Raw genomic sequence first — 429,642 nt, forward strand, 5'->3', positions numbered from 1 at the left:
CACGCCGAAACCAATGACTCACGGAAGCCCTGTGTTTACAGCGATATAGTTATTTCAACGGCCCCGCAGTGGGGTTGAATGAAAAACCAAATCGAGGGTATGAGAATGAAAAAAGTATTAGCTCTGGTTGTTGCCGCTGCTATGGGTCTGTCTTCTGCTGCTTTTGCTGCTGAGACAACTGCTACTACCGCTCCGACTGCTGCTGCAACCACCAAAGCAGCGCCGGCAAAAACCACGCATCACAAAAAACATCACGCTAAAAAATCCACCGCTAAACCAGCGGCAGAACAGAAAGCGCAAGCTGCCAAAAAACACACCAAAAAAGCAGCGACCAAACCGGCTGTAGAACAAAAAGCGCCAGAGCAGAAAGCTCAGGCTGCTAAAAAACACACCAAAAAAGCAGCAACCAAGCCAGCAGCAGAACAAAAAGCACCAGAGCAGAAAGCTCAGGCCGCTAAAAAACACACCAAAAAAGCCGTAAAACACGACACCGCTAAACCAGCAGCTCAACCTGCAGCATAACGCATTTGTAGTCACTATGGCGTCCCCCACGCCATAGCATACGGCGCTAGATCAACCTGATGTAGCGCCGCCTTTCGGAGGGTAAAATGGTGTCACATTACCGCTTTGAGTTCATTCTTATTACTCTGATAATTTGCGCCCTTATTGCCATGCATTTTTATCTTTCCTGAGTGTAGTTATCTGATTTTACTCCCACTTTCTCGCCGTCCCGTCTATAGTATTAACTGAGGGTTTGCTGTTTATAATCATAATTCCCCACCAGAGTGTGATATGCATAAAACCATTGCTGTATTACTGGGCTCAATTTGTTTTTTTCCTGTTGTTGCGCATGCGGATCAGCCAGCAACGACCACCGCTGAAGCAGAAAGCATAAAAACGCTGTTTTTTGGTCATGACGATCGCACGAAAGTAACGGACCCAACGCAATCACCGTGGGACGCTATCGGACAACTGGAAACCGCCAGTGGTAATCTGTGTACCGCCACGCTCATTTCACCGCATCTGGCCCTGACTGCCGGACACTGCTTGCTCGCTCCACCGAAAGGCAAACCGGATAAAGCCGTCGCGTTACGCTTTGTGTCGAAAAAGGGTGTCTGGCGCTATGAAATCCATGGAATCGAAGGACGGGTTGATCCCTCACTAGGTAAGCGTTTGAAAGCCGATGGCGATGGCTGGATTGTGCCGCCATCAGCAGCCCCGTGGGATTTTGGTCTGGTGGTGCTGCGTTACCCGCCTTCCGGAATCACGCCCCTACCATTATTTGAAGGTGATAAAGCGGCGTTAACCGCGGCGCTGAAAACCGCCGATCGTAAAGTCACACAATCGGGCTATCCGGAAGATCATCTGGACGATTTGTACACCCATCAGGATTGCGTGGTGACCGGCTGGGCGCAGAATACCGTCTTGTCGCACCAGTGCGACACGCTCCCGGGCGACAGCGGTTCACCGTTGATGCTGAAGACAGATTCAGGCTGGCAGTTGATTGGCGTACAAAGCTCCGCTCCGGCAGCGAAAGATCGCTGGCGAGCCGATAATCGCGCCATATCCGTGACCGGTTTTCGCGATAAGCTGGAAGAGTTGGCGCAGGAGTAACATATGCTGCCCGCATTAACGGGCAGCACGGATATCAGGCAAGTTTAATCATCACCATTCCGGCCAGCAGCAGCGCCACGCCGATCCAGCCTTTATTATTCAGGCGCTGACCAAACAACACCCAACCAGCCGCTAACGTCGCGGCAATCCCAAACCCGCCCCACAAGGCGTAGGCAACAGAAAGGTCAATACCTTTTACCGCCTGCGACAGCGCACTAAAGGCCGCTAACACGGCAGCCAGCGACAGCACGCCATAAATCTTGCGGCGAAATCCATCAGAAAATTTCAAAAAGACGTTAGCGACTATTTCCAGCACGATGGCCATGCCAAGCCAGGCACCATGAACCCACTCAAACTGCTGCATGGGTCACCTCTTTGCTCGTTTTGGCAGGTTTTCGAGTACCAGATTTGATCAGCACAATGCCTAATACCAGCGAGACCAGTCCAGCCACTTTCATCGTGGACAAGGTTTCGTCAAATAACAACACACTAAACAGCGTAATAAATAAAATACCGATACCTTCCCACAAGGCATAGGCCACACCAAGGGCAATTTTTTTAACAGCGAAACTAAGAAAAATATATGATAAGGCGATCATTACCAGCATTAAAATAAAGCCTGAATTACCATGGCCAACGCTTGCCCATTTCATTGACAGCGTACCAGTAATTTCAGCCGCGATGGCCAGACCTAATAATATCCAGTAAAACATGATGCTTCTCCTGCTTGAGAATATAGTCCTTTAGGCCTACTGCATGCAGTAAACCAAAAAAAAAATTAGTTAGCTCAGCGCACAGCGCCAGCTCAGGCAGAAGAAGGGACTAAAGCGCGTTGCGCCAGTGTTGCTCACCCGCAAGCAAGAAAGTGGAGGAGGTACGAAGAAGTGTAGGTAAACGCAAAAACATCCTGAACATATTGTCCATAATATTACAATTATCCGCAGTGTTGCTTCTCATCATCGCGGATGATAATTGTCCTCGGTAGTTAAACACAGATGATTTGTATCATAGCTTCAAGACGAACTCAAAGTCTTTTCACTTCTTTACCTGCCCCGTTTGATTTTTGTTATAACGGCTCGACGCAAATCACATTATTATGCAGATTCAAAAATGAAAAATGCGGGAATACACATGGCGAAACCGATCATCACGCTTAACGGTCTAAAAATAGTAATTATGCTGGGCATGCTGGTTATCATCCTGAGCGGTATTCGCTTTGCCGCAGATATCATCGTCCCCTTTATTCTGGCGTTATTTATAGCCGTTGTGCTCAATCCCGTGGTGCAGCGGATGGTCAAGCTTCGCATACCGCGCGTAATTGCGGTGTCATTGCTTATCGTTATTATTGTAATGTTAATGGTGCTGCTGTTGGCGTATTTAGGTACATCCTTAAATGAACTTGCGCGAACGCTACCGCAATATCGCTCTTCACTGGTTATCCCACTGAAAAATCTTGAACCATGGTTACAACGCGCAGGGATCGGCGTTACCGTGGACGAGCTCGTCAAATATATCGATCCGAACGCGGCAATGACGCTGGTGACCAATTTACTGGCGCAGCTTTCAAATGCTATGTCATCGATATTTTTACTGCTACTGACTGTAGTTTTTATGCTACTGGAAGTACCGCAACTGCCCAACAAACTCAAACAAATGATGAGTCGCCCCATTGAAGGTATGGCGGCGATTCAACGCGCCATCGACAGCGTCTCCCACTATCTGGTGCTTAAAACGGCAATCAGCATTGTGACCGGGTTGGTCGCCTGGGGCATGCTTGCTGCATTGGATGTGCGCTTTGCCTTTGTCTGGGGATTACTGGCCTTCGCCCTGAACTACATCCCTAATATCGGTTCTGTATTGGCGGCCATTCCCCCTATTGCTCAGGTGCTGGCATTCAGCGGTCTTTACGATGCGCTGGTGGTTCTGGCAGGCTATCTGGTCATCAACCTGGTATTCGGGAATATCCTCGAGCCGCGGATCATGGGCCGCGGGCTGGGGCTGTCTACGCTGGTGGTATTTCTGTCGTTAATCTTCTGGGGCTGGTTGCTCGGTCCCGTGGGGATGCTGCTTTCTGTGCCGCTGACCATCATCGTGAAAATCGCGCTTGAGCAAACCAATGGCGGTCAAAGCATTGCCGTGCTGCTTAGCGATCTGAACAAAGAATGAGTTTTCGCCCCGCCATTACGGGGCATTTCCTTTATCCTTTCACGCGGAAAGCCAAAACGGCGCTTAACAGCGTAAATAGCGCTATTATCCACGCCATGGTCCAGGGCGTGCCATCACTGAAAGCGGCCAGCAGCAACGATGAGATAATACCGCTGCCATATTGCAACGCGCCAATCAGCGCCGAAGCTGAACCCGCAATGTTCGGTACCGCGTCCAACGCCGCAGCAGTCGACGTCGCGGCAATAATGCCATTCATCGAGAACAGCAGAAAAATGGAAACGATAATGGCAACAATTCCGCCTGACTCCAGCTTAACCAGCAGTGCAAGCGCCACTGCGGCCAGCGCCGCCAGCATCGTCGCATATTTCAGCAGTTGTTCCAGAGCATGTCGTTGAACCAGACGACGGTTAACCACGCTCATCGCCATAACACCGATAATGTTTAGCGCAAACAACCAGCCGTAATGCTGTGGATCAACATGGTAATAGCTAATATAAACAAACGGTGACCCGGTAATAAACGCGTACGCACCGACGTAATAAAACGTCAGGCTCAGGGTATAGCGCATAAAACGCCCATTCGTTAACAACGAGCGGTAATTACGAAATGCGCCAGCCAAAGAGGCTTTCACCCGTTTATCTTCCGGCAATGTTTCGGGCAGCCAGTTTAGGGAGATAAACATCAGCGCACCAATCACCACCAGCAGCCAAAAAATAGAGTGCCAGGTGCTCAGGCGAATAATTTGCCCGCCAATCAACGGTCCGGCGATTGGCGCAATCGCCATCACCAACACCAGGGTCGAGAGCATTTGCGCCGCACGAGTACGTGCAAAGAGATCGCGGATCATCGCTCGCGCCAGCATAGGTCCGGTACAGGCTCCAAGCGCCTGAAATACCCGCCAGAAAACAATTTGCGTGATACTTGTAGACAGCGCACACCCTGCGGAACCAATGATAAATAGCACCATGCCGATAAACAGCGGCTTGCGCCGCCCCATATGATCGCTAATCGGCCCCCAAATCAACTGTGCGATAGTAAAACCAATTAAGAAACCAGTAATCGTCAGCTCAACATTGCCATGTAAATCCTCGGCCATCGTCGGCATTGCTGGAAGATAAATATCGGTAGAAAGCGATGTAAAGGCCATCAGGCCACTGAGGATCAGAATAAAAGTAAGACCGGTCTGGCTTGCGGTAGTTACCGGTGAGGCATGTTCACGTGTACGCATAGTGCCCTGTCATGTTCTAAAAAGTCAGGTCGCAGTATATAGACAACGTATTGCCGTGATTAGACGGTTAAAACCGCATGAGTTTATGAACTGAAATCATGAATGGTGAAATCATAGGCGTCATATTTTGTGACTGACTTCCAATAATTACCTTTCAGAAATGAATTCTACTCATAGGTCCATGCGAATTTCACAGACTAATCGTATCAACACAGATTTGCTAATCTGCAGCCAATGCAACGATGATGCTCAGGAGAACCCAATGAATACAACAGTTCTGAATAACGGTGTTGAGATGCCCCTGCTCGGATTTGGCGTTTATCAAATGACTGATGCCAGCGAATGTGAGCAAGCCGTACGGGATGCCATTGATACAGGATATCGCCTGATTGATACCGCAGCCTCCTATCAGAATGAAACTCAGGTCGGCAATGCACTTAAGCAAAGCGGAGTCCCCCGCGAGGCGCTTTTTGTGACTACCAAACTGTGGTTACAGGATACCAACTATGCAGGCGCAAAGGCGCAATTCGCACGTTCTCTGCAACGGCTTCAACTGGATTATATTGACCTTTATTTGATTCATCAGCCCTATGGCGATGTGCACGGTGCCTGGCGCGCGATGGAAGAATTATATGAAGAAGGGAAAATCCGCGCGATTGGCGTGAGTAACTTTCATCCGGATCGTCTGGCGGATTTAATCGCTTTCAATCGCATTATTCCAGCCGTTAACCAGATTGAGGTGAATCCTTTTCATCAGCAACCGCATGCCGTAGCCTGGATGCAGAGCCGGAATATTCAACCGCAAGCCTGGGCGCCGTTCGCTGAAGGACGCAATGACCTGTTTCAGAACCCAGTCTTAGCGGCTATTGGTGAAAAATATGGCAAAAGCGTTGGTCAAGTCGTGCTGCGTTGGATTTATCAACGTGGGATAATTTCGCTGGCGAAAACCGTGCGTAAAACGCGGATGGCCGAGAATATTCAGGTGCTGGACTTTGCCCTAACGGCGGAAGAGATGACGCAAATTGCCGCGATGGACAGCGGAACCAGCGCGTTCTTCTCGCATCGCGATCCGGCTCGTGTGGAATCGATCACCCAACGTAAACTGGATGTTTAAAAAAACGGCCTCCGCAGAGGCCGTCTTACTTTTACTGGCAATTACAGCGCTTTCAGGATCGCATCCACGCTGGCTTTGGCATCGCCAAACAGCATATGGGTGTTGTCTTTAAAGAACAGCGGGTTCTGCACACCTGCATAGCCAGTGTTCATTGAACGTTTGAACACAATTACGTTCTGCGCTTTCCACACTTCCAGCACCGGCATGCCGGCGATCGGGCTGCGCGGGTCATCCTGCGCAGCCGGGTTTACCGTGTCGTTGGCACCAATGACCAGCACGGTATCGGTATCGGCGAAATCATCGTTGATCTCATCCATTTCCAGCACGATGTCATAAGGTACTTTGGCTTCCGCCAGCAGCACGTTCATATGACCTGGCAAGCGCCCTGCTACCGGGTGAATACCAAAACGCACTTTGATGCCGCGCGCGCGAAGTTTCTCAGTAATTTCCGCGACCGGATACTGTGCCTGAGCCACTGCCATGCCGTAGCCCGGGGTGATGATCACGGAGTGCGAGTTCTTCAGCATTTCTGCTGTGTCTTCCGCAGTAATCTCACGATGTTCACCCACTTCTTCATCAGACCCGGTAGAAGAACCGTCAGAACCAAAGCCGCCCGCAATAACGCTGAAAAATGAACGGTTCATCGCCTTACACATAATGTAAGACAGGATCGCACCAGAAGAACCGACCAGCGCACCGGTAACGATCAGCAGATCGTTGCTCAGCATAAAGCCCGCTGCCGCCGCCGCCCATCCTGAATAGGAGTTAAGCATTGACACGACAACCGGCATATCCGCACCGCCAATGGACGCCACCAGATGCCAGCCAAAAGCCAGTGCAATAATGGTCATCACCAGCAGCGCCAGAACCTGCAGGCCCACGCTTTCGGTACGAACAAACACCACCAGCAGCAGGAAAGAAACAACCAGCGCCGCCAGGTTCATTTTGTGACGATTCGGCAGCATCAGCGGTTTAGAGGAGATCTTGCCGCGCAGTTTGCCAAAGGCCACCACAGAACCGGTAAAGGTCACCGCACCGATGAAGATACCCAGGAACACTTCCGTCAGGTGAATGTTCACCAGAATCGGCTCCAGGCCCGTATCGTGATACAGGTAGCTGTTGAACCCCACCAGTACCGCAGCCAGACCGACGAAGCTGTGCAGAATCGCCACCAACTCCGGCATCTCGGTCATTTCGACTTTCTTCGCCAGACGAATACCAATCGCGCCGCCGATGATCATCGCTACCAGGATCCACGCAACGTTGCCGGTATCCGGGCCAAAAATCGTAGCAATCAGCGCAATCGCCATCCCGGCGATGCCGTAGTTGTTACCCTGCTGAGAGGTTTCGTGTTTCGAAAGCCCCGCCAGACTAAAAATAAACAGGATCGCGGCAACAATGTATGCAGCTGTAACTAATCCTCCAGACATATGTTACCCCTTAGTTTTTCCGGAACATTTTCAGCATGCGCTGAGTCACGGTGAAGCCACCGAAAATATTAATGCTGGCAATAAGCACCGCGATAAAGCTCAGGAAACTCACCCAGCCACCCTGGCCAATTTGCAATAACGCCCCAACCACGATAATCCCCGAGATGGCGTTAGTCACAGACATCAGCGGAGTATGCAACGCATGTGACACATTCCAGACCACGTAGTAACCCACCACGCAGGAAAGCGCGAACACCGTAAAGTGACCAAGGAACTCTTTCGGCGCGACGTCGGCGAGCCAGCCAAACAAAATCACTACCAGCGCCATCAGCGCATATTTGCGCCACGGAGAGACAGGCTTTTTCTCTTCTTTCGGCGCTGGTGCGGCTTTTGGCGCAGCCTGCGGCTGAGCAGAAACCTGGATCGGCGGCGCAGGCCAGGTGATTTCACCATCACGAACCACCGTGACACCACGCACAACCACGTCGTCAAAATCGACAGTGATATTGCCGTCTTTCTCTTTGCACAACAGTTTGAGCAGGTTGACGAGGTTCGTGCCGTACAGCTGGGAAGATTGCGTTGGCAAACGGCCAGGCAGATCGGTATAGCCGATAACCTTCACCCCGTTCTCGGTGGTGGTCACCTGATTAGGCACGGTATATTCGCAGTTACCGCCGTTTTGCGCGGCAAGATCGACAATTACGCTGCCCGCTTTCATCGAATCGACCATTTCACGGGTGATCAGTTTCGGGGCCGGTTTGCCCGGAATCAGCGCTGTGGTAACGATAATGTCGACGTCTTTCGCCTGCGCAGCGAAGAGTTCCATTTCAGCTTTGATGAACGCTTCGGACATCACTTTGGCATAGCCATCGCCGCTGCCCGCTTCTTCTTTAAAGTCCAGTTCAAGGAACTCTGCGCCCATACTCTGCACTTGTTCCTTCACTTCCGGACGGGTATCAAAAGCGCGCACGATAGCGCCCAGGCTGTTTGCCGCACCGATCGCCGCAAGACCTGCCACACCCGCACCAATCACCATGACCTTGGCAGGTGGAACCTTACCTGCGGCGGTGATCTGGCCGGTGAAGAAGCGACCGAATTCATGTGCAGCTTCAACAATAGCGCGATACCCGGCGATGTTCGCCATCGAGCTTAAGGCATCCAGCGACTGTGCGCGCGAAATACGCGGCACGGAGTCCATCGCCATGACCGTCACGTTGCGCTCTGCAAGTTTTTGCAGCAGCTCAGGGTTTTGCGCGGGCCAAAGAAAACTCACCAGCGTCGTGCCCGGATTGAGTAACGGAATTTCCGCCTCCTCCGGCGCATTGACCTTCAGGATGATCTCTGACTGCCAGACTGCATTTCCATCAACAATTTCTGCGCCTGCTTGTACAAACGCCTTATCGTCAAAACTCGCCAGTTGACCTGCACCGCTTTCAACCGCGACGCTGAAACCCAGTTTAAGCAGCTGCTCAACCGTCTTCGGCGTGGCTGCAACGCGGGTTTCATTGGTTAACCGTTCTCTTGGTATGCCAATTCGCATAATGTTCCCTTCCATCTGTAATTATGATGATGGTTTATCAATGTTCGCACGAGGCATGCGCGCACTCTCGAAAGAGGTCAGTGTTACCTCAATAAAATAAAACAGTAACAAACTCTGTATAACCTACTGAAAATGACGCCTGTGATCTAGCGCCAAAAAACAGTATTTATTATGAAATTCGCGAAATAGAGATGAATCGAACCTCAGACAGATAAAATGCCCTAAAAATAGCCCACAAAGGCTGATAATTCGCTCAAGCGAAGCGGCAAAACATGATTACCTACCTGCCAAAAACAATTAATTAACATTAAATTAACTTATGAAATTCAACTGCTTTATCAGTTTTGGTCACCAAAAGCCGAAATTTTCGGCATATCACAAAATGTTATCGCTGTTGTTACCTAACGTGACATGATGAGTGAAAAATGACGCAGACACTGACACAATTTAAATGCAATAATCAGCGACGTTTCTAGTCAATAACAATACCAGTACCTGGTTTGCGCAAGGCGAAGGATTATTTTTATGAAGCTTAAGAACACTCTCCTGGCGTCCGCACTAATTTCTGCGACTGCTTTTTCTGTAAATGCAGCGACAGAATTGACGCCGGAGCAAGCGGCTGCCCTGAAACCCTATGACCGCATTGTGGTCACCGGTCGTTTTAATGCTATCGGTGATGCGGTTGCTGCCGTTTCACGCCGTGCAGATAAAGACGGTGCAGCCTCCTTTTATGTTGTTGATACCTCAGATTTTGGCAGCGGCGGTAACTGGCGCGTTGTTGCCGACGTCTATAAAGCCGACGCTGAAAAAGCGGAAGCGTCAAAAAACCGTGTCATTAACGGCGTTATGGAATTGCCAAAAGATCAGGCCGTTCTGATAGAACCTTACGACACCGTTACAGTGCAAGGTTTCTACCGTAGCCAGCCTGAAGTAAACGATGCCATCACCAAAGCAGCGAAAGAGAAAGGTGCTTACTCCTTCTATATCGTGCGTCAGGTCGATGCCAACCAGGGCGGCAACCAGCGTATTACTGCATTCATCTATAAAGCTGATGCGAAAAAACGCATTGTACAAAGCCCTGATGCGATCCCAGCAGATTCAGATGCTGGTCGTGCCGCATTAGCAGCAGGTGGCGAAGCCGCGAAGAAAGTTGAGATCCCGGGCGTAGCAACTACCGCTTCTCCGAGTGCTGAAGTTGGCCGCTTCTTCGAAACGCAATCCACCAAAGGCGGACGTTACACTGTCACGCTGCCGGATGGAACCAAAGTTGAAGAGCTGAACAAAGCGACCGCCGCCATGATGGTACCGTTCGACAGCATCAAGTTCACCGGTAACTACGGCAACATGACGGAAGTCTCTTATCAGGTAGCAAAACGCGCAGCGAAGAAAGGCGCGAAGTACTATCACATTACCCGCCAGTGGTCAGAACGTGGTAACAACGTGACAATCAGCGCCGATCTGTATAAGTAATACCCAATGCCTTATCAGGTCTACAGTCCTTGTAGACCTGATAATTTCGCGCGGTTCTGTTTCCAGATAAAACAAAAACAGCAGTATTAAGACAACTTTTCACACTATTAGTCACAAATCTCTCTATCCCCATTGCATGCGTTCTCTTCTCTCCGTAAAATCCCGCGCCTTAGTGGCTTTCACCATTTTTATGCGGTTTGCCAAAATAATTATTCTCTCACTCTCGTTTTTGTAACTGGATACAAATGGAAAAGAAATTGGGTCTGAGCGCACTGACCGCGCTGGTTTTAAGCTCAATGCTCGGCGCTGGCGTTTTCAGCCTGCCACAAAATATGGCGGCAGTAGCCAGCCCGGCTGCATTACTAATTGGTTGGGCGATTACCGGTGCGGGTATTCTTTTGCTCGCCTTTGCCATGCTGATCCTGACGCGTATCCGTCCTGAACTGGACGGCGGTATCTTCACCTATGCACGTGAAGGTTTCGGCGAGTTGATTGGCTTCTGCTCTGCGTGGGGATACTGGCTGTGCGCTGTTATCGCTAACGTTTCGTATCTGGTCATCGTCTTCTCTGCGCTCAGTTTCTTTACCGACACACCGGAATTACGTCTGTTCGGCGACGGTAATACCTGGCAGTCGATTGTCGGCGCATCGGTACTGTTATGGATAGTCCATTTTCTGGTGTTGCGGGGAGTACAAACCGCGGCCAGCATTAACCTGGTCGCTACTCTGGCAAAACTATTGCCGCTAGGCCTCTTTATCGTGCTGGCGTTCATGCTGTTTAAGCTCGACACCTTTACTCTCGATTTTACCGGCGTCGCGTTGGGCGTGCCTGTCTGGGAGCAGGTCAAAAACACCATGCTCATCACCCTGTGGGTTTTCATTGGTGTGGAAGGCGCGGTGGTGGTATCTGCCCGCGCCAGAAATAAACGCGATGTTGGTCGCGCCACGCTGTTAGCTGTACTCGCCGCACTGGGCGTTTACCTGTTAGTCACCCTGCTATCCCTCGGCGTTGTCGCGCGGCCAGAACTGGCAGAGATCCGCAATCCATCAATGGCCGGTCTGATGGTTAAAATGATGGGGCCATGGGGCGAAATTATTATTGCCGCGGGTCTGATTGTTTCCGTGTGCGGTGCCTATTTAAGCTGGACGATTATGGCGGCGGAAGTGCCGTTCCTCGCCTCCACGCACAAAGCGTTTCCGCGTATTTTTGCGCGACAGAATGCACAGGGTGCGCCATCGGCATCGCTGTGGTTAACCAACATCTGTGTACAAATCTGCCTTGTGCTAATCTGGCTCACAGGCTCCGACTACAATACGTTACTGACAATCGCCTCAGAGATGATTCTGGTGCCCTATTTGCTGGTCGGCGCATTTCTGTTAAAAATTGCCACCCGTCCGATTCATAAGGCTGTCGGTATCGGTGCGAGTATTTATGGCATCTGGTTATTGTATGCGTCAGGTCCGATGCATCTGCTGCTGTCTGTAGTGTTGTATGCGCCAGGGCTGTTGGTTTTCCTTTATGCCCGTAAAACGCACACGCATGAAAACGTATTAAAACGCCAGGAGATGGCGCTGATCGGCCTGTTGCTTGTTGCTGCTGTGCCAGCTACCTGGATGCTGATAGGCTAACGTTATACCCATCGCTGGCTTCGGAAAATATCAGACTATGAATATCCTGATAAAGGATTATCGGGATATCATGGTTAACGCTGATTAATCGAAAATAATCGCTCTCCCTTCATGCTTGCCCCCACACTATTTGTTGCTGCGTGTGAAGCGCTTATCACGGCTCTCCAGATGATGACTCATCACAAGGTGTGATCCCCCTATTGAGTTCGAGTTATTCTTTCTACACTTCACAATCGCAAACTGCTTTACGGCGCAACAGTCAGTCACGATCACCTGCTTTATCTTCTTATGAATCACAACATAACATACAGAAACACATCATAACCTTCTCAATTCTTTGTTCACTTTTCATATTGATAAAAGATAAAAAAGAAACACTTAACGAACACATACACATCATAATATATGGATAAATAAAAGAACAATTAATCATCACACAATTAACTATTTGTGCTTTATCTTGTGTTGAGTTTATCATGCAGTTGTGTTGGTATTTGTGTTTGATGATAATGCAACCCGTGCGCTGGTCCCACCAGCTACACTCCCCTCGTCAATTATGTCGGAAATAAAAAAGGTTTATTAATAGCTGTTACTGCATCGATTAATTATGTAGTCGGCAGTATTTAGTCATTGAAGGACAAACAAAATGATAAATAAAGAATTAATGATGACACCCCCTATTAATCCTAAATGGAGTATTAAAATGTTTAAGAAATCAGTGGTTGCAGTATTAATAGTTCTTCCAATGTCTGCTTTTGCTCATGGTCACGGTGGCCATGGAGGTATGGGCGGTCACAATTTTGGTGGCCATGGCCATGGTGGTAACATTGGTCATGCTTTTAGTGGTCATTCGTTTGGTGGTCACTTTGCGGAGCGCATGAATGCAGGTGGTGGCTTCACAGGATTCTCTAAAGGCTCCATCAATATGAGCGATCACCCCATTGCAGATAACACGACACGTTCCATCAGTGTGAAAGATGGTGTCGTTACTAAAAACATTGCCTACAACGGTGTTAATGAACAATATTCTGCGACAACCACAATCAGTCAAGAAACAGGTGTGGTTCGTACCTCAACAGTTACTCGTGATGGTGTGACCAAAACAGCATCAACTGTTGTGTCGCCTGAAATGCGTTCCCACACGGTTGACGTGACGAACGGTGATGTAACGCATTTCTCCGATCATAGCTATGTTGAAGGTGTTGGCGGCCTGTCGATTCACGGCACTAAAGAAGGTGATGAGGCTTTTGGTACAGTCACTGCATACAACGATGTATCCAACGCAGTGAAAACTACCCACGCGCTCAAAAATGCTGACCTGACTCGTGTAGCATCAACAGTGATTGCACCAACCATGCGTACTCATAATGTTATGGTGAAAGAAGGTGATCTCACAATCACTCACCTTCGTGGTTATGTTGGAAATGAGACTGTTGGGTATGGTTTCTCTAAGGGCGTAGCTAAAGAAGATGGTTATGCAATCGAAACTTCAGTCAACTCACTTGGCATAGCAACTGTTGGGGCATATGGCCCTAGTCACTATGCAGAGAAGGCAGAAAATCTGAAAACGGGTGAAGTGAAAACAATCACCGATATCACTCCGCCACAACCAACTCCTGTTGTCGTACACGTTGTACCCGTAACTCCTCTGACTCCTGCGACGCCTGTAAATCCTCCTGTCGTGGTTCACGTTGTTCCAGCATCAACGATTACCCCAGCCACTCCAGCGACTACCGTGTATAACGATAAACTCGGTGATAGTGTCATCTTGTATTGGAATATCTAAACTAAATGAGGCTGGAGCAATCCAGCCTTTTTAGAGGAAATAATTATGTCAGTTTTAACAGCAGCAGATTTTCTAAAACTTATTGATCTTGAACCATTCAAGAAGCCAAACAATGAAGCAGGTGTCTCTGTTCAGCGTGGTATTGAATTAGAAAAGCTACGCCTTGCTGTAAAAGAAGGTCATGTAAATCTCCGTTTTTTCCTCAAATGGTTAAATGCATCTGCTGGCTGCCGTTTACAAGAGCGATGGTTAAACAAGTTTTTCGCCGATGATCTCGGAGAAATTCCCGCACGATTTCAGCAGTCCCCCAGTAAGAGCACAGAAGAAAAGCTAAAGGAAGAAGTTGCCCGTCTCACAGCGGAACTGAGAGCGTCACAGCAACAAAATCAGGTTATTGCTTCTATCGCTTCTGAGGACAATCAGAAAGCCATTTTTGCGGGTATCGTCGAACGTATCGAAGAAGAATCACAAGCTGAACTAAAAGCCTTTGCAGAGAAGGCAGCAACACGGGCAAAACAGAAAGCAATAGAGATGATGATGGCTATCTTTCCTAATTGGAAGCCATCAGATTGAACACAAGAGGCTGTGTGTATTATCATGCTTCCTTAATCATTTAAGGGTAGACAATGAAGAACGTAAATCTGATCTTACTCGGAGACAGCACACAGCCACAAGAACGCCGAATGAAAGAAGCGTTAAAGATAAGCAAGGACGTAAAACCTGCCGCTGTGTTAGATGCTGTGAAAGAGGCGTATGAAGGCACAGGCAAGAAACCTAAGCTGAACTATGCACAACTATCACGATGGAGAAAAGGTTTAACCTTCTATCGTTCACCACCGCCAGAAGACGCTGTAGATCAGTATTCAGATTTATTTTCCCCACTCTACCAACTCTTAGAGAATCCGGTGATTGTTGCTTCTATCGACATATCAGAATTTGAACAGAGATTGAAGATTCAGATTAAAGAACGAGAACAAAGATTGATTGAAGCAAGAAGGCTTGAAGCCGCTCGTATTATGCAAGAAGCAGAAGAAAGAGATCACAGAAAGTTCACAGAAGAATTCAATAAAATAATGGATAAACTGAGAGAGCTTAGGAAAACATAGCTACAATGGGGAGCCTGTTTTCTGGTTCCCTTTTTTAATGACTAATCATTCTATTACGTTAATCCCCCTCTCTCTATTACTCCTTCGACTATAGCCCGACTAAAATGTGCTCGCCGCTAAATCAGGATGCTGTAACAAACCCCAACGACTTTATTCCTGTGTGCTACTGTGTACACATGAGTTTGTACTGATCACTACACCACTTACACCCTTTTTCTTGTAAGATGCTGTTTTTAACGGAGCCTGAGTATAACAATGGGTAAAAAACCTCCTTTGCCAATTCTTATCACCGGAGGTGGTCGTCGTATCGGCCTCGCCGTCGCATGGCACTTTCTGAACCAAAAACAGCCAGTTATCGTCAGCTACCGAACTCACTATCCTGCCATTGACGGCCTGCGAGAAGCGGGCGCGATTTGTATCCCGGCTGACTTTTCCACGGATGAAGGCGTACTGGCCTTTGCTGATGAGGTCAAAGCGCAGACGGATGGCTTGCGCGCCATTGTGCATAATGCCAGCGCCTGGGTCGCCGAAAAACCCGGCACACCGCTTAGCGAAGTACTGTCACGTATGATGCAGATCCACGTCAATACGCCCTACCTGCTCAACCACGCGCTGGAAGGATTGCTACGCGGTCATGGGCACGCAGCCAGCGACATCATTCATTTTACGGATTATGTTGTGGAGCGTGGCAGCGACAAACACATTGCTTATGCTGCCAGCAAAGCGGCGCTGGATAATATGACCCGCTCGTTCGCGCGCAAACTGGCACCGGAAGTGAAAGTGAACGCGATTGCCCCCTCACTTATCCTGTTTAACGAGGGCGACGATGCAGAGTATCGCCAGCAGGCACTAAACAAATCACTGATGAAAACCGCGCCTGGTGAAAAAGAGGTCATTGATTTAATTGACTACCTACTAACCAGTTGTTTTGTCACCGGACGTAGTTTTGCCCTTGATGGCGGGCGCCATCTGCGTTAGTGCAGTTTGATCCAACAAAAGATCAGCAACCACGCGCTCAGGCTCCAGCACACTACTGCACCGCCGAGCGCGATAGGTAAGCGCATAAAACCGGTGAAATACCACAGTGAAACAAGGTAGACAAAATAGGGAATAATCGACCACATACTGAATACAATGGTTGTACGTAACGCCTCGATCCCACGCTCACTGGCCACGATGTAGTGGGCAATCAACGCAAACGTCGGGAACAGTGGAATTAATCCAGCAATATAGTAATTCTTTGTTTTCGCCAGCAAACCTATCAACACCACCACCAGCGCACCGAGCGCCGCTTTTATAACGAGTCCCATCACTCTGCCTTAACACATCAATAACATCAGCCTCTAGCATAACGGAAGCGTTCTTGTTTAGAAAAGATTAATGGAAGGAAAAACCGGGGCGGTGTATGTTGGCGTTTTATATTCAAAATGAATGATATGAACACCATCGTATTTGTTGAAGATGATCCCGAAGTTGGCTCACTGATTGCAGCCTATCTGGCCCGGCATGATATTGAGGTTATCCTTGAACCTCGTGGTGATTTGGCCGAGGAGAAAATCCTGCACGTTCAACCCGATCTGGTGTTATTAGATATCATGCTGCCGGGCAAAGACGGGATGACTATCTGCCGCGATTTACGCGGACGCTGGCAAGGCCCGATTGTTCTGCTCACCTCGCTGGACAGCGACATGAACCATATCCTGGCGCTGGAAATGGGCGCCTGTGACTACATCCTGAAGACAACGCCGCCAGCTGTGCTGCTGGCTCGCCTGCGCCTGCACCTGCGCCAGAATGAACACTCAGCACAGTCTAAAGGCATTCAAGCGGCAACCATCACACCGCACACAACGCTGCGCTTTGGCACACTCACTATCGATCCCACCAACCGCTCCGTGCTGCTCGGCGGCGAGCAAATCTCTCTTTCCACCGCTGATTTTGAATTACTGTGGGAGTTGGCAACCCATGCCGGGCAGATTATGGACCGTGATGCGTTGCTAAAAAACCTGCGTGGCGTAAGTTATGACGGTATGGATCGCAGCGTCGATGTCGCGATTTCCCGCTTACGCAAAAAACTTCTCGATAACGCGACTGAACCCTATCGAATCAAAACGGTACGCAACAAAGGTTATCTGTTCGCACCGCACGCCTGGGACGACGAGCCTCATAAGTAATCCAACCGGGCCGATCTCATTGGTCGGCGGGATTGTTCACAATACGTTACACCGTCACGTAAAATCGTCTACAGAACAGGCATATAAACGCCATCCGACGCCGTTCCACACTTTTTGTGTGGCTGTCACCCTCCCCCCTCCCTATAATCCGTCGCGGTCCTGAACCCTTATGGTTCATAGGTTTTTTTCGCACTAACAAATCTCTTTCCGGCATTTCAGGTGCTGAATGAGGCAAGAGGCTACAATATGTTCGTAACGCTCGCGTATATCGCGTTCTTTTTGGTTTGTTCATGGGCAATTTTTAGAATCAACCAAAAAAGTCACTCTCTTTCAAAAAGCGTCTTCATCGCTATTTTTATGGGTGCCGTTATCGGCTTATCCCTGCATCTCATTGCTGCTGACGAAAGTAAAACAGTTATCGACTGGTATAATGTTATCGGCAACGGTTATGTTAATTTACTGAAGCTGGTTGCGGTTCCGCTGATTTTCATCTCTATTCTCTCAGCCATTAATAAGCTCGAAAACAGCGCTGGCATTGGGAAAATGTCGTTAACCATTGTCGGATGCATGCTCTGTCTGGTAATGATTGCCGGTTTTATTGGGCTGTTGACTGCACATGTATTAGGTCTGGACGCCAGTGCGTTTGTTCATATGCAGTCCACACTGACGGCAGACGATGTGAGTAAAACTGCCGCCATTTCACTGCCTAAACTGGTTACATCTCTGATCCCAACGAATATCTTCCTTGATCTAACAGGAGCCAGAAGCGTTTCCGTCATTGGCATTGTTATCTTCACCCTGCTTGCCGGCGTGGCATTATTAAAGGTTAAACAAGACGCCCCGCAAGAAGGTAAAAAATTAGGTGCTGGCATTAACGCTATCCAGATTTGGGTGATGAAAATGGTGCGTATCGTTATTGCCCTCACCCCTTATGGTGTGATGGCATTAATGGCAGGCGTATTTTCCGCGTATCGATTTGAACAATTTGCCAGTCTGTTAGGCTTTATTGCTGCCTGTTACCTTGCGATTCTGATGATGTTTATCGTCCACGCACTGATACTGGTTCTGAGCGGTAATAATCCCGTTCACTATTTTAAAACTGTCTGGCCAGTTTTAACCTTTGCATTTGTTTCACGCAGCAGTGCAGCATCTATTCCACTGGCTATTTCCGCACAAGAAAAATTTGGCGTGCAAAACACCATAGCTAATATTGCAGCTTCATTCGGCTCCAGCATGGGTCAAAACGGCTGTGCCGGGATCTATCCGGCTATTATGGTGGCGATGATTGCTCCAACAATTGGGATTGATCCGCTATCAGTACATTTTTTACTCGCCATGCTGCCTGCGATTGCGCTGGGTTCTATTGGGGTGGCGGGTGTCGGCGGTGGCGGAACATTTGCTGCGCTGATCGTCCTTTCAACGCTGAACTTCCCGGTCGCGCTGGTGGGGATTTTCATTGCTATTGAGCCTGTCGTCGATATGGCCAGAACGGCATTAAACGTGAACGGTTCGATGATGTCTGGCGTGCTGGCTAACAGGCTCCTGAAAAAGAGTGCTGAAAAACCACAACCCGTGAACGCGAATTAGTCAGTCCTAAAAAGATCAAAGCCTTCCTGTTCCTGGAAGGCTTTCTTTCGTGTCAACTAAACGTCAGTCCGTCGTATTTTTTCCAACGGTAGTTTACGGCGGAGATAATCCAGCAGCCGATAAAGACGCCAATAATCGCAAAACCGACATTCCCCATATGGTCACTCAAATTGCTGACGGTATCCCACAAACCACCCTGAAGCGAAAACGCGTCAGAGAGAAGTCCCAGCGCCTCCAGCCCGCCAATAAATAGCGCAACAATCACGGAAGTCCCGGTAATGGTCATATTGTAATAGAGCTTACGTTGCGGCTTATTGAACGCCCATCCGTAGGCCTCAACCATCAGAATACTGTCGAGACAATCAATTAACGCCATACCGCAGGTAAACAGCGCCGGGAAAACGAGAATTGACCAAATCGACATGCCGCTGGACGCGCTTGAAGCAGAAATTCCCAGCAGAGAAATTTCAGTGGCGGTATCAAAACCCAAACCAAACAGAAAGCCGACAAAATACATATGCCAGTCTTTACCTACCAGCCGAAACGCTGAGCGGAAAAGCCAGTTCAGAGGGCCTGAAACTGTAATGTCTTCCGTGGTGCCATCGTAAGTACCGGTGCGTTTAAGATGGCGGAATGCCTTCCAGACCTGGCAGAAAATAATGAGATTGATGGCAGCCAGAATCAGCAAAAATACGGCAGAAACCGTAGTTCCGATCAGACCACCGACATTCTGAAACCATGCCATATGTTGCTTAAACACGCTGGTAGTTAGCGCAATGCCAATGCTGGCTAGCACCACAATGGTAGAGTGTCCCAGAGAAAACCAGGCCCCCGTTGTCAGGGCACGTTTTTTCTGCTGCATGAGTTTACGCGTCGCGCTGTCTATCGCGGCGATATGATCGGCATCGACGGCATGGCGCAAACCATAGCACCACGCAATCAGACTCAGTGCCAATAAGGAAGTATTGTTGCTAAACGCGGTGAAAGCCCACAGCCACGCTACGATGTTTGCCCCGATGAGTAAGACCATCAACAAAAGAATATTCGGGCGTTTTTTTAATAATGAAAACAATGCGTTCATTGTTTCCGGCCTGTCAAATTTTCGCTCAACAACACACCACACCGCCGTTCATTAATTGATTAATACAACGTTTACCAGGCTAATGATAACTCTTAAGAATTACTAACCCAGTGTCGTAGATCAAAGTTGATTACCACCTGAAGCAAGTTCTGCCATCGCTAGCTCCGCAATACGCAGAGGTACCGTTGCGCTGTCACCCTCTTGCAGAAACCAGACGGACGACAACCCACACCAGGCAACAATCCACATCAGTAAACGCTGCCGTTCAATTCTGGCGATTTCAGACACAATGTTGACTCGTTGCGTGAATCTTTCCGGCTCAATGGCGACAGGTCTGGTAGGTTCGGCAAGATCGGGATTAGTAAAGATATTGGCGTAATCAAAGCCACGCTCGCCCACCAGCCCTTTGGGATCGATAGCCAGCCATCCTCTCGTTCCGAAATCAAGAATATTGCCGTGGTGTAGATCGCCATGTAATACGACTGCATCATGGGGTGAGGATAGCAGTACGTTTGCCACCGCAGCACAACGCGTCAGGATACCGCCATGCTTTTTCGCGGCAGGAGCCAGATCGCGAAACCAATGGTGCAGAGGTGTTAACGCAGGCGTAGACGCATTTCGGGAGAGATGGAGTCTACTGGCAGCATGGCAAATAATGCGACAGGCCTGCGCATCGTTGCCAGTCCAGGACATGTCCGCTAAAGACTCTGTCCCTGTCGCACGTTCCAGCAGAATCGCCCCTGCTGCATGAGCAAGTACTTTCGCTGCGCCATTTCCGTTCCACCAGACCATGAGTTCACAGCCGATCCGTTCACTGTCATCATCGGTGATCTTTAGTATGGCTTTCTGCCCGTCCTTGACCACCACCACAGGCAAAAGCTGCGATGTGTGCGTTTCAAACGGTTCACCATCTGGAGTGAGCCCCCAACGGTTGAGCCAGGTGTTGAACAGACGATTTTCCAAACAATATCCTCATTTTTCTCTGGAAGATGGTAATCAAAAGGATCCGTGTTGGCATTATTCCTGTTTTCTTTTGGTTGAGCCACAACCCCCACTTCCATCATCACTGACTTATCGGGTAGAGCACTAACAGGCACATCCTTGTGTATCTGTGTGCCATGCTGACTGTGTTCGGTATATGAGGAGGACACGATGATCACGTTATGCAAAACCTGTGGAACATCCTATGAGGTAACTGGCGCCCATCCGGAACATTGCGATATCTGCCTGGATGAACGTCAATATGTCCCCACAAGCGGGCAGAAATGGATCGATTTTGACACCCTGTGTGCATCGCATACAAATAAGTGGAAGCAACACGACAGTACCCTCCTCAGCATCCGCACCGTTCCTGATTTTGCAATTGATCAGCGCGCGTTTCTTGTGCGTACCCCAGAAGGAAATATTCTGTGGGACTGCATTGCCACGCTCGACGATGCCACAAAAACGCTAATAACGTCCCTTGGCGGCCTTAAGGCTATCGCGATTTCGCATCCTCATTACTACACCACCATGCAGGACTGGGCTGCGGAATTTAGCGCGCCGATTTACCTTCATGCCAGCGACAGAAGGTGGGTAATGCGTGACAGCCCGTGGATTAGATTCTGGGATGGCGACACCATTGAGTTAACCCGTGACGTCACGATGATACGTCTCGGCGGGCACTTTGCTGGCGGCTGCGTCCTGCACTGGGCGCGTGACGAAGGCGTGGTGCTTTCTGGCGACATCGTTCAAGTTACACCAGGTGCCCATGCAGTCTCATTTATGTGGAGCTACCCCAATATGCTACCGTTGCCAGCCGCCACCGTCAGCGACATCATCCAACGCCTGAGAACAGTGAAATTTAAGCAACTTTACGGCGCATTTGAAGGTAAAGATATTACGCAAAATGCCGATGAAATTGTGCGCCGTTCAGGTGAAAAATATATTTCCTGCCTCAAATAAACCGGCAGTTTATTCACCAACCATGCTCAGGAAGGAAAAATGGATAGAACTTATAAATCATGCCCATCACAGAAATACTGACTATCACACTGATAATAAAGTAGGTTTTGAAAGGCTGCTTTTGTGTTTTATGGCGAAAGATTTGTTGACCCGCTATCGCGCCGCCCCACCCGCCCACAACGCCAAACACCAGCAATGTGGATTCCGGCACTCTGCGCCAGTCCTTGCGTGCCGCCATTTTGTCCACGCCGTATAACAGCAGCGTCAGAACGTTGGCGAGTAGAAACCATATAACAAGAGGATAAGCGGTGAAAATGCAGCCGACCGCTGCAAAAATGAGTAGCGAATAACAACAGCGATTGAGATTCATATTTTCAGTCACAGCACTTTTCAGGAGGTATCGGCACGCATTATACGCAAGGTCAGTCATCCCTGCCACGGGTGAGAATATCCCTTTTATTATTATGCCTATATCCCCAAAGATAGCGCAAATTCTCTGGTCTGCGGGGTACCTAACAATTCAAACAAGAGAGCCGTTTTCATTATTCAAAACAAATGGTAATTTATTAAACCCAAATGGAGAAATTGTTCTGGAGTCACAAGGATGAGAAAATACTCATATCCATATTTGTTTTTTGTTACCGTCTCATCTCTCGGTGCAATATTTCTCTTTTACTGGTGGAAGGTAACGATTTACAGAGCGACATTTCTCTACCCGCTCACATCCAAATACCTCATGCTTATTTCTCTGGCAGTGTCATTGTTAATTACCTTATTTCTGGTAGGTAATGGGATAATGAAAAAAAGTCCCTTCCAAACCTATCTGAAATTATTTGGTGGCATCAGCATTGCCATGGTGCTGTTTTCAGTGATCATGGTTATGGCGATAACCTGGTTCATTCCGGGTGTCCCCTCGTCCTATACCGCCACATACGTCTATGCTACAGGAAGTTCTAAAAGCTGTTCGGGGGCTGATGTTGACGATCCGGATCTCGGGACTAACATCAGAATTTGCTATCCCGAAGGTAACTACGAATATAACAACACCATCTACGTTGAGAAACGAAGTAACCTTTTAGGTGCGGTCGTGACATACGCCAGAACAACCCCATCCCGATTTTGATTAACTTACAGCGTAGAAAGCAATGCGTGATCCAGCGAAAGGTCATTCCGCGCCCGTAGGAGCCATAAGAATGCAGAAAAGAGATATACAGTGTACTCTGCGTGGACAAGCACGCCGGATGGTGATCGGAGAACCTTTTTGAACCCACGCATCGGCGGATACCGCTGTGCTCACTTTTCCCCTGTGGGACACGTGCACTCGCTAACTTATTGAGCGTTCGGTGATTTTTTATGAAGAAACTGTTTGTGCAGTTTTACCTCCTGCTGTTTGTCTGCTTTTTGGTGATGACCCTGTTGGTCGGTCTGGTATACAAATTCACCGCAGAACGCGCAGGCAGACAGTCGCTCGACGATTTGATGAAAAGCTCGTTGTACCTGATGCGCAGTGAACTACGCGAAATCCCGCCACGCGACTGGGGTAAGACGCTGAAGGAGATGGATTTAAACCTCTCATTTGACCTGCGCGTTGAACCGCTGAATAAGTACACACTGGATGCCCCAACCATGCAGCGTTTGCGCGAAGGCGATATTGTGGCACTTGACGATCAATACACCTTCATTCAACGCATTCCTCGCAGCCATTATGTGCTGGCCGTCGGTCCGGTTCCCTACCTCTATTTTCTCCATCAAATGCGCTTGCTGGACATCGCGCTGATGGCGTTTATTGCTATCTCACTGGCCTTCCCGGTACTGATCTGGATGCGCCCGCACTGGCAGGAAATGCTCAGACTCGAATCCGCCGCACAACGTTTTGGTGAAGGACATCTGAGTGAACGCCTTCATTTTGACAGCGGTTCCAGCTTTGAGCGCCTGGGCGTAGCGTTTAACCAAATGGCCGACAATATCAATGCGCTGATCGCCAGTAAAAAACAGCTCATCGATGGTATTGCCCATGAGCTTCGTACCCCGCTGGTACGTTTACGTTACCGGCTGGAAATGAGTGATAACCTCACCGAGCAGGAATCTCAGGCGCTGAATCGTGATATCGGCCAACTGGAAGCGTTGATAGAAGAGTTACTGACCTACGCCCGCCTGGATCGCCCGCAAAATGAACTGAAACTCAGCGTACCGGACCTGCCTGCTTGGTTAACCACCCATCTGGAGGATGTGCAAAGCGTAAATCCTGACCGTGCGGTGCAATTACGTCATCTCGAAACTGGCGACTACGGCGCGTTGGATATGCGTCTGATGGAGCGGGTCCTGGATAATTTGCTGAATAATGCCCTACGCTATTGCCAGTCAACGGTGCAAGCCAGTCTGCTGCTGAACGGCAATCAAGCCACGCTGGTAGTGGAAGACGACGGTCCCGGTATTGCACCAGACGCTCGCGAACAGGTTTTTGAACCGTTTGTACGCCTTGACCCCAGCCGTGACCGAGCGACCGGGGGTTGTGGGCTTGGGTTAGCCATCGTCCACTCAATAGCGTTGGCTATGGGAGGGACGGTCGTCTGTGATGAAAGTGAACTTGGCGGCGCCCGGTTTACTTTCCGTTGGCCCGTCTGGCATAACATTCCTGAAATTTCGGCTGCCTGACCTATTCTGCTCGGTGGCCAGGCGGTGAATGTTGTGCTATAAAAAAGTATGTTGTAACTAAAATGGTAAATCTATGGCCCGTTACGATCTCGTTGACCGCCTGAACGGCACCTTTCGCCAGATGGAACAAGAATTGGCGCTTCTGAACGAAAACCTGTTGCAGCAAACGCTGCTGATTGCCCGCGTATTCTCGTTACCGGAAGTGGTCAAAGAGGCAGAGCATGCCCCTCTGCAGAGCATTGATGTTAAGCAGCATTTAGGCAAAGAGGCTGAAGCGCTGGCACTGCGCCATTACCGTCACCTGTTTATTCAGCAGCAGTCCGAAAACCGCAGCAGCAAAGCGGCCGTCCGCCTACCGGGTGTATTGTGCTACCAGGTTGATAATGCGGCGCAATGTGCTCTGGAAGAACAAATCCAGCGTATAAACCAGTTGAAAACCACCTTCGAGCGCATTGTTACAGTAGAGTCAGGGCTGGCGCCGGCAGCACGTTTCGAATGGGTGCATCGCCACCTGCCGGGGCTGATTACACTGAATGCCTATCGCACGCTCACCGTTGTCAGAGATCCTGCCACCCTGCGATTCGGCTGGGCTAACAAGCACATTATTAAAAACCTGAAACGTGATGAAGTACTGCAGCAACTGGAAAAAAGCCTGACCTCACCGCGCAGCGTACATCCCTGGACACGTGAAGAATGGCAGGCGAAGCTTGAACGCGAATATCAGGATATCGCCGACTTACCGCAGCAGGCCCGCCTGAAAATTAAAAGGCCGGTAAAAGTGCAGCCTATTGCCCGTGTCTGGTACAAAGGAGAGCAAAAACAGGTGCAATATGCCTGCCCGACGCCACTGATTGCTTTGCTTAATAACGACAACGGTATGACCGTACCGGATATCGGCGAGTTACTGAATTACGATGCCGATAACGTTCAGCATCGCTTTAAACCTCAGGCGCAGCCGTTGAGATTGATTATTCCCCGGCTGCACCTGTACGTTGCGGATTAACTGCCTGGCCGCATGCTGCCAACCATCAGCTCCGGACGTACCCAGCTGTCGAACTCCGCTTCGGTTAGATATCCCAGCGCCAGAGCGGAGGCTTTTAGCGTCAGCCCTTCTTTATGCGCTTTTTTGGCAATTTCAGCCGCTTTATCGTAACCGATATGGGTGTTGAGCGCGGTCACCAGCATCAGCGACTCATTGAGCAGTTGATCTATTCGTTCACGGTTGGGCTCGATTCCCATCGCGCAATGTTCATTGAAGCTTTCCATACCGTCCGCCAGCAGGCGTACCGACTGCAGGAAGTTGTGGATGACCATCGGTCGATAGACGTTGAGCTCAAAGTTACCTGACGCCCCGCCCATATTGATGGCGACATCGTTGCCCATCACCTGGCAGCACAACATGGTCAGCGCTTCACACTGGGTAGGATTGACTTTACCCGGCATGATCGAGCTGCCCGGTTCATTTTCCGGAATTGAAATTTCGCCAATACCACAGCGCGGGCCAGATGCCAGCCAGCGTACATCGTTGGCGATTTTCATCAGCGACGCTGCCAGCCCTTTTAGCGCTCCGTGGGCATGAACCAGGGCATCGCAGGTGGCCAGCGCTTCAAATTTATTCGGAGCGGTAACGAACGGCGCGCAGGTAATGACCCGCAGTTCATCCGCGACCCGGCGGGCGTATTCGGGATGAGTGTTCAGTCCGGTACCTACCGCGGTTCCCCCCAACGCCAGTTCTGCCACATGCGGTAAACTGTTTTCAATGTGTCTGAGGTTATGTTCAAGCATTGCTACCCAGCCGGAAATCTCCTGGCCAAGCGTTAGTGGAGTTGCATCTTGCAGATGTGTACGACCAATTTTAACGATATCGGCGAAAGCGTGGGACTTATCACTGAGCGTTTTGGTCAACACATTTAATTGTGGGATCAAAGATTTACGCAGCGCCAGCAGTGCGGCAACGTGCATTGCGGTTGGGAAGACATCGTTCGAGCTTTGGCTTTTATTGACATCATCGTTGGGGTGTACTTTTCGCTCCATCCCCCGCACGCCGCCCAGCAATTCGCTGGCCCGGTTTGCCAGCACCTCGTTCATATTCATATTGCTTTGCGTGCCTGAGCCGGTTTGCCAGATGGCCAGCGGAAACTCATCGCGGTGTTTATCTGCCAACACCTCATCTGCAGCCTGCATAATAGCCCTGGCTTTATCCTCCGCCAGCAGCCCCAGATCCAGGTTAACCTTTGCCGCGGCGCGTTTCGTCAGCGCCAGCGCATGGATCAGCGAGACCGGCATTTTCTCCGTAGAGATACGAAAATGCTCCAGCGAACGTTGGGTTTGCGCGCCCCAAAGCTTATCGGCAGGAACATCAATCGCCCCCATTGAATCATTCTCGCGGCGTACCGTTACCATTACCTGCTCCTTACATTAACAGTTGATTAGGTTATGTTTCGACATTGCCCATTTGCATTGGTCTTATGAGTATTAACGAGGATAAAGCTGTCGTTTGGTGGTTCGTGCGGTAAAAAAAACCGCCCCGAAGGGCGGCTGACGTTACTTAACGCAGCGTGCGCACTGCGACGTCTGAATTTGCTTGAAGAAATCGTTGCCTTTGTCATCTACCAGGATAAATGCCGGGAAATCTTCTACTTCAATTTTCCAGATGGCTTCCATCCCGAGTTCCGGGTATTCCACGCACTCCAGGCTCTTGATACTGCCCTGAGCCAGCACCGCAGCGGGGCCGCCAATACTGCCCAAATAGAAGCCGCCATGTTTATGGCAAGCATCGGTCACCTGCTGGCTGCGATTGCCTTTCGCCAGCATAATCATGCTCCCACCAGCGGCCTGAAGCTGGTCAACATACGAGTCCATACGTCCGGCAGTGGTTGGCCCCAGCGAACCAGAGGCATAGCCTTCCGGCGTTTTTGCCGGACCGGCGTAATAGATCGGGTGATCTTTAACATACTGCGGCAAACTTTCGCCGTTATCCAGACGTTCTTTCAGTTTCGCATGCGCAATATCACGGCCAACGATAATTGTACCGTTGAGCGACAGACGCGTGGAAACCGGATACTGGGAAAGCTGAGCCAGAATCTCTTTCATCGGACGATTGAGGTCAACGCGCACCGCTTCCCCCTCTCCCGCCTGGCGCAGTTCTTCCGGTATAAATTTCCCAGGATTATGCTCCAGTTTTTCGATCCAGATACCTTCGCGGTTGATCTTGGCTTTGATATTTCGATCGGCTGAGCAAGAAACGCCCATACCAACCGGACACGACGCGCCGTGACGCGGCAGGCGGATCACGCGGATATCATGCGCGAAGTACTTCCCACCAAACTGCGCGCCAAGCCCCAAATTCTGCGCCTCAATCAGCAGCTCTTTTTCCAGCTCTACATCGCGGAATGCCTGACCATGTTCGTTACCTTCTGTCGGCAGTTCGTCGTAGTATTTTGCAGAAGCCAGTTTGACCGTTTTCAGTGTGGCTTCTGCCGATGTTCCACCGATTACGAACGCGATGTGATACGGCGGACAAGCCGCAGTGCCCAACGTACGCATTTTCTCAACCAGGTAATCTTTTAATTTGCCCGGTGTTAGCAGCGCTTTGGTTTCCTGGTACAGATAGGTTTTATTCGCCGAACCACCACCTTTGGCAATACACAGGAATTTGTATTCATCTCCGTCGACGGTATACAAATCGATTTGTGCTGGCAGGTTGGTACCGGTGTTCACCTCTTTATACATATCCAGCGCTGCGTTTTGTGAATAGCGCAGGTTGTCTTCGATGTAGGTGTTATAAACGCCTCGTGCCAGCGCCTCCTCATCACCCCCACCGGTCCAGACACGCTGACCTTTTTTACCCACGATAATCGCAGTTCCGGTGTCCTGACAGGTCGGCAAAATGCCTTTTGCCGCGATGTCAGAGTTACGCAGGAATTGCAGGGCCACATATTTGTCGTTTTCGCTGGCCTCCGGGTCGCGCAGAATATCAGCTACCTGCTGTTGATGTGCGGGACGCAGCATAAACGACGCATCATGAAAGGCCTGACGAGCCAGCAGGGTTAAGGCTTGCGGTGCAACTTTAACAATCTCCTGCCCTTCAAATTCGGCAACAGAGACATAGTCGCTGGTCAGCAGATAGTATTCGGTATCATCCTTTTTGAGGGGGAAAGGATGCTGATAATGAAAGGGTTTGTTTGACATTGTGCTCTCACTTACTGCTCGGTCTGGTTATTCTCTGGGCAGATGTTCCATTGCCCTGCTTCCCTGCCGCAGATCCGGTTGTAGAAGGAAGAGCTTTCTGCAACCGGAATTACTCAGGGTATTAAAAGCGAGTCACCATATCCTACACATTTTTTTAACAAAAACTGAGACAAGTACGACTTTTTACATGTGCAGGTTACTTCCCTCAGGGTTTCTTGGTTTAATAGCCGTAGAAAATTCAACATTGAAACAGGGCTTGATAATGCAAAAACTCATCAACTCAGTGCAGAACTACGCCTGGGGAAGTAAAACGGCGTTAACGGAACTCTATGGCATTGCCAACCCCACTCAGCAACCGATGGCTGAGTTGTGGATGGGCGCGCATCCGAAAAGCAGTTCGCAGGTTCTGGGCGCTGACGGTCAGACGGTTGCTCTGCGCGACGTTATCGAGCACGATAAATCCGCACTGCTAGGCGAAGCCGTAGCGCAACGTTTTGGTGAACTGCCCTTCCTGTTTAAAGTACTCTGCGCTGCTCAACCACTTTCGATTCAGGTTCATCCTAACAAGCACAATTCTGAAATTGGATTTGCCAAAGAAAACGCCGCGGGGATCCCGATGGATGCCGCCGAGCGCAACTACAAAGATCCTAACCACAAACCAGAACTGGTATTTGCTTTGACGCCTTTCCTGGCGATGAACGCATTCCGCGAGTTCTCTGACATTGTTGCATTGTTACAACCCGTTTCCGCCGCACATCCAGCTATTGCACATTTCCTGGAAGAACCGAGTGCGGAACGTCTGAGCTATCTTTTCGCCAGCTTGCTGAATATGCAGGATGAGGAGAAATCCCATGCGTTGGCGATCCTGAAATCAGCGCTGAACAGCCAGCAGGGTGAACCCTGGCAAACCATCCGTTTGATCGCTGACGTCTACCCGAACGACAGTGGGCTTTTCTCCCCGCTGCTGCTCAATGTGGTGAAACTCAATCCAGGCGAGGCTATGTTCTTATTTGCCGAAACCCCGCACGCTTACCTGCAAGGTGTGGCGCTTGAGGTGATGGCTAACTCGGACAACGTGCTGCGTGCCGGACTGACGCCAAAATATATTGATATCCCGGAACTGGTCGCCAACGTGAAGTTTGTCGCCAAGCCAGCAAACCAGTTACTGACCACGCCGGTTGAATCTGATGGTGAACTGGACTTCCCAATCCCGGTTGATGATTTTGCGTTCTCCCTGCATGAGCTTACTACCAGTGGCGCAGATATCAGCCAGCAAAGTGCGGCTATTTTGTTCTGCATCGAGGGTGAAGCCGTGCTGAGCAAAGGCGAGCAACGTCTGGTTCTGCGACCGGGTGAATCGGCCTTTATTGGCGCGAATGAATCGCCGGTTAACATCAGTGGCGCAGGTCGTTTAGCCCGGGTTTATAACAAGCTATAGCAAGATACTGATATTTTTAACAACTCTTGCTAAGCTGTAGTGTGTTAAAGACATGTCACTCCTCCAGGCGTCTTCAAACGCCTGGTTTTATTTTATGGATATCGAAATGAAAAAATCGCTGGTAGCTGCGGGTGTGGTGGTTGCGCTGGGTATCGTCTGGACGGGCGGCGCCTGGTACACAGGTAAGAAACTTGAAACGCATCTCGCCGAGATGGTGACACAGGCAAACGATCAGTTAAAACGTTTCTCCCCTGAGGCGGGCATTGAACTGAGTTATCAAAACTACCAGCGCGGGGTGTTCAATAGCCAACTGCAATTGGTGGTGAAACCAATCGCCGGGCAGGCAGATTCCTGGCTAAAACCGGGGCAAAGTATTGTCCTGAATGAAACCGTCGATCACGGTCCATTCCCGCTGGCTCAGTTGAAATCACTGAATCTGGTCCCGGCTATGGCCTCCGTGAAAACGACTCTGGTCAATAACGACGTTACCAAACCGCTGTTTGATATTGCTAAAGGTGAGTCGCCATTTGTCATTAACTCCCGTATCAGCTACAGCGGCGATACCCGTTCCGATCTCTCCCTCAAACCACTGAACTATGAGAAAGGCGACGAAAAAGTAGCCTTCAGTGGCGGGGAATTCCAGTTTACAGCAGACAAAGAAGGTAATGCTGTCTCGCTGACAGGCAATGCGCAAAGCGGCGTGGTCAATGCGGTCAACGAGTATGACCAGAAAGTACAAATGACTTTCAATAACCTGAAAACTGAGGGTTCCAGCAGTATTGCCAGCTTTGGTGAGCGCATCGGCGACCAAAAATTGTCACTCGATAAACTGTCGATTTCCGTCGAAGGTAAAGAGTTGGCGGTACTGGAAGGCATGGGTATTGATGGCAAATCCGATCTGATCAACGAGGGTAAAACTGTCAACAGCCAGTTGGATTACACGCTGAACAGTCTGAAATTGCAGGGTCAGGATATGGGTAGCGGTAAACTGACGCTGAAAGTTGGCCAGATTGACGGTGAAGCATTACACCAGTTCAGTCAGCAATATAGCGCCCAAACCAAGGCGCTGATGGCGCAGATTGATGTGGTACAAAATCCTGAGCTTTATCAGCAAAAAGTCACTGAAGCCTTCTTCAATGCGCTGCCGATTCTGATGAAAGGCGAGCCGGTTATCACCATTGCCCCGCTGAGCTGGAAAAATGCAAAAGGTGAAACTGCATTTAATCTGTCACTGCTGCTAAAAGATCCGACAGCAAATACTGAGGAACCACAAACGCTGGCTCAGGAAGTGGATCGTTCGGTCAAATCACTGGATGCTAAGCTGACGATTCCGGTTGATATGGCGACTGAGTTCATGACGCAGATTGCCAAAATTGAAGGCTATCAGCAGGAGCAAGCGGCCGATCTGGCGAAGCAACAGGTGAATGGCCTGGCGGCAATGGGTCAGATGTTCCGGATTACAACGATGCAGGACAACGTCATCGGCTCCAGCCTGCAATACGCAAACGGCCAGGTTACGTTAAACGGACAAAAAATGCCGCTGGATGAGTTTGTTGGCATGTTCGGTATGCCTTCTCTCGGCGAACCGGATGCCCCGGCTATTCCGCAACAGTAAATACGCGTGACAACAGGCCCGATAACCGTGTGTTTATCGGGCCTTTTTTATTTTGCCACCACCAGACGGGCGGAAAGCGTTAAGTTACGTGAATGACCATCATCGTGCCCAATGCGCTGTAGCATGCGCTCAGCAAGGGTATATCCCATTTCACGCGCGGGCGTACAGGCCCAAATAATGGGGATATCGTCCAGTGCATTTTCCGCTACATCGGCAAATCCAGCTAACGAGATCTGCTGTTCGAAGTAGCGATCTACGCCAATTTCACCACTCTGACGCCCTGCTCTCATCAGGCCAAACCAGGCGCCAACGGCTATGATTTCGTTGTAGCACACCACTGCGCTGATCGTTGGGTTACGACGTAACAGCGCGGTCACCTCCTCTGCGGCCTGCTTTTGGCTGGATGAGCACTCCAGCACCCAGTCGCTATGAAACGGTAAACCATACTTTAGCAACGTCGTACAATAGCCGCCGACACGCTCTGCACGGGTCAATGAAGAACTCTGCCCCCCCAACCACGCGATGCGCTGATGCCCATGGCTTATCAGATGTTCAACCAGCAATTGCGCTGCCTGCATGTTGTCAGGCCTGACGGTGTCAACGTCATCCAGGTAGCTGGCCCGAGACGCAAACACTACCGGAATCCCTTTCTCCGCGGCCAGTTGTTGTAGGTCGTCGCTACTGCCGGCAGCCCCGGCGATCACCACACCATCAACCCCTTGATTAAGCAGCATAGCGAAACGCTGTGCCAGCTGTTCGCCATCTCTGCCACCATGTAATAAAAAGACCATGCGCCCCTGCGCTTCTAAAGCTTCCGTCAGACCCGCCGTCAACTCGGCGTAAAACGGGGTGGAAAGGTCGCGCACGATCAAACCAATTACCCCGCTCTGCCCGCCACGCAGCGCTGATGCCTGGCGATTACGCACAAACCCCAGTTGCTCAATAGCGGCATTCACCCGTTCGCCGGTCGCGGATGAAATACGGCCTTTTCCACTGAGCACCAATGAGACGGTACTAACCGAAACGCCCGCGGCCAGCGCAACATCATGGATGGTTATTTTTTTGGCTATAGCCATAAAAACGGAAAACTCCCTGATAACGTGACGGATAAAACGTTTTATCAATCACATATATTTATACGCCCTATTATCGTTCGATAATGTGATTTATACCGCACTAAAATTAGGTAAAACGTTTTATCTTCTCGCCATCATTAGTCAGCTAGCTTTTACGAGGAGTCGTTTGATGACGACGAGAACCACACCAAAAATTACGTTATGGGAATTTTTCCAGCAGTTGGGCAAAACCTTTATGCTGCCCGTGGCTCTGCTCTCATTCTGCGGGATCATGTTAGGGATCGGCAGCTCGTTAAGTAGTCATGATGTCTTAACGCTGATTCCGGCATTGGGTAATCCGGTACTGCAGGCTATTTTTACCTGGATGAGCAAAGTAGGCTCATTTGCGTTTAGCTTCTTACCGGTGATGTTCTGTATTGCCATACCTCTCGGCCTGGCCCGCGAGAACAAAGGCGTAGCGGCATTTGCCGGTTTTGTTGGTTATGCGGTGATGAACCTTGCCGTCAACTTCTGGTTAACCGCGAAAGGTATCTTGCCTACCACGGATGCCACGATCCTGAAGGCTAACAACGTGCAGAATATCCTGGGGATCCAGTCGATCGACACCGGGATCCTCGGCGCTGTTATTGCCGGGATCATCGTCTGGATGCTGCATGAACGTTTCCACAACATTCGCCTGCCGGATGCACTGGCGTTCTTCGGCGGTACCCGCTTTGTACCAATTATCTCTTCGGTGGTGATGGGACTGGTCGGCCTGGTCATTCCCCTGGTTTGGCCGGTTTTCGCCATGGGCATTAACGGGCTCGGCCACATCATCAACAGCGCGGGCGAATTTGGTCCAATGCTGTTTGGTACCGGTGAACGTCTGCTGCTGCCGTTTGGTCTGCATCATATTCTGGTGGCGCTCATTCGCTTCACCGAAGCTGGCGGCACGCAGGAAGTCTGCGGTCACAGCGTGAGCGGCGCACTGACTATTTTCCAGGCTCAACTGAGCTGCCCGACAACACAAGGTTTCTCTGAAAGCGCAACCCGCTTCCTGTCGCAGGGTAAAATGCCGGCGTTCCTCGGTGGTTTGCCGGGGGCAGCGCTCGCTATGTACCACTGTGCTCGCCCTGAAAATCGTCATAAAATTAAAGGGCTGTTAATTTCTGGTCTCATTGCCTGCGTGATCGGCGGTACAACCGAACCACTCGAGTTCTTATTCCTGTTCGTTGCCCCTGTTTTGTATGTAATCCACGCCCTGCTGACCGGTCTTGGTTTCACCGTGATGGCGGTGTTAGGCGTCACCATCGGCAACACTAAAGTAAAATACACCTCATTAAGAATTGAGGCGTAAAAACAGCTATACCTGTCGCCCCAATGGATTACCAAGGAGGTGATGACCAATGTCTGCACATGTTACAATCTTAAGAAATACAGTACTTCCAGTGAAATTCAATACCATGAATCGTCCACGCTTATATTCATATATCCGTTACTCCAGCGAACGACAAGGTAAAGGTAGTTCGATTGAGCGTCAGAAGAGCTACATTGCTGAAATGGCAAAACAGATTGCTACTGAGTACGATCTGGAGATTTTCGAGGAATACCAAGATTTAGGGGTATCCGCGTACAAGGGTAAAAACGTTCAGGAAGGAGCTTTATCGGATTTCATAGACCAAGTTGAATCCGGTTTGATCCCAAAGGGGTCTTTCCTCTTGATTGAATCCCTTGATCGCTTCTCACGCCAGAACGCCATGCAAGCGGTTAACCTTTTCACCAGCTTATTACTTAATGGCATCACGGTAATTACCGGGATTGATAAACAGGTTTACAGACAGACTGAAGTAAACACCGAGACATTGCAGCAACTGATGTTTAGCGTGATGTTGTTCAGCCGTGCAAACGAAGAAAGTTCAACCAAATCACACCGCACCATTGCAAGTGCTCTGTCCAAGATCAGACGTCACCAGGAACGGAAACCAGGTGATCCTGTAGTCGCAATTAAAGAGTTAGGGTCGGATAAATGGTGGACAGATTCAAGTACTGGATATGTCAATCCGCATCCAGTCCTGTTCCCCATAGCAAAAAAAATTATCCAGTTAAAACAAGACGGTTGGTCAAATCGGATGATCCTTCAACATCTGAAAAACAACTACGATGGACCGGTTATTGGCAACAAAAAATCAAAAGGTATATGGAATATGCAGCATTGTTCCAGAATCCTTGAACCTGCCATTTATGGACGAAAAGTAATCACTGTAAACAATGCAGAATACGTTCTGGATGATTATTACCCTGCGATCATCAGCAAAGATGAATATGAAGCGTTAAAGCTCCAAGTTGGAAACAAAGGATTTGCCCCGAATCGCGAGAGTAATCCAGAAATACCATTACTTTCCGGTATTGGTATTTTGCACTGTGCGCACTGCTCATGTTACATGGTTAAGGCTAAATCAACCCTTAAAAACCATCCACATGCTTACCGTTACCAATGTGCATCCAGAGATTTACATCAAGATTGTAATAAGTGGGGATTCAGGGCAAGCACCCTTGAAAGGACGATTTTACAACTAATAGCCGATAGAATATTCTTACAGACGAAATATCAACCATCTGGTTTAGAAGGGAAAATAGCGGACATACAATCGCAAATTGAGAACTATGTATTGGCTATAGGTTCAGCTAAAAGCCCTGAGATCATTAATAGCCTCACTTCGCAAATTGATCAACTAGAACAAGAAAAACAAAGTCTGATAGTGGAAAAAAGACTATACGATGAATCAATCGTGCAAATGAACACTGAAGGTTGGGACAAGTTCAGGAAGTTTGACATTGATGACGCACTTAACCCTTTACGCACAAAAATAAGAGCAAACATTAAGACCGTTATTATGCGCGTAGATTGCTCCAGAATAGATAAGAAACACAACTTGTTTACCATCACATACCGCGATCAGCATAAACAGCGTATCGTTATCGAAAACAACTCAGGCTGGAAGAAGGGTAAGATTTATGTTGAAGCGCAGACTATCAACGATATTCAAATTCTTGAATCTGAAGGTTTGATACTGCATGACCATATTGACATATTGATCAACCGAGACAAGTTCATGACGGAAGCGAAAAAACGACTAGATCATCCCCGAACACTGATCGATGAACTGACGAAATAAAGGTAAGTGTTAGTGCCATTGTAAAATTGCCCCACAGAAATGTTAGCGTAATCCATCGCTATATAGCCATGAATCGCTCTGTATCTTGTCAGAGCGATTAAAGCAGACTTCAGGCATCGTTCAATATAAAACCCCCGTAAAACTTGATACAGAGCGTTGTAGAGCAAGGGTTCAAAATTACATCGTATTCATTCTGTCAACGAACTGTACTTATTGCACCGCTCCTTATCGAAACACCTCTATGGTTGCCGGAAACCCCGCACAAAATAGATTGTTATGTCTTTCAATCGCAGTATTCAAGACTAACCGCTGCCCGCCGCCCGACGTTAACACCAAGCATATGAACCATTTTAAAACCCTTTAAAAACAATACCCTTCGCATCTTCCCCCTCTTCTCCCCATGTTAATCGATCGTTTTTACAGATCAATTATACGATATTGATAGATTTCATAGATCAATGTAAGATCATGATTCTTCGGTTAGTGTTTCTCGTAAACAAGACTCACGGAATGAATACTCTGTCCACGATGGAGTGCGAAAGAAAGAAGGTATCCAGAATGACAATTCTTATTAAAACGCTAAAAATCATGGCGTCAGGTGTTGTTTTCGTTTCAGGTATAACCACCGCCTCCAGTACCGTCTATTTCTTGCCAGAGGCAAAATCAGCAGGTGTCGCAAGCAGCGACAAAAACGCCCTGATGTTTCTCGGGATGGACAGGGATGTAAATCTGAAGGGGATATGCTTCGCGATGACAAAGCAATCCTCATCAATCGTTCCGCTGGTAGATATCACTGCTACAACTGATAACGGTAGATTCACGATGCACGGGTTACGCCCTAATGTCAGTGATACTAAAGAAGTCGCTTGTTCCTTCGGGTCCGAAGCTGGTGATTTCTTGACTGGCATTTCGAAGTCAACAGCCGTTAACGTGAAGCTGGATTTCAATGGCGAGATCCGCAATTACAGTTTCGACACCACAGAGTTCGGAAAAATGTTGACTGCCAATGGGAAAGGCCTGTGGGAAAAAGCAGCTAAAGACTACGCTCAGGGAGTACGTGCACCCGTTTTCTATAGCAGCGGTAGCGAAGCTCCCAAAAACAATGCAGTAACCTCAAACGTCGATACACACAGTTATAAAGCAAGCGATGAGAAACTTAATTCGGTCTGGAAAAGCCTTAGCCCTGAAACCCGAAAACGATTGCTTCCTTCTCAAAGAGAATGGATAAAGCACAAATCCGGCTGCAATAATGAACAGAAATGTCTTACCGACATGACGAACAATCGCATTCGTGAACTGGAGTCTGAAAATGGAAAATAATGCACTGACTTTGGTTTTAAAAAACGATTGGGTAGCTTCGTCTTCTGGTAATAACTATACCGGAAAATACACGGTTGGACGGTTTCACCTGACAGGTGCTTTCATCGTTGTGTATATGAAGCTGATACATGGAATTGAAATACCCGATTTATGGGTCAGTAGCAGCTTCACTAACATACCAGATACCGATACCCGAAGGGTTATGTATATGGAAGGCTGCGATATGTTATCGAAAGATACAATGAACGAAATCCGTAATGCAGTGAAGTCCCCGCCTGACAAGCTGAAAATATATCGTAATGGAGAGCGTATTGTTAAGATAGAAGTTATGGAGAAACAAAATGATCTCAAAATTTAAAAAGTCAACGAAAATTGTTGCCTTCTTCGGACTTTATATATTGAACGGAATAGCAATAACACCCAGCCAAGCCAGAACATCTGAATCAATACATTTCTCGAACGGAGGTTCAGCATCTTTACAACAAAACGAACAATCAACAAAGCCATCTATAATCGATATACTTCCAAGACTCTATACAACCGAAGAAGTTTATGCACGATTTCAGGAACATGAGTTCAGAGCAACAAATGACTTCAAAAAGTGCCGATTGATGGTTACAGGAAAAATAAAAAAGATTAGCGCAGCCACCTTCAGTAAAAATCCGTTAGTAACGTTACACATCCCTGATTCAAGTGAAGGCTTAAAGTTCTTTTTCGAAAATACGGAATACAATAACAATACTGTAGCAGCATTAAACGTGGGCGATACAGTGATTATTTCTGGCTGGAATGCACGACCAGGAACATTTGGGGGCATTTTCTTCGATGATTCGCAAATCATGACAAAAATGGTTTCAAAGAAGAAGAGGCAAATGCTGGCTTTAAATGGCGGAATTTATGATCGGGAAATTTGTCATAAGTAGCATTTTTGTCGTTTAATATTATAAATAGTAGAAATCCACCTTCATAGAAGGTGGCATATACTCCTCCCTAGATAAGTTTTGCAAACAGCTAAAAAGAAGTCTCTGCCAACCCTGTAAAATTTTAGTATAAAATAGAAAATCCCAGAATCAAAACTCTTAATTTTAGTGAGTATGTGTTCATTGGCTATATTCACCACTTATCGATGATAACAAATTATTTCTTCTATCTTTTGCATAGGAACGCCAAGCCTAATCAATAGTGCCAGTTTTGTAAGTATCTCCGTAGCCTGCATATGTTTATAGATTTTGCTTGGTGTTTCTGAAAATAATGGCTGGTGTATAATTTGATTTCGCGACTTACATACTTCATTGATACTTATTTTTTTAAGATCTAACTTAATAACAACCGATTCAGGAAGGCTTTTTATAAAATGATGGATGCAACTTTCAGTATTGTGCTTACTCTTATTTGTTCTCTTTATCGCACGAATGAAATCACCAAGTGGTGCGCCTGGAAATTTCTTGGCTAATAAACACCTTGATCTATTCAACAATTTTGATAATAACGCTTCATCGACATAACATGATTTTCTTATCGTCATGGATTCAATCATCCTATAAAAACCAAGAAACTTTTCTTCATTGCTGTGAACCATGGAGTAAGTCACATATTTTTTAACGAGTTCTTTGATCTCGTGGTTTTCAGGATTAAAATATCCCTCCCAAACAGAATCAGGAAAATTTTTCTCTGAGTCATCGTGATATATAGTCGAATAGGTTAAAAACATGCCAGCATTGATAGTTTTATGATCTTCTTTTTTTTCTTTTATGTAAATCTGAATGTTTTCTCGCCCATAGTTAGAAACACTATTAGTTTTAATATTTGATATCATTAGCGAACCACCAATGAAGAACCTTAATATCATATATAAATCAATATAGTTTTCGATTAACCTATCAAGTCCAACAGGCTTTTCAAAGGAAACCGTAACATGAGGTTCAACGTCCATTCCTACTGTATGCAAACCACTTAAGCCACCGTATCGATATGAATAATACAATCCAATCTTTCCGAGTCCGTCTATATTTTTCTCAAACTCAACACAATCATCATCATTAGGTAATTTATTTGAAAACCCAAGCCCACATTCTATTATTTTATCTAACTTACGAGTACTGCCAGACCATTTTTTTATATTTTCTCCATGAATGCTTACACTGGTAAATAAAGAGTTAGTATTCACCCTTGATTTTGAATATAAGAAACCCTGAGCGGAGAATGTATAAGTATTGAATCTTCCATCAACCCCCATTCTCATAAAAGAGCTTTCATGTAATTCCAAACCAAACAAAAGATAATAGCGAGTGCCTTTCTGAAACAAAATTGAATTCAATGCCATAACTTCTGAGTATGCACGATTCATTTTACTATTAAAATCAAGCAATCGAATTTCTATTCCATCATCATCTATTGACAATTCTGAAACATAATTACCTCCATCTATTGTTACATACCCTGTAAGACACTCATTGACATTATCTGTATAATAATCAATCTCATCCATAATCATTCATCCTGTTCATGCATCAAACTTTAAACTCGTTAGATTATGTTTATAACAATAGCACGTAAAGATCATCACTTTGATGGTTTTAGTGAGAATAAACCCGCTACTACACACAGAAGACAGCATCCCAATATTGATTAGACTTTATGAATCATCTTGCTCATGTTGTATCCCATTGGCTATTTTAGCCAAGATTCAAACAGAAGTTGCTCATGATCACAAGATATCAATAGGGTATACCTGATAAAGACCATGACACACAGTATCAATAGGGTTAAATTTGACTCTATTGACAATAAAAACACGCACTGTATCATATGGGTATCAATTTAATACTCAAAAGAGAATGCATAATGAATGTCCGTATCTATTGCCGTGCATCTACCGAAGGCCAACATGCTGATCGTGCATTAGTTAGCCTGCGCGAATTTGCGCAAAGCAAAAACTGGCAAGTAGCCGGAGAATACATTGAGAATGCCAGCGGTGCGAAGCTGGAACGTGTGGAACTGATGCACCTACTTGCCGAAGCACGGCCTGGCGATTTGCTTCTAATTGAAGCGATTGACCGTCTCAGTCGTCTTCAACATGAAGAATGGGCTGAACTCAAAGCTACGCTGAACAGTAAAGGACTGGTTATTGTTTCGATGGATTTGCCAACAAGCTGGCAGATGGTTGAAATGTCTGGTAACGACCTTACTAGCGGCATTCTTCGGGCAGTCAATGCTATGCTGATCGATATCCTTGCGACAATGGCACGACAAGATTATGAAACCCGCCGTAAACGCCAGGCACAGGGGATCGAGAGAGCAAAACTGGCAGGTTTGTATACGGGGAAAGAAAAAGATATGGAAGCCCGTGAAACTGTTCGCGAAATGCTGGCGCAGAATGTTAAACCAGCCCACATCATGAAAGCGGCAGGTATCAGCCGCGCCACCTTTTACCGAATCAAGAAAGAGCTTTTGTGTTAAAAACGGACTTGATAACAGTATTTGCTGCCCATATGTCCTGACTTTGAAACGCTCATATTATAATTAAGGATATCCCATGGTAGGTAACTCATTCTTCAAAGGTGTTGATGAAAAAATAGGCAGACAAAAACAAGAGCAGATTGAAGAAAAAGAAACGTTAGCCCAGGAACGAGAACGCTTATCGGAAATTATTGAATCTCTCGTACCAGAAGTTGAAACGTACAAAAATGGTTTACTTGAAAGAGGAATCCACGCTGAAATTTCTGCATCTGCACGGCATATAAGCTTCAATATGAAGTATAAAGACGGCGGGAAGCATGAACTTTTATTATCAGAAACTGAGCGATTTGATGGCCGCTATTCGATAACGACATTTTCTACAAACGATAATGGTCGTACTTTTAGTTCTACAAACGGTGCATCTTATAGTTCAACTACTTGGTCGAATGATGATTTCTTTAAAGCTTTAGAACGGCATATCAATGATTTCTTGTTCTATGCGAATCGTCATGGTGGTCTTTAAACAACGACCGTTGTATAACAAGCCTCGCTGAAGTGCGAGGCTTTATTTTATCCATACCGATGCTCGATTTCGATAACACCAACACATTCATCAAACCAGCAACAGTCAAATACTTTCATATATTCAGTCTAAACTGTTGTAAAATTTATCAATAGTCTGACTTTGACAAATTCATTTAATCTAATTCGTAATTTTACTTTTCAAATTAGGTTATGAATGCATCAAATCCAATTCAACCTGTGGCAGATCAAAAAAACAACCATACCTAAAATTATAATCAAAAATATTTTTAATGTATTTGGAAATTTATCTTTCCAAAAAGTTAAGGATAACTGTTCCTCAATCCATCGCTTCTCCAATTCACTGTAAAATTTATAGTGAGCATACCAATTACTACCACAAATTTGTTTAGTAATTGTGCTATTATCAAAATCTTGCATCAGAACTTCAAGTTCCTGAATATACTTAGCTGAATCTGGCTGGCTCTCTGATTTTGCATCGTAATACAGTCGTTCAATCTTTCTGAAGATGTCAGTTTGCCTTTTCCCCGCCTCTTCATATTTACTTTTATCACCATCATAGAAATTAATGTATAGGCTACCAATGCTCAGAATAATAAAAATTGCAGAAATATTCTTAGAACTCATTTCATCCATATAAAGACCAAGAACAGATACTGCGAGTGATATTATGCCAATCCAGCCAGGAAGCTTACTTACAATGTCAAATGTTGCAAAGGTTTTCTTTGCTCCGAACCCAACGTTGTATCCAGCAGAAGCAATATGATTCAGCAAGTCATTTTTTAGCATGTTTTTCACTCAATTGGAATGTCGATAGTAGCCTGGGCAATTACTATATGATTCTTAACGATATAACACCACACCTTATGACTACCTCTGAACTTTGTATGTTCAGTATGGGTAGTTTGACCTAAAATTATTTGACCTCGAATTTCATCACGTTCTTCAGCCTCTTTACCTCTATTCAATACTTTCCAGTATATGTCATAAGGTTCAGGAATCAGATCTAAACTTGCTTGATTGATCGAGAATGATAAAGTCTTATTAGGAGGTAACCAAGGTCGAGCTATATCCGAAAGGTAAGCTCTAATCGAGCGTTCCCTATACCCACTTTCTTTGACAATACAGTTGACTTCAAGTGGATATCTAATATCGACATCATCAAATTTTTCATCCGTAAATTCTTCCGTATTACGCCATGTGCGGGCAAAATATGATTCATTAACGAAATTATCTGACCCCAGCCCCAGAGAGTCTTGCATTTCCGTTGCTGCTTTAGGAAAAGTAAGTCCGAAAACTTCCCGCCAAAGTTCATGACATTTCTTTGTATAGCCATTCTCGTACGCGTCAATCGCTTGCGTGCATAGTTTGAAGGCACGTTTTGATTGTCGCTGGAAATTTTTGTAGACCTTAACCCTTTGTCCACTGCCTATTGCAGCATAGTGTTCATGAACGTCTTCTTTTTGCAAAAAATCAAAAAAGTCACGGCACATGAAACCATAACTAACCATTCCAGTTTCATCATAATCATCGGTTTGTTTAAGGAACCTCCATGCTAACGTGTCAATAAGAAGTCCTCCCATGTCTACTGTATTTCTGTTTTTCCAAGCTCGCAACATGCGACAAAGATTATGGAGATTACGACTTTTGTTATTTCGGAAATTCCTCATTTCGGTAATTTCCATACGAGGTTTAGTTACTCGCCACCCACCATTACCATTGTCAGCTTTCGTATCAGGGTATTTAAAATGATCTCCGTCAGCAAAGACTGGTTGCACCTCTATATGGAAAGAGTCAAAAACAATCTGCACTACTAATCGATCAACCTTGACTTCTTGCTGCGAAAAGGTTTGTTTTAAAGCATCTTTTACATCACGAAGTAAACGTCGTTGAGGATTCAAACCTACTTGATAAGCCTCCCACAACCCTGAAGGCATAATGTACAGCATATCTAAATCTGACGTTTTGCTGACCGCCGTACGACGACCTGCTGAACCAACCTTCAGTCGATTATTGAAACCGTTTTCAGTTTCCCGAAACCTTATGTTAAGCCTTCTTGTGGCATTTTTATAATGTGTTGCAATTGCCGTCATTCGTTCATTAGGTATTTTCAAATTGTCCAGGAAAATACGAAACATCTCTGCTGTTTGCATCTAATTATCCTTAACTGTCCAGAGGTTACACAATGTGCTGGTACTAACGCTAGTAATCACACCTTTTCATTACTTTCGTAAAATCAAGCACTTTTGAAGCCTGCATTTTAGAAAGCTTTAGAAGGCATACGGAGGCTAATGCTAATACAAAAAGTGTATTTTTCATCCTTTTTCACACAATTACATAATCTCGAATAAAATACTAATTATATCAATAGACTACACATTGCATAGAGAACTAAAGAAGGTCTTGACCGAGCAAGGAAGGTAGGTAAAAGTTAGGCGGTTGCAACAGATATTCGTAAGCGACTTCTGGAAGCCAATATGAAGAGGTCTCAGCCAAGCAAAAAGTGGGATTAAGTCTTCCTACGATCAAAGGGAACTGGAACATGCATCAAGAATGACGGGCACGTTCCAACAACCCAAAAACAAGACCGCGAGCGAAGCGAGTTCCGTCAAGCGAAGCGAAGACGGATAGTTAGCGTTGATTAAAAAACATACGGAAATGTACTGTTTTTTCTATATATAAAATATAAATATTATAAACAGTACATAGTACACAGACACTCACTACGTTCGTGTCCCTCGCTTCGCTCGGAATTTTGAAGGAATGTATTATTCTATAAGCAAAGCAACTATAGTTGAACTATCATGCATCTGACCGAAGCATAAAGTTAACCAGCTACAAATTATGCCTTAAAACGCTCTGAGCGAGGCTGTAAGCGATTTTCATGATATGGGTAATGCGATTGCATACCTTGGAAAGAAAAACGCGCTACGGGCTTCCTGTGCGATATTTACGAATTTAGTGCTTTACAACTCAATTTTGATGTTGAGTACATGCGTGTTCCCTTCCCTGTTTGCGCTTTACCACGTTCTTTTGCCAGGTAAGAAAGCCAGAATACCGGACCTTCGAGTGATGAAGGATGTTCACGATGAATGACGTAGTGATCGGGATAGTCTTTAGTGGCTTTAGACAAGTTTACCAGCGTTGCTTTACCACCTGTCAGTTTCATCCAGATTTCCGTAATAATACCAGCGATCCCTCTTTCTGGCGTTCCAAACCATCTTACCGAACGATGTGGAAGTGCAATCCAGCAATGGTAATGGGGTTGTGAAGCCTTTTCCTGTTCGCAAACCCAACCGTAAGCAAAATCGATGATAGGTTCTGATAAACCGTTGTTTCCAGACTCCAGGCGGTCACGTAATCGTTTGAACAGGTTGCGTATGTATTTGTTACCTGCTTCAACAGAAGTGAACTCAGGGAGGTGGAGATCAAAACGGGTCAGGAACACTCGACTGTAGAGCTTCAGGATTGCGTTCAGTTCGTTGATTGTTGAAATAAGTATGTCATGACGAACACCAGAGCCGATTCTTGTGTTAATCCGGTATGCATGACCATCATGAACAAAGGAGTTGCCATTAATTGTTTTGTAACGTCCGTGTTCATGGTAGACGGTACGAAAACTTGTTGCCGATAAAACCGACGATTCGAATAGGGTTTGTGATTGTTGCATCATTGTTAAATTAACCTTTTTGTACTCAGAAAGAGATCACACCTCCTACATAGTTACTACCTAAAACCACGGTAAAACGATGGCATTTGCGATAGCGCAAAGCCGCCTTGCATCTGACGTTGGGGATGTTTTCGAGGAGAGAAATACTACGGAACAAAGTTTACGGAAATATTTATAATAACTAGTTATCATATCAGAAGGAGTGAAAGGGGGCAACGGAAATCATGCCTTGATAAAAGAGGGATGATGATTGTGTGGGGTGTTGGTAACAACGGAGAAATTCAAAGGGATTTACAATCTTGTCTTTGGCTTCCTTCCGGCATACACAGTTGAGTGGGAGCTGTAATTTTCAACATTGCAGTAACCTGATTGTTCACAGTGTACATCGGCAAATATCAATTATACCTATTACACTTCAGTGAACACGGACGGTAACCTGATTGACTTTGTTGTATTCGGCATCCTGCACGGACTCTCTACCAAGTGGTATTTGGTCCCTGTCGTGGCTGCGATCTGGTTCGCGGTGTACTACGTGATCTTCCGTTTCGCCATCACACGCTTCAATCTGAAGACCCCGGGGCGGGACGTCGAAATTGCCAGCAATATCGATAAAGTCATGGCGGGAGCACCGGGTAAATCCGGTTACAACGTCCCTGCCATTCTGGCGGCGCTGGGCGGTGCGGAAAACATTGTCAGCCTTGATAACTGCATTACCCGTCTGCGCTTGTCAGTGAAGGATATGTCGCTTGTGAACGTACAGGCACTGAAGGACAATCGCGCCATTGGCGTAGTGCAACTCAATCAGCATAATCTTCAGGTTGTTATTGGTCCGCAGGTCCAGTCAGTGAAAGACGAGATCGCAGTTCTGATGAACACCGTACAGGCTTAAGGACAACAATATGTTTGATTTTTCAAAGGTTGTGGACAGGCATGGTACCTGGTGTACTCAGTGGGATTACGTTGCCGACCGTTTTGGTTCAGCCGACCTTCTGCCGTTCACCATCTCCGATATGGATTTTGCCACCGCCCCCTGCATTCTGGAGGCGCTGACTCAGCGCCTGTCACATGGCGTGTTGGGTTACAGTCGCTGGAAAAATGATGAATTTCTGGCGGCGATTAGCCACTGGTTTCTATCGCGTCATAATACCCAAATCGATCCTCAGTCGCTGGTTTATGGCCCCTCGGTCATCTATATGGTATCGGAGCTAATCCGCCAGTGGTCTTCTGCGGGTGATGCGGTGGTTATTCATACGCCGGCTTACGACGCGTTTTACAAAGCGATTGAAGGTAATCAGCGCCAGGTATGCGCTGTCGGACTTGAAAAACGCGCTGACGGCTGGTTTTGCGACATGGTTGCACTAGAGAAAGCCCTGTCCCGGCCTGAAAGCAAAATTCTCCTGCTTTGCAGCCCGCACAACCCAACCGGTAAGGTGTGGACGCGCGATGAACTGGAAACCATGGCGGAGCTGTGTCAGCGCCACGGTGTAAAAGTCATCTCTGATGAGATCCATATGGATATGGTATGGGCAGACCAGCCACACATCCCGTGGAGTAACGTCGCGCGCGACAGTTGGGCGCTGTTCACTTCCGGTTCAAAGAGCTTCAATATTCCGGCATTAACCGGGGCTTACGGGATTATTGAGGATGAGCAGAGTCGCAACGATTACCTCAGTGCGTTAAAGGGTCGGGATGGTCTTTCCTCACCTGCAGTGCTCGCGCTTAGCGCACATATCGCAGCCTACCAACAGGGCGCTAGCTGGCTTGATGCGCTGCGGGATTATCTTGCCAGTAACCTGGATTACATCGCGCACGAGCTGAATAACGCATTCCCCGAACTGAACTGGCAGGTTCCGCAATCCACCTATCTGGCATGGATTGACTTGCGTCCACTCAACCTTGATGACCACGCACTGCAGGAAGCACTCATCCATCAGCAGAAAGTCGCCATCATGCCCGGATACACATACGGAGAAGAAGGACGCGGTTTTGTGCGCCTCAATGCCGGATGTCCACGTTCCAAGCTTGAAAAAGGCGTTCAGGGGTTGATTAACGCCATCCGCACAATACGTTAAATAGTCTTGCGCAATGAAGAACTCATTGCGCAACTCCTTATATAAAAAAACAAATCTGTTTTTTATCGTTTTTTTTAATACCAATTCCTCCCTGACTTTTCCTGCCAGTCAAAATCAACAGCAATAAAAATCAAAAAGACAAAATACAAAGCTGAGAAGATAGCCGAAATATAGCGCTGTTTTATATACATAAAAATCATGAATACAACACAAATAAACATTCACAAAAAGAATTTAACTTTTTTTTTACTCCTGTCCCTAACAACATCCATTTTTCTTTGGTATATCCCTTTTAGTAATCAGCGTTATAGCCTATCTTTTTACCCGGTTATTGCAACCTTTGCTGGTGTATTGCACATTCAGACTGGGTGCTTTATGACGATGAATTACATGAGTTATCGGCGCAAAAAATATCTTTTACCCTTGGCCTGCGCGTTTTATTTCTCAGGGGTTTTCTTATTTCTTGCGCTCTATATTTATTTTTATAAAAACGGTCTTCCTGGTGTCATCTACAATGACATTGCTGTTTTATACTTTATGAGGAACATGTTAATTACGGGGTTGTTCTTTGCAACATACTATTTATATACGTTTACAAATAAAAAAGAAAAGCATGGTAAAACAGTTATTTACGCCACTTATTTATGGTGCATGTTGCATCTGGTAATGGCTATCCTCTACTCCATCCGTATTACGCCAATATCGTTTCAGTTGGTTGACACAGAAACGTTTGAATGGCTTAGACCCTGGCGCGGTAGCTTTATTTATGTCCTCATTATCTTGTGGACCTGTATCGTTTTATTAGGGGCAAAATTAACCCGGCTAAAAACACAGTTTTGGGTAAGTATGTCACTGGTTGCCCTGAGCAATCTGTTAAGTGTCATCATTATGCTGAAGTACACGCATATAGACTCCGCTGGATGGTATCTCGCCAGAGGCCTGGAGTGCCTTAGCGCAATGGCCGTGATGATCGTGCTCATGTCTGATATTTTCAAGCGTTACAAAGCCTCACGTCAGGCCTATGAATTATCCTATGAAAATTCAGTCCGCGACCCGATGACCCGACTTTTCAACCGTGGCTATTTTTATAACGCACTCAGCAATGAGATTAAAATGACAGCGACCCATAAACCCCTGAGCATTGTCTTTTGCGACATTGATTTCTTTAAGTCGGTCAATGACACCTGGGGACATTTGCAGGGTGACAGAGTGATAATTAAACTGTCAGAAATTATGCAGCGACTGAGTCGACGTAACGACATCGTGGCGCGTATTGGCGGAGAAGAGTTTGCTATTTTGCTACCTGAAACTAACGCTGATGCAGCATTTAACATCGCAGAGCGAATCAGAAAACACGTAGAACAACAAACTCAGGCCACGACTAAAGGTGATTTTCCACGCATCATCACCATCAGCCTGGGTATCGTAACCTCGCTTGATAACCGTTCAGCCCCTGAACAACTTGCTGATTGCGCAGACCGCGCCCTGTATATGGCAAAAAACCGAGGCCGTAATTGCGTTGTGGCTTATTCTGGCGAAGAAGTTTAATAGCAAAGGAAAAGATCACCACCAGGGCGATCTTTTCCTCATGATCAGTTGGTAATTTTCATGTGCAGCTGGAATGCGTTGGTTTTCCCCTCATCCTTCGCCGCGCCTTTTTGATATATTCTGATGGTATACTTACCGCTGGCAGGCAGCGTATTTTTATAAGTGTCACCACTCATCATGCCATCAAAAATGAATTGTTCGCCCGGTGCAATAATACTCATGAAAGGATGAGGCCAGGCGCTTTTCAGAACTGCTTGCATGGTCTGCCCTTTTTTGGCGACAAACGTATAATCTTTTGTTTTATCACCCGTAATTGTCCCCTTGATATCTGCGCCACTGGTACCTTTCTTAAACTGGATTACATGCGTTTCATCCGCTTTATACGCCGCATGCGCAGGCACAGTTGCCAGCAGCAAACTTCCACAGAACATTGTACTGACAATTAGCTTTACACTTTTCACTTTATTAATACCCTCAGTCGTTATTGTGTTTTTATAACATACCTCGCAGCACATTCATAAACTGGAAAGTGTCCATTTTTCGCTATTAGCAATGTTATTCAATAAATATCCGAATGAAATAACACTGACAGACAGTAATTAAATAAAAACGAGGTAAATAATCTTAAATTAAAATCATTTTATTACACACATGCTGCAGGAAATGCGTTATTGCTTACTTTACGCCCGTCTTACCACCGCAAGGCAAAAGCATCGTGATACGTTCTCAAGGATCAGGGAGTCGGAACACCACTCTGTTGGTACGCTAACAGCATGGTCAACAATTTGGCGATGCTTGCTTCCCCATAACCCCGAACTCTGCACTGCTTTTTTTAAAGTTTTTAGAGGAACATTTTTCTGTTGTATAATGGCCTGCACTTTACCTAAATACACGAGTGCGACCATGATTGATACTTCCCTCCCCCTGACCGACGTCCATCGCCACCTTGATGGTAACATCCGTGCACAAACGATCCTGGATCTGGGCCGTCAGTTCAACTTAACGCTTCCGGCACAAACGTTGGAAACGCTGATCCCTCATGTGCAAGTCACATCAACTGAGCCAGATTTAGTGAGTTTTTTATCCAAGCTCGACTGGGGCGTGAAGGTACTGGCCTCGCTGGATGCGTGTCGTCGCGTGGCATTTGAAAATATTGAGGATGCAGCACGTAACGGCCTGCACTATGTTGAACTGCGTTTTTCCCCAGGCTACATGGCGATGGCGCATCAGCTCCCGGTTGCAGGTGTGGTTGAAGCCGTCATCGCAGGCGTACGCGAGGGCTGCAAGACCTTTGGCGTCGAAGCTCGCTTAATTGGCATTATGAGCCGTACTTTCGGCGAAGCCGCCTGTCTGCAGGAACTGGATGCGCTGTTAGCCCACCGAGACCATATTACGGCACTGGATCTGGCCGGTGACGAACAGGGGTTCCCGGGCAGCCTGTTCCTGTCTCACTTCAACCAGGCACGCGATGCCGGCTGGCATATCACCGTACATGCGGGCGAAGCCGCGGGACCAGAAAGCATCTGGCAGGCCATTAAAGAGCTAGGCGCTGAGCGTATTGGTCACGGCGTTAAAGCCGTTGAAGATCGTGCGTTGATGGATTACCTCGCCGAACACCGTATCGGCATCGAATCCTGCCTGACATCAAACATTCAGACCAGCACCGTTGCCTCACTAGCGAACCATCCGCTGAAAACGTTCCTTGAGCATGGCGTTATCGCCAGTTTGAATACGGACGACCCGGCTGTTCAGGGTGTGGATATTATTCACGAGTACACCATTGCCGCACCAGCTGCAGGCCTAACGCCCGAACAGATCCGCCAGGCGCAAATCAACGGTCTGGAAATGGCATTCCTGAGTAACGAGGAAAAACGAGCCTTGCGCGAGAAAGTCGCCGCAGCGTAACAGGTAAAGTGCCGCATAGCGCTAACGCTTATCCGGCCTACGTTGGTTTTCATTGTAGGCCGGATACAATGCCAGGAAGGTATCGCCTTGCGCCATTTACCTAATCAGGCAAGGCACAGCGTCGAACGATGTTTCGCAGATTCTATACCCAGCTCAATCAGCTCCATAATTTGGATAGCCTGTCTCGCCGGTACCGGGTTTTCACCGTTGCCGTTTAGCGCATCCCGAATGCCAGCATAGTACGCCGGATAGTTGCCCGGTACGGTCAGCCAGGTTTCTTCAACCTGCTCTTCGCCTTCGACTCGCGTCAATACGCCATCGCGCATATCATAACCCCAGTCTTCCTGTGGAAGTCGCTCGCCATTTTTCAGGCGCTCTTCCTGCGGGTCAAGACCATACTTCACATAGCTGCCACGCGATCCATGCACAATATAACGGGCCGATTCTGCGGCAGCGAGCATGGTGCCATGCAGGATCACACGACGCTGCGGATACGTCAGGATGGCATGGAAGTAATCCGTCGCCTGCGCGCCCGGACGCAGCTGGGCCAGGTCTACCGTCAGGCTGACGGGCAAACCAAACAGATTAATCGCCTGATCCAAAAGATGCGGTGCTAAATCGTACCAGATACCGCTTCCCGGACCGCCCTGTTCACGCCAACGGTCACGAATCTGTGGGCGGAAACGATCGAAATGGGATTCGAAATACGCTACCTCACCTAAAACACCATCCGCCAGCAGAGCTTTCAGCGTCAGAAAATCACTGTCCCAGCGACGGTTATGGAACACAGACAGCACGCGCCCGAGGCTGCGCGCCAGCGCATCCAACTCACGCGCCTGTGACAGTGTCACGGTAAAGGGCTTATCAACAACCACATGTTTGCCCGCTTCCAACGCTGCTTTCGCTAACGGGAAGTGCGTGTCGTTTGGCGTGGGGATCACAATCAGGTCGATATTTGGATCGTTAAAAAGATGCTTAGGCTCAGCAACAACCGCCACCGTAGGCCAGTCTGCCTTCACTTTTGCTTCATCACTACTGGACACTGCAGCCAGTTCCAGACCCGGTGTGCCCACAATCAGTGGAGCATGGAAGGTTTTGCTGGCATAACCATAGCCAATTAGCCCAACGCGGATGTTGTCACTCATGTTATTGCCTCTCAATTCAGGACTGACCTATTTCACACCATACCTTGCAACGTCTCAATAGTTTAATAACCTTTGCGCTACAAAGGTTGTTTTTTAACTTAAGTCAAACATATGCCACTTATGCTTAACTTGCAGCGAAAAAGAGGTAGAAATCGTTCCCAATCATCTTGCTGTATTAATGAGAGATTAGTAACATTTGCAGCCTGTGTTTATGGATAAATCAAAACAAATGTCATCAGTAATGAATCGTCTTATTGAATTAACAGGTTGGATTGTTCTCGCCGTCTCCGTGATCCTGCTGGGTGTTGCCAATCATATTGACAATTACCAGCCACCAGAGCCCGTTGCGGCAGTGCAGAAGAAATAAGCATCCGCAGCCTTTTATTGCCCGGCAATTAACATTGGTAGTTGCAGGGTCTGCCGGCAAAAGATCGCTTTCTGTCAAAAAAAGCGAATTATGCCGCGTCCCGCTCCGCTGCATATTGCCAGCGATCGCTAAGCGCGTTACCCTTGCTCAAGACGCGCATAGCGCCTGATTTTTCACAGGTATGAACACTCTTCTTACATTTGCACGTAAATGCGTTTTTACCTGTGCTCGTTGTTTATTTTTATATTTTCTACTCCGTTGGTATTATTTTATTAATATGGATCTGCATTTATGACCGTTCAGGATTACTTATTAAAATTCCGCAAAATCAGTTCGCTCGAAAGTCTGGAAAAACTGTTTGACCATCTTAACTACACGCTCACCGATGATAACGACATTATCAATATGTACCGTGCCGCAGACCATCGCCGTGCGGAGCTTATCTCCGGAGGTCGTCTGTTTGATGTTGGTCAGGTACCTAAATCAGTCTGGCATTACGTGCAATAAAGAAGAAAGTAGCGCTCAACGTTAAAAGCTTTATAATAATTGCCCCAAAATGAATGGCATGATTGATTGCGCGCGTAAACCTGGAGAAGAGATGACTACAACACCGGCACAACGTATCGGAGGCTGGCTACTTGGGCCACTGGCCTGGCTGTTAGTCGCGTTGTTGAGCGCTTCGCTGGCGTTATTACTTTATGTCACTGCGCTGGCTACACCGCAAACCTTCAAAACGCTGGGTGAGCAAAGTACGGCCAATTTGCTGTTATGGGGTGTCTCCTTTGTTACCGCGATCGCCATGTGGTATTACACACTGTGGCTGACGATTGCGTTTTTCAAACGCAGAGCCTGTGTACCTAAGCATTATATTCTGTGGCTGCTGATCTCCGTGTTGCTGGCGATTAAAGCGTTTGCGTTTTCACCCGTCCCAGACGCTTTTGCCGTGCGCCAACTGCTGTTCCCATTACTGGCTGCAGCACTGTTGGTGCCCTACTTCAAACGATCGCAGCGCGTTAAATCGACGTTTGTGAACCCGTAATAACCCTACAGTTAACCTGTTGTCGCCTGTTGAAGATTGTCAGATAATAGGCGGCTTTTTATTTCAGGCCGAAAAATGACTGATTACCTGCTGCTGTTTGTCGGAACTGTACTGGTCAATAACTTTGTACTGGTGAAGTTTCTGGGCCTTTGCCCGTTTATGGGCGTTTCCAAAAAACTGGAAACCGCAATGGGTATGGGCCTTGCCACGACGTTTGTCATGACACTGGCATCCATCTGCGCTTGGCTGATTGATACCTGGATCCTAATTCCGCTCAATCTCATCTATCTGCGCACGCTGGCTTTTATTCTGGTTATCGCCGTCGTCGTGCAGTTTACCGAAATGGTTGTGCGCAAAACCAGCCCTGCGCTGTACCGCCTGCTGGGGATCTTCCTGCCGCTGATCACCACTAACTGCGCAGTGTTAGGTGTGGCGCTACTGAACATCAACCTCGGCCATAACTTTTTACAGTCGGCGCTATACGGTTTTTCCGCCGCCGTCGGCTTCTCGCTGGTGATGGTACTGTTCGCCGCGATCCGCGAACGCCTCGCCGTGGCGGACGTCCCAGCGCCGTTTCGCGGCAATGCGATTGCGCTGATTACCGCTGGTTTAATGTCATTGGCCTTTATGGGCTTTAGTGGTTTGGTGAAGTTGTAATGAATGCTATCTGGATTGCCGTTGCCGCAGTGAGTCTACTGGGTCTGGCGTTCGGCGCTATTTTGGGGTACGCCTCACGACGTTTTGCCGTTGAAGATGATCCGGTCGTGGAGAAAATTGATGAAATTCTCCCGCAAAGCCAGTGTGGCCAGTGCGGCTATCCGGGCTGTCATCCTTATGCTGAAGCGATCGGGTCTCAGGGTGAAAAAATTAACCGTTGCGCCCCCGGCGGCGAAGCGGTGATGTTAAAAATTGCCGCCCTGCTGAATGTCGATCCGCAGCCTATTGATGGCGATGAACAAGACGTTACGCCGGTGCGAATGCTGGCGGTCATTGATGAAAATAACTGTATTGGGTGCACTAAGTGTATTCAGGCCTGCCCGGTCGATGCCATCGTGGGCGCGACCCGCGCCATGCACACGGTAGTGAGCGATCTCTGCACCGGGTGCAACCTGTGCGTTGACCCGTGCCCGACGCAATGTATTGAATTACGCCCGGTAGCCGAGACACCCGATAGCTGGAAATGGGATTTAAACACCATCCCTGTGCGCATCATTCCCGTGGAACAACATGTTTAAGTTATTCTCTGCATTCAGAAAAAATAAAATCTGGGACTTTGATGGCGGCATTCATCCACCAGAAATGAAAACCCAATCAAACGGAACACCGTTGCGACAGGTTCCGCTGGCACCGCGTTTCGTTATTCCGCTGAAACAACATATTGGTGCGGAGGGTGAACTGTGCGTAAACGTGGGTGACACCGTGCTGCGTGGTCAGCCCTTAACCCGCGGACGTGGCAGAATGCTTCCAGTCCATGCGCCAACATCAGGCACCGTTGTTGCCATTGCCCCGCACTCCACCGCGCATCCTTCGGCACTGGCTGAGTTGAGCGTCATCATAGACGCCGATGGCGAAGATCGCTGGATTGAGCGAGACGGCTGGACCGATTATCGCACCCACAGCCGGGAAGAGCTGATTGCGCGTATTCATCAGTACGGCGTTGCCGGGCTGGGTGGCGCAGGTTTTCCCACCGGCGTTAAACTGCAGGGCGGCGGAGATAAAATTGAAACGCTGATCATTAACGCCGCCGAATGCGAGCCGTACATTACGGCAGATGACCGCCTGATGCAGGACTGTGCCGCTCAGGTCGTCGAAGGTATCCGCATCCTGGCGCACATTCTTCAGCCACGCGAGATCCTCCTGGGTATCGAAGATAACAAACCGCAGGCAATATCTATGCTGCGCGCGGTGCTGGCTGATTCACACGACATTAGCCTACGCGTGATCCCCACCAAGTACCCGTCCGGCGGGGCCAAGCAGTTAACACAAATCCTGACCGGCAAGCAGGTTCCCCACGGCGGACGCTCCTCTGATATCGGCGTATTGATGCAAAACGTCGGAACCGCCTATGCAATTAAACGTGCAGTAATCGACGGAGAGCCGATCACCGAACGTGTCGTGACCCTAACTGGTGAAGCAGTCAGTCGTCCGGGCAACGTCTGGGCGCGTTTAGGTACGCCGGTTCGTCATCTGCTCAACGACGCGGGCTTCTGCCCTTCCGCCGACCAGATGGTGATTATGGGCGGGCCGCTGATGGGCTTTACGCTGCCGTGGCTGGATGTCCCGGTGGTGAAGATAACCAACTGTCTTCTGGCCCCCTCTGCCAGTGAAATGGGTGAAACGCCAGAAGAGAAAGGCTGCATTCGCTGTAGCGCATGCGCCGATGCCTGTCCGGCCGATCTCCTGCCACAACAGCTTTACTGGTTCAGTAAAGGGCAACAGCACGACAAAGCGACGGCCCACAATATCGCCGACTGTATTGAATGCGGTGCCTGCGCCTGGGTATGCCCAAGCAATATTCCACTGGTACAGTATTTCCGTCAGGAAAAAGCCGAGATTTACGCCATTAGTCAGGAAGAAAAGCGCGCCGCAGAAGCAAAAGCTCGGTTTGAAGCCCGACAGGCGCGCCTTGAACGTGAAAAAGCAGCACGTCTTGAACGCCATAAGAGCGCCGCTGCTCAGCCGGCGGCCAAAGATCATGATGCCATTGCCGCCGCGCTGGCTCGCGTAAAAGAAAAGCAGGCTCAGGCACTGCAACCGGTGGTCATTCAGGCAGGTGAAAAACCTGACAATAGCGCCGTGATTGCCGCACGCGAGGCGCGTAAGGCGCAAGCTCGTGCTTCCCGTAAGGAAAATCCGCCGCAAAGTGAAGGCAGCAGCACGGGTACAGACCCGCGTAAAGCTGCCGTGGAAGCGGCAATTGCCCGCGCCAAAGCCCGCAAGCTTGAGCAAGAAACGGTAACAGAAACGGCCGAGCCGGTTGACCCGCGTAAAGCCGCCGTCGAAGCAGCAATCGCTCGCGCCAAGGCCCGCAAGCTCGAGCAAGAAGCGGTAACGGAAACGGCCGAACCGGTTGATCCGCGTAAAGCTGCCGTGGAAGCGGCAATCGCCCGCGCCAAAGCTCGCAAGCTCGAGCAGCAGGCGGTAACAGAAACAACCGAACCGGTTGATCCGCGTAAAGCTGCCGTCGAAGCGGCAATCGCCCGCGCCAAAGCCCGCAAGCTTGAACAAGAAGCGGTAACAGAAACAGCCGAGCCGGTTGATCCACGTAAAGCCGCCGTCGCGGCTGCCATCGCACGCGCTCAGGCAAAGAAAGCCGCACAGCAGCAGGTTGTAAACGAGGAATAAATGGTATTCAGAATAGCAAGCTCCCCTTATACCCATAACCAGCGCCAGACATCGCGTATCATGATGCTGGTGTTACTTGCTGCATTGCCGGGGATCGCCGCTCAGCTGTGGTTCTTCGGCTGGGGCACGTTGTTCCAGATCGTTCTCGCTGCCATCAGCGCTATTGCTGCCGAAGCGGGTGTGCTTAAACTGCGTAAACAACCCATTGTGGCAATTTTAAAAGACAACTCTGCGTTACTCACTGGGTTGCTTTTGGCCGTCAGTATTCCGCCCCTCGCGCCATGGTGGATGGTGGTATTAGGCACGATATTTGCGGTTATCATTGCGAAACAGCTGTATGGCGGGCTCGGGCAGAACCCGTTTAACCCTGCCATGATTGGCTATGTCGTGCTGCTCATCTCATTTCCGGTACAGATGACCAGTTGGCTGCCGCCGCATGAAATTGCGGCCACGGTGCCTGGTTTCTTTGACGCCCTGAACGTTATCTTTAACGGGCATACCGCCAGCGGAGGGGATATGAATTCGCTGCGTATGGGTATCGATGGTATCAGTCAGGCAACACCTCTTGATACCTTTAAGACATCCCTGCATGCCGGACGTACCGTTGAGCAGGTGATGCAATACCCGATCTACAGCGGCATGCTGGCAGGCGCTGGCTGGCAGTGGGTGAACCTTGCCTGGCTGGTTGGTGGCATCGTGCTGTTATGGCAAAAAGCGATTCGCTGGCATATCCCGGTTAGCTTCCTGCTGTCGCTCGCCGTTTGCGCCACTTTAGGTTGGATTTTTTCGCCAGACTCACTGGCATCACCTCAGTTGCACTTGCTTTCCGGCGCGACGATGTTAGGTGCGTTCTTTATTCTTACCGATCCCGTTACAGCATCAACAACCAACCGTGGTCGTCTGATTTTTGGCGCGCTTGCGGGCCTGTTAGTGTGGTTGATACGCAGTTTTGGTGGTTATCCTGATGGCGTGGCTTTTGCCGTGTTGCTGGCAAATATCACGGTTCCCCTGATTGATTATTACACCCGCCCTCGCGTGTACGGACATCGCTAAGGACTAGATATGCTGAAAACGATTCGTAAACACGGTATTACGCTGGCGCTGTTTGCTGCGGGCTCAACGGGGTTAACCGCAGCAATCAATCAATTAACCAAGTCAACCATTGATGAACAGGCCGCGATACAGCAAAAAACGCTGTTCGATCAGGTTCTGCCTGGCGATCGCTACAATAATAACTTGTCTGAAAGTTGTTATCTGGTCAATGCGCCAGCGTTAGGCAAAGGTACGCACCGTGTATATATTGCCCGCCAGGACGATCGTCCTGTTGCTGCGATTCTTGAAGCTACGGCGCCAGATGGTTATTCCGGGGCGATTCAACTGCTGGTGGGTGTCGATTTCACGGGTACCGTGTTGGGTACGCGGGTTACCGAACACCATGAAACACCTGGGCTGGGCGATAAAATCGAACTGCGACTGTCCGACTGGATCACCCATTTTAGCGGTAAAACAATTTCTGCGGATAACACCTCTCACTGGGCAGTGAAAAAAGATGGCGGCGACTTTGACCAGTTTACTGGCGCAACCATTACACCACGTGCGGTGGTTAACGCGGTTAAACGTGCCGGCCTGTATGCGCAGACGCTGCCTGCGCAACTCCCTCAACTTAGCGCCTGTGGAGAATAACCATGAGCGAAATTAAAGACGTGATTGTCCAGGGGTTATGGAAAAATAACTCCGCGCTTGTGCAACTACTCGGGATGTGTCCGCTGTTGGCCGTCACTTCTACCGCAACTAACGCGCTGGGTCTTGGACTTGCGACTACGCTCGTCCTGACGCTGACCAACCTGACGATTTCAGCCCTTCGCCGCTGGACACCGCCAGAAATTCGTATTCCGATTTATGTCATGATTATCGCCTCCGTGGTGAGTGCGGTACAGATGTTGATCAATGCCTACGCCTTCGGCCTGTATCAGTCTCTGGGTATCTTCATCCCGCTGATTGTAACCAACTGCATTGTTGTTGGCCGTGCAGAAGCCTTCGCCGCCAAAAAGGGCCCTGCGTTATCCGCACTTGATGGTTTCTCCATCGGCATGGGCGCAACAGGTGCCATGTTTGTTCTGGGCTCGCTGCGTGAAATAATTGGTAACGGTACACTGTTTGATGGTGCAGACGGTTTATTGGGTAGCTGGGCCAAAGTCTTGCGCGTTGAGATCTTCCATACTGATACGCCGTTTCTGCTGGCCATGCTGCCACCGGGCGCGTTTATTGGCCTGGGTCTGATGCTGGCGGTGAAGTATCTGATTGATGAGAAAATGAAGAAACGTCGTGCCGAGGCGGCTGTCGTGGACAGCCCCGCGGGTGAAACAGGGAATGCGTAATGAACAAAGCAAAACGTCTGGAAATACTGACGCGCCTGCGGGATAACAACCCGCATCCGACAACCGAGCTTAATTTTACATCGCCGTTTGAACTGTTGATTTCGGTCTTGCTCTCCGCACAAGCGACCGATGTCAGCGTCAATAAAGCGACAGCTAAGCTATACCCCGTCGCCAATACGCCGGCTGCGATGCTGGAGCTCGGTGTTGAAGGTGTTAAGTCCTACATCAAGACAATCGGTTTGTTTAACAGCAAAGCAGAAAACGTAATTAAAACCTGCCGCATTCTGCTGGAACAACATAATGGTGAAGTGCCTGAAGACCGTGCGGCGTTAGAAGCTCTCCCTGGAGTTGGGCGAAAGACGGCTAATGTGGTGTTAAATACCGCCTTTGGTTGGCCCACTATCGCTGTAGATACCCACATTTTTCGTGTCTGTAATCGCACGCAATTCGCCCCGGGTAAAAACGTCGAGCAGGTTGAAGAGAAGCTGCTGAAAGTCGTACCCAGTGAATTTAAAGTCGATTGCCATCACTGGTTAATTCTTCATGGCCGCTACACCTGCATCGCCAGAAAGCCGCGCTGTGGTTCCTGTATTATTGAAGATCTCTGCGAATTCAAAGAGAAAGTCGATATCTAATGCTGCCGGGGCATCCTCCTCGCCCCTTACATACATAACGATTAGTTATGCACTCCCCTGCGTTTATTTTCCCGACAATGATGCCATTCAATTGCTCATATCTAATGCAATATTCTTGTTAATTAACACCTGAGCAGGTTAATCGTTTTTTTAGCAAAAGAAATTTCTATCTATACGTGATCCAGATCATCCAGCTAACATAATGTTAATAAATTTTTATTTTTTAGTTAAGGTGACAATTAGATGACCTAACTGCACAGTTTCTAAACAAAACATTACACTGCCTATTTTTCAGATAATGGCCTATATCACTGGATTCAACCTTAAATAGCAGAACATATCGCCACATTGCGGTTATGGCGGTGATTAAACAGTGTAAAAATCTGCCATTTTAGAAATGAAGAAATTTAACGCTAGATAACATTTCACAGCCCCGACGATTTCACCAGTCATGATATATGTAACAGATTATTACAAACCACTTGTCTGAATGGTCAAGATAGTGAACATTACTTGCCGTTTCCCCTCCCACTATAACAATCGGACGGATGAACTTGACTCATCACGTACCTGAACACCCCCGTTGATATGGGATGTAAAAAAAGAGGTAAAAGTGTCTACTGCAAACAATAAACCAACAGAAAGCGTAAGTTTAAACGCCTTCAAACAACCAAAAGCGTTCTATCTCATTTTCTCTATTGAGCTGTGGGAACGTTTTGGTTATTACGGCCTGCAAGGGATTATGGCCGTCTACCTGGTTAAACAGCTGGGTATGTCAGAAGCGGATTCCATCACCCTTTTCTCGTCCTTTAGCGCCCTGGTGTACGGTCTGGTTGCCATTGGCGGCTGGTTAGGTGATAAAGTTCTGGGAACAAAACGTGTCATTATGCTGGGCGCCGTTGTGCTGGCCATCGGTTATGCGTTGGTAGCATGGTCCGGTCACGATGCGGGTATCGTTTATATGGGCATGGCGGCCATCGCGGTCGGTAACGGCCTGTTTAAAGCAAACCCATCCTCCCTGCTCTCTACCTGCTATGCCAAAGATGACCCGCGTCTTGATGGTGCATTTACCATGTACTACATGTCCGTCAACATCGGGTCATTCTTCTCTATGCTGGCAACGCCATGGTTAGCTGCGCGTTACGGCTGGAGCACCGCGTTCGCTCTGAGCGTCGTGGGTATGCTGATTACCGTTGTTAACTTCGCATTCTGTCAGCGCTGGGTTAAACAGTACGGTTCTAAACCTGACTTTGAACCGATCAACTTCCGTAACCTGCTGCTGACCATTGCTGGCGTTGTGGTACTGATCGCGATTGCAACCTGGTTGCTGCACAACCAGCAGATCGCACGTATGGTTCTGGGCGTCATTGCACTGGGTATCGTGTTCATCTTCGGTAAAGAAGCCTTCACCATGCACGGTGCTGCGCGTCGTAAAATGATCGTCGCCTTCATCCTGATGCTGGAAGCGATTATCTTCTTCGTGCTGTACAGCCAGATGCCGACTTCGCTGAACTTCTTTGCGATTCGTAACGTTGAGCACTCTATTCTTGGCATTGCTTTTGAACCTGAACAGTACCAGGCGCTGAACCCGTTCTGGATCATCATTGGTAGCCCAATCCTCGCTGCTATCTATAACAAGATGGGCGATACCCTGCCAATGCCGACCAAGTTTGCGATTGGTATGGTGCTGTGTTCCGGTGCGTTCCTGATCCTGCCACTGGGCGCGAAATTCGCTACCGATGCGGGCATCGTTTCCGTTAACTGGCTGATTATCTGCTACGGTCTGCAAAGTATCGGTGAGCTGATGATCTCCGGTCTGGGTCTGGCAATGGTGGCACAGTTAGTTCCACAACGCCTGATGGGCTTCATCATGGGTAGCTGGTTCCTGACCACTGCCGGTGCAAACATCATCGGTGGCTACGTCGCTAACATGATGGCTGTACCAGAGAACGTGACTGACCCGCTGATGTCCCTTGAAGTCTACGGTCGTGTGTTCCTGCAGATTGGTGTCGCAACGGCTGTTATCGCTGTTCTGATGCTGCTGACGGCTCCGAAACTGAACCGTATGACTCAGGACGATGACGTCAATGAGAAAGCCTCTAAGGCCGCGACAGCGTAATTCTCAGGGAAACTCATTTTCAGGCCGCTAACTGTTGTTAGCGGCTTTTTTTTTGCCTGAGGTAGCACTACCATACGATATACCTCAGCCAAAAGGAGTTACCGATGAAACTGTTCTACAAACCGGGCGCTTGTTCTCTCGCTTCCCACATCACACTTCGTGAGAGCGGTAAAGATTTCACGCTGGATGGTGTTGATCTGATGAAGAAACGTCTGGAAAATGGCGATGATTTTTTCGCGGTAAACCCAAAAGGGCAAGTTCCCGCACTGTTGCTGGATGACGGTACGCTACTTACCGAAGGTGTCGCCATCATGCAATACCTGGCGGACAGCGTGCCAGACCGCCAGCTCCTTGCCCCTACCAGCAGCCTCTCCCGTTACAAAACCATCGAATGGCTTAACTACATTGCGACTGAACTGCATAAAGGCTTTACGCCACTGTTCCGTCCCGATACGCCGGAAGACTTTAAGCCAACCGTTCGTGCGCTGCTGGAGAAAAAAATGCAGTATGTGAACGACTCGCTGAAAGATAACCAATGGATCTGCGGCCCGCGCTTCAGCATCGCCGATGCCTATCTGTTTACCGTACTGCGTTGGGCCTATGCGGTTAAGCTGAATATGGCAGGATTAAGTAATATCGACGCCTATATGGCGCGAATGGCTGAACGCCCGGCGGTTGCCGCTGCGCTGAAAGCAGAAGGGTTAAATTAATTGTTGTTGCCGGGTGGCACTTGCACATACCCGGCCTACAGCTAAAAATATGCCCGATAAGCGTGAGCGCCATCGGGCATCGATTACAGCTGCGTTGCGCTAAAGTAGTGTTCAGGCTTGGCGATACGGTCCTGCGCGGCCACGACCTGCAGCTCATACTCGTGCATCTCTTTGGTAGTGATCATCACTTCGTACACCGCCGCAGTCACATGCTCAAGCGCCTGTTGTAAAGATGCGCCCTGCAGCAGTTTCACCAGCAACAAGCCACTCGTCACATCACCCACACCAACCGGTTGACGTGCGCCAAAATCGACTAACGGACGACTGATATGCCACGCCTGTTCAGCGGTGACCAGCAGCATTTCGAAACGGTCGGTGCTGATACCTGCGCGTGCCAGATGCTTCACCAGTACAATTTCAGGTCCCTGAGCGATCAGTTCACGCGCTGCTGCAACGGCCTCATCGACGTTGTTCACCGCATGCTCGCACAGAATTTCGAGCTCAACCAGATTTGGGGCAATAATGTCACTGGCCGGAAGCGCATGGCGTACATGAAATTCCGCCACTCCGGGTGCAACAATACACCCCTTTTCAGGGTGTCCCATCACCGGATCGCAAAAGTATTTTGCCTGCGGGTTTGCCGCTTTTACCTTGCGTACAATACCCAGAATATGCTCGCCCTGTTCTGCTGAGCCAAGATAGCCGCTCAGTACTGCGTCACAGGTCTGGAGTTTATCAATATCAGCAATGCCCTGAACAATTTCAGTCAGGTGGCTCGGCGGCATAACGCAACCGGTCCATTTGCCATACTGCGTGTGGTTTGAAAACTGAACGGTATTCAGCGGCCAGACATTTGCGCCAAGACGACGCATCGGAAATTCTGCTGCACTGTTGCCCGCATGACCAAAAACAACGTGGGACTGGATGGCGAGGATATTCTTCATTTTACTTACCACAACCCTGAAAAAATAAAGGGGCGTAGTTTCCCACGCCCCTGCTAACTCAATCTTACTTCCAGCAAATCAGACAATAGTTCTTCTTGCCACGGCGCAGTAAGGTATAGCGCCCGAACAGGATATCACTATCCTGGAAGAAATATTCCGGATCGGACTGCTTCTCACCGTTGATGGTTACCGCGTTTGACGCAATGGTCTTACGTGCCTGACCGCGAGAAGGTTGCAGCTCGGAGTCCACCAGCGCCTGCATCAAATCGGCACCTTTGTCCATCTCGATCATCGGCACACCATCCTGCGCCAGCTGTTCGAAATCTGCTTCACTCAAATCGCTGAGATTGCCGTTGAACAAGCTTTCGGTAATGCGTTTTGCCGCGACCAGACCTTCTTCACCGTGAACCAGACGCGTAACCTGTTCGGCCAGAACATACTGGGCACGCGGCGCTTTACCGCTGTTTTTATCTTCTTCTTCCAGCGCATTGATTTCTTCAATGTCCATGAAAGTGAAGAATTTCAGGAAGCGATAAACGTCCGCATCGGCGGTGTTGATCCAGAACTGGTAGAATTTGTATGGACTGGTTTTCTTCGGATCCAGCCACACTGCGCCGCCTTCCGTCTTACCGAATTTGGTGCCATCAGCTTTAGTGATCAGCGGAACGGTCAGACCAAACACCTGATTCTGGTGCAAACGACGGGTTAAATCGATACCCGAAGTAATGTTACCCCACTGGTCAGAACCACCAATCTGCAGTGCCACGCCGTGCAGTTTGTTCAGGCAGGCAAAGTCATAACCCTGCAGCAGGTTGTAAGAAAACTCGGTAAAGGAGATCCCCTGATCGTCACGGTTCAGACGCTGCTTAACCGCTTCTTTGTTGATCATCTGGTTAACGGAGAAGTGTTTGCCGATATCACGCAGGAAAGTCAGTACGTTCATACCGCCAAACCAGTCGTAGTTGTTCGCAGCAATCGCCGAGTTGTCGCCACAGTCGAAATCGAGGAACGGTGCAACCTGTTTGCGGATTTTATCCACCCACTCCTGCACGGTGTCTTCGGTATTCAGTTTACGCTCGGCGGCTTTAAAGCTCGGGTCACCAATCAGACCGGTTGCGCCACCTACCAGTGCAACAGGCTTATGGCCTGCCTGCTGGAAGCGTTTCAGGCATAACAATGGAACCAGATGCCCCAAATGCAAGCTGTCAGCGGTAGGATCGAAGCCGCAATAGAGCGCGATCGGGCCTTGCGCCAGTCGCTCTGCTAACGCTTCCTCGTCCGTCACCTGGGCCACCAGCCCCCGCTCTTGCAATTGTTTAATCAAGTTACTGCTTGCCATCAAAATCTCCATGTATAAAACGACTGCACCTTTGCCGGTACACGACTTTTCGCCTGATGCGAAAGAAACATAGAATAAAGCGCCGGATTGATCAGCACCAGCGCTTAAAACAAGAAATTTGCATCTTTAGGGGGCCAGACGATCAATTTTCCACGCGTTATCTTCGCGTTGGTATAAAAAACGATCGTGCAGACGGTTTTCACCGCCCTGCCAGAACTCCATTTGTTCAATACTCACGCGAAAGCCGCCCCAGAAACTGGGCAGAGGAACTTCCCCTTGCTGAAACTTCTGCTTCAGTTCGAGGAATTTGCTTTCGAGAATACCGCGCGCGGAGATTCGACTGGATTGTTTTGAGACCCAGGCGCCAATCTGACTGTCGCGTGGGCGACTGTGGAAGTATTTCACCACTTCGAGTGTGGAAAGACGCTCTGCCTTGCCGATCACCATCACCTGCCGTTCCAGCGTATGCCAGGGAAATAAAAGGCTGATGCGTGGATTTTTCTCGATCTGATGCGCCTTACGGCTACCAAGGTTGGTATAGAACACCAGCCCTTTGTCATCATAATGTTTGAGTAACACGATGCGCTGATACGGCTGACCATTTTCATCGACGGTCGCAACGACCATTGCGGTGGGATCGGCCAGTTTGGCATCACAGGCTTGCCCCAGCCAGCGCTCAAACAGCGCAAGGGGTTCGGCGGGAAGATCGCGGCGGCGAAGACCGCCTTTCGTGTATTCACGGCGCAGATGCGCGATTTGCTGCAATTCGTCGTTATCAGACATGATGTTGGGCTACGGATTGTCAGTGGGTGACGCTATTGTGCGCCGCCCAGGTGAAAATCTCAACGCTTCGGGTTCTGTAACTGACAGTTATTTAGCACAATTCTGTCTCGTTTATAGACCGTTGCCTCGTCGCCTTTAGACCAAAATACGTAGATACCATCGGTATAACGTGCACCTGATGCCGACACGCCCTGTTTGAGGTTCAATAGCTGATTATCATAAACAAAGCTTGCCGTCTGGCGGGTATTGTTCAGCTTCACGGTCAGCGGTTTTTCGTCGCAGCGGTATTCAAGCGTATCCGTTTGCATACGCTCGACAAATTGGTTGTACACACTACAACCGCTAAGCAGTACGGGCAGACACACTAACAACAGTTTTTTCATAGCCATATCCTGAAGACTTTCCTGGTCCTGGAGGGTAATGGCACCCTCCCTAATATCCTTAGTTTACCGGCATACCGCGCTGAATAATTTCAGTTAACTCTGAGTTCGCGGATTGGCAGGATAAATTGCCCCTAAAACACTCGGCTCTGACGCCCCCGTCACAGAAGGTAAATTTCCCGGTAATCCGGCCAGCGTTCGCCACGCCAGCCAGGCAAAGGCTAACGCTTCCATATCATCACCGCTGATCCCGGCTTCATCAGTAGAGGTAACCTCTGTACCCGGTAATAATGCCGCCAGACGCATCATCAGCAGTGGATTACGACTGCCACCACCACATACCATGAGTCGATCACAGCCGCCGCTTAACAAGACCTGCTCTGAAATGGTTACTGCCGTCAGTTCGGCAAGCGTCGCCTGTACATCTCGTGGGCTAATTCCCGGAAACTGCGCCAGATGACGCTCTATCCAGCCGTAATTAAAATACTCACGGCCGGTGCTTTTCGGCGCAGGCGCGGAAAAATAAGGGTCGTTAAGCATATTCTGCAGCAACGGCAGGATCACCGTTCCTGAAATGGCCCACTGCGCATCTTTGTCGTAGGGCTGGCCACATTGCCGCCAGATCCATGCATCCATCAGCATATTGCCCGGCCCGGTGTCGTATCCGCGAACGGGTTGTTGCGGAATAAGCAGAGACAGATTGGCAATTCCGCCGATGTTTAACACCATTCGCCGTTCCGTTGGATGTGCCAGAAGTGCCTGGTGAAACGCGGGAACGAGCGGTGCACCCTGCCCGCCGAGGGCGATATCACGTCGACGAAAATCGCCGACTACGGTTATCCCAGTACGCGCGACAATCTGGTTATTATCACCAATTTGCAGCGTGTGCGGCGCAGCACCGTTCGGTTCATGCCACACGGTTTGCCCGTGGCAACCAATCGCAACGATATCCTGCGGTTTCAATTTTTCTTGCGCCAACAGCGCATTCACCGCCTCAGCAAATAGATAACCGAGCTGTGCATCTAACTGACCAAACTGAGAAAGTGTAAGCTGCTGCCCCTGGCAGATATCCAGAATCGCTTGTTTAACATGAATGGGGATGGGCCAGGTCAGACTCGCCTGCTGCGCAACCATCGTTTCATCTATTGTCGCCAGCACAACATCGACGCCATCAAGGCTGGTTCCAGACATTACACCGATAAAACGGCCCGATTTCATAGGTCATCCTTTTAAGCAAATTAGCCTTGACACTCAACCATAAAGTGTCGACTAATGCCATGCTTCCTTAATGATTTTTGGTGGCTAATCATTACAATGATCGTTTAATTACATCAATTACATGAATGATTCGTTTATACTCGGTTGATCCGATTTCGGTTAAGATTTTCATATTGTTCCAGTAGAACATGTGACCTTAGGCTCACAAATGCCATATAATTTAGCCATGAAAGGTGCTTTATTAGCGTTTCGTGGTGACAAAGGAGATTTGTAAATGATTAAACGTGTGCTGATTGTTTCATTAATGGGCGTATCTTTAGCGGGTTGCGTTAACAATGACAGCCTTTCAGGCGACGTATATACCGCATCCGAAGCGAAACAAGTTCAGAACGTTACCTACGGTACGATTGTTCATGTTCGTCCGGTGCAAATCCAGGGTGGCGATGACGCAAACGTGATTGGTGCTATTGGTGGTGCGGTACTCGGCGGGTTCCTTGGTAACACCGTCGGCGGCGGTACGGGTCGTTCATTAGCCACAGCGGCAGGTGCAGTTGCCGGTGGCGTAGCGGGTCAAGGCGTACAAGGTGCGATGAATAAAACCCAGGGTGTGGAACTGGAAATCCGTAAGGATGATGGTAATACCATCATGGTGGTTCAGAAACAGGGTGCGACCAAGTTTTCAGCCGGCCAGCGCGTTGTTATGGCTAACAACGGCAGCCAGGTTACCGTGTCTCCACGCTAATCGAATTCACGTGTGGTCAGGCTCTGGCCACACGTAACTTATCGTTTCAACCTTGTGACTGCAGTTCAATAATATTGTGTTCGAGTTTGGCAACCAGCTTAATCAGCAGATCAATTTCCTCAGCTGAAATCCCTTCCAGAATTTCTCCACGTGTTTTGTTGATCACCGCTTCCATATCAGCGATCAGCGGCTCAGCCTTCTCTGTCAGTTTAATTCTCTTAGCTCGACGATCGCTGGCGCAAGTCTGTCGTGAAATGAGTCCCTTTTCTTCCAACTGGTCAAGCGTACGTACCAGCGAAGGCTGCTCGATGCCAATCGCTTTAGCCAACTGAATCTGCGATTGATCCGGCGGCAACTGATGAATGTTGTGCAGCGTAACCCAATGCGTCTGCGTCAACTCCAGAGGTTTCAGGCGATGGTCAATCAGAGCACGCCAAATGCGCACCAACCGTGCCAGATCAGAACCTAATGGCGATTCCAATTTCATCTCCTTATAATTAGCTTGCTAAGTTATTGTACTGATTTTAGAATAGTGTGCAGCATTTGTATTCCCAAAACAAATGTATTGCCAAATTTGCTTACCGGCTGACATTTTTTCAGACATTATGCGTTACGGAGACTCATTGTCTCTTTTTTGCTAAACCTATAGCAATGCTCTCTTCCGTCAAGGATTTTGCCCGTGAAGTTTATGTTTAATGCAACAGGATTGCCCCTACAAGATTTAATGATCGGCGCATCTGTCTACTTTCCTCCTGTTTTCAAGGCGATTGTAGCAGGATTTATTCTCTGGCTGGTTGTTCATCGCCTGCTGCGCGACTGGATTTACTCCGGCGAAATCTGGCATCCCCTGCTAATGGATCTGTCACTCTTTACGCTTTGCGTATGTCTGGCCTTTGTTATGCTGATAGCGTGGTGATTATGTCGCTTAAAACCATTAAATACTTCTCAACTATTATAGTCGCTGCAATCGCAGTTTTCGCCGGATGGTGGATGTGGAATTACTATATGCAATCGCCCTGGACACGTGATGGCAAAGTACGTGCTGAGCAGGTCAGCATCACGCCGCAGGTGTCAGGCAGCATTAGCGAACTCTATATAAAAGATAACCAGTTTGTGAATAAAGGCGATGTCCTTTTTATTATCGACAAGACGCCATTTCACATTGCTGAACTGAATGCGCAAGCGCAACTGGCAAAAGCGCAGTCTGACCTGGCGAAAGCCAATAACGAAGCCAACCGCCGCCGTCATTTATCGCAAAATTACATCTCAGCCGAGGATCTGGATACCGCAAATCTCAACGTGAAAGCCATGCAGGCAAGCGTTGAAGCGGCTGAGGCCAGTTTGCGCCAGGCCCAGTGGCAACTGACGCAAACGGTGGTCAAAGCCCCCGTGGCGGGTTGGGTCACAAACCTGTCTACCCGTACCGGTGATTACGCCTCAACCGGTAAGCCCCTGTTTGCCCTTGTCGACAGTCACTCTTTTTATGTGATGGGATATTTTGAAGAAACCAAATTGCGCCATATTCGAGAAGGCGCACCTGCGACGATTACACTCTACAGCGGCAATGTAAAGTTACAGGGTCACGTTTCCAGTATTGGCCGTGCCATCTACGATCAAAGTGTGGAAAGTGATTCCGGCCTGATTCCCGACATCAAACCCAACGTGCCGTGGGTGCGTCTGGCGCAGCGTGTCCCGGTACGCATCGAATTCGACGCCCTGCCGCGGGAGGTCACGCTGGTGTCAGGTACAACCTGCAGCGTATCCATCGGCCAGCGTAAATGAAACTGCCCCGCCTGACACCAGGCAATTTGCCGTGGTTTAAAGCCACGGCGGCACAGTGGCGTTATGCGCTGCGTAACACCATTGCGATGTGCCTGGCGTTAACTTTTGCTTATTATCTGAATCTGGATGAGCCCTACTGGGCGATGACCTCTGCGGCGGTGGTTAGTTTTCCCACCGTTGGCGGGGTTATCAGCAAAAGTCTGGGTCGCGTGGCGGGTAGCCTACTGGGAGCCACCGCCGCACTGATTATTGCCGGTCATACTCTCAATGAGCCGTGGCTGTTTTTGCTGAGCATGTCAGTGTGGATCGGTTTTTGTACCTGGGCATGCGCGCACTTCACCAATAACGTTGCCTACGCCTTTCAACTGGCGGGTTATACGGCGGCGATCATTGCTTTTCCCATGGTCAATACCGTGGAAATTACGCAGTTATGGGATATCGCGCAGGCACGCGTGTGTGAAGTCATCGTCGGTATCCTGTGTGGCGGCGTGATGATGATGATCCTGCCCAGCACCTCCGATGGCACCACGTTACTGGCTGCATTGAAAAACATGCATTCACGTTTACTGGAACATGCCAGCCTACTCTGGCAACCAGAAACCACGGATGCCATTCGCACAGCCCATGAAGGTGTTATCGGGCAGATTCTGACCATGAACCTGCTGCGTATTCAGGCTTTCTGGAGTCATTACCGCTTTCGTCGCCAGAATGCTTTGCTCAATTCGCTGTTGCACCAGCAGTTACGGATGACCAGCGTGATTTCCAGTCTGCGCAGGATGCTGCTGAACTGGCCTAATCCGCCGTCCAACACACGGGAAATCATTGAGCAGTTGCTCAGCGAACTAATAAAATCCAATGCGAATAGCTACACCGTCGCACGTATAATTGCCCCACTGCGGCCCGTCGATGCCCGCGACTATCGACACGTCGCCTTCTGGCAACGACTGCGTTATTTTTGTCGGCTCTACCTGCGCAGCAGTCATTATCTGCATTTACTGGAAAATGGTGTTACCGCCGAGCGTATTAATATCGCCCGCACGCCGGGACTTGCCCGTCATACCGATAATGCGGAAGCTATCTGGAGCGGGTTGCGTACGTTCTGCACTTTGATGCTTATCGGCGCATGGAGCATTGGTGCACAATGGGAATCAGGCTCTGGCGCACTCACGCTCGCCGCGATCAGCAGTGTGCTGTATTCCGCCGTTGCCACACCGTTCAAGTCGCTTTCTTTGCTGATGCGTACGCTGGTTCTACTGTCGCTATTTAGCTTTGTGGTTAAGTTTGGCCTGATGGTGCAAATTTCCGACCTCTGGCAGTTTATTCTCTTTCTCTTCCCACTACTCGCCACCATGCAACTGTTGAAGCTACAAATGCCTGCCCTGGCAGGTCTTTGGGGGCAGCTGATTGTATTTATGGGTTCATTTATCGCGGTGACCAATCCGCCGGTATATGATTTTGCTGATTTCCTGAATGACAATATGGCGAAAATCACCGGCGTGGCGCTGTCATGGCTGGCCTTCGCCATTCTGCGCCCCGGATCGGATGCACGGAAAAGTCGCCGCCATATTCGCGCCCTGCGCCGGGATTTTGTCGATCAGCTCAGCCGACATCCATCACTGAGTGAAAACGAATTTGAATCGCTGACCTATCATCACGTCAGCCAGCTCAGCAACAGTCAGGATGCGCTGGCGCGACGCTGGTTATTACGTTGGGGGGTCGTTTTACTGAACTGCTCGCATGTGGTGTGGCAACTGCGCACCTGGGAGGCGCGTTCCGATCCGCTGGCTCGCGTCAGGGACGTGTGTATCTCGCTGCTACGCGATGTAATGAGCGAACGTGGCGTCCAGCAACGACCACTGAATGCCACGCTGAATGAGCTACAGCGCATCTGCGATACGCTTGCCCACCATCATCAACCCGCTGCGCAGGAACTGTCGGCACTGGTCTGGCGACTACACTGCTCGCTTTCACAACTCGAACAGGCGCCGCCGCCGGGTACTCTCAGTCGTTGATTATTTGATAACACCACAGGCGTAGCGCGCTCCGCCACCGCCAAGCGGTTTCGGTTGATCGGACATATTATCGCCGCCCACATGGATCATCAGCGCTTTGCCTTTAACCTCATCGATCGTTTTCAGACGCGGCGCAACGACCGGCGTTGTGGCGTTACCGTCGTTATTCACCACCAATAGCGGCAGGTCGCCCATATGACCTGCGCCTTCCGGGCCTTCATGTTTACCGGTTTGATGCGGATCGTAATGGCCACCAGCCGATTCTGCGGCTGAGGCTTTCCCTTCTTTAATCGCGGGTTGGCAACTGCCGTTCATATGCACATGGAAGCCATGTTCACCTGGCGGCAACGCTTTCAGATCGGGCGTAAACTTCAGCCCCTTTGCGGTTTCAGCAATAGTGACCGTACCAATCGCCTGGCCGACGCCTTGCGATGTGACCAGATTCATCGTCACTTTTTCTTCACTGGCAGCCTGCGCACCTGCACAGACAAGGAGAGTGATAATGGCCAAACTCAAACGCTTCATAAGACCTCCGTCCAAAAGGTGTCTGATTGTTAAGTGTAAACCAATGACACAAATTTGAACGGAGATGCGCCAAAAACGCGATTAGGGTACGTCGTAACCCAGCGCCGCTTTACGAATGCGGAACCATTGCTGGCGAGACATGTTCAGCGACTCAGACTCAATGGCAGCACGTACACGCTCTATTTTTCCTGAGCCAATAATCGGCAGCGGCTGAGACGGCAGACGTAAAATCCAGGCGTATACCACCTGCTCAATAGATTGCGCATTCAACTCTTCAGCAATCACGGCAAGCTCATTACGTAAAGGCTGGAAAGCATCATCATTAAACAGGCGACCACCGCCGAGACAGGACCAGGCCATCGGGCGAATGCGCAGCTGTTGCAGTTGATCTAAAGTACCATCCAACAGGAGCGGCTGATGTACTGGTGAAATTTCTACCTGGTTGGTCGCCAGAGTAAACGGCAGACGCGATTGCAGCAATGAGAACTGTGCCGGGGTGAAGTTGGAGACGCCAAAGTGACGCACTTTGCCACTATGGTGCAATTTTTTAAAAGCGTCGGCGACATCGTCAGCATCCATAAGCGGATCGGGACGGTGGATCAGCAGCAGATCAATATGATCGGTCGCCAGCAGCTTCAGCGACTCTTCCGCACTGGCAATAATATGTGCACTGTCGGTGATGTAGTGGCCCAGCGCATTTTCCGCGCGCGCCGTCGTCGCGATCCCGCATTTAGTCACAATCTGCATTTTTTCACGCAAATGCGGAGCCAGTTTCATTGCCTCACCAAACGCCGCTTCACACTGGTAGCCACCGTAAATATCGGCGTGATCGACGGTGGTCACGCCAAGATCCAGATGCTCTTCAATAAAGCTGACTAGCTGGCGCGCGGACATATTCCAGTCCATCAGGCGCCAGTACCCCATCACAAAGCGAGAAAATTCCGGGCCTTGCGGCGCAATAGTAATACGCTGAACCATAGCAGCTTCCTTTTAAGTGAATGTGCCTCGAGTATACGCAATTACGCTTTTAAAAGAGTGAAGGTTGTTGCGGTTCTTCCGAAGGGTTGGCATTGTTTGCACGTAATTTACGCATCAGGCGCTGACGACAAAGCCGCAGCACTTCCTGCTTTTGGGTATCGCTCATCTTTTGCCAGTTAAAACGCTCATCCCGACTGCGAAAACAGCCACGGCAAAAGCCGCGTTCGTCAGACTGACATATTCCACGGCATGGGCTCTGGACGGGGAAAAACTCCAGCTGTTCGGCCACATCCCCTCCTTTAATAAGATTGATATACCTATTGAAGACGTTAACTGAATTTCTCGCAAGCGCTATTGCATTAGACCGACTGGTCTATTACACTCGTTTTCATGAACAAAATCACTGAACACGATACACGCGAACATCTGCTGGCGACTGGCGAACTGCTGTGTATGCAGCGCGGCTTCACCGGCATGGGTTTAAGCGAACTACTGAAAACCGCTGAAGTACCCAAAGGTTCGTTTTATCATTATTTTCGCTCTAAAGAAGCGTTCGGTGTCGCGATGCTGGAACGCCACTATGCGGCCTATCATCGGCGACTGGCTACGCACTTTGATACGGGAGCGGGAAACTATCGCGACCGCATTCTGGCCTACTATCAGGAAACCCTGAATCAGTTTAGTCAGCACGGCATTATTAGCGGCTGTTTAACAGTAAAACTGTCTGCCGAAGTGTGCGATCTGTCAGAAGATATGCGCACTGCGATGGATAAAGGCGCGCGGCACATTATTGTGCTGTTAGCGCAGGCGCTGGAGAAAGGTCAGGCCAGCCATTGTCTGTCTTTTGTTGGCGAGCCGTTACAGCAGGCGCAGGTACTGTATGCGCTGTGGCTTGGCGCCAACCTGCAGGCCAAGATTTCTCGTAGCGCCACTCCGCTGGAAAATGCGCTGGCGCACGTTAAAAACATCATCACAACGCCTGCCGTTTAACAGGCGTTTTTATTTTCTTTATTACTAGACGACCGGTCTATTCAGGAGTGCACATGTCATCTGAAAAACTGTTTTCCCCACTGAAAGTGGGTGCCATTACGGCAGCAAACCGCGTATTTATGGCGCCACTGACGCGTCTGCGCAGTATTGAGCCTGGCGACATCCCTACTCCGCTGATGGCCGAGTATTACCGTCAACGCGCCAGCGCGGGGCTTATCATCAGCGAAGCGACGCAGATTTCCGCACAGGCGAAAGGCTATGCCGGAGCACCCGGCTTACATAGCGAAGCGCAAATTGCCGCATGGAAGAAAATCACTGCTGCCGTACACGCTGAGCAAGGTCATATTGCTGTCCAGTTGTGGCACACTGGACGCATCTCTCACGCCAGTCTGCAGCCAAACGGTCAAGCTCCAGTTGCACCTTCCGCGATTAGCGCTGGAACCCGCACCTCGCTGCGCGATGAAAACGGCCTGGCAACGCGTGCCGATACCTCAATGCCACGTGCGCTGGAAACTGAAGAGATTCCGGGCATCGTTAATGACTTCCGTCTGGCGATAGCCAATGCGCGCGAAGCGGGTTTCGATATGGTTGAACTGCACTCTGCCCACGGCTACCTGCTGCACCAGTTCCTGTCGCCAACGTCTAACCAGCGTACCGATCAATACGGTGGCAGCGTCGAAAATCGTGCGCGTCTGGTGCTGGAAGTGGTTGATGCCGGTATTAAAGAATGGGGTGCCGATCGCATTGGTATTCGCGTCTCCCCGATTGGCACTTTCCAGAACGTAGACAATGGTCCGAACGAAGAAGCCGATGCGCTGTATCTGATTGAACAATTGGGCAAGCGTGGAATCGCTTACCTGCACATGTCTGAGCCGGACTGGGCCGGTGGCGAGCCGTATTCCGATGCGTTCCGCGAAAAAGTGCGCGCGCGCTTCCACGGCCCTATCATTGGTGCTGGTGCTTACACCCCAGAAAAAGCAGAAGCGCTGATCGAGAAAGGTCTGATCGACGCCGTTGCTTTTGGTCGCGCCTATATTGCTAACCCGGATCTGGTGGCGCGTCTGCAACGCAAAGCAGAACTGAATCCGCAACGTGCCGAGAGCTTCTACGGCGGCGGCGCGGAAGGTTACACCGACTATCCTACCCTCTAACGTCACAATCTCCGTTCTGCCATTGATAGCGGCGTAACAACGCCGCTATACTAAAACAACATTTTGAATGTATTAGCCATTTTCGAAGGGGAAAAAGATGCGTTTACTCCATACCATGCTGCGCGTGGGTGACCTGCAGCGTTCCATCGAGTTTTATACCAACGTGCTGGGCATGAAGCTGCTGCGTACCAGCGAAAACCCTGAATACAAGTACTCTCTGGCTTTTGTCGGCTACGGTCCTGAAACCAGTGAAGCAGTAATCGAACTGACCTATAACTGGGGTGTCGACAAGTATGATCTGGGTACTGCCTATGGCCATATCGCCCTGAGCGTAGACAACGCGGCTGAAGCCTGTGAACGTATTCGCCAGAATGGCGGTAACGTAACGCGTGAAGCAGGTCCAGTAAAAGGCGGCACCACAGTGATTGCGTTCGTTGAAGATCCGGACGGCTACAAAATTGAGCTGATCGAAGAGAAAGACGCCGGGCGCGGCCTGGGCGATTAATCACCCCCTCGGGCGCAGATCGTCTGTGCCCATAGTTTTATACTCATCATTTTGCCATAATACGCGCTGCAATTTTCCCGTATTAAGAGACCCAGATGTCCGATAACGCTCAACTTTCCGGTCTGTGTGACCGTTTTCGTGGTTTTTATCCTGTCGTCATTGATGTCGAAACCGCAGGGTTCAATGCCAAAACCGATGCGCTGCTTGAGATTGCCGCCATCACACTGAAAATGGATGAACAAGGCTGGCTGATGCCGGACACAACGTTACATTTCCACGTAGAGCCGTTTGAAGGTGCCAATTTGCAACCGGAAGCGCTCGCCTTTAACGGTATTGACCCTAACAATCCGCTACGCGGTGCGGTCAGCGAATATGATGCTCTGCATGCCATCTTCAAAATGGTGCGTAAAGGCATTAAAGACAGCGGCTGCAATCGGGCAATCATGGTGGCGCATAACGCTACGTTCGACCACAGTTTCATGATGGCTGCAGCAGAACGCGCCTCGCTCAAACGTAATCCGTTCCACCCATTTGTCACCTTTGATACGGCGGCATTAAGCGGTCTGTCTCTGGGGCAGACGGTGTTGTCAAAAGCGTGCCTGGCGGCGGGAATGGAGTTTGACGGGAATCAGGCGCACTCGGCGCTGTATGACACCGAACGCACGGCCGTGCTGTTTTGCGAAATCGTTAACCGCTGGAAACGTCTCGGCGGTTGGCCTCTTCCCGTGCCTGAAGAAGCGTAACGGCGACATAAAAAAAGCGACCATTTCAGGTCGCTTTTTTACTTCTGCTGGTATTACTCAGCGTCCGGCTCTTCGGTTTTGTATTTCGCTGCTGTTTCTTTAATCAGCTGCTGCAACTCACCGCGCTGGTACATTTCGATCAGAATGTCACAACCGCCAACCAGCTCACCATCAACCCACAGCTGTGGGAAAGTTGGCCAGTTTGCGTATTTCGGCAGTTCGGCGCGAATATCCGGGTTCTGCAGAATATCAACATAAGCAAAGCGTTCACCACAGGCTGACAGCGCCTGCACAGCCTGTGCGGAGAAACCGCAGCTTGGCAGTTTAGGGGAACCTTTCATGTACAGGAGAATCGGGTTTTCAGCGATCTGGCGCTGGATTTTTTCGATAGTGGTGCTCATTATCTTGCTTCCTTAAACTTCTTTTACGGCAGTAGTCTGACATTGTAACGGGTCAGACAGGCAACGGAAAATAACATTTTCATTACGCGTTATTATTTTATCCCCTGACGCTAAAAGTTGCATTCACAATCTCACTTATCCCCTTCAAACATGTGGATTTGATTATCTGTTCACCAATTCTATCTCTATTTGCTGTTTTTTTTTGCGGTCGGTTACGAAACGCAGTTTTAAACTAAAAAAGCTATTAACTTTCCCTCTTTCTATAGATTAGAATCGTCAAGTTTTGAAAATCACACGCAGGCACGATAGACCTGCCTTACCAGAGGACTGCTCAGTGGCGCGGATAAACCGAATCTCGATCACGCTCTGTGCTTTACTTTTTACTACACTGCCCTTTACGCCTATGGCTCATGCTTCCAAGCAGGCCAGGACGACACCTACCAATTCTCACACCATCAAAACGGTAGATAAAAAGAAAAGCGCAACAACCAGCCAAAAAACAACAAAGACCAGTAAGAAAACGGCGACAAAAACCACCAGCAAAACCAGCACCAAAACCGCTTCCTCTTCTAAAAAACGCACTGCCACTCCGGCAAAGTCGACTAAAACTGCAAATCGCCGTGGTAAAACTGCCGCAGCACAAACCGCAGCCGTTACCTGGACGGAAAAATGCACACCGCGCAAAGGTCATAAACCACGCTGCGTGAAGGTGAAAACCACTGCACCGACTACGCTTGCTGATGCACATAAAGTGAAAGTGCAGAAAGCGACTAAAACCGCTATGTCCACCTTGATGAACCAAATCGGCAAACCTTATCGTTGGGGCGGCTCCTCGCCAAGAACCGGGTTTGACTGCAGCGGTCTGGTTTATTACGCCTATAAAGATCTGGTGAAGTTCCGCATTCCGCGTACCGCGAATGAAATGTACCATCTGCGTGATGCCGCACCAATTGAACGTGGCGAACTGAAAAATGGCGATCTGGTATTCTTTCGTACCCAGGGTCGCGGCACAGCCGATCACGTCGGCGTCTACGTCGGCAACGGTAAGTTTATTCAGTCACCGCGCAGCGGGCAGGAAATTCAAATCACCTCTCTGAGCGAAGATTACTGGCAGCGCCACTATGTGGGCGCTCGTCGGGTAATGACGCCAAAAACAATTCGCTAAAAACTTACCCTACAGAACATGCTGTAGGGTAAGTTCTTCTTTTGCATAACCTTTCAATTTGCTACCCTATCCTTACTCACAATGAGGCTATTGTGTGTACTCAATATAAATAATAAGGAGAGAAGCAATGTCGTTTGAATTACCTGCATTACCGTATGCCAAAGATGCTCTGGCACCGCACATTTCTGCCGAAACGCTGGAATATCACTATGGCAAACACCATCAAACCTACGTGACCAATCTGAACAATCTGATTAAAGGCACGGCGTTTGAAGGCAAATCACTGGAAGAGATCGTTCGTAGCTCTGAAGGCGGTGTATTCAATAACGCAGCACAAGTATGGAACCACACGTTCTACTGGAACTGCCTGGCACCGAACGCAGGTGGCGAACCAACCGGTAAACTGGCTGATGCAATCGCCGCTTCCTTTGGCAGCTTTGCAGATTTCAAAGCGCAGTTCACCGATGCCGCTATCAAAAACTTCGGTTCTGGCTGGACCTGGCTGGTTAAAGGAACGGATGGCAAACTGGCTATCGTCTCCACCTCCAACGCAGGTACTCCGCTGACTACCGACGCGACGCCGCTGATGACCGTTGACGTATGGGAACACGCCTACTACATCGATTATCGCAATGCTCGTCCTGGCTACCTGGAACATTTCTGGGCACTGGTGAACTGGGAATTTGTTGCGAAGAACTTCGCAGCATAAAAAAGATAACGCAGAAGGACTTCCTTCTGCGTTTTTGCATTAATTCGCGGTAGTGAAAGCCTCTTCAGGCTGTCTTCTTGCGGAAATGAACACCAGCAGCAGCGCAAGACCCGCCACAATCGCCCCCATTACCGGCACAAAACTGTAGCCCAGGCCTCCAGATATTACCGCCCCACCGGCCGCAGCCCCCAGAGCGTTCCCCAGATTAAACGCGCCAATATTGACTGACGATGATAATCCAGGTGCTTCGCTGGCAACGCGCATCACACGCATCTGCAACGGTGGAACGACCGCAAACGTCGCCGCGCCCCAGACCACCATACTGACCGCCGCTCCCAGCTCATTACGCGCAAGGAAAGGAATGGCCAGCATAATAACCATCAGCAGCAGCAAAAAGCCTTTCAGCGTACCGTTGACTGAATGGTCAGCCAGTTTGCCGCCAAAATAGTTACCGATCGAGAAGCCAACGCCTATCAACACCAGCATGCCGGTAACAAATGCCGGTGTAGCATGAGTGATAGTATGCAGAACCGGCGAGATGTAGGTATACAGCGTGAACATCGCCCCAGCACCCAGTACGGTAGTCAGTAACGCCGACAGCACCTGTGGGCGCATCAACACCGCCAGTTCGCTACGGACATCCGGGCGCTCTCCTGCTCCACCCTTGGGTAATGAGAAGAACAGGCTGACCATCGCAATGACACCCAGCCCTGCAGTGGCCATAAATGACATGCGCCAGCCGATGGTTTCACCAAGCCAGGTCGCCGCCGGAACGCCGCCAATATTGGCGATGGTTAACCCCATAAACATCGTTGCCACGGCGCTGGCCTGTTTATGTTTGGGTACCACACTGGCTGCAACCACAGAACCGAGACCAAAAAAGGCTCCATGGTTAAGACTGGTCAAAATACGCGATAGCATCAGCGTTGTGTAATCCGGCGAGATAGCCGAAAGCACATTACCCAGCGTGAAAATCGCCATCAGGAATATCAAAGCATTACGTCGCGCACGATGAGACAGCAGCAATGTCATCAGCGGTGCACCTACCATCACACCTACCGCATAAGCGCTGATCAGCATGCCAGCCGCCGGAATCGAGACGTCCATACCTTTAGCAATGACGGGCAATAACCCCATTGGCGAAAACTCGGTGGTGCCAATACCAAACGCCCCGATTGCTAGCGCCAGTAAAGGGTAATTGATTTTCATATTTCGACTCCGTATCGTCGAGCCGTGGCACGACATAAAATAAGAGTCAAAAGCATGACATTGATCGCAAAATTAATAAAGTTAACAAAACTGCAAAAGACTTTTGCTTATTCGCAAACAATAGAGGGGAAAAACGAGTCGAAGGGATGAGGGAGAGCTAACTCCCTCGGGGGGAATCAATGCAGCGCTGCGGTCAGACCACCCGCGACGATCAAACCCAGAACAATAATGGTAGTCACTAACGAAAATTTCAGATCGGTGCTCATCAAGTTTTCTCCTTTTTATTCCCACACAAAAAGTGATATTGCGCATTTTTACACACTTGAAAGCAAAAATCTCTCACGATTTATATTGATAACTGCTTTTAACTCTTCCCCTTTTCGTTAAGATCAGACAAAATTCCACGCTTACTTGATTAGCGTACCGGCCATTGACCCCTTCCTGACGTTCCGTGTCGTTTTCCCGGCGTGCCGCAACCCTTACGTTGCGATAAGGGTGTGTAAAGGCAAACGTTTACCTGGAGTATTCTCAGGAGTTTAGGATATGGTCTGGAGTGAGATGTAATGGCAACAATTAAAGATGTAGCGAAGCGAGCAAACGTTTCCACTACAACCGTATCACACGTAATTAACAAGACGCGCTTTGTCGCGGAAGAAACACGTAATGCTGTCTGGGCAGCAATCAAAGAACTGCACTATTCTCCGAGCGCAGTTGCCCGCAGCCTGAAGGTAAATCACACCAAGTCTATCGGCTTGCTGGCGACCAGCAGCGAAGCGGCCTATTTCGCCGAAATTATCGAAGCCGTTGAGAAAAACTGTTTCCAGAAAGGCTATACCCTGATCCTGGGTAACGCATGGAACAGTCTCGAAAAACAGCAGGCTTATCTGTCGATGATGGCGCAAAAGCGCGTTGATGGTCTGCTGGTGATGTGTTCTGAGTATCCGGAGTCGCTGCTTTCGATGCTCGAAGAGTATCGCCATATCCCGATGGTCGTCATGGACTGGGGCGAAGCAAAAGCCGACTTTACCGACACAGTCATTGATAACGCCTTCGAAGGCGGTTACATGGCGGGCCGGTATCTGGTAGAACGCGGTCATCGTGAGATTGGCGTGATCCCTGGCCCAATGGAACGTAACACCGGGGCTGGGCGTCTGGCTGGCTTTATGAAAGCGATGGAAGAAGCGCTGATTAAAGTGCCTGAAAACTGGATTGTTCAGGGCGATTTCGAGCCTGAATCCGGCTATCGCGCTATGCAGCAAATTCTGTCGCAGTCTCATCGTCCGACCGCGGTATTCTGCGGTGGCGATATTATGGCAATGGGTGCGCTGTGCGCCGCTGACGAAATGGGGCTGCGCGTACCGCAGGATGTCTCACTCATCGGCTACGACAACGTGCGCAACGCCCGCTTCTTCACGCCGGCCTTGACGACCATTCACCAGCCGAAGGATTCACTGGGTGAAACGGCCTTCAACATGCTGTTAGACCGTATCGTGAATAAACGTGAAGAGTCACAGTCTATCGAGGTGCATCCGCGCCTGGTTGAGCGTCGCTCCGTTGCCGACGGTCCGTTCCGCGATTACCGCCGTTAAGCCTGTTGTGCGGGAGTCTCATCTGGCTCCCGCAGCCATTCCTTGTTCAACGTTTCACTATCCCCTAAATAGTCCAGCAGCCAACTCAATGCCGGTGACGTATCGTTCTGCTGCCATGTCAGACAGCATGCGGCATCAGGAAAAGGGTTCTCCAGTTGCAGCGCAACCCATTTACCACTATCGATCCACGGCTTGGCAAAATGCGTCGGTACCATGCCCACGCACAATCCCGCGGACAAACAGGTCGCAGAGGATTCCCAATCCGGCACGACGACGCGCTTTTGGTTGTCCAGCAGCCAGGTAATACGCTTCGGCAATGTTCGGGAGGTATCTTCGCGCACCAGTGACGGCCAGTTGCGCAACGTGTCATCACTTAACGGTCCGGGCATTGACGCCAGTGGGTGATGACTGGCTACCACGCAGCTCCAGCTCAGCATTCCCATATCGCGGAAGGTATAGCGCCCCCCGACCGGAATGGCCTGTGTGGCCCCGATGGCCAGCTCCACACGCCCATCAGACAGTGCGTCCCACACGCCGTTAAACACTTCCTGAAAAACTAACAACTCCACATCATCAAAGTGACGGTAGAAATCCACGATCATCTGTCGGGTACGATCCGGGCGGACAATGTTATCGACGGCGATCGCCAGCTGTCCGCGCCAGCCGTTGGCAATTTGCTGACATTGCTGGCGCGTGATCTGCATTTTTTTGATAACAGAGCGGCCTTCTTTTAAAAACCATGCCCCGGCAGGCGTTAATTCCACATCCCGATGGCGTCGCTCAAAAAGTGGCACCGCTAGCCATTCTTCCAGCTGGCGTACGGTGTAGCTTACTGCCGAAGGTACACGGTGCAGCTCCTGCGCGGCCGAACTAAAACTGCCGTTACGCGCAACCGCATCAACCACTTCAAGTGAATATTCCGACCACATATTCTGCCTGCAAAAAATTTGAAATCAGTAAGCAAATATTAGCGTTTCACAGCGAGAATTACACTCACTACACTCAGCGGCATTGTTCTACTGCTAAAAAAGAGAAATGATGATGCAACCTGGGAAAGGGTTTTTAGTCTGGCTGGCAGGTCTTAGCGTGCTCGGTTTTCTGGCAACGGATATGTATCTACCCGCCTTTGCTGCTATTCAGTCCGATCTGCAAACACCTGCATCTGCCGTCAGCGCCAGCCTGAGCTTGTTCTTAGCGGGGTTTGCCGTCGCGCAACTGCTGTGGGGGCCGCTTTCTGACCACTATGGTCGCAAGCCTATTTTGCTGCTGGGTTTATCTATCTTCGCACTGGGCAGTCTGGGCATGCTATGGGTTGAAAACGCCACTGGTCTGCTGGTACTGCGATTTGTTCAGGCCGTTGGCGTCTGTGCGGCATCGGTTATCTGGCAAGCGCTGGTTACCGATTATTATCCTTCACAAAAAGTAAACCGCATCTTTGCCACTATTATGCCGCTGGTCGGGTTATCTCCTGCACTCGCCCCGCTTTTAGGCAGTTGGATCCTGGTACATTTTTCCTGGCAGGCCATTTTTGCAACTCTGTTTGCCATTACTCTGATTCTGATGCTTCCGGCTCTGCGTCTAAAGCCAACGGCTAAAGCGCGCGATGACAGCCAGGATAAACTGACTTTCGCCACCTTGCTGCGCTCGAAAACTTACCGTGGAAACGTGCTGATTTATGCCGCCTGTTCCGCGAGCTTTTTCGCATGGCTGACAGGTTCCCCGTTCATCCTCAGCGAAATGGGTTATAGCCCAGCGGTAATTGGTCTGAGCTATGTTCCGCAAACTATCGCCTTCTTAATTGGTGGTTACGGCTGTCGTGCAGCGCTGCAAAAATGGCAGGGTCGTCAGCTGCTGCCCTGGTTACTCATTCTGTATGCCTTCAGCGTTGTAGGCACCTGGGCGACCGGCTTTATTCATCATGTTGCATTGGCTGAAATCCTGATCCCATTCTGCGTTATGGCGATTGCGAACGGCGCAATCTACCCTATCGTTGTCGCGCAGGCATTACGCCCTTTCCCACAGGCCACGGGACGCGCAGCCGCATTGCAGAATACGCTGCAACTGGGTTTATGCTTCCTGGCAAGCCTTGTCGTTTCCTGGTTGATTGCCACCCCACTGCTCACCACCACCAGCGTTATGCTGACAACAGTATTGCTGGCTGCTGTGGGTTACAAAATGCAGTCGCAGAAAACTGACGCCCCGCAAACAGATGATCGTGCGCAAGTTGCCCACGGAGAGTCGCACTAATAATGGTTGCGGGCATTTAGTTAGCCCGCTAACAATTATTGGTTGAATCGTCAAAAATTCAGGCATATACTGATTTTCAGTTGTTAAAAAAACGATAATTTTAATGCGTTAACGGGGACAAGAACGTTCCCGTTTTACCACGGATGGCCTTTTCGGCAAGGGTTTCTCCCTTCCTCTGTTCTACGTCGGATTATAGATTCGCGGATTAATTCCGTGAGATTTCTCACAAAGCCCAAAAAAGCGTCTACGCTGTTTTAAGGTTCTGATCACCGACCAGTGATGGAGAAGCTATGAGTTCATCATGTATAGAAGACGTCAGCGTACCGGATGATGACTGGTACCGCATTACTAATGAATTATTGAGCCGTGCAGGCATTGCCATTAATGGCAATGCACCGGCTGATATTCGAGTAAAGAACCCCGATTTTTTCAAACGCGTATTGCAGGAAGGATCGTTAGGATTGGGTGAAAGTTATATGGATGGCTGGTGGGAATGCGACCGGCTGGACATGTTTTTTAGTAAAGTCTTGCGCGCCGGTCTTGAAAACCAACTCCCCCGCCACTTTAAAGATACGCTACGTATCGCCACGGCTCGCCTGTTCAATTTACAGACCAAAAAACGTGCGTGGATGGTCGGCAAAGAACATTACGATTTGGGCAACGATCTCTTTACCCGCATGCTTGACCCCTATATGCAGTATTCCTGCGCCTACTGGAAAGATGCCAACACTCTGGAATCTGCCCAGCAGGCGAAGCTCAAAATGATTGCTGAAAAATTGCAACTGAAGCCAGGAATGCGGGTGCTTGATATTGGCTGTGGCTGGGGTGGTTTATCCCAGTTTATGGCATCGCAATATGGCGTGAGCGTGGTGGGTGTGACCATTTCGGCAGAACAGCAGAAAATGGCACAGGAACGTTGCGCTGGGCTGGATGTCACCATTTTGCTGCAGGATTATCGCGACCTGAACGACAAATTCGACCGCATTGTCTCCGTCGGCATGTTTGAACATGTTGGACCGAAGAACTACGCCACCTATTTTGAGGTGGTCGATCGTAATTTAAAACCGGATGGTCTCTTTTTACTGCATAGCATCGGCTCCAAAAAGACCGACAATAACGTTGATCCGTGGATCAATAAGTATATCTTCCCAAACGGGTGTTTGCCGTCAGTTCGCCAGATTGCCAACGCCAGCGAACCACATTTTGTGATGGAGGACTGGCATAATTTTGGCGCGGATTACGACACGACGCTGATGGCATGGCACGAGCGTTTCATGAGCTCCTGGCCTGAAATCGCCGATAACTACACCGAACGTTTCAAGCGGATGTTCAGCTATTATCTGAACGCCTGCGCCGGGGCGTTTCGTGCTCGAGATATTCAGCTATGGCAGGTGGTCTTTTCCCGCGGTGTTGAACACGGCCTGCGCGTTCCCCGCTAATCGTTTTCGCCCCCGTAGCAACGGGGGCTTTACTCTCAGGCTTAGGCTCCCGCTTCGCCCGTTATGTTGCTGATGGCGCTTTCACGCGCCGCCAGGACACGCTCAACGGTATCAACCACCGCCTGCGTTTGGGGATCGATTTCGATATTAACCCGTGCGCCCAGCTTTTTCTTGCCAAGCGTCGTACGCTCCAGCGTTTCCGGAATCAAATGCACACAGAAACGCGTCGGCGTCACTTCACCGACCGTCAGACTGATACCGTCAATACCAATAAATCCTTTGTACAGGATATATTTCATCAGCGACGGATCCTGGACTTTAAACCACACCTGACGGTTATTCTCCGAGGTCAGAATTTTCGACACTTCGGCAGTGGTCATAATATGGCCCGACATTAAATGTCCGCCAATCTCATCACTGAATTTTGCCGCACGTTCAACGTTAACCAAATCTCCGACCTTCAGATCGCCCAGGTTGGTGATACGCAGCGTTTCTTTCATCAGGTCGAAGCTTATCTGGTTACCGTTAATTTCGGTGACCGTCAGGCAGCATCCATTGTGGGCAACCGATGCGCCGGTCTCCAGCGCATCCAGCATATATTCAGGCAACTCCACAACATGCGTACGAAAATTCGGTTTTTCATCAATGGACACCAATTTTGCAGTGCCCTGCACAATACCCGTAAACATACTTCCTACTCCTGAACTCAATTAAGACATCTCTGCACAGCACAATAGCAGGTGGAAATTCAGGTTGCCAGCAATGCGCCACCAGCGCCTGTTTTTTCACTGGAGAATTACGTATTCCTCGCTACAATAGACTGAAATTTCCCCTGCTTTTTCTCCTTGCTGCCATATAAGGCGGCTTTTTTAGTCTCTCAAATAACAACAATATAGTGGTGTACACGTGCAAAAGTATGTAAGTGAAGCGCGTCAGTTATTAGCTCTGGCAATTCCGGTGATTCTTGCGCAAATCGCTCAAACCGCAATGGGATTCGTTGATACCGTCATGGCGGGCGGATACAGCGCGACGGATATGGCGGCAGTCGCCATTGGTACGTCCATCTGGCTACCGGCCATTCTGTTTGGTCACGGACTACTGCTGGCGTTAACGCCGGTAATTGCGCAACTCAATGGTTCCGGACGCCGCGACCGTATCGCCCATCAAATACGTCAGGGATTCTGGCTGGCGGGCAGCGTCTCCGTGCTGATTATGGTTGTGCTATGGAACGCGGGGTACATTATTCGCTCCATGCATAACATCGACCCGGCGCTGGCAGATAAAGCCGTTGGCTACCTGCGTGCCCTGCTGTGGGGCGCACCGGGTTATCTGTTCTTCCAGGTAGCCCGTAACCAGTGCGAAGGATTAGCCAAGACTAAACCGGCGATGGTGATGGGATTTCTCGGCCTGCTGGTGAACATTCCGGTTAACTATGTTTTCATCTATGGGCATTTAGGCATGCCGGAACTGGGTGGCGTGGGTTGTGGTGTGGCAACAGCAGCGGTTTACTGGGTGATGTTTATCGCCATGCTCTCTTACATCAAACGTGCGCGTTCAATGCGCGATATCCGTAATGAGCGTGGTTTCCAGAAACCTGACACCGCAGTAATGAAGCGTCTGGTACAGCTGGGTTTACCTATCGCGCTGGCGTTATTTTTCGAAGTGACGTTGTTTGCGGTGGTCGCGCTGCTGGTTTCTCCATTGGGGATTGTCGACGTAGCCGGACACCAAATCGCACTGAACTTCAGCTCGTTAATGTTCGTCCTGCCAATGTCTCTGGCTGCCGCCGTCACCATTCGTGTCGGTTATCGTCTGGGCCAGGGTTCCACGCTGGATGCGCAAACCGCAGCCAGAACGGGTCTGGGTGTTGGTGTGTGCATGGCGGTCGTAACAGCGATTTTCACCGTGACATTCCGCGAGCATATTGCCCTGCTCTATAACAATAACCCGGAAGTTGTCGCCCTGGCGGCTCAGCTCATGTTACTGGCCGCTGTGTATCAAATTTCGGACTCTATCCAGGTTATTGGCAGCGGGATCCTGCGTGGTTATAAAGATACGCGTTCCATTTTCTTTATTACCTTTACGGCATACTGGGTGCTGGGCCTGCCGAGCGGTTATATTCTGGCGCTTACCGATCTGGTAGTTGACCGGATGGGACCGGCGGGATTCTGGATGGGCTTTATTATCGGCCTGACCTCTGCGGCGATACTGATGATGCTGCGGATGCGGTTTCTACAACGCCAGCCGTCAGCGGTTATTTTACAACGCGCTGCACGATAACCTCATAAAAGCCGCCACCAGGCGGCTTTTTTTCGCCTCAAAACGGGCTGGCGTTTTTGGCGTTCATCCACGCTTCACTAATGGGATGCCTGAAATGCAGTTCACTGGCATGCAGCATCAGCCGTGGCGTTTGTTCAGTCCCCGGCAGCAGACGTCCACCGTACAGATCACACCCCAAAATAGGATGTCCCAACTGCTGACAATGGATCCGTAGTTGATGGGTGCGCCCGGTTTCAGGGGTCAATTGCACCCGCGTCAAGGGCAGCAACGTCCCCTCTTCCTGACGATGATAAAAACGCTCGACAACCTGATAGCGCGAGCGCGCGGGTTTGCCGTTGAGAGCACAAATCGACATCAATGGAAACAGCGCCGGGTCTTTGGCAATTGCGGCGTCGATAACCCCTTCGTCGTTTTCCAGATGCCCGCATAACAGCGCACTGTACACCTTAGTGATCGTCCGCTGGCTGAACTGCTGGCAAAGCGCGGCGTTGATAGCCTTGTTACGAGCGACCACCATCAGCCCAGAGGTGCCGAAATCAAGCCGATGTACCAGCGTGCAGCCAGGGTAAATCTGTACCAGCCGGTGATGTACCGAATCGAGATTCTGCGGATTTTTGCCCGACAGGCTAAGCAACCCGCTGGGTTTATTGATGAGCACCAGATGCTCGTCCTGATAGAGGGTCTCTATCTCGTCATGGCAAGGCGGGGCAATAAAGGTATCGAAGATCGTAGACATCAGGCGACCAGAATGAGGTGTGGGAACGGATGATAACGAATTTTCACCACAGTGGCGAATCTGAGCATTGACCCAATGGCTGGCATGGTAGAGTGTGATTTATCCTGAGTGCGATGAGAGGGTTACTCTGTGCAACAAATCGATTTTTACATGGTGGATGCCTTTACCACCACGACATTTGGCGGTAATGCAGCAGCAGTCTGTCCGCTCACGGACTGGTTGCCCGATGAAACATTATTAAAGATGGCGCAGCAGCATAACCAGTCAGAAACTGCTTTTTTTGTCGCCAATGAGAATGGCTTTGAGCTGCGTTGGTTTACCACTCAAGGTGAAATCAATCTGTGTGGGCATGCCACGCTTGCCGCTGCGCATGTCATCTTTGAACATCTGGATTACCCGGATACGAAAATCCATTTTGCTACCCGCTTTGTAGGACCGCTGACGGTCACCCGCTGCGGTGAATGGCTGACGCTTGATTTTCCAGCCTGGCAAAGCGAATCTGCCATGCCGCCCGCTTTACTGCTGGAAACATTAGGCATCACCGAATACAAAGAGGTGCGTGTGGCACGCGATTACATGGTGGTGCTGGAAAATCAACAGCAGGTTGAGGCTGTGCGCCCCAACATCCACGCCATGATTCCGCTGGGGAAAATGGTATGCATCACCGCGTCGGGTGACGGGGAATACGATTTTGTCAGCCGTTTCTTCTGCCCGGGCGAAGCCGTCGCGGAAGACCCGGTCACAGGCTCGGCACATAGCATGCTGATCCCTTACTGGGCTGGAAAACTGAATAAAACACAGATGCTGGCACGCCAGGTCTCTGAACGCGGCGGGGATTTACGCTGTCAGTTAGCAGGAACGCGTGTATATATCAGTGGGCAGGCGATAACTTATCTGACCGGTAAAGTGCTGTTGCGCTAGCAGCCTTACCCAAAATAACCAATCCATGGAGGATTTATGTCGAACAAACTCGTGCAGATACACTTTGATTTTCATGGTCCGTTTGGGGCTGAGATGTCGAATCAGCTCGTTGAACTGGCCGAATCAATCAACCAGGAGCCGGGGTTCATCTGGAAAATCTGGACCGAGAACGAAGCAAATCACGAAGCGGGAGGCATCTACCTGTTCCAGGACGAAGACACCGCTCAGGCCTATATCAAAAAGCATACAGCCCGCCTGAAGCACCTGGGTGTGGAGGAAGTAACGTTCAAAATCTTCGATATCAATGAACCGCTAAGTAAAATTAACCACGGTCATATCAGCTAAACTTTTGCCTTAGACGCCCCCTCCCGGGGCGTTTCTTCATTTCCCCCTGCTTTCCCCTTTCAACAGCGATATCCCCGTCACCGCTCCAGGACAGTGATTTAGCCTGGGCCACGTTTGCAGTAGTTCACAAAATCAGCGTTAGCGAAAACTATCGCTGGCCGAACGCACTATGAAGGAGTATAAAATAATACAAACAGTATTATTTTATACAAAATGAATCACAAACGGCGACTGGAGATTCTCATATGACCGCGGACATTACACTGAACTCATCTGCTGGAAGCTTCCCGCCAGCAGGTCATTACTCGCACAGTACAACGGCTGGCGGATTCGTCTTCATTTCCGGGCAATTGCCGGTCACTTTCGACGGCGAGAAAAAAGCGGATGCCTCTTTTGAAGATCAAACCCGGCTGGTACTCAAGAATATTGATGCTTGTCTGGCTGGTGCTGGGGCATCACGTCAGCATCTGGTGTCTGTTCGCGTCTATGTGACGGATATGAACCAGTGGCCGACGTTTAACAAAATCTATGGAGAGTGGATCGGCGATTTCCGTCCATCTCGTGCAGTAGCAGGTGTTGCGGAACTTCATTATGGTTTTGCGCTGGAAGTTGAAGCTATTGCGTTGGCCCCGCAAGCGTGACGTTTAACAACATACAGGTGAACAACAATGACTGAAATGACACTGCCTGATTATTACGATGTTGCCGCTGCGGCAGAGCGCATCGCAGATTATGCTAACAAAACGCCGGTGATGACCTCCCGAACGGTTAACGAAGAATTTGGCGCGGAAGTCTTCTTTAAGTGCGAAAACTTCCAGAGAATGGGCGCCTTCAAATTTCGCGGCGCTATGAATGCGCTACGCCAGTTCACCCCACAACAACGCGCTGCGGGCGTCGTGACGTTTTCTTCCGGCAACCATGCACAGGCCATTGCCCTGTCGGCAAAGTTGTTGGGTATTCCAGCAACAATTATCATGCCGCATGATGCCCCGGCGGCCAAAGTTGCGGCGACGAAAGGCTATGGCGGAAAAGTGGTAACTTACGATCGCTATACTGAAGATCGTGAAAAAATTGGTCGGGACCTGGCAGAGAAACAGGGGTTAACGCTAATCCCCCCTTACGACCATCCGCACGTGATAGCAGGCCAGGGCACCGCCACAAAAGAGCTAATTGAAGAAGTGGGTCAGTTAGACGCTCTTTTCGTGTGTCTGGGCGGTGGCGGCCTGCTCTCAGGATCCGCCCTGGCGGCCAGACATCTGTCTCCTGACTGCATCATCTATGGTGTCGAACCTGAGGCGGGTAACGATGGTCAACAGTCGTTCCGAAGTGGAAAAATAGTTCATATCAATACGCCCAAAACCATTGCTGACGGTGCTCAGACTCAACATCTCGGGAACTATACATTTCAGATTATCCAGCAAAACGTGAACGATATTCTGACTGTTTCAGACGCTGAGTTAGTTGCCTCAATGAAATTTATCGCTGAACGCATGAAAATCGTCGTAGAGCCGACCGGGTGTCTGGGTTTTGCTGCCGCCAGAGCGCGTAAAGCTGAGCTTCGCGGCAAGAAAATCGGCATTATCATCAGCGGCGGAAATGTGGATATCAGTCGCTACAGTGAATTTCTGGCCGGATGATAAACAGGGTATCTGCCATGCAGATGCCCTACTTTTACTGTCTGTACACTCCCGTCTGGAAAAACGCTCCCAGGTCACTGTAAACTGCTCGCAATCATGGCAACAGACATCACCGCAGGAGACTGGCATGCCAAAAACCGACAATAACTCGCTTCTCAGCCAAATTGATACTATCGCCAGGGGATTGAGTGAGACCTTCTCTCCGTTTTGCGAAGTGGTGGTTCATGACCTCAAAAATCCTGATCATGCCATTTTGTCCATCCATAATAATCTTTCCGGACGTCACCCCGGCCAGCCAGCAACCGAGCTTGGCCTGGCGAGAATCGCATCACCTGACTTTCCCAGCATCATTGCGAACTACAGTAATCAGTTTGCCGATGGCCGCCCGGTGAAAAGTACATCGATTGGCATCAAGGACGAAGACGGCAAATACGTAGCGGCACTTTGCCTGAATGTCGATATGACGCTGTTCCGTGGTATGCAGAGTGCTCTTGCGCGTTTTACTGAAACTGAAAATTCCCCCATTAAGGAACATATCGATCCCGGCAGTAATGAAGTCATCCGCCAGCGTATTGATGACTTTGCCGCTAAACGCGCGACGACGGCCCGAGCCCTTAAACCTCAAGACCGTAAGCTGCTGATTCAACAATTACGCCAGGACGGTTTGCTGAACGTACGCAAATCTATGGATACGGTTGCACAGCATCTGGGCGTATCGAGGGCCACCGCCTATCTGTATGCCCGCCAGTCAGCTCAGGCGGGTGAATAAACGGATTCAGATAGACCACACTTGCCACGTAGAGAATTTCTGTCCTTGATTACCGACGCGAAGCGCTCCCGCTCCACTAAAGGCGGCTTCGTGCCCGATATAGTTACCCACCAGTAAACAACCAAATCCAGCTGCAGTGAAAAAAATTAACCTTTATTTTCGTGCGCATTTATTGGCACTGAGTAAATAGATGATTTATTTTTGTACATACATAGTGAAATTTAGCTTTACTCAAATAACACACTAGCATTTTAATGCACCACAGCAGAACAGGTAACAACTAACTCACTGATTTAAAAGAGTTAAAAAGCTATTGAAGTTATTACACCAATAATACCCATGCAATATATATAAATAGCGTGATATCTAAATTATAATTCTTTAACATCCGGCTGATTGGTGAGGTAAGAATGCGATTAATGGTCATGTTGGTAAGCTTTGTACTCTCCACCCAGCTATGGGCAGGTGAACTTTCCAGGCCCACCGGTAAAGTGCTTTTAACGCTGTCGGGTAATATTGAAAATACAAATGCAGACGGGAAAGCCGTTTTTGATACCGCCAGCCTTGAGAAGCTGGGCATGGTCAGTTTCCAGACCACCTCCCCCTGGTATAATGGGCGCACTACCTTTACGGGTATTCCGCTACAAAAGCTCATGGATTATGTCGGGGCGAACGGCTCTGTTGTTAAGGTCACTGCACTCAATGACTACACCACTGTTATCCCTCTTAGTGATTTCAAAAAATACAATGCTATCCTTGCGTTAAAAATCAACGGAAAATATATGCGCATCCGTGACAAAGGCCCGTTATTCATTGTGTACCCCTATGACAGCATGCCAGAATTGAATAATCAGATTTATTATTCAAGGTCTGCATGGCAGGTCAGTAGTATGGATATTGAGTAAGCGTTCAGAGGAACATCATGAACAGAATACTGGCTGGCATCATCTTTTTTCTTTTTATATCTACCGGGTATATCTCTTTCCTCGTGCATGAACGGCAACAAGAGTTACAGAAACTGACTCACTACACCGATTCCTGGTCTGCTGCTCAGCTGGTATCACAATATTACCGATTTGAATCGTTGCTTGGTCTTTACACTATCGATGATACGATGAATCTCGATGATGTACGCATGCGCCTCGACATTATGCTTAGCCAGAGTGATTTGATAAAAGAAGGTGACCTGGGGCGCTACATCGAAAGCAATATAGCCCACCGTGAACTGGCGGTAAAACTTGAAAATACCCTTAGTTTTCTGGATGTTAATCTAGAAAAAATGAACCGTTCAGCACTCCAGGCTTATCTGAAAAAAATGCATACTCTGGATGCGCCACTGGGTCGTCTTTCATCTGGTGCGTTAAACAAAGATGTTAACTCGATCAATAACGCCAACCAAAAAATTCAGACGCTGTACTATATTTATTCTGCAACCTCTGTGCTGCTGATAATACTGAGTGCGATTCTGGGCGTGCTCATTTTCTATCAAAACAGAAATATTCTGCGGGCGCACCTGCAGGTCAAGAGTCTTGCCGAAGAACTGCAGAAATCTAAAGAAAAACTGCAAATTCAGAATGCTAAACTGGAATATGACGTCTACCATGACTCTCTTACCGAGATGAATAACCGTCAGCTATTCTGGAGCGATTTAAATAAAACAATTGAGAGAGCAGAAAAAAATCACGATTCTGTGACTGTGATGTTGTTTGATTTAGATCGATTCAAAGAAGTAAATGATACGTATGGTCATGATGCCGGTGATATGTTGCTACGCCAGATATCTGACCGACTGGTTTCGATGAGTCTTACTTCGGATACGCTGTATCGCCTGGGTGGAGATGAATTTGCGTTTCTCTCAAGTGGCCTGACAGAAAGCCACGCCGTTTCGCGCGCCCAGAAAATATGTGAATTTATCAGCCAGCCCTACACTATTTATAACACGATTATCAACATAACCACCTGTGTTGGCATTGTTATCTCAGACACTGAACGTCGTTCCGACTATCTTTATAAATTTGCCGATCTGGCCCTTTATGAAGCCAAAGGTGAAGGCTCTGGTAAGATAAAAGTCTTCCGACAACGAATGTTAGAAAAGCTACAAGAAAGCAGAACGCTTGAGCATGATATGGCATTGGCAATAGTGAACAAAGAATTCGTGGTTTATTATCAGCCCATTGTTGACTCCTTCAGCCAGGAAATTTATAGCTATGAAGCCCTAATTCGTTGGCTCCATCCTCTAAAGGGCCTCCTGTCGCCGGATAACTTTATTCCTGTTGCTGAAAAAACCGGAATGATTAATGAGATGGGGAAAGCTGTGCTTGAAATTGCCTGCCGGGAAGCGGCTTGTTGGGCGGTTCCGGCTAAAATTTCAGTGAATGTCTCTCCTGTCCAGCTAAGCAGCAAAGCCTTTGTCGGTATCGTACTGTCTATTCTGAAAGAAACTGGACTCCCAGCCGATCGTCTTGAACTGGAAGTAACAGAATCCTCTCTCTTCACTGAGAGTACGACGCCGATGAATACACTTAATAAACTCAGAGCCATGGGTGTAAAAATCTCCATCGATGATTTTGGCACCGGATATTCTTCCCTTTCGCGCCTGAGCAGGCTTGCCTTCGATAAAATTAAAATAGACAAGTCGTTTGTCCATTCAATATCCACACAGGAAGATGCGCTTAATATCATCAAACTGATCACCGGCATGGCGAAATCCCTCAATATGAAGGCTGTTGCTGAAGGTGTTGAAACGCAGGAACAACTAAAAAGCCTTCAGGCGCTGGGCTGCGATTTCGCCCAAGGATATCTGTTTGGTAAACCTCAGCCTTGTATCGATGAGAAAATCAGAAACGGTTGAATCGCTCTCAGACTATTTGATCATCAACCGTAGCGCTAAATCATTCGGATAAGGATCAAAATAGTTCTGGGTAAGCAGATAGCTGTCTGGGTATTCAGCCAGATAGTGCTTGAGTAGCGTCAGAGGCGCCAATATTGGCAGCAGCCCACCGTTATAGTTGAGGATAACGTCACGTAACTCTCCGCGCTGGCGGGTGTTCAACTGTTCGCGGAAGTAGCCCTGGATATGCATCAGTACATTGGTGTGATTTTTTCGTGAGGCGGGCTTTTTGAGGATCGTCATGAGCTTTTCACGATAGACAACGAAAAAAGCGTCCAAATCATCCCACTGGTGAAGCGAGGCAACGAATGGGCCGATTTCCCGGTAACCGGCCTGGTGATGAGCCAGAAGCTGTAGCTTATAGCGACTGTGAAAGTTGAGTAAGCCATGGCGAGTAAGACCATTGGCCCGCAGCCTATTAAGCTCATGCAATGCGAACACGCGTTCGACAAAGTTCTCCCTCAGCACTGGATCGTGCAAGCGGCCATCTTCTTCGACTGGCAACCACGGGTAGGTTTCCATTAACGCGCCAGTAAACAGACCAGTCCCTTCTTTTCGCCCACGATTTCCCTTCTCGTCATACAGTCTCACTCTTTCCATACCGCAACTCGGTGATTTAGCACAGACGATAAAACCCGAGAGGCCACCAAGTCCCTGAAGATATGAGTTGGTGAAATCGGACATTTTATCGGTTACATCCTCACCAGGCGCATGGCTAAAACAGATGCGGACATTCCCTTGGGCGGTTTGAACCAGACGCAACGCGGGACGTGGTACAGGCAAACCGATGGACATCTCTGGGCAGACAGGTTTGAAAGTCACCCACTGAGCCAGGTCGTCCATCACAAACCCCATCCGTTTATGCCCACCGTCGAATCGCACGGCTGAACCAGTTAAACATCCACTAATCCCGATGACAGGCTGAGTGTTCATAGCGACCCCCTCGTTAATTGACGACCCTTTTCGGGAAAAAATGACGGTTTCACTATTAAATCATAGCGTAAGTTATCTGCTGTGAGTTGAACTGATAGATGCAAGTGTAAGTATCCCCCATAATCGTGCCATTCCTAATGAATATTTAGGCGGGATACAAACCAGGCAATCAAAGAATCCAATTAAAACAGCAAAGGCAGGTACTGTAGATATATAGATCTCTAAATTGATGTTCATCACATTGACAGGTTCTTACGTGAATGCGACTTCAATCTCTTTATATACTCTTTATTTGTTCATATCTTCATGAGGAATAAAGTATGTTCGATCATGTGAAAATCGGTGTAAGTGATTACGAAAAAAGTAAAATTTTCTTTCTCAACGCGCTTCAGCCGCTTGGCGTAGAACTCATCGATGAAGGCACACCAAACTACGGTGTTGAAATGGGCTCCGAGAATGTTTCACTTTGTCTGTTCCAGACGAATGACAAGCCGGCTCCTCTGCATCTGGCGTTTGTCGCAAAAACCCGGCAGCAAGTTGATGAATTTTACAATGCTGCTTTGCGCACGGGAGCCCAGGATAACGGAGCACCTGGCTTACGTTCCTATAGTGAAAACTACTATGCCGCATTTGTCATTGCACCTGATGGCCATAATATTGAGGCTGTCTGCCATGCGCCGGACTGATTAAGGTGCAGTTTGGATATCGAAAAATTATTCGACGTTGATATTGAATCTGTCTGAAGAGCTGTAATAACGCTGCTTATTTGAAGTCAAGACATAAGAGTATCGTTGAAAAGAAGGAATTCGTATATGTCTAAGATTAAGTTTGAACTGAGGCGAGGATAGCTCTCCCGCCAGTGAAGCAAGGACAATAAGAATGTAGCCTTAGTGCAACATCTTTATTCTAAATATCTGCAGCTAAAGTTGGTAAATCCCCTGAACGGTTCTATAGTCGGGACTGCTTCTCATTACAGGGTTTACTAATGCGATTTAACGGACTGACTAAAGGTTTCTTCATTTTCATACTTGCCCTCGTGACCTGGGCGTTCTTCGATGTATTGTCCCCCTACTTTTCCGCCATTTTGTGGGCCGCGATATTAACGACTATCTTTAACCCGGTAAAAAACAGACTGCGTAGCGCGCTTGGCGAACGCAACGGGCTGGCATCGTTGATTACCATCGTCATTATCTGTCTGATTGTCTTTATCCCGCTGATGGTAATCCTGTCATCGCTGGCCATTGAACTGAACGTGGTGTACACCAAACTGCAACAGAATGACACGCAGTTCCCGGAAGTCGTCACTTCTATTCTTTCGTACCTTCCTGATTGGGCCAGAGGATTTCTGGCAGAACACAATCTGGATGATGTCGCGCAGATCCAGAAAAAACTGTCCGATGTCGTGCTGCAAGGCGGGCAGTACCTTGCTGGCAGTGCATTTCTGATTGGGAAAGGGACATTCGGCTTTGCTATCAGTTTTGGCATCATGCTGTATCTGCTGTTCTTCTTACTGAAGGATGGACCGTATCTGGTGCGCCAGATTCTGGACTCATTACCCCTTTCTGATTTTGCCAAACAGCACCTGTTTGCCAAATTCGTCGGCGTGACGCGGGCAACCGTTAAGGGCACGGCGGTCGTCGCTTTGGTTCAGGGTATTCTTGGCGGCATCGCGTTTGCAATTGTGGATATCGACGGCAGCGTTCTGTGGGGTGCGTTGATGGCGTTTCTCTCCCTCGTGCCTGCCGTGGGCTCAGCGATCGTCTGGGTACCAGCAGCAATATTCCTGTTCGCCACCCACCAGCTATGGCAAGGGCTGTTTATCGTTGGCTTCTTCGTGATTATCGTTGGGCTGGTGGACAATATCCTGCGCCCGCTGCTGGTAGGTAAAGACACCAAAATGCCGGACTATCTGATTTTGATTACCACTCTCGGCGGCATGGAGATCTACGGCATTAACGGCTTTGTGATTGGCCCCCTGATTGCTGCACTATTCATAACCTGCTGGAACCTGTTTTCCGGGCGTGACCATGAAGGTAACGTGGAAGGAATCGACGAAGCCTTTATGGAAGAAGGAAAAAATCCTCCAGATTTATGATTGCAGGACGATAACAGAAGGCGGTTTCTGGACCGCCTTTTTTATTTTCACTCAAAATCATGCGTTTCCTATAATTGCAATCATGCGTATTCATTAATCGTCGCAGAAGGAACTAATCAGTGCGAATTGCCACAATCACCAACTGGGCCTATAGCGCGACGGTATGCCTGACCATCGCTTCAGGCGTTGTCATGCTGATGGCATCCAGCGCCGATAACACAGAACGCCAGGTGGTAGAACAGCGTTATCAGTTCGATCAACTTACCGAAGAAGTCGAACTCGATGCCTGGTCGCTGTCCGACCTGGCGCGCGACTATGTTATTGCAAAAGATCCTGAGGTGCTTAACGCCTACCGTCAGAAAGAAGCGACGCTGAAAGCTGTTGAGCATCGGCTGTCAAAGCTCAAAGACCTTGGGGCAACGGATGAAGAGCTGGCGCTATTGCACGAAGGGCTACAGATTGTTGATGCCCTGCAGGACGAGCAAGCTGCGGCGCTTGCCAGCGTCGCGCGCGCAGAAGAGTCGCAGGCTATTGCCCTGCTCTATGGGAAAAGCTATGAACAGGAACTGGAACGCGCCCAGGACCGGATAGATCATTTCCGCCAACTGCTCGATAACCGCGTACGCAATACAATTGAAGATGCAACCCAGTCATCCCGCATGCTGCGGACAGCCTCTGAAGTGATGGTCGGTCTGACAGCGCTGCTGTTTTTATTCGTTCTCGGTTTCATTTTAAAGCGTCGCGTCCTGCGCCCCGTCGTGCGTTTGAGCGATGTCGTAAACCGTCTCGCATCGCAGGATTATGCCGTTGAGACGCCCAGCTTTAACCAGATAGATGAAATAGGTGATATGGCGCAGGCGATCCGGATATTTCGCGAGAACGGTCTGGCGCGTCAGAGACTGGAGAAAGAGCGAGATGCCGACTGGGCAATCCGCGATCTGCTGGCGCGCATGACGCAGCGTCTGCAAGGCTGCGAGAGTTTTGCCGATGTCATCAATGTGGCAGAGCTGTTTGCACCGAATATTGCTCCAGGTATTGCCGGGCGGCTTTACATACTGGACCAGGAACCCTGGCAAATGCGCTGCGTTGCACAATGGCTTTCTCCGCAGGGTAAAGCGGATGCGTTCCACCCGGACGAATGCTGGGCTGTGCGCCGCGGCCAGAGTCATCCTCCGGTACAAGGTGAACCCGATATCGCCTGCTACCATCTGCCAGAGTCATGCCAGCACCACACCCTGTGTGTTCCGCTGATTGCCCAGGGCGAAGCCATCGGCCTGCTCTCATTCCAGAACCTTAGCGATGATTCCGCCCCCTCCCGTGCATATCTGGAGCTGATGGCAGAAGCACTCGGCCTCGCATTAGCCAACCAGCGTCTGCGTGACGCCCTGCTGGAGAAAGCGCTCTACGATCCGCTAACCGGACTGCGCAACCGTCATCATCTTGAAGATACACTGCGTACCCAGATGAGCCAGGCAGTGCGTAACAAAGAACCGATCAGTTGCCTGATGATCGATATCGATCATTTTAAAAGTATTAATGACCGCTTTGGCCATGAGGCAGGCGATAGCGTAATCAAAAGTATCGCTGCGACTATTCAGCGCGTTGTCCACGACAGCGGCATGGCCTTCCGCTACGGCGGTGAAGAGTTTCTGGTACTGCTGGCCAATACGGATGAACAGGCCGCTAACCGCTTTGCTACGGAAATCTACAACGGCGTACGCGAACTGTCGCTGCGCTTTGGCGTTTCCGATATTGGACACGTGGATGTCTCTATAGGTGTCGCCAGTTACCCGCAGCATGCCCAGAGCGACAACCTGTTACGCGCCGCAGATGTCGCACTGTACCGCGCGAAAGAGTTAGGTCGTTCGCGCATTGTGAGCTTTGGCATGCTGGAAGCGAGTTGATATGCGCCAGCACTTCGGGCATTGCTTTACCTCTACACCAGGTGGTATGTTAATTGGATGAACACAAAACACGATATCAACGGTTTTAATCACAACCTGTGGTGGCTGCCTTCTTAAAGGCGGTCAGAATGTGTTTTCCTCATTTTAAATAACCGCCGAAAGGCGGTTATTTGCATTTAGAGACCCCTTTCGGTTTTATGACTAAGGAGTCTTACATGAACAATAAAACCATCATCCTCACTGGCGATCGTCCCACCGGCCCGCTGCATCTTGGCCATTATGTGGGGTCATTGCGCCAGCGCGCCACGCTGCAACACGATTATCAGCAGTTTATATTGGTGGCTGACCTACAAGGGTTAACCGATAACGGCAGCACACCGCAAAAGATCCGCAACAATATTCCCGAAGTACTTGCCGACTATCTTGCCGCAGGAATAGACCCGTCACTTACCACCATCTGTCTGCAATCTGCACTGCCTGCTCTCGCAGAGTTAACCGCGCTTTATATGAACATCGTCACCGTGGCTCGCGTGGAGCGTAATCCTACGGTCAAAAACGAAATTGCGCAGAAAGGGTTCGCCCGCTCGTTACCGGTTGGTTTTCTGGTTTATCCCATCAGTCAGGCGGCAGATATTACGGCCTTCAAAGCCGAAGTCGTTCCCGTCGGCGACGATCAGTTGCCAATGATTGAACAGACTAATGAGATAGTACATAAGATGAATAGCCTGTTACCGGCCCCCGTCTTATCGCACTGCAAAGCGCTGCTGAGTGAAACCAGCCGCCTTCCAGGGATCGACGGAAATGCCAAAATGTCAAAATCGCTTGGTAACACATTGCTCCTGTCAGCCAGCGAAGAAACCATTCACCGCGCGGTCAGCGCAATGTACACCGACCCTAATCATCTGAAAGTGTCCGACCCAGGGCAAATAGACGGCAATATGGTATTCACTTACCTCGATGCTTTTCATCCGGATAAAGCAAAAGTGGCGGAAATGAAAGCGCATTACCAACGGGGTGGACTGGGTGACCGGACATGCAAAAACGAGCTGGAAGTGTGCTTGCAAGAACTCATCGCGCCTATGCGCGAGCGGCGTGCAACCTACATTCAGGATAAAGGCATGCTGATGGCGATGCTCAAAAAAGGAAGCGAGCAGGCGCACGAGATTACGCAGCAGACATTAAGAGAAGTGAAGCAAGGACTGGGTTTGCCGGTGTTCTGATATCGAGTTGCAACAGGAGCGATAAGTAACGATGACTCCCGTCTGAATGCCACCGCCGGGAGTTATCAGAAGCAGGCTCGCGTTATATCGACAAAATGTAGGGTAAAAATCAATCGCCCTTAACCCGCTGAAAAATCTTGTCCCGATACGCATCAAGATGATGTTTTTGCAGATAACGTTCCACCTCAGTAGCCCATTGGGTTCCCTCACCAAGAGTAACGCGGCTATGCGTTGACGCGTAAAGATATCGTCTGTCATAGAGACTAATCAGCGTCTGATTTACCGCATTGACACTGTAATTGGGGTTGTTAGCCAGCTGCTTTTCCAGCGACTGAACGATACGCGCCTGATGGGCAGCATCGGCAGGATATTCCGTTTCATTAAGCTCGCTCAACACCAGAAATAAAGGGGGGATCTGCTCTTCAATCGCCGCCTGTAATCGATAATGCCCATCAAGGATCACATAAGATCCTAATCCGGCGATATACCAGACCAGTATCGGCGGCAACGTCCCCTCTCGGCATTTTTTACGCCACCATTTTACTCTCCCCGTATTGGGTTGAATGGCATAACGCCCCCGCAGCAAATAACCGCCCCACCACCAGTCAACCAATCTGACGTTTTCCGGCTGCGTCAGATCTGGGAAATCTTCACCGTACAGCGTCCACTGGCAGTTAATATTTTCAGTGCTTTCTGGCGCTGAGAAACGCCAGTTTTCTAACGCAATGGGTTGGGGACTGGAATAGCGCGATGAACATTGAATCGGTAACATCGGTCTTATCAACCAACGCTGCGGTGAGAGTAATGGTGTTGGCGCATTCATTAACTGACGAACAAAATACCGGCACCATTCGCCGATCCGCACCTGCTCGCCTTTGGCTTTTATCCGTTCAATATCTTCAGAAGTTACCGCAGGTAATATCTCCTGGCTCCGTGGATAATCTGCATTAAAAACCAGCCAAACGCCGGAATGATCTTCAAGCATTGAAGCCCAGAATAACGGCTCTCCGGCGAGCTGCAATGCCATACGCCCAAAATGGCCACTGAGCATTTCCATCGCTGGCTCAGTTCTTTGATTTTCTTTGAAGATCAGTTCCAACCCTTGCCACTGGTTATTACGATCAACCAGGTCTTTCCACCAATAATCTGTCATTGCCGCCTTCCCTGAGTAACGGGTTAATATCCCATGAGCTTCGCCATCGGTCAGCAAGGGTGTCTTGCGTTGAGAATAAGATGCATTGTGTCAAAATCCAACCTCCCTATCGATGAGTGGCGTCAATCCCCCTCCAGAGAGGGGGTTGATTAGCGTCAGTATGAGGTCCGTCTGTATTGACGATACTGCGGATGCCAAAAAATCTCGTCAATTTTGCCTCGTAATGATTCCTCCGGTATACGAATGGCTACGCCATCGCGTTGCGCTGCAATACCAACACTAAAGGCAATGGCCTTTGTTACCTCCTGAATATTATTTATATCCGGTAATAATGGAGAATCTTTATTGCTTTTCATTGGCGAAAAAGAAGCTAACGTTCGGCTTGCCGTTATTAACATATTTTCTGTAATTCGTGTGGCGCGGCTTGCCAGACACCCTAGACCAATACCAGGGAAGATGTAAACATTATTACATTGTGCAACGGGATACTCCTTTCCTTTGTATATTACGGGATTAAATGGACTTCCCGTTGCAACAATGGCGTTTCCCTCTGTCCATTCAATAATATCTTCCGGCCTCGCCTCGACCCGTGAAGTTGGGTTGGATAACGGCATGATTATTGGGAGCTTACAGTACTTGTACATTCCCCTAATAATAGCTTCGCTAAACAAGCCTGGTTGGCCGGTAACACCTATCAACACCGTAGGATGCGCGTGACAAACAACATCCATCAGCGTCATTTTTTCGCTTTCCACACCCCAGCTTTCGACGATCGTTCGAGGCTGTGACAGTTGTCGCTGAAAAGGTGGAAGGTTTGCCTGGTCATCAGTCAACAATCCGAACCGATCCACCATAAAAATTCTGGCGCGAGCTTCCACTTCAGACAAGCCTTCAGCGACCATCTGTTGAACAATATGCTCAGCAATACCGCAACCAGCCGATCCGGCCCCCAGAAAAACGACTGTTTGCTCGCATAATGAACGACCAGAGACTGAGCTTGCCGCCATTAAACATCCTAGCGCGACGGCAGCAGTTCCCTGGATGTCGTCATTAAAACAGCACATCTCATCTCTGTATCGCTCCAGAAGAGGAAGTGCCGTTTGCTGAGCAAAATCCTCGAATTGCAGTAGGACCTCAGGCCATCGACGTTTAACCGCGTTTATGAACATATCCACAAACTCAAAATATTCCTCCCCGGTAATTCTTGGGTGACGCCATCCCATATAAAGAGGATCATTTAGCAGTTGAGAATTATTGGTTCCAACATCCAGCAGAATGGGTAATGTATTTGCCGGATTTATACCACCGCAGACGGTATACAAAGACAGTTTGCCGATTGGAATCCCCATACCGCCAATACCTTGATCCCCAAGTCCCAGGATCCGTTCACCATCGGTGACGACGATGACACGAATATGCTGTTTCGTGGCATTATGCAATATATCATCAATTTTATGGCGATCCGGCCATGCGATAAATAACCCTCTGGCCCTACGGTAAATATCAGAAAAATGTTCACATGCATGGCCAACAACAGGTGTATAAATAATAGGGAGCATTTCTGCTAAATGTTTATTTACCAGATAATAGAATAGCGTTTCGTTAGTGTCCTGAATGTTCCTAAGGTAGATATGCTGTGCGATAGCAGACTTAAAATCGCTAAACTGGCGATATGCTCGATGGGATTGTTCCTCAATTGTTTCAACTGCATTGGGTAGCAATCCTTCCAGATTGAATATCACTCGTTCCTCTTTGCTAAAAGCACTTCCTTTATTAAGAAGAGGAGATTCGAGTAGGACAGAACCTGAGTAAGGAATATAGAGTAAATTATCTACATTTTCATTTAACATAGTGTTCATCCAGATAAAAACCTTCCGTATTCAGTTACTATTACATACTGGAAATTAGCGTATTAGCGATTAGCATAGTTATGATTCCACCAAGTGCCGGAATGACCGTTCTGCGCACGATCATAAATGGGGAACACTCACCCGATTTACTGACGGCAATAATAATACCGGCAACAGGCGACATTGCGCGTCCCATCCCAGCCATCAGTTGCATCGGCAGAAGCATATGTACGGCGTTCATACCAAACTTTGTTGCAATAGACTGCGCCATACCGGCAAATGAAAAGAAGGCTGCAACCCCCGATCCTGTCAGTACGGCCGTTACCCCAACCAAACATGCCATTACAATCGTCATGCTGGTGAAACCAAAGCCAGCGTTATGTGTCGCATCGAGTAAATAATCCACTGCACCAATTTTTTGTAATCCCTGTGCGAAAATTTCGGCGCATACCAGTAATGAAACGATACTGGTAAACATACTCCCCATACCTTTAAAGAAGACTTGTACTCCCTTGCAGCACTCTTTAAAGTTTCGTTTTACACATAGCTCAAAAATAAAGGCGACAATAGTTCCGATAACCATTGCAGTCACGACATCGACTTTAATGGTATCAACAACCAACGGACTGAACACCAATACCAGAACGACAGGAAAAATGGGCAATAACCCGTAGAACTTAGGTGCTGGCACGTCATCTTTTTCAGCAATCTCGGGTTGCACAGCACATTGTGACGCAACAACATGTCCATCTTTTTTGTCAAAATATTTCGCCGTAAAATAGATTAATATAGAAACGACAACCATCACCGCCGCAGCTACCGGCATCTGATAATGAGCAAAATACAGTGCTGTTTCCATGCCAGCATATTCAGCAGCTAAGTTCGCGGTGCCAACGGCCGGCCCAAGATCCATAAAGGCACACATGCCAATCATAGCCGCGGCAGCAGCCTTACTTACCCCAAGCCGAACCAAGACCGGGAAAAATGTCACCAGCAATAACATTGCAAGGCCCGCAGCACTGGAGATGGCAACATGGAGCAATTGCGCAAAAATGTAGCCGATGGCAAGGATCAGGTAAGGTGCTTTTAAAGCCTCCAGCGGCCTAATGCAGACGTCAACCATGGCCTTTGAAGCTTTAATATGATCCATATAGCTGGCGAAACCACCGGCCGCCATAATAATCAAACCGATCCCTGCTACCTGCGTTGATAATGAACCTTTTACAAAAGCAAATATATCAATCCAGACAGACCCTGTGGATTTTGCATTTCCATATAAGATACTTTTTTCAGGGTAGAAAATGGCTGTAATTGTTAACAAGGAAAGCCCCGCTAACAGCAAAATAGTTTGCGGCTGGTAATTCTTGATAATTAACCAAGCCGCAACGACAGTAATAACTATCGCAATAATAAAAGCACTCATGGATATGTCCTGTTATTTATTCGTCAAGATATTAATAATCCATATAGCCACAGTGGTTACATGAGGATAACAAACAATAATGTCGTTGAGTGTGCATGATGTATTTAGCTAAAATTATGACCCATCATCAGAATTAATATCGTTAAGCATCATTCCAGCAACCAGTGCGGTTCTGGTAACGATATTTTCGGGTAATATATGCTCATGGAGCGCATGGATACCGGCTCCTGTCGCACCAAGGCCATCTAATGTAGGAATACCTAACGCCGCGGTGAAGTTTCCATCACTACCACCTCCAGCCGATTTCGCGGTAATCGTAATACCCAGTATTTCCGCAATCTTTTGCGCTTTTTCAAATAGCTGTTCGGAAGCTGAAGAACGTTCCATCGGTGGGCGAGTTTGCCCTCCTTCAACCCTGAGTTGGCTACCCTGCAAATGAGGTGTCAAACGGGTGATAGCATCATGGATCCGTGCAGCTTCTGACTCATTTTCCACTCTGGTATCAATTTCTAATTCGGCAGAATCCGCGACGACATTGACCCTACTGCCACCCCGTACAATACCAACGTTAACGGTGGTACCGCGCTCAGGATCATTCAACTCTCGCAATTTGAGGATCTGAAAAGCCATTTCCTCAATAGCACTAACCCCCTCATCAGGATTATTGCCTGCATGCGCAGCAAGACCTGTGATAGCAATGCGGTAACGGCCAGTGCCTTTACGGGCAATTTTTAAATCACCATGAGTTGTCGCCGGTTCAACAACCAATACTTGCTCAGATCCTGTAGCATTACGGATAATCCATTCCTTCGAACTTGGACTTCCGAGTTCTTCATCACTATTGCACAGGAAAACAATGCGCTTACCACCGAGATGCCCGCTCTCTTTTAACGCACGAACCGCCCAGATAGACTGAATCATCCCGGCTTTCATATCGAGGATCCCCGGGCCATACCATTTCCCCTCTTCTTCGCGAAGTGAGAGTACCCCTTTATCCCAGACCGTATCAAAATGCCCCAAAATTGTGGTTTGCGGGCCCTCTTTTCCCAGAACAAATTTTAACTGGTTACCGTAATGTGTCTGTTTTTCAGTTTCAGCCTGTATACCCAGACGCTTTTCGAAAATAGCTTTTAAAACGTCACCACAGTGGTCAACAGCAGCTTTATCAGTTGAAGGAGACTCAGCCAGTACCAAATCGCTGATATCTTCCATGATAAGGTCAGTATGTTTCTGTAAGTAATTAACAACGCTCTTCATTGCCACACTCTCCGCATAGGTATTTAGCATTAGTATGTGATGAATCCCGGTTGAAAAAGAATCAGGCTCCTATGCTATTATTGTTGCTTTCAGGTCAACAATAATGGCAAAAACATGACATTGAGCACCTATCCAGAAAAAGCGATCCGTTATTTATATATGGTCGGATTGTACGGTGGGATCCGCAGAGCCGCCGACATCCTTGGCTTTAACCCTTCGGTTGTCAGTCGCCAAATCTCTCTTCTGGAAAGAACAATACAGCTGCCATTATTGGAGAAAAGAGGACGTAACGTTGTCCTCACCGAGGCGGGAAGATTACTGGCTGATGACTACGCCATTACTCAACAAAAACGCAATGAACTTGAGCGGCAACTCAGCGATATGCGCCATATGCGTGGAGGGACAGTTACGCTGCGCGTTGGACAAGGGATGGTCCAGGAAATCATTACCCACGTCGTGAGCGATTTTGCCCAAATCTACCCGAATGTGTTTGTAGATATCACTTCTGGCAACATGGAAACGTCGATGGAACTCATTGCAAGAGGTGAAGTGGATATGGCCGTGGGATTTGGTCCCGTTGGGCAACCGGCACTTAAACGATATAGCTATAACCGGGGAGCCATTTGTGCCATTGTCAGGAAGGATCATGTTATTTCTGATTTAAAGAAAGTAACGCTTCAGGAACTTTCCCGGCATCGCCTGATTGCTATGCATGACAATTTTGGGCTTCAGCGATATCTCACTGCGATGTTTCGCGATGAAGCGATTATGTTCAGGCCATCCTACTGCTGTAATTTGTTTACCAGCGCAATAGCCCTGTGCCGTGCGGGACTGGGGATTGCTTTTATGACAGAACAAACTGCTAATGCTAATTCTTATCCTGGGGAATTGACGGCAATACCGATTGATCATCATATTGCCAGAGAGTGTCAGTGGCATGTATTGCGTAGCTCCGATCATCGTTTTACACCGGCTGCTCATTACCTATGGAAGTTGCTGTGTAATTATTTAAGTGACTCCAGCACGTAGGAATGCAAAACATCACGCAGTTTAACAATCAGGTGCGACTCGCCCGGCGCACAGCCTGAGTAAATAGCATTCTGCAAAATTAACAAAATATAATCATTTAAAAACAAAAAAAATACATATAAATCAGTATGATAAAAAACTTCAGGGACAGTTGATAGCGGGTTATAGCAGCTATTAATGTGTCCCTTTTTATGTCCCTGCTCCTAAAGATGCCCCCAAAATCACGCCTCAAGTGGGGTAAAACCACTCCAAAACCACACAGGTTATTCAAGCCTCTCATCATCCGTACTTATGGCCTTCAACTATTCAAATTTCACGTGAAAAACAGTACCTCCTCATACGACTGCTCAGTGCCAGAAGCGGACGTTAACTATATCAATTACCGCTACAGATAGACTCTTTGTTGAATGGGGATGCAGGGTTATGGCTCAGGAAAAACATAGTATGAACAATACAGATCGACATCGAGCGCGGCTTTGTAAATCTGTTGGAACTCGATTTCGCCCATATTTGCAAAGGAGATACTGTGGGATGTTTTCGGAGTTTAAATCCCCCTTAAATGCGCAGAAGTCACCGGAGTTGTTCAGGCTCCGATGACATGATTATGTCAGTTGATTATGAAAAATAAATTTTAAAATTTCATGTTGAAGCCACTAAAATCACTTTTTTTCTTGTACGGTATGGTCGTGTACTGATCTGTTGATGTTTTGCTCATAACATGTGCAAGATTAAGTTCATCTCCAGTATCCAGCCAAAACTCAACAGTCAAATGAATTTTTGGTTTAAGGCCATGCATTAATGCAATCATTTGTACGCTGAATGCATCCCCCGTATTTAGTTTGTAGTCTGAACGGAACCCTTGGATGAAACCACTTTCACCTAATACATTATACCTTAATTCATTATCATTTAATTTATTAGTAAATAAGAACAAGAAATCAGCAGTAACTTCACTGAAGTGGTCAGCGGAAACCCTGACGATTATTTTATTCGATTCAGTTTTAAAGTCATATGTGAGATTGGAGAATAATTCGTCCTGAGGTTTATAAGTGCTTTTGCCAGAGATAATGTCATTCATTTGAGCTATAACTACATCAACGCCATTTGTGTAAAGGTCCAAATAGACTTTTTGAGTAAGAAGCGCAGGCATAGGTGATTCATCGCAACGTATAGCAACGAATTTGACGTCTCCAATTGCAGCTTTCATAAGGGCATTTTGCCACTCTAAAGACACCATATTACTTTTAAGGCTATTCTCTGTTACAAAGAAAAAGAAAATCTTAACGGATTCGATGCCATCATTCATGCGATCAATAATCCCTTCACCAGGTTGAATTGACCAAGAATCATAAAATACGTTAGACCTGCCATATATATTTGCAATTTTATCTGCAATATGACCAACGAAGGCTTTGTCTTTGTAATTGTGACTAATGAAAATCATCGCCTAAATCCTTAATTCGTGTGTAAAAGAAGTAAAAATTCAACAATTGAAGTCTCGTTATTATAACTATAAATTTTGAAATTTCATTGACTTCATACCCCTGCAATCCCCCAAACCGTCAAAACTCACTTTATCGCCGCGCTGTTGCGGCATTCCTAGCAGATCACCTTTTATCCGTCCGCTGGATTTGTAAGTATCCCTGCAAAAGGAACCATTCACTTTAACAGATATGTCAACTTCCGCTTCTCGCTCACAGCAGACCTTCTGTCCGCAAAACCTCGAGTTATTTCTCTTTCCTGTAGCTGGAAAGGCGGTGCTCAAGGTTGGTCCGAACCTGCGGCCACTCATCATCAATTATGCTGTACCGTATGGAAGTACGTTTTCGACCATCAGGCATAATTCGTTCATTTCTGATGATGCTTTCCTGGATCGCACCAATACGGAGAATGGCAGCCTGCGAGCGCTCATTCAATACATCAGTCGTAAACTGAACGCGAACACACTTCAGTTGCTCAAAGGCGTACCGCAGCAATAACAGTTTACTCTCGGTATTTGCAGCTGTTTTTTGCCAGCTTTGTGAATACCAGGTGTGACCAATTTCGAGCTTTCGGTTTTCTCTATCAATCTTCCAGAAACGTGTTGATCCAATGACACGTTGATCGGACGAAAGCGTTACAGCAAACGGCATGACTGTGCCTTCGATCTGCCCCTTGAGGGCTTTCTGAATGTACGAATCTGCGGTGTCAGCAGACGGAACCACCGTAAATGGCAGGGACCAGAGTTCCCCATCCGCAGCCGCATCAATCAATAGCTGAGCATCTGTCTCAAGCAGAGGACGGAGCGTGACAAGAGATCCTTGCAATGTAGGCGTCATATTTGTGACCTCACAATTATTTTGTGTCGATTGATTGAGCTGCATAATCCTGTACTGAATGAATTACTATGCCCCGTTTGCATTGAATAATCGACTCATCAAGAGTCGATTATCTGCTCACTGCTCATGATGGTAACTTGTCAACTCCGTGCCAGTAATGGACTTCCCTCTTTTGTTAAACAACGATGTTGAAACGAAACCGTTTCATGATAAATCTATAAATGTAATGAGGCGATTAAAAGAGGGCTGAAACAGTTAACCTTGACCTCAACACCAAACGCACAAACTTTCTACGAAAAGCATGGTTTTATGTTTATCAAGGAAACGACATCCCCATCAAGACTTGCCCAAACAGATCTGCGTTGTATGGATATGTCCATCGCATTATCAGCCTGAGTTTTCTTATGCTCTTGGCAGGAGAACTCACCAACGGAAATCTAATCGCTATGAGTTCAGTACGGCAGCTTCGAGGTCTTGGGCGGATAACTCCTGTGTTCAAACTCACCCACCCCTTTGTGATACGATATTTGCTTTAGATTGTCACATGGGGTCAGATTTTGAATTCATACATTTTCCTTGCCGGGGCCATCGTAGCTGAAGTCATAGGTACAACCCTGATGAAGTTCTCTGACGGATTCACACGCCTATGGCCATCTGTAGCAACTATTGTGTGCTACTGCACAGCCTTTTATCTTCTCTCTCAGACCCTGTCGACTATTCCAACGGGTATTGCGTACGCAATTTGGTCAGGTGCTGGAATCGTATTAATCAGTCTTTTGGGCTGGTTGGTAAGTGGGCAAAAGCTAGATTTTCCGGCGATCGCAGGTATGCTTCTTATTTGTGCTGGGGTTCTGGTTATTAATATTTTTTCAAAATCCTCCCCACATTGATCCTCTTATCTTGATCGAGTAGGAAAAGTGCATATGAAAATACCAATACTCCATACGGAACGCTTGCTGTTAAAACCATTAGAAGCCGAAGATGCCTCGCAGATTCAGGTGCTTTATCCCCGCTGGGAGATAGTTCGCTATATGGTCTCCTCAGTACCCTGGCCCTATCCTGATAACGGCGCGGAGAATTACGTCAATAACGTTGCCCTGCCTGATATGGATAAAGGGATTGCGTGGATCTGGACTATCAGACTCCGTGAGGCCCCTGACGATCTCATAGGTTTAATATGCCTTTATGACGTTGAGGATAATAACCGTGGATTTTGGTTAGCTCCGGAATATCAGGGGCAGGGTTTTATGCGTGAAGCCAGTAATGTCGCTACGGATTACTGGTTTAATACGTTAAATAAGACGGTATTGCGTGCGCCGAAAGCCTCTCTTAATGTCCGTTCCAAACGTATTTCAGACAGTAGCGGCATGCGGCTTATCAAAACGGAAAAGAAAGAGTATGTCAGCGGTTTGCTGGATTCTGAACTTTGGGAAATCACGCGCGACGAATGGAACGATCGTCAGGTTGGTTAAAATAAATTATGGAATGTCCATAACCGAACCGCAGAAAATTTCTATTTTTGCCCTGCACCAATGGCAAGTTTATTAAAACTGCAGTTGCGATCATAATAAATAGATACGCAGCGAAGCCTGTCACTCGCGGGCAACATGAGTAATGCTATCTTATTTGAGGATTCTGGCATGGCCCCCTTTCATCAACTGACTGCCACCAGTTTGCATGGCCAGCCCATCTGTATGGCCGACTACGCTGGCAAACTGGTTCTGGTGGTTAATACCGCCAGCCATTGTGGTTTCACTCCACAATATGCAGGCCTCGAAGCGCTCTACAAGAAGTACGCCGCGCAGGGTCTGGTGGTGCTTGGTTTTCCCTGCAACCAGTTCGGTAACCAGGAGCCCGGTGGAGCCGACGAAATCGCGCAAACCTGTCACATCAACTACGGTGTGAGCTTCCCGATGTTTGAGAAAGTGGAAGTCAACGGTGCCGCTACGCACCCGGTATTTCGTTACCTGAAAGACGAATTACCCGGCGTGCTGGGTGGGCGGATCAAGTGGAATTTTACTAAGTTCCTGATCGGGCGTGACGGCAAGCCGCTTAAGCGATTTGCCCCCTTCACTACCCCAGAGAAAATAGATACCACCATCCTTACATTGCTTAAAGTCTGAGCGCCTCTGTAATTCAAACCGTCCCTGGTATGCCCCAGTTCGCTGTCTGAATAAAAAACACGCTGCAAAATCAACAAAATATAATCAACTTGCTTAATTACTCTGCAATCGCGTGAGATCAGGAAGAAAAATGCTATTTCCCTCTTGCCTCATTCGGTCTGTGCCGCTAATATTCGTCCCCGTTGTCACCTACAACGTTGCGTTCATAGCTCAGTTGGTTAGAGCACCACCTTGACATGGTGGGGGTCGTTGGTTCGAGTCCAATTGAACGCACCATTTTGCGTCCGTAGCTCAGTTGGTTAGAGCACCACCTTGACATGGTGGGGGTCGGTGGTTCGAGTCCACTCGGACGCACCAAATCATATCCCTTTGATTTGGTGCTATTTCACTTCAAAACTATTTTTTTATCTTCAGTTTGTATCCGTCAGTTTTATCATTTCCTTTGATGATTCAATAGCACTGCGCTAAATCATTCTAAATTCCATGCTCAACGCGTATCATTCACCTTCTTCGCATAATGTCATTCGCCAGAGATCGGATACCATGCCCTCTTCCATATTCCTGTTAGCCGCAGGCAGTTTGCGCCCTGCATTTACGCCATTGATAAGCCAGTTCACGCGCATGAGTGGAATAGACGTTAAGGTTGAATATGGTCCGGCCGGTTTATTGCGTGAGCGTATTGAAGCGGGAGAACCGTGTGCGCTCTTTGCCTCGGCCAACCGGGAACATCCGCAAAACCTGTTAGCACGTAATATAGCCGTCTCTACGCACACTTTTTGCTGGAACAAACTGAGCCTGGTCAGCAACCGAACCGGTGTCTGGCTGGATTTACTCCGCGACCCTACGCTGCGACCAGGTACATCAACGCCCGGCAGCGACCCTTCCGGAGACTATACCTGGGCATTTTTCGACAATATGGATGTACTGGAACCAGGACTCGGGCAACAGCTTCGGACGCGCGCAATCCCGCTGGTGGGTGGTCGTGATACGATAAAAATCCCGCAAGGTGAACTGGCGAGCGCCTGGATCCTGCGCCAGGGGCTGGCCGATCTGTTTATCGGTTACGCGCATTACGTACACGCGCTGCGCGCGATGCCCGACGTACATTACGTGGCTATTCCCGATGAGCACAATATTCGCTGCGAATACCAACTGGCGGTGCTTGATGCATCCAATGAAGTCATGGCACTGGTTGAATTCATACTCTCCCGCGGCGGGCAGGAATTTCTTAGCGCCGCAGGATTCTTAACGCTTAACGGCGAATAGAAAACAACGGTGCGATAAACGGCGTCTGGTAGTTCTCCACGCTGAGTTTTCTCAGCGTTAAGCCATAGGCCAGGAATAAATTCTCCTCCGTCACAATGCTGTTCGTGGGCCCTGCCCGCCATTTTCCTTCAGGGAGTAGCAGCAAAGTATGGGAAGCAACCTGTAACGCATGAAGCGGATCGTGAGTCGAAAAGAGAATACTGCATCCCTGTTGATGGGCCAGATCGCTGATGAGCTGCAGCACCACCTGCTGATTGGCGAGATCCAGCGCGGAACACGGTTCATCCAGTAACAGCGTTTGACACTCCGTCACCAGAGCCCGGGCAATCATCACCAACTGTTGCTGCCCGCCAGAAAGTGAGCCAAATGAGCTGGAGGCGAGATGCGCGATATTCAACTGCTCTAACGCCTGCATTGCTCTTTTTTGATCCTGCGGACTGGGTTGCGCAAACAGCTTCACGTGCTGTGCTCGCCCCATCAACACCACGTCGCTGACCGTGTACGGAAACGGCAGATGGCTATGCTGTGCCACAATCCCTATCCCACCGTTATTTTCAATATTCCCGCCTAAAGCAGGCAGCGTGCCGGTTAGCGTATCGAGCAGTGTACTTTTACCCAGGCCATTGCGTCCCAGCACGGCCCAGATCTCACCTTTCTGGCAACAGAACGTTAGCGGCTCAAATAGTGGCGCGCGATACCCATAAGTAAGCTGATGTACACGCAGTGCGGCAGGTATCATGATTTCTCCCGACGGCTGGTACGTATGAGTAAGAAAGCAAACAACGGCGCGCCGAACAATGCGGTAATAATCCCCAACGGTATCTCCGCGTGCATCAGGGTGCGAGCAATATCGTCCACCACAATCATAAATCCGCCCCCCAACCAGAAGGCGCACGGTAGTAAACGACGATGATCAACCCCCACCAGCAAACGCGCCAGATGCGGAATCACTAATCCAACCCAGGCAATACTGCCGCTGACCGCCACCTGAGCCGCGACCAAAAATGCGCAGCACACCAAAACGCTGCGTCGCAGAGGAACCACCGCCACACCCAGTGCTCTGGCATCTTTGTCATTGAGCGACAACAGGTTTATCCGCCAGCGTAGCTGGTACAAAACCGTCGCGGCGATACCGACCGGGACCGCCAACAGCAGCACTTTATGCCAGTTGGCCGTCGCGAAGCTGCCCAGTAGCCAGAACACAATATTAGGTAACGTCTCTTCGGTATCAGCCTGATACTGGATCAGGCTCACCAGCGCGGCAAAAAAACCGCTCAAAATGATACCCGACAGGATCAATACCAGCGTATTCTCCAGCCCCTGTAACGCAGCAATAGCATACACCAGGATCAACGCTGTCAGACCAAAGAAAAACGTTGATCCCATCATCAGCCAGGGCGAAAGTCCGAGCAGGATGGCCAGTGTTCCACCAAAGGCCGCCCCCGACGTCACGCCGATAATATGCGGGTCGACCAGAGGGTTATGAAATACCCCTTGCAGCGTCGCGCCGCATAACCCAAGCGCGCCCCCCGCCAGCAGTGCCATCAGAATACGCGGTAGCCTGACCGTCCAGATAACCTGGCTGCCTATTCCCTCAGCGTCGCTATAGTGCGTCAGGTGGTAAAACACCTCGCTTAACGACAGCGGATACTGTCCGAGGCATAGCGAACTGACGCCCAGCAACAGGACCACAACGATTAAGAGCGGTTGCTGGGGCAAAATACGGTTACTTAGCTGCATCAGACTGCCAGTTCACACGATAAAAACGTTGATAGTAGTCCTTGGCCTGCGCATCAACGTCCACGTTTTTATAGGCATCCGGATACAGTTTTTTGGCCATCCAAAGTTCACCGATCGCCAACGCTTCCGGCATCGGATAGCCCCAGGCTTTGGCATATTCAGGCATCAACCAGACGCGATGATTTTTCACCGCATCAATCCCCTGCCAGTTCGGATCGTTTTGGATCTCAGTTACCACCTGCGGATAGCGATCCTGGACAAAAATCACCTGCGGGTTCCACGCTAATACCTGCTCCAGCGCAACCTGACGGGCACCTTTCACACTGGCAGCCGCCACATTTAATCCCCCCGCGTGCTGCATCATCAGTCCCGTGTACTTCCCGGAGCCGTAAGTCATCAGATCGGGGTTAGCCATATAAATACGGACTTTTTGTGCATCCGGGATTTTTGCAACCGGCGCATTGAATTTTGCCCGCGCGGTAAAAACGTAGTCGATTAACGTTTCGGCCTGCGGTTTGCGCCCAACCACGTCAGCGATCAGGCGAATACCCTGCTTCAACCCTTCGTTGTAGACCTGCTCTTCATCGGCCATGGTCGGGTTCATTTTATTCTGTTGCCCGGTGGCATCCTTGCGTAATGAGATAGCCACGACCGGAATACCGGCGTTCTGAATCTGCTGGATCATTTCCGCGGGCGCATAGTTGGCGACAAAAACCACCTGCGGATGAATCGCCAACAAGCTTTCGATGTTCACGCTGGTGAGATCGCCTGGCGTCGGCAATGTAGTAATCGTCGGCATAAAGCGCGCAAATTCAGGCCCGAGCTGCTTTTTCCAGCTCGACATCACACCAACAATGTCCTGCTGGGCATTGAGCTGGACCAGAATATTCAACGTCTGATGTTGCAGCACGACCACTTTGTCCACGTGGTCAGGAATCGTGACCTGTCGACCAAGCTGATCGGTGATCGTTCGGTCGGCCTGAGCAGAAAACGCAAACAACATGCTGGCGCAAACCAGCACAAAAGAGCGGAAAGTTAACATGGGATACCATCTGAATAGAGGAGTAAAAACGATATGCATTAAATTATATAACGAGAGTCCTGGCAAACCATTTTCATCATGAGCGCACCAAACCCCACATTTCAGAGGGGTAAAAATGGCGTGCAATCCTTATCACGCCTGTCTTTATACGTGAGCGCTACTCCTGTGGGGGTAACGCGTTTAAAACTCGCATCGCCTGCTCCTGAGTGAGCGAATAATCGAAGAACTGGCGATAAAAATCTCGCGTTACGCTGACCATATCCAGGCCGCTAAACAATGCCGGATGCAGTTTCGATGCAGCCCACTGTAGCTGCAACGCGCTTTCAGTGCCGTAGCGATCCCAGGGGAACACGCCCGCCGGATTGCGCCAGACGTTACCCTGTTTCACTGCGTTAAGTTCTTTGAACAATGCTGCGTATGGCGAACTGGCGATATCACCACACCCCGCACCGAGAATAATGACCTGCGGTTGCCAGTAGAGCACCCTCTCGGGCGACACCTCTTTCATGTTGCCGTCAACTTCACCTGCCGCATTCCGTCCACCCGCCAGCGTAATCCAGGTATCGATCAACGTGTTCCTGCCGTCGACTTTAAGCGGATTTAGCGATTGAATATGAAGTACCCGAGGGCGCTGATTTTCCGCCAGCTCCGCAGTTTTAGCCTGCACATCCGCGAGTACACGGTTGAGATACTGATTGTAAGCCGTTGCACGGACGCGAGCCTGCTCGGTACCCAGAACCTCTGCGGTCGTAGTGACCGATTTTTCCATCGAAGCATAGTCAGTAAATGCCATTTCAAGGGCCGGAATACCCGCCTGACTGTAGCTTTGAGCATCCCCTTTTCCTTTTGCCACAAACACGACGTCGACGTGCCGGGCCAGCAAATCCTCGCTATTAAATGATGTTCCTCGTATCTGTAAGGCTTGTCTCAGAGAAGGATTGATTTTGAACATCCATGGCTGGTTTTCCTCATGGTTGACCGTCGCAACAATGTTACGACCAGCACCCAGCGTCATCAGCACCGAATGATGGGCAAACCAGCCATCCGCGATACGTTCAACATGCGCGGGAACGGTAACTGTGTGACCAGCATCATCCACAACCTGGCGTGTTGCCAGGGCAGGAAACGCCAGCCACACACAAAGCAGCCATGTGTGGCACGTTTTCATAAGCAACCCCTAAAAATCAACCTGAACAGAAAACTGAGCCTGGCGCGGTGCACCAAGTTGAGCGCTGGCAGCCCCTGCGCCCGTGTAACCAGTCAATGCGCCCGGAACGATATTGGTCCAATAGTGACGGTCGGTGAGATTGGTGATATCAAACCGGAAAGTGGTTGGTGTGTTCCACAGTCTGGTGGCATAACGCGTACCGATGTCCACCGTGGTGTAACTCCCGACCCAGCTGTCGTTGGCATTATCGGTAGCCCGACGTCCGACGTAATGCACGTTCGTGTCGATATCCAGTCCCGGAACCCGTTCGATGGTGTAGATTGCGAGGATATTCGAGGCGAAGCGCGGCAAACCAACAACTTGCTTACCATCCGCATTGCTGGCCGCGGTATTATGAAGCGTTGGATCAAGCCAGGCTCCGCCGCCTAACACGCGCAAATTACGGGTGATATGCCCATCAGCCATCAGTTCCAGCCCACGGTTTTTCTGCGTACCATCCTGAGCAAAATCGCCATTGTCGTTGGTATAGGCAAAGGGGCGTTTGGCTTCAAAAAGCGCAGCGGTAAGCAGCAGATCTTTTACTGGCGCATATTTTGCGCCCACCTCCAGTTGATGGCTACGGTAGGGATCTAACACCTGCCCGGCATTGCGCGCCCCGGCGGGCGCGGTATCGCCCTGCTGCAAACTGTCCGCCCAGGTGGTATACAGTGTGACGTTCTCCACCGGTTTATACATCAGGCTGGTAGAACCGCTCATGCCATTGTCCTGCTGATGGCTGCTTTCATGTCCAGCTTTGTTGTAGTTACTGACGGTAAACAGGTTCTCACTGCCGGAAAGCAGCAAACTCCACTGCGGGGAAAAATGCAGCGTATCGCTGAGCAAAAATGCATGTTGAGTGGTGGTCGCTGAATGATAGCGATCGTTAAAATCTGGATACGGTGGTCGTGGATAGTCGGGATGTTGATCGAGGGAAGAATGCCCCAGAGTGAAAGTGCCGCCGTTTCTTGGATTATAGTTTTTCCACACAAATCCACGCATTCCGGTAGCAATATCCTGGGTCAGCCAGCCGGTATCAATGCTACCGGTCAGGTTCGCTAAATAACTGTTGATGGTAAACCGACTGGCCGCCGAATTAGAGGTTGTAGTGGTGTAATCGCCCCGGTTATCCGTCAGGGTGTTGGTCACGGCCGTCGACTCGCGGTCTGCAACCTGGTGCAGCGCCCCCAGGTCCAGCATCCAGTTGCCGTCAAAATCATGCTTAATATGCATATCGACGGTAGTCGTTTCGTCATCATGACCCGCATAAGATTGACCATATTTACTGTCCGTAGGATCAAATGCCGCGGGAAAGTGAACGCCTTTCGCCAGGGCAAAGCTACCCGGCATGCCTTTTTCGTAATAATGGTAATAGCTGAAATTACTCTCCAGCACCGTTTGATCTGTCAGTTGAAAGTCCAGCCCCAAGCCAGCGTACTGTCGACGGACATGGCTATCGGTGGTGTAGCTATGGCCCTCATCGTTCAGCAAGTTGAGGCGATATTTCACCCGGTCTCCCGCATCGATTGGGCCGCTGAAATCCATCGATGCCAACGTTCCCGACCCTGTACCTTGCCCTACTGTGACACGATGCAACGGTGTATCGACAGGTCGTTTAGACACCAAATTAAACATCCCTGCTGGATTAGCAGGGCCATACAGCGATCCAGCGATGCCGCTCAACACCTCAATGTTCTGGAACTGTTCGGTCGAATATTCCGTCGTGGAGACGGCGTTCAGGCCATCAATCATATGGTTTTGTACCACGCTCCCCTGCATGCCGCGGGTTTGTGGGCGGACGCCGTCACCCTGAACGGACGGTAGGTAGCGATAGGCGTCTTTCACATCTTTGATTTGTTGCTGATCCAGCACTTTTTTCGACAACGTCTGCACCGACCAGGGAACGTCTATCAACTCTCGCTCGCCGAGGCTACCTAACGTGACTTTTTTTTCGCTCGCCGGAGGTTCATGTTCCGATAACGAGGATTGTGACGTGGCTGGCGCCGAAACGATGACGGTATCTTCAGCATGAGCCGTGACGGCGGTGGAAAAACAGGCAAAGGTTAACAACCCAGAGGCCACTGGGGTAAATTTGTTATTTAACATTCGTTAATTCAATTCGTTAGATAGAAAGACTGGAGGCCGCTAACGCAAGCGCCTTCTCTTGAAGAGTACAGTTATTATATTTGTATGATGAATAGAATAGATCCAATCGATATATATGTAAATATATAACGGCATGTGGTTGGTAAATCCACGGCAACAAAAAAGCCGACGGTGATGACGACCGTCGGCTTTGGGTAAATGACAACTAACGAATTACTTGGTTGCTGCTTTGATAATATCGAGCGCTTTGGCGAACTGATCCTGCGGAATTGTCAGCGGGTAAAGGAAACGAATAACGTTGCCATACTGACCGCAGGTCAGCAGCAGTAATCCTTGCTCAAGGGCTTTCTTCTGCACGCGTTGTGCGGCAGCAGCGTTGGGTTCTCCTGTCGCTGCATCACAGAATTCAGCAGCAATCATAGAGCCTAAACCTCGCACTTCGGCCAGTTCAGGACACCCTGCTTGCGCGTCTGTCAGAGCGGCGCGCAGCTGTTCGCCGAGAGCCGCCGCACGCTGGCATAGCTGCTCATCACGAATGATATCCAGCACCGCATGGGCCGCTGCGATCGACAGCGGGTTTCCGGCGTAGGTTCCCCCCAGACCACCCGGCGCAGGCGCATCCATAATTTCGGCTTTGCCCACGACGCCTGACAGCGGCATGCCGCCCGCAAGGCTTTTCGCCATGGTCATCAGGTCCGCTTTATCGGCGTAATGATCCATCGCAAACAGCTGACCCGTACGGGCAAACCCGCTTTGTACTTCATCAGCGATCATCACGATGCCATGCTCGTCGCAAATACGGCGGATGGCAGCCACAAATTCTGGCGGTGCCACCACGAAGCCTCCTTCGCCCTGGACGGGTTCGAAAATAATCGCCGCAACCTGGGTTGGATCGATATCGGCTTTAAACAGACGCTCAATCGCTTTTAGGGAATCCGCCGTGGAAATACCCTGCAATTCAGAAGGATACGGCGCATGGTAAACAGAGCCAGGGAACGGGCCGAAACCTTTTTTATAGGGTGCCACCTTGCCGGTTAACGCCATCGTCATGTAAGTACGCCCATGAAAACCACCGCCAAATGCGATAACGCCAGGACGGCCGGTATGCGCGCGCGCAATTTTCACCGCGTTTTCTACCGCTTCAGCCCCGGTAGTGAAGAATGTGGTTTTACGCTTGCCGTCGATTGGCGCAACGGCGTTGATTTTCTCAGCTAAAGACACATAGCTTTCGTACGGGACAATCTGATAAGCCGTATGGGTAAAAGCCTGAAGTTGCGCTTCGACTGCCTGCACCAGGCGAGGATGGCGGTGTCCGGTGTTCAGCACGGCGATCCCGGCGGCAAAATCGATGTACTGATTGCCTTCGATATCGGTAATCGTGCTGTTTTCTGCCGACTGGGCATAAAAATCACACATCACACCCACGCCACGCGGGGTGGCATCCAGACGACGTTGTTGCAGGTTTTTATTGTTCATTCTCTACACCTTGTCCATTAATACATTTCGGTTGAATTACCCTTTAAATTTAGACGCCGTCTGGTACTTTAATCGAGAGCCAAATCGTTTTATTTTAAGGATCCAAATGCGTTCACTTGCCGGAGATGTGATCAAGCATGCATTTAATCAGCAGACTGACGAAAAACTACATCGCCGCCTGTATGCCGCCATTTGTAGTTGCATCCTCGAAGGTAGCCTGAAACCGGCTACCCGAATGCCTCCGTCGCGTGACCTGGCAGGAGAGCTGACGCTATCGCGCAATACCGTCCTGCGGGTGTACGAACAGTTGCAAGCTGAAGGGTATATTTCCGCGCGCACCAGCAGCGGCACATTTGTGACCGACAGCGTGCTGGACAATCTCGACCTGCGTCCTGACAAAGAGCCTGTTGCTGCCGCTCTGGAAGATCATACCCGCTTATCCGCCCGCTGCCTTGAGCTGCTGGGTCATGCCAGCGCCAGTCCCCGTCAGTGGGGGGCATTTATTCCAGGCGTACCTGATGTAGAGCATTTCCCGCACCGGGTGCTCAAGAAAATTCAGGACAGGCTGGCAAGACGACTGCGCCCGGAGTATCTCACTTACGATGCCACAGGCGGCGTGAATGAGCTAAAAGAAGCACTGGCAGACTATCTGCGCACCGCTCGCGGCGTACGGTGCTCACCGGAGCAAATTCTGATTACTGAAGGTATTCACCAGGCCCTGGATCTGGTGACCCGGACTTTATGCAACCCTGGCGATCACGCCTGGATTGAAGAACCGGGCTACTGGGGAATCAAAAATATTCTGCGCATCAATGCCGTTAATTTTTCGGCTATCCCGGTTGATGAACAAGGCATGGTCCCGCCGGATGCCGGCGAAACACCACCAAAACTTATTTTTGTGACACCGTCACATCAATACCCACTCGGTTCGGTAATGAGTCTGAGCCGCCGCCGGCAACTTCTCTTTCGCGCACGTGAAACGCGAAGCTGGATAGTGGAAGATGATTACGACAGTGAGTTCCGCTTTTCCGGCCAGCCGATTCCCTCTTTGCAGGGGCTGGAAGAAGAGACACCGGTCATTTACATCGGGACATTCAGTAAGACACTCTATCCCGCACTACGACTCGGGTATGTCGTGCTACCTAAATCGTTAGCCGCTCCGCTGAAAAAGGTTCATAACGACCTCTATCGTGGTGGGCATCTGTTGATTCAGGCCGCACTGGCGGAGTTTATTCGCGAGGGTTATTACGCGGCACACATTCGGAAAATGCGTCAGCTATACAGTCGTCGTCGCCAGATGCTGGTAGAGCTTATCAGCCGCCAACTTGGTGAACATTTTCTTGGTTCCTTCAGCAGCAACGCCGGGCTGCATATGATCTTACAGTTACCCGCCGGGAGCGATGACACGGTCATTGCCCAACAGGCGAATGCGCAAGGGTTGTTGGTGCGCCCGCTGTCACGCTATTACGTAAATGAAGGGAAACGCAGCGGCCTGCTGCTGGGGTTTGCCAGTATTGAAGAGCATGAAATGACGGCGGCGTTTACCCGACTCGTGGATATTATCAGGGTAAACACCGTGTAAGCACTGCCGGATGAAGGTGCAAGCACCTTATCCGGCATACTGTTTAATGTGACGCTTTTTTAACGCCAGCCAGGTCTTCCTGGCTTACTTCGCTATTCCCTTCACCCCAACTTTTACGCACGTAGTTAATCACGTCGCGCATTTCGTTGTCGCTTAACAAGCCACCGTAGGCAGGCATCTTAAAGGAGACGCTGCCACGCGTTGTCGGTGTTTCTGCGCCGTGGGCAATCACTCTGAACAGCGGTGTCGGGTCATCAACCATCACCAGTGGATTGTTAACTAAAGAAGGCGCGTTATCATCCGTACCTTTCCCTTCCAGACCGTGACAAGTTGAACAGTAGCGGTTATAGGTCACTCTGCCCGCCTCAGGTGAATTCGACCAGGATGCTGTAGTCGCCGCAGCACGTACCGTTTCAGGCTTCGCACTTTTCAGGCTCAACAGATATTGGGCGATCGCCGTGGCATCTTCGTCGGTCAGATACTGTGTACTCTGCGTGACGACTTCAGCCATCGAACCTGAAACCGCGGCATGCTTGCTTTTACCGGTCAGCAACAGCGATTTTAACTCCTGCTCAGACATACCGGTGCCGCGCAGCGACGGTGCATACCAGCCGTCAATCATCGCGCCGCTCAGGTATTCGGCATCAGCATTAGTATACGCTTTTTCGTTCATCGCCATGCCTCTCGGGGTATGGCATGAACCGCAGTGTCCGGGGCCTTCCACCAGATAAGCACCCCGTTTTACCAGGGCAGCATTATCATCCGTTTTCGCGCCCTCTACAGCCGTCACTGGCGCGTCGGTAAACAGCCAGTTCCAGATATGCAGCGGCCAGCGGGCGGAGAGTAGCCACGGAATGGCATTCTCTTTATTGGGCTGTGCTGACGGCGTGACGTCATGCATAAAATAGCTATACAGCGCCTTAACATCCTCGTCAGAAAGTTTCGCATAGGAGGGATAAGGCATAGCCGGATAGAGCGGATGACCATCTTTGGCGATCCCCTGCCGTACGGCCTTTTCAAAATCCTCGTAAGAATAATTTCCAATACCCTGCGTTTTGTCCGGGGTAATGTTGGTCGAATAAATATCCCCCACCGGAGTAGGAAACTTTTTGCCCCCCGCCATCGCCGCACCACCTTCAGCTGTGTGACAGGCGACGCAGTCTGAAATTCGCGCGATGTATTCACCGTTAGATTCAGCAGCGGAAACCGAAGCGGTAAATAAACAGGCGGCGAGAATGGTTACATTACGCATAGATCACCCCATATCCTTGAGTTCATTAACCGCACGCCATGCCTGATCGATTGCCGTGTGGGCATAAGCACTCCAGTCAGAATCGGAGTTAGCGATGGCAATGCGACCGACTGGCTTACGCGCCCGTTCGATAATTTCTGGCATCTTATCCATATCATCGAACAGCGAGTTGGCGTAGTACGCATAGCCATGCGCCCAGCGGTTAACCGTAATGGCGGCAATATCGCGTTGATTATCAAATCCGGTTGAGCCGAACATCTCCTGCAACTGGGAGCGAATCATCTCCTCATGCGCGGCAAAAGTGGTCCCCAGCAAATAGGCTCGTCCCAGACGGAACTGCTCTCTGGCCGACAAGTTACTGCCCGGATAAGTCGGCACATAGACCATATGAATGACCATCGGATCGTCCGGGGAGGCCGGATGTTGATACCCACCAATACTGACCGGGTAGTCGAGCTTGACCCTGCTATAAGGTGCCGCCGGAGAATAAAACTCATGTACGCCAAGCTGTTTGAACGCCTGCCAGTTTTTGACCACCACGTTGGTGTACACCAGCGGTGCCTTCACGTTCAGTTTAAGATCCGCCTGCTGCTGTTCCGGCATCTCAGGCACCAGATACGGGATCATCATGTTATAGCCTGCCATGATGGTGTTCTTACCGCGCACACGGTGCATTTTACCGTCACGCAGATAGGTCACCGCCACGCCATCCTGCACGTTGGCCGCATTAATCACCGTGCTGTTCAGGCGAAGGCGCGTGGTGTTTTCCGGCAGATCCAGCTTTTCGTAATGTAGTCTGGCGAGGACAGAGTCTTCCATCGTGTTGCCCGGTAGCGCATCCGGCAGCATATATCTGACTAACAGGCGGGCTAACCCGGCGTTACCGTCCGGGAAGTGGTAAACATACGGCTCTTCGAGGTCGGCCAGCGACTCTCCGTCCAACGGCGGTAACCCCATCCCTTCCATGCCGGGTAAGGCGCACGCACGGGCATCGCTACAGGAAATACCTTCAATACCAATAGCAAAGAAGTCGTTGGAACGCTGCTGGAAATAGAGCAGCGCCATTTTGCTCAAACCAACTTTTGTTGCCAAAAATTCACTGTAGCTGTGGGTATCCAGCCATTCCATTTTCTCATCGACCGTCATCCCCGGCAGGTAATCACCGGGCCGGACGTGCAGGTCGATCAGCGCTTTTCTGTCGTTCTCACTTAGCGGAAAATCATTGATAAAGTCTTCAATTTTACGCCCATTGAGCCTGTCCGGCGGAATATCATCAGATACCGCGCGGCCCGGATCGCCGCTGACGATTTTTGTTTCGCCAAAATTCTTCTTATCGAAGAAAACGCCGCGACTGAGCTGCCAGTCGGGGTAGAAGTTTACGTCAAAACTCTCTTTCAACCGCGTGACGCTGACACCCACGGTTTCCATCAACTTTTGTACTTCAGGGCTGAAATTATGCGCAGGTGACTGGAATGCTTCGCTGCCACCATAACCGAGTAATTTCTTACCCGAGCTGGTAAATTCATTACGTTTGGCGTGTCCACCAAAGTCGTCATGGTTATCGAGGATCAGGATCCGGCTATTTTGCCCGGCAACTTGACGCCAAAAACAACCGGCAGCTAACCCGCTAATACCACCACCCACAATCACCAGATCGTACTCTTCCTCAACGGGCAGAGCGTTTAAATCAAAATGTTTATGCTCGCGACCTAGCGCATGCGCCATTTCAAACGATCCAGGATGATTACCCCGCAGCCCCGTCAGTGCAGGAGGATAATAATTTCCATCTATAAATGCGTTTCCCTTTCCTGCCGCCCTGACCCACTCCAGCGGGGTAAGTCCCGCCGCAATAGTCACCGCGACGCCGTTGAGAAAATCACGTCTGGTAATTGCCATTAACTTTTTTCCTTATTGCTACACACTGCCTTTAATACGACACAAATAAGAGAGATACCCCTTCTTATTTATAAAGGGGTACAACCGACTACTTCACTGGCTTTAACTCTTCATCCAGTTTTTTAGAATCATAATAATCACCCTGCCAGGTGATTTTTCCTGCTTTAACATGAATATAGCTGACGCCTTCAAATTTGATCGGATTATTTGTCGGCGGACTCCCTGCCCATTCACCACTATTTTTGCCTGAAAATTCCCAACGAAAGGCCACGGTATCTTCGTCGTAGACGGGTTTTCCAACCATTTTCCAGCTAAGATCTGGAACCGCCTTAATAAAAGCGCCGATAACCTCTTTTTCTGCTTTTTCCCTGCCGTTTATCGGTTCTCCTGCGGCGGCATCATAATAGACCGCATCATCAGCAAGAAATTGAGCGGCTCGCGAAGCATCATGCGCATTCCACGCCGCCATATACTCTTTTACGGTATTCAGCGATGTACTTTCTGCCAGGCTATAGCCCGAGAACATCACTAATGAAAGCACCGCGATTTTTAATGTTTTCATCGTAATCCTCTCTATTCAGAAATGTCGCACATGATATGTTTCACCCGAGTGTATTCCTCGAGTGAATAAGATGAGAGATCTTTGCCGTACCCCGATTTTTTGAACCCGCCGTGCGGCATCTCGGCACACAGAGGAATGTGATTGTTAATCCACACCGTGCCAAAATCGAGGTCAATGCTGAAGCGTTGGGCGCGACCATGGTTACTGGTCCAGACGCTGGCGGCAAGACCATACTCCACATCATTCGCTTTGTGTAGTACCTCTTCGTCAGTAGAAAACGACTGAATAGTCATTACCGGGCCAAATACTTCATGCTGAATAGCTTCATCATTTTGATGCAAACCGGAGACGATCGTCGGCTCAAAATAGAAGCCTGGACCAGATCCTGCGCGCCCACCGGTTTCAATTTTTGCATGTGCCGGTAAACGCTCAATAAAGCCTTTCACCTGCTCCAGCTGATTCCGGCTATTTAATGCGCCGTACAGTGCATTTTGATCTTCTGGCGGCCCAAATTTGATACTTTTTGTTTTCTGGATCAGTTTTTCCAGAAACTCAGCGTAGATAGATTGCTCTACCAGAATCCGCGTTGCCGCTGTGCAATCCTGCCCGGCATTGAAAAAGCCTGCTGTGGTAATCGTCGCAATCGCCTTGTCCATATCCGCATCGGCGAATACGATTGCGGGCGCTTTCCCACCCAATTCCAGGTGTGCTCGGGTCAGATTTGCCGCCGCCGAAGCCGCAACCTGCAAACCCGCACGGACCGAACCGGTAATCGAGACCAGTGAGGCTTTCGGGTTTGAAACCACCAGCGAACCAGTGCTGGCTTTGCCCAACACAACGTTAAACGCCCCTCTCGGGAACAACGGTGCGGCCAGTTCAGCCAACAGCAGCGTACTAACTGGCGTGGTGTCGCTTGGTTTTAACACCACCGTGTTGCCTGCCGCCAGCGCTGGTGCAATCTTCCACACCGCCATCATGAACGGGTAGTTCCACGGCGTCACTTGCCCAACAATACCCAGCGGTTCACGACGAATGGTTGAAGTAAATCCTGAGGAATATTCTCCGGCCGCCTTTCCTTCAAGACAGCGCGCCGCACCGGCAAAAAAGCGGATGGCATCGCAAGATGCTGCGATCTCCTCTTTCTCAATAAAATGGCGAAGCTGACCGGTTTCCTGACTCTGCGCGGTTACCAGTCGCTCAACGTTGCGTTCAATCTCATCGGCCAGCCGCAATAACGCCTTTTGCCGCTGTGCCGGCGTCGATTTTCTCCAGATGCTAAACGCCGCCTCCGCTGCTGAGTAAGCCTGCTCTACCTCCACCTCGTTAGCGTTGGGAGATATTGCGTACGTTTCACCATCAACCGGACTCACCAGTTCGAAGCTATCTTCGCTACTGCCTGCTACATAGTGCCCATTAATAAAATGCTTCAGGGTTTTCATGTTTGTCTCCTGCCAATTAATACATAAATAATATTATGTAATATATATATTGTAAAATTTTTTCAAATGCGCAACATTGACACTATGATAAGCCTCGCATTTTTAACTTAATTTTCACATTTGCAGGGTGAGGCTTTTTATTGCCAGCTGACGCGTTACGCCCAGCTCATCATAAGGTTATCGGGACACACATCCGCTTGTGCAGTGACGTTGCGCCCAGGCATGTAAAATAACTCGGCCATTCTTACCTTCCTTGCCCGACGGGCATGTGTTAAAAATGGTCGTTGTTTCAGGGAATTGAGTACAGAAAAGATTATGATTACTCACGCGGTCATATTTGCGCCTATCGGGCAGGTCAGTCGTTCAGACCAGATAGTCCAACGCCTTTCAAATGCCATTATCACGGGGTTGCTGGAGCCAAAAGAACAGCTCCCCAACGAAACTGATTTGGCAAAGATGATGGGTGTCTCACATATCACTATCAGGGAAGCGCTAAACACGCTTCGGGCTAATAATCTTATCCATACGGTTCGTGGTCGTAATGGCGGGAGTTTCGTTTGCGAAAATATTGATGGCAAAAATAGCGCCCTGCATCCGTTCAAGGCGATCAGTACGGATTATCTGTCTGATCTGGGTGAAATGCATTGCGCCATTATTAGCCATAGCGCGAGGCTGGCTTCCCGACGGATGACCGGTGCGGATATCGCCAAATTTCGCGAGTTTGTCGAGGTGCTCAGAAAGGCAAACTCACCTGAGCTGATGACTCAGGCCGATATGCGTTGTCTGCTGGCGATTGCCGCCAGTTCGCATTCAGCGCGACTGGCCAATCAGGAGCTGCAGGTTCAGGCTGAATGGGCATCGCTGGTGGCGATACTTTATCGCACAGACAGTATTCATGCAGAAATTATCGCGCTTTATTCGGCGCTGGCCGATGCGCTGGCTGCTCACAACGAGGCAGAGTCAGTACAGTTTGCCACGCAGATCATCGACACGTTTACCTACTACCTTATTGAAAAAAAGCTGAAATATAACTCGAACTGACAATCAGTGAAGGCAGGACAGACAATGAGCTCTTCGACATCCCTAAGCGCATTAATTCGTAAAATTGATGATATTACTGTTTCTACCGTAGATTCTACCGTTGCGCTGGCGAGGAGCATCCATGAGGCGATTTCAGGGGTACAAAAGGCCTCAGCCGAGGTCGTTCTCGACCCCTCAGTCAGATCCACCGTTCAACAGCACATCAAGCGCACGCTCAATAACAACCATTACTGCTCAGGGGCAGGATTCGCCAGCCATATTGAGAGCACCGCAACCACAAAAGAGTACTGGTTGCTGGAGTGGTGGTATAAGAAAGATAATGGTTTAAGCCAGGCGCATCTGGATTTGGATCAGGCCACGCAACAACGACTGGATTTCAGAACCTTTGAGTGGTTTAAGCATTCTCCTCCGGCAGGCAAAGCCTATATCCACGGTCCCTACGTCGACTATATTTGCAATATCTCCTATACCCTAACGTCAGCCGTCCCGGTCTACTACAACGACCAGTTTCTCGGTGTTGCCGCGGTCGATCTGCTGGTCAGTCAGATAGAAGCCGAACTGCTTTCCTGTGCCCATCCTGACTATGTGATTCTGACTAATCTGGAAAACAGGATCATTTTCTCCAGTTGGCCACGTTTTCGCGTGGGTGAATTGCTATCACCTGCAAACAGTACCGTGGTGTATCGGAGCGACTACTTTATCCTTTATCACTATCAAAACTAAGGGCCCGAAGGCCCTTAGTTTTTAGTTATCCTGCCCCATATTGAGCTTATTGGCGTAGGCAATGGCGTCGTTTTCCGGCGCCGCTGAACGACCAAACGGACGGGTCAGGAACATATAAATAAGCCCCGAGCCAACAACAATCGCCAGGCCGAACAGGACCGTCCAACGGTCGATGAAGTCGCTGCTGTCTGCCGGTTGCGCCAGTAACCAGATCCCGCACAATCCGTAAGCTAACGCCAGCACATTCACGATTACGCCCCAACCGCCAATGGTCCACTCCCCCGCCGGTTTCCAGCCTTTCAGACGCTGACGCAGCGCGGCCAGCACAACCATCTGGAACGAGATGTATATCCCGATAACAGCAAACGCGGTGATACGCGACAGGTTATCTGGCTGGAAATAAACCCAAACGCAGATGATCACTGGCAGCAGGCAACTGACGACCATGGCATTATCCGGAACACCATTTTTAGAGATTTTGGCCATCCATTCACTTCCCGGCAGCATTCTGTCGCGGGAGAAAGAAAAGATAAGACGGCTTAACGCAGCCTGCAGAGATAAAATGCACGACAACATGGCGATAATTGCGACGACGATAAAGACAGTCGCGCCAGTTTCGCCCAGAGCTTCATTAAGGATTGCCGGGATCGGATCGGACGTTTTGCCATTCACGATGCTGACCAGATTCGGTGATGCCAGCAAATAACCCATAACAGAAATAATGGCGGAAATCGCGCCGAATACGATGCTTAAAATCATCGCCACCGGGATCTTTTTACTCGGATTCTGCACCTCTTCCGCAACGTTACCGCAGGCCTCAAAGCCAAAGAACATAAACAGTCCCATCAGCGCAGCAGACATAAATGCGGTGGAGTAGCTGCCGTCATGAGCCAGCACGCCCATCGAGTCAAAAATCACAGAGAACGGCTGTGAACGGTGGAAAATCAGCAGATAAATCCCCAGCGCGATCACGCTGACAATTTCACACCAGAAGCCAATTTTTGCCACCCGGGCCAGATTTTTAGTCCCGGACATATTAACGGCCATCATCAACAGCAGCAGCAGGACGGAAGTCACCAACATCGTGGCCGGCGTCTGACCATAGTGGAAGAGTGATTCAACAAACGTTGATGTATATTCCGCGATCGACGTAATGGTGACCACCAGCGCCCACAGGTAGATCCAGGCGGCGATCCACGCATACTTCTTGCCCCACAACCTTCTGGCCCAGGGGTAAAGCCCGCCGGTTATCGGATACTGGGAAGCGACCTCACCAAACACCAATGCCACCAAAAGTTGCCCACATGCGACGATTAAAATCCACCATACTGCGGGCGGCCCCGCCAGCGTTACGGCCAGCGCAAACAGCGAATAGACGGCAGTAAGCGGCGACAGGTAGGTAAAACCCAACGCAAAGTTTGAAATAAGACCGATCGAGCGATTGAACTGTTCTTTGCCATCTTTTTGAAAATTATCATTTTTCTTATCAGGTGTCTGTTCCATATTGCTTTCTCTTTTGTGGAATAGTCGCAGGGTTGAACAATTAATGTATAAAAGATATTAAGTTATATGTATAGTGATTTTGTCGCAGATTTGTTAAAAATGATCGCGCATCACGTTAATGAAAAAGTGGAGATAAAACGGTAGAGAGAGCGAGGATTTTGCGGTATTTACAACCAACGATTCTTTAGCAATTGCGAACCATAGGCTATTTTGGCGGATAAATACGCACAGCGGATTGCGTTCGATGCTAAGTAGCAAGAATCGCTGCTGTTAAGCAACATTTTTGCAATATAATAACGTGATGTTAAACGCTGAACCTGAGCAGGTGAATGATGGAAATTGATCTCGATAATCTGGTCTTTGATGGACTGGAAGAAGCGCAAGAGCGTAACGCTGAACGTCAGGAAGATGCAGACAAGAAAGCGCAGGAAATTATTGCTGATAATGACTGCGGCGACGCCTGCAAAATCTGATTTCCAAACCGGCGCAATGCCGGTTTTTTATCGCCTGTTAACCCCACCCACTTCAGCCCGTATACCGTAAGGCCTCAATCAGTTGCGCAAAGGCGGCGGTATGTTGTTTTCGGCTGGGATAGTACAAATAATAGCCAGGGAAAGGTTCGCACCAGTCCTCCAACACTTTTTCCAATGCCCCCTCTGCAACAGCCTGCTCGACGGTGTCTTCCGGCACAAAAGCCAGCCCCATTCCCGCCATCGCTGCGCTAATTCGCGGGGGTAGATTGTTAAAAATAAGCTGCCCTTCCACCCGTACGCGCAAATCTTGCCCATCTTTAGCAAACTCCCAAGCGTATAATCCGCCCAACGTCGGCATGCGCATGTTAATACAGCTGTGATTTTGCAGGTCGTGAGGGGTTTGCGGTTTGCCATGACGAGCAAAATACGCCGGTGACCCCACCACTACCATGCGCCAGTCCGGGCCAATTCTGACGGCGACCATGTCTTTTGCCACCTGCTCACCGAGCCGAATACCCGCGTCATAGCGGCCAGTCACAATATCCGTCAGACTATTGTCGATGGTCATTTCCACATTAACATCAGGGTAAGCCTGCAAAAACGGCTCCAGCGCGGGCCAGACGGTAGATTGCAATGCATGTTCGCCCAGCGTCAGGCGGATGTTACCGGCCACGCGCTGACGGACATCGGTTAATGCCAGCAGCTCTGTTTCAATGTCATCAAAACGCGGGCTGATACTGTTGATAAGCCGTTCTCCGGCTTCGGTCGGCGCAACGCTGCGCGTGGTGCGGGTCAGAAGCCGTACATCCAGCCGCTCTTCAAGCCCACGAATCGCATGGCTTAGCGCGGATTGCGAAACCCCAAGTTTTGCCGCTGCCCGGGTAAAACTACGCTCGCGGGCAACGATAATGAGATAATAGAGATCGTTAAAATTATCACGCAGCATGCTTATCCCCACTCCAGACCTGTTGTGATATATGGTACAGGTCCGGAGGGTATTCCAGTAGCATTTCTGGACATTAGCACAGCTCAATCTTATTCAAGCGTGCTCTCACACAAAAACAAAATGCGAATTATTACCAGGCTTATGCACGATTTTACCTTTCACTCCTGCATTATTTTCACCCGCTATTAACACATCCTTCACTAATAACATTTTGTATATAGATAAGAATTTTTTCTTATTTTGTCCCAACCGTAAGTTATGGGAGCGTAAAAAGCACAAACCAAAAAACTACAGGGATTTCATACAATGATGGCAACGAAAACTTACCGCGCTAAAAAAACACTGCTGGCATTGGGCGTGCTGCTGGCCTCAGGACTTACCGTCTCGCAGGTTCAGGCTGACCAACTGGCCGATATCAAAGCCGCAGGCGTCGTAAAAGTCGCGACATTTGACGCGAATCCTCCGTTTGGCTCCGTCGATGCCAAAACCCATAAGATTGTCGGCTACGACGTTGATTTTGCCGAAGCGCTGGCCAAATCCCTTGGTGTAAAACTGGAACTGGTAGCGACCAATCCGGCAAACCGCATTCCGTTATTACAATCTGGTAAAGCTGATTTAATCGTCGCGGATATCACGATTACACCTGAACGGGCGCAGGTAATAGATTTCTCCGTCCCATATTTTGTTACCGGCCAGCAGTTCCTTGTGCCAGCAAAATCTCCGGATAAGCTCGATGAATACAGCAAAGCACGCATCGGCGCGGTAAAAGGCACTACTGGTGAACAGGCACTGCATCAGCGCTTCCCGCAGTCGCGCGTGTTGGCCTACGACGATATCCCGCTGGCGTTAACCGCGCTACGCAACGGCAATGTTCAGGCCATTACCCAGGACAGTACGATTCTGGCCGGGTTATTAGGCGCTGCGCCGGATAAAGCTGATTTCAAAATTCTGCCGGACCTGCTGAGCAAAGAAGAGATCGGCGTGGGGGTGAAAAAAGGTGAGCCAGCGTTGTTAAAAGCCGTCAACGATGAACTTTTGAAGCTGGAATCTACCGGGCAGGCAGCCAAAATTTATGATGTCTGGTTTGGTCCTGAAACCAAAAATCCGCAAGCCCGCGCCTTTAAAATAGAAGCCAAGTAATATGCTCTCAGCCCTTTTTCATCGTTCCGCAGCTTCGGCTGCGGATTTTACCCATTTGCGCCAGGCGAGCGTCGAACTACGCAATGTGATTAAACAGTATGACGCTCATACCGTACTTAACGGCGTCAGCCTGGCAGTTGAACCTGGTGAAGTGGTGACCATTCTGGGGCCTTCCGGCTCAGGAAAATCCACTCTTATACGTCTTATCAACCAGCTTGAGTCGCTCAGCGGTGGCGAAATTTTCATTGATGGTAAACCGATTAGTCAGTTGCGCGGGGCGGCATTACGCCAGTTACGCAGCCGTATCGGTTTCGTATTTCAGCAATTCAATCTCTATTCGCATCTGACTGCGCTGCAGAACATCGCACTGGCGTTGGAATATGTTCACGGCTGGAACAAGACGGAAGCGGATCGTCGGGCACTTGAGTTGCTGGAAAAAGTGGGACTGGCGGAAAAAGCCAACGCCTATGCCGCGCAGTTGTCCGGTGGGCAGCAGCAGCGCGTGGCCATCGCCCGCGCACTGGCCTCGTCGCCACAAATTATTCTGTTTGATGAGCCCACTTCCGCGCTGGATCCGGAAATGATCGGCGAGGTATTACAGGTAATGAAAAATTTGGCCCACAGCGGTATCACCATGATCGTCGTGACCCACGAAATGCATTTTGCCCGCGAAATTGCCGATCGGGTGGTTTTCATCGATGGTGGCGATATTCTGGAAGTGGCCGCGCCGGAGGATTTTTTCGTCCGACCACAGCACCCGAGAACCCAGCGTTTCCTGAAAAAAGTGCTCGACCCGTTACACCAGGAGTCATCGTCATAATGCATGCAATGGACTGGCAGGGAGTGCTGAGCGGGCAACCCCTGCAATGGATAATTTCCGGTTTTCTCACCACGCTCTGGGTGACGCTGGCAGGTATCGTGCTCGCCACGCTCATTGCCATCTCACTGCTCGGCCTGCGCCTGACGGGCAATCGTCTCGCTAAAACGATGGTCGGGGTTTGGGTCTCGGTGTTTCGCAACACGCCTTTACTGGTGCAACTGATGTTCTGGTATTTTGCCGCCTGGAACTGGCTACCCCGTAACGTCATTAGCTTTATCAATGCCGATCATCCATGGTCAATTTTGCCGGGTGATGTCTGGTGGTTAACACCGGAGTTTATCTGTTCAGCATGGGGGCTTGGGGTATTTACATCAGCATTTTTGGTTGAAGAGATCGCTTCGGGTTTACAGGCTGTTTCTGCCGGACAACGCGAGGCTGCCGTGGCGCAGGGGTTTTCATCCTGGGCGATATTTCGTCACATTCTGCTGCCTCAGGGGCTGGCAAACGCCTGGCAACCGATTGTTGGGCAATATCTCAACCTGATGAAGCTTTCCTCGCTTGCCAGCGGTATTGGATTTGCTGAGCTCACCTACCAGGTACGGCAAATTGAGAGCTACAACGCGCACGCGCTGGAAGCCTTTGCCGTTGGCACTGCACTCTATCTGTTTACCGGCATCGTTCTGGGTATGCTGCTTACCCGTCTTGGCCCGCAGTCTGCGTCGGGTAAATCGTCAAAGATAAGAATGCGCATCTTCAGCGTCAGGAGCATACTGCATGATCGCTAATGTTTCGGTCATTACCGACAATCTTGACTATCTCCTGTGGGGACGTGTAGCTGAGGGGCAACCCGGTGGCGTCCTGCTCACTTTGCTGATGGCTATCGGTGCGGCATTGCTGGCGCTGCCTGGCGGGATCGTTCTTGCCTGTTGCGCCTGGCGATTTCCGGGCGCGGTTCGCAACGGATTGTTTTTCTGGGCGGAATTTATTCGCGGCATTCCGCTCATCTTTGTGATTTTCTGGATGTGGTATTTGCTACCCATGCTGACCGGAAGCGATCTGCCCGGTGCCGTTACCGTGACGCTGGCGCTGGCATGGTTCACCGCCGCCTCGGTGATGCACTCGGTGTATGCTGGAATTAGCGCACTGCCTGGCGGGCAGTATGAAGCGGCAGTTGTTCAGGGTTTTCGCCCGGATCAGGCCCTGTGGCTTATCTTGCTGCCGCAGGTGCTGCGTAACGTACTGCCGTCGCTGACAGGGATTTTTATTGGGCTACTGAAGGACACGTCACTGGCGTTTATCGTTAACGTGCCGGAACTCACGACGGTTGCCGGTCAGGTTAACAGCCGGGTGCAAATTTACCCCGCAGCCATTTTTATCTTTACCGGGCTGGTTTATTACCTGCTGTGCTTTAGCCTTGAAAAAATCACCCAGCGTCGATTCGCACTAAAATGACCTCTCGGCTCAACATTCCACGAACTGATGGTCTTCGTTGAGCCGATATTTCACGCCCGCCCGAATGTTATTTTCCCCTTCAACGGCAAGCGCAAAACGCATTCTTTCGCCATCGTGATAAGCCAGCGCCGCACATCCACCGGGACCAAGAATTATCGAGTCGACAGCACCGGTACTGGCAACAACGGCGTTCTCTCCGCTGGCAATAATGTGGATATTGTCCGCGCAGTTAGCGATTTTCGCCTCTGCGCCAAAACAGGCCAGTTGGGTTAAATCACCGCTACTGGCAATCCGATTTCGGTCGCCGAGCGAACTGATACGTACGCGCATGCCGGTACTGGCGATACGCGTTCCGTCGCCCACACTGCTGATACGCGCCGAGTTTCCCGCAATCGCTATTCGCCCGCGATCGCCTGAACTGCCGATATGCGTGTTATAGCCTACACTGCCAATCCGTGCGCTGTAACCGGCACAGGCGATCTGTGCAGCATACCCGGCGCTGGCAATTTTAACGTTGTCACACGCACTGCTAAATCGGGCATAATCTTCCGCACTCGCCAACGGACGACTAGTTTCCCCCGCGGCTTGCTCACAGGAAATATTCCCCATTGCGTCAATATCCTGCTGAGCAAAACTCGCCTCTTCCCGCCATTTTGACCAGCCGTATTCCACCAGGCTATTTGCCCAATCGGTATACCCTTCCCGCTGGAGCGCGCGATGAACATCGGCATAGCTTCCTCCTGCGGGAAACGCGCGTAGAAACCAACGATACATGACGGGCCCAACGCGCCAGGCCCGTAAGTCACTTCGCGTAATCATCATCGCTTAATGCCGGTGGTAGCCATCCACCATACACTTAAAGGTTTCGCCCGGCGTGCGCCCCGTAGTGCAGAGATAAAGATGCCCAAAAATGAAAAACAGACTGACTATTGCCAGCGCAAAGTGCGCCTGAAGCAGCCAGTAACGCACTCCGGGGAACAGATCGCCGACAGCTACCGGGTAAAGCGATAACAATCCAGTGATCAGTAGCAGTGGCAACAAACCATACATCACGCCAACATAGGCCGCCTGCTGTAACGGATTAAATTTAGAGCGAGGTGAGGCCGGAAATGGGTGTGACTCGCCCTGCATAATGCCAAACAGGTAAAAACGAGTTTGTCTTTGCGCACGAGCGATCCAGCCCTGACGTTGAATAATATAGTGATGTCCGTTGCCGCCAATCAGGTTGATCAGCACAAAACCAATCCAGCAGGCAAGTAGCAAAAAGCCACAAACCTCATGAACGGTGAGCAGGCTTTTCATTACCGGTGTGCTAACGGCAGAGAAGTGATTGACCAGGCCACTAACCAGAAGCAACAGAAATAACAGCGCATTCGACCAGTGCCACAGGCGGACAGCCTTCGAATATAAATAGACCTTCTCACCATGCCCTGCCGACGCTTTATGCGCCGCCCGAAAGCGCAGCATGGCGTGAAGCGCCAGCACCAGCCACATTCCCACCAGCATTAACCCGGCAACGACTAACCACACAGGCCAGTAGTCCGGTGAAAACAGTGGAACATACTGTGCAAGCTGGGCGTGAAACTGTTCGGCATTCTGCGACGCGTTCATACATTTTCCTTTTTAATCAAATGTTGACCGAACCGACGATACAGATGGGGCTTCCCGGCGCCTGCAAGTTGATATTCGTAATACTTGTTTTCTCGCAACCAGGTCTGAATTTCCGGGCTATCTTCACGACCGAAAATCAGCGCATGTTCCGGGCAAGCGTTAACACAGATCGGAGGGAAACCTTTCGCCAGCCGAGATTCAGCGCAGAAGTCGCATTTATCCGCCACTTTGGTTTGCGGGTTGAGATAGCGCACCTGATAAGGACACGCGCCAATACAGTAACTGCAACCAATACAGCAAGACGTATCTACTCGCACAATACCGTTCTCATCTCGCCAGGAGGCACCGGTCGGACACACCTCAATACAAGGTGCATCATCACAATGCTGGCAGGACTGACGGAAGTAGTGATACAGCGTTTCGTTGTCGTTATCGGTTACAGGAATATGAGCGATCGACAAACGGCTGCCCTGGTCAGGTACATGGTTGGTTTTCCGGCATGCACGAGCGCAAATATTGCATCCGTTACATAGTGATTCGTCGTGAATCATGACGTAACGAACGGCTTTAGGGCTCCTGGTACTCGCTAACAGATTTTGACCTGGGCCGGTAAAAAAAATCACCGTCCCCATGCCAATGACAAATTTTCGTCGGGTGAAGGACATCGGGTTATCCTCTAATGCTGTGACAGTGGTCGTCCACACATTCCATGACATCAACCTGAATAATTCAGGGGTTCTGATACTGCTCAACCTCAAGCCATTCACACAGGCCGTACGCTTTGCCATAACTCATAAAACGTTCGCTGAACAAATAAGGCTCCGCATTTGACGATTCCACAGTACGTATATCTGCGTAATCAGGGTGCGTTTCCATGGCCGTGAGCGCCGCTGAAATCTGCTGAGACTCAAAGCTGTACGGCGGTTGCGTCAACATGGCGACCTTATAGGGGCGAGGATACGTTCGACAGTCGAAGCGTACCGCCTCGGCAATCGCACGACAGATGTCGTTTTCCACCACCTGTACGCACATGTCGGCGTAGTTTGCCGTCATGGTTTGAGTTGAGTAGAAATAGACATCTTCCGCACCCTGCACACGGGTGATATCTGCGTTATTCGCGTCCTGGCACAGCGTTTCCAGCAGCGCGCTAAGATCGGTTTCAGGGACCGAATAAGGTGGCTGCAGAAACACGCTGCGCGCCACCAGGTGCCCCGATGCCGAATGCTGGCGGATAAAATCTGCCACAATCGACTCCGGGTTGGCGGCTTCCTGAACCTGCGGCGCAGTCACCCGCTCGACCGGCGGGTGAAACGCCTGTAGCCAGTGTCTCTTTTGGCTATCAACCTCGTCAGGAAGCGCCTCAACGGGTGCCTGAACGCTGCTCACGTTAGTCATCTCGCGTTCCTTACGCTGGCAACAGATCCTGCGCAGCCAAATCGGCTGCCACGTCTTCAAGTCCGAGTCGATTCAGGGTTTCACGCGTTGGGCAACCCAACTCGGGATCCCAGCCCATTTCCTGATAGAACATCGTCAGTGACTGGCGCATATCCTCCCTGTCCATCTTGTCGGTGCCTTCGGTGAAGACCGGAATTTTCGGATCTTTATCAAACACCCAGGAGCAGATGAGATCGTGTTCATTACGCATATCTTTGGTTTGCATCAGTTTGACCGTATAGGCACGATGCAGGGTAAAGATGCGTTCAGCGGCCAGGTCCAGACTCGCCTGCGTGGTTTCATCACCGGTGACTGCCTGGAAGAATTTCGCTTCCAGATCCAAATCTCCGCGATAGTTGCGGCTCTTGAGTGGTGAAACCGTCATCGGCCAAACCCAGTTACACAGCGTAACCGCGTTATGCAGGCAGACTTTCAGCAGCGTCCATTTGGCATATTTGATCTTGGCGGCATTGATTGGGGTATAGTTTTTGGTTTCGTCGTAGGCGTCCTGCGACCCAAATAACTCACCCGCCACTTCGCGCTGTAATTTCAGCGGCAAACCGGAACCGATGAAGTTGATATGGGTGTGCGCCATACAGTCACGGTTAAACATACAGTTGGTGATCGCCCCCACCTGCGCCGAGGCTTCGTTTGCATGATGGACCGGAAAACCAAACGGCGACCACAGTTTATTTTTGGCATAACCCCAGTACTCTTCGCCCAAATCCCAGCGTTCAGCAATGGCATACGAGCCGTCCGCAAGATGACTGAGTTCCCCCACGCGATGCGCCAGTCGATAGTAAAAATCTTTGATAAAGTTAGGATCGCCCGCCTCCAGTTGATCCCAACGGATCTCCGCGTACTCTTCGGCTGGCAGCACGCGTTTAAAGACGCCTTTCGAATAGCAGTAGGTAAAGTCACGGTGCAACTGGCCGTAGTTACACCAGATACCGTAATCGTCAAACAGGTTCAGTCCGATCAGGTTCCCTACGACTCGCCCATCGTCTTTATCGTCAAAATCTTTCGGGCCATTGGGGAAAATGGTGGTGTGAACAAAGTTCGCCACGCAGGTGTTGCCGCCGGTACTCGGCACGCCAAAATCCTTCACCCGCGGGACATTGAGCTGCGACATACAACGAATAGGGCATGAATGGCAGCCGCTCATTTTGACCGTGTATTTTTCTGCGGCTGGACCCAGATCGAACACCGATTTATAGGTACGGAAACCCACTGTATTTTGGTTGCCCGGCGGGATTTCACCGGTTTCGATTGGCCCCCCTTCTGCCGCACCCCAGAAAAGTCCCTTACGGGCTGTCCAGCGCGAGTTTGGCGAAGAGTATTCTGCCCATGCCTGCGGGGTGCTTGGCACAACGTGGTTGTTGTTGGCGCCGATAAGCTCGGTCATCATGTAGTCATTGAGCCGCTTCATCTCTTTACGATCGGCAATGTTGACGCCTTTAGTCCCTTCTACCGCAATGGCCTTCAGGTTTTTCGAACCCATCACCGCCCCCGTACCGGCGCCGCCGCTATGGTTGCGGCTGTTGATCATGCAGGACAGTGGCACCAGATTCTCACCCGCCTGCCCAATCGCGGCAACGCAGGTTTCCGGGCTGGTAATCCGACAAATCTCTTCGGTTGTGGCGCGAGTCCCCTTGCCCCACAAGAAATCGGCTTTTTCGATGCTGACTTTATCGTCTTTGATGTTGATCCAGACCGGTGATGCAGACTTGCCTTCAATAATAATGGCGTCGTAACCGGCGAATTTCATTTGTGCAGCAAAGAAACCGCCCATATGGGCATCTACGACTAAGTTACCTTTGGTAAACGTCGATAAGGAGGTGATATTGACGCGGGAGCTACAGGGAGCGCCAGACCCCGTCAATGGTCCGGTGGCAAAAACCAGTTTATTCCCTTCATCAAAAGGCATGGTGCCTGGCGGGACTTCGTCATACATAATTTTATAACCAAAGCCCATCCCACCGACAAATTTTTTAAATTTACTGGAATCTTCAAGGGTGATATTACCCGTGGTGAGATTGACCCGTAAAATATTACCTGTCCAACCATTAGCCATCATGTTTTCCTTTGCAAGAAGGTTTAATAGATATACCCGCCATTCTTCAGGCAGTTTTTTATCCAAAACTGCAGTATTTTTGGCAATTAATGGCGCGAATCAGGTATGCCTGTTATCTATCAAACAGTAATATCTTTCCACTCGATAATTTTTAATGCTCCAGTCGGACAAGCATTGGCGCATTCCCCGCATAACACACATTTTGAGGACTTTTTCGTTTCGGTATTTACGGTCGCCATCATCCACGGGCAGGCTGTGGTACACGCGCTACAGCCAATACAGCGTTTGTGGTCCACCGCAATACAACCGTCTTCCTGTTTCCAGGTAATTGCACCAATTGGGCAGACCTTCATGCACTGCGGATCTTTACATTGTCGGCAGGTATCAGCGGTATAGTTTAAATCGCCATACAGCCCACCACCGGACCCGACGCCATCATCGCCAAAGAAGAAATTGCGATGGATTTTTATCCGGGAAAAGAAGGTCCCTACGGCACCATCGTTATAATTGGTACAGGATATTTCACAGCGGTGACAGCCCGTACAGCGGGCTCGCTGGGTCACCAGAACCCCTTTCGGCGTATTGATAAGCCCCACGGTCCCACTATCGACATCTTCCTGCTTACAACCAAATAGGGATAACAGCGCGGGGGCAATCGTTAATCCCGCCAGTCCTTTCCCTGATATCCGCAGGAATTCTAGTCGCGTTAAACCACAATCTAAAAATGGACGATCAACCTGGTTCATTTATTTCGCATCCTCTTCGCAAATGCTGTGGTAGCAACACATCCAGGCTAATTTAAACCAGCGCAGCTCAAGCCATATCGGGCGGTTAATGTTGCCAACAACACGTAAATTTTTGCCCTAACCTGATCGCGTAAATGACGGTGGTTAAACTGAATGAATCTAATCCTTTAGGGTTAGGCGCAGAAATAATGTGGTTATTCAGCATGCATAGTCTTGATCGTCATCAATTAAAAAACGGAAGGGATATAATTAATGCTGAGTGAGATTTATTATCATTAAGAAATAGAGTGAAATAGCAGCCTATTTAAATTACAAATATTTGTGAACCCTCTCCCAAATATAATACTGCACGGCCATCGATATATAAATAAATACATATCGTTTTATAGTTCTCTACAACCAATTATTAACGGAGATAAATTATATAGATTGATAGATTAACGTATCGAGAATAAGAGGACGGCAAAAAATTTCTGCGGTCCTCTTTTTATAAATTAACCGGCCAATGCTTTAATTACGGTCTCAATAGCCTGTTTTTCTAACTCACTGCGCTTCACGCGCTGGTTAGCAAGGGTGGTTCTCAGTACTCCCGCAATGACGATATGCTTAGGTTCTTGTCCCAGATCGCGCATTTCCAGCACTACTTTACCGACTACTCTGCACATTTCACGGTACAACTCGTCGTCTTTTGTCTGATTTCCCATTTTTGCCCGCTCGTCATTAACTCAAACCAACAGCATATATCACTCTGAGGGTTTAGACAAAATTCAATGAAAATCAAATAAATGTCATCATTCTACTGAATTCTCTGAAGTCGATTAACGAGCTCAGCAAGACTTCCTGCCTGCATTTTTTCCATCACCCGCGCCCGGTGCACTTCAACCGTACGCACGGCAATATTCATGGCATCAGCAATTTCCCGATTCATTAACCCTTTTGCTACCAGATGCGCCAGTTCCCGTTCTTTTGGCGTAAGTTGTTGGTAGCATGAGATGATCTCTTGTCGCGAGAACGCCGCTGCCGAGACCTGCAAGGCATGTTCTAATGCTGCCTGAAGCGGCACGGCTGACACGGGTTTTTGCAAAAAATCGACCGCGCCACGTTTCATTTGCTCAACCGCCATCGGCACGTCGCCGTGCCCGGTGAGAAAGACCACCGCCAGCGTACTTGCTTTCTGACGCATGATTTCATGCACTGCGTGCCCATCCAGTACCGGCATACGCATATCCAGCAGTAGTACGCCCACCTGGTGCAAATTTGCCTCGGCGAGGAATTTCTCGCCTTGCTCCCAGCAAGACACTTCATATCCCAGACTTTCCAATAAAAACGCACAGGCCTGGGTAACAGCAATGTCGTCATCCAGCAGATGAATTATCGCCACTACGGCCTCCTTCCTGATTTGGCTTAAAATACAATGTCACTCTCGCCCCCGCTTTGCCGTCTGGGGCCTGCTGATTTTTGATCTCAATATCTCCGTTTGCGTAGCGTACCAGTCGCTGACAAATGGCCAGTCCTAGTCCCATACCTTCTTTGCGGGTGGTCATAAACGGCTGAAACGCCTGATACAACTGAGCCTCGTCAATGCCTCCGGCATTATCCTGCACCTGAATACGCACGCCACCATCCTTGTGCAGGGCGCTAAACCATACTGTCGTAGCGCCTGCCTGGGCGGCATTGAGTACCAGATTAGCCAGCACCTGCTCAAGAAGAACGCTTGGCAGCATCAACGTTAACGCCTTGCTAACCTGCGTGTGCAGCGTTACCGCCGGGAATTGCTGGGGCATGCGCAGTAATTGCCAGACGTGATGGATAGCATCGTGAACGTTGATGGCTTGCCAGCCATCGGTGAGTACCGGATTGCCCTGTGCCTGGCTGACCCACTGCCGGAGATTGCGCAGCGTATCGGCTCCTCGTTGTGCCTGGGCGTCTATGTGCTCAAGCGCGGGCAACAACGGATGCTGCTCATCCTGACCACGCAGGCGAATCAGACAGCCTTGGGCATAATGGCGGATAGCCGACAACGGCTGATTGAGCTCATGGGCAAAACCGGAGGTCATCTCCCCCAGCACGCTCATTTGGCGGGCAGTCTCCAGCGCCTGTTCCTGTTTGTGCAACAACACGTTGTTCCGCTCTAACTGCCTGCCGCGTCGGCGAACCAACAGCATCACCCAGATGTAATTGAGCGTAAGCAACAGCAGCACGATGGCCACGCCCCCCATCGCCAGTCGGTGTTGAATAAACCAGCTTTTGACGTCCAGCCACAGCTGACGCTGCTGCGGATGCTGGCGGACGTCGCGCAGCAACGCTTCTACTTCGCGGGTCGAGGCGGGCGCGCCCCAGCGAAACGCCGCGTTTTGCGGTGCATTGAACAGTACCCGCGTCACGCGATCGGCCAACTCGTCACTCACTGCAGGTAGTGCGGCAAATGACCAGTCCGGATAGAGCGGCGTACTGGTTAAACAGGGAATTGAAGTCGGATGATTCAACACGGTCATAAAATCGGTTTTACGGATGAGGCCTTCTTCATCCATTTTTTCCAGCAGGCACACCGGCACGATCACCGCCTGCACGGCTTTTTCACGTAATAAATAGAGTAAGGCATCGGCGGGAAATCCGGTAAACGTCAGACGCAAATCGCGCTCCGGGCGCAGACCGGCATCACTGAGCGCTTTATATCCCAGCAAATAGCCACCAAACGCCTGAGCATCAATGGCGCCAACCGTTTTGCCGATCAGATCGTGTGCGGAGGTTATCCCGCTGTCGCGCCTGACGAGAATGGCGCTGCCAATCACGTTACTGGTGGCTTTCCCACCACGGGTGGAGCGTAACGACGCCAGCCAGCGTAACGCCGAGCGGCTGTTAAGCTGGACAAACTGCGCCGGATTGGTGACCACAAAGTGTACCGTTCCACGATTCACCGCCTCCTGCATCTGCCGCAGGTCCAGCGGTTGAATATGAAACTGCTCACCGGGGATTTGCTGATTCAACAAGGTTTCCAGCGGCTGCCAGTGATTACGTGTTGAAACCTCCCCGCGCATCGCCAAAACGCCAATGTTCCATGTCTGCGCCCTGACCGCGCCGCTTAGCATCCACAGCGACGCCAGCACCGTCAGACATCTTACTACGTTGCGTCCCACTCAATTGTCCCTGTCAATTATGTTGTTTTAGATCAACAACAAGCCGGGTATGTGGTTAACCACAATAGAGTATACCCCGTCACGATTTTTACACTGTAAATCATTGAGATTCTTTATTCATCACACGCAAATCAACGGCGTGACCAATGTTTCGTTGTTGCATCGTGACGGGAGAAAATATGGACAGCAGTAAACGGCAGTTTCTCCAGCAACTGGGCGTCCTGACCGCTGGCGCATCACTGGTTCCGCTGGCTCAGGCGCAATTTCCCTTTTCGCCTGAACGCCACGAAGGCTCACAACAGCATCGCTACGCCATGCTGGTTGACCTGCGACGCTGTATCGGCTGCCAGGCCTGTACCGTCAGTTGCGCCATTGAAAACCAGACGCCACTGGGCGAATTTCGTACCCTCGTCAACCAGTATCAAGTACAGATTGAAGGCCAGCAAAGCGTTACCAACGTCCTGCTGCCGCGACTGTGCAACCATTGTGATAATCCCCCTTGCGTGCCCGTTTGCCCGGTACAAGCCACTTTCCAACGAGAAGACGGCATTGTGGTGGTCGACAACACACGCTGCGTGGGCTGCGCCTATTGCGTGCAGGCCTGCCCTTATGATGCGCGATTCATCAACCATGAAACGCAAACCGCCGATAAATGTACCTTTTGCGTTCACCGCCTCGAAGCGGGGCTGCTCCCGGCCTGTGTGGAATCCTGCGTCGGCGGCGCGCGCATCATTGGCGATATTAAAGATCCGCACAGCCGCATTTCACAAATGCTGCATGAACACCATGACGCCATCAAAGTCCTGAAGCCGGAAAGCGGTACGTCTCCTCACGTGTTCTATCTGGGACTGGATGAGGCGTTTGTCACCCCATTGATGGGACGAGCTCAACCCGCTCTCTGGCAGGAGGTTTAAATGAACCATTCACTGATTATCGACGAGGTTCTGGCCCATCCCCAGGACGTAAGCTGGTTACCCTGGGCCGTACAGTACTTCTTTTTCATCGGCATTGCCGCCTGCGCCGCGCTGTTCGCATGCGTTCTCCACTGGCGCAAAAAAGAAACGGCAGACCTGGAGAATCTGACGCTGTTAATCGCCCTGACCTGCGCGATTACCGCGCCGCTGGCGCTGACCGCTGATCTACACCAAACAGCCCGAGTCTGGCACTTCTATGCGTATCCGACGCCATGGTCCTGGATGCCGTGGGGCGCGCTGTTTTTACCGCTGTTTACCGGTTTTTTAGGTCTGTGGTTTCTGGCGCAGCATGTGAAATGGTTAACGCTAAAAAGTTACAGCGTCACAAAATGGTTGGCACTTGGTAGCGCGCTGTCCGCCATCGGATTGCTGGTTTACACCGGCCGTGAAGTGTCGGTGGTACAGGCACGTCCCATTTGGTTCAGTTACGCCTTTCCGGTTGCGATGTTCCTCAGCGCGCTGCAAACATTTCTTGCCCTGCTTATTGCCACGACAAATAGCAAGGACGCACTACCGCGTAAGCTAGCGTGGGGGCAAATGGTCACGTTGATCGCGCTGGCTATCGTGGTGGCGATCTGGGCGAGTGGTAATACGCTTTCCGGTTCGGCTATCCGTCAGTGGCTGGATGTTGCCTCTTCAGCACAACACTACGCTATCGGTTGGGTTGCGCTATGGCTTGTTTCGCTTGCTCTTTGCGGGTTGGTTGTACGTTACCCCTTGTCGCTACCGCTGCGCATATTACTCGCTTTTAGCGCTATGGCGCTGTGCTGGCTAATGCGCTGGACGTTACTCATCCAGGTGCAGACCGTACCGAAATTTAACGCGCAGTTTAATCCCTATACCCTCCCCGGCGGCACCGATGGCTGGCTGGCTATTGTGGGTACCTTCGGCCTGTGGATAGCACTGATTATTATTGTTCGTGAAGCCCTGAACGCGATCGCAAGGAGAATGCAACATGGCTAATTTAACCCGTCGTCAGTGGCTTAAAGTGGGCCTTGCCGTAGGTGGCATGGTGACTTTTGGCCTGAGTTATCGGGATGTGGCAAAGCGCGCGATAGACGGTTTGTTGGACGGAACCTCGGGCAAAATTACCCGTGACCGCATTTTTGCCAACGCGCTCATCCCAGAAGCCAACGCCCGGCCTCACTGGCAGCAAAACCCGCAGCAGGTGATCTCGATGACGCAGTGCTTTGGTTGCTGGACGCAGTGTGGTGTACGGGTTCGCGTTGACACTGAGCAAGGCAAAGTGCTGCGCATTGCGGGCAACCCTTATCATCCGTTGTCGCACGAGCACCATATAGACGCCTCTGTCCCCTTTGCCACGGCAATGGAACAGTTGACCGGGGAGTCAGGTCTTGACGCACGTTCTACCGCCTGCGCCCGTGGTGCAACCTTACTCGAAGGTTTGTACAGCCCGCTACGTATTCTGGAGCCTATGAAGCGCGTCGGTAAACGCGGTGAAGGAAAATGGCAGCGCATCAGCTTCGAACAACTGATCAAAGAGGTGGTGGAAGGTGGCGATTTGTTTGGTGAAGGCCACGTTGATGGTCTGAGAGCCATCCACGATCCCACTACACCGCTTGATGCGAAACATCCCGGCTTTGGCCCAAAATCCAATCAACTGCTGGTCACCAATACCAGCGATGAAGGACGTGATACCTTTTTACGTCGCTTCGCACTGAACAGTTTCGGCAGTAAAAACTTCGGCGCTCATGGCGCTTACTGCGGTCTGGCCTATCGGGCCGGTTCAGGTGCGTTAATGGGCGATCTGGATAAAAATACCCACGTAAAACCCGACTGGGATAACGTCGAATTCGCACTGTTTATGGGCACCTCTCCGGCGCAATCCGGCAACCCGTTTAAGCGCCAGGCCCGCCAGCTGGCCAGCGCCCGTTTACGTGACGACTTCCGCTATGTTGTGGTGGCGCCAGCCCTGCCATTAACCACGGTGCTGGCTGACGATCGCGGCCACTGGCAGCCCGTACGACCGGGAAGCGACTCCGCGCTGGCTATGGGGATGATAAGCTGGATTATCGATAAACAACGCTATAACGCTGATTATCTCGCCATTCCCGGCGTGCAGGCCATGCAGCAGGCAGGAGAAAAAAGCTGGACTAATGCAACGCATCTGGTGATTACCGATGAAATTCCAACGCTTGCCGGACAACACCTGACCCTCGCCCATCTGAGTGCAAACGCAGCCCAGGAGCCGATGGTCGTCAACGAGGCCGGTGAGATTGTCGTCGCCAGCAGTTGCCCGCGCGCTCAGCTGTTTGTTACCCGTGAAGTGACGCTGGCCGACGGGCAGACAGTAACGGTAAAAAGCAGCTTCCAGTGTCTGCGTGAGTCCGCAGAGAAACTGTCGCTAACGCAGTACAGCCAGCAGTGTGGGGTGTCAGAAGCAGACATTGCCGCTCTGGCCGACGCATTCACCCGCCACGGGCGTAAAGCGGCGGTGATCACGCACGGCGGAATGATGGCAGGCAATGGATTTTATAACGCCTGGTCGGTGATGATGCTCAATGCGCTTATTGGTAACCTCAGCCTTGAAGGCGGCGTGTTCGTCGGCGGCGGCAAATTTAATGGTGCCACCGACGGTCCGCGCTACAACATGGACAGCTTCGCCGGGAAGGTAAAACCGAAAGGGTTAAGCATCGCGCGCAGTAAAACCGCTTATGAGTCTTCGGAAGAGTACCGCAATAAGGTGGCTGCCGGGCAATCGCCCTTCCCGGCTAAAGCGCCGTGGTATCCGTTTGTCGCCGGTCAGCTTACCGAACTCCTCGTCTCGGCGCTTGAAGGTTACCCTTATCCGCTGAAAGCCTGGATCTCCAACATGACCAACCCGTTTTACGGCATTGCGGGGTTACGCGGCGTGGCGGAAGAAAAGCTCAAGGATCCTGCTCGTCTGCCGCTGTTTATTGCCATTGACGCCTTTATGAACGAAACCACGGCGCTGGCAGATTACATCGTGCCGGATACCCACAACTTCGAAAGCTGGGGATTCAGCGCTCCGTGGGCGGGCGTGGCCAGCAAAGCCACCACCGCGCGTTGGCCAGTTGTCAGATCGGCGACCAGCCTCACGGCTGATGGCCAACCGGCCTCGATGGAGTCTTTCTGTATCGCAGTAGCAAAGCGCATCGGGCTACCTGGATTCGGCGACAATGCAATTACCGATCCGCAAGGTAATCACTATCCGTTGAACCGTGCGGAAGATTACTACCTGCGTCTCGCGGCCAATATTGCGTTTATGGGCAAAGCTCCGGTTGCAGAAGCACAGCCGGAAGACATTGCGCTGACCGGGGTCCAGCGGATCATGCCTGTGATGACCCAAACGTTGAAAACCGATGAAATCAGCCGAGTGGCGTTTATCTACTCCCGCGGCGGGCGCTTTGCGCCGGACAACAGCGGGCGAGTTGGTAACCGCGTCGGCAATGCCTGGGAAAAACCGCTCCAAATCTGGAATGCGAACGTCGCTGCACACCGCCATGCGATTACCGGCGAGCGCTACAGCGGCTGCCCGGCCTGGTATCCATCACGTCTGTCAGATGGACGTGCGGTCGAGGAGTTGTTCCCGGAACAAGAGTGGCCGTTGAAACTGATTTCCTTCAAATCCAATACCATGTCCAGCGCCACGGCGGTGATCCCACGCCTTCATCATCTGAAGCCGGTTAATCTGGTGGCGCTCAATCCACAGGATGGTCAGCGGTATGGTTTAGCACACGGCGATATCGTGCGTATCACCACCCCTGGTGGTCAGGCGCAAGCGCAGATAAGCCTGCTGCATGGCGTCATGCCGGGTGTCATCGCCATTGAACATGGTTACGGACATAAAGAAATGGGCGCGGCACAGCATACCCTCGACGGTGAGCCGATGGCGTTTGATGAGCAGATTAAGTCGGGGATTAATCTCAACGAATTGGGTTTTGCGGACCCAACCCGACAGGTAACCAATACCTGGCTTGACTGGGTGTCGGGTGCGTCGGTGCGTCAGGGGTTGCCAGCGAGAATTGAGCGAGTGTAGCTCTGGTGCCGTATGGCATCGCGAACGCGTTTTACCCGGCCTACAGGTCATCGTAGGCCGGATAAAGCACTGCCGCCACCCGGCAAAAAGCAGATTAGTTGTTTACCGGGATCACCGCACCTTTATATTTAGTACGGATCCAGTCCTGGATCTCTTTTGAATGCAGGACATCAACCAGCGCTACGATATCCTTTTTCTTCTCGTCGCCACGATGCACGGTAATGATGTTGGCATACGGGTTGTTTTCACCACTTTCAACAGCAATAGGATCTTTCACTGGATCCAGCCCGGCGTCGATGGCGTAGTTGGCGTTAATCACCACCGCATCGCCTTCGTCGTTGTTATACATCTGCGGTAACAGCGCGGCTTCCACGTTTGGCAGGAACTTCAGCTTTTTCGGGTTTTCAACGATATCGCTAATGCGCGCGGTTACTTTATCCACGCCCGGCTTCAGCTTGATCACCCCCTCTTTTTCGAAAATCGACAGAATACGGCCTTCCTCAGATACCGCGTCACGCATGATGACTTTGCCGCCTTCCGGCAGATCTTTAAGTGATTTCACTTTTTTCGAATAGATACCAATCGGCTCAATGTGAATCGCTCCGGCGCTGACGAAGTCATACGTTTTATCGCCTGCATGGTCTTTAATCACGCTGTTCAGGTACGGAATATGCTGGAAGTAGTTGGCGTCAATCTCACGGCCAGCCAGCGCAGTGTTCGGCAGAATGTAATCCTGGAACGGTTTAATCTCCAGATCGATCCCCTGCTTCGCCAGAATCGGTTTGGCCTGTTCAAGGATCTCCGCATGCGGCACGTTAGACGCGCCAACGGTCAGAGTATCAGCCCAGGAGGCAAAGCTCAGGGCGCTTAAGGTTGCTGCGGCGAGTAACGTTAGTGATTTTTTCATGATTATGGTTTCCGTATTTTATTAGCGTTTATCTAACAGAGAGGTGATCACATCGCCGCAAAGCTGGATGATGAAGACAATGAGCAAAATCGTCACCGTCGCCACCAGCGTGACGTCGCTGTGGTTGCGCTGGAATCCTTCCAGATAGGCCAAATTCCCTAAACCACCGGCACCAATTACCCCTGCCATCGCGCTGTAGCTCACCAGCGCAATTAGCGTCACGGTGATCCCGGACACCAGAGCAGGAGATGATTCCGGCAGTAAAACTCGAAAAATAAGTGTGCTCAGTCGTGCACCCATTGAACGCGTCGCTTCAATAACGCCTTTATCCACTTCACGCAGAGCGATTTCGACCAGACGCGCATAAAACGGCGCTGCCCCCACGATCAGCGCAGGCAACGCGGCATTGGCGCCGAGGATGGTGCCTACCATCGCTTTGGTAAACGGGATCAGCAGCACGATCAAAATGATGAATGGGATCGAACGAAAGATATTCACCACCAGCGAAATAGCGCTATATACCGCGCGATTAGGGAACAATCCGCCGCGCGCGGTCAGGAACAATGCCAGACCAAGCGCGATGCCCAAGATAAAGGTCGCCGCCCCCGAAAGAGCTGTCATATACAGCGTTTCCTGGGTTGCCGCTAACAGTTGTTCCCACTTCAGATGGGGAAACAGTTCTTCAGCCATGTTGAATCACCTCGCCTTCAATGTCGCTCTGGCGCAGGTCGGCCAAAATATTGTTCAATTGTTCCTCAGAGGCCACCACGTGCACCCAGAGTTGCCCAAACACGCCATGTGCGGTTTGCGTCATCTTGCCGTGCAAGATGTTGAACGGCAGGCCATAGCGCAGGGTCAATTCCCCAACCACAGGCCGGTGGGTACGTTGCCCGGTAAAGGTTAATTTGATAACCACCCCACCCAACTCGCTTGCCAGCTGCGGATTAAACTCGTCTTCTTCGGTGTACTGGCTCACCTGACGAACAAATTGTCGGGTAATAGGCTGCTGAGGATGGGTAAAGACGCTGAGCACATCACCTTCCTCAACGACCTTGCCGTTTTCCATTACCGCGACGCGGTCGCAGATTTTGCGTACCACGTGCATTTCATGAGTGATCAGCACAATGGTCAATTTGAAACGACGGTTAATATCGAGGAGTAAATCGAGGATCTGATCGGTAGTTTGCGGATCCAGCGCCGAGGTGGCTTCGTCACACAGCAGGACATCTGGATTGTTCGCCAGCGCGCGAGCAATTCCTACACGCTGTTTTTGCCCACCGCTGAGCTGGGAAGGATACGCATTTTCACGACCGCTCAGCCCAACCAGCGTAATCAGTTCAGCAACCCGCGTTTTGATGGACGCTTTGGACGCACCGGCGATTTGCATAGAGAACGCAATGTTTTCGCTAACGGTCCGCGACCACAGCAAATTGAAGTGTTGAAACACCATGCTGATTTTCAGTCGCGCCTGGCGTAACGATTCCCCACTGGCGGCCGAGATATCGTGGCCGTTAATCGTCACGCTGCCGGAGGTCGGCTTTTCGAGACCATTGAGCAAACGAATTAAGGTGCTTTTACCTGCCCCGCTGTAACCAATAATGCCGTAAATCTGCCCCTGTTCAACCGTCAGGTTGACGTTATCGACAGCGGTGATGGCAAGCCTGCCTGGCGTAAACACTTTCGAAATATTTTTCAGGACAATCATGTCGTTTGGGTATCCGCTGCTGCTTATTGTTCTTCTGCTAGCGCTTTTGGCTGTTTAGCAGTATGGATGTCCAAACGAGTGTAATCAGTGGAATTGGCTTTTAAAATGAATTAAAACGCATTTGATATAACTTTTAGAAATATAGTACTGCATCGACGTCAACGGCATAAAACGTAGTCATCGAGATGTTAAATGCAGTTTGTTGCGCAACAAATCACAACGCCCGATAACCTCTTTATCCATACCGATGAACAAATTAATGAATAATTTTTGTAAAACTGCACAGAAGTGTTTTGAAACGCTGTTTCCATTTTCCTTTTTGATAATTTTCAGCGTATAATGCGCGCCAATTGTCTCTTGAATGGTTTCAGCACATTGACCTGTAAAACTCAACGACTACAGAACTCACCATCCCGTTGGGCTGAAACACAAGCACACATTCCTCTGCACGCTTTTTCGATGTCACCTATCCTTAGAGCGAGGCATCACAACTTTCGTAACTCAGGTTTAGCTTCCCATCCGTGCGCGATGGGAGCCAGATTTCCATATCCTTCTCAACTTAAAGACTAAGACTGTCATGAAAAAGACGAAAATTGTTTGCACCATCGGTCCGAAAACCGAATCCGAAGAGATGTTAACCAAAATGCTGGACGCGGGCATGAACGTCATGCGTCTGAACTTCTCCCACGGCGACTACGCAGAACACGGTCAGCGCATCAAGAACTTGCGCAACGTCATGAGCAAAACCGGCAAGAAAGCCGCAATCCTGCTCGACACCAAAGGTCCTGAAATCCGTACCATCAAACTGGAAGGCGGTAACGACGTTTCCCTGAAAGCGGGCCAGACCTTCACCTTCACCACCGACAAATCTGTCGTAGGCAACAACGAAATCGTTGCTGTAACTTACGAAGGCTTCACTAAAGATCTGTCTGTCGGCAACACCGTTCTGGTTGATGATGGTCTGATCGGCATGGAAGTTACCGCTATCGAAGGTAACAAAGTTATCTGTAAAGTGCTGAACAACGGCGACCTGGGCGAAAACAAAGGCGTTAACCTGCCGGGCGTTTCCATCGCGCTGCCAGCACTGGCTGAAAAAGACAAACAAGACCTGATCTTCGGTTGCGAGCAAGGCGTTGACTTCGTTGCAGCGTCCTTTATCCGTAAGCGTTCTGACGTCGTTGAAATCCGTGAGCACCTGAAAGCGCACGGCGGCGAAAACATCCAGATCATCTCCAAAATCGAAAACCAGGAAGGCCTGAACAACTTCGACGAAATCCTCGAAGCGTCTGATGGCATCATGGTTGCGCGTGGCGATATGGGCGTTGAGATCCCAGTTGAAGAAGTTATCTTCGCGCAGAAGATGATCATCGAAAAATGTATCCGTGCACGTAAAGTCGTTATCACTGCGACCCAGATGCTGGACTCCATGATCAAAAACCCGCGTCCGACCCGCGCTGAAGCCGGTGACGTAGCGAACGCCATCCTCGACGGTACCGACGCAGTAATGCTGTCTGGCGAGTCTGCAAAAGGTAAATACCCGCTGGAAGCTGTTACCATCATGGCGACCATCTGTGAGCGTACTGACCGTGTGATGACCAGCCGTCTGGACTTCAACAACGACAGCCGCAAACTGCGCATCACCGAAGCCGTTTGCCGTGGCGCGGTTGAAACTGCTGAAAAACTGGACGCGCCGCTGATCGTCGTCGCAACCCAGGGTGGTAAATCCGCTCGCGCAGTACGTAAATACTTCCCGGATGCCACCATCCTGGCGCTGACCACCAACGAAACTACCGCGCGTCAGCTGGTGCTGAGCAAAGGCGTTGTTGCACAGGTGGTTAAAGAAATCAGCTCTACCGATGATTTCTATCGTCTGGGTAAAGAAGTCGCTCTGGAAAGCGGTCTGGCTCAAAAAGGTGACGTTGTGGTTATGGTTTCTGGTGCACTGGTTCCGAGCGGCACCACCAACACCGCATCCGTTCACGTGCTGTAATAATTCCATCGCGAATTAATTTGCTTAAAAAAGCGCCCTGGTGGCGCTTTTTTTATTTTATCGATAGCCACAATTAATAAAAAATCAAATCGGATTTCACTATCTAATCCGTGATTATCTAAGATGAATCCGATGGAAGCTTTCTGTTTTCACTCGGGTTTTTAGCCGTTTTTGCACAATTCGATGCTTCTTTGAGCGAACGATCAAAAATAAGTGCATTCCCATCAAAAAAATATTCTCAACATAAAAAAGTTTGTGTAATACTTGTAACGCTACATGGAGATTAACTCAATCTAGAGGGTATTAATAATGAATCGTACTAAACTGGTACTGGGCGCGGTAATCCTGGGTTCTACTCTGCTGGCAGGTTGCTCCAGCAACGCTAAAATCGATCAGCTGTCTTCTGACGTTCAGACTCTGAACGCTAAAGTTGACCAGCTGAGCAACGACGTGAACGCAATGCGTTCCGACGTTCAGGCTGCTAAAGATGACGCAGCTCGCGCTAACCAGCGTCTGGACAACGCAGCTACTAAATACCGCAAGTAATAGTATCTGTGTAATAAAAATGGCGCACATTGTGCGCCATTTTTTTTGCTCTGAATTCCTCTTCCCTATTATTGCGTAGCGCGCACCTCAGCATCTCCTCCCGGCACGCCATTTTGCGCAGACTTCACTACTGGCCCATTGCTCGCGACCGATGCTTGCCCGGCAGTGACGGTGACCGGATAACCTGCGCGACGATACAACGCCCTTTCTACCAGACTGTTATCCACCGCTTTATTGTCTTTAAACTGGGTAAAACCGGCTGGCAGCACATACGGCATGGTCTGGACGTTTTGTTCCTCTTCCGGCGACAGTGGTCGATGCACTTCGACATACCTCATGCCGTTCGGCTCAATCGAATATTTTATCGGCTCATTAATCACCCTGACCGGCGTGCCTGTGCGGACCTGAGCAAACAGTGCTTTAATGTCCGGCGCGTTCATGCGAATACAACCAGAACTCACACGCAGGCCCACGCTGTCCGGCGCGCTGGTGCCATGGATCAGATACTCACCGTTTCCATGCGCCAGACGCAGTGCAAAGCGTCCTAACGGGTTATTTGGCCCGGCAGGTACAACAGGCGGTAATGTGATGCCACGCTCCAGAGAGCGTTTACGGATGCCTGGTGTAGGGGTCCAGGTAGGATTCGGGATTTTCTGCCCAACCCGGGTTTCCATTACCGGCGTTTCCAGCCCCTGCAAACCGATACCAATTGGGAATACCTGAACAATATTCTCTCCTGGCGGGAAGTAATACAGACGCAGTTCCGCCAGATTCACAATAATGCCTTCGCGTGGAGCATCCGGCAGCAGTAATTGTGAGGGAATAGTAATCAGGGTTCCGGGTTTAGGTATGGGGGCAATAGTATTGTTGGCTTCAAGGATCAGCATGGCAGCGGTATCAAACTTACGGGCTATCGCCTGTAGGTTTTTATCGCCTTCCTGCACGGTGTAGGTTTGGTTTTGCCCAACAAGGCGGCTGTTCGCCTGGGGCAAAGGATAATCGACCGCCCATGCGGCCTGAATAGCGCTGTAAGCGCCGATTAGCATTAACGTAATAACAGACGCGCGTTTCATACTCACTCACCCCCCTGGCGTTCTTGCCGGACGGCGGCGAGCGCCCAATCCGGCTTACGAGTCACTGCGTTGCCTTACACGAACGCTTTCAAGTCGGTCTGAAAGTTAACGTGTTTTATCAGTTTAGCTAAGAGTTGCGGCTTTGGCGCGAATAGCCCGAATCATCGCCTCCAGCCCTTGTGAACGAGACGGTGTGAGGTGCTGTGCGAGCGCCATTTTTTCAAACCACGGACGCACATCAAAATTCACAATATCCTGGGCCGTCATGCGATCATACAAAATGAATACCACGGCAATAAGTCCTTTCACAATTGCCGCATCACTGTCGCCCTGTAATTCAATAATCCCTTCGCCATTCTGGTTCATAACAATCCATACCTGACTTTGACATCCCTGGATGCTATTTTCCGGGCAGCGTAAGTCGTCGTTTAATTCCGGCAAACGCTGACCCAGCTCAATAATGTACAGGTATTTCTCTTCCCAATTAGCGCAACGCAGAAAATTACGCAACAACTTTTCTTTATCCGGTAGCGCAGCCATAACGCCTCCCTGTTAGCCCAGTAAATGATGAATACGCTTGAGGCCCGTTACCAGGCGATCCACTTCTTCATGGGTGTTGTACATTGCAATCGACGCCCGACACATAGCAGGAACGTTATAGTAGGCCATCAGCGGCATAGCGCAGTGATGCCCCGTCCGCACGGCTATTCCATAGTTATCAAGAAAACTGCCGACGTCAAAGGCGTGATGTTTACCAAGGTTAAATGCAATCACACCCAGGCGGTTATCCGGTCCGTAGAGTGTCAAATCCGGCACATCCGCGAGCTGCTCCAACGCATAGCGCATCATGAACTGTTCATATTCGCTGATTTCAGTAAGCCCCAGTGCTGAAACATACTCAATAGCCGCGCCGAGTCCGATAATACCTCCGGTGTTTGGCGTTCCGGCTTCAAAACGCCAGGGGGCTTTAGCCCACGTTGTTCCCTGACTCAAACTCACCGTCGCAATCATTGAACCACCGCCTTCCCAGGGTGGCATCTCCTGCAACAGCGACTCTCTGGCATACAGAACGCCAATACCGGTTGGTCCATAAAGTTTATGCCCGGAGAAAACATAAAAATCGCAATCCAGTGCCTGGACATCCACCTGATGATGCATCACCGCCTGCGCCCCATCCACCAACACTTTTGCGCCGTATTGATGCGCCAGCTCAATCATTTCCGATAACGGGTTCTCGGTACCCAACACGTTAGAAACGTGGGTAATCGCCAGCAGTTGCGTACGATCGTCAAACAGCGTCGGCAGCGTCTCCAGCTGCAACGTACCATCGGCATTGAGCGGAATAACGCGCAGCTCTGCCCCTACGCGGGCACACAGCATCTGCCAGGGCACAATATTGGCGTGGTGCTCCATTTCGCTGATGATAATGTTATCGCCCGCTCGCACATTGCTGCTGCCCCAGCTGTTCGCCACCAGATTGGTGCCTTCCGTCGTACCACGAACAAACACCAGCTCTTCCGCTGAGCGGGCGTTAATAAACAACGAGGCAAGCTTGCGCACATTTTCCATTTTTTCCGTGGCCTGGGCGCTCAGCGTATGAATACCGCGGTGGACCGCCGCATAGCCGTGACGATAAAACTCGGCCTCGGCATCAATCACCTGATTGGGTTTTTGCGCGCTGGCAGCGCTGTCCAGATACGCCAACGGTAAACCGTTCACTTCACGCGTCAGGACCGGAAAGTCTGCCCGTACTTTTTCAATGGGAAATGTCATGCTGCGCCTCCCGGCAAGCGTTGGGCGATCCGCGCCAGTACCTGTTGTTTCAGCGTTTCATCGCCCAGGGCTTCCGTCAGCTCAGCGGCAAACGCATAGAGAATCATGTGTTGAGCATCCTGCTGGCCGATCCCTCGCGAACGCAGATAGAACATCTGCTCGTCGTCGATCCGTCCTACCGTCGCCCCGTGGCTGCATTTCACATCGTCGGCGTAGATTTCGAGCTGTGGCTTGGTATCCACCTCCGCCAGCTTTCCGAGCAACAAATTATTGTTGGTCATCTGACCGTCGGTTTTGATGGCGTGCTGGGCGACGTTGATCAGACCATTGAAGACCGCTCGTCCCTTATCGCTGACAATCGTTTTATGCAGCTGGCGACTGTTGCAATACCCTTTGTTGTGCTCAAGCCAGGTCCGTGTATCACAGACTTCATTTTTCACCGGCATCGCCAGACTGTTCAGCCGAAGCGTGGTGTTTTCACCGTTAAGCTGCGTACTGGTGTTATGGCGCAATACCGCATCACCAAGCAAGAAGCTGTGGCTAACGGCAGTAGCATCCGCGCCCAATTGAATGTCATTATGCGCGAAGTGGTGACTAAACGGATTTTCGAACGCCAGTTTGATATGGCGCAAATGGGCGTTTGCCGCGACGTTCATCGTTAAGCGTGCGCCGGTGAAATGGCGACGCTCGCTGAGGCTGGCATAGTGTTCAATAACGGTGGCTTCTGCGCCTTCCGCTAGCTCCAGATGGTGGCGATAGTGCGCCGTATTCACCTCATCGCCCGCCAGCCCCTGGGTTATGTGCAGCAGCAGCAGCGGTTTCGCGGGGCGCTGGTTACGCTTCACCTGAATGTGCGTTACGCTACGGGACAGGCTTTCGGTAAGGTGCAAAAACACTTCCGGTTGGATAGCCGCTGGCAGCGCCTGGCGCGCATCGTCAATGGTAATGTCAAAACCGCTACCGTCTGTACTGTCGCTGAGCGTCGGAGAGAATTGCCCGTCAACAAATACCAGTCGTACAGCATCAATTGTCGGCGACAACGCTGCACATTGGGCTGACGTTATCTCAGCGACATGACTGACAAACTGGCTGTTGGTTAATCCCTCCAGCGGCGTGTATTTCCAGTCCTCATGTTTACGCGTTGGCAGCCCCAGACGCAGCATCTGTTGCAAGTGCTGCTGCGCATGGTGTGAGCGTGTCTCCCCTTGCGTCTCAAACAGATGATGCCACTGTTGCAGCACGTTACTGCTGTTCGCTAAGCCAGCCATAACCTTGCTCCTCCAGTTGTTTGACCAGCGTAAAATCACCGGACTTCACAATTCGCCCCTGGTAGAGAACGTGAACAAAATCGGGTTTGATATAGTCCAGGATGCGCTGATAGTGAGTGACGATAATGAATGAGCGTTTCCCGTCACGCAGCGAGTTCACGCCATCCGCAACGATTTTCAGCGCATCAATATCCAGCCCGGAGTCTGACTCATCAAGAATGCACAACTGAGGCTCCAGCACGGCCATTTGCAGAATGTCATTACGTTTTTTCTCACCGCCGGAGAAACCGACGTTTACCGAGCGCGTGAGCAAATCCTCCGGCATCTTCAGCAGCGCTATTTTCTCTTCCATCAGATCCTGGAAGTCGAATCGATCCAGCGACTCTTCGCCACGGTAACTTCGCACCGCATTCAGCGCCGTTTGCAGGAAAAACTGGTTACTGACGCCAGGGATTTCCACCGGATACTGGAATGCCATAAAGATCCCTTCACCGGCCCGGTCTTCCGGCGACAGTTCCAGTAAATCCTTGCCGTTGAACTCTACCGTTCCGCCAGTGACGTCGTAGTCTTCCCGTCCAGCGAGAGTTGCGGAAAGCGTACTTTTCCCCGAACCGTTTGGTCCCATAATGGCGTGAACCTCTCCGGGGCGAACCTCAAGGCTCAACCCACGCAGGATCGCCTTATCTTCCACACTGACCTGTAAATCTTTGATGCTTAACATGTGCTTTCCTTAAAATTTAACCGACGCTGTGCTCAAGACTTATGGCGAGAAGTTTTTGCGCTTCCACGGCAAACTCCAGCGGCAGTTCAGAGAACACGTCTTTACAGAAACCATTCACGATCATCGAAATGGCATCCTCTTCACTGATGCCGCGCTGCAGGCAGTAAAACAACTGGTCTTCACCAATACGCGACGTGGTGGCTTCATGTTCAAGCTGGGCGCTATTGTTACGACACTCCACATACGGGAAGGTGTGTGCCCCACAATCCGCACCGATCAACATCGAGTCGCATTGGGTATAGTTGCGGGCGTTAGTAGCGGTCGGCATGATTTTCACTAAGCCGCGATAACTGTTCTGGCTGTGTCCGGCGGAGATCCCTTTCGAGATAATGGTCGATTTGGTGTTTTTGCCAATGTGGATCATTTTGGTGCCGGTATCGGCCTGCTGATGTCCACTGGTCAGCGCGACGGAGTAGAATTCGCCGATCGAGTTGTCGCCACGCAAAATGCAGCTTGGGTATTTCCAGGTAATGGCCGAGCCGGTTTCCGACTGCGTCCACGACATTTTGCTGTTTTCGCCTTCGCAGAGTGCGCGCTTGGTGACGAAATTCAAAATACCGCCCGTATTGCCATCGCCGGGAAACCAGTTTTGCACCGTGGAGTATTTCACTTCGGCATCTTTGTGAATGATGACTTCCACCACCGCCGCGTGTAGTTGGTAACTGTCGCGCACCGGGGCTGAACAGCCTTCGATATAGCTGACGTAGCTGCCCTCATCCGCAACCAGAATGGTGCGTTCAAACTGCCCGGTTTTTTCCGCATTGATACGGAAATAGGTCGACAGCTCCATTGGGCAACGTACGCCTTTCGGTACATAAATAAACGTGCCGTCAGATGCCACCGCCGCATTCAGCGCGGCAAAGAAATTGTCATTGCCGGGGACAACCGTGCCCAGGTACTGTTTTACCAGCTCAGGATGATCGTGAATGGCCTCACCGAACGAACAGAAAATAATGCCCTGTTCCGCCAGTTTGTCGCGATAGGTGGTCGCTACCGATACCGAGTCGAAAATAGCATCAACCGCCACTTCTTTGCCTTCACGTACCGGCACGCCAAGCTGTTCGAATGCGTCCTCAACCTCTTTGCTTAAAAATGCATTCGCGCCCGTTTGCTGTACCGCTCCCGGTTCGGACGCACAGGTTTCATCGCAGTTCCCGCAGGAAGGTGCGGAGTAATAGCTGTACTCCTGATAATTCAGTTTGTCGTAATGCGCTTTAAGCCAGTGTGGTTCTTCCATGGTCAGCCACGCTTTAAAGGCATTCAGGCGAAATTCCAGCATCCAGTCGGGTTCATTTCGTTTTGCCGAAATCGCGCGCACGACATCTTCATTGATCCCTTTTGCCAGCTCATCGGTTTGCAGTTGGGTGAAGAAGCCCTCTTTGTAATTAAGGTGCCCGCCAGCCCAGGTGTTGACATCGTCAGTTGCTTCAGTATTACGAGACATAGTACCGCCTATACCCCAAAACTTTCGCCACAGCCGCATTCGTTCTGGGCTTTCGGGTTATGAAATTTAAATAACTGGTTTAATCCTTCGCGAACGAAATCGACTTCTGTGCCGTCAATGAACGGCATCGCCTGCAACGGCACATAAAGTCTGGCGCCCTCCGTTTCAAACAGCAGATCGTCTTTTTCGGGTTGGCGGACGGTATCCAGCACGTAACCGAATCCCGCGCACCCTGTTTGCTTCACACCTAAACGCACACCCAACATGTCAGGTTGCTTTGCCACCAGTTCACGGATATGCGCCGCAGCCGCTGGCGTTAACGTCAGCCCACGCCAGGCAAAATCGTCCGGGTTAAATGTTCCTGAATGCAATTCCATAGAGTTACCTCGAGTCACTAGCTTTTAAGCTATAACACCATGTTAGTGATAATGATTATCACTTCAACCCCTCAACAGCAGGGGCATTCGGGTTAATCGCCCTTTTTGACTACTTTTACTAAGCATAGACCCTGCAGCGAGGGTTTACAGGGATGGATTATTTTGTTCAATGCATTGATTAATAATGGATTATGAAAATCCAATCGTTCAGTCAGGTCAAATGACAAAAGATGTATAGAAAATGTCTATTTAAGGGATAGGTGGGGATGAAGGTAGGGAAAAACAATTCAAATAATAAACAAACAACAAAAAACCCTTAAGTCTGCTTGTTGGCAGGCTTAAGGGTTCCGGCCCCATCCGGCGCTTATCTCCGGCACTCATATTGGCTTAGCTCTTGAAGGGGCGATAAGAAGAATCTCATACACCGATTAGTTTTTTTTAACACTAATTGCGGTTTGACTCTTTTATAAACGCGTTCAATCACATATTTAACGCTGTGCCTCACTGAGCGTGTCCAGCAGCAGGCGTAGCCCTGCGGGTTGATGTTCACGCGAAAGGTATAAACCATAAATCGGCAGGCACTTAGGTTGAAGTTCTGGCAGTAATCGAATTAGCTTTCCCTGCGCCAGCCCTTCCTGCGCCTCCAGCTCTGGCACCAACGCGATCCCCATTCCGGCCACCGCCGACTCGCAGAGCAGCGAAGAGATCCCTGCACTCAAATTCCCTTTGATTGCAACGGAGACAGGCTGCCCCTGAGGATCCAAAAAGTGCCAGGATTGTCCGGCAAAACCGCTGTAGTACAGGCAATTGTGCCGTGTGAGATCGTCGATTGTCTCAGGCGTGCCATGATGATGCAGATAATCTGCAGACGCGCAAAGCACCGATTTACAGTCGCCCAACCGACGGGCAATAGTCCCTGGCTCTGGATTATCCGTTATGCGGATCGCCACATCGATGCGTTCCCCCACAAGGCTTACCGGTTGATTATTGATCTCCACCTCAATACGTAATTGCGGATATTGCGCCATAAACGTCGGCAGAACCGGAGCAAGAATATGCATCGCGGTAAAATGGGCGCAGGCTACACGTAGCGTGCCGGAGGGAATTTGCGCGGCACTGGCGGCACCAATATCCAGCGAAAGTTGCGCCAGAGAACGTGTTTTCACTAATGCCTCTTCACCCGCTGGCGTGATCGTCAAGCGACGCGATGAGCGATGGATAAGCCTTGCGCCTGCCCATTTTTCCATCTCGTCGAGATAACGACTGACCATCGGACGGGAAAGCCCCAACGCACGCGCGGCTGCGCTCAGGCTACCCAAATCACAGATATGGTTGAATACCGTTGCCGCCATCACTCTGTCCATTGTTCCCATCCGATCGTTTTATGAAACTCAGCATGTCCTAATGAGGGAATTCTAACAGATCCGAATATCCTTAAAATACGGGAACTATCAAAAGACAATTTCCTGCACAAGGTTACCTGGTATGAAAGTTAAAACTCTGGCTCTGCTGTTACCTCTGTTTGCGTCTTCAGCTTTCGCCGCGCCGCTACAGCTGGACGTCTATAATCCACAGGATAAGGCTATTTTCCCGGTTTCTTCGACGCTGGTGTCTGGCCCAAAAGAGGCGATTTTGTTTGACGCCCAGTTCAGTACCAAAGATGGCGAACAACTGGTGCAAATGATTCGAGCCAGCGGTAAAACGCTGAAGGCTATTGTGATCACCTCCGGCGATCCGGATTTCTATTTTGGTTTGCAGCCCATCGTTGAGGCCTTCCCACAGGTAAAAGTCCTGGCAACGCCGCAGGTGGTAGACCATATCCGCGCCACCAAAGAGGCCAAGCTGCAGTTCTGGGGCCCGCAAATGAAGGACGGCGCACCAACATCGCTCACCGTTCCGCAGGCGACTACGCAAACGCAGTTCACGGTTGATGACGAAACGCTGGAACTGCGTCACGCCAACGATTATGCAGCGTATATCTGGATCCCGGCGAATCGAGCCATTATTGGCGGCACAGGCGTGGCTTCAGGTATTCACGTCTGGACGGCGGATACACAGTCTGAACAACAACGTAGTGCATGGCGTAGCGTACTGAGCGAAATGCAGAGCTTACAGCCCACTCAGGTGGTACCGGGTCATTACATTGGCGACCGCCCAACCGGTGATAAAGCTATTCGCTTCACCCAGGACTATTTGCAGTCGTTTGAGCAGGCGCTAGGGGCGAAAAAAGGATCGGGTTATGTGATTAAAACCATGACGGCAGCATGGCCAGGCCTTGCAGACGTAAGCTCGCTGGAACTAAGTGCAAAAGTTAACAGCGGCGAGATGAAGTGGTAATGAAGATTTAAGGCAAAAAATAACCCCGAACGCGTGTCGGGGTTTCGTTACGATAAGCATACCGGAATCAATGAACGCCCATGCGCCAGGCAAAATAGATCTCTTCTTTCAGTTCAGTGGAAGAGAGCGCCAACAGATCTGCAAACTCCAGCTCAAGCTGTTTCAGCCTTTTCAGGTACTGAGCCGGTGAAAGATCGGTTTTATCACGACGTAAAAATTCTATTGCCAGTTGGGCAGGGTCTAATTGGGTAGACATATCATCCTCGCTTGTGTTCAAAACCTGCACAGTATAACACCATTCCCTGTGCAGATAATGACCAAAAGCAATATGCATCACAAAATTGCGGTCGTCAGACGCGACGTGCAGCACAATCGACCCTGCTCATCGAAGATTTCTATTTGCCACACCTGGTGACGAGAACCTGTATGTAACGCGCGACATACGCCCCTGACGAGCCCTTCCCGTGCAGAACGGATATGGTTGGCGTTGATCTCCAGGCCCACCACTTTCTGCTCACCCTGAGTACACAAGTAGCCAGCTACCGAACCAATGCTTTCCGCCAGCACCACGGATGCGCCGCCGTGTAACAACCCAAAGGGTTGTTTGGTGCGATGGTCCACCGGCATCGTAGCTTCCAGCGTATCGTCGCCAATGTGCACAAAACGAATATCGAGCAACCCAACCATATTTCCTTCACCCATGGCATTGAGCGCCTCGAGTGTGACTTCACGTTTCCAGATCATCCTATAATCTCCAGCAGTGCCTGTAATGGGTGGCGAACGCCCGTACCTTCAACGCGTTTAACCTGGCTGCGACAGGAGTACCCTGTAGCCAGACAACGGTTACGTGGCAATCGTTGCATTGCCTGGTGCCATGATAACTCATAGATACCCAATGAGTTTTGGTGATTCTTCACTTCGTGACCGTAAGTGCCAGCCATACCACAGCACCCCACGCTGACGTTCTCCAACTTTGCGCCAAAGCGAGCAAAAATAGTCGCCCACTGTGCAGACGCGCCCGGCAAAGCCGTCACTTCGGTACAGTGGCCAAAGAAGTACCACGGTTCACCGCCAACAGCGACTGACTGCTGTGTTTCCACAGCTTTAGATAACCATTCGTTGGCCAGCAGCACATGGAAATCACCCCGCTGTTCTCCCAGCACCAGCTTGTATTCATCGCGATAACAAAGCACCAGCGCCGGATCAACACCCACCATCGGAATATTCAGCTTCGCTACCCGGTTAAGAAACTCGGATGTCTTTTTCGCCGTTTTGGCAAAACGGTTTAAAAAGCCTTTAATGTGCTGCGCCTTGCCGTTTGGCGAAAACGGCAGCAGTACCGGCTGCATACCCAGTTTTTCTACCAGACGTATAAAATCAGCCACCACCTGCGCATCGTAATAGCTGGTGAACGGATCCTGTACCACCAGCACCGTGCGGGCTTTTTGCTCGAGGCTGAGTAATTCGAGCTGTTCCAGCGTCATGTTGGCAGAACGATGCCCCACCAGTTGGCGTTGCAGCGACGGCGCAGACAATAGCGGTAAATCAACCATTCCAATGTGCTTTTTAGCCAGATTTCGCACCAGCGGCTGATTGATGAAGAAGTTAAACGTTTTAGGCGCCCGCGCCATTAGCGGTGCATAGCTCTCAACGGTCGCCACCATATGATCGCGCAACGGGCGCAGATAACGCGTGTGGTACAGTTGCAGGAAGCGTGAGCGGAACTCCGGCACATCAATTTTAATCGGACACTGTGTGGAACAGGCTTTACACGCCAGGCAACCTGACATCGCCTCTTTTACTTCGTGCGAGAAATCGTATTCACCCTTGCGTGCATGCCAGCTGTTGCGGGTACGGGTAATCAGCGTGCGTAAACTGGCGCGTTTTTCCGGTAGTTCTTTTTCCAGTTGCACAGGATCGATCCCGCGATCGGCCAACAGACGCAGCCATTCACGTACCAGCGTAGCTCGCCCTTTCGGAGAATGGATACGGTTAAGGCTGATTTTCATCGACGGACACATGGGGCTTTTCGCATCGAAGTTAAAGCATAACCCGTTGCCATTACACTCCATTGCCCCACGCCACTCCTGGCGTACGGCCAGCGGGATTTGACGGTCATACGTTCCGCGTTTCACCGCGTCCACTTTCATCATCGGCGCATCAACGTCTTCCGGTGGACAGATTTTGCCGGGGTTGAGCCGGTTTTGCGGATCAAACACCGATTTCACTTTGCGCAGTTCACGATACAGTTCATCACCGAAAAACGCCGGACTGTATTCCGCACGAAAACCTTTCCCGTGCTCACCCCACAACAAACCGCCATATTTTGCCGTCAGCGCGACGACATCATCAGAAATGCGTTTCATCAGCACTTCCTGCTGCGGGTCGCACATATCTAAAGCCGGCCTGACGTGCAGCACGCCAGCATCCACGTGGCCGAACATGCCGTAACTCAGACCATGGCTGTCGAGCAGCGCGCGAAACTCGGCAATATAGTCAGCCAGATGCTCCGGAGGAACGCAGGTATCCTCGGCGAACGGAATTGGCTTCGCAGAACCTTTTGCATTGCCCAGCAGACCGACAGCCTTTTTGCGCATGGCGTAAATTCGTTCGACGCCCGCCAGTTCAGTACATAGCTGCCAGCCAATAACGCCCGCTTCCTGACGAGCGATTAACCCATCCAGGCGTTCGCAGAGTGCGCTGACCTGCGAATTAATCAAGGTTTCATCGTCACCGGCAAACTCGACAATATTCAGGCCCAGCATCTCTTTATCCGCTACATCGGTAATCAGTTCGCTTACCGAGTGCCAGACGATGTCTTCACGCGCCAGATTGAGTACTTTGGAGTCGACGGTTTCTACCGACAATGCGCGCGCTTCCACCATCACCGGCGCGTTACGCAACGCCGAATCAAACGAATCGTACTTAACGTTAACCAACTGTCTGACTTTGGGCAGTGGCGTGATATCAAGGCGGGCTTCGGTGATAAACGCCAGCGTACCTTCAGAGCCGGTAAGAATGCGGGTTAAATCAAATTCGGTCATCTCATCGTTAAAGACGTGCCGCAGATCGTAACCCGTCAGGAAGCGATTAAGTTTCGGGAATTTATCCATGATCAGCTGTCGGTTATCGCGACAACGCTCATAAACGGTCTTATAGATACGGCCAATCGTGGTATTGCTGTTACCCAACGTTTGGGCAAGCTCGACCGGCATGGGCTGGGTATCCAGAATATCACCGCCCATCAGCACCGCACGGATGCCCAACACATGATCGGAAGTTTTACCGTAAACCAACGATCCTTGCCCGGACGCATCGGTGTTGATCATCCCGCCGAGCGTTGCCCGGTTACTGGTGGATAATTCCGGGGCAAAGAAATAGCCATATGGCTTCAGAAACTGGTTAAGCTGGTCTTTTATCACCCCGGCTTCTACCCGCACCCAACCTTCTTGCGGGTTGATTTCAATAATGCGGCTCATATAGCGGGACATATCAACAATAATGCCCTGGTTCAGCGCCTGACCGTTAGTCCCGGTGCCGCCGCCGCGCGGGGTAAAAATCAACGAAGAGAATAGCGGTTCTGCCGCCAGACGGGCGATTAGCGCCACATCTGCGGTTGAACGAGGGAAAACGACAGCATCAGGAAGCAGCTGATAAATACTGTTATCCGTCGACATTGTCAGACGATCGGCATAGCTCGTTGCCGTATCACCCGTGAATCCTTGCTGCTCCAGCGCCTGCAAAAAATTGAGCACCAGTTGAACGACACCTGGCGCCTGAGAAATTTGTGGAATCATTATAGTGACCCTTTCCTGCGGTCTGTGTTGTGAATTTAATCGTTTGCGTGTTGCTTTGTTTGTTGTATCACATTTTTTTCTAATACGCTCAGCAGATTTACAGGCAGAATCCGCCTGTTCAAAACCGCTGAAATTGCTCATCATTATAGAGTGTGATTAACGTGTTCACGTCGCGTCAACGTTCTGGCGCAAAGACAAAGGTGAAAAGTATTTATGGTAAATTTCCGTCAGCCCAGGGATATTGCACAAGTGCTGCTATCGGTGCTGTTTTTAGCCATCCTGATTGTGGCCTGTCTCTGGATTGTGCAACCCTTTATCCTCGGTTTTGCCTGGGCAGGCACGATTGTCATTGCGACCTGGCCTATCCTGCTACGCTTACAAAAATTGCTCTGGGGACGTCGTTCACTTGCCGTACTGGTGATGACACTGCTGTTAGTGCTGTTGTTCATCATCCCTATCGCGCTGCTGGTTAACAGTATCGTCGATGGCAGTGGGCCGCTGATCCATGCCGTAACCGCAGGTGATATGACGCTACCGGATCTGGCATGGTTGAACAGCATTCCACTGGTGGGTGCCAAAATGTATGGCGCATGGCACAGTTTACTGGATATGGGCGGTTCGGCCATTATGGCCAAGGTTCGTCCTTATATCGGTACCACCACCACCTGGTTTGTCGGTCAGGCCGCGCATATCGGCCGCTTTATGATGCACTGTGGTCTGATGCTGCTGTTCAGTGCCCTGTTGTACTGGCGCGGTGAACAGGTCGCATTAGGTATTCGTCACTTCGCCTGCCGTCTTGCCTCTAAACGTGGCGATGCTGCCATTCTGCTGGCCGCGCAAGCCATTCGCGCCGTCGCATTGGGCGTTGTGGTCACCGCTCTGGTGCAGGCAGTGCTCGGGGGTATTGGTCTGGCGGTAACCGGCGTGCCTTACGCCACGCTGCTGGCGGTATTGATGATCCTGTCTTGTCTGGTGCAACTGGGGCCGTTGCCAGTGCTGATTCCGGCCATTATCTGGCTATACTGGACGGGGGATTCCACCTGGGGCACAGTGCTGCTGGTGTGGAGCGGCGTGGTCGGAACACTGGATAACGTAATTCGACCAATGCTGATTCGTATGGGGGCTGATTTGCCACTGATCCTGATTCTCTCCGGGGTCATCGGCGGACTGATTGCCTTCGGCATGATTGGTCTGTTTATCGGTCCAGTAGTGCTGGCCGTTTCCTGGCGTCTGTTCTCCGCCTGGGTAAACGAAGCCCCTGCGCCAGGTACCAATCCGGATGAAATCCTCGAAGATATTGCTGAAATCGAACGCAATAAGTAATCCAACATCAGGCGGCAACGCCGCCTGATTGTTTAACAATACTAATCAATCCACCCTCTTGCGGGATTAGACCCAACCTCGTCCTTCTTTAAATAATCATTTGTGTCGCAAATTCTTTACAGTTTTTAAACTATTGAGATGAATCTGATCGACGTAAAAAATCACTATGCCTACTATTAGCCCATGGCTTTAGATCAACACATTGATTTATAAGCATGGAAATCCCCTGAGTGAAACAACGAATTGCTGTGTGTAGTCTTTGCCCATCTCCCACGGTGGGCTTTTTTTTGTCCTTCGCGCGCCACTCCACCAACCTTAACGCACCAACACATTATCTTCCCCGTCAAGGAACAAATAATATTGCACAAAATACTGTGACTCTCTTCAAGCAGAAATATCCACAGCAATGTTATTACTATTCCACCGTCTTTTATGAAGTGACCAAATAATGAACGCATTAGAACTACAGGCGATCCGCCATATTTTTGCCATGACGGTGGAAGAAAGCGCCAGGTATATCGCGCGCGATAACAATGTTGCCGCCTGGCAGCAATGGGAAAAGGGTGAAAGAGAAATTCCAGAAGACATCATCCGCATTTGTTCAGAAATGAAAGCAAGGAGGAAGTTAAGAATTAATGCAATTATCGACAAAATAAATAATCGTATCGGTAATAACACCATGCGTTTTTTCCCCGATCTGAACGCTTTTCAGGCGGTTTATCACCACGATAGTTTTCTCGACTGGAAAATCTATCAGTCGGCTGCCGTTGAACTCTATGCTCACGATCTCGAGCGTATGTGTTAAGAGATTGCAACGCCATACCTATTTAGCCTCTTCGCTGAGTAACACATTATGAAAAACACCTATTTCTCCACTGCGATAGGGCTGTACCTAAATTACCTGGTGCACGGCATGGGGGTCATTCTGATGAGCCTCAATATGTCTTCGCTGGAACAACAGTGGCAAACCAATGCTGCGGGCGTCTCGATTGTTATTTCCTCACTCGGTATCGGCCGCTTAAGCGTTTTATTAGTGGCAGGGATGCTTTCCGATCGCTACGGTCGCAGACCATTTATCATCCTTGGTATGACCTGCTACATGATTTTCTTTATTGGCATCATCAATACTCACAGTATTTTTCTTGCCTATGCTTTTGGTTTTTTAGCAGGAATGGCAAACAGTTTTCTCGATGCCGGAACCTATCCCAGCCTGATGGAGGCATTCCCCCGCTCCCCCAGCACAGCCAATATTTTGATAAAAGCCTTCGTCTCCAGCGGTCAGTTCCTGCTGCCGATGATCATCAGCCTGCTGGTGTGGAGCGAACTTTGGTTTGGCTGGTCCTTCCTGCTGGCGGCTGCCGTTATGATACTCAACGGCGTGTTTTTGTTTCGCTGTCGGTTTCCGCCACATCCCGGGCCTCATACCGTCATCCGGGCACAACCTGCTGAACGAGAAACCGCACAACCTGAACATCGTTGCTCCCTGCTCGACCTTGCCAGTTACACCCTATACGGCTACATCGCAATGGCAACATTTTACCTGGTAAGCCAGTGGCTGGCGCAATACGGACAGTTTGTCGCAGGAATGTCCTATACGTTATCTATCAAACTGTTAAGCATTTATACCTGCGGCTCTCTACTGTGCGTGCTGATCACCGCCCCGCTGGCGCGAAAAGCAGAACGCGCGACATCGATGCTGATGCTGTATACGTTTATCTCATTTGCCGCACTGTTGATGGTTTGTCTGCATCCGACACCCTACGTGGTCATTATCTTTGCGTTTGTCATCGGTTTTTCTTCCGCTGGGGGCGTTGTGCAAATCGGTTTAACGCTCATGGCCGCACGCTTTCCGCATGCGAAGGGCAAAGCGACCGGGATTTACTACAGCGCGGGCAGCATTGCGACCTTCACCATTCCATTGATAACAGCAAAACTCTCAGAAACCAGTATTGCTCACATCATGTGGTTTGATACTGGTATAGCCGCTGTTGGGTTCCTGTTGGCGTTGTTTATTGGTTATCGCAGCCACATCGCGTCAAAGCATCAGCTAAAAATGATACAAGCCGTAGAATAGCGTGGATGCAATATTGTTCCCCCCTTCTGCAAAATAATTGGCATATGTTTTAAAACATCAACAAAACACCGGCTGGCAGAGTTCAATTTCACAGTGTGTTATGCAATATACCTGGTAACTTAAACGCCATGCTATGTAGGCTCTGTGGCTGCTGCCCGGTATATTAATTACAAGGTCGCCGCAATTTAAACAATATCGACGAGCACAGAACAATTTTAAAATCCGCAAGGAGTTGTGAAAATGTCTCAAAGCAAGACCTTTAATACGCCATTTCTTTTGGCGATAACCTGTATTTATTTAAGTTATTTCCTACACGGCATTAGCGTCATTACACTGGCGCAAAATATGACCTCTCTTGCAGAAAAGTTTTCCACCGACAATGCAGGAATTGCCTATTTAATTTCAGGCATTGGTCTGGGGCGACTAGTGAGCATCTTATTCTTTGGCGTGCTCTCAGATAAATTTGGTCGTCGGGCTATCATTCTGTTAGGGGCTATTCTTTATATACTGTTCTTCTTCGGTATTCCCGCCAGCCCTAATCTGATGATTGCCTTTATTCTGGCCGTTTGCGTTGGCGTGGCAAACTCGGCACTGGATACCGGTGGGTACCCGGCGTTAATGGAATGCTTCCCTAAAGCCTCTGGCTCAGCCGTTATCCTGGTGAAAGCTATGGTCTCGTTTGGGCAGATGATCTACCCCATCGTCGTCAGCACCATGCTGCTCAACCATATCTGGTACGGTTATGCGGTCATTATCCCGGGAGCGTTGTTTGTAGTCATTACCCTGATGCTGCTAAAAAGTCGTTTCCCCAGCCAGATGGTGGATGCCGGCATCGCGAAAGATCTGCCACAGATGAACAGTAAACCATTGGTCTGGCTGGAAGGTGTGGCATCCGTCATGTTTGGTGTTGCTGCCTTTTCGACTTTTTACGTCATCGTGGTCTGGATGCCGAAATATGCGATGGCCTTTGCCGGTATGGCAGAATCCGACGCACTGAAAACAATCTCTTACTACAGTATGGGGTCGTTGGTCTGCGTATTTATCTTTGCCGCACTGTTGAAAAAATGGGTACGACCTATTTGGGCAAACGTATTTAACGCCGGACTGGCAACCATCACCGCAGCCGTCATTTATTTATACCCATCTCCGCTGGTATGTAACGCAGGTTCATTTCTCATTGGATTCTCTGCCGCTGGCGGTATTTTACAGCTCGGTGTCTCGGTGATGTCAGAGTTCTTTCCCAAGAGCAAAGCCAAAGTCACCAGTATTTATATGATGATGGGTGGCGTAGCCAACTTTATTATCCCATTAATCACCGGATACCTCTCTAACATTGGTCTGCAATACATTATTTTGCTGGACCTTGCATTTGCTCTGTTGGCTTTTGTCACCGCCATCATCGTCTTTATTCGTTACTACCGCGTATTTGATATCCCCAAAAATGATGTGCGGTTGGGCGAGCGTTATTTTCAATAAATTGTTTAGAAGGAGTATTAAATGGACGTAACTGCAAAATATGAACTGATTGGTTTGATGGCCTACCCTATCAGACACAGTCTGTCGCCTGAAATGCAAAATAAGGCATTAGAAAAAGCGGGATTGCCATTCACTTACATGGCATTTGAAGTTGATAACTCAACGTTTGCTAATGCCATTGCCGGGCTGAAGGCCTTAAAGATGCGGGGTACCGGGGTCTCAATGCCCAACAAGCAGCTGGCATGTGAGTATGTTGATGAATTAACGCCTGCAGCCAAGCTGGTCGGCGCAATTAACACTATCGTCAATGATGATGGTTACCTGCGTGGTTACAATACCGATGGCACGGGCCATATTCGTGCAATTAAGGAAAGTGGTTTCGATATCAAAGGTAAAACCATGGTACTGTTGGGCGCAGGCGGTGCGTCGACGGCCATTGGTGCACAGGCAGCGATTGAAGGCATCAAAGAAATTAAACTCTTTAACCGCCAGGATGAGTTTTTTGCCAAAGCGCAGGAGTTTGCCAAACGCGTCAATGAAAACACCGACTGCGTGGTCACCGTTATCGATCTCGCCGATCGCCAGGCTTTTGCTGACGCACTTGCCAGCGCAGATATTTTGACCAACGGCACTAAAGTCGGCATGAAGCCGCTGGAAAATGAATCTCTCGTGACCGACGCTTCCCTGCTGCGTCCGGAACTGCTGGTAACCGAATGCGTCTACAACCCGCATATGACCAAATTATTGCAGCAGGCACAAAGTGCTGGTTGCAAAACAATTGATGGTTACGGCATGTTGTTGTGGCAAGGGGCTGAACAGTTCAAGCTCTGGACCGGGAAAGATTTCCCACTGGAGTATGTGAAACAGGTTATGGGTTTTGCCGCCTGACAGGCAAGCATTTGTACAATAGTTAAAGGGTAATCAATGAAAACCGTAACCGTAAAAAACCTCGTTATTGGCGAGGGTGCGCCGAAGATCATTGTCTCGCTGATGGGTAAAGACATCGCAACGGTAAAAAGCGAAGCGCTGGCCTATCGCAAAGCGGATTTCGACATTCTGGAATGGCGCGTAGACCATTTCACTGATGTCTCTTCCATTGAGGCTGTGTTGGAAGCTGCGCGCACCATCCGCGATGTGATGGCTGACAAACCACTGCTTTTCACCTTCCGTAGCGCCAAAGAAGGCGGTGAACAGGCTCTGTCTGTCGAGCACTATGTTGCACTTAACCGCGCGGCGGTAGACAGCGGTCTGGTGGATATGATCGATCTGGAACTGTTTACCGGTGACGAACTGGTCAAAGCGACCGTCGAGCATGCGCACGCGAAAAATGTCTTTGTGATTATGTCTAATCACGATTTTCATAAGACACCAGCCGCGGAAGAGATTGTCCAGCGCCTGCGTAAAATGCAGGAACTTGGTGCAGATATCCCGAAGATTGCCTTGATGCCGCAAAATAAAACGGATGTTCTGACGCTGCTTAGTGCCACGCTGGAAATGCAAGAACGCTATGCCGATCGCCCGATAATCACCATGTCGATGGCTAAAACAGGGGTGATTTCACGTCTGTCTGGTGAGGTTTTCGGTTCAGCGGCAACCTTTGGGGCAGTAAAAAAAGCCTCCGCACCAGGACAAATTTCGGTCACCGACCTGCGTACTGTATTGACAATATTGCATCAAGCTTAATTACAGATATATCCATATAAATATCAGTAATGCCCTACCCCAGATATTCGTCTAACCACGGATATCTGGCCGGTAATTAAGCGTTATTATATAACTCACAATATTATTGTCGAATATAGCGACAGGTAGTCGCACGCATATAATCTGGAGTTCACATGAAATTTTCAAGGCCAAATCGTATAGATGGTCGGGTACCCGTATTATCCGCTGCAGATGCAGTCAATTATATTCCTGATGAAGCAACTCTTTGTGTATTAGGTGCAGGCGGGGGTATTCTCGAAGCAACAACATTAATTAACGCACTGGCTGAAAAATATAAAAATTCTCAGTCACCACGAAATTTAGCGTTGATTAGTCCTACAGGTCTTGGTGACCGGGCCGACCGGGGAATTAGTCCACTGGCACAGGAAGGTTTAGTCAAATGGGCATTATGCGGCCACTGGGGACAATCACCGCGAATCTCCGATCTGGCTGAACAAAATAAAATTTCCGCCTATAACTATCCTCAGGGCGTATTAACCCAAACCCTGCGTGCATCGGCGGCTCACCAGCCAGGGATCCTTAGTGATATCGGCATCGGTACATTTGTTGACCCTCGCCAACAGGGCGGTAAGCTGAATGAAGTGACCACCGAAGATCTGATCAAATTGGTGGAAATTGATAACAAAGAGTACCTGTATTACAAAGCCATTGCGCCAAACATCGCCTTTATTCGCGCCACCACTTGCGACAGTGAAGGCTACGCCACCTTTGAAGATGAAGTGATGTATCTTGATGCGCTGGTGATTGCCCAGGCCGTACACAATAACGGTGGCATCGTTATGATGCAGGTGCAAAAGATGGTGAAGAAAGCCACGTTGCATCCGAAATCGGTGCGTATTCCCGGCTATCTGGTCGATATTGTGGTCATCGACCCCGACCAAACGCAACTGTATGGTGGCGCGCCGGTTAACCGCTTTATCTCTGGCGATTTTGTTCTCGATGACAGCCAACAGACTGCCCTGCCGCTCAATCAGCGTAAACTGGTGGCCAGACGCGCCCTGTTTGAAATGCGCAAAGGTGCGGTCGGCAACGTTGGTGTAGGCATTGCCGATGGCATTGGCCTCGTCGCGCGCGAAGAAGGCTGTGCTGACGATTTTATTCTGACAGTCGAAACGGGTCCGATTGGCGGCATCACCTCTCAAGGTATTGCTTTCGGCGCCAACGTCAACACCCGCGCCATTCTGGATATGACCTCCCAGTTTGACTTCTATCACGGTGGTGGACTGGACGTGTGCTATTTAAGTTTTGCCGAAGTCGATCGCCACGGCAACGTTGGCGTACACAAATTCAATGGCAAGATCATGGGTACCGGCGGTTTTATCGATATTAGCGCCACCTCCAAAAAAATTATTTTCTGCGGCACGTTAACTGCCGGAAGTCTGAAAACGGAAGTTGCCGATGGCAAGTTAAATATCGTGCAGGAAGGTCGGGTGAAAAAATTCGTCAACGAATTACCTGAAGTGACTTTCAGCGGAAAAATTGCTCTCGAACGTGGACTTGATGTGCGTTACATCACTGAGCGCGCTGTATTTACGTTAAAAGCAGATGGTCTTCATTTAATCGAAATTGCACCGGGAGTCTCTTTACAGGAAGACATCCTGGACAAGATGGATTTCACGCCAATCATTTCGCCAAATCTGAAGCTGATGGACGAAAGATTATTTATCGATGCCTCGATGGGTTTTGTGTTACCCGACGCCGCCAATTAAAAGGAGTACCATGATGGACTTTTCTTTAACTGAAGAACAAGAACTGCTACTTGCCAGTATTCGAGAACTGATTACCAGCAATTTCCCGGAAGAATATTTCCGTACCTGCGATCAAACGGCGACCTACCCGAAAGAGTTTATGCGTGCCCTGGCGGACAACGGTATTTCGATGCTGGGCGTTCCGGAAGAGTTTGGTGGCATCCCGGCGGATTACGTCACACAGATGCTGGCGCTGATGGAAGTTTCAAAATGCGGCGCACCCGCTTTTTTGATCACTAACGGTCAGTGTATTCACAGTATGCGACGTTTTGGATCCGCCGAACAGCTGCGTAAGACCGCAGAAAGCACCATGGAAACGGGCGATCCAGCGTATGCGCTGGCATTAACCGAACCGGGAGCTGGCTCCGACAACAACAGCGCGACCACCAGCTACACTCGCAAAAATGGTAAGGTCTATCTCAACGGGCAAAAAACCTTTATCACCGGCGCGAAAGAGTATCCATATATGCTGGTACTGGCCCGCGATCCGGAGCCAAAAGATCCGAAAAAAGCTTTTACGCTGTGGTGGGTCGATTCGAAGAAACCCGGCATTAAGGTTAATCCGCTGCATAAAATCGGCTGGCATATGCTCAGCACCTGCGAAGTCTATCTTGATGACGTCGAAGTGGACGAAAGCGATATGGTCGGAGAGGAAGGCATGGGTTTCCTCAACGTCATGTACAACTTCGAGATGGAACGTTTGATCAACGCTGCGCGCAGTACCGGTTTTGCTGAATGCGCCTTCGAAGATGCCGCCCGTTACGCCAACCAGCGTATCGCATTCGGTAAGCCAATTGGTCACAATCAGATGATCCAGGAAAAACTGGCGCTGATGGCGATTAAAATCGATAACATGCGCAATATGGTATTAAAAGTCGCCTGGCAGGCCGATCAGGAACAGTCTCTGCGCACCAGTGCAGCGCTGGCAAAACTGTATTGTGCACGTACTGCAATGGAAGTGATTGATGACGCCATTCAGATTATGGGTGGACTGGGTTACACCGACGAAGCACGCGTTTCCCGGTTCTGGCGTGATGTCCGCTGTGAACGCATTGGCGGTGGTACAGATGAAATCATGATTTACGTCGCGGGTCGCCAAATCCTGAAAGATTATCAGAATAAGTAAGCAGTAATGCTTGCCGGATAGCGCAAATGCGTTATCCGGCACGTGCCAGGTGAATCATATTTCTGGCATCAAACATTCTTGTTCTACAAGGTTATTTTTAAACTGCTTACGATAATCGCTGGGAGTACAACCCACATGCCGCTGAAAGAGTTTGGCAAAGTGATCGACATTTTCATACCCTACCCGCCATGAAATTTCTGCCAACGAGGACTCCGTATTCGTCAGGGCAAATTTTGCCTCTGTCATTCGCCGCTGAATCACATAATTAATCGGCGAAATACGATATTCCTTAGTAAACTCGTGACAGATATAGCTCACGCTGGCTCGAAATTTCTTAGACAACTGTTCCAGCGTAATTTTCTCTCGGAAGTTGTTATTTAAATAAACCAACACATCTTTAATTAAGATATCTTTTTTAATATATCCCTGTTCAGAACGATAAGCATTTTTAAAGTTTTCGTAATATAAAACGGTTAATGCATAAGCAAAGGCGTCATAAGCGGAAGACGTCAGGTTATTCTTGCTCTGCGGGATCATAACACTCAGTTCATTAAAGATACTTTTAATAACCTCTTTGCCCTGGCTGACGCTAATAACCGGACACGAGTGCATCTGCAAGAGTTGGTTCTCCTGCCAGTCGTTGAAACGAAAACCGTAGAGCGCACAGGTGTAAGTGGTTGCAGGCGCGCTGCTATCGGAAGCAACCGCATGTAACCGCCCTTGCTCTATCACCACGATGTCACCCGCATGTGCGACATACAGCGAAGAGTCGATAATTAGTCTCGCGACACCCTTTTTTACATAGATAAGCTCTGTTTCATTGTCATGAACATGATGGCCCGACTCCCAGTTAGGATCATCACTAATGACGAATCGCGAAAATCTCGGGGTTTTTCCCTGTTCAAAAAGGGTCTCCATGGCATTATCAAAACAGCGTTGATACATGACAACCTCCACCGAAAGGCAGTAATTTTGCGGATAATTAATATCGAAAAATAAAAACGATGAAGACGTTATACAACGTTATTCTGTCCAGGCGAAACAAAATTATTTGCCTCGTCTGCAAGATGACACCTCCAACTTCAGCACGCTGCTCACGCAAATTGTTTTTATTTTAGAATAACAGGAAAGTGTAAATGTTATTAAGTCAGCAATAATAATTTACACACCAGAAACAAAGTGCATGCAGAAACGGATAAAAATATGATCCATTTCTCAAAAAAGCGCCTCGATTTTATTTCTATTTTTATCACTTTAACACCCGACGTCGTCTTTACGTTCATAAACTCAGCATTCCTAAAGTCCTTTTTTTTGCAAGATTGTTGGGAATGAAAACAGATTGCCCCGTCGAAAACAGTCCCCCTCTGCCGCACACTATTTTCAGTCAATTTTCCCTACTGTTGATGATGTCACTCCCCGTCATCATCCACACGAGAATCACTGGAGATGCCATGAAACTAATAACCTGCTTTAAGTTGGTGCCTGAAGAACAGGACATTGTTGTTACCCCAGAACGTTCGCTTAACTTTGACCGGGCCGATGCCAAAATCAGTCAGTTTGATTTGAATGCAATAGAGGCCGCGACGCAACTTAGTGCGGAAGGTGATGAAATCGTCGCCTTAACGGTTGGCGGCTCGCTACTGCAAAACTCCAAAGTGCGTAAAGACGTACTGTCCCGCGGGCCGGACAGTTTGTTTATGGTGCAGGATCCCCAACTGGAGCATTCATTACCGCGAGACACGGCTCAGGCGCTGGCCTGCGCGGCCAAAAACATTGAATTCGACCTGATGCTGTTCGGCGAAGGGTCTGGAGACATCTACGCCCAGCAGGTTGGCTTACTGGTTGGCGAACTCTTACAACTTCCGGTGATTAACGCCGTCAGCAACATCCAACGTAACGGCGATCGCATTGTGGTTGAACGTACGCTGGAAGACGAAGTTGAAGTGATTGAACTGCCGCTCCCCGCCGTGCTGTGCGTAACCTCGGATATCAACACGCCGCGTATTCCCTCGATGAAAGCCATTCTGGGCGCAGGTAAAAAACCAGTCACACCGTGGCAAGCCAGCGATATTGGCTGGACACCTGCCTCACCGTTAGCAGAACTGGTGAGCCTCACCGTTCCGCCACAAACAGAACGTAAGCACATCATTCTGGAAAATGACTCAGCAGAAGCCATCGCCGAGCTGGCTGAGCATCTGAAAAAAGCCCTGAACTAAGCCCAACGGAGAGAAATTATCATGAGTAAATTAGCTAACGTATGGGTGTTCAGCGATAACGTAGAACGCTATGCAGAATTAATGGCTGGCGCACGCCTGTGGGGTGAACAGGTACACCTTATTGTACAAGGCAACGAACAGGCCAATCAGGTTAAACCTCTGGGTGCCGATGAGATTGTCGTGCTTGAAACAACGTCTGGTTTACAGCGTGTTGAAAATTTTGCCGAGACCATCGCCGCCCTGATACAAGAACATACCGGGCTATTGCTGATGCCAGCTACAAAACGCGCTAAATCCCTTGGTGCGCGGTTAAGTATTCAGCTCAATGCAGCGATGGTAAATGACGCCACGTCGGTAACGCTTGATGATGGCTCACTGTTCGCAGAACACCGTATGTACGGTGGCCTGGCATTCGGCAAAGAAAAAATCAAAACAACTCAGGCAATTATCACCCTTGCCCCAGGCGTACTTGAACCGGTAGAGGCTAATGCTTCACATACCTGCCCTGTTGTCTCTGCACCTTACATAGCACCACACCATGAAATTATGTGCCAGGAACGTCGCGCCAAATCCGTGAGCAGCGTGGATCTCAGCAAAGCCAAACGTGTGGTGGGTGTGGGCCGCGGCCTGGTTGCGCAAAACGATCTGGAGATGGTGCGCCAGTTGGCATCTGTACTGGGTGCAGAAGTGGGTTGTTCACGACCGATTGCCGAAGGCGAAAACTGGATGGAACGCGAACGCTACATCGGCGTTTCTGGCGTGTTACTGAAATCGGACCTTTACCTCACCCTCGGCATTTCAGGACAAATTCAGCATATGGTTGGCGGTAACGGCGCGAAAGTCATTGTTGCCATCAACAAAGATAAGAAAGCCCCTATTTTCAATTACGCCGATTACGGACTGGTCGGCGACATCTACAAAGTCGTTCCGGCTCTTATCGAGCATCTCAGCCGCTAACCCCCACATTTAACGCACATATCCCGCTGCCCTCGCAGCGGGAAGGGAGCATAAAGCATGTCAGATGAAAAATTTGATGCCATTGTGGTCGGTGCTGGCGTGGCGGGTACGGTTGCAGGCTACGTGATGGCTCAGGCCGGACTGGACGTACTGGTCATCGAGCGCGGAAACAATGCAGGCAGTAAAAATATGACCGGCGGAAGACTCTATGCACATAGTCTTGAGCGCATCATGCCGGGTTTCGCGCAGGAAGCGCCGCTCGAGCGTAAAGTCACCCGCGAAAAAATCTCTTTTCTGACCGAAGAAAGCGCCGTCACTCTCGACTTTCATCGTGAAAAAGCTGACGCGCCAACGCAGGATTCGTATACCGTTTTGCGCAACAGACTTGACCCATGGCTAATGGATAAGGCGGAACAAGCTGGCGTGCAGTTCATCCCCGGCGTGCGCGTCGATGCCCTGATCCGCGAAGGTAAAAAGGTTACCGGAGTTCAGGCCGGTGACGATATCCTGGAAGCCAATATTGTCATCCTTGCCGATGGCGTCAACTCTATGCTGGGGCGTTCCCTGGGGATGGTTCCGCCCTCTTCTGCACATCACTATGCCGTTGGTGTAAAAGAGCTGATCGGCTTACCTCCAGCGGTCATTGCAGATCGCTTCAATCTTTCAGGTAATGAAGGCGCGGCCTGGCTGTTTGCAGGCTCACCGTCTGATGGGTTGATGGGAGGCGGATTTTTGTATACCAACCAGGACTCCATCTCTCTGGGTCTGGTGTGTGGTCTGGGGGATATTGCCCATGCCACAAAAAGCATTCCACAAATGCTGGAAGACTTTAAACAACATCCAACTATTCGGCCATTGATTGCCGGTGGAGAACTACTGGAATATTCCGCGCATATGGTGCCGGAAGGCGGTCTGGCAATGGTTCCAAAGTTGGTCGATGACGGTGTGATGATCGTGGGCGATGCCGCCGGTTTCTGTTTGAACCTGGGTTTCACGGTGCGAGGTATGGATTTGGCCATCGCTTCCGCAGAAGCCGCTGCCCAAACAGCTATTGCAGCAAAAGAACGCCAGGATTTCTCTGCCAGCAGCCTGATGGGCTACAAGCGCGCGCTCGAACAGGGCTGTGTGATGCGTGATTTACAGCATTTTCGCAAGATCCCGGCGTTAATGGAAAACCCACGGCTGTTCACTCAGTATCCGCGTATGGTGGCCGACCTCATGAGCGATATGTTCACCGTTGACGGACGTCCAAATCAACCGGTTCGCAAGATGATTATGTCCCACGCAAAACAAATCGGGCTGATGAACTTACTGAAAGACGGTATCAAGGGGGCAACTGCACTATGAATCAGGACAATACCGTTAACGTTGACGTCAAACTGGGCGTCAATAAATTCAATGTCGATGAAGGCCACCCGCACATTATCCTGGCCGAACATCCAGACCTTAATGAATTTCGCAAGCTGCTGAAAGCCTGCCCCGCCGGGCTGTATAAGCAGGACGAGAGTGGAAACATTCATTTTGATTCTGCTGGTTGCCTGGAGTGCGGAACGTGTCGAGTACTGTGCGGCGACACAATCCTCGACCAATGGGAATATCCGGTCGGAACATTTGGCGTTGATTTTCGCTACGGCTAATGGATTTTGCCTGTAGTACACCGGATCGGCCACGCCGGCCATCCGGTCAGATGTATGCCGAAATCATCCTGGGAATAACTTCATGAGTATCACACTAACGTTTAACGCCGAACGCCGCGAAGTCTGGCGGCAACAGGGTTTATGGGGAGATGCTTCGCTTGGCGATTACTGGAACCAAACTGCCAGAGCCATGCCAGATAAAATCGCCGTGGTTGATAACCATGGCGCTTCATACACCTATGCTGAACTCGACAGCGCGGCCAGCAGTCTGGCAACCTGGTTTTTAGCCTGCGGTATTCAACCCGGCGATCGCATTGCCTTCCAGTTACCGGGCTGGTGCGAGTTTACGATTATCTACCTGGCCTGCCTGAAAACCGGGGCCGTTTCCGTACCTCTGCTGCCAGCGTGGCGTGAAGCAGAGCTGGTATGGGTGCTAAATAAGTGTAAAGCGAAGATTTTTTTCGCACCGACGCTGTTTAAACAGACCCGACCGGTCGATCTGATCCTCCCCTTACAAAACCAGTTGCCGCATCTGCAACAGATCGTTGCCGTGGATAAACTGGCTCCGGCAACGACCTCGCTGGCGCTCAGTCAACTGCTTTTAGCTCCGCCTTTAACCCAGACGATTAATGTTCACGCCGATGAACTGGCGGCGGTGTTGTTTACCTCCGGTACCGAGGGAATGCCAAAAGGCGTAATGCTGACCCACAACAACATCCTTGCCAGCGAGCGCGCCTACTGTGCCCGCCTCAATCTCACCTGGCAGGATGTGTTTTTGATGCCCGCACCACTGGGACACGCTACCGGTTTTCTGCATGGCGTTACTGCACCGTTTTTAATCGGCGCACGCAGCGTATTGTTAGATATTTTCACCCCAACCGCCTGTCTTGAACTGCTGGAGCAACAACGCTGTACCTGTGTGCTCGGCGCAACGCCCTTCGTCTACGACATGTTGTGTAGCATGGAAAAACGACCACGCGATCTCTCATCGCTACGCTTTTTCTTATGTGGGGGCACAACCATTCCACAGAAGATTGCCCGTGACTGCCAGCAGCTCGGCATAAAATTATTAAGCATTTATGGCTCGACAGAGAGTTCACCGCATGCGCTGGTCAATCTCGATGATTCGCTTTCTCGCATGATGAATACCGACGGATATGCTGCTGCAGGCGTCGAAATTAAAGTGGTCGACGAAGCACGCAATACGTTGCCCGCGGGGGTAGAAGGTGAAGAAGCTTCGCGTGGTCCCAATGTGTTTATGGGCTACCTCGATGAACCCGAACTTACCGCCCGCGCGCTGGATCAAGACGGTTGGTATTACAGCGGCGACTTATGCCGAATGGACGATGCGGGGTACATCAAAATCACCGGACGGAAAAAAGATATCATTGTCCGCGGTGGAGAAAACATCAGCAGCCGCGAAGTTGAGGATATTTTATTGCAGCATCCTCGCATTCACGATGCCTGTGTTGTCGCGATGCCGGACGAACGCTTAGGTGAAAGGTCGTGTGCTTACGTGGTCCTAAAACCCCCGCATCATTCGTTGTCGCTGGAATCAGTGGTGGCCTTTTTTAGCCGCAAGCGGGTGGCAAAGTATAAATACCCTGAGCACATTGTGATCGTGGAGAAATTACCGCGCACGGCGTCCGGTAAAGTACAAAAATACCAGCTTCGTCAGGATATTATTCAGCGTTTGAGCGTGGAGAGTATTACAGGATAAAGCGCCGGATGGCGATGCTCACGCATCTTATCCGGCCTACGTTGAATAGGCCGGATAAGGCATGATATTACTTGTTCAGTTCAGCCAGACTCAGCCAGGTTTGTACGACGGTGTCCGGGTTCAGCGACAGGCTGTCGATCCCCTCTTCCATCAGCCAGGCCGCGAAGTCTTCGTGGTCAGAAGGTCCCTGGCCGCAAATACCCACGTATTTGCCCTGTTTCTTGGCTGCACGAATCGCCATCGACAGCAGCGCTTTCACCGCGTCGTTACGCTCATCAAACAGTTCAGAAACCACACCAGAGTCACGATCCAGACCCAGCGCCAGCTGCGTCATGTCGTTTGAGCCGATGGAGAAGCCGTCGAAGTACTCGAGGAACTGCTCGGCCAGCAAGGCGTTAGACGGGATCTCACACATCATGATGATCTTCAGTCCGTTCTCGCCGCGTTTCAGCCCCTGGCGTGCCAGCTCTTCCACCACCGCTTTCGCCTGGGCAACGGTACGTACAAACGGTACCATCACTTCAACGTTAGTCAGGCCCATGTCGTTACGGACACGTTTTACTGCGTCGCATTCCAGCGCGAAGCAGTCGCGGAAGCTGTCGGCAACATAACGGCCCGCCCCACGGAAGCCCAGCATCGGGTTCTCTTCATGCGGTTCATAACGCTCACCGCCGACCAGGTTGGCATATTCGTTGGACTTAAAGTCCGACATACGCACGATGACGCGTTTTGGATAAAACGCCGCACCCAGCGTTGCGATCCCTTCCGTCAGACGACCGACATAGAATTCACGCGGAGAATCGAAACCTTTCATCATGGCGCGGATTTCATTTTGCAGCTCAGGCGTCTGGTCATCAAACTCCAGCAGCGCACGCGGGTGTACGCCAATCATGCGGTTGATGATAAATTCCAGACGCGCCAGGCCGACGCCTTCGTTTGGCAGACAGGCGAAGTCGAAAGCCCGGTCCGGGTTACCGACGTTCATCATCACCTTCAACGGCAGATCCGGCATGGTCTCCACGCTGGAACTCTTTACGCTAAAGTCGAGCATGTCAGCGTAAACATAACCGGTATCGCCTTCGGCACAGGAGACAGTTACCTTCTCACCATCTTTCATGCGCTCGGTCGCATCGCCACAGCCCACCACGGCCGGGATCCCCAGTTCACGGGCAATGATTGCCGCGTGACAGGTACGACCGCCACGGTTAGTGACAATTGCTGCTGCTTTCTTCATGATCGGTTCCCAGTCCGGGTCGGTCATGTCGGTAACCAGTACGTCGCCTGGTTCGATGCGGTTCATTTCGCTGATGTCATGAATGACTTTGACCGGACCCGCGCCAATGCGGTGGCCGATGGCGCGACCTTCAGCAATAATTTTACCCTGAGCATGCAGCGTATAACGCTCCATCACCTGACCGCGAGAGCGCACGGTTTCTGGACGCGCCTGAACAATGAACAGCTTGCCGGTATGGCCGTCTTTCGCCCATTCGATGTCCATTGGACGACCGTAGTGCTTCTCGATCTGCACCGCCTGCTTGGCCAGTTCCTGCACTTCTTCGTTAGTCAGGGAGAAAATGTCGCGTTGTTCCTGCGGGACATCTTCAATGGTCACCTGCTTACCGTGTTCCTGGGTCGGCGCGTAAATCATGCGGATTTTTTTCGATCCCATTGTGCGACGGACGATCGCCGGACGGTTAGCCGCCAGGGTCGGTTTGTGCACGTAGAATTCATCCGGGTTAACGGCACCCTGCACGACCATTTCGCCCAAGCCCCAGGCGGACGTGATAAAGACAACCTGGTCGAAACCGGATTCGGTATCGATGGAGAACATTACGCCTGAGGACGCGAGGTCAGAACGCACCATCCGCTGAACGCCAGCAGAAAGTGCGACGCCACGGTGGTCATAGCCCTGGTGAACACGATAAGAGATCGCGCGGTCGTTAAACAGCGAGGCAAATACGTGTTTGATGGCAACCAGTACGGCATCAAATCCCTGGACGTTGAGGAAGGTTTCCTGCTGACCGGCAAATGACGCATCTGGCATATCTTCTGCGGTAGCGGAAGAACGCACGGCAAAAGAGGCATTGGCATCGTCCGCTGACAGCTGCGCGTAGGCATCGCGGACGGCATTTTCCAGTTCGGGCTGGAAAGGAGTGTCGATAATCCACTGGCGGATCTGTGCCCCGGCTTTCGCAAGCTCAGTGACATCGTCGATATCCGTTTTATCCAGCAGCTCATAAATGCGCTGGTTTACACCGCTCTGGTCCAGAAACTGGTTAAACGCATCGGCGGTCGTTGCAAAACCATTCGGTACGGAAACACCCATACCTGAAAGGTTAGTAATCATTTCACCCAGGGAGGCATTTTTGCCTCCAACTCTGTCTACATCATTCATGCCGAGTTGGTTATACCAAAGCACCAGCGGTGACGAGCCATTGTTGGACATCGAACAATCCTTATATTTGAACGAGGTTAGGAAACTCAATTTTGCGTAATTATCTTGGCATATTTACTCCGGCGAAAAAAACGGTGAATCGTTCAAGCAACTTTATTTTTTATTTTTTCAGATTGTTTCCGCATTTGCGCAAACCCGCGAGCCACACGGGATCACCACAAAAATGACCGGTATAAACATTTGTTCCGAAAAATGAAATGCACTTTTCATTAAATATAAAAATACCGTTTCATTTTATAAAATAGATGCCGCAATATTCGCTTCTGGCGAATTTTAATTTATGCTTTCAGAGAATTATATCTGCCCCAGGATGAGCAAAATGGATAATGCTGTTGATCGTCACGTATTTTATATTTCTGATGGTACGGCCATCACCGCCGAGGTATTGGGTCACGCGGTGATGTCGCAATTTCCGGTCACGATCAGCAGTATTACGCTGCCGTTTGTGGAAAATGAGAGTCGTGCGCGCGCGGTTAAAGACCAGATTGACGCTATCTACCAACAAACTGGCGTGCGCCCTTTAGTGTTTTACTCCATCGTCCTGCCGGAAATTCGCTCGATCATTCTGCAAAGCGAAGGGTTTTGTCAGGATATCGTGCAGGCGTTGGTTGCCCCACTGCAACACGAGATGAAACTCGACCCTACGCCTATCGCCCACCGCACGCACGGTCTGAATCCCGGTAACCTCAACAAGTACGACGCGCGCATCGCTGCCATTGACTACACCCTCGCCCACGACGACGGTATTTCGTTGCGCAACCTCGATCAGGCGCAGGTGATCCTGCTCGGCGTTTCCCGTTGCGGCAAAACCCCGACCAGTTTGTATCTGGCCATGCAGTTTGGTATCCGCGCGGCCAACTACCCCTTTATTGCCGATGATATGGATAATCTGGTGCTGCCCACTTCCCTGAAGCCGTTGCAGCATAAGCTGTTCGGTCTGACTATCGACCCTGAGCGCCTGGCGGCCATCCGCGAAGAACGCCGTGAGAACAGCCGTTACGCCTCGCTGCGTCAGTGCCGTATGGAAGTTGCTGAGGTGGAAGCGCTTTATCGGAAAAACCAGATCCCCTGGCTGAACAGTACCAATTATTCGGTAGAAGAGATTGCTACCAAGATCCTCGATATCATGGGACTGAATCGCCGCATGTACTAGAATGCTAGTGCATTGGTTCGATTTTTTGTTATTATGCTCGCCACCAGGCAGGATGAGTGTGATATTGTGATGTACATCACTTCCCGGTAGTCCTGCCGTTGAAGCAACAAATTTCTGAGACAAGTAATGAACAGAACCGATGAACTCCGTACTGCGCGTATTGACAACCTGGTCACTCCAGCAGAGCTTGCGCAACGGCATCCTGTTTCGTCCTCCGTCGCCCGTCATGTTACGGACTCCCGACGTCGGATAGAAAAAATTTTAAATGGTGAAGACCCCCGTTTACTGGTGATCGTAGGTCCCTGCTCGATTCACGATCTTGATGCCGCGATGGAATACGCGACACGATTACAGGCGCTGCGCACTAAGCACCAGGCGCGTCTGGAAATCGTGATGCGTACCTATTTTGAAAAACCACGCACCGTCGTAGGCTGGAAAGGCCTGATTTCCGACCCGGATTTGAACGGCAGTTATCGTGTAAACCACGGTATTGAACTGGCGCGAAAACTGCTGTTGCAGGTCAACGAACTGGGCGTGCCCACGGCGACTGAATTCCTCGACATGGTGACCGGCCAGTTTATTGCCGATTTAATCAGTTGGGGAGCTATTGGCGCGCGCACCACCGAAAGTCAGATCCATCGTGAAATGGCCTCCGCGCTCTCCTGCCCGGTTGGCTTTAAGAACGGAACGGATGGCAACACGCGCATCGCCGTCGATGCGATTCGCGCCTCCCGCGCCAGTCACATGTTCCTCTCGCCGGATAAAACCGGCCAGATGACCATTTATCAGACCAGCGGTAACCCTTACGGGCATATCATCATGCGTGGCGGTAAAAAGCCGAATTATTATGCTGAAGATATTGCTGCCGCCTGCGATACCCTGCACGAATTTTCCCTGCCTGAGCATCTGGTGGTCGATTTTAGCCACGGTAATTGCCAGAAGCAGCATCGCCGTCAGTTGGACGTTTGTGATGATGTATGCCAGCAAATTCGCAATGGTTCGACGGCGATTGCCGGGATTATGGCGGAGAGTTTCCTGCGTGAAGGTACGCAAAAAATCGTTAGCGGCCAGCCGCTGGTTTACGGTCAGTCCATTACCGACCCGTGCCTGAACTGGGAAGATACCGAACTGTTGGTTGAAAAACTCGCCTCTGCGGTTGATAGCCGTTTTTAATGCTGTTCGCCGGGCAATATCAGCTTGCCCGGCGCTAATCCCTTGTTTTTCCCTTTCTTATTGCGCAAAAAACGTTCTCGTCACAATTATTTCACAAAAACGCTTGCCGCAAATTTGCAGTTTGATGATAATGATTATCATTGTTACATTGATTGTTATTTTTAAACACTATGTCACGTATGGATAACACAACGGCAACGCCTGCAAAAGACAAAACACCGCCTTCCGTCGCGCCAAACGACCGACGAATTGACAGTAAAACCCTGCTTGGTAACGAAGGACGCGTGATCATAGAACATGATGGTCAGCACTACCTGCTGCGCCAGACACAAGCCGGAAAACTCATTCTGACTAAATAAACAACACATTTCGCCAGCCACCCAGGTCATACCCAGGCAGCCAGCGCTTTTCGATTTCCTAATGGAGAGTTGCTATGCCTTACCTGCACACCGCTTCCCTGCGCCCATCGCTGTTGGCGCTGGCGATTATCAGTAACCTGCCCGCCGTCGCCTGGGCGGCGGTCGAGGATATGACCGTTACCGCCACCGGCAATGCCCGTAGCGCCTTTGAAGCACCGATGATGGTCAGCGTCATTGACGCCACTGCACCAGAAAACCAAACCGCCAGCTCAGCTGCCGACCTGTTACGTAAGGTTCCGGGCCTGACCCTTGATGGTACGGGCCGTACCAACGGCCAGGACGTGAATCTGCGCGGGTATGATCGACGCGGCGTTCTGGTGCTGGTTGACGGCGTTCGCCAGGGAACCGACACCGGACACCTGAACAGTACCTTCCTCGACCCGGCGCTTATCAAACGCATCGAAGTCGTGCGTGGCCCTTCCGCACTACTGTACGGTAGCGGCGCGCTAGGCGGCGTGATCGCCTATGACACTGCAGATGCCAAAGATCTACTGGAAGTCGGGCAAAACAGTGGTTATCGCGTGTTCGGTACCGCGGCGACCGGCGATCACAGTCTCGGCATGGGCGCCAGCACGTATGGCCGTACCGATACGCTGGACGGACTGCTTGCCTGGTCCAGCCGCGATCGCGGTGATTTACGCCAGAGTGACGGTACTACTGCGCCGAATGACGAAGCAATTAATAATATGCTGGCGAAAGGTAGCTGGAAAATTGACAGCGCCCAGACGCTGGCCGGTTCGCTGCGTTACTACAACAATGACGCCCGGGAACCTAAAAACCCGCAGACCAGCGCGGCGGATGCCAGCAACCCGATGACCAACCGTTCAACGATCCAGCGTGATGCGCAACTGACCTACTCGCTCGCTCCGGCGGACAATGACTGGCTGAACGCTGACGCCCGTATCTACTGGTCCGAAGCGCGCATTAATGCTCAGAACGCAGATAACACTGGCGAATTTCGCAAGCAAACCACCAAAGGCGGGAAGATCGACAACCGCAGCCGTCTGTTTACCGACTCTTTTGCATCTCACCTGTTGACCTACGGCGGTGAATACTATCGTCAGGAACAACAACCGGGAGGAGCAACAACTGGTTTCCCGGAGGCTAAGATCGATTTCAGCTCCGGCTGGCTCCAGGATGAAATCACCCTGCGCGACCTGCCGGTTACGCTGCTGGGCGGTACCCGTTATGACTCTTATCGCGGCAGCAGCGACGGTTATGAAGATGTCGATGCCGATAAATGGTCGTCCCGCGCCGGATTAACGGTTGCGCCAACTGACTGGCTGATGCTGTTCGGTTCATACGCTCAGGCTTTCCGTGCCCCGACTATGGGCGAGATGTATAACGATGCGAAACACTTTTCGATTGGTCGTTTTTACACCAACTACTGGGTGCCGAACCCTAACCTGCGCCCGGAAACCAACGAAACACAGGAATACGGATTTGGCCTGCGCTTTGACGATCTTCTGATGGCGAGCGACGCGCTCGAATTTAAAGCCAGCTATTTCGACACCAAAGCGAAAGATTACATCTCCACCAGCGTCGATTTCGCCGCTGCGACAACCACGTCCTATAACGTACCCAACGCCAAAATCTGGGGCTGGGACGTGATGGCGAAATATTCCACCGACCTGTTCAGCCTCGACATGGCCTATAACCGCACACGCGGAAAAGATACTGACACCGGCGAATACATTTCCAGCATTAACCCTGACACCGTCACCAGCAAACTGAATGTGCCGGTTGCGCACAGCGGTTTCTCTGTCGGCTGGATAGGGACATTTGCTGACCGTTCAACGCATATCAGCAGCACCTACGCTAAACAGCCCGGCTATGCGGTAAACGATTTCTACGTGAGCTATCAGGGCCAACAAGCGCTGAAAGGCATGACCACCACGCTGCTACTGGGCAACGCCTTCGACAAAGAGTACTGGTCACCGCAAGGCATTCCGCAGGATGGTCGTAATGGCAAAATTTTCGTGAGTTATCAGTGGTAATCACTTTTCCCCGGTTCGCCGGGGCCGCAATCTGGAAGGAAGAGACAATGAATCATTACACACGCTGGCTGGAACTGAAGAAAGAAAATCCTGGCAAATACGCACGTGATATTGCGGGGTTGATGAATATTAGCGAAGCCGAACTGACCTTTGCTCGCGTCGGTCACGACGCCTGGCGCTTACGTGGTGAAGTGCGTGAAATTCTCAGCGCACTGGAAGCAGTTGGCGAAACCAAATGTATTTGCCGCAATGAATACGCAGTACATGAGCAGGTAGGTGCTTTTACCAATCAGCACCTCAACGGTCATGCCGGACTGGTTCTCAATCCGCGCGCCCTCGATCTGCGTCTGTTCCTGAATCAGTGGGCCAGTACCTTTCATATCAGCGAAACAACCGCCCATGGTGAGCGTCAGAGCATTCAGTTCTTCGACCATCAGGGAGATGCGCTGCTAAAGGTCTATACCACGCAAAATACCCTCGTTGAGGAATGGGCAGCGTTGCTGACCCGTTTCATCTTTGCAGAAAACCCGCCGCTGGCACTGCAACCCGCCAACAATTCTGCGCCTGCCGCCGTCACAGTCGATGCGCAGACCGTCGATCAAGAGTGGCGAGCGATGACCGATGTCCACCAGTTCTTCGGTCTGCTGAAACGCCATGAACTCACCCGTCAACAAGCGTTTAATCTGGTGGGCGACGATCTGGCCTGTAAGGTTTCTAATAGCGCACTGGCGCAGTTACTCGACACCGCGCGTCAGGATGGCAACGAAATTATGGTTTTTGTGGGTAATCGCGGCTGTGTACAGATTTTTACCGGCGTGATTGAAAAACTGGTACCGATGAAAGGCTGGCTAAACATCTTCAACCCAACCTTTACCCTGCATCTGCTGGAAGAGAGCGTGGCCGAAACGTGGGTAACGCGCAAACCGACCGCCGATGGTCACGTCACCAGTCTGGAACTGTTTGCTGCCGACGGTACGCAAATCGCACAACTGTATGGTCAACGTACGGAAGGCGAGCCGGAACAGACACAATGGCGCACACAGATTGACGCGCTAACGCCGAAAGGACTGGCCGCATGAAAAAACTGCTGGCCCTGATCGCGCTGCTGCCCTTCGCCGCACTGGCTGCACCCGAGGAACGAGTTGTTGCCCTCGGTGGCGATGTCACCGAGATCGTATACGCACTGGGAGCACAACCCTCCCTTGTGGCGAGAGACAGCACCAGCCAATGGCCTGCTGCGGCAACCGCGTTACCTGATGTTGGTTATTTGCGCCAGCTCAACGCCGAAGGGATCCTTGCCACACGCCCTACGCTGGTCCTTGCCAGCGCGCAGGCGCAGCCTTCTCTGGTGTTAAAACAGATCGAGCAGAGCAACGTCAGGGTTGTCACGATCCCAGCAAGCAACGATCTTAACGCGATTGATGAAAAAGTTAGGGTTATCGCCGAGGCTACTCATCGGGGGGCCGACGGCGAAACGCTGCGCGCAACGTTACGTCAGGAACTGGCGACGCTCCCGTCATCTGAACTTAATAAACGTGTGCTGTTTATTCTCAATCATGGCGGGATGACCGCGATGGCGGCGGGCCAGCAAACCGGAGCCGATGCGGCGATTCGTGCCGCAGGTCTACGCAACGCGATGCAGGGCGTTAATCGCTATCAGCCACTGTCACAAGAAGGCGTCATTGCCAGCCAGCCCGATCTGGTAGTGATTTCACAAGAAGGTGTTAAGGCGATGGGTGGCGAGGCAAACCTGTGGGCGCTACCAGGACTTGCGCAAACACCTGCCGGCAGGAATAAACAGGTATTGCAGGTTGACGATATGGCGCTGTTGGGCTTCAGCGTTCGCACGCCACAGGCTATTTTGCAGCTTCGTGCTAAAGCGGAGCAATTACCCTGATGTCCCGGCGGATCACCTGTTCGTTGTGGATGTTGGCATTGATGCTGATTGTAATGACGGTTCTGGCTACCGGTTTTGGCGCGTTGCGCCTGCCGGTAAGTCTGCTCTGGCGTGATGACGATGAGGCATTGCGTCAAATCTGGCTCACGATTCGTCTGCCCCGCGTCCTGCTGGCGCTGGTGATTGGCGGTTCTCTGGCGCTCGCTGGCTGCGTGATGCAGGGGCTGTTTCGCAATCCACTTGCAGACCCTGGATTACTGGGAATAAGCAGCGGCGCCGCCTGCGCTGTGGCCCTGTGGGTGGTGCTGCCTGTCTCCTTGCCCGCGCTGCTGATGTTGTATGCTCCAATGCTGGCCGCTTTTTTCGGCGCGCTGGCGGCAACGGTAGTGATTTTTATCCTCAGCCAACAGCGCGACGGTTCACTCTCACGCCTGCTGCTGGTCGGCATTGCCATTAACGCGCTCTGTGGGGCGGCGGTTGGCGTTTTGTCGTGGGTCAGTAATGATGCGCAACTGCGCCAGCTGTCGCTATGGGGAATGGGAAGTCTGGGGGCCGCGCAGTGGTCCACACTGTTGGCTGTCACTTCACTGACAATCCCGACAGTGCTGATCATCTGGCGACTTGCTCCGGCGCTGAATCTTCTGCAGCTGGGTGAGGAAGAGGCGCATTATCTCGGCGTTGATGTGCGTACAATCCAGCGTATTTTGCTGCTTTGTAGCGCATTACTGGTTGCCTCAGCCGTGGCGGTAAGCGGCGTGATTGGCTTTATCGGGTTGGTCATCCCACATTTAATACGTATGTGGCTCGGCTCAGACCATCGGGCCGTTATTCCGGGTTCCGTGCTGGCGGGCGCGTTTTTATTGCTGATTGCCGACACGCTGGCCCGTACGGCGGTTGCGCCTGCGGAGATGCCGGTCGGTCTGTTGACCAGTCTTCTCGGCGCACCGTGGTTTTTATGGCTTATTTTTCGTCAGCGAGGACCGCATGGCTGAACATTTCATCGCTGAAGGGCTTCACTATCACGTAGCTGGCAGAGCGGTGATCGACGACGTATCGCTCGCCCTTACAAAAGGTGAACTGGTGGCGCTGATCGGCCCAAACGGCGCGGGGAAATCCACTCTGCTACGCTTGCTGACCGGTTTTCTGAAACCGGCTACCGGGCGCTGCGTGCTGGCGGGCAAACCGCTGGAGGAGTGGCCTACCCAAATGCTGTCGCGACACCGGGCGGTAATGCGTCAGCAAACGCAACTGGGATTTGACTGGCCGGTAGAGGCCGTCATCGCGATGGGTCGCGCGCCCTGGACCCAACGACCGGAACCTGGGCTTATTGCACAGGTAATGGAGATGACCGGATGTACGCCTCTGGCAGGCCGGCAATACGCCGCGCTTTCCGGCGGTGAGCAACAGCGAGTGCAGTTAGCCCGTGCGCTGGCGCAACTCTGGTGCGACGGTGCGCCTCGCGGTTGGTTATTCCTTGATGAACCGACCTCCGCGCTGGATCTTTACCACCAGCAGCATCTGTTGCGCATGCTAAAAACGCTAACCGCTTCGGGTGAGCTGCATGTGTGCATTGTGCTTCACGATCTGAACCTCGCCGCACTGTGGGCAGACAGAATAGTGCTGCTGCACAACGGCAGGCTGGTGTCGCAGGGAACACCGGAAACTGTGTTACAGGCCGATGATCTGAAGCGCTGGTACGGTGCTCAGGTACACGTTGGCCAGCATCCGGCCAACGCTTCCCCGCAGGTATTTCTGGCCCCTTAGCTTGAACAACTCACTTCCAGCCGTTTGCCCCAGTCAGGTGGACGGCTGGCATAGTCGTCATCGCGATCGGCAAACGGGGTACGCAACGCCTGGTGCAACCGATGCAGTTCGGCGTAATCCCCCTGCTCTGCCTGACTAATCGCCCGTTGCGCCAGCCAGTTACGTAATACCATCGCCGGATTTGCCGCCTTCATCTGTGTTTGTCTGACTGCATCGGCAATATTGTCTTGCTGAAGGCGCGAGCGATACCGCGTGAACCAGTCGTCAAATGCTGCGCGGTCGATAAACTCATCGCGCAACGGAGATTGCGCACTGTGCTGCTCCGTTTCGCTGAGCATGCGAAACGTTCGCGTATAGTCGCTTCTTTCTCGCGCCATCAGGCTAAACAGTTCGCTAAGCAGTTCGTTATCGTCTTTCTGCTCGCTAAAGAAGCCGAGCTTTTGCCGCATCCGCTGACCATAGCGAGTTAATAGCGCCAGCTGGTAACTGTCCAGCGCATCATTTAGCGCCTCGACCGGGATAAACGGCGACAGGGTTTGCGCCAGACGTTGCAGGTTCCACAACGCGGCGGCCGGTTGATTATCGAAACTGTATCGCCCCTGGTTGTCAGAGTGGTTGCAGATATAATCAGGCACGTAATCATCAAGAAAACCGAATGGACCGTAATCCATTGTCAGACCCAGAATCGACATGTTGTCCGTGTTCATAACACCATGCGCAAATCCTACCGCCTGCCAGTCAGCGATTAACGTCGCAGTACGCGTGACAACATCGTTAAACCACAGCTGATACTTATCGGCTTCTTCCTGCCATTGCGGCCAGTAATGGCGAATCGCAAAGTCAGCCAACTCGCGCACTTTTTCCGGCTCTCGGCGATAGTAAAAATGCTCAAAATGGCCAAATCGCATATGGCTTTGCGCCACGCGAATGAGCATCGCCCCTGCTTCGACCGTTTCGCGATAAACCGGCGTGTCGCTGGTGACAATCGACAATGCCCGCGTGGTCGGTATTCCCAGGTAGTACATCGCTTCACTGGCCAGGCTTTCACGAATGGTCGAGCGCAGCACGGCACGCCCATCACCCATGCGGGAATACGGCGTGAGTCCGGCGCCTTTCAGGTGCCAGTCAAACGTTGAACCATCCGCGAGCTGTTGTTCGCCCAGCAGGATCCCACGTCCGTCGCCAAGCTGACCAGCCCAGACACCGAACTGATGCCCACTATAAACCTGGGCTAAAGGCGACATCCCGGGGAGCAACGATTCGCCGCCCCAAACGCCTGCACCAGTCGGAATATCAAATAGCGCCGCAGGAATTGCTAATTGCTCCGCCAGCGCATCGTTATGCCAGATAAGGCGCGCGTTTTTCAGAGGGGTGGGTGAAAGCGCGGTATAGGTTGCTGGTAGTTCATCACGCCAGCGAGTGGTAAAAGACAGGGTCATAGGGCCTCCTGCCTCTAGTGTAGACTGTTAATAGCCTGTTAAACACTAGCAAATAAAAGGGTTATATCTTAGCGAGCGAAATTATCTGCGCAGGAGGTACCGCAGGCCACAACCCTCCCTGCATGGCACTGAATCCCACAGGCAAGACGCGCTCCAGCATCTCTTGTGTATCAATTCCGCTAATGATTATTGACTCACAGCTGGGCGATAGTTGCGCCAGAATAGCCCGCATAAACGGTTCAAACGAAATATGTGCAATCCTTTGTTGAACAAAGTTTTTATCCAGCACAACGTGTTTGAACAGGCCGTCAAAAATTGCCCGGGTTGATATACCGCCAGAACCATAGTTTGTCAGGACTAATGGAAATCGCGCAGCAAGTGCGGCCAATACTGGATTATCTTTACCTTTGTTTAACTCCGGATAGCTTTCATTAATAGCCAGCTCCAGAAATGAAAATCGTTCAACTTGTGAAGCAAATTCAGTATCTGATAATAAAGTATTAGCAACTGCTGGCGTTAAATTAATCCAGGCGGATACTTTTCGCTGAATAAAAAAATGTTGGCACGTTTCGATTAATTCTAGTTTTTCTACAAATAAACGACATTGTTCGTCGTCTGACATCCGAGGTAGGACCAGCTCGGTGGGTATACGCACATCCCCATGCGCACTGGCGAAACTGGTGATGATATCAACGAATTCAAGATCGCCTTTTTCGCTTCTCGCAGGAAGAAAAGAGAACTCAGAATGGTAAAGATTATCCAGTGAAACAATCATCGTGCCAGCCCCGCTGCATGGGTGTTATCCGGCATCCTGTAGCAAAGGATGGAGAAATACGTTACTGCTGATGCAAGTAGAGGCCCTTTCATTTTTCCCTTTTTAGCCGGTAAATCGAATCCTTTTTTTTAGCTTATCCTGATTATAAGCGAATATCCAGCTTTGCACTTTTTAATATCTCGGAATAAATCATATTTTTAGCAAGATACGCTCTTAATGTTCAGGGGTATTGTCTAACCAAAAGCAGAAATAAAAGTTAACTTTCAAATGGTGATGTTGAGGCTGCGCACTCGATGGCAGCCTCGGAGTTGCGGGGGATTAAATACGTCGCGCCTGCCAAAAGTTTTTACGCCAGTAAACGTTATCCAGAGACGAGCGCATCACGCCACGGCTGGTTGAAGCATGAATAAATTGATTATTGGTATCGTAAATACCAACATGCAGACCGCTTTCCCCAGACCCGGTTTTAAAGAAAACCAGATCGCCGGGCAGCAAATCGTCTTTATCAATTTCGGTACCAATCTTTGATTGCGTACGCGTATCGCGCGGAAGTTGCAGGTCGAATTTATCGCGCATCGTCATCAAAACAAATCCAGAACAATCCACCCCACTACGACTCATGCCGCCATAACGATAGGGTGTGCCATGCCAGGTTTGTAGCTGATCATTAAGACCGGCGATAACGGCAATAGAATCCGACAAGCGGGCATTTGGCGCAGGCGCACGATGGCTGCTGCAGCCCGCCAAAAACAATGCTGTGATGAAAAGGAGCCAAAAGCGCATTCAGTACGAATCCTCTGAATTTTATTTTTATGCCAATTTAGCGTGGAAATTATATGATTTTCAAGAACCCATTTCACTTAAGTGGTTGATATGAGCATTCTGTGCCCTTCAATATCCAAACGTCGGAAGTTGACGCCATAGGCCGCAGACAGATTGGCCGGCGTCAGCACCGCATCTCGTGAACCACTGGCAAGCAGTTTCCCGCGTTTGAGTAGCCAGGCTTTATGCGCATGGCGTAAGGTGTGATTAAGGTCGTGGCTACTCATCACAATCGCTATGCCCTGCAAACACAGCTGACTCAACAAGCGGTCCAGTGCGTTTTGTTGCGCGACATCCAGACTGTTCATCGGCTCATCCAGCAGTAAAAGCTGACCTAATGGATTCGATTGCGGGCAAATCTGCAGGATAACCGCAGCCAGGCGCACACGCTGCCACTCACCGCCGGAGAGTTGGTTCACGCCGCGCCCCAGTTTATCTCCCAGGCCGAGCGCATCGGCGATCTCCTGTAACAGATCGGTACGTGCTTTGTCGGGTTGATGCAGCGTCAGAAAATGCCAGACCGGCATGGCAAACGGCGGATTTTGCTGTTGCGCAAGATAGGCGCGATATTGCGCCAGCCTGGCGGCCGGCCATTCCTCCAACGGCATATCACCAAAAGTGATACTGCCCTCTCCGTTTGTCAGACCCGCCATACGCGCCAACAGCGTACTTTTTCCGGCACCGTTTGGTCCCACTAAATGCAAGATCTCTCCTGCTTTGATCTCACCAGAAAGCGGGCCGAGACGGGTCGATTCCGCGACGTCCTGTAGCTGCATCAATCGAGACATTAGTTTGCCAGCGCCTGCTTGATGGTTTGCACCAGGATGGGATCCTCAGGTGTCATATCCGGTGAGAATCGTTGCAGCACTTTTCCATCGCGACCCACTAAAAACTTCTCGAAATTCCACAGGATATCGTCCGGGTAGAGCGGCGCACGACCTTTGCTCGCCATTCGCTCGTAGAACCCACTATCCGCAGGCGCAACGGCCGTTGGCGCGGCATCAATCAGCTTCTGATACAGCGGATGGCGTCCCTCGCCGTTGACGTCAATTTTGCTGAACATCGGGAAAGTTACGCCCCATGTGGTACTGCAGTACGTTTTTATTTCCTCTTCGCTGCCCGGCTCCTGTCCCAGAAACTGATTGCAAGGGAAACCAAGAACGCTGAAGCCCTGTTGGTGCCAGGCTTTCTGCAGATTTTCCAGTTGCTCGTACTGCGGCGTCAGTCCACATTTTGAAGCAACGTTGACGATTAACAGCACATTCCCGGAATACGGCTGCAGTGAGGTAACCTCGCCGTCGATGGTCGTCACTTCTGTATCGAGGATAGTGTTTTGCATAGCATCTCCAGAACAACAGGTGGATTTTCAGTTTTTAATCATAGACCGTACCAACGCGTTCTAGCGCGCGGCTTTTAACAATAGCCAGATAAATACCGGTGCGCCCATGGTGGCCGTTACCACGCCGATAGGTAACTCAGCCGAGGCCAGCACCAAACGCGCGACAACATCAGCAAACAATAATGCGATTGCGCCAGCCAACGCACAACCTGGCAGTAAAACACGGTGGTCGGTGAGGCCGCACAGTCGCAAAATATGCGGGATCACAAGCCCAATAAAACCAATCGCCCCTGCCAGAGCCACGCTCACGCCAACCATCCAGCCTGTGGCAACCACCAGCAGGTTGCGCCAGAACCATAATGGCAGTCCCAACTGACGTGCAGAAGTCTCTCCTAACGCCAGCATATTCATCGGCTGCGACTGACAGCAGATCCACACCAGCACCGGAATCAACGCCACCATGAGCCAGGCCTGATGCCAGTCTACGCCACCGAAGCCCCCCATCATCCAGTACATCAGCTGTCGTAAGTCAAACGAGGTAGAGAAGTAGATAGCCCATGTCATCAGCGCGCTACAGATTATCCCCAGCGCCACCCCCGCCAGCAGCAGGCGGCTGGTAGACAGATGTCGACGAGCGAAACGTAGCAGAATAAGCGTGATAATCAGCGCTCCGGCAATGGCGCAAAGGCCCAACGCCCAGCCAGGGAGTTGCCCCTGCCCCAGCAGCACCGCCGCGATAAGCCCGACTCCCGCGCCGTTAGATACGCCCAGTAATCCAGGCTCTGCGAGCGGGTTTTCAAACAGAGCTTGCATCACTGCGCCAGATAAGGCCAATGCAGCGCCTACCAGCAAAACGGCAAGGGTACGGGGAAGTCGAATTTGCCAGACGAACAGATCGCCGCGGGCGCTGAACCAGTCGCCGGGAGCGATCCATTGTTCTCCTGAGCACAAGCTTAGAATCGTTGCCAGTAGCATCAGTACTGACAGTGACAGTATCCAGCGTACGTTTCGACGCTGCTGTTGATGGGCGAAAGTCAGCATGTTTTCCATTCTGCTGAAAAGAGATGGAGATGATTCTACGGTGCTGATTCGGTAGTGAAAAGGAAAAAGGCCGCATAGCGGCCTTTTTAGTTATACGCGTCATACTCTGCGTATCGTTAAATCACTCTTCTTTGGGCGTTGCGTTTTCAACCCGGCTTTTTAACTTCTGTCCGGGTCTGAAGGTCACCACGCGCCGTGCTGTAATGGGAATATCTTCGCCCGTTTTCGGGTTACGGCCCGGACGTTGATTCTTATCACGCAGATCGAAGTTACCAAAACCAGAGAGTTTTACCTGCTCACCATTTTCCAGAGCACGACGGATCTCTTCGAAAAACAGCTCGACCAGTTCTTTGGCATCCCGCTTGCTAAGCCCAAGCTTATCAAACAGATATTCTGACATTTCAGCTTTTGTAAGCGCCATAGGTTCAATCCCTCAATGATGCCTGGAATCGCTCTTTTAATGCCTCTACACATTTGGCGACGGTAGCGGCAATCTCCTCTTCTTCAAGTGTACGGCTGGTATCCTGAAGGATCAGGCTGATAGCGAGGCTCTTATAGCCCTCCGCAACACCCTTACCGCGGTACACGTCAAATAAGTTTACGCCAACTACCTGATTTACGCCAACTTTCTTACACTCGGATAAAATATCCGCAGCGGGAACGTTTTCTGCCACAACGACTGCGATATCGCGACGGTTCGCTGGGAAGCGAGAAACTTCACGCGCCTGAGGCACCACGCGGTCTGCGAGCTTATTCCACTCCAGTTCAAACACCAGAGTGCGACCGTTCAGGTCCAGTTTACGTTCCAGTTCAGGATGAACAACCCCAATGAAACCAATACGTTCACCTTTCAGATAAATCGCCGCAGACTGACCCGGATGCAGTGCTGGATTCGCTTCAGCTTTGAACTGAATGTCCCCCAGTTTTCCGGTCAGGTCGAGAACCGCTTCCAGATCGCCTTTCAGATCATAGAAATCAACGGTCTCTTTTGCCAGATTCCAGTGTTCATCATGACGGTTACCGCAGATCACGCCAGCCAGCATCAGATCCTGACGGATCCCGAGGTTGGCCTGCGTATCTGGCACGAAACGTAAACCCGTTTCGAAAATACGTACGCGGTTCTGCTGACGATTCTGGTTATACACTACCGTAGACAGCAAGCCAGTCCACAGGGACAAACGCATTGCTGACATATCAATAGAGATTGGGCTTGGCAGCAGCAGCGCTTCTTCACCCGGATGCAGCAGCGACTGGACTTTCGGGTCGACGAAGCTATAGGTAATGACTTCCTGGTAGCCTTTGTCATTCAGCATGGTTTTTACACGTTTCAGCGACAAATCCGCTTCACGATGCGTACCCATGATAAGACCCGCCTGAATCGGCGTGTTCGGGATATTGTCATACCCGTATACGCGGGCGACTTCTTCGACCAGGTCTTCTTCGATTTCCATATCGAAACGCCAGCTCGGCGCGACCGCTTTCCACTCATCCTGCCCTTCCGTCACGTCACAACCCAGACGACGCAAAATGTCGCTCACCTGCTCATCGGCAATATGGTGTCCGATCAGACGATCCAGTTTGCTACGACGAAGCGTAATGGTTGCGCGTTTTGGCAGCGTGGCTTCGTTCGTCACATCAATGACTGGGCCCGCTTCACCGCCGCAGATATCAATCAGCAGGCGCGTTGCACGTTCCATGGCCTTATGTTGCAGCGCAGGATCGACACCACGTTCATAGCGGTGAGATGCATCGGTGTGCAGACCGTGACGGCGCGCGCGACCGGTAATAGACAGCGGGCTGAAGAATGCACATTCCAGCAGGACGTTTTGTGTTTCATCGTTCACGCCGGAATGTTCGCCACCAAAGATGCCGCCCATCGCCAGCGCTTTGTTGTGGTCCGCAATCACCAGCGTATCTGCATTCAGCTTCGCTTCGCTGCCGTCCAGCAATACCAGGGTCTCACCCTCTTTTGCCATACGGACAACAATTCCGCCTTCAATGCGGTCTTTGTCGAATGCGTGCATCGGCTGGCCCAGTTCGAGCAGCACATAGTTAGTCACGTCAACCACGGCATCGATAGAACGAATACCGCAACGACGCAGTTTTTCTTTCATCCACAGCGGGGTCGGCGCTTTAACATTGATGCCTTTCACCACGCGGCCCAGATAGCGTGGGCAGGCTTCCACGGCTTCAACCTGAATCGGCAGGACGTCGCTAATGGTCGCGGCTACTGGCGCGATTTCCGGTTCAACCAGCGGGGCTTTGTTCAGTACAGCAACATCACGCGCTACACCGATGATGCCTAAGCAGTCGGCGCGGTTCGGCGTGACGCTGATTTCGATGGTGTTGTCGTCAAGCTTCAGGTATTCACGGATATCGGTGCCAATTGGCGCATCGGCAGGCAGTTCGATAATCCCGTTATGATCGTCGGAAATACCCAGCTCGGAGAACGAGCACAGCATGCCTTCAGATGGTTCACCGCGCAGTTTCGCGGCTTTAATTTTGAAATCGCCCGGCAGAACGGCACCAACGGTTGCCACAGCCACTTTCAACCCCTGACGGCAGTTTGGCGCACCGCAGACGATATCCAGCAGGCGGTCGCCGCCTACATTCACTTTGGTGACGCGCAGTTTGTCAGCGTTAGGGTGTTGGCCGCATTCAACCACTTCACCTACCACAACGCCATTGAACGCGCCGGAAACAGGTTCCACACCGTCAACTTCAAGACCCGCCATCGTGATTTGGTTTGACAGCGCATCGCTATCAATCGCCGGATTTACCCATTCGCGTAACCACAGTTCACTGAATTTCATTGTTTTATCCTGCCTTTATTTAAACTGTTTGAGGAAACGCAGATCGTTTTCGAAGAAAGAACGCAGATCGGTAACGCCGTAACGCAGCATGGTCAGACGCTCCATACCCATACCGAATGCAAAGCCGGAATAGATTTCCGGATCGATGCCAACATTACGCAACACGTTCGGGTGAACCATCCCGCAGCCCAGCACTTCCAGCCATTTGCCGTTTTTGCCCATCACGTCAACTTCCGCAGATGGTTCAGTGAACGGGAAGTAGGAAGGACGGAAACGAACCTGCAGGTCTTCTTCAAAGAAGTTGCGCAGGAAATCGTGCAGTGTGCCTTTCAGGTTGGTGAAATTGATGTTGGTATCAACAATCAGCCCTTCCATCTGGTGGAACATTGGGGTGTGAGTCTGATCGTAATCGTTACGATATACGCGGCCCGGGGCGATAATACGGATCGGCGGCTGTTTTTCTTTCATGGTGCGGATCTGCACGCCGGAAGTCTGTGTGCGCAGCAGACGCGTCGCGTCAAACCAGAAAGTGTCGTGGTCAGCGCGCGCCGGGTGATGGCCAGGAATGTTGAGCGCATCGAAGTTATGATAGTCATCTTCGATTTCCGGACCGGTCGCCACGGTAAAGCCCAGCTCACCGAAGAAACTTTCAATCCTGTCGATTGTACGCGTCACCGGGTGCAGACCGCCGTTTTCGATACGACGCCCAGGAAGGGAAATATCGATCGTTTCTTCAGCCAGACGAGCATTCAGCGCAGCGCTTTCTAATTCGGCCTTACGCGCGTTCAGCGCTTGCTGTACCTGCTCTTTGGCTTCGTTAATCACCGCACCTGCTGCCGGGCGCTCTTCTGGCGGCAGTTCGCGCAGGGTTGTCATCTGAAGGGTCAAGTGCCCTTTCTTGCCCAAATATTCGACGCGGACATTGTCTAACGCGGCAACATCTGAAGCCTGGTTAATGGCGGCCGTTGCACTGGCAACCAGCTCTGCGAGATGTGACATGGTTTTCCTCGTTATGTTGCGATATTCACTAGTCGCTCGTATATACGCAAAATCATTCAAGTTGTATCAACGCGGCCAAAGAGCGAATGCAGCCAATACAGAGACAACTTGAAAGATGACGCGTATAAAAAAAGCCTCCACCAGGGAGGCTTTTAGGCGCTGTTTTCCGTTTCTTCTTTCACGCGCAAGCCTCCTGAGTTCAGGTGCTAAAGTAAAAGAAGAAGCGGAAAATAGCAGCATTCATGCTTGCGTTACCTTGTGTGGTAAAAACCGGACAACCTTTATTGAAAAGGCTTACGGATAAATTGTCAACTAATTGATTGCACTACAAATAAAAGAGAGGGAGCCAGGCTCCCTCTTTTCACCGGCTTATGCCAGAGCTGCTTTCGCTTTTTCGACCAGAGCGGTGAACGCTACTTTGTCGAATACTGCGATGTCAGCCAGGATCTTACGGTCGATTTCAACAGAGGCTTTTTTCAGGCCGTTGATGAATTTGCTGTAAGAAATACCGTTCTGACGTGCTGCTGCGTTGATACGCGCAATCCACAGTTGACGGAACTGACGCTTTTTCTGACGACGGTCACGATAAGCGTACTGACCAGCTTTGATAACAGCCTGGAAGGCAACGCGGTATACGCGAGAACGCGCACCGTAGTAGCCTTTAGCTTGTTTCAAAATTTTCTTGTGACGTGCACGGGCAACTACACCACGTTTTACGCGAGCCATATGTGCTCTCCTGTATCTATATTCTTAGTAAAAAAATGAATTAAACGTTAACGGCTTATGCGTACGGCAGGCACGCGATAACCAGACCCAGATCGCCTTTAGACACGAGGCCTTTTGGACGCAGGTGACGTTTACGCTTAGTAGATTTTTTGGTCAGAATATGACGCAGGTTTGCGTGCTTACGCTTAAATCCACCACCACCGGTTTTTTTGAAACGCTTAGCAGCACCGCGTACGGTCTTAATTTTTGGCATTTTAATAACTTCCACTTCGCATTGTTAATAAACGAAACGTAGGCGAACAACGGCTGTGGAACCCGTAGGCTCCACAGACATTGCTACTTGAAGGCCTTACTGTTTCTTCTTAGGAGCGAGCACCATGATCATCTGGCGGCCTTCGATCTTCGTAGGGAAGGATTCGACTACTGCCAGTTCACTCAGATCGTCACGGACGCGGTTGAGCACTTCCATACCGATCTGTTGGTGGGCCATCTCACGACCGCGAAAACGCAGCGTGATCTTAGCCTTATCGCCATCTTCCAGAAAGCGTACCAGGCTGCGGAGTTTTACCTGGTAATCGCCATCGTCGGTGCCAGGACGGAATTTAATTTCCTTAACCTGGATAACTTTTTGCTTTTTCTTCTGTTCCTTAGAAGACTTACTCTTTTCATAAAGGAACTTGCCGTAGTCCATAATACGACAAACTGGCGGTTCGGCGTTAGGGCTGATTTCAACTAAATCTACTCCAGCTTCTTCAGCTTTTTCGATCGCTTCTCTCAGACTCACAATACCCAAAGCTTCGCCTTCCAGACCTGTTAAGCGAACTTCCAGGGCGCGAATCTCGCCATTGATACGATTCGGACGTGCCGTTTGAACTCGTTTTCCGCCTTTAATACCTTATTCCTCCAGTTGTTGAAGACTGCGGCTGCGAATCTCTTGTTGCAGCTTCTCAATCACTTCATTTACGTCCAGGCTGCCCAAGTCTTTGCCACGACGGGTGCGCACGGCAACTTTGCCTGCTTCTACCTCTTTGTCGCCACAGACCAACATGTAAGGGACACGACGTAAAGTGTGCTCGCGGATTTTAAAGCCAATCTTCTCATTTCTCAAGTCTGCTTTTACACGAATACCCGCATTTTGTAGTTTCTGCGTTAATTCGTTAACGTATTCAGACTGAGAATCGGTGATGTTCATGACCACAACCTGAACCGGCGCGAGCCAGGTCGGGAAGAAGCCAGCGAACTCTTCGGTCAGGATACCGATGAAACGTTCCATTGACCCAAGAATTGCACGGTGAATCATAACCGGAACCTGACGCTCGTTGTTTTCGCCAACGTAAGAGGCGCTTAAACGGGACGGCAGGGAGAAGTCCAGCTGTACAGTACCGCACTGCCATGCACGATCGAGGCAGTCATACAGGGTAAATTCAATTTTCGGACCGTAGAACGCGCCCTCACCCAGTTGGAACTCAAACGGGATGTTGTTTTCTTCCAGCGCAACGGCCAGGTCAGCTTCAGCACGGTCCCACATTTCATCGCTACCGATACGTTTTTCGGGGCGAGTGGACAGTTTGACGACGATTTTCTCGAAGCCAAAGGTGCTGTACATATCGTAGACCATACGAATGCACGCGTTAACTTCATCACGAATCTGCTCTTCAGTACAGAAGATATGTGCATCATCTTGAGTGAAGCCACGAACACGCATCAGGCCATGCAGCGCACCTGACGGTTCATTACGGTGGCAGCTACCAAACTCAGCCATACGCAGCGGCAGATCGCGATAGGATTTCAGACCCTGATTAAAGATCTGCACGTGGCCTGGGCAGTTCATTGGCTTAATGCAGTATTCACGGTTCTCAGAAGAGGTGGTGAACATCGCATCTTTGTAGTTATCCCAGTGACCTGTTTTTTCCCACAGCACGCGGTCCATCATGAATGGGCCTTTCACTTCCTGATACTGGTATTCTTTCAGTTTTGAACGAACGAATACTTCCAGTTCACGGAAGATAGTCCAGCCATCGTTGTGCCAGAACACCATACCCGGTGCTTCTTCCTGCATATGATACAGGTCAAGCTGTTTACCGATTTTACGGTGATCGCGTTTGGCCGCTTCTTCCAGACGTTGCAGGTAGGCATTCAGGGCTTTTTTATCTGCCCATGCAGTACCATAAATACGCTGCAGCATCTTGTTATTGCTGTCGCCACGCCAGTATGCCCCTGCGGTCTTCATCAGTTTGAAGTGATGGCAGAAGCGCATGTTCGGCACGTGCGGGCCACGGCACATATCGACATATTCTTCATGATGGTACAAGCCAGGCTTGTCATCATGGGCAATGTTTTCATCAAGAATGGAGACTTTATAGGTCTCGCCACGCTTCACGAAGGTTTCACGCGCTTCGTACCAGCTGACTTTCTTCTTAATGACATCGTAGTTTTTCTCAGCGAGCTCGTGCATCCGCTTCTCGAGCGCGTCGACGTCTTCCTGGGTTAACGTACGGTCAAGATCGATATCGTAGTAAAAACCGTTATCAACAACCGGTCCGATCGCCATTTTGGTGTGCGGCCAGAGTTGTTTGATCGCGTGCCCTAACAGGTGCGCACAGGAGTGACGAATGATCTCCAGACCTTCTTCATCCTTCGCGGTGATGATGGAGAGTTTCGCATCATGCTCAATCAGATCGGAAGCATCTACCAGCTCACCGTCAACACGGCCAGCAATAGTGGCTTTCGCCAGACCTGGACCGATGTCCAGCGCAACATCCATGGGGCTTACAGCGTGGTCGTAATGGCGTTGGCTGCCATCAGGAAGAGTAATAACAGGCATGTTATATCCTTATTTGCAGTGGTGACCCACACGTAAGATCACATACAAAGATTCAATATTTAAAATTATCAAAAAGGTGTGGGCTGATTCCCGCTTCACTCTGCGAAATATGTCACTGGTTGCCTTAAAGACCACACTGGACCTACACCCGCTTTTTGATAACACCGTTTGACAGTGTACACGGCATTACGGGTCGATCAAAGCAACAATCAACGCGCGCTCTATGATGTAAATCAATTCACTGACACCCAACCGTCTTTGTTACACTTGCACAAAGTCATCTAACCTGAGCAGGAAAAAAACAATGCCCACAAATCGCTTTGCGAAGAAACACTGGAAGATGGTTGTGATTCTGCTCGTTATTTGTGCGGCCATGTTGATGCTGCGCTGGGCTGCGATGATCTGGGGCTAAATGACGCTCCCCCACTGTTCCGGTTTCGTTTATTTATCGATTAATCGAATTAGTCTGAAAATAGCGCGTTATGGCCAGGTAAAAAAATAAAACGCAAATTAAATATTAAATAAACTTAACTTTAATTTAGGAAAGCCAGGTCATTTATTTGACCCGGCTTGTCATTACATCCGATAGCCGAGGGAAACTGTCGTACGGCGATCGGTATGCTCCGGCGCTGTTGCCGGCGGTTCAGAGTTCCAGGTCACGTTGTAAGCCACCTTTAACCCAAAGTGCTCGTTGATGGCAACGTTCAGGGCAGTTTCAGAGTTGAGCGTGGTATCGTCAGCGCCGAATACCGACACACCCTGAGTAAACTTGGTATTGTCCGTCATCTGCCAAGCATAGGCCCCGGACGCATAGCCCAACGGCTGTGTTTCGGTGGTGCCATCCGTGTGCTCGTCATAGCGCACGCCAGGACCGAATTCGAAACGGAAGCTGTGTACAGGTCCGTTGAGGAACTGACGACCATAACCCGCTGTCAGCACGTCACGCTCGCGGTAGCCGTTGTAGCGGTCGGTCAACCAGCTTGCCTGTCCAAAGAGATAGTCATAGTCGGTCATGTTGTAACGACTACGGCCACCTACGGCATATTTCTCCGATGAACGCTCATCATTTGAGGAGGTATTGCTGGCATTTCCCCACAGAGACCATGCCGTCGTTTGGCCGTACCAGGTCATGGTGGTATCTGCGGTTAAAGAAGAACTTTTTGTGTTGCCTGACTGGGCGAGATATCCCGCGTTCAGGTTACCTTCAAAGGGTTTTTTCGCGCTGGAAGGGTCATCCATGACAGTAAAAACGGAATCATCGGCTACAGCATGCATTGACGCAAGCAGGCCTCCCGTCAGCAGTAATGCTGCGGGCACTGTCTTCAAAAGCTTCATTTATTAAGAGTCCGTACAACAAAAAAAGAGACCATTACGGTCTCGGAAACTTTCATATGGATCAATGACAAAAGACCCTTGAAAGGTAACAAATTATAAAAAGACTCGAATAACATAGCAATAAATTCTTATTTCATTTTTTGAATAAGAGCGTTCCTAAACCTTTATTTTATTTATATATCTTTATGACGATAATTTTAAATAAAGATATGAAAAATCATGTTGTTAATTACTTCACTTTCGGGAGGTTAAGTGCCAGACTGAGTTCAGCCTAACAGGAGGTAAAGATGGTACGTATCTATACGTTAACACTTGCGCCCTCTCTCGATAGCGCAACAATCACCCCGCAAATTTACCCGGAAGGTAAGCTTCGTTGTACCTCGCCGGTTTTTGAACCCGGCGGCGGCGGTATCAACGTCGCTCGCGCAATTGCCCATCTTGGCGGAACCGCAACAGCGATTTTCCCCGCGGGGGGAGCAACCGGAGAACATCTTGTTGCATTGCTCGCCGACGAAAATGTTCCCGTATCTACCGTCGAAGCCAAAGACTGGACCCGACAAAATCTTCATGTCCACGTGGAGTCCAGCGGCGAACAATATCGTTTTGTCATGCCAGGCGCTGCGCTGACCGATGAAGAGTTCTACCAGCTTCAGGATCAGGTGCTGGAAATTGAGTCTGGTGCGCTGCTGGTCATCAGCGGCAGTTTGCCGCCCGGCGTACAGCTTGAGAAGTTGACCCGACTCATTACCACCGCACAAAAACAGGGGATCCGCTGTATTGTCGACAGTTCAGGCGAAGCACTGACGGCGGCGTTAGCCATCGGCAATATCGAACTGGTCAAACCCAACCTCAAAGAACTGAGTGCGCTGGTAAACCGCGAACTGACACAGCCCGATGATGTGCGCAAGGCCGCGCAGGAAATCGTGCAAAGCGGAAAAGCGCACCGCGTTGTGGTATCGCTTGGGCCGCAAGGGGCGCTGGGTGTAGATCGCGATACCTGCGTTCAGGTGGTTCCGCCACCGGTGAAAAGTCAAAGTACCGTAGGTGCAGGCGACAGTATGGTCGGGGCCATGACGCTTAAACTGGCAGAGAACGCGCCTTTTGAGGATATTGTCCGTTACGGTGTCGCCGCGGGCAGCGCAGCAACGCTGAATCAGGGTACTCGCCTGTGCTCTTTGGACGACACGCAAAAAATATATTCGTATCTCGCTCAGTAATAACACCGTCCCTCTTTTGAAGAAAAAGGGGGATTCTCGCGTAAAACTGTCAGCATGGGTGTTATGCGACTATGATAAAAAATCACGTGATTACAAAGAAGTGAATCATGTGCAGTCAGACGTCTCCACAACGGTGCGAGGTGAAGAAGAGCGACAAACATTAAGTGCCTTTCCAGCGATGACGCGTCCGTGGTGTGCGTCAGTTCGTGTTTTTTAACCGCATTCTTGCGCTAACCTTATGATCTGGCAGACAACATGGGGAGAGACATCATGTGGCAGGCTATCAGTCGTCTTTTAAGCGAGCAATTAGGTGAAGGCGAAATCGAACTGCGTAATGAACTGCCCGGCGGAGAGATCCACGCCGCATGGCATTTACGCTATGCGGGGCGAGATTTTTTCGTCAAATGCGATGAAAGAGAGCTGTTAACCGGCTTTACGGCAGAAGCCGATCAGCTGGAGCTACTTTCCCGCAGTCAAACTGTATCTGTACCGAAAGTCTGGGCAGTAGGCGCAGACAGAGATTACAGCTTTCTGGTGATGGATTTCCTCCCTCCCCGTCCGCTTGATGCGCATAACGCGTTTATCCTCGGTCAACAGCTTGCGCATTTGCACGAATGGAGCGACCAGCCTCAGTTTGGTCTCGACTTCGATAACGCGCTCTCTACCACGCCGCAGCCAAATACCTGGCAACGTCGCTGGTCAACCTTTTTCGCTGAGCAGCGTATAGGCTGGCAGCTGGAACTCGCCGCTGAAAAAGGCATTGCGTTTGGCAATATTGACGCCATCGTCGAACATGTCCAGCAACGTCTCTCTTCTCATCAGCCGCAGCCGTCTCTCCTGCACGGTGATTTGTGGTCCGGGAACTGCGCCCTCGGCCCGAACGGTCCGTACATCTTTGACCCTGCCTGCTACTGGGGGGACAGAGAGTGTGACCTGGCAATGCTGCCGTTACATACCGATCAGCCGCCGCAAATTTATGACGGTTACCAGTCTGTCTCGCCACTACCGCTGGATTTTCTCGACAGGCAGCCAATCTACCAGCTCTATACGCTGCTGAATCGGGCAATTCTGTTCGGGGGACAGCATTTGGTTGTGGCGCAGAAAGCGCTGGATAGATTACTGTCGGCTTAACGACGTACCGTGTTGCTTATCAGGCCTGCCGTTTCGCAACGTGGCAGGCCCGATAGAGTGGCACTTACAAAAAGCCCAGCAGTGAGAAGAAGAAGTAGCCGATCACGATAACGATCACCGGCAGAATATAAAGCGGGAAAATTTGTAAGAAGATCGTATGGTGCGGTACCACAATTCGCGACTCAAGTTGCTCGCGGGATAATCCTTCACTGCCCTTTGCTTGTTCCAGAATTAGCTGATCCTCAACGCCTTCGCGTAAGAAACGCGCCTGGCGGCTCATTCTGGCGCCTGAGTCCTGCAACGCCAGGCCGATAAAAATCAGAATGAATATCAGCCAAAAAACGAGATTCAGTCCACTTTGAAAATCGGGCGTTGGCGAGTTATACCAGAACACGTTAAGAAAAGGTGTGTTCACCCGCATCATGTCGATCATCACATGGGCAAAATCGAGCATGACCGCGTTAATCCCTTCCTGCTTTTCGCTGTGCGCGTACATAAACTTCAGTACTGAAACCAGCGTTGAAATCAGCGCGGGAATGAAAACCACCCATCCCACCAGCCTTTTCAAGATGGCAATGCGTCCAGCTTGTTGATACGTCATGAGTTCCCCTTGATTAAGACGTGTCATTTTGGCCTAAGTTTACCCGTTGATTACCGTTTTCGCCTGATCTTTAAAGGCGGTATACTGCTGAATTAGCCATAATGAACGCTCAGAGTCCGTCCAGGCTGGCTCTAATCCCTTTTATCACCGTAAAGGAGAGGTTGTAATGTCAACCCCGCGTCAAATTCTTGCTGCAATTTTCGATATGGATGGGTTACTGGTCGATTCTGAACCGCTTTGGGATCAGGCTGAACTGGATGTGATAGCAAGTTTAGGCGTTGATATCTCCCGCCGCCATGAACTTCCCGATACCCTTGGCTTACGCATCGACATGGTGGTTGATTTGTGGTTTGCGCAGCAACCCTGGAACGGCCCCTCACGTCAGGAAGTCACCGAGCGCATCATTACCCGGGCCATTGCGTTGGTTGAAGAGACAAAACCGCTGCTGCCAGGCGTTCGTGAAGCTGTGGCAATGTGCAAATCTCAGGGAATCAAAGTAGGACTGGCATCCGCCTCGCCGCTACATATGCTGGAAAAAGTGCTGACCATGTTTGATCTGCGCGATGACTTCGACGCGCTGGCTTCTGCAGAAAAACTGCCTTACAGCAAACCGCACCCGCAAGTTTACCTCGATTGTGCGGCAAAACTGGGCATTGACCCGTTAAACTGCGTAGCACTGGAAGACTCAGTGAACGGCATGATTGCCTCGAAAGCTGCCCGTATGCGTTCCATCGTCGTACCAGCGCATGAGAATCAGGACGATCCTCGCTTCGTGCTTGCCGACGTCAAACTAACCTCGCTCACCGAACTCACAGCCGCCCATCTGCGCGGCTAATCCTGTAACGGGCAATGATCGTATTGCCCGTCTTTTCAGACTCTCTATTTTAAAACGCCGTTTCATTTTTAATTGTATTTCTGTTTAACCTCTCCTATCCTTGCCCTATAGCGCAAGCGTTAATGACATAAATAGTTGAGGTAAACATGATTCAGGAAGCTTTTCGTCTCGAGGGTAAAGTCGCCATCGTCACTGGATGTGACACCGGCCTCGGGCAGGGTATGGCAGTGGCGCTGGCTGAAGCGGGCTGCGATGTAGTCGGCGTGAATCGTAAAATACCGCATGAAACAGCAGAGAAAATTAACGCCTTCGGTCGACGCTTTATGGCCATTCAGGCCGACCTCAGTCAACAAGATGCTCTCACCAGCATCGTGACACAAACGGTATCGGCGTTTGGCCGGGTCGATATTCTGGTCAACAATGCAGGAACTATACGCCGTCAGGATGCACTGGACTTCAGTGAAAAAGATTGGGATGACGTGATGAATCTGAATCTCAAATCCGTTTTCTTTCTGTCGCAGGCTGTGGCGCGTCAGTTTCTGGCTCAGGGCAATGGCGGAAAAATCATTAACATTGCCTCGATGCTCTCTTTTCAGGGGGGTATCCGTGTACCTTCCTATACCGCATCAAAAAGCGGCGTTCTGGGCATCACCCGCCTGCTCGCCAATGAATGGGCGGCCAAAGGAATTAATGTCAATGCTATCGCGCCCGGCTATATGGCGACCAACAACACCCAGCAACTGCGCGCAGACAGCGAGCGTAATCAGGAGATTGTCGATCGTATTCCCGCAGGGCGCTGGGGCACGCCAAATGACCTGAAAGGCCCGGTCGTTTTCCTTGCAAGTCCCGCCTCTGACTATATTCATGGCTATACGCTGGCGGTGGATGGCGGTTGGCTGGCGCGGTAAAGGCGCACTTGTGACATAGGGTTACAACGTCACCTCTTCCGCCTACTGTATAAAACCCCTATACTGTATGAATCGACAGTTTATTGGGTTTTATCATGACGGCGGAAGGCCACCTTCTTTTTTCTATTGCCTGTGCGGTATTTGCCAAGAATGCCGAGCTAACGCCCGTTCTTGCGCAGGGTGACTGGTGGCATATTGTTCCTTCAGCCATTTTAACGTGCCTGCTGCCGGATATCGATCATCCCAAATCTCTGCTGGGACAGCGTCTGAAGTGGATATCAAAACCCATTGCCCGCGCATTTGGCCATCGCGGGTTTACGCATAGCCTGCTGGCGGTTTTTGCCCTGCTGGCCACGTTCTACCTGAAAGTCCCGGATACCTGGATAATACCGGCCGATGCCTTACAAGGTATGGTACTCGGCTATCTTAGTCACATTCTGGCTGACATGCTGACTCCAGCAGGCGTTCCCCTGCTTTGGCCCTGCCGCTGGCGTTTTCGTCTGCCCATCCTTGTGCCGCAAAAAGGCAATCAACTGGAGCGGTTTCTGTGCATGGCACTGTTCGCGTGGGCAATCTGGATGCCGCAGACCGTACAAGAGAACAGCGCGGTACGCTGGTCTTCGCAGATGATTAATACGCTACAAATGCAGTTCAATCGTTTCATAACGCATCAGATTGACTAATAAATCAGCCAAAAAGTCATTTTAGGTATAAACAATTCCATTTGAATATAAGAGGCAAGTCACAGTTCTGCTAATCTTGCGCCAACAGAATCACCTTTAAACGGTGATACGCATAATAAGATCAGGAGAACGGGGATGAACTTTCCATTAATCGCGAACATTATCGTGTTCGTAGTGCTGCTGTTCGTGCTGGCGCAAGCCCGTCACAAACAGTGGAGTCTGGCCAAAAAAGTACTGGTCGGTCTGGTCATGGGTGTCGTGTTCGGCCTTGCCCTGCACACCATTTATGGCTCCGACAGCCAGGTTCTTAAAGATTCAGTACAGTGGTTCAACATTGTCGGCAACGGCTATGTCCAACTGCTGCAGATGATTGTTATGCCGCTGGTATTTGCGTCTATTCTCAGCGCCGTTGCACGTCTGCATAACGCCTCTCAGTTAGGTAAAATCAGCTTCCTGACCATCGGAACGCTGCTGTTTACCACGCTGATTGCCGCGCTGGTAGGGGTTCTGGTGACCAACCTGTTCGGCCTGACCGCCGAAGGTCTGGTGCAAGGTGGTGCCGAAACCGCCCGTCTGAACGCGATTGAAACCAACTATGTTGGCAAAGTGGCTGACCTCAGCGTTCCGCAACTGGTGCTGTCGTTTATTCCGAAAAACCCGTTTGCCGATCTGACTGGCGCGAACCCGACGTCGATTATCAGCGTGGTTATCTTCGCGGCATTCCTGGGTGTAGCCGCACTGAAACTGCTGAAAGATGATGCACCAAAAGGCGAGCGCGTTCTGGTCGCTATCGATACCCTGCAAAGCTGGGTGATGAAACTGGTTCGTCTGGTGATGCAGTTGACGCCGTACGGTGTTCTGGCGCTGATGACCAAAGTGGTTGCGGGTTCCAACCTGCAGGACATCATCAAGCTGGGTAGCTTCGTCGTGGCCTCTTATCTCGGTCTGGGCATTATGTTCGTGGTACACGGGATCCTGCTGGGTGTGAACGGCGTTAGCCCGTTAAAATACTTCCGCAAGGTATGGCCAGTGCTGACGTTCGCATTCACCAGCCGTTCCAGCGCAGCCTCAATTCCGCTGAACGTTGAAGCGCAGACCCGTCGTCTGGGCGTGCCTGAATCCATCGCCTCATTTGCCGCCTCGTTTGGTGCCACGATTGGTCAGAACGGTTGTGCGGGCCTGTACCCGGCAATGCTGGCAGTAATGGTTGCACCGACCGTCGGTATCAACCCACTGGACCCAATGTGGATTGCCACGCTGGTTGGTATCGTGACCGTGAGCTCCGCAGGGGTTGCGGGTGTGGGTGGCGGTGCAACATTTGCCGCGCTGATCGTCCTGCCCGCTATGGGTCTGCCGGTCACGCTGGTTGCGCTGCTGATCTCCGTTGAGCCGCTGATCGATATGGGTCGTACCGCGCTGAACGTAAGCGGTTCCATGACTGCCGGTACGCTGACCAGCCAATGGCTCAAGCAGACTGATAAAACGATTCTGGACAGCGACGATAACGCCGAACTGGCGCATCGCTAAGTCTGTCAGCTAAAAAACAAAAAACCGCCGGAGTGTCATGCTCCTGCGGTTTTTTTATATCCATTAATCGCTTAGTTCATTTTCCTGGCGAATCTGATTAGCCCAGCGCTGTGCTGATTCCGGGACCGTAAATGCAGGCGAACGTTGAAACGCCTCCCCCATTAAGACAAAAGCGACATATTTTCCGCGTAGTATCCATACGTCACGAAACGCATCCATTTTAATCGCATGCTCTGGTGGCGCGGGCTCCACGCGAGGAACATAGCTGATAACCGGACGATTTTGTTGGCGAAGAGGTTTCATAATCAGTTGCTTCACTAAAGACAAATTCTAAAAATCAGAAAACCGCTATCTTAGCCGATTTTGCCACTGGGCGGTGCAAAAACAGCGTATTCATGAAGGGAATGACTATATCGGGGATCGCAGACGGGTTGCAGGTGCTATTTGTGCCACAAGCAAAAAAATGCGGCGCATTAAGCGCCGCAAACTCAGGAATTACACGTTCAGAAAACTGCCAAGACGATAACCGCGCTCCGCAATTGCATATTTCAGTGACGAAGACGTCAGCACGTCGAGCTCAGTTAAGCGGGGGTAACAGTAGGCACTTTGACGAATAATGTCATCGATAAAGGCCGGATGACACATCACTTCCAGCGAAGACTCTCCCCGGTCGGCTGACGCATCCAGCGTCTGTAAAAACAGAGCCTCGGAAATCGCTTCGCCGTAAAACTCGCTGCTGAATCCCTGGGAGGTACGTAACGTTTCCGGAAAATCAGACGCCTGAAACACGGTCTGACGATCGATACGCAATGCAATCCCCTTCTCGGCAGCAAACCCGGCTACGATAGGGAAAATTTGCGGGAACATATGCACATGGTGATGGCTATCCAGATGCGTCGGCTCCCGCCCGAACAGGTCAATAAAACGCTGATACTGCGCGGCCAGCTCCTGAGAAATTTCATCCAGCGGCAAAGTGTCCTCCTCTGCCATCTGCCAGATCCATTTCCCCAGTAATCCGTCACGGGTAAGGCCCGGCATTGCCGTCAACGGCCTACCCAGCGTCAGAACAAAATGCATCCCGACGGCAAGTGCAGGTATGTCGCGACTCAGCTGTACCGCATGGTCAATCGCCGCACCGTTAACCAATGCCGTTGTCGAGGTGACAACGCCATTGCGACAGGCTTCAACAATGCCGTAGTTTTGTCCTTTACTCAGGCCAAAATCATCCGCATTCACAATCAGTACGCGTTCCATAGCCGACCTCAGTTAGTGTTGTTCGCTTTTGAGTTTCTCAATGCACCCGGCGAAGTTTGGCAACCATTTTTCATGTGCCAGGATTAGCTCACGCGCCAGAATCTCGGCATCGCTGTCAGAATGCACCAGCGGACTCAGGTTTAACGCCAGCAGCACATCATTCAGCTCGCCGCTCAATGCCGCATTGCTCGCCGCAACCTCAAAGCCTTTAATGGTGTAGATAAGGCCAAGTACTTTCTCATCAAAATGGGTAATACGTGGGTGCGGCGTAGCACCGTTACGTCCCAGCGTGCAGGTCATCTCAACCGCCCAGTCCGCAGGAATGTTATCAACATGTCCATGATGTGGAATGTTGACATAGTGCTCGGTCTGTTTGTCGTTGTAGATGGCGTTGATCACTTCACAGGCCGCATCGGAGTAATACGCGCCACCACGCTGCTCCAGCTCTTTCGGCTTAACGTTCAGCTCAGGATTTTTATAGAGATCAAAAAGTTGTTTCTCAACTTTCTGTACCACCTGAGCGCGTGCCCCGCCTTTATAGTATTCACCCATTTCAATCGCCAGCATCTCTTTTGGCTTGAAGTAGTACAGCAAATACGAGCACGGCAGCAGCTTCAGCGAACGAATCAACCCTTCGCTGAACGGCAGGTCAAAAATGTTCTTCACGGCGGAAGCTTTCAGTTGTCCAGAAGCTACGCCATCCAACAGTTCATCAAAGCGTGTTGTACCGTTCACCAGCACGTCTTTAATAAAGACCATGTGGTTCAGACCGAACAGATCGATGGATAAATCATCGCTCTCTTTCAGCGCCAGCACATCGCTAATGAACATTTTCATGCCGACAGGAATATTACACACACCGATGAATTTCTTGAAATTCGTGTGGCGATAGACCGCTTCAGTCACCATCCCTGCCGGGTTAGTAAAGTTAATCACCCAGGCATTCGGGCACAGTTCTTCCACATCTTTAATAATGTCAAAGATAACCGGAATGGTACGCAGACCTTTGAACAGCCCGCCAGCACCGTTGGTTTCCTGTCCCAGATAACCGTGGCTCAGCGGAATGCGTTCATCCTTTTCACGGGCTTTCAGTTGCCCTACGCGCAGTTGGGTGGTAACGAAATCAGCATCTTTCAGTGCTTCACGGCGGTCCAGCGTTTTAAACAACTTCATCGGTACGCCGGCTTTGTCGATCATGCGCTGGCAAAGGTCAAAAATAATATCCAGCTTCTCTTTTCCACCGTCGACATCAACCAGCCACAACTCAGAAACCGGTAATTCATGATAGCGCTTAATAAAGCCTTCAAGTAATTCAGGGGTGTAGCTGCTCCCGCCACCGATAGTGACGACTTTTAATTTCTGGCTCATACTTTCTCCCTTCAGTGTAAAAACACTGACGTGTATTATGCTCAACCCGTTTGTCAGGTATAGCGTGGCTGTCCCGACGCTATTTTGGGCAAGCTATAAAAAATGGGTTATTAGCAAATAATATCTACTGATTAAATTCAGTTAATTTCTTACGGTAGCTATTCGGTGTAAACGACGTCAGCTTTTTAAACGTTTTAATAAACAGGCTTGGACTACTGTAGCCAGACTCGTAAGCAATATCCGTTACAGAATAGTTCGTCATTTCCAGCTGTTTTTTAGCAAAGTTAATGCGGATTTCATTAATAATCTGCATCGGCGTTTTGCTGTAATAACGCTGGGTAGCGCGGGTCAGATACTCCTGGGATTTCGCGGACAGGTGTACCATATTTTCCAGCGCATTCTCGCTAAACTGCCGTTTGTCGTGCATGGTCTCGACGGTGGTTTTAAGCCACTGCGGAATATCATCCAGCACTTGCTCTTCGCGATGATGGCGTAACCGATTTATAATATAGAAGGTGACCACTTCTACAAATTCATCCAGCCCGCTCTCACGAAAGTTAAGTGATGCAATAACCGTTTCAATGTAGGTAAGAAACGAGTTATTCGCCCGATAGACCTGCGATGCAACGAAACAAAATGGCAGCAGCGGGTGATAGTGCTGTTCAAAAAAACGTTTACTGATGCCAACGTTAAGGATCCTTGTCGCACCAAAATCATAAAAACTCTGGTGGTGCGATCCCAACGGGATAAAGACAAAGTCTCCACGTTCTAGCAGTACGCGTTTACCGTTGATTTCCTGATAATAGCGCCCGGTTAAAACCAGGGTAAACTCATAGTAGTCATGCTGATGCAGCCCGCTGATGCTCTCAGTTTTGTTATAGATGAACACATGGAAATTTTTGCCATTAAACAGCTGCTGTTCATAAACGGTTTTGATTTCCGGTGCGTTAATCTGTAGCTGCATTATGCACTCCTCGCTATTTCAGCTTTTCGTGAAGCTCAATCAGTTCAGTCACCAGCTCACGCGCCAGCATTGATGTCATCAGGTGGTCCTGTGCGTGGACCAGCACCAGGCTGACTTTCATTTTACCTTCGCCCTGATCGCCTTCAATCAATTTCGTTTGCACGAGGTGCGCTTCGTTCAGCGCCAGACGAGACTGGTCCATCATGGTCTTAGCTGACTCGAAATCACCCTGCTTGGCCATTTTGAGTGCGCCGTACGCCAGGCTACGCGCCTGACCGGAGTTGATGATGAGGCCCATCACCACTTCTTCAAGTTCTTCTGCTTCTGACTGCGTGTCGACGATGTTCTCGATATCCAACATACTTTTTTCCTCTGGTTCAGTCCGGCATGACCGTAAAGCCATGCCGGATTAAATTTAGAATTTTAATGCGTTAGCGATATCTTCTTCGCTTTCTTCTTGGTCAATAACGTTCTGCGCTTTGTTGGCTACCACCACGAACGGCAGGTAAACCAGCGTTGCGATACCGAGGTTGAACAGCGCGACCAGCAGAGCAGCGACGCTACCGTTGGTGTTAAAGAACGCGCCCAAACCGGTTGGCATAGTCCACGGTGCAATGTTGGTAATCGGTGGAATAATGCCTGAGTAGTAAGCTGCCAGCGTAATCGCCGCCAGAATCGGTTGCACCAGAATGAACGGGATAAACATCACCGGGTTCATGATGATCGGCAGACCGAACAGGATAGGTTCGTTAATCTGGAACAGACCTGACGGCAGTGCCAGTTTAGCAACCTGACGATAGTCAGGACGACGCGATGCCAGGAAGATAGCGATAATCAGACCCAGCGTTGCTCCGCTACCCCCAAGGAAAATATAGGAGTCGAGCATCGGTTTCGCCCAGACGTGGAACGTCTTACCGGCTTCCAGCGCGGCATCTACGGAACCAAACTGTTGGTAGATAGAGATGTTTTCCAGCGCCCATGGCGTCATGATACCGCTGTCCAGCGCAGTCAGCGCCAGTGAACCGTGAATACCGAAGAACCACAGCAGCGGAACAAAAATCACGTAGGCCCAGCCCACCACGCTGCCCAACGACGCCAGCGGAGTTGAAATGGAATCCATAATGATCTGGTGGAAGTTCGTACCCCAGGTGTTCAATGCCCAGGCGATGATCCCCATAATGGAGAGGATAAGGAAGCCAGGAATCAGCGCAGAGAAAGAGCGCGATACGGATGTCGGTACGCTATCAGGTAATTTAATGACCCAATTGCGACGAACCACAAAGGTGAACATTTCCGCGACCGCAAGGCCGATAATAATACCGGAAATAATATTGGCACCGCCGAGCCAGTTCGCGCCAACGGCATAGGCTTCACCCACGCTATAAGGCGTTACGGTCATAAACGCGGCGACGGATAACAGCCCGGCAGCCAGTGAGTCGACTTTACGTTCTTCTGCCAGCGCCATGCCGATAAAGAACGGTGCCATCAATGACATGATACCCAGCGTACCGTTGTAGACGTTTCCACCAATGCCTTTCAAGCTATTCAAAGTTTCAATAGTCGAAGCATCAAGTCGAATGCCCATTGAATAAAAAAACGACCCCTCCCCAAAGCTCAGGAAAACGTTATTGATTAATACAAACATGGCCCCTGCGAGGGTTAACGGCATTAAACGAATAAAACCGTTCTTGATTGCATTAACGTGTGGCTGCTTTCCAATTTTTACAGCAAAAGGAAGGAGTACCTTTTCAAGTGAAGCAATAGCGTTACTCATAGAAAAATACCCTTAAATACCGCAATTAATAATTGCGGTGAATGTTAATGAAATAACTCTTTGACGGGAAAAATTAAAATAAAATAATTAATTTGCTGCGGCTTTTTTAATTGCTGCAACAGCAGCCTTAAGCACGCCTAAACCATCGACTTTGCCATACAGCAGCGAGTCAATCACTTCCACAGGCTTGTTGGGTAACAAACGCTGAATTTCGGGCAACATATAAGCAATTTGTGGACCTAATAACACGACATCGGCGACAGGACCTTTTTCTCCGGCCAGCGTTTCAGGAAATGCTTCAATAATAACCGGCACTTCGTATTTTTCGGCCTGAGCACGCATCTTCGAAACCAACAATGAAGTCGACATGCCCGCAGAACAAAACAGATAAATGTGTTTCTTTTCCATTAAAACGATCCTCATGTGCGATTATCTGTCAACCAGACACTCCGCAAGCCATAACCTGCATCCATGCTCTGGGTAACTTGCGTCAGCTAAATTACTTTTTTAGGTGGCTGAAATGAGTATACGGGATTGCACCGGTGGATGGTATTTCCTTGACCAACTAAATTGTCTCTCCTTGACCTGTCGTTATGACCCCCCTCACATTTCGGGCAAATAATTCGCGGCAATAAATAAGATCGTTCGGCACAAAAAAACCGGCACGATGGCCGGTTCTTCTGAATGCTCAGGCAATAAGCAGTTGTTACTTCTTCGCCGCCTGCGGGTCAGTGTCGTACTCTGCGCAGGTCTGGTAACCGGAGTTAATCACATGTCCGGTGTCGTCTAAAGCAACAAAATAGGTTTCAGCTTTACCATCTCGTTGACCCAGGATGTAGGTCTGGCATGTCCCGCGCGCATGAATCATACTGACTTCAGAAGAAGGTTTACCGGCAATCTGCGCCACCTGCGCCCTGCTCATCCCTTTCTTCACATCTTTCACCACGGGCTGAACAAATTGGTCTTTGGTGCGATCGTAGGCCGTACATCCTGCCAGCATAGTCAAAACAGCCGCTGCGCTTAGAATTCCTGTTAGGTTCTTGTTCATATTCCGTCCTCTTGTATTTCAGCGTGTTATATAAGCCTGGAGCACAACAACACATTTTTCAAGCAATCAGATGATACTTAGGTCGTTTCGGAAAATTCTATTAAAACAAAATGATGTTAGATCAGGCCTGCATCCCTTGTCGTTTGGGTCCCAACGCGTTAGCTTTAACACATCATTTTTTTGATCATTTCATTTTTCGGAGGGGGTTAAATGACTCTGCAGCAAGAGATAATCCAGGCGCTTGGCGCAAAACCGCAAATTAATGCAGAAGAGGAAATTCGCCGCAGCGTGGATTTCTTGAAATCCTACCTGCAAACCTACCCTTTTCTGAAATCACTGGTATTAGGGATAAGCGGCGGACAGGACTCAACGCTCGCGGGAAAACTTTGCCAGATGGCTATTTCCGAGCTTCGCGAAGAAACGGGGAATGACGCGCTGCAGTTTATTGCCGTACGTCTGCCGTATGGCGTTCAGGCTGATGAACAGGACTGTCAGGATGCCATCGCCTTTATCCAACCGGACCGCGTGCTCACAGTAAATATTAAGGGTGCGGTACTGGCCAGTGAACAGGCCCTGCGTGAAGCGGGTATTGAACTGAGCGATTTTGTCCGTGGCAATGAAAAAGCCCGTGAACGTATGAAGGCCCAGTACAGTATCGCCGGAATGACCAGCGGTGTTGTCGTGGGTACCGATCATGCAGCAGAAGCCATCACCGGATTTTTCACCAAATACGGCGATGGCGGTACTGACATTAACCCTATTTTCCGCCTGAACAAGCGTCAGGGTAAGCAGCTGCTTGCCGCGCTGGGTTGCCCGGAACATTTATATAAGAAAGCGCCAACCGCCGACCTCGAAGACGATCGCCCTTCTCTGCCGGATGAAGCCGCATTAGGCGTCACCTATGACAACATCGACGATTATCTGGAAGGAAAAACGCTGGCTGCCGACATCGCGAAAAAAATTGAAGGCTGGTATCTGAAGACCGAGCACAAACGTCGCACACCGATCACGGTGTTTGATGACTTCTGGAAAAAAGCGTAATTTTTTTAATCACATATCGCCGGATAGCACGGGGATCACCGCTGTCCGGCCCCTCCCCCTGGTCTGATGCCGCTTTTTTAATCGGTTTCAAACTGCTACACTGGATGAATAACCAGCATCCGGAGTGAGAAGTGGTACGGCGTCAATCAGCCCCACGCCTGACATTTGAGGCAGCGGCAATCTATGAATATCCAGAACACCTGCGTCCATTTTTGAGTGCGCTTCCCACCGCACCAGGCGTCTATCTGTTTCACAGTGAAAGCGACACTATGCCGCTCTATATTGGTAAAAGCGTCAATATTCGCAGCCGCGTGCTGGCACACCTGCGTACCGCGGACGAAGCGGCAATGCTGCGTCAGGCCAAACGCATTAGCTGGATTTGTACGGCGGGAGAAATTGGTGCCCTGCTGCTGGAAGCGCGGTTGATCAAAGAACAACAGCCGTTGTTTAATAAACGACTGCGGCGCAATCGTCAGCTTTGCGCCTTGCAGCTTACCGACCGAACTGTTCAGGTTGTCTACGCACGAAATATTGATTTCTCCCATGCACCCAATCTGTTTGGCCTGTTTGCCCATCGTCGCGCAGCGCTACAAGCGTTGCAAAACCTCGCGGATGAACAGCAGCTGTGCTACGGCCTGTTGGGGCTGGAACCCCTGAGTCGCGGGCGTGCCTGTTTTCGCTCCGCGCTTAAACGCTGCGCCGGAGCGTGCTGCGGGAAAGAGAGTCATGAAGCGCATCACTCGCGCCTGCTAGAGGCGCTGGAAAGAGTGAGAGTGATTTGCTGGCCATGGAGCAATGCCATTGCCTTGCAAGAAACCGGTGCCGAAATGACACAGTACCATATCATCAACAACTGGCTGTGGCTGGGAGCCGTTTCAACGCTGGATGAAGCGACTACCCTGGCGCGTATGCCAGCAGGCTTTGACCATGATGGCTACAAAATTCTCTGCCGGCCTGTTCTGTCTGGTCAATATGACATTATTGAACTGCATCCGGAGAATGCCCCGGCATCCAGTTAATCTCGCTGAACAGCAATTTTCCCTCGCGTTCCAGCAGTCGTAATGTGTGTTTGCCGTCATGCCAGCTCGCACCCTGGTCGGCCGTTAGCAGTTTATCACCCAGTTGCCATGCACCACTGATAACAAACACCACGCCGCCGCGTGAACCAAAGGTCGTAAAGGTGCGATCGGCCACTCTGACTTTTGCCTGGCAAACATCTCGTCGGGTCATGATATTAAAATCCATCGACATCTGCCCTTCCGTCAGCTTTGCTTTTACCACCTTGTCACCGGCAAAGGTAAAAGGTTGATGCTGTTTCAGGGTATGCGTAAAGATGTTCGCTTCTTCCAGAGTGACTTCCCCTCCCTCCAGCAGCGTAATCACGCGCTCTACACCCGGGAAAAGTGAAAATTCACCGTTTGCTGCAATGGAGGCGATACTCGCCCGCCAGTGAAAATCTCGTGTTGCTGGCGGAAAACAGCAAATCTCACGCGTTTCTCCCGCACCATTCCGCCAGAGATTAACCGGCATTTTGCGGATATCAAAGTATTCCATCATCCCTCCAGAAAGGAGCAGCATGGCAGCCTGCCGTAAACAGACAGCCATAAATCATCATTATTATGTTCACCCTGCAGATTATTGTTATCGGCAGCAGAGTTGATTTGCCTTAGCGATGAACCCGGCATTTTGCAAAAAAGAATAACGCGCTGATCCAGATAGAATTTTCGCGGGCTTCAGGAGAATAGCGTGTCGTGCGTCCGGTGCAATAGGCAGAAATGAAAAAACCGCCGATCCTGCCCACATCGTTATACGTGTTGTGGACAAGAGCGGCGGTCTTGAGTTTGGTTTCACACTGTGCGGCAATCAGCGCGACACAGTGTGAATGATTTAGTGTAGACGCTGATCGATTACTCGGCAGCTTCTGGCATTTTACCTTTCTGCGCTGCACGTTCTGTCAGACGCTTCTCAAAATTGGCATTAAACTGCTTTTTCTGTTCCGGGGTAAGAATGTTGTAAATTTTGTTCTGGGTTTCCATATGCGCCAGCATGTTGGCTTTGCGCTGTTCTTCCATCTTCGCAATCTGCGCTTCGGCTTTCGCTTTATCGAAGCTATCGCTGGCGATGATATCGTGCATTGCACGGCGTTCTTCCAGCGGCGGACGTTTCATCTGATCGCGCTGGCCTTTCATGATTTCGCGAATCTGCTGTTTCTGCGCGTCGGTCAGATTAAGGTCTTTGAACATCATGTCGTGATGCGGGGCGAACTTGCCGTTGTGGTGCATCATCGGTTTGGCATCCGCTGGTGCAGCTGTTGTAGTGTCAGCAGCATGAGCCAGGTTCGCAGCACCCAGCGCCAGAGTAGAGGCAACAACCAGAGCAGTCAGTTTACGCATAATTTTTATCCTTTCTTTCAGTTATTTTTACGACACTCATGCGACTCTTATGCAATGTGATGTCGTGTTGACGAGATTAACTTTACCGGCTTAAGCGTCAATTAATCAGAGCAACGGTAAAACAGTGAAAGTGTAAAAAACAAACTTTCATCAATTATGAAGAAAAAAAGAATAAATTGCGCAGAGTTGCAATAAAAAATTACAACAGGATGATTTTGAAAGGATTATGGAGAACTATACCTGAACCCTGATTATTAAGAAAGCAATTCACCAGGAATAATCCGTAATAAATAAAAACAGCACGCAAAAATAAGCCCTAAAGGATAAACCTGCAGGGCGAATATATTGATCACAACTTTTCGAGCATCAATCCGGCACGTAAACCACAGGCCACGTTAGGGTTGGGAAAGAGAACGTATTCAACATCATGGGTGACGATAAAACGTTCATCTCCGTCCTGCGCCAGCAAGGTGCCTTCTTTAAAGGGGGTAAAGTTTAGCGTCTGGTTATCCATGTGGAGAATGAAATCGTCGCTACGACGCGTGATTTGCGACACCACGCGATAACGCAGCGGGGATATTTCTCTCGTCGGCACCCGCTCACCCCGCAGCAGTTTCTCCAGTGCGTCTGCCGTTTGCGCAAACTGGGTGAGATCGTTTTGCCCGAACGGCAGCGCTTTACCCAGTTCCAACGTACAGGCCAACGCACCAAAATATTCACCACTAAAATGGGTGAACGTGCCGCCAGGCGTCTGATGGAAAACCAGCGCTTCCAGTCCCGCATCTCCCAGCCATTCAAGAAAATCCTCGTCCCAGGCAACGTTGCGTTGTGGCAATACGCCAAAGCGCAGATGCTGTGAACCGCGGATCGCGGTGTGCAGATCCAGATGCCAGCGTGTTGGCTCTTTCGCCCGTGAATAAAAATCTTCCAGACACAGCTCAAGCTCATGGGCTCGGTGCGTTTCTTCACTTGCGGTAAAAATCTGCCACCGACCGCCAAACATACGATTCAGGTCGCTATGACAATACCGTTTTCCCGCAGCCAGCGCCTGCGGGTTTCCCAGAATCACCAGCAGCCGCCATGTCAGTGTCAGCTCGCCGCTAAACAGCCTGGAAAGCAATGAATCGAGTATCTCTACCGGCGCTGTTTCATTGCCATGGATCCCCGCAGACAGCACCAGAGAATGTTCAACGGGTGCAAGCGGCGTCAGTTCCAGAATTCCGTGACCGATCCACTGCCAGTCAAAACCATGAGTGGTTCCTTGCGTTTTCTCTGGAGTGGCGCCTGCGAGCGTAATAGCCAGAAAGTTATCCATGGTGTATCCCCTCCTGCTGGAAAGGATACACTGAGCCGAGTTTGAGCAATTGCGTCAGCGTATCCAGCGCTTCACGCCCCTCGCGCAACAGCTGTGGGTCGGCAAGGTCGGCAGCGGTAAGACGATCGCGATAGTAACGGTCAACCCAGTTATTCAACGTGTTAAACAGCGTGTCGTTCATGATAACCGCCGGATTCACCGCCTGCTGTTCCTGCGGAGTGAGCACCACTCTCAGGCGCAAGCATGCCGGACCACCGCCGTTGGACATACTTTCACGCAGATCGAATACCCGCAGGTCATCGATCGGATTGTCTTCCTCGAGAAGCCGGTTCAAATACCGCCACACGCCAGCATGCTCCCGACACTCCTGCGGCAGGACCAGCATCATCGAACCGTCACTACGACTCAGCAACTGACTGTTAAACAGATAAGTGGTCACGGCATCCTGCACCGACACTTCCGCTGTCGGGACTTCCAGCGGGGTAAAACCTGCTACCTGGCTGCGCAACTGCTCTAACAATGCCTGCTGTCTGACAAACGCCTGCTGATGACAAAAAAGCACCTGGCGATTCGACACCGCAATCACATCGTTATGGAACACGCCAAGATCGATAACGTCCGGGTTTTGCTGAGCAAAAATGCGCTGATGCGGGTTGACCTGATTCAGTCGCGCGACCGCCTCGCTGGCCTCACGGGATTGCCTTGCCGGATAGCGCTTCGGTTGGGATGCATTGCCTTCTTCACGACCGTAAACAAACAGCTGTACGCCGGGGTCACCGTAATCTCCACCGAGGCGGTTATGGTTTGCCGCCCCTTCATCGCCAAAAAGCGCAACCTGGGGTAACGCACCGTGGACCGCAAAGCTATTCTCATCACGGAAAATCGCCCGTAACAATGCCTCGGTAGTAGGCGCTTCCAGTGAACGGTGGAACTTATTATTCAGATTCGCCACCGTCAGATGCACTTTCCCGTCCAGCGAGTCTGCCGATGGGCAAACCGTTGCCGCATTCGCTACCCACATAGGCGATGCGGAGCTGGCACTGGAGAGCCAGTGAGGCGCCTGACGCGCCACTTTATCCAGCACCTGTTCGTCACTGCCGCTAAAACCCAACTGACGCAGAACCGGAATATAAGGCCGCTCGTGGGGCGGGATCACCGCCTGAGGAAATCCCGCATCCGCCAGCGCTTTCATCTTTAGCAGACCTTGCTTTGCCGCCAGACGCGGGTTCGACACCTGAAATCGATGTTTGGTTGAGGCCTCATTACCAAATGACAATCCAGCATAGTGGTGAGTTAGCCCCACCAGACCATCAAAATTTACCTCACGGGCTTTCATAGCTTATCCTCGCGAGAAAAATCCAGTCCGGGGCTAAGCGCCGATGGCAGCGTTAAGGCCGGGGATTCCAGACTTGCCATCGGCCAGGCGCAATAATCTGCGGCATACCACGCGCTGGCGCGATGGTTCCCGGAAGCGCCTACACCGCCAAACGGTGCGGTACTCGCAGCGCCGGTTAACGGCTTATTCCAGTTGACGATCCCTGCCCGCGCCTCCAACAGTAGCTGTTCAAACTGGCCGCGATCGGGCGAAACTAACCCACACGACAATCCAAAGCGGGTGTTGTTCGCCAGACGAATCGCATCATCAAAGCTGTCATAACGCCAGACGCCGAGCAGCGGACCGAAAACCTCTTCATCAGGTACGTTCCCCGCCCCGGTCAGTTCGATGATTCCAGGGGTCAGCAGTGACGTTCCGGCATTTACCAGACGTGGCGCTAACAACGTACGGCCGCCCAACGACGCCAGACGCTGCCAGGCATCATAGACGTGCTGCGCGGCCTGTTCGGAAATCAGTCCACCCATAAATGGCTGCGGTTGTGCATCCCAGTTGCCGGGCACTAAACGCTGACTAACCTCCACCAGACGCGTCAGGAACGCATCACCCTGCGCGCCTTTTTTTACGAGCAGGCGGCGGGCACAGGTACAGCGCTGTCCGGCGGTGACAAATGCGGATTGAATAGTCAGATGCACCGCGGCATCAATATCCTCCGGATTCTCAATAATCAGCGGGTTGTTGCCCCCCATCTCCAGGGCAAGGATTTTTTCCGGCTGGCCGGATAACTGCTTATGCAGCTGATAACCGGTATTCGCACTGCCGGTAAACAGCAGGCCATCGAGGTCTTCCAGCGCACTCAGCGCCTGCCCCGTTTCACGTCCGCCCTGCACCAGATTCAGCACGCCCGGCGGCAACCCCGCCTGCTCCCACAGTTTTATTACTGCTTCACCGGTCCACGGCGTCAACTCGCTGGGTTTGAAAATCAACGTATTGCCTGCCAGCAATGCCGGAACAATATGACCATTTGGTAAATGTCCGGGGAAGTTATACGGACCAAAAACCGCCAGCACGCCGTGTGGGCGATGGCGCAACGTTGCCGCACCATCCGGTAGTTCGCTGTGCTGCTCACCGGTACGGGCGTGATAAGCTTTGACGGAGATGGCGATTTTATTGATCATCGCCGTCAGTTCAGTCGCGGCTTCCCAATGAGGTTTTCCGGTTTCCTTGGCGATAATCTGAGTTAGCTCGGCTTTATTGCTTTCCAGCAATAAAGCAAACTTTTCAACAATAGTCTGGCGTGCGCTGAAAGGCTGTTTAGCCCAACCGGCAAAGGCTGCGCGTGCGGCCTGGCACGCTTGCGTCACCTGCATTGCATCTGCATCATTACCGTGCCACAGCACATCACCGCTTACCGGGTTGGTTTTCACCCGACGCTCGCCCAGACCCGTCACCCAGTCACCGTTTATCCATAGTGTCATGCTGTTTTCTCCTCTGCACAAAGACGTACAAAACGTACATGGTCGCCCGCGTGGCATTTCAGGGCATCCAGTTGCGCCGCCGTCAGTACCAGACGTTGGGTATCCGGGTCTGCGCGAACCAGCATGACGCGGAAATTTTGATAGTTTTCATTGGCAACCAGACAGGCCGGATAATCGCCGGTTGCTGGCTGACCTTCCGCCACTTCCACCAGCCTGCTTTTACGAATAGCCCGAACCCGGTCGATATCACATTCCAGCGTTGGCCCGCCGTCGAAAATATCGACATAGTTGCGGTAGCGAAATCCTTCTTTCTCCAGCACCGCCCGCGCCGGGGCCGTTTGCGGATGCACCTGACCAATCACGCCTTGCGCTTCATCAGACAGAAAATGGGTATAAATAGGATGCTTGGGCATCAGTTCAGCAATAAAGGCTTTCTGTCCTGTCCCGCAGAGAAAATCCGCCCGGCTGAACTCCATTGAGAAAAATCGTTTGCCGAGGCTTTGCCAGAACGGAGAGTAGCCATGCTCATCGATCACGCCGCGCATCTCGGCCACGACCTTCTCATTGAATCGGTCGCGAAAGGCCGCCATAAACATAAAGCGCGATTTTGACAGCAAATAGCCGTTGCCCTCTTTACGCCAGTCCGGATCGAGAAACAGAGTGCAAAGCTCACTGCTACCCGTGTGATCGTTACTCAGAAACAGTGTCGGCAGCGCGTTGTACACGTTCAGCTCTTTCGAGGCGTGGACCAGGGTACCAACCCGATAGTTGTACCAGGGATCGTTAAGCCCCACCGCCACCTCGATGGCGCAAATTCCCGCCACGGTTCCGCTGGCGCTGTCTTCAAGCACAAACACATATCCCTGCTCACTTTTTGGCAACTCACCGTGCCAGGTTTGGAGTGAACGTTCGATACGCGCCATCAGCGTAGCTTCATTCGCCGGTAGCGAGGTCAACCCGCCGCCGGTCTTACTGGCAAGCTGCATCAACGCGGTGATATCCGCGCGTTCAATGGGACGAATCACCATCATGATGAACCTCCTGCTTTAATGCGTTCGCAGGCCAGCGCAAAGCGATCCAGTCCGGTAGCGACTTCTTCTTCGCTGACGTTGAGCGCTGGCGCAAAACGCACCACGTTAGCGCCAGCGATCAGTACCATCACCCCGGCAACAGCCGCTTCTTGCGAGATGAGTTTCGCTTTCCCGGCAAATTCCGCGTTCAGCACGCAGCCGATCAGCAGTCCGAGTCCACGAATTTCACTAAACAGTCCAAAACGTTCGTTAATGGCGTTTATACGCTCCACAAACCAGTCGTGGCGCTGTTTTACTCCGTTGAGCACTTCCGGTGTATTCACAATTTCCAGCAATTTACCTGCCACCGCCGTAGCCAGCGGGTTTCCGCCGTACGTTGTACCGTGTGTGCCAACCGTCATCACGCTGGCGCAACGCTCTGTCGCCAGCAGTGCGCCGATGGGGAAACCACCGCCCAGCGCTTTTGCTGTCGTCAGAAGATCCGGCGTCACGCCGTAGTGCATATAGGCATACAGTTCCCCGGTACGGCCAACGCCGGTCTGAACTTCATCAAAAATCAGCAGCGCATTATGGCGATCGCATAACTCACGTAGCCCCTGCAAAAAGGCTTTTGTTGCCGGTACCACACCGCCTTCACCCTGCACAGGCTCCACGATAACCGCACAAGTGGTGTCATCAATCAGTTGGCTGGCAGAATCGAGATCGTTGTATACGGCATGACGGATATCCGGCGGCAGCGGCGCGAAATCCTGTGAGTAGGCAGGCTGTCCTCCGGCGCTGACGGTAAACAGCGTGCGTCCATGGAAAGCATTTTTAAACGCTACAATCCCGCTCTTCTGACTGCCAAAACGATCGTGGGCATATTTACGCGCCAGTTTTAGTGCCGCTTCGTTGGCTTCTGCGCCGGAGTTACAGAAGAAAATGCGCTCGGCGAAGGTGGCGTCAATCAGCTTTTTCGCCAGACGCAGTACCGGCTCGTTGGTGTAGCCATTTCCCGTATGCCAGAATTTGCTCGCCTGGTCGTTTAATGCCTCGCGCAATGCCGGGTGGGCGTGACCCAGCGCGTTAACCGCAATGCCTCCCGCGAAATCGATATACTCTTTACCCTGCTGATCCCACAGACGTGAACCTTCACCCCGCACCGGAATAAAAGGGGCCGGAGCATATACGGGCATCATCCATTCATCAAAATTTTCACGCGTAATTGACAGAGACATAGCGACCTCAACGGTAAATAAAAGGTTATTTATATGTTAATAAATATAGTGTTTGCGGTGTAAATGTAGATTGCAGGGTTCGTGCCAGCCAGCGAAAAAAGTGCATAAACGGAGGTCGATGACGAAATATCAACAGGTTACAACGTGGCGATATTCACTGCATGTGCATATAAAGTGAATATGTTTGCGCATCAGGCGATTAAACAGAGGAAAAAACGCAGTTTTATTCAGTCGCCAAATATAATTCTGGAATTGTGATCGTATACGAAATTTTTCGGAAATTATTGCTCCATTCCGACGCGCTTCGCGCCAAAACGGTGCAGTTTTTGCTCCATCGTTAACACCATTAGCAATCATTGTTGGAATCAGGTGACAAGAAGCAGTCAGGCTGCAGAAATTCTGCTACCATCCTTGCACTATTCATCTTGCAAAGTGGCAGCGACTATGAAATTTGTCTCTTTTAATATCAACGGCCTGCGTGCCCGTCCCCATCAACTGACAGCCATTGTCGAAAAACACCAACCGGATGTTATTGGCTTACAGGAGACAAAAGTCCACGACGATATGTTCCCTCTCGAAGAGGTAGCAAAGCTCGGTTACAACGTCTTTTATCACGGCCAGAAAGGTCATTACGGCGTGGCGCTGTTAACGAAAGAAACGCCAATTGCGGTACGTCGTGGCTTCCCAGGCGATGACGAAGAAGCGCAGCGTCGGATCATCATGGCAGAAATTCCGTCCCCTCTGGGCAGCATCACGGTGATCAACGGCTATTTCCCGCAGGGCGAAAGCCGTGACCATGAAACCAAATTCCCGGCCAAAGCCGCATTTTATCAGAACCTGCAAAACTATCTGGAGACTGAACTGAAACGCGACAATCCGGTATTGATTATGGGCGATATGAATATCAGCCCAACCGATCTCGATATCGGCATCGGCGAAGAAAACCGTAAACGCTGGCTGCGTACCGGTAAATGTTCCTTCCTGCCGGAGGAGCGTGAGTGGATGGAACGCCTGCTGGGCTGGGGTCTGGTGGATACTTACCGTCACGCAAATCCTGAAAAGAATGACCAGTTCTCGTGGTTTGATTATCGCTCAAAAGGCTTTGACGATAACCGTGGCCTGCGTATCGACCTGCTGCTGGCGAGCAACCCATTGGCGGAACGCTGCGAAGAAACCGGCATCGACTATGAAATTCGCAGCATGGAAAAACCGTCCGACCATGCGCCTGTATGGGCTAAATTCCGCGTCTGACCTTCTGCGTCTTTTTACTCTCCAGGCCCGGCCTGGAGAGTCTGTTTATTCTGTGCAAAATCAATAAAGTGACGGTAATACATTGTTACGGCCGGGAATTTATTATATCTTCGCGCGCGCTTTTCGCTGACGAAAATGCTCTATTGCACTCGGTTTTACAGGAGAACCCCCATGAAAAAGAAGTTCGCATAAAGCAGAATACCGGCTGCTGATTGTCGCGGTCCTGTTCTGCGTTCTGGCGGGAGTTTTCCATCATTATGGTCTGACCGACCTGATAACCAATTTCCATCATTTACAAGACGTCATCCGCCAAAGCGGTATGTTCGGCTATACGCTTTATATCCTGCTGTTTATTGTTGCTGCGCTGTGTCTGATCCCAGGCAGCATCCTGGTGATCGTCGGCGGTGTGCTGTTTGGCCCCGTGGCAGGGACGCTTATCTCGTTAGTGGCAGCAACCGTGGCCTCAGCGCTGTCGTTTTTGCTGGCTCGATGGCTTGGACGGGATCTACTACTGAAATACGTTGGGCACACGGCAACGTTTCAGGCTATCGAAAAAGGCATTGCCCATAGCGGAGTAGACTTTCTAATCCTGACCCGGCTCGTTCCGCTGTTCCCCTATAATATTCAAAATTACGCCTATGGGCTGACGGCCATTCCGTTCTGGTCATTTACCGTAATATCGGCACTTACCACCTTACCCGGCATCTTTATCTATACGCTGATGTCGCATGAACTCGCCAGCGAAGGCATTACCCTGGTATTCATCGGTAAGCTCAGCGTGGCAGGGCTGGCGTTATTCGCCCTCGTTCAGGCAGCCAAAGCCTGGGCCCGATATAAGCACATCGATCCGTCAGCCAACCATGAGTGTACGGGTAAATGATAAAACGGAATAAAGCGCGGCTGGCTCGCTATTACCGGGCGGGTTTGATTGCTCTGATATTGCTCGGGCTAATGGCATGGGCATGGATACCTGGCGTGAGTGATTTTCTCCACGGCAGCCTGGCAGCATTTACCACACTCGATCAGCATGCTCTTGAGAACTTTATTCGTTCTTATGGAACCCAGGCGGCGGTGGTGTCGTTCTTCCTGATGATCTTACAGGCCATCGTTGCACCGCTTCCTGCGTTTGTGATCACGTTTGCCAATGCCTCGCTGTTTGGCGCATTTTGGGGCGGCGTACTATCCTGGAGCAGCGCAATGGCAGGTGCGGCGCTGTGCTTTTTTATTGCCCGCATTTTAGGTCGCGGTGCGGTAGAAAAGCTGACCGGAAAAACGGTGCTGAACAATATTGACGCTTTTTTCGAGCGCTATGGTAAGCACACTATTCTGGTCTGCCGCCTGTTACCTTTTGTGCCGTTCGACCCGGTAAGCTACGCGGCAGGCCTGACCTCAATTCGTTTTCGCCATTTTTTCATCGCCACAGGCATCGGACAGTTACCCGCCACTATCATCTACTCATGGGCGGGAAGCCTGTTAACCGGTGGCACATTTTGGTTTGTGACGGGTCTGTTTGTCCTGTTTGCCCTAAGCGTGGTGATATCGGTGGCGAGAAGCCTTTATCTTGAGCGCCAACGGAAAAAAAACTGAGACCTTCCCCTATTTTTAGCCATGGAGATATTATGCGTTACTGCTTATTGTGTCTGAGTTTGTTGCTCTGCCCGCTGGCGACGTTTGCCCAGGACGCCAGCTGGCAACAAATCAAAAATGACGCCCGTGGTCAAACGGTGTGGTTCAACGCCTGGGGTGGTGACAATGCAGTTAACCAGTATCTCGACTGGGTTAGCGGCGAGATGAAAACGCACTACGACATTAACCTGAAAATCGTGCGCCTGGCAGACGCCGCCGATGCCGTAAAACGCATCCAGACGGAAGCGGCATCCGGGCGAAAAACCGGCGGCTCTGTCGATTTACTGTGGGTTAACGGCGAAAACTTCCGTACGCTAAAAGAAGCCGGGCTGCTGCAAACCCAGTGGGCACAATCGCTGCCTAACTGGCGCTATGTTGATACACAAAAACCGGTGACCGAAGATTTCTCCGTTCCAACAGAGGGGGCTGAATCACCGTGGGGCGGTGCCCAACTCACCTTTATTGCCCGGCGCGATCTCACCGCGCAGCCGCCGTTATCTCCGCAGGCACTTCTTGAATTTGCGCAGGCGCACCCTGGCACGGTGACCTATCCACGCCCGCCAGACTTTACCGGAACTGCTTTTCTTGAGCAGTTGCTAATTTCGCTCACCACCAAACCACAGGCATTGAAAGTTGCGCCAGATGCAGCGACATTCGCCGAAGTTACCGCGCCATTGTGGCAGTATCTTGATACCTTGCATCCTGTACTTTGGCGTGAAGGCAAAGATTTTCCGCCCACGCCAGCACGAATGGATTCACTTCTCAATAGCGGTACCCTGCGTTTATCATTGACCTTTAACCCTGCCCACGCGCAGCAAAAAGTGGCGAGCGGCGAATTACCTAAAAGCAGCTACAGTTTTGGTTTCTCACAGGGCATGCTCGGCAACGTGCACTTTGTGGCCATTCCGGCGAATGCCCACGCCAGTGCCGGAGCAAAAGTCGTGGCAAACTTCCTGCTTTCTCCTGAAGCACAACTGCGCAAAGCTGACCCGGCTGTCTGGGGAGATCCTTCGGTGCTTGATCCACAAAAATTGCCTGACGAACAGCGTGATGCGCTGCTGGCGCGGATCCCACAGGGGCTCCCTGCCGTGTTGCCAGAACCTCATGCAGCCTGGGTAAACGCTCTGGAACAAGAATGGCTACGCCGCTACGGTACGCATTAATTCTGCTACTCTGGGCCATCATGGCGGCAGTTTATCTGCCGTTGGCGCCAGCGGCATGGTCTCTGATAACACCGGCGCTTAGTACCACACACTGGCTGGCGCTCTTTGCCGATCCTCAACTCCCGCAGGCGTTACTGGCAACGCTGGTTTCCGTCGGCCTCGCGGCTGGGGGCGCGCTGATTATCGCGCTGCTGGCGATCCTCGCCTTGTGGCCCGGCGCAGGCTGGGTACGTCTGTATACGCGTCTTCCGTGGCTGCTGGCAATTCCGCACTTTGCCTTCGCCACGAGCGTGCTGTTGGTTTTTGCTGAAGGCGGCCTGCTCTGGCAATGGCTCCCGTTCCTCAGCCCACAGCCGGACCGCTACGGCATTGGACTTGGCGTAACGCTGGCGGTGAAAGAGAGCGCTTTTTTGTTATGGATTCTCTCGGCCCTGCTGAGTGAAAAACAACTTTCTCAGCAGGTTATCGTATTGGATTCGCTGGGTTACAGCCGACTGCAATGCCTGAACTGGCTGGTTCTGCCCGCTATCGGCCCGGCATTAGGTAAAGCTATGCTGGCGATTGTTGCCTGGTCACTCTCCGTTGTTGATGTGGCAATCGTTCTTGGTCCCGGCAATCCGCCAACGCTTGCCGTATTGAGCTGGCAGTGGCTCAGTCAGGGCGACGTCGAACAGCAGGCGAAAGGCGCACTTGCCAGTCTGTTGCTGGTGCTGTTGCTCCTAGTTATCGCGCTGGTGGGTTATCTGCTCTGGCGTGCCTGGCGACATACTATTCCGGCAGTAAACGGTGAACGCCAGCATTTTTCATCTATGACAATCGTACGCCCGCTGGTACAGATTTTGCCCGTCAGCTGTGTGGTATGCGCGCTGGTACTGGCGCTTATCGCCAGCTATTCCTCGCTAAACAACGAGGCGCTCAGCAATAGCCTGCAACTGGGGCTCCTTTCCAGCGTGCTGGCGCTTCTGATACTTTTTGCCTGGCTGGAATGGGGTCCACAAACCGGACACCGCTGGGTCTGGCTACCGCTCATTTTGCCTGCGCTACCGCTGGTAACCGGACAATATCTGCTGGCGTTATATGCCGAACAAGATGGACTGATGACGACCATTATCTGGGGCCACCTGCTGTGGGTGATGCCCTGGATGCTATTTGTGCTTAAACCGGCGTGGCAGCGCATTGACCCACGATTAATTTTGATTGCGCAAACCCTGGGCTGGACGCGGGGGCGGATATTCTGGCTGGTGAAATGCCCGCAGCTGGCGCGCCCGGCATTGATTGCCTTCGCGGTTGGCTTCTCGGTTAGTATCGCCCAGTATATGCCAACGCTGTGGCTAGGTGCCGGACGCTATCCCACGTTAACCACCGAAGCGGTGGCATTAAGCAGCGGCGGTAGCAGTACGATTCTGGCAACACAAGCGTTGTGGCAGCTGCTTTTACCACTGCTCGTTTTCGCACTTGCAGCCTTTCTCGCCGCGTGGATCGGCCGCTTTCGACAAGGACTCCGCTAATGCTTACCATACGAGGCGTTTCGTTGTACCAGGGCGCGAAAGCGCTGATGAAAGACGTTAATTTTCAGGTTAACAAAAGTGACATTGTCACAATTATGGGACCTTCCGGCAGCGGGAAATCTTCGCTGTTTTCATGGATGATCGGGGCGTTATCTCCCCAGTTCCAGTCCTCAGGCGAACTTTGGCTTAATGAACGACGCATCGATACGTTACCTACCACGCAGCGCCAGATTGGCATTTTGTTCCAGGATGCGCTGCTGTTTGACCATTTCAGCGTTGGGCAGAATTTACTGCTAGCCTTACCCGCCAGACTGCAAGGTCCTGCCAGGCGTCATGAGGTAGAAAGCGCCCTCGCACGCGCGGACCTGGCAGGATTTTATTCACGCGATCCGGCTTCGCTCTCCGGTGGGCAGCGTTCGCGGGTCGCCCTGCTCCGCGCGCTGCTGGCGCAGCCCCAGGCGCTGTTACTTGATGAACCCTTTAGCAGGCTGGATGCGTCGCTACGCGATAACTTTCGCCAATGGGTCTTCACCGAGGTGTGTAAATTGGGGATCCCGGTGGTACAGGTGACACATGACGCGCAGGACGTACCGCCTGCAGGCCGCGTATTTCAGATGGAAAACTGGGCGTGAATGTGGCGATATGCTGCGTTAACGCAAGGTTTTTACGTAACTGGCGGCACAGAATGTCGTCTTCTTTTTTTCAACGTCGGGCTATTCGATGAAACGTGTTTCTCAAATGACCGCGCTGGCACTGGCTTTAGGGCTCGCTTGCGCTTCTTCCTGGGCTGCTGAAACAGCACAGACGCTCACCCTCAACCAGTTACAGCAAAAGCAAGGCGCGGCGATCGATACCCGTCAGAGCGCTTTTTACAACGGCTGGCCACAATCGCTCAATGGTCCTTCAGGACACGAACCTTCCGCACTGAACCTGTCTGCCGCCTGGCTCGACAAGATGAATGATGAACAACTCAGCGCCTGGGTTAAGTCACATCAACTTAAGACCGACGCTCCGGTGGCGCTGTATGGCAGTGATAACGACATGCAGGCCGTTAAATCCCGTCTGCAAAAAGTTGGCTTTAACCAGATTTCAACCCTCAGCGATGCGCTGACAGATCCTGCGCGTCTGCAACGTCTGCCGCACTTCGAACAGTTGGTCTACCCACAGTGGCTGCACAATCTTCAGCAGGGTAAAGACGTGACTGCCAAACCGGCGGGTGACTGGAAAGTGATTGAAGCCGCCTGGGGCGCGCCGAAGTTGTATCTGCTCAGCCACATCCCCGGCGCGGGCTACATTGATACCAATGAAGTTGAAAGCGAACCGCTGTGGAATAAAGTTTCCGATGAGCAGCTTAAAGCGATGCTGGCGAAACACGGTATCCGCCACGACACCACGGTAATTTTATACGGCCGCGATGTCTATGCCGCCGCACGCGTGGCACAAATTATGTTGTACGCAGGCGTGAAAGACGTTCGTCTGCTCGACGGCGGTTGGCAAACCTGGTCCGACTCAGGTTTACCGGTCGAACGCGGCACTCCGCCAACGGTGAAACCAGAACCTGATTTCGGCGTAAAAATCCCTGCCCAGCCGCAGCTGATGCTCGATACGGAACAGGCTCGCGGTCTGCTGCATCGCCAGGATGCGTCTTTGGTAAGCATTCGTTCATGGCCAGAATTTGTCGGTACTACCAGCGGCTACAGCTACATTAAGCCAAAAGGCGAGATCGCAGGCGCGCGTTGGGGCCACGCGGGCAGCGACTCTACCCACATGGAAGATTTCCATAACCCGGATGGCACCATGCGCAGCGCGGATGACATCGCCGCCATGTGGAAGCAATGGAATATCCTGCCGAATCAACAGGTCTCTTTCTATTGCGGTACCGGCTGGCGTGCTTCAGAAACGTTTATGTATGCCCGCGCAATGGGCTGGAAAAACGTCTCTGTTTACGATGGTGGCTGGTACGAGTGGAGCAGCAATCCGAAAAACCCGGTCGCCAGCGGTGAACGGGGTCCGGACGCCAGCAAGTAAGACTGGCATTATTGCCGGATGCGGCGAGAACGCTTTACCCAGCCTGGATATATCATCGTTGTAGGCCGGATAAGCGAAGCGCATCCGGCAACGCATTACCTTACACCTGACGCTGAACGGTTTTCAGCGTCAGATATCCGCTCCAGATCCGGGTGAACGTTGTCATCCAGCACAACGCGCCAAAGACCCACGCCAGCACGGCAAAATAGTCCGGGAACAGACACCCCAACACAAACAGCAAAATTGTCTCAGTTCCTTCGGTCAACCCGCCCAGATAATAAAACGATTTATGCGCATAACCGGGGTTATCAATCTGATGTTTCGCTGCCAGTGCGGCGAAGGCCAGAAAGCTGCTACCGGTGCCAATAAACGCGAACAACAGCCAACTGCCTGCCAGCGCATTTTGCGCCGGAGCGGCAAGAATAAAGCCAAACGGCACAAGGGCGTAAAACAAAAAATCGAGCGAAATATCGAGAAATCCGCCCGCGTCGGTTAGTCCTCTGCGCCGCGCCAGCGCCCCATCCAGCCCGTCAAACAACCGATTGAGCACAATGGCCACCAGCGCCGCCAGATACCAGCCTAACGCCAGAAATGGCAACGCCAGCACGCCAATGGCAAATCCGACCAGCGTAAGTCCGTCCGGGGTAATCGCCGGTTTATCAATAATACCTACGCACCGATGCAACAGCGGTTTTAATCGTGGATGAAGATGGCGGTCAAGCATGCGGGCGTCCTTTAAAACTGTCGCACAGTCCCTGCGAGGGAATATCGAGAGCGGCATTAAAACGCGCCGAGAGATTTTGAAACGCAATCAGCGCGGTCATTTCCGTAATGGTATCATCGGTAAAATGCTGCTTCATCTGCACTTTCAGCGCATCGTCAACCTGTGGAGGCGTTGCGGTAACCGCATCGGCATAGGCCAGCGCTACGCGTTCTTCAGCGCTAAACAGCGTCGAATCTTGCCAGTTGGCAACCTGCATGACTTTATCCAGCGCGCCACAGCGTTCTGCCAGCCGTAAACTATTCGCATCAATACAGAAAGCGCAGTGGCAGACCTTAGAAACGCGGGTCATCAACAGCGCGCGCATCACCGGCGTTAAGCGCGCCTTTTTACGCTCCAGAAACCCGACAAACAGCGCCACCAGCCAGAACAGAAACGGCATCCGCCCCCACCAGCGCGTGGGATGCAGCACATCGCCATAATGTTTTTTCTGCGTGGCAACGAGCGGTTTTAAACTGGAAGGGATACGCGTTAACGGCTTTACCCACGACTGAGGTTCGTTCAACGGTGGCTCCTGAATACTTTAGATAAAACAAAGATAACGATAGTATGTCATTTTCTGCTGTTAGATCTTGATGAATATGATGAAAACCCTCGACGTGGTCGCCGCTATCATTGAACGTGATGGCAAAATTTTACTGGCTCAGCGTCCGCTGCATGCGGATCAGTCAGGCATGTGGGAGTTTGCCGGGGGTAAGGTTGAGCCGGGCGAAAGTCAGCCCGAGGCGCTGATCCGCGAACTGCGTGAAGAATTGGGCATTGAGGCGGTCGTGGGGCGCTACATTGCCAGTCATCAACGCGAGGTTTCAGGCCGATTGATTCACCTGCATGCCTGGCATGTACCGTCTTTTCAGGGGGAATTGAGAGCGTTTGAACATCAGGATATCGTCTGGTGCTCACCCGAAGAGGCGCTGCGTTATCCACTGGCACCCGCCGATATCCCGCTGTTAGAGGCGTTTATCCTTTTACGCGCCGCCAGACCAGCGGATTCGTGCTGATCGTTTTATCATCGCGCTGGCACTGCAACAGAACGCCATCGGCTTTAATCACCGCCCCTTCTGAGTAGTTTTGATCCTGATAAATACAGCACTGGCTACAGGGCTGTGCCCGCTGACCGCTGGAACTGAACACTTCCGGCGGTACATTCACCTGCACATCCGGGCGATAAAGCTGATTTGCCAGCGTCGCGCTGGACACCAGTACCAACGCTCCTGCCATGATTAAACGGCGCATTGTCTTTCCTTTTTAACTGACATTTATGCTCAGTATAACGGTATAAATCGGCAGAAACTTTAGTACCTTCCATTATCGCTTTTGGTTATGACCCACGGCGCAATATTAATTTACTTAGCGGGGTTAATTTTTTCTTGCGTCACGTCACACTGCTGATGGTATAGTCAAAAACTGCACAACACATAACATAAATATCAAAAATATAACCATATCAATACATAAGAGGTTCTTATATCTATGGATCAGACATGTTCTCTGGAGTCATTTCTCAACCATGTGCAAAAGCGCGACCCGAATCAAACCGAGTTCGCGCAAGCCGTTCGTGAGGTAATGACGACGCTGTGGCCCTTTCTTGAGCAGAACCCGCGTTATCGTCAGATGTCGTTGCTGGAACGTCTGGTTGAACCGGAGCGCGTGATCCAGTTCCGCGTAGTTTGGCTGGACGATCGCAATCAGGTGCAGGTCAACCGCGCGTGGCGCGTACAGTTTAGCTCTGCCATTGGCCCGTACAAAGGCGGTATGCGTTTCCACCCTTCCGTGAACCTGTCGATCCTGAAATTCCTGGGTTTCGAGCAGACCTTTAAGAACGCCCTCACCACGCTGCCAATGGGCGGAGGTAAAGGCGGGAGCGATTTCGATCCGAAAGGTAAAAGCGAAGGTGAAATCATGCGTTTCTGCCAGGCACTGATGACCGAACTGTTCCGCCATTTAGGTCCTGATACCGACGTCCCGGCGGGCGATATCGGCGTGGGTGGTCGTGAAGTCGGCTTTATGGCCGGGATGATGAAAAAACTGTCCAACAACAGCGCCTGCGTCTTTACCGGTAAAGGTCTCTCTTTTGGCGGCAGCCTGATCCGCCCGGAAGCCACCGGCTACGGTCTGGTGTACTTCACCGAAGCAATGCTCAAACGCCATGGTCTGGGCTTTGAAGGCATGCGCGTGGCGGTTTCTGGCTCCGGCAACGTAGCGCAATTCGCCATAGAGAAAGCCATGGAGTTTGGCGCGCGAGTAGTTACCGCCTCCGATTCCAGCGGTACCGTAGTTGACGAAAGTGGATTTACCAAAGAAAAACTGGCGCGTCTGTGCGCGATCAAAGACAGCCGTGACGGTCGCGTGGCGGATTACGCCCGTGAGTTTGGCCTGACCTATCTGGAAGGCAAACAGCCGTGGTCGGTTCCGGTCGATATCGCCCTGCCGTGCGCCACTCAGAATGAACTGGATGTCGATGCAGCGCGCGTACTGATCGCCAACGGCGTGAAAGCTGTCGCCGAAGGGGCAAACATGCCGACTACTATCGAGGCCACCGATCTGTTCCTCGAAGCGGGCGTACTGTTCGCACCGGGTAAAGCCGCCAACGCCGGTGGCGTAGCGACATCCGGTCTGGAAATGGCGCAAAACGCCGCTCGTCTGGGCTGGAAAGCGGAGAAAGTGGATGCGCGCCTGCACCACATCATGCTGGATATTCACCATGCCTGCGTTGAATACGGCGGCGAAAGCAAGCAGACCAACTACGTACGTGGCGCCAACATCGCGGGCTTCGTGAAGGTTGCCGACGCAATGCTGGGTCAGGGCGTGATTTAATATTGTCTCTGCAGGCCGGATTAGGCACGGGTGCCGCATCCGGCTAAGCCTGATGCGCTATGCTTATCAGGCCTACAAACTTACAGGCCCGCCTCTTCAGATGGCGGGCTTTTTTTCGCCGGACGTTTACGCGGCGCGCTTTTTTTCTTATCGCTACCACTACCGCCCGGCGCGGCAATTCCACGAAAGCGTCGTACCGGTGTGCTGCGCGCCTGATCGATAAGCTGATACAGCGTCCCCACCAGCGGCTGCATGAAATCCTGATAGCGACACTGCTTTTCGCTGATTTGGGTCAGGATAGATTCCCAGTGCGCGGTCATGTCCGGGCGCGTCGCCATTTCTGGCAGCGAGTGGAACAGCGCTTTTCCCGCGTCGGTCGAATGGATATAACGTCCTTTTTTCACCAGGAACCCGCGCTTAAACAGCAGCTCGATAATTCCGGCGCGCGTTGCTTCCGTACCTAAACCATCCGTTGCGCGCAGGATCTTTTTCAGATCTTTATCCTGCACGAATCGCGCAATCCCGGTCATCGCTGACAGCAGAGTTGCATCAGTAAAGTGCCGCGGGGGCTGGGTCTGACGTTCAACTACTTCGCCTTTTTCGCATAGCAGTTCGTCATCTTTTGCCACCACCGGCAGCGGCGTCCCGTCATTATCTTCGTCGCGCTCTTTGTTGCCGAGCAGCGTGCGCCATCCGGCTTCCGCCAGAAAACGCGCTTTGGCGACAAACTTGCCTTTGGCGATGTCCAGCTCAATGACGCACTTCCTGAATACCGCATCTGCGCAAAATTGCATCAGATACTGACGGGCAATCAGGTTGTAAATTTTCGCTTCGTTGTCATTCAGGTTGATGGACGAACTGCGCGCGGTAGGAATGATGGCGTGGTGCGCATCCACTTTTTTGTCGTCCCAACAGCGATTTCGCGTATCGGGATTGACCGCCGGCTGCGGGAGCAGATCCGGCGCATGGACGCTAATCGCGTTCAGTACCGCGTGACGTCCGGCAAAGTGTTCTTCCGGCAGATAACGGCTATCCGAACGCGGATAGGTAATCAACTTATGGGTTTCATACAGCTTCTGGCAGATATCCAGAACATTTTGCGCACTTAAACCGAAGCGCTTCGCCGCTTCAATCTGCAACGCAGACAGCGAGAACGGCAACGGCGCGGATTCTGATTCCCGTTTATCGTTATAGCTGGTGACTATCGCCGGTTGACCGTTAATGCGGTTCACCACGTGTTCAGCCAGCGTGCGATTCAGCAAGCGCCCTTCTTCATCCTGATACGGCTCACACGCTTCGCTCGGCTGCCAGATAGCGGTAAACCGCTCATCGGCGGGCGTTACGATATGCGCTTTCACTTCGAAGAAGTCTTTGGCGACGAAGTTCTCTATCTCTTCATCGCGACGCACAACCAGCCCGAGCACCGGCGTTTGTACGCGCCCGACCGAAAGTACGCCCTGATAGCCCGCGTTACGTCCAAGAATGGTGTAAGCGCGCGTCATATTGATACCGTACAACCAGTCCGCACGCGCTCGCGCCAGTGCTGACACGCACAGCGGGATAAACTCACTGTTGGCGCGCAACCGCTCAATAGCCCGCTCAACGGCCTGCGGGTTGAGGTCGTTAATCAGGCAACGCTGCACCTTCTGGCGCTTTTCAGGTGCCAGTTGCAGGTAATCCAGCACTTCATCCACCAGCAGTTGCCCTTCACGATCGGGGTCACCGGCGTGAATAACTTCGCTGGCTTCATGCAAAAAGCGCTTAATGACGTTGAGCTGTTTGGTCACCGAGGGACGCGGTTGCAGTTGCCACTTTTCAGGGACAATCGGCAGATCGACGAGACTCCAGCGAGCATAACGACTGTCGTAGGCATCCGGCTGCGCCTGTTCAAGCAGGTGACCAATACACCAGGTCACCACTTGTCCATTTCCGCATTCAATAAAACCATCGCCTTTGCGATGCGGCTTCGGCAGCACATCGGCGATAGCACGCGCCAGACTTGGTTTTTCGGCAATAAACAACCGCATCGAGTTAACGAATCTCAACCATGGCGCGACCGCCACGAGCTTCCACTAACTCACCAATGGCGGTGAGATCGATACCGAACTGCGCCGCTGCCGCTTTCACTTCGGCTTCAGCTTCCGGCGTTACCGCCAGCAGTAGACCACCTGAAGTTTGCGGATCGCACAGCAGATCGCGTACCGATTGCGGCATTTCACCCATCAGGTGTCCGTAGCTGGCAAAGTTACGTTGGGTACCACCCGGCACCGCGCCCTGCGCGATGTATTCTTCAACGCCAGGCAGCTTAGGAATATCCTGGTAGACGATCTGTGCCTGAACGCCTGCGCCCTGGCACATCTCACTCAGATGCCCCAGCAGACCAAAACCGGTAACATCGGTCATGGCTTTCACGCCGTCAATATCGGCGAATGCCGCACCGGCAATGTTCATCCGGCACATAACTTCTGTCGCCAGTCCTTTGTGTTCTTCCTTCAGCAGTGATTTTTTCTCTGCAGTTGTCAGAACGCCAATACCCAGAGGCTTGGTCAGGAACAACTTACACCCTGCCTCAGCGGTGCTGTTTTTCTTCACGCGTTCGGTCGGCACAACGCCGGTTACCGCAAGGCCAAAGATAGGCTCTGGGGCATCGATAGAGTGGCCGCCCGCCAGCGCAATACCCGCTTGACGGCAGGCAAAGCGTCCGCCTTCGGTGACTTCGCGGGCGATTTCCGGTGCCAGTTTATCCAGCGGCCAGCCCAGAATAGCAATTGCCATAATCGGTTTGCCGCCCATGGCGAAAATATCGCTGATGGCGTTAGACGCGGCGATGCGTCCAAAATCAAACGGATTATCGACAATCGGCATAAAGAAATCGGTGGTGCTGATAACGCTGGTGCCGTTTCCCAGATCGTATACGGCCGCGTCGTCGCGGGTTTCATTACCCACCAGTAAGTTCGGATCAACAAACTTCGCCTGCTCGCTGTGCAGGATGGTTTCCAGCACTTTTGGGGAAATTTTACAACCGCAACCGGCTCCGTGGCTGTATTGCGTTAAACGAATAGCTTGCTCGCTCATGGACATCTCCTGTCATTGCAATCCGGATATGGTAGCGCTCATTCCATGATGTGGTAAGAGTGACTGTCTGAATTCGGGTGTCTTTGCTCAGAATCCAGACAGTTTTGCCGTTGATATCAGAAATAACGGACGAATGCGCTCGGATCGGCAAGGTTAATCGTCGTGGATGCTTTTAGCTGCGGTGTGCCCAGATAGAGAAAACCGACGATTTTATCTTGCGGGCGACAGTCGAATGCTTCGCGAACGACCGCACTTTCGGTTAATGCACCACTGCGCCAGATACCGCCAAAGCCCTGGGCAATTGCGGCCATCTGCATAGCCATTACCGCACAACCGGCAGACATTTCTTGTTCCCACAGAGGAACCTTGTCGTTTTCTTCACATTTCGCCACCACGGTAATAATCAGCGGCGCGCGAAACGGCGCGCTGCGCGCTTTTTCCTGAGCTTTCTCGTCACTGCCTGCGGCAATCGCCCCTTTTTCAAGCACTGCGCTAAAACGCTCACGCCCTTCACCCTCAATGACAAAGAATTGCCACGGTTGCAGCGTTTTGTGGTCTGGCGCGCGCATACCCGCCCGCAGAATGTTTTGCAGTTGCTCTCCTGTCGGGGCCGGCTCGACGAGACGAGAGGCGCTACGACGGGTAATCAGTAATTCGAGTGCATCCATTTGCTTAACTCCAACAATGAGATTTGTTCACAAAATTAACACGTGAGCGGATTTTGTTACAGCACAGGCGGTGATTCCTGCTGACAAGTGCCTGTCGGGTCATTACGATAGCCTCATCTTATCGCCTTTCTCCGGAATTTCGGGATGGCGTGTTGTTAATCGGTAGGGAGAATACATGCGAACCCTGTGGCGATTTATTGCCGGATTTTTTAAATGGACATGGCGATTACTGAATTTCGTCCGTGAATTTGTGCTTAACCTGTTCTTCATCTTCTTGGTGCTGGTGGGCGTTGGCATCTGGATGCAGGTCAGCAGCAGCAATACCAGTGAACACGCTGAGCGAGGCGCACTGCTGCTGGATATCTCGGGGGTGATTGTCGATAAGCCTTCGAGCACCAGTCGCTTAAGCGTTATTGGTCGTCAGCTGTTTGGCGCCAGTTCCGATCGTCTGCAGGAAAACTCCCTGTTCGATATCGTGAATACTATTCGCCAGGCAAAAGATGATCGCAACATCACCGGCATTGTGATGGATCTGAAAAATTTTGCCGGGGCCGACCAGCCTTCCATGCAGTATATCGGTAAAGCGCTACGGGAATTCCGCGACAGCGGCAAACCGGTCTTTGCCGTGGGCGATAACTTCAGCCAGGGGCAGTACTACCTCGCCAGTTTCGCCAATAAAATTTATCTCTCTCCGCAGGGTTCCGTTGATCTGCACGGCTTTGCCACCAACGGTTTGTACTACAAGTCCCTGCTCGACAAGCTGAAAGTTTCCACGCACGTGTTCCGTGTCGGGACTTATAAGTCTGCCGTAGAACCGTTCATTCGTGATGATATGTCTCCTGCCGCTCGCGAGGCCGACAGCCGCTGGATCGGCGAGCTGTGGCAGAACTATCTCGACACGGTCGCAGCCAACCGCCAGATCCCTGCTCAGCAGGTGTTCCCGGGCGCACAGGCCATGCTGGACGGTTTGACAAAAGTCGATGGTGATACCGCGAAATATGCGCTCGACAACAAACTGGTGGATGCACTGGCCTCCAGCGCCGAAGTCGAAAAAATGCTGACCAAACAGTTTGGCTGGAGCAAAGCGGATAAAAATTATCGCGCCGTCAGCTATTACGATTACTCGCTGAAAACGCCAGCGGATACTGGGGACAGCATTGGCGTCGTCTTCGCGAATGGCGCAATTATGGACGGTGAAGAAACCCCTGGGAATGTGGGCGGTGACACGACTGCCGCGCAGATCCGCGAAGCGCGTCTTGATCCGAAAGTGAAAGCAATTGTGCTGCGCGTGAACAGCCCTGGCGGCAGCGTCAGCGCTTCCGAAGTCATTCGCGCTGAGCTGGCTGCGGCAAAAGCGGCAGGTAAGCCGGTTGTCGTGTCCATGGGAGGCATGGCGGCATCCGGCGGGTACTGGATCTCCACCCCAGCAAGCTACATTGTGGCGAACCCCAGCACGCTGACCGGTTCAATCGGGATCTTTGGCGTGATCAACACTGTGGAAAACAGTCTGGATTCCATTGGTGTACACACCGACGGCGTGGCGACATCCCCACTGGCGGATATCTCCATCACCAAAGCGTTACCACCTGAAGTGCAGCAAATGATGCAACTGAGCATCGAGAACGGCTATAAGCGCTTTATCACGCTGGTCGCAGATGCGCGTAAGACAACGCCTGAGCAGATTGACAAAATCGCGCAGGGCCACGTCTGGACCGGCCAGGATGCGAAAGCCAACGGTCTGGTAGACAGTCTGGGTGATTTTGATGACGCCGTGGCGAAAGCGGCTGAGCTGGCCAAACTGAAGCAATGGCACATTGAGTATTATCAGGACGAACCGACATTCGTTGATATGGTGATGGACAGCATGTCCGGTTCCGTTCGTGCCATGCTGCCTGAAGCTATCCAGGCGATGCTCCCGGCGCCGCTCGCTTCTGCGGCGAGTACGGTTAAAGCGGAGAGCGATAAGCTGGCCGCGTTTAACGATCCGCAAAACCGCTATGCGTTTTGCCTGACCTGCGCCAACGTTCGCTAATCTGCCAATGCTGCCCCAAGTCGGGGCAGCATTTTTTTACACATTCTGATGTCGCGTACTGCGAAAATCTCCTGGCGTACAGCCAAACTCCCGACTAAACAAACGAATAAAGTGCGCACAGTCGCTAAATCCCAGACGCAGCGCAATCTCCGTGACGCTCTCTCCAGAATTCATCAGCAGCCAGTGGGCATAACGCAAACGCGCTCGTCGTATAAACTCTCCTGGCGATTGGGCGAATTCGGCGTTAAACAACCGGGTAAGCTGTCGAGGACTCAGGTTGACTTCTGCGGCCAGCCAGCGGGTCGATATGGGCTTTACCAGCCCTTGCTCAATTAAAAAGACCGCTTTGCGTAACCGACTGTCGCTCACGTGGGTAAAACCTATCGCTCTGGAGACCGCCACTGACGTGCTGTCTATGCGGTTGGGGACGGACATCTGGAAGATGGCTTTTGTCGCCCTGTCGGGGCCACAGTGGCGGCGAATAAGTTCTGTTGCCAGCCCTATCGTCGAAATGCCCCCCGGACATGTCAGAATCCCTTTTTCCTCATGAAAATCGACCCCGCTGCGGGCAGCCAGCTGAGGAAATTGCGTTTTAAAATCATTCAGATGCCAGGGGTGGATCGCCGCCGTCAGCCCATTGAGGAAACCTTCTTGCGCCAGAACAAAGCTCCCCGTGCAGATACCTACCAGCGGAATATTGAGCTGATGTGCAAGATGCAGGTAACGTCGCGCGGCCCGATCGGCTTTCGCCATGCTGCGCAGCAAGCCGCCAATCACCACCACATAATCAAATTGTTCCGGTGCAACGAATGCGCTATCCGGCATCATCGCCATTCCTGAACTGCTGAGAACAGGTCGGTCTGGTGTAGCGCTCATCAGACGCCAGGAGCAGCGAATTTTCTGGCTATCATCCCCCATATCCGCCGCATGACGTAACGCATCGGTTAACCCCGCCAGCGCCAGTAGAGGAAATTCCGGCCACAGAAGAATGCCGACATTCAACTGTGGTCTGTGCGGTGTCTCTGTCTGACTCGCATCGATAGCCGTAATGATGTCTCCATCCGCCCACTCGCCTGGCTGAAAAATTCTCAGGTCTTTCTTCACTTCAGGCTCCATGCGTATTGTCATTAGGACGAAACATGATAACGGCAATCGCTATATCCAAAAAGCAAGGCTGCTACTGTAGGGCCGAGGGTGCAAAACCACACTGAACAAACGGGACAAGGCACTGAACATAAATGACATATTGATCGGATGGCAGGTATGCGTCATTTGCACTGTATTTTTTCGGGGGGAACTTTATACTGCGCCTGTTTATGCACAACTTAACCTGTGACGCCCATGCAAAAGAAATCGATTTACGTTGCCTATACCGGCGGTACCATTGGTATGCAGCGCTCAGAACAGGGTTATATTCCTGTTTCCGGTCATCTCCAGCGTCAGCTGGCACTGATGCCTGAATTCCACCGCCCAGAGATGCCAGACTTCACCATCCACGAATACGTCCCGCTGATGGATTCCTCAGACATGACGCCAGAAGACTGGCAGCATATTGCTGAAGACATTAAAGCGCACTACGACGATTACGATGGTTTTGTCATTCTGCACGGCACTGACACCATGGCGTTTACGGCTTCGGCGCTCTCATTTATGCTGGAGAATCTGGGCAAGCCAGTCATTGTGACAGGGTCACAAATCCCATTAGCAGAGCTACGTTCTGACGGACAAATCAATTTGCTGAATGCGTTGTACGTTGCAGCAAATTATCCGATCAATGAAGTGACCCTGTTTTTCAACAACCGACTGTTTCGCGGTAACCGGACCACTAAAGCGCATGCTGATGGTTTTGACGCGTTTGCCTCACCCAACCTTGCACCACTGCTGGAAGCCGGGATCCACATTCGTCGGCTGGGAACACCGCCCGCACCTCACGGCACAGGTGAGTTGATTGTCCATCCTATCACTCCACAACCGATTGGCGTGGTCACCATTTATCCTGGGATCTCCGCTGACGTGGTACGCAACTTCCTGCGCCAGCCGGTAAAAGCATTAATTTTGCGCTCCTACGGCGTGGGCAATGCGCCGCAGAATAAAGAGTTCCTGAAAGAACTTGAAGATGCGAGCTCGCGTGGCATTGTGGTGGTGAACCTTACGCAGTGTATGTCCGGCAAGGTGAACATGGGGGGCTACGCGACAGGGAATGCGCTGGCGCATGCTGGCGTGATTGGCGGCGCGGATATGACCGTCGAAGCCACACTCACCAAACTGCACTATTTGCTGAGTCAGGGACTGGATACGCAGACAATTCGTGAAGCAATGACGCAAAATCTGCGTGGTGAGCTCACGCCTGACGATTAAAGGAGTCTATGCCCATGGCCCGAGCCTTACTGTTGGTCGATTTACAAAATGACTTTTGTGCCGGTGGTGCCCTCGCGGTCCCACAAGGTGACAGCACAATCGATATCGCCAACCGCCTGATTGACTGGTGTGCCATACGTGGCGACACGGTCGTTGCCAGTCTGGACTGGCACCCGGCGAATCACGGTAGTTTTGCCAGCCAGCATCAGGTCGAGCCCTACAGCCAGGGACAACTCGATGGCCTGGCGCAGACGTTCTGGCCCGATCATTGCGTACAAAACAGCGAAGGTGCTGCCCTGCATCCGCTGCTGAACCAGCGTGCGATAACTCAAACGTTCACTAAAGGTGAGAACCCGCTGGTCGACAGCTACAGTGCTTTTTTTGATAACGGTCGTCGTCAGGCAACCGCGCTGAATGCATGGCTACTCGAACACCGCATTGCCGAGCTCATCATCATGGGTCTGGCTACCGACTATTGCGTCAAATTCACCGTACTGGACGCGCTCGATCTTGGCTACACCGTCAGCGTTATAACCGACGGCTGCCGTGGCGTTAATATTCACCCCCAGGACAGTGCAAACGCCTTTATGGAAATGGCGGCTGCGGGCGCAACGCTGTATACGTTGGACGACTGGCTGGAAACCCAGCGCTAATGCTTTAAAACGTTATATCCGGTCGATTGAAACTGCACATTTTTGCAAATTTATAGGCCGGATTAATACGCATCTCCCTTTCAACCAGCACTCCTCTAACCAATACAACCTACCAAAATTGGTTTGCCGCTGCGCCAGCATGGCGTGAACCCCTTCGCATTTTTCCTGTTATGAAACTGTTAACCTGCGGGTGCTGTTTTTTTCGCCACGCCATTTCCGTGGCATGTTTGCTTGTTTAAATGTCAAAGAGGAACACCGATGAAACTATTGCCTTTGTTGGCAGCATTACCCCTGCTCTGCGCCAGCGTTGTTTCCGCCAGTTCACTGATGTCAGTTGGCTACTTTAATGGTGGTGGCGACGTCACTGCCGGTCCCGGTGGCGACATCAATAAACTGGATGTTCGCCAGATAACCCATCTCAACTATTCGTTTGGCCTTGTCTACAACAACGAAAAAGACGAGACCAATGACGCCTTAAAAGACGCCAGCAAACTGCATCAGATTTGGCTTTCACAGAAAGTGCAGGATGATTTGCTGAAAATTCCACAACTGCGTAAACAAAATCCAAACCTAAAAGTTTTGCTTTCCGTCGGCGGTTGGGGAGCGCGTGGATTCTCTGGCGCGGCAGCAACGAAGGAAACACGCGCAGTGTTTATTCAGTCTGCGCAGGAGATAATTGCGAAATATGGTCTGGATGGCATCGATCTCGACTGGGAATATCCGGTGAACGGCGCCTGGGGACTGGTTGAAAGTCAACCGGCTGACCGCGCTAACTTCACCGCGCTGCTAACAGAACTGCGCGCCGCATTGGGGCATAAAAAACTGCTGACCATCGCCGTGGGCGCGAATGCGGAAAGTCCGAAAAGCTGGGTGGATGTAAAAGCCATTGCACCATCGCTCGACTACATCAACCTGATGACCTATGACATGGCTTACGGCACCCAATATTTCAACTCGAACCTGTACGATTCGACGCAATGGCCAACGGTCGCCGCGGCGGATAAGTACAGCGCCGATTTTGTGGTCAATAACTATCTCGCAGCCGGTCTGAAACCGAGTCAAATGAATCTGGGCATTGGCTTTTATGGACGTGTACCAAAACGCGCCGTTGAGCCAGGTATTGACTGGAGCAAACCTGACGCGCAGAAAAACCCGGCTACCCAGCCCTATTTCGAGTCAGCTCAAATTGAGTTGTTCAAATCACTGGGCGTCGACCTGAGCAAAGACACCTACGTGAAGTACAACGATATCGTGGCGAAGTTGATCAACGATCCGCAAAAACGCTTTAGTCAACATTGGGATGATGAAGCGAAAGTGCCGTGGCTGTCGGTACAGTCTGCGGATGGAAAAAAACTCTTTGCCCTCTCCTATGAAAACCCGCGTTCGGTGGCGTTCAAAGCCGACTACATCAAAAGCAAAGGGTTGGCAGGCGCCATGTTCTGGGAGTACGGCGCAGATGACAATAATCAGTTGGCGAAGCAGTTAGCCGATTCGTTAGGCATCAAACACTGATCCCAACGCCTGACACAATAGGTTATGATTAGCGCATTCTGCTGCGCCAGCTTTTGGCGCAGCTCTTCATTTCTACTGGAGGCATGAGCTTTATGGCTTTTATCCCTAAAAATTACGCCCGTCTGGAAGTCGGTTACCGGGAAAAGGCGCTTAAACTCTTTCCCTGGGTCTGCGGACGCTGTTCCCGTGAGTTCGTGTATTCAAATTTGCGCGAGTTGACGGTACACCATATCGATCACGATCACTCGAATAACCCGGAAGATGGTAGCAACTGGGAAATGTTGTGCCTGTACTGCCACGATCACGAGCATTCCAAATATACGGAAGCGGACCAGTATGGTTCAACGGTGGTTGCAGGAGAAGATGCGCAAAAGGCCGTGGGCGAAGCGAAATACAACCCGTTCGCCGATCTGAAGGCGATGATGAACAAGAAATAACATCAACTGACGGGCCCGACATCGATGTCTGCCGGGCCTGGGTAATCAGGATTTAAACGTCGCAATCGGTTCTGGCGTAATACCAAACTCAACCTTCAACTGCTGCTTGCTCTTCATCACCATCTCACCGTTGGTATCAATCGTCATATGCTGCGCGTCAATATTGTTTCGCGCCTGCCATAACATCACCAGCTGTAAGCTATTCTCTTTTTGTTCTGCCGTTAGCGCTACGCCATCCGGCCATTTTCCGAGTTCAACGGCAGTCGATAAGCGCTGATAAACTTCCGGCGTCATGCTGTTGATCATCTCATCAAGATTCATGTTAAAACCACTCTCCGTAGAATAATTTGCTGAATCGTTTCTTCAACCCTTGGTTTGCTCACCGTCTTCACCATCGGTGAAGTTCAAAGACGCTGAGTTAACGCAGTACCGTTCACCGGTAGGTTTCGGACCATCCGGGAAGACGTGTCCCAGGTGTGCATCACAGTTTCCGCAGCGGATTTCAATGCGCTGCATGCCGTGTGACGTATCTTTTATGTAACGGATAGCCTCATCGCTGACAGGCTCGTAAAAGCTGGGCCAGCCGCAGCCAGAGTCATATTTTGTCTCGGAACGAAATAGCGGATTGTCGCAGATCAAACAGTGGTAGATGCCGTCACGTTTGTTATGTAGCAAACGTCCGGTAAATGGCGGTTCTGTCCCGTGATTCTGCGTTACGTAGAACTGCATTTCGGTTAAATTTTTTTTCAGTTCTTCTGGAGAAGGTTGATTAGCCATTTGCTCACATCTCGCTTTATCTAAACTCACATCGCGAGACAGATTCTAACAAAACATTAACACCGGAGTGCGAACTTTTGTTCTAAACTTGATCCTTGCGAAATGGCAGCCTGCAATTCGTGATCAGAATCACGTTTTTATCTTGATTGCCCTTTAAAATTCGGGCCGCCGACCCCATGTGGTTTCAAGCCCAAAGGAAGAGTGAGGCGAGTCAGTTGCGCAAAGCTTAGGCAGCAGATTGATTTGTCGCAATGATTGACACGATTCCGCTTGACGCTGCGTAAGGTTTTTGTAATTTTACAGGCAACCTTTTATTCACTAACAAATAGCTGGTGGAATATATGACTATCAAAGTAGGTATCAACGGTTTTGGCCGTATCGGTCGCATTGTTTTCCGTGCTGCTCAAGAACGCTCTGACATCGAGATCGTTGCAATCAACGACCTGTTAGACGCTGACTACATGGCTTACATGCTGAAATATGACTCCACTCACGGCCGTTTCAACGGTACCGTTGAAGTGAAAGACGGTCATCTGATCGTAAACGGTAAAAAAATCCGTGTTACCGCTGAACGTGATCCGGCTAACCTGAAATGGGACGAAGTTGGTGTTGACGTAGTAGCTGAAGCTACTGGCCTGTTCCTGACAGATGAAACCGCTCGTAAGCACATCACTGCTGGCGCGAAAAAAGTGGTTCTGACTGGTCCGTCCAAAGATAACACTCCGATGTTTGTTAAAGGCGCTAACTTTGACAAATACGAAGGTCAGGACATCGTTTCTAACGCTTCCTGCACCACTAACTGCCTGGCTCCGCTGGCTAAAGTTATCAACGACAACTTCGGCATCATCGAAGGTCTGATGACTACTGTTCACGCAACCACCGCTACTCAGAAAACCGTTGATGGCCCGTCTCACAAAGACTGGCGCGGCGGCCGCGGCGCATCCCAGAACATCATCCCGTCCTCTACCGGTGCAGCTAAAGCTGTAGGTAAAGTACTGCCAGAACTGAACGGCAAACTGACTGGTATGGCGTTCCGCGTTCCTACCCCGAACGTATCCGTTGTTGACCTGACCGTTCGTCTGGAAAAAGCTGCTTCTTACGAAGAAATTAAGAAAGCAATCAAAGCTGCTTCCGAAGGCCCGATGAAAGGCGTTCTGGGTTACACCGAAGACGACGTAGTATCTACCGATTTCAACGGTGAAGTTTGCACTTCCGTGTTCGATGCTAAAGCTGGTATCGCACTGAACGACAACTTCGTGAAACTGGTATCCTGGTACGACAACGAAACCGGCTACTCCAACAAAGTTCTGGACCTGATTGCTCACATCTCCAAATAAGTTGAGATGAAACAGTAATCTGTAAGAGCGACTCAGGTCGCTCTTTTTTTTGCCTGAAGAAAGGATTGCGTAATGATTAATAAAATTTTTGCACTTCCGGTAATCGAACAAATTACCCCTGTCCTCTCCCGCCGTCAGCTTGATGAGCTTGAGGTTCTTGTTGTCGATCACCCACAGGTTAAAGCTTCTTTCGCGCTGCAGGGCGCACATCTTCTTTCCTGGAAACCAAATGGTGAAGAGGAAGTCCTGTGGTTAAGTAATAATACCCCGTTTAAAACCGGCGTAGCGCTGCGTGGCGGCGTACCAATTTGCTGGCCGTGGTTTGGTCCGGCTGCTAAGCAGGGCCTGCCTTCGCATGGTTTTGCCCGCAACCTGCCATGGACGCTGAAAGCGCACAACGAAGACGACAATGGCGTGGTGCTGACGTTTGAACTGCAGAGCAACGCTGAAACGCGTCAGCTATGGCCACACGAGTTCTGCCTGCTGGTCCGCTTCAAAGTGGGAGCCACCTGTGAGATGGAGCTGGAAGCTCATGGTGAGTTTGAAACCACCTCGGCACTGCATACCTATTTCAACGTTGGTGACATTGCGGCAGTGAAAGTCAGTGGTCTTGGCGATCGCCTGATCGATAAAGTGAATGATGCTAAAGAAGATGTGCTGGCTGATGGTATCCAGACCTTCCCGGACCGCACCGATCGCGTTTATCTGAATCCGGAAGCGTGCAGCGTGATTCATGATGATGCGTTGAATCGCAATATAGATGTTGTCCATCACCACCATCTGAATGTCGTGGGCTGGAACCCTGGCCCGGCGCTGTCCGTCAGCATGGGCGACATGCCGGATGATGGCTACAAAACGTTTGTTTGTGTAGAAACGGCTTACGCGACCGCTCCGCAGAAAACCACAGAAGAAAAACCATCTCGCCTCGCGCAGACTATCCGTGTAGCTAAACGCTAACACAGCTCTGCGCACCATGCCGGATGCGGCTAACGCCTTATCCGGCCTACAAACTACACGCAGCCGCAGGTCTGATAAGCACAGCGCCATCAGACAGCTTTACGCACCGTGCCGGATGCGGCCAACGCCTTATCCGGCCTACAAACTACATGCAGCCGTAGGCCTGATAAGCTCAGCGCATCAGGCAGCTCTACGCACCGTACCGGATGCTGCTAACACCTTATCCGGCCTACAAACTACATGCAGCCGTAGACCTGATAAGCTGCGGGAACATCGGCATTTGGCAAATCAGGCCATATCCAGCGCGGTTTTACCGTTTGGCGCCGGATACGCCTTATCTAACTGCTTCAACTCATCTACAGAGAGCGTTATCTCCAGCGCGGCGGCATTTTGTTCGACATGCGCTACGCTTGCGGCTTTCGGAATGGCTATTACACCCGACTGACGAATCACCCACGCCAGCAAAATCTGCGCAGCGCTAACATTGTGCGCACGCGCGATGTCATTCACCACAGAGTTAGAAAGCAAATCGCCACGCAGTCGTCCCGCCTGGGCCAGCGGACTGTATGCCATGACCGGCATCTGCTGCTGCTGGCACCACGGCAGTAAATCATATTCAATACCGCGCGAGGCTAAATGATAAAGCACCTGATTAGTTGCACACTCTCGTCCACCGGGTACCTGCCATAACGCCTGCATATCATCATAATCGAGATTTGAGACTCCCCAACGGCAGATTTTCCCCTGCGCAATCAGTGTTTCCATGGCATCGATGGTCTCTGCAAATGAAAAATCGCCCATCCAGTGCAGCAAATAGAGATCCAGATAATCAGTTTTCAGTCGACGCAGACTCGCTTCGCAGGCGGCAATGGCTTTCTGTCCACCGGCATTCCATGGGTAAACTTTCGAGACTAAAAAAGCGCTATCACGCCGTCCCGTTAATGCTTCACCCACCACCTCTTCCGCTGCACCATCAGCGTACATTTCTGCGGTATCAATCAATCGCAGGCCGAGATCCAGTCCGGCCTGCAGCGCAGACACTTCATCCCGGCGTCGGCTTGGATCCTCGCCCATGTACCATGTTCCCTGCCCAATAGCAGGAAGCGATACCTGGTTTGTAAACGTCACCTGTTTCGCTGTCATCGCACCCTCCTGTGTTAATGCACCACAGTAAAGCAAAACAACGTGCATGTGTCCTGTTAGGGTGCACAAATTGCACCATCATGGATTGGAAACCGATCGTTAAGGCGAGCGAAATAAAAAGCCCGGGAACAGCAGATGTTCCCGGGCCGAAAAAATACAAAATCTTATCTACGAAGTGGTTATTTCAACCGACCTAAATATTTCCCCTCTTTCATAGCGTTGATTTTTCCGTTTTTATAGACGATAACGGAAATCAAACCTGCGCTATAAGACTGAGCTTCAGCACTATTCTCATCATTTGCCGCAGGTTTGCCATTAATATAAGCAATGCCATCAGCACCACGTTTAAAGTCCACTCCAAGTTTATTCACATGCACGGGCGTGATTTTACTGGCGTGTACCGGGGCATTCGTGTCACTGACCATGGTTTTATGTTCATGCTGTAACTGTTGACGATAAGCCTCACTGATGGCATACGCAGGTGCAGCAGAGGAAGCCACCAGAGCAGCGATAATAATTAATTTCTTCATTAGTTAAACCTTAATATTTATCGTGTTTGTGGTGGTGACTGGAATTTGTATCATTTGTGCCATACAAGTTTTGCGCGTTTTCCATAGCCTGTTTTTCAGCGGCAGCATTGATTGTCGCCTGACGGTTTTGCTCCGCAACATAACAGGCATCACGGCTCACACCCTTGCTTTCGCAAGCATTCATGCGTGAAGCCTCGGTGGAACAACCAGCCAGAATCCCGCCCATCACAGCTATCATGATTAACTTTTTCATTATATATACCAGGTTTATTCTCAAAAAATCCACATGGCGAATTATATTTAATGCCATGAAGAGTTGCTGTTGATACTTTAAAGTTTAATTAATATCTGCAATGGGATATTTAATGTCAATTTTAATTTTTTCAGATAAATACCTAAAGATGTAAAATTAAAATCAATCGATTAATTTTTGTTTTTTCACATGAAAGTTAACTTTCGCCATGAGATAAACATGCTAAAAGAGTTATCAATAATTTTCATTGTGCTTAACAATAAGAAAATAACGCTTACCTCGATCGTAAACCCTAGTATTATCAACGCATTGTATAGCTACAAACCATTACTTCATGACAATGATTTGCTAAACCTTCACGACTTTATTTCATTCAAAAATGAATAGATAACAGGCTAATAAAATAGCAGGTTTATTTTTAGTAACAGCGACAGGAATAATACGTTAAAAATTCGTTGTAGCCTGACAGAATGTCAAATCAGCACAAATGATGAAATCTCATGTTTTAGATCAATATTCATATCGGTAGCGCACAAAAAAGCCCGCATGTCTGCGAGCTTGTGTTCAAAACTGAATGTCATCAGAACTTGTAGGTCACACCCACTGAGAAGATGCCAGACCAGGACTTATCGACCATCGGACTGTCCTTCACTTCATCACTCAAGCGCACATAACGGCCAGTTCCGTATACGTTCCAGTTTCCAATGAAGTTATAGCTCGCGGTCAACTCCAGGTACGGATCCCATCCATCGTCAGCGTTGTAGCTTTTCAGACCACTGCGGCGAGACTCGTGATTGGACACGCCATAATAATAGTCGTTGTAGTTTTCGCTGCTGTACTGCACACCGATACCCGGCGTCAGAGTCAGCCCACCATTAGTGTAACGGTAGAGCCAGGCCAGATCCCAGATAAAGCCGTTGCTGTTATCCAGAGTATCACCCGCCAGTGCAGTACGCAGGAAACCATACTGGGTGTTATGTACATACGAGAGGCCAGCCATCAAGCTGCTTTTACGCTTGTCGAGTTGGCGTAAAGCATGGCTATCGCTATCACCCGGCTTGAAATGCGTCGGATCATAGTACGCCATGATGGAAAGCTTATCTGCCGTGTCATTCCACAGATAGTAGCCGCCACCCAAGCCGTGGAACCAGACATTATCGCCTTCATAGGTGACAACCGGAACAGGGTAAACATCGCGGTCATACTGTTTGTACGGGCTGTTAATCACGCCGACACCCGCGCCAACAGTCCACTGACTTTCCGCCTGTGCGGTGCTAACTGCGGTTGCGGCAAGGACGCCAAGTGCCAGAAGTTTGAGTTTGGTCACAATCCATAATTCCTTATTCAAATGTGTAGCGGTCAAAGTGTAACCGCCAATACGCTTCAGCCCAACTATTTTACGTATTCGCCCCAGAATGTAACCCCCTAATTTCTCAGCGAGTGATGACATTTTGCTTGCAGGACGGTGAACACCGCATGAATCCCGCTCCAATTCTTTACATAAGATGTGCTTTTTTTGCTGATGAGTTATTGATATGCCATTGAAATTCATTTGCGCACACAGGCAAGTTTTGCAAATGCCATCTACGCTTAATTTTAGAAGGTGTATCACCGAATACGTTGATCTCCTGACCACCAAAATGGCATGAGAGTTGCTTATTTATTCAGCAGCGACGTCGTTCAGTTTACCTCTTCAGGGGCCTCTACTATTCATATGAACGGCTCTTAACATGTGCTAAAAAACGAAAGGACGGCATACCATGAATATATTCGATCACTATCGCCAGCGTTATGAAGCTGCCAAGGACGAAGAGTTCACGCTGCAGGAGTTTCTTACCACTTGTCGGCAAGATCGCAGTGCTTATGCCAACGCGGCAGAGCGGCTATTAATGGCTATTGGTGAGCCTGTCATGGTCGACACTGCCCACGAACCTCGACTTTCTCGACTCTTTTCGAATCGGGTAATTGCACGCTATCCCGCCTTTGAAGAGTTTTACGGCATGGAAGATGCCATTGAGCAAATTGTTTCTTATTTGAAACATGCGGCTCAGGGTCTGGAAGAGAAGAAGCAGATCCTGTATCTGCTGGGGCCTGTGGGAGGGGGGAAATCATCTCTTGCTGAGCGACTGAAGTCGCTGATGCAGAGAGTACCGATTTATGTCCTGAGTGCCAATGGCGAACGTAGCCCGGTCAACGATCATCCGTTATGCCTGTTTAATCCGCAGGAAGACGCGCAGATCCTGGAAAAAGAGTATGGGATCCCGCGTCGCTATCTCGGTACGATCATGTCGCCCTGGGCTGCGAAACGTCTGCACGATTTCGGCGGGGACATTACAAAATTCCGCGTCGTCAAAGTCTGGCCGTCTATTCTGGAGCAGATCGCAATCGCCAAAACGGAGCCTGGTGATGAAAACAACCAGGATATTTCTGCGCTGGTCGGGAAAGTGGATATTCGTAAACTCGAACACCACGCCCAGAACGATCCTGATGCCTACGGTTATTCGGGTGCACTGTGCCGCTCAAACCAGGGGATTATGGAGTTCGTTGAGATGTTTAAAGCACCGATTAAAGTGCTGCATCCTCTGCTGACCGCCACCCAGGAAGGAAACTACAACGGGACAGAAGGTATCTCTGCCCTGCCGTTTAACGGGATTATTCTTGCCCACTCGAACGAGTCCGAATGGGTAACGTTCCGTAATAACAAAAACAATGAGGCGTTCCTTGACCGTGTTTACATCGTCAAAGTGCCTTATTGCCTGCGTATCTCTGAAGAGATCAAAATTTACGAAAAACTGCTTAACCACAGTGAGCTGACCCATGCGCCTTGCGCACCGGGCACACTGGAAACGCTCTCTCGCTTTACCATTCTTTCTCGCCTGAAAGAACCTGAGAACTCGAGCATTTACTCGAAGATGCGCGTTTACGATGGCGAAAGCCTGAAAGATACCGATCCGAAAGCGAAATCCTATCAGGAGTATCGGGATTACGCCGGGGTTGATGAGGGAATGAACGGTCTGTCCACGCGTTTCGCGTTTAAGATCCTCTCTCGCGTCTTTAACTTTGACCATGCCGAAGTGGCAGCTAACCCGGTACATCTGTTTTACGTACTGGAGCAGCAAATCGAACGTGAACAGTTCCCGCAGGAACAAGCTGAGCGTTATCTTGAGTTCCTGAAAGGTTATTTGATCCCGAAATATGCTGAATTCATCGGCAAAGAGATCCAGACGGCTTATCTCGAATCCTATTCCGAGTACGGACAGAACATTTTCGACCGTTATGTCACTTATGCGGATTTCTGGATTCAGGATCAGGAGTATCGCGACCCGGATACCGGTCAGCTGTTTGACCGCGAGTCACTGAACTCAGAACTGGAGAAAATTGAGAAACCGGCGGGTATCAGTAACCCGAAAGATTTTCGTAACGAGATCGTCAACTTTGTTCTGCGTGCCAGAGCGAATAACAGCGGTCGCAATCCAAACTGGACCAGTTACGAAAAACTGCGCACGGTCATTGAGAAGAAAATGTTCTCCAATACCGAGGAGCTGCTGCCGGTCATTTCGTTCAATGCTAAAACCTCGACTGACGAGCAGAAAAAACACGACGATTTTGTCGACCGTATGATGGAAAAAGGCTACACGCGTAAACAGGTGCGTTTACTGTGCGAATGGTATTTGCGCGTACGTAAATCGTCTTAACATAAGTGCCCGGTGGCGCATGCGCTTACCGGGCTTGCAAAACAATGTTCCGTAGGCCGGATAGCGCTAGCGCCATCCGGCACTTACAGACATGGCGAACAGTTGGCAGTACGGGGGGCTTATGACCTGGTTTATTGACCGGCGTCTTAACGGCAAAAACAAGAGCACGGTAAACCGCCAGCGCTTCTTACGCCGTTATAAATCGCAAATTAAACAGTCGATCTCCGAGGCCATTAACAAGCGTTCGGTGACTGATGTGGATAGCGGCGAATCTGTCTCTATTCCGACTGATGATATTAGCGAACCAATGTTTCATCAGGGACGTGGTGGCCTGCGCCATCGCGTGCATCCGGGTAACGACCATTTTGTGCAGAATGACCGCATTGAACGCCCACAGGGCGGCGGTGGCGGTTCAGGAAGCGGACAAGGCCAGGCCAGCCAGGATGGTGAGGGTCAGGATGAGTTCGTCTTTCAGATCTCTAAAGATGAATATCTCGATCTGTTGTTCGAAGATTTAGCACTTCCTAACCTGAAGCAGAATCAGCAGCGTCAGCTAACGGAGTACAAAACGCACCGGGCAGGTTTTACCTCTAACGGTGTGCCTGCCAACATCAGCGTGGTGCGATCCCTGCAAAACTCACTGGCGCGCCGCACGGCGATGACAGCGGGTAAGCGTCGCGAACTGCATGCTCTCGAAGCGGATCTGGAAACCATCGCGAAAAGCGAACCAGCACAGTTGCTGGAAGAGGAACGGTTACGCAAAGAGATTGCCGAACTACGGGCAAAAATCGAACGCGTGCCATTTATCGACACCTTTGATTTACGCTACAAGAATTATGAAAAACGCCCCGACCCTTCCAGCCAGGCGGTAATGTTCTGCCTGATGGACGTTTCTGGTTCAATGGATCAGTCGACCAAAGATATGGCTAAACGTTTTTATATCCTGCTGTATCTGTTCTTAAGCCGGACCTATAAGAACGTGGAGGTGGTTTATATTCGCCACCATACCCAGGCGAAAGAAGTGGATGAGCATGAGTTCTTCTACTCTCAGGAAACCGGGGGAACCATTGTCTCCAGTGCGCTGAAGTTAATGGATGAAGTGGTGAAAGAGCGCTACAACCCTGCCCAGTGGAACATCTATGCTGCACAGGCATCGGACGGTGATAACTGGGCTGATGATTCACCACTGTGTCATGAGATTTTGGCGAAAAAACTGCTGCCAGTGGTCCGCTATTACAGCTATATCGAAATCACTCGCCGCGCTCACCAAACCTTGTGGCGTGAATACGAACATCTGCAATCAACTTTTGATAACTTTGCGATGCAACATATTCGCGACCAGGATGATATTTATCCGGTATTCCGCGAACTGTTTCATAAACAAAGTACGACCAGCAATAGTTAACCACCTAAACAAATCAGCCAGAGGTTATCTTCTCTGGCTGATTTGTTACGGGTGCTGTTTTTTCATCTTATCAATATTCATCCGTTTATCCTTTTTATTTTCCCTTTACAGAGCAGCAGGCAATGTAATTGAGTTGATGACGTTGCGAACGGAAGAAGCGAAACATTTTCAGGAAACGACGACGATTTTCGCTCGTGCGTAAGCCGTTAAACACAATTTTTACCGCCCCCGTAAGCCCTTCATCACGAACTAATCCGCGCGGCGACATCAGCGACATGTTGCCATTCTGCTGCAGGACCTGTTCGAACCCGCAGTTAAGAAACAAATCACGCCAGCCTTGTCTGGTCATTGGGCTAACGTTTGATTTCACCACATCGACAAGCTGGCCCTGATCGCCCGCGCCCAGTTTTTGGGCGGTGAACATAATATCGTGGGTGAGCAGACGCCCACCGGGCTTCAACACGCGATAATATTCGGCAATTAACTTCGCCTTCGCTTTATCGGCATACATTGTCAGCATGGCTTCGTTAATCACAACATCGAAACTGTTATCCGCAAAAGGAAGAGTGTTGGCGTTAGCAGCCATCACATGAATATGATTTTCCAGACCATTTGCCGCTACGTTATTCCTTGCATTTGACAGTGCGGTTTTATCCATATCAATGGCGTATACGGTACAGCCATAGCGTTGAACTAACTCTATCGCCGTCGTGGCCATGTTGCACGCCACTTCAAGTACCTGGCTGCCGGGCGTCAGCTGTGACTGGCTAAACAACCATTCTGTTGCTTCAACGCCGCCCGGACGCAGACGGGTTTTGCCCAGGCTGGCTAAAAATGTATGACCCGCTTTTTCAGTCGCGCTCATTGGCCTGTCTCCTTTCCATAAGTTGCATTATAAATACAGCATTAAGAGTTAAAGGTGAAGTACGCGAATGATTTTTATTTCAAAATGTCCTTTCCCGTAGCGTTAGAGCGGATGTATGCCGTGTGATAGACTGAAGTATCAGACTTACAGGGCTGTAAATCATTATGAAATTGCATCATAAAGCGCTCAGGATCTTTATCTCCGTCAGCGTAATTGTTTTGACATCTTCTTTTTTGGTTTATGAGCTCATTGCTAGTGATAAAGCAATGAATGCGTACATGCGCTATATCAATGAGAAAGCCGACTCCTCGTTTCTCTATGATAAGTACACAAATCAGAGCATCGCAGCCCATCTGATGCGCACATTTTCGTCCCCTCAGGGGCCTGCTTCTCTCGAACAGCAAAAAGTACTTTGCAACGCTTTCGACAGCGTTAACGGCACTCATGGGCTCAATCTCACTAAGCGCAACTATCTGCCATTACACGGTACGTTGCAGACCACCTCAACAAAATGTAGTGAACAGCTTGATGACATTTTTCTGCTGCCCTCTTTTGACCGGGCGGTCAATGTTAATCGCCAGCAGAAAGATTACGGTCAGGGATTAGGGACGCTGGAGTATAAATTTCGATATTACGTCGATCTCAAAAATAACTACGTTTATTTCTATGATGTGATCGACTCGCGGAAATTTGCGATACACAACTGGTCGTTTTTGCAAAAAGGTACGTTGGGAATCGACCAGAATGATATTGACGGTATTTTTACTGGCCGCACGGTGATCTCCAGTATTTATGAAGATAACCTGACCGAGAAAAAGGTGATGAGCTTTTTAACACCGGTTTACTACGCCAATAAGCTAAAAGGCGTGGTGATGGTGGATATTAATAAAGAGAATTTACAGAATATTTTCTATACCAGCGACCGCCCTCTCGTCTGGCGTTATCTTAACGTAACGGTCTCTGACACCAGTTCAGGTAAAGAGATCCTCGTTCACAAAAGTGAAACCGATCTGTTCCGCTATGTTCACTATGAGAAGGACATACCTGGCGGTATACGTATCACCCTCTCACTTGATGTTATGTATTTTATTGTCTCGTCCTGGAAGATATTCGCCTTCTATCTACTGGCAACGATATTGCTGCTGAATATGGTCAGAACGCATTTTCGCTTGTATCACAACGTCACACGGGAAAATGTCAGTGATGCGATGACAGGGCTCTACAACCGTAAAATTTTAACGCCAGCGCTTGAGCAGCGTTTGCAACAGTTGGTGAACACGGGAACGCTCGTGACCTTTATCGCCATTGATTGTGACAAACTAAAAGTTATTAATGATACGTTGGGGCATAAGGAAGGCGATCGCATTATCACCATTTTGGCCAAAGCTATTCAAACGTCCATTCGCAAAAGCGACTATGCCATCCGCCTCGGCGGCGATGAGTTTTGCATTATCCTCATCGATCACCCCAGTGAATTAACGCCCCGCCTGCTGGAGAGGATTCGCTATAACTTACAAATTATTGCGCAAGATAGATCAATCAGCTTCTCTGTCGGGATTTATAATATGCAGCCAAACGACACCATTGATGATGCCTACAAAGCATCTGATGCACAGCTCTACCTGAACAAACAGAAAAAACGCACCGATGCGTAATTATTTTTCTGACAGGATTTTCATTGTTGTACCAGGAGTAAGTCATGACGGAAGTAAACAAAGGTAACGCAACGCACCAGCGTTTAATCTCCCTGTTGTCAGAACACGGTGCGACCTACCGCGTAGTCAGCCATGAAGCCGTAGGCAAATGTGAAGCTGTCTCTGAAATTCGCGGTACCGCACTGGGTCAGGGTGCAAAAGCGCTGGTCTGCAAAGTAAAAGGCAACGGCGTCAATCAGCATGTTCTGGCGATCCTCTCTGCCGATCAGCAGGCCGACCTGAGCCTGTTGGCCAGCCATATTGGCGGGTTGAGAGCGTCACTTGCCAGCCCGGCGGAGGTAGATGAACTGACTGGCTGCGTATTTGGCGCTATCCCACCGTTCAGTTTTCATCCGAACCTCAAGCTGGTCGCCGACCCGCTGTTGTTTGAGCGTTTTAATGAAATTGCGTTCAATGCCGGAATGCTGGAAAAATCCGTGATCATGGATACCGCAGATTACCTGCGCATCGCACAACCGGAATTAATCCCGTTCCGCAGAGAACAATAACTGCACAAGTTAGCAGTAAAAAACATCGCTTCGTGCGTTAGCCCAAAAAAATCATAATCATTAAAAAAAGCCTGTTCGGTCACGCATTTACGCGTACAGTAAGCAGGCTTATTTTTTCTTTTGGCAAGGAAACTACGATGTTTGATGTCACTCTGCTGATCCTGCTCGGATTGGCAGCTCTGGGCTTTGTCAGCCACAACACCACTGTCGCTGTTTCAATTCTGGTGCTGATAATAGTCCGTGTTACCCCACTGAATACCTTCTTTCCCTGGATTGAAAAACAGGGCCTGACCGTCGGGATTATAATTCTGACCATTGGCGTCATGGCGCCGATCGCCAGCGGAACGCTACCGCCCTCCACGCTCATCCACTCCTTTGTGAACTGGAAATCACTGGTTGCTATTGCCGTTGGGGTATTTGTCTCCTGGCTTGGCGGACGCGGCGTTACGCTAATGGGTAGCCAGCCTCAGCTTGTTGCTGGTTTACTGGTGGGCACGGTACTGGGCGTGGCGCTGTTTCGCGGTGTGCCAGTGGGGCCGCTTATTGCGGCAGGTCTGGTCTCATTGATTGTTGGGAAGCAGTAGCCAGCCCGTTCAGATAACGGCCTGGTGTCTGTCCCAGGCCTTTTTTGAACATAGTGATAAATGCCGTGGTCGAATCGTACCCGAGCATTTGCGCGACCTGTTGTACATTGCGACCATCAATTAACGCCTGCAGCGCCAGAATCAGCTGGAGCTGGTGACGCCAGCGGCGAAAACTCAACCCCGTTTCTTTGACGACCAGGCGAGCAAGGTTACGTTCACTCATCGCAAATACGCTGGCCCATTGCCCCAACGTCTGCCATTGTGCAGGCTCTCTCGCCATCGTTGCGACCATTCTGCGAATTTTCGGGTGATCGGAAACCGGCAACTGCATTTGCTCCTGGGGTTGCTGCGGCAGTTCATCAAACAACACTTGCGTCAGCCGCTGGGTTGCCGGCTCCAGCCGTTGGGCATCCGTTTTGGATGCCAGCGCCAGAATAAGCTCCCGGCACAACGGAGCAATTTTCAGCGTGCAGCAACGATCGGGCATCACGACGGCCTGCGGCTCAATAAACAAAAAGCACAATTGTGCGCCAACGGTAACGTGGTTGCTGTGTGGAATTTCACCGGGGATCCACACCGCATATTGCGGGGGCACCATCCACATAGCATTCTCAACCTCACAGGTGATCGCGCCATGCAGCGCCAGAATCAACTGGCCTTTACGGTGCTGATGCAGCGGACTGAAAAGTTCATCTTCCCGGGCCTGAATACAAAACGCCACCGCTGCATCGTGGTGAAGATCGGGTTCGTATCCATCCAGCCTCAGTCCTAACATAAAAATGTCCGATTTAAGCGATAAACTGTCATTTTAGCTTGATTCATCCATTGAGTAAAAACGCTAAGGTATCGCCTCGCCTGACGATATGAGAAAAAAATGACAAATACACCTTCCTCCCGTGGCAAGAACGCAGCGTTGCTGATCGCGGGGATCCTGATGATTGCCACCACATTGCGCGTCACCTTTACCGGTGCAGCCCCGTTGCTGGATGCAATTCGCGCCGACTACGGTCTGAGCACCGCCCAGACGGGGCTTCTGACCACCCTGCCACTGCTGGCTTTCGCACTGGTTTCACCTCTGGCTGCCGCCGTTGCGCGCCGTTGGGGTATCGAACGCAGCCTGTTTGTCGCTATGCTACTCATTTGCGCGGGTATTGCGATACGTTCGCTGCCCTCACCAGGGTTCCTGTTTAGCGGCACCGCTATCATTGGTTGCGGAATCGCATTGGGAAATGTGCTTTTACCCGGACTGATTAAGCGTGATTTTGCTCAGCATGTGGCGAAACTCACTGGCGCATACTCGCTGACCATGGGCGCAGCAGCGGCACTGGGTTCCGCCATTGTGGTACCGCTGGCGTTGAACGGGTTTGGCTGGCGCGGCGCGCTGATGGTACTGATGGCCTTTCCGCTGCTGGCACTGATTATCTGGTTACCCCAATGCCGCTAGACGGCCAATGCCAGCTTGAGCAACTCACGCGCTCTGCATTCCCGCGCGATCTGGCGCTCCAGCCTCGCCTGGCAGGTGACGCTGTTTCTGGGGATCAATTCGCTTATCTACTACGTCATCATCGGCTGGTTGCCCGCCATTTTGATCAGCCACGGCTACAGCGAGGCGCAGGCCGGTTCGCTGCATGGTTTACTGCAGCTGGCGACCGCCGCGCCGGGATTATTGATTCCTCTCGTCCTGAACAGATTTAAGGATCAGCGCGCCATCGCCGCTCTGGTTTCATTAATGTGCGCCGTCGGCGCGGCGGGATTCGCCATAATGCCCGACCAGGCATTGCTATGGACCATCCTGTTTGGCTTTGGCTCGGGCGCGACGATGATCCTCGGCTTGACCTTTATTGGCCTGCGCGCAAGCTCAGCGCATCAGGCTGCAGCCCTGTCCGGCATGGCACAATCTGTTGGGTATTTACTGGCCGCCTGCGGGCCACCGCTGATGGGGAAAATTCACGACCTCAACGATAGCTGGCTGATTCCTCTTGGCGGGGTCGCCGTGTTAGCGATGCTGATGGCGGCATTTGGTTTGTGCGCGGGGCGCAATCGGGAGATCGCGAGCGCATAATGCACAGGGCAGGTTCGTGAACAACCTGCCCGTTTTTTTATCCGCGCGCGGCGCGCAGCATCGCCTGAACTAACGGCACGGGTTTTCCCGCCAGCGCTCCGCGTTCATGCTGAAAGAGCGTGCCAACATAAAATGGATGCGTCACCAGCTCAATGGCACGAATATCACCAGCCTCATCCCAACCGGTCACCCGAAGATCGCCGCTTTCAAGCTCGGCGGCAAAATCCTCCGATACGCCATAGTTGCAGTGATATCCCTCGGTGATAACATCCCGCCCGTAGGCTTTGGCAATCAGCGTATTGGCCCGCAGCTCAATATCATCCGTTTTTTCTACCAGCGAGCAGGTCAATGGTGCTATCACCATCCGACCCGTGGTGTCAGTCTCGGCGTGGGCGGCGTCGCGCCAACCCAGCACGTTGCGGGCGTACTCCAGAATTGCATGTTGAAAGCCGCCGCAGGTCCCCAGGAACGGGATGCTGTTTTCACGCGCGTAGCGTATCGCTATCAGCGCCCCTTCAAGATGGCGATATGGACTGCCTGGAACGACCCAGATGGCATCATAGCCAATCAAGTCCTCACTGCTGTTGATATCAGATGTAGTTAGCCAGTCATAATCAGCCACCAATTCCAGGACGGCGGCAGCATCATCGATAGCAAGGGGAATAGCCTGGTGCGCCACAATATCGGGGCTGTAATCGCCCACCAGCGCAATGCGAAGCGTATCTTTAATTGGGGAAATTTCCATTAAGCTTTCCTTGTGTCCTGACAATAAGGGACAGCATAAGGAGCCTCAGCCTACCGACTTTTTAGTGGTATCACAATCCCTTAAATTGGGAGTCAGGGTGGGCAAAATGCTATAATGGTCACGTTTTACGATCTTATTTAACCGTAATAAAGTTGATGAGCAATACCTGAGCGGTAGCTGAAAGGAGCGGATGAAGAGATGAAGATTCAGTGTAAACGCGTGTATGACCCGGCAGAAAAAAGCGATGGTTATCGCGTGTTGGTCGACCGGTTGTGGCCACGCGGAATAAAAAAGACTGACCTTACTTTCAACGAATGGAATAAAACGCTGACGCCATCTTCTGAATTGCGCAAAGCATTCCACGCAGAACTGATCGATTTTTCAAACTTTTCCGAGCAATATCGCGCAGAGCTGGCCCAACAGCAGCAGGAAGGAAAGCGCCTCGCAGAGATTGCCCAGCAGCAAACCTTAACGCTACTGTATGCGGCGAAGAATACCCAGCAAAACCACGCGCTGGTGCTCGCTGAGTGGCTACGTCAATGCTGACCGCGTATTACTTGGCCGTTGCCGGATGATCTCTACGCCAGAGTGACCATTCATCAATCACTTCCCCGTTGGGTAGTTTGCAGTCAGACTTAACACCTTGCGGAGTCTGCACCGCAATCAACGAGCCGCCCTTTTGTTCGCAATACACCGATGCTGGATTCGCCATGCCAACTTTCGGTGGCACAGGCGCTTCCGGTTCCGTGGTACACCCCGCCAGCACCAGCAAGCCGGGCAAAACAATAGATGCCAGTTTCATATTTACTCCTGTTAAAAACCTTATCCTGGCAGGTTACCCCGACTTTCCATCTATCTCCATGTTTTCCTGCCAGCCATCCATTTTATGTTTACATTCTGAGCTGGATGGCGTGTTTCATCTTTCACCTTGATGTTCTATCATGCGGGCAACGTCAGCCCAGTCATTACTCAGGAGCATTTACATCTCATGTCGGACATGATCCTTGCCAGAGTCTCACAATCCTTAGCCACGGAGCAGTCTGTTGAAAGTCTGGTTCGGCAACTTCTGGAGATGCTGGAGATGGTGACTGAGATGGAATCGACCTACCTGACCAAGGTCGATCTGGATGCCCGTCTGCAGCATATTCTGTATGCGCGTAATAGCCGCCAAATGCAGATCCCCGAAGGGCTATCCGTGCCGTGGGATGAAACGCTGTGCAAACGCGCTATTGAGGAAAACTGTCTGTACAGTGACAACGTGCCCGCACGCTGGCCGGAATGTACCGCCGCTCGCGCACTGGACATCACCACCTTTCTGAGCACTCCCGTTCATCTTCCCGACGGAACGTTTTACGGAACGCTCTGCGCTACCAGTCGCCAGCAGCAGGCATTGAGCCAACGTGGAGAACAAGTATTACATCTGTTTGCCGGTCTGATCGCCCAGTCGATTCAAAAAGAGTCGCTGGTCGCTCAGTTACGCGAAGCTAACGCCGCGCTGATTGCTCATTCCTACACCGATGCGCTGACCGGGTTACCGAACCGGCGCTCGATTTTTGAAAATGTTGAAACCCTATTTTCGCTTGCCCGACATCTTCGGCAGAAGGTCGTCGTTGCATATATTGATTTGGATGATTTTAAACTGATTAATGACCGTTTTGGTCATGAGGTTGGTGACCAGTTCCTGATCCAGATTGGGCAGCGCCTGCTCCGTGAATGTAGTGATAATGACATTCTCGGTCGACTGGGCGGCGACGAATTTTTAGTCGTTCGCCTGTCAGCGGAAGATGAACTTGATCAGCTTATGCGTCTGCAGCAGGTGAAAAATCAGCTGCAACAGCAGATTTGCGGTGACTACCACCTGGGTGACATTCATCTGTTTTATCCTGGTGCCAGCCTGGGTGTGGTGGAAATTGATCCGCTGGAGACTGATGTAAACTGTGCGCTTCATCTTGCAGACAGCGCAATGTATCAGGATAAAAAGCGTCAGGATAAAACCCCTTTTGTCGTACATTAAGCCCTGCTATGCTGGATCGTCTTTAAATAACTCTGGTAGATAATCGTATGCGACTCGGTATTATTTTCCCTGTCATTATTTTCATTTCCGCTGTCGTTTTCTTATCCTGGTTTTTTATTGGCGGCTACGCTGCGCCGGGAGCATAACGATGAAAAAAACAACGATTATTATGATTGGCGTGGCGATCATCGTGGTTCTGGGCACGGAACTGGGGTGGTGGTAACCAAAATAAAGGCCACTTCTCAGTGGCCCCTATTGTCTGTATGTTTACTTAGCTTTTGATTTTTCTGTAGATAAACAACACCACAATCGCACCGATAACCGCTACGACGAAACTGCCGAAGTTGAAACCATCAACTTTACCAAAACCAAAGAAGGTACTGATCCAGCCACCCACTACCGCACCGACAACCCCTAAGATAATGGTCATAAAGAATCCGCCGCCATCTTTACCCGGCATAATCCATTTTGCCAAAATCCCAGCGATAAGACCGAAAACCACCCATGAAATAATGCCCATAATTTTCCTCACTTATGTTTTTAAATTAACGATTCACTCGTTGTATAAAAGCATAGCATAGCGCTGAAAAATTAAAATTTGTGATCGTCATCACTTCATATTTTCATCTTTTTCCGATGTTTCATAAGGTTATGACTGCTGACCGGCAGGCTAAATTTTTGCCGCTCCTCGTCATTAATGTCGAATCGTCAGTCATTATGCTTAACTCTTTTGCCGTCAGCCCCGTTATTGCTGGGTTTTCACTTCTGGCACACTTTATGCTTAAACAACCCGTCGATACGACAAATCGTAGTCCGCGGTGCTTATCGCGCGGCTGCGTCTACAATTCGCGCTATTTCAGCATTTAACAGGTCTGTTATTGATGAAAAAAATCACCAGTGTTTGCCCATACTGTGGGGCCGGGTGCAAGCTCAAGCTTGTTGTCGAAAATAACAAAATCATCCGCGCCGAAGCCGCAGAGGGTGTAACGAACCAAAATCAGTTATGCCTGAAAGGCTATTATGGTTGGGACTTTCTTAACGACACACGCCTCCTGACTCCCCGTCTGACTCGCCCGATGATCCGTTATGAAAAAGGTGGCAAATTCACGCCCGTTAGCTGGGATGAAGCCATTCGTTACACCGCAAAACGCTTATCTGAAATCAAAAATACCTATGGCCCTCGCGCCATCATGACCACCGGCTCCTCCCGGGGAACCGGAAATGAAACTAACTACGTGATGCAAAAATTCGCACGTGGCGTACTTCATACCAATAATGTCGATTGTTGCGCCCGCGTCTGTCACGGTCCTTCCGTTGCCGGGTTACAAGAAACGTTAGGCAATGGCGCCATGAGCAATTCCATCAGCGACATTGAAAACTCAAAATGCCTGCTGATCTTTGGTTATAACTGCGCCGACTCGCACCCAATCGTAGCCCGCCGGGTAATTAAAGCTCGCCAGAACGGCGCAAAAATCATTGTCTGCGACCCACGTCGTATTGAAACCGCCCGTATTGCTGACCAACATTTGCAGTTGAAAAACGGTTGCAACATGGCGCTGGTTAATGCCTTTGGTCATGTTCTTATCGAAGAGCAACTCTACGATCGCGAGTATGTGCAAAAGCATGCGGAAGGGCTGGAAACATACTGGGAAACCGTTAAGGACTATGCGCCTGAAGCCGTTGAACATTTGACCGGCGTTCCCGCACAGCAGGTTCGTCAGGCAATGCGTACATTTGCCGCAGCACCATCGGCAACCGTAATGTGGGGGATGGGCGTCACCCAGTTTGGTCAGGCCGTTGATGTGGTTCGCGGTTTGTCGAGCCTGGCGTTGTTGACCGGGAATCTGGGTCGCCCTAACGTCGGCGTTGGTCCGGTGCGCGGGCAAAATAACGTGCAGGGTGCGTGCGATATGGGGGTACTACCTAACCAGTTCCCGGGGTATCAGGATGTGACCGATTCCGCCGTCAGGGAAAAATTCGCCAGCGCATGGGGCATTGACGTTAATCAGATGGATGACAAGGTTGGAACGCGCATCACTGAAGTTCCACATCTGGCTCTCGAAGGCAAAATAAAAGCCTACTACATCATGGGAGAGGATCCGCTGCAAACTGAAGCCGATCTGGGCCTGGTCCGCGAAGGGTTTAACGCGCTCGATTTTATCGTCGTGCAGGATATCTTCATGACTAAGACAGCGGAAATGGCCGACGTCCTCCTGCCGGCCACCTCATGGGGCGAACATGGCGGTGTCTTTACCTGCGCCGATCGTGGCTTCCAGCGTTTTGAGAAAGCGATTGAACCCACCGGTGATGTAAAGCGTGACTGGGAGATTATCAGCCTGCTGGCCAGCGAAATGGGCTATCCGATGCAGTATCAAAATAACCAACAAATCTGGGATGAAATGCGCGAGCTGTGCCCGCTGTTCTACGGCGTGACCTATGAGAAAATGGGGGAAATGGGGCATGTTCAGTGGCCGTGCCCCGATCTCGATAGTCCTGGTACGCCGTACCTTTACGCGCACAGCCAGTTTGATACCGCCAACGGCAAAGGCAAACTGTTTGCCGCACCGTGGCGAGCGCCCGCAGAAGTTCCGGATGACAATTATCCGCTGGTGTTGTGTACCGTGCGTGAAGTTGGGCATTACTCCTGTCGCTCGATGACCGGTAACTGCGCAGCGTTACAAGCGTTGGCTGATGAACCAGGATATGTGCAAATCAATACCCATGATGCCGAAAAACTGGGTATCCGTCATCGTGATCTGGTGTGGGTCAGCTCGCGTCGGGGTAAGGTCATCAGCCGTGCGGATGTATCCGAGCGTATCAATTCCGGAACGGTGTATATGACCTATCAATGGTGGATTGGTGCATGCAACGAGTTGACCCAGGATAACCTCGATCCAATCTCGAAAACGCCGGAAACCAAATATTGTGCCGTAAATATCGAGCACATTAGCGATCAGAGATGGGCTGAAAAGTATGCCGCTCAATCGTATAGCGACATGAAATCACGCTTATGTGAGGCCATTGCGTAATTCCCCACCCTCGCCACCTGAGTCTGGATACCCAGACTCAGGTTTTATCTCATTACTTTACCAGGTGTGGTTCACTGAAGCGGATGGAGGAAGATTCCTCCTGCATATCCCGCTGCATAAAACCGAGGTTCATCAGAAACAGGCCAGCCATAAACGGCAGTTCGTACAATTCTTCAATCATATCGCCATATTGGACATTGTGCAGGAAGATGGGAGCCAGCAGACGATGATGCTCTACCGTATCGGAAATCAAAAATGCGCAGGCGGTGATCGCCAGCAGCCAGAGCGGTAGCGGTTCATTACGCACGCGTCGGACAATATCCAGGCGTAAGCGCTTCGACAACAGCACCGGCAGAATAATCATGGAAATCATTACAACAGAGATAGCTCTGAACAGAAGTTTAGGCTGCTCCGGGAAATAGTCACGGCCCCAACTGGTGCTTCTCCCCAGCAATACCAACCACCACACGGCTGCCCAAAGCCAAAATTGCTTCTCGCCTTCAGGGCGTGATAAAGGCCGGATATAGCCAAGGGTAAATACGGCACCAAACAGTAGCCATAGCGCCTGCCCATTTTCGATCCATCTGACGACAGTGCCGTTAAGCAGCGGAAGATTCCAGTTCGCGGTGAACGGGATCGCCACAATGACCAGTCCTAGAATAAGTGTGGGGAATGTAATTTGGGTATTCAGTTTCATAAGCGCGATGTTCTGTATTGTTACTGTTTTGCGATCATAACTCCTGTGAATGATCGACAATTAGCATTCAATGCGAATCTCTTAAGGTATTCTTAAGGAATCTTTTTTCGGACATCACTACGTTCAACACAAATAAAAAAACCGCACGGCGCCGTCAAAACGCTGTGCGGTTAGTACATTAAAATTCTGTGTATTCAATCAGTAAGAGTATTTAACGCCTACCATCCGCAGACTTCATGCTCATTCTCGGTATCGTACGAACGAACGGTATTGACCAAGTCTTTGACCACTTCTGCTGCCACATCCGGCACCAGTAATGTCATCGGCGCTTCTGTTTCATAATCAACAGAAACACCGTTACTGTTATTGGTCACGGTTACGGTATAGGTTGCTTTGCCCATGATTTACTCCTTGCCGGTGCGCACGACTTTTCGTTGATTTGCACTCTCCATCAGAACTTCCGGTGCAACGAAAAAATCGATATTAAAGTAAGTGTCGTCGGTCATCACTTCGATGTTATGCCATTTTTCCGGCGGAAAAACGCCAAACTGACCGGCTTCAATAACCATCACCTCTACTGGCTCCGGACTGTGTTCATCGGCGTATCCGAGATATTTGACCGCCCCCTGCATAACAGAAAGTCGTGGATAAACCCCGGCACGAGTTCCTTTATCAAGGTGGCGTTCGAAAATTCCGGCAGGCGCAGTTTCTTTGTTCCAGAATGGTGTAGAGCGTGTATGGATATGATTCTGTGGAATTTGAAGCATTTTTCTTCCCTTTTCCAGTCGACAACCAGCGAGTCTTATTGAATCGCTGCTGTACACAGGGTACGCCTCAAAATATACATTTAAAATACCATTTATTGGTTATAACCCTACAATTATAAATGAAAAGCAAAGCGTCATATTGAAGGCCCGCCGCAACCAGCGGGCCGATAGCATCACGACTGAAGCGTGGCCAGACGAGCGGCAAAACCAACGAAAATCAGGCCGATTAGGGAATTACCCACTTTGGCCAGTTTTTTCTTCGTGCGAATATACTGTGTCACGAACGCGCCGGAGAAAATAAGGAAGCTCAGATAGAAAAAGCTCACTACTTCAAGCGTAATGGCCAAAATAAAGAATGACAGCCCTGAGTGCGGTGCATTGACATCAATAAACTGCACAAAGAACGAAACATAAAACAAAATAGCTTTGGGATTCGTCAGGCTCAGAATTAATGCTCGCTTAAAAATAGCGCCAAACGGGACTTCCTCAGGTGCGGAGTCGCTTGCTTTCGATTTCAGTGTCGCATACAGGATCTTCGCACCGAGGTACAGCAGATAAAACGCGCCAAGATAGCGAACGATGTTGAACAAAACGGGCGTTGTTTTGATCAATGCGGCAACACCGGCATAGGCCAAAAACATCAACACGGCATCACCGATAAACACACCACTTGCGGCGAGATAACCACCCTTCACTCCCCGACCGACGCTGTTCTTCAACACAAATATCGTATTTGGCCCCGGTACCAACACGATAAAAATGGCTCCCACCAGATACGTCCAGTAATTCAGAACTCCATACTCTGCGAACACGTTAACCTCTTCCTGAAAAAACACATGCACTTGCTGCGATACAATATGCTAACGAATGCATCGGGTGATGGAAAGAGAAGGTTATGAATTAAAAAACCCGCCACTGGTGACGGGTGTGTACAGATAAGGTTAGCCCGGATTAATGGTGCAGCATCTCATCCACAACCTCTTCTCCCTTCAACTGATAAGGGTAGTAGGTAGGCCAGTTTTCCATCTCTTCAAGCAAGGCTGCCTGCGAGGTATTTCCCATAAAGATATGGAAGTGGCTCGATTTACGCGGCGCGATAATATGATCGCTAAATTGCACATATTTAGGCGCTTTGCTGTCAGCAGCTTTACACTCAAACAGATACCGTACACCTTTCTTGCCTGATTTATAATTCAGGATCTTATATCCGGCGTAGTCGTATTTACATGATGCAACCTGATTCCCGGTATGAAACTCCATCACGCCATTTTCAATACCGATAGTGTCTACGTTGGTTGCATAGCCTGTACGGTAATACGCTTTGATTTGTTCTGCCGTTTTGCTTTTATCTTTCTCCGCTTTCTTTTTGAATACTGGGTCAAGTTCGCCGCTGACCAGATACGGATAAACAGATTGCCACATGCCATCCCAGTCGGTCAGCGCCCTGTTCTGCACCTGGTTATCATCAAATACCCCTTCCGACGCCTTTTGTTCTGCTTCACTCATTGGCGCACCATGGGAATGATGACCATGCGCCAGAACCGAACTACTGACTAAAAGCATCCCCAGAGCGATTGTCTGTTTTTTAAAACGAATAGCCAAAATTTCACCCTCAAATCATTTGCGAGTGAAATGTTATAATATAACATCACATTTAAATCAACGGCGTTGTGAAGCATTTAACCGCTCTGGTGCGCGATTTTCCAACGGCTGTCAAAATGGGCCTGATACTGCGCAACAACGGCAGGTTCGTCACGAATAACTAACACATTTTCAGAGTTGGCAAATTCTGCGGATTTAGCAAAGTTGAACGAACCGGTTTCCAGCGTGTCGCCATCAATAATCATTACCTTGTCATGCTGGATGTGGTAGTGACCATCCAGTTGCACATCAACCCCATTCGCGGCAGCAAACGCGATGGCCTTCTGGCTAACCTTGCCCTGGTTACGTTTCTTATCGATAACAGCCCGAACCACTACGCCTCTCTTTTCAGCGTTTACCAGGGCCTGAACAATATCTGCAGACTGAAATGAATAAGCCATCATATCGATGCTGTGCTGCGCATGGTTAATTGAATCCAGCACTAAAGCCCGAGCCGACCCTTCCGGTGAAAAACCCACCTGAATGGAAGCATGTGCTGCAAAAGCACCCGCCCCGTACATTAGCGCAGCCACAGCGATAGTTTTTACGATCACGTTAGTTATTTGCCTGAAATGCGAAAGAGGCCTAAGAGAGTAGCGCTCGCGTGCAGATCTGATCAAGCAGCGCCTGCTGATGACTGATAATGAGCATACCCAATGGCCGACGCTGAGATTCTTCAAGCAGCAGCGCCCAGATATCCCGTTGAATAGAAGGATCAAGCTGGGCTGTAATTTCATCGGCAATAAGAAAACGTGTCCGCGGGTCCAGCGCGCGAAGTAAAGCAATTCGCGCCAGTTCACCACCAGAAAGTTGTCCGGGACGGCGGGTTAACCACTCTGGATTGATGTGAAGACGGGTAAGCATTGCAGCATCCGGTCGCCATGCATCATGCACCGCATCACCGGTGCTGCGTCGGGGGTTAAAAGTTAATTCTGGATGCTGTGGCACCAGTTGCACCGGACAATACTGGTGCATCGGCAACGGTTGGTCATCAATCAGAATGTCACCGGAAGTTGGTTTCTGCCAGCCCGCCAGCACGCGTCCCAGCGTCGTTTTGCCAGTTCCACTGGGCGCACAAATCCCAATACGTTCTCCAGGGCGTAGAGAAAAGGTCAGATTTTGCCACAGAACCTTTTCCCCCTGACGGATTGTTACATCACGACAGCACAGCATCGCGCTCTCCAAAAAGTTGATTTCTTTCAGGCAGTGCCCGCCATTGTCGTTGCAGTTGTTCGCTAATCTCTCCGCGTAACAGCTGTTCCCGGCTGACGTTATCCGACACCCTTCCCTGATGCAGTGCGACAATACGATCCGCATGGCGGGCCGCCAGCGTGAGGTCATGCGTTACCCACAAAACACCAGCCCCTTGCTCACATTGCTCACGCAACTGTTCAAGCAGTTGATTAGCGAGAGGTGCATCAAGCCAGGCGGTAATTTCATCCGCCAGAATATAGCGAGCCTGACTCAGAGACGCATGACAAGCCAGAACACGTTTTGCCATACCGCCTGAAAGCTGACGCGGAAAAGCATCTAATACGCGACTTTCCAGTCGACTACGCTGGAGCAATCGTTCAATTTTTCCGGCATTCCACTGCTGGTCAGAAAGCTGGCATGCCCTGCGCAGATGTTTTTCAATCGAGAGCAGCGGGTTAAGTGCCTGAATACCTTGTGGGACGTAGCTGAAGGTATTGCCACGACATTTGCGAATATCATCACTGCCCAGCGCTTTACCTTCCAGGGTAATAACGCCGTTGAAACGCAAATTGTCTGGTAAGAGATCGAGCAGACATTGCAGCAACAGGCTCTTACCTTCCCCACTTCCCCCAACTAGCGCCACCATCTGACCAGGCGCTACGTCGAAAGAGATATCCTGCAACAGCGAAGACCAGTTTTTCGCGCCGTACCAGCGATAACGCGCCACGTCCAGCGAGACCTGCCTTAAACTCAACATGCGTCACCTCGTAACCATAAACGATGCACCGCCCTTGCGAGCTGATCGAATAACATCACCAGACTGAACAGCATCAGTCCTGGAAACAGCACTAACCACCAGTCGCCATGACTGATAAACCTCAGCGCATCCGCCAGCAGCAGGCCCAGCGACGGTTCATGCGGTGCCAGTCCAAAACCGAGGAAGCTTAACGCCGCGCTGTGTAACACCGCATGGGGAAACATCAGCAATGTCCCGGTTAACCACTGGGGTAACAACGCCGGTAGATAGTGATGCCGCCAGCAGTAAAAATGGCCGTGTCCCAGACGCCAGGTCAACGTCAGATAGTCACTGTGGGCCACGCGCTGCGCTTCAGCACGCAGGATCAGCGCCAGACGCGGCCAGTGCGTTAGTGCAACCGCCATGATTACCCCGTTTTTCCCACCACCCAGCGTAAAACAGATCAAAATAAGCAACAGCAGATGCGGCATCGACAGCATGGCATCAGTTATAAGGCGCATAAGTACATCCAGACGCGGATGTATGCGCGAAACCGCCGCCATCATTAGCGCAATGAAACCGCTGCACAACGCCGCACCAATACCAATTTGCAGACTGGTTAGTGCACCTTGAAAACAACGGATCCACAGATCGCGACCGAGGTTATCGGTGCCAAACCAGTACATGGCATCAGGTGGAAGATGACGAGCAAGCAGATTAACGCTCAACGGGTTATCCAGCATTGCGACACCATACACTGCAATGAATAACAGGCAGCTAAAAGAGAACAAAAGACGAATTAGCGTCGGCGTCGGGTTATAGAGCATCAGGTCGCTCCAGAGCACGGTTCAACATACGGACAAGCCAGGTAGACAGCGAGTTGCCAATGAACACCAGTACGGTACTGAACAACACAATCCCCATCAGTAACGGCAGATCGCCGCGTAACCCGGCATCAATAGTGGCCTGCCCCAGTCCTGGATAAGCAAAGACTTTTTCGGCCAATAGTGCACCTCCCAACAGTTCTCCCAGTGAGGCAAACTGCAAACACAGCGCAGGCGTAATTGCATGACGCAGAACCTGATGACGTAACAGTGACCAGCCTTTATCTCCCTGGGAACGCGCAAAACGGACAAATTCGCTTTTCATTACGCTGGCGATGCTTTCCCGCGTGTGAAGCGTAATTTGCCCCAGCCCCAGCAAACTGAGCGCGCAAACGGGAAGCACCAGATGACGCAGACGCTCGGTCAGCGTCGCCATATCGCCGCTGTTGCCCGGCTCCCACGCGCAGCAGACCGGAAATACCGGCCAGCGCACGGCAAATAACGCCAGCAGCAACATGCCAATCCAGAAGGTCGGCAGCGAAGAAAGCAGATAGCTGAGGCGACAGATTGCTTTGTCCGGCCAGCGATTCAGGTAGCGACCCGCGACAAACCCCATTGCCGTTCCCAATATGCCGGAGAGTAGCCACGCGCCGCCAAGCAGCGCAAACGAGGTGGAAAAGCGTTCCTTGATCACGCTGGCAACCGGCGCATTAAACAACATGGAATAGCCGAGATCGCCCTGCAATACACGAACAAACCAGTGACCAAAACGCTCCCATAGCGGCTGGTCCAATCCCCAGCGAGCAGCAATGCGTGCATATTGTTCCGGCGGCACATGCAGGAGATCGTTGCCGATATAAGCGCGAATAGGATCGACTGGAGAAAAACTGAGCAGCACAAAGGTGCCAGCCGCAACCAGCACTAATAATACTATCAGCCGTAGAAAATGGCCCACAACAGACTTCATCAACGGCAGGTCCAGGTCCATTCGTCCAGATTATTGAGCAGTGACCAGCTACCGTGAATCTCCGGTGCGCCTTTGCCTAAATCAATACACGGATTTGCCAGATAAGTGTGCTGAATATTCAGCAGCCATGCCCAGGCAGCATCGCCCTGCACGCCAGCCCCTTGCTTACCATCCCACTCCACCTGTTGCCAGAAAGGCAACGCTTTTTGCCAGTCTGGGGCGTCGATAGCCTGTTTAAGATGCTGTTCAACAACAGGATTGCTGTAATAGCCTGGATTGTAATATTCCACGCCCGCGGCCTGATTACTGTAATGATGGAAAAGCTCCATCGGATCCAGGCTTCCCCAACCAAATAACGTCGGGTTCGCATGCATGTGACGTTCAACGGTTTCCCAGCTTCCTGACTGTAGTGATACCTGAATGCCCACCGGTTCCAGCATTGCGCGAACAGCTTCGGCTAAATCCCGGCGCGTACTGTCACCGCTGGCGTACCATAAAGTCAGTCGAGCCTCTTTGCCGTCTTTCACTCGCACGCCATCTTTACCTACCTTCCAGCCGGCTTCTTCCAGAATCGTACGTGCTTTTTCGCTATCACCATCTTTGAACGCAACGGATTGCCCCTGCCATGGCAGCCCCTGCACTGCGCTATACGCAGGAATCGCATGACCCTCCATGACCTGATCGGCAAGCTGCTTACGGTCGATGGCATAGTTGATGGCGCGCCTGATGGCAACATCGGCAGTGATATCGTTCCCAATCGGATAGCCATTGGCATCTTTTTTACCTGCAGGAACCATCGGGAACACAATGCCCCGGTTTTCCACGCTATCGCGTACCCAAAGTTTCAAATTTGTCTGCTGAGGAGCGACCGCCATCGACGGCGCGATACGTACGAGTCCCAGTTGGCCACTGCGCGCTGCGGCATAAGCGTTATCTTCATCAAGGAAGACAAACACCAGCTTACTGAAATCATTTTTCTTACCGGCATACCAGGGATTAGCCTCCACGATCAACTGCTGTCCCGGCTGAAAACTCACCAGCCGATAAGGACCTGCGCCAATCGGATTTTTGGCAAATGTTTTTTCGTCATACCGTTTCGCCGGAACAATACCCAAAGAACCCAGCACATTCACAAAGGTGCTCTGTGGGCTATTTAGCGTAATTTCTACCGTACGGTTATCTTTCAGGCTGGCATGGGTGAAGTTTCCCATGTCGATTTTGCCGCCGCTTTTTGCTGCTTTGTTATAGGTGAACACCACATCTTCAGCGGTTAGCGGGGAACCATCAGAGAATTTAAGGTCAGGTTTTAACGTCAATGTCCAGGTTTTGCCGTCTGCGCTGGTTTCTACTTTTTCCGTCAGCAGGTTTCCCCAGCTCATATCTGCATTTTGTTTTAATAATGGTGCATGCAAAAGCAAATAGCTGCCATGACTCCAGCCCAGCATCGGGTCAAACCCTTCCGTTGGTTCTGGTCCAATTGCCAGTTTTAACGTCTGCCCTTCGCTCGCATTTTGCGCGGCAAGAAGTGGTGAGGTTAATGCGAGAGTCAATGCGCACGTAAGCAGTGCCGGCTTGCCTTTGATCATTATGTTATCCAGATTTACGTTATTTTTATGCCGCATAACGATTTACCGTCGTTAAGCAGTCTCCTGGGGAAGGGATTATGGCGGACAGAAATGACGAAAAAAATGATGCGGCGCAGAAAAGTATGACGATTTTCTAAAATTATCATACTTTTTCTGATACTCCGTTATGAGTACGATGTGAATCTCAGAAAATAGATTAATCCCTCGCCATTTATTCACAGAAATATTAATCCCGAACTAATAATTGCCTATGCGGACTATTGTCCCTTCCTGCTAATTCCTTATCTAAAACTCATGACAATTTATGTATATTTATTCAAGAAAAACACCAGAAGTGACAAGTTATGTAAATTTGTAATGATAATTATTTGTATTATCATTTCCATCAATTATCTTACTGCCTTTGAATTTTTAACAAAGGAAGTTTGACTATGCGTTTAAAACCTGTTGCCTCTGTCGTTCTGTCCTGTTTAGGATTTTCCAGCCCCCTGGTATTTGCTGAAGATGTCATGGTGGTAACCGCTTCCGGTTATGAAAAGAAAATCACCAATGCCGCCGCCAGCGTCTCTGTTATTTCGCAGCAAGAGTTACAAACCAATAAATATAATGACTTAGGTGAAGCCCTGCGTTCTGTTGAAGGGGTAGATGTTGAAAGCAGCACCGGTAAAACCGGCGGTCTGGAGATCAGCATCCGTGGCATGCCTGCCAGCTATACCTTGATCCTGATTGACGGTATTCGTCAAAACGGCAGCAGCGACGTAACGCCAAACGGTTTCTCTGCCATGAATACCAGCTTTATGCCCCCGCTGGCGGCAATCGATCATATTGAGGTGATCCGCGGCCCGATGTCGACGCTTTATGGGTCCGACGCAATCGGTGGCGTGGTGAATATCATCACCAAAAAAAGCACCGATAAATGGAGCACTTCCATCAATACCGGCGTTAACCTGCAAGAGAGTAATAAATGGGGTAACAGTACGGTCGCCAACTTCTGGTCAAGCGGCCCGTTGATTGCGGGCATACTGGATATGCAGGTTCGGGGGAGCACAACCCAGCGTCAGGGTTCCAGCGTCACCTCCCTCAGCGATACCTCCTCCACCCGCGTACCTTATCCTACCGAATCGGAAAACTATAATATTGGCACGCGCCTCGACTGGAAAACCAATGAGAACAATACGCTGTGGTTAGATCTCGACTCCGCCAGACAGCGCTATGACAACGATGACGGGCAGTTGGGCAACCTGACAGGGGGGTATGATAAAACGCTACGCTATGAGCGTAACAAAGTGACCCTCGGCCACGATACATCCTTAACGTTCGGCACCTGGAAATCCTCCCTCGGCTGGAATGAAACCGAAAACAAAGGCCGGCAATTGGTATCTTCCGCACTCACACCAGAGAACGCAGGCCGGGCCGGTGACGCGCGTGAACTGAAGAACACCAACGTCATTCTTGACTCAGTGCTGCTGACGCCATTAGGTGATTCGCACCTCTTAACCCTTGGCGGAGAATACTGGGATGCCCGGATGAAAGATGGTGTGGTACTGGCCAATACCGGTGAGACGTTCCATCAGAAAACGTGGGCAGCCTATGCGGAAGATGAATGGCATATTCTCGACTCGCTGGCCTTAACCGCAGGAACACGCTATGAGCATAACGATGTCTTTGGCGGTCATCTCAGCCCGCGTGCCTATATGGTCTGGGACGCATCCGACGAATGGACCCTCAAAGGCGGCGTAACGACAGGTTATAAAGCACCATCACTAAGCCAGTTGCATAACGGGATCAGCGGTGTAACCGCGCAGGGAACGGTGAATACGGTCGGTAACCCGGACCTCAAACCTGAGGAAAGTATCAGCTACGAAACCGGGCTGTATTACGAGAACGACGCCGGGCTTAACGCCAACATTACCGGCTTCTATACCGAATACAAAAATAAAATTGTCTCATATTCTATCGATGATAATACCAACAGCTATACCAATAGCGGCAAGGCGAGGACCGATGGCGTTGAATTTGCCAGCACCTTCCCTCTATGGTCGGATGTGCTGACCTTATCTCTCAACTACACCTACACTCAGAGCAAGCAAAAAGATGGTGAAAATAAAGGCGCGCCATTAAGTTACACCCCAAAACATATGGCTAACGCCCGTCTGAACTGGCAGGCAACGGAAGATATGAACGCCTGGCTCAGCGCACGTTATCGCGGCAAAGCCCCACGCTTTACCGAAAATTACGACAACCTTAGCGCGGTACAAAAGGCCGTCTATGACGATAAAGGCGCTGATTTAAAAGCCTGGACCGTCGTCGATATGGGGATGTCTTATAAGCTGACCAAAGATCTGACGCTTAATACGGCGGTTAATAACGTGCTGGATAAAGACTTTAGTGAGGTCAAATTGTATCAGGTGGGGCGTAATAGTACTTACGCAGGTGATTACTATCAAACGGCGCAATCCACCACTGGGTACGTAAACCCTGGTCGTAACTACTGGGTATCTTTAAATTATCAGTTCTAATTTTATAAGATCCTGCTGGTCGGGGCACACTAATACCCCGACCAGCAGAATATTATTGAAAGAAGACACAAGATATAATCAGCAACTTATTTTAACATATAAGAATATTTAAACAATTAATACAGAAACACCCCTTCCTGCACCATAAGATATAATGCCAAAACAATAACCCCGACGATACCGCCTAAAAACAAGACTGCGGCAATCGCAAGCTGGTTGCGATTTGTGTTCTTCACTTTGCTTCGCACATCCAACTTATTTTTCGCCGCTCTATGACTTGAATCACGCTCCATCGCGAATGTTATATCTGCCATACCATTATCCAGTTGCTGTATATGAAAACATAAATAACCACCACATCGATAAGGGTATAGATTTTAACTAACAGAATCTGAGATTTGTCTCACGATAAAGATAATCGTCGGATTTTTGCTACCGAAGCAGATTTCATGCTCACTTTTCATCAATTAGGTTATCTTGTATTTATTCGACAAAAACCTTCACTTTAGGCTTTGACAGCAGAATCATGACGAACTCAGTGAAGGTTACTGGTTTATAGAAATAGTACCCTTGCAGGAAAACAATGTTGTTTTTGTTGAGATAATCAAGCTGAGCCTTTGTTTCAACCCCTTCTGCAACGATGCTTAAAGATAGTTTACGAGCCAGATCGAGGACACAATCTAAAATTCGGGTTGAATCGGGAAGCTCATTTACCCTTCCCACAAAGCTCTGATCGATTTTAATGTAATCAATGTGCAGGTCATGCAAATAAGAAAGCCCAGAATAGCCCGTACCAAAATCATCCAGCGCAATCACAAAGCCATTCTCATGCAGGATATTGAGCCTCTGCACAAGATCTTCATCCACATCTAACGGCTCGCGCTCAGTAACTTCGATTACCAGATTGAGGTCATCGCGGTTAAAACTATCCCTGTAATGCAGGCACTCCTGCACGAATGTAGGGGATGTGATATGGGATGCGCTGAAGTTAATGCCGACATGGAAGCCGGATGGCAGTTTGCTGGCAATGGCGTTCATGTTTTCCGCGACCTGCCTCATCAGGATTTGAGTTAGTGGCACTATCAGGCCTGATTTTTCAGCGACGGGAATGAAGGAAGCAGGAGAGATATATCCGGCCTTAGGATGTTTCCATCGGGCCAGCACTTCAACACCGCGTAACGTCCCCTCGCGACCATTTACGATAGGTTGATAAAAAGGCACGATCTCTCCTTTTACTATCGCCCTGCGCAACGTTTCTTCAGGGGTATCGTTCTTGTTCAGATACTTATCAATGGCATAAGCGGCGGCGAGCGATATCAGTAGGATAAAAATCAGGATCCCTAAGCCATGCCTGATCAACCTGCTAGCACTAAACAATGGTGGTTCAGCGTAAATGATGCTGAAGGAATATTTCGCGGAATTCACTTGGCCAAACTTCTGCGCATTTGCAGCAACAGTTTTCACATCGCCAAATAAACCGAGTACTGCGTCACCCACAAGCAACGAGTACGTTACTCCCGCTAACGGGACATTCAGTGCCCCTCGGATATGCACGCCACTTATGGTGACGATTATACGGCCTGTGTGAAAACGTGTTTGATACAGCAGAACTGGTATTTCATTCTCGGTATTGCTTGCGGGAGTCAGTTGTAAATTAGTATCAGCTATAACGGGAATATGCTTAAGTAATATCCGATTACCCGGCAAAGAGGTACACCAAACCTTCCCCTGTCGAATAATTATCAGCGTTCGCAAATGGGGTCGGAGCGCAGCTTCGGTTCCAAGTTGGTATTGCCCCTCCAAATCGCATTTTTTTTCAGCGATGTGCATAGCGGTACGGGTTGCCTGGAAAGCTTCATCAAGTATGTTATCCATATTTTTCGCGGCATATCTGGCCCCCCCGAGGGTTTCCATCGAGGAGGAATACCAAAGCTGCATATTAAGAATAAAAACACCGATTAAAAAAAGACACACCGCAGCAGTTACCGGTAAAAGTGCTTTGCGCATTCTCATGTCCTGTGGTGAAAACTGATCAGTCGTTGCGATGAGCATTGACGTGTTCTAATTTATCTCTACAGAGCATGGTAGACAGAAACAAAAGTCGCCATGCGCCCAGTCACATTTCCTCAATAACAACGTAACTTACTAATTTATTGATAAAATCATTACTGAAATTCGCAGTACAAAACCGGCGTTTCACCTCATCCAATTTTGCTATCATAGGAATGCACTAATAAGAGGTAATCAAATGAAAATCTTTATCACTGACAATGACGGGAACCTGATTCCTGTTGACGGAAAAAGCGTTGTCATCGAATTGAATAGTGGCGGAACCATCGAGATCGCCGAGGAGTACAGCCGGGACGATGTTCCTGAAGGCATTAATCTGTGGGGCGGACGAGAACCCTCCCCTTCACTCTCTTTCGAGGAAATCAAAGCCAGAACAGAAGGCCTGGGCGTTTATCCCATTGCAGCCAACGCTCTGCATGTATTTCCGTACAAACTTTCAGCAAAAGAATAATTGCACGCACCGGGTGCGCACGCGTAAATGGGCTGTGCGCAATTGCTCTCATGGCTTTGCTGTCCGCACCAAGAAGTCAGACCAGATTGAAGTGATAAAACCGTTCGTGCACACTATACGCTCTCATGACTAACAATAGGTTATAACCCTGATGGATCAGGTTGATGTTCTTGAAAAGATGTTTGAGCAAGTGAGAAAGGAACATAACTTTCCGTGGTTTTACTCTGAACTAAAACGCCAGAATATTGCTTATTATATTTACTACCTGGCTACTGATAACATCAGAGTTGTGACAGAAAATGATGAAGTAATATTAATAAGAGGGAAAAGAGACTTATTGAAAGTCAGTACAAACAAGAACCCGGAACAAGTAAAAAAAGCAGCCCAGATTCATTATTCCGGGAAATCCACATTTCGTGAATATACTGCAACACTTGTCAATGCTGGCGTTTTCCGATGGGTTACGGATGTCAATGATAACAAACGGCATTACTACTCTGTTGACGATACGCTTTTATACATGGAAGATGTTGAGAACAATAATCCATTAATATAATGATAGTTGAACTAGTAGTCCGATTTCTTCCACTCAGCACCGTAGAAGCTGGCTTAAGGGACAAACCCGCGTGAAGGATCACCACATCGGGCTACAGTCATAGTTAATGCGGAACACTGCGGCGACATAACGCATGATTATGTCATTGTACTGTGCTTAATTGATTGGACACCCAGGTATATGAAATCCGCAATTAAGCTGGCTCAGTTAATTCAGGCATTGCGTCCTGATGTACTCCTGCAGGTAGTTATCTTCGCCGTTTTCTTACCTACCATGTCGACGTAGTAACCTCTGCACCAGAACTCCCTGTCCTGTATTTAAACTTCATATCACCAAACTGCTCATACAACATCAGACTGCTTTTCCCTTTCAGATAACCCATAATGCCGGATACGCTCATTTTGGGCGGGATTTCCACAAGCATATGGATACGATCTGCACAGCACTCCGATTCCAGGATCCGCACGTTTTTCACTCACACAGCTTTCTTAAGATGCTGCCTATCGCCCTACCTTTCTCCCCGTAGAATGCTTGTCTTCGGTATTTGGGCCCAAAAACTATGTGATATTTACAGTTCCATCGGGTGTGCGCTAAGTTCTTTTCGTCTCCCATTGGGACCCTCTTTTGATTTCTTGTTTAACCCTTGCAGTTGCCAGACCGCAAGGTGTTTTAACAAATCAAAAAGGGTTTTAATAACTGGCCCAAAGCTGAAAGCTTTCCGGCCCCCCAGTCTAGCTGGGGGTTTTCTGTGCACAAAAAAACGGGAACCTCTCGGCTCCCGTTATCATACAACCCAAGGTCTGGATTACATGTTTTCGATGATCGCGTCACCAAACTCTGAACATTTCAGCAGCTTAGCGCCTTCCATCAGACGTTCGAAGTCATAGGTTACGGTCTTGGCGTTGATCGCGCCTTCCATACCTTTAACAATCAGGTCAGCCGCTTCTACCCAACCCATGTGGCGCAGCATCATTTCAGCAGACAGAATGATGGAACCTGGGTTCACTTTATCCTGACCTGCATACTTCGGTGCAGTACCGTGGGTTGCTTCGAACAGAGCGCATTCGTCACCGATGTTTGCACCCGGCGCGATACCAATACCACCAACCTGTGCGGCCAGCGCATCGGAGATGTAGTCACCGTTCAGGTTCATACAGGCAATCACGTCATACTCAGCCGGACGCAGCAGGATCTGTTGCAGGAACGCATCGGCGATAACGTCCTTAACCACGATCTCTTTACCGGTTTTCGGGTTCTTGATTTTCACCCATGGACCGCCGTCGATCAGTTCACCACCGAATTCTTCACGCGCTAACTGGTAACCCCAGTCTTTGAACGCGCCTTCGGTGAACTTCATGATGTTGCCTTTGTGTACCAGGGTAACTGAATCACGATCGTTGGCGATGGCGTATTCAATCGCTGCACGCACCAGGCGTTTAGTCCCTTCTTCAGAACACGGTTTGATACCAATGCCGCAATGTTCCGGGAAGCGGATTTTCTTCACGCCCATCTCTTCGCGCAGGAATTTAATCACTTTCTCAGCATCGGCAGAGTCAGCTTTCCACTCGATACCCGCGTAGATGTCTTCGGAGTTTTCGCGGAAGATGACCATGTCGGTCAGTTCAGGGTGTTTAACCGGGCTTGGTGTGCCCTGATAATAACGCACCGGACGCAGGCAGACATACAGGTCAAGTTCCTGACGCAGAGCTACGTTCAGAGAGCGAATACCGCCGCCAACAGGGGTGGTCAGAGGGCCTTTAATGGCAACACGATATTCACGAATCAGATCTAAGGTTTCAGCAGGCAGCCAGACGTCCTGGCCATAAACCTGAGTGGATTTCTCGCCGGTGTAGATTTCCATCCAGGAGATTTTACGCTCGCCTTTATAGGCTTTCTCGACAGCAGCATCGACAACTTTGATCATCGGTGGGGTTACATCAACGCCGATACCGTCGCCTTCAATGAACGGGATAATCGGATTTTCAGGAACGTTGAGTTTGCCGTTTTGCAGGGTGATCTTCTTACCTTCCGCCGGAACAACTACTTTGCTTTCCATTCACCTCTCCTTCGAGCGCTTCTGGTTCTGCTCGTCTGTCATCACGCTGCATGTGCGTTTGCGTCCTGCTACACGGATGCGTTAGAGCAACTTTTTGTTAATGATTTGTAATGAGCGTGTCAATACTACCCTATTGTTCGCCGCCATGAAAGACACTCGTTCTTAGGCTATAATGCGGCAATTGATATAATCTGAAAATACCATGCAAAAAACTTCTTTTAGAAATCACCGGGTTGAGCGATTCAGCTCACGACAAGTCACTAAGCAGCGTAAAGAAAACCAGCCAAAACGCGTGGTTTTGTTCAATAAACCCTACGATGTTTTGCCACAATTTACTGACGAGGCTGGCAGAAGCACGTTAAAAGATTTTATTCCCGTGCCGGGAATTTATGCGGCGGGCCGACTCGACCGGGACAGCGAAGGGCTTTTGGTGCTGACCAATGACGGCGCTCTGCAGGCGCGGTTAACGCAACCCGGTAAGCGTACCGGGAAAATTTATTACGTCCAGGTTGAAGGTGAGCCGACAGCAGAAGCGCTGGACGCCCTGCGTAACGGAGTAACGCTCAATGATGGCCCCGCTCTACCCGCAGGCATTGAAGTAGTGGAGGAACCCGTATGGCTGTGGTCGAGAAATCCACCGATTCGGGAACGGAAAAACATTCCCACCAGCTGGTTGAAAGTTACCTTATATGAAGGTCGCAACCGTCAGGTACGTCGTATGACAGCGCATGTTGGATTTCCTACGCTGCGCCTCATCCGCTATGCCATGGGGGATTACACGCTGGAAAATCTTGCTAACGGCGAGTGGCGGGAACTGAAATCGTAACCGTACGGTTTAACGTGAGTGTTAACAGGGAAGCATGAAAAAAATGGATAAGCAGCTTTTTGCAGCATTCATCCTGCTCGGCGTGTCACCGTTTTGTTCAGCAAAACTGGACTGTGAGACAATTGCCGGAACAGCAGCCGGAGAGGCAAACTACCTTTATGAGTCTGCCAAAGTAAAAACCGACTCACGCCTGCATTTCTATTCTGCACCAGCAACAGAGTGTCAACTCCCCGCGTTCATGGTCAATGGCGACACCGTCGAGGTGCTCAGGAGTTCACAGCGCTACAAAAGCACGGGCATGCTTTCCAAAGATGAGCCTTATCGTTACGTACGTTATCGGGACGCTAAAGGAACCTTCGCCACCGGCTGGGTCTCGGTTAATGGATTAACGCCGTTATCCAGTCCGCTTGCAGTAAGCGCGTCTTGCCAGACATGGGCAAATAAAGCGATGTCGCAGCGCGGGTTCTTACCCTCCTCCTCCACAAACCACTATCAGGTAACAGGAGACACCCGCGCATGGTTCTATGCGATGCCAACCGAACAGTGTCGCAGCCCGTCCGTATTTTTAGTGCCCGGCGACCTCGTCTCTGTACAAGAACAATCCAACGATGATTTTATAGAAGCGGTCTATTACACCACCGATCGCCAAATCATACGCGGCTGGTTAAAAAAGTCGCAGTTACAGGCTATAAACAGCGGTGACCACTATCGCGACGACATCAACCCGCTGTCGACAGAAAAGGCAACGAGAGTCGCCACCCTTGGGCTACGTCACGACCACCAATGTATCTTTTATGAAAGCTGGAATGCTAAAAAGGCCATTGAGATTATCGTGCGCGAGGATCATCAAACCGCATTGTGCCGTGGAGGGGCCGACCCACAAACGTCACCTCCCGTGGCTTATATCAGTATCGACAAGGCCAGCGGTGAAATTAGCTGGCCAGATGTTACCGAAGGTTTTGCTGAGGAATAAGGGGAAAATATGTTCAAACCGCACGTCACGGTCGCCTGCATTGTGCATGCAGAAGATAAATTCTTAGTCGTTGAAGAAACGATCAATGGCAAAGCCTTGTGGAATCAGCCTGCAGGACACCTGGAAGCCGATGAAACGCTGGTGCAAGCCGCAGCACGCGAACTGTGGGAAGAAACGGGCATTAAAGCGCAGCCACAGCATTTCATTCGTATGCATCAATGGATTGCGCCAGACAGAACGCCCTTTTTGCGTTTTCTTTTCTCTATCGAGCTTGCCAATATGTGCGCTACAGAACCCCATGACAGCGATATAGATTGCTGTCGTTGGGTCAGCGCAGAAGAGATTTTCTCTGCGCCAAACCTGCGTTCGCCGTTGGTTGCGGAGAGTATTCGCTGTTATCAGAGCGGACAGCGCTACCCACTGGCCATGATCGGCGAATTTAACTGGCCGTTTACAGAGGGTGTCAAGTAAAGGGCTGCGTGCTAGAATATGCCGCCTTGAAGTTCAATGTCGTGAGTATTCCTATGTCTGAAAGCCCAAAAAAAGTGATCGTCGGCATGTCCGGCGGTGTCGATTCCTCAGTTTCTGCCTGGCTGTTACAACAACAGGGCTATCAGGTAGAAGGCCTGTTCATGAAGAACTGGGAAGAGGACGATGGCGAGGAATACTGCACAGCGGCCGCCGACCTTGCGGATGCGCAGGCTGTCTGTGACAAACTCGGCATTGAACTGCATACCGTCAACTTTGCCGCAGAATACTGGGACAACGTCTTTGAACTGTTCCTTGAAGAGTACAAAGCGGGCCGTACGCCGAACCCGGATATTCTGTGCAATAAAGAAATTAAGTTTAAAGCCTTCCTTGAGTTTGCCGCCGAAGATTTAGGTGCCGATTACATCGCCACCGGCCACTACGTGCGTCGCGCGGATGTCGACGGCAAAAGCCGCCTGCTGCGTGGGCTCGATGGCAATAAAGACCAGAGTTATTTCCTCTATACACTCGGCCATGAGCAAATCGCGCAAAGCCTGTTCCCGGTCGGTGAACTGGAAAAACCGCAGGTGCGTAAAATTGCCGAAGATCTTGGTCTGATTACGGCCAAGAAAAAAGACTCCACCGGCATCTGCTTCATTGGCGAACGTAAGTTCCGCGAGTTTCTTGGTCGTTACCTGCCGGCTCAGCCAGGCAAAATCATCACCGTTGACGGCGAAGAGATTGGCCAGCATCAGGGGCTGATGTACCACACTCTGGGTCAGCGTAAAGGTCTGGGTATTGGCGGAACGAAAGAAGGGACGGAAGATCCATGGTATGTGGTGGATAAAGACGTTGAGAACAACATTCTGGTTGTCGCTCAGGGCCATGAACATCCACGTCTGATGTCCGTTGGCCTGGTGGCGCAACAGCTGCATTGGGTCGATCGCGAACCGTTCACCGGCACCATGCGCTGCACGGTGAAAACCCGCTATCGTCAGACCGACATTCCGTGCACCGTTAAGGCACTGGATGCTGAGCGTATTGAAGTCATTTTCGACGAGCCAGTCGCGGCGGTCACGCCGGGCCAGTCGGCTGTTTTTTACAATGGCGAAGTGTGCCTCGGCGGCGGCATTATCGAACAACGATTGCCTCTGCCGGTATAATTACTTACACATTTGATACAAGGAAGCAGTGAACGTGGCAAAGAATTATTATGACATCACCCTCGCCCTGGCAGGCATTTGTCAGTCGGCACGCCTGGTGCAGGAACTGGCGCACCAGGGGCATTGTGATGCCGATGCATTACACGTTTCACTGAACAGTGTCATCGACATGAATCCCAGCTCTACGCTGGGCGTGTTTGGCGGCAGCGAAGCCAACCTGCGTCTTGGCCTAGAAACGCTGCTTGGCGTGCTGAACGCCAGCAGTCGTCAGGGACTGAATGCGGAACTCACCCGCTATACGCTAAGCCTGATGGTGCTGGAGCGTAAGCTGTCAGCGGCCAAGGGCGCTATGGACACGCTGGGAGACCGTATTAGCGGCTTGCAGCGCCAACTGGACCATTTTGATTTGCAGTCAGAAACGTTGATGAGTGCGATGGCTGGCATTTATGTTGACGTCATCAGCCCACTCGGCCCGCGTATTCAGGTCACGGGTTCCCCGGCCATCCTTCAGAGCCCACAAGTACAGGCTAAAGTACGCGCTTCGCTGCTGGCTGGCATCCGTGCTGCCGTGCTCTGGCATCAGGTTGGTGGAGGCCGTCTGCAACTCATGTTTTCTCGTAATCGCCTGACGACTCAGGCAAAACAAATTCTTGCTCATTTAACCCCGGAGTTGTGATCTATGGAATTATCCTCACTAACCGCCGTTTCCCCTGTCGATGGACGCTACGGCGATAAAGTCAGCGCGCTGCGCGGGATTTTCAGCGAATACGGTTTGCTGAAATTCCGTGTACAGGTTGAAGTACGCTGGCTGCAAAAACTGGCCGCGCACGCAGCGATCAAGGAAGTTCCTGCTTTTGCTGCCGACGCAATCGGTTTCCTTGATGCGATCGTCGCTAACTTCAATGAAGAAGATGCTGCGCGCATCAAAACCATTGAGCGTACGACCAACCATGATGTGAAGGCAGTTGAGTATTTCCTGAAAGAGAAAGTGGCGGATATCCCGGAACTGCATGCTGTTTCCGAATTTATCCACTTTGCGTGTACCTCAGAAGACATCAACAACCTGTCTCACGCGCTGATGCTGAAAACCGCACGCGACGAAGTGGTTCTGCCGTACTGGCGTAAGCTTATCGACGCGGTGAAAGATCTGTCTGTACAGTATCGCGATATTCCTCTGCTCTCCCGTACCCACGGTCAGCCAGCCACCCCGTCTACGCTAGGCAAAGAAATGGCTAACGTGGCTTACCGTATGGAGCGTCAGTATCGTCAGCTCAACCAGGTTGAAATTCTTGGTAAGATCAATGGTGCAGTCGGTAACTATAATGCCCACATCGCTGCTTACCCGGAAGTTGACTGGCATCAGTTCAGCGAAGAGTTTGTCACCTCGCTGGGCATCCAGTGGAACCCGTACACCACGCAGATTGAGCCGCACGACTACATTGCCGAGCTGTTTGACTGCATCGCCCGTTTCAACACCATCCTGATCGACTTTGACCGCGATGTCTGGGGTTACGTGGCGCTGAACCATTTCAAACAGAAAACCATCGCGGGTGAAATCGGCTCTTCCACCATGCCGCACAAAGTTAACCCCATCGATTTCGAAAACTCCGAGGGTAACCTGGGTCTGTCTAACGCGGTACTGCAGCATCTGGCAAGCAAACTGCCGGTCTCCCGTTGGCAGCGTGACCTGACTGACTCTACCGTTCTGCGTAACCTGGGCGTAGGTATTGGCTATGCGCTGATCGCCTATCAGTCCACGCTGAAAGGCGTGAGCAAACTGGAAGTGAACCGCGATCATCTGCTGGATGAACTGGACCATAACTGGGAAGTTCTGGCAGAGCCGATTCAGACCGTGATGCGTCGCTACGGTATTGAGAAGCCGTACGAAAAGCTGAAAGAGCTGACCCGCGGTAAGCGCGTTGACGCCGAAGGTATGAAGCAGTTTATCGACGGTCTGGCGCTGCCGGAAGAAGAGAAAACTCGCCTGAAAGCAATGACGCCTGCCAATTATATTGGTCGTGCCATCACCATGGTTGATGAACTGAAGTAATCTGTTTGATGCCGGAGCGCGCTTGCACCTGTTCCGGTATTTCGTTCATATCGTAGTAAGCCGGAAAGCATCAGCGCCTCCGGCTTTTTATCGCCCGTAAAATATCCCTTCCCTGAAGAGTGAACACAATACCCGGATGAAATGAGCTGCTGGTAATCAACTGATAAGCAGTTGTTGTATTTCCAATAAAATGTATTCAGCTCCTGCACAAGCTATTGCGTGGCAACAATTGGAACCTTGAATGTTTGCCGGTCAGAGCAGATGATTCTCATACATGCAACGTAACTGCGACAAATCCCTATCATCGCGCAATCCTCAATTAGCTGGTCGCAATTGCATTTATTTTCTCTAATGCCCGAAAGTGAAACTGTTTTGTGCAATGTGCATCATATTATGCTTTCCGCCCCACATTGATACTGATAGAATGCCGCGATGAGGTAGACTTCAAAAATATATTTCTAACGACCAGGTCGTGATTGGATAGGTAAAAATACGGACTGCATAACATGAATTCATCTATTACCATAGTTACAGCATTTTTCGATATAGGGAGAGGTAGTTGGACAAGCGATAAGGGGTTCTCTCCTCATTTAGAGAGAACGTCTGACACCTATATTCAGTATTTCAAGAATTTGTCTGAATTAGATAATGATATGATCATCTTTACATCTAAAGAACTAAAGTCAAAAATTGAAAAGATTAGAGATGGAAAGCGCACGACTGTAATCGCTGTAGATATTAATAAAAAATTTCGCCATCTTAAAAATAGAATTTCGCAGATTCAAAAAAATGACGAATTCAGAAGCAAACTTGAAACCCATCAGTTAATTAATCCTGAATACTGGTCTGCAGATTACGTACTTGTTTGCAATCTAAAAACATACTTTGTAAACAGGGCAATAAAGTTAAAACTTGTTAAGGATAACATGATTGCATGGGTTGACTTTGGTTACTGTCGTAATACAGAGGTAACAAACGGGTTATCTCGCTGGAGTTATCCCTTTGACAGAAAAAAAATTAACCTATTTACAATAAAAAAAGGGCTAAAAGCCAAAACGATCCATCAGGTTTTTGACCATATGATTAATAATCGTTCCTATATTATTGGTGGTGCCATTGTAGCAACACAAGAAAAGTGGAAAGAATTTTATGAACTGGTTTGTGCATGTCAAATGAAAACACTTAAAAACAATATAGTTGATGACGATCAAGGCATTTTTATAATGTGTTACCATTACCAACCAAAGTTAATAAAATTAAACTATCTCGGTAAAAATCGATGGTTTAATTTATTTAAACTGTTTGGGAGGAGAGATTTCATTACCTATTCAAGAAAATTAAAAGTGTCACTCATAGGGAAATAATCTTAATTCAAAATGTAAACAATACCGATACTGTTCTATGGCAGTATCGGTATTGTTCTGAAATCACTTGTAAATAGATAATCATGGTAACTAATTTTTGAACATCATCAGGGGTGGTTAGAGTAAATGAACAATACTAGCTCACGACGCAAAACACTCCTCGGTAGCCAAAACGTTTACGAAATTCATAGCCAAACACTAAAGATTTGAATGACTTTTATCAAGGCCTGGAGCGGTCGTTCTCAACAGTCAATAAACAGATGGCAGTTTTATCAGAAATGCTTACTCTCTCGAAGCGAAGCCAGTTTATATTGCATGCTTCTTTTGCAAGGAGTGACAAGATTCATGTTATTCAGCCCTCTTTTACTTCATGAGTACCTTGCTTTGATAGTCCCCCTTTCCCGCAGTAAGGCATTAAACATCATTGTCGCGGCACCCCCGGGTAAAGGCCGAGCGTAATACGCTCTGGATGCTATCGGAGCGCCCCCACGGGCAGGGGAGCATGAGAAAAGTTATTTAATTTCATAGCGCTGCTTTCAATCCACATAATCAGCGTTAAACTATTCATACCATTATTTTAGGGAGAAACGATGATGCGCGTACTGGTTGTCGAGGATAATGCTTTATTACGCCACCACCTCAAGGTTCAGTTGCAGGATTTAGGGCATCAGGTGGATGATGCAGAAGATGCGAAGGAAGCGGACTATTATCTGAATGAACATCTGCCGGATATCGCGATCGTTGATTTAGGACTCCCCGATGAAGATGGTTTGTCGCTGATCCGCCGCTGGCGCAGTAATGAGGTTTCGCTGCCGATTCTGGTATTAACCGCACGCGAAGGCTGGCAGGATAAAGTGGAAGTCCTCAGCGCCGGTGCTGACGATTACGTCACCAAACCGTTTCACATCGAAGAAGTGGCTGCGCGCATGCAGGCGCTGATGCGCCGCAACAGCGGTCTGGCATCGCAAATTATCTCCCTTCCGCCTTTTCAGGTGGACCTCTCTCGACGCGAGTTATCCGTCAATGATGAAGTTATCAAGCTTACAGCGTTTGAATACACCATTATGGAAACCCTCATCCGTAATAATGGCAAAGTGGTCAGTAAAGATTCGCTCATGCTGCAGCTTTACCCGGATGCCGAGCTGCGCGAAAGTCACACCATTGATGTTCTAATGGGGCGTCTGCGTAAGAAAATTCAGGCGCAATATCCGGACGACGTCATCACCACCGTGCGTGGTCAGGGATATCTTTTTGAACTGCGCTAATGAATAAACTATTGCGTCATTTTTTCCCGCTATCGCTACGGTTGCGCTTTTTACTGGCAACCGCAGGCGTTGTATTAGTGCTCTCGCTGGCCTACGGCATGGTTGCTCTGGTGGGCTACAGCGTCAGCTTTGATAAGACAACGTTTCGCCTGCTGCGGGGTGAAAGTAATCTGTTCTATACCCTGGCAAAGTGGGAAAACGGCAAGATAAACGTCGAGTTGCCTGAAAATCTCGATATGCAAAGCCCAACAATGTCGCTGATCTATAACGAAAGCGGTGAGTTGTTGTGGGCTCAGCGCAATGTTCCCTGGCTGACGAAAAGTATCCAACCGGACTGGCTAAAAACGAACGGTTTTCATGAAATTGAAGCCAATGTAGACGCCACCAGCACTTTACTGGGCGAAGATCACTCCGCTCAGCAGCAGTTAAAAGAAGTCAGAGAAGATGATGACGACGCCGAAATGACCCACTCCGTGGCGGTGAACGTCTACCCCGCCACAGCCAGAATGCCGCAACTGACCATTGTGGTTGTCGACACTATTCCTATAGAGCTAAAGCGCTCGTATATGGTCTGGAGCTGGTTTATTTATGTGCTGGTCGCCAATCTGTTGCTGGTCATTCCGTTGTTATGGGTAGCAGCCTGGTGGAGCCTGCGGCCAATTGAGTCGCTAGCGCGTGAAGTCCGTGAGCTTGAGGAACATCATCGTGAGATGCTAAACCCCGCCACCACACGCGAATTGACCAGCCTGGTTCGTAATCTCAATCGACTTTTAAAAAGTGAACGTGAGCGCTACGATAAATACCGCACCACGTTAACCGATCTCACTCATAGCCTGAAAACGCCACTGGCGGTACTGCAAAGTACGTTGCGCTCAATGCGTAATGAAAAGATGAACGTCAGCGACGCAGAGCCTATCATGCTGGAACAAATCAGCCGTATTTCCCAACAGATAGGCTATTACCTGCATCGCGCCAGTATGCGTGGCAGCAGTGCCCTACTCAGCCGCGAGCTGCACCCGGTCGCGCCGTTGCTGGATAAGCTCACCTCGGCGCTGAATAAGGTATATCAGCGCAAAGGGGTCAACATTAATCTCGATATCTCACCTGAGATCAGCTTTGTGGGCGAACAGAATGATTTTGTCGAGGTATTGGGCAACGTCTTGGATAACGCCTGTAAATATTGTCTGGAGTTTGTCGAGATTTCGGCGCAACTGTCTGAGGATCAGCTGCATATTCTGGTCGAAGACGATGGTCCTGGTATTCCGCAAAGCAAACGGGAAGTGGTGTTTGACCGCGGACAGCGCGTAGATACGCTACGTCCAGGACAAGGCGTCGGTCTGGCGGTGGCGCGAGAAATCACCGAACAGTATGACGGGCAGATTATTGCTGGTGATAGCCTGCTGGGTGGTGCGCGCATGGAAGTTATTTTTGGCCGCCAGCAGCCGGGCCAGAAAGACGAGTAATCATCGCATGTAATAAATATGTACTGACTTCACGCTTGAGGTTAAGTATCCGTTATAATCGGTTGCAGATACCAGCCTGCGGGATGCTCACTATGGAATACCAACTCACACTTAATTGGCCCGATTTTCTTGAACGCCACTGGCAGAAACGCCCGGTGGTCTTAAAACGCGGGTTTAACAACTTTATTGATCCTCTTTCTCCTGACGAACTGGCTGGACTGGCAATGGAAAGCGAAGTCGACAGCCGACTCGTCAGCCATCAGGATGGTAAATGGCAGGTTAGCCACGGTCCCTTCGAAAGCTACGACCATCTTGGCGAGAACAACTGGTCTCTGCTGGTGCAGGCGGTCAACCACTGGCACGAACCTACCGCCGCGCTGATGCGCCCGTTCCGTGAATTACCGGACTGGCGTATCGACGATCTGATGATTTCTTTCTCTGTACCCGGCGGCGGCGTTGGCCCGCACCTGGATCAGTACGATGTATTTATCATTCAGGGAACCGGTCGTCGTCGCTGGCGCGTAGGCGAAAAGCTGCAGTTGAAGCAGCACTGCCCTCACCCGGATCTTCTTCAGGTCGACCCGTTCGAAGCCATCATTGATGAAGAGCTGGAACCCGGCGATATCCTGTACATTCCACCGGGATTCCCGCACGAAGGCTATGCGTTAGAAAACGCGATGAACTATTCGGTTGGTTTCCGCGCGCCAAACACTCGCGAGCTGATCAGCGGGTTCGCCGATTACGTTTTACAACGCGAACTGGGCAGCACCTATTACAGCGATCCGGACCTGCCACCGCGCGATCATCCGGCAGATGTTCTGCCGCAGGAGATGGATAAGCTGCGCGAAATGATGCTGGGCCTGATTAATCAGCCAGAACATTTCCAGCAGTGGTTTGGCGAGTTTATTTCTCAGTCTCGTCATGAGCTGGATATTGCCCCGCCGGAGCCACCGTATCAGCCAGACGAAATTTATGATGCCCTGAAACAAGGTGATGTGTTAGTGCGTCTGGGCGGATTGCGCGTATTACGCATTGGCGACGACGTCTACGCTAACGGTGAGAAAATTGACTCGCCACATCGTCCTGCGCTGGAAGCGCTGGCCAGTCATATTGTGCTGACGGCTGAGAACTTTGAGGATGCGCTGGAAGATCCTTCTTTCCTTGCCATGCTTGCCGCGCTGGTCAACAGCGGGTACTGGTTCTTCGAAGGGTAATGCGGACTGTGCCTGATGCGACGCCATGCGTCTTATCAGGCCTACTGGAGTGAAATATTGTAGGCCGGATAAGCAAAGCGCCATCCGGCAACTACACATATTTTATTTTTGTTTCGCGGCCAATTCAGCAATACGCACAATCACCTGCACCGCTTTTTCCATTCCTTCCAGGGTTACAAACTCATGCTTGCCATGATAGTTGTAGCCGCCGGTGAACAGATTCGGACACGGTAATCCCATAAATGACAGCTGTGCGCCATCAGTGCCGCCACGGATCGGTTTCAGCACCGGCTCAATATCGCAATCGCGCATCGCCTGCTGGGCGATATCCAGCACGTGCGGATGCTCAATCACTTTTTCGCGCATATTGTAGTAACTGTCTTCAATCACCAGTTCGATATAGCAGTCCGGGTGTAACCCTTTGCCGACCTTCTTGGCGATATCCATGATCTTGCGTTTACGCGCTTCAAACTGCTTACGGTCAAAATCACGAATAATGTAGTGCATATCCGCCCGATCGACCGTCCCTTTCATGCTCGCCAGATGATAAAAGCCTTCGTAGCCTTCCGTCTTCTCCGGGCTTTCATCTGCCGGGACCTCAGCGTGAATACGCGCCGCCAGCGACAGCGCATTCACCATCACCCCTTTTGCGGTGCCGGGATGCACATTGTTGCCAACAATTTTGATATTGACCGACGCGGCGTTGAAGTTTTCAAACTCCAACTCACCTACGCCACCACCGTCAACGGTATAGGCCCACTGCGCATCGAATGCCGCAACATCAAAGTGCTTCGCCCCTTTACCCACTTCTTCGTCCGGCGTAAAGGCCACGCGGATATCACCGTGCGGAATATCTTTTTGGATAAGCACAGCCAGCGCGGTCATGATTTCCGCCACGCCTGCTTTATCATCCGCGCCCAGCAACGTTTTACCGTCTGTGGTGATCAGCGTCTGACCCAGAAGTTGATGCAGCACCGGGAACATCACCGGCGATAAAACTTCATCACCAATGCCTAACGCAATATCGCCACCGCGATAGTTTTCAACGATTTGCGGATTGACATTTTTACCGCTGAAATCCGGTGAGGTATCCACATGGGAAATAAAGCCGATCGCAGGAATATTACCAGCAACGTTAGCGGGTAACGTTGCCATCAGCGTGCCTTTTTCGCTCAGTGAAATATTAACCAGCCCCATCTCTTCGAGCTGTTGTTTGAGCAGTTGCAATAATTTCCACTGTCCTTCGGTGCTGGGTACCTGCCGCACGCCCGATTTTGATTGGGTGTCCAGCGACACGTAGTGTAAAAAACGCTCAAGTAGTTTATCCATGCAGTCACCCTCACTTTTTGTGACAACATTATCAATAAGCAACAAAAGACAAATATTGCGTCAGGTCACTTTTATCCCCGCAAGTGAGAATATTTCGCTCTGACATCCCCTCTGACTATAGGGCTAAGTCAGTAATTCGCAACAAGGATTGGCGATTACAATGGTTTGCCGTAGAATAACGGCCCTCATTAAGAGTCATCAAGGTGGTTAACCACAAACCCCGCATCGGTCAGCCATCCGTTGCGTTTACATGGGACAGAGTAAAAAATTGAATAAACAACCGCGTTCGCTTTCTCCACTGGTGCAATTAGCGGGAATTCGCAAAAGTTTCGATGGCAAAGAGGTGATTTCCAGCCTGGATTTGACCATCAATAATGGCGAGTTTCTTACGCTGCTTGGCCCCTCTGGCTGCGGTAAAACAACCGTTCTTCGCCTGATTGCCGGTCTGGAAACGGTTGATTCCGGTCATATTTTGTTGGACAACGAGGACATCACTCACGTTCCAGCGGAAAATCGCTACGTGAATACCGTCTTCCAAAGCTATGCGCTATTCCCCCACATGACTGTGTTTGAGAATGTGGCCTTTGGTTTGCGCATGCAAAAAACGCCCGCAGCCGACATTTCTCCCCGCGTTACCGAAGCCCTGCGCATGGTGCAACTGGAAGAGTTCGCCCAGAGAAAACCGCATCAACTTTCCGGCGGACAGCAGCAGCGCGTAGCGATTGCCCGAGCAGTGGTCAACAAACCCCGCTTACTCTTGTTAGATGAATCCCTCTCTGCGCTGGACTACAAACTGCGTAAGCAGATGCAGAATGAACTGAAAGCACTGCAGCGTAAGCTTGGTATCACTTTTGTCTTTGTCACACACGATCAGGAAGAAGCGCTAACCATGTCCGACCGCATCGTGGTGATGCGCGATGGTAAGATTGAGCAGGACGGTACGCCGCGCGAAATCTACGAAGAGCCAAAGAATCTGTTTGTCGCTGGGTTTATCGGCGAGATCAATATGTTTAACGCCACGGTGATTGAACGTCTGGATGAACAGCGTGTTCGTGCTAACGTTGAAGGCCGCGAGTGCAATATTTATGTCAACTTCGCGGTAGTTCCCGGACAAAAGCTGCACGTCCTGTTACGCCCTGAAGATTTGCGCGTTGATGAAATCAACGATGATAATCATATCGAAGGCCTGATCGGCTACGTGCGTGAACGCAACTACAAAGGCATGACGCTGGAATCGGTTGTGGAACTGGAAAATGGCAAGATGGTGATGGTCAGCGAATTCTTCAACGAAGACGATCCTGACTTTGACCACTCGCTCGACCAGAAAATGGCAATTAACTGGGTAGAAAGCTGGGAGGTCGTACTGGCTGATGAAGAGCACAAGTAAATTCCAGAGTGTGGTGATCTTCACCATTGTCGGTTGGCTTGTGTTATTTGTCTTTCTGCCCAACCTGATGATCATCGGCACCAGCTTTTTGACCCGTGACGACGCCAATTTCGTCAAAATGGTCTTTACGCTGGAGAACTATACGCGCCTGCTCGATCCGCTCTATTTTGAGGTACTGGTTCACTCCCTCAATATGGCGCTGATTGCCACGCTCGCCTGTCTGGTACTCGGCTACCCGTTTGCCTGGTTTTTGGTGAAACTGCCGGAAAAAGTACGCCCGCTGCTGCTGTTCCTGCTGATTGTTCCGTTCTGGACCAATTCTCTGATTCGCATCTACGGACTCAAAATTTTCCTCAGTACCAAAGGCTATCTCAACGAGTTTCTGTTATGGCTCGGCGTTATCGATACACCCATTCGCATTATGTTTACTCCCAGCGCGGTGATTATCGGGCTGGTATACATCCTGCTGCCGTTTATGGTGATGCCGCTCTATTCCAGCATTGAAAAGCTCGATAAACCGCTGCTGGAAGCCGCACGCGATTTAGGCGCCAGTAAGCTTCAGACCTTCACCCGCATCATTATTCCGTTAACGATGCCGGGGATTATCGCCGGATGCCTGCTGGTCATGCTGCCCGCAATGGGGCTGTTTTACGTTTCCGACTTAATGGGCGGCGCGAAAAACCTGCTGATTGGTAACGTAATTAAAGTTCAGTTCCTGAACATTCGCGACTGGCCGTTTGGCGCCGCCACCAGCATAACGCTGACTATCGTGATGGGGCTGATGCTGCTGGTCTACTGGCGCGCCTCCCGCCTGCTGAATAAGAGGGTAGAACTCGAATGATCGGTCGACTGCTTCGCGGCGGTTTTATGACCGCTATCTACGCGTATCTGTACATTCCAATCATTATTTTGATTGTGAACTCCTTTAACAGCTCGCGCTTTGGCATCAACTGGCAAGGTTTTACGACTAAGTGGTACGGTCTGCTGGTGAACAACGACAGCCTGCTGCAGGCGGCGCAGCACTCGCTGACGATGGCGGTGCTCTCCGCCACGTTTGCCACCTTGATCGGCTCACTCACTGCGGTTGCGCTATACCGCTACCGTTTTCGCGGTAAACCGTTCGTCAGTGGCATGCTGTTCGTGGTGATGATGTCGCCGGATATTGTGATGGCAATATCTCTGCTGGTGCTGTTTATGCTGATCGGCATTCAACTGGGCTTCTGGTCGCTGCTGTTCTCGCATATCACTTTTTGTCTGCCTTTTGTGGTGGTGACGGTTTACTCTCGCCTGAAAGGTTTTGATGTCCGCATGCTTGAGGCGGCTAAAGATTTGGGTGCCAGCGAAGTAACTATTCTGCGCAAGATAATACTGCCACTGGCTATGCCTGCGGTGGCTGCGGGTTGGTTGCTGAGTTTTACGCTGTCGATGGATGATGTTGTTGTTTCATCTTTCGTCACCGGACCGGGTTATGAAATTTTGCCATTAAAAATCTACTCAATGGTTAAAGTCGGCGTATCACCAGAGGTGAACGCGCTGGCGACCATTTTGTTGGTTCTGTCGCTGGTTATGGTGATTGCCAGCCAGCTTATTGCACGTGATAAAACCAAGGGCCGCTAAGGCCCTTAATTCAGGGGACGTTAAATGATGAAAAAATGGTCACGCCACCTGCTCGCGGCGGGTGCTCTGGCACTGGGCATGAGCGCCGCTCACGCGAATGACAACAACACGCTCTATTTCTATAACTGGACTGAATACGTCCCACCGGGTCTGCTGGAACAGTTCACCAAAGAAACCGGCATTAAGGTTATCTATTCGACCTACGAGTCGAATGAAACCATGTACGCCAAGCTCAAAACCTATAAAGACGGCGCATACGATTTGGTGGTTCCGTCCACCTATTACGTCGATAAAATGCGTAAAGAAGGCATGATCCAGAAGATCGACAAGTCGACGTTGACCAACTTCCACAACCTCGATCCGGAAATGCTCAACAAGCCGTTTGACCCAAACAATGACTACTCCATCCCGTATATCTGGGGTGCAACGGCCATTGGCGTCAACAGCGATGCTATCGATCCGAAAACCGTCACCAGTTGGGCCGATCTGTGGAAGCCGGAGTACAAAGGCAGTCTGCTGTTAACGGATGATGCGCGAGAAGTGTTCCAGATGGCGCTGCGCAAGCTGGGATATTCCGGCAATACCACCGATCCTAAAGAGATTGAAGCCGCCTATAACGAGTTGAAGAAGCTGATGCCTAACGTTGCGGCATTTAACTCTGACAACCCGGCCAACCCGTATATGGAAGGCGAAGTTAATCTGGGGATGGTGTGGAACGGCTCCGCGTATGTTGCGCGTCAGGCGGGCACACCGTTGGAAGTGGTATGGCCGAAAGAAGGTGGCATTTTCTGGATGGACAGCCTGTCTATTCCGGCTAACGCGAAAAACAAAGAAGGTGCGCTGAAGCTGATTAACTTCCTGCTGCGCCCGGACGTCGCGAAAGAAGTCGCAGAAACTATCGGTTACCCGACGCCGAACCTGGCAGCACGCAAGCTGTTAAGTCCTGAGGTCGCGAACGACAAAACGCTCTACCCTGACGCGGAAACCATCAACAAAGGGGAATGGCAAAACGATGTCGGTTCCGCCAGCGCTATCTACGAAGAGTATTATCAGAAGCTAAAAGCAGGACGCTAATACTCGTGCAACCCGGCAGGCGTCGCTGCGCCGGGTTGCTACCTGCCAATCCCTACTTTTTACGCCTTTCGACTGATTCCCGCTCCCCCAGTTTCTGGCTATGCTTACAGTATTCCAGGCCGGCTTCTGAGGCTTCCAATGACAACGCTCTGGCTGCTACTTGAGTTGGCTAATCTGATCGTATTTACGCTGGTGATTCTCCCACGTAAGCAGCCGGTAAACGCTCGTCCTTTGCTGCCTGTCACCGCAACCCGCCTGCTACGGCTCACCTTTTTAATACCGATCCTGGTTTTTGGTTATAGCCTGTTTTTCAGTCATCAGATTGGTCCGGTGGAGTGGGGATGTCTGATTTTGGCGATCGTAGGTAACGCGCTGGTCATCAAAGGAAAATGGGATTTGGGGGAGAGCCACACATGGACAGGCTACTATTTACCTCGTGCAAAAAGGGTTACGCGCGGCATTTTTGCCTGGATTGCGCACCCCATGTATACCGGAATTATTCTGGTGATTATCTCGTGCAGCCTGGTTTACATTACCCGACTACCCATATGGCTGAGCGCACTGGGGCTGATCTGTTGTTTTTACATCGTTGGATTTTTGATTATGGCGGCCCTGCGTGAGGACCGCCAGCTTGTACAGGCTTAAACAGTATTATCCGGATAGCCGTTACAGCCCTTTCAATAACTTCTCAACGAACTCAGGCACTACCTGGCTTGCCGGACCGTAATACTTCTCTTCAAACTCACTGCCTACCTGGCTCGGTTCGAGATTGAGTTCTACCGTATGTGCCCCATGCAGCCGCGCCTCATGCACAAAACCCGCTGCCGGATAAACATGTCCTGATGTGCCAATCGCAATGAACACATCTGCCATTGCCAGTGCCATATAAATTTCATCCATACCCAGCGGCATTTCACCAAACCACACTACGTGTGGTCGCAGCGGTGCCGGAAACTGGCAGCAATGACATTTATCTTCCGGTGTCACATCGCCCGTCCATTCCAGAATCTGCCCGCTTTGCGAACAGCGAACTTTGAGCAACTCGCCGTGCATATGGATAACGTTCTGGCTGCCCGCACGCTCATGCAGATTATCAATGTTCTGCGTCACCAGTAAAAAACGATCGCCCAGCTCGGCTTCGAGTTTTGCCAGTGCGATATGCGCCGCGTTGGGTTGGATTTCAGGCTGCTGCAACTGATGGCGACGGGCGTTATAAAACGACTGAACCAGTTCCGGGTTTCGACTAAATCCTTCCGGAGTCGCAACGTCCTCTACCCGATGTTCTTCCCAGAGACCATCCGCCGCGCGGAATGTTCGAATTCCTGACTCAGCGGAGATTCCCGCTCCAGTCAGTACCAGCACTCTTGGTTTTTCCATCAATTCAGGCACCACTCTGTCTCTGAAAAAGATTCGTTGACGCAGGCGATCGCGCAAATGGCGTTTATTTTTACGAAAGCGGCTTAACCGATGACCCCGACGCGACAGCATAACAACCTCTTTGTATTAATCGGTAAGATGTAGGAAAGCAGCCCCGCGCATCCCGCCGGCATCACCGTGCCGTGCCTGCTCAATACGCGGTACCCGGGCAACCGGCAGCAGATGACGTGGCAGTCGATCCGCCAGTTGCGTCGTAATAGCGGTAAAATTCGACAAGCCTCCGCCAATCACCACCAAATCAGGATCGACGATAGTCAGGATATTCCCAAGACACACCGCCAGCAAATCCAGATAGCGTTCAACGTGGGCACGCGCGTGTTCATCACCCTGCTCCCACAGCGCGATAATTTCGCGGGCATCCAGCGGTTGATGGTAGTAATGCTGATACAACCACGCAAATCCACCGCCGGAAAGATAGCTTTCGATGCATCCCAGTTGACCGCATCCGCAGCGGCGCAGCGGGAAATCAAAGCCCATCAGCGTCAGCGCATCGACCGGCAAACGAATATGACCAAACTCACCGGTGATATAGCTGCGTCCGGTGATGGATTTCCCGTTAAGTACCAGGCCGCCGCCGACGCCCGTACCGAGGATCAACCCCATCACCAGCGGATATTGGGTGAACTCGTCATCCCAGGCTTCGGAGAGAGCAAAACAGTTCGCATCGTTATCCAGACGCACATCGCGGTCAAGGCGAGCGCTGAGATCGGCGCGGAGCGGTTTGCCACTGGCGGCAGGAACATTGGCCGCGTACAGCGTGCCGTCTTCGGTTTCCGGCATGCCCGGAATGCCGATGCCTACCGAACCTTTGATGCCGAACCGCTGATCCGCTTCCGTCACCAGATTGCAGACCGCATCAAGGAAAGCGTCGTAGCTGTCGCGAGGCGTAGGAACGCGAGTTTCCCATTGCAGACGACGTTGCTTATCAAACACGCCCAGCGCAATTTTGGTCCCGCCGATGTCAAATCCGTAATACATCACCGCTCCTTGATACACGTCATCCTTCAAGATGCCTCTGCGTTGGCTACGCCTTGATGCAGCATGAATGCTGTCGTGTATTATTGTTGTTATTGGCCGCTAAGTACTCTCGCAGGATCAATATTGCTGGCGCGACGCGCCGGATACCAACTTGCCAAAAGACTCAGCACGAGTGCTGTCACCAGCACGTAAATCACATCCAGCCAGTGTAATTCCGATGGCAGGAAGTCAATGAAATAGATATCGCCGGACAGGAACTGATGGCCGATAAGCGCCTCAATCCCGTTTATGATCGGCGTCAGTTGCAACGAGACAACCACCCCGATGACGACGCCTATCAGGCTACCGAACAGACCCGCCAGCAGGCCGTACCAGACAAAAATGGCACGGATCAACCCATCTTTCGCCCCGAGGGTTCTTAATACCGCAATATCGCCGCTTTTGTCTTTTACCGCCATCACTAACGTGGAAACGATATTAAAACAGGCCACGCCAATCACCAGCACCATAGCCAGATACATAATGGCGCGGATCATCTGAATATCGCGGTACATATAGCCGTAGGTGCCGATCCAGCTCTTGATGTAAACATAGTTATTGGTGACTTCACCCGCGTCTCGCACCAGCTTATTGGCGTTAAACACGTCGTTAACCTTCAGCGCGATCCCGGAAACGCTGGTTCCCATATCAAGATATTGCTGCGCATCTTCCATTGGGATCATGGCAAAGCTGTGATCGAGCTGACCGCTCAGTTGCAGGATCCCCGTCACGTGCAAACGCACGCGTTTAGGCTGCTGTAGCTTATGATCCGCACTGGCGTTAGGGATCATAATCGACACCCAGTCACCCTGCTTCACCTTCAGCGCATCGGCAATACCCTTACCAATGATGATTTGTTGTTCACCGGCTTTAAAATTATCCCAGGCGTGGTTTTGCACAAAGGATGGCAACGCGCTTAAACGCTGTTCCTGTTTCGGGTCTACGCCCTTCACCTGCACCGCGCGTAAGTTCGCCCCGCTCTCCACCAGTCCGGTAAAGTTGATATAAGGCGCCGCGGCGACAATACCCGGCACTTTTTGTACCTTGTCGAGCGCTTCCTGCCAGTTATTCCACGGCTGATTTACGGCTTCAATCTCTCCGTGTGGGACTACGGCCAGAATACGGTTGTTCAGCTCACGCTCAAATCCGTTCATGGCACTTAAACCGACGATCAACACCGCCACACCCAACGCGATGCCAACGGTAGATATCACCGAAATTAACGAAACCATACCGCCGCGCCGCCGACCACGGCTAAAGCGCAGACCAATCAATAACGATAAAGGCGAAGCCATTACTCAGCTCCCATCAGGCTCAGTTCAGCCGTCAGGCGACCATCGCGCATTTCAAGCTGGCGACTCATCCGCTTCGCCAGTTGCAGATCGTGCGTCACCACCAGAAATGCCGTGCCCTGAGAGCGGTTCAGCTCACCCAGAAGCTCGAAAATGCTGTCCGCGTTACGCGCATCCAGGTTACCCGTTGGCTCATCCGCCAGGACCAGACGCGGGTTATTCACCAGCGCACGCGCGATGGCCACCCGCTGGCGTTCGCCGCCAGACAGTTCAGACGGGCGATGACTGGCACGATGATCCAACCCTACCGCTTTCAGCATATCCCGTGCGCGCTCGGTGATTTCAGCCGGTTTTTTCTTGCCGATCAGCAGCGGCATCGCTACGTTTTCCAGCGCCGTAAAATCCGGCAGCAAATGGTGGAACTGGTAAATAAAGCCCAGCTTCTGATTACGCAGTTCCGCTTTCGCCGCCGACGAGAGCTTACTCATTGGCTGACCGCTAAAAATGACGTCGCCGGAAGTCGGGGTATCCAACCCACCTAACAGATGCAGCAACGTACTCTTGCCGGAGCCTGAGCTGCCGACAATCGCCATCATCTCACCTTCGCCGACGCAAAAACTGACATCGTGCAGTACATCGGTCTGCACAGTGCCTTCCTGGTAGCGTTTGCACAGGTTGTCGCATTGCAACAGGATCTTATTCATAACGTAAAGCCTCAGCGGGTTGAGTGGCGGCAGCGCGCCAGGAAGGATAAAGCGTAGACAGCAGCGCGATGGCCATCGCCACCAGCGCAATGACGATAACCTGCAGCGGCTCGATAGCGACCGGCAGCGCAGCGCCATCCAGCAGCACACCAATAATTGGCATCAGATTGTTCAGTTGGCTGGCGAGCAAGGCACCCAGTACAGCGCCCAGCAGCGCGCCAATCACCCCGGCACTGGCCCCCTGAACCATAAACACCATCATTATCTGCCGCGGCGTTAGCCCCTGCGTTTGTAAAATCGCCACTTCCCCTTGCTTCTCCATTACCATCAGACCCAGCGAGGTAATAATATTAAAAGCCGCCACCGCCACGATCAGGCTAAGCAGCAGCCCCATCATGTTCTTTTCCATGCGCACGGCCTGGAACAGTTCCCCTTTGCGCTCGCGCCAGTCCTGCCATTTGGTGCCTTGCGGCAGCGTTTGCTGGCTCAGCGTGTCAACTTTTAACGGTTCGTTCAGCCACAGACGCCAGCCAGTGATATTACCCACCGGATAGCGCATCAGACGCGAGGCATCCTGAATGTTGGTCAGCATCTGGTAGCCATCGACTTCGCTGTTGGCGGCGAAAGTGCCAATCACCGTAAACAAACGCTGGCTCGGCAAACGCCCCATCGGCGTAAACTGGCTGGCCGAGGGCACCATCACACGGATTTGATCGCCACGGTTCACGCCCAACTGCCCGGCAAGCTGCTCGCCGAGGATGACATTATACTTACCCGGTTGCAGATCTGTTTGCTTCACATTGACCAGATACGGCGTTAACGGATCTTTTTGCGCCGGATCGATACCGAGCATCACGCCGACGGCAACGCTACGCGCGCTTTGCAGCACCACATCTCCCGTAGTTATGGGTGCAACGCGGTTGACGCCGTTCAACACCACCGCTTTTTCCGGCAGTTGTTGCGGGTTGAGGGAACCCTGTTCAGACGAGAGTACGGCCTGAGGCATCAGGCCAAGAATATTGTTTTGCAGCTCGCGCTCGAAACCGTTCATCACCGACAACACCGTGACCAGCGCCATTACCCCGAGAGTAATGCCTATGGTGGAGAGCCAGGAAACGAAGCGACCGAAGCGATCTGCTGCACGCCCACGCATATAACGCAGGCCGATGAATAGAGCGACAGGTTGGTACATGAAATCCGTCTGGTTGCTGTTAGCAAAGTCACGAGTATATAAGCGAAAGCGGAATGGGTAAATGACTGAACCGTAAGTGTTCGTCAGCACTATTCCTAAAAGTATAAATAAATCAATTCGCTAAAGTTGTCCCTCAACCCTTCAGCCCGGATCCCTGATCTTTATCTTAAAAAAACAAAATGCAGACAGTTACGCATTACAGCGCACAGCGGGTTGCGCAGGATGGCAGGCTATAGCCAACAATATGGATACGCCGTCTCGATGAAGAAAAAAGAACTATGGATTAATCAAATCAAAGGGTTATGTATTTGTCTGGTGGTGATTTACCACTCGGTAATCACGTTTTACCCGCACCTCACTACTTTTCAGCATCCGCTTTCAGAGCTGCTGAGCAAATGCTGGATTTACCTCAATTTATACCTGGCGCCGTTTCGCATGCCGGTCTTTTTCTTTATTTCTGGGTATCTGATCCGTCGCTACATTGATAGCGTCCCGTGGCCCACCTGCGTGGATAAGCGGATCTGGAGCATTGCCTGGGTGCTGGTGCTTTGGGGAGTGGTGCAATGGCTGGCGTTAGTCGCGCTCAATAACTGGCTGGCCCCACAGCGCGATCTGAGCCATGCTGCCAACGCCGCGTATGCCGATTCGATCGCGGGTTTTACCCACGGAATGCTGACCGCCAGTACCAGCTTGTGGTATCTGTACGCGCTGATTGTCTATTTTGTTCTGTGTAAGATTTTCAGCCGCTGGGCGGTGCCGCTGTTGGCGTTATTTGTGGTGCTGAGCATGGCGATCAATTTTGTCCCGACGCCGTGGTGGGGAATGAACAGCGTGATTCGCAATCTGCCCTGGTACAGCCTCGGTGCATGGTTTGGCGCAACGCTGATGGTATGGATCAAAGAGGTGCCCCTGCGCCGCCATGCGGTCATTGTTCTGGTTAGCGCAATCGCCGCCGTCGTCGCGTGGCTGGCAAATGTCTCACTATTACTTTCTCTGCTTTCCATTGTGCTGATCATGAAGCTGTTTTATCAATTTGAGCTGCGCTTTGGTATGCGTGGGTCCGGCCCGTTAAGCGTGATTGGTGCCAATACCATCGCCATCTACACCACCCACCGTATTCTGGTTGAGCTGTTCAGCTTAACGCTAATCCCCAAAATCAATCATGCCGCCTGGCCTGCCTATGCGGAGCTGGCCCTGCTGCTGGTGTATCCGTTCGCCTGCCTGCTGCTGTGCACCTTGTTTGGCCTGTTGGTACGTAAAATTTCACAAAAAACAGTGGCCGACCTGCTCTTTTCTCCACCTTCTTTATCAGCCGTCTCGCGCTAACCCCAACGCGCTTTTTGCCCCCATCAGGGGGCGAATCAATTTGCTTATGAGAAACGATCACGGATAATAAAGAACATTGCTTATCAGATGTATATCTAAACGAGATCCTGACAACCGAATGCCTGAACAACATCATTACACGCTCCCAGCGAAAGCAGGCGATCAGCGCCAGTTGGGTGAGCTTACCGGCGCCGCCTGCGCAACGCTGGTTGCCGAAATCGCCGAACATCACGCGGGTCCAGTGGTCCTGATCGCGCCGGACATGCAAAATGCGCTGCGTTTGCATGATGAAATTCGTCAGTTTACTGACCAGATGGTGATGAACCTGGCCGACTGGGAAACGCTACCCTACGACAGCTTTTCTCCCCATCAGGAGATTATCTCCTCGCGGCTCTCCACGCTGTATCAGCTGCCTGCCATGCAGCGCGGCGTGCTGATCGTTCCGGTAAATACACTGATGCAGCGCGTTTGTCCGCACAGCTATCTGCACGGTCATGCGCTGGTCATGAAAAAGGGCCAACGACTTTCACGTGATGCTCTGCGTGAACAACTGGACAGTGCGGGCTATCGCCATGTTGATCAGGTCATGGAACACGGCGAATATGCCACGCGCGGCGCGTTGTTGGATTTGTTCCCGATGGGCAGCGAGTTGCCTTATCGTCTGGATTTCTTTGATGACGAAATCGACAGCCTGCGTCTGTTTGATACCGACACCCAGCGCACGCTGGAAGAAGTCGATGCCATTAATTTGCTTCCCGCACACGAATTCCCGACTGACAAAACGGCCATCGAACTATTCCGTAGCCAGTGGCGCGATACCTTTGAGGTGAAACGCGACGCCGAACATATTTACCAGCAGGTCAGCAAAGGCACGTTACCTGCGGGTATTGAATACTGGCAACCGCTGTTTTTCAGCGAGCCGCTGCCGCCGCTGTTCAGCTACTTCCCCGCCAATACGTTATTGGTGAATACCGGTGATATCGAGACCAGCGCAGAACGCTTCCAGGCCGATACCCTGTCGCGCTTTGAAAATCGCGGTGTTGATCCGATGCGCCCGCTTCTGCCGCCGGAATCGCTGTGGCTGCGGGTTGATGAGCTGTTTTCTGAACTTAAACGCTGGCCGCGCGTTCAACTGAAAACCGAGAGTCTGGCGAACAAAGCAGCGAATACTAACCTCGGGTTCCAGAAGCTGCCGGATATCGCCGTTCAGGCACAGCAAAAAGCGCCGTTAGATGCGTTACGTAAATTCCTTGAAGGCTTCACCGGTCCGGTGATTTTCTCGGTGGAAAGTGAAGGCCGCCGTGAAGCACTTGGCGAACTGCTCGCCCGTATCAAAGTGGCGCCGAAGCGGATATTGCGACTCGATGAAGCCGTAGATAACGGTCGTTATCTGATGATTGGCGCAGCTGAGCACGGCTTCATCGATAGCAAACGCAATCTGGCGCTGATTTGTGAAAGCGATCTGCTTGGGGAACGCGTGGCGCGCCGCCGCCAGGATTCTCGTCGCACCATCAACCCGGATACGTTAATTCGTAACCTCGCAGAGCTGCATCCCGGTCAGCCGGTGGTGCATCTGGAGCATGGCGTGGGTCGTTATGCCGGTATGACCACGCTGGAAGCGGGCGGCATAACCGGTGAATATCTGATGCTCACCTATGCCAACGACGCCAAACTGTACGTGCCGGTGTCGTCACTGCATCTGATCAGCCGCTATGCAGGTGGCGCAGAAGAGAATGCGCCGCTGCATAAACTTGGCGGCGATGCCTGGTCACGTGCCCGACAGAAAGCCGCTGAGAAGGTGCGCGATGTTGCGGCAGAGCTGCTGGATATTTATGCCCAGCGCGCGGCGAAAGAAGGCTTTGCCTTTAAGCATGACCGTGAACAGTATCAGCTGTTTTGCGACAGCTTCCCGTTTGAAACCACGCCTGACCAGGCGCAGGCGATTAACGCGGTACTCAGCGATATGTGTCAACCGCTGGCCATGGACCGCCTGGTCTGCGGCGACGTCGGCTTTGGTAAAACCGAAGTCGCGATGCGCGCGGCCTTTCTCGCCGTAGAGAACCACAAGCAGGTTGCCGTGCTGGTGCCGACCACCCTGCTCGCACAGCAGCACTTCGACAACTTCCGCGACCGCTTTGCCAACTGGCCGGTACGCATTGAGATGTTGTCCCGTTTCCGTAGCGCCAAAGAGCAAGCGCAGATTCTGGAGCAAGTTGCCGAGGGAAAAATTGATATTCTCATCGGCACGCACAAACTGCTGCAAGCGGATGTGAAGTTAAAAGATCTGGGTCTACTGATTGTCGATGAAGAGCACCGTTTCGGCGTGCGCCACAAAGAACGCATCAAGGCGATGCGCGCAGATGTCGATATTCTGACCCTGACGGCAACGCCAATTCCACGTACGCTCAATATGGCAATGAGCGGCATGCGCGATCTGTCGATTATCGCCACGCCGCCCGCTCGTCGTCTGGCGGTCAAAACCTTCGTGCGCGAATACGACAACCTGGTGGTACGCGAGGCGATCCTGCGTGAAGTTCTGCGCGGGGGACAAGTTTATTATCTGTTTAACGACGTCGAAAACATCCAGAAAACCGCTGACAGATTAGCAGAACTGGTGCCGGAAGCGCGTATTGGTATCGGTCACGGACAAATGCGCGAGCGCGAACTGGAACGCGTGATGAACGATTTCCACCATCAGCGTTTTAACGTGCTGGTGTGTACCACCATTATCGAAACCGGGATCGACATCCCCACCGCTAACACCATCATCATCGAACGAGCGGATCACTTCGGTTTAGCGCAATTACACCAGTTGCGCGGTCGTGTGGGACGTTCTCACCACCAGGCTTACGCCTGGCTGCTGACGCCGCATCCGAAAGCGATGACCACCGACGCGCAAAAACGTCTGGAAGCCATCGCCTCGCTGGAAGATTTGGGCGCAGGTTTTGCGCTGGCGACCCACGACCTCGAAATTCGCGGCGCCGGGGAATTACTGGGTGAAGATCAGAGTGGTTCCATGGAAAGCATCGGCTTCTCACTGTATATGGAACTGCTGGAAAACGCGGTCGATGCGCTCAAAGAAGGGCGTGAACCGTCACTGGAAGATCTCACCAGCCAGCAAACCGAAGTTGAACTGCGCATGCCGTCTCTGCTGCCGGATGACTATATCCCGGATGTAAACACCCGACTGTCGTTCTACAAGCGCATTGCCAGTGCGAAAGGCGAAAACGAACTGGAAGAAATTAAGGTTGAGCTGATAGACCGTTTTGGCTTGCTGCCCGACCCGGCTCGTACGCTGCTGGATATCGCCCGTTTACGCCAGCAGGCGCAGAAACTGGGGATCAGAAAGCTCGAAGGCAATGAAAAAGGCGGTACCATTGAATTTGCCGAGAAAAACCACGTCAACCCGGTCTGGCTGATTGGTTTACTGCAAAAGCAGCCGCAGCACTTCCGTCTGGACGGTCCAACCCGGCTGAAATTTATGCAGGAGTTGAGCGAGCGTAAAACGCGGATCGACTGGGTCCGCCAGTTTATGCGTCAGCTTGAAGAAAACGCCGTAGCATAAGCATAGTGAACAGGCCGGGTGAGCACACCACTCACCCGGCCTGATGAATTTACAAACTCTTTGCACTTCCCTGCACTTCCCGACACAGCAAACAGCCATAATTCTCGTTTACTTTTACATAATAAAAACCACGTAAAAACAATGGATTTATGGTGATGTTAAACAATAAACGACTCTCTCGCTGGCTCGCGTTTTTTACGCTTGCAGCGACATTCGCGTTAGCACTTCCGGCTCAGGCAAACACCTGGCCGCTGCCGCCACCGGGAAGCCGTCTGGTGGGTCAGAATGCCGTTCACGTTGTTGAAGACAATGGCGGTTCTCTGGAAGCGATTGCGAAAAAGTACAATGTCGGCTTTCTCGCGCTGCTGCAGGCCAACCCTGGCGTTGACCCTTACGTACCACGTCCGGGCAGCGTTTTGACGATCCCGTTACAAACTCTGCTACCTGATGCCCCGCGCGAAGGTATTGTTATCAACCTCGCCGAACTGCGTCTTTATTATTACCAGCCGGGGACCAATTCGGTGACCGTGTATCCTATTGGTATTGGCCAGTTAGGTGGTGACACGTTGACGCCTACGATGGTAACCACCATCTCTGATAAACGCGCCAACCCCACCTGGACGCCGACGGCAAATATCCGCGCGCGATACAAAGCAAACGGGATTGACCTGCCTGCCGTTGTGCCTGCCGGTCCGGATAACCCGATGGGCCATCATGCGATTCGCTTAGCGGCATACGGCGGCGTGTACCTGTTGCACGGTACAAATGCTGATTTTGGCATCGGAATGCGCGTCAGTTCCGGCTGTATTCGTCTGCGCGACGGTGATATCGAAACCCTGTTCCGTCAGGTAACGCCCGGAACTAAGGTCAATATTATCAATACGCCAATCAAAGCATCCGTTGAGCCTAACGGCGTGCGCCTGGTGGAAGTACACCAACCGCTGTCCGAAAAAATCAATGACGACCCGCAACTGCTGCCGATCGTGCTGAACGCGTCCATGCAGACATTTAAAAATGCGGCGCAAACAGATACCGCCGTCATGGATCATGCGATGGAGATTCGCTCAGGCATGCCGGTCGATGTGACCCGTCATCATGACGTTGCTCAACAACCGCTGTAAACGTAGTGTATAAAAAAACCCCCGCTGGATTTTATTCCGCGGGGGTTTTTTATTTAACTCGCAGTGGCATTGCGATGGGTTAAATCTTATTTGTAGATAACAGCAGTTCCGTGAAGAGTGTTAGGACCGGTAACGGAAGTAATACGGAAAGACTTCGCACCCATCTCATCGGCTTTCTGCGCCAGTTGATCTTCCAAAGAACCTAAGTTAGTCCCCGCATTCGCAGAAATAGTACCGACTTTCTCTTGGCCCGCAGGAGTGGATTGAACTTCAACAGCGGCAAAGCTTGCAAATGACAGTGAGCTAAGAACAGCAGCAACAAACAGTGTTTTTACGTTTTTCATAATAGTGACCTTTAGCAGATGAATGGGTGTCGAAAAGATTAACTTAACGATCGATAGGTAAATCATAGATGTGATCCAGGTCACACGTCAACATTTTTTTTATAATGATCGTTATATAAAATATAAAGGTCTTATTTTTCATGCTAATAGCTATAAATTATTTTTATCGTGAATCCGCTGGAGTGTGCAGTCGAATATTTTTATAATGGTTATTCAATAAACCCAACAAAGGTACATCGGCGCCATGACAACTGAAACGACAGGTTGTGCAAAAAAAAGCCGTGGCCGACCAAAAGTGTTCGACAGGGAAGCCGCGCTTGATAAGGCCATGACACTCTTCTGGCAGCACGGATATGAAGCGACCTCGCTCGCCGATCTTGTGGAAGCCACCGGCGCAAAAGCGCCCACGCTGTATGCGGAGTTCACCAATAAAGAAGGGTTGTTCCGTGCCGTACTGGACCGCTACATCACCCGCTTTGCGGCGAAACACGAAGCCCAGCTGTTTTGTGAAGAAAAAAGCCTTGAGTCCGCACTTGAAGACTATTTCACCGCTATAGCGACCTGCTTTACCAGCAAGGACACCCCGGCGGGATGTTTCATGATTAATACTTCTGCGACGCTGGCAGCCTCTTCCCGCGATATTGCGCACACGGTGAAATCCCGCCATGCAATGCAGGAACAGACGCTTACCCAGTTCCTTCACCAGCGCCAGCAACGAGGCGAAATTCCGGCCCATTGCGACGTGCAAAAACTGGCCGAATACCTGAACTGTATTTTACAAGGTATGTCGATCAGCGCCCGTGAAGGCGCAACGTTTGAAAAACTGATGCAGATCGCACACACAACTCTGCGGCTGTGGCCCGAACTCGTCAAAGCTTAACCCTTTCCCGCAATTCCCCCGCTGTACTCACACCACCGGGAGCTGATAACGCTCCCGGTTAGATTCCCGTTCTATTGTCCCTACATTTCTCATTGTTTTCATCGTGTTACCCGATCATTTTTTGTAAAAAGTATTGATAACGACAATTATTATCAGCAATATTCGCATTTGTTTTAATGCCTGTTTCACAATGTAACCATCGGTTTCTCTACCGCTATAACAAAAACAGACCGACTTTTTTTAAAAGGAATACAAATGCATAAGCGTCTCTGGGTGCTCAATCCTCTTCTGTTATCTTTAACTTTACCCGCTGTTGCGGCTGAGGAAGAGAACCTCATCGTCAGCGCCAACCGTAGCCAGCGCACCGTGGCAGAAATGGCGCAAACGACCTGGGTTATTGAAGGAAGCGAGATTGAACAACAGGTTCAGGGAGGAAAAGAGTTCAAGGATGTTCTTGCTCAGCTAATCCCAGGAATCGATGTTAGTAGCCAGGGACGCACAAACTACGGCATGAACATGCGCGGTCGCGCCATTGTCGTGCTAATTGACGGTGTCCGTCTGAACTCCTCGCGAACCGACAGCCGTCAGCTTGACTCCATTGACCCATTTAACATTGCGCACATTGAAGTCATTTCAGGCGCAACCTCTCTTTATGGCGGTGGCAGTACCGGCGGATTAATCAACATTGTCACCAAAAAAGGTCAGCCGGAGCGTGAAGTAGAACTCGAACTGGGGAGCAAAAGCGGCTTCAACAATAGCAACGATCATGATGAGCGCGTTGCCGCGGCGGTGAGTGGCGGAACCGATCGCGCTTCCGGGCGTATGTCCGTCGCGTATCAACGATTTGGCGGCTGGTATGACGGTAATCACGATGCCCTGCTGCTCGATAACACCCAAACCGGGCTACAGCACTCCGATCGTCTGGACGTCATGGGCACCGGGACAATTGAACTTGACGACAACCGTCAGTTGCAACTGGTTACGCAGTACTATAAAAGTCAGGGGGATGACGATTACGGGCTGGATCTCGGCGAGAACATGTCCGCCGTGACCGGAAACGGCAAAGCATATACCAGCAGCGGACTGAATTCCGATCGTATTCCCGGCACCGAACGTCATCTTATTAGCCTGCAATATTCAGATGCGGATTTTTTTGGCCAAAACCTGGTCAGCCAAATCTATTACCGTGACGAATCGCTGAAATTCTACCCCTTCCCTACGCTCAGCAAAGGCAAAGTCACCAGTTTCTCCGCATCACAGCAGGACACAGACCAGTTTGGTGCCAAAATTACCCTCAACAGCCAGTTGATGGATAACTGGGAACTGACGTGGGGTGTCGATGCCGATCACGAAACCTTCGACTCCAATCAGAAATTCTTCGATCTGGCCTGGTCCCTGCCCTCCGGCGGCATGGACAACCGTACCGCTTATACCACCGGACGTTACCCCGGTTACAGCATCACCAATTTCGCGCCTTTCCTGCAAAACAGCTATGACATTAACGATATCTTTACCCTCAGCGCCGGCGTGCGCTATCAGTGGACCGAAAACAGGGTTGATGATTTCGTTGGCTATGCTCAACAGCAGGGAATCGCGACCGGGCTTGCGAACTCTGCCGATACTATTCCGGGCGGCAAAACCGATTACGATAATTTCCTGTTCAACGCCGGTATCCTTGCCCACCTGACCGACCGTCAGCAAACGTGGTTTAACTTTTCTCAGGGCGTGGAGCTTCCGGACCCAGGGAAATATTACGGTAACGGTACCTATTCGCTGGTTGGCGATCATTACCAGCTCCAGCGCAGCGTCAACGTGGCGGATTCACGTCTGGAAGGGATTAAAGTTAACTCGTACGAACTGGGGTGGCGCTACACCGGCGATAGTCTGCGCACGCAACTGGCCGCTTACTACTCGACTTCAGATAAATCGATCGTTATCAACCGTAGCGATATGACCATTAACGTTCAGCCCGACGATCGCCGCATTTATGGCGTTGAAGGTGCGGTGGATTATTTCATTGCGGACACGGACTGGAGCCTGGGTGGCAACTTCAACGTCATTAAATCGGAAGTGAAACAGAACGGTAAATGGCAAAAATGGGATGTCACGCTGGCCTCACCGTCCAAAGCAACCGCGTGGGTCGGCTGGGCACCAGAACCGTGGACCTTGCGCGTACAGAGCCAGCAAACATTTGATCTGACCGACGCCAGCGGTAACAAGCTGGATGGCTATAACACGATGGACTTTATCGGCAGCTATCAGCTCCCGTTGGGTAAGCTGACCTTCAGCGTGGAAAACCTGCTGAATGAAGAGTACACCACACTGTGGGGACAACGTGCGCCACTGCTGTATAGCCCAACCTACGGCAGCCCGTCACTGTATGAATACAAGGGCCGGGGTCGTACTTTTGGTCTGAACTACGCCTTAACCTTCTGATAAAAAAAGCCCCCCCAGCCTGAGCGAATGGGGGGCTAATGTTCAGGATAATGCTATTTTACGCTTTGTTATTCAGTACCAACTGTCCGTTGTTATCCAACGGAATTTGCGCGCCGGGGTCCTTATCCATACGGATTTTCCCCTGCTGATCGCCAATTTTGTACGTCACGTCGTAGCCCAGCATCTTTTCAGATTTGTCATACACCGTTTTACAACGCTGCTGCGTGGTGGTGTAAGTATCGTTTTCCTGCATCGAACCCTGAATCTGGTTACCTGCATAGCCGCCGCCTAAAGCACCGGCCACGGTAGCAATATCTTTACCACGTCCACCGCCAAACTGATGCCCAATAACACCACCCGCAACCGCGCCCAGTACGGAACCCGCGATACGGTTTTCATCTTGTACCGGCTTGCGGTGGGTGACCGTTACGTTCCGGCACTCCTGACGCGGTGTTTTTACCGACTCTTTAATCGGTGTTGCAGAGACAACTTGCGCATACTGTGGGCCACGCTCGAAAACGTTCAGACTGGCCACCGCTGCAACACCCAGCGCAGCAGCTACGCCAATCCCTATACCCGCCAACATTGATTTATTCACGGGACTACCTCCTTTTTTGCTATTAGCAACAACTTTGCAACAGAAGGTAAGGAATGCCAATCAGATTACGGATGAAAATAGCGGGAGGTGGAGCGAAAGCGGAATGATTCAGACAACTCTGAAGGAAGGCGTCGGATGCGTAAAATCATCCGACACCACAGGTCGATATTAATGCAGTTTCAGACGCGGGCGAATCACCCGGTTGATACTGCCGACCAGCATCATCAGGCCGGTTTTGAAGTAGCCGTGCAAAGCAATCTGGTGCATGCGGTACAGTGAGATGTACACAAAGCGCGCAATACGTCCTTCCACCATCATCGAACCACGGGTCAGGTTGCCCATCAGGCTACCCACGGTAGAGAAGTTAGAGAGCGAGACCAGAGAGCCGTGATCTTTGTACTGATACGCTTTCAGCGGCTTACCGTTCATCTGTGCCAGAATATTGTTCATCGCGCAGGTCGCCATCTGGTGTGCTGCCTGAGCGCGCGGAGGCACAAAACCGCCTTCCGGGCGAGCGCAGGAAGCGCAGTCGCCAATCGCGTACACGTCAGGATCGCGCGTGCTCTGCAGAGTTGGCTCAACCACCAGTTGGTTAATACGGTTCGTTTCCAGACCGCCAATGTCTTTCATAAAGTCTGGCGCTTTGATACCCGCCGCCCACACCATCAGATCGGCTTTAATGTATTCGCCATCTTTGGTGTGCAGTCCGCCTTCATCAGCGCTGGTTACCATCGTCTGGGTCAGTACGCGTACGCCCAGTTTGGTTAACTCATTATGCGCAGCACCGGAAATACGCGGCGGCAACGCAGGCAGAATACGCTCACCGGCTTCGACCAGCGTAACGTTCAGCGCGTCATTGGTCAGCCCTTTGTAACCATAGCTGTGCAGTTGTTTTACCGCATTGTGCAGCTCAGCGGAGAGTTCAACACCCGTCGCACCGCCACCCACAATGGCGATATTCACTTTTCCGTTAGCGCCCAGATTCGCGGAATACTTCAGGAACAGATTCAGCATCTCCTGGTGGAAACGACGCGCCTGATGCGGGTTATCGAGGAAAATGCAGTTTTCTTTCACGCCAGGGGTGTTGAAATCGTTGGACGTACTGCCCAACGCCATCACCAGCGTGTCATACGGCACTTTACGCTCAGGAACCAGCAGCTCACCCTTCTCATCGCGCAGCTCAGCAAGAGTAATGGTCTTCGCTTCACGATCGATATCCACCACCGAGCCTAACTGGAACTGGAAGCCATGGTTACGGGCATGTGCCAGATAACTCAGCGCATCCACACCTTCGTCCAGTGAACCCGTCGCCACTTCATGCAGTAACGGTTTCCACAAGTGACTGTGGTTTCTGTCTACCAGTGTGATTTTGGCCTTTTTCTTACGCCCGAGTTTTTTACCCAGCTGCGTCGCCATTTCCAGTCCGCCAGCACCGCCGCCGACAATCACGATCCTTTTCAATGGTGTAGTCAACGTGACCCCCTCAAATTTATTAACCAATTGTTAATTAAAAGTTATGAGCATAGCCTTTAATTAACAACAAGTTACGGCAATGAAAATGTTCTTCGAGAGTGAGAATAACACGAACGGTGCATTGGTCATACCAAAATTGATATGTATCAAGTTTTGATGCTGAAAAGATAGACAACCGGAACTTTAAGAACAAAAAAACCAGCCCGATGGCTGGTTTTTTACACACTCAATAAGAATTAACCTAACGTCTTGAACGCTTTGATGCGCTGCAAATGCGGAGAGATATTCTTAAACTTATGCGTCTGCTCTTCGTCCCAGACTATCTCGTAAAAATGATGCAGCTCTTCCGACGAACGCTGACTATTAAGCGCTTCATCATGACGTGACAGGATCACCAGGCAGCGATCGCGATTCTTTTCGCGGAAATTGGTCACGCATTTTGTCGCGATATCTGCATACTCCTCAGGTCTGTCGATTTTGCCTTCCATGTTCTCATACGGGAACAGGTTGGGATTAAACACTACCTGACGAATATCACACAGGAAACCAATCCGTTCAGCCCAATATCCCCCGAGCCCCACACCACAAATCAGCGGACGGTCATCCACATTCAGCTGCAGCATTTTGTCCACTTCTTTCAGCAGATGCTGCATATCATGTTTAGGATGCCGCGTACTGTAGCTAATCAGCCTGACATCCGGGTCGATGAATTGCAGCTGCAACACCTTCTCATGGTTGCCCGGGCTGTTAGAGTCAAAACCGTGTAAATAGATAATCATCGCATCCTCGCCAAACTTGCGTTAATGACCTGCTTTCTCTTCCTGCCAGCGCTCATGAAGTTGGTTAAGCTGAGCGCTTACCGTCTTCCAGCGTGACGAGTCCATCAGTTCCTGACGTGAAAATGAACCTTTATGATACAAACGTGTAACACGTTCTGCATTGATCGGCGACAGATTATCTAACACACTGACCGCTCCCTTACGATTATTGCAGACCAGGATCATATCGCAACCTGCATCCAGCGACGCCTGTCCACGCTCCGCATAGCTTCCCATAATCGCCGCCCCTTCCATCGACAAATCGTCGGAGAAAATGACACCATCGAAGCCAAGTTCCTGACGTAGCACCGTTTTCAACCAGTGAGGTGAGCCACTCGCCGGACGCGGATCGACATCACTGTAGATGACATGCGCAGGCATAATGGCATCCAGTTTGTTTTCCGTAATCAACGTCTGGAACACGGACATATCTTTCGCACGAATCTCGGCTTCTGGGCGTGGATCGGTTGGGGTTTCTTTGTGTGAATCCGCCGTCACCGCCCCATGTCCTGGGAAATGTTTACCGGTCGTTTTCATGCCAGCAGCATGCATCCCGTCAATGAAGCGGGTCGCCATCGCCAGCGCTTTTAGCGGATCGGCATGGTAAGAACGCTCGCCGATTGCTGCGCTGATATGGCCCACATCCAGCACGGGTGCAAAGCTGATATCAATGTCCATCGCGATCATTTCGCTGGCCATCAACCACCCAGCGTCCTGAGCCAGTTTGCCGCCCTCTTCCAGACCATGCAACGCAGCAAAGGATTGAGCCGCAGGCAGACGGGTAAAGCCCTCACGAAAACGCTGTACGCGTCCGCCTTCCTGATCTACCGCCACCACCAGATGGTTACGTGACGCAGCCCGGATCTGACGCACTAATTCACGCAGCTGTTCCGGGTCATGATAATTTCGGGTAAAGAGGATCAACCCACCTACCAGCGGATGTGCCAGAATCTCACGCTCTTCAGCGTCCAGCTCATACCCTTCGACATCCAACATTACTGGGCCCACACTGCTCTCCTTATCCTTTCATTGTTAGCTGCCGCCAGGTTTCATCGGCCAGCCTGATAAATTGTCGATCGCCGGTTTGCCGCCAGCGATACTCAAACCACCCCGCCTTCAGCATCATTATCCAGGGTTGCCATTGTCTGACCTGTCGCCACAAAACGTCTGGCTCAATGTGCGCTCGTTGGGCGTAGGTGCTAACCAACTGTTGGTGCTGGGATTCATCGCTAACCCATACTGCCGCCAGCTCCAGGGCAATATCACCGTCTCCGGCGTATTCCCAGTCAATCAGCCGCAGCCCTGATGCCGTATGTACGATGTTGTCACCGTGAACATCCATATGCAGCGGCCCCAGACGCAAAGGTCGAGGCTCACCTCGTTTCCTTAGCCGCTTCAGCGCGCGCAGCCAGCATGGTGTACGACGCGCCGGATCGCCACACTGCCAGTACTGTTCAAGTAGCGGAAGCAGGCTGATTCGCCAGCCCAATCGGGGTTGCTGGTGCAGATGATACAGTAAGCCTGCGAGTTCGTCGGCGTCCGGTAATCTGGATTCTACCTTACCGTGAAAAAACTCGACTGCCATCCACCCACGCGTATAAAAGTGAGGACGTGGCGCAAGGCTTTCTGGCAGGTGTTTTAGCGCATGATATTGGCGTAAGAAATGAGATTCCGGCGCGTCAGGGTCGTGATGGCAGCGCAGTACCAGTCGGTGGGAACGGTGTTCAATGATGCAGCTCCCGCCGCTCAGGCCGGTTTGGCTGGTTGCGACGGGATGATACTGCGGGAAATAGCGCGACAACACTTCGCCGCGCGTGAGTCTGTTATTGTTGCTGAACGGCACCTTTACCTGACCAGATTATCTCGCCAGTTTGTACCAGCATTAATTGCATTTGCAGCGCAGGCGAATTGACGTTGCCGGATGCGCTGGAATAAAGCACATACTGCGCGCCAACGTTACGGGCGATACCAATCGCTTTACTGCGCGTTCCCAGACTGTCATTCGGCGACAGACCTAACTGCTGTTTGGCGACAGCCAGCTGTTGGGCAGAAATCAGCGTAAACTTACCGTTATTCGCCAGCGCGTTACGTAAGGTTTCGGTGGCTTCACCCGCGTTCAACGAGCCGTTGGTGCGGTTATTCACGCTATCAACCAGCAGAACGCCGCCCGCTTTGACGCCGTCTGCCTGCAGCATTTTGCCGACCATCGGCTGCATAGCCCCGTTCCAGTCATAGTGACGTTGACGTGGCGTAGGCTGCGCCGTTTGGTCTTCATGCTCAATTGGGCCCGGCTGCTGCGGTATGCTTGGCACCGTTGGCACAACCGGCACCGGCTGTTGCGGCTGCGCAGGCTGTTCCGGTACCGGCTTCACTTCCTCTACCGGCGCGGGCTCACGTTGCGCCACACAGCCAGAGAGAAACATCGCCAGCGCGGCAATCAGTGCGTAGCGATTCATTTTGTTCATCAAGATTCACCCCTTACAAATAAAGATAAAGTCTAACCTTGTGCGCCCCCAGAAAATTGGCGCTGCCGTACAGCGTCACCGACGAATGAGCCGGAATAGTCACACTGCGTGGCGCTTCCAGAGGGTGCATTTCCAGCCCTCTGGCGTCATACCAGTAAAACCGATAATGAACGGTAACGGGTTCTTGTCTTTCGTTATAGAGTCGAGAGGATGCCGAAGCCTGAATATCAGACGTTGTTAACGTGGGCTGCTCTGCTGTAATACCCGCCGCCAGAATTGTTGATTCCATCACCAGCGACTGTTCATCACTTACCGGGATTTCAGGATGTGTTCGACAACCCGCCAGCAACAACAAACCCAGTGAAAGCGCAATGCATCCTCTGGTCATGCTTACAGACCTTTATGCGCAAGCATTGGGCCAAGCGCACGTCCACCCAGCAGGTGCATATGAATGTGATACACCTCCTGCCCCCCGTGGCGGTTGGTGTTCATGATTAAGCGGTACCCATCTGCAGCAATGCCTTCCTGCTCAGCAATTTTCGCCGCAACGGTGATCATGCGGCCCAATGCCTGTTCATGTTCCGCCGTCACATCATTGACAGTGGGGATCAGAATGTTAGGAATGATCAGGATATGCGTTGGTGCCTGAGGGGAAATATCACGAAACGCAGTGACCAGTTCGTCCTGGTATACGATATCCGACGGAATCTCACGACGAATAATTTTGCTGAATATAGTTTCTTCTGCCACGACGTTTTCCTTTTTCATTATCAGCCCAAGCGTTTTGTCATGCTACGCCGGGTAACTCTGCGAGTATAGAGTATGAGCGAGTTACTCACGCTCTTTCAACTTTAACCCTCGATTATTTAAGCAAAATCCTTTGCCGCTGCTGTTCTTATAACCATTTCCCATCGCTATCGCTTAAGCATAGTACTGAAACAATATTTCATTTATCGCGTAGCATCTGTTTACACATTGAATGTTAATGCGTATATTTCGCATTTGTATTTACATGCGCACTTAATAATTTACAACCAAAGGGTTCATCACACTACCGGTGATTCGAACTTAATATTAATAATTATCAAGGACTTTTTGATGTCTTTCACAACACTCAACGGGAATGTTCAACGCCAACCGGGGCTTGCCCCTTCTTTGCTGGCAGCATGCGTCACGCTAGCCCTTTTACCTTCCACCAGCCTCGCAGCCCCTGCAGAAGAGACAGTGATCGTGGAGGGTTCTGCTCCATCCGCATCCAGTGAGGAGCAGGATTACAGTGTTAAATCGACGACCGCTGGCACAAAAATGCAAATGACGCAGCGCGATATTCCGCAATCGGTCAGCATTGTCAGCCAGCAGCGCATGGAAGATCAGCAGTTGCAAACGCTGGGCGATGTGATGGATAACACGTTGGGGATAAGCAAAAGCCAGGCGGATTCAGATCGCAGCAGCTATTACTCGCGCGGATTTCAGATTGATAACTATATGGTCGATGGGATCCCGACCTATTTTGAATCCCGCTGGAATCTCGGTGACGCCCTTTCTGACACCGCCCTTTTTGAGCGTGTCGAAGTGGTCCGTGGCGCAAACGGGCTAATGGCCGGGACGGGTAACCCTTCAGCCTCCATTAACATGATCCGTAAGCATGCCACCAGCCGCGAGTTCACCGGTAATGTTTCAGCGGAATATGGCACTTGGAACAAACAACGCTATGTGACCGATCTGCAAAGCCCGCTTACAGCAGACGGCAACGTGCGCGGCCGCATCGTGGCGGGTTACCAGAATAACGACTCCTGGCTTGATCGCTACAATAGCGAAAAAATGTTCTTCTCCGGGATTGTCGATGCCGATTTGGGTGACACCACCAGCCTGTCTGCGGGCTATGAATATCAGCGCATTGATATCAACAGCCCAACCTGGGGTGGATTGCCGCGCTGGAATACCGATGGCAGTAAAAACAGCTACGACCGTTCGCGCAGCACTGCACCGGACTGGGCTTACAACGATAAAGACTTCAACAAAGTGTTTGTCACCATCAAACAACGTTTTGCCGATACCTGGCAGGCGACCATGAACGCCACCCACTCCGAGGTCAAGTTCGACAGTAAAATGATGTACGTCGATGCCTATGTTAACAAGGCCGACGGCACGCTGATTGGCCCATATGGCAACTATGGTCCAGGATATGACTACGTCGGAGGAACCGGCTGGAACAGCGGCAAACGTAAAGTGGATGCTGTCGATCTATTTGCCGACGGCGGTTACGATCTGTTTGGTCGCCAGCATAATCTGATGTTGGGCGGCAGCTACAGTAAACAGAATAACCGTTATGAAAGCTCGTGGGCGAACGTTTTCCCCAACGAAATCGGCAGCTTCTATACCTACGATGGTAACTTCCCTGAAACCAACTGGAACCCGCAGTCATTGGCTCAGGACGATACCACGCACATGAAATCGCTGTACGCCGCAACGCGTATTTCGCTGGCCGACCCACTGCATTTGATTGTTGGCGCACGTTACACCAACTGGCGTATCGACACCCTGACCTACAGCATGGAGCAAAACCACACCACGCCGTATGCGGGTCTGGTCTATGACATTGACGATAACTGGTCTACCTACGCCAGCTATACCTCAATCTTCCAGCCGCAGAACAAGCGCGACAGTTCCGGTAAATATCTCTCTCCGATCACCGGCAACAACTATGAGCTTGGCCTGAAGTCCGACTGGATGAACAGCCGTTTAACCACCACGCTCGCGGTGTTCCGCATTGAACAGGATAACGTAGCGCAATCAACCGGTGTGCCAATCGCCGGTAGCAATGGCGACACGGCCTTTAAAGCGATGGATGGTACGGTCAGCAAAGGGGTCGAATTCGAGATTAACGGTGCGATCACTGATAACTGGCAGATGACGTTTGGCGCGACACGCTATGTTGCTGAAGACAACGAAGGCAATGCAGTAAACCCGAATCTGCCGCGGACCACGGTCAAACTGTTTACCCGTTATCGCCTGCCAGCCATGCCGGAACTGACCGTCGGCGGTGGAGTTAACTGGCAGAATCGTGTTTACAGCGATACGGTCACGCCTTATGGCACATTCCGCGCGGAACAGGGAAGCTACGCCCTGGTAGATTTGTTCACCCGCTACCAGGTAACAAAAAACTTCTCAGTGCAGGGTAACCTTAATAACCTGTTCGATAAAACCTACGACACGAATATCGACGGTTCTATCGTTTATGGTGAGCCGCGTAACGTCAGCGTTACCGCCAGCTATCAGTTCTGACACCGGGTATTGCGTAGAATCGCTAACTCGCTGACTTAGGTTGCAAATTCTCATCAAACTCCAGCCGCTTTCTGTCGGGTTCTACCGCAGTCAGCGGCTCCACTTCTGCAAGCGTCTGCTGACAGCGCCCCACCAGCACCTGATACTCGCGAGTACCCTGTTTTTTCCACACCAGTTCCTGCTCAGTTAACATGCGAATCGCTTTTGCCGGGCTGCCGACAATCAGATGGTTGGCAGGCATCTCAGCGCGCGCTTTCACAAACGCCGAAGCACCAACGATACTGTTTTCACCGATGGTCGCGCCATCGATAATCACCGCGCTCATGCCGACCAGCGCGTTACGCCCAATCACACAGCCATGCAGAATCGCGCCGTGGCCGATATGTCCGTCCTCTTCCACCACCGTATCCTGGCCGGGAAATCCGTGCATCACGCAGTTATCCTGGATATTCGCCCCATCTTTAACCACGATACGCCCAAAATCTCCGCGCAGGCTGGCGTTGGGACCAACATAAACACCTTTGCCGAGAATGACATCGCCAATCAGCACTGCGGTTGGGTGAACATAGCTTTCTGCAGGAACTACCGGGATCATCCCGTCAATCTGGTAAATCGGCATGGCTTCTCCTGTTACACCTCGGCTAATCCGCCGAAGCGTTGATAATAGAGCGGACCCGGCGCGGGCAGTTCCCCCACCGAGCTCTCGCCTTTTTCGCTGACGAAAACCTGGGCGCCGGGCGCAACACGTTGATAAATATTAATGCACAGCTGACGCGCCGTCTGACCCAGCCAGTGAGCAGGCAACAATTCTTCCGGCAACAGCGGATCTTTGAGCACAACCCGACGATAGAAGTGAATGAGCAACAGGCGGATCTGGAAGCAGCGCTCTGGCGTAAGTTCGTCCGGCCCGGCGTCACGCAGTAGCGGTAACAACGGACGGAACAGCGTGATAAACGCCTCGTACATGGCATTTTGTTCGGTTAAGTGCCAGCACCCTTCTACCCGCTCACGCAGCGCAGCGCGGGAGAGTGCCAACGGCGAATGCGCCTCAAAAACGATGACGTTTTCCGCTACCCCAGCTTCATGGAGCAGCGACTGTACGTCCGCCAGCTTTTGCGATGGCGACGCCAGCAGACTCGGCGCCAGTACGCCAAAACCTTGCCATAACAGCTGCTTTTTAACTTCGGCCAGGGTATTTTTCTCCAGCCCCTCCGACAGCAGCAGCAGCCAGGTACCGTCCCACTCAGGGGCGCTGGCACGGTAGATTTTGCTCTCGGCGCGGCGCGTCAAGCGTAGCCCTTTATCACTCAGGCGGTAGAAACTGCGGCGGCCGATACGTACTACGTCCAGCCATTCTTCTTTATTAAGGCGAAACAGCGCGGTACGTACAAAACGTTCACCGAAGCCAAGCCCTTCCAGCAGCGCGGCAACGCTACCGAGCCAGACTTCTCCACCGCGTTGCGATAAACAGTCCCCGTAAAGCGAGGCGATAAGAGAGGTGCCGCTGACCGGCATTGCGGTTACCGCCTGCTGAATAAAACTATCGAGTTTTTCCATATGATTCATACTGTTGTCTTTTTTGTCCTTTTTGAATCATAGCACAGGATAATTTCCGCGATATGGCAGGAATTTGTAGGCCGGATAAGGCAACGCCGCCATCCGGTAACTTGTGCGCTCTCGCCTGATGGCGCTGCGCTTATCAGGCCTACGAGTCTTAACCGTTGGCGGCAACTTTGCGCAGGTCGAACACCCGACACGCCTTTCCTTCTGAGCGCGGAATGCTGCCGCAGTTAACAATGCTTACGTCCGTTGAAATACCGACCATCGACTTAATACGATGACGCAAATGATGGCAAATCTGGCAGCGCTGCTCATGGCTTAGCACCAGGCTACTCTCTTTAAGCTCCACGCGTACCGAAAGCGAATCAAGATGTCCTCGGCGATCCACTTCCAACTGGTAATGCGGAGCCAGATGTTCAATCTTGAGGATCTCTTCTTCCACCTGCGATGGGAAGACGTTGACGCCGCGAATAATCAGCATATCGTCGCTGCGCCCGCTAATGCGATCCATACGACGCATCGTGCGTGCGGTACCCGGCAGCAGGCGCGTCAGGTCGCGGGTACGATAACGAATGACCGGTAGCGCTTCTTTCGTCAGCGTGGTGAACAGCAGTTCGCCGTGCTCGCCGTCAGCCAGTGGCGTACCGTCATCCGGATTGACCACTTCCGGGAAGAAATGATCCTCCCATATTGTCGGACCATCACCCGTTTCGATGCACTCCATCGCCACGCCCGGCCCCATCACTTCCGAGAGGCCATAAATATCCAGCGCCGTAATACCCAGGCGACGTTCGATCTCCGCGCGCATCCCCGTTGTCCACGGCTCTGCGCCAAAGACACCGGTACGCAGCGAACAACCCCGCGCGTCACCGCCCATCTGGCGCTCCAGCTCTTCAATCAGGTTCAGACAGTAGGATGGCGTGACCATAATCATGTCAGGTTTGAAATCGCGAATCAGCTGCGCCTGTTTCTCGGTTTGACCGCCGGACATCGGGATAACCGTTGCCCCCAGGCGTTCCGCGCCGTAGTGCGCGCCCAGTCCGCCGGTGAAAAGGCCATAGCCATAAGCGACGTGGATTTTATCTTTCGCGGTACCGCCTGCGGCACGCAGCGAGCGGGCGACGATGTTAGCCCAAGTATCGATATCATTTTGCGTATAGCCCACCACCGTCGGTTTACCCGTGGTGCCGGATGATGCATGGATACGCACCACCTGCTCCATCGGTACCGCGAAGGTGTCGAAGGGATAGTTGTCACGCAGGTCCTGCTTGGTGGTGCAGGGAAACTTGCTCAGATCGCTCAGCTCACGGAAATCATCCGGGTGAACCCCCGCCGCGTCGAACTTACGGCGGTACATCGGGACATTTTCATAGGCGTGTTTTAACGTCCATTTCAGGCGCTCGGTTTGCAAAGCCTGTAATTCGTCACGCGATGCGGTTTCAATCGGATCTAATTTTGTTGTTGTCGTTGTCATTTTGTAGGGCACTCGCAGGTCAATTAGCTCACACTCGCTCAAGGATCATGGCAATGCCCTGACCCACGCCAATACACATCGTACACAGCGCATAACGTCCATTGCGTCGTTCCAGCTCCAGCGTTGCGGCCAGCGCTAACCGCACACCGCTCATCCCCAGCGGGTGACCTAAAGCGATAGCCCCCCCATTGGGATTCACGTGTTCTGCGTCATCTGCCAGTCCAAGCTGTCTCATCACCCCCAACGCCTGGGCGGCAAAGGCTTCATTCAGCTCAATCACATCCATATCGTTGATATTCAGCCCGGCGCGCTCCAGCACTTTTCGTACCGCAGGAACTGGCCCAAGCCCCATAAACTTCGGCTCCACGCCCGCCGTCGCCATCGCGACAATGCGTGCATGCGGCGTTAGTCCCTGGGCCTTTATGTGTTGCTCGCTGGCTACGATCATTGCTGCCGCGCCGTCGTTCACCCCAGAGGCATTGCCTGCGGTGACCACGCCGTTCTTACGAAACGGTGTTTTCAGTTGTGCGAGTTGCTCCAGCGTGGTTTCTGCACGCGGATGTTCATCTTCACGTACTGCGCTAACTGCCCCTTTCTTGCCAATGATTTGTACCGGTACAATTTCCTGCGCCAGAATGCCGTCACGCTGGGCTTTCGCCGTGCGCTGCTGGCTGCGATACGCAAAGGCGTCCTGGTCCTCTCGGCTTATATTTAACAATTCAGCTACATTCTCCGCCGTTTCCGGCATGCTGTCAGCTCCGAATTGTTGCTGCATGAGCGGGTTCACAAAACGCCAGCCAATGGTGGTATCAAACATCTCTGCCTGACGCTGAAACGGCACGGTCGCTTTGCCCATTACAAACGGCGCGCGTGACATTGACTCAACACCACCAGCGATCAGCAGGTCGGCATCACCGGCTTTGATCGTGCGAGCAGCGAAGCCGATCGCATCAAGCCCGGAGCCGCACAGACGGTTGATGGTCGTGCCGGCAACGCTGTGCGGATACCCCGCCAGCAAGGTCGCCATATGCGCCACGTTGCGGTTATCCTCGCCCGCCTGGTTGGCGCAACCGAAGATCACATCGTCAATAGCGCTGGGATCCAGGCGTGGGTTGCGGTTGAGTAATTCACGCAACGGGATGGCCGCCAGATCGTCGGCACGCACGCCTGCCAGCGCCCCGCCGTAGCGACCAATCGGGGTACGAATACCGTCACAAATAAATGCGTCACGCATTAGACTTCTCCTGTAATCGTGCCACCGATGCGGTGGGATTTGCCGCGAAACAGAGCCACGGTTTTGTGTTGCTGATTGACAATTTCAATGTCGTAAACGCCAGTGAGTTTGCCTTGCTGCTTAACCCGCGCGGTGGCGGTCAGTTTGTCACCTGCAAAAGCCGGACGCAGAAAGTCGATACTGGCCGCTGAGGCTACTGCTGCCAGTCCCTGACTGTTGCAGGCGTAAGCAAAGGCGGTATCCGCCAGCGAGAACAGTTGCCCACCGTGACAGGTCTGATGGCCATTCAGCTGCGACGGCGACACGGTCATGGTCATCTGCGAATAACCGTCGTCCATCTCAATAATTTCAATCCCCAGCGCCTGCGCGCAGGTGTCTTTCACATACATGGCGCGGGCGTTGCGCCAGGCTTCGTTACTCATGACGCATCTCCATCAGCGCTTTCTGGCGCAGCAGCGCACTCGGGCGATAGCGTTCTTCGCCGTAGTGCTGTTGTAGATTTTCCAGCAGACGCAGCACACGTCCCCAGCCGAGCGATTCGCCCCAGGCCAGCGGCCCGTGCGGGTAGTTGACCCCCAAGCGCATGGCGGTATCGATATCCTCGGCGCTGGCGACTCCTTTTTGCAGCGCATCCAGCGCTTCGTTCGCCAGCATCGCTACCGTGCGCCATACCAGCAGCCCTGGATAGTCGGCAATACGCAGCACTTTTTTGCCCTGCTGCTGGAAGTAGTACACTGCTTTGTCGGTGGCTGAATCCGGATTGGTTGGTGCGCTTGCCAGCACGACGGTGTCGCCCGCAGCATGGTCATACACCACCACCGGGCGCTGGTGCTGCACGCTTAAGGCCAGCGCGGTTTCACCGGTAGTTTCAAGGAGCAGCACATCATCCAGTTCAGTGACAACGTCACGCTTGATATTTTTTGCTGCATTTTCAGGCGCTACCGCTGCAACAGCCAGTTCAGGCGATACCTCAGCAGGCCAGCAATAGACGCCGTGGCCGCTCTTCTTGCCCAGACGCCCCGCCAGTGCGAGCTCCTGTTGCAGCAAAGACGGTAGAAAACGGCGGTCCTGCCAGAAGGCGTTAAACACCGAACAGGTCACGGCAAAGTTGACGTCCTGGCCAATCAAGTCGGTCAGCGCCAGCGGCCCCATCGGGAAGCCGCCGCCGTCACGCAGAGCCGCATCAATCACTTCCGCTGACGCAACCTGTTCTTCCAGCGCGCGCCAGGCTTCAGCGTAGTACGGACGCGCCACGCGGTTGACGATAAAACCCGGCGTAGAGCGGCAGCGCACCGGCTGTTTGCCCCAGGCAGTCACGCACTGGCAAAGCTGCTCGACTACCTCGGTTGAGGTGGCAATGCCGCTCACCACTTCCACCAGTTTCATCACCGGTGCAGGGTTAAAGAAGTGCAGCCCCGCCACACGTTCCGGATGCTTCACTCCCGCCGCAATTGCGGTGATTGAGATCGACGAGGTATTACTGGTCAGCAGCGTTGACGGCAAACAGATCTCCGCCAACTGACTAAACAGCGCTTTTTTAATTTCCAGCCGCTCGGAAGCGGCTTCAATCACCAGTTGTGCATCGGCAAGCTGATTCAGTTCAGTCGCGGGTGCGATCCGTCCCAGCAGCTCACTGGCCTGTTCCGCACTGATTTTTCCACGACCAACACGAACGTCGAGTCGCTGGCGTATACCCTCAATGGCGCGAGTAATCGCCTCAGCGGAAATGTCATACAGCAGGACCGAATGTCCGGCGCTGGCAGCCACCTCGGCAATGCCTGCACCCATTGTTCCGCCGCCGATCACGGCAACGCGGGGAAGAGTTTGCGTCATGGCTTATTTCCCGCTGAACTGTGGTGGACGTTTGGCGAGGAAGGCGCTGACTCCTTCGCGATAGTCGTCGCTGCGACCGGCCATGCGCTGGTAGTCGCGCTCAAGCTCAAGCTGCTGATCCAGCGTGTTGGTTTCGGAAAGCTGCAAGGCTTTCTTAATCAGCCCCAGGCCATAGGTCGGCTGCGTCGCGAAATGGCGCGCCATGGTCAACGCGGTATCTTTCAACTCGGCATCGTCGACCACTTGCCAGATCATGCCCCACTGCGCGGCCTGTTCGGCGCTGAGGTTATCGCCAAGCATCAGCAAACCCACGGCACGAGCGCGACCGGCTACGCGCGGCAGCACCCAGCTTCCGCCGCAGTCCGGCACCAGACCGAGCTTGCTGAAGGCCATGACAAACTTCGCCGAGCGCGCGGCGAGGACGATGTCGCAGCCCATTGCCAGCGTGGCACCAGCACCAGCGGCAACGCCGTTGACGGCGCAGATAACCGGCTTCGGCAGCGCGGCTAAGCGGCGCACCAGCGGGTTGTAGAAGCGTTCCACCGACATGCCCAGATCCGGCGCGGGGCCGCTCGGGTCAACGTTACGGTCGTTCAGATCCTGTCCGGCGCAAAATCCGCGTCCGGCGCCGGTGATCAGCAGGCAACGAATGGTGTCGTCGCGCTCGGCCTGTTTCAGGCAATCGGCAAGCTGCTGGTGCATCACGTCGTTAAAGCTGTTGAGTCGGTCCGGGCGGTTCAGGATGATAGTCATCACGCCCTGCTCCACTTCGCTGAGAATAAATGCGTCCACGATTAGCGTCCTTTAAATTCCGGTGTGCGTTTTTCTAAAAAGGCGCTGACGCCTTCACGACGATCTTCGGTGCCGCTCAGCAGCGTAAACAGCTGACGTTCCTGCACCAAACCGGCCTGGAGACCCACTTCTTGCGCAGCGCGTAGAGACTGTTTTGCCGCCCGCAGCGCCAGCGGTGAGTGACGGGCGATGGTCGCCGCCAGCTTGAGCGCGTATTCATCGGAGAGGTTCGCCGGGTGAATGTCACTCACCAGCCCGGCCCATTGTGCTCGTTCTGCATCAATGCTTTCACCGCTCAGCACCATTCGGCTGGCCAGCGCTTTGCCAACACAACGGATAAGCCGCTGCGTACCGCCCGCCCCTGGCATGGTGCCGAGAGTAATTTCCGGCAGGCCGAAGCGCGCGTTATCCCCGGCAATCACCAGGTCGCACAGAAGAGCCAGCTCGCACCCGGCACCCAGCGCGTAACCGTTAACCACCGCGATCAGCGGCTTGTTGAAGGCATCAATACGTGCCCACAGGCGAGGACGAACATCGTCGAAAGTGGCGGGCAGATCTTTTTCCGCCATTTCGTTGAGATCGGCCCCGGCGGCGAAATAGCGCGTGTTGCCGCTAATCACGCAAACGCTGATGCTGGCGTCCGCCGCCGCGCTTTCCAGCGCGTCAGCAATCTGCGTTAGCAGCGCATTGTTCAGGGCGTTACGCGCCTGCGGACGGTTCAGAGTCAGTTGCAGTACACGGTCGTGACGGGAAATCAGCAGTTCGCTCATGCCATCCCCCGCGCATCGAAGTCGACCACTACGTCACCGCTGGTTGGCAGCGCCTGGCAGCTCAGCACATAGCCCGCCGCCAGTTCATCGGCTTCAAGGCTGTAGTTGGCGGCCATCGCCACCTCGCCGCTGACCACCTTGCATTTGCAGGTGGCGCACACGCCGCCTTTACAGGCGAACGGCAGGTCAGCACCCTGGCGCAGCGCGGCGTCGAGAATGCTGTCATCTTCCGCATTCAGTGAAATCAGGCGATCGCGCCCATCCTGACGAAGGGTGACCGTGCGGCCTTCCGCCTGCACGCCGGTGGCGTGTTTCACGCTGGTCCCCGGCGTATTGAAACGCTCAAGGTGAATGGATTTTTCCGCTATGCCCAGTTCGCGCAGTGCCACTTCGGCTTCATCCATCATTGCCGATGGGCCACAGATAAAGGCGTCGTCAAAGCGGCTGAAATCGAGCAGGTTTTTGCCCAGCGCACGCAGTTTGTCGCCGTCAATACGACCCTGTAGCAGATCGCTGTCCATCGCCTCCTGACTGAACAAGTGCACCACCTGTAAACGCTGCGGATAGCGGTCTTTCAGATCGGCCAGCGCCTGACGGAACATCATGCTGTGGCTGCTGCGGTTGCCGTAGATCAGCGTGAACTGGCTGGCCGGTTCGATCGTCAGCGTCGCTTCAATAATCGCCATCATCGGCGTAATGCCGGACCCGGCGGCAATCACCAGATATTGGGCTTCGCGCTCGGCCTGCGGCTGGTAGCCGAAGTGCCCTTGCGGCACCATCACCTCCAGCGCCATACCCTGCTGGATATCCTGCTGGGCATAGCGGGAGAAACGCCCACCGTCGATAGCTTTAACCGCGACGCTAATTTCCGAGGGCGAGCGGCTGCGACAAATGGAGTAACAACGACGCAGCTCTTCTCCACCGAGGTGAGCTTTCAGCGTCAAATGCTGGCCCGGTCGAAAGGCGTAGTCATTACGCAGCGCGTCGGGAATGGTGAAAGTGATGGTCACCGCATCGCGCGTTTCCGCTTCGACGTTGGCCACGGTAAGCGAATGAAATGTTGTCATCGCAACCTCAAATACATTTAAAGTAATCAAAGGGTTCACGGCAGCTGTCGCAGCGATACAACGCTTTACAGGCCGTGGATCCGAATTCGCTAATCAGCGAGGTATGGGTGCTGGCGCAGCGCGGGCACTGTACGTCAGTTGGCATTTCGGCATGACAGGCGTGGGCCTGCGGCGGGCTGATACCATACTGGCGCAAGCGTTCGCGGGCGTCCGGGCTCATCCAGTCAGTGGTCCACGGTGGGTCAAGCTGCAGGACGATATGTACTGGCGTATAGCCGTGCTCCGCCATCACCATGCGAATTTCACCCAGTAGATGCTCGGTGGCCGGGCAGCCGGAGTACGTCGGCGTAAAGCCGATTACCCAGCCGTCGCCGCAGCGCTCAACGCTGCGTACCATGCCGAGATCGGTGATGGTCAGCACCGGCACTTCCGGATCGGAAATCGCACTTAACAGCCCCCAAACGGTGTGCACCTCTGGCGGTGCGACCGCGGTAAGACGTTGCATAGCCACCCCCTGCTACCACTGCTGACCAGGATACGCACGCTGTAAGTACTGCATCTCGGCCAACATCGGCCCGAGATGTTCACTGTGTAGCCCCTGCTTACCGCCGTTGCGAAACGCCGCCTCATGCGGAACGTGTAAACCAGAATCAATCAGCGCAGTGTGTACCGTCGTCTGCCATTCGGTTTGCAGTTCGCGGGGATCGACGGCAATGCCCTGCCTGGCCAGAGCGATCTCCAGTTCGTCGGCAAGGAACAATTCGCCGGTGTAACGCCACAGATTGTCCACCGCCTTCTGCATCAGTTGCGCGGAGTAGTCAGTACCATTCCCCAGTCGCTCCAGCCAGCCGCGGCTGAAGCGCAGGTGATAACGAACTTCTTTCAGTCCTTTGGCAGCGATAGCGGCAATCTGCTTATCGCGGCTGTTAACCAAACGAGTGAATAGCGCCACATGCCAGACGTCGATAAAGAACTGGCGAGCGATCGTGTCGGCAAAGTTGCCGTTAGGCTGTTCCACCAGCAACAGATTGCGGAACTGACGCTCGTCACGACCAAAAGCCAGTGTGTCTTCGTCGCCGCTACCCGCCAGTTCGGCGGCGTAGCTGAGGAAGTTGCGCGCCTGCCCCAGCAGGTCGAGGCCGATATTAGCCAGCGCCAGATCAATCTCCAGCTCCGGCGCATGACCGCACCAGGCACCCAGACGCTGAGCCAGCACCAGACCGTTATCGCCCAGACGCAGGGCATAGGTTGCAACGGGATTCAGGTTATTCATCGTTGCCTCACATATGTTCCATGCCGTCCGGCACGGTGTAGAACGTGGGATGGCGATAGACTTTGCTCTCCGCCGGGTCAAAAAACTCACCGCGTTCTTCCGGCTGTGACGCAACAATTTCGCTGGCTTTCACCACCCAGATGGAGCAGCCTTCGCTGCGGCGTGTATAGGCATCGCGTGCATTTTCCAGCGCCATCTGGTCATCGGCGGCATGCAGACTGCCAACGTGACGGTGTGATAACCCCTGTTTGCTGCGGACAAAAACTTCGTATAACGGCCAGTATGTTTTGCTCATGACTCTCTCCTTACGCCGCGTCGCGGGCCTGTTGCTTTTCGGCGTGCGCCAGTGCGGCCTCGCGCACCCATGCCCCTTCTTCCCAGGCCTTACGCTTTGCGCCCAGACGTTCGTGGTTACAGACACCACGACCGTTGATGACCTCATTAAATTCCTGCCAGTCGATCTCACCGAATCGATATTTCCCCGTCGCTTCATCAAGCTGTAGGTCGGCGTCCGGCACGGTCATACCGAGAATTTCTACCTGCGGGACCGTGTTATCAACAAAGCGCTGACGCAGTTCGTCGTTGGAGTGCAGTTTGATTTTCCACGCCATGCTGCGGGCGCTGTTCGGTGAGTTGTCGTCGTTCGGGCCAAACATCATTAGTGCAGGCCACCAGAAACGGTTGATGGCGTCCTGCAGCATCTGACGCTGATCCTCGCTACCGGTAGCCAGCGCCATACACGCTTCGAAGCCCTGACGCTGATGGAAGCTCTCTTCTTTGCAGATTTTGACCATCGCCCTGGCATACGGGCCGTAGGAGGTACGACACAGCGCCACCTGGTTAACAATCGCCGCGCCATCGACCAGCCAGCCGATCACACCGATATCCGCCCAGCTGAGGGTTGGGTAGTTGAAGATGGAGGAGTATTTCATCTGGCCGTCGAGCATCTTCTGGTACAGATCTTCACGCGCGCAGCCCAGTGTTTCCGCCGCGCTGTAGAGGTACAGACCGTGTCCGGCCTCGTCCTGTACTTTTGCGAGCAGAATGGCCTTACGCCGCAGCGTAGGTGCGCGGGTTATCCAGTTGCCTTCCGGTAACATGCCGACAATTTCCGAGTGCGCATGCTGGCCAATCTGGCGGATCAGCGTCTTACGGTATGCGTCCGGCATCCAGTCCTGCGGCTCGATGGCCGTTTCCTGCGCGATGCGCTGGTCAAAGCGTTGTTCTTCTGTCACGTCATCACCTTATGATTCCGATAATTTCAACAAATCAATATTTGCGAATCACTTTGCTTTATAAAAGTTACATCTTGGTTAAATAAAACCACAAATTTTGTTTGCTGATTTTGCGATACTTGTCGCAAATGGTTTTTGTTTATTCATTAATAACAGATAGATAACCAATAAAGGTAAAGTGTTCGCGATCTCATTGTTAACAAATTATTAAAATCTCACTTGCATTTTGTGATTCATAAAAGAACTATTTAAAGAGATATTACGGAACACATCTGGAGATTAACGATGCAGCAGTTAGCCAGTTATTTATCCGGTGCCTGGCAGACAGGCCGGGGCCGCACTCGCACCATCCACCACGCCCTTACCGGTGAAGCGCTTTGGGAAGTGACAAGCGTTGGACTGGATATGGCGCAGGCGCGCCGCTTTGCGATTGAGCACGGCGGCAAAGCGCTACAGGCAATGAGTTTTATTGAGCGCAGCGCGATGCTAAAAGCGGTGGCGAAGCATTTAATGGAACTGAAAGCCGATTTCTATGCCATATCCGCGCAAACCGGAGCAACGCGCGGTGACAGCTGGGTCGATATCGAAGGCGGCATTGGCACGCTTTTCACTTATGCCAGTCTCGGTGGCCGCGAGCTGCCGGACGATACGCTGTGGCCGGAAGACGAACTGATCCCGCTCTCCAAACAGGGCGGTTTTGCCGCACGCCACGTGCTGACCTCCAAATCCGGTGTTGCGGTGCATATCAACGCCTTTAACTTCCCCTGCTGGGGTATGCTGGAGAAGCTGGCGCCAACCTGGCTTGCCGGGATGCCCGCCATTATCAAACCTGCAACCGCCACCGCGCAGCTCACTCAGGCAATGGTGAAAGCGATTATCGACAGTGGTCTGGTACCGAACGGCGCAATTAGCCTTATCTGCGGCGGCGCGGGTGACCTGCTCGATCACCTCGACAGCCAGGATGTGGTGACCTTTACCGGTTCTGCTCATACCGGACAGCAACTGCGCGTGCACCCCAATCTGGTGGCTAAATCGGTTCCTTTCACCATGGAAGCGGATTCACTCAACTGCTGCGTGCTGGGTGATGACGTCACCCCAGAACAGCCTGAGTTTGCATTGTTTGTACGTGAAGTAGTGCGCGAGATGACGACCAAAGCCGGGCAGAAATGTACCGCTATCCGCCGCATTATCGTGCCACAGGCGCAGGTGAAAGCGGTCAGCGAGGCGCTGATTACCCGTCTGCAAAAAGTGGTAGTGGGCGATCCGGCGCAGGAAGGCGTGAAGATGGGGTCGCTGGTGAATAACGATCAGCGTCAGGACGTGCAGGATAATGTGAATCGTCTGGTTGAAGCCGGGTGTGAGGTGCTGCTGGGCGGAAAAGCAGATCTGAGCACGGCTGGGGCTTTCTTCCCGCCAACGCTGCTGTTTTGTCCGCAGCCGGATGAAATTGCCGCGGTACATGCAATTGAAGCCTTTGGTCCGGTCGCCACGCTGATGCCGTATCAAAATACCGAGCATGCCATGACGCTGGCGCGCGCCGGTGAAGGCAGTCTGGCAGGAACGCTGGTGACGGCGAGCGGCGAACTGGCGCGAGAGTTTGTCCTCGGTGCGGCCCGCGCCCACGGGCGTATTCAGGTGCTGAACGAAGAGTCCTCGGCGGAATCGACCGGTCACGGCTCTCCGCTGCCACAGCTGGTCCACGGCGGGCCTGGACGTGCAGGCGGCGGTGAAGAGCTGGGCGGTCTGCGCGCGGTGAAACACTACATGCAACGCACCGCCATTCAGGGCAGCCCAACCATGCTCGCGGCGGTAAGCCAACAGTGGGTGCGTGGCGCTCGGGTGGAGGAAGATCGTATTCACCCGTTCCGTAAATACTTCGAAGAGATCCAGCCGGGCGACAGCCTGCTGACGCCACGTCGTACACTGACCGAAGCGGATATCGTTAACTTTGCCTGCCTCAGCGGTGACCACTTCTACGCCCATATGGACAAGATTGCAGCAGCCGATTCCATTTTCGGCGAGCGCGTGGTGCACGGTTACTTCCTGATTTCCGCCGCAGCCGGTCTGTTTGTTGACGCGGGCGTCGGTCCGGTGATTGCCAACTATGGCATGGAAAACCTGCGCTTTATCGAGCCGGTTAAGCCGGGCGACACTATCCAGGTGCGTTTAACCTGCAAACGCAAAACGGTGAAACGTCAGCGCAATGCCGAAGAAAAAGCGACCGGCGTGGTGGAGTGGTCGGTGGAGATCTTTAATCAGCACCAGCAGGCGGTGGCGCTGTATTCCATTCTGACGTTGGTTGCGCGTCAGCATGGGGATTTCCCGGCGTAAGATTCCGGCGTAGCTTCGCTCGATCAGGCTTGAAACATAAAGCAAAAAGCCTGCTTAGTTTCCTAAGCAGGCTTCTTAAATATGGCTCCTCTGACTGGACTCGAACCAGTGACATACGGATTAACAGTCCGCCGTTCTACCGACTGAACTACAGAGGAATCGTTGTGGAGGCTTATCTTAGCGGCGAAAAAAATTTTGTCAAACCCCATTTCCTCGAATGCGAATCAATTGATGCTTCTCTCGACAGTTTGTTGCATTTACAGACATTTTAAATAGAAAAAACTTTGCAGCTTTTTTGATTCTCCCTCATCATTTGAAATGAGGTTTCAACTTTCTTCGTTAAGGTCCACTTTGAACGTCTCCGCTGCCTTACGCCAGGTCGCTTCCCGCACGCCCTGGTATGCCAAACGCAAGAGTTATAAGGTTCTCTTTTGGCGCGAAATCACTCCGCTGGCTGTCCCCATTTTTCTGGAAAACACCTGTGTGCTATTGATGGGTGTTCTCAGTACCTTCCTGGTCAGCTGGTTGGGAAAAGAAGCGATGGCCGGTGTCGGACTCGCCGACAGCTTTAATATGGTCATCATGGCATTTTTCGCCGCCATCGATCTGGGCACCACCGTGGTTGTAGCATTTAGCCTCGGGAAACGAGATCGTCGACGGGCCAGAGCCGCGGCCAGACAATCACTGGTGATCATGACAATTTTTGCTACCGTTCTGGCAGCTGTCATTCACTATTTTGGTCAACAGATTATTGACGTTGTCGCAGGTGAAGCAACGCCAGACGTTAAAGCTTTGGCACTCACCTATCTGGAGCTGACGGTGCTCAGCTACCCGGCGGCAGCCATTGCGCTGATTGGCAGTGGCGCACTACGTGGAGCCGGAAATACAAAAATACCGTTGTTGATTAACGGCGGCATGAACATCCTGAATATCATCATCAGTAGCATCCTGATTTACGGGATCTTTTCCTGGCAAGGTCTGGGATTTGTGGGAGCAGGCCTGGGACTGACCATTTCGCGCTACATCGGGGCGATTGCCATCATCTGGGTACTGATGATTGGTTTTAACCCCGCGCTGCGAATTCCCTTCAAAAGCTATTTTAAGCCACTCAATCTCACCATTATCTGGGAGGTGATGGGGATCGGCATTCCGGCAAGTATCGAGTCAGTGCTGTTCAATGGCGGTAAACTTTTGACACAGATGTTTGTTTCAGGCATGGGAACCAGCGTTATCGCCGGGAACTTTATTGCATTTTCTATCGCCGCGCTTATCAACTTACCGGGTAATGCTTTAGGTTCCGCGTCGACAATCATTACCGGCAGGCGTCTGGGAAATGGCCAGATTGCCCAGGCTGAAATCCAGCTACGGCATGTATTCTGGCTGTCGACGATCGGCCTGACGGCAATTGCCTGGTTAACCGCTCCTTTCGCCGGGGTGATGGCCTCATTTTATACCCACGATCAGGATGTAAAAGAGGTCATAGTCATCCTGATTTGGCTCAACGCAGCATTTATGCCGATATGGGCAGCCTCCTGGGTATTACCAGCAGGCTTTAAAGGTGCGCGAGATGCACGTTTTGCTATGTGGGTATCGATGCTGGGCATGTGGGGCTGCCGCGTAGTCGCGGGTTACACCCTGGGTATCGTATTAGGATGGGGAGTTGTCGGCGTTTGGTTAGGTATGTTCTTCGACTGGGCCGTACGCGCCGCGTTATTTTACTGGCGTATGGTCACTGGCCGCTGGTTGTGGAAATACCCGCGCCCCGAACGCGAAAAGTGCATAAAACAACCGGTTGCGTCTGAATAAGCGGCGAAATGGGGAATATTTCAGCAAACGATCGCATTTATCCATTCAGGCTTTGACAACGCTGAGCGGCATCGCTAATATTCGCCTCGTTCAAACGATTCCTCTGTAGTTCAGTCGGTAGAACGGCGGACTGTTAATCCGTATGTCACTGGTTCGAGTCCAGTCAGAGGAGCCATATTTAAGAAGCCTGCTTAGGAAACTAAGCAGGCTTTTTGCTTTTCTGCGATCCTATTCGCCAGGTAGAGCGCTTCACTCCACACCAGGTTTTTCCATACTGCCGACGGGAGAATGTCCGTCTGCTTATGCAAAATGTCTCTATGATCCAATTCGTTAACGTCATGGTTAAGTATCTTATCGTGCAACGACATCAGAATGAGACCCATACTTGCCCATGCCGATACTGCTGAAAGCAGCGCTAACCGCTTTATTAGTAATTCCACTGAGTACAATAGCCGGTGAGAAAGTCACGCTACGTTGCCCGGACAGAGGCTGGGCGGAGGTGACATTTCATTTGTTCCAGCACGTTAGCGTGCTGTGGGAAAACAATAGTTTTTATGTTTCCGATGCCCGCCGTAGTCAGAGTAATAAATTCTATACGTTTACCAATCGAGATGTTCTTTCGGTGAAGAATGGATTTCAGTTTATTTATGCGGATTCGGGACGGGCGGTGTCTTGTTCGATATTGTCGCGGGTGCCGACGCAGGATCTGAGGCTGGAGACCTTGAGGTAACGCAGCTTTCTACCCGCCATTCAGCGACGTCAGAGAAGCCCGTTTACTCACGGGCTTTGGTAGTTAAATCTGATAATCAATCACCGCTTCATCTGGCTCCATCGCCTGGCGCTTAATTTCATCGACGGATAACCCTGCATTGCATAGCTCGATGAATCGCCAGACGTAGTTGCGCTGCAGCTGTCCGCGTTTAAGCCCTAGCCAAACGGTATTTGCATCAAACAAATGCCGGGTATCCAGACGGGTTAAGGTCCCCTCTTCCTGCTCGCCGCTGGATTGCTCTGCCACCAGCCCAATCCCCAACCCCAGCGACACGTAAGTTTTAATCACATCCGAGTCCTGGGCGCTGAGAATAATATCCGGTATCAGCCCTTTGCGAGCAAATGCTTCATCGATGCGGGAACGCCCTGTAATCCCCTGACGATAGGTAATTAACGGCCAGTGAGCAATAGACTCCAGCGTGAGCGGAGAGGCTTTCACTAATGGATGGTCATTAGGAACAAGCAGGCTGTGGTGCCAACGAAACCAGGGAAAAGCCACCAACAATGGATCGCTGCTCAGCCGCTCACTGGCAATTCCGATATCTGCCCCGCCATTTTGTAGCAGGACATCAATCTCCTGTGGCGTACCCTGAATAAGTTCCAGACGCACCTCAGGGAACAGCTCACGAAAAGCTTTTATCACCGCAGGCAAGCTATAGCGTGCCTGGGTATGCGTGGTGGCAATCGTCAGTACGCCGGACGTGTCATTGGTAAACAGATCCGCCAGTCGACGAACATTACTGGCCTCATTCAGAATACGCTCGGCAATAACCAGCAAGGCTTTACCCGGTTCGGTCATGCCCAACAGGCGTTTACCGCGACGGATAAAAATCTCGATGCCAAGTTCATCTTCAAGTTCACGAATGTGTCGGCTGACGCCCGACTGCGAGGTGTACAGTATATTCGCGACCTCTGTCAGGTTGTAATCCTGACGGGCCGCCTCGCGGATTATTTTAAGTTGCTGGAAATTCACGTTTCGCTCCGGGCACATCAGACATTACGCTATTGTTAAAGTCTGATGCCCGGCATAACAAATAATAAAAACCTGCATCTTATTCCTTGCGGGAATAAGGTTTAGCTGACCAGCTGCAGCTCGCGATTTTCCAGCGCCGGACGGCTGACCAGCGACAACAGGATCTCCTTCACGGCCTGCGCCTGGGGCGATAAGCTCCCTCTGGCGGATACGTTCAACGATAATGGCAGATTCATCGACGGTGTTGTGATGCGCGCCATCCAGCCGTTAGCCGCATTGCATAATGAACGGGCGGCCGACTCAGGCAACACTGTGACACCCATACCACTGGCAATGGCGGCCGTTAGGGTGGAGATAGACTCAATTTCGCCAATCACTTTAGCCGTTAAGCGACGTAGCGAAAAAGCTTCATCCACGCGCAGGCGAACCGCGCTGTAATCCCGTGGCAAGAACAAATTCATCTGCGCCACTGCGGCTAAATCGACGCTTTGCCCCGGACACTCACGCGTGCCGACCAGGTACAGATCCTCTTTAAGCAACGGTTGACTGCTGATGCCCGCCACAGGAGAACGCTCATAGAGCACTGCCATATCTAATTGCCCGCTGAGCAGCTTGTCATTCAGCACTGCCCCACTGTTTTCATGCAAATAGACCAGCACATCAGGCAGTTCGGCACGTAGCGTCTGTAATAACGGCATGGTAATGGATGACGCGACTGTCCCCGGCGCAAGGCCGATAGAGACCTGTCCACTCAAGGTCTGGCCCACGTTATTAACCGCAAGTTGCGCCTGTTCGCACTGACGTAAAATCGTCCGGGCGTGGGTATATAGCACTTTTCCTGCTTCCGTCGGCGTGACGCCACGCTTGGTACGAATCAGCAATTGCTGATCCAGCTCACCTTCCAGCGTAGCGACCTGCTGGCTCAGCGCGGGTTGCGCAATGTGCAACACTTCCGCTGCCTGGGTCAGGCTACCAATATCGACGATTTTCACGAAATATTTCAGTCGTCTGAAGTTCATTTTGCCTCCTGTCGGAATACCAGAACCCGTGCTGGCAGTCATTAAATTCAGGATTGCAAGATGCTTGCCACTTTCGTCTAAAACGGTGTTTTACGGTTAAAGCCGCGTAAAGTCAGGAGTAAAAGCGAAGGAAGATCATTCTGCACACCTAAGTATCTCATTCAGGCTGCCCTGGAAGAGGTAGACACGCACCAGAATGGGGCAAAAGCATAAAAAGACGGAAAGATCGCCGCTTTGCTGATTTTGTCAGCAAACGAACACACAAATGTATTTACCCCTTTGACAAGCCTCACCACCCTCGCTAATATGCGCCTCGTTCAAACGATTCCTCTGTAGTTCAGTCGGTAGAACGGCGGACTGTTAATCCGTATGTCACTGGTTCGAGTCCAGTCAGAGGAGCCATATTTAAGAAGCCTGCTTAGGAAACTAAGCAGGCTTTTTGCTTTTATGCCATTGCTCAGTGCGCATATCAAAACCTCAACTTAGTCTGGCCAACACTTCATTCATAATAGCCGCAGGTATTTGTTCCAAACGCTTACCGTTCCGGGCTTCCATATCAATAGACAGGAACAACAATGAGTTGAGATGTCCACTCTTCGCTCACAGTAGACTTTAAACTCACCCAGTACCTTCGCTCTGTGCCAGCAGAGGACTTTTCTATCACTGCTGATATATTAATCAATGTAGAGCAGGCCATATTTATAATATAAATTGACGGGTACGCTGAATTTTACAGGAACATCTCCAATGAATATTGCCGCCTCAATTGCCCTTTTGGGCGCTTGCCCATTTGTGAGTCTGGCGGCAGTACCGGAGACCTTTTCCGAAACTGCCCTGGATGCCGCAGGGCCAAAAGGCCCTTTGAAAGGCACGTTACTCACCCCGAATTCAAAACCAACAGCCGTTGTTCTTATCGTTCCTGGCTCCGGGCCAACCGATCGGGATGGAAACAACCCGCTTGGTGTGAATGCATCGCCTTACCGACTTCTTGCTGAAGGCCTGGCTGCCAAAGGTTTTGCGACGCTTCGTATCGACAAACGTGGAATGTTCGCTAGCGCAATGGCCGTAGACGATGCCAATGCGGTGACGATTGCTGACTATGTTGACGACATTCGATCCTGGGTAGACGTGCTTAGACGTCACATGCACACTCCCTGTGTTTGGGTTTTAGGACACAGCGAAGGGGGTGTAGTCGCACTTGCCTCGGCTCAAGAAGAGAATGTGTGCGGTGTGGTTCTTATCGCAACGCCTGGGAGGCCGATGGGCGAGGTGTTGAGGGGGCAACTTAACGCTAATCCGGAAAATGAAATTCTATTAAAGCAGGCGCTGCCGATAATTGATGCTCTGGAGCATCGGCGGCGAGTCGATATTACGAATATTCACCCAGCACTGCAAAGTATCTTTAATCCTGCTGTTCAGGGGTTTTTGATCAATGCATTTTCATATAATCCGGGTCATTTCATTTCGAGTATTTCCAAACCCGTGTTAGTGCTACAAGGGCAACGCGATCTCCAGGTGGAAGAAACGGATGCAAGACTGCTTAAGGCCGCGAATCCTCAAGCGTCCCTGGTTATACTGCCCAATATGAACCATGTTATGAAAGAGGTGACTTCGGACGATCGCAAAGCGAATATCGCGACATACGCTGAACCCGCGCTCCCCTTAGCTCCCGGTTTAATCGACTCGATTGAGCATTTCCTGATCCGCAACTCACCTTTTCCCGAAAAGTAACAGCTGCTCTGCTCTCGGTGTCCTCCCAAGACGGTTTACTTTTAAAGAGTTCAGCATGCTTTAAAGCATTCGTCTGCTCCATGCTCACAGCAGACATGGTCAGATGTCATTCCAACCGTCACATGCCAGAAGCAGACTCCCCTTCCCCATCCGATATCCACCTCATAACATTTTTATAAATAACAACGCATTAAGAAGTTCAACGTAATACAATTATATTTCTAATTGTAATGATAACCATTCTCATATTACTATAATCGCGTGATAATTAACTTTTGATACATTCCACATGTCTGACCACGCCACTACCACTGCTTCCTTTACGCTCGAGTCGCTTTATGGCGCACATCACGGCTGGTTGAAAAGCTGGCTGACGCGCAAACTCCAGTCCGCCTTTGATGCAGATGACATTGCCCAGGACACTTTTCTACGGGTAATGGGCAGCGACTCGCTCTCGACGATCCGCGATCCGCGCTCCTTTCTGTGCACTCTCGCCAAACGGGTGATGGTCGACCTGTTTCGCCGAAACGCGCTGGAAAAAGCCTATCTGGAGATGTTGGCGCTTATGCCGGAGGCGCTCTCGCCTTCCCCCGAGGAACGCGAGAGCCAGCTCGAAACCCTGCAACTCATCGACAGCATGCTTGACGGGCTGAACGGAAAAACACGAGAAGCGTTTCTGCTTTCGCAACTGGATGGTCTGACATACAGCGAGATCGCGCTGAAGCTCGGTATCTCCGTCAGCTCGGTGAAAAAGTATATGGCAAAGGCTATCGAACATTGTCTGCTGTTTCGTCTGGAGCACGGCCTGTGAACGCTTCTATCACCGATTCTCGCCGCCAGGCATTGCGCTCGGCATCGCACTGGTATGCTGTATTGAGCGGCGAGCGTGTCAGCCCACAGCAAGAAGCGCGCTGGCAACAATGGTACGAAGAGGACAAAGATCATCAGTGGGCCTGGCAACAGGTTGAAAACCTGCGCAGCCACCTCAGCCGCGTACCGGGCGATGTTGCCAGCCGGACGCTGCACGATACGCGCCTTACCCGTCGTCATGTCATGAAAGGGATACTGCTGCTGCTCGGCGTGGGCGGCGGCTGGCAGCTCTGGCAGTCTGAAGCCGGTGAAGGTCTGCGCGCGGATTACCGCACCGCCAAAGGCGCGGTCAGCCATCAGCGGCTGGAAGATGGCTCGCTGCTGACGCTCAACACACAAAGCGCCGCGGACGTTCATTTTGATACGCGTCAACGAGTTGTCCATCTCTGGTACGGAGAAATTGCTATTACTACCGCAAAAGACGCGCAGCAGAGACCTTTCCGCGTTGTGACCCGTCAGGGCCAGCTCACCGCATTAGGCACAGAATTTACCGTCTACCAGCAGGACAACGTCACACGCGTTGTCGTTCAACAACACGCTGTTGAAGTCTTACTGGCAAATCGTCCGCAGGAAAAACGCATCGTCAGCGCTGGCGAGAGCCTGCAGTTTAGCGCGTCTGAATTTGGTGCAATAGCCTCAGCGGATGATGAAAGCGCCACCTGGACGCAGGGCATTCTGAGCTTCAGCGATAAACCTTTGAGTGAAGTGATTGCCACGCTGAGCCGTTATCGCAACGGCGTGCTGCGCTGCGATCCGGCTGTAGCCGGGTTACGCCTGAGTGGCACTTTCCCGCTGAAAAATACTGATGCAATCCTGGATGTTATTGCCAAGACTCTTCCAGTTAAAATTCAGTCAGTTACGCGATACTGGGTAAATATTTCCGCACTGTAAGAAAAATAATTCTCATTTCGATTGTCCTTTTTCCCCTTCTCATTCGACTCATAGATGAACACAACAAAAATGATGATGGAGAAGGTATGACGCCTTTACGCGTTTTTCGCAAAACAACACCTTTGGTTAACGCCGTTCGCCTGAGCCTGCTGCCGCTGGCCGGCCTGTCGTTATCCGCCTTCGCAGCGCAGGTTGATATTGCACCGGGTTCGCTCGACAAAGCCCTTAATCAGTATGCCGCGCTCAGCGGAATTACCCTGTCGGTTGACGCCAGCCTGACGCGCGGCAAACAGAGTAACGGTCTTCACGGTGACTACGACGTCGAAACCGGCCTGCAACACCTGCTGAACGGTAGTGGCCTGCAGGTGAAACCGCTGGGTAATAACAGCTGGACGCTGGAGCCCGCACCAACACCGCAAGAAGATGCCCTGACCGTGGTGGGCGACTGGCTGGGGGATGCGCGCGAAAACGACGTATTCGAGCATGCCGGCGCACGTGACGTTATCCGCCGTGAGGATTTTGCCAAAACCGGCGCAACATCCATGCGCGAGGTACTGAACCGCATTCCTGGCGTTACCGCCCCAGAAAACAACGGCACCGGTAGCCACGATCTGGCAATGAACTTTGGTATTCGCGGCCTGAATCCGCGCCTGGCCAGCCGTTCAACGGTGCTGATGGACGGTATTCCCGTGCCGTTTGCCCCTTACGGCCAGCCGCAGCTTTCACTGGCGCCCGTCTCACTCGGAAATATGGACGCCATCGACGTGGTTCGCGGCGGTGGCGCGGTGCGTTACGGGCCACAGAGCGTGGGCGGTGTGGTGAACTTTGTTACCCGCGCTATTCCGCAAGACTTCGGCATCGAAGCCGGCGTGGAAGGCCAGCTCAGCCCAACATCTTCACAAAATAACCCAAAAGAAACACACAACCTGATGGTGGGTGGCACGGCGGATAACGGTTTTGGTACCGCCCTGCTTTACTCCGGTACACGTGGAAGCGACTGGCGCGAACACAGCGCGACCCGCATCGACGACCTGATGCTGAAAAGCAAATATGCGCCAAACGAAGTGCATACCTTCAACAGTCTGTTGCAATACTACGACGGTGAAGCCGACATGCCCGGCGGCCTGTCTCGCGCGGATTACGATGCCGACCGCTGGCAATCCACGCGCCCTTACGATCGCTTCTGGGGGCGCCGCAAGCTGGCAAGCCTCGGCTATCAGTTCCAGCCGGACAGCCAACATAAATTCAATATTCAGGGCTTCTACACTGAAACCCTGCGCAGCGGCTACCTGGAACAGGGAAAACGCCTCACCCTTTCACCGCGTAACTACTGGGTACGCGGCATTGAACCACGCTACAGTCAGAGCTTTATGGTGGGTCCTTCCGCGCACGAAGTGGGCGTGGGATACCGTTATGTGAGCGAGTCGACGCATGAAATGCGTTACTACACGGCCACCAGCAGCGGACAACTGCCGTCCAGCGCCAGCCCTTACGATCGCGACACTCGTTCGGGCACCGAAGCGCACGCCTGGTATCTGGATGACAAAATCGACATTGGCAACTGGACTATCACACCGGGTATGCGCTTTGAACATATCGAGTCATACCAGAACAACGCCATCAAAGGCACACATGAGGAAGTAAGCTACAACGCCCCACTTCCGGCGCTAAACGTACTTTATCACCTGACTGATAGCTGGAATCTTTATGCAAACACTGAAGGCTCATTCGGCACCGTACAGTACAGCCAAATTGGCAAGGCTGTGCAAAGCGGCAATGTGGAACCGGAAAAAGCGCGAACCTGGGAGCTCGGAACCCGATACGACGATGGCGCGCTGACGGCGGAAATGGGGCTGTTCCTGATTAACTTTAATAATCAGTACGATTCCAACCAAACCAACGACACCGTTACTGCACGCGGTAAAACGCGTCATACCGGACTGGAAACTCAGACTCGCTATGATCTCGGCACATTGACGCCAACGCTCGACAACGTTTCAGTCTACGCAAGCTATGCGTATGTGAACGCTGAGATTCGCGAGAAAGGCGATACCTATGGCAATCAGGTGCCCTTCTCACCAAAACACAAAGGCACGTTGGGCGTGGACTATAAGCCGGGCAACTGGACCTTCAACCTGAATAGCGATTTCCAGTCCAGCCAGTTTGCGGATAACGCCAACACCGTTAAAGAGAGCGCTGATGGCAGTACCGGTCGCATCCCTGGCTTTATGCTCTGGGGCGCACGCGTAGCCTATGACTTCGGCCCGCAGATGGCAGACCTGAACCTGGCGTTCGGTGTGAAAAATATCTTCGACCAAGAGTATTTCACCCGCTCTTACGACGACAACAACAAAGGCATCTACGCAGGCCAGCCGCGCACGCTGTATATGCAGGGTTCGTTGAAGTTCTAAACCCCGTTTACCCGGCCTGCATGCTGTTTTTGTAGGTCGGGCAAACGAAACGCCACCCGACGCAGGCAATTTACATGTTCACACCATTACGCACGCTATTCGCCGCTCTGCTGCTCACCGGCCATGCTTTTGCCGCCACGGTTCATGACGAACATGGCACCTTTACGCTTGATAAGACGCCACAACGGATAGTGGTGCTGGAACTGTCGTTCGCGGACGCACTGGCTGCTGTCGATGTCAGTCCGGTCGGCATTGCCGACGATAACGATGCCACACGCATTCTTCCAGAGGTTCGTGCCCATCTGAAACCCTGGCAGTCTGTCGGCACGCGTGCGCAGCCGAGTTTAGAAGCCATCAGCGCGCTGAAACCGGATCTGATCATTGCCGACAGCAGCCGCCATGCGGGTATTTACATCGCCTTACAGCAAATAGCACCTGTGCTGCTGCTCAAGTCTCGCAATGAAACCTACGCTGAAAATCTGCAATCTGCGGCCATCATCGGTGAAATTGTGGGTAAAAAAGCACAGATGCAGTCACGCCTGGCGCAACACCAACAACAGATGTCAGCGTGGGCCAGCCAACTGCCAAAAGACACGATGGTGGTGTTTGGTACGTCCCGAGAGCAGCAGTTCAACCTGCATACTCAGGAGACCTGGACCGGGGGCGTCCTGACCTCTCTGGGGCTGACGGTGCCTGTAGCTATGGCGGGTTCGTCTATGCCGTCCATCGGTCTGGAACAGCTGCTGGCGCTCAATCCGGCATGGCTGCTGGTCGCGCACTATCGTGAAGAGAGCATCGTGAAACTCTGGCAACAAGACCCGCTGTGGCAGATGTTAACTGCGGCGCAAAAACAGCAGACGGCGTCGGTCGACAGTAACGCCTGGGCGCGGATGCGCGGCATTTTCGCAGCCGAACGCATTGCCAGCGACACGGTAAAAATCTTTCACCACCAGCCTTTATCCGATGTGAAATGACAATTTTCAAACATCCAGCGCTACAGTGGGGGCTCCCCCTTGTCGCGCTTATCGCTATCTTCTGGCTGAGTCTGTTTTGCTACTCGGCCATTCCTGTTTCCGGCGTTGACGCCATTCACGCCCTGCTACCAGGCCATACGCCGACGCTTCCACAAGCGCTGGTGCAAAACCTTCGTTTGCCGAGAAGCCTGGTCGCCATTTTGATCGGCGCAAGCCTGGCTCTGGCGGGAACGCTGCTGCAGACCCTGACGCATAATGCAATGGCCTCCCCTTCACTACTCGGTATTAACAGTGGCGCAGCGCTGACGATGGCGCTTACCAGCGCTATCAGCCCTGCGCCCGTTACGGGTTACTCCATCGCCTTTATCGCCGCCTGCGGCGGTGGCGTAAGCTGGCTGATGGTGATGACCGCAGGTGGTGGATTTCGCCACACCCAGGACAGAAACAAACTGATCCTCGCGGGCATCGCGTTCTCGGCTTTCTGCATGGCCCTTACCCGCATCACTCTGCTGCTGACGGAAGATCACGCCTACGGCATTTTTTACTGGCTTGCGGGAGGCGTATCCCACGCACGTTGGCAGGAGTTCTGGCAGCTTTTCCCAATGGTAGTGGTTGCTGTACCGGTGGTATTGCTGCTGGCTAATCAACTGAACCTGCTTAACGTCAGTGACAGCACCGCCCGCACGCTGGGGGTGAATCTGCCGAAGCTCCGTTTGATCATCAATGTTCTGGTGCTGCTTCTGGTCGGTACCTGCGTCAGCGTGGCAGGTCCGGTGGCGTTTATCGGTCTGCTGATGCCGCATCTGGCTCGCTTCTGGGTGGGATTCGATCAGCGCAAGGTCCTGCCGATGAGCATGCTTATGGGCGCCACGCTGCTGCTGCTGGCTGATGTTCTGGCCCGAGCGCTGGCCTTCCCTGGCGAATTGCCCGCGGGGGCAGTAGTGGCGCTGATTGGTGCACCCTGTTTTGTCTGGCTGGTCAGGAGGCGTGGATGAAAATTGCGTTCGTCATTTTCATCGCCCTCGCACTGGCAGGACTTTCGGCTTTGTCACTACAAATGGGGGTGATCGCCGTTCCCTGGCGTGCTCTGCTGAACGACTGGCAGACCGGGCGCGAATATCATTTCGTATTAACGGCGTACCGCCTGCCGCGACTGCTGCTGGCGCTGCTTGTCGGTGCAGCCCTCGCGGTGGCAGGCGTGCTGGTGCAAGGGATCGTGCGTAACCCTCTGGCATCACCGGATATCCTCGGCGTAAACCATGCCGCCAGCCTGGCCTCTGTGGGCGCGCTGCTTCTCTTACCGTCACTACCGGTGATTACTCTGCCGCTACTGGCCTTTGCCGGTGGCATGGCGGGCCTGATCCTGCTGAGAATACTGGCGAACACCAGCCAGCCGATGAAGCTGGCGCTCACGGGTGTTGCGCTCTCTGCCTGCTGGGCCAGCCTGACGGATTATCTGATGCTTTCGCGTCCGCAGGATGTGAACAGCGCCCTGCTGTGGCTGACCGGCAGCTTATGGGGCCGTGACTGGAGCTTTGTGAAAATAGCCGCCCCACTGCTGATTTTGTTTCTGCCGCTGAGTCTGCGTTTTTGCCGCGATCTCGACCTCCTGGCATTGGGCGATGCGCGCGCCACCACGCTCGGTGTGTCGGTGCCGCGTATTCGGCTCCAGGCTTTACTACTGGCCGTCGCCATGACATCGACCGGCGTGGCCGTCTGCGGCCCAATTAGCTTTATTGGTCTTGTGGTACCGCATATGGTGCGCAGCATTACCGGTGGACGCCACCGCTGGCTGCTGCCCGTTTCAGCCATGACAGGTGCGTTGCTGCTGGTGGTTGCCGACCTGCTGGCGCGAATTATTCATCCTCCTCTGGAACTTCCGGCTGGCGTGCTGACCGCCATTATCGGTGCACCATGGTTTGTCTGGCTGCTTGTGAGAATGCAATAAATGACATTACGAACTGAAAATCTGACGGTCTGTTACGGTACAAACAAGGTGCTTGATGGCGTTTCACTCGCCCTACCAGCGGGGAAGACAACCGCCCTGCTCGGCCCTAACGGCTGCGGGAAGTCAACGTTGTTAAACTGTTTTTCACGACTGTTAACGCCGCAGTCCGGAGGCGTATTTCTCGGCGATAGTGCCATCAATACGCTCTCATCACGCCAGCTAGCCCGCAGGCTGGCGCTGCTGCCCCAGCACCATTTAACTCCCGAGGGGATCACCGTCCAGGAGCTTGTTTCGTACGGTCGCAACCCGTGGTTGTCACTCTGGGGGCGTCTCTCCGTTGAAGACAATACGCGGGTCCATGATGCTATGAACCAGACCCGGATCCAACATCTTGCCGACCGACGGTTAACCGATCTTTCTGGCGGTCAGCGACAGCGCGCATTTCTGGCGATGGTCCTGGCGCAGGATACGCCCGTTGTACTACTCGATGAGCCAACCACCTATCTCGATATCAATCATCAGGTGGAACTGATGCGGCTGATGGGCGAACTCCGGGCTCAGGGGAAAACGGTGGTCGCCGTGCTGCACGACCTTAATCAGGCCAGCCGGTACTGCGACCATCTGGTGGTCATGGCGAACGGACATGTTATGGCACAAGGCACACCAGAAGAGGTGATGAACCCTGGATTGCTGAGAACCGTATTCAGCGTGGATACGGAGATACACCCCGAACCAGTATCTGGCAGGCCGATGTGTGTAGTGAGGTAGATGATACAGTCTGTAATGGTACCATGGCTTCAACAGGTCGCCTGTCATATCACTCACGCTGCGATGACTTTACTCTGCCCTGTGAGTTCAATCGGTCGATGCAACACTATCCTTAATCGAAGGGGGACGTTGGACGTTCACTAGAATACGGCAGATTCCGGTGTGATGATTAACCATTACGCGTGGCTGTCGTTGTATCAACGTACTATCCTGGAAAGGATAAAAATCCACACATCCCTCTACAGAAACGCATAGCAATTCATAAGAAAATCTGTCTGCGCGTCATCGCTGATTTATTTATAAAAATTATTTGACTGATCGTTCCATAATCAATACTATGCCGCCTCAACTCATTTCAAGTCCCACATCCCTATGAGTGCTGAAAAACCAACCTTTCCAGGTCGTCCACGAAAGTTCGAAGATCAGGATGTCATTGATGCTGCCGTCGCTGTTTTCAGCGCCAATGGTTATGCAGGCACCTCTGCGCAAGATTTATGCAATGGTACGGGATTAGGGCGGGGAAGCCTATACAATGCCTTTGGAAGCAAGCAAGCCCTGTACGAGCAAGCTTTGTTGCGCAGCCACGAACAAACTATGTCAGCACAGTTAACAATACTCACACAACCAGGTCTGGTAAAAGAGCGATTGCATACCCTTCTGCTCTGGGGTATTGCCGAAGATCTTTCTCAGCCAGAGCAGCATGATGCGATGGTCTTATTTTCAGCCCTGGAGATGGGCAGTAAAGATGAAGCCGTTGCGAGCCTGAATAATGAATATCGTCAGCATTTAGAAAAAACGCTGGTGTCGGTATTCATCGAAGGCCAACGAACCGGCGAACTGAACAATAAAGCATCAGCCGTCGAAATGGCGAGAGGCTTTATGGCAGGCTATTACGGTTTACGTGTACTGAATAAAAACATTACAGATAGAAAAATCCTCGAAGATGTCGTCGCTGGTCTGTTAATCAATTTATAAATTTAAGCGGAAAAATTCATTATTTACTTGCACTCATTTTTGTAATGATCATTCCAATACAAGGAAAAATAAAAAAACATGCCATTAGTCGTTTATATTTTAGGGTTAGCCATTTTTTCATTAGGTACAGCAGAGTTAATGGTGGCGGGTATGATGACCACGCTATCTGAAGCATTTGGTGTTACAGTCGGCGAAGTCGGGCATTTGATTTCATATTATGCATTCGGTGTAATGCTAGGTGGCCCGGTATTAACCTACACCTTTCTTAAGTTTAAAGCGCCCTATCGCTCAACGTTATTATGGCTGTTAGGGTTATATGTTATCGTACAAGGATTAAGCGTCTTTGCCTCTGATTACAATGTGTTAGTTGCCATTCGAATCGTGACAGGTATTTTATGTGCAGGGTGTTTAAGTCTTTCACTCGCGACAAGTATGGCTCTTGTATCTGTTGAAAATCGCCCTCGTGCCGCATCAATAGTGATAGCTGGTTTTATGGTATCCAATGTCTTTGGTGTACCTATCGCGACAATCATTGACCAGCACTGGGGCTGGAAAATGAGTTTTGGACTGGTCGCGGTCCTGGTTTTCATATGCCTGCTAGCATTAGTACGTTTATTGCCACATATGAGCGGCGGCGGTGCTATCAAGATGGCTGAAGAGATTAAGGCATTTAAAAATAAAGCCTATTGGAAAGCCTGTGCAACCAGCTGTTTGATTTTGGGAGCAAGTTTTGCGGCATTCAGTTATTTTGTTCCCGTGCTTACTGATGTCAGTGAATTTACAATGCAGACGGTTCCCTTCATTCTGATGCTTTATGGACTAGCCAATATCATCGGGAATATGGTAACGGGACGTCTTGCATATCGCCATAGTTTAACTGTTATGGTTGTCGGCTTAACAATATTGAGTATTTCTTTGCTCGGCATGGCGCTATTTGTTCAATATCAGGTCATTGCTATTCTGGCTGTTATACTTATCGGTTTATCTGGCGTACCAATGAATCCGGCAATGATGGCAAGAATTGTCAGCGTGGCACATCCAGGGCCAATGGTCAATGCCGTTCATACTTCCGTGATCAATATTGGATTAGGTGGCGGTTCTTATTTAGGTGGAATGGCAATTTCATCTGGATTCGGTTTACGTTCAGCTCTATGGATTGGAATGGTATTAGCGGTTCTGGCTTTATTATCCGTATTACCTTATATCCGTCGTAGTAAACAAGGCTGGAGTTAATAGGTTCTGAAGATAAAAATGCCCCACTTATAAAAATCACGGGGCGTCGATATAGCCGTTAAATTTTATTCAAAGCTAACTGGCCGCATATCGCTCAAAGTTGCTCCTCAGCTCCACGTCAGGCGCGGAGTAAACGCATCCGTGTAAGAGCATAATTTTCATGTGCCACTAAAGCAGCGTGTTCCCTTCGACATTCAGTCAGCTTTATACGCCTGCCACTCGCGCCAGACATTCTCAGGATCAATATCGCGGTAGCCGCGCTCTCTGATTATGCCCTCGGCTGCTTCGGCCGGCAGGCGGATGGCTGTAGCGCCATCGCGGATGGACTCAACCTCATCGCGGGTCAATTCCCGTCCCATGTCCTGTTCTTTATCAATCAGGACGGCGATCAACGCAGGGATAAAAACAATCTTCATACTGATAAGCCTCTGAAATATTCGCATACCACTGTATCACTGACAGTTTTGATATAGTTCAGTAATCGTTAATTTATTACCAGGACAGGAATCATTCATGACATTACAAATCCGTGAAGCCACACCTGCCGACGCGATGTTGCTTAATGCGCTGGGCTACCGCATCTACCGCGCACACTTTGAACATCTGTGGGAGTCAAAGTCTGAACTGGAAGCTTTTTTAGCAAGCGAATATTCTCTGGACGAGCTGGAACAGAGCCTGAATGAGCAAGCGGTCTGTTGGTATGTAGCAGAGACCGATAGTCCAATTGGTTTTGCGAAAGTGACCTATGAAAGCAGCATCCCTGATACGAATATGTCAGGGATGCTGCTTAACAAATTCTATCTTGATCCTGCAGACACCCGTAAAGGTTACGGTCAGGTCATGTTTGACACCGTCAAAGACCTGGCCCGGGCCAGGGGGAAAGACTTTGTATGGCTGGAGGTTCTTGAACAGAACGAACGCGCCTGTAATTTCTACCGCAAACAGGGCATGACCTTAATTAAAAGAGACTATTTCAAAACAGCTTCACAGCAGAGCGTCATCAGGATTATGGGGATTGCTGTCTAGCGGGTGACCGGCCGCTTCGTGCCAACAGCGGACATTGTTTCGGTCTACTGTCAGTGTTGTAACTTTTCTTAACTGACTGTTTTTGTGGGGCTGGCGGGAATTGAATCTGCGAGCACACAGAAAAGTGATCCAGAAAATTAACCATTAAAGGCAATTTATCCGTAACCGAGCCCCACTTAACATAAGTGCACGACTGGTTATTTCATTAATTTAGTAATATTGGGCCGATTGCGATATTTATTATCCCATGGCATACCATAGCCAATGAGTAGATCATCACTCTCCATTTCATAGGCAAAATACTGTTTTACAGGAATATTCACTCTTCCAGGTTTGACGAAGAGGACGGCAACAGACAGGGATGCTGGATTGAAATTATCTAAGATATATTTAATAAGGCGCTTCATTGTACCACCTGATTCTATTGCATCATCAATAAGAATGACATGACGATTTTCAATCTCAATATTTTGATGGTAAACAATAGTGGAGTTGTTATTTCGTTCACCAGGTGTGTGAGGGCAGGATATGTAATCCATGCTTACATCAAACTTCAGCTTTCTTGTTAAGTCTGCTGTATAGAGAATACCGCCTGGAACAACAGTTATAACAACAGCATCGGTGTAGTCATTGTTCAACTGCTCAGCCACACGACTGACACCGACAGCAATACTTTCTTCATCAAGAATAACTTCACCAATATGATGATTCATCGTTCGAACTCCACGTATGTTGTAATAACGAACTAAGCATTCAACTTATCAATCAAAAAGACTTCTTTCCGATTAATTTTCAACCAGAGACAATAGCCTGTTTGCAAGTATTTCACCATCGTGTTTACCACGCACCCAGACATCTTCAAACTCATCCAGCACACAGGTGTAGCGGGTTGATTCATTGATTTCATCCGAGAGATAGGCAAATTCACCCACATATTTTTCAATTGAAAGAAATCTCTGATTTCCCAGAACCATCAACTCAGGCAAGGCAATGGATGCGTCTGCATCGTGCCATTGCTGGATAAAACGATTAGCAACATCCTGCAAACCCAGTCCATGACTCTCACGGCATTCTAAAATATTAGCGATCAGTGCTACGGGGCATCTTGCTTTTGCTATGGCTGCGATTACGCCCTTAACCTGAAGATGTGGCATGATACTGGTATAAAAACTGCCAGGACCGAAAGCGACAAGATCCGCGTTCTTTATGGCTTCCAGCACGGCAGTATTTACCTGAGCATTGCTTCCGTTGGACGTTTGCAATGTGACAGAATTGATGCCAATCTCCGCCTGTTGCCTAGAAAGATGGGTAATTCTGTCCTGAGGTGAAACATGCTGCCCATCATTAAGATTAGCGGAAAGCACAAGATCATTATTGAGTGAAGAAGGCCAGACTTCTCCTGTAATGCCGCAGAGTTTTCTGAAAACAAAAATCGCGGTATTCATATCCCGATTATGTGCCAAATAGGCGCCGGTTAAGATGAAATTCCCGATACTGCCATTACGGTAGTCAAATGCGACACCCACCGTGGTAGAAAAAATCTGGAGATAATTAACAATTGCGCCTCTCAATCCAGTATCGAGGCGCTCAAGCAAAGGATGTCTGTCCTCCGCATAAGCCTGAAATTCTCTCAAAGCTTCCTGAGTTTCCCCCTCGGATGATAAACGGGTATTGCAGATGCGAACGATATCACCCGAACAGTTTTCACCATAGGCCATGGTCATTAGCGCCTGGCGGATATCACCTACAGATAATACATCGATATTTTCTCTAATTGATCGTGAGCTTCCACCGCTATCCCACGCAGGAACAATACGAGTCAAAGAAACTGGATGGTGGCAAAGCGCAATATTCAGAGAACGGCATGCACTGCCACCAGAAAACAAAACAATACGCTTCACTTTAAATCTCCTGGTGCAATTTTAGTGTTTTACTTAATGCCAGACTTAGCATTAATACGAGAATCATGAGTGCCGCTACAAAGATAAAGGCAGCAGGCAAAGAACTTCGGTGGGCAATAAAACCAATCATGGCTGGTCCTGCAAGTACGCCGATATACCCCATCGTAGTCACAGCTGGAACTGCAACTGCCTGCGGCATGCTCTGCTGTTTGCCAATCTGGCTGAACATAACAGGTACAATGTTTGCGCAGCCTGCGCCTATAAAGAAATAGCCGGCAAGGAGTGCGGGAATTGAGCTAACCAGGATAATGAGGCAAAAACCGAAAAAGGCCAGAATTGCACCGTAAATGACGACAGGCAAAGCGCCAAGGCGACTAATGACCGCATCACCGCTAAGTCTTCCCACCGTCATAGCGACAGCAAAGCAAGTGAAACCGAGACCTGCCTGAGAATCCGCAACTTGCCTTACTTCCGACAGATAAACAGCACTCCAGTCAAGTACGGTTCCTTCAGCCAGAAAAACGATAAAGCAGATGACACCTAAGAGCAGGACATCTCCTTTAGGAAAGGAAAATGATGGGCCTTCTGCTGGGCTGGCATAGGTAAGAAGTTGTCTGTAACTGGCTATTAACAACAAGAAGATAATGAGACAGACTGACAATGATGCTGTGTGAATGTTCAGACCAACAGTGAGCAGGCCGGTCATTACGCCAGCTCCCGCAATACCTCCTACGCTATACATCCCATGGAAACCGGACATAAGTGGGATGCTTTCGTTTTTCTCTACCAGTATTGCCTGAATATTCATGGCGCAGTTGGCAAGGCCAATCCCAGTGCCGAACGTGAGTAGAAGAAGGCCAAGTGAAACGGGGTCATTGGCTAATGTTAAAAACGGCATGGATAACAGAATAATCAGTACTGCACAGCCGATAATTTTACGACAGCCGAAGCGAGCTGTGAGAGGCCCTGCAAGGGGCATAGAAATAATAGCGCCCCCTCCTAGGCACAGGAGTAAAACACCCAAAACTGCCTCGTTAGCTCCAGTATTAATTTTTGCAAAAGGGACCATCACAGCCCAGGCTGACGTTGCCAATCCTGCGATGAAGAATATGCATCGTGTTGCAACTTTTTCGTTCATTCTTGTGCTCGCTTTGCGTTCGTTACGAGAGCGGTCTTTCGCATTTTCGCACTGCACCAGCCTGACTCATGGATACACAAATGTTGCTCTGATAATGAGATAAAGGGGCACGGTCGAAACATGCTTTAACCAGCTGAAATTTATGTTGATTTATGAATCCCCTATGCGCCGGGGAGTAATGTAAATCAACGGAGTTGACACAGATAATATGAATGCACGATCATGCACCCTCTTGCTCGTTTAAATGAACTTAGGAGTTAACGTGCTCGATTATGCAGCTTTCCCGGATCAACGACAAGCCCTAATTCGTGAGCTCTTACAAGAAAAAGGACGGGTTGTTTGTGTCGAGCTTTCTGCTCAACTAGGTGTGTCAGAACACACAATTCGCCGTGATTTACATGAGCTTAGTAAGGATGGCGTTTGCAAAAAGGTATACGGTGGGGCTGTGGCCACACTGCCTGAAGTAGGGAATTATGCTGATCGCACAACTACAAAAAACAGATGAAAAGAGCATGATCGCGCAAAAGTGCGCGCAACTTATCAAAGCAAATAGCTGTATCTTTATCGATTCAGGCACGACGAATCTTGCTATGGCCATAGCTCTTCCGGAGTCAGTGGCTTTAACTGTGGTGACAAACTCGCCAGAAATAGCTGCCATTCTATTAAGAAAACCGTTATGCGAAGTCATCATGCTGGGTGGAGCGGTTCAACGCTCATCTGGAGGGTGTGTTGGCAGTCCTGCCCTTGAACAAATTAAAGCAATTATCTTCGATCAGGGTTTCATCGGAGGTTGTGCAATGTCGTTAGAATCAGGTCTGACTGGTTTCGATTATGCTGATTGTGAGTTCAAGAAAGCGGTTATCAGACAGTGCAGCGAAGTGATTGTGGGATTAACATCCGACAAGATCCCTGCGGCCGCTCGCTATGTCGTTGCAAGTAGCAGCCAGATAGATGTGCTCGTCATTGAGGGGGGTGTGAGCAAAAAATATGCTGAAGTATTCCAGGAAGCTGATCTTCAGATTTATGAAATTTAGAGTAAGACTGTGCCGCCAGTCCGCATAACCCCCATGTCTGACTGTTTATGCTAACGCCGTTGTGGGGGGGGAAGTGCAAACGTCTGCTGTTCGCTCACAGCGGACTTTCAACCCAGCAAACTCGTCCGCTTCGTGCCAAAAACAGACGTTACTAAGATAATTTTTGAATGGATTTTTTATAAAATATGATAGTGCAAGTAGCCAATAAGAAACGCATTAGATACGTTTCTTATTGGTGGTTTTCCGCCTATTAATGATATCATTCTTCTAAGTAACGTTTGAGCCACTTGTCATCTAGCTCTTTAAGTCGGACGGCATCAATACCTCTTGAGAACTTATTAATCCTATACTCAGAATATTGTAAGAAATAAGATAATGATAATGCTCTGATTATGGAGAAATATCCATTCAATCGAATCACTTCATCCTTAAGCCTTTTTTTTCTCTCTTTTCCTGTATGTATTTTAGCATTCGCTGCACTTCTAATATCGTTAGGCGGGAGATCTTCGAGTCTTACTGCCTCAGCCCATAACATATCAATTAATATCAGACATCTTCGTCTAATTCCATCATGGCAAACAAGCCAAGTGCGAATAGAACGTTGCACATCCACATGTTCTTTATCACCCCAATTGCCTTGACGTGATGAATATTCATAATCTAGTAAACTTCTCATAGCAGCACTTTGTCTAAGAAATTCAGTGCCTAGGATCGGATACGTATCACCAATTCGAAGATGCCCTTGCATAATTCGTAAACAAATATCATTTAATTCAGTAAAAACACGTATCGTGGGTTCTAAAGCCCAAATTTCTCGGGTTGTGTTTTTTCTCTCGGTTTTCATCCTATCTATTTCAGAAATGACCTCTGCTGTGGCAATCTGATAATAGTCACCAGAAGAATGGCCGAAATAAATAACTTTACTCCAATCAATTCTTATTTCCCCCCATCGTTTTCTATAAGTTTCTGCCCAATCAAGCCTGAGCTGAGTTCGTTGACCTATTAGGATGAAAATTTGGCATAATCCAATTAGTGCTAATATTCCCGTTGCATATGCTGTAAAGATAACTGACGGGGAGTCACTCATACTCTATCCCTATACTTTCAAGTTGTTTGATAAAATTATTTACAGAATTAAGTTATAGTACACCTTGTTAATATCTTTTTTCTATAGTTTATTATTTCAAGATCTCCTTTTTTGATGTCCGCTCTTCGCTCACAGCGGACCTTCAGCTCAGTTGCCTGGTCCGCTTCGCGCCAAGAGCGGACATTGAACAAGATTTGATGTAGGGTATTGCGCGATTCGTATAGCCGCAACGTTAATGAGAGCCAGACTTATGAACTACTTTATTCGACCAGCTACGCCTGACGATATCAATAAAATAATCGAATTCACCACTCAGGAAGCACAAGAATCTGAAGGTTCAGTGGTTGACCTTGTTGCTGTGGAGCGTGGCGTTTTGTCGGCGTTTAGTGAAAATCCACGTTCAAAATATTGGGTCATGGAAGATTCTTCAGGAACAGTGATCGCCAATACCTCTGTCGTAAAAGAATGGAGTGATTTTCATGGAAATGACTACTGGTGGATCCAAAGTTTTTATATCGCCCCGGAGCATCGTGGGATGGGATTAGCTGATGAGCTCATCAAACATCTTACAAAAGAAGCTAAATCAGAAAAGGCACTGGAGCTTCGTTTATATGTCCATGGAGATAACGGGCGTGCGATTCGTGCTTATGAGCGATGTGGTTTCACCGAATCTCCGTATACCATTATGAAAGTGGGTTTATAACTTCCCCAAATACAGCGCTCCTAATGCTCCACCTGAAATCAGAACACCCCTGACAGCCCACGATTCCACCAGGTTCAGATTTCTCATTCATCTTATTTTTCATGTTGCCATCAGATGAGGGAGATAATCGTTTTCACTTCCCGTCTGTCGCGGTAATCTCATAACGGTCGTTAATATTGCGACTGCAATGTGTGTAACCCAACTCAAATACTAATAACTAAAAAACAGTACAGACAGGATAACTATGGATTCCTCCCTCACCTCCACGGGTCCCCAACAGGACGCCTCTTCACTTAACCGCGCCCGACGCGCTGCGCTTGGTAGCTTCGCGGGTGCCGTGGTCGACTGGTATGATTTTCTGCTTTACGGCATCACTGCCGCACTGGTCTTTAACCGCGAGTTCTTCCCGCAAGTCAGCCCTGCGATGGGGACACTTGCCGCATTTGCCACCTTTGGCGTCGGATTCTTGTTCCGCCCGCTAGGCGGGGTGATCTTCGGCCACTTCGGCGATCGCCTGGGGCGTAAACGTATGCTGATGCTCACCGTCTGGGTGATGGGGATCGCCACTGCACTGATAGGGATTATTCCTTCCTTTGACACCATTGGCTGGTGGGCACCCGTTCTGCTGGTGACGCTGCGTGCTATTCAGGGATTCGCCGTTGGCGGTGAATGGGGCGGCGCGGCGTTGCTCTCGGTCGAAAGCGCGCCGAAAAATAAAAAAGCCTTCTACAGCAGCGGTGTTCAGGTCGGTTATGGCGTCGGGCTACTGCTTTCTACCGGTCTGGTCTCGCTGATTAGCTCGCAAACCACCGATGAGCAGTTCCTGAGTTGGGGCTGGCGTATTCCATTCCTGTTCAGCATTGTGCTGGTATTGGGCGCGTTGTGGATGCGTAACCGAATGGATGAATCAGCCGAATTCGAACAGCAGCAACAGGCGCCGCAACCAGAGAAAAAGAGACTACCGGTAGTCGAGGCGTTAATCCGTCATCCAGGTGCCTTTTTGAAAATTATCGCTCTGCGCCTGTGTGAACTGCTGACGATGTATATCGTCACTGCGTTTGCCCTAAATTACTCCACGCAGAATCTGGGCTTACCCCGTGAACTGTTTCTGAATATCGGCTTGTTGGTGGGTGGGCTGAGCTGTCTGACCATCCCCTGCTTCGCCTGGCTCGCCGACCGTTTTGGTCGCCGGCGCGTTTACATTACCGGCGCACTGGTCGGGACGCTCAGCGCATTCCCGTTCTTTATGGCGTTAGAAGCGCAATCCATTTTCTGGATCGTTTTCTTCGCGATTATGTTGGCCAACATTGCACACGATATGGTGGTCTGCGTGCAGCAACCTATGTTTACCGGTTTGTTTGGCGCAAGCTATCGCTACAGCGGCGCGGGCGTTGGTTATCAGGTAGCAAGCGTGGTTGGCGGCGGTTTTACCCCCTTCATTGCTGCTGCGCTGGTAACATTCTCCGGCGGAGACTGGCACAGTGTGGCCATTTATCTGATGGCGGGTTGTCTTATTTCCGCCACTACAGCATTGCTGATGCGGGATAAGCAGCACGGTTAAGCCAGGGTGCGGAGGCCGTCCGGTCTTCGCACAATCTTCCTCAACGTCTGACTTTTGTTTCACATTCCTGTGACATACTATCGGGAGAGCAGTACATCTGTGGAACAAGGAGACAGACATGAACAATAAGGGCTCCAGCCTGACCCCAGCTCAGGCACTGGATAAACTGGACGCGCTGTACGAGCAGTCGGTTAAAGCACTGCGTAGCGCCATTGGTAAGTATATTGAAACAGGGACGCTCCCTGACGTAATCGCCCGCCATAACGGTCTTTTTGTTTACCCATCACTGTGTGTCACCTGGGATGGCAGCGCCACCAACCCCCCGAAAACCCGCGCCTATGGTCGTTTTACCCATGCGGGCTGCTACACCACTACGATTACCCGTCCGTCGCTTTTTCGTCCGTATCTTGAAGAACAACTCACGCTGCTGTATCAGGATTATGATGCGCATATCTCCGTTGAGCCGTCGCAGCATGAAATTCCCTATCCGTATGTCATTGACGGTTCTGAACTGACGCTCGACCGCTCGATGAGCGCCGGCCTAACGCGCCATTTCCCCACAACCGAGTTGTCACAGATTGGCGATGAAACAGCCGACGGTACCTATCATCCGGCGGAATTCTCCCCGTTGTCGCACTTCGACGCCCGACGAGTAGATTTTTCGCTGGCTCGACTACGCCACTACACGGGAACACCGGTTGAACATTTTCAGCCTTTTGTGCTGTTCACCAACTACACCCGCTACGTCGATGAGTTTGTGCGTTGGGGGTGCAGCCAGATCCTCGACCCGGACAGCCCGTATATCGCGCTTTCTTGTGCGGGCGGGATCTGGATCACCGCTGAAACTGAAGCGCCTGAAGAAGCCATCTCCGATCTCGCCTGGAAGAAACACCAGATGCCCGCCTGGCATTTAATCACCGCCGACGGTCAGGGGATCACGCTGGTTAATATCGGCGTTGGCCCGTCTAACGCCAAAACCATTTGCGATCATTTGGCCGTACTGCGTCCTGATGTCTGGCTGATGATTGGTCACTGTGGCGGGCTGCGTGAAAGCCAGGCGATTGGCGACTATGTTCTGGCCCATGCTTATCTGCGTGACGACCACGTGCTGGATGCCGTACTGCCGCCAGATATTCCAATTCCGAGCATCGCGGAAGTGCAGCGCGCACTGTATGACGCTACCAAAGAAGTCAGCGGTATGCCCGGCGAAGAGGTTAAACAGCGCCTGCGTACCGGTACCGTCGTCACCACTGACGATCGCAACTGGGAGCTACGCTATTCCGCTTCTGCGCTACGCTTTAACCTCAGCCGCGCGGTGGCTATCGATATGGAAAGTGCCACCATCGCCGCCCAGGGATACCGTTTCCGCGTTCCGTACGGCACGCTACTGTGCGTTTCCGACAAGCCGCTGCACGGTGAGATCAAACTGCCTGGTCAGGCCAACCGTTTTTATGAAGGTGCCATTTCTGAGCATCTGCAAATAGGTATCCGGGCTATCGATCGTTTGCGTGCTGAAGGCGACCGACTGCACTCCCGTAAATTACGTACATTCAACGAACCGCCGTTCCGTTAAGGCCTGAAGGTAACTATGCACAACTCAACTCCTCTTTCCGCCCTGCGTAACCTGCTGATAGCGCAGGGGCTGGATGGCATGATTGTCCCGCGCGCCGACGCTCATCAAAGCGAAGATTGTACGCCGCATGACAATAAACTAGCCTGGCTGACCGGTTTTAGCGGCTCAGCGGGACTCGCGCTGGTCCTGCAAGACCGCGCATTAATGTTTGTCGATGGACGTTATCAGGTCCAGGTACGCAATGAAGTCTCGCTGGATGATTTTGAAATTCATCATTTACACGATGAACCGCTGGCCGACTATTTGCAGTCTCATGTTGCAGCAGGCAAACGTATCGGCTTTGAACCGATGCTGATGGTCAATAGCCAGTTTGAAGCACTGTCGGCAACCCACTGCGAGCTGGTGCCTCTTGAGCAAGATCCTTTTGACCAGGTATGGCTAGACCGCCCGGCAGCACCCTGCGGCATCATTCGTGAAATGCCCATTGAAATCAGCGGGGAAAGCAGCACGCAAAAGCGTGCCCGCGTCGTGGAACAACTCGCTCAACACCAGGCTGACGTGCTGGCAATTACTCTGCCGGATAACATTGCCTGGTTATTGAATGTGCGCGGTTCGGATCTGGCCATGGTGCCAGTGCCGTTTTCGTTTGCCCTGCTCCATCGTAGCGGTGAGCTGGAGTGGTTTGTGGATAGCAATAAAACGCAACAGCTCCCCTCATCACTGCTGGATACGCTTACTTTGGCCCCGCAAGAGAATTTTCTGACTCGCTGCCAGCAATTAGCTAATGGGAAGCGTTTCCTGGTCGATAAAGACTACGCCCCGGTCGCATTGCGTTTTGCCATTGAAGAACACGGTGGCAACGTTCTTTGGGCGCCCGATCCCATCACTCTGATGAAATCCCACAAAAATGACGTTGAACTGGCAGGCTATCGGGAATGCCATGAACAAGATGGCGCAGCCTGGGTAAACTTCCTTGCCTGGCTGGCCCATGAAGTTCCTTTGCGCGAAGCGGCAGGCAATCCGGTCACCGAGCTGGAAGCGCAGGCCAAGCAACTGGAATTTCGCCAGCAGCAGCCGGGATTTATCGAGCAAAGTTTCAGCACGATTTCGGCCTCTGCCAGCAATGCCGCAATGTGCCATTACCACTCCAGTGAAAAAACCAATACGCCAATTACCTCGCAGGCCATGTATCTGAATGATTCCGGTGGCCAGTACCACAATGGTACGACGGATACGACGCGTACCCTCGCGTTTGGCCCACAGGATCCGCAACGTCGCCTGCATTACACTGCCGTGTTGAAAGGCTTTTTGTCGCTTATTTCGCTGCAGTTTCCCAGCGGGACTCAGGGCCATCAACTGGATGCTTTTAGCCGCCGGGCGTTGTGGGAGCTGGGTCTGGATTTTAATCATGGTACGGGACACGGCGTGGGTCACCAGTTGCTTATTCATGAGCAACCCCATCGCATCGCCAAAAAAGTAAACCCGTGGCCACTGGTCGCAGGCAACATCATCACCATCGAGCCGGGTTATTATTTGGCCGGACAATATGGGATCCGTATTGAGAATCAGGTGGAGATTATCAACAGTCGTCCTGCTTTCTGTCGTTTCTCAACGCTGACGCTGGTACCGATTGATTTGAATCTGGTCGAACTGCATCTGCTGAGTGATGCTGAGAAACAGTGGATTGATGATTACCACCAGCAGGTCAGAGAGACGCTATCCCCGCGCGTGAACGCAGAGGCACGTCCCTGGCTGTTCGCCGCCACCGCACCGATTCGCATTCAGGCTAATTAATGCAATAAAAAAGGCAGCCCGCAGGCTGCCTTAGTTCTCCCCAACTTCTTACTGCTTAGCTGTTACGGATGTACTCATCCATTTCAGTTTTCAGGTTATCGGACTTAGTCCCGAAGATAGCCTGAACACCGGAACCAGCTACCACAACGCCTGCCGCACCCAGTTTCTTCAGGCCAGCCTGATCCACTTTAGCAACGTCAGCCACGCTGACACGCAGACGAGTGATGCACGCATCGAGGTTAGTGATGTTTTCTTTACCGCCGAATGCAGCAACCAGAGCCGGAGCCATTTCACCGGTCGCACCTGCTTTGCTGTCTTCGGTAGCATCTTCACGACCTGGCGTTTTCAGGTCCAGCGCTTTGATCAGCACACGGAAGATGGTGTAGTAAACAATCGCATAACCGATACCGACAATCGGGAACAGCCACAGTTTGCTGCTGTTACCGGACAGAACGATAAAGTCGATCAGACCGTGGGAGAACGACGTACCGTCGCGCATACCCAGCAGGATACAGATCGGGAATGCCAGACCAGCCAGAATCGCGTGGATGATGTACAGGATCGGCGCCACGAACATGAAGGAGAACTCGATCGGCTCGGTAATACCGGTCAGGAACGAGGTCAGCGCCGCGGAGATCATGATACCGCCCACTTTCGCGCGGTTTTCTGGTTTAGCAGAGTGCCAGATAGCAATAGCGGCAGCCGGCAGACCGTACATTTTGAACAGGAAGCCACCGGACAGTTTGCCCGCAGTCGGGTCACCCGCCATATAGCGAGGAATATCACCGTGGAACACCTGGCCCGCAGCGTTGGTGTATTCACCGATCTGCATCTGGAATGGAACGTTCCAGATATGGTGCAGACCAAACGGTACCAGGCAGCGTTCAATGAAGCCATAGATACCGAATGCCACGACCGGGTTCTGGTATGCAGCCCACTGAGAGAACGTCTGAATAGCAGTACCAATCGGCGGCCAAATGAAGGACAGAACCACACCTGTGAAGATGGCAGCCAGACCAGAAATGATAGGAACGAAGCGCTTACCCGCAAAGAAGCCAAGATACTCAGGCAATTTGATACGGTAGAAACGGTTGAACATATACGCTGCAATCGCACCGGAGATAATCCCCCCGAGAACACCCGTATCAGCAAGGTGTTTAGCGGCGATCTCTTCAGCAGGTAAATGCAGAACCAGCGGCGCAACAACAGCCATGGTCTTAACCATGATGCCGTAAGCAACAACGGATGCCAGTGCAGATACACCGTCATTATTAGTGAAGCCTAACGCAACACCGATAGCAAAAATCAGCGGCATGTTCGCAAAAACAGAACCGCCTGCTTCTGCCATTACGTGCGATACAACGGCTGGCAGCCAGCTGAAGTTAGCGGAACCGACGCCCAGCAGGATACCTGCAATCGGGAGTACGGATACCGGCAGCATCAGCGATTTACCGACCTTTTGCAGGTTAGCAAATGCATTCTTAAACATAATTAGGAGTGCTCCTGAGTATTTGTGCTTATACACTTCATCCTTCAAACCGCCTCAGGGCGGGCTGCGCTCGCTCATCCCAGTCACTTACTCTAGTAAGCTCCTGCAATTCACTCACTTGCCGCCTTGATGCAGCTTGATTGACTTTGTGTATTCTACGTTCTCACGCATTGGCGAGGGGGGAGAACCTCGCCGTGTACAGGGCATCTAAGTACCCTTTATTTATTACACAGAGTAAAATAATTCAGTTTGTTTTTGTTTGACGGCTATCACAGTTCAGTCGTGAATGGCCGCAAAATCCGCACATTCCGATAAAATGCGTTTCTGAATGTGTCAAACTGATTATTCACCGCCCATTTTGTGGCGGTGAACTTTACTCGCATTAGTGATTAATTACGAGCTTTAAAAAAAGTCAGTTAACGAACAGATTGCAGGCGAGAAGCGTCGATGTGAAACAGGCGGGCAAAGTTATCAGTGGTTGCCTGCGCCAGTTCTTCAACGGCAACACCTTTCACTACGGCCATGTACTCTGCAACGTCACGAGTCATGGCGGGCTGGTTCTCTTTTCCACGATGCGGTACAGGCGCAAGGTAGGGAGAATCCGTCTCGACCAATAACCGGTCCAGAGGAACATAGCGGGCGGCATCACGGAGCTGCTCTGCATTTCGGAACGTGACGATGCCGGAAAACGAGATATAGAATCCAAGGTCCAGTAATTTGCCCGCCGTTTCTCTGTCCTCTGTAAAACAGTGTAGTACGCCGCCACAATCCGTCACTTTTTCTTCGCGCAGAATAGACAGCGTATCGGCTCGCGCATCGCGGGTATGCACGATAACCGGCTTCTGTAACTCACGGCCAATCTGAATATGGTGGATAAAAGATTCCTGCTGGCGCACCTTTGTTTCCGGCGTGTAAAAATAGTCCAGCCCGGTTTCTCCCATCGCCACAACCCCCTCTTCGGCGGCAAAGCGACGCAGGTCCTCAACATCATAGGTTTCATCCTGATTTAACGGATGCACGCCGCAGGAGAAAACGACATTGTCACGCTCACCGACCAGTTCGCGCATACTGCGATATCCAGGCAGAGTTGTCGCGACGGCAAGACAGAATTTCACATCACGTGCGGCCGCTTTTGCCAGCACGTCATCCACGTCCTTATGCAGAGATTGATAATCCAGGCCATCAAGATGGCAGTGTGAGTCGACTAAAAACATAATGTCTCTCTCAAAGATGGGGAACAGGCAGTACGGTGCCTGGTTGCAGGTAATGCTCAATACGAAGAATAAGATCGGTTAACACCAGCTCACGGTTTACGCCTGTTACGTTCAGCAGTTGCTGACGACAATGACAAACGTCACCGAGTATCGCCTGTATCTGGGCAACGGATAACCGTTCTGCGATAGAAGATATCAGGTCCAACGTATCAGGATTCGTTAAATGGGAAACCCCATATGGACGTTTCAACGCATCCGTCAACAACGTTGCCAGCCAGTGTAAACGGGCGGCTGCCTGATCGTGGTTTAACGCCGCGAGCAAGATATACCAGTCGCCTGCGTTTAATGTGTTCACCAGTGCCGCACAAAAATCTGTGCGGTGCGCCCAGCTTTCAGCCTGTAACAACGTAAGTGCCGCGCCAGGCGAACCAGCACTCAGGCGTAACGCGCTAAGCAGCGCTTCTGACGACGCAGTCACCTCACGAGCAAGCCAGGAAATCGCATACGACTCCGGCGGTGGTGCAAGATGATGTAACCGACAACGGCTGCGTAATGTCGCCAGCAAGCGAGCTGGCTCTGTGCTGGCGAGGAAAAACCAGGTTTGTGCCGGGGGTTCTTCCAGCGTTTTCAGCAAGGCGTTGGCGGCGGCATCGGTTAACTGGGCAGCATCCGGGATCCACACGACCTTCGCACCGCCGAGACGCGAATGCTCGTACAGCTTTTCACTGACTTCGCGTACCGCATCAACCCCGAGCGTGCTTTTGCCTTTTTCCGGCAGCAGCGAATAGTAGTCAGGGTGCGTCCCCGCCTGCATTAGCTGACAGCCGCGGCACTGTCCACAGCTTTTATGCCCTTCCGGCTGCTGGCACATTAAATAGCGGCTGAGGGCGTAAATCAGCGCGTCGTCGCCCATTCCGGGTAACGCCTGAATCAGTAACGCATGGTGACCACGACCAGCCTGGTAGCTGGCTACCAGTTTTTCAAAATCCGGTCGTAACCATGGGTACCATTTCATGCGCCCTGCTCCTTCACCCATTGGGTGATGGTATGACGGATATCAGCCATCACAGCCTCCAACGGCTGCGTAGCATCTATAGTACGAATGCTGGTGTCTTTGGCAGCTAGCTCAAGATAGCGCGCGCGAGTACGATTAAAGAAGTCGAAAGATTCCTGCTCAATACGATCCAGCTCGCCGCGGGCACGGGCACGCTTCAACCCGACTTCTGGCGTCACATCCAGATAGATCGTCAGGTCCGGGCGAAAATCACCAAGCACCGCATCGCGCAAGGTTGCCAGCATGTTTTGATCGATACCGCGTCCGCCGCCCTGATACGCCTGGGTCGACAGATCGTGACGATCGCCAATTACCCACGCGCCTTTCGCCAGTGCAGGTTTAATAACGGTTTCGACCAACTGTACACGCGCCGCGTAAAACATCAGAACTTCGGCTTTATCGGTAATGACCTCGTCACCGACCGATTTAATATCCAGCACCAGACTTCTTAGTTTCTCAGCCAGCTGCGTTCCACCAGGTTCACGGGTGAAAACCATGTCACGAATACCGAGTTGCTCAAGTGTCTCCACCACCACGTTACGCGCGGTGGTTTTTCCTGCGCCTTCCAGGCCTTCAATGACGATATAGTTACTGCCCATTTTTTTCCTTAAGCACTTTCAGGTAATCCTGCACGGACCGGTTATGGCTGGCAAGATTGGTGTTAAACGTGTGGCCGCCTTTACCGTCAGCCACAAAATAGAGATACGGCGTTTTTGCCGGATGCGCCGCGGCCTGCAATGAAGCCTCTCCCGGCATGGCAATCGGGCCTGGCGGCAGTCCCGTAATGGTATAGGTGTTATAGGCGGTCGGGGTGTCTAAATCCACACGCGACAATTTGCCATTATACCGTGTACCCATCCCGTAAATCACGGTCGGATCGGTTTGTAAACGCATACCGATACGTAAGCGGTTAATAAAGACCGAAGCCACCTGGTCGCGCTCGCTGGCAACCGCAGTTTCTTTTTCAATAATAGAAGCCATGGTTACCAGCTGATTTTTGTCCTGATAAGGCAGGCCATCAGCGCGTCCCTCCCAGACAGTATCCACCGCTTTAACCATTTTCTGATGCGCGCGTTTTAGTAACGCTACGTCAGTAGTATTGGCGGTATACATCCAGGTATCTGGCCAGAACCAGCCTTCTACCCATTGCGGGTTTTCAAGCTTCAGCGCCTCGGCCACGGTCTCATAGCTATCGTCGCTCAGCGTATGTTTGATATACGGGGCATCACGCAGCTGTTTGAGGTAATCGCTCAGGCGCATCCCTTCAACCAGACGTAACGGGAACTGCGCCTCTTTGCCACTTTCCAGTAGTTGCAGCATGTCCCGCACCGTCATGTCAGGCGTGAAGCGATATGTTCCGGCCTTAAAATGCGACAGCTCGGGCTCCACACGCAGCAGCCACTGGAACACGCGCGGACGATTGATAACTTTGTCTGCATACAGCTGTTCGCCGAGAGCCAGACGGCCCGTCCCCGCTTTCAGCGTAAAAATCGTTTCTTCTTTAATCAATAATTTGCTGTCCGCCAGATGGCGAACTTTCCACATTCCCACTCCAGCGGCAATGCCCAGCACAACCAGCAATAACAGGACAACAAGTAACAGTTTTTTCATGACTAATTCGGGTGCTCACAAAGTGGGGCTAAATAATCGAATAACAAACGTGAAGACAACAACGTGTCGCCACAGGCACGCACGGGAATAATGGGCATTAACGCGTTACAGACGACGATTTCATCAGCCTGCATTACCTCCTCCAACCCGGCATACACTTCGACAATACTGAATGGCGATTGTGCCAGCATCCGGATACAGAATTGTCGCATAATACCGTTCACTCCGGCCTGGTCCAGCCGGGGCGTGTAAACCACATCACCTTTACGCCAGAACAAATTAGCCGCACAGCATTCCGTAACCCATCCCTCGCTGTCAAGAACCAGCGCTTCATCGGCGTCCGTCTGTTCAAGATGAGAGCGAATCAACACCTGCTCCAGTCGATTCAAGTGTTTAAGCCCGGCAAGCAGTGGATTACGTCCCAGCCGCACTGGGCTTAGCGCCAGCGTAATACCTTCTTGCCGCCAACGATCGTAATGATCGGGCCAGGCTGAAACGGAGAGGATGCGTGTGGCACTATGACAATTTTTGCCACTGTAACCCCGGCCTCCACTGCCACGGCTGATAATCACTTTCAACACACCGCGTACGTGCCCTTTCGCCAGCATTTTCATTTCATTTTGCAGCTCGGACCAATCTTCAAAAGAGATCAGCAGTTTTTGGCAAGCGTCTTGTAAACGCTCAAGATGCGCTGCAAAGAGAGGGATTTCACCGTCGATAATACAGGCAGTGGTAAAACAGCCATCACCAAATTGGGTCGCTCGATCGCTTGCGGCCAGCATATCTTGCTCGTAGCCATTAATTAAGAACATGGTGGCTCCTTATTTCTGGTCCGCTAGTTTGGCAGGATGAGTAACACAGGACAAGGGCGGAAAACCGAATAAAAAAAGGCCCGACAAGCGGACCTTTTCAATTTGCTATCGATGCTAGCGCATCACCTGACGGACTTAAATCTTTTTAAAGATCAAAGAGCCGTTGGTACCACCGAAGCCAAAGGAGTTACACAGCGCATACTCCAGACCACTAACCTGACGCGCTTCATGAGGTACGAAGTCCAGGTCACAACCTTCATCCGGGTTATCCAGGTTGATGGTTGGCGGAATAGCCTGATCGCGAAGCGCCAGGATAGAGAAAATAGACTCTACCGCGCCCGCCGCACCCAACAGGTGTCCGGTCATGGATTTGGTGGAGCTTACCATCACACGGCTTGCCGCATCGCCAAAGACAGATTTCACTGCCTGGGTTTCAGCTTTATCGCCTGCAGGCGTAGACGTACCATGCGCGTTGACATAGCCAATCTGACCCGCTTCGATAGCCGCATCGCGCAGTGCGTTGACCATTGCCAGCGCAGCGCCTGCACCGTTTTCCGGTGGCGACGTCATGTGGTAAGCATCGCTGCTCATACCGAAGCCAACGACTTCAGCATAGATTTTTGCACCGCGCGCTTTCGCATGCTCGTACTCTTCCAGTACCACCATGCCAGCGCCGTCGCCCAGCACAAAGCCGTCACGCTCTTTGTCCCATGGGCGGCTTGCCGCTTGCGGGTTATCATTACGCGTAGACAGTGCACGTGCCGCGCCAAAGCCACCCACACCCAACGGCGTACTGGCTTTTTCAGCACCACCCGCAACCATCGCGTCTGCATCGCCGTATGCAATGATACGTGCGGCATGACCGATGTTATGCACGCCTGAAGTACAGGCGGTCGCGATGGAGATGCTTGGCCCTTGCAGGCCGTACATGATGGTCAGGTGACCAGCCACCATGTTAACAATCGTCGACGGAACGAAGAACGGGCTGATCTTACGCGGTCCACCGTTTACCAGTGAGGTATGGTTTTCTTCGATCAGACCGAGACCGCCAATACCAGAGCCGATAGCGGCGCCAATACGATGAGCGTTCTCTTCCGTAATTTCGAGGCCAGAATCCTGCATGGCCTGAACGCCAGCGACAATTCCATATTGAATGAAGGCATCCATCTTGCGCTGTTCTTTGCGCGAGATAATGTCTTCACAGTTAAAATCCTTTACTAAGCCAGCAAATTTCGTTGCATAGGCGCTAGTATCGAAATGGTCGATCAGGCTGATGCCACTCTGACCGGCAAGGAGAGCTTTCCAGGTAGACTCTACGGTATTGCCGACAGGAGACAACATGCCCAGTCCGGTCACAACTACACGACGCTTAGACACGGTTGTCCTCCAGGGAGGGAAAATAATTCAAGTGGGATAAAAAGATAAAACTCAGGCGGTCGAATGACCGCCTGGAGATGTTCACTTACGCCTGGTGGCCGTTGATGTAATCAATGGCAGCCTGAACGGTAGTGATTTTCTCAGCTTCTTCGTCCGGAATCTCAGTATCAAACTCTTCTTCCAGAGCCATTACCAGCTCAACGGTGTCAAGAGAATCTGCGCCCAGGTCTTCAACGAAGGAAGCATTGTTGGTTACTTCTTCCTGCTTAACGCCCAGCTGTTCGCCGATAATTTTCTTAACGCGTTCTTCGATAGTGCTCATACTCTTAAATTTCCTATCAAAACTCGCTTTCGCGATGGTTTTCGTAGTGTATAAAATGTTGAAAAATTTGCAACTAAATCCCGGCAGGTCTTACCACGATTTTACGTTATTTTGAGGCCAAGACCTACAATAACGCAAATATTTTTCATCGTGGTTAAACCATGTACATCCCGCCGTTGACGTGCAAAGTCTCACCTGTGATGTAACTTGCTTCGTCAGAAGCTAAAAATGCAACCGCACTGGCGATTTCCTGAGCGCCACCGAGGCGACCCGCAGGAACCTGCGCCAGAATACCCGCACGCTGATCATCAGACAGCGCACGCGTCATGTCCGTTTCAATAAAGCCCGGAGCAACAACGTTTACAGTAATGCCACGAGACGCAACTTCGCGCGCCAGTGATTTACTGAAGCCGATCAGACCCGCTTTCGCCGCAGCGTAGTTAGCCTGACCCGCATTTCCCATGGTACCAACCACAGAACCGATAGTGATAATACGCCCATGACGCTTTTTCATCATAGCTCGCATTACCGCTTTTGACAGACGGAAAACAGATGACAGGTTGGTTTCGATGATATCGTTCCACTCGTCATCTTTCATGCGCATTAACAGGTTATCACGAGTAATCCCGGCATTATTGACCAGGATATCGACTTCACCAAATTCTGCGCGAATATTTTCCAGAACAGATTCGATAGATGCCGGATCGGTCACATTCAACATCAGACCTTTACCATTTGCACCTAAGTAATCGCTAATGGCCTGCGCGCCGCTTTCGCTGGTAGCAGTACCGATAACTTTCGCGCCACGGGCAACAAGTGTCTCAGCAATTGCGCGGCCAATGCCACGGCTTGCACCGGTAACCAGCGCGATTTTTCCTTCAAAACTCATGGTCTTCCTCTTTTATTGCTCTAGCGCCGCAGACAGTGCCGCCGGCTCATTCAGTGCCGAAGCAGTCAGGGTGTCAACAATACGTTTCGTCAGACCGGTCAGAACTTTACCCGGACCGACTTCATACAGGTGCTCTACGCCCTGGGATGCCATAAATTCAACGGTTTTAGTCCACTGAACCGGGCTATACAGCTGACGAACCAGCGCATCGCGAATTGCGTCTGCCGTGGTCTCGCACTTCACGTCGACGTTGTTCACAACCGGAACAGTCGGCGCGTTAAAGGTGATTTTCTGCAGCTCAACGGCCAGTTTCTCAGCGGCAGGCTTCATCAGCGCGCAGTGAGAAGGAACGCTGACCGGCAGCGGCAGCGCACGCTTAGCGCCCGCGGCTTTACAGGCAGCACCAGCACGTTCTACGGCTTCTTTATGCCCGGCAATAACCACCTGACCCGGTGAGTTAAAGTTTACTGGTGAAACCACCTGGCCTTCGGCAGACTCTTCGCACGCTTTAGCGATAGCGGCATCGTCCAGACCGATAATAGCAGACATGCCGCCAGTGCCTTCCGGAACCGCTTCCTGCATGAATTTGCCACGCAGTTCAACCAGACGTACGGCATCGGCAAAACCGATAACACCCGCACATACCAGAGCAGAATATTCGCCCAGGCTGTGACCCGCCATCAGCGCAGGTGTTTTACCCCCCTGCTGCTGCCATACGCGATAAAGCGCAACGGATGCGGTCAACAGCGCGGGCTGCGTCTGCCAGGTTTTATTCAGTTCTTCAGCCGGACCTTGCTGAGTCAACGCCCACAGATCATAGCCCAGTGCAGCTGATGCTTCAGCAAATGTTTCTTCAACAATTGGGTAGTTTGCTGCCATTTCAGACAACATCCCAACGGTCTGGGAACCCTGCCCCGGAAACACAAATGCAAATTGCGTCATGTTTAAATCCTTATACTAGAAACGAACCAGCGCGGAGCCCCAGGTGAATCCACCCCCGAAGGCTTCAAGCAATATCAACTGCCCAGCTTTAATACGCCCGTCGCGGACGGCTTCGTCCAGCGCGCACGGTACGGAGGCAGCAGAGGTATTACCATGTCTGTCGAGCGTCACGACAACATTATCCATCGACATACCCAGCTTTTTAGCTGTCGCGCTGATAATGCGCAGGTTAGCCTGATGCGGCACCAGCCAGTCCAGCGCAGAACGGTCGAGATTATTGGCTTCCAGCGTTTCATCAACGATGTGGGCAAGCTCGGTCACCGCGACTTTAAATACTTCGTTACCCGCCATCGTCAGGTGGATCGGGTTTTCCGGGTTCACGCGATCGGCGTTAGGCAGCGTCAACAGTTCGCCGTAGCGACCGTCAGCGTGCAGATGCGTGGAGAGAATGCCTGGCTCTTCTGATGCGCTCAGTACAACCGCACCAGCCCCATCACCGAAAATGATGATCGTTCCGCGATCGGTTGGATCGCAGGTACGGGCCAGGACATCGGAGCCAACGACCAGAGCATGCTTAACTGCGCCAGATTTAACGTACTGGTCGGCAACGCTCAGGGCGTAAGTGAAGCCAGCACAAGCGGCTGCAACGTCAAACGCCGGACAGCCTTTGATCCCCAGCATACTTTGGATCTGGCACGCCGCGCTTGGAAATGCGTGAGTGGATGATGTGGTAGCAACCACAATCAGACCAATTTGTTCTTTGTCGATGCCCGCCATTTCAATCGCACGGTTTGCGGCGGCAAAGCCCATCGTCGCAACTGTTTCATCTGGCGCTGCAATATGGCGTTCACGGATACCTGTACGAGTGACGATCCACTCATCAGATGTCTCAACCATTTTTTCCAAATCGGCGTTAGTACGCACTTGTTCAGGCAGATAGCTGCCAGTACCAATAATCTTCGTATACATGTACGCTCAGTCACTTTTTGGTTATATACCGCTACGAGCAAATCGCTGATACGTTGGCCACATTCACAAACGCACGGTTATCTGTGTGCTCGTGATTTTGCGCTTTCGCCACCGTCCAGCAGTTCGAATCCAGCTGGGTATACAGATTCCAGGCGAGCGGCAATTCGCTGAGGAACTTGTCGCTGCACCGCCTGCACTGCCTGTTCAATCGCGACTTCAAATGCTCGCTGATTGGCCGCACCATGACTCTTAATCACCGTGCCGCGCAATCCTAACAGACAGGCGCCATTATACTGGTCGGGGTTGAGGTGACTAAATCGCCTTGTCAGGCTTTTTTGTAACCAACGTTTTAATAACAGAAGCCACCACGACCGTTTTTTGCCCTCACCCTGAGATTTCAGCAGTGAAAGGAACATTCTGACAACACCTTCCATCGTCTTTAATGTGACATTACCTGTAAAACCGTCACAGACCAACACATCGGTTTTGCCAGTCAGTAACTCATTGGCTTCAAGATAGCCGATATAATTAATGGAAGGGATTGTTTTTAGCACAGCTGAAGCATCTCGAATACTGTCGAGACCTTTCGTTTCTTCTTCGCCGATGTTGAGTAACGCTACGCGAGGATTGGCAATGCCAACAACCTCTTCTGCCAGCACGGAACCCATGACGGCAAATTGCACCAACATCGTGCTATCACAATCTACGTTGGCGCCCAAATCCAGCACCACCGTTTTGCCCTTTTGCTGATGGGGTAACACCGTCACCAACGCAGGACGCTCAATCCCCTCAAGAGGTTTGAGCAATAACTTCGCAAGTCCCATGAGTGCGCCCGTATTACCGGCGCTGACACAAGCTTGTGCCTGACCTTCTTTCACGAGCTCCAGGGCAACACGCATTGAGCTTCCACGACTGGCGCGAATAGCTTGCGAGGGCCGGGCATCACTGGCAATAACTGACTGAGCAGGGATAATCTGCAGACGCGAACGTTGTTCGAAGTCAGCTTTGGCAAGTAATGGCGTGATTGTATCGGGATCCCCGACTAAAAGAAGTGTGAGTTGCGAATTAGAATTCAGTGCCTGCAATGCTGCAGGCACTGTCACGGTAGGGCCAAAATCTCCCCCCATGACATCTAACGCCAGGGTTAGACGTGTCAAGGTATCGTCGCTGCCCGGTTAGGTATTTCCCCAGTCACCCGGGGAAAGCCTCACTAAGCTTCATCACGCGTTCACTCTTTGTCTTTCTCACCAGAAGTGGGAAAGCCATTGAGTCATGCGTGATTACTTAGCGATTACCTTACGGCCACGGTAGAAACCGTCGGCAGTGATGTGGTGACGCAGGTGTTGTTCACCAGAAGTTTTGTCTACAGACAGGCTGGTGACTGCGGTCAGAGCGTCATGAGAACGACGCATGCCACGTTTGGAACGGGTTGGTTTATTCTGTTGTACGGCCATGGACCTTACTCCTCAATTACTTACGCTTTAAGCTGGCTAATACGGCAAATGGGTTTGGTTTTTGCGCTTCATCAGGCAATTCGCCAAAGACCATGTCCGCCTCGGACACTTCACAGTGTTCAGAATCATGCACCGGAACTACCGGCAAGGAGAGGATAATCTCATCTTCAACCATTGCAAGCAGATCGATTTCACCGAATTCGTTAACCTCAATCGGCTCATACGCTTCCGGGAGTGCTTCAGCCTGCTCGTCAGAACGGACAGGACTAAAACAATATGTTGTGTGAACATGAAGTGGGAACGGTTTCCCGCAACGCTGACATTCGAGCGTAACCGATACCTTCGCATCACCGGTTATAACGGCGAGACGCTGGTTATCGATAGCGAACGACATGGAGCATTCCACATCACTGTCCACACTGACTACAGAATCGGCGACGCGCTCAACCAGATCAGAAGTATAGATACCTTCATAATCGAGGCGTTTTTGAGCCGTACGAACCGGATCAAGAGTCAGGGGTAATTTTACCTTTTGCATAGGGCGCGCATATTAACTTTGTAACGTCATATAGTCAAAGAAAAAGGCAGCCTGTGGTTGCCTTTTGCCAATAATTCGCACACATTGCGGGTCATCGACTTAAAATCGCTCAAGACAAGCCACTACAGCCAGCTTGTAGGTCGAAGTCCATAGTTTAAAATGGCTATCATCAATACGCTATATGCGAGGGAAAAAATATGCCTCAACTTATTCTTGCTTCTACCTCCCCCTGGCGTCGCGCTTTACTCGAAAAACTGGCAATCCCGTTTGAATGCGCTGCGCCAGAGGTTGATGAAACGCCGTTGCCCGGCGAAGCACCACGCCATTTAGTCTTGCGACTGGCGCAGAAAAAAGCGCAATCTCTCGCCCACCGTTACCCATCGCATCTGATTATTGGCTCCGATCAAATTTGTGTTCTTGATGGTGAAATAACCGGCAAACCATTAACTGAAGAAAATGCGCGCCAACAATTACTCAAAGCCCGTGGCAATATTGTGACGTTTTACACCGGACTGGCGCTGTATAATTCTGCGACCGGACATTTACAAACTGAAGTAGAACCTTTTGACGTCCATTTCCGTCATTTAAGCGAGGCGGAAATTGATGATTATCTGCGTAAAGAGCGCCCGCTCCATTGTGCAGGTAGTTTCAAAAGTGAAGGGTTAGGTATTGCACTCTTTGAACGCCTGGAGGGTCGTGACCCAAATACCCTGATCGGTTTGCCGCTTATCGCGTTGTGTCAAATGCTGCGGCGGGAAGAGATGAACCCGTTGAATGCCTGATTGATCTGCCTGATGGCGACGCGATGCGTCTTATCAGGCCTACGGTACATCACACGATTGTAGGCCTGATAAGCAACGCGCATCAGGCTTTACTGCGTAAAACCTCAAGGCAGCGCTTCAATTGCTTATCCATCGGCGCCTCAATACGCATCACTTCACCCGTTCCCGGATGGGTAAATTTCAACGCTGCGGCGTGCAGGAAAAGTCGATTCAACCCCGTATCCGCCAGTTGCTTATCGAACTCACGGTCACCGTAGCGATCGTCAAAAGCAATTGGATGACCGGCATACTGGGTATGCACACGAATCTGGTGCGTACGTCCGGTCACCGGGCTACAGCGCACAAGCGTGGCAAACGCATAGCGCTCTTCCACTTTAAAACGTGTTTCTGACGGTTTGCCTTCCTGGTTCACCCGCACGATACGCTCGCCGCTTTGCAGAATGTTCTTTAACAGCGGCGCCTGCACGGTTTTGACATGCGACTGCCATTGGCCTCGAACCAGCGCGAGATAGTCTTTCTGCATGCCTTTTTCACGCAGTTGTTCATGCAATGAACGCAAGGCTGAGCGCTTTTTAGCCACCAGCAAAACGCCGGAGGTATCCCGGTCGAGGCGATGCACCAGTTCAAGGAAACGCGCTTCAGGTCGCAACGCACGTAATCCTTCAATGACGCCAAAGCTTAACCCGCTTCCGCCATGTACGGCCGTACCTGAAGGTTTGTTAAGCACCAGAATGTGGTCATCTTCATATAAAATGACGTCGGTCAGCGCCGCGACCTTTTGCAGGTTCGGTGAAATGGCCTCTTCTTCACGTTCAGCGACCCGCACAGGTGGAATACGCACAATATCCCCGTCTTCGAGTTTGTACTCGGGTTTAATGCGTTTTTTATTCACCCGCACTTCGCCTTTACGCAAAATGCGATAAATCATACTTTTCGGCACGCCCTTAAGCTGGGTGCGCAAAAAGTTATCGATGCGTTGCCCTGCTTCGTCGGCAGTAATGGCAACTGTTTTTACGGCTGGAGTCTCTGTTTTCATGGGGGCCGATTTTAAATAGCCATCAAGATTCGCGCCACACATTTTTCTATGCTTATATTAACTGCTATACCTTATTACTTAAGTTTGACATAGCCGATTTGGTGGTTATTAAAGCAATCACTACGCGGAAGTGAAAAAACTGTGAGTAACCGGGTGATAAATGGCAAAAGTCATCTTGCTATAACAAGGTTAGCAGTGGAATAATGAGGTTGTTTCCGTGTTGAATCTTGTTAAAACAAGAACTTTTCCGGAATGACCCAATTTTGCCCGACCGATCATCAACGCAGCAATGGCGTAAGACGTATTGATCTTTCAGGCAGTTAGCGGGCTGCGGGTTGCAGTCCTTACCGGTAATATGGAAGCTTTTCTGGAGAGTAACACCCAGACTGTTCCCCTGATAATTGCGCTGTGTTTCCGTATGAAATACAGGCAACCGACACTCTGCGCCTCTTTGAGCTGACGATAACCGTGAGGTTGGCGACGCGAATAGACACGAGGCCATCGGTTCACACCCGGAAAGGCATTACTCTGCCCGCAGCTTAGTCGTCAATGTAAGAATAATGAGTAAGTTACGATGAAAAGAATGTTAATTAACGCAACTCAGCAGGAAGAGTTGCGTGTCGCCCTTGTAGATGGGCAACGTCTGTACGATCTGGATATCGAAAGTCCTGGACACGAACAGAAAAAAGCCAACATCTATAAAGGCAAAATTACCCGTATTGAACCGAGTCTGGAAGCTGCTTTTGTTGATTACGGCGCTGAACGTCACGGTTTCCTCCCGTTAAAAGAAATTGCCCGCGAATACTTCCCCGCTAACTACAACTCCCATGGTCGTCCCAACATTAAAGACGTGTTGCGCGAAGGTCAGGAAGTCATCGTTCAGATCGATAAAGAAGAACGCGGCAATAAAGGCGCTGCGCTGACTACCTTTATCAGCCTGGCGGGTAGTTATCTGGTTCTGATGCCGAACAACCCGCGCGCGGGCGGTATCTCCCGTCGCATTGAAGGCGACGACCGTACCGAATTAAAAGAAGCGCTGGCAAGCCTGGAACTGCCTGATGGCATGGGGCTTATCGTGCGTACCGCAGGGGTCGGCAAATCCGCCGAAGCGCTGCAGTGGGACCTGAGCTTCCGCCTGAAGCACTGGGAAGCGATTCAAAAAGCCGCTGACAGCCGCCCTGCTCCGTTCCTGATCCACCAGGAAAGCAACGTTATCGTTCGCGCTTTCCGTGACTACTTACGTCAGGACATCGGCGAAATCCTTATCGATAACCCGAAAGTGATGGAGATGGCGCGTCAGCACATCGCCGCATTGGGTCGTCCGGATTTCAGCAGCAAAATCAAACTGTACACCGGCGAAATCCCGCTGTTCAGCCACTATCAGATCGAGTCTCAGATTGAGTCCGCATTCCAGCGCGAAGTACGTCTGCCGTCCGGCGGCTCAATCGTTATTGACAGCACAGAGGCACTGACCGCTATCGATATCAACTCCGCACGCGCAACTCGCGGCGGCGACATCGAAGAAACAGCGTTCAACACTAACCTTGAAGCAGCCGATGAAATTGCCCGTCAGCTGCGTCTTCGCGACCTCGGCGGTCTGATTGTAATCGACTTCATTGATATGACGCCGGTTCGCCACCAGCGCGCGGTTGAAAACCGTCTGCGCGAGGCCGTACGCCAGGACAGAGCGCGTATTCAGATCAGCCATATTTCTCGCTTCGGTCTGCTGGAGATGTCTCGTCAGCGTCTGAGCCCGTCTCTGGGTGAATCCAGCCATCACGTGTGCCCGCGCTGCTCCGGCACCGGTACCGTACGTGATAACGAATCACTGTCGCTGTCTATTCTGCGTCTGATCGAAGAAGAAGCACTGAAAGAAAATACGCAAGAAGTTCACGCTATTGTTCCTGTGCCAATCGCCTCTTACCTGCTTAACGAAAAACGTACCGCGGTTAATGCTATCGAAACGCGTCAGAATGGCGTGCGCTGTGTGATCGTGCCAAACGATCAGATGGAAACCCCGCACTATTCTGTGCTGCGCGTACGCAAAGGGGAAGAAACACCGACCCTGAGCTACCTGCTGCCGAAACTGCATGAAGAGGCAATGGCATTGCCGACGGAAGAAGAGTACGTCGAGCGTAAACAGCCTGAGCAACCGGCGCTGGCCACCTTCGCCATGCCTGACGTTCCGCCAGCCCCTGCTCTGCAGGAACCTGCCGCGAAAGCCGCCGCGCCTAAAGCTGCAGCAGCAACCGCAGCCGTTGCCGCACAGCCCGGTTTGATTAGCCGTTTCTTTGGCGCACTGAAGTCCATCTTCGGTGGTAGCGAAGAAGTGAAACCGGTTGAACAACCTGCGCCGAAAGCTGAAGAGAAAACCGAACGCCAGCAGGATCGTCGTAAACCGCGTCAGAACAATCGTCGCGACCGTAACGATCGTCGTGATAACCGTGATAATCGCGGTGACCGTGACAACCGTAGCGAACGTTCAGAAAACGGCGAAAACCGTGAAGATAACCGCCGTAACCGTCGTCAGTCCCAGCAGCAAAATGCGGAAGCTCGCGATAACCGCCAGCAAACCACTGATGTTGTAGACAAAGCGAAATCCGGTGATGAACAGCAGGCGCCGCGTCGCGAACGTAACCGCCGTCGTAACGATGACAAGCGTCAGGCTCAGCAGGAAGTTAAAGAGCTGAACCAGGCAGAACAACCTGTGCAGGATACCGAGCAGGAAGAGCGCGTACGTCAGCCTCAAACCCGCCGCAAACAGCGTCAGTTGACTCAGAAAGTTCGTTTCACAGACAGTCCGGCGGTTGAAGCCGAAGTGGCTACTGTTGCTGCAATCGCTGAAACTGCTGTTGCTCAACCAACAGAGCAGCCGGTACCGGCACAGCGCACCGAACTGGCGAAAGTTGATCTGCCAGCCGTCGTTGCGACTGAGCAGGAAGACAACAGCGAAGCTCGTGACTCCAACGGTATGCCGCGTCGTTCTCGCCGCTCTCCTCGCCATCTGCGCGTCAGTGGACAGCGTCGTCGTCGTTACCGTGACGAGCGTTATCCGGTTCAGTCGCCGATGCCGTTAACGGTCGCCTGCGCATCTCCTGAATTAGCGTCCGGTAAGGTTTGGATCCGCTACCCTGTTGCACGTCCTCAGGATCAGCAGGTTGAAGAACAGCGCGAACAGGAAATGATCCAGCAGCAAGCTGCACCTGTCGCCGTAGAACCTCAGGTTGCTGCCGCTGCCGTTGAACATATTGTGGATACCCCTGCGCCGGTTGAAGCCGTGCAACCAGAGGTTGTCGTAGCTGAGCCTCAGGCCGCAGTTGTTGAAACCACACAGGTTGAAACCACGCATCCGGAAGTGATTGCGACCTCGGTCGAGGAACAACCGCAAATTATCGCTGCATCTGATGCGCCCGTAGCAGAAGAAATCGCCGCTGAAGCCGAACCTGTGGCTGACGTTGTGACTGCGCCGGTTGTCGAAGAAGCGGTAGACGTCGTTGTCTCCCAGCCAGAAGTGGTTGAAGAGATTGCTGAAGTTGTGGAAACAGCGCCAGTTGTTGAAGAGGTTGCAGCGCCGAAAGACGTTGTTGCCGCGCCTGTCGTCGAAACTGAAGTCGTTAAGGCTGAAGTTGTCGCAGCAAGCGCTGATGCTGAACAGCTGCACAGCCATGCAACCGCGCCAATGACCCGCGCTCCGGCACCGGAATATGTGCCAGAAGCGCCGCGTCATAGCGACTGGCAGCGTCCGGCATTCGCCTTTGAAGGCAAAGGTGCCGCAGGTGGACACAGCGCAACGCATCAAGCGACTGCGCCAGCAACACGTCCACAGCCTGTTGAGTAAGCCATAATCAATATCAAAGCCGGCCCTCGGGTCGGCTTTTTTATATCTGATCTACACCTTTCATCCCCGTCAGCTGCGGCATAACATCCTTCATTAGGGCCAGAAACTTGCGTAAGCGGGTCGGATAGTAACGCGCCCACGGATAAACCAAATGTACAGGCAACGGCGCCGCATGCCACTCAGGTAGCAACGCAACCAGACGTCCATTGGCAATATCCTCCGCCACCATCCAGCTTGAAACAATTGTCACTCCCAACCCCGCCAGCGCGGCATTTCTTGCGACATAAATACTGTCTGTGCTTAATCTGGGTGAAATATTCAGCGTGACTGGCTCATTACGCAATTGGTGCAACAACGAAACGCTATGCTGATAAAACGTGTTCACGGCAATCCAGGGCAGCGCTGATAACTGCTCAGGATGAGAAAGCTCGCCATATTGCTCCAGCAGTCCTGGACTCACCACCATACTACGGGGAACTTCAGCCAGTAAGACGGAAACCGTGGCCGGATTCACCTCAGCACCAACCCTGATCGCGCAATCAATATTATCGCTCAGAAAATCAACGGTTTTATCGTTAAGCATCCACTCTACTGCCAACTGGGGATAGCGCGAAAGAAACTGCAAAAGTGGCTCAAGTAGTTGTTGTTGCCCGAACGCATGCGGTGCGCGGACTCGCAACGTCCCCACCGGTTCATCTTCTGTGACATTAAGTCCATCTTCCAGCGCCAGCCAGGCATCAATAATCTTCTTAGCATGCTGATAGCCTCTTTCGCCATCGTCGGTCAATTTCATTGCATGCGTGGTACGCATAAGCAGTTTCACACCCAGCAGCGTTTCCAGCGATTGCAGCCGTCGGCTAACGGTCGCCTGCGTCGTCCCTATCTGTTTTGCCGCTGCCGAAAGCGATCCTGCTTCGACAATACGTACAAACGTACGCATCAGCTCCACCCTGTCTATACGCTCATTTTTTATCATTTTCAGTTTCATCATACGTCTGACGTATAACTGTTTTACCACTGCGCTCGCTACCGCGCCACTCGCTGAAGGATAAAAATAGCCGCACATCTTGTGATTGAGGAATCATTTGTGAACACACATACCGCACTTTCCCGTTGGGTCATTTTTGTTCTGGCAATGGGCGCCGGATTCAGCGTGGCCGCTATCTACTACGCCCAGCCTCTTCTGCCTTTAATGGGTCAGGATCTGGCCTTAAGTCTCACCGGTATGGGGTTGGTCCCGACGCTGACCCAGGCGGGATATGCGTTAGGTATATTGTTTTTATTGCCATTAGGCGATCGTTATGACCGCCGGACATTAATCCTGCTGAAAAGCATCTCTCTTGCCGCGCTGCTGCTGGCCTGTAGCTTTACCGGTCAGTTGCATTCGCTATTACTGGTGAGCCTGCTGATGGGGATGGCGGCAACCATGGCACAAGATATTGTGCCTGCGGCGGCAATACTGGCGCCCGAAGGCAAGCAGGGAAAAACGGTGGGCACCGTGATGACGGGCCTTCTGCTGGGGATTTTACTCTCACGTACCGTCAGTGGGCTGGTGGGCGAAGCGTTTGGCTGGCGCGAGATGTACCAACTCGCTGCCGTCAGCATTGCCGTAATTACCGCGATTATGTGGAAAGTACTGCCTCGCTTTACGGTCCATTCCACGTTGAGCTATCCATCATTAATGCTCTCAATGGCGCAACTTTGGCAACGATATTCCACCTTGCGCCGCGCAGCACTGGCACAAGGCTTTCTGTCCATTGCTTTTAGCGCCTTCTGGTCTACGCTGGCGGTGATGTTATCTGAGCATTACCACATGGGTAGCGCTATAGCGGGTGCTTTTGGTATCGCGGGAGCAGCCGGAGCGCTTGCCGCACCGATGGCGGGCCATCTTGCCGATAAAGTGGGTGCGGCAAAAGTGACGCAATTGGGTGCTTTGCTGGTAACGGTATCTTTCGCACTAATGTTTTTGTTACCCGCCCTGCCCGTTCAGGGGCAGTGGCTGCTCATCGCCCTTTCGGCGGTAGGTTTTGATCTCGGATTGCAATCCAGCCTGGTTGCTCACCAGAATCTGGTCTATAGCCTGGAACCTCTGGCACGAGGACGATTGAACGCGCTGCTGTTTACGATGGTGTTTATCGGTATGGCGCTGGGTTCGGTTCTCGGAAGTCAGGTCTACGCCCTGGCAAATTGGGAAGGTGTCGTTGCGTTGGCTACCTTCAGCAGTGCAATTGCGTTGGTCATAAGACTGACGGGGAACCCGTCGCTTAGTAAGACGTCGGTTGCCTAAAAAAATGCCCGCTCCGGGGTGTTAAAGGAGCGGGCAGTCAAACATACCCAGTTTCAAGATATGTTTCAAAACGAGGCGTTAACGATTGAGCTGGAACAACGACATTCCCTGCATATCGGTGAACGCTTTATAGGATGCCTGTAGCGCAGCCTGCTGCATGACATAAGACGAGATCGCGGCGTTCCAGTCGACATCCACCAGATTACTCATCTGCTGAGTTTGGCCTAATGCACGATCGGCACCCAGTGAATCCAGCGAGCTTAATTCACTCAGCTGCGTACCTAATTCTGCACGAACAGACAGGACGTTATTCAACGAGTTTTTCAGGCCACGGCTGGTTTTATCAATGGCAGCAGCGGCTTTGTCTTTTGCCACATCATCACCCGCAATCGGGATTTTGAGCTCTGCAATCGCGCTATCCAGCATTTTAAACAGGTTCTTTTCCTGAGTGCCGCCACCAGGTTCCGGTACAGCGTTGCTGGTCAGGTTGGCGAATACTTTATCGCCAGTATGACCAATCACCATGGTTCGGGAGGCATCGACCTGTTGGGTAACGTTTGTTGTACCGCCGCTGTAAGCGCCATCTGCCTGGGCAAACGGTGCGGATTCTGTTTTATATCCACCGAAAATATAGCGACCATTACCGTCGGTACTGTTTGCCAGGTTCATCAGCTGATCGCGGATCCCCTGTAGGTCGGTGGCCAGCGATGCACGGTCATCATCACTTAACGTTCCGTTCCCGGCATAAACGATTTTTTCCTGTGCAGCCTGAATTGCCGTCGTCACCTGGCTCAGAACATTCTCTTCCAGCGACACCTTTTGCGTCGCGAATGAGCGTGCCAGCGTATATTGGCTGTTCTGCGCCTGAGCCTGAGAAAGTACCACGGCCTGCGAGGCGGCAATCGGATCGTCTGATGGGTTGATCACGCGTTTGCCCGTTGACATCTGCTCGCCGAACTTCATCCATTCAGCCTGAGAGTTAGTGATGCCACGCATATTCTGCTGGTACATCATCTGGGTGCTGATACGCATTGTGTCCCTCTCCCTTAGCGGATATTAATCAGTGCATCAAACAACGCATTCGCGGTCTGCAGCACTTGCGCGTTAGCCAGGTAATACTGCTGAAAACGCTGTAAATTACCGTACTCTTCGTCGAGGTTAACGCCGGAAATAGACTGTTGCTGCCGGTAAAGCTGTGTCACCACGTTGTTCTGGGTGGTGGCACTGGTTTTCAGCGTAGCGGTTTTGTTCCCGACATCGCTTACCAGCGTGGCATATGCATCGTTGAAGGTCTTATTGCCGACAGTCGCTTTGGTTTGCAGATCTAACAGTTTCTGACCGTTACGGTTGTCGCTCTTGCCTTTATCGATGGTGGGGTCCGTATCATTTTTAGACACTTGAGCCATGGCGATTTTCGACTCATCAGTCACCATAACTTTCATATCAACGATAGCGTTACTCACGGGTTTTACAGTAAAACTGTCATTAGCTTTCGCGCCAGCATTAACGGTGATTTCCATCCCGTCAAAGGACATTTTTCCACCGGTTACAGTGGCTTTGAAGCTGGTATTATCCGCCAGGCGAGTAACCTGCCAGTCCGTCCCATCAAAAACGATTTTATAATCTGTCGCCTGCACAGCGGAGCTGTCAGTGATCTTAGCGCTTAACGATCCTGTGCCCGTATTTTTCGCGTTGTTGAAGACTTCCGGGCTGCCGATAGCAAAGAAATCCTTACCCTGATCGCCGTTGGCATCAAAACCTTCTTTATGCTGGGCGTTAAATGCACTGGCAAATGCAAGCGCCAGTTGGCCGAGGGTATTACGCGTCTGATCCAGTTCCTGAGAACGGAAGGTGAGCAGTCCGCCCAGTGAACCGGTATTCAGCAGTTTCTCCGGAATTTCAACAGCTCCGGCAACGCCATCAACGTATGCCACGGTTGTACGATTAGGATCATCGCTGGAAGGCACTGCCGCCAGTTGACGTGCATTGCTGCCCTGCACCAGCGAATAGCCGTTGGCCATGGTCAGGTTGTAAGTGCCACCATCCTGAACGCTGACTTCAACACCGACAATCTGATTCAATTCACTGACCAGCTGATCTCGCTGGTCAAGCAGGTCGTTAGGAGACGCACCTGCGCCGACGCCTGTCATACGAGAAATCTGGTCGTTGAGGCTGGCAATTTGTTTCGAATAGTTGTTGATCTGATCAACGCTGGCTTTAATCGCGGTGTTGACCTGCTTATCCTGATCGCGCAGATACTGGTCGGTCGTTTTAAACTGATTCACCAACCCATCAGCTTTACCGATTAGCGCCTGGCGTGCCGCCGGATCTTCGGCGTTGCTGACCAGCGTTTGCAGGCTGGTAAAAAAGTCCTGCATGGAGGTCGAAATAGAACTGGTTTTGCTGGAAAGCAGATTGTCGATTTTTGACATTTGCTCATAACGTGTCGTCAGACCGCTGCTCTGGTTCTGCGCTGCTCGCAACTGGTTAGTGATAAAGGAGTCATATTCACGTTGTACACCAGAAACATAGACACCATTGCCTACCCAGCCCCCCGCACCCAGCGTGCTGTTCGCTTGCGCCATAATTGTCGTCTGTCGGGTATATCCGGCAACGTTATAGCTGGAGATGTTGTTACTGGCAGTATTCAACGCGGCCTGCGCTGCGCTGAGTCCACTCATCGCGTTATTAATCAAGCTGGACATGGAGGTTCCTTGTAATCCTTCAATACTCGTTATTATCGGCAGCAGGTCGGTAGACTTGAGCTATTTAAAAGAGATTATCGATGTTCGTGCTGTAGGTTTTGCTCACTTTTTCACTCATCGATTTCAACTGCTGGATCATGCTGGTTAATTTTCGCGCATAGTTAGGGTCTGTGGCGTAACCCGCATTTTGCAATGCCTGCGCCCCTTGCTCGGCGGTCGCGGCAGCGGTCACTGCCGCATAGCGCGGGTTACGCGATATCAGACCGACATAATCCGACAACGCTTCAAGGTAAGAGCTATAGACACGGAATCTGGCTTTCACCTTTTTCGCCTCACCGTTCTCATATTCAGTCGTGGTGATTTCAGTGGTTGGACCTTTCCAGCTTCCTGAAGCCTTCACACCAAAAATGTTAAAGCTCGGTTCACCGTTCTCACGGCGAATTTGTCGCTGCCCCCATCCGGATTCCAGCGCCGCCTGTGCCAGAATCAGATGATGCGGGACCCCGCTTTGCTGGCTGGCCAGCTTAGCTGGCAGCGATAGCTGGGCGAGGAAGTCTTTACTGTCACCTGACAGCGGCTCATCATTGCTTTCCGTCGCCCGGGGGATGGCTTTGCGGACCAGTTGCGTCAGTGCCTGATTTTGATAGCTGGTCACCGTTTCCAGTGAAAACTTCATCGGCACCTGCGGCGCGTCATCCGCAGGTTGCGCTTGCCCTTCAGTCATCTGCTTGACCATCATTTCAGCCAGCCCCAGACCTTTGCCTGCGGTCATTTGCTGCGCAATTTGTTGGTCATACATACTGGTATACAAGCGCGTTGAATCGCTGCTAAACACGCCATCTTTCGGCAGCGCTTCACGCATGCTTTTCAGCATCATCTGCACGAACATCCCTTCAACCTGACGGGCGACCGGACGGATATTCGCCGCCGGGTCCTGACCCGCTTTCGCTTTCAGTTCGTTCAGTGATTGCGCATCCCAGGCAGCGCTGGTCAACAGTTTGCTGTCACCAATCATTAGATGATTTCCAGTTTGGCGCGTAAGCAACCCGCGCTCTGCATCGATTGCAGAATGGACATCAGATCCATCGGCGTTGCCCCCAGCGCATTCAGCGCACGTACCACATTGTTCAGGTTGGCGCTGGAACGCACGCTTTGCAGCGAACCACCGCTCTGGCGCAGGTCAATCTGGGTTTGAGGCGTCACCACGGTTTGTCCACCGCCAAATGGTGTGTCCGGCTGGCTGACGTTCGCCTGGCGGTTTACCGTAATCGACAAGTTGCCCTGTGCCACAGCACAGCTATCCAGCGTCACTTCGCGGTTCATGACGACAGATCCGGTGCGCGAGTTGATAATCACTTTCGCATCCTGCGGCGTAACGTTCACCTCAATATTCTGGATATCAGCGAGGAAACGCACCTGCGAGCTGTTACCGCTTGGCACGCGCACCTGAATGGTTCGGGCATCCAATGCTGTTGCGCTACCAAAGCCACGCGCGCGGTTGATGGTGTCGGTAATCTGCTGCGCCATCGTGAAATCTTCATTATTAAGCTGCAGATTAATGGTGTTACCACCGCCGAACTGGCTGGGTAATTCACGTTCGATAATCGCGCCATTGGTAATGCGTCCACCATTGAGCTGGTTAACCTGTACGCTACTGCCACCTGCAGCCGCGCCCGCACCGCCCACCAAAATATTCCCCTGAGCCAAGGCATACACCTGACTATCGACCCCTTTTAACGGGGTCATCAGCAGCGTACCGCCGCGCAGGCTTTTGGCATTCCCCATAGAGGAGACCACTACGTCGATGGTTTGTCCCTGACGACCGAATGCAGGAAACGACGCGGTAACCATCACCGCCGCCACGTTTTTCAACTGCATATTGGTGCCAGTTGGCACGGTTATCCCCAACTGCGAAAGCATGTTATTGAGCGTTTGCGTCGTAAACGGCGTCTGTGTGGTCTGGTCACCCGTACCATCCAGACCGACTACCAGCCCATAACCTATCAACGAGTTTTCCCGCACCCCCTGAACGCTGGTCAGGTCACGAATACGGTCAGCATGCGCAAAGGTGGTTATCAGCACCAGTACCATTCCAACAAAAGATTTAAACACTGGGTACCTCGCTTACATCGGCGACAAGTTAAGGAAGAAACGCTGCAACCAGCCCATATTCTGCGCTTCATTGATGTAGCCGTTGCCGACGTACTCAATACGCGCATCCGCAACCTGCGTTGACGGTACGGAGTTGCTGCCACTGATGGTGCGCGGGTTAACAACCCCGGAGAAGCGGATGAATTCAGTGCCCTGATTTATAGCGATCTGTTTTTCACCCACGACATGTAAGTTGCCATTCACCAGTACCTGATCGACCGTTACGGTCAGCGTACCGCTGAAGGTATTTCTGGCGTTCGCGCCGCCTTTACCGTTAAAGGAGTTACCGCCTGAGGCTTCTACGTCTGCACGTTCGTTACCGAACAATCCTTCCAGATAGCGCGGTACGGTATCAAAGCCAAAGTTTGTCTTGCCGTCGCGACTGGCGTTCGCCGAAGAGCTTTTGCTCGCGCTGACGTTTTCCTGCAATACGATGGTCAGCGTATCGCCAATATTGCGTGGACGACGATCTTCAAAGAGTGGCTGATAACCATAGTTAATCGGTTGTGCCGACTGGAAGATTGAGCCATTCGCCACCGGCGTTGGACCTGGAACGGGCTGGGCAGACGTTGCGCCCTGCACGAGCGGCGTGGCCGGGATCCAGGCACATCCTGTTAGTGAAACCACCAGCAGGGCTAAAATTGGGTATGGGTGAAGCGCGTATTTTCGCATTGCGGTCATCTTCAAAATCAGTGTGCCGGTGAGGTTTTCACCCCACCGGGCTCCACTTTAGAGTTGCGTCAGTTTTTGCAGCATCTGATCGGTGGTCGATACCGCTTTACTGTTGATTTCGTAAGCGCGCTGAACCTGGATCATGTTTACCAGCTCTTCCGCCACGTTGACGTTAGAGGTTTCAACATAGCCCTGATACAGCAGACCCGCGCCGTTCAGCCCTGGCGTGCTCTCATTCGGCGCACCGGATGACTGCGTTTCGGTGTACAGATTCTCACCAATGCTTTCCAGACCGGTATCGTTCATGAAGGTTGTCAGGTTAAGCTGCCCGACCTGAACAGGTGCCGCCTGCCCCTGTTGGGTCACACTGACAATACCGTCGCGTCCAATGGTGATACTGAGCGAGTTAGCCGGAATGGTGATGGCAGGCTGAACCTGAAAACCACCCGCCGTCACCAACTGACCGTTCTGATCCACCTGGAAAGAACCGTCGCGGGTATAAGCGGACGTACCATCGGGCAACATGACCTGGAAAAAGCCCTGGCCTTTAATCGCCACATCTTTACTGTTGTTGGTCTGCGACAGGTTACCCTGGCTGTGTAAACGCTCGGTCGCAACCGGACGTACGCCGGTACCAATCTGCAAACCAGACGGCAGTGTGGTCTGTTCAGAAGACTGTGCGCCAGGCTGACGAATCGTCTGGTACAACAGATCTTCAAATACGGCACGTTGGCGCTTAAATCCGTTGGTGCTGACGTTTGCCAGGTTGTTGGCAATCACATCCATGTTGGTTTGCTGCGCATCCAGGCCGGTTTTGGCGATCCATAATGAACTGATCATAAAATGTCCTGTATTAACTCATCGACAGCAGTTGGTTGGCGCGGCCCGCGTTATCATCCACGCTACTGATAATTTTCATCTGCATTTCAAAGCGGCGGGCGTTGGCGATCATGTCGCTCATCGCAGCAACCGGTTTAACGTTACTGCCTTCCAGCACGCCAGACATCACACGGATGCTGGGGTCGGCCTGCAACGTCGCGCCACGGGTGGCCTGTGCGGCCTGGGTCAGACGGAACATACCGTCATCGCCACGTTGCACTTCAAGCCCTGTAGCCTTCACCAGCTTCAACCGCCCCACTGGCGCGACCGTATTAGCCGGATCGCCAGGGTTAAGTGCAGAAATGGTCCCGTCCGCCGCAATGGTGACTTCTGAACCTTCCGGTACGGCTATCGGTCCGGCTTCGCCAATTACCGGGTGTCCCTGAATAGTCAGTTCACCCGTAGGGCTTACCTGAATGGCGCCATTACGGGTATATCCTTCGCTACCGTCCGCGGTCTGCACAGACAACCAGCCATCTTGTTGCAGCGCCACATCCAGCGGGCGGGAGGTATAGTCCATCTGACCGGGCGTCATATCGGCCCCCGGCGTGGAGGCCACCACCAGCGTACGCGTTGGTAAAGACAATCCTTCTACAGGAACCGCGCGCAGTGCATTGAGCTGCGCACGAAACCCTGGCGTGGAGGCGTTTGCCAGGTTGCTGGCCGTCACCGCCTGTTGATTCAGCGTCTGACTGGCCGCGCCCATGGCGGTATAAATTGCGTGATCCATTAAGCCATCCCGTCAGGCGCTTAGCGCAGGTTGACCAGCGTGTTGAGGATCTGATCCTGGGTTTTGATGGTCTGCGCGTTCGACTGATAGTTACGCTGGGCGACAATCATATTCACCAGTTCTTTACTCAAATCCACGTTTGACGCTTCCAGCGCACCGTTGGTCAGCTTGCCGAAGTTACCTTCGCCTGCGGTACCCAGCAGCGCCACGCCGGAAGACTGAGTCGCCGCCCAGACGTTGTCGCCCTGAGACGCCAGACCTTCGTTGTTGGCAAAGTTTGCCAGCACGATCTGCCCCAGAACCTGTTGCTGTTCGTTGGAGTAGTTACCGACCACGGTACCGTCATTGTTAATCTGGTAGCTCACCAGATCGCCCGGCTTGTAGCCGTTCTGATTCGTGGCAACGATGTTGTTGGCACCGGTGTTCTGCTGCATGGAGTTCAGGAAACTCAGGGAGAAGGTGGCTTCAGTTGCGCCATTAATCTTCCCAGTTTTGATGTTGATATCCGTTCCTGCTGGCGCCCCAGTTGCCGTGGTGCTAATCCCTAAAAACACACCGTTTTCGCTAAACTGCATAAACCCAGCAGGTTCTGCGGGATCGCCGGTAGAAGCATCTTGAGTGAAGACTTCCCAGACGTTGCTTTTCGAATTTTTGACATAAAAAATGTTCATGTCATGAGCGTTACCCTGGCTATCGAAAACGGTAACACTGCCTTTTTTGTTGTAGGAATCCGCATCGCTTGCATTAAACGGAGTCTTGGTTGGCACTTTGTCAGTGGAGTTCAGGTTGACCTGCATTGACGCAGTGGTGGTTGATTTAGCCGCCATCAGCGTATTCGGGATAGTGATCGGTGCCGGGTTCGCACCCTGCTGTATGGTTGGCGGTGTACCGGTAGCCGGATAGCCCGTCAGCTGCAGCCCCTGCATGTTAACGATATTGCGGTTTTCATCGAGCTTGAACTGACCGTTACGGCTGTAGAAAACGGAACCGTTGCTGTCTACCATACGGAAAAAACCGTTCTGGCTGATAGCAACGTCCAGACCACGTCCGGTGTTGGTGGTCGTACCGTCGGTAAAGTCCTGAGTAATACCCGCAACTTTAACGCCCAAACCGACTTTCGAACCGGCAAACATATCGGCAAAAGATGCCGTGCCAGATTTAAAACCGTAGGTGGCGGAGTTGGCGATGTTGTTACCAATGACATCGAGGTTGGTCGCTGCAGCGTTCAGACCGCTGACCGCTTGAGAAAAGGCCATGACTTACTCCTGATAAGTGTGAAGGCTTAAATTATCTGCCGTACTTCGTCGAGGGTGGTGGTTCCATAGGTGCCCAGATCCAGCGTATTACCGCCGTTACTGCGAATAACGCCCTGCACCAGCGCAAACTGAAGCGGCTGGGCCACCAGTTGCGTTCCGCCATTACTGGCAGCAATTGACACGTTGTAAGAACCGCTTGGTGCATCCGTGCCATCGGTCATGGTGCCGTCCCAGGTAAAGGTATGAACGCCTGCTTTCAACCCGCCAATGTCAATGGTGCGCACCACTTTGCCGTCTTTATCGGTAATGGTTGCGGTAACCTTATCTGCCGGTTGCTGCAGCTCAATTCCAAATGGTGTCGTCGTGGTTTTGGCACCCTCTTCTGTCCCTTTACCGGTCAGGATGGTGGTACCCGGGATCATGACCCCGTGGCCAATCAGAGTACTGGCCTGCAGCGACTGACTGTTGTCGATCTGCCCGGAGATTGACCCTAACGTGGTGTTCAGCTTCTCAATCCCGCTCACGGTACTGATTTGCGCCAACTGGGTAGTCAGTTCGTTGTTTTGCAGCGGGTTGGTAGGGTCCTGGTTTTTCAGTTGTGCAACCAGCAGCGTAAGAAAGCTGCTTTGCAGGTCAGCGGCGTTGCTGCCCGTCAGGGAGCTGTTCCCCGTGGCGGCATTAACCCCCGTCGTGCTCGGGTCATTCATTTTTACAGCAATAGACATGTGCGCCTCCTTTACTGGCCTAGCGTCAGCGTTTTAAGCATCAAGCTTTTCACGGTGTTGAGCACTTCGACGTTTGCCTGGTAGCTACGTGAGGCAGACATGGTGTTGACCATCTCGCCAACAACGTCCACATTCGGCATTTTTACGTAGCCGTTCGCATCGGCCAGCGGATTACCGGGTTCATAAACCAGCTTATCCGGCGCCTGACTTTCAATGACGTCAGCAACTTTTACGCCACCGGTTGCCGCACCTGGCGCAGCATCTACCTGAAAAACAACCTGCTTCGCGCGATACGGCTGACCGTCGGGTCCGCTGACGCTATCCGCATTCGCCATGTTGCTGGCCGCGACGTTCAGGCGTTTAGACTGAGCCGTCAGCGCAGAACCTGCGATATCAAAAATATTTAACAGCGCCACGAATTAGTTCCCTCCTTGCAGCACGTTCATCATGCCTTTGATTTGTCCACCCAGCGCCGTCAGCCCCATTTGATACTTGAGGCTGTTGTCTGCAAATTGCGTGCGCTCCCGGTCCATATCTACCGTGTTGCCATCAAGAGACGGCTGGTCAGGAATACGGTAGAGCAGCTCCGTAGACGGCGCAGAAACGGTCTGGGCTGGGATGTGTTGTGCAGAGGTCAGCGTCAACGAAACGCCGCCGGTTTCTTCCCGTCCTCGCACCATGACTTTTTTTAATTCACTGGCGAAATCCAGATCGCGCGCCTGGTACCCCGGCGTGTCGGCATTGGCAATGTTGGCCGCCAATATTTCCTGGCGTTGGGCGCGCAAATTCAGCGCTTCCTGTTGAAAACGTAAGGCGGCGTCGAGCTTATCGAGCATATCTCCTCCGCAAATGACAAAATTCAGCCGACAGCTTAAATCCCATTACGCGCGCGTTATCGCCGGAATAAACGCAAAATGCGTCGCTATTTGTTGCGTTGATGACTGCGTCACACAGGTAAAATCCTGCCACTACCTGAAAAAGCGCGAGGTTTTGATGCAAACGTTTAAACGTGGAATAGTCGTGGCAGCACTGCTGTTCAGCCCTATGACGCTGGCGCAAGACCTGAATTCGCAGCTAACGGCATGGTTTTCCCAGCGCCTGGCCGGATTTAGCGATGAGGTGGTGGTCACTATCCGAACGTCACCTAACTTACTGCCGAGCTGTGAGCAACCAGCATTAAGCGTGTCAGGTAGCGCGAAACTGTGGGGTAATGTGAATGTGCTGGCCCGCTGTGCCAACGAAAAACGTTATCTGCAGGTGAACGTGCAGGCGACGGGAAACTACGTTGTTGCCGCTGCGTCCGTAGCGCGAGGTAGCCCCCTGACCCCAGCCAGCGTAACGCTGAAACGTGGTCGACTGGACCAACTACCGCCGCGCGCGGTGCTGGATATGAGTCAGGTGCAAGATGCAGTGAGCCTGCGCGATCTGGTGCCGGGCCAACCGATACAGCTTTCGATGTTGCGCCAGGCATGGCGGATCAAGGCCGGTCAGCGCGTACTGGTTATTGCCAACGGAGATGGCTTTCGGGTCAATGCCGAAGGTAAAGCGCTGAACAACGCCGCTGTCGCACAGAATGCGCGAGTGCGGATGATTTCAGGCCAGGTGGTGAGCGGCGTCGTCGATTCTGATGGGAATATTCTTATTAACCTATAATAGGTTAAAGATTTTTTAGCGTGTGCCGATAGATAAACAACCAATGATTACAGCGGGCCGCTATAGCGTAACCCCTCGATGAGGAAAAATAAAATGAGCATTGATCGTACCTCACCATTGAAGCCAGTAAGCACCGTTCAGCCGCGTGAAACCAGCGATGCGCCGGTACAAAAAGCGCGGAAGGAAAAAACCACCGCGACCACCAGCACCAGCGTCATGCTGAGCGACGCCCAGGCCAAACTGATGCAGCCCGGAACCAATGACATCAATATGGAACGCGTGGAAGCACTGAAAACCGCAATCCGTAACGGTGAATTGAAAATGGATACCGGAAAAATTGCCGACTCGCTGATTCGCGAGGCGCAGAGCTACCTACAGAGTAAATAAAGTATGACTCGTTTGTCAGAAATACTTGACCAGATGACGACCGTCCTCAATGACCTGAAAACGGTAATGGATGCTGAACAGCAGCAGCTTTCCGCAGGGCATATCAACGGCAGCCAGCTACAGCGTATTACAGAAGAAAAAAGCTCCTTGCTGGCAACCCTTGATTATCTTGAGCAGCAGCGCCGCCTGGAACATGACGCCACGCGCAGCGCCAATGATGAGATTGCTGAACGCTGGCAGACTATCACCAAGAAAACACAGCATTTACGCGACCTCAACCAGCACAACGGTTGGCTGCTGGAAGGGCAGATCGAGCGTAATCAACAAGCAATACAAGTGCTGAAACCGCACCAGGAACCGGCGTTGTATGGCGCAAACGGTCAAACCTCTGCTGCGCACCGCGGCGGGAAAAAATTCTCTATTTGATGTCAGCCTGATAACGTTTTGCTTATCAGGCCTACGCCTTTTGTAGGCCGGATACGGCGTTATGCCGCCATCCGGCATTGATCCTTTACGCCGTCCGGCGCACAAACTCTTTTACTTTAAAGCCCAGTACGGCGAGTGCTGCGAAGTAAGCGGCAATACCTGCCACCACGACCGCCATCAGACGCAGCAGACGCCACAACATCGTTCCCTGCGACCAATCCGGCATGATGTAGAGCATCCCAACCAGCACCGCAGACATCACCAGCACGGAAATCACCAGACGCGCCAGGAACCAGCTCCAGCCCGGTTGTGGGGTAAAGATTTTCTGTTTCCGCAGTTGCCAGTACAGCAGTGAAGCGTTCAGACATGCCGCCAGACCAATCGACAGCGACAGCCCGGCATGCTTTAACGGCCCGATAAACGCCAGGTTCATCACCTGGGTCATAATCAGCGTCACAATGGCAATCTTCACTGGCGTTTTAATATCCTGGCGCGAGTAAAAGCCCGGAGCCAACACTTTCACCACGATCAAGCCAATCAAACCTACCGAGTACGCCACCAGCGCACGCTGGGTCATCGCGGCATCAAAGGCGGTAAATTTACCGTACTGGAACAGAGACACCGTCAGCGGTTTGGCCAGAATACCCAACGCTACGGCACTCGGTAATGCCAACAGGAAACACAAGCGCAGGCCCCAGTCCATCAGGCGACAATATTCATCATGATTACCGCTGGAAAAGCTTTTGGACAGCGATGGCAGCAGGATAGTCCCCAGCGCCACGCCCAGAACACCGGACGGAAACTCCATCAGACGGTCGGCATAATACATCCATGAAACTGAGCCAGAGGCCAGAAACGAGGCGAAAATCGTATTGATGATCAGTGAAATCTGGCTGACAGATACCCCAAGGATCGCCGGGCCCATTTGCTTGACGACACGCATCGCCCCCGCATCACGGAAGTTCACGCGCGGCAGCACCAGCATGCCAATTTTCTTCAAGTGCGGAAGCTGATAAATCAGCTGTAGCACGCCGCCAACCGTAACGGCCCACGCCAGCGCCAGCACCGGCGGGTTAAAATAGGGTGCCGCAAATAGCGCGAAGCCGATCATGCTGATATTCAGAAAGGTCGGGGCAAACGCAGGAATGGAAAAGCGGTTCCAGGTATTAAGGATCGCACCAACGAGTGAGGCCAGTGAAATCAGTAGAATATAGGGAAAAGTGATCCGCAGCAGTTGAGTGGTCAGCGCAAATTTATCCGCTGTGTCGGCAAATCCCGGCGCGGTGACTAATATCACCCATGGCGCAGCCAACATCCCGGCTACCGTCACCACGGCCAGCGCCAGCGTCAGCAGTCCGGAAACGTAGGCAACAAACACGCGGGTAGCATCTTCCCCCTGCTTGCTTTTGTACTCAGCAAGAATCGGCACAAATGCCTGCGAAAATGCGCCTTCGGCAAAAATTCGGCGCAACAGGTTAGGAAGTTTGAATGCCACAAAAAAGGCATCTGTCGCCATCCCTGCACCAAAGATTCTGGCGACAATCGCATCACGCGCAAAACCCAGCACACGTGAAAACATCGTCATCGAGCTGACGGCTGCCAGCGACTTTAATAAATTCATCTATGTTGTATTCCAGACTCTGAGGCAAAACCCCGACAAACCTGCCCGTAGGTCGGATAAGGCATTCTCGTCGCCATCCGACACTTTTGCTGTGCCTGATGGCGACCCCCTGGCACCTTATCAGGCCGACAAACCAGCCTATGGTTGAAAAGAGGTGTTATTTTGAGTGGGCATATAGTACCTGGATTACAATGAATTACTACCGCCAGATGTTACAGGGGGTTATTCAGCCATCGCCTCCCGCCACAGCTTTTCAACAACACGCTGGGCCAGTAGCGCCTGCTCGCCTGCCGTTTGGGGAACCGTCTGATTTTGCACGCACTCAATGAAATGACGGGCACATCCGGCAAAACCACGCTGTTCTAAGGTCGTTTGCCAGCCCGCTATCGGCTTATGAACAACACCTTGCCCACGCTCTTCCCGCCATTCCCGCATATCAGTGACGTCAATCAGGCCGCCGTCCGTCACCGCCTGCACGCTCTCGCGCTGGCTACCGGCACGGCGATGCATACTGGTCGTTATCTGCATTTGACCGACAGAAAAATGATGCTCGGCGTAGAGCATCGCACCAGATTCATTGGTCAGCAGCGTGCCGTTATTTAACTGCGCCTGCCCTCCCGCCAGCCACAAAGCGGTATCGACCACGTGCAGATAGTCGTCCAGCAGAGTGAAGCGCAGATCGTGCGGCCCAACGCTATCCGTACGGTGCTTATCCATACGTACAGACGCTGCGGTGCTTAACTGGGTTTTGAGAACCTGGTACAGCGGTGCAAATCGACGGTTAAACCCGACCATCAGCGTGAGTTTTTTCCGCGCGGCCAGCTCGACCAGTTGCTCAGCCTCGTGCAGGTTTTCCGCCAGCGGTTTATCCACACACACGTGAACTCCGGCATTCAGCAATTCACTAACTACCGCATAGTGCGTCGCGGTACTGGAATGGACGAAAACCGCGTCGCAGGTTTGCGCCAGATTCTTCAATGAATCCACGTAGGGTATTCGCCAGGTGTCACAGATACGCTGTGCTTTATCGCGTGAAGGTGAAAATGCGCCTTGCAGCGTCCAGTCCGCGGAGGTGCCTAGCACGGGTAGCCAGGCCTTTTGTGCAATACCGCCCAGGCCGACTACGCCGATACGTAATTTTTTCACGTTAGTCTCCCAGGTGCGCCAGCAAGGAATCAAGTCGCTGCTTAAGCTCTGCGACTTCCGTTTCCAGCGCTTCCACGCGCGCCTGCAGATCACCGGAGGCTACAGGGGGTTCATCTGCCGCGGCAATGGCTTCATCAACCTCACCACAAAACAGGTGCATATAGCGACTTTCACGTTTGCCCGGCTCACGCGCCAGGCGGATCACATAAGGCCCATCTTCCCGGTTCGCCAGATTTTCCAGCGTCGACTCCACTTCGGCCATATCGCTGAATTCGTACATACGGGATGCGCGGCTACGCAGTTCACCAGGCGTCTGAGCGCCCCGCAGCAGCAGTGTGGTGATTATGGCCACCTCTGCGGCACTAAGCTTCAGATTGCCAAATTCAGAGTTGCAGAAACGCTGCTCATATTTCGTGACGCGATTGCCAAAACCGCTCACCGTGCGCAGAAAATGTCGCTTAACCAGGTTATCCAACTGCTCCTGCACGTCCGATTCCGACAGGTTCATCACCGGTTCACGATTCGTTTTTTGATTGCAGGCTGTTACGACTCCATTAACGGAGAGTGGGTACTGTTCCGGCGTGGTCACTTGTTTTTCTAATAAACAGCCAATCACTCGTGCTTCGGTGGCGGTTAATTCGTATTTCATCGTCTTCTCCATTAATCATGGCTGCATCTGAAACTTAGCGGCCGGGGGTCCATTCTGATGTGGTCAACGCCGTCAGCACGTGATCGCGCCACTGCCCGTCAATCAGCAGGTAGTCTTTGGCATACCCTTCTTTTTCAAAACCCAGTCGCGCCAGCAGGTCACCGCTGCGCTTATTATGTGGCATGTAGTTAGCCATAATGCGGTGAATATGCTGCGTGCGCTGCATATAACGAATGGCCGAGGTTAAGGCTTCATACATTAGCCCCTGCCCCTGCCATTTCTGCGCAATGGAGTAGCCGAGATAACAGGCATGGAAGGATCCCCGCACCACGTTTGAGAAGTTCGCAACGCCGATAATCTCTTTTTCGTCAGGATCGAGCAGCGCAAAATAATAGGCGGTGCCCTGTTTATGAAACTCAGAGATCATGCTCAGACGCGCCTGCCAGCCGGACGGATAGCAGTGGCTTTCATCGCGAATAGGTTCCCAGGGTTTTAAGAAATGACGATTTTCTGCGTAATAATCTGCCAGACGCCAGGCATCACGCTCATGCACTAAACGCACGACCAGGCGGTCGGTGGTTAAGCGCACTTTTGGCACGTTACTGCGATAGCCAAACATTCTATACCTACTCCTTCCCGTAACGTCTTCAATACGCTATTCGCATTACTATACCTGTGCGAATACACCCTGTGAAAAGAGCAAAATGCCATTTTTTGAATTATTCACACATTTTGATGAAAACTCTCTATCAAGACGGACTTTTGATAAAAAAATATTGTCCCGCGAAGGGTGGGAAAAGCGATGACGACACCGCAGAATAGGAGGTGCTTATCTTTTAAACTCTATCCAGAGTGACGAGTTTTTCCCTGGAGGGGAAATGTCGCAAGTCTCGCAGGCAAGGAACCTGGGTAAATACTTCCTTCTCATCGATAATATGCTGGTCGTGCTGGGTTTCTTCGTCGTTTTCCCACTGATCTCAATTCGTTTCGTCGACCAAATGGGCTGGGCCGCCGTGATGGTCGGTATTGCACTAGGATTACGTCAATTTATCCAGCAGGGGTTGGGTATTTTCGGCGGTGCTATTGCGGACCGTTTCGGTGCAAAACCGATGATCGTCACCGGCATGCTGATGCGCGCTGCCGGGTTCGCCACCATGGGCATTGCCCATGAGCCGTGGCTGCTGTGGTTTTCCTGCTTTCTCTCCGGACTGGGCGGTACACTATTCGACCCACCCCGCTCGGCGCTGGTGGTTAAACTGATCCGCCCGGAAAAGCGTGGGCGCTTTTTCTCTATTCTGATGATGCAGGATAGCGCCGGGGCCGTGGTTGGCGCGTTGCTTGGCAGTTGGTTATTGCAATACGATTTTCGTCTCGTCTGTGCCACCGGCGCAATTTTGTTCGTTCTGTGCGCGGCGTTTAACGCCTGGCTGCTCCCGGCATGGAAGCTGTCGACGGTGAAAATTCCAGTGCGCGAAGGGATGAGCCACGTGATGCATGACAAGCGCTTTGTCACCTATGTGCTGACGCTGGCGGGCTATTACATGCTGGCGGTACAGGTGATGCTGATGCTGCCAATCATGGTGAACGACATCGCAGGTTCACCGGCCGCCGTGAAATGGATGTATGCCATCGAGGCGTGCCTCTCATTGACGCTGCTCTACCCAATTGCCCGCTGGAGTGAAAAACGTTTTCGCCTTGAACATCGTCTGATGGCCGGTCTGCTGGTGATGTCTCTGAGCATGATGCCGATCGGTCTGGTGGGGAATTTGCAGCAGTTGTTCACCCTGATCTGTACGTTCTATATTGGCTCGATCATCGCCGAACCAGCGCGTGAAACCCTTAGCGCCTCACTGGCGAATGCACGTGCCAGAGGAAGCTATATGGGCTTCAGTCGACTGGGGCTCGCTATCGGAGGCGCAATTGGATATATCGGCGGCGGCTGGCTGTTTGACATGGGTAAAGCCCTGGCACAGCCTGAGTTGCCCTGGATGATGCTCGGTATTATCGGCCTCATCACCTTCCTGGCGCTGGGCTGGCAATTCAGTCTCAAACGCCCAACGAGAGGCATGCTGGAGCCAGACGCCTGATAGCCGAACCTGCGTCCGGGCGCTTTTCAGTTTTTTCTGCTGGCGTCCGGGGCGCTGGTACTCGATGATGCTTTGTGTCACGATTACGCCACATGCATCATGTTGAGGAACCCCATGAAAAAGTTTTTTTTTGCCGCTGCACTGATTGTCAGCGGCCTGTTGGTTGGTTGTAATCAACTCACGCAATACACGGTTAGCGAGCAAGAAATTAATCAGGCCCTGGCAAAGCATAATAACTTTTCTAAAGATATCGGCTTGCCCGGCGTTGCTGAAGCACACATCGTACTAAATAATCTCGCCAGTCAGATTGGCCGTGAAGAACCCAATAAAGTGACGCTGACCGGTGATGCCAACCTGGACATGAATTCCCTGTTTGGCAGCCAAAAAGCGACCATGAAGCTGAAGTTAAAAGCCTTACCGGTATTCAACAAAGAGAAAGGCGCAATTTATCTGCAAGAGATGGAAGTCGTGGATGCGACCGTTACACCAGAAAAAATGCAGTCGGTACTGCAAACGCTGATGCCTTATTTAAACCAGTCGCTGCGTAACTATTTCAACCAGCAGCCAGCCTACATTCTGCAGGATGACAGTAGCCAGAGTGAAGCACTGGCGAAAAAACTGGCGAAGGGAATTGAGGTGAAACCGGGGGAAATCATCATCCCGTTCACCGACTAATAAAACTGAGGGCGCCGATGCGCCCTTTTTTTTCGTGCAAACGAAAACGTTTCCGCTTATCCTTTGTTTCCGGCAAAAAAGACTATCCTCAGCCGGAGCATATTAATGACTGCACCATCCCAGGTTTTAAAGATCCGCCGCCCAGACGACTGGCATCTTCACTTTCGCGATGGCGACATGTTAAAAACTGTCGTGCCCTACACCAGTGAAATTTATGGTCGCGCCATTGTCATGCCGAACCTGGCACCGCCCGTCACCACGGTTGACGCGGCTATCGCTTATCGCCAGCGCATTCTTGACGCGGTACCTGCTGGACACGACTTCACACCATTAATGACCTGCTACTTAACGGATACGTTGGATCCCAACGAGCTGGAACGTGGATTTAACGAAGGCGTATTCACCGCAGCAAAACTCTATCCGGCCAATGCCACCACCAACTCGACGCATGGTGTAACCTCTATTGACGCCATCATGCCGGTGCTGGAGAGGATGGAAAAATTGGGTATGCCGCTGCTGGTGCACGGCGAAGTGACGCATGCAGATATCGATATTTTCGATCGCGAAGCGCGCTTTATTGAAACGGTGATGGAACCGCTGCGCCAGCGTTTGACCTCGCTGAAAGTAGTGTTCGAGCATATCACTACCAAAGATGCTGCCGAATACGTGCGCGACGGTAACGAGCTTCTGGCAGCGACTATTACGCCACAGCACCTGATGTTTAACCGCAACCACATGCTGGTTGGCGGGATTCGTCCTCACCTGTACTGCCTGCCGATCCTCAAACGTAACGTCCACCAACAGGCGCTGCGTGAACTGGTTGCCAGCGGGTTTACGCGCGCCTTCCTCGGTACCGACTCAGCGCCGCACGCACGTCATCGCAAAGAGTCAAGCTGTGGGTGTGCTGGATGCTTTAATGCACCGACCGCACTAGGCAGCTATGCCACCGTGTTTGAAGAGATGAATGCGCTGGACCATTTCGAAGCCTTCTGCTCACTCAACGGCCCACAGTTCTATGGTTTGCCGGTAAATGAGACCTTTATTGAGCTGGAACGCATGGAGCACCTTGTTCCTGAGAGCATAGCGTTGGAAGACGATACGCTGGTGCCTTTCCTGGGTGGCGAAACGGTACGCTGGTCAGTAAAAAGCTAAAAAAAGTGTAGCCAACTGATTCGAATAACTGTATAAATAAACAGTATATTCAACAGGGGGCTACTATGCGTATTGAAGTCACTATTGCCAAAACTTCACCTTTACCTGCCGGTGCAATTGACGCACTGGCAGGTGAACTCTCCCGCCGTATTCAGCACCATTTTCCGGATAACGAAGGTAACGTTACCGTCCGTTATGCCGGCGCAAACAATCTGTCGGTTATTGGCGCGACCAAAGAGGACAAAGAACGCATCAGCGAGATCCTACAGGAAACCTGGGAAAGCGCGGATGACTGGTTCATTAACGAATAAATAATGATATGCAGTGATGTTTGTTTGCCGGGTCGCCCCGGCTTTTTTATACACGCTATCTTGTAATCAATCGCACATTTCTTCTGACGAGCATTTAATTTAATATTAACCCACCGATTATCTTTTAACCAAAACAACAAAATAATTGTGCAACATACTTAAAAAAAATGAATAACATGTCGGTTTCTTAGTCAGATAACGCTGAAAACAAAAAATTTATGCCCTTCCCTCTTTAAATTTTCAATGAATACCCTTATTTATTGATATACTGAAGTTGCTTCAGAAAAAACGCATTGAACCTCGAAAACCGTTGTCTAGTAACACGAATTAGGGGGCATGATGGAAAAGAATAATGAAGTCATTCAGACTCATCCGCTTGTAGGGTGGGACATCAGCACTGTTGATAGCTACGATGCGCTGATGCTGCGTTTGCACTACCAAACCCCGAACCGCCCTGACCCGGATGGGACTGAAGTTGGTCAAACGCTCTGGTTAACCACTGATGTTGCCAGGCAATTTATTTCGATATTAGAAGCAGGAATCGCCAAAATTGAATCTGGCGATTACCAGGTAAATGAGTATCAGCGACATTAAACCTGATACATCCAACCATCAAAAGGCACCTTAGCGGTGCCTTTCTTATTTCCAGGTTGAATATTCCAGGTCAGTTATTTACCCTTCTACTATCGCGATTGCAGAGAGAAGCGGATGAAATACGACTTAATCATTATTGGCAGCGGTTCGGTAGGCGCCGCAGCTGGATACTATGCCACTCGTGCCGGTCTGAAGGTTCTGATGATCGATGCGCATATGCCACCACATCAACAGGGCAGCCACCACGGCGATACTCGATTAATTCGTCATGCTTATGGCGAAGGAGAAAAATACGTTCCGCTGGTGCTACGTGCGCAAACATTGTGGGATGAACTGTCCACCCATAATGAAGAACCGATTTTTGTTCGCTCCGGAGTTATCAACCTCGGTCCGGCAGAGTCAACCTTCTTAGCAACTGCAGCGCAAAGCGCAAAACAGTGGCAACTTAACGTTGAACAATTAGATGCAGCGGCCATCATGGCTCGCTGGCCGGAAATTCGCGTACCTGACAACTATGTCGGTCTGTTTGAAGCGGAGTCCGGTTTTTTACGCAGTGAGTTAGCAATTAAAACCTGGATCCGTCTGGCGGAAGAAGCAGGCTGTGCGCAACTGTTTAAATGCCCGGTCAGCGCAATTCATCACGGTGATGATGGCATCACGGTAGAAACGGCTGACGGTGACTACCACGCGAAGAAAGCAGTGATCAGCGCCGGCACCTGGGTGCAGGCTTTAGTCCCTGAACTACCGATACAACCTGTGCGCAAAGTGTTCGCCTGGTATCAGGCCGATGGGCGCTACAGCGTTAAGAATAACTTCCCGGCCTTCACCGGCGAACTGCCAAATGGCGATCAATACTACGGTTTCCCGGCTGAAAACGACGAGCTGAAAATTGGTAAGCACAATGGAGGACAGGTAATTCACTCTGCAGAAGAGCGTAAGCCATTTGCCGCTGTGGCCAGCGACGGTTCTGAAGCCTTCCCATTCCTGCGCACAATTCTGCCTGGCGTTGGCTGTTGCCTGCACGGCGCATCCTGCACTTACGATAATTCACCGGATGAGGACTTTATAATTGATACTCTGCCGGAACATGACAACACGCTGATCATTACCGGACTGAGCGGACATGGCTTTAAGTTTGCCTCTGTACTGGGAGAGATTGCGGCAGACTTCGCTCAGGACAAACCGTCTGACTTTGACCTGACCCCCTTCAGGCTAAGCCGTTTTAAGTGATAATAAATGAATGGCCTCGTTGGTGAGGCCATTTTTAATGACAGGAATAACGTCAATGCGCCGTATCTTTCACTATCTGGTTAATAATATTCGCGAGCATCTTATGCTCTACATTATTTTATGGTCACTGCTGGCCATTATGGATGTAATATATATTATGTTTTTCTGATTCCTGCGCGCTGACAATAATTGACAAAAATTGAGATTAGCTTAATTTTCATTGCAATAAACTGAACAATAACAAAAACCATAACACCCCATAGACTAAGCCCGCCACATATTTTCGCACTAATCCCTTGATGATTACCTCAACAATCAGTCAACTTTATTGAACAAAAAATAAATATCATCACTATTGTTATTTATTAGTTGCATTAATGTCTTTTACACGCCATTTTCATTCACTTCTGAAATATCAATCGGTGTGCTTATGCAATTCAATAATACTCCACAGCGCTATGGCGTAGTGTCAGCCACATTACATTGGCTGGTTGCGATTGCTGTATATGGCATGTTTGCGTTGGGGTTATGGATGGTCACGCTTAGCTACTATGATGGCTGGTATCACCAGGCCCCCGAACTGCATAAAAGCATCGGCATCCTACTCATGATGGGACTGGTTATCCGCGTTATCTGGCGGTTGTTCTCCCCTCCGCCTGCTGCGTTGGCAAGCTACTCCCGTTTAACCCGTATCGCCGCGGCAATCGGTCACCTCGCACTTTATTTGCTGCTCTTTTCAATAGTCATCAGCGGATATCTGATTTCCACCGCAGATGGCAAAGCGATAAGCGTCTTTGGCTGGTTCGACATTCCCGCCACCCTGGCCAATGCGGGTACCCAGGCCGACCTCGCCGGTAGCTTGCACCTGTGGCTTGCGTGGACCGTGGTGATTTTATCCCTACTACACGGACTGATGGCCCTGAAACATCACTTTATTGATAACGACGATACCCTCAATCGCATGTTGGGAAAATCGTCATCTGACTATGGAGCTTAAAATGAAAAAAAACCTGCTGGGACTTACACTCGCTTCTCTGTTATTCACCACCGGGTCGGCCGTGGCGGCAGATTACAAAATTGACAAGGAAGGACAGCATGCCTTTGTTAATTTCCGTATTCAGCATCTGGGTTACAGCTGGCTGTACGGCACTTTCAAAGATTTCGACGGTACGTTTACCTTTGATGAGAAAAATCCCGCAGCCGATAAGGTTAACGTAACCATCAACACCAACAGCGTTGACACTAATCACGCCGAACGCGACAAGCATCTGCGCAGTGCAGATTTCCTTAACGTGGCAAAATTCCCGCAGGCGACCTTCAGCTCCACCAGCGTGAAAAAAGAGGGAAATGACCTGGATATCACCGGTAATTTGACCCTGAACGGCGTTACCAAACCGGTTACGCTGGACGCGAAGCTCATCGGTCAGGGTGGCGATCCCTGGGGCGGTACGCGCGCTGGTTTTGAAGCGCAAGGTAAGATTAAGCTGAAGGATTTCAACATCACCACCGATCTCGGCCCTGCATCGCAGGAAGTCGATTTGATCATCTCAGTGGAAGGTGTTCAGCAGAAGTAACGCATGAATTACCGGATGAGGTACTACCCCTCATCCGGCATCATGTTATTGCGCAGGGTCTGGAATACCCAGTTTGGTATTCAGGTGACCGCGTGATTTATTGAAGATTTTATTGCCATTTTCACGCCCCGCACGACGACGCCGTTGTTCCTCTTCCGGCAACTCACTCTCTTCGCTACACAGCTCGCTACAGCAGCCTTTATATTTCTGCGCACAAGCCGGGCACTGAATAAACAACAGATGGCAGCCATCATTTTTGCAATTAGTATGGCTATCGCACGCCGTGCCGCACTGATGGCAATGTGCGATAACATCTTCAGAGATCCTTTCGCCCATACGCTCATCAAAGACAAAGTTTTTACCGACAAAACGTACCGGAAGCCCCTGCTCACGCGCCTTGCGGGCATACTCAATAATACCGCCCTCAATGTGCCAGACTTTGCTAAATCCATTGTGTTTCATCCAGGCGCTAGCTTTCTCACAGCGGATCCCACCCGTGCAATACATCACGATTTTTTTATCTTTATGCGCCTGCATCATTTCAACAGCTTTCGGCAACTGGTCGCGGAACGTGTCTGCCGGTATCTCCAGCGCATTCTCGAAATGACCCACCTCATATTCATAGTGGTTGCGCATATCAATGAATACCGCTTCAGGATCGTCCAGCATGGCGTTCACTTCTGCAGCCTTGAGATAATCCCCCACGTTGCTGGCGTCAAAGTCTGGATCGTCAATACCATCCGCCACGATACGTTCGCGGACTTTCATACGCAGTACCCAGAACGATTTACCGTCATCATCCAGCGCTATATTCAGACGTAAATCCTTCAATGCAGCATCAAACGCATAGAGTTGCTGGCGAAATGCCTCGACGTTGCTTTGCGGTACGCTGATTTGCGCGTTAATTCCTTCATGGGCAAGATATACTCGCCCGAAGACGTTCAATGCGGTGAACATCTGGTACAGCGCATCACGCGTGTGCTGAGGATTGGCAATGGTGAAATATTTATAGAATGAGATCGTCGTGCGCGGCTCGGTCTCGGCCAGCATTTTGGCTTTGAGGGCGTCGTTCGAAATGCGGTTGTGTAACACTGGCATGGTGTACGTATCCTGCAAATAAGGAATAAATGAAAATCGGCGGCATAATAAAGCAAACATCGCCAATTTACATCCACACATTTTACGCTACATTTCATACTTCACGATAAAATCGCAACAACAATTGCGGAATTAATCACCGTTCTCCCGTCACAAATTTTTGATACGCGCGAAAAAATGCGACAATACAGGGAATTGGTCGTTTGAAGACAGGATAGACATGACGAATTTACCCAAGTTTTCGGCTGCGTTACTGCATCCACGTTATTGGTTAACCTGGCTGGGTATTGGCATCCTTTGGTTAATCGTGCAGTTACCCTACCCCATCCTCTTTAAGTTGGGCTGTGCGTTAGGTCGACTAGCGCTACGTTTGATGAAACGTCGGGCAAAAATTGTTTCCCGAAATCTGGAACTGTGCTTCCCGCAGATGAGTGAGCAGGAACGCCAGCAGATGGTCGTCAAGAACTTCGAATCCGTAGGTATGGGCGTAATGGAAACCGGGATGGCCTGGTTTTGGTCCGATAAGCGTATTTCGCGCTGGACGGAAGTGATCGGAATGGAACATATCCGTGACGTTCAGGCGCAAAAACGCGGGATTCTGTTAGTGGGTCTGCATTTTCTGACTCTGGAACTGGGTGCGCGCCAGTTTGGCTTGCAGGAGCCGGGTATTGGTGTGTATCGGCCTAACGACAATCCGCTGCTGGACTGGCTACAAACCTGGGGCCGCATGCGCTCGAATAAATCAATGCTCGATCGTAAAGACCTGAAAGGGATGATTAAAGCCTTGAAAAAGGGCGAAGTGGTCTGGTACGCGCCGGATCATGATTACGGCCCTCGCGCCAGCGTGTTTGTACCACTTTTTGCCGTTGAACAAGCCGCAACAACCTCAGGGACCTGGATGCTTTCACGCATGTCCAATGCCTGCCTGGTACCGTTTGTTCCCCGCCGCAAACCTGACGGTAAAGGGTATCAATTGATTATGTTGCCTCCAGAATGTTCACCACCGTTGGACGACGCAGAGACTACAGCTGCGTGGATGAACAAAATTGTTGAGCAATGCATCATGATGGCGCCAGAGCAGTATATGTGGTTGCATCGTCGCTTCAAGACGCGTCCTGAAGGCTCCCCTTCTCTGTACTGACGCAGAGTTGCAGCCCAGTGGGCTGCAACCCGCTCCCTACCCGTTTTAGGTTTAACTGCTATCCGCATTGCAGCAACTATCAACCAGGCGCATAATTAGCCTGCTTACTTATATTCAATCGATAGCGCAAACAGCGCATCACACTGCGGATCGCTATGTCACCCTCAGATGCCCCCATAAACTGGAAACGCAACCTCACCGTTGCCTGGTTAGGTTGTTTTTTAACCGGAGCAGCATTTAGCCTGGTCATGCCCTTTTTGCCTCTTTACGTCGAGAGTCTCGGCGTCACGGGTCATAGCGCCCTGAATATGTGGTCAGGCCTGGTCTTCAGCATCACCTTTCTCTTTTCAGCCATTGCCTCTCCTTTCTGGGGTGGCCTTGCCGATCGCAAAGGACGAAAAATCATGCTACTGCGTTCCGCGTTGGGCATGGCAATTGTGATGCTGCTGATGGGACTGGCGCAAAATATCTGGCAGTTCTTAATCCTGCGCGCCTTGTTAGGGCTGCTTGGTGGATTCATCCCCAATGCGAATGCACTGATCGCCACCCAGGTTCCACGCAATAAAAGCGGCTGGGCACTGGGAACGCTTTCAACCGGTGGCGTTAGTGGCGCACTGCTCGGGCCGCTAGCTGGCGGCCTCCTCGCGGATCAGTACGGATTACGCCCTGTATTTTTCATCACCGCCAGCGTGCTGCTGGTCTGCTTCATCCTGACGCTATTTTTTATCCGCGAGCGTTTCCAGCCGGTGAGCAAGAAGGAGATGCTGCACATTCGTGAAGTCGTGGCCTCTTTAAAGAACCCCAAACTGGTGCTGAGCCTGTTTATCACCACTTTGATCATTCAGGTAGCCACCGGTTCTATCGCGCCAATACTGACTCTGTACGTTCGAGAGTTGGCTGGCAACGTCAGCAATATTGCGTTTATCAGTGGGATGATAGCCTCTGTCCCCGGCGTTGCGGCATTAATCAGCGCCCCGAAACTTGGCAAATTAGGCGATCGAATTGGCCCGGAGAAGATCCTGATCGTCGCGCTGATCGTTTCTGTGTTACTGCTTATTCCAATGTCATTTGTCCATACGCCCTGGCAGCTTGGTGTTCTGCGCTTTTTATTGGGTGCGGCCGACGGCGCTCTGCTCCCGGCGGTACAAACGCTGCTGGTTTACAACTCGACCAATCAAATAGCTGGACGTATTTTCAGTTATAACCAGTCATTTCGCGATATCGGTAACGTAACAGGACCTCTAATGGGGGCAGCGATATCCGCCAACTACGGTTTTCGTGCCGTTTTCTGTGTGACCGCGGGCGTCGTACTGTTTAACGCCCTGTACTCGTGGAATAGCCTGCGCCGTCGTCGGAGTACAGAGGTCGTGGGATGATTTGTGTATTTGTATTCGCCGGTTCGGAATAATAAACTTATCTTACACAACGTATATTTCAACCTTAATGATAATAGTAACACACCTTATTTCTGCCAGAATTTTTGGCTTCATACAATGCGGCATCGGCGTATGAAACAACTTTATCCGCTGATTCATCATCAATTTTGCTACAATATACACCGATACTTATCGTCATTTTTTCTTTTAACTCATATGAATTTGGTATTGTCGTACCATTCTCTACATTTCGCCTAATTCGCTCTGCAACAACAATTGCCTCATCTTTATCGTTACACTTAAGAAGGATCGCAAATTCTTCGCCGCCTACTCTGGCAAAAATATCCGTATCTCTGATTGATTTATTGACAATGTCGACAATGCTGATTATCACTCTGTCACCTTCCTGATGACCGTAAGTATCATTAATCCGTTTGAATTTATCAATATCCAGAACCATTACACATACTGTGCCTTTTGCTAATGATGATTTTAATGACTTATAGAATAGTTTACGATTATATATTTTAGTCATTGCGTCTTTAATAGCTGAATCCGTTTCTTTTTTTAAGATGATGAAGGTGTTGTACATCAGTATTGAGATTATACACAGAGCACTTATCACCTCAATCCCCCGGCTTACATACCAAATATACATGCTATATTCATCCAGGCTCAGAAGTAGTACATTGGTCAATATTGCTGAGCAACACAGTAGCCCTATACTTTTCCACAAGATGTTATGCGTTCTGGTTTTAATGATTAAATACAACAGGACCAGTCCCCAGGATACAATAAGCGAATAAATGTACCCAATATGCCAGTGCACGGTGACATTATCAGGCTTCAGGCTTGTGATCTCGAGTGTAAAATTAGGGTTGTAACTGGCCAGAGCGTGCGCCACCACCGCGATAACAAGCATGATTAAAAAAGACAGAACGATATAGCAAGGTTCTCTTTCTTTGGTTTCAATAACTGTCGAGGATACTTTATAAGATTTTAATGAAACAAATAGCAGAGCGATGAAACTAATCTGCCGAAAGTAATAGAATATGGCTATATCGTTAGTTCTTTTTTCGATTGAGGCATAATCATTAATCAAGTCCTGAACGATGTAGATAGTCTCGATGAAAAATATGTTATTCCCAAGAAACGCCATACCTAATATCATAAGGCAGGTGAGATCTTTTCTACAAAGATACTGGAATAACATAAACAGGAAGATTATCCCATATAAAAAGAATAACCCTACAATTATAATCAGATATACTGTTTGCGGCACACTTTGTATCGTTAATTTAAATTGTGTAAGACACACTCCACCAAGAACATAGCTAGCCAAACAGATTATATAGAAAGCCATTAACCTTCTATTATTTGAATTGCCGTTATCCATAACAACCTTAAGGGCTTTCTTAATTTTGCATTTTATATAATAAAGCATAAGATTTTGCAAACTATTATATCTGCACAGATTCAATGACACTAATTCATTTCTTATTTAATGGTTTCTTATAGATTTATAACCTTTGTCATTAATAATATTTAATTATGTATACTATTTAAGTATCACTCACACTATTCACAGCCCCCATACACAAAAGATACTTTGTCACTACCAGAGACACCACTAAGTTTAGCCACTTTCATTGATTGCACCTGCGACACTTCCGTATAGGGCATTAATTTTCTTCTTAGTTTTTATTAAGTTACGAAATATTACTTCATAAGCGATCGGATTTCCTCTCTAAAACATATAAAAAATAACGTTTAACCCTGAAGATTTCCTTATATAACGTCATTTTTTAATTTTTCGATTTTCATTACTACATAGCAAACCACATACATTACTATTTTTTCTTGAATTTTTTTCCTGATATTACGTCGGCTTCAGTATCTGCCAATGTAAATTTTTTCATAAACAACCGAAGTTACTTTCCCCCAGTCTCGTAGGCATTGCAGGCAGTAATCATCTGATTGAGTGAGCCATGCAGCTAACGGGTTTGACGCTCTGCGGATCGCCGTCTATAGATTGAATCATCCCCCTTTATTGTTCGCCTTAGGAGAAGAAATATGGCAAAGAATGACATGAATTTTTATGCCACGTTGGAAGAGGCTATTGATGCAGCTCGTGAAGTGTTTCTGGCTGATAACCCTGACCTTGAGTCAGACGACGCCAGCGTTCAACAGCTAAGCGTCCAAAAATACGTGCTACAGGATGGCGACATTATGTGGCAGGCGGAATTCTTTGCTGACGAGGATGATGTAGATGGTGAATGTCTTCCAATCCTGAGCGGGGAAGCGGCCCAGAGCGTTTTTGATGGCGACTATGATGAAATTGAAATCCGCCAGGAGTGGCAGGAAGAAAATACGCTTCACGAATGGGATGAAGGTGAATTCCAGCTGGAACCTCCCCTTGATACTGAAGAGGGACAGACCGCAGCCGATGAATGGGATGAGCGATAATTACTCGTAAGGTCCATGATGTATGTCGAGCGGCAGCAGCAACGTATCAAACACCAGCGAAAATGGCAGATCGAGGATAGTGACGTAGCGCCATGCGGAGTCCCTAACATCCCATTGCACGCCAGGATAGTATTGGTTTCCGTGTCCTTGCCCTGGGATGGTACGACTAATAATGCTGCCGCATCCGCTCAGGAAGAAGATCATTATTCCTACAGCCAATATTCGCACCTGCTACCTCACGACTCATTCTATTCAATATAAAAAAATACCGGCACCAGGCCGGTATTTTCACGTTACAGAACGCTTATTTTTTCCTGAGCGCCAGCGGGTTCAGTGTCAGTCCCTGATAGTAGTTCACCCACGAAGAATACTTATCAGGTGAATTCCAGACACGGTAATGTAAACGCGCCATGGTCACCGGATCGCTCAACAACACCAGGCGGCGATCGCGATTCAGTTTCTCCGGCGTTTCGTTCAGTGCCTGTTCCACATGACGATCGCGTGCAATCTCCAGCACGTTGCTGGCGCGGTGGCGTGCAGTCGCCATGGCCGTGGCCAGTGCGTTAAACGACGGATTAAACACCGCATGCATAAAGCCATCGTCCAGCGTACGTTTACGGTTCATCACCAGATAAGTATCGGTATCCACCAGCACCTGCGGCGGAGAATACTCTTCCGGGATCAGGAACAGCTTCCAGCGCTTGGTACGTAACCCCACCGTGGAACGGCTGGAAATCACGGAAACAAACGGTGACAGGATCAGCGAGAAGACAATCGGTGCCAGCCAGAACAGGAAACGCAGATCCAGCCAGGCCATACCCACAGCCCACACCAGCCCCAGCAGTAACTGAGAACCGTGACGCATAAACGCTTCACCCCACGGGGTCGAATCGTCATCACGCTGCGGCGAATTCCACACAACTTCCCAACCGAGGAAGGCACTCACGACGAAGACGGTGTGGAACAACATACGCACCGGCGCCAGCAACACGGAGAACAGAACTTCCAACAGTAGCGACAGCGTGACGCGGATAAACCCGCCGTACTCTTTCGTCCCTTTACACCAGATGAGCAAAATACTCAGCAGCTTCGGCAGGAACAGCAGCACCATCGTTGAAGCAAACAGCGCGATCGCCAGTTCAGGTCGCCACTGCGGCCAAACCGGGAACAGCTGACGCGGTTGCAGGAAGTACTGCGGCTCCGTCAACGCATGCACCACCTGCAATGCGGTAGAGAGCGCGAGGAACATAAACCAAAGCGGCGCAGACAGATAGGACATTACACCGGTCAGGAATACCGCACGGTGAACCGGGTGCATCCCTTTCACCAGGAACAAACGGAAGTTCATCAGGTTACCGTGGCACCAGCGGCGGTCGCGCTTGAGTTCATCCAGCAGGTTCGGCGGCAGCTCTTCATAAGATCCCGGCAGATCGTAAGCAATCCACACCCCCCAGCCAGCACGACGCATCAATGCCGCTTCCACGAAGTCATGGGAGAGGATCGATCCCGCAAACGAGCCTTCGCCCGGTAACGGCGCGAGCGCACAGTGCTCGATAAATGGCTTCACGCGGATAATTGCGTTGTGGCCCCAATAGTGTGATTCCCCTAACTGCCAGAAGTGAAGCCCGGCGGTAAACAGCGGTCCGTAAACACGGGTCGCAAACTGCTGGCAGCGCGCATACAGCGTATCCATACCGGAAGCCTTCGGTGAAGACTGGATAATCCCGGCATTCGGATTCGCTTCCATCAGACGCACCAGGCCGCTCAGACAGTCACCACTCATCACTGAGTCAGCGTCCAGCACCACCATGTAGCTGTACTGATTTCCCCAGCGACGACAAAAGTCATCAATGTTGCCGCTTTTACGCTTCACGCGACGACGGCGACGGCGGTAGAAAATCTGCCCTTCGCCCTGCACCTCAGCAATCAGCTCCATCCACGCTTTTTGTTCTGCCACGCAGATATCAGGGTTGTAGCTGTCGCTCAGGATATAAACATCGAAATGTTCGGCGTTGCCCGTTGCTTTGACCGATTCCCACGTGGCGCGAAGTCCCGCAAATACGCGGTCAACGTCCTCGTTACAGATAGGCATAATCAGCGCGGTACGGTGTTCAGGATTCAGCGGTTCATCCCCAACCGTTGAGGCCGAGATACTGTACTTATCTCGTCCAATCAACAGTTGCAGGAAGCCCATCAGCGCGGTCCAGAATCCCGCAGACACCCAACAGAAAAGCACGGCAAACAAAATAAGAATGCCGGTTTGCAGCATGTAGGGCAGCAGTTGCATAAAGGAGACCCACAAGTTCTGTCCCATCATGTCTACCGGATTAATAAATGCCCACCCCTGATACGGGAGGATCGTCTTCATATACCAGGTTGCTACGACCGTTTGCGCCAGCGTTAGAATCAACAGCGTATAGCGGCGGATGGTGCCTACGGTACGCCATTTTTGCTCGCTTTCTTGTTCTTCTTTCGTCAAACGCGAAAGATAACGCGGCGTCACATCGCGCCCACGCAAGCGATCCCAAAAACGACCAACCGGGTTGGTACGCCAGGGATCGGGGAACATAGAGGTACGCGTTGCTTTTGGCATCGCCTGCAGCTGATCGCGGCCCTCATCGTCCTTAACCAACTGCTCTTTAGCCAAAGAATCCGGCCATGCTTGCTCAAGGCGAGCTTTCACAGAACCCTGCGGTGAATCATCTTCGCGCGAGTAAGTACGATGCTCGGCATCCAACGCCTGATGAACGGCGCGGATGTCAGTTTTCGGCAGTGCCGCTTTCTCGATATCCGAAAGCGGCATTGCGTCAATATACTCAGTTGTCTTATTCATTGGCAGGTAACTGGTAGCTCCAGGTTTCACTCAGCGTCTGATCGGCATTGACCAAGGCAGCACGCATTTCAGTGGTTTTCTTCACGTCTTTCACTTTCACGCGCAGCATCAAACGCCAACCCTTAGATACCGGGTTATAGCGCACAGTGCTTTCAACGATTTCACCGTTGTCGCCAATACTGGTTTGTGCGGTAACCGGGGTATCCTGCGGCAGCTTTTTCATATCTGTGCCGGTAAAGTCCACCACAAACGCGATGGTACCGTCAGGCTGACGAATCAGGTTGGACTGTTTTACATCACCGGTAGAACGACGAGTCTGCTGTACCCAGGCGCTTTCCGGCGCATGAAGCTTGTCCTCATCACGCGTGAACGTCAAAGTGTACTTGAAGTTCATCTCTTTGCCCGCTTCAGGCAGTTGATCCGGCGTCCAGTACGCAACGATGTTATCGTTCGTTTCATCGTTAGTTGGGATTTCAACTAACTCAATCTTACCTTTACCCCAGTCACCTTTTGGCGTGATCCAGGCGCTTGGGCGCAGATCGTAACGATCGTCGATATCTTCAAAACGCGAGAACTGACGGCCACGCTGCAACAGTCCGAATCCTTGCGGGTTTTCCATTGCGAAGCTGCTCACCGCGAGATGTTTCGGGTTATTCAGCGGACGCCAAATCCACTCCCCATTGCCCGCGTGGATAGACAAACCGTTAGAATCATGCAGTTCCGGACGATAGTTTGTCGCCGGAGACGGCTGGTTCGGTCCAAACAGGAACATACTGGTTAACGGTGCCACACCCAGTTTGCCCACTTTGTCGCGCAGGTAAACTTTGGACTGGACATCAACGACAGTGTCACGACCTGGAATAATGACAAAACGATACGCTCCGGTTGCACGCGGAGAATCCAACAAAGCATAAATGGTTAAACGTTTATCAGTCGGTTTCGGACGCTCGATCCAAAACTCACGGAAGCGGGGAAATTCTTCACCAGAAGGCAGAGCGGTATCAATCGCGAGGCCACGCGCTGACAGGCCGTAGACCTGACCTGCACCCAGAACGCGAAAATAGCTGGCACCGAGCATGCTGACGATTTCATCGTTTTTATCTTTGCTGTTGATCGGATACAGCACTTTGAACCCGGCGAAGCCGAGATCTTTTACCGTGTCTTTATCATGCTGAACATCGCCAAAATTAAAATAATCCGGGCTGTATTTGATTCTTTTCACCGCCGTGGCGGTAACTTCGTTGATTTTGACCGGCGTGTCGAAGTACATACCCTGGTGGTAGAACTCGAGCTTAAATGGGGTCTTGAGATTGCTCCAGTACGCTTTATCGCGATTGAACTGGATCTGTTGATAATCCGCATATTTCATGTCGCGGAAAACGGAGGGCAAGTTACTTTTTGGCGCCTCATAGCCTTTCCCGGCTAAGGATTGAGCTTGTTTTGCAACATCATCAATACTGAACGCCCAGCTCGATGATGTATACAGCGTTAACATGACTGCTGCACCCAACCAACGCATTTTCATCATTTGTAGTTTATGTTTCATAATTAGTAAGCACTTCCCCCTTTGTGTGCTTATATTGATCCGATCCATTTTAATGGATAATCGGGTACTCCGACAACTGAATCCCTGTATTGTTCGCGCGCTGGCTCATGGTTTAAGCAGGTTCATCTGCCTGTTTTCACTTTGCGTGCTTATCCTGGAGACAGGTTGTTGGACTTCGTGTAGGGTTGCCCTCGAATGTAACCATTATTCGTCTTAGGGATAAGACGAAAAGTCTGAGAATACGTAACTGTCTATGAGCTCTGTATCACCACCACGTGAATATTTTCTTGACTCCATCCGTGCCTGGCTAATGTTGTTAGGGATCCCATTCCATATTTCATTGATCTACTCCACCCACACCTGGCACGTGAACAGCGCAGAACCGTCATGGTGGTTAACCCTTTTTAACGACTTTATCCATGCATTTCGCATGCAGGTCTTCTTTGTCATTTCAGGTTATTTTTCCTACATGCTTTTTTTGCGCTATCCGTTAAAACGCTGGTGGAAGGTGCGTGTAGAACGCGTGGGGATCCCCATGCTGACCGCGATTCCGCTGCTTACGCTGCCGCAATTTATCATGCTGCAATACGTGAAAGGGAAAGCAGACAGCTGGCATACCCTCAGCGGCTATGACAAATACAATGCGCTGGCCTGGGAGCTGATTTCCCATCTGTGGTTTTTACTGGTTCTGGTGGTGTTAACGACCCTGAGCATGTGGGTGTTTACCCAGATGAAAAACAGACTATCGCGTGGAGACGGTACCCCTGCATCGGGGGTGTCAATGACCAAATTAACGCTGATTTTTATATTGTTGGGTGTCGGCTATGCCGCCGTCAGAAGAACGATTTTCATCCTCTACCCTTCGATTCTCAGCGATGGCATGTTTAATTTTATCGTTATGCAAACGCTGTTCTATGTGCCTTTCTTTATGCTCGGTGCGCTGGCGTTTATCAATCCGAATCTGAAAGCACTGTTTACCACGCCATCGCGCGGCTGCACGCTAGGCGCCGCATTCGCATTTGTCGCATACCTGCTCAATCAACGTTACGGCAACGGCGATGCCTGGATGTATGAAACCGAATATGTCATTACCATGGTCATGGGGCTATGGATGGTGAATGTCGTCTTTTCGCTTGGCCACCGTTTACTGAATTTCCAGTCGGCTCGCGTGACCTATTTTGTCAACGCGTCGCTGTTCATCTATTTGGTGCACCACCCGTTAACGCTGTTTTTTGGCGCGTATATCACACCGCATATCAAGTCGAATCTGCTGGGTTTTCTCTGCGGTCTGCTTTTTGTGGTTGGAATTGCGGTCATACTGTACGAAATCCATTTACGGATCCCGGTGCTGAAGTTTCTCTTTTCGGGTAAACCGCCCATTAAGCAGGATAAAAACAAGGCGGTAGCCGGTTAGTTTTCTTGCATTGAATGGTTCAGAGCAGCCATTCAATGGGCAACACGGATGCAAGCCTCACCAGAACCCGCTTCCAGAATCCTGTAGCGGGTTCTTTTTTCAGTACCTGTTCGCTGCCAGAAAGCCGATCAACCCAGTTGATTCTGCCCCAACGGTCAAGACGTAGTTGCCAGGCCATGTCACGCTGACTTTGCATAAAACGTTTATGAATCAACTCGGCCAGTACTTCACTCTCAATCACAAACCCCATTTCCGTATTGAGCAGCGTTGAACGGGGATCAAAATTAAGCGAACCGATAAACACTTTACGACCGTCAATACTGAAGGTTTTCGCATGCAGGCTGGAGCCTGAATTACCGGTTAATCCCCGGTCATGAACTGCTGAAACGCGATCGCGGGTTGGTTTGAGCTCGTATAACTCCACACCGTAGCGCAGGAGTTTTTTTCGCCAACGCGCATAGCCTGCGTGAACAACCGCGACATCATTCGCCGCCAGAGAATTAGTTAAAATTGCGATCTTAACGCCTTTTCTCACCAGTCTCAGGAGCTGCGCCACACCGGCGCGAGTTGGTACAAAGTAGGCGGAAATAATATCAATACGCTCGGTCGGAGATCCCATCACGTCAAACAAACGCTGTGGTAATAGTGAGTGGCGCGGCGCTTTCCCCTCTCCTTTTGCAGGATCATCACTCAGCAAGCGCGTTTTCGCCCAAATTAGCGGCAGCGACCTCTGATCGAGATGGGTCATAAACTGGCTGGTTTCCAGCTTATGTAGATAGCGACGCGTTATGTCATCATTATACCAGGATTCGGGAAGTTCGATTTTTTGCGTAGAAGCTGGTTCAGCCACCTCAAGTACGTTTTGCAATGTTGAAACCGAGCGGCAGCGCCAGTAACGCTCAAAGTCGTCTGCAACATCCTGGACAACCGGTCCAATAGCCATAACGTCCAGATCGGAAAACAGTGGTTGTTCGCCTGCGCCAAAATAGGCATCGCCTATATTTCGCCCCCCCACAAGAGTTACGACGCCGTCAGCGGTATAACTTTTGTTGTGCATACGTCGATTCAACCGGGCAAAATCGGTTAAATAGCCCAGGGCACGCAGGATGCGAAAGGAAAAGGGATTAAACAGGCGGACTTCAATATTAGGGTGATTGTCCAGCAAACGCAGCGTGTCATCCAGACCTGGCGTGTTGTTATCATCCAGCAACAAACGCACCCGGACGCCCCGCTTCGCTGCGGCCAGCAAAACGGAATCTATGGTCACTCCCGTTTTTGCAACACCGATTTTGACGACAAGTTGGCTTGCTTGAATCTATCCGGCGTC

Annotated in this window: 412 protein-coding genes, 5 tRNA genes, 1 other RNA gene, 10 pseudogenes and 1 other annotated feature; of the genes and pseudogenes, 211 read left to right on the forward strand and 217 right to left on the reverse strand. The window is 50.9% G+C overall.

The features are described 5' to 3' along the window. Positions 1-105 precede the first annotated feature (105 nt). The 3 genes from asr to OGY13_RS13265 all read left to right on the forward strand — a co-directional run bounded on the left by asr (position 106) and on the right by OGY13_RS13265 (position 1,614). Positions 106-522 carry an acid resistance repetitive basic protein Asr gene (gene asr, locus OGY13_RS13260; protein WP_032943374.1) on the forward strand — a complete coding sequence of 139 codons (417 nt, stop codon included), beginning with the start codon at positions 106-108 and terminating at the stop codon, positions 520-522. 86 nt (positions 523-608) lie between these two features. Further along, entirely contained in the window at positions 609-692 is an 84-nt protein-coding gene (ydgU, locus tag OGY13_RS25145; protein ID WP_049259791.1) for a small membrane protein YdgU, read from the forward strand. A 100-nt stretch (positions 693-792) separates the two neighbouring features. After that, positions 793-1,614 carry a trypsin-like serine peptidase gene (locus OGY13_RS13265; RefSeq protein ID WP_008784714.1) on the forward strand — a complete coding sequence of 274 codons (822 nt, stop codon included), beginning with the start codon at positions 793-795 and terminating at the stop codon, positions 1,612-1,614. 34 nt (positions 1,615-1,648) lie between these two features. Here OGY13_RS13265 and mdtI read toward each other — a convergent pair whose 3' ends face one another. From mdtI to OGY13_RS25150, 3 genes are all read right to left on the reverse strand, one after another. Continuing rightward, a complete protein-coding gene (mdtI, locus tag OGY13_RS13270; protein WP_003832870.1) occupies positions 1,649-1,978 on the reverse strand; it encodes a multidrug/spermidine efflux SMR transporter subunit MdtI in 330 nt (109 codons plus the stop codon). Further along, entirely contained in the window at positions 1,965-2,330 is a 366-nt protein-coding gene (gene mdtJ, locus OGY13_RS13275) for a multidrug/spermidine efflux SMR transporter subunit MdtJ (RefSeq protein ID WP_162623449.1), read from the reverse strand. The genes mdtI and mdtJ overlap by 14 nt, the downstream gene beginning before the upstream one ends. A 106-nt stretch (positions 2,331-2,436) precedes the next feature. Then, on the reverse strand, positions 2,437-2,607 hold the full coding sequence (locus OGY13_RS25150; protein WP_087050578.1) for a protein YdgV: 171 nt from the start codon (positions 2,605-2,607) through the stop codon (positions 2,437-2,439). A gap of 138 nt (positions 2,608-2,745) precedes the next feature. Between OGY13_RS25150 and OGY13_RS13280 the strand changes: the two genes are divergently transcribed. Then, complete coding sequence (locus tag OGY13_RS13280; protein ID WP_128611547.1) at positions 2,746-3,780, forward strand: AI-2E family transporter; 1,035 nt, start codon at positions 2,746-2,748, stop codon at positions 3,778-3,780. Between the two features lie 31 nt (positions 3,781-3,811). Here OGY13_RS13280 and OGY13_RS13285 read toward each other — a convergent pair whose 3' ends face one another. After that, positions 3,812-5,008, reverse strand: coding sequence for a multidrug effflux MFS transporter (locus OGY13_RS13285; RefSeq protein ID WP_008784710.1), 1,197 nt, complete (start codon positions 5,006-5,008; stop codon positions 3,812-3,814). A 262-nt stretch (positions 5,009-5,270) separates the two neighbouring features. Here OGY13_RS13285 and OGY13_RS13290 point away from each other — a divergent pair, with 262 nt between their 5' ends. Then, a complete protein-coding gene (locus tag OGY13_RS13290) occupies positions 5,271-6,122 on the forward strand; it encodes an aldo/keto reductase (protein ID WP_213752192.1) in 852 nt (283 codons plus the stop codon). A gap of 41 nt (positions 6,123-6,163) precedes the next feature. Here OGY13_RS13290 and pntB read toward each other — a convergent pair whose 3' ends face one another. Both pntB and pntA read right to left on the reverse strand, forming a co-directional pair. After that, complete coding sequence (gene pntB, locus OGY13_RS13295; RefSeq protein ID WP_003832859.1) at positions 6,164-7,552, reverse strand: Re/Si-specific NAD(P)(+) transhydrogenase subunit beta; 1,389 nt, start codon at positions 7,550-7,552, stop codon at positions 6,164-6,166. 10 nt (positions 7,553-7,562) lie between these two features. Then, positions 7,563-9,092: a Re/Si-specific NAD(P)(+) transhydrogenase subunit alpha gene (pntA, locus tag OGY13_RS13300; RefSeq protein ID WP_020996412.1), complete on the reverse strand. Its 1,530-nt coding sequence runs from the start codon at positions 9,090-9,092 to the stop codon at positions 7,563-7,565. A 525-nt stretch (positions 9,093-9,617) separates the two neighbouring features. Here pntA and ydgH point away from each other — a divergent pair. The 6 genes from ydgH (at position 9,618) to folM (ending at position 16,060) form a co-directional block, all read left to right on the forward strand. Further along, positions 9,618-10,562 carry a DUF1471 family protein YdgH gene (gene ydgH / locus OGY13_RS13305; protein ID WP_003832856.1) on the forward strand — a complete coding sequence of 315 codons (945 nt, stop codon included), beginning with the start codon at positions 9,618-9,620 and terminating at the stop codon, positions 10,560-10,562. A 245-nt stretch (positions 10,563-10,807) separates the two neighbouring features. Next, positions 10,808-12,190 carry an amino acid permease gene (locus tag OGY13_RS13310; protein WP_048214240.1) on the forward strand — a complete coding sequence of 461 codons (1,383 nt, stop codon included), beginning with the start codon at positions 10,808-10,810 and terminating at the stop codon, positions 12,188-12,190. Between the two features lie 646 nt (positions 12,191-12,836). Then, positions 12,837-13,976 (forward strand): hypothetical protein, encoded by a 1,140-nt coding sequence (locus tag OGY13_RS13315; RefSeq protein ID WP_213752191.1) that lies wholly within the window; start codon positions 12,837-12,839, stop codon positions 13,974-13,976. Between the two features lie 45 nt (positions 13,977-14,021). After that, on the forward strand, positions 14,022-14,549 hold the full coding sequence (locus tag OGY13_RS13320) for a hypothetical protein (protein ID WP_079933999.1): 528 nt from the start codon (positions 14,022-14,024) through the stop codon (positions 14,547-14,549). A 53-nt stretch (positions 14,550-14,602) separates the two neighbouring features. Further along, the gene (locus OGY13_RS13325) at positions 14,603-15,082 is read left to right on the forward strand and encodes a hypothetical protein (RefSeq protein WP_048235422.1); all 480 of its coding nucleotides are present in this window, start codon (positions 14,603-14,605) and stop codon (positions 15,080-15,082) included. A 255-nt stretch (positions 15,083-15,337) separates the two neighbouring features. After that, a complete protein-coding gene (gene folM / locus OGY13_RS13330) occupies positions 15,338-16,060 on the forward strand; it encodes a dihydromonapterin reductase (RefSeq protein ID WP_048214244.1) in 723 nt (240 codons plus the stop codon). Here the strand turns inward: folM and OGY13_RS13335 are convergent. Further along, positions 16,057-16,392 (reverse strand): GlpM family protein, encoded by a 336-nt coding sequence (locus OGY13_RS13335; protein ID WP_008784705.1) that lies wholly within the window; start codon positions 16,390-16,392, stop codon positions 16,057-16,059. The two genes, folM and OGY13_RS13335, sit on opposite strands and share 4 nt — an antisense overlap. Before the next feature lie 117 nt (positions 16,393-16,509). Here OGY13_RS13335 and rstA point away from each other — a divergent pair, with 117 nt between their 5' ends. Together rstA and OGY13_RS13345 are read left to right on the forward strand one after the other, a co-directional pair. Next, on the forward strand, positions 16,510-17,253 hold the full coding sequence (gene rstA, locus OGY13_RS13340) for a two-component system response regulator RstA (protein WP_057095100.1): 744 nt from the start codon (positions 16,510-16,512) through the stop codon (positions 17,251-17,253). 246 nt (positions 17,254-17,499) lie between these two features. Continuing rightward, entirely contained in the window at positions 17,500-18,840 is a 1,341-nt protein-coding gene (locus tag OGY13_RS13345; protein ID WP_213752190.1) for an L-cystine transporter, read from the forward strand. 52 nt (positions 18,841-18,892) lie between these two features. On the opposite strand, the gene OGY13_RS13350 is transcribed toward OGY13_RS13345, so the two are convergent. Together OGY13_RS13350 and OGY13_RS13355 are read right to left on the reverse strand one after the other, a co-directional pair. After that, a complete protein-coding gene (locus tag OGY13_RS13350; protein ID WP_137377877.1) occupies positions 18,893-19,921 on the reverse strand; it encodes a HoxN/HupN/NixA family nickel/cobalt transporter in 1,029 nt (342 codons plus the stop codon). A 120-nt stretch (positions 19,922-20,041) separates the two neighbouring features. Continuing rightward, complete coding sequence (locus tag OGY13_RS13355) at positions 20,042-20,884, reverse strand: aminoglycoside phosphotransferase family protein (RefSeq protein ID WP_213752189.1); 843 nt, start codon at positions 20,882-20,884, stop codon at positions 20,042-20,044. Positions 20,885-21,073: 189 nt separating this feature from the next. Here OGY13_RS13355 and OGY13_RS13360 point away from each other — a divergent pair, with 189 nt between their 5' ends. Continuing rightward, positions 21,074-21,865, forward strand: coding sequence for an MBL fold metallo-hydrolase (locus OGY13_RS13360; protein ID WP_079933995.1), 792 nt, complete (start codon positions 21,074-21,076; stop codon positions 21,863-21,865). 13 nt (positions 21,866-21,878) lie between these two features. Here the strand turns inward: OGY13_RS13360 and OGY13_RS13365 are convergent, their stop codons facing one another. Then, complete coding sequence (locus OGY13_RS13365; protein WP_213752260.1) at positions 21,879-22,235, reverse strand: DUF1294 domain-containing protein; 357 nt, start codon at positions 22,233-22,235, stop codon at positions 21,879-21,881. A gap of 234 nt (positions 22,236-22,469) precedes the next feature. Here OGY13_RS13365 and OGY13_RS25050 point away from each other — a divergent pair, with 234 nt between their 5' ends. From OGY13_RS25050 to tus, 3 genes are all read left to right on the forward strand, one after another. Further along, the gene (locus tag OGY13_RS25050) at positions 22,470-22,988 is read left to right on the forward strand and encodes a hypothetical protein (RefSeq protein WP_103014909.1); all 519 of its coding nucleotides are present in this window, start codon (positions 22,470-22,472) and stop codon (positions 22,986-22,988) included. A gap of 230 nt (positions 22,989-23,218) precedes the next feature. Further along, positions 23,219-24,520, forward strand: coding sequence for a two-component system sensor histidine kinase RstB (rstB, locus tag OGY13_RS13375; protein ID WP_060682245.1), 1,302 nt, complete (start codon positions 23,219-23,221; stop codon positions 24,518-24,520). A gap of 73 nt (positions 24,521-24,593) precedes the next feature. Then, positions 24,594-25,523, forward strand: coding sequence for a DNA replication terminus site-binding protein (gene tus / locus OGY13_RS13380; protein ID WP_079933992.1), 930 nt, complete (start codon positions 24,594-24,596; stop codon positions 25,521-25,523). On the opposite strand, the gene fumC is transcribed toward tus, so the two are convergent. Continuing rightward, positions 25,520-26,923 carry a class II fumarate hydratase gene (fumC, locus tag OGY13_RS13385; RefSeq protein WP_213752188.1) on the reverse strand — a complete coding sequence of 468 codons (1,404 nt, stop codon included), beginning with the start codon at positions 26,921-26,923 and terminating at the stop codon, positions 25,520-25,522. The two genes, tus and fumC, sit on opposite strands and share 4 nt — an antisense overlap. Positions 26,924-27,064: 141 nt before the next feature. Continuing rightward, positions 27,065-28,711, reverse strand: a complete 1,647-nt coding sequence (gene fumB / locus OGY13_RS13390) for a class I fumarate hydratase (protein WP_008784695.1) — start codon at positions 28,709-28,711, stop codon at positions 27,065-27,067. Between the two features lie 262 nt (positions 28,712-28,973). On the opposite strand from fumB, the gene manA reads away from it, so the two are divergent. Further along, on the forward strand, positions 28,974-30,149 hold the full coding sequence (manA, locus tag OGY13_RS13395; protein WP_008784694.1) for a mannose-6-phosphate isomerase: 1,176 nt from the start codon (positions 28,974-28,976) through the stop codon (positions 30,147-30,149). A gap of 106 nt (positions 30,150-30,255) precedes the next feature. Further along, positions 30,256-31,764: a YdgA family protein gene (locus tag OGY13_RS13400; RefSeq protein ID WP_213752187.1), complete on the forward strand. Its 1,509-nt coding sequence runs from the start codon at positions 30,256-30,258 to the stop codon at positions 31,762-31,764. Positions 31,765-31,811: 47 nt separating this feature from the next. On the opposite strand, the gene OGY13_RS13405 is transcribed toward OGY13_RS13400, so the two are convergent. Then, on the reverse strand, positions 31,812-32,840 hold the full coding sequence (locus OGY13_RS13405; RefSeq protein ID WP_213752186.1) for a Mal regulon transcriptional regulator MalI: 1,029 nt from the start codon (positions 32,838-32,840) through the stop codon (positions 31,812-31,814). Positions 32,841-33,009: 169 nt separating this feature from the next. On the opposite strand from OGY13_RS13405, the pseudogene malX reads away from it, so the two are divergent. The 5 genes and pseudogenes from malX to OGY13_RS13430 form a co-directional block, all read left to right on the forward strand. Then, positions 33,010-34,140 (forward strand): annotated as a pseudogene (malX, locus tag OGY13_RS13410) (PTS maltose transporter subunit IICB); the annotation flags it as partial. 85 nt (positions 34,141-34,225) lie between these two features. Beyond that, positions 34,226-35,995, forward strand: a complete 1,770-nt coding sequence (locus OGY13_RS13415) for a recombinase family protein (protein WP_213752185.1) — start codon at positions 34,226-34,228, stop codon at positions 35,993-35,995. Positions 35,996-36,553: 558 nt separating this feature from the next. Next, positions 36,554-37,315, forward strand: a complete 762-nt coding sequence (locus OGY13_RS13420) for a lysozyme inhibitor LprI family protein (protein ID WP_172947755.1) — start codon at positions 36,554-36,556, stop codon at positions 37,313-37,315. After that, positions 37,305-37,673 carry a hypothetical protein gene (locus tag OGY13_RS13425; protein ID WP_213752184.1) on the forward strand — a complete coding sequence of 123 codons (369 nt, stop codon included), beginning with the start codon at positions 37,305-37,307 and terminating at the stop codon, positions 37,671-37,673. Before OGY13_RS13420 ends, OGY13_RS13425 begins: the two co-directional genes overlap by 11 nt. Next, the gene (locus tag OGY13_RS13430; RefSeq protein ID WP_086813121.1) at positions 37,657-38,238 is read left to right on the forward strand and encodes a hypothetical protein; all 582 of its coding nucleotides are present in this window, start codon (positions 37,657-37,659) and stop codon (positions 38,236-38,238) included. The genes OGY13_RS13425 and OGY13_RS13430 overlap by 17 nt, the downstream gene beginning before the upstream one ends. A gap of 197 nt (positions 38,239-38,435) precedes the next feature. Here the strand turns inward: OGY13_RS13430 and OGY13_RS13435 are convergent, their stop codons facing one another. Next, positions 38,436-39,803, reverse strand: coding sequence for an ApeA N-terminal domain 1-containing protein (locus OGY13_RS13435; protein ID WP_286594081.1), 1,368 nt, complete (start codon positions 39,801-39,803; stop codon positions 38,436-38,438). Between the two features lie 356 nt (positions 39,804-40,159). On the opposite strand from OGY13_RS13435, the gene OGY13_RS13440 reads away from it, so the two are divergent. Together OGY13_RS13440 and OGY13_RS13445 are read left to right on the forward strand one after the other, a co-directional pair. Beyond that, on the forward strand, positions 40,160-40,774 hold the full coding sequence (locus tag OGY13_RS13440) for a recombinase family protein (protein WP_007890845.1): 615 nt from the start codon (positions 40,160-40,162) through the stop codon (positions 40,772-40,774). 76 nt (positions 40,775-40,850) lie between these two features. Then, a complete protein-coding gene (locus OGY13_RS13445; protein ID WP_213753145.1) occupies positions 40,851-41,297 on the forward strand; it encodes a hypothetical protein in 447 nt (148 codons plus the stop codon). Between the two features lie 221 nt (positions 41,298-41,518). On the opposite strand, the gene OGY13_RS13450 is transcribed toward OGY13_RS13445, so the two are convergent. The 3 genes from OGY13_RS13450 to OGY13_RS13460 all read right to left on the reverse strand — a co-directional run bounded on the left by OGY13_RS13450 (position 41,519) and on the right by OGY13_RS13460 (position 44,990). After that, positions 41,519-42,106: an SLATT domain-containing protein gene (locus OGY13_RS13450; protein ID WP_007890843.1), complete on the reverse strand. Its 588-nt coding sequence runs from the start codon at positions 42,104-42,106 to the stop codon at positions 41,519-41,521. A 5-nt stretch (positions 42,107-42,111) separates the two neighbouring features. Further along, positions 42,112-43,470: a nucleotide-binding domain-containing protein gene (locus OGY13_RS13455; RefSeq protein ID WP_016537366.1), complete on the reverse strand. Its 1,359-nt coding sequence runs from the start codon at positions 43,468-43,470 to the stop codon at positions 42,112-42,114. 797 nt (positions 43,471-44,267) lie between these two features. Further along, on the reverse strand, positions 44,268-44,990 hold the full coding sequence (locus tag OGY13_RS13460) for a YagK/YfjJ domain-containing protein (protein ID WP_049025764.1): 723 nt from the start codon (positions 44,988-44,990) through the stop codon (positions 44,268-44,270). A gap of 418 nt (positions 44,991-45,408) precedes the next feature. On the opposite strand from OGY13_RS13460, the pseudogene OGY13_RS13465 reads away from it, so the two are divergent. The 3 genes and pseudogenes from OGY13_RS13465 to OGY13_RS13475 form a co-directional block, all read left to right on the forward strand. After that, a pseudogene (locus tag OGY13_RS13465) lies at positions 45,409-45,876 on the forward strand (glucose PTS transporter subunit EIIB); the annotation flags it as partial. Between the two features lie 10 nt (positions 45,877-45,886). Further along, positions 45,887-47,059 (forward strand): MalY/PatB family protein, encoded by a 1,173-nt coding sequence (locus tag OGY13_RS13470; protein ID WP_198802127.1) that lies wholly within the window; start codon positions 45,887-45,889, stop codon positions 47,057-47,059. 198 nt (positions 47,060-47,257) lie between these two features. Beyond that, positions 47,258-48,607 carry a sensor domain-containing diguanylate cyclase gene (locus OGY13_RS13475; protein WP_213753095.1) on the forward strand — a complete coding sequence of 450 codons (1,350 nt, stop codon included), beginning with the start codon at positions 47,258-47,260 and terminating at the stop codon, positions 48,605-48,607. Positions 48,608-48,651: 44 nt separating this feature from the next. On the opposite strand, the gene OGY13_RS13480 is transcribed toward OGY13_RS13475, so the two are convergent. Next, on the reverse strand, positions 48,652-49,068 hold the full coding sequence (locus OGY13_RS13480; RefSeq protein WP_048235434.1) for a hypothetical protein: 417 nt from the start codon (positions 49,066-49,068) through the stop codon (positions 48,652-48,654). 442 nt (positions 49,069-49,510) lie between these two features. Here OGY13_RS13480 and add point away from each other — a divergent pair, with 442 nt between their 5' ends. Continuing rightward, positions 49,511-50,512: an adenosine deaminase gene (add, locus tag OGY13_RS13485; protein WP_213753094.1), complete on the forward strand. Its 1,002-nt coding sequence runs from the start codon at positions 49,511-49,513 to the stop codon at positions 50,510-50,512. 104 nt (positions 50,513-50,616) lie between these two features. Here add and OGY13_RS13490 read toward each other — a convergent pair whose 3' ends face one another. Next, a complete protein-coding gene (locus OGY13_RS13490) occupies positions 50,617-51,657 on the reverse strand; it encodes an oxidoreductase (RefSeq protein ID WP_213753093.1) in 1,041 nt (346 codons plus the stop codon). 241 nt (positions 51,658-51,898) lie between these two features. Here OGY13_RS13490 and blr point away from each other — a divergent pair, with 241 nt between their 5' ends. The 12 genes from blr (at position 51,899) to gstA (ending at position 62,250) form a co-directional block, all read left to right on the forward strand. After that, on the forward strand, positions 51,899-52,024 hold the full coding sequence (gene blr / locus OGY13_RS13495) for a division septum protein Blr (protein WP_003029134.1): 126 nt from the start codon (positions 51,899-51,901) through the stop codon (positions 52,022-52,024). Positions 52,025-52,315: 291 nt separating this feature from the next. Then, the gene (gene ydgT / locus OGY13_RS13500; RefSeq protein WP_008784684.1) at positions 52,316-52,531 is read left to right on the forward strand and encodes a transcription modulator YdgT; all 216 of its coding nucleotides are present in this window, start codon (positions 52,316-52,318) and stop codon (positions 52,529-52,531) included. A gap of 91 nt (positions 52,532-52,622) precedes the next feature. Next, positions 52,623-53,063 (forward strand): DUF2569 domain-containing protein, encoded by a 441-nt coding sequence (locus tag OGY13_RS13505; RefSeq protein WP_003832803.1) that lies wholly within the window; start codon positions 52,623-52,625, stop codon positions 53,061-53,063. 75 nt (positions 53,064-53,138) lie between these two features. After that, positions 53,139-53,720 carry an electron transport complex subunit RsxA gene (gene rsxA, locus OGY13_RS13510; RefSeq protein ID WP_003029144.1) on the forward strand — a complete coding sequence of 194 codons (582 nt, stop codon included), beginning with the start codon at positions 53,139-53,141 and terminating at the stop codon, positions 53,718-53,720. Continuing rightward, positions 53,720-54,298, forward strand: a complete 579-nt coding sequence (gene rsxB / locus OGY13_RS13515; protein WP_213753092.1) for an electron transport complex subunit RsxB — start codon at positions 53,720-53,722, stop codon at positions 54,296-54,298. Before rsxA ends, rsxB begins: the two co-directional genes overlap by 1 nt. Continuing rightward, positions 54,291-56,408 carry an electron transport complex subunit RsxC gene (gene rsxC / locus OGY13_RS13520; protein WP_213753091.1) on the forward strand — a complete coding sequence of 706 codons (2,118 nt, stop codon included), beginning with the start codon at positions 54,291-54,293 and terminating at the stop codon, positions 56,406-56,408. The genes rsxB and rsxC overlap by 8 nt, the downstream gene beginning before the upstream one ends. After that, entirely contained in the window at positions 56,409-57,461 is a 1,053-nt protein-coding gene (gene rsxD / locus OGY13_RS13525; RefSeq protein WP_213753090.1) for an electron transport complex subunit RsxD, read from the forward strand. It abuts the gene before it with no gap. 9 nt (positions 57,462-57,470) lie between these two features. Then, a complete protein-coding gene (gene rsxG / locus OGY13_RS13530) occupies positions 57,471-58,091 on the forward strand; it encodes an electron transport complex subunit RsxG (RefSeq protein ID WP_032943336.1) in 621 nt (206 codons plus the stop codon). A gap of 2 nt (positions 58,092-58,093) precedes the next feature. Beyond that, the gene (locus tag OGY13_RS13535; RefSeq protein WP_008784678.1) at positions 58,094-58,786 is read left to right on the forward strand and encodes an electron transport complex subunit E; all 693 of its coding nucleotides are present in this window, start codon (positions 58,094-58,096) and stop codon (positions 58,784-58,786) included. Continuing rightward, complete coding sequence (gene nth, locus OGY13_RS13540) at positions 58,786-59,421, forward strand: endonuclease III (RefSeq protein WP_003029161.1); 636 nt, start codon at positions 58,786-58,788, stop codon at positions 59,419-59,421. The genes OGY13_RS13535 and nth overlap by 1 nt, the downstream gene beginning before the upstream one ends. Before the next feature lie 613 nt (positions 59,422-60,034). Next, entirely contained in the window at positions 60,035-61,540 is a 1,506-nt protein-coding gene (dtpA, locus tag OGY13_RS13545; RefSeq protein WP_020996425.1) for a dipeptide/tripeptide permease DtpA, read from the forward strand. A gap of 104 nt (positions 61,541-61,644) precedes the next feature. Beyond that, positions 61,645-62,250, forward strand: coding sequence for a glutathione transferase GstA (gene gstA, locus OGY13_RS13550; RefSeq protein ID WP_003832787.1), 606 nt, complete (start codon positions 61,645-61,647; stop codon positions 62,248-62,250). A gap of 83 nt (positions 62,251-62,333) precedes the next feature. Here gstA and pdxY read toward each other — a convergent pair whose 3' ends face one another. From pdxY to anmK, 5 genes are all read right to left on the reverse strand, one after another. Beyond that, the gene (pdxY, locus tag OGY13_RS13555) at positions 62,334-63,194 is read right to left on the reverse strand and encodes a pyridoxal kinase PdxY (protein ID WP_008784675.1); all 861 of its coding nucleotides are present in this window, start codon (positions 63,192-63,194) and stop codon (positions 62,334-62,336) included. Positions 63,195-63,258: 64 nt separating this feature from the next. Continuing rightward, entirely contained in the window at positions 63,259-64,533 is a 1,275-nt protein-coding gene (tyrS, locus tag OGY13_RS13560) for a tyrosine--tRNA ligase (RefSeq protein ID WP_020996426.1), read from the reverse strand. A gap of 126 nt (positions 64,534-64,659) precedes the next feature. Continuing rightward, positions 64,660-65,316: a pyridoxamine 5'-phosphate oxidase gene (pdxH, locus tag OGY13_RS13565; RefSeq protein WP_003029169.1), complete on the reverse strand. Its 657-nt coding sequence runs from the start codon at positions 65,314-65,316 to the stop codon at positions 64,660-64,662. Positions 65,317-65,375: 59 nt separating this feature from the next. Beyond that, positions 65,376-65,705, reverse strand: coding sequence for a C-type lysozyme inhibitor (mliC, locus tag OGY13_RS13570; RefSeq protein WP_003029170.1), 330 nt, complete (start codon positions 65,703-65,705; stop codon positions 65,376-65,378). An 87-nt stretch (positions 65,706-65,792) separates the two neighbouring features. Next, positions 65,793-66,914 (reverse strand): anhydro-N-acetylmuramic acid kinase, encoded by a 1,122-nt coding sequence (gene anmK / locus OGY13_RS13575; RefSeq protein WP_008784673.1) that lies wholly within the window; start codon positions 66,912-66,914, stop codon positions 65,793-65,795. A gap of 274 nt (positions 66,915-67,188) precedes the next feature. Here anmK and slyB point away from each other — a divergent pair, with 274 nt between their 5' ends. Further along, positions 67,189-67,656 (forward strand): outer membrane lipoprotein SlyB, encoded by a 468-nt coding sequence (gene slyB / locus OGY13_RS13580; RefSeq protein WP_003029175.1) that lies wholly within the window; start codon positions 67,189-67,191, stop codon positions 67,654-67,656. 46 nt (positions 67,657-67,702) lie between these two features. Here the strand turns inward: slyB and slyA are convergent, their stop codons facing one another. After that, positions 67,703-68,143 carry a transcriptional regulator SlyA gene (gene slyA / locus OGY13_RS13585; RefSeq protein WP_008784672.1) on the reverse strand — a complete coding sequence of 147 codons (441 nt, stop codon included), beginning with the start codon at positions 68,141-68,143 and terminating at the stop codon, positions 67,703-67,705. Positions 68,144-68,335: 192 nt separating this feature from the next. On the opposite strand from slyA, the gene OGY13_RS13590 reads away from it, so the two are divergent. From OGY13_RS13590 to OGY13_RS13600, 3 genes and pseudogenes are all read left to right on the forward strand, one after another. Next, entirely contained in the window at positions 68,336-68,572 is a 237-nt protein-coding gene (locus OGY13_RS13590; RefSeq protein ID WP_003029180.1) for a DUF1656 domain-containing protein, read from the forward strand. A 2-nt stretch (positions 68,573-68,574) separates the two neighbouring features. Then, complete coding sequence (locus OGY13_RS13595) at positions 68,575-69,438, forward strand: efflux RND transporter periplasmic adaptor subunit (RefSeq protein WP_204191734.1); 864 nt, start codon at positions 68,575-68,577, stop codon at positions 69,436-69,438. Next, a pseudogene (locus OGY13_RS13600) lies at positions 69,435-71,475 on the forward strand (FUSC family protein). The gene OGY13_RS13595 and the pseudogene OGY13_RS13600 overlap by 4 nt, the downstream one beginning before the upstream one ends. Here OGY13_RS13600 and sodC read toward each other — a convergent pair. The 3 genes from sodC to OGY13_RS13615 form a co-directional block, all read right to left on the reverse strand. After that, positions 71,451-71,975, reverse strand: coding sequence for a superoxide dismutase [Cu-Zn] SodC (gene sodC, locus OGY13_RS13605; RefSeq protein WP_048235438.1), 525 nt, complete (start codon positions 71,973-71,975; stop codon positions 71,451-71,453). The pseudogene OGY13_RS13600 and the gene sodC sit on opposite strands and share 25 nt — an antisense overlap. 81 nt (positions 71,976-72,056) lie before the next feature. Next, entirely contained in the window at positions 72,057-72,953 is an 897-nt protein-coding gene (locus OGY13_RS13610; RefSeq protein WP_048214269.1) for an aldo/keto reductase, read from the reverse strand. Between the two features lie 49 nt (positions 72,954-73,002). After that, positions 73,003-73,242, reverse strand: a complete 240-nt coding sequence (locus tag OGY13_RS13615) for a DUF1289 domain-containing protein (protein WP_213753029.1) — start codon at positions 73,240-73,242, stop codon at positions 73,003-73,005. 101 nt (positions 73,243-73,343) lie between these two features. Here OGY13_RS13615 and OGY13_RS13620 point away from each other — a divergent pair, with 101 nt between their 5' ends. The 4 genes from OGY13_RS13620 (at position 73,344) to rnt (ending at position 76,342) form a co-directional block, all read left to right on the forward strand. Beyond that, entirely contained in the window at positions 73,344-73,943 is a 600-nt protein-coding gene (locus OGY13_RS13620) for a TetR/AcrR family transcriptional regulator (RefSeq protein WP_003832766.1), read from the forward strand. Between the two features lie 53 nt (positions 73,944-73,996). Next, positions 73,997-75,094, forward strand: coding sequence for an alkene reductase (locus OGY13_RS13625; protein ID WP_213753028.1), 1,098 nt, complete (start codon positions 73,997-73,999; stop codon positions 75,092-75,094). A gap of 97 nt (positions 75,095-75,191) precedes the next feature. Continuing rightward, on the forward strand, positions 75,192-75,599 hold the full coding sequence (gloA, locus tag OGY13_RS13630; protein WP_003832762.1) for a lactoylglutathione lyase: 408 nt from the start codon (positions 75,192-75,194) through the stop codon (positions 75,597-75,599). A gap of 95 nt (positions 75,600-75,694) precedes the next feature. Next, on the forward strand, positions 75,695-76,342 hold the full coding sequence (gene rnt, locus OGY13_RS13635) for a ribonuclease T (protein WP_003029200.1): 648 nt from the start codon (positions 75,695-75,697) through the stop codon (positions 76,340-76,342). 53 nt (positions 76,343-76,395) lie between these two features. Here rnt and grxD read toward each other — a convergent pair whose 3' ends face one another. Further along, positions 76,396-76,743 (reverse strand): monothiol glutaredoxin 4, encoded by a 348-nt coding sequence (grxD, locus tag OGY13_RS13640; RefSeq protein WP_003832760.1) that lies wholly within the window; start codon positions 76,741-76,743, stop codon positions 76,396-76,398. 334 nt (positions 76,744-77,077) lie between these two features. Here grxD and OGY13_RS13645 point away from each other — a divergent pair, with 334 nt between their 5' ends. Further along, positions 77,078-77,908, forward strand: a complete 831-nt coding sequence (locus tag OGY13_RS13645) for a C40 family peptidase (protein WP_003832759.1) — start codon at positions 77,078-77,080, stop codon at positions 77,906-77,908. A 127-nt stretch (positions 77,909-78,035) separates the two neighbouring features. Beyond that, complete coding sequence (sodB, locus tag OGY13_RS13650; protein WP_003029205.1) at positions 78,036-78,617, forward strand: superoxide dismutase [Fe]; 582 nt, start codon at positions 78,036-78,038, stop codon at positions 78,615-78,617. A 39-nt stretch (positions 78,618-78,656) separates the two neighbouring features. Here sodB and OGY13_RS13655 read toward each other — a convergent pair whose 3' ends face one another. Both OGY13_RS13655 and cydH read right to left on the reverse strand, forming a co-directional pair. Continuing rightward, positions 78,657-79,826: an MFS transporter gene (locus OGY13_RS13655; RefSeq protein ID WP_213753027.1), complete on the reverse strand. Its 1,170-nt coding sequence runs from the start codon at positions 79,824-79,826 to the stop codon at positions 78,657-78,659. 176 nt (positions 79,827-80,002) lie between these two features. Continuing rightward, positions 80,003-80,092, reverse strand: a complete 90-nt coding sequence (cydH, locus tag OGY13_RS13660) for a cytochrome bd-I accessory subunit CydH (protein ID WP_003029209.1) — start codon at positions 80,090-80,092, stop codon at positions 80,003-80,005. A gap of 297 nt (positions 80,093-80,389) precedes the next feature. Here cydH and purR point away from each other — a divergent pair, with 297 nt between their 5' ends. After that, positions 80,390-81,415, forward strand: coding sequence for an HTH-type transcriptional repressor PurR (gene purR / locus OGY13_RS13665; RefSeq protein ID WP_003832757.1), 1,026 nt, complete (start codon positions 80,390-80,392; stop codon positions 81,413-81,415). Here the strand turns inward: purR and punR are convergent. After that, a complete protein-coding gene (gene punR, locus OGY13_RS13670) occupies positions 81,412-82,344 on the reverse strand; it encodes a DNA-binding transcriptional activator PunR (RefSeq protein WP_003029215.1) in 933 nt (310 codons plus the stop codon). The genes purR and punR overlap by 4 nt on opposite strands. Positions 82,345-82,456: 112 nt before the next feature. On the opposite strand from punR, the gene punC reads away from it, so the two are divergent. Together punC and cfa are read left to right on the forward strand one after the other, a co-directional pair. Continuing rightward, positions 82,457-83,662 carry a purine nucleoside transporter PunC gene (punC, locus tag OGY13_RS13675; RefSeq protein WP_032943314.1) on the forward strand — a complete coding sequence of 402 codons (1,206 nt, stop codon included), beginning with the start codon at positions 82,457-82,459 and terminating at the stop codon, positions 83,660-83,662. Positions 83,663-83,952: 290 nt separating this feature from the next. After that, positions 83,953-85,101, forward strand: a complete 1,149-nt coding sequence (gene cfa, locus OGY13_RS13680; protein ID WP_008784662.1) for a cyclopropane fatty acyl phospholipid synthase — start codon at positions 83,953-83,955, stop codon at positions 85,099-85,101. Between the two features lie 41 nt (positions 85,102-85,142). Here cfa and OGY13_RS13685 read toward each other — a convergent pair whose 3' ends face one another. After that, on the reverse strand, positions 85,143-85,790 hold the full coding sequence (locus OGY13_RS13685) for a riboflavin synthase (RefSeq protein WP_003832752.1): 648 nt from the start codon (positions 85,788-85,790) through the stop codon (positions 85,143-85,145). A 217-nt stretch (positions 85,791-86,007) separates the two neighbouring features. On the opposite strand from OGY13_RS13685, the gene mdtK reads away from it, so the two are divergent. Further along, positions 86,008-87,381: a multidrug efflux MATE transporter MdtK gene (gene mdtK / locus OGY13_RS13690; protein ID WP_008784661.1), complete on the forward strand. Its 1,374-nt coding sequence runs from the start codon at positions 86,008-86,010 to the stop codon at positions 87,379-87,381. Between the two features lie 37 nt (positions 87,382-87,418). Here the strand turns inward: mdtK and OGY13_RS13695 are convergent, their stop codons facing one another. After that, positions 87,419-88,117, reverse strand: a complete 699-nt coding sequence (locus OGY13_RS13695) for an RluA family pseudouridine synthase (protein WP_057067234.1) — start codon at positions 88,115-88,117, stop codon at positions 87,419-87,421. 129 nt (positions 88,118-88,246) lie between these two features. On the opposite strand from OGY13_RS13695, the gene OGY13_RS13700 reads away from it, so the two are divergent. The 7 genes from OGY13_RS13700 to OGY13_RS13730 all read left to right on the forward strand — a co-directional run bounded on the left by OGY13_RS13700 (position 88,247) and on the right by OGY13_RS13730 (position 94,640). Beyond that, complete coding sequence (locus tag OGY13_RS13700; protein ID WP_213753026.1) at positions 88,247-89,038, forward strand: PhzF family phenazine biosynthesis protein; 792 nt, start codon at positions 88,247-88,249, stop codon at positions 89,036-89,038. A gap of 36 nt (positions 89,039-89,074) precedes the next feature. Then, entirely contained in the window at positions 89,075-89,383 is a 309-nt protein-coding gene (locus OGY13_RS13705; protein WP_057067232.1) for a monooxygenase, read from the forward strand. Positions 89,384-89,628: 245 nt separating this feature from the next. Then, entirely contained in the window at positions 89,629-90,024 is a 396-nt protein-coding gene (locus tag OGY13_RS13710; protein ID WP_003832744.1) for a RidA family protein, read from the forward strand. Positions 90,025-90,051: 27 nt separating this feature from the next. Continuing rightward, positions 90,052-91,020, forward strand: coding sequence for a threo-3-hydroxy-L-aspartate ammonia-lyase (locus OGY13_RS13715; protein WP_213753030.1), 969 nt, complete (start codon positions 90,052-90,054; stop codon positions 91,018-91,020). A 127-nt stretch (positions 91,021-91,147) separates the two neighbouring features. Next, the gene (locus OGY13_RS13720; protein ID WP_213753031.1) at positions 91,148-91,789 is read left to right on the forward strand and encodes a helix-turn-helix transcriptional regulator; all 642 of its coding nucleotides are present in this window, start codon (positions 91,148-91,150) and stop codon (positions 91,787-91,789) included. A 410-nt stretch (positions 91,790-92,199) separates the two neighbouring features. Beyond that, positions 92,200-92,694: a putative pterin-binding protein gene (locus OGY13_RS13725; RefSeq protein ID WP_003832739.1), complete on the forward strand. Its 495-nt coding sequence runs from the start codon at positions 92,200-92,202 to the stop codon at positions 92,692-92,694. Positions 92,695-92,711: 17 nt separating this feature from the next. Then, entirely contained in the window at positions 92,712-94,640 is a 1,929-nt protein-coding gene (locus OGY13_RS13730) for a putative bifunctional diguanylate cyclase/phosphodiesterase (RefSeq protein ID WP_048235445.1), read from the forward strand. Between the two features lie 12 nt (positions 94,641-94,652). Here the strand turns inward: OGY13_RS13730 and OGY13_RS13735 are convergent, their stop codons facing one another. Further along, positions 94,653-95,612: a YbgA family protein gene (locus tag OGY13_RS13735; RefSeq protein WP_213753032.1), complete on the reverse strand. Its 960-nt coding sequence runs from the start codon at positions 95,610-95,612 to the stop codon at positions 94,653-94,655. 320 nt (positions 95,613-95,932) lie between these two features. Between OGY13_RS13735 and OGY13_RS13740 the strand changes: the two genes are divergently transcribed. The 4 genes from OGY13_RS13740 to trpS all read left to right on the forward strand — a co-directional run bounded on the left by OGY13_RS13740 (position 95,933) and on the right by trpS (position 100,831). Continuing rightward, positions 95,933-96,298: a VOC family protein gene (locus OGY13_RS13740; protein ID WP_213753033.1), complete on the forward strand. Its 366-nt coding sequence runs from the start codon at positions 95,933-95,935 to the stop codon at positions 96,296-96,298. A 299-nt stretch (positions 96,299-96,597) separates the two neighbouring features. Further along, positions 96,598-97,707: an AI-2E family transporter gene (locus tag OGY13_RS13745; protein ID WP_003832733.1), complete on the forward strand. Its 1,110-nt coding sequence runs from the start codon at positions 96,598-96,600 to the stop codon at positions 97,705-97,707. A gap of 119 nt (positions 97,708-97,826) precedes the next feature. After that, positions 97,827-99,611, forward strand: coding sequence for a diguanylate cyclase (locus OGY13_RS13750; RefSeq protein ID WP_060682265.1), 1,785 nt, complete (start codon positions 97,827-97,829; stop codon positions 99,609-99,611). A 215-nt stretch (positions 99,612-99,826) separates the two neighbouring features. Then, positions 99,827-100,831, forward strand: coding sequence for a tryptophan--tRNA ligase (gene trpS / locus OGY13_RS13755; RefSeq protein WP_032943285.1), 1,005 nt, complete (start codon positions 99,827-99,829; stop codon positions 100,829-100,831). Between the two features lie 109 nt (positions 100,832-100,940). Here trpS and OGY13_RS13760 read toward each other — a convergent pair whose 3' ends face one another. The 4 genes from OGY13_RS13760 to OGY13_RS13775 all read right to left on the reverse strand — a co-directional run bounded on the left by OGY13_RS13760 (position 100,941) and on the right by OGY13_RS13775 (position 106,514). Continuing rightward, on the reverse strand, positions 100,941-101,984 hold the full coding sequence (locus OGY13_RS13760; RefSeq protein ID WP_213753034.1) for a ParB/Srx family N-terminal domain-containing protein: 1,044 nt from the start codon (positions 101,982-101,984) through the stop codon (positions 100,941-100,943). Positions 101,985-102,139: 155 nt separating this feature from the next. Next, positions 102,140-103,834, reverse strand: a complete 1,695-nt coding sequence (locus OGY13_RS13765; protein WP_213753035.1) for an NAD-dependent malic enzyme — start codon at positions 103,832-103,834, stop codon at positions 102,140-102,142. Between the two features lie 40 nt (positions 103,835-103,874). Beyond that, the gene (dcuC, locus tag OGY13_RS13770) at positions 103,875-105,257 is read right to left on the reverse strand and encodes a C4-dicarboxylate transporter DcuC (protein WP_204191744.1); all 1,383 of its coding nucleotides are present in this window, start codon (positions 105,255-105,257) and stop codon (positions 103,875-103,877) included. 114 nt (positions 105,258-105,371) lie between these two features. After that, positions 105,372-106,514, reverse strand: coding sequence for a M20 family metallopeptidase (locus OGY13_RS13775; RefSeq protein WP_213753036.1), 1,143 nt, complete (start codon positions 106,512-106,514; stop codon positions 105,372-105,374). 114 nt (positions 106,515-106,628) lie between these two features. On the opposite strand from OGY13_RS13775, the gene OGY13_RS13780 reads away from it, so the two are divergent. Continuing rightward, positions 106,629-107,543 carry a LysR family transcriptional regulator gene (locus OGY13_RS13780; protein ID WP_103014934.1) on the forward strand — a complete coding sequence of 305 codons (915 nt, stop codon included), beginning with the start codon at positions 106,629-106,631 and terminating at the stop codon, positions 107,541-107,543. A gap of 460 nt (positions 107,544-108,003) precedes the next feature. Here OGY13_RS13780 and OGY13_RS25155 read toward each other — a convergent pair. The 3 genes and pseudogenes from OGY13_RS25155 to OGY13_RS13795 all read right to left on the reverse strand — a co-directional run. Further along, a pseudogene (locus tag OGY13_RS25155) lies at positions 108,004-108,086 on the reverse strand (DUF1367 family protein); the annotation flags it as partial. An 88-nt stretch (positions 108,087-108,174) separates the two neighbouring features. Further along, positions 108,175-108,987, reverse strand: a complete 813-nt coding sequence (locus OGY13_RS13790; protein ID WP_213753037.1) for a toll/interleukin-1 receptor domain-containing protein — start codon at positions 108,985-108,987, stop codon at positions 108,175-108,177. Between the two features lie 283 nt (positions 108,988-109,270). Beyond that, positions 109,271-109,861, reverse strand: coding sequence for a GNAT family N-acetyltransferase (locus OGY13_RS13795; protein WP_032943278.1), 591 nt, complete (start codon positions 109,859-109,861; stop codon positions 109,271-109,273). A 234-nt stretch (positions 109,862-110,095) separates the two neighbouring features. Between OGY13_RS13795 and OGY13_RS13800 the strand changes: the two genes are divergently transcribed. The 7 genes from OGY13_RS13800 (at position 110,096) to OGY13_RS13830 (ending at position 113,250) form a co-directional block, all read left to right on the forward strand. Then, positions 110,096-110,257: a GNAT family N-acetyltransferase gene (locus OGY13_RS13800; RefSeq protein WP_286573804.1), complete on the forward strand. Its 162-nt coding sequence runs from the start codon at positions 110,096-110,098 to the stop codon at positions 110,255-110,257. A 161-nt stretch (positions 110,258-110,418) separates the two neighbouring features. Further along, positions 110,419-110,751, forward strand: coding sequence for an EmrE family multidrug efflux SMR transporter (locus OGY13_RS13805; protein WP_063941528.1), 333 nt, complete (start codon positions 110,419-110,421; stop codon positions 110,749-110,751). A gap of 33 nt (positions 110,752-110,784) precedes the next feature. After that, positions 110,785-111,333 (forward strand): GNAT family N-acetyltransferase, encoded by a 549-nt coding sequence (locus tag OGY13_RS13810; RefSeq protein ID WP_174770316.1) that lies wholly within the window; start codon positions 110,785-110,787, stop codon positions 111,331-111,333. 168 nt (positions 111,334-111,501) lie between these two features. Next, positions 111,502-111,984 (forward strand): glutathione peroxidase, encoded by a 483-nt coding sequence (locus OGY13_RS13815; protein ID WP_213753038.1) that lies wholly within the window; start codon positions 111,502-111,504, stop codon positions 111,982-111,984. Between the two features lie 199 nt (positions 111,985-112,183). After that, positions 112,184-112,260: transfer RNA gene (locus tag OGY13_RS13820), tRNA-Val, on the forward strand. Positions 112,261-112,264: 4 nt separating this feature from the next. Beyond that, a tRNA-Val gene (locus OGY13_RS13825) sits at positions 112,265-112,341 on the forward strand. Between the two features lie 186 nt (positions 112,342-112,527). Continuing rightward, positions 112,528-113,250 (forward strand): substrate-binding domain-containing protein, encoded by a 723-nt coding sequence (locus tag OGY13_RS13830; RefSeq protein ID WP_137377851.1) that lies wholly within the window; start codon positions 112,528-112,530, stop codon positions 113,248-113,250. Here OGY13_RS13830 and OGY13_RS13835 read toward each other — a convergent pair. The 6 genes from OGY13_RS13835 to puuE all read right to left on the reverse strand — a co-directional run bounded on the left by OGY13_RS13835 (position 113,237) and on the right by puuE (position 120,818). After that, positions 113,237-113,989 (reverse strand): ABC transporter ATP-binding protein, encoded by a 753-nt coding sequence (locus tag OGY13_RS13835; protein WP_213753039.1) that lies wholly within the window; start codon positions 113,987-113,989, stop codon positions 113,237-113,239. The two genes, OGY13_RS13830 and OGY13_RS13835, sit on opposite strands and share 14 nt — an antisense overlap. After that, a complete protein-coding gene (locus OGY13_RS13840) occupies positions 113,986-114,990 on the reverse strand; it encodes a FecCD family ABC transporter permease (protein WP_003832715.1) in 1,005 nt (334 codons plus the stop codon). The genes OGY13_RS13835 and OGY13_RS13840 overlap by 4 nt, the downstream gene beginning before the upstream one ends. After that, the gene (locus tag OGY13_RS13845) at positions 114,977-116,032 is read right to left on the reverse strand and encodes an ABC transporter substrate-binding protein (RefSeq protein WP_204557815.1); all 1,056 of its coding nucleotides are present in this window, start codon (positions 116,030-116,032) and stop codon (positions 114,977-114,979) included. The genes OGY13_RS13840 and OGY13_RS13845 overlap by 14 nt, the downstream gene beginning before the upstream one ends. A 157-nt stretch (positions 116,033-116,189) precedes the next feature. Next, positions 116,190-117,200, reverse strand: a complete 1,011-nt coding sequence (locus OGY13_RS13850; RefSeq protein ID WP_079933958.1) for an ABC transporter substrate-binding protein — start codon at positions 117,198-117,200, stop codon at positions 116,190-116,192. 9 nt (positions 117,201-117,209) lie between these two features. Further along, the gene (locus OGY13_RS13855; RefSeq protein WP_204191750.1) at positions 117,210-119,342 is read right to left on the reverse strand and encodes a TonB-dependent receptor; all 2,133 of its coding nucleotides are present in this window, start codon (positions 119,340-119,342) and stop codon (positions 117,210-117,212) included. A gap of 213 nt (positions 119,343-119,555) precedes the next feature. Next, entirely contained in the window at positions 119,556-120,818 is a 1,263-nt protein-coding gene (puuE, locus tag OGY13_RS13860; RefSeq protein WP_003832711.1) for a 4-aminobutyrate transaminase, read from the reverse strand. 106 nt (positions 120,819-120,924) lie between these two features. Here puuE and pdxR point away from each other — a divergent pair, with 106 nt between their 5' ends. Next, complete coding sequence (gene pdxR / locus OGY13_RS13865) at positions 120,925-122,400, forward strand: MocR-like pyridoxine biosynthesis transcription factor PdxR (protein WP_103014630.1); 1,476 nt, start codon at positions 120,925-120,927, stop codon at positions 122,398-122,400. Positions 122,401-122,443: 43 nt separating this feature from the next. Here pdxR and OGY13_RS13870 read toward each other — a convergent pair whose 3' ends face one another. The 4 genes from OGY13_RS13870 to OGY13_RS13885 form a co-directional block, all read right to left on the reverse strand. Continuing rightward, positions 122,444-123,652 carry a c-type cytochrome gene (locus tag OGY13_RS13870; RefSeq protein ID WP_213752885.1) on the reverse strand — a complete coding sequence of 403 codons (1,209 nt, stop codon included), beginning with the start codon at positions 123,650-123,652 and terminating at the stop codon, positions 122,444-122,446. A gap of 3 nt (positions 123,653-123,655) precedes the next feature. Next, entirely contained in the window at positions 123,656-125,548 is a 1,893-nt protein-coding gene (locus OGY13_RS13875) for an NAD(P)-binding protein (RefSeq protein WP_048235463.1), read from the reverse strand. 88 nt (positions 125,549-125,636) lie between these two features. Further along, complete coding sequence (locus OGY13_RS13880; RefSeq protein WP_032943249.1) at positions 125,637-126,110, reverse strand: ester cyclase; 474 nt, start codon at positions 126,108-126,110, stop codon at positions 125,637-125,639. Positions 126,111-126,121: 11 nt separating this feature from the next. After that, the gene (locus OGY13_RS13885) at positions 126,122-127,549 is read right to left on the reverse strand and encodes a gamma-aminobutyraldehyde dehydrogenase (protein ID WP_213752886.1); all 1,428 of its coding nucleotides are present in this window, start codon (positions 127,547-127,549) and stop codon (positions 126,122-126,124) included. Between the two features lie 315 nt (positions 127,550-127,864). Here OGY13_RS13885 and OGY13_RS13890 point away from each other — a divergent pair, with 315 nt between their 5' ends. Both OGY13_RS13890 and OGY13_RS13895 read left to right on the forward strand, forming a co-directional pair. Further along, entirely contained in the window at positions 127,865-128,590 is a 726-nt protein-coding gene (locus OGY13_RS13890; RefSeq protein ID WP_008784630.1) for a FadR/GntR family transcriptional regulator, read from the forward strand. A gap of 24 nt (positions 128,591-128,614) precedes the next feature. After that, on the forward strand, positions 128,615-129,313 hold the full coding sequence (locus tag OGY13_RS13895) for a cache domain-containing protein (RefSeq protein ID WP_032943241.1): 699 nt from the start codon (positions 128,615-128,617) through the stop codon (positions 129,311-129,313). 21 nt (positions 129,314-129,334) lie between these two features. On the opposite strand, the gene OGY13_RS13900 is transcribed toward OGY13_RS13895, so the two are convergent. Beyond that, positions 129,335-130,816, reverse strand: coding sequence for an APC family permease (locus tag OGY13_RS13900; RefSeq protein ID WP_003832697.1), 1,482 nt, complete (start codon positions 130,814-130,816; stop codon positions 129,335-129,337). A gap of 332 nt (positions 130,817-131,148) precedes the next feature. Here OGY13_RS13900 and OGY13_RS13905 point away from each other — a divergent pair, with 332 nt between their 5' ends. Continuing rightward, positions 131,149-131,289 (forward strand): hypothetical protein, encoded by a 141-nt coding sequence (locus OGY13_RS13905; RefSeq protein WP_213752894.1) that lies wholly within the window; start codon positions 131,149-131,151, stop codon positions 131,287-131,289. 52 nt (positions 131,290-131,341) lie between these two features. On the opposite strand, the gene OGY13_RS13910 is transcribed toward OGY13_RS13905, so the two are convergent. Then, positions 131,342-132,235 (reverse strand): LysR family transcriptional regulator, encoded by an 894-nt coding sequence (locus OGY13_RS13910; RefSeq protein ID WP_032943239.1) that lies wholly within the window; start codon positions 132,233-132,235, stop codon positions 131,342-131,344. 306 nt (positions 132,236-132,541) lie between these two features. Here OGY13_RS13910 and OGY13_RS13915 point away from each other — a divergent pair, with 306 nt between their 5' ends. The 4 genes from OGY13_RS13915 to OGY13_RS13930 are packed head-to-tail and all read left to right on the forward strand — an operon-like array spanning position 132,542 to position 135,647. Further along, on the forward strand, positions 132,542-133,375 hold the full coding sequence (locus OGY13_RS13915; RefSeq protein WP_048235466.1) for an ABC transporter substrate-binding protein: 834 nt from the start codon (positions 132,542-132,544) through the stop codon (positions 133,373-133,375). A 1-nt stretch (position 133,376) separates the two neighbouring features. Continuing rightward, on the forward strand, positions 133,377-134,195 hold the full coding sequence (locus OGY13_RS13920; protein ID WP_191214747.1) for an amino acid ABC transporter ATP-binding protein: 819 nt from the start codon (positions 133,377-133,379) through the stop codon (positions 134,193-134,195). Beyond that, positions 134,195-134,980 carry an amino acid ABC transporter permease gene (locus tag OGY13_RS13925; RefSeq protein WP_213752887.1) on the forward strand — a complete coding sequence of 262 codons (786 nt, stop codon included), beginning with the start codon at positions 134,195-134,197 and terminating at the stop codon, positions 134,978-134,980. The genes OGY13_RS13920 and OGY13_RS13925 overlap by 1 nt, the downstream gene beginning before the upstream one ends. Beyond that, positions 134,970-135,647: an amino acid ABC transporter permease gene (locus tag OGY13_RS13930; RefSeq protein WP_060682280.1), complete on the forward strand. Its 678-nt coding sequence runs from the start codon at positions 134,970-134,972 to the stop codon at positions 135,645-135,647. Before OGY13_RS13925 ends, OGY13_RS13930 begins: the two co-directional genes overlap by 11 nt. A 9-nt stretch (positions 135,648-135,656) precedes the next feature. On the opposite strand, the gene ydhT is transcribed toward OGY13_RS13930, so the two are convergent. The 9 genes from ydhT to ttrS form a co-directional block, all read right to left on the reverse strand. Further along, positions 135,657-136,469 carry a protein YdhT gene (gene ydhT, locus OGY13_RS13935; protein WP_213752888.1) on the reverse strand — a complete coding sequence of 271 codons (813 nt, stop codon included), beginning with the start codon at positions 136,467-136,469 and terminating at the stop codon, positions 135,657-135,659. Positions 136,470-136,472: 3 nt separating this feature from the next. Continuing rightward, positions 136,473-137,258 (reverse strand): thiosulfate reductase cytochrome B subunit, encoded by a 786-nt coding sequence (gene phsC / locus OGY13_RS13940; protein WP_186413453.1) that lies wholly within the window; start codon positions 137,256-137,258, stop codon positions 136,473-136,475. Further along, entirely contained in the window at positions 137,255-137,923 is a 669-nt protein-coding gene (locus OGY13_RS13945; protein WP_020996435.1) for a 4Fe-4S dicluster domain-containing protein, read from the reverse strand. Before OGY13_RS13945 ends, phsC begins: the two co-directional genes overlap by 4 nt. Before the next feature lie 64 nt (positions 137,924-137,987). Next, positions 137,988-138,653: a YdhW family putative oxidoreductase system protein gene (locus tag OGY13_RS13950; protein WP_186413454.1), complete on the reverse strand. Its 666-nt coding sequence runs from the start codon at positions 138,651-138,653 to the stop codon at positions 137,988-137,990. A gap of 10 nt (positions 138,654-138,663) precedes the next feature. After that, positions 138,664-140,766 carry an aldehyde ferredoxin oxidoreductase gene (locus tag OGY13_RS13955; protein WP_003832676.1) on the reverse strand — a complete coding sequence of 701 codons (2,103 nt, stop codon included), beginning with the start codon at positions 140,764-140,766 and terminating at the stop codon, positions 138,664-138,666. Between the two features lie 119 nt (positions 140,767-140,885). Continuing rightward, entirely contained in the window at positions 140,886-141,512 is a 627-nt protein-coding gene (locus OGY13_RS13960) for a ferredoxin-like protein (RefSeq protein ID WP_003029338.1), read from the reverse strand. Between the two features lie 494 nt (positions 141,513-142,006). Next, a complete protein-coding gene (gene fumD / locus OGY13_RS13965; protein ID WP_003029345.1) occupies positions 142,007-142,216 on the reverse strand; it encodes a fumarate hydratase FumD in 210 nt (69 codons plus the stop codon). 92 nt (positions 142,217-142,308) lie between these two features. Continuing rightward, positions 142,309-142,893: a tetrathionate respiration response regulator TtrR gene (gene ttrR, locus OGY13_RS13970; RefSeq protein ID WP_000974596.1), complete on the reverse strand. Its 585-nt coding sequence runs from the start codon at positions 142,891-142,893 to the stop codon at positions 142,309-142,311. Continuing rightward, a complete protein-coding gene (ttrS, locus tag OGY13_RS13975; RefSeq protein ID WP_213752895.1) occupies positions 142,868-144,601 on the reverse strand; it encodes a tetrathionate respiration histidine kinase TtrS in 1,734 nt (577 codons plus the stop codon). The genes ttrR and ttrS overlap by 26 nt, the downstream gene beginning before the upstream one ends. A gap of 227 nt (positions 144,602-144,828) precedes the next feature. Between ttrS and ttrB the strand changes: the two genes are divergently transcribed. The 3 genes from ttrB to ttrA are packed head-to-tail and all read left to right on the forward strand — an operon-like array spanning position 144,829 to position 149,644. Further along, entirely contained in the window at positions 144,829-145,563 is a 735-nt protein-coding gene (gene ttrB / locus OGY13_RS13980; RefSeq protein ID WP_032943223.1) for a tetrathionate reductase subunit TtrB, read from the forward strand. Further along, positions 145,564-146,586 carry a tetrathionate reductase subunit TtrC gene (gene ttrC, locus OGY13_RS13985; protein ID WP_213752889.1) on the forward strand — a complete coding sequence of 341 codons (1,023 nt, stop codon included), beginning with the start codon at positions 145,564-145,566 and terminating at the stop codon, positions 146,584-146,586. Next, entirely contained in the window at positions 146,579-149,644 is a 3,066-nt protein-coding gene (gene ttrA, locus OGY13_RS13990; protein WP_213752890.1) for a tetrathionate reductase subunit TtrA, read from the forward strand. Before ttrC ends, ttrA begins: the two co-directional genes overlap by 8 nt. Positions 149,645-149,738: 94 nt before the next feature. Here the strand turns inward: ttrA and OGY13_RS13995 are convergent, their stop codons facing one another. From OGY13_RS13995 to OGY13_RS14005, 3 genes are read right to left on the reverse strand one after another with little or no spacing between them, the layout of a single operon-like run. Then, positions 149,739-150,551 (reverse strand): MetQ/NlpA family ABC transporter substrate-binding protein, encoded by an 813-nt coding sequence (locus tag OGY13_RS13995; RefSeq protein ID WP_003029358.1) that lies wholly within the window; start codon positions 150,549-150,551, stop codon positions 149,739-149,741. A 21-nt stretch (positions 150,552-150,572) separates the two neighbouring features. Further along, positions 150,573-151,241: a methionine ABC transporter permease gene (locus OGY13_RS14000; RefSeq protein ID WP_003029361.1), complete on the reverse strand. Its 669-nt coding sequence runs from the start codon at positions 151,239-151,241 to the stop codon at positions 150,573-150,575. Continuing rightward, entirely contained in the window at positions 151,234-152,256 is a 1,023-nt protein-coding gene (locus tag OGY13_RS14005) for a methionine ABC transporter ATP-binding protein (RefSeq protein WP_032943213.1), read from the reverse strand. The genes OGY13_RS14000 and OGY13_RS14005 overlap by 8 nt, the downstream gene beginning before the upstream one ends. A gap of 375 nt (positions 152,257-152,631) precedes the next feature. Here OGY13_RS14005 and ynhH point away from each other — a divergent pair, with 375 nt between their 5' ends. From ynhH to lpp, 3 genes are all read left to right on the forward strand, one after another. Further along, positions 152,632-152,826: a protein YnhH gene (gene ynhH / locus OGY13_RS14010; protein WP_244293978.1), complete on the forward strand. Its 195-nt coding sequence runs from the start codon at positions 152,632-152,634 to the stop codon at positions 152,824-152,826. Between the two features lie 7 nt (positions 152,827-152,833). Beyond that, positions 152,834-154,246: a pyruvate kinase PykF gene (gene pykF / locus OGY13_RS14015; protein ID WP_003029366.1), complete on the forward strand. Its 1,413-nt coding sequence runs from the start codon at positions 152,834-152,836 to the stop codon at positions 154,244-154,246. A gap of 309 nt (positions 154,247-154,555) precedes the next feature. Continuing rightward, positions 154,556-154,792 (forward strand): murein lipoprotein Lpp, encoded by a 237-nt coding sequence (lpp, locus tag OGY13_RS14020; protein ID WP_003029373.1) that lies wholly within the window; start codon positions 154,556-154,558, stop codon positions 154,790-154,792. 68 nt (positions 154,793-154,860) lie between these two features. On the opposite strand, the gene ldtE is transcribed toward lpp, so the two are convergent. From ldtE to OGY13_RS14060, 8 genes are all read right to left on the reverse strand, one after another. Beyond that, a complete protein-coding gene (ldtE, locus tag OGY13_RS14025) occupies positions 154,861-155,865 on the reverse strand; it encodes a L,D-transpeptidase LdtE (RefSeq protein WP_213752897.1) in 1,005 nt (334 codons plus the stop codon). A 123-nt stretch (positions 155,866-155,988) separates the two neighbouring features. After that, entirely contained in the window at positions 155,989-156,405 is a 417-nt protein-coding gene (sufE, locus tag OGY13_RS14030) for a cysteine desulfuration protein SufE (RefSeq protein WP_003832654.1), read from the reverse strand. Between the two features lie 12 nt (positions 156,406-156,417). Continuing rightward, positions 156,418-157,638 (reverse strand): cysteine desulfurase SufS, encoded by a 1,221-nt coding sequence (sufS, locus tag OGY13_RS14035; protein ID WP_213752891.1) that lies wholly within the window; start codon positions 157,636-157,638, stop codon positions 156,418-156,420. Then, a complete protein-coding gene (sufD, locus tag OGY13_RS14040; RefSeq protein ID WP_032943209.1) occupies positions 157,635-158,906 on the reverse strand; it encodes a Fe-S cluster assembly protein SufD in 1,272 nt (423 codons plus the stop codon). The genes sufS and sufD overlap by 4 nt, the downstream gene beginning before the upstream one ends. Continuing rightward, a complete protein-coding gene (sufC, locus tag OGY13_RS14045; RefSeq protein WP_003832649.1) occupies positions 158,881-159,627 on the reverse strand; it encodes a Fe-S cluster assembly ATPase SufC in 747 nt (248 codons plus the stop codon). Before sufC ends, sufD begins: the two co-directional genes overlap by 26 nt. A gap of 16 nt (positions 159,628-159,643) precedes the next feature. Continuing rightward, positions 159,644-161,131, reverse strand: coding sequence for a Fe-S cluster assembly protein SufB (sufB, locus tag OGY13_RS14050; protein ID WP_020996440.1), 1,488 nt, complete (start codon positions 161,129-161,131; stop codon positions 159,644-159,646). Between the two features lie 8 nt (positions 161,132-161,139). After that, a complete protein-coding gene (gene sufA, locus OGY13_RS14055; protein WP_003832645.1) occupies positions 161,140-161,508 on the reverse strand; it encodes a Fe-S cluster assembly scaffold SufA in 369 nt (122 codons plus the stop codon). Positions 161,509-161,996: 488 nt separating this feature from the next. Beyond that, the gene (locus OGY13_RS14060; RefSeq protein ID WP_213752892.1) at positions 161,997-162,872 is read right to left on the reverse strand and encodes a LysR family transcriptional regulator; all 876 of its coding nucleotides are present in this window, start codon (positions 162,870-162,872) and stop codon (positions 161,997-161,999) included. Positions 162,873-162,993: 121 nt separating this feature from the next. Here OGY13_RS14060 and OGY13_RS14065 point away from each other — a divergent pair, with 121 nt between their 5' ends. Continuing rightward, positions 162,994-163,845: a Vmh family MBL fold metallo-hydrolase gene (locus tag OGY13_RS14065; RefSeq protein WP_032943195.1), complete on the forward strand. Its 852-nt coding sequence runs from the start codon at positions 162,994-162,996 to the stop codon at positions 163,843-163,845. A gap of 67 nt (positions 163,846-163,912) precedes the next feature. On the opposite strand, the gene OGY13_RS14070 is transcribed toward OGY13_RS14065, so the two are convergent. The 3 genes from OGY13_RS14070 to ydiJ form a co-directional block, all read right to left on the reverse strand. Further along, complete coding sequence (locus OGY13_RS14070; RefSeq protein WP_003030540.1) at positions 163,913-164,101, reverse strand: YdiH family protein; 189 nt, start codon at positions 164,099-164,101, stop codon at positions 163,913-163,915. Between the two features lie 77 nt (positions 164,102-164,178). Then, on the reverse strand, positions 164,179-164,589 hold the full coding sequence (gene menI / locus OGY13_RS14075; RefSeq protein ID WP_008784603.1) for a 1,4-dihydroxy-2-naphthoyl-CoA hydrolase: 411 nt from the start codon (positions 164,587-164,589) through the stop codon (positions 164,179-164,181). Further along, positions 164,586-167,642 (reverse strand): D-2-hydroxyglutarate dehydrogenase YdiJ, encoded by a 3,057-nt coding sequence (ydiJ, locus tag OGY13_RS14080; RefSeq protein WP_103014615.1) that lies wholly within the window; start codon positions 167,640-167,642, stop codon positions 164,586-164,588. The genes menI and ydiJ overlap by 4 nt, the downstream gene beginning before the upstream one ends. Before the next feature lie 213 nt (positions 167,643-167,855). Here ydiJ and ydiK point away from each other — a divergent pair, with 213 nt between their 5' ends. The 9 genes from ydiK to OGY13_RS14125 all read left to right on the forward strand — a co-directional run bounded on the left by ydiK (position 167,856) and on the right by OGY13_RS14125 (position 177,114). Further along, entirely contained in the window at positions 167,856-168,965 is a 1,110-nt protein-coding gene (ydiK, locus tag OGY13_RS14085; RefSeq protein WP_213752893.1) for an AI-2E family transporter YdiK, read from the forward strand. A 183-nt stretch (positions 168,966-169,148) separates the two neighbouring features. Further along, an RNA gene (rprA, locus tag OGY13_RS14090) (antisense sRNA RprA) lies at positions 169,149-169,256 on the forward strand. Between the two features lie 157 nt (positions 169,257-169,413). Beyond that, the gene (locus tag OGY13_RS14095) at positions 169,414-169,770 is read left to right on the forward strand and encodes a YdiL family protein (protein WP_128316675.1); all 357 of its coding nucleotides are present in this window, start codon (positions 169,414-169,416) and stop codon (positions 169,768-169,770) included. Positions 169,771-169,818: 48 nt separating this feature from the next. Continuing rightward, complete coding sequence (locus tag OGY13_RS14100) at positions 169,819-171,039, forward strand: MFS transporter (RefSeq protein ID WP_008784600.1); 1,221 nt, start codon at positions 169,819-169,821, stop codon at positions 171,037-171,039. 240 nt (positions 171,040-171,279) lie between these two features. Beyond that, complete coding sequence (locus tag OGY13_RS14105; protein WP_032943180.1) at positions 171,280-172,515, forward strand: MFS transporter; 1,236 nt, start codon at positions 171,280-171,282, stop codon at positions 172,513-172,515. A gap of 21 nt (positions 172,516-172,536) precedes the next feature. After that, a complete protein-coding gene (gene ydiB, locus OGY13_RS14110; RefSeq protein WP_003836604.1) occupies positions 172,537-173,403 on the forward strand; it encodes a quinate/shikimate dehydrogenase in 867 nt (288 codons plus the stop codon). 36 nt (positions 173,404-173,439) lie between these two features. Continuing rightward, a complete protein-coding gene (aroD, locus tag OGY13_RS14115; RefSeq protein ID WP_008784597.1) occupies positions 173,440-174,198 on the forward strand; it encodes a type I 3-dehydroquinate dehydratase in 759 nt (252 codons plus the stop codon). Positions 174,199-174,353: 155 nt separating this feature from the next. Continuing rightward, positions 174,354-175,949: an acyl CoA:acetate/3-ketoacid CoA transferase gene (locus tag OGY13_RS14120; RefSeq protein WP_048214317.1), complete on the forward strand. Its 1,596-nt coding sequence runs from the start codon at positions 174,354-174,356 to the stop codon at positions 175,947-175,949. Positions 175,950-175,962: 13 nt separating this feature from the next. Next, the gene (locus OGY13_RS14125) at positions 175,963-177,114 is read left to right on the forward strand and encodes an acyl-CoA dehydrogenase (protein ID WP_003832619.1); all 1,152 of its coding nucleotides are present in this window, start codon (positions 175,963-175,965) and stop codon (positions 177,112-177,114) included. Positions 177,115-177,168: 54 nt separating this feature from the next. On the opposite strand, the gene OGY13_RS14130 is transcribed toward OGY13_RS14125, so the two are convergent. Next, entirely contained in the window at positions 177,169-178,059 is an 891-nt protein-coding gene (locus tag OGY13_RS14130; RefSeq protein ID WP_032943176.1) for an AraC family transcriptional regulator, read from the reverse strand. Between the two features lie 506 nt (positions 178,060-178,565). Here OGY13_RS14130 and OGY13_RS14135 point away from each other — a divergent pair. The 5 genes from OGY13_RS14135 to fadK all read left to right on the forward strand — a co-directional run bounded on the left by OGY13_RS14135 (position 178,566) and on the right by fadK (position 183,644). Continuing rightward, a complete protein-coding gene (locus OGY13_RS14135) occupies positions 178,566-179,330 on the forward strand; it encodes an electron transfer flavoprotein (protein ID WP_048235498.1) in 765 nt (254 codons plus the stop codon). 21 nt (positions 179,331-179,351) lie between these two features. Beyond that, entirely contained in the window at positions 179,352-180,287 is a 936-nt protein-coding gene (locus tag OGY13_RS14140; RefSeq protein WP_032943175.1) for an electron transfer flavoprotein subunit alpha, read from the forward strand. Positions 180,288-180,344: 57 nt separating this feature from the next. Continuing rightward, the gene (locus OGY13_RS14145; RefSeq protein WP_213752550.1) at positions 180,345-181,634 is read left to right on the forward strand and encodes an FAD-dependent oxidoreductase; all 1,290 of its coding nucleotides are present in this window, start codon (positions 180,345-180,347) and stop codon (positions 181,632-181,634) included. Continuing rightward, the gene (locus OGY13_RS14150) at positions 181,631-181,924 is read left to right on the forward strand and encodes a ferredoxin family protein (protein WP_003832609.1); all 294 of its coding nucleotides are present in this window, start codon (positions 181,631-181,633) and stop codon (positions 181,922-181,924) included. Before OGY13_RS14145 ends, OGY13_RS14150 begins: the two co-directional genes overlap by 4 nt. Before the next feature lie 82 nt (positions 181,925-182,006). Beyond that, positions 182,007-183,644: a medium-chain fatty-acid--CoA ligase gene (fadK, locus tag OGY13_RS14155; RefSeq protein ID WP_213752549.1), complete on the forward strand. Its 1,638-nt coding sequence runs from the start codon at positions 182,007-182,009 to the stop codon at positions 183,642-183,644. Between the two features lie 67 nt (positions 183,645-183,711). On the opposite strand, the gene ppsA is transcribed toward fadK, so the two are convergent. Further along, positions 183,712-186,090, reverse strand: a complete 2,379-nt coding sequence (gene ppsA / locus OGY13_RS14160) for a phosphoenolpyruvate synthase (RefSeq protein WP_003832604.1) — start codon at positions 186,088-186,090, stop codon at positions 183,712-183,714. 328 nt (positions 186,091-186,418) lie between these two features. Here ppsA and ppsR point away from each other — a divergent pair, with 328 nt between their 5' ends. The 8 genes from ppsR to OGY13_RS14200 all read left to right on the forward strand — a co-directional run bounded on the left by ppsR (position 186,419) and on the right by OGY13_RS14200 (position 194,502). Further along, positions 186,419-187,252 (forward strand): posphoenolpyruvate synthetase regulatory kinase/phosphorylase PpsR, encoded by an 834-nt coding sequence (ppsR, locus tag OGY13_RS14165; protein WP_003832602.1) that lies wholly within the window; start codon positions 186,419-186,421, stop codon positions 187,250-187,252. 126 nt (positions 187,253-187,378) lie between these two features. After that, positions 187,379-188,425 carry a 3-deoxy-7-phosphoheptulonate synthase AroH gene (gene aroH / locus OGY13_RS14170; RefSeq protein ID WP_003030555.1) on the forward strand — a complete coding sequence of 349 codons (1,047 nt, stop codon included), beginning with the start codon at positions 187,379-187,381 and terminating at the stop codon, positions 188,423-188,425. Positions 188,426-188,595: 170 nt separating this feature from the next. After that, entirely contained in the window at positions 188,596-188,784 is a 189-nt protein-coding gene (gene hemP, locus OGY13_RS14175; RefSeq protein ID WP_003832599.1) for a hemin uptake protein HemP, read from the forward strand. Between the two features lie 74 nt (positions 188,785-188,858). Then, complete coding sequence (locus OGY13_RS14180) at positions 188,859-190,841, forward strand: TonB-dependent hemoglobin/transferrin/lactoferrin family receptor (RefSeq protein WP_191238582.1); 1,983 nt, start codon at positions 188,859-188,861, stop codon at positions 190,839-190,841. Between the two features lie 47 nt (positions 190,842-190,888). After that, positions 190,889-191,920 carry a hematinate-forming heme oxygenase ChuS gene (gene chuS / locus OGY13_RS14185; protein WP_048226740.1) on the forward strand — a complete coding sequence of 344 codons (1,032 nt, stop codon included), beginning with the start codon at positions 190,889-190,891 and terminating at the stop codon, positions 191,918-191,920. Further along, positions 191,917-192,738 (forward strand): heme/hemin ABC transporter substrate-binding protein, encoded by an 822-nt coding sequence (locus tag OGY13_RS14190; RefSeq protein WP_213752548.1) that lies wholly within the window; start codon positions 191,917-191,919, stop codon positions 192,736-192,738. The genes chuS and OGY13_RS14190 overlap by 4 nt, the downstream gene beginning before the upstream one ends. Continuing rightward, positions 192,738-193,730 carry a FecCD family ABC transporter permease gene (locus OGY13_RS14195; RefSeq protein WP_103014605.1) on the forward strand — a complete coding sequence of 331 codons (993 nt, stop codon included), beginning with the start codon at positions 192,738-192,740 and terminating at the stop codon, positions 193,728-193,730. Before OGY13_RS14190 ends, OGY13_RS14195 begins: the two co-directional genes overlap by 1 nt. Then, positions 193,723-194,502 carry a heme ABC transporter ATP-binding protein gene (locus OGY13_RS14200; RefSeq protein ID WP_103285104.1) on the forward strand — a complete coding sequence of 260 codons (780 nt, stop codon included), beginning with the start codon at positions 193,723-193,725 and terminating at the stop codon, positions 194,500-194,502. The genes OGY13_RS14195 and OGY13_RS14200 overlap by 8 nt, the downstream gene beginning before the upstream one ends. On the opposite strand, the gene selO is transcribed toward OGY13_RS14200, so the two are convergent. The 14 genes from selO to thrS all read right to left on the reverse strand — a co-directional run bounded on the left by selO (position 194,499) and on the right by thrS (position 207,280). Beyond that, entirely contained in the window at positions 194,499-195,941 is a 1,443-nt protein-coding gene (selO, locus tag OGY13_RS14205; protein ID WP_191238584.1) for a protein adenylyltransferase SelO, read from the reverse strand. The genes OGY13_RS14200 and selO overlap by 4 nt on opposite strands. A gap of 61 nt (positions 195,942-196,002) precedes the next feature. After that, positions 196,003-196,716 (reverse strand): EAL domain-containing protein, encoded by a 714-nt coding sequence (locus tag OGY13_RS14210; protein ID WP_103014602.1) that lies wholly within the window; start codon positions 196,714-196,716, stop codon positions 196,003-196,005. Between the two features lie 318 nt (positions 196,717-197,034). After that, a complete protein-coding gene (locus tag OGY13_RS14215) occupies positions 197,035-197,499 on the reverse strand; it encodes an NlpC/P60 family protein (protein WP_003832591.1) in 465 nt (154 codons plus the stop codon). Positions 197,500-197,576: 77 nt separating this feature from the next. Further along, a complete protein-coding gene (gene btuD / locus OGY13_RS14220; protein WP_060682303.1) occupies positions 197,577-198,326 on the reverse strand; it encodes a vitamin B12 ABC transporter ATP-binding protein BtuD in 750 nt (249 codons plus the stop codon). After that, positions 198,326-198,877, reverse strand: coding sequence for a glutathione peroxidase (locus OGY13_RS14225; protein ID WP_003832585.1), 552 nt, complete (start codon positions 198,875-198,877; stop codon positions 198,326-198,328). Before OGY13_RS14225 ends, btuD begins: the two co-directional genes overlap by 1 nt. A gap of 60 nt (positions 198,878-198,937) precedes the next feature. Next, the gene (gene btuC, locus OGY13_RS14230; RefSeq protein WP_079933931.1) at positions 198,938-199,918 is read right to left on the reverse strand and encodes a vitamin B12 ABC transporter permease BtuC; all 981 of its coding nucleotides are present in this window, start codon (positions 199,916-199,918) and stop codon (positions 198,938-198,940) included. Positions 199,919-200,039: 121 nt separating this feature from the next. Then, positions 200,040-200,339: an integration host factor subunit alpha gene (ihfA, locus tag OGY13_RS14235; protein ID WP_003030571.1), complete on the reverse strand. Its 300-nt coding sequence runs from the start codon at positions 200,337-200,339 to the stop codon at positions 200,040-200,042. 4 nt (positions 200,340-200,343) lie between these two features. Beyond that, complete coding sequence (pheT, locus tag OGY13_RS14240; protein ID WP_079933930.1) at positions 200,344-202,731, reverse strand: phenylalanine--tRNA ligase subunit beta; 2,388 nt, start codon at positions 202,729-202,731, stop codon at positions 200,344-200,346. 15 nt (positions 202,732-202,746) lie between these two features. After that, the gene (gene pheS / locus OGY13_RS14245; RefSeq protein WP_003832580.1) at positions 202,747-203,730 is read right to left on the reverse strand and encodes a phenylalanine--tRNA ligase subunit alpha; all 984 of its coding nucleotides are present in this window, start codon (positions 203,728-203,730) and stop codon (positions 202,747-202,749) included. Between the two features lie 124 nt (positions 203,731-203,854). Beyond that, positions 203,855-203,979, reverse strand: a sequence feature (Phe leader region). Continuing rightward, positions 203,930-203,974, reverse strand: coding sequence for a pheST operon leader peptide PheM (gene pheM, locus OGY13_RS14250; RefSeq protein WP_001386830.1), 45 nt, complete (start codon positions 203,972-203,974; stop codon positions 203,930-203,932). Its footprint overlaps the feature before it by 45 nt. Before the next feature lie 120 nt (positions 203,980-204,099). After that, positions 204,100-204,456 (reverse strand): 50S ribosomal protein L20, encoded by a 357-nt coding sequence (gene rplT, locus OGY13_RS14255; RefSeq protein WP_003030578.1) that lies wholly within the window; start codon positions 204,454-204,456, stop codon positions 204,100-204,102. Positions 204,457-204,511: 55 nt separating this feature from the next. Next, a complete protein-coding gene (gene rpmI, locus OGY13_RS14260) occupies positions 204,512-204,709 on the reverse strand; it encodes a 50S ribosomal protein L35 (protein ID WP_003030583.1) in 198 nt (65 codons plus the stop codon). A gap of 96 nt (positions 204,710-204,805) precedes the next feature. Continuing rightward, positions 204,806-205,348 carry a translation initiation factor IF-3 gene (gene infC, locus OGY13_RS14265; RefSeq protein WP_048997935.1) on the reverse strand — a complete coding sequence of 181 codons (543 nt, stop codon included), beginning with the start codon at positions 205,346-205,348 and terminating at the stop codon, positions 204,806-204,808. 3 nt (positions 205,349-205,351) lie between these two features. Then, positions 205,352-207,280 (reverse strand): threonine--tRNA ligase, encoded by a 1,929-nt coding sequence (gene thrS, locus OGY13_RS14270; protein ID WP_003832572.1) that lies wholly within the window; start codon positions 207,278-207,280, stop codon positions 205,352-205,354. Between the two features lie 304 nt (positions 207,281-207,584). Here thrS and yniD point away from each other — a divergent pair, with 304 nt between their 5' ends. Beyond that, entirely contained in the window at positions 207,585-207,692 is a 108-nt protein-coding gene (yniD, locus tag OGY13_RS14275) for a small membrane protein YniD (RefSeq protein ID WP_003030590.1), read from the forward strand. Between the two features lie 164 nt (positions 207,693-207,856). Here the strand turns inward: yniD and OGY13_RS14280 are convergent, their stop codons facing one another. Next, positions 207,857-208,615, reverse strand: coding sequence for a DUF481 domain-containing protein (locus tag OGY13_RS14280; RefSeq protein WP_003832568.1), 759 nt, complete (start codon positions 208,613-208,615; stop codon positions 207,857-207,859). Positions 208,616-208,902: 287 nt separating this feature from the next. Here OGY13_RS14280 and pfkB point away from each other — a divergent pair, with 287 nt between their 5' ends. Next, positions 208,903-209,832, forward strand: a complete 930-nt coding sequence (pfkB, locus tag OGY13_RS14285; protein WP_100272567.1) for a 6-phosphofructokinase II — start codon at positions 208,903-208,905, stop codon at positions 209,830-209,832. Between the two features lie 270 nt (positions 209,833-210,102). After that, positions 210,103-210,963: a fructosamine kinase family protein gene (locus tag OGY13_RS14290; RefSeq protein ID WP_103285100.1), complete on the forward strand. Its 861-nt coding sequence runs from the start codon at positions 210,103-210,105 to the stop codon at positions 210,961-210,963. Positions 210,964-211,027: 64 nt separating this feature from the next. On the opposite strand, the gene OGY13_RS14295 is transcribed toward OGY13_RS14290, so the two are convergent. Next, the gene (locus OGY13_RS14295) at positions 211,028-211,564 is read right to left on the reverse strand and encodes a YniB family protein (protein ID WP_008784573.1); all 537 of its coding nucleotides are present in this window, start codon (positions 211,562-211,564) and stop codon (positions 211,028-211,030) included. A gap of 166 nt (positions 211,565-211,730) precedes the next feature. On the opposite strand from OGY13_RS14295, the gene hxpB reads away from it, so the two are divergent. From hxpB to tcyP, 4 genes are all read left to right on the forward strand, one after another. Next, a complete protein-coding gene (gene hxpB / locus OGY13_RS14300; RefSeq protein WP_213752547.1) occupies positions 211,731-212,399 on the forward strand; it encodes a hexitol phosphatase HxpB in 669 nt (222 codons plus the stop codon). A gap of 146 nt (positions 212,400-212,545) precedes the next feature. After that, positions 212,546-213,307: a 2-dehydro-3-deoxy-D-gluconate 5-dehydrogenase KduD gene (gene kduD, locus OGY13_RS14305; RefSeq protein WP_213752546.1), complete on the forward strand. Its 762-nt coding sequence runs from the start codon at positions 212,546-212,548 to the stop codon at positions 213,305-213,307. Positions 213,308-213,390: 83 nt separating this feature from the next. Continuing rightward, positions 213,391-213,990, forward strand: a complete 600-nt coding sequence (locus OGY13_RS14310; RefSeq protein WP_008784570.1) for a metal-dependent hydrolase — start codon at positions 213,391-213,393, stop codon at positions 213,988-213,990. 135 nt (positions 213,991-214,125) lie between these two features. Further along, on the forward strand, positions 214,126-215,517 hold the full coding sequence (tcyP, locus tag OGY13_RS14315; RefSeq protein ID WP_006684833.1) for a cystine/sulfocysteine:cation symporter: 1,392 nt from the start codon (positions 214,126-214,128) through the stop codon (positions 215,515-215,517). 63 nt (positions 215,518-215,580) lie between these two features. Here tcyP and cedA read toward each other — a convergent pair whose 3' ends face one another. From cedA to osmE, 8 genes are all read right to left on the reverse strand, one after another. Next, positions 215,581-215,844 carry a cell division activator CedA gene (cedA, locus tag OGY13_RS14320; RefSeq protein WP_071992542.1) on the reverse strand — a complete coding sequence of 88 codons (264 nt, stop codon included), beginning with the start codon at positions 215,842-215,844 and terminating at the stop codon, positions 215,581-215,583. Positions 215,845-216,012: 168 nt separating this feature from the next. Beyond that, entirely contained in the window at positions 216,013-216,771 is a 759-nt protein-coding gene (chbG, locus tag OGY13_RS14325; protein WP_032943153.1) for a chitin disaccharide deacetylase, read from the reverse strand. A 12-nt stretch (positions 216,772-216,783) separates the two neighbouring features. Beyond that, positions 216,784-218,139 carry a 6-phospho-beta-glucosidase gene (locus OGY13_RS14330; RefSeq protein ID WP_213752545.1) on the reverse strand — a complete coding sequence of 452 codons (1,356 nt, stop codon included), beginning with the start codon at positions 218,137-218,139 and terminating at the stop codon, positions 216,784-216,786. Positions 218,140-218,263: 124 nt separating this feature from the next. Continuing rightward, complete coding sequence (gene chbR / locus OGY13_RS14335) at positions 218,264-219,106, reverse strand: transcriptional regulator ChbR (protein ID WP_085951046.1); 843 nt, start codon at positions 219,104-219,106, stop codon at positions 218,264-218,266. Between the two features lie 10 nt (positions 219,107-219,116). Continuing rightward, positions 219,117-219,464, reverse strand: coding sequence for a PTS N,N'-diacetylchitobiose transporter subunit IIA (gene chbA / locus OGY13_RS14340; RefSeq protein WP_003832549.1), 348 nt, complete (start codon positions 219,462-219,464; stop codon positions 219,117-219,119). Positions 219,465-219,518: 54 nt separating this feature from the next. Then, entirely contained in the window at positions 219,519-220,877 is a 1,359-nt protein-coding gene (gene chbC, locus OGY13_RS14345; protein ID WP_003030619.1) for a PTS N,N'-diacetylchitobiose transporter subunit IIC, read from the reverse strand. 87 nt (positions 220,878-220,964) lie between these two features. Then, positions 220,965-221,285 (reverse strand): PTS N,N'-diacetylchitobiose transporter subunit IIB, encoded by a 321-nt coding sequence (gene chbB, locus OGY13_RS14350; RefSeq protein ID WP_003832547.1) that lies wholly within the window; start codon positions 221,283-221,285, stop codon positions 220,965-220,967. A gap of 298 nt (positions 221,286-221,583) precedes the next feature. After that, positions 221,584-221,925: an osmotically-inducible lipoprotein OsmE gene (osmE, locus tag OGY13_RS14355; protein ID WP_003030621.1), complete on the reverse strand. Its 342-nt coding sequence runs from the start codon at positions 221,923-221,925 to the stop codon at positions 221,584-221,586. Between the two features lie 210 nt (positions 221,926-222,135). On the opposite strand from osmE, the gene nadE reads away from it, so the two are divergent. Then, positions 222,136-222,966, forward strand: coding sequence for an NAD(+) synthase (gene nadE / locus OGY13_RS14360; RefSeq protein WP_032943150.1), 831 nt, complete (start codon positions 222,136-222,138; stop codon positions 222,964-222,966). A gap of 131 nt (positions 222,967-223,097) precedes the next feature. Then, the gene (cho, locus tag OGY13_RS14365) at positions 223,098-223,985 is read left to right on the forward strand and encodes an excinuclease Cho (RefSeq protein WP_213752544.1); all 888 of its coding nucleotides are present in this window, start codon (positions 223,098-223,100) and stop codon (positions 223,983-223,985) included. On the opposite strand, the gene ves is transcribed toward cho, so the two are convergent. The 7 genes from ves to astC all read right to left on the reverse strand — a co-directional run bounded on the left by ves (position 223,945) and on the right by astC (position 231,733). Further along, positions 223,945-224,520, reverse strand: a complete 576-nt coding sequence (ves, locus tag OGY13_RS14370; protein ID WP_032943147.1) for an environmental stress-induced protein Ves — start codon at positions 224,518-224,520, stop codon at positions 223,945-223,947. The two genes, cho and ves, sit on opposite strands and share 41 nt — an antisense overlap. 353 nt (positions 224,521-224,873) lie before the next feature. Next, entirely contained in the window at positions 224,874-225,359 is a 486-nt protein-coding gene (gene spy / locus OGY13_RS14375; protein WP_048226767.1) for an ATP-independent periplasmic protein-refolding chaperone Spy, read from the reverse strand. Positions 225,360-225,708: 349 nt separating this feature from the next. Then, on the reverse strand, positions 225,709-226,674 hold the full coding sequence (gene astE, locus OGY13_RS14380; RefSeq protein ID WP_048214341.1) for a succinylglutamate desuccinylase: 966 nt from the start codon (positions 226,672-226,674) through the stop codon (positions 225,709-225,711). Further along, positions 226,667-228,010 carry an N-succinylarginine dihydrolase gene (gene astB / locus OGY13_RS14385; RefSeq protein WP_213752543.1) on the reverse strand — a complete coding sequence of 448 codons (1,344 nt, stop codon included), beginning with the start codon at positions 228,008-228,010 and terminating at the stop codon, positions 226,667-226,669. The genes astE and astB overlap by 8 nt, the downstream gene beginning before the upstream one ends. Next, positions 228,007-229,485: a succinylglutamate-semialdehyde dehydrogenase gene (gene astD, locus OGY13_RS14390; protein WP_048214343.1), complete on the reverse strand. Its 1,479-nt coding sequence runs from the start codon at positions 229,483-229,485 to the stop codon at positions 228,007-228,009. Before astD ends, astB begins: the two co-directional genes overlap by 4 nt. Then, complete coding sequence (gene astA, locus OGY13_RS14395; protein ID WP_213752542.1) at positions 229,482-230,516, reverse strand: arginine N-succinyltransferase; 1,035 nt, start codon at positions 230,514-230,516, stop codon at positions 229,482-229,484. Before astA ends, astD begins: the two co-directional genes overlap by 4 nt. Next, on the reverse strand, positions 230,513-231,733 hold the full coding sequence (gene astC, locus OGY13_RS14400) for a succinylornithine/acetylornithine transaminase (RefSeq protein ID WP_048214345.1): 1,221 nt from the start codon (positions 231,731-231,733) through the stop codon (positions 230,513-230,515). The genes astA and astC overlap by 4 nt, the downstream gene beginning before the upstream one ends. Before the next feature lie 444 nt (positions 231,734-232,177). On the opposite strand from astC, the gene xthA reads away from it, so the two are divergent. The 7 genes from xthA (at position 232,178) to OGY13_RS14435 (ending at position 239,309) form a co-directional block, all read left to right on the forward strand. Beyond that, entirely contained in the window at positions 232,178-232,984 is an 807-nt protein-coding gene (xthA, locus tag OGY13_RS14405; protein WP_213752541.1) for an exodeoxyribonuclease III, read from the forward strand. 223 nt (positions 232,985-233,207) lie between these two features. Then, entirely contained in the window at positions 233,208-233,864 is a 657-nt protein-coding gene (locus OGY13_RS14410) for a TVP38/TMEM64 family protein (protein ID WP_170974252.1), read from the forward strand. Then, positions 233,861-234,571, forward strand: a complete 711-nt coding sequence (locus tag OGY13_RS14415; RefSeq protein WP_186413477.1) for a TVP38/TMEM64 family protein — start codon at positions 233,861-233,863, stop codon at positions 234,569-234,571. The genes OGY13_RS14410 and OGY13_RS14415 overlap by 4 nt, the downstream gene beginning before the upstream one ends. Before the next feature lie 32 nt (positions 234,572-234,603). Continuing rightward, positions 234,604-235,773, forward strand: a complete 1,170-nt coding sequence (locus OGY13_RS14420; RefSeq protein WP_048235518.1) for an ABC transporter substrate-binding protein — start codon at positions 234,604-234,606, stop codon at positions 235,771-235,773. Further along, positions 235,746-237,281 carry an ABC transporter permease family protein gene (locus tag OGY13_RS14425; RefSeq protein ID WP_286637677.1) on the forward strand — a complete coding sequence of 512 codons (1,536 nt, stop codon included), beginning with the start codon at positions 235,746-235,748 and terminating at the stop codon, positions 237,279-237,281. The genes OGY13_RS14420 and OGY13_RS14425 overlap by 28 nt, the downstream gene beginning before the upstream one ends. Further along, on the forward strand, positions 237,281-237,913 hold the full coding sequence (locus OGY13_RS14430; RefSeq protein ID WP_213752539.1) for an ATP-binding cassette domain-containing protein: 633 nt from the start codon (positions 237,281-237,283) through the stop codon (positions 237,911-237,913). The genes OGY13_RS14425 and OGY13_RS14430 overlap by 1 nt, the downstream gene beginning before the upstream one ends. A gap of 88 nt (positions 237,914-238,001) precedes the next feature. Continuing rightward, a complete protein-coding gene (locus OGY13_RS14435; RefSeq protein WP_168978345.1) occupies positions 238,002-239,309 on the forward strand; it encodes a sulfurtransferase in 1,308 nt (435 codons plus the stop codon). A gap of 100 nt (positions 239,310-239,409) precedes the next feature. On the opposite strand, the gene OGY13_RS14440 is transcribed toward OGY13_RS14435, so the two are convergent. Both OGY13_RS14440 and OGY13_RS14445 read right to left on the reverse strand, forming a co-directional pair. Then, positions 239,410-240,033 carry a CDP-alcohol phosphatidyltransferase family protein gene (locus tag OGY13_RS14440; RefSeq protein ID WP_213752538.1) on the reverse strand — a complete coding sequence of 208 codons (624 nt, stop codon included), beginning with the start codon at positions 240,031-240,033 and terminating at the stop codon, positions 239,410-239,412. Continuing rightward, on the reverse strand, positions 240,026-240,595 hold the full coding sequence (locus OGY13_RS14445; RefSeq protein ID WP_213752537.1) for a carboxymuconolactone decarboxylase family protein: 570 nt from the start codon (positions 240,593-240,595) through the stop codon (positions 240,026-240,028). The genes OGY13_RS14440 and OGY13_RS14445 overlap by 8 nt, the downstream gene beginning before the upstream one ends. A 79-nt stretch (positions 240,596-240,674) precedes the next feature. Between OGY13_RS14445 and OGY13_RS14450 the strand changes: the two genes are divergently transcribed. Beyond that, positions 240,675-241,088: a pyrimidine (deoxy)nucleoside triphosphate diphosphatase gene (locus OGY13_RS14450; RefSeq protein WP_126956334.1), complete on the forward strand. Its 414-nt coding sequence runs from the start codon at positions 240,675-240,677 to the stop codon at positions 241,086-241,088. Here the strand turns inward: OGY13_RS14450 and OGY13_RS14455 are convergent. Further along, a complete protein-coding gene (locus OGY13_RS14455) occupies positions 241,048-241,308 on the reverse strand; it encodes a YnjH family protein (protein ID WP_170974251.1) in 261 nt (86 codons plus the stop codon). The genes OGY13_RS14450 and OGY13_RS14455 overlap by 41 nt on opposite strands. Positions 241,309-241,560: 252 nt before the next feature. Here OGY13_RS14455 and gdhA point away from each other — a divergent pair, with 252 nt between their 5' ends. Continuing rightward, positions 241,561-242,904 (forward strand): NADP-specific glutamate dehydrogenase, encoded by a 1,344-nt coding sequence (gene gdhA / locus OGY13_RS14460; RefSeq protein ID WP_003832501.1) that lies wholly within the window; start codon positions 241,561-241,563, stop codon positions 242,902-242,904. An 80-nt stretch (positions 242,905-242,984) separates the two neighbouring features. On the opposite strand, the gene topB is transcribed toward gdhA, so the two are convergent. The 3 genes from topB to OGY13_RS14475 all read right to left on the reverse strand — a co-directional run bounded on the left by topB (position 242,985) and on the right by OGY13_RS14475 (position 246,647). Further along, complete coding sequence (gene topB, locus OGY13_RS14465) at positions 242,985-244,931, reverse strand: DNA topoisomerase III (protein ID WP_032934436.1); 1,947 nt, start codon at positions 244,929-244,931, stop codon at positions 242,985-242,987. A gap of 4 nt (positions 244,932-244,935) precedes the next feature. Further along, positions 244,936-245,979 carry a selenide, water dikinase SelD gene (gene selD, locus OGY13_RS14470; protein ID WP_213752536.1) on the reverse strand — a complete coding sequence of 348 codons (1,044 nt, stop codon included), beginning with the start codon at positions 245,977-245,979 and terminating at the stop codon, positions 244,936-244,938. Between the two features lie 116 nt (positions 245,980-246,095). Further along, entirely contained in the window at positions 246,096-246,647 is a 552-nt protein-coding gene (locus OGY13_RS14475) for an NAD(P)H nitroreductase (protein ID WP_008784540.1), read from the reverse strand. A gap of 175 nt (positions 246,648-246,822) precedes the next feature. On the opposite strand from OGY13_RS14475, the gene sppA reads away from it, so the two are divergent. After that, positions 246,823-248,679: a signal peptide peptidase SppA gene (sppA, locus tag OGY13_RS14480; RefSeq protein WP_008784539.1), complete on the forward strand. Its 1,857-nt coding sequence runs from the start codon at positions 246,823-246,825 to the stop codon at positions 248,677-248,679. Positions 248,680-248,715: 36 nt separating this feature from the next. On the opposite strand, the gene OGY13_RS14485 is transcribed toward sppA, so the two are convergent. Beyond that, positions 248,716-249,783, reverse strand: a complete 1,068-nt coding sequence (locus OGY13_RS14485; RefSeq protein ID WP_125362980.1) for a GlxA family transcriptional regulator — start codon at positions 249,781-249,783, stop codon at positions 248,716-248,718. A 237-nt stretch (positions 249,784-250,020) separates the two neighbouring features. Here OGY13_RS14485 and ansA point away from each other — a divergent pair, with 237 nt between their 5' ends. The 4 genes from ansA to yajD all read left to right on the forward strand — a co-directional run bounded on the left by ansA (position 250,021) and on the right by yajD (position 253,639). After that, on the forward strand, positions 250,021-251,037 hold the full coding sequence (ansA, locus tag OGY13_RS14490; RefSeq protein WP_003832492.1) for an asparaginase: 1,017 nt from the start codon (positions 250,021-250,023) through the stop codon (positions 251,035-251,037). A gap of 14 nt (positions 251,038-251,051) precedes the next feature. Beyond that, positions 251,052-251,690: a bifunctional nicotinamidase/pyrazinamidase gene (pncA, locus tag OGY13_RS14495; protein ID WP_048235524.1), complete on the forward strand. Its 639-nt coding sequence runs from the start codon at positions 251,052-251,054 to the stop codon at positions 251,688-251,690. Between the two features lie 258 nt (positions 251,691-251,948). Further along, complete coding sequence (chiD, locus tag OGY13_RS14500; RefSeq protein WP_186413484.1) at positions 251,949-253,202, forward strand: chitinase ChiD; 1,254 nt, start codon at positions 251,949-251,951, stop codon at positions 253,200-253,202. Between the two features lie 92 nt (positions 253,203-253,294). Beyond that, entirely contained in the window at positions 253,295-253,639 is a 345-nt protein-coding gene (yajD, locus tag OGY13_RS14505; protein WP_003832478.1) for an HNH nuclease YajD, read from the forward strand. Positions 253,640-253,684: 45 nt separating this feature from the next. Here yajD and OGY13_RS14510 read toward each other — a convergent pair whose 3' ends face one another. Next, positions 253,685-253,960, reverse strand: a complete 276-nt coding sequence (locus OGY13_RS14510) for a YeaC family protein (protein WP_003030693.1) — start codon at positions 253,958-253,960, stop codon at positions 253,685-253,687. A gap of 42 nt (positions 253,961-254,002) precedes the next feature. Further along, the gene (gene msrB, locus OGY13_RS14515; protein WP_213752535.1) at positions 254,003-254,416 is read right to left on the reverse strand and encodes a peptide-methionine (R)-S-oxide reductase MsrB; all 414 of its coding nucleotides are present in this window, start codon (positions 254,414-254,416) and stop codon (positions 254,003-254,005) included. A gap of 341 nt (positions 254,417-254,757) precedes the next feature. Here msrB and gapA point away from each other — a divergent pair, with 341 nt between their 5' ends. Next, on the forward strand, positions 254,758-255,753 hold the full coding sequence (gene gapA, locus OGY13_RS14520) for a glyceraldehyde-3-phosphate dehydrogenase (RefSeq protein ID WP_003030697.1): 996 nt from the start codon (positions 254,758-254,760) through the stop codon (positions 255,751-255,753). A 72-nt stretch (positions 255,754-255,825) separates the two neighbouring features. Next, positions 255,826-256,710 carry a D-hexose-6-phosphate mutarotase gene (locus OGY13_RS14525; RefSeq protein WP_213752534.1) on the forward strand — a complete coding sequence of 295 codons (885 nt, stop codon included), beginning with the start codon at positions 255,826-255,828 and terminating at the stop codon, positions 256,708-256,710. A gap of 288 nt (positions 256,711-256,998) precedes the next feature. Here the strand turns inward: OGY13_RS14525 and OGY13_RS14530 are convergent, their stop codons facing one another. The 4 genes from OGY13_RS14530 to OGY13_RS14545 all read right to left on the reverse strand — a co-directional run bounded on the left by OGY13_RS14530 (position 256,999) and on the right by OGY13_RS14545 (position 259,963). Further along, positions 256,999-257,853, reverse strand: coding sequence for an aldo/keto reductase (locus OGY13_RS14530; RefSeq protein ID WP_213752533.1), 855 nt, complete (start codon positions 257,851-257,853; stop codon positions 256,999-257,001). A 179-nt stretch (positions 257,854-258,032) separates the two neighbouring features. Continuing rightward, positions 258,033-258,383 carry a hypothetical protein gene (locus OGY13_RS14535; protein ID WP_032943110.1) on the reverse strand — a complete coding sequence of 117 codons (351 nt, stop codon included), beginning with the start codon at positions 258,381-258,383 and terminating at the stop codon, positions 258,033-258,035. A gap of 10 nt (positions 258,384-258,393) precedes the next feature. Continuing rightward, on the reverse strand, positions 258,394-258,636 hold the full coding sequence (locus OGY13_RS14540; RefSeq protein ID WP_071444724.1) for a hypothetical protein: 243 nt from the start codon (positions 258,634-258,636) through the stop codon (positions 258,394-258,396). 580 nt (positions 258,637-259,216) lie between these two features. After that, entirely contained in the window at positions 259,217-259,963 is a 747-nt protein-coding gene (locus tag OGY13_RS14545) for a MipA/OmpV family protein (RefSeq protein WP_008784520.1), read from the reverse strand. 433 nt (positions 259,964-260,396) lie between these two features. Here OGY13_RS14545 and yeaG point away from each other — a divergent pair, with 433 nt between their 5' ends. Together yeaG and OGY13_RS14555 are read left to right on the forward strand one after the other, a co-directional pair. After that, positions 260,397-262,331, forward strand: a complete 1,935-nt coding sequence (yeaG, locus tag OGY13_RS14550) for a protein kinase YeaG (protein ID WP_003030707.1) — start codon at positions 260,397-260,399, stop codon at positions 262,329-262,331. Between the two features lie 121 nt (positions 262,332-262,452). Beyond that, positions 262,453-263,736: a YeaH/YhbH family protein gene (locus OGY13_RS14555; RefSeq protein WP_008784519.1), complete on the forward strand. Its 1,284-nt coding sequence runs from the start codon at positions 262,453-262,455 to the stop codon at positions 263,734-263,736. Positions 263,737-263,830: 94 nt separating this feature from the next. Here the strand turns inward: OGY13_RS14555 and OGY13_RS14560 are convergent, their stop codons facing one another. Next, a complete protein-coding gene (locus OGY13_RS14560) occupies positions 263,831-264,601 on the reverse strand; it encodes a class I SAM-dependent methyltransferase (RefSeq protein ID WP_008784518.1) in 771 nt (256 codons plus the stop codon). A gap of 164 nt (positions 264,602-264,765) precedes the next feature. On the opposite strand from OGY13_RS14560, the gene dgcJ reads away from it, so the two are divergent. From dgcJ to OGY13_RS14575, 3 genes are all read left to right on the forward strand, one after another. Further along, positions 264,766-266,256 (forward strand): diguanylate cyclase DgcJ, encoded by a 1,491-nt coding sequence (dgcJ, locus tag OGY13_RS14565; RefSeq protein WP_008784517.1) that lies wholly within the window; start codon positions 264,766-264,768, stop codon positions 266,254-266,256. 44 nt (positions 266,257-266,300) lie between these two features. Beyond that, complete coding sequence (locus tag OGY13_RS14570; protein ID WP_032943105.1) at positions 266,301-266,804, forward strand: YbaK/prolyl-tRNA synthetase associated domain-containing protein; 504 nt, start codon at positions 266,301-266,303, stop codon at positions 266,802-266,804. Between the two features lie 137 nt (positions 266,805-266,941). Then, positions 266,942-267,388 (forward strand): DUF441 domain-containing protein, encoded by a 447-nt coding sequence (locus OGY13_RS14575; RefSeq protein WP_003832453.1) that lies wholly within the window; start codon positions 266,942-266,944, stop codon positions 267,386-267,388. Here OGY13_RS14575 and OGY13_RS14580 read toward each other — a convergent pair. Continuing rightward, positions 267,365-268,163 (reverse strand): annotated as a pseudogene (locus OGY13_RS14580) (AraC family transcriptional regulator). The gene OGY13_RS14575 and the pseudogene OGY13_RS14580 overlap by 24 nt on opposite strands. Before the next feature lie 99 nt (positions 268,164-268,262). On the opposite strand from OGY13_RS14580, the pseudogene OGY13_RS14585 reads away from it, so the two are divergent. Further along, positions 268,263-269,450: pseudogene (locus OGY13_RS14585) on the forward strand (CynX/NimT family MFS transporter). A 37-nt stretch (positions 269,451-269,487) separates the two neighbouring features. Here OGY13_RS14585 and OGY13_RS14590 read toward each other — a convergent pair. Further along, complete coding sequence (locus OGY13_RS14590; RefSeq protein WP_048214377.1) at positions 269,488-270,195, reverse strand: CTP synthase C-terminal region-related (seleno)protein; 708 nt, start codon at positions 270,193-270,195, stop codon at positions 269,488-269,490. A gap of 198 nt (positions 270,196-270,393) precedes the next feature. On the opposite strand from OGY13_RS14590, the gene OGY13_RS14595 reads away from it, so the two are divergent. Next, positions 270,394-270,741 (forward strand): DUF488 domain-containing protein, encoded by a 348-nt coding sequence (locus tag OGY13_RS14595; protein ID WP_186413489.1) that lies wholly within the window; start codon positions 270,394-270,396, stop codon positions 270,739-270,741. Positions 270,742-270,748: 7 nt separating this feature from the next. Here the strand turns inward: OGY13_RS14595 and OGY13_RS14600 are convergent, their stop codons facing one another. Beyond that, positions 270,749-270,997: a putative hemolysin gene (locus OGY13_RS14600; protein WP_048214378.1), complete on the reverse strand. Its 249-nt coding sequence runs from the start codon at positions 270,995-270,997 to the stop codon at positions 270,749-270,751. A 186-nt stretch (positions 270,998-271,183) separates the two neighbouring features. On the opposite strand from OGY13_RS14600, the gene OGY13_RS14605 reads away from it, so the two are divergent. The 3 genes from OGY13_RS14605 to yoaJ are packed head-to-tail and all read left to right on the forward strand — an operon-like array spanning position 271,184 to position 272,432. Further along, positions 271,184-272,209, forward strand: a complete 1,026-nt coding sequence (locus OGY13_RS14605; RefSeq protein ID WP_111465760.1) for a sensor domain-containing diguanylate cyclase — start codon at positions 271,184-271,186, stop codon at positions 272,207-272,209. Between the two features lie 47 nt (positions 272,210-272,256). Beyond that, entirely contained in the window at positions 272,257-272,355 is a 99-nt protein-coding gene (locus OGY13_RS14610) for a YoaK family small membrane protein (protein ID WP_032941789.1), read from the forward strand. Positions 272,356-272,357: 2 nt separating this feature from the next. Further along, entirely contained in the window at positions 272,358-272,432 is a 75-nt protein-coding gene (gene yoaJ / locus OGY13_RS14615; RefSeq protein ID WP_095533175.1) for a protein YoaJ, read from the forward strand. 48 nt (positions 272,433-272,480) lie between these two features. Here the strand turns inward: yoaJ and OGY13_RS14620 are convergent, their stop codons facing one another. Continuing rightward, entirely contained in the window at positions 272,481-272,729 is a 249-nt protein-coding gene (locus OGY13_RS14620) for a GlsB/YeaQ/YmgE family stress response membrane protein (protein WP_003832440.1), read from the reverse strand. Positions 272,730-273,090: 361 nt separating this feature from the next. Here OGY13_RS14620 and fdhF point away from each other — a divergent pair, with 361 nt between their 5' ends. Next, positions 273,091-275,238 carry a formate dehydrogenase subunit alpha gene (gene fdhF / locus OGY13_RS14625; protein ID WP_111465761.1) on the forward strand — a complete coding sequence of 716 codons (2,148 nt, stop codon included), beginning with the start codon at positions 273,091-273,093 and terminating at the stop codon, positions 275,236-275,238. A gap of 52 nt (positions 275,239-275,290) precedes the next feature. Here fdhF and OGY13_RS14630 read toward each other — a convergent pair whose 3' ends face one another. The 11 genes from OGY13_RS14630 to OGY13_RS14680 form a co-directional block, all read right to left on the reverse strand. Further along, positions 275,291-275,935 carry a hypothetical protein gene (locus tag OGY13_RS14630; RefSeq protein ID WP_213752531.1) on the reverse strand — a complete coding sequence of 215 codons (645 nt, stop codon included), beginning with the start codon at positions 275,933-275,935 and terminating at the stop codon, positions 275,291-275,293. A 218-nt stretch (positions 275,936-276,153) separates the two neighbouring features. After that, complete coding sequence (locus tag OGY13_RS14635; RefSeq protein WP_003832433.1) at positions 276,154-276,336, reverse strand: DUF1869 domain-containing protein; 183 nt, start codon at positions 276,334-276,336, stop codon at positions 276,154-276,156. 3 nt (positions 276,337-276,339) lie between these two features. Further along, a complete protein-coding gene (gene yeaR, locus OGY13_RS14640) occupies positions 276,340-276,702 on the reverse strand; it encodes a DUF1971 domain-containing protein YeaR (protein WP_003030735.1) in 363 nt (120 codons plus the stop codon). Positions 276,703-276,875: 173 nt separating this feature from the next. Continuing rightward, on the reverse strand, positions 276,876-277,514 hold the full coding sequence (leuE, locus tag OGY13_RS14645; protein WP_048216323.1) for a leucine efflux protein LeuE: 639 nt from the start codon (positions 277,512-277,514) through the stop codon (positions 276,876-276,878). A 139-nt stretch (positions 277,515-277,653) separates the two neighbouring features. Further along, complete coding sequence (gene zinT, locus OGY13_RS14650) at positions 277,654-278,304, reverse strand: metal-binding protein ZinT (RefSeq protein WP_153687137.1); 651 nt, start codon at positions 278,302-278,304, stop codon at positions 277,654-277,656. Positions 278,305-278,381: 77 nt separating this feature from the next. Continuing rightward, complete coding sequence (locus tag OGY13_RS14655; protein ID WP_003832425.1) at positions 278,382-278,897, reverse strand: phospholipase D family nuclease; 516 nt, start codon at positions 278,895-278,897, stop codon at positions 278,382-278,384. Positions 278,898-278,928: 31 nt separating this feature from the next. Further along, positions 278,929-279,516, reverse strand: a complete 588-nt coding sequence (locus OGY13_RS14660; protein WP_008784505.1) for an ATP-binding cassette domain-containing protein — start codon at positions 279,514-279,516, stop codon at positions 278,929-278,931. Next, positions 279,500-280,294, reverse strand: coding sequence for an ATP-binding cassette domain-containing protein (locus OGY13_RS14665; RefSeq protein ID WP_213752530.1), 795 nt, complete (start codon positions 280,292-280,294; stop codon positions 279,500-279,502). Before OGY13_RS14665 ends, OGY13_RS14660 begins: the two co-directional genes overlap by 17 nt. Then, complete coding sequence (locus OGY13_RS14670) at positions 280,288-281,100, reverse strand: ABC transporter permease (protein ID WP_213752529.1); 813 nt, start codon at positions 281,098-281,100, stop codon at positions 280,288-280,290. Before OGY13_RS14670 ends, OGY13_RS14665 begins: the two co-directional genes overlap by 7 nt. Then, a complete protein-coding gene (locus OGY13_RS14675; protein ID WP_048214387.1) occupies positions 281,090-282,064 on the reverse strand; it encodes an ABC transporter permease in 975 nt (324 codons plus the stop codon). The genes OGY13_RS14670 and OGY13_RS14675 overlap by 11 nt, the downstream gene beginning before the upstream one ends. After that, complete coding sequence (locus OGY13_RS14680; RefSeq protein WP_213752528.1) at positions 282,064-283,686, reverse strand: ABC transporter substrate-binding protein; 1,623 nt, start codon at positions 283,684-283,686, stop codon at positions 282,064-282,066. Before OGY13_RS14680 ends, OGY13_RS14675 begins: the two co-directional genes overlap by 1 nt. A gap of 395 nt (positions 283,687-284,081) precedes the next feature. On the opposite strand from OGY13_RS14680, the gene OGY13_RS14685 reads away from it, so the two are divergent. Next, on the forward strand, positions 284,082-286,169 hold the full coding sequence (locus tag OGY13_RS14685; protein ID WP_213752527.1) for a TonB-dependent receptor: 2,088 nt from the start codon (positions 284,082-284,084) through the stop codon (positions 286,167-286,169). A gap of 116 nt (positions 286,170-286,285) precedes the next feature. On the opposite strand, the gene OGY13_RS14690 is transcribed toward OGY13_RS14685, so the two are convergent. Next, entirely contained in the window at positions 286,286-286,483 is a 198-nt protein-coding gene (locus tag OGY13_RS14690) for a hypothetical protein (RefSeq protein ID WP_071444734.1), read from the reverse strand. Between the two features lie 169 nt (positions 286,484-286,652). Next, positions 286,653-288,176: a cyclic di-3',5'-guanosine monophosphate phosphodiesterase PdeG gene (gene pdeG / locus OGY13_RS14695; protein WP_213752526.1), complete on the reverse strand. Its 1,524-nt coding sequence runs from the start codon at positions 288,174-288,176 to the stop codon at positions 286,653-286,655. A 241-nt stretch (positions 288,177-288,417) separates the two neighbouring features. Between pdeG and OGY13_RS14700 the strand changes: the two genes are divergently transcribed. Both OGY13_RS14700 and OGY13_RS14705 read left to right on the forward strand, forming a co-directional pair. Next, the gene (locus OGY13_RS14700) at positions 288,418-288,690 is read left to right on the forward strand and encodes a hypothetical protein (protein ID WP_063941461.1); all 273 of its coding nucleotides are present in this window, start codon (positions 288,418-288,420) and stop codon (positions 288,688-288,690) included. A gap of 151 nt (positions 288,691-288,841) precedes the next feature. After that, positions 288,842-289,246: a DUF1398 family protein gene (locus OGY13_RS14705; RefSeq protein ID WP_103285070.1), complete on the forward strand. Its 405-nt coding sequence runs from the start codon at positions 288,842-288,844 to the stop codon at positions 289,244-289,246. Between the two features lie 248 nt (positions 289,247-289,494). Here the strand turns inward: OGY13_RS14705 and tnpA are convergent. Beyond that, positions 289,495-289,858: pseudogene (gene tnpA / locus OGY13_RS14710) on the reverse strand (IS200/IS605 family transposase); the annotation flags it as partial. A 193-nt stretch (positions 289,859-290,051) separates the two neighbouring features. Continuing rightward, positions 290,052-291,302 (reverse strand): NADP-dependent isocitrate dehydrogenase, encoded by a 1,251-nt coding sequence (gene icd, locus OGY13_RS14715; protein WP_088902426.1) that lies wholly within the window; start codon positions 291,300-291,302, stop codon positions 290,052-290,054. A 202-nt stretch (positions 291,303-291,504) separates the two neighbouring features. On the opposite strand from icd, the gene rluE reads away from it, so the two are divergent. The 10 genes from rluE (at position 291,505) to roxA (ending at position 302,088) form a co-directional block, all read left to right on the forward strand. Further along, positions 291,505-292,128 carry a 23S rRNA pseudouridine(2457) synthase RluE gene (gene rluE / locus OGY13_RS14720; protein ID WP_213752525.1) on the forward strand — a complete coding sequence of 208 codons (624 nt, stop codon included), beginning with the start codon at positions 291,505-291,507 and terminating at the stop codon, positions 292,126-292,128. A gap of 34 nt (positions 292,129-292,162) precedes the next feature. After that, entirely contained in the window at positions 292,163-293,101 is a 939-nt protein-coding gene (locus tag OGY13_RS14725) for a hypothetical protein (protein WP_213752524.1), read from the forward strand. A gap of 9 nt (positions 293,102-293,110) precedes the next feature. Then, the gene (locus OGY13_RS14730) at positions 293,111-293,572 is read left to right on the forward strand and encodes an NUDIX hydrolase (protein WP_008784446.1); all 462 of its coding nucleotides are present in this window, start codon (positions 293,111-293,113) and stop codon (positions 293,570-293,572) included. A gap of 53 nt (positions 293,573-293,625) precedes the next feature. After that, a complete protein-coding gene (gene mnmA / locus OGY13_RS14735; RefSeq protein ID WP_003832402.1) occupies positions 293,626-294,732 on the forward strand; it encodes a tRNA 2-thiouridine(34) synthase MnmA in 1,107 nt (368 codons plus the stop codon). A 34-nt stretch (positions 294,733-294,766) separates the two neighbouring features. Continuing rightward, positions 294,767-295,408, forward strand: a complete 642-nt coding sequence (hflD, locus tag OGY13_RS14740; protein ID WP_003832401.1) for a high frequency lysogenization protein HflD — start codon at positions 294,767-294,769, stop codon at positions 295,406-295,408. Between the two features lie 3 nt (positions 295,409-295,411). Beyond that, positions 295,412-296,782: an adenylosuccinate lyase gene (gene purB, locus OGY13_RS14745; RefSeq protein WP_003832400.1), complete on the forward strand. Its 1,371-nt coding sequence runs from the start codon at positions 295,412-295,414 to the stop codon at positions 296,780-296,782. A 506-nt stretch (positions 296,783-297,288) separates the two neighbouring features. Further along, on the forward strand, positions 297,289-298,146 hold the full coding sequence (yibB, locus tag OGY13_RS14750; RefSeq protein ID WP_174770389.1) for a protein YibB: 858 nt from the start codon (positions 297,289-297,291) through the stop codon (positions 298,144-298,146). A 593-nt stretch (positions 298,147-298,739) separates the two neighbouring features. Then, complete coding sequence (gene phoP / locus OGY13_RS14755; protein ID WP_003846709.1) at positions 298,740-299,411, forward strand: two-component system response regulator PhoP; 672 nt, start codon at positions 298,740-298,742, stop codon at positions 299,409-299,411. Further along, positions 299,411-300,874 carry a two-component system sensor histidine kinase PhoQ gene (gene phoQ, locus OGY13_RS14760; RefSeq protein WP_008784442.1) on the forward strand — a complete coding sequence of 488 codons (1,464 nt, stop codon included), beginning with the start codon at positions 299,411-299,413 and terminating at the stop codon, positions 300,872-300,874. Before phoP ends, phoQ begins: the two co-directional genes overlap by 1 nt. Positions 300,875-300,966: 92 nt before the next feature. Continuing rightward, a complete protein-coding gene (roxA, locus tag OGY13_RS14765; RefSeq protein WP_003030786.1) occupies positions 300,967-302,088 on the forward strand; it encodes a [50S ribosomal protein L16]-arginine 3-hydroxylase in 1,122 nt (373 codons plus the stop codon). A gap of 102 nt (positions 302,089-302,190) precedes the next feature. Here roxA and pepT read toward each other — a convergent pair whose 3' ends face one another. Further along, the gene (gene pepT / locus OGY13_RS14770; protein WP_020996480.1) at positions 302,191-303,417 is read right to left on the reverse strand and encodes a peptidase T; all 1,227 of its coding nucleotides are present in this window, start codon (positions 303,415-303,417) and stop codon (positions 302,191-302,193) included. A gap of 250 nt (positions 303,418-303,667) precedes the next feature. Here pepT and potA point away from each other — a divergent pair, with 250 nt between their 5' ends. From potA to OGY13_RS14795, 5 genes are all read left to right on the forward strand, one after another. Beyond that, positions 303,668-304,804 carry a spermidine/putrescine ABC transporter ATP-binding protein PotA gene (gene potA / locus OGY13_RS14775; RefSeq protein WP_003832287.1) on the forward strand — a complete coding sequence of 379 codons (1,137 nt, stop codon included), beginning with the start codon at positions 303,668-303,670 and terminating at the stop codon, positions 304,802-304,804. Beyond that, complete coding sequence (gene potB / locus OGY13_RS14780; protein WP_008784439.1) at positions 304,788-305,645, forward strand: spermidine/putrescine ABC transporter permease PotB; 858 nt, start codon at positions 304,788-304,790, stop codon at positions 305,643-305,645. Before potA ends, potB begins: the two co-directional genes overlap by 17 nt. Beyond that, entirely contained in the window at positions 305,642-306,421 is a 780-nt protein-coding gene (gene potC, locus OGY13_RS14785) for a spermidine/putrescine ABC transporter permease PotC (RefSeq protein ID WP_006684943.1), read from the forward strand. The genes potB and potC overlap by 4 nt, the downstream gene beginning before the upstream one ends. 27 nt (positions 306,422-306,448) lie before the next feature. Further along, positions 306,449-307,495 carry a spermidine/putrescine ABC transporter substrate-binding protein PotD gene (potD, locus tag OGY13_RS14790; RefSeq protein WP_003030797.1) on the forward strand — a complete coding sequence of 349 codons (1,047 nt, stop codon included), beginning with the start codon at positions 306,449-306,451 and terminating at the stop codon, positions 307,493-307,495. Positions 307,496-307,633: 138 nt separating this feature from the next. Beyond that, positions 307,634-308,140 carry a methyltransferase family protein gene (locus OGY13_RS14795; protein WP_008784438.1) on the forward strand — a complete coding sequence of 169 codons (507 nt, stop codon included), beginning with the start codon at positions 307,634-307,636 and terminating at the stop codon, positions 308,138-308,140. A gap of 21 nt (positions 308,141-308,161) precedes the next feature. On the opposite strand, the gene cobB is transcribed toward OGY13_RS14795, so the two are convergent. From cobB to lolC, 5 genes are all read right to left on the reverse strand, one after another. Next, a complete protein-coding gene (gene cobB, locus OGY13_RS14800) occupies positions 308,162-308,983 on the reverse strand; it encodes a Sir2 family NAD+-dependent deacetylase (protein ID WP_003832281.1) in 822 nt (273 codons plus the stop codon). A gap of 15 nt (positions 308,984-308,998) precedes the next feature. Beyond that, positions 308,999-309,910, reverse strand: coding sequence for an N-acetylglucosamine kinase (gene nagK, locus OGY13_RS14805; protein WP_020996481.1), 912 nt, complete (start codon positions 309,908-309,910; stop codon positions 308,999-309,001). 89 nt (positions 309,911-309,999) lie between these two features. Next, complete coding sequence (lolE, locus tag OGY13_RS14810) at positions 310,000-311,244, reverse strand: lipoprotein-releasing ABC transporter permease subunit LolE (protein WP_003030804.1); 1,245 nt, start codon at positions 311,242-311,244, stop codon at positions 310,000-310,002. Continuing rightward, the gene (gene lolD, locus OGY13_RS14815) at positions 311,244-311,945 is read right to left on the reverse strand and encodes a lipoprotein-releasing ABC transporter ATP-binding protein LolD (protein WP_003832278.1); all 702 of its coding nucleotides are present in this window, start codon (positions 311,943-311,945) and stop codon (positions 311,244-311,246) included. Before lolD ends, lolE begins: the two co-directional genes overlap by 1 nt. Next, positions 311,938-313,137 carry a lipoprotein-releasing ABC transporter permease subunit LolC gene (gene lolC / locus OGY13_RS14820; RefSeq protein WP_032934420.1) on the reverse strand — a complete coding sequence of 400 codons (1,200 nt, stop codon included), beginning with the start codon at positions 313,135-313,137 and terminating at the stop codon, positions 311,938-311,940. The genes lolD and lolC overlap by 8 nt, the downstream gene beginning before the upstream one ends. A gap of 261 nt (positions 313,138-313,398) precedes the next feature. On the opposite strand from lolC, the gene OGY13_RS14825 reads away from it, so the two are divergent. From OGY13_RS14825 to ldtC, 3 genes are all read left to right on the forward strand, one after another. Continuing rightward, complete coding sequence (locus OGY13_RS14825; protein ID WP_213752941.1) at positions 313,399-314,463, forward strand: acyltransferase family protein; 1,065 nt, start codon at positions 313,399-313,401, stop codon at positions 314,461-314,463. A gap of 118 nt (positions 314,464-314,581) precedes the next feature. Then, positions 314,582-318,028: a transcription-repair coupling factor gene (gene mfd, locus OGY13_RS14830; protein WP_213752940.1), complete on the forward strand. Its 3,447-nt coding sequence runs from the start codon at positions 314,582-314,584 to the stop codon at positions 318,026-318,028. Positions 318,029-318,183: 155 nt separating this feature from the next. Continuing rightward, positions 318,184-319,149, forward strand: coding sequence for a L,D-transpeptidase LdtC (gene ldtC / locus OGY13_RS14835; protein WP_032944376.1), 966 nt, complete (start codon positions 318,184-318,186; stop codon positions 319,147-319,149). An 86-nt stretch (positions 319,150-319,235) separates the two neighbouring features. Here ldtC and bhsA read toward each other — a convergent pair whose 3' ends face one another. Next, the gene (gene bhsA / locus OGY13_RS14840; protein ID WP_003030810.1) at positions 319,236-319,493 is read right to left on the reverse strand and encodes a multiple stress resistance protein BhsA; all 258 of its coding nucleotides are present in this window, start codon (positions 319,491-319,493) and stop codon (positions 319,236-319,238) included. Positions 319,494-319,737: 244 nt separating this feature from the next. Here bhsA and comR point away from each other — a divergent pair, with 244 nt between their 5' ends. Both comR and OGY13_RS14850 read left to right on the forward strand, forming a co-directional pair. Continuing rightward, a complete protein-coding gene (comR, locus tag OGY13_RS14845) occupies positions 319,738-320,373 on the forward strand; it encodes a TetR family copper-responsive transcriptional repressor ComR (protein ID WP_008784432.1) in 636 nt (211 codons plus the stop codon). A 255-nt stretch (positions 320,374-320,628) separates the two neighbouring features. Next, positions 320,629-322,809: a TonB-dependent siderophore receptor gene (locus tag OGY13_RS14850; RefSeq protein WP_008784431.1), complete on the forward strand. Its 2,181-nt coding sequence runs from the start codon at positions 320,629-320,631 to the stop codon at positions 322,807-322,809. 58 nt (positions 322,810-322,867) lie between these two features. Here the strand turns inward: OGY13_RS14850 and OGY13_RS14855 are convergent, their stop codons facing one another. The 8 genes from OGY13_RS14855 to hinT all read right to left on the reverse strand — a co-directional run bounded on the left by OGY13_RS14855 (position 322,868) and on the right by hinT (position 328,913). Beyond that, positions 322,868-323,407, reverse strand: coding sequence for a glycine zipper 2TM domain-containing protein (locus tag OGY13_RS14855; protein WP_003030814.1), 540 nt, complete (start codon positions 323,405-323,407; stop codon positions 322,868-322,870). Positions 323,408-323,575: 168 nt separating this feature from the next. Further along, entirely contained in the window at positions 323,576-324,880 is a 1,305-nt protein-coding gene (ndh, locus tag OGY13_RS14860; protein ID WP_003832263.1) for an NADH-quinone dehydrogenase, read from the reverse strand. 236 nt (positions 324,881-325,116) lie between these two features. Beyond that, complete coding sequence (gene ycfP / locus OGY13_RS14865) at positions 325,117-325,659, reverse strand: alpha/beta hydrolase YcfP (RefSeq protein ID WP_003030817.1); 543 nt, start codon at positions 325,657-325,659, stop codon at positions 325,117-325,119. 21 nt (positions 325,660-325,680) lie between these two features. Then, a complete protein-coding gene (gene nagZ / locus OGY13_RS14870) occupies positions 325,681-326,706 on the reverse strand; it encodes a beta-N-acetylhexosaminidase (RefSeq protein WP_048214423.1) in 1,026 nt (341 codons plus the stop codon). A 10-nt stretch (positions 326,707-326,716) separates the two neighbouring features. Continuing rightward, entirely contained in the window at positions 326,717-327,541 is an 825-nt protein-coding gene (gene thiK, locus OGY13_RS14875) for a thiamine kinase (RefSeq protein ID WP_111465769.1), read from the reverse strand. Then, positions 327,522-328,163, reverse strand: a complete 642-nt coding sequence (gene lpoB, locus OGY13_RS14880; RefSeq protein ID WP_008784426.1) for a penicillin-binding protein activator LpoB — start codon at positions 328,161-328,163, stop codon at positions 327,522-327,524. Before lpoB ends, thiK begins: the two co-directional genes overlap by 20 nt. A 13-nt stretch (positions 328,164-328,176) precedes the next feature. After that, positions 328,177-328,551 (reverse strand): YcfL family putative periplasmic lipoprotein, encoded by a 375-nt coding sequence (locus tag OGY13_RS14885; RefSeq protein WP_008784425.1) that lies wholly within the window; start codon positions 328,549-328,551, stop codon positions 328,177-328,179. A gap of 2 nt (positions 328,552-328,553) precedes the next feature. Continuing rightward, the gene (hinT, locus tag OGY13_RS14890) at positions 328,554-328,913 is read right to left on the reverse strand and encodes a purine nucleoside phosphoramidase (protein ID WP_003030826.1); all 360 of its coding nucleotides are present in this window, start codon (positions 328,911-328,913) and stop codon (positions 328,554-328,556) included. A 348-nt stretch (positions 328,914-329,261) separates the two neighbouring features. On the opposite strand from hinT, the gene fhuE reads away from it, so the two are divergent. Next, a complete protein-coding gene (gene fhuE / locus OGY13_RS14895) occupies positions 329,262-331,448 on the forward strand; it encodes a ferric-rhodotorulic acid/ferric-coprogen receptor FhuE (protein ID WP_213752939.1) in 2,187 nt (728 codons plus the stop codon). Positions 331,449-331,470: 22 nt separating this feature from the next. Here fhuE and paaY read toward each other — a convergent pair whose 3' ends face one another. From paaY to paaA, 13 genes are all read right to left on the reverse strand, one after another. Continuing rightward, on the reverse strand, positions 331,471-332,067 hold the full coding sequence (gene paaY, locus OGY13_RS14900; RefSeq protein ID WP_103014552.1) for a phenylacetic acid degradation protein PaaY: 597 nt from the start codon (positions 332,065-332,067) through the stop codon (positions 331,471-331,473). Between the two features lie 11 nt (positions 332,068-332,078). Next, positions 332,079-333,005 (reverse strand): phenylacetic acid degradation operon negative regulatory protein PaaX, encoded by a 927-nt coding sequence (gene paaX / locus OGY13_RS14905; protein ID WP_020996484.1) that lies wholly within the window; start codon positions 333,003-333,005, stop codon positions 332,079-332,081. A 157-nt stretch (positions 333,006-333,162) separates the two neighbouring features. Further along, positions 333,163-334,482 carry a phenylacetate--CoA ligase PaaK gene (paaK, locus tag OGY13_RS14910; protein WP_003832244.1) on the reverse strand — a complete coding sequence of 440 codons (1,320 nt, stop codon included), beginning with the start codon at positions 334,480-334,482 and terminating at the stop codon, positions 333,163-333,165. A gap of 28 nt (positions 334,483-334,510) precedes the next feature. Beyond that, the gene (pcaF, locus tag OGY13_RS14915; protein WP_213752938.1) at positions 334,511-335,716 is read right to left on the reverse strand and encodes a 3-oxoadipyl-CoA thiolase; all 1,206 of its coding nucleotides are present in this window, start codon (positions 335,714-335,716) and stop codon (positions 334,511-334,513) included. Further along, positions 335,716-336,138 carry a hydroxyphenylacetyl-CoA thioesterase PaaI gene (paaI, locus tag OGY13_RS14920; protein ID WP_003832239.1) on the reverse strand — a complete coding sequence of 141 codons (423 nt, stop codon included), beginning with the start codon at positions 336,136-336,138 and terminating at the stop codon, positions 335,716-335,718. The genes pcaF and paaI overlap by 1 nt, the downstream gene beginning before the upstream one ends. Further along, positions 336,131-337,549, reverse strand: coding sequence for a 3-hydroxyacyl-CoA dehydrogenase (locus OGY13_RS14925; RefSeq protein WP_213752937.1), 1,419 nt, complete (start codon positions 337,547-337,549; stop codon positions 336,131-336,133). Before OGY13_RS14925 ends, paaI begins: the two co-directional genes overlap by 8 nt. A 3-nt stretch (positions 337,550-337,552) precedes the next feature. Next, a complete protein-coding gene (gene paaG, locus OGY13_RS14930; RefSeq protein ID WP_213752936.1) occupies positions 337,553-338,341 on the reverse strand; it encodes a 2-(1,2-epoxy-1,2-dihydrophenyl)acetyl-CoA isomerase PaaG in 789 nt (262 codons plus the stop codon). A 2-nt stretch (positions 338,342-338,343) separates the two neighbouring features. Further along, on the reverse strand, positions 338,344-339,111 hold the full coding sequence (gene paaF / locus OGY13_RS14935) for a 2,3-dehydroadipyl-CoA hydratase PaaF (RefSeq protein WP_213752935.1): 768 nt from the start codon (positions 339,109-339,111) through the stop codon (positions 338,344-338,346). Continuing rightward, complete coding sequence (gene paaE / locus OGY13_RS14940; RefSeq protein WP_213752934.1) at positions 339,108-340,178, reverse strand: 1,2-phenylacetyl-CoA epoxidase subunit PaaE; 1,071 nt, start codon at positions 340,176-340,178, stop codon at positions 339,108-339,110. The genes paaF and paaE overlap by 4 nt, the downstream gene beginning before the upstream one ends. Before the next feature lie 7 nt (positions 340,179-340,185). Beyond that, positions 340,186-340,683 carry a 1,2-phenylacetyl-CoA epoxidase subunit PaaD gene (gene paaD / locus OGY13_RS14945; protein WP_008784413.1) on the reverse strand — a complete coding sequence of 166 codons (498 nt, stop codon included), beginning with the start codon at positions 340,681-340,683 and terminating at the stop codon, positions 340,186-340,188. Between the two features lie 12 nt (positions 340,684-340,695). Then, positions 340,696-341,451, reverse strand: coding sequence for a 1,2-phenylacetyl-CoA epoxidase subunit PaaC (gene paaC, locus OGY13_RS14950; RefSeq protein ID WP_213752933.1), 756 nt, complete (start codon positions 341,449-341,451; stop codon positions 340,696-340,698). Between the two features lie 7 nt (positions 341,452-341,458). Further along, a complete protein-coding gene (gene paaB / locus OGY13_RS14955; RefSeq protein ID WP_032943000.1) occupies positions 341,459-341,746 on the reverse strand; it encodes a 1,2-phenylacetyl-CoA epoxidase subunit PaaB in 288 nt (95 codons plus the stop codon). A 10-nt stretch (positions 341,747-341,756) separates the two neighbouring features. Further along, positions 341,757-342,686 (reverse strand): 1,2-phenylacetyl-CoA epoxidase subunit PaaA, encoded by a 930-nt coding sequence (gene paaA, locus OGY13_RS14960; RefSeq protein ID WP_008784410.1) that lies wholly within the window; start codon positions 342,684-342,686, stop codon positions 341,757-341,759. 285 nt (positions 342,687-342,971) lie between these two features. Between paaA and paaZ the strand changes: the two genes are divergently transcribed. Further along, entirely contained in the window at positions 342,972-345,017 is a 2,046-nt protein-coding gene (gene paaZ / locus OGY13_RS14965; protein WP_125362943.1) for a phenylacetic acid degradation bifunctional protein PaaZ, read from the forward strand. A gap of 82 nt (positions 345,018-345,099) precedes the next feature. On the opposite strand, the gene OGY13_RS14970 is transcribed toward paaZ, so the two are convergent. Then, positions 345,100-345,175: transfer RNA gene (locus OGY13_RS14970), tRNA-Asn, on the reverse strand. Positions 345,176-345,335: 160 nt separating this feature from the next. Here OGY13_RS14970 and OGY13_RS14975 point away from each other — a divergent pair. Next, on the forward strand, positions 345,336-346,823 hold the full coding sequence (locus OGY13_RS14975) for an EmmdR/YeeO family multidrug/toxin efflux MATE transporter (RefSeq protein ID WP_286637681.1): 1,488 nt from the start codon (positions 345,336-345,338) through the stop codon (positions 346,821-346,823). Between the two features lie 99 nt (positions 346,824-346,922). After that, positions 346,923-346,998: transfer RNA gene (locus OGY13_RS14980), tRNA-Asn, on the forward strand. 618 nt (positions 346,999-347,616) lie between these two features. Here OGY13_RS14980 and cbl read toward each other — a convergent pair. Both cbl and nac read right to left on the reverse strand, forming a co-directional pair. Next, positions 347,617-348,567, reverse strand: coding sequence for an HTH-type transcriptional regulator Cbl (cbl, locus tag OGY13_RS14985; RefSeq protein ID WP_020996493.1), 951 nt, complete (start codon positions 348,565-348,567; stop codon positions 347,617-347,619). A 101-nt stretch (positions 348,568-348,668) separates the two neighbouring features. Next, the gene (gene nac, locus OGY13_RS14990) at positions 348,669-349,586 is read right to left on the reverse strand and encodes a nitrogen assimilation transcriptional regulator NAC (RefSeq protein WP_008784390.1); all 918 of its coding nucleotides are present in this window, start codon (positions 349,584-349,586) and stop codon (positions 348,669-348,671) included. A gap of 326 nt (positions 349,587-349,912) precedes the next feature. On the opposite strand from nac, the gene OGY13_RS14995 reads away from it, so the two are divergent. Further along, a tRNA-Asn gene (locus OGY13_RS14995) sits at positions 349,913-349,988 on the forward strand. A gap of 75 nt (positions 349,989-350,063) precedes the next feature. Here the strand turns inward: OGY13_RS14995 and OGY13_RS15000 are convergent. Continuing rightward, positions 350,064-350,150, reverse strand: a pseudogene (locus tag OGY13_RS15000) (type II toxin-antitoxin system PemK/MazF family toxin); the annotation flags it as partial. Between the two features lie 183 nt (positions 350,151-350,333). Here OGY13_RS15000 and OGY13_RS15005 point away from each other — a divergent pair. From OGY13_RS15005 to OGY13_RS15050, 10 genes are all read left to right on the forward strand, one after another. Next, positions 350,334-351,317 (forward strand): alpha/beta hydrolase, encoded by a 984-nt coding sequence (locus OGY13_RS15005; RefSeq protein WP_213752932.1) that lies wholly within the window; start codon positions 350,334-350,336, stop codon positions 351,315-351,317. A gap of 289 nt (positions 351,318-351,606) precedes the next feature. Then, positions 351,607-352,128, forward strand: coding sequence for a ferric citrate uptake sigma factor FecI (gene fecI, locus OGY13_RS15010; RefSeq protein WP_213753138.1), 522 nt, complete (start codon positions 351,607-351,609; stop codon positions 352,126-352,128). Next, on the forward strand, positions 352,125-353,078 hold the full coding sequence (gene fecR / locus OGY13_RS15015; protein ID WP_213753137.1) for a ferric citrate uptake sigma factor regulator FecR: 954 nt from the start codon (positions 352,125-352,127) through the stop codon (positions 353,076-353,078). The genes fecI and fecR overlap by 4 nt, the downstream gene beginning before the upstream one ends. A gap of 86 nt (positions 353,079-353,164) precedes the next feature. Then, on the forward strand, positions 353,165-355,489 hold the full coding sequence (fecA, locus tag OGY13_RS15020) for a TonB-dependent Fe(3+) dicitrate receptor FecA (protein ID WP_213753136.1): 2,325 nt from the start codon (positions 353,165-353,167) through the stop codon (positions 355,487-355,489). A 74-nt stretch (positions 355,490-355,563) separates the two neighbouring features. Continuing rightward, positions 355,564-356,463 (forward strand): Fe(3+) dicitrate ABC transporter substrate-binding protein FecB, encoded by a 900-nt coding sequence (locus OGY13_RS15025; RefSeq protein ID WP_213753135.1) that lies wholly within the window; start codon positions 355,564-355,566, stop codon positions 356,461-356,463. After that, positions 356,460-357,458, forward strand: a complete 999-nt coding sequence (gene fecC, locus OGY13_RS15030; protein ID WP_213753134.1) for an iron-dicitrate ABC transporter permease FecC — start codon at positions 356,460-356,462, stop codon at positions 357,456-357,458. Before OGY13_RS15025 ends, fecC begins: the two co-directional genes overlap by 4 nt. Beyond that, complete coding sequence (gene fecD, locus OGY13_RS15035; RefSeq protein WP_213753133.1) at positions 357,455-358,411, forward strand: Fe(3+) dicitrate ABC transporter permease subunit FecD; 957 nt, start codon at positions 357,455-357,457, stop codon at positions 358,409-358,411. The genes fecC and fecD overlap by 4 nt, the downstream gene beginning before the upstream one ends. Then, a complete protein-coding gene (fecE, locus tag OGY13_RS15040) occupies positions 358,412-359,179 on the forward strand; it encodes a Fe(3+) dicitrate ABC transporter ATP-binding protein FecE (RefSeq protein ID WP_048235639.1) in 768 nt (255 codons plus the stop codon). It abuts the gene before it with no gap. A gap of 372 nt (positions 359,180-359,551) precedes the next feature. After that, positions 359,552-360,154, forward strand: coding sequence for a TetR/AcrR family transcriptional regulator (locus OGY13_RS15045; protein WP_008784381.1), 603 nt, complete (start codon positions 359,552-359,554; stop codon positions 360,152-360,154). 78 nt (positions 360,155-360,232) lie between these two features. Continuing rightward, the gene (locus tag OGY13_RS15050; protein WP_048235640.1) at positions 360,233-361,387 is read left to right on the forward strand and encodes an MFS transporter; all 1,155 of its coding nucleotides are present in this window, start codon (positions 360,233-360,235) and stop codon (positions 361,385-361,387) included. 194 nt (positions 361,388-361,581) lie between these two features. Here OGY13_RS15050 and OGY13_RS15055 read toward each other — a convergent pair whose 3' ends face one another. Next, positions 361,582-361,803 (reverse strand): hypothetical protein, encoded by a 222-nt coding sequence (locus OGY13_RS15055; RefSeq protein WP_128611808.1) that lies wholly within the window; start codon positions 361,801-361,803, stop codon positions 361,582-361,584. A gap of 97 nt (positions 361,804-361,900) precedes the next feature. Between OGY13_RS15055 and OGY13_RS15060 the strand changes: the two genes are divergently transcribed. After that, positions 361,901-362,413: a GNAT family N-acetyltransferase gene (locus OGY13_RS15060; RefSeq protein WP_213752884.1), complete on the forward strand. Its 513-nt coding sequence runs from the start codon at positions 361,901-361,903 to the stop codon at positions 362,411-362,413. Between the two features lie 197 nt (positions 362,414-362,610). On the opposite strand, the gene OGY13_RS15065 is transcribed toward OGY13_RS15060, so the two are convergent. From OGY13_RS15065 to OGY13_RS15075, 3 genes are all read right to left on the reverse strand, one after another. After that, positions 362,611-363,126, reverse strand: a complete 516-nt coding sequence (locus OGY13_RS15065) for a phosphoribosyltransferase (protein ID WP_003832724.1) — start codon at positions 363,124-363,126, stop codon at positions 362,611-362,613. A gap of 72 nt (positions 363,127-363,198) precedes the next feature. Further along, positions 363,199-364,314: a gluconeogenesis factor YvcK family protein gene (locus tag OGY13_RS15070; protein WP_137377857.1), complete on the reverse strand. Its 1,116-nt coding sequence runs from the start codon at positions 364,312-364,314 to the stop codon at positions 363,199-363,201. Between the two features lies 1 nt (position 364,315). Further along, positions 364,316-365,452 carry an MFS transporter gene (locus tag OGY13_RS15075; protein ID WP_032934445.1) on the reverse strand — a complete coding sequence of 379 codons (1,137 nt, stop codon included), beginning with the start codon at positions 365,450-365,452 and terminating at the stop codon, positions 364,316-364,318. Positions 365,453-365,714: 262 nt separating this feature from the next. Between OGY13_RS15075 and OGY13_RS15080 the strand changes: the two are divergent. Next, a pseudogene (locus tag OGY13_RS15080) lies at positions 365,715-366,486 on the forward strand (DeoR/GlpR family DNA-binding transcription regulator). A gap of 259 nt (positions 366,487-366,745) precedes the next feature. Here OGY13_RS15080 and OGY13_RS15085 read toward each other — a convergent pair. Continuing rightward, on the reverse strand, positions 366,746-367,573 hold the full coding sequence (locus tag OGY13_RS15085; RefSeq protein WP_213752883.1) for a hypothetical protein: 828 nt from the start codon (positions 367,571-367,573) through the stop codon (positions 366,746-366,748). 250 nt (positions 367,574-367,823) lie between these two features. Between OGY13_RS15085 and OGY13_RS15090 the strand changes: the two genes are divergently transcribed. From OGY13_RS15090 to OGY13_RS15105, 4 genes are all read left to right on the forward strand, one after another. Then, a complete protein-coding gene (locus OGY13_RS15090) occupies positions 367,824-368,276 on the forward strand; it encodes a GNAT family N-acetyltransferase (protein ID WP_100272639.1) in 453 nt (150 codons plus the stop codon). 244 nt (positions 368,277-368,520) lie between these two features. Continuing rightward, a complete protein-coding gene (gene shiA / locus OGY13_RS15095; protein ID WP_213752882.1) occupies positions 368,521-369,837 on the forward strand; it encodes a shikimate transporter in 1,317 nt (438 codons plus the stop codon). Positions 369,838-369,955: 118 nt separating this feature from the next. Continuing rightward, a complete protein-coding gene (locus tag OGY13_RS15100; RefSeq protein WP_032942969.1) occupies positions 369,956-371,410 on the forward strand; it encodes an AMP nucleosidase in 1,455 nt (484 codons plus the stop codon). A 15-nt stretch (positions 371,411-371,425) separates the two neighbouring features. After that, positions 371,426-373,204, forward strand: a complete 1,779-nt coding sequence (locus OGY13_RS15105) for an aminopeptidase P family protein (protein ID WP_286637683.1) — start codon at positions 371,426-371,428, stop codon at positions 373,202-373,204. A 55-nt stretch (positions 373,205-373,259) separates the two neighbouring features. Here the strand turns inward: OGY13_RS15105 and ptsG are convergent, their stop codons facing one another. The 14 genes from ptsG to yceD all read right to left on the reverse strand — a co-directional run bounded on the left by ptsG (position 373,260) and on the right by yceD (position 385,875). Further along, positions 373,260-374,693: a PTS glucose transporter subunit IIBC gene (gene ptsG / locus OGY13_RS15110; RefSeq protein ID WP_003836725.1), complete on the reverse strand. Its 1,434-nt coding sequence runs from the start codon at positions 374,691-374,693 to the stop codon at positions 373,260-373,262. Between the two features lie 416 nt (positions 374,694-375,109). Continuing rightward, the gene (locus OGY13_RS15115; RefSeq protein ID WP_020996495.1) at positions 375,110-375,907 is read right to left on the reverse strand and encodes a metal-dependent hydrolase; all 798 of its coding nucleotides are present in this window, start codon (positions 375,905-375,907) and stop codon (positions 375,110-375,112) included. A 10-nt stretch (positions 375,908-375,917) separates the two neighbouring features. Beyond that, positions 375,918-376,922 (reverse strand): DNA polymerase III subunit delta', encoded by a 1,005-nt coding sequence (holB, locus tag OGY13_RS15120; protein WP_213752880.1) that lies wholly within the window; start codon positions 376,920-376,922, stop codon positions 375,918-375,920. Beyond that, on the reverse strand, positions 376,919-377,560 hold the full coding sequence (gene tmk / locus OGY13_RS15125) for a dTMP kinase (protein ID WP_008784374.1): 642 nt from the start codon (positions 377,558-377,560) through the stop codon (positions 376,919-376,921). The genes holB and tmk overlap by 4 nt, the downstream gene beginning before the upstream one ends. Next, positions 377,550-378,572: a cell division protein YceG gene (gene yceG, locus OGY13_RS15130; RefSeq protein ID WP_008784373.1), complete on the reverse strand. Its 1,023-nt coding sequence runs from the start codon at positions 378,570-378,572 to the stop codon at positions 377,550-377,552. Before yceG ends, tmk begins: the two co-directional genes overlap by 11 nt. A gap of 2 nt (positions 378,573-378,574) precedes the next feature. Then, the gene (gene pabC, locus OGY13_RS15135) at positions 378,575-379,384 is read right to left on the reverse strand and encodes an aminodeoxychorismate lyase (protein ID WP_213752879.1); all 810 of its coding nucleotides are present in this window, start codon (positions 379,382-379,384) and stop codon (positions 378,575-378,577) included. Between the two features lie 135 nt (positions 379,385-379,519). Then, positions 379,520-380,761 (reverse strand): beta-ketoacyl-ACP synthase II, encoded by a 1,242-nt coding sequence (gene fabF / locus OGY13_RS15140; RefSeq protein WP_003036260.1) that lies wholly within the window; start codon positions 380,759-380,761, stop codon positions 379,520-379,522. Positions 380,762-380,846: 85 nt separating this feature from the next. Continuing rightward, a complete protein-coding gene (gene acpP, locus OGY13_RS15145; protein WP_000103754.1) occupies positions 380,847-381,083 on the reverse strand; it encodes an acyl carrier protein in 237 nt (78 codons plus the stop codon). A gap of 154 nt (positions 381,084-381,237) precedes the next feature. Next, the gene (gene fabG, locus OGY13_RS15150) at positions 381,238-381,972 is read right to left on the reverse strand and encodes a 3-oxoacyl-ACP reductase FabG (protein ID WP_003036255.1); all 735 of its coding nucleotides are present in this window, start codon (positions 381,970-381,972) and stop codon (positions 381,238-381,240) included. Positions 381,973-381,984: 12 nt separating this feature from the next. Next, complete coding sequence (gene fabD, locus OGY13_RS15155) at positions 381,985-382,914, reverse strand: ACP S-malonyltransferase (RefSeq protein WP_003832182.1); 930 nt, start codon at positions 382,912-382,914, stop codon at positions 381,985-381,987. A gap of 15 nt (positions 382,915-382,929) precedes the next feature. Beyond that, on the reverse strand, positions 382,930-383,883 hold the full coding sequence (gene fabH, locus OGY13_RS15160) for a beta-ketoacyl-ACP synthase III (RefSeq protein ID WP_213752878.1): 954 nt from the start codon (positions 383,881-383,883) through the stop codon (positions 382,930-382,932). 77 nt (positions 383,884-383,960) lie between these two features. Beyond that, positions 383,961-385,040 carry a phosphate acyltransferase PlsX gene (plsX, locus tag OGY13_RS15165; RefSeq protein WP_071846967.1) on the reverse strand — a complete coding sequence of 360 codons (1,080 nt, stop codon included), beginning with the start codon at positions 385,038-385,040 and terminating at the stop codon, positions 383,961-383,963. Between the two features lie 123 nt (positions 385,041-385,163). Next, the gene (gene rpmF, locus OGY13_RS15170; RefSeq protein ID WP_003036242.1) at positions 385,164-385,337 is read right to left on the reverse strand and encodes a 50S ribosomal protein L32; all 174 of its coding nucleotides are present in this window, start codon (positions 385,335-385,337) and stop codon (positions 385,164-385,166) included. A 16-nt stretch (positions 385,338-385,353) separates the two neighbouring features. Next, a complete protein-coding gene (yceD, locus tag OGY13_RS15175) occupies positions 385,354-385,875 on the reverse strand; it encodes a 23S rRNA accumulation protein YceD (protein ID WP_003036239.1) in 522 nt (173 codons plus the stop codon). A 197-nt stretch (positions 385,876-386,072) separates the two neighbouring features. Here yceD and OGY13_RS15180 point away from each other — a divergent pair, with 197 nt between their 5' ends. Beyond that, entirely contained in the window at positions 386,073-386,657 is a 585-nt protein-coding gene (locus tag OGY13_RS15180; protein ID WP_003832177.1) for a Maf family protein, read from the forward strand. An 82-nt stretch (positions 386,658-386,739) separates the two neighbouring features. Here the strand turns inward: OGY13_RS15180 and rluC are convergent, their stop codons facing one another. Beyond that, positions 386,740-387,693 carry a 23S rRNA pseudouridine(955/2504/2580) synthase RluC gene (gene rluC / locus OGY13_RS15185; protein WP_003036228.1) on the reverse strand — a complete coding sequence of 318 codons (954 nt, stop codon included), beginning with the start codon at positions 387,691-387,693 and terminating at the stop codon, positions 386,740-386,742. Between the two features lie 574 nt (positions 387,694-388,267). On the opposite strand from rluC, the gene rne reads away from it, so the two are divergent. After that, on the forward strand, positions 388,268-391,531 hold the full coding sequence (gene rne, locus OGY13_RS15190; RefSeq protein ID WP_213752877.1) for a ribonuclease E: 3,264 nt from the start codon (positions 388,268-388,270) through the stop codon (positions 391,529-391,531). A gap of 40 nt (positions 391,532-391,571) precedes the next feature. Here rne and OGY13_RS15195 read toward each other — a convergent pair whose 3' ends face one another. Then, positions 391,572-392,597 (reverse strand): LysR family transcriptional regulator, encoded by a 1,026-nt coding sequence (locus tag OGY13_RS15195; protein ID WP_250153166.1) that lies wholly within the window; start codon positions 392,595-392,597, stop codon positions 391,572-391,574. 21 nt (positions 392,598-392,618) lie between these two features. Between OGY13_RS15195 and OGY13_RS15200 the strand changes: the two genes are divergently transcribed. Then, positions 392,619-393,818: an MFS transporter gene (locus OGY13_RS15200; protein WP_125363409.1), complete on the forward strand. Its 1,200-nt coding sequence runs from the start codon at positions 392,619-392,621 to the stop codon at positions 393,816-393,818. 78 nt (positions 393,819-393,896) lie between these two features. Here OGY13_RS15200 and flgL read toward each other — a convergent pair whose 3' ends face one another. From flgL to flgB, 11 genes are all read right to left on the reverse strand, one after another. Next, on the reverse strand, positions 393,897-394,850 hold the full coding sequence (gene flgL, locus OGY13_RS15205) for a flagellar hook-associated protein FlgL (protein WP_048235651.1): 954 nt from the start codon (positions 394,848-394,850) through the stop codon (positions 393,897-393,899). A 14-nt stretch (positions 394,851-394,864) separates the two neighbouring features. After that, positions 394,865-396,523, reverse strand: coding sequence for a flagellar hook-associated protein FlgK (gene flgK / locus OGY13_RS15210; RefSeq protein ID WP_071444809.1), 1,659 nt, complete (start codon positions 396,521-396,523; stop codon positions 394,865-394,867). Positions 396,524-396,587: 64 nt separating this feature from the next. Next, complete coding sequence (gene flgJ, locus OGY13_RS15215; protein WP_016152632.1) at positions 396,588-397,538, reverse strand: flagellar assembly peptidoglycan hydrolase FlgJ; 951 nt, start codon at positions 397,536-397,538, stop codon at positions 396,588-396,590. Further along, entirely contained in the window at positions 397,538-398,614 is a 1,077-nt protein-coding gene (locus OGY13_RS15220; protein WP_050579918.1) for a flagellar basal body P-ring protein FlgI, read from the reverse strand. Before OGY13_RS15220 ends, flgJ begins: the two co-directional genes overlap by 1 nt. Positions 398,615-398,647: 33 nt before the next feature. After that, on the reverse strand, positions 398,648-399,346 hold the full coding sequence (locus OGY13_RS15225) for a flagellar basal body L-ring protein FlgH (RefSeq protein ID WP_032934415.1): 699 nt from the start codon (positions 399,344-399,346) through the stop codon (positions 398,648-398,650). Between the two features lie 57 nt (positions 399,347-399,403). After that, positions 399,404-400,186 carry a flagellar basal-body rod protein FlgG gene (flgG, locus tag OGY13_RS15230; protein WP_003036202.1) on the reverse strand — a complete coding sequence of 261 codons (783 nt, stop codon included), beginning with the start codon at positions 400,184-400,186 and terminating at the stop codon, positions 399,404-399,406. A gap of 13 nt (positions 400,187-400,199) precedes the next feature. After that, the gene (locus OGY13_RS15235) at positions 400,200-400,955 is read right to left on the reverse strand and encodes a flagellar basal body rod protein FlgF (RefSeq protein ID WP_213752875.1); all 756 of its coding nucleotides are present in this window, start codon (positions 400,953-400,955) and stop codon (positions 400,200-400,202) included. A 20-nt stretch (positions 400,956-400,975) separates the two neighbouring features. Further along, positions 400,976-402,211, reverse strand: a complete 1,236-nt coding sequence (gene flgE / locus OGY13_RS15240; protein WP_213752874.1) for a flagellar hook protein FlgE — start codon at positions 402,209-402,211, stop codon at positions 400,976-400,978. A 26-nt stretch (positions 402,212-402,237) separates the two neighbouring features. Next, a complete protein-coding gene (flgD, locus tag OGY13_RS15245) occupies positions 402,238-402,936 on the reverse strand; it encodes a flagellar hook assembly protein FlgD (RefSeq protein WP_008784359.1) in 699 nt (232 codons plus the stop codon). Positions 402,937-402,947: 11 nt separating this feature from the next. Next, positions 402,948-403,352 carry a flagellar basal body rod protein FlgC gene (flgC, locus tag OGY13_RS15250; RefSeq protein WP_003036191.1) on the reverse strand — a complete coding sequence of 135 codons (405 nt, stop codon included), beginning with the start codon at positions 403,350-403,352 and terminating at the stop codon, positions 402,948-402,950. Between the two features lie 3 nt (positions 403,353-403,355). Next, positions 403,356-403,772 (reverse strand): flagellar basal body rod protein FlgB, encoded by a 417-nt coding sequence (gene flgB / locus OGY13_RS15255; RefSeq protein ID WP_003036189.1) that lies wholly within the window; start codon positions 403,770-403,772, stop codon positions 403,356-403,358. A gap of 157 nt (positions 403,773-403,929) precedes the next feature. Between flgB and flgA the strand changes: the two genes are divergently transcribed. The 3 genes from flgA (at position 403,930) to flgN (ending at position 405,402) form a co-directional block, all read left to right on the forward strand. Further along, positions 403,930-404,589, forward strand: a complete 660-nt coding sequence (gene flgA / locus OGY13_RS15260) for a flagellar basal body P-ring formation chaperone FlgA (protein WP_153687026.1) — start codon at positions 403,930-403,932, stop codon at positions 404,587-404,589. A gap of 93 nt (positions 404,590-404,682) precedes the next feature. After that, the gene (gene flgM / locus OGY13_RS15265; protein WP_003832153.1) at positions 404,683-404,976 is read left to right on the forward strand and encodes a flagellar biosynthesis anti-sigma factor FlgM; all 294 of its coding nucleotides are present in this window, start codon (positions 404,683-404,685) and stop codon (positions 404,974-404,976) included. Positions 404,977-404,979: 3 nt separating this feature from the next. Further along, complete coding sequence (flgN, locus tag OGY13_RS15270; protein WP_003036178.1) at positions 404,980-405,402, forward strand: flagella biosynthesis chaperone FlgN; 423 nt, start codon at positions 404,980-404,982, stop codon at positions 405,400-405,402. 85 nt (positions 405,403-405,487) lie between these two features. Here flgN and murJ read toward each other — a convergent pair whose 3' ends face one another. The 4 genes from murJ to rimJ form a co-directional block, all read right to left on the reverse strand. Then, a complete protein-coding gene (gene murJ, locus OGY13_RS15275; protein ID WP_003832150.1) occupies positions 405,488-407,023 on the reverse strand; it encodes a murein biosynthesis integral membrane protein MurJ in 1,536 nt (511 codons plus the stop codon). Between the two features lie 222 nt (positions 407,024-407,245). After that, the gene (locus tag OGY13_RS15280) at positions 407,246-408,169 is read right to left on the reverse strand and encodes a Gfo/Idh/MocA family protein (RefSeq protein ID WP_213752873.1); all 924 of its coding nucleotides are present in this window, start codon (positions 408,167-408,169) and stop codon (positions 407,246-407,248) included. 1 nt (position 408,170) lies between these two features. Beyond that, positions 408,171-408,818 carry a YceH family protein gene (locus OGY13_RS15285; protein WP_020996497.1) on the reverse strand — a complete coding sequence of 216 codons (648 nt, stop codon included), beginning with the start codon at positions 408,816-408,818 and terminating at the stop codon, positions 408,171-408,173. 34 nt (positions 408,819-408,852) lie between these two features. Continuing rightward, positions 408,853-409,437 carry a ribosomal protein S5-alanine N-acetyltransferase gene (rimJ, locus tag OGY13_RS15290; protein WP_003832145.1) on the reverse strand — a complete coding sequence of 195 codons (585 nt, stop codon included), beginning with the start codon at positions 409,435-409,437 and terminating at the stop codon, positions 408,853-408,855. A 259-nt stretch (positions 409,438-409,696) separates the two neighbouring features. Here rimJ and mdtH point away from each other — a divergent pair, with 259 nt between their 5' ends. The 9 genes from mdtH (at position 409,697) to OGY13_RS15335 (ending at position 416,441) form a co-directional block, all read left to right on the forward strand. After that, complete coding sequence (gene mdtH / locus OGY13_RS15295) at positions 409,697-410,905, forward strand: multidrug efflux MFS transporter MdtH (protein WP_003832142.1); 1,209 nt, start codon at positions 409,697-409,699, stop codon at positions 410,903-410,905. A gap of 114 nt (positions 410,906-411,019) precedes the next feature. Beyond that, a complete protein-coding gene (locus OGY13_RS15300; RefSeq protein ID WP_213752872.1) occupies positions 411,020-411,580 on the forward strand; it encodes a lipoprotein in 561 nt (186 codons plus the stop codon). Positions 411,581-411,685: 105 nt separating this feature from the next. Beyond that, entirely contained in the window at positions 411,686-412,732 is a 1,047-nt protein-coding gene (gene pyrC / locus OGY13_RS15305) for a dihydroorotase (RefSeq protein ID WP_008784353.1), read from the forward strand. Between the two features lie 65 nt (positions 412,733-412,797). Further along, positions 412,798-413,043, forward strand: a complete 246-nt coding sequence (dinI, locus tag OGY13_RS15310; RefSeq protein ID WP_003036157.1) for a DNA damage-inducible protein I — start codon at positions 412,798-412,800, stop codon at positions 413,041-413,043. 339 nt (positions 413,044-413,382) lie between these two features. After that, positions 413,383-413,637, forward strand: a complete 255-nt coding sequence (gene bssS, locus OGY13_RS15315; RefSeq protein ID WP_003036154.1) for a biofilm formation regulator BssS — start codon at positions 413,383-413,385, stop codon at positions 413,635-413,637. Positions 413,638-413,751: 114 nt separating this feature from the next. Then, the gene (gene solA, locus OGY13_RS15320) at positions 413,752-414,867 is read left to right on the forward strand and encodes an N-methyl-L-tryptophan oxidase (protein WP_213752871.1); all 1,116 of its coding nucleotides are present in this window, start codon (positions 413,752-413,754) and stop codon (positions 414,865-414,867) included. Positions 414,868-414,922: 55 nt separating this feature from the next. Then, positions 414,923-415,036, forward strand: a complete 114-nt coding sequence (locus OGY13_RS15325; protein ID WP_003036148.1) for a YceO family protein — start codon at positions 414,923-414,925, stop codon at positions 415,034-415,036. Positions 415,037-415,297: 261 nt separating this feature from the next. Further along, positions 415,298-415,864 (forward strand): cytochrome b, encoded by a 567-nt coding sequence (locus OGY13_RS15330; RefSeq protein ID WP_213752870.1) that lies wholly within the window; start codon positions 415,298-415,300, stop codon positions 415,862-415,864. A 1-nt stretch (position 415,865) separates the two neighbouring features. Further along, a complete protein-coding gene (locus OGY13_RS15335) occupies positions 415,866-416,441 on the forward strand; it encodes a YceI family protein (protein ID WP_003832130.1) in 576 nt (191 codons plus the stop codon). Between the two features lie 45 nt (positions 416,442-416,486). On the opposite strand, the gene trhO is transcribed toward OGY13_RS15335, so the two are convergent. After that, complete coding sequence (gene trhO / locus OGY13_RS15340; RefSeq protein WP_003832128.1) at positions 416,487-417,539, reverse strand: oxygen-dependent tRNA uridine(34) hydroxylase TrhO; 1,053 nt, start codon at positions 417,537-417,539, stop codon at positions 416,487-416,489. Between the two features lie 220 nt (positions 417,540-417,759). Between trhO and OGY13_RS15345 the strand changes: the two genes are divergently transcribed. Then, on the forward strand, positions 417,760-418,680 hold the full coding sequence (locus OGY13_RS15345; RefSeq protein WP_003036136.1) for a Kdo(2)-lipid IV(A) acyltransferase: 921 nt from the start codon (positions 417,760-417,762) through the stop codon (positions 418,678-418,680). Between the two features lie 155 nt (positions 418,681-418,835). Further along, entirely contained in the window at positions 418,836-420,056 is a 1,221-nt protein-coding gene (mdtG, locus tag OGY13_RS15350; protein ID WP_032942948.1) for a multidrug efflux MFS transporter MdtG, read from the forward strand. Between the two features lie 64 nt (positions 420,057-420,120). Here the strand turns inward: mdtG and OGY13_RS15355 are convergent, their stop codons facing one another. After that, positions 420,121-421,452 carry a sensor domain-containing diguanylate cyclase gene (locus OGY13_RS15355; RefSeq protein ID WP_048236462.1) on the reverse strand — a complete coding sequence of 444 codons (1,332 nt, stop codon included), beginning with the start codon at positions 421,450-421,452 and terminating at the stop codon, positions 420,121-420,123. A 692-nt stretch (positions 421,453-422,144) separates the two neighbouring features. On the opposite strand from OGY13_RS15355, the gene OGY13_RS15360 reads away from it, so the two are divergent. Then, positions 422,145-422,522, forward strand: a complete 378-nt coding sequence (locus OGY13_RS15360) for a MysB family protein (protein ID WP_008784346.1) — start codon at positions 422,145-422,147, stop codon at positions 422,520-422,522. On the opposite strand, the gene OGY13_RS15365 is transcribed toward OGY13_RS15360, so the two are convergent. From OGY13_RS15365 to mdoG, 3 genes are all read right to left on the reverse strand, one after another. After that, entirely contained in the window at positions 422,523-422,750 is a 228-nt protein-coding gene (locus tag OGY13_RS15365; RefSeq protein ID WP_003832117.1) for a YceK/YidQ family lipoprotein, read from the reverse strand. It lies immediately after the preceding gene. A 76-nt stretch (positions 422,751-422,826) separates the two neighbouring features. Further along, the gene (mdoH, locus tag OGY13_RS15370) at positions 422,827-425,355 is read right to left on the reverse strand and encodes a glucans biosynthesis glucosyltransferase MdoH (RefSeq protein WP_048235662.1); all 2,529 of its coding nucleotides are present in this window, start codon (positions 425,353-425,355) and stop codon (positions 422,827-422,829) included. Beyond that, complete coding sequence (gene mdoG / locus OGY13_RS15375) at positions 425,348-426,883, reverse strand: glucans biosynthesis protein MdoG (protein WP_103014639.1); 1,536 nt, start codon at positions 426,881-426,883, stop codon at positions 425,348-425,350. Before mdoG ends, mdoH begins: the two co-directional genes overlap by 8 nt. Before the next feature lie 271 nt (positions 426,884-427,154). On the opposite strand from mdoG, the gene mdoC reads away from it, so the two are divergent. Beyond that, positions 427,155-428,315, forward strand: coding sequence for a glucans biosynthesis protein MdoC (gene mdoC / locus OGY13_RS15380; protein WP_032942947.1), 1,161 nt, complete (start codon positions 427,155-427,157; stop codon positions 428,313-428,315). A gap of 19 nt (positions 428,316-428,334) precedes the next feature. Here mdoC and OGY13_RS15385 read toward each other — a convergent pair. Further along, positions 428,335-429,570, reverse strand: a pseudogene (locus OGY13_RS15385) (phospholipase D family protein); the annotation flags it as partial. Positions 429,571-429,642 lie beyond the last annotated feature (72 nt).

The sequence above is a fragment of the Citrobacter sp. Cpo045 genome, from assembly GCF_030332875.1.
Lineage (GTDB): Bacteria > Pseudomonadota > Gammaproteobacteria > Enterobacterales > Enterobacteriaceae > Citrobacter > Citrobacter portucalensis.

Coding starts and splice junctions, on each gene's coding strand:
- selO (WP_191238584.1), bottom strand. CDS start 195,941: ATGACCCTGTCTTTTACCACTCGCTGGCGTGATGAACTACCAGCAACC.
- ves (WP_032943147.1), bottom strand. CDS start 224,520: ATGGAATACTTTGATATCCGCAAAATGCCGGTTAATCTCTGGCGGAAT.
- ldtE (WP_213752897.1), bottom strand. CDS start 155,865: ATGAAACGCGCGTCTGTTATTACGTTAATGCTAATCGGCGCTTACAGC.
- OGY13_RS14195 (WP_103014605.1), top strand. CDS start 192,738: ATGTCCCGGCGGATCACCTGTTCGTTGTGGATGTTGGCATTGATGCTG.
- OGY13_RS25050 (WP_103014909.1), top strand. CDS start 22,470: ATGAGAAAATACTCATATCCATATTTGTTTTTTGTTACCGTCTCATCT.
- OGY13_RS13425 (WP_213752184.1), top strand. CDS start 37,305: ATGGAAAATAATGCACTGACTTTGGTTTTAAAAAACGATTGGGTAGCT.
- fumC (WP_213752188.1), bottom strand. CDS start 26,923: ATGGTAACGGTACGCCGCGAGAATGATTCAATGGGGGCGATTGATGTT.
- OGY13_RS14060 (WP_213752892.1), bottom strand. CDS start 162,872: ATGGACAGAGTGATGGCGGCAACGGTATTCAACCATATCTGTGATTTG.
- cobB (WP_003832281.1), bottom strand. CDS start 308,983: ATGCTGTCGCGTCGGGGTCATCGGTTAAGCCGCTTTCGTAAAAATAAA.
- folM (WP_048214244.1), top strand. CDS start 15,338: ATGGGTAAAAAACCTCCTTTGCCAATTCTTATCACCGGAGGTGGTCGT.
- OGY13_RS13790 (WP_213753037.1), bottom strand. CDS start 108,987: ATGATTTTCATTAGTCACAATTACAAAGACAAAGCCTTCGTTGGTCAT.
- OGY13_RS14095 (WP_128316675.1), top strand. CDS start 169,414: ATGAACGCATTAGAACTACAGGCGATCCGCCATATTTTTGCCATGACG.
- OGY13_RS14610 (WP_032941789.1), top strand. CDS start 272,257: ATGCGACTCGGTATTATTTTCCCTGTCATTATTTTCATTTCCGCTGTC.
- OGY13_RS14100 (WP_008784600.1), top strand. CDS start 169,819: ATGAAAAACACCTATTTCTCCACTGCGATAGGGCTGTACCTAAATTAC.
- OGY13_RS13415 (WP_213752185.1), top strand. CDS start 34,226: ATGTCTGCACATGTTACAATCTTAAGAAATACAGTACTTCCAGTGAAA.
- paaE (WP_213752934.1), bottom strand. CDS start 340,178: ATGACAACATTTCATTCGCTTACCGTGGCCAACGTCGAAGCGGAAACG.
- rsxA (WP_003029144.1), top strand. CDS start 53,139: ATGACTGATTACCTGCTGCTGTTTGTCGGAACTGTACTGGTCAATAAC.
- OGY13_RS14925 (WP_213752937.1), bottom strand. CDS start 337,549: ATGACGCAAACTCTTCCCCGCGTTGCCGTGATCGGCGGCGGAACAATG.
- chbA (WP_003832549.1), bottom strand. CDS start 219,464: ATGTTGGATATCGAGAACATCGTCGACACGCAGTCAGAAGCAGAAGAA.
- roxA (WP_003030786.1), top strand. CDS start 300,967: ATGGAATACCAACTCACACTTAATTGGCCCGATTTTCTTGAACGCCAC.
- OGY13_RS13915 (WP_048235466.1), top strand. CDS start 132,542: ATGATGGCAACGAAAACTTACCGCGCTAAAAAAACACTGCTGGCATTG.
- yeaR (WP_003030735.1), bottom strand. CDS start 276,702: ATGCTTCAAATTCCACAGAATCATATCCATACACGCTCTACACCATTC.
- ydgH (WP_003832856.1), top strand. CDS start 9,618: ATGAAGCTTAAGAACACTCTCCTGGCGTCCGCACTAATTTCTGCGACT.
- OGY13_RS15300 (WP_213752872.1), top strand. CDS start 411,020: ATGAAAAAGTTTTTTTTTGCCGCTGCACTGATTGTCAGCGGCCTGTTG.
- flgK (WP_071444809.1), bottom strand. CDS start 396,523: ATGTCCAGCTTGATTAATAACGCGATGAGTGGACTCAGCGCAGCGCAG.
- pdxY (WP_008784675.1), bottom strand. CDS start 63,194: ATGAAGAATATCCTCGCCATCCAGTCCCACGTTGTTTTTGGTCATGCG.
- fdhF (WP_111465761.1), top strand. CDS start 273,091: ATGAAAAAAATCACCAGTGTTTGCCCATACTGTGGGGCCGGGTGCAAG.
- OGY13_RS14590 (WP_048214377.1), bottom strand. CDS start 270,195: ATGGAAATTTCCCCAATTAAAGATACGCTTCGCATTGCGCTGGTGGGC.
- phoQ (WP_008784442.1), top strand. CDS start 299,411: ATGAATAAACTATTGCGTCATTTTTTCCCGCTATCGCTACGGTTGCGC.
- OGY13_RS13430 (WP_086813121.1), top strand. CDS start 37,657: ATGATCTCAAAATTTAAAAAGTCAACGAAAATTGTTGCCTTCTTCGGA.
- hemP (WP_003832599.1), top strand. CDS start 188,596: ATGTCACGTATGGATAACACAACGGCAACGCCTGCAAAAGACAAAACA.
- lolD (WP_003832278.1), bottom strand. CDS start 311,945: ATGAATAAGATCCTGTTGCAATGCGACAACCTGTGCAAACGCTACCAG.
- OGY13_RS13345 (WP_213752190.1), top strand. CDS start 17,500: ATGTTCGTAACGCTCGCGTATATCGCGTTCTTTTTGGTTTGTTCATGG.
- rpmI (WP_003030583.1), bottom strand. CDS start 204,709: ATGCCAAAAATTAAGACCGTACGCGGTGCTGCTAAGCGTTTCAAAAAA.
- mliC (WP_003029170.1), bottom strand. CDS start 65,705: ATGGCTATGAAAAAACTGTTGTTAGTGTGTCTGCCCGTACTGCTTAGC.
- hxpB (WP_213752547.1), top strand. CDS start 211,731: ATGTCAACCCCGCGTCAAATTCTTGCTGCAATTTTCGATATGGATGGG.
- OGY13_RS14295 (WP_008784573.1), bottom strand. CDS start 211,564: ATGACGTATCAACAAGCTGGACGCATTGCCATCTTGAAAAGGCTGGTG.
- btuD (WP_060682303.1), bottom strand. CDS start 198,326: ATGTCTCGATTGATGCAGCTACAGGACGTCGCGGAATCGACCCGTCTC.
- trhO (WP_003832128.1), bottom strand. CDS start 417,539: ATGCCAGTGTTACACAACCGCATTTCGAACGACGCCCTCAAAGCCAAA.
- fabG (WP_003036255.1), bottom strand. CDS start 381,972: ATGAGTTTTGAAGGAAAAATCGCGCTGGTTACCGGTGCAAGCCGTGGC.
- OGY13_RS15090 (WP_100272639.1), top strand. CDS start 367,824: ATGAACTACTTTATTCGACCAGCTACGCCTGACGATATCAATAAAATA.
- OGY13_RS14575 (WP_003832453.1), top strand. CDS start 266,942: ATGTTTGATGTCACTCTGCTGATCCTGCTCGGATTGGCAGCTCTGGGC.
- cfa (WP_008784662.1), top strand. CDS start 83,953: ATGAGTTCATCATGTATAGAAGACGTCAGCGTACCGGATGATGACTGG.
- OGY13_RS14630 (WP_213752531.1), bottom strand. CDS start 275,935: ATGAAACTGAATACCCAAATTACATTCCCCACACTTATTCTAGGACTG.
- ppsR (WP_003832602.1), top strand. CDS start 186,419: ATGGATAATGCTGTTGATCGTCACGTATTTTATATTTCTGATGGTACG.
- pheT (WP_079933930.1), bottom strand. CDS start 202,731: ATGAAATTCAGTGAACTGTGGTTACGCGAATGGGTAAATCCGGCGATT.
- OGY13_RS14535 (WP_032943110.1), bottom strand. CDS start 258,383: ATGAAGAAATTAATTATTATCGCTGCTCTGGTGGCTTCCTCTGCTGCA.
- OGY13_RS14130 (WP_032943176.1), bottom strand. CDS start 178,059: ATGTATCAACGCTGTTTTGATAATGCCATGGAGACCCTTTTTGAACAG.
- fhuE (WP_213752939.1), top strand. CDS start 329,262: ATGTCTTTCACAACACTCAACGGGAATGTTCAACGCCAACCGGGGCTT.
- flgL (WP_048235651.1), bottom strand. CDS start 394,850: ATGCGTATCAGCACCCAGATGATGTACCAGCAGAATATGCGTGGCATC.
- OGY13_RS13875 (WP_048235463.1), bottom strand. CDS start 125,548: ATGGCAATTACCAGACGTGATTTTCTCAACGGCGTCGCGGTGACTATT.
- rsxG (WP_032943336.1), top strand. CDS start 57,471: ATGCTGAAAACGATTCGTAAACACGGTATTACGCTGGCGCTGTTTGCT.
- OGY13_RS15045 (WP_008784381.1), top strand. CDS start 359,552: ATGAGTGCTGAAAAACCAACCTTTCCAGGTCGTCCACGAAAGTTCGAA.
- thrS (WP_003832572.1), bottom strand. CDS start 207,280: ATGCCTGTTATTACTCTTCCTGATGGCAGCCAACGCCATTACGACCAC.
- OGY13_RS13760 (WP_213753034.1), bottom strand. CDS start 101,984: ATGACAGATTATTGGTGGAAAGACCTGGTTGATCGTAATAACCAGTGG.
- OGY13_RS15050 (WP_048235640.1), top strand. CDS start 360,233: ATGCCATTAGTCGTTTATATTTTAGGGTTAGCCATTTTTTCATTAGGT.
- OGY13_RS15025 (WP_213753135.1), top strand. CDS start 355,564: ATGTTCACACCATTACGCACGCTATTCGCCGCTCTGCTGCTCACCGGC.
- selD (WP_213752536.1), bottom strand. CDS start 245,979: ATGAGCGAGCAAGCTATTCGTTTAACGCAATACAGCCACGGAGCCGGT.
- OGY13_RS14680 (WP_213752528.1), bottom strand. CDS start 283,686: ATGCGGCATAAAAATAACGTAAATCTGGATAACATAATGATCAAAGGC.
- OGY13_RS14065 (WP_032943195.1), top strand. CDS start 162,994: ATGAAAGTTAAAACTCTGGCTCTGCTGTTACCTCTGTTTGCGTCTTCA.
- OGY13_RS14555 (WP_008784519.1), top strand. CDS start 262,453: ATGACCTGGTTTATTGACCGGCGTCTTAACGGCAAAAACAAGAGCACG.
- OGY13_RS14850 (WP_008784431.1), top strand. CDS start 320,629: ATGCATAAGCGTCTCTGGGTGCTCAATCCTCTTCTGTTATCTTTAACT.
- rimJ (WP_003832145.1), bottom strand. CDS start 409,437: ATGTTTGGCTATCGCAGTAACGTGCCAAAAGTGCGCTTAACCACCGAC.
- OGY13_RS13930 (WP_060682280.1), top strand. CDS start 134,970: ATGATCGCTAATGTTTCGGTCATTACCGACAATCTTGACTATCTCCTG.
- solA (WP_213752871.1), top strand. CDS start 413,752: ATGAAATACGACTTAATCATTATTGGCAGCGGTTCGGTAGGCGCCGCA.
- OGY13_RS14675 (WP_048214387.1), bottom strand. CDS start 282,064: ATGAAGTCTGTTGTGGGCCATTTTCTACGGCTGATAGTATTATTAGTG.
- OGY13_RS15180 (WP_003832177.1), top strand. CDS start 386,073: ATGCCTCAACTTATTCTTGCTTCTACCTCCCCCTGGCGTCGCGCTTTA.
- astE (WP_048214341.1), bottom strand. CDS start 226,674: ATGGATAACTTTCTGGCTATTACGCTCGCAGGCGCCACTCCAGAGAAA.
- lpp (WP_003029373.1), top strand. CDS start 154,556: ATGAATCGTACTAAACTGGTACTGGGCGCGGTAATCCTGGGTTCTACT.
- fadK (WP_213752549.1), top strand. CDS start 182,007: ATGAGTATCACACTAACGTTTAACGCCGAACGCCGCGAAGTCTGGCGG.
- OGY13_RS13885 (WP_213752886.1), bottom strand. CDS start 127,549: ATGAAAACCCTGAAGCATTTTATTAATGGGCACTATGTAGCAGGCAGT.
- flgB (WP_003036189.1), bottom strand. CDS start 403,772: ATGCTCGATAAGCTCGACGCCGCCTTACGTTTTCAACAGGAAGCGCTG.
- OGY13_RS14825 (WP_213752941.1), top strand. CDS start 313,399: ATGAAGAAAAAAGAACTATGGATTAATCAAATCAAAGGGTTATGTATT.
- OGY13_RS15225 (WP_032934415.1), bottom strand. CDS start 399,346: ATGCGAAAATACGCGCTTCACCCATACCCAATTTTAGCCCTGCTGGTG.
- gapA (WP_003030697.1), top strand. CDS start 254,758: ATGACTATCAAAGTAGGTATCAACGGTTTTGGCCGTATCGGTCGCATT.
- mdtI (WP_003832870.1), bottom strand. CDS start 1,978: ATGCAGCAGTTTGAGTGGGTTCATGGTGCCTGGCTTGGCATGGCCATC.
- OGY13_RS14150 (WP_003832609.1), top strand. CDS start 181,631: ATGAATCAGGACAATACCGTTAACGTTGACGTCAAACTGGGCGTCAAT.
- purB (WP_003832400.1), top strand. CDS start 295,412: ATGGAATTATCCTCACTAACCGCCGTTTCCCCTGTCGATGGACGCTAC.
- OGY13_RS14000 (WP_003029361.1), bottom strand. CDS start 151,241: ATGGCTGAAGAACTGTTTCCCCATCTGAAGTGGGAACAACTGTTAGCG.
- rluE (WP_213752525.1), top strand. CDS start 291,505: ATGCAAAAAACTTCTTTTAGAAATCACCGGGTTGAGCGATTCAGCTCA.
- OGY13_RS14635 (WP_003832433.1), bottom strand. CDS start 276,336: ATGGGCAAAGCAACCTATACCGTAACCGTGACCAATAACAGTAACGGT.
- OGY13_RS15325 (WP_003036148.1), top strand. CDS start 414,923: ATGCGCCGTATCTTTCACTATCTGGTTAATAATATTCGCGAGCATCTT.
- OGY13_RS13490 (WP_213753093.1), bottom strand. CDS start 51,657: ATGAGTGACAACATCCGCGTTGGGCTAATTGGCTATGGTTATGCCAGC.
- OGY13_RS13850 (WP_079933958.1), bottom strand. CDS start 117,200: ATGAAAACGTGCCACACATGGCTGCTTTGTGTGTGGCTGGCGTTTCCT.
- OGY13_RS13720 (WP_213753031.1), top strand. CDS start 91,148: ATGCCAAAAACCGACAATAACTCGCTTCTCAGCCAAATTGATACTATC.
- astB (WP_213752543.1), bottom strand. CDS start 228,010: ATGAAAGCCCGTGAGGTAAATTTTGATGGTCTGGTGGGGCTAACTCAC.
- OGY13_RS15055 (WP_128611808.1), bottom strand. CDS start 361,803: ATGAAGATTGTTTTTATCCCTGCGTTGATCGCCGTCCTGATTGATAAA.
- potD (WP_003030797.1), top strand. CDS start 306,449: ATGAAAAAATGGTCACGCCACCTGCTCGCGGCGGGTGCTCTGGCACTG.
- icd (WP_088902426.1), bottom strand. CDS start 291,302: ATGGAAAGCAAAGTAGTTGTTCCGGCGGAAGGTAAGAAGATCACCCTG.
- OGY13_RS15005 (WP_213752932.1), top strand. CDS start 350,334: ATGAATATTGCCGCCTCAATTGCCCTTTTGGGCGCTTGCCCATTTGTG.
- mfd (WP_213752940.1), top strand. CDS start 314,582: ATGCCTGAACAACATCATTACACGCTCCCAGCGAAAGCAGGCGATCAG.
- OGY13_RS13655 (WP_213753027.1), bottom strand. CDS start 79,826: ATGAAAATCAATTACCCTTTACTGGCGCTAGCAATCGGGGCGTTTGGT.
- OGY13_RS13745 (WP_003832733.1), top strand. CDS start 96,598: ATGCGATTTAACGGACTGACTAAAGGTTTCTTCATTTTCATACTTGCC.
- ycfP (WP_003030817.1), bottom strand. CDS start 325,659: ATGATTATCTATTTACACGGTTTTGACTCTAACAGCCCGGGCAACCAT.
- OGY13_RS13705 (WP_057067232.1), top strand. CDS start 89,075: ATGTCGAACAAACTCGTGCAGATACACTTTGATTTTCATGGTCCGTTT.
- cydH (WP_003029209.1), bottom strand. CDS start 80,092: ATGAGCACCGATCTGAAATTTTCGTTAGTGACTACCATTATTGTTCTG.
- anmK (WP_008784673.1), bottom strand. CDS start 66,914: ATGAAATCGGGCCGTTTTATCGGTGTAATGTCTGGAACCAGCCTTGAT.
- rsxD (WP_213753090.1), top strand. CDS start 56,409: ATGGTATTCAGAATAGCAAGCTCCCCTTATACCCATAACCAGCGCCAG.
- menI (WP_008784603.1), bottom strand. CDS start 164,589: ATGATCTGGAAACGTGAAGTCACACTCGAGGCGCTCAATGCCATGGGT.
- OGY13_RS13280 (WP_128611547.1), top strand. CDS start 2,746: ATGGCGAAACCGATCATCACGCTTAACGGTCTAAAAATAGTAATTATG.
- pheS (WP_003832580.1), bottom strand. CDS start 203,730: ATGTCACATCTCGCAGAGCTGGTTGCCAGTGCAACGGCCGCCATTAAC.
- OGY13_RS13920 (WP_191214747.1), top strand. CDS start 133,377: ATGCTCTCAGCCCTTTTTCATCGTTCCGCAGCTTCGGCTGCGGATTTT.
- lolE (WP_003030804.1), bottom strand. CDS start 311,244: ATGGCTTCGCCTTTATCGTTATTGATTGGTCTGCGCTTTAGCCGTGGT.
- OGY13_RS14435 (WP_168978345.1), top strand. CDS start 238,002: ATGAAACGTGTTTCTCAAATGACCGCGCTGGCACTGGCTTTAGGGCTC.
- gstA (WP_003832787.1), top strand. CDS start 61,645: ATGAAACTGTTCTACAAACCGGGCGCTTGTTCTCTCGCTTCCCACATC.
- OGY13_RS13830 (WP_137377851.1), top strand. CDS start 112,528: ATGCCCTCTTCCATATTCCTGTTAGCCGCAGGCAGTTTGCGCCCTGCA.
- OGY13_RS13890 (WP_008784630.1), top strand. CDS start 127,865: ATGATTACTCACGCGGTCATATTTGCGCCTATCGGGCAGGTCAGTCGT.
- OGY13_RS13535 (WP_008784678.1), top strand. CDS start 58,094: ATGAGCGAAATTAAAGACGTGATTGTCCAGGGGTTATGGAAAAATAAC.
- OGY13_RS15345 (WP_003036136.1), top strand. CDS start 417,760: ATGACGAATTTACCCAAGTTTTCGGCTGCGTTACTGCATCCACGTTAT.
- OGY13_RS14455 (WP_170974251.1), bottom strand. CDS start 241,308: ATGGCAGGAGCGTTGGTACTGGTGTCCAGCGCGACGCTGGCAAATCAG.
- mnmA (WP_003832402.1), top strand. CDS start 293,626: ATGTCTGAAAGCCCAAAAAAAGTGATCGTCGGCATGTCCGGCGGTGTC.
- OGY13_RS14215 (WP_003832591.1), bottom strand. CDS start 197,499: ATGCGCTTTTGGCTCCTTTTCATCACAGCATTGTTTTTGGCGGGCTGC.
- OGY13_RS13740 (WP_213753033.1), top strand. CDS start 95,933: ATGTTCGATCATGTGAAAATCGGTGTAAGTGATTACGAAAAAAGTAAA.
- phoP (WP_003846709.1), top strand. CDS start 298,740: ATGCGCGTACTGGTTGTCGAGGATAATGCTTTATTACGCCACCACCTC.
- OGY13_RS14670 (WP_213752529.1), bottom strand. CDS start 281,100: ATGCTCTATAACCCGACGCCGACGCTAATTCGTCTTTTGTTCTCTTTT.
- blr (WP_003029134.1), top strand. CDS start 51,899: ATGAATCGTCTTATTGAATTAACAGGTTGGATTGTTCTCGCCGTCTCC.
- OGY13_RS13315 (WP_213752191.1), top strand. CDS start 12,837: ATGATAAATAAAGAATTAATGATGACACCCCCTATTAATCCTAAATGG.
- ppsA (WP_003832604.1), bottom strand. CDS start 186,090: ATGTCCAACAATGGCTCGTCACCGCTGGTGCTTTGGTATAACCAACTC.
- dcuC (WP_204191744.1), bottom strand. CDS start 105,257: ATGAGTGCTTTTATTATTGCGATAGTTATTACTGTCGTTGCGGCTTGG.
- punR (WP_003029215.1), bottom strand. CDS start 82,344: ATGTGGTCGGAATATTCACTTGAAGTGGTTGATGCGGTTGCGCGTAAC.
- mdtG (WP_032942948.1), top strand. CDS start 418,836: ATGTCACCCTCAGATGCCCCCATAAACTGGAAACGCAACCTCACCGTT.
- btuC (WP_079933931.1), bottom strand. CDS start 199,918: ATGCTGACTTTCGCCCATCAACAGCAGCGTCGAAACGTACGCTGGATA.
- lolC (WP_032934420.1), bottom strand. CDS start 313,137: ATGTACCAACCTGTCGCTCTATTCATCGGCCTGCGTTATATGCGTGGG.
- OGY13_RS15085 (WP_213752883.1), bottom strand. CDS start 367,573: ATGAGTGACTCCCCGTCAGTTATCTTTACAGCATATGCAACGGGAATA.
- aroH (WP_003030555.1), top strand. CDS start 187,379: ATGAACAGAACCGATGAACTCCGTACTGCGCGTATTGACAACCTGGTC.
- OGY13_RS13475 (WP_213753095.1), top strand. CDS start 47,258: ATGAATACAACACAAATAAACATTCACAAAAAGAATTTAACTTTTTTT.
- rstA (WP_057095100.1), top strand. CDS start 16,510: ATGAATGATATGAACACCATCGTATTTGTTGAAGATGATCCCGAAGTT.
- ttrB (WP_032943223.1), top strand. CDS start 144,829: ATGGACAGCAGTAAACGGCAGTTTCTCCAGCAACTGGGCGTCCTGACC.
- pcaF (WP_213752938.1), bottom strand. CDS start 335,716: ATGCGTGACGCATTTATTTGTGACGGTATTCGTACCCCGATTGGTCGC.
- OGY13_RS14570 (WP_032943105.1), top strand. CDS start 266,301: ATGACGGAAGTAAACAAAGGTAACGCAACGCACCAGCGTTTAATCTCC.
- ydiJ (WP_103014615.1), bottom strand. CDS start 167,642: ATGATTCCACAAATTTCTCAGGCGCCAGGTGTCGTTCAACTGGTGCTC.
- OGY13_RS13815 (WP_213753038.1), top strand. CDS start 111,502: ATGGCCCCCTTTCATCAACTGACTGCCACCAGTTTGCATGGCCAGCCC.
- ttrA (WP_213752890.1), top strand. CDS start 146,579: ATGGCTAATTTAACCCGTCGTCAGTGGCTTAAAGTGGGCCTTGCCGTA.
- OGY13_RS14725 (WP_213752524.1), top strand. CDS start 292,163: ATGAAAAAAATGGATAAGCAGCTTTTTGCAGCATTCATCCTGCTCGGC.
- murJ (WP_003832150.1), bottom strand. CDS start 407,023: ATGAATTTATTAAAGTCGCTGGCAGCCGTCAGCTCGATGACGATGTTT.
- mdoG (WP_103014639.1), bottom strand. CDS start 426,883: ATGATGAAAATGCGTTGGTTGGGTGCAGCAGTCATGTTAACGCTGTAT.
- ydgT (WP_008784684.1), top strand. CDS start 52,316: ATGACCGTTCAGGATTACTTATTAAAATTCCGCAAAATCAGTTCGCTC.
- OGY13_RS15065 (WP_003832724.1), bottom strand. CDS start 363,126: ATGAATCATCATATTGGTGAAGTTATTCTTGATGAAGAAAGTATTGCT.
- ihfA (WP_003030571.1), bottom strand. CDS start 200,339: ATGGCGCTTACAAAAGCTGAAATGTCAGAATATCTGTTTGATAAGCTT.
- OGY13_RS14005 (WP_032943213.1), bottom strand. CDS start 152,256: ATGATTGTCCTGAAAAATATTTCGAAAGTGTTTACGCCAGGCAGGCTT.
- paaY (WP_103014552.1), bottom strand. CDS start 332,067: ATGCCGATTTACCAGATTGACGGGATGATCCCGGTAGTTCCTGCAGAA.
- chbC (WP_003030619.1), bottom strand. CDS start 220,877: ATGAGTAACGCTATTGCTTCACTTGAAAAGGTACTCCTTCCTTTTGCT.
- OGY13_RS13455 (WP_016537366.1), bottom strand. CDS start 43,470: ATGCAAACAGCAGAGATGTTTCGTATTTTCCTGGACAATTTGAAAATA.
- OGY13_RS13955 (WP_003832676.1), bottom strand. CDS start 140,766: ATGGCTAATGGTTGGACAGGTAATATTTTACGGGTCAATCTCACCACG.
- sufB (WP_020996440.1), bottom strand. CDS start 161,131: ATGTCTCGTAATACTGAAGCAACTGACGATGTCAACACCTGGGCTGGC.
- OGY13_RS14125 (WP_003832619.1), top strand. CDS start 175,963: ATGGACTTTTCTTTAACTGAAGAACAAGAACTGCTACTTGCCAGTATT.
- msrB (WP_213752535.1), bottom strand. CDS start 254,416: ATGGCTAATCAACCTTCTCCAGAAGAACTGAAAAAAAATTTAACCGAA.
- ydhT (WP_213752888.1), bottom strand. CDS start 136,469: ATGATGATTACGCGAAGTGACTTACGGGCCTGGCGCGTTGGGCCCGTC.
- manA (WP_008784694.1), top strand. CDS start 28,974: ATGCAAAAACTCATCAACTCAGTGCAGAACTACGCCTGGGGAAGTAAA.
- OGY13_RS13995 (WP_003029358.1), bottom strand. CDS start 150,551: ATGAAAAAATCACTAACGTTACTCGCCGCAGCAACCTTAAGCGCCCTG.
- ydgU (WP_049259791.1), top strand. CDS start 609: ATGGTGTCACATTACCGCTTTGAGTTCATTCTTATTACTCTGATAATT.
- punC (WP_032943314.1), top strand. CDS start 82,457: ATGCAACCTGGGAAAGGGTTTTTAGTCTGGCTGGCAGGTCTTAGCGTG.
- OGY13_RS14525 (WP_213752534.1), top strand. CDS start 255,826: ATGATTAATAAAATTTTTGCACTTCCGGTAATCGAACAAATTACCCCT.
- OGY13_RS13810 (WP_174770316.1), top strand. CDS start 110,785: ATGAAAATACCAATACTCCATACGGAACGCTTGCTGTTAAAACCATTA.
- mdoC (WP_032942947.1), top strand. CDS start 427,155: ATGAGCTCTGTATCACCACCACGTGAATATTTTCTTGACTCCATCCGT.
- OGY13_RS14070 (WP_003030540.1), bottom strand. CDS start 164,101: ATGTCTACCCAATTAGACCCTGCCCAACTGGCAATAGAATTTTTACGT.
- fumB (WP_008784695.1), bottom strand. CDS start 28,711: ATGTCAAACAAACCCTTTCATTATCAGCATCCTTTCCCCCTCAAAAAG.
- trpS (WP_032943285.1), top strand. CDS start 99,827: ATGAACAATAAAACCATCATCCTCACTGGCGATCGTCCCACCGGCCCG.
- xthA (WP_213752541.1), top strand. CDS start 232,178: ATGAAATTTGTCTCTTTTAATATCAACGGCCTGCGTGCCCGTCCCCAT.
- yeaG (WP_003030707.1), top strand. CDS start 260,397: ATGAATATATTCGATCACTATCGCCAGCGTTATGAAGCTGCCAAGGAC.
- OGY13_RS13925 (WP_213752887.1), top strand. CDS start 134,195: ATGCATGCAATGGACTGGCAGGGAGTGCTGAGCGGGCAACCCCTGCAA.
- fabH (WP_213752878.1), bottom strand. CDS start 383,883: ATGTATACGAAGATTATTGGTACTGGCAGCTATCTGCCTGAACAAGTG.
- OGY13_RS14510 (WP_003030693.1), bottom strand. CDS start 253,960: ATGAATCTTGATGAGATGATCAACAGCATGACGCCGGAAGTTTATCAG.
- OGY13_RS13715 (WP_213753030.1), top strand. CDS start 90,052: ATGACTGAAATGACACTGCCTGATTATTACGATGTTGCCGCTGCGGCA.
- OGY13_RS14290 (WP_103285100.1), top strand. CDS start 210,103: ATGTGGCAGGCTATCAGTCGTCTTTTAAGCGAGCAATTAGGTGAAGGC.
- flgA (WP_153687026.1), top strand. CDS start 403,930: ATGCAAACGTTTAAACGTGGAATAGTCGTGGCAGCACTGCTGTTCAGC.
- tus (WP_079933992.1), top strand. CDS start 24,594: ATGGCCCGTTACGATCTCGTTGACCGCCTGAACGGCACCTTTCGCCAG.
- paaZ (WP_125362943.1), top strand. CDS start 342,972: ATGCAGCAGTTAGCCAGTTATTTATCCGGTGCCTGGCAGACAGGCCGG.
- OGY13_RS15195 (WP_250153166.1), bottom strand. CDS start 392,597: ATGTGCGGCTATTTTTATCCTTCAGCGAGTGGCGCGGTAGCGAGCGCA.
- pykF (WP_003029366.1), top strand. CDS start 152,834: ATGAAAAAGACGAAAATTGTTTGCACCATCGGTCCGAAAACCGAATCC.
- OGY13_RS13765 (WP_213753035.1), bottom strand. CDS start 103,834: ATGTTAAATGAAAATGTAGATAATTTACTCTATATTCCTTACTCAGGT.
- mdtH (WP_003832142.1), top strand. CDS start 409,697: ATGTCGCAAGTCTCGCAGGCAAGGAACCTGGGTAAATACTTCCTTCTC.
- OGY13_RS14280 (WP_003832568.1), bottom strand. CDS start 208,615: ATGAAGCTTTTGAAGACAGTGCCCGCAGCATTACTGCTGACGGGAGGC.
- sufA (WP_003832645.1), bottom strand. CDS start 161,508: ATGGAATTGCATTCAGGAACATTTAACCCGGACGATTTTGCCTGGCGT.
- yceG (WP_008784373.1), bottom strand. CDS start 378,572: ATGAAAAAACTGTTACTTGTTGTCCTGTTATTGCTGGTTGTGCTGGGC.
- fecI (WP_213753138.1), top strand. CDS start 351,607: ATGTCTGACCACGCCACTACCACTGCTTCCTTTACGCTCGAGTCGCTT.
- pdxH (WP_003029169.1), bottom strand. CDS start 65,316: ATGTCTGATAACGACGAATTGCAGCAAATCGCGCATCTGCGCCGTGAA.
- OGY13_RS14730 (WP_008784446.1), top strand. CDS start 293,111: ATGTTCAAACCGCACGTCACGGTCGCCTGCATTGTGCATGCAGAAGAT.
- yceD (WP_003036239.1), bottom strand. CDS start 385,875: ATGCAAAAGGTAAAATTACCCCTGACTCTTGATCCGGTTCGTACGGCT.
- OGY13_RS13775 (WP_213753036.1), bottom strand. CDS start 106,514: ATGAAGAGCGTTGTTAATTACTTACAGAAACATACTGACCTTATCATG.
- OGY13_RS13845 (WP_204557815.1), bottom strand. CDS start 116,032: ATGTTAACTTTCCGCTCTTTTGTGCTGGTTTGCGCCAGCATGTTGTTT.
- yniD (WP_003030590.1), top strand. CDS start 207,585: ATGCCCACAAATCGCTTTGCGAAGAAACACTGGAAGATGGTTGTGATT.
- flgM (WP_003832153.1), top strand. CDS start 404,683: ATGAGCATTGATCGTACCTCACCATTGAAGCCAGTAAGCACCGTTCAG.
- OGY13_RS14660 (WP_008784505.1), bottom strand. CDS start 279,516: ATGCTGTGCTGTCGTGATGTAACAATCCGTCAGGGGGAAAAGGTTCTG.
- OGY13_RS14430 (WP_213752539.1), top strand. CDS start 237,281: ATGCTTACCATACGAGGCGTTTCGTTGTACCAGGGCGCGAAAGCGCTG.
- OGY13_RS15360 (WP_008784346.1), top strand. CDS start 422,145: ATGAATTTTTATGCCACGTTGGAAGAGGCTATTGATGCAGCTCGTGAA.
- OGY13_RS13460 (WP_049025764.1), bottom strand. CDS start 44,990: ATGATGCAACAATCACAAACCCTATTCGAATCGTCGGTTTTATCGGCA.
- slyB (WP_003029175.1), top strand. CDS start 67,189: ATGATTAAACGTGTGCTGATTGTTTCATTAATGGGCGTATCTTTAGCG.
- rsxB (WP_213753092.1), top strand. CDS start 53,720: ATGAATGCTATCTGGATTGCCGTTGCCGCAGTGAGTCTACTGGGTCTG.
- ttrS (WP_213752895.1), bottom strand. CDS start 144,601: ATGCTAAGCGGCGCGGTCAGGGCGCAGACATGGAACATTGGCGTTTTG.
- flgE (WP_213752874.1), bottom strand. CDS start 402,211: ATGGCCTTTTCTCAAGCGGTCAGCGGTCTGAACGCTGCAGCGACCAAC.
- OGY13_RS13310 (WP_048214240.1), top strand. CDS start 10,808: ATGGAAAAGAAATTGGGTCTGAGCGCACTGACCGCGCTGGTTTTAAGC.
- OGY13_RS14690 (WP_071444734.1), bottom strand. CDS start 286,483: ATGGCAGATATAACATTCGCGATGGAGCGTGATTCAAGTCATAGAGCG.
- add (WP_213753094.1), top strand. CDS start 49,511: ATGATTGATACTTCCCTCCCCCTGACCGACGTCCATCGCCACCTTGAT.
- OGY13_RS13505 (WP_003832803.1), top strand. CDS start 52,623: ATGACTACAACACCGGCACAACGTATCGGAGGCTGGCTACTTGGGCCA.
- paaB (WP_032943000.1), bottom strand. CDS start 341,746: ATGAGCAAAACATACTGGCCGTTATACGAAGTTTTTGTCCGCAGCAAA.
- aroD (WP_008784597.1), top strand. CDS start 173,440: ATGAAAACCGTAACCGTAAAAAACCTCGTTATTGGCGAGGGTGCGCCG.
- OGY13_RS13405 (WP_213752186.1), bottom strand. CDS start 32,840: ATGGCTATAGCCAAAAAAATAACCATCCATGATGTTGCGCTGGCCGCG.
- pntB (WP_003832859.1), bottom strand. CDS start 7,552: ATGTCTGGAGGATTAGTTACAGCTGCATACATTGTTGCCGCGATCCTG.
- OGY13_RS14180 (WP_191238582.1), top strand. CDS start 188,859: ATGCCTTACCTGCACACCGCTTCCCTGCGCCCATCGCTGTTGGCGCTG.
- OGY13_RS13445 (WP_213753145.1), top strand. CDS start 40,851: ATGGTAGGTAACTCATTCTTCAAAGGTGTTGATGAAAAAATAGGCAGA.
- dinI (WP_003036157.1), top strand. CDS start 412,798: ATGCGTATTGAAGTCACTATTGCCAAAACTTCACCTTTACCTGCCGGT.
- OGY13_RS14595 (WP_186413489.1), top strand. CDS start 270,394: ATGAAGATTCAGTGTAAACGCGTGTATGACCCGGCAGAAAAAAGCGAT.
- OGY13_RS13595 (WP_204191734.1), top strand. CDS start 68,575: ATGTCGCTTAAAACCATTAAATACTTCTCAACTATTATAGTCGCTGCA.
- OGY13_RS13835 (WP_213753039.1), bottom strand. CDS start 113,989: ATGATACCTGCCGCACTGCGTGTACATCAGCTTACTTATGGGTATCGC.
- OGY13_RS14540 (WP_071444724.1), bottom strand. CDS start 258,636: ATGAAAAAGTTAATCATGATAGCTGTGATGGGCGGGATTCTGGCTGGT.
- OGY13_RS14605 (WP_111465760.1), top strand. CDS start 271,184: ATGTCGGACATGATCCTTGCCAGAGTCTCACAATCCTTAGCCACGGAG.
- ttrC (WP_213752889.1), top strand. CDS start 145,564: ATGAACCATTCACTGATTATCGACGAGGTTCTGGCCCATCCCCAGGAC.
- OGY13_RS14145 (WP_213752550.1), top strand. CDS start 180,345: ATGTCAGATGAAAAATTTGATGCCATTGTGGTCGGTGCTGGCGTGGCG.
- OGY13_RS13685 (WP_003832752.1), bottom strand. CDS start 85,790: ATGTTTACGGGTATTGTGCAGGGCACTGCAAAATTGGTGTCCATTGAT.
- rluC (WP_003036228.1), bottom strand. CDS start 387,693: ATGAAAACAGAGACTCCAGCCGTAAAAACAGTTGCCATTACTGCCGAC.
- OGY13_RS14415 (WP_186413477.1), top strand. CDS start 233,861: ATGATAAAACGGAATAAAGCGCGGCTGGCTCGCTATTACCGGGCGGGT.
- OGY13_RS13360 (WP_079933995.1), top strand. CDS start 21,074: ATGATCACGTTATGCAAAACCTGTGGAACATCCTATGAGGTAACTGGC.
- sodC (WP_048235438.1), bottom strand. CDS start 71,975: ATGAAGCGTTTGAGTTTGGCCATTATCACTCTCCTTGTCTGTGCAGGT.
- OGY13_RS13435 (WP_286594081.1), bottom strand. CDS start 39,803: ATGGATGAGATTGATTATTATACAGATAATGTCAATGAGTGTCTTACA.
- purR (WP_003832757.1), top strand. CDS start 80,390: ATGGCAACAATTAAAGATGTAGCGAAGCGAGCAAACGTTTCCACTACA.
- chuS (WP_048226740.1), top strand. CDS start 190,889: ATGAATCATTACACACGCTGGCTGGAACTGAAGAAAGAAAATCCTGGC.
- OGY13_RS14105 (WP_032943180.1), top strand. CDS start 171,280: ATGTCTCAAAGCAAGACCTTTAATACGCCATTTCTTTTGGCGATAACC.
- asr (WP_032943374.1), top strand. CDS start 106: ATGAAAAAAGTATTAGCTCTGGTTGTTGCCGCTGCTATGGGTCTGTCT.
- OGY13_RS14140 (WP_032943175.1), top strand. CDS start 179,352: ATGAGTAAATTAGCTAACGTATGGGTGTTCAGCGATAACGTAGAACGC.
- OGY13_RS13795 (WP_032943278.1), bottom strand. CDS start 109,861: ATGACGCCTACATTGCAAGGATCTCTTGTCACGCTCCGTCCTCTGCTT.
- mdoH (WP_048235662.1), bottom strand. CDS start 425,355: ATGAATAAGACAACTGAGTATATTGACGCAATGCCGCTTTCGGATATC.
- OGY13_RS13905 (WP_213752894.1), top strand. CDS start 131,149: ATGGAAATTGATCTCGATAATCTGGTCTTTGATGGACTGGAAGAAGCG.
- OGY13_RS13470 (WP_198802127.1), top strand. CDS start 45,887: ATGTTTGATTTTTCAAAGGTTGTGGACAGGCATGGTACCTGGTGTACT.
- OGY13_RS13870 (WP_213752885.1), bottom strand. CDS start 123,652: ATGCGTAATGTAACCATTCTCGCCGCCTGTTTATTTACCGCTTCGGTT.
- tmk (WP_008784374.1), bottom strand. CDS start 377,560: ATGGGCAGTAACTATATCGTCATTGAAGGCCTGGAAGGCGCAGGAAAA.
- OGY13_RS15330 (WP_213752870.1), top strand. CDS start 415,298: ATGCAATTCAATAATACTCCACAGCGCTATGGCGTAGTGTCAGCCACA.
- OGY13_RS13450 (WP_007890843.1), bottom strand. CDS start 42,106: ATGCTAAAAAATGACTTGCTGAATCATATTGCTTCTGCTGGATACAAC.
- shiA (WP_213752882.1), top strand. CDS start 368,521: ATGGATTCCTCCCTCACCTCCACGGGTCCCCAACAGGACGCCTCTTCA.
- OGY13_RS13840 (WP_003832715.1), bottom strand. CDS start 114,990: ATGCAGCTAAGTAACCGTATTTTGCCCCAGCAACCGCTCTTAATCGTT.
- nagK (WP_020996481.1), bottom strand. CDS start 309,910: ATGTATTACGGATTTGACATCGGCGGGACCAAAATTGCGCTGGGCGTG.
- OGY13_RS14425 (WP_286637677.1), top strand. CDS start 235,746: ATGGCTACGCCGCTACGGTACGCATTAATTCTGCTACTCTGGGCCATC.
- OGY13_RS14135 (WP_048235498.1), top strand. CDS start 178,566: ATGAAACTAATAACCTGCTTTAAGTTGGTGCCTGAAGAACAGGACATT.
- OGY13_RS13285 (WP_008784710.1), bottom strand. CDS start 5,008: ATGCGTACACGTGAACATGCCTCACCGGTAACTACCGCAAGCCAGACC.
- OGY13_RS13945 (WP_020996435.1), bottom strand. CDS start 137,923: ATGTCCTTCACCCGACGAAAATTTGTCATTGGCATGGGGACGGTGATT.
- OGY13_RS13960 (WP_003029338.1), bottom strand. CDS start 141,512: ATGAACCAGGTTGATCGTCCATTTTTAGATTGTGGTTTAACGCGACTA.
- sufC (WP_003832649.1), bottom strand. CDS start 159,627: ATGTTAAGCATCAAAGATTTACAGGTCAGTGTGGAAGATAAGGCGATC.
- OGY13_RS13780 (WP_103014934.1), top strand. CDS start 106,629: ATGACATTGAGCACCTATCCAGAAAAAGCGATCCGTTATTTATATATG.
- sufD (WP_032943209.1), bottom strand. CDS start 158,906: ATGGCTGGCTTAGCGAACAGCAGTAACGTGCTGCAACAGTGGCATCAT.
- fecA (WP_213753136.1), top strand. CDS start 353,165: ATGACGCCTTTACGCGTTTTTCGCAAAACAACACCTTTGGTTAACGCC.
- OGY13_RS13290 (WP_213752192.1), top strand. CDS start 5,271: ATGAATACAACAGTTCTGAATAACGGTGTTGAGATGCCCCTGCTCGGA.
- OGY13_RS15355 (WP_048236462.1), bottom strand. CDS start 421,452: ATGGATAACGGCAATTCAAATAATAGAAGGTTAATGGCTTTCTATATA.
- gdhA (WP_003832501.1), top strand. CDS start 241,561: ATGGATCAGACATGTTCTCTGGAGTCATTTCTCAACCATGTGCAAAAG.
- OGY13_RS13335 (WP_008784705.1), bottom strand. CDS start 16,392: ATGGGACTCGTTATAAAAGCGGCGCTCGGTGCGCTGGTGGTGGTGTTG.
- OGY13_RS15335 (WP_003832130.1), top strand. CDS start 415,866: ATGAAAAAAAACCTGCTGGGACTTACACTCGCTTCTCTGTTATTCACC.
- OGY13_RS13950 (WP_186413454.1), bottom strand. CDS start 138,653: ATGACTAACGTGAGCAGCGTTCAGGCACCCGTTGAGGCGCTTCCTGAC.
- OGY13_RS14795 (WP_008784438.1), top strand. CDS start 307,634: ATGACAACGCTCTGGCTGCTACTTGAGTTGGCTAATCTGATCGTATTT.
- ydiK (WP_213752893.1), top strand. CDS start 167,856: ATGGTAAATTTCCGTCAGCCCAGGGATATTGCACAAGTGCTGCTATCG.
- OGY13_RS15235 (WP_213752875.1), bottom strand. CDS start 400,955: ATGGATCACGCAATTTATACCGCCATGGGCGCGGCCAGTCAGACGCTG.
- paaC (WP_213752933.1), bottom strand. CDS start 341,451: ATGAATAACCTGAATCCCGTTGCAACCTATGCCCTGCGTCTGGGCGAT.
- OGY13_RS15220 (WP_050579918.1), bottom strand. CDS start 398,614: ATGGTACTGGTGCTGATAACCACCTTTGCGCATGCTGACCGTATTCGT.
- spy (WP_048226767.1), bottom strand. CDS start 225,359: ATGCGTAAACTGACTGCTCTGGTTGTTGCCTCTACTCTGGCGCTGGGT.
- OGY13_RS14885 (WP_008784425.1), bottom strand. CDS start 328,551: ATGACCAGAGGATGCATTGCGCTTTCACTGGGTTTGTTGTTGCTGGCG.
- OGY13_RS15075 (WP_032934445.1), bottom strand. CDS start 365,452: ATGAACGAAAAAGTTGCAACACGATGCATATTCTTCATCGCAGGATTG.
- fabD (WP_003832182.1), bottom strand. CDS start 382,914: ATGACGCAATTTGCATTTGTGTTTCCGGGGCAGGGTTCCCAGACCGTT.
- flgD (WP_008784359.1), bottom strand. CDS start 402,936: ATGTCTATTGCTGTAAAAATGAATGACCCGAGCACGACGGGGGTTAAT.
- topB (WP_032934436.1), bottom strand. CDS start 244,931: ATGCGGTTGTTTATTGCCGAAAAACCAAGTCTGGCGCGTGCTATCGCC.
- tcyP (WP_006684833.1), top strand. CDS start 214,126: ATGAACTTTCCATTAATCGCGAACATTATCGTGTTCGTAGTGCTGCTG.
- sodB (WP_003029205.1), top strand. CDS start 78,036: ATGTCGTTTGAATTACCTGCATTACCGTATGCCAAAGATGCTCTGGCA.
- ydiB (WP_003836604.1), top strand. CDS start 172,537: ATGGACGTAACTGCAAAATATGAACTGATTGGTTTGATGGCCTACCCT.
- OGY13_RS13420 (WP_172947755.1), top strand. CDS start 36,554: ATGACAATTCTTATTAAAACGCTAAAAATCATGGCGTCAGGTGTTGTT.
- OGY13_RS14450 (WP_126956334.1), top strand. CDS start 240,675: ATGAAAACCCTCGACGTGGTCGCCGCTATCATTGAACGTGATGGCAAA.
- OGY13_RS13625 (WP_213753028.1), top strand. CDS start 73,997: ATGTCATCTGAAAAACTGTTTTCCCCACTGAAAGTGGGTGCCATTACG.
- OGY13_RS13695 (WP_057067234.1), bottom strand. CDS start 88,117: ATGTCTACGATCTTCGATACCTTTATTGCCCCGCCTTGCCATGACGAG.
- paaD (WP_008784413.1), bottom strand. CDS start 340,683: ATGCAACGTCTTACCGCGGTCGCACCGCCAGAGGTGCACACCGTTTGG.
- pdeG (WP_213752526.1), bottom strand. CDS start 288,176: ATGCGCAAAGCACTTTTACCGGTAACTGCTGCGGTGTGTCTTTTTTTA.
- sufS (WP_213752891.1), bottom strand. CDS start 157,638: ATGACATTTCCCATTGAAAAAGTACGGGCAGACTTTCCGGTCCTGACG.
- OGY13_RS13725 (WP_003832739.1), top strand. CDS start 92,200: ATGCGATTAATGGTCATGTTGGTAAGCTTTGTACTCTCCACCCAGCTA.
- phsC (WP_186413453.1), bottom strand. CDS start 137,258: ATGAACGCGTCGCAGAATGCCGAACAGTTTCACGCCCAGCTTGCACAG.
- paaK (WP_003832244.1), bottom strand. CDS start 334,482: ATGACAACGACAACAACAAAATTAGATCCGATTGAAACCGCATCGCGT.
- paaF (WP_213752935.1), bottom strand. CDS start 339,111: ATGAGCGAACTGCTGATTTCCCGTCACGACCGTGTACTGCAACTGACT.
- flgJ (WP_016152632.1), bottom strand. CDS start 397,538: ATGATTGGTGACAGCAAACTGTTGACCAGCGCTGCCTGGGATGCGCAA.
- ansA (WP_003832492.1), top strand. CDS start 250,021: ATGCAAAAGAAATCGATTTACGTTGCCTATACCGGCGGTACCATTGGT.
- slyA (WP_008784672.1), bottom strand. CDS start 68,143: ATGAAATTGGAATCGCCATTAGGTTCTGATCTGGCACGGTTGGTGCGC.
- pdxR (WP_103014630.1), top strand. CDS start 120,925: ATGCGTTCACTTGCCGGAGATGTGATCAAGCATGCATTTAATCAGCAG.
- OGY13_RS15115 (WP_020996495.1), bottom strand. CDS start 375,907: ATGTTTTTAGTCGACTCACACTGCCATCTTGATGGCCTGGATTATCAA.
- OGY13_RS15060 (WP_213752884.1), top strand. CDS start 361,901: ATGACATTACAAATCCGTGAAGCCACACCTGCCGACGCGATGTTGCTT.
- OGY13_RS13880 (WP_032943249.1), bottom strand. CDS start 126,110: ATGAAAACATTAAAAATCGCGGTGCTTTCATTAGTGATGTTCTCGGGC.
- bssS (WP_003036154.1), top strand. CDS start 413,383: ATGGAAAAGAATAATGAAGTCATTCAGACTCATCCGCTTGTAGGGTGG.
- fumD (WP_003029345.1), bottom strand. CDS start 142,216: ATGGGAAATCAGACAAAAGACGACGAGTTGTACCGTGAAATGTGCAGA.
- nadE (WP_032943150.1), top strand. CDS start 222,136: ATGACTCTGCAGCAAGAGATAATCCAGGCGCTTGGCGCAAAACCGCAA.
- gloA (WP_003832762.1), top strand. CDS start 75,192: ATGCGTTTACTCCATACCATGCTGCGCGTGGGTGACCTGCAGCGTTCC.
- OGY13_RS14120 (WP_048214317.1), top strand. CDS start 174,354: ATGAAATTTTCAAGGCCAAATCGTATAGATGGTCGGGTACCCGTATTA.
- OGY13_RS13365 (WP_213752260.1), bottom strand. CDS start 22,235: ATGAATCTCAATCGCTGTTGTTATTCGCTACTCATTTTTGCAGCGGTC.
- pepT (WP_020996480.1), bottom strand. CDS start 303,417: ATGGATAAACTACTTGAGCGTTTTTTACACTACGTGTCGCTGGACACC.
- OGY13_RS14975 (WP_286637681.1), top strand. CDS start 345,336: ATGAGGTTTCAACTTTCTTCGTTAAGGTCCACTTTGAACGTCTCCGCT.
- OGY13_RS13440 (WP_007890845.1), top strand. CDS start 40,160: ATGAATGTCCGTATCTATTGCCGTGCATCTACCGAAGGCCAACATGCT.
- OGY13_RS14200 (WP_103285104.1), top strand. CDS start 193,723: ATGGCTGAACATTTCATCGCTGAAGGGCTTCACTATCACGTAGCTGGC.
- OGY13_RS14420 (WP_048235518.1), top strand. CDS start 234,604: ATGCGTTACTGCTTATTGTGTCTGAGTTTGTTGCTCTGCCCGCTGGCG.
- astC (WP_048214345.1), bottom strand. CDS start 231,733: ATGTCTCTGTCAATTACGCGTGAAAATTTTGATGAATGGATGATGCCC.
- rne (WP_213752877.1), top strand. CDS start 388,268: ATGAAAAGAATGTTAATTAACGCAACTCAGCAGGAAGAGTTGCGTGTC.
- rnt (WP_003029200.1), top strand. CDS start 75,695: ATGTCCGATAACGCTCAACTTTCCGGTCTGTGTGACCGTTTTCGTGGT.
- sufE (WP_003832654.1), bottom strand. CDS start 156,405: ATGGCTGCGCTACCGGATAAAGAAAAGTTGTTGCGTAATTTTCTGCGT.
- OGY13_RS13735 (WP_213753032.1), bottom strand. CDS start 95,612: ATGAACACTCAGCCTGTCATCGGGATTAGTGGATGTTTAACTGGTTCA.
- OGY13_RS13900 (WP_003832697.1), bottom strand. CDS start 130,816: ATGGAACAGACACCTGATAAGAAAAATGATAATTTTCAAAAAGATGGC.
- OGY13_RS13855 (WP_204191750.1), bottom strand. CDS start 119,342: ATGTTAAATAACAAATTTACCCCAGTGGCCTCTGGGTTGTTAACCTTT.
- OGY13_RS13320 (WP_079933999.1), top strand. CDS start 14,022: ATGTCAGTTTTAACAGCAGCAGATTTTCTAAAACTTATTGATCTTGAA.
- pyrC (WP_008784353.1), top strand. CDS start 411,686: ATGACTGCACCATCCCAGGTTTTAAAGATCCGCCGCCCAGACGACTGG.
- OGY13_RS15285 (WP_020996497.1), bottom strand. CDS start 408,818: ATGAAATACGAATTAACCGCCACCGAAGCACGAGTGATTGGCTGTTTA.
- OGY13_RS14330 (WP_213752545.1), bottom strand. CDS start 218,139: ATGAGCCAGAAATTAAAAGTCGTCACTATCGGTGGCGGGAGCAGCTAC.
- paaX (WP_020996484.1), bottom strand. CDS start 333,005: ATGGAAAAACTCGATAGTTTTATTCAGCAGGCGGTAACCGCAATGCCG.
- rplT (WP_003030578.1), bottom strand. CDS start 204,456: ATGGCTCGCGTAAAACGTGGTGTAGTTGCCCGTGCACGTCACAAGAAA.
- pfkB (WP_100272567.1), top strand. CDS start 208,903: ATGGTACGTATCTATACGTTAACACTTGCGCCCTCTCTCGATAGCGCA.
- OGY13_RS14440 (WP_213752538.1), bottom strand. CDS start 240,033: ATGCTTGACCGCCATCTTCATCCACGATTAAAACCGCTGTTGCATCGG.
- holB (WP_213752880.1), bottom strand. CDS start 376,922: ATGAAATGGTACCCATGGTTACGACCGGATTTTGAAAAACTGGTAGCC.
- sppA (WP_008784539.1), top strand. CDS start 246,823: ATGCGAACCCTGTGGCGATTTATTGCCGGATTTTTTAAATGGACATGG.
- OGY13_RS14620 (WP_003832440.1), bottom strand. CDS start 272,729: ATGGGCATTATTTCATGGGTGGTTTTCGGTCTTATCGCTGGGATTTTG.
- pntA (WP_020996412.1), bottom strand. CDS start 9,092: ATGCGAATTGGCATACCAAGAGAACGGTTAACCAATGAAACCCGCGTT.
- OGY13_RS15105 (WP_286637683.1), top strand. CDS start 371,426: ATGCACAACTCAACTCCTCTTTCCGCCCTGCGTAACCTGCTGATAGCG.
- OGY13_RS14530 (WP_213752533.1), bottom strand. CDS start 257,853: ATGACAGCGAAACAGGTGACGTTTACAAACCAGGTATCGCTTCCTGCT.
- dgcJ (WP_008784517.1), top strand. CDS start 264,766: ATGAAATTGCATCATAAAGCGCTCAGGATCTTTATCTCCGTCAGCGTA.
- OGY13_RS14705 (WP_103285070.1), top strand. CDS start 288,842: ATGGATCAGGTTGATGTTCTTGAAAAGATGTTTGAGCAAGTGAGAAAG.
- OGY13_RS14685 (WP_213752527.1), top strand. CDS start 284,082: ATGCGTTTAAAACCTGTTGCCTCTGTCGTTCTGTCCTGTTTAGGATTT.
- flgG (WP_003036202.1), bottom strand. CDS start 400,186: ATGATCAGTTCATTATGGATCGCCAAAACCGGCCTGGATGCGCAGCAA.
- OGY13_RS14665 (WP_213752530.1), bottom strand. CDS start 280,294: ATGTTGAGTTTAAGGCAGGTCTCGCTGGACGTGGCGCGTTATCGCTGG.
- nth (WP_003029161.1), top strand. CDS start 58,786: ATGAACAAAGCAAAACGTCTGGAAATACTGACGCGCCTGCGGGATAAC.
- yibB (WP_174770389.1), top strand. CDS start 297,289: ATGAATTCATCTATTACCATAGTTACAGCATTTTTCGATATAGGGAGA.
- nac (WP_008784390.1), bottom strand. CDS start 349,586: ATGAACTTCAGACGACTGAAATATTTCGTGAAAATCGTCGATATTGGT.
- astA (WP_213752542.1), bottom strand. CDS start 230,516: ATGATGGTGATTCGTCCCATTGAACGCGCGGATATCACCGCGTTGATG.
- OGY13_RS13910 (WP_032943239.1), bottom strand. CDS start 132,235: ATGCTGCGTGATAATTTTAACGATCTCTATTATCTCATTATCGTTGCC.
- yajD (WP_003832478.1), top strand. CDS start 253,295: ATGGCTTTTATCCCTAAAAATTACGCCCGTCTGGAAGTCGGTTACCGG.
- acpP (WP_000103754.1), bottom strand. CDS start 381,083: ATGAGCACTATCGAAGAACGCGTTAAGAAAATTATCGGCGAACAGCTG.
- OGY13_RS14210 (WP_103014602.1), bottom strand. CDS start 196,716: ATGATTGTTTCACTGGATAATCTTTACCATTCTGAGTTCTCTTTTCTT.
- OGY13_RS14475 (WP_008784540.1), bottom strand. CDS start 246,647: ATGGATGCACTCGAATTACTGATTACCCGTCGTAGCGCCTCTCGTCTC.
- OGY13_RS13610 (WP_048214269.1), bottom strand. CDS start 72,953: ATGGTTCAGCGTATTACTATTGCGCCGCAAGGCCCGGAATTTTCTCGC.
- OGY13_RS14700 (WP_063941461.1), top strand. CDS start 288,418: ATGAAAATCTTTATCACTGACAATGACGGGAACCTGATTCCTGTTGAC.
- potA (WP_003832287.1), top strand. CDS start 303,668: ATGGGACAGAGTAAAAAATTGAATAAACAACCGCGTTCGCTTTCTCCA.
- OGY13_RS15100 (WP_032942969.1), top strand. CDS start 369,956: ATGAACAATAAGGGCTCCAGCCTGACCCCAGCTCAGGCACTGGATAAA.
- lpoB (WP_008784426.1), bottom strand. CDS start 328,163: ATGAACAAAATGAATCGCTACGCACTGATTGCCGCGCTGGCGATGTTT.
- chiD (WP_186413484.1), top strand. CDS start 251,949: ATGAAACTATTGCCTTTGTTGGCAGCATTACCCCTGCTCTGCGCCAGC.
- OGY13_RS13325 (WP_048235422.1), top strand. CDS start 14,603: ATGAAGAACGTAAATCTGATCTTACTCGGAGACAGCACACAGCCACAA.
- fecE (WP_048235639.1), top strand. CDS start 358,412: ATGACATTACGAACTGAAAATCTGACGGTCTGTTACGGTACAAACAAG.
- rpmF (WP_003036242.1), bottom strand. CDS start 385,337: ATGGCCGTACAACAGAATAAACCAACCCGTTCCAAACGTGGCATGCGT.
- pncA (WP_048235524.1), top strand. CDS start 251,052: ATGGCCCGAGCCTTACTGTTGGTCGATTTACAAAATGACTTTTGTGCC.
- paaI (WP_003832239.1), bottom strand. CDS start 336,138: ATGAGTAACGAAGCCTGGCGCAACGCCCGCGCCATGTATGTGAAAGAC.
- rsxC (WP_213753091.1), top strand. CDS start 54,291: ATGTTTAAGTTATTCTCTGCATTCAGAAAAAATAAAATCTGGGACTTT.
- kduD (WP_213752546.1), top strand. CDS start 212,546: ATGATTCAGGAAGCTTTTCGTCTCGAGGGTAAAGTCGCCATCGTCACT.
- OGY13_RS14190 (WP_213752548.1), top strand. CDS start 191,917: ATGAAAAAACTGCTGGCCCTGATCGCGCTGCTGCCCTTCGCCGCACTG.
- OGY13_RS13895 (WP_032943241.1), top strand. CDS start 128,615: ATGAGCTCTTCGACATCCCTAAGCGCATTAATTCGTAAAATTGATGAT.
- OGY13_RS13710 (WP_003832744.1), top strand. CDS start 89,629: ATGACCGCGGACATTACACTGAACTCATCTGCTGGAAGCTTCCCGCCA.
- chbB (WP_003832547.1), bottom strand. CDS start 221,285: ATGGAAAAGAAACACATTTATCTGTTTTGTTCTGCGGGCATGTCGACT.
- bhsA (WP_003030810.1), bottom strand. CDS start 319,493: ATGAAAAACGTAAAAACACTGTTTGTTGCTGCTGTTCTTAGCTCACTG.
- potB (WP_008784439.1), top strand. CDS start 304,788: ATGAAGAGCACAAGTAAATTCCAGAGTGTGGTGATCTTCACCATTGTC.
- fecD (WP_213753133.1), top strand. CDS start 357,455: ATGAAAATTGCGTTCGTCATTTTCATCGCCCTCGCACTGGCAGGACTT.
- tyrS (WP_020996426.1), bottom strand. CDS start 64,533: ATGGCAAGCAGTAACTTGATTAAACAATTGCAAGAGCGGGGGCTGGTG.
- OGY13_RS14225 (WP_003832585.1), bottom strand. CDS start 198,877: ATGCAAAACACTATCCTCGATACAGAAGTGACGACCATCGACGGCGAG.
- fecC (WP_213753134.1), top strand. CDS start 356,460: ATGACAATTTTCAAACATCCAGCGCTACAGTGGGGGCTCCCCCTTGTC.
- ldtC (WP_032944376.1), top strand. CDS start 318,184: ATGTTAAACAATAAACGACTCTCTCGCTGGCTCGCGTTTTTTACGCTT.
- OGY13_RS13730 (WP_048235445.1), top strand. CDS start 92,712: ATGAACAGAATACTGGCTGGCATCATCTTTTTTCTTTTTATATCTACC.
- OGY13_RS13265 (WP_008784714.1), top strand. CDS start 793: ATGCATAAAACCATTGCTGTATTACTGGGCTCAATTTGTTTTTTTCCT.
- grxD (WP_003832760.1), bottom strand. CDS start 76,743: ATGAGCACCACTATCGAAAAAATCCAGCGCCAGATCGCTGAAAACCCG.
- chbG (WP_032943153.1), bottom strand. CDS start 216,771: ATGGAACGCGTACTGATTGTGAATGCGGATGATTTTGGCCTGAGTAAA.
- OGY13_RS13620 (WP_003832766.1), top strand. CDS start 73,344: ATGAACAAAATCACTGAACACGATACACGCGAACATCTGCTGGCGACT.
- pabC (WP_213752879.1), bottom strand. CDS start 379,384: ATGTTCTTAATTAATGGCTACGAGCAAGATATGCTGGCCGCAAGCGAT.
- astD (WP_048214343.1), bottom strand. CDS start 229,485: ATGACACTATGGATAAACGGTGACTGGGTGACGGGTCTGGGCGAGCGT.
- puuE (WP_003832711.1), bottom strand. CDS start 120,818: ATGAACAATAAAAACCTGCAACAACGTCGTCTGGATGCCACCCCGCGT.
- rstB (WP_060682245.1), top strand. CDS start 23,219: ATGAAGAAACTGTTTGTGCAGTTTTACCTCCTGCTGTTTGTCTGCTTT.
- osmE (WP_003030621.1), bottom strand. CDS start 221,925: ATGAACAAGAACCTAACAGGAATTCTAAGCGCAGCGGCTGTTTTGACT.
- comR (WP_008784432.1), top strand. CDS start 319,738: ATGACAACTGAAACGACAGGTTGTGCAAAAAAAAGCCGTGGCCGACCA.
- OGY13_RS13350 (WP_137377877.1), bottom strand. CDS start 19,921: ATGAACGCATTGTTTTCATTATTAAAAAAACGCCCGAATATTCTTTTG.
- flgN (WP_003036178.1), top strand. CDS start 404,980: ATGACTCGTTTGTCAGAAATACTTGACCAGATGACGACCGTCCTCAAT.
- OGY13_RS14560 (WP_008784518.1), bottom strand. CDS start 264,601: ATGAGCGCGACTGAAAAAGCGGGTCATACATTTTTAGCCAGCCTGGGC.
- OGY13_RS14600 (WP_048214378.1), bottom strand. CDS start 270,997: ATGAAACTGGCATCTATTGTTTTGCCCGGCTTGCTGGTGCTGGCGGGG.
- potC (WP_006684943.1), top strand. CDS start 305,642: ATGATCGGTCGACTGCTTCGCGGCGGTTTTATGACCGCTATCTACGCG.
- ptsG (WP_003836725.1), bottom strand. CDS start 374,693: ATGTTTAAGAATGCATTTGCTAACCTGCAAAAGGTCGGTAAATCGCTG.
- OGY13_RS13400 (WP_213752187.1), top strand. CDS start 30,256: ATGAAAAAATCGCTGGTAGCTGCGGGTGTGGTGGTTGCGCTGGGTATC.